General features: G+C 62.0%; 398 protein-coding genes, 5 tRNA genes, 2 rRNA genes, 1 other RNA gene and 1 other annotated feature (1 of these 407 only partly in view). Of the genes, 329 read left to right on the top strand and 77 right to left on the bottom strand.

All coding sequences use genetic code 11. From position 1 onward, the window contains the following. Positions 1–85 (top strand): 23S ribosomal RNA (locus tag PQG80_RS00005); the annotation flags it as partial. 138 nt (positions 86–223) lie between these two features. Then, positions 224–340 (top strand): 5S ribosomal RNA (gene rrf / locus PQG80_RS00010). Between the two features lie 455 nt (positions 341–795). Here rrf and PQG80_RS00015 read toward each other — a convergent pair. Further along, positions 796–954, bottom strand: a complete 159-nt coding sequence (locus tag PQG80_RS00015) for a hypothetical protein (RefSeq protein ID WP_158543922.1) — start codon at positions 952–954, stop codon at positions 796–798. A 215-nt stretch (positions 955–1,169) separates the two neighbouring features. Between PQG80_RS00015 and PQG80_RS00020 the strand changes: the two genes are divergently transcribed. Next, positions 1,170–2,222 (top strand): SGNH/GDSL hydrolase family protein, encoded by a 1,053-nt coding sequence (locus tag PQG80_RS00020; protein ID WP_271749060.1) that lies wholly within the window; start codon positions 1,170–1,172, stop codon positions 2,220–2,222. 42 nt (positions 2,223–2,264) lie between these two features. Here PQG80_RS00020 and fabV read toward each other — a convergent pair whose 3' ends face one another. The 3 genes from fabV to PQG80_RS00035 form a co-directional block, all read right to left on the bottom strand. Further along, positions 2,265–3,455, bottom strand: a complete 1,191-nt coding sequence (fabV, locus tag PQG80_RS00025; protein ID WP_271749061.1) for an enoyl-ACP reductase FabV — start codon at positions 3,453–3,455, stop codon at positions 2,265–2,267. A 166-nt stretch (positions 3,456–3,621) separates the two neighbouring features. Next, positions 3,622–3,732: a sporulation protein YjcZ gene (locus PQG80_RS00030; RefSeq protein ID WP_271749062.1), complete on the bottom strand. Its 111-nt coding sequence runs from the start codon at positions 3,730–3,732 to the stop codon at positions 3,622–3,624. 121 nt (positions 3,733–3,853) lie between these two features. Further along, the gene (locus tag PQG80_RS00035; RefSeq protein ID WP_271749063.1) at positions 3,854–4,021 is read right to left on the bottom strand and encodes a hypothetical protein; all 168 of its coding nucleotides are present in this window, start codon (positions 4,019–4,021) and stop codon (positions 3,854–3,856) included. Between the two features lie 126 nt (positions 4,022–4,147). Between PQG80_RS00035 and PQG80_RS00040 the strand changes: the two genes are divergently transcribed. Next, positions 4,148–5,425: a M48 family metallopeptidase gene (locus PQG80_RS00040; RefSeq protein ID WP_271749064.1), complete on the top strand. Its 1,278-nt coding sequence runs from the start codon at positions 4,148–4,150 to the stop codon at positions 5,423–5,425. Positions 5,426–5,451: 26 nt separating this feature from the next. Then, a complete protein-coding gene (locus PQG80_RS00045) occupies positions 5,452–6,246 on the top strand; it encodes a hypothetical protein (RefSeq protein WP_271749065.1) in 795 nt (264 codons plus the stop codon). 44 nt (positions 6,247–6,290) lie between these two features. On the opposite strand, the gene PQG80_RS00050 is transcribed toward PQG80_RS00045, so the two are convergent. Continuing rightward, positions 6,291–7,304 carry an MsnO8 family LLM class oxidoreductase gene (locus tag PQG80_RS00050; RefSeq protein ID WP_271749066.1) on the bottom strand — a complete coding sequence of 338 codons (1,014 nt, stop codon included), beginning with the start codon at positions 7,302–7,304 and terminating at the stop codon, positions 6,291–6,293. Between the two features lie 137 nt (positions 7,305–7,441). Here PQG80_RS00050 and PQG80_RS00055 point away from each other — a divergent pair, with 137 nt between their 5' ends. After that, on the top strand, positions 7,442–9,829 hold the full coding sequence (locus PQG80_RS00055; protein ID WP_271749067.1) for a glycoside hydrolase family 95 protein: 2,388 nt from the start codon (positions 7,442–7,444) through the stop codon (positions 9,827–9,829). Positions 9,830–9,907: 78 nt separating this feature from the next. Next, positions 9,908–11,110, top strand: coding sequence for a MalY/PatB family protein (locus PQG80_RS00060; RefSeq protein WP_271749068.1), 1,203 nt, complete (start codon positions 9,908–9,910; stop codon positions 11,108–11,110). On the opposite strand, the gene PQG80_RS00065 is transcribed toward PQG80_RS00060, so the two are convergent. The 4 genes from PQG80_RS00065 to PQG80_RS00080 all read right to left on the bottom strand — a co-directional run bounded on the left by PQG80_RS00065 (position 11,107) and on the right by PQG80_RS00080 (position 14,517). After that, positions 11,107–11,925 (bottom strand): AraC family transcriptional regulator, encoded by an 819-nt coding sequence (locus PQG80_RS00065; protein ID WP_271749069.1) that lies wholly within the window; start codon positions 11,923–11,925, stop codon positions 11,107–11,109. The genes PQG80_RS00060 and PQG80_RS00065 overlap by 4 nt on opposite strands. A gap of 149 nt (positions 11,926–12,074) precedes the next feature. Next, on the bottom strand, positions 12,075–12,941 hold the full coding sequence (locus PQG80_RS00070; protein WP_271749070.1) for a 1,4-dihydroxy-6-naphtoate synthase: 867 nt from the start codon (positions 12,939–12,941) through the stop codon (positions 12,075–12,077). Further along, positions 12,938–13,609 carry a futalosine hydrolase gene (locus tag PQG80_RS00075; RefSeq protein ID WP_271749071.1) on the bottom strand — a complete coding sequence of 224 codons (672 nt, stop codon included), beginning with the start codon at positions 13,607–13,609 and terminating at the stop codon, positions 12,938–12,940. Before PQG80_RS00075 ends, PQG80_RS00070 begins: the two co-directional genes overlap by 4 nt. A 170-nt stretch (positions 13,610–13,779) precedes the next feature. Then, the gene (locus PQG80_RS00080) at positions 13,780–14,517 is read right to left on the bottom strand and encodes a ThuA domain-containing protein (RefSeq protein WP_271749072.1); all 738 of its coding nucleotides are present in this window, start codon (positions 14,515–14,517) and stop codon (positions 13,780–13,782) included. 172 nt (positions 14,518–14,689) lie between these two features. On the opposite strand from PQG80_RS00080, the gene PQG80_RS00085 reads away from it, so the two are divergent. The 5 genes from PQG80_RS00085 to PQG80_RS00105 all read left to right on the top strand — a co-directional run bounded on the left by PQG80_RS00085 (position 14,690) and on the right by PQG80_RS00105 (position 20,420). Further along, positions 14,690–15,589: an AraC family transcriptional regulator gene (locus PQG80_RS00085; protein ID WP_271749073.1), complete on the top strand. Its 900-nt coding sequence runs from the start codon at positions 14,690–14,692 to the stop codon at positions 15,587–15,589. Positions 15,590–16,061: 472 nt separating this feature from the next. Further along, the gene (nrdI, locus tag PQG80_RS00090) at positions 16,062–16,421 is read left to right on the top strand and encodes a class Ib ribonucleoside-diphosphate reductase assembly flavoprotein NrdI (protein WP_271749074.1); all 360 of its coding nucleotides are present in this window, start codon (positions 16,062–16,064) and stop codon (positions 16,419–16,421) included. Further along, positions 16,408–18,492, top strand: coding sequence for a class 1b ribonucleoside-diphosphate reductase subunit alpha (gene nrdE / locus PQG80_RS00095; protein WP_271749075.1), 2,085 nt, complete (start codon positions 16,408–16,410; stop codon positions 18,490–18,492). The genes nrdI and nrdE overlap by 14 nt, the downstream gene beginning before the upstream one ends. Positions 18,493–18,526: 34 nt before the next feature. Further along, positions 18,527–19,486, top strand: coding sequence for a class 1b ribonucleoside-diphosphate reductase subunit beta (gene nrdF, locus PQG80_RS00100; protein WP_271749076.1), 960 nt, complete (start codon positions 18,527–18,529; stop codon positions 19,484–19,486). Positions 19,487–19,796: 310 nt separating this feature from the next. Continuing rightward, positions 19,797–20,420: a hypothetical protein gene (locus PQG80_RS00105; RefSeq protein WP_271749077.1), complete on the top strand. Its 624-nt coding sequence runs from the start codon at positions 19,797–19,799 to the stop codon at positions 20,418–20,420. A 25-nt stretch (positions 20,421–20,445) separates the two neighbouring features. Here the strand turns inward: PQG80_RS00105 and PQG80_RS00110 are convergent, their stop codons facing one another. Then, positions 20,446–21,315, bottom strand: coding sequence for an AraC family transcriptional regulator (locus tag PQG80_RS00110; RefSeq protein WP_271749078.1), 870 nt, complete (start codon positions 21,313–21,315; stop codon positions 20,446–20,448). A gap of 127 nt (positions 21,316–21,442) precedes the next feature. Between PQG80_RS00110 and PQG80_RS00115 the strand changes: the two genes are divergently transcribed. The 7 genes from PQG80_RS00115 to pstB all read left to right on the top strand — a co-directional run bounded on the left by PQG80_RS00115 (position 21,443) and on the right by pstB (position 32,197). Continuing rightward, the gene (locus PQG80_RS00115; protein WP_271749079.1) at positions 21,443–24,109 is read left to right on the top strand and encodes an alpha-L-rhamnosidase; all 2,667 of its coding nucleotides are present in this window, start codon (positions 21,443–21,445) and stop codon (positions 24,107–24,109) included. A gap of 239 nt (positions 24,110–24,348) precedes the next feature. Continuing rightward, positions 24,349–26,793 carry a beta-mannosidase gene (locus PQG80_RS00120; RefSeq protein WP_271749080.1) on the top strand — a complete coding sequence of 815 codons (2,445 nt, stop codon included), beginning with the start codon at positions 24,349–24,351 and terminating at the stop codon, positions 26,791–26,793. A 245-nt stretch (positions 26,794–27,038) separates the two neighbouring features. Further along, positions 27,039–28,466: a stalk domain-containing protein gene (locus PQG80_RS00125; RefSeq protein ID WP_271749081.1), complete on the top strand. Its 1,428-nt coding sequence runs from the start codon at positions 27,039–27,041 to the stop codon at positions 28,464–28,466. Between the two features lie 32 nt (positions 28,467–28,498). Next, complete coding sequence (locus PQG80_RS00130; protein WP_271749082.1) at positions 28,499–29,353, top strand: phosphate ABC transporter substrate-binding protein; 855 nt, start codon at positions 28,499–28,501, stop codon at positions 29,351–29,353. 106 nt (positions 29,354–29,459) lie between these two features. Then, positions 29,460–30,422 (top strand): phosphate ABC transporter permease subunit PstC, encoded by a 963-nt coding sequence (gene pstC / locus PQG80_RS00135; RefSeq protein ID WP_271749083.1) that lies wholly within the window; start codon positions 29,460–29,462, stop codon positions 30,420–30,422. Then, entirely contained in the window at positions 30,419–31,384 is a 966-nt protein-coding gene (gene pstA, locus PQG80_RS00140) for a phosphate ABC transporter permease PstA (RefSeq protein WP_271749084.1), read from the top strand. The genes pstC and pstA overlap by 4 nt, the downstream gene beginning before the upstream one ends. A 51-nt stretch (positions 31,385–31,435) precedes the next feature. Continuing rightward, entirely contained in the window at positions 31,436–32,197 is a 762-nt protein-coding gene (gene pstB / locus PQG80_RS00145; RefSeq protein ID WP_271749085.1) for a phosphate ABC transporter ATP-binding protein PstB, read from the top strand. Positions 32,198–32,466: 269 nt separating this feature from the next. Here pstB and PQG80_RS00150 read toward each other — a convergent pair whose 3' ends face one another. Further along, a complete protein-coding gene (locus tag PQG80_RS00150; RefSeq protein ID WP_271749086.1) occupies positions 32,467–33,966 on the bottom strand; it encodes an IMP dehydrogenase in 1,500 nt (499 codons plus the stop codon). A gap of 170 nt (positions 33,967–34,136) precedes the next feature. On the opposite strand from PQG80_RS00150, the gene PQG80_RS00155 reads away from it, so the two are divergent. Beyond that, entirely contained in the window at positions 34,137–34,943 is an 807-nt protein-coding gene (locus tag PQG80_RS00155) for an alpha/beta hydrolase (protein ID WP_271749087.1), read from the top strand. 85 nt (positions 34,944–35,028) lie between these two features. On the opposite strand, the gene PQG80_RS00160 is transcribed toward PQG80_RS00155, so the two are convergent. Next, positions 35,029–35,889 (bottom strand): alpha/beta fold hydrolase, encoded by an 861-nt coding sequence (locus tag PQG80_RS00160; protein WP_271749088.1) that lies wholly within the window; start codon positions 35,887–35,889, stop codon positions 35,029–35,031. Between the two features lie 249 nt (positions 35,890–36,138). Between PQG80_RS00160 and PQG80_RS00165 the strand changes: the two genes are divergently transcribed. Then, a complete protein-coding gene (locus PQG80_RS00165) occupies positions 36,139–36,543 on the top strand; it encodes a phage holin family protein (RefSeq protein WP_271749089.1) in 405 nt (134 codons plus the stop codon). 149 nt (positions 36,544–36,692) lie between these two features. Beyond that, positions 36,693–37,088 carry a cupredoxin domain-containing protein gene (locus tag PQG80_RS00170; RefSeq protein ID WP_271749090.1) on the top strand — a complete coding sequence of 132 codons (396 nt, stop codon included), beginning with the start codon at positions 36,693–36,695 and terminating at the stop codon, positions 37,086–37,088. Between the two features lie 79 nt (positions 37,089–37,167). Here PQG80_RS00170 and PQG80_RS00175 read toward each other — a convergent pair whose 3' ends face one another. Beyond that, a complete protein-coding gene (locus tag PQG80_RS00175; protein ID WP_271749091.1) occupies positions 37,168–37,419 on the bottom strand; it encodes a hypothetical protein in 252 nt (83 codons plus the stop codon). A gap of 176 nt (positions 37,420–37,595) precedes the next feature. Between PQG80_RS00175 and PQG80_RS00180 the strand changes: the two genes are divergently transcribed. The 10 genes from PQG80_RS00180 to PQG80_RS00225 all read left to right on the top strand — a co-directional run bounded on the left by PQG80_RS00180 (position 37,596) and on the right by PQG80_RS00225 (position 43,400). Further along, on the top strand, positions 37,596–37,883 hold the full coding sequence (locus PQG80_RS00180; protein WP_271749900.1) for a Dabb family protein: 288 nt from the start codon (positions 37,596–37,598) through the stop codon (positions 37,881–37,883). Between the two features lie 12 nt (positions 37,884–37,895). After that, complete coding sequence (locus PQG80_RS00185) at positions 37,896–38,033, top strand: hypothetical protein (RefSeq protein ID WP_271749092.1); 138 nt, start codon at positions 37,896–37,898, stop codon at positions 38,031–38,033. Between the two features lie 10 nt (positions 38,034–38,043). After that, a complete protein-coding gene (locus PQG80_RS00190) occupies positions 38,044–38,484 on the top strand; it encodes a DUF86 domain-containing protein (protein WP_271749093.1) in 441 nt (146 codons plus the stop codon). Positions 38,485–38,594: 110 nt separating this feature from the next. After that, on the top strand, positions 38,595–39,257 hold the full coding sequence (locus tag PQG80_RS00195; RefSeq protein ID WP_271749094.1) for a helix-turn-helix transcriptional regulator: 663 nt from the start codon (positions 38,595–38,597) through the stop codon (positions 39,255–39,257). Between the two features lie 249 nt (positions 39,258–39,506). Beyond that, positions 39,507–39,914 (top strand): hypothetical protein, encoded by a 408-nt coding sequence (locus PQG80_RS00200; RefSeq protein WP_271749095.1) that lies wholly within the window; start codon positions 39,507–39,509, stop codon positions 39,912–39,914. Between the two features lie 142 nt (positions 39,915–40,056). After that, entirely contained in the window at positions 40,057–40,353 is a 297-nt protein-coding gene (locus PQG80_RS00205; protein ID WP_271749096.1) for a YtxH domain-containing protein, read from the top strand. Between the two features lie 168 nt (positions 40,354–40,521). Further along, positions 40,522–41,340, top strand: coding sequence for a glutamate racemase (gene racE / locus PQG80_RS00210; RefSeq protein WP_271749097.1), 819 nt, complete (start codon positions 40,522–40,524; stop codon positions 41,338–41,340). A 166-nt stretch (positions 41,341–41,506) separates the two neighbouring features. Beyond that, positions 41,507–42,748, top strand: coding sequence for a M14 family metallopeptidase (locus PQG80_RS00215; RefSeq protein WP_271749098.1), 1,242 nt, complete (start codon positions 41,507–41,509; stop codon positions 42,746–42,748). Between the two features lie 60 nt (positions 42,749–42,808). Beyond that, complete coding sequence (locus PQG80_RS00220) at positions 42,809–43,111, top strand: iron-sulfur cluster assembly accessory protein (protein WP_271749901.1); 303 nt, start codon at positions 42,809–42,811, stop codon at positions 43,109–43,111. Positions 43,112–43,139: 28 nt separating this feature from the next. Continuing rightward, on the top strand, positions 43,140–43,400 hold the full coding sequence (locus tag PQG80_RS00225) for a YuzB family protein (protein ID WP_271749902.1): 261 nt from the start codon (positions 43,140–43,142) through the stop codon (positions 43,398–43,400). Between the two features lie 96 nt (positions 43,401–43,496). Here PQG80_RS00225 and PQG80_RS00230 read toward each other — a convergent pair whose 3' ends face one another. After that, positions 43,497–45,485 (bottom strand): LTA synthase family protein, encoded by a 1,989-nt coding sequence (locus PQG80_RS00230; protein ID WP_271749099.1) that lies wholly within the window; start codon positions 45,483–45,485, stop codon positions 43,497–43,499. Positions 45,486–45,769: 284 nt separating this feature from the next. Between PQG80_RS00230 and PQG80_RS00235 the strand changes: the two genes are divergently transcribed. Then, complete coding sequence (locus PQG80_RS00235) at positions 45,770–46,426, top strand: O-methyltransferase (protein ID WP_271749100.1); 657 nt, start codon at positions 45,770–45,772, stop codon at positions 46,424–46,426. Here the strand turns inward: PQG80_RS00235 and PQG80_RS00240 are convergent. Next, the gene (locus PQG80_RS00240) at positions 46,413–47,630 is read right to left on the bottom strand and encodes an MFS transporter (protein WP_271749101.1); all 1,218 of its coding nucleotides are present in this window, start codon (positions 47,628–47,630) and stop codon (positions 46,413–46,415) included. The two genes, PQG80_RS00235 and PQG80_RS00240, sit on opposite strands and share 14 nt — an antisense overlap. 162 nt (positions 47,631–47,792) lie before the next feature. Here PQG80_RS00240 and hemE point away from each other — a divergent pair, with 162 nt between their 5' ends. From hemE to hemG, 3 genes are read left to right on the top strand one after another with little or no spacing between them, the layout of a single operon-like run. Then, entirely contained in the window at positions 47,793–48,842 is a 1,050-nt protein-coding gene (gene hemE / locus PQG80_RS00245; RefSeq protein WP_271749102.1) for a uroporphyrinogen decarboxylase, read from the top strand. Beyond that, positions 48,839–49,810, top strand: coding sequence for a ferrochelatase (gene hemH, locus PQG80_RS00250; protein ID WP_271749103.1), 972 nt, complete (start codon positions 48,839–48,841; stop codon positions 49,808–49,810). The genes hemE and hemH overlap by 4 nt, the downstream gene beginning before the upstream one ends. Then, entirely contained in the window at positions 49,807–51,273 is a 1,467-nt protein-coding gene (gene hemG, locus PQG80_RS00255) for a protoporphyrinogen oxidase (protein ID WP_271749104.1), read from the top strand. Before hemH ends, hemG begins: the two co-directional genes overlap by 4 nt. Before the next feature lie 321 nt (positions 51,274–51,594). Here hemG and PQG80_RS00260 read toward each other — a convergent pair whose 3' ends face one another. Next, positions 51,595–52,536 (bottom strand): IS1595 family transposase, encoded by a 942-nt coding sequence (locus PQG80_RS00260; RefSeq protein WP_271749105.1) that lies wholly within the window; start codon positions 52,534–52,536, stop codon positions 51,595–51,597. 336 nt (positions 52,537–52,872) lie between these two features. Between PQG80_RS00260 and PQG80_RS00265 the strand changes: the two genes are divergently transcribed. From PQG80_RS00265 to PQG80_RS00305, 9 genes are all read left to right on the top strand, one after another. Further along, positions 52,873–54,756, top strand: coding sequence for a cache domain-containing sensor histidine kinase (locus tag PQG80_RS00265; protein WP_271749106.1), 1,884 nt, complete (start codon positions 52,873–52,875; stop codon positions 54,754–54,756). Next, positions 54,728–56,335 carry a response regulator gene (locus tag PQG80_RS00270; RefSeq protein ID WP_271749107.1) on the top strand — a complete coding sequence of 536 codons (1,608 nt, stop codon included), beginning with the start codon at positions 54,728–54,730 and terminating at the stop codon, positions 56,333–56,335. Before PQG80_RS00265 ends, PQG80_RS00270 begins: the two co-directional genes overlap by 29 nt. A 266-nt stretch (positions 56,336–56,601) precedes the next feature. Beyond that, positions 56,602–57,999, top strand: a complete 1,398-nt coding sequence (locus PQG80_RS00275; RefSeq protein WP_271749108.1) for a CapA family protein — start codon at positions 56,602–56,604, stop codon at positions 57,997–57,999. A 77-nt stretch (positions 58,000–58,076) separates the two neighbouring features. Next, positions 58,077–58,823: a glycerophosphodiester phosphodiesterase gene (locus tag PQG80_RS00280; protein ID WP_271749109.1), complete on the top strand. Its 747-nt coding sequence runs from the start codon at positions 58,077–58,079 to the stop codon at positions 58,821–58,823. 12 nt (positions 58,824–58,835) lie between these two features. Further along, on the top strand, positions 58,836–59,474 hold the full coding sequence (locus tag PQG80_RS00285; RefSeq protein WP_271749110.1) for a fumarylacetoacetate hydrolase family protein: 639 nt from the start codon (positions 58,836–58,838) through the stop codon (positions 59,472–59,474). A 243-nt stretch (positions 59,475–59,717) separates the two neighbouring features. After that, positions 59,718–61,142 carry an extracellular solute-binding protein gene (locus tag PQG80_RS00290; RefSeq protein ID WP_271749111.1) on the top strand — a complete coding sequence of 475 codons (1,425 nt, stop codon included), beginning with the start codon at positions 59,718–59,720 and terminating at the stop codon, positions 61,140–61,142. Between the two features lie 85 nt (positions 61,143–61,227). Then, complete coding sequence (locus PQG80_RS00295; protein WP_271749112.1) at positions 61,228–62,109, top strand: carbohydrate ABC transporter permease; 882 nt, start codon at positions 61,228–61,230, stop codon at positions 62,107–62,109. Next, complete coding sequence (locus PQG80_RS00300; RefSeq protein ID WP_271749113.1) at positions 62,109–62,939, top strand: carbohydrate ABC transporter permease; 831 nt, start codon at positions 62,109–62,111, stop codon at positions 62,937–62,939. The genes PQG80_RS00295 and PQG80_RS00300 overlap by 1 nt, the downstream gene beginning before the upstream one ends. A gap of 136 nt (positions 62,940–63,075) precedes the next feature. Beyond that, positions 63,076–63,624, top strand: a complete 549-nt coding sequence (locus tag PQG80_RS00305; protein WP_271749114.1) for a DNA-deoxyinosine glycosylase — start codon at positions 63,076–63,078, stop codon at positions 63,622–63,624. A gap of 20 nt (positions 63,625–63,644) precedes the next feature. Here the strand turns inward: PQG80_RS00305 and PQG80_RS00310 are convergent, their stop codons facing one another. From PQG80_RS00310 to PQG80_RS00325, 4 genes are all read right to left on the bottom strand, one after another. Further along, a complete protein-coding gene (locus PQG80_RS00310; RefSeq protein ID WP_271749115.1) occupies positions 63,645–64,775 on the bottom strand; it encodes an HD domain-containing phosphohydrolase in 1,131 nt (376 codons plus the stop codon). Between the two features lie 138 nt (positions 64,776–64,913). Further along, positions 64,914–66,710 (bottom strand): oligoendopeptidase F, encoded by a 1,797-nt coding sequence (gene pepF, locus PQG80_RS00315; protein ID WP_271749903.1) that lies wholly within the window; start codon positions 66,708–66,710, stop codon positions 64,914–64,916. Between the two features lie 246 nt (positions 66,711–66,956). Continuing rightward, entirely contained in the window at positions 66,957–67,139 is a 183-nt protein-coding gene (locus PQG80_RS00320; RefSeq protein ID WP_271749116.1) for a hypothetical protein, read from the bottom strand. A 34-nt stretch (positions 67,140–67,173) separates the two neighbouring features. Continuing rightward, positions 67,174–67,407, bottom strand: a complete 234-nt coding sequence (locus PQG80_RS00325) for a hypothetical protein (RefSeq protein ID WP_271749117.1) — start codon at positions 67,405–67,407, stop codon at positions 67,174–67,176. Between the two features lie 239 nt (positions 67,408–67,646). Here PQG80_RS00325 and PQG80_RS00330 point away from each other — a divergent pair, with 239 nt between their 5' ends. Then, positions 67,647–68,381, top strand: coding sequence for a class I SAM-dependent methyltransferase (locus PQG80_RS00330; RefSeq protein ID WP_271749118.1), 735 nt, complete (start codon positions 67,647–67,649; stop codon positions 68,379–68,381). Positions 68,382–68,480: 99 nt separating this feature from the next. Then, positions 68,481–68,678, top strand: coding sequence for a cold shock domain-containing protein (locus PQG80_RS00335; protein WP_271749119.1), 198 nt, complete (start codon positions 68,481–68,483; stop codon positions 68,676–68,678). Positions 68,679–68,886: 208 nt separating this feature from the next. Here the strand turns inward: PQG80_RS00335 and mnmA are convergent, their stop codons facing one another. Continuing rightward, positions 68,887–70,017, bottom strand: a complete 1,131-nt coding sequence (gene mnmA, locus PQG80_RS00340; RefSeq protein WP_271749120.1) for a tRNA 2-thiouridine(34) synthase MnmA — start codon at positions 70,015–70,017, stop codon at positions 68,887–68,889. 279 nt (positions 70,018–70,296) lie between these two features. Here mnmA and cymR point away from each other — a divergent pair, with 279 nt between their 5' ends. The 16 genes from cymR (at position 70,297) to PQG80_RS00420 (ending at position 88,708) form a co-directional block, all read left to right on the top strand. Beyond that, positions 70,297–70,716, top strand: coding sequence for a cysteine metabolism transcriptional regulator CymR (gene cymR, locus PQG80_RS00345; protein WP_271749121.1), 420 nt, complete (start codon positions 70,297–70,299; stop codon positions 70,714–70,716). 12 nt (positions 70,717–70,728) lie between these two features. Continuing rightward, complete coding sequence (locus tag PQG80_RS00350) at positions 70,729–71,892, top strand: cysteine desulfurase family protein (RefSeq protein WP_271749122.1); 1,164 nt, start codon at positions 70,729–70,731, stop codon at positions 71,890–71,892. Positions 71,893–71,942: 50 nt separating this feature from the next. Beyond that, positions 71,943–72,458, top strand: a complete 516-nt coding sequence (locus PQG80_RS00355) for a PRC-barrel domain-containing protein (protein ID WP_271749123.1) — start codon at positions 71,943–71,945, stop codon at positions 72,456–72,458. Between the two features lie 6 nt (positions 72,459–72,464). Next, positions 72,465–72,671: a hypothetical protein gene (locus PQG80_RS00360; protein ID WP_090114827.1), complete on the top strand. Its 207-nt coding sequence runs from the start codon at positions 72,465–72,467 to the stop codon at positions 72,669–72,671. A 182-nt stretch (positions 72,672–72,853) separates the two neighbouring features. Beyond that, on the top strand, positions 72,854–73,924 hold the full coding sequence (locus PQG80_RS00365; protein ID WP_271749124.1) for an AI-2E family transporter: 1,071 nt from the start codon (positions 72,854–72,856) through the stop codon (positions 73,922–73,924). A 419-nt stretch (positions 73,925–74,343) separates the two neighbouring features. Continuing rightward, positions 74,344–76,989 carry an alanine--tRNA ligase gene (gene alaS, locus PQG80_RS00370; RefSeq protein ID WP_271749125.1) on the top strand — a complete coding sequence of 882 codons (2,646 nt, stop codon included), beginning with the start codon at positions 74,344–74,346 and terminating at the stop codon, positions 76,987–76,989. A 142-nt stretch (positions 76,990–77,131) separates the two neighbouring features. Further along, positions 77,132–77,407 carry an IreB family regulatory phosphoprotein gene (locus tag PQG80_RS00375; RefSeq protein ID WP_271749126.1) on the top strand — a complete coding sequence of 92 codons (276 nt, stop codon included), beginning with the start codon at positions 77,132–77,134 and terminating at the stop codon, positions 77,405–77,407. Next, entirely contained in the window at positions 77,407–77,841 is a 435-nt protein-coding gene (ruvX, locus tag PQG80_RS00380) for a Holliday junction resolvase RuvX (RefSeq protein ID WP_271749127.1), read from the top strand. Before PQG80_RS00375 ends, ruvX begins: the two co-directional genes overlap by 1 nt. Next, a complete protein-coding gene (locus PQG80_RS00385) occupies positions 77,834–78,139 on the top strand; it encodes a DUF1292 domain-containing protein (RefSeq protein WP_271749128.1) in 306 nt (101 codons plus the stop codon). Before ruvX ends, PQG80_RS00385 begins: the two co-directional genes overlap by 8 nt. Further along, complete coding sequence (locus PQG80_RS00390; RefSeq protein ID WP_271749129.1) at positions 78,136–78,453, top strand: DUF1292 domain-containing protein; 318 nt, start codon at positions 78,136–78,138, stop codon at positions 78,451–78,453. Before PQG80_RS00385 ends, PQG80_RS00390 begins: the two co-directional genes overlap by 4 nt. Before the next feature lie 84 nt (positions 78,454–78,537). Next, positions 78,538–79,881, top strand: coding sequence for an endolytic transglycosylase MltG (mltG, locus tag PQG80_RS00395; RefSeq protein WP_271749130.1), 1,344 nt, complete (start codon positions 78,538–78,540; stop codon positions 79,879–79,881). Between the two features lie 129 nt (positions 79,882–80,010). Beyond that, positions 80,011–80,937, top strand: coding sequence for a peptidase U32 family protein (locus PQG80_RS00400; protein ID WP_271749131.1), 927 nt, complete (start codon positions 80,011–80,013; stop codon positions 80,935–80,937). A 14-nt stretch (positions 80,938–80,951) separates the two neighbouring features. Next, positions 80,952–82,223 (top strand): peptidase U32 family protein, encoded by a 1,272-nt coding sequence (locus tag PQG80_RS00405; RefSeq protein ID WP_271749132.1) that lies wholly within the window; start codon positions 80,952–80,954, stop codon positions 82,221–82,223. Between the two features lie 263 nt (positions 82,224–82,486). Further along, the gene (locus PQG80_RS00410) at positions 82,487–84,616 is read left to right on the top strand and encodes a methyl-accepting chemotaxis protein (RefSeq protein WP_271749133.1); all 2,130 of its coding nucleotides are present in this window, start codon (positions 82,487–82,489) and stop codon (positions 84,614–84,616) included. A gap of 177 nt (positions 84,617–84,793) precedes the next feature. Next, complete coding sequence (locus PQG80_RS00415) at positions 84,794–86,734, top strand: heavy metal translocating P-type ATPase (protein ID WP_271749134.1); 1,941 nt, start codon at positions 84,794–84,796, stop codon at positions 86,732–86,734. A gap of 129 nt (positions 86,735–86,863) precedes the next feature. After that, positions 86,864–88,708 (top strand): peptidoglycan D,D-transpeptidase FtsI family protein, encoded by a 1,845-nt coding sequence (locus PQG80_RS00420; protein WP_271749135.1) that lies wholly within the window; start codon positions 86,864–86,866, stop codon positions 88,706–88,708. Here the strand turns inward: PQG80_RS00420 and ytvI are convergent. Further along, complete coding sequence (gene ytvI / locus PQG80_RS00425) at positions 88,650–89,819, bottom strand: sporulation integral membrane protein YtvI (protein ID WP_271749136.1); 1,170 nt, start codon at positions 89,817–89,819, stop codon at positions 88,650–88,652. The genes PQG80_RS00420 and ytvI overlap by 59 nt on opposite strands. 224 nt (positions 89,820–90,043) lie before the next feature. On the opposite strand from ytvI, the gene PQG80_RS00430 reads away from it, so the two are divergent. Then, a complete protein-coding gene (locus PQG80_RS00430) occupies positions 90,044–91,543 on the top strand; it encodes a polysaccharide deacetylase family protein (protein WP_271749137.1) in 1,500 nt (499 codons plus the stop codon). Between the two features lie 91 nt (positions 91,544–91,634). Here the strand turns inward: PQG80_RS00430 and PQG80_RS00435 are convergent, their stop codons facing one another. From PQG80_RS00435 to PQG80_RS00450, 4 genes are all read right to left on the bottom strand, one after another. Then, positions 91,635–91,976: a hypothetical protein gene (locus PQG80_RS00435; protein ID WP_271749139.1), complete on the bottom strand. Its 342-nt coding sequence runs from the start codon at positions 91,974–91,976 to the stop codon at positions 91,635–91,637. Positions 91,977–92,167: 191 nt separating this feature from the next. Further along, positions 92,168–93,838 carry a dihydroxy-acid dehydratase gene (gene ilvD, locus PQG80_RS00440; RefSeq protein ID WP_271749904.1) on the bottom strand — a complete coding sequence of 557 codons (1,671 nt, stop codon included), beginning with the start codon at positions 93,836–93,838 and terminating at the stop codon, positions 92,168–92,170. A gap of 220 nt (positions 93,839–94,058) precedes the next feature. Further along, positions 94,059–94,724 carry a 3'-5' exonuclease gene (locus PQG80_RS00445; RefSeq protein WP_271749140.1) on the bottom strand — a complete coding sequence of 222 codons (666 nt, stop codon included), beginning with the start codon at positions 94,722–94,724 and terminating at the stop codon, positions 94,059–94,061. 203 nt (positions 94,725–94,927) lie between these two features. Beyond that, positions 94,928–95,425 carry a DUF2269 family protein gene (locus PQG80_RS00450; RefSeq protein WP_271749141.1) on the bottom strand — a complete coding sequence of 166 codons (498 nt, stop codon included), beginning with the start codon at positions 95,423–95,425 and terminating at the stop codon, positions 94,928–94,930. Positions 95,426–95,631: 206 nt separating this feature from the next. Here PQG80_RS00450 and PQG80_RS00455 point away from each other — a divergent pair, with 206 nt between their 5' ends. The 5 genes from PQG80_RS00455 to PQG80_RS00475 all read left to right on the top strand — a co-directional run bounded on the left by PQG80_RS00455 (position 95,632) and on the right by PQG80_RS00475 (position 101,987). Then, positions 95,632–96,837, top strand: a complete 1,206-nt coding sequence (locus PQG80_RS00455; RefSeq protein WP_271749142.1) for an exonuclease SbcCD subunit D — start codon at positions 95,632–95,634, stop codon at positions 96,835–96,837. Continuing rightward, positions 96,794–99,886: an AAA family ATPase gene (locus PQG80_RS00460; protein WP_271749143.1), complete on the top strand. Its 3,093-nt coding sequence runs from the start codon at positions 96,794–96,796 to the stop codon at positions 99,884–99,886. The genes PQG80_RS00455 and PQG80_RS00460 overlap by 44 nt, the downstream gene beginning before the upstream one ends. 85 nt (positions 99,887–99,971) lie before the next feature. Further along, positions 99,972–100,331, top strand: coding sequence for a hypothetical protein (locus PQG80_RS00465; RefSeq protein ID WP_334219797.1), 360 nt, complete (start codon positions 99,972–99,974; stop codon positions 100,329–100,331). A gap of 105 nt (positions 100,332–100,436) precedes the next feature. Beyond that, positions 100,437–101,075 (top strand): thioredoxin family protein, encoded by a 639-nt coding sequence (locus PQG80_RS00470; RefSeq protein ID WP_271749144.1) that lies wholly within the window; start codon positions 100,437–100,439, stop codon positions 101,073–101,075. 6 nt (positions 101,076–101,081) lie between these two features. Then, on the top strand, positions 101,082–101,987 hold the full coding sequence (locus tag PQG80_RS00475; RefSeq protein ID WP_271749145.1) for a DMT family transporter: 906 nt from the start codon (positions 101,082–101,084) through the stop codon (positions 101,985–101,987). Positions 101,988–102,235: 248 nt separating this feature from the next. Here PQG80_RS00475 and pdxR read toward each other — a convergent pair whose 3' ends face one another. Then, positions 102,236–103,429 (bottom strand): MocR-like pyridoxine biosynthesis transcription factor PdxR, encoded by a 1,194-nt coding sequence (gene pdxR / locus PQG80_RS00480; RefSeq protein WP_271749146.1) that lies wholly within the window; start codon positions 103,427–103,429, stop codon positions 102,236–102,238. A gap of 208 nt (positions 103,430–103,637) precedes the next feature. Here pdxR and PQG80_RS00485 point away from each other — a divergent pair, with 208 nt between their 5' ends. The 7 genes from PQG80_RS00485 (at position 103,638) to PQG80_RS00515 (ending at position 111,813) form a co-directional block, all read left to right on the top strand. Continuing rightward, a complete protein-coding gene (locus tag PQG80_RS00485) occupies positions 103,638–104,789 on the top strand; it encodes a GntR family transcriptional regulator (protein ID WP_271749147.1) in 1,152 nt (383 codons plus the stop codon). A 262-nt stretch (positions 104,790–105,051) separates the two neighbouring features. Beyond that, entirely contained in the window at positions 105,052–106,134 is a 1,083-nt protein-coding gene (locus PQG80_RS00490; protein WP_271749148.1) for a glycoside hydrolase family 76 protein, read from the top strand. A gap of 34 nt (positions 106,135–106,168) precedes the next feature. Further along, positions 106,169–107,476, top strand: a complete 1,308-nt coding sequence (locus PQG80_RS00495; RefSeq protein ID WP_271749150.1) for a glycoside hydrolase family 125 protein — start codon at positions 106,169–106,171, stop codon at positions 107,474–107,476. After that, positions 107,473–108,825: an ABC transporter substrate-binding protein gene (locus PQG80_RS00500; RefSeq protein ID WP_271749151.1), complete on the top strand. Its 1,353-nt coding sequence runs from the start codon at positions 107,473–107,475 to the stop codon at positions 108,823–108,825. Before PQG80_RS00495 ends, PQG80_RS00500 begins: the two co-directional genes overlap by 4 nt. A 57-nt stretch (positions 108,826–108,882) precedes the next feature. Beyond that, on the top strand, positions 108,883–109,770 hold the full coding sequence (locus tag PQG80_RS00505) for a carbohydrate ABC transporter permease (RefSeq protein WP_271749152.1): 888 nt from the start codon (positions 108,883–108,885) through the stop codon (positions 109,768–109,770). A 13-nt stretch (positions 109,771–109,783) separates the two neighbouring features. Further along, complete coding sequence (locus PQG80_RS00510; protein ID WP_271749154.1) at positions 109,784–110,710, top strand: carbohydrate ABC transporter permease; 927 nt, start codon at positions 109,784–109,786, stop codon at positions 110,708–110,710. 41 nt (positions 110,711–110,751) lie between these two features. Next, positions 110,752–111,813, top strand: a complete 1,062-nt coding sequence (locus PQG80_RS00515) for a glycoside hydrolase family 76 protein (RefSeq protein WP_271749156.1) — start codon at positions 110,752–110,754, stop codon at positions 111,811–111,813. A 105-nt stretch (positions 111,814–111,918) separates the two neighbouring features. Here the strand turns inward: PQG80_RS00515 and PQG80_RS00520 are convergent, their stop codons facing one another. Further along, positions 111,919–117,222 carry a heparinase II/III domain-containing protein gene (locus PQG80_RS00520; RefSeq protein ID WP_271749157.1) on the bottom strand — a complete coding sequence of 1,768 codons (5,304 nt, stop codon included), beginning with the start codon at positions 117,220–117,222 and terminating at the stop codon, positions 111,919–111,921. Between the two features lie 222 nt (positions 117,223–117,444). Here PQG80_RS00520 and PQG80_RS00525 point away from each other — a divergent pair, with 222 nt between their 5' ends. Beyond that, the gene (locus PQG80_RS00525; protein ID WP_271749158.1) at positions 117,445–118,248 is read left to right on the top strand and encodes a helix-turn-helix domain-containing protein; all 804 of its coding nucleotides are present in this window, start codon (positions 117,445–117,447) and stop codon (positions 118,246–118,248) included. Positions 118,249–118,323: 75 nt separating this feature from the next. Here PQG80_RS00525 and sigK read toward each other — a convergent pair whose 3' ends face one another. Then, the gene (gene sigK / locus PQG80_RS00530; protein WP_271749159.1) at positions 118,324–119,028 is read right to left on the bottom strand and encodes an RNA polymerase sporulation sigma factor SigK; all 705 of its coding nucleotides are present in this window, start codon (positions 119,026–119,028) and stop codon (positions 118,324–118,326) included. A 181-nt stretch (positions 119,029–119,209) separates the two neighbouring features. Between sigK and spoVAC the strand changes: the two genes are divergently transcribed. From spoVAC to PQG80_RS00610, 16 genes are all read left to right on the top strand, one after another. After that, positions 119,210–119,704: a stage V sporulation protein AC gene (gene spoVAC, locus PQG80_RS00535; RefSeq protein WP_271749160.1), complete on the top strand. Its 495-nt coding sequence runs from the start codon at positions 119,210–119,212 to the stop codon at positions 119,702–119,704. Further along, entirely contained in the window at positions 119,704–120,708 is a 1,005-nt protein-coding gene (gene spoVAD, locus PQG80_RS00540; RefSeq protein WP_271749161.1) for a stage V sporulation protein AD, read from the top strand. Before spoVAC ends, spoVAD begins: the two co-directional genes overlap by 1 nt. Before the next feature lie 30 nt (positions 120,709–120,738). Next, entirely contained in the window at positions 120,739–121,089 is a 351-nt protein-coding gene (gene spoVAE / locus PQG80_RS00545) for a stage V sporulation protein AE (RefSeq protein ID WP_271749162.1), read from the top strand. Positions 121,090–121,381: 292 nt separating this feature from the next. After that, positions 121,382–122,335 carry an AAA family ATPase gene (locus tag PQG80_RS00550; RefSeq protein ID WP_271749163.1) on the top strand — a complete coding sequence of 318 codons (954 nt, stop codon included), beginning with the start codon at positions 121,382–121,384 and terminating at the stop codon, positions 122,333–122,335. Between the two features lies 1 nt (position 122,336). Beyond that, positions 122,337–123,578 (top strand): DUF58 domain-containing protein, encoded by a 1,242-nt coding sequence (locus PQG80_RS00555; RefSeq protein WP_271749164.1) that lies wholly within the window; start codon positions 122,337–122,339, stop codon positions 123,576–123,578. 5 nt (positions 123,579–123,583) lie between these two features. After that, on the top strand, positions 123,584–125,824 hold the full coding sequence (locus tag PQG80_RS00560; protein ID WP_271749906.1) for a DUF4129 domain-containing transglutaminase family protein: 2,241 nt from the start codon (positions 123,584–123,586) through the stop codon (positions 125,822–125,824). A 177-nt stretch (positions 125,825–126,001) separates the two neighbouring features. Beyond that, complete coding sequence (locus tag PQG80_RS00565) at positions 126,002–126,526, top strand: YqeG family HAD IIIA-type phosphatase (RefSeq protein ID WP_271749165.1); 525 nt, start codon at positions 126,002–126,004, stop codon at positions 126,524–126,526. Between the two features lie 2 nt (positions 126,527–126,528). Next, on the top strand, positions 126,529–127,656 hold the full coding sequence (yqeH, locus tag PQG80_RS00570) for a ribosome biogenesis GTPase YqeH (protein WP_271749166.1): 1,128 nt from the start codon (positions 126,529–126,531) through the stop codon (positions 127,654–127,656). Between the two features lie 20 nt (positions 127,657–127,676). Then, positions 127,677–128,531: a shikimate dehydrogenase gene (locus PQG80_RS00575; protein ID WP_271749167.1), complete on the top strand. Its 855-nt coding sequence runs from the start codon at positions 127,677–127,679 to the stop codon at positions 128,529–128,531. A 31-nt stretch (positions 128,532–128,562) separates the two neighbouring features. Next, positions 128,563–128,853, top strand: coding sequence for a ribosome assembly RNA-binding protein YhbY (yhbY, locus tag PQG80_RS00580; RefSeq protein ID WP_271749168.1), 291 nt, complete (start codon positions 128,563–128,565; stop codon positions 128,851–128,853). Between the two features lie 13 nt (positions 128,854–128,866). Next, positions 128,867–129,484 carry a nicotinate-nucleotide adenylyltransferase gene (nadD, locus tag PQG80_RS00585; RefSeq protein WP_271749169.1) on the top strand — a complete coding sequence of 206 codons (618 nt, stop codon included), beginning with the start codon at positions 128,867–128,869 and terminating at the stop codon, positions 129,482–129,484. Beyond that, the gene (yqeK, locus tag PQG80_RS00590) at positions 129,462–130,058 is read left to right on the top strand and encodes a bis(5'-nucleosyl)-tetraphosphatase (symmetrical) YqeK (protein WP_271749171.1); all 597 of its coding nucleotides are present in this window, start codon (positions 129,462–129,464) and stop codon (positions 130,056–130,058) included. The genes nadD and yqeK overlap by 23 nt, the downstream gene beginning before the upstream one ends. 3 nt (positions 130,059–130,061) lie before the next feature. Then, entirely contained in the window at positions 130,062–130,403 is a 342-nt protein-coding gene (rsfS, locus tag PQG80_RS00595) for a ribosome silencing factor (protein ID WP_271749172.1), read from the top strand. Next, positions 130,400–131,389 carry a CvfB family protein gene (locus tag PQG80_RS00600; RefSeq protein ID WP_271749173.1) on the top strand — a complete coding sequence of 330 codons (990 nt, stop codon included), beginning with the start codon at positions 130,400–130,402 and terminating at the stop codon, positions 131,387–131,389. Before rsfS ends, PQG80_RS00600 begins: the two co-directional genes overlap by 4 nt. Before the next feature lie 102 nt (positions 131,390–131,491). Next, on the top strand, positions 131,492–132,286 hold the full coding sequence (locus PQG80_RS00605; protein WP_271749174.1) for a class I SAM-dependent DNA methyltransferase: 795 nt from the start codon (positions 131,492–131,494) through the stop codon (positions 132,284–132,286). Positions 132,287–132,690: 404 nt separating this feature from the next. Continuing rightward, positions 132,691–132,909, top strand: coding sequence for a hypothetical protein (locus PQG80_RS00610; RefSeq protein ID WP_271749175.1), 219 nt, complete (start codon positions 132,691–132,693; stop codon positions 132,907–132,909). A 2-nt stretch (positions 132,910–132,911) separates the two neighbouring features. Here the strand turns inward: PQG80_RS00610 and PQG80_RS00615 are convergent, their stop codons facing one another. Continuing rightward, positions 132,912–135,128 carry an MMPL family transporter gene (locus PQG80_RS00615; RefSeq protein WP_271749176.1) on the bottom strand — a complete coding sequence of 739 codons (2,217 nt, stop codon included), beginning with the start codon at positions 135,126–135,128 and terminating at the stop codon, positions 132,912–132,914. A 116-nt stretch (positions 135,129–135,244) separates the two neighbouring features. Here PQG80_RS00615 and PQG80_RS00620 point away from each other — a divergent pair, with 116 nt between their 5' ends. Both PQG80_RS00620 and leuS read left to right on the top strand, forming a co-directional pair. After that, the gene (locus PQG80_RS00620; RefSeq protein ID WP_271749177.1) at positions 135,245–135,862 is read left to right on the top strand and encodes a TetR/AcrR family transcriptional regulator; all 618 of its coding nucleotides are present in this window, start codon (positions 135,245–135,247) and stop codon (positions 135,860–135,862) included. Positions 135,863–135,885: 23 nt separating this feature from the next. Next, positions 135,886–136,137 (top strand) — a binding site (T-box leader). 71 nt (positions 136,138–136,208) lie between these two features. Further along, positions 136,209–138,647: a leucine--tRNA ligase gene (gene leuS, locus PQG80_RS00625; protein ID WP_271749178.1), complete on the top strand. Its 2,439-nt coding sequence runs from the start codon at positions 136,209–136,211 to the stop codon at positions 138,645–138,647. Positions 138,648–138,750: 103 nt separating this feature from the next. On the opposite strand, the gene comER is transcribed toward leuS, so the two are convergent. Then, the gene (comER, locus tag PQG80_RS00630; RefSeq protein ID WP_334219798.1) at positions 138,751–139,587 is read right to left on the bottom strand and encodes a late competence protein ComER; all 837 of its coding nucleotides are present in this window, start codon (positions 139,585–139,587) and stop codon (positions 138,751–138,753) included. 149 nt (positions 139,588–139,736) lie between these two features. On the opposite strand from comER, the gene PQG80_RS00635 reads away from it, so the two are divergent. The 6 genes from PQG80_RS00635 (at position 139,737) to holA (ending at position 146,891) form a co-directional block, all read left to right on the top strand. After that, the gene (locus PQG80_RS00635; protein ID WP_271749180.1) at positions 139,737–140,369 is read left to right on the top strand and encodes a ComEA family DNA-binding protein; all 633 of its coding nucleotides are present in this window, start codon (positions 139,737–139,739) and stop codon (positions 140,367–140,369) included. A gap of 38 nt (positions 140,370–140,407) precedes the next feature. Then, positions 140,408–140,926 (top strand): deoxycytidylate deaminase, encoded by a 519-nt coding sequence (locus tag PQG80_RS00640; RefSeq protein ID WP_271749181.1) that lies wholly within the window; start codon positions 140,408–140,410, stop codon positions 140,924–140,926. Between the two features lie 101 nt (positions 140,927–141,027). Further along, the gene (locus PQG80_RS00645; protein ID WP_271749182.1) at positions 141,028–143,712 is read left to right on the top strand and encodes a ComEC/Rec2 family competence protein; all 2,685 of its coding nucleotides are present in this window, start codon (positions 141,028–141,030) and stop codon (positions 143,710–143,712) included. Between the two features lie 229 nt (positions 143,713–143,941). Continuing rightward, on the top strand, positions 143,942–144,490 hold the full coding sequence (locus tag PQG80_RS00650; protein ID WP_271749183.1) for an RNA polymerase sigma factor: 549 nt from the start codon (positions 143,942–143,944) through the stop codon (positions 144,488–144,490). Next, positions 144,487–145,650, top strand: a complete 1,164-nt coding sequence (locus PQG80_RS00655) for an anti-sigma factor family protein (RefSeq protein WP_271749184.1) — start codon at positions 144,487–144,489, stop codon at positions 145,648–145,650. The genes PQG80_RS00650 and PQG80_RS00655 overlap by 4 nt, the downstream gene beginning before the upstream one ends. A gap of 203 nt (positions 145,651–145,853) precedes the next feature. Continuing rightward, positions 145,854–146,891, top strand: coding sequence for a DNA polymerase III subunit delta (holA, locus tag PQG80_RS00660; RefSeq protein ID WP_271749185.1), 1,038 nt, complete (start codon positions 145,854–145,856; stop codon positions 146,889–146,891). 644 nt (positions 146,892–147,535) lie between these two features. Here the strand turns inward: holA and PQG80_RS00665 are convergent. Genes PQG80_RS00665 through fadR form a run of 3 tightly spaced genes read right to left on the bottom strand, consistent with a single transcriptional unit; the run spans position 147,536 to position 149,944 of the window. After that, positions 147,536–148,519, bottom strand: a complete 984-nt coding sequence (locus PQG80_RS00665) for an electron transfer flavoprotein subunit alpha/FixB family protein (RefSeq protein ID WP_271749186.1) — start codon at positions 148,517–148,519, stop codon at positions 147,536–147,538. Positions 148,520–148,565: 46 nt separating this feature from the next. After that, positions 148,566–149,333: an electron transfer flavoprotein subunit beta/FixA family protein gene (locus PQG80_RS00670; protein ID WP_271749187.1), complete on the bottom strand. Its 768-nt coding sequence runs from the start codon at positions 149,331–149,333 to the stop codon at positions 148,566–148,568. Positions 149,334–149,359: 26 nt separating this feature from the next. Further along, positions 149,360–149,944 carry a fatty acid metabolism transcriptional regulator FadR gene (gene fadR, locus PQG80_RS00675; protein WP_271749188.1) on the bottom strand — a complete coding sequence of 195 codons (585 nt, stop codon included), beginning with the start codon at positions 149,942–149,944 and terminating at the stop codon, positions 149,360–149,362. A gap of 188 nt (positions 149,945–150,132) precedes the next feature. Between fadR and PQG80_RS00680 the strand changes: the two genes are divergently transcribed. The 6 genes from PQG80_RS00680 to PQG80_RS00705 are packed head-to-tail and all read left to right on the top strand — an operon-like array spanning position 150,133 to position 160,008. Next, positions 150,133–152,274, top strand: a complete 2,142-nt coding sequence (locus PQG80_RS00680; RefSeq protein ID WP_271749189.1) for a 4Fe-4S dicluster domain-containing protein — start codon at positions 150,133–150,135, stop codon at positions 152,272–152,274. 55 nt (positions 152,275–152,329) lie between these two features. Then, positions 152,330–154,726, top strand: coding sequence for a 3-hydroxyacyl-CoA dehydrogenase/enoyl-CoA hydratase family protein (locus tag PQG80_RS00685; RefSeq protein ID WP_271749190.1), 2,397 nt, complete (start codon positions 152,330–152,332; stop codon positions 154,724–154,726). Between the two features lie 21 nt (positions 154,727–154,747). Then, on the top strand, positions 154,748–155,932 hold the full coding sequence (locus PQG80_RS00690; RefSeq protein ID WP_271749191.1) for an acetyl-CoA C-acyltransferase: 1,185 nt from the start codon (positions 154,748–154,750) through the stop codon (positions 155,930–155,932). A gap of 52 nt (positions 155,933–155,984) precedes the next feature. Continuing rightward, complete coding sequence (locus PQG80_RS00695) at positions 155,985–157,769, top strand: acyl-CoA dehydrogenase FadE (RefSeq protein WP_271749192.1); 1,785 nt, start codon at positions 155,985–155,987, stop codon at positions 157,767–157,769. A 29-nt stretch (positions 157,770–157,798) separates the two neighbouring features. Next, positions 157,799–159,529, top strand: a complete 1,731-nt coding sequence (locus PQG80_RS00700) for a long-chain-fatty-acid--CoA ligase (RefSeq protein ID WP_271749193.1) — start codon at positions 157,799–157,801, stop codon at positions 159,527–159,529. A gap of 53 nt (positions 159,530–159,582) precedes the next feature. Continuing rightward, complete coding sequence (locus tag PQG80_RS00705; RefSeq protein ID WP_271749194.1) at positions 159,583–160,008, top strand: PaaI family thioesterase; 426 nt, start codon at positions 159,583–159,585, stop codon at positions 160,006–160,008. Between the two features lie 107 nt (positions 160,009–160,115). Here PQG80_RS00705 and rpsT read toward each other — a convergent pair whose 3' ends face one another. Then, positions 160,116–160,388, bottom strand: a complete 273-nt coding sequence (rpsT, locus tag PQG80_RS00710) for a 30S ribosomal protein S20 (protein WP_271749195.1) — start codon at positions 160,386–160,388, stop codon at positions 160,116–160,118. Between the two features lie 165 nt (positions 160,389–160,553). Here rpsT and gpr point away from each other — a divergent pair, with 165 nt between their 5' ends. The 15 genes from gpr to PQG80_RS00785 all read left to right on the top strand — a co-directional run bounded on the left by gpr (position 160,554) and on the right by PQG80_RS00785 (position 181,205). Beyond that, positions 160,554–161,579 (top strand): GPR endopeptidase, encoded by a 1,026-nt coding sequence (gpr, locus tag PQG80_RS00715; RefSeq protein WP_271749196.1) that lies wholly within the window; start codon positions 160,554–160,556, stop codon positions 161,577–161,579. A gap of 880 nt (positions 161,580–162,459) precedes the next feature. Then, positions 162,460–164,334 (top strand): sensor histidine kinase, encoded by a 1,875-nt coding sequence (locus PQG80_RS00720; RefSeq protein ID WP_271749197.1) that lies wholly within the window; start codon positions 162,460–162,462, stop codon positions 164,332–164,334. Then, positions 164,331–165,857 carry a response regulator gene (locus PQG80_RS00725; protein WP_271749198.1) on the top strand — a complete coding sequence of 509 codons (1,527 nt, stop codon included), beginning with the start codon at positions 164,331–164,333 and terminating at the stop codon, positions 165,855–165,857. The genes PQG80_RS00720 and PQG80_RS00725 overlap by 4 nt, the downstream gene beginning before the upstream one ends. 122 nt (positions 165,858–165,979) lie before the next feature. After that, positions 165,980–166,858, top strand: a complete 879-nt coding sequence (locus PQG80_RS00730; protein ID WP_271749199.1) for a carbohydrate ABC transporter permease — start codon at positions 165,980–165,982, stop codon at positions 166,856–166,858. A 3-nt stretch (positions 166,859–166,861) separates the two neighbouring features. Beyond that, a complete protein-coding gene (locus PQG80_RS00735; RefSeq protein WP_271749201.1) occupies positions 166,862–167,689 on the top strand; it encodes a carbohydrate ABC transporter permease in 828 nt (275 codons plus the stop codon). A 107-nt stretch (positions 167,690–167,796) separates the two neighbouring features. Continuing rightward, on the top strand, positions 167,797–168,870 hold the full coding sequence (locus PQG80_RS00740; protein ID WP_271749202.1) for a LacI family DNA-binding transcriptional regulator: 1,074 nt from the start codon (positions 167,797–167,799) through the stop codon (positions 168,868–168,870). 246 nt (positions 168,871–169,116) lie between these two features. Further along, positions 169,117–170,085, top strand: a complete 969-nt coding sequence (locus tag PQG80_RS00745; RefSeq protein WP_271749203.1) for a glycoside hydrolase family 113 — start codon at positions 169,117–169,119, stop codon at positions 170,083–170,085. 41 nt (positions 170,086–170,126) lie between these two features. Further along, the gene (locus tag PQG80_RS00750; protein ID WP_271749204.1) at positions 170,127–171,347 is read left to right on the top strand and encodes an AGE family epimerase/isomerase; all 1,221 of its coding nucleotides are present in this window, start codon (positions 170,127–170,129) and stop codon (positions 171,345–171,347) included. A gap of 3 nt (positions 171,348–171,350) precedes the next feature. Then, positions 171,351–172,556 carry a glycoside hydrolase family 130 protein gene (locus tag PQG80_RS00755; protein WP_271749205.1) on the top strand — a complete coding sequence of 402 codons (1,206 nt, stop codon included), beginning with the start codon at positions 171,351–171,353 and terminating at the stop codon, positions 172,554–172,556. Positions 172,557–172,800: 244 nt separating this feature from the next. Then, positions 172,801–174,135 carry an extracellular solute-binding protein gene (locus tag PQG80_RS00760; RefSeq protein ID WP_271749207.1) on the top strand — a complete coding sequence of 445 codons (1,335 nt, stop codon included), beginning with the start codon at positions 172,801–172,803 and terminating at the stop codon, positions 174,133–174,135. Between the two features lie 841 nt (positions 174,136–174,976). After that, on the top strand, positions 174,977–176,272 hold the full coding sequence (gene spoIIP / locus PQG80_RS00765; RefSeq protein WP_271749208.1) for a stage II sporulation protein P: 1,296 nt from the start codon (positions 174,977–174,979) through the stop codon (positions 176,270–176,272). Positions 176,273–176,333: 61 nt separating this feature from the next. Then, positions 176,334–176,795, top strand: coding sequence for a hypothetical protein (locus PQG80_RS00770; protein WP_271749209.1), 462 nt, complete (start codon positions 176,334–176,336; stop codon positions 176,793–176,795). Between the two features lie 132 nt (positions 176,796–176,927). After that, entirely contained in the window at positions 176,928–177,914 is a 987-nt protein-coding gene (locus PQG80_RS00775; RefSeq protein WP_271749210.1) for an HD-GYP domain-containing protein, read from the top strand. Positions 177,915–177,958: 44 nt separating this feature from the next. Then, positions 177,959–178,657, top strand: coding sequence for a Crp/Fnr family transcriptional regulator (locus PQG80_RS00780; protein ID WP_271749211.1), 699 nt, complete (start codon positions 177,959–177,961; stop codon positions 178,655–178,657). A gap of 310 nt (positions 178,658–178,967) precedes the next feature. Beyond that, positions 178,968–181,205 (top strand): endonuclease MutS2, encoded by a 2,238-nt coding sequence (locus tag PQG80_RS00785; protein WP_271749212.1) that lies wholly within the window; start codon positions 178,968–178,970, stop codon positions 181,203–181,205. Between the two features lie 472 nt (positions 181,206–181,677). Here the strand turns inward: PQG80_RS00785 and PQG80_RS00790 are convergent, their stop codons facing one another. Further along, the gene (locus PQG80_RS00790; RefSeq protein WP_271749213.1) at positions 181,678–182,919 is read right to left on the bottom strand and encodes a DUF6786 family protein; all 1,242 of its coding nucleotides are present in this window, start codon (positions 182,917–182,919) and stop codon (positions 181,678–181,680) included. Between the two features lie 13 nt (positions 182,920–182,932). Continuing rightward, positions 182,933–183,604 (bottom strand): GntR family transcriptional regulator, encoded by a 672-nt coding sequence (locus tag PQG80_RS00795; RefSeq protein WP_271749214.1) that lies wholly within the window; start codon positions 183,602–183,604, stop codon positions 182,933–182,935. A 189-nt stretch (positions 183,605–183,793) separates the two neighbouring features. Here PQG80_RS00795 and PQG80_RS00800 point away from each other — a divergent pair, with 189 nt between their 5' ends. The 11 genes from PQG80_RS00800 to PQG80_RS00850 all read left to right on the top strand — a co-directional run bounded on the left by PQG80_RS00800 (position 183,794) and on the right by PQG80_RS00850 (position 193,631). Next, the gene (locus PQG80_RS00800) at positions 183,794–184,501 is read left to right on the top strand and encodes a PIG-L deacetylase family protein (protein WP_271749215.1); all 708 of its coding nucleotides are present in this window, start codon (positions 183,794–183,796) and stop codon (positions 184,499–184,501) included. A gap of 40 nt (positions 184,502–184,541) precedes the next feature. Continuing rightward, entirely contained in the window at positions 184,542–185,315 is a 774-nt protein-coding gene (locus PQG80_RS00805) for an SDR family NAD(P)-dependent oxidoreductase (RefSeq protein ID WP_271749216.1), read from the top strand. Between the two features lie 15 nt (positions 185,316–185,330). After that, the gene (locus PQG80_RS00810; protein ID WP_271749217.1) at positions 185,331–185,645 is read left to right on the top strand and encodes a cupin domain-containing protein; all 315 of its coding nucleotides are present in this window, start codon (positions 185,331–185,333) and stop codon (positions 185,643–185,645) included. A gap of 25 nt (positions 185,646–185,670) precedes the next feature. Beyond that, a complete protein-coding gene (locus tag PQG80_RS00815) occupies positions 185,671–186,792 on the top strand; it encodes a mandelate racemase/muconate lactonizing enzyme family protein (RefSeq protein WP_271749218.1) in 1,122 nt (373 codons plus the stop codon). An 11-nt stretch (positions 186,793–186,803) separates the two neighbouring features. Beyond that, positions 186,804–187,814, top strand: a complete 1,011-nt coding sequence (locus PQG80_RS00820; protein WP_271749219.1) for a zinc-dependent alcohol dehydrogenase — start codon at positions 186,804–186,806, stop codon at positions 187,812–187,814. A gap of 31 nt (positions 187,815–187,845) precedes the next feature. Continuing rightward, the gene (locus tag PQG80_RS00825) at positions 187,846–188,745 is read left to right on the top strand and encodes a fumarylacetoacetate hydrolase family protein (RefSeq protein WP_271749220.1); all 900 of its coding nucleotides are present in this window, start codon (positions 187,846–187,848) and stop codon (positions 188,743–188,745) included. A gap of 153 nt (positions 188,746–188,898) precedes the next feature. Continuing rightward, the gene (locus PQG80_RS00830) at positions 188,899–189,738 is read left to right on the top strand and encodes a hypothetical protein (protein ID WP_271749221.1); all 840 of its coding nucleotides are present in this window, start codon (positions 188,899–188,901) and stop codon (positions 189,736–189,738) included. After that, on the top strand, positions 189,717–189,965 hold the full coding sequence (locus PQG80_RS00835) for a hypothetical protein (RefSeq protein WP_271749222.1): 249 nt from the start codon (positions 189,717–189,719) through the stop codon (positions 189,963–189,965). Before PQG80_RS00830 ends, PQG80_RS00835 begins: the two co-directional genes overlap by 22 nt. A gap of 189 nt (positions 189,966–190,154) precedes the next feature. Next, on the top strand, positions 190,155–191,969 hold the full coding sequence (gene lepA / locus PQG80_RS00840) for a translation elongation factor 4 (RefSeq protein ID WP_271749223.1): 1,815 nt from the start codon (positions 190,155–190,157) through the stop codon (positions 191,967–191,969). Positions 191,970–192,132: 163 nt separating this feature from the next. Beyond that, the gene (gene hemW / locus PQG80_RS00845; protein ID WP_271749224.1) at positions 192,133–193,311 is read left to right on the top strand and encodes a radical SAM family heme chaperone HemW; all 1,179 of its coding nucleotides are present in this window, start codon (positions 192,133–192,135) and stop codon (positions 193,309–193,311) included. A 62-nt stretch (positions 193,312–193,373) separates the two neighbouring features. Beyond that, positions 193,374–193,631 (top strand): YkgJ family cysteine cluster protein, encoded by a 258-nt coding sequence (locus PQG80_RS00850; protein WP_271749225.1) that lies wholly within the window; start codon positions 193,374–193,376, stop codon positions 193,629–193,631. 260 nt (positions 193,632–193,891) lie between these two features. Here PQG80_RS00850 and PQG80_RS00855 read toward each other — a convergent pair whose 3' ends face one another. Together PQG80_RS00855 and PQG80_RS00860 are read right to left on the bottom strand one after the other, a co-directional pair. After that, complete coding sequence (locus PQG80_RS00855) at positions 193,892–195,115, bottom strand: MFS transporter (protein ID WP_271749226.1); 1,224 nt, start codon at positions 195,113–195,115, stop codon at positions 193,892–193,894. 24 nt (positions 195,116–195,139) lie between these two features. After that, on the bottom strand, positions 195,140–195,925 hold the full coding sequence (locus PQG80_RS00860) for a TrmB family transcriptional regulator (protein ID WP_271749227.1): 786 nt from the start codon (positions 195,923–195,925) through the stop codon (positions 195,140–195,142). 198 nt (positions 195,926–196,123) lie between these two features. Between PQG80_RS00860 and PQG80_RS00865 the strand changes: the two genes are divergently transcribed. From PQG80_RS00865 to deoC, 13 genes are all read left to right on the top strand, one after another. After that, a complete protein-coding gene (locus tag PQG80_RS00865; protein WP_271749228.1) occupies positions 196,124–196,591 on the top strand; it encodes an N-acetyltransferase in 468 nt (155 codons plus the stop codon). Between the two features lie 152 nt (positions 196,592–196,743). After that, positions 196,744–197,769, top strand: a complete 1,026-nt coding sequence (gene hrcA / locus PQG80_RS00870; protein ID WP_271749229.1) for a heat-inducible transcriptional repressor HrcA — start codon at positions 196,744–196,746, stop codon at positions 197,767–197,769. A 45-nt stretch (positions 197,770–197,814) separates the two neighbouring features. After that, positions 197,815–198,384: a nucleotide exchange factor GrpE gene (gene grpE, locus PQG80_RS00875; protein ID WP_271749230.1), complete on the top strand. Its 570-nt coding sequence runs from the start codon at positions 197,815–197,817 to the stop codon at positions 198,382–198,384. Positions 198,385–198,441: 57 nt separating this feature from the next. Then, positions 198,442–200,292 carry a molecular chaperone DnaK gene (gene dnaK / locus PQG80_RS00880; protein ID WP_271749231.1) on the top strand — a complete coding sequence of 617 codons (1,851 nt, stop codon included), beginning with the start codon at positions 198,442–198,444 and terminating at the stop codon, positions 200,290–200,292. 124 nt (positions 200,293–200,416) lie between these two features. Next, a complete protein-coding gene (gene dnaJ, locus PQG80_RS00885) occupies positions 200,417–201,535 on the top strand; it encodes a molecular chaperone DnaJ (protein WP_271749232.1) in 1,119 nt (372 codons plus the stop codon). A gap of 273 nt (positions 201,536–201,808) precedes the next feature. Beyond that, the gene (locus PQG80_RS00890; protein WP_271749233.1) at positions 201,809–201,961 is read left to right on the top strand and encodes a YfhD family protein; all 153 of its coding nucleotides are present in this window, start codon (positions 201,809–201,811) and stop codon (positions 201,959–201,961) included. Between the two features lie 6 nt (positions 201,962–201,967). Beyond that, positions 201,968–202,318 (top strand): hypothetical protein, encoded by a 351-nt coding sequence (locus PQG80_RS00895; RefSeq protein WP_271749234.1) that lies wholly within the window; start codon positions 201,968–201,970, stop codon positions 202,316–202,318. A gap of 342 nt (positions 202,319–202,660) precedes the next feature. Then, complete coding sequence (gene tyrS, locus PQG80_RS00900; RefSeq protein ID WP_271749235.1) at positions 202,661–203,926, top strand: tyrosine--tRNA ligase; 1,266 nt, start codon at positions 202,661–202,663, stop codon at positions 203,924–203,926. An 83-nt stretch (positions 203,927–204,009) separates the two neighbouring features. After that, complete coding sequence (prmA, locus tag PQG80_RS00905; RefSeq protein WP_271749236.1) at positions 204,010–205,017, top strand: 50S ribosomal protein L11 methyltransferase; 1,008 nt, start codon at positions 204,010–204,012, stop codon at positions 205,015–205,017. Further along, complete coding sequence (locus PQG80_RS00910; protein ID WP_271749237.1) at positions 205,014–205,700, top strand: site-2 protease family protein; 687 nt, start codon at positions 205,014–205,016, stop codon at positions 205,698–205,700. Before prmA ends, PQG80_RS00910 begins: the two co-directional genes overlap by 4 nt. Before the next feature lie 209 nt (positions 205,701–205,909). Continuing rightward, entirely contained in the window at positions 205,910–206,695 is a 786-nt protein-coding gene (locus tag PQG80_RS00915) for an RsmE family RNA methyltransferase (protein ID WP_271749238.1), read from the top strand. Further along, positions 206,688–208,037, top strand: coding sequence for a tRNA (N(6)-L-threonylcarbamoyladenosine(37)-C(2))-methylthiotransferase MtaB (gene mtaB / locus PQG80_RS00920; RefSeq protein WP_271749239.1), 1,350 nt, complete (start codon positions 206,688–206,690; stop codon positions 208,035–208,037). The genes PQG80_RS00915 and mtaB overlap by 8 nt, the downstream gene beginning before the upstream one ends. Positions 208,038–208,054: 17 nt before the next feature. After that, positions 208,055–209,200, top strand: coding sequence for a deoxyribose-phosphate aldolase (deoC, locus tag PQG80_RS28840; RefSeq protein WP_334219799.1), 1,146 nt, complete (start codon positions 208,055–208,057; stop codon positions 209,198–209,200). 9 nt (positions 209,201–209,209) lie between these two features. Here deoC and PQG80_RS00935 read toward each other — a convergent pair whose 3' ends face one another. Further along, a complete protein-coding gene (locus tag PQG80_RS00935; protein WP_271749240.1) occupies positions 209,210–210,196 on the bottom strand; it encodes a Na/Pi symporter in 987 nt (328 codons plus the stop codon). 119 nt (positions 210,197–210,315) lie between these two features. Between PQG80_RS00935 and PQG80_RS00940 the strand changes: the two genes are divergently transcribed. The 59 genes from PQG80_RS00940 (at position 210,316) to PQG80_RS01230 (ending at position 279,319) form a co-directional block, all read left to right on the top strand. Then, positions 210,316–211,740 (top strand): class I SAM-dependent rRNA methyltransferase, encoded by a 1,425-nt coding sequence (locus PQG80_RS00940; protein WP_271749241.1) that lies wholly within the window; start codon positions 210,316–210,318, stop codon positions 211,738–211,740. A gap of 271 nt (positions 211,741–212,011) precedes the next feature. After that, the gene (addB, locus tag PQG80_RS00945; protein ID WP_271749242.1) at positions 212,012–215,611 is read left to right on the top strand and encodes a helicase-exonuclease AddAB subunit AddB; all 3,600 of its coding nucleotides are present in this window, start codon (positions 212,012–212,014) and stop codon (positions 215,609–215,611) included. Further along, entirely contained in the window at positions 215,608–219,789 is a 4,182-nt protein-coding gene (locus tag PQG80_RS00950; protein ID WP_271749243.1) for a UvrD-helicase domain-containing protein, read from the top strand. The genes addB and PQG80_RS00950 overlap by 4 nt, the downstream gene beginning before the upstream one ends. A 73-nt stretch (positions 219,790–219,862) precedes the next feature. Next, on the top strand, positions 219,863–220,459 hold the full coding sequence (locus PQG80_RS00955; protein ID WP_271749245.1) for a hypothetical protein: 597 nt from the start codon (positions 219,863–219,865) through the stop codon (positions 220,457–220,459). 122 nt (positions 220,460–220,581) lie between these two features. Continuing rightward, a complete protein-coding gene (locus PQG80_RS00960) occupies positions 220,582–220,968 on the top strand; it encodes a hypothetical protein (RefSeq protein WP_271749246.1) in 387 nt (128 codons plus the stop codon). Positions 220,969–221,152: 184 nt separating this feature from the next. Next, positions 221,153–221,509, top strand: coding sequence for a histidine triad nucleotide-binding protein (locus PQG80_RS00965; RefSeq protein WP_271749247.1), 357 nt, complete (start codon positions 221,153–221,155; stop codon positions 221,507–221,509). Positions 221,510–221,617: 108 nt separating this feature from the next. Next, a complete protein-coding gene (gene rpsU, locus PQG80_RS00970) occupies positions 221,618–221,791 on the top strand; it encodes a 30S ribosomal protein S21 (protein ID WP_080840534.1) in 174 nt (57 codons plus the stop codon). A gap of 15 nt (positions 221,792–221,806) precedes the next feature. After that, positions 221,807–222,250, top strand: coding sequence for a GatB/YqeY domain-containing protein (locus tag PQG80_RS00975; protein ID WP_271749248.1), 444 nt, complete (start codon positions 221,807–221,809; stop codon positions 222,248–222,250). Positions 222,251–222,449: 199 nt separating this feature from the next. After that, positions 222,450–223,865: an NfeD family protein gene (locus PQG80_RS00980; protein WP_271749249.1), complete on the top strand. Its 1,416-nt coding sequence runs from the start codon at positions 222,450–222,452 to the stop codon at positions 223,863–223,865. 42 nt (positions 223,866–223,907) lie between these two features. Next, a complete protein-coding gene (floA, locus tag PQG80_RS00985; protein ID WP_271749250.1) occupies positions 223,908–224,897 on the top strand; it encodes a flotillin-like protein FloA in 990 nt (329 codons plus the stop codon). Positions 224,898–224,902: 5 nt separating this feature from the next. Continuing rightward, positions 224,903–225,559, top strand: coding sequence for a hypothetical protein (locus tag PQG80_RS00990; RefSeq protein ID WP_271749252.1), 657 nt, complete (start codon positions 224,903–224,905; stop codon positions 225,557–225,559). 367 nt (positions 225,560–225,926) lie between these two features. Beyond that, the gene (locus PQG80_RS00995; protein ID WP_271749253.1) at positions 225,927–227,261 is read left to right on the top strand and encodes a DegT/DnrJ/EryC1/StrS family aminotransferase; all 1,335 of its coding nucleotides are present in this window, start codon (positions 225,927–225,929) and stop codon (positions 227,259–227,261) included. 80 nt (positions 227,262–227,341) lie between these two features. Then, positions 227,342–228,163 carry a sugar phosphate isomerase/epimerase family protein gene (locus PQG80_RS01000; RefSeq protein WP_271749254.1) on the top strand — a complete coding sequence of 274 codons (822 nt, stop codon included), beginning with the start codon at positions 227,342–227,344 and terminating at the stop codon, positions 228,161–228,163. Between the two features lie 43 nt (positions 228,164–228,206). Next, positions 228,207–230,564: a helix-turn-helix domain-containing protein gene (locus PQG80_RS01005; RefSeq protein WP_271749256.1), complete on the top strand. Its 2,358-nt coding sequence runs from the start codon at positions 228,207–228,209 to the stop codon at positions 230,562–230,564. Between the two features lie 19 nt (positions 230,565–230,583). Further along, a complete protein-coding gene (locus PQG80_RS01010) occupies positions 230,584–232,188 on the top strand; it encodes an extracellular solute-binding protein (protein WP_271749257.1) in 1,605 nt (534 codons plus the stop codon). Between the two features lie 193 nt (positions 232,189–232,381). Continuing rightward, positions 232,382–233,743 carry a neutral/alkaline non-lysosomal ceramidase N-terminal domain-containing protein gene (locus PQG80_RS01015; RefSeq protein WP_271749258.1) on the top strand — a complete coding sequence of 454 codons (1,362 nt, stop codon included), beginning with the start codon at positions 232,382–232,384 and terminating at the stop codon, positions 233,741–233,743. Positions 233,744–233,892: 149 nt separating this feature from the next. Next, positions 233,893–235,536, top strand: a complete 1,644-nt coding sequence (locus PQG80_RS01020) for an extracellular solute-binding protein (protein ID WP_271749260.1) — start codon at positions 233,893–233,895, stop codon at positions 235,534–235,536. Positions 235,537–235,632: 96 nt separating this feature from the next. After that, the gene (locus PQG80_RS01025) at positions 235,633–236,634 is read left to right on the top strand and encodes an ABC transporter permease (RefSeq protein ID WP_271749261.1); all 1,002 of its coding nucleotides are present in this window, start codon (positions 235,633–235,635) and stop codon (positions 236,632–236,634) included. Between the two features lie 13 nt (positions 236,635–236,647). After that, the gene (locus PQG80_RS01030; RefSeq protein WP_271749262.1) at positions 236,648–237,523 is read left to right on the top strand and encodes a carbohydrate ABC transporter permease; all 876 of its coding nucleotides are present in this window, start codon (positions 236,648–236,650) and stop codon (positions 237,521–237,523) included. Between the two features lie 26 nt (positions 237,524–237,549). After that, complete coding sequence (locus PQG80_RS01035) at positions 237,550–240,477, top strand: OmpL47-type beta-barrel domain-containing protein (RefSeq protein WP_271749263.1); 2,928 nt, start codon at positions 237,550–237,552, stop codon at positions 240,475–240,477. A gap of 36 nt (positions 240,478–240,513) precedes the next feature. Continuing rightward, positions 240,514–241,872: a neutral/alkaline non-lysosomal ceramidase N-terminal domain-containing protein gene (locus tag PQG80_RS01040; protein WP_271749264.1), complete on the top strand. Its 1,359-nt coding sequence runs from the start codon at positions 240,514–240,516 to the stop codon at positions 241,870–241,872. A gap of 14 nt (positions 241,873–241,886) precedes the next feature. Next, positions 241,887–243,551, top strand: a complete 1,665-nt coding sequence (locus tag PQG80_RS01045) for a glycoside hydrolase family 3 protein (protein WP_271749265.1) — start codon at positions 241,887–241,889, stop codon at positions 243,549–243,551. A 23-nt stretch (positions 243,552–243,574) separates the two neighbouring features. Continuing rightward, positions 243,575–244,333, top strand: coding sequence for an SIS domain-containing protein (locus PQG80_RS01050; RefSeq protein ID WP_271749267.1), 759 nt, complete (start codon positions 243,575–243,577; stop codon positions 244,331–244,333). Positions 244,334–244,370: 37 nt separating this feature from the next. Further along, positions 244,371–245,246, top strand: a complete 876-nt coding sequence (locus PQG80_RS01055) for a dihydrodipicolinate synthase family protein (protein ID WP_271749268.1) — start codon at positions 244,371–244,373, stop codon at positions 245,244–245,246. Then, the gene (locus PQG80_RS01060) at positions 245,243–246,529 is read left to right on the top strand and encodes a M20/M25/M40 family metallo-hydrolase (RefSeq protein ID WP_271749269.1); all 1,287 of its coding nucleotides are present in this window, start codon (positions 245,243–245,245) and stop codon (positions 246,527–246,529) included. Before PQG80_RS01055 ends, PQG80_RS01060 begins: the two co-directional genes overlap by 4 nt. A gap of 46 nt (positions 246,530–246,575) precedes the next feature. After that, entirely contained in the window at positions 246,576–246,950 is a 375-nt protein-coding gene (locus tag PQG80_RS01065) for a RidA family protein (protein WP_271749270.1), read from the top strand. An 18-nt stretch (positions 246,951–246,968) separates the two neighbouring features. Then, a complete protein-coding gene (locus PQG80_RS01070; protein ID WP_271749271.1) occupies positions 246,969–247,718 on the top strand; it encodes an SDR family NAD(P)-dependent oxidoreductase in 750 nt (249 codons plus the stop codon). 45 nt (positions 247,719–247,763) lie between these two features. After that, the gene (locus PQG80_RS01075; RefSeq protein ID WP_271749272.1) at positions 247,764–248,864 is read left to right on the top strand and encodes an alanine racemase; all 1,101 of its coding nucleotides are present in this window, start codon (positions 247,764–247,766) and stop codon (positions 248,862–248,864) included. A 15-nt stretch (positions 248,865–248,879) separates the two neighbouring features. Further along, entirely contained in the window at positions 248,880–249,917 is a 1,038-nt protein-coding gene (locus PQG80_RS01080; RefSeq protein ID WP_271749273.1) for a zinc-dependent alcohol dehydrogenase, read from the top strand. Positions 249,918–249,920: 3 nt separating this feature from the next. Further along, positions 249,921–250,823, top strand: coding sequence for a fumarylacetoacetate hydrolase family protein (locus PQG80_RS01085; protein ID WP_271749275.1), 903 nt, complete (start codon positions 249,921–249,923; stop codon positions 250,821–250,823). Positions 250,824–250,850: 27 nt separating this feature from the next. Then, complete coding sequence (locus PQG80_RS01090; RefSeq protein WP_271749276.1) at positions 250,851–251,750, top strand: SMP-30/gluconolactonase/LRE family protein; 900 nt, start codon at positions 250,851–250,853, stop codon at positions 251,748–251,750. A gap of 206 nt (positions 251,751–251,956) precedes the next feature. Then, positions 251,957–252,241, top strand: a complete 285-nt coding sequence (yqfC, locus tag PQG80_RS01095; RefSeq protein ID WP_271749277.1) for a sporulation protein YqfC — start codon at positions 251,957–251,959, stop codon at positions 252,239–252,241. Positions 252,242–252,385: 144 nt separating this feature from the next. Then, positions 252,386–253,588 carry a sporulation protein YqfD gene (gene yqfD, locus PQG80_RS01100; RefSeq protein WP_271749278.1) on the top strand — a complete coding sequence of 401 codons (1,203 nt, stop codon included), beginning with the start codon at positions 252,386–252,388 and terminating at the stop codon, positions 253,586–253,588. Between the two features lie 6 nt (positions 253,589–253,594). Next, the gene (locus tag PQG80_RS01105; protein ID WP_271749279.1) at positions 253,595–254,566 is read left to right on the top strand and encodes a PhoH family protein; all 972 of its coding nucleotides are present in this window, start codon (positions 253,595–253,597) and stop codon (positions 254,564–254,566) included. 15 nt (positions 254,567–254,581) lie between these two features. After that, a complete protein-coding gene (locus PQG80_RS01110) occupies positions 254,582–256,840 on the top strand; it encodes an HD family phosphohydrolase (RefSeq protein ID WP_271749280.1) in 2,259 nt (752 codons plus the stop codon). Continuing rightward, on the top strand, positions 256,837–257,409 hold the full coding sequence (gene ybeY, locus PQG80_RS01115; protein WP_271749281.1) for an rRNA maturation RNase YbeY: 573 nt from the start codon (positions 256,837–256,839) through the stop codon (positions 257,407–257,409). Before PQG80_RS01110 ends, ybeY begins: the two co-directional genes overlap by 4 nt. Beyond that, entirely contained in the window at positions 257,406–257,777 is a 372-nt protein-coding gene (locus tag PQG80_RS01120; protein WP_271749283.1) for a diacylglycerol kinase family protein, read from the top strand. The genes ybeY and PQG80_RS01120 overlap by 4 nt, the downstream gene beginning before the upstream one ends. Before the next feature lie 39 nt (positions 257,778–257,816). Beyond that, positions 257,817–258,266 carry a cytidine deaminase gene (cdd, locus tag PQG80_RS01125; protein WP_271749284.1) on the top strand — a complete coding sequence of 150 codons (450 nt, stop codon included), beginning with the start codon at positions 257,817–257,819 and terminating at the stop codon, positions 258,264–258,266. Continuing rightward, the gene (gene era / locus PQG80_RS01130; RefSeq protein WP_271749285.1) at positions 258,263–259,168 is read left to right on the top strand and encodes a GTPase Era; all 906 of its coding nucleotides are present in this window, start codon (positions 258,263–258,265) and stop codon (positions 259,166–259,168) included. Before cdd ends, era begins: the two co-directional genes overlap by 4 nt. A 108-nt stretch (positions 259,169–259,276) precedes the next feature. Further along, positions 259,277–259,435 carry a YqzL family protein gene (locus PQG80_RS01135; RefSeq protein ID WP_271749286.1) on the top strand — a complete coding sequence of 53 codons (159 nt, stop codon included), beginning with the start codon at positions 259,277–259,279 and terminating at the stop codon, positions 259,433–259,435. 91 nt (positions 259,436–259,526) lie between these two features. Next, positions 259,527–260,291, top strand: a complete 765-nt coding sequence (recO, locus tag PQG80_RS01140) for a DNA repair protein RecO (protein ID WP_271749287.1) — start codon at positions 259,527–259,529, stop codon at positions 260,289–260,291. A 137-nt stretch (positions 260,292–260,428) separates the two neighbouring features. Then, complete coding sequence (locus PQG80_RS01145) at positions 260,429–261,349, top strand: prenyltransferase (protein ID WP_271749288.1); 921 nt, start codon at positions 260,429–260,431, stop codon at positions 261,347–261,349. Positions 261,350–261,372: 23 nt separating this feature from the next. Further along, positions 261,373–262,101: a DUF6081 family protein gene (locus tag PQG80_RS01150; protein WP_271749289.1), complete on the top strand. Its 729-nt coding sequence runs from the start codon at positions 261,373–261,375 to the stop codon at positions 262,099–262,101. 387 nt (positions 262,102–262,488) lie between these two features. After that, complete coding sequence (gene glyQ / locus PQG80_RS01155; protein WP_271749290.1) at positions 262,489–263,376, top strand: glycine--tRNA ligase subunit alpha; 888 nt, start codon at positions 262,489–262,491, stop codon at positions 263,374–263,376. Next, the gene (gene glyS / locus PQG80_RS01160) at positions 263,369–265,456 is read left to right on the top strand and encodes a glycine--tRNA ligase subunit beta (protein ID WP_271749291.1); all 2,088 of its coding nucleotides are present in this window, start codon (positions 263,369–263,371) and stop codon (positions 265,454–265,456) included. Before glyQ ends, glyS begins: the two co-directional genes overlap by 8 nt. Before the next feature lie 39 nt (positions 265,457–265,495). Then, positions 265,496–266,302 (top strand): pyruvate, water dikinase regulatory protein, encoded by an 807-nt coding sequence (locus PQG80_RS01165; protein ID WP_271749292.1) that lies wholly within the window; start codon positions 265,496–265,498, stop codon positions 266,300–266,302. Between the two features lie 168 nt (positions 266,303–266,470). Then, entirely contained in the window at positions 266,471–266,941 is a 471-nt protein-coding gene (locus PQG80_RS01170; RefSeq protein WP_271749293.1) for a YaiI/YqxD family protein, read from the top strand. A gap of 48 nt (positions 266,942–266,989) precedes the next feature. Continuing rightward, on the top strand, positions 266,990–268,816 hold the full coding sequence (gene dnaG / locus PQG80_RS01175) for a DNA primase (RefSeq protein WP_271749294.1): 1,827 nt from the start codon (positions 266,990–266,992) through the stop codon (positions 268,814–268,816). Between the two features lie 31 nt (positions 268,817–268,847). Beyond that, positions 268,848–269,984 carry an RNA polymerase sigma factor RpoD gene (gene rpoD / locus PQG80_RS01180; protein ID WP_271749295.1) on the top strand — a complete coding sequence of 379 codons (1,137 nt, stop codon included), beginning with the start codon at positions 268,848–268,850 and terminating at the stop codon, positions 269,982–269,984. A gap of 105 nt (positions 269,985–270,089) precedes the next feature. Beyond that, complete coding sequence (locus tag PQG80_RS01185) at positions 270,090–270,923, top strand: hypothetical protein (protein WP_271749297.1); 834 nt, start codon at positions 270,090–270,092, stop codon at positions 270,921–270,923. Beyond that, entirely contained in the window at positions 270,920–271,741 is an 822-nt protein-coding gene (locus tag PQG80_RS01190) for a tRNA (adenine(22)-N(1))-methyltransferase (RefSeq protein ID WP_271749298.1), read from the top strand. The genes PQG80_RS01185 and PQG80_RS01190 overlap by 4 nt, the downstream gene beginning before the upstream one ends. Then, positions 271,708–272,823: a Nif3-like dinuclear metal center hexameric protein gene (locus tag PQG80_RS01195; protein ID WP_271749299.1), complete on the top strand. Its 1,116-nt coding sequence runs from the start codon at positions 271,708–271,710 to the stop codon at positions 272,821–272,823. The genes PQG80_RS01190 and PQG80_RS01195 overlap by 34 nt, the downstream gene beginning before the upstream one ends. Before the next feature lie 150 nt (positions 272,824–272,973). Continuing rightward, positions 272,974–273,385: RNase P RNA component class A (gene rnpB, locus PQG80_RS01200), an RNA gene on the top strand. Between the two features lie 58 nt (positions 273,386–273,443). Further along, positions 273,444–273,941 carry a Fur family transcriptional regulator gene (locus PQG80_RS01205; protein WP_432432704.1) on the top strand — a complete coding sequence of 166 codons (498 nt, stop codon included), beginning with the start codon at positions 273,444–273,446 and terminating at the stop codon, positions 273,939–273,941. 180 nt (positions 273,942–274,121) lie between these two features. Continuing rightward, on the top strand, positions 274,122–274,832 hold the full coding sequence (locus PQG80_RS01210; RefSeq protein WP_271749300.1) for a metal ABC transporter ATP-binding protein: 711 nt from the start codon (positions 274,122–274,124) through the stop codon (positions 274,830–274,832). After that, on the top strand, positions 274,775–275,689 hold the full coding sequence (locus PQG80_RS01215) for a metal ABC transporter permease (protein WP_271749301.1): 915 nt from the start codon (positions 274,775–274,777) through the stop codon (positions 275,687–275,689). The genes PQG80_RS01210 and PQG80_RS01215 overlap by 58 nt, the downstream gene beginning before the upstream one ends. Beyond that, on the top strand, positions 275,686–276,645 hold the full coding sequence (locus PQG80_RS01220; protein WP_271749302.1) for a metal ABC transporter substrate-binding protein: 960 nt from the start codon (positions 275,686–275,688) through the stop codon (positions 276,643–276,645). Before PQG80_RS01215 ends, PQG80_RS01220 begins: the two co-directional genes overlap by 4 nt. A 167-nt stretch (positions 276,646–276,812) precedes the next feature. Then, on the top strand, positions 276,813–278,045 hold the full coding sequence (locus PQG80_RS01225) for an aminopeptidase (RefSeq protein ID WP_271749304.1): 1,233 nt from the start codon (positions 276,813–276,815) through the stop codon (positions 278,043–278,045). A gap of 44 nt (positions 278,046–278,089) precedes the next feature. Then, positions 278,090–279,319, top strand: a complete 1,230-nt coding sequence (locus tag PQG80_RS01230; protein ID WP_271749305.1) for an aminopeptidase — start codon at positions 278,090–278,092, stop codon at positions 279,317–279,319. Between the two features lie 82 nt (positions 279,320–279,401). On the opposite strand, the gene PQG80_RS01235 is transcribed toward PQG80_RS01230, so the two are convergent. The 3 genes from PQG80_RS01235 to PQG80_RS01245 all read right to left on the bottom strand — a co-directional run bounded on the left by PQG80_RS01235 (position 279,402) and on the right by PQG80_RS01245 (position 282,832). Continuing rightward, positions 279,402–279,866, bottom strand: coding sequence for a disulfide oxidoreductase (locus PQG80_RS01235; protein WP_271749306.1), 465 nt, complete (start codon positions 279,864–279,866; stop codon positions 279,402–279,404). 15 nt (positions 279,867–279,881) lie between these two features. Beyond that, the gene (locus tag PQG80_RS01240; protein ID WP_271749307.1) at positions 279,882–280,637 is read right to left on the bottom strand and encodes a DsbA family protein; all 756 of its coding nucleotides are present in this window, start codon (positions 280,635–280,637) and stop codon (positions 279,882–279,884) included. A gap of 215 nt (positions 280,638–280,852) precedes the next feature. After that, the gene (locus PQG80_RS01245; protein WP_271749308.1) at positions 280,853–282,832 is read right to left on the bottom strand and encodes a S8 family peptidase; all 1,980 of its coding nucleotides are present in this window, start codon (positions 282,830–282,832) and stop codon (positions 280,853–280,855) included. Between the two features lie 213 nt (positions 282,833–283,045). Here PQG80_RS01245 and PQG80_RS01250 point away from each other — a divergent pair, with 213 nt between their 5' ends. The 5 genes from PQG80_RS01250 to thiI all read left to right on the top strand — a co-directional run bounded on the left by PQG80_RS01250 (position 283,046) and on the right by thiI (position 287,286). Beyond that, positions 283,046–283,534: a YpuI family protein gene (locus tag PQG80_RS01250; protein WP_271749309.1), complete on the top strand. Its 489-nt coding sequence runs from the start codon at positions 283,046–283,048 to the stop codon at positions 283,532–283,534. A gap of 86 nt (positions 283,535–283,620) precedes the next feature. After that, entirely contained in the window at positions 283,621–283,830 is a 210-nt protein-coding gene (locus PQG80_RS01255) for a DUF1540 domain-containing protein (protein ID WP_271749310.1), read from the top strand. Positions 283,831–283,958: 128 nt separating this feature from the next. After that, the gene (locus PQG80_RS01260) at positions 283,959–284,780 is read left to right on the top strand and encodes a lytic transglycosylase domain-containing protein (RefSeq protein ID WP_271749311.1); all 822 of its coding nucleotides are present in this window, start codon (positions 283,959–283,961) and stop codon (positions 284,778–284,780) included. Between the two features lie 118 nt (positions 284,781–284,898). Next, positions 284,899–286,056, top strand: coding sequence for a cysteine desulfurase family protein (locus PQG80_RS01265; RefSeq protein WP_271749312.1), 1,158 nt, complete (start codon positions 284,899–284,901; stop codon positions 286,054–286,056). 3 nt (positions 286,057–286,059) lie between these two features. Beyond that, positions 286,060–287,286 (top strand): tRNA uracil 4-sulfurtransferase ThiI, encoded by a 1,227-nt coding sequence (gene thiI / locus PQG80_RS01270; protein WP_271749313.1) that lies wholly within the window; start codon positions 286,060–286,062, stop codon positions 287,284–287,286. A 119-nt stretch (positions 287,287–287,405) separates the two neighbouring features. Here the strand turns inward: thiI and PQG80_RS01275 are convergent, their stop codons facing one another. Beyond that, a complete protein-coding gene (locus PQG80_RS01275) occupies positions 287,406–288,128 on the bottom strand; it encodes a TerC family protein (RefSeq protein WP_271749314.1) in 723 nt (240 codons plus the stop codon). Between the two features lie 132 nt (positions 288,129–288,260). Here PQG80_RS01275 and PQG80_RS01280 point away from each other — a divergent pair, with 132 nt between their 5' ends. From PQG80_RS01280 to PQG80_RS01300, 5 genes are all read left to right on the top strand, one after another. Next, complete coding sequence (locus PQG80_RS01280) at positions 288,261–288,935, top strand: TerC family protein (RefSeq protein ID WP_271749315.1); 675 nt, start codon at positions 288,261–288,263, stop codon at positions 288,933–288,935. 129 nt (positions 288,936–289,064) lie between these two features. Further along, the gene (locus PQG80_RS01285) at positions 289,065–289,559 is read left to right on the top strand and encodes a hypothetical protein (protein WP_271749316.1); all 495 of its coding nucleotides are present in this window, start codon (positions 289,065–289,067) and stop codon (positions 289,557–289,559) included. Between the two features lie 195 nt (positions 289,560–289,754). Further along, complete coding sequence (gene typA, locus PQG80_RS01290) at positions 289,755–291,596, top strand: translational GTPase TypA (RefSeq protein WP_271749317.1); 1,842 nt, start codon at positions 289,755–289,757, stop codon at positions 291,594–291,596. Positions 291,597–291,622: 26 nt separating this feature from the next. After that, the gene (locus tag PQG80_RS01295) at positions 291,623–291,928 is read left to right on the top strand and encodes a YlaH-like family protein (protein WP_271749318.1); all 306 of its coding nucleotides are present in this window, start codon (positions 291,623–291,625) and stop codon (positions 291,926–291,928) included. Between the two features lie 82 nt (positions 291,929–292,010). Then, positions 292,011–293,102, top strand: a complete 1,092-nt coding sequence (locus PQG80_RS01300; RefSeq protein WP_271749319.1) for an LCP family protein — start codon at positions 292,011–292,013, stop codon at positions 293,100–293,102. A 323-nt stretch (positions 293,103–293,425) separates the two neighbouring features. Here PQG80_RS01300 and PQG80_RS01305 read toward each other — a convergent pair whose 3' ends face one another. After that, a complete protein-coding gene (locus tag PQG80_RS01305) occupies positions 293,426–294,046 on the bottom strand; it encodes a YhcN/YlaJ family sporulation lipoprotein (protein WP_271749320.1) in 621 nt (206 codons plus the stop codon). A 156-nt stretch (positions 294,047–294,202) separates the two neighbouring features. On the opposite strand from PQG80_RS01305, the gene PQG80_RS01310 reads away from it, so the two are divergent. Continuing rightward, positions 294,203–295,537 carry a PhoH family protein gene (locus PQG80_RS01310; RefSeq protein WP_271749321.1) on the top strand — a complete coding sequence of 445 codons (1,335 nt, stop codon included), beginning with the start codon at positions 294,203–294,205 and terminating at the stop codon, positions 295,535–295,537. Between the two features lie 203 nt (positions 295,538–295,740). Beyond that, complete coding sequence (locus PQG80_RS01315; RefSeq protein ID WP_271749322.1) at positions 295,741–297,051, top strand: extracellular solute-binding protein; 1,311 nt, start codon at positions 295,741–295,743, stop codon at positions 297,049–297,051. Here the strand turns inward: PQG80_RS01315 and PQG80_RS01320 are convergent. Both PQG80_RS01320 and PQG80_RS01325 read right to left on the bottom strand, forming a co-directional pair. After that, positions 297,022–298,113 (bottom strand): coiled-coil domain-containing protein, encoded by a 1,092-nt coding sequence (locus PQG80_RS01320; RefSeq protein WP_271749323.1) that lies wholly within the window; start codon positions 298,111–298,113, stop codon positions 297,022–297,024. The genes PQG80_RS01315 and PQG80_RS01320 overlap by 30 nt on opposite strands. A 191-nt stretch (positions 298,114–298,304) precedes the next feature. After that, positions 298,305–298,541 (bottom strand): DUF2626 domain-containing protein, encoded by a 237-nt coding sequence (locus tag PQG80_RS01325; protein WP_271749324.1) that lies wholly within the window; start codon positions 298,539–298,541, stop codon positions 298,305–298,307. Positions 298,542–298,845: 304 nt separating this feature from the next. Here PQG80_RS01325 and PQG80_RS01330 point away from each other — a divergent pair, with 304 nt between their 5' ends. The 34 genes from PQG80_RS01330 (at position 298,846) to PQG80_RS01495 (ending at position 337,334) form a co-directional block, all read left to right on the top strand. Further along, positions 298,846–299,499, top strand: coding sequence for an RsfA family transcriptional regulator (locus tag PQG80_RS01330; RefSeq protein WP_271749325.1), 654 nt, complete (start codon positions 298,846–298,848; stop codon positions 299,497–299,499). A 245-nt stretch (positions 299,500–299,744) separates the two neighbouring features. After that, complete coding sequence (locus tag PQG80_RS01335; protein ID WP_271749909.1) at positions 299,745–300,701, top strand: ketopantoate reductase family protein; 957 nt, start codon at positions 299,745–299,747, stop codon at positions 300,699–300,701. Further along, complete coding sequence (locus PQG80_RS01340; protein ID WP_271749326.1) at positions 300,698–301,108, top strand: DUF3397 domain-containing protein; 411 nt, start codon at positions 300,698–300,700, stop codon at positions 301,106–301,108. The genes PQG80_RS01335 and PQG80_RS01340 overlap by 4 nt, the downstream gene beginning before the upstream one ends. Positions 301,109–301,240: 132 nt before the next feature. Next, complete coding sequence (gene bshC / locus PQG80_RS01345) at positions 301,241–302,920, top strand: bacillithiol biosynthesis cysteine-adding enzyme BshC (protein WP_271749327.1); 1,680 nt, start codon at positions 301,241–301,243, stop codon at positions 302,918–302,920. Continuing rightward, positions 302,917–304,182, top strand: coding sequence for an adenosylhomocysteinase (locus tag PQG80_RS01350; protein ID WP_271749328.1), 1,266 nt, complete (start codon positions 302,917–302,919; stop codon positions 304,180–304,182). The genes bshC and PQG80_RS01350 overlap by 4 nt, the downstream gene beginning before the upstream one ends. A gap of 140 nt (positions 304,183–304,322) precedes the next feature. Continuing rightward, the gene (gene mraZ, locus PQG80_RS01355) at positions 304,323–304,760 is read left to right on the top strand and encodes a division/cell wall cluster transcriptional repressor MraZ (protein WP_271749329.1); all 438 of its coding nucleotides are present in this window, start codon (positions 304,323–304,325) and stop codon (positions 304,758–304,760) included. 105 nt (positions 304,761–304,865) lie between these two features. After that, on the top strand, positions 304,866–305,837 hold the full coding sequence (gene rsmH, locus PQG80_RS01360) for a 16S rRNA (cytosine(1402)-N(4))-methyltransferase RsmH (RefSeq protein WP_271749330.1): 972 nt from the start codon (positions 304,866–304,868) through the stop codon (positions 305,835–305,837). An 89-nt stretch (positions 305,838–305,926) separates the two neighbouring features. Beyond that, positions 305,927–306,316, top strand: coding sequence for a cell division protein FtsL (gene ftsL2 / locus PQG80_RS01365; protein WP_271749331.1), 390 nt, complete (start codon positions 305,927–305,929; stop codon positions 306,314–306,316). A gap of 48 nt (positions 306,317–306,364) precedes the next feature. Further along, entirely contained in the window at positions 306,365–308,677 is a 2,313-nt protein-coding gene (locus tag PQG80_RS01370; protein WP_271749333.1) for a penicillin-binding transpeptidase domain-containing protein, read from the top strand. A gap of 114 nt (positions 308,678–308,791) precedes the next feature. Beyond that, on the top strand, positions 308,792–310,735 hold the full coding sequence (locus PQG80_RS01375; protein ID WP_271749334.1) for a stage V sporulation protein D: 1,944 nt from the start codon (positions 308,792–308,794) through the stop codon (positions 310,733–310,735). A gap of 156 nt (positions 310,736–310,891) precedes the next feature. Continuing rightward, positions 310,892–312,379: a UDP-N-acetylmuramoyl-L-alanyl-D-glutamate--2,6-diaminopimelate ligase gene (locus PQG80_RS01380; protein ID WP_271749335.1), complete on the top strand. Its 1,488-nt coding sequence runs from the start codon at positions 310,892–310,894 to the stop codon at positions 312,377–312,379. Next, positions 312,379–313,851: a UDP-N-acetylmuramoyl-tripeptide--D-alanyl-D-alanine ligase gene (locus tag PQG80_RS01385; RefSeq protein ID WP_271749337.1), complete on the top strand. Its 1,473-nt coding sequence runs from the start codon at positions 312,379–312,381 to the stop codon at positions 313,849–313,851. The genes PQG80_RS01380 and PQG80_RS01385 overlap by 1 nt, the downstream gene beginning before the upstream one ends. Beyond that, positions 313,851–314,822 carry a phospho-N-acetylmuramoyl-pentapeptide-transferase gene (gene mraY, locus PQG80_RS01390; protein WP_271749338.1) on the top strand — a complete coding sequence of 324 codons (972 nt, stop codon included), beginning with the start codon at positions 313,851–313,853 and terminating at the stop codon, positions 314,820–314,822. The genes PQG80_RS01385 and mraY overlap by 1 nt, the downstream gene beginning before the upstream one ends. Continuing rightward, on the top strand, positions 314,819–316,258 hold the full coding sequence (gene murD / locus PQG80_RS01395; protein ID WP_271749339.1) for a UDP-N-acetylmuramoyl-L-alanine--D-glutamate ligase: 1,440 nt from the start codon (positions 314,819–314,821) through the stop codon (positions 316,256–316,258). Before mraY ends, murD begins: the two co-directional genes overlap by 4 nt. A 46-nt stretch (positions 316,259–316,304) precedes the next feature. After that, complete coding sequence (gene spoVE / locus PQG80_RS01400) at positions 316,305–317,402, top strand: stage V sporulation protein E (RefSeq protein WP_271749340.1); 1,098 nt, start codon at positions 316,305–316,307, stop codon at positions 317,400–317,402. 4 nt (positions 317,403–317,406) lie between these two features. Continuing rightward, complete coding sequence (gene murG, locus PQG80_RS01405; protein WP_271749341.1) at positions 317,407–318,525, top strand: undecaprenyldiphospho-muramoylpentapeptide beta-N-acetylglucosaminyltransferase; 1,119 nt, start codon at positions 317,407–317,409, stop codon at positions 318,523–318,525. A gap of 180 nt (positions 318,526–318,705) precedes the next feature. Continuing rightward, positions 318,706–319,611: a UDP-N-acetylmuramate dehydrogenase gene (murB, locus tag PQG80_RS01410; RefSeq protein WP_271749342.1), complete on the top strand. Its 906-nt coding sequence runs from the start codon at positions 318,706–318,708 to the stop codon at positions 319,609–319,611. A 17-nt stretch (positions 319,612–319,628) separates the two neighbouring features. Then, positions 319,629–320,888 carry a UDP-N-acetylglucosamine 1-carboxyvinyltransferase gene (murA, locus tag PQG80_RS01415; protein WP_271749343.1) on the top strand — a complete coding sequence of 420 codons (1,260 nt, stop codon included), beginning with the start codon at positions 319,629–319,631 and terminating at the stop codon, positions 320,886–320,888. 175 nt (positions 320,889–321,063) lie between these two features. Then, positions 321,064–321,822 carry a cell division protein FtsQ/DivIB gene (locus PQG80_RS01420; RefSeq protein WP_271749344.1) on the top strand — a complete coding sequence of 253 codons (759 nt, stop codon included), beginning with the start codon at positions 321,064–321,066 and terminating at the stop codon, positions 321,820–321,822. A 320-nt stretch (positions 321,823–322,142) separates the two neighbouring features. Beyond that, complete coding sequence (gene ftsA, locus PQG80_RS01425) at positions 322,143–323,387, top strand: cell division protein FtsA (protein WP_271749345.1); 1,245 nt, start codon at positions 322,143–322,145, stop codon at positions 323,385–323,387. Positions 323,388–323,436: 49 nt separating this feature from the next. Continuing rightward, on the top strand, positions 323,437–324,570 hold the full coding sequence (ftsZ, locus tag PQG80_RS01430; RefSeq protein WP_271749346.1) for a cell division protein FtsZ: 1,134 nt from the start codon (positions 323,437–323,439) through the stop codon (positions 324,568–324,570). Positions 324,571–324,743: 173 nt separating this feature from the next. Then, positions 324,744–326,054, top strand: a complete 1,311-nt coding sequence (locus PQG80_RS01435; protein WP_271749347.1) for an HD-GYP domain-containing protein — start codon at positions 324,744–324,746, stop codon at positions 326,052–326,054. A gap of 297 nt (positions 326,055–326,351) precedes the next feature. Then, positions 326,352–327,323: a sigma-E processing peptidase SpoIIGA gene (locus PQG80_RS01440; protein WP_271749348.1), complete on the top strand. Its 972-nt coding sequence runs from the start codon at positions 326,352–326,354 to the stop codon at positions 327,321–327,323. A 15-nt stretch (positions 327,324–327,338) separates the two neighbouring features. Further along, positions 327,339–328,061 carry an RNA polymerase sporulation sigma factor SigE gene (gene sigE, locus PQG80_RS01445; protein ID WP_090115204.1) on the top strand — a complete coding sequence of 241 codons (723 nt, stop codon included), beginning with the start codon at positions 327,339–327,341 and terminating at the stop codon, positions 328,059–328,061. 86 nt (positions 328,062–328,147) lie between these two features. Further along, on the top strand, positions 328,148–328,930 hold the full coding sequence (sigG, locus tag PQG80_RS01450; RefSeq protein WP_271749349.1) for an RNA polymerase sporulation sigma factor SigG: 783 nt from the start codon (positions 328,148–328,150) through the stop codon (positions 328,928–328,930). A gap of 193 nt (positions 328,931–329,123) precedes the next feature. Continuing rightward, positions 329,124–329,399 (top strand): YlmC/YmxH family sporulation protein, encoded by a 276-nt coding sequence (locus tag PQG80_RS01455; RefSeq protein WP_271749350.1) that lies wholly within the window; start codon positions 329,124–329,126, stop codon positions 329,397–329,399. Positions 329,400–329,457: 58 nt separating this feature from the next. Beyond that, the gene (pgeF, locus tag PQG80_RS01460) at positions 329,458–330,297 is read left to right on the top strand and encodes a peptidoglycan editing factor PgeF (protein WP_271749351.1); all 840 of its coding nucleotides are present in this window, start codon (positions 329,458–329,460) and stop codon (positions 330,295–330,297) included. A 14-nt stretch (positions 330,298–330,311) separates the two neighbouring features. Beyond that, positions 330,312–331,007 carry a YggS family pyridoxal phosphate-dependent enzyme gene (locus PQG80_RS01465; RefSeq protein ID WP_271749352.1) on the top strand — a complete coding sequence of 232 codons (696 nt, stop codon included), beginning with the start codon at positions 330,312–330,314 and terminating at the stop codon, positions 331,005–331,007. A gap of 13 nt (positions 331,008–331,020) precedes the next feature. Further along, positions 331,021–331,482, top strand: coding sequence for a cell division protein SepF (locus tag PQG80_RS01470; protein ID WP_271749353.1), 462 nt, complete (start codon positions 331,021–331,023; stop codon positions 331,480–331,482). 17 nt (positions 331,483–331,499) lie between these two features. After that, a complete protein-coding gene (locus tag PQG80_RS01475; RefSeq protein ID WP_432432714.1) occupies positions 331,500–331,784 on the top strand; it encodes a YggT family protein in 285 nt (94 codons plus the stop codon). A gap of 22 nt (positions 331,785–331,806) precedes the next feature. Further along, a complete protein-coding gene (locus PQG80_RS01480) occupies positions 331,807–332,592 on the top strand; it encodes a YlmH family RNA-binding protein (protein WP_271749355.1) in 786 nt (261 codons plus the stop codon). Positions 332,593–332,691: 99 nt separating this feature from the next. After that, a complete protein-coding gene (locus PQG80_RS01485; RefSeq protein ID WP_271749356.1) occupies positions 332,692–333,204 on the top strand; it encodes a DivIVA domain-containing protein in 513 nt (170 codons plus the stop codon). Between the two features lie 485 nt (positions 333,205–333,689). Continuing rightward, complete coding sequence (ileS, locus tag PQG80_RS01490) at positions 333,690–336,791, top strand: isoleucine--tRNA ligase (protein ID WP_271749357.1); 3,102 nt, start codon at positions 333,690–333,692, stop codon at positions 336,789–336,791. A 177-nt stretch (positions 336,792–336,968) separates the two neighbouring features. Continuing rightward, entirely contained in the window at positions 336,969–337,334 is a 366-nt protein-coding gene (locus tag PQG80_RS01495; protein ID WP_271749358.1) for a DUF5665 domain-containing protein, read from the top strand. 95 nt (positions 337,335–337,429) lie between these two features. On the opposite strand, the gene PQG80_RS01500 is transcribed toward PQG80_RS01495, so the two are convergent. After that, the gene (locus PQG80_RS01500; RefSeq protein ID WP_271749359.1) at positions 337,430–338,170 is read right to left on the bottom strand and encodes a TraR/DksA C4-type zinc finger protein; all 741 of its coding nucleotides are present in this window, start codon (positions 338,168–338,170) and stop codon (positions 337,430–337,432) included. A gap of 219 nt (positions 338,171–338,389) precedes the next feature. Here PQG80_RS01500 and lspA point away from each other — a divergent pair, with 219 nt between their 5' ends. From lspA to PQG80_RS01550, 10 genes are all read left to right on the top strand, one after another. Further along, positions 338,390–338,920: a signal peptidase II gene (gene lspA, locus PQG80_RS01505; protein ID WP_271749361.1), complete on the top strand. Its 531-nt coding sequence runs from the start codon at positions 338,390–338,392 to the stop codon at positions 338,918–338,920. Position 338,921: 1 nt separating this feature from the next. Continuing rightward, positions 338,922–339,929 carry an RluA family pseudouridine synthase gene (locus tag PQG80_RS01510; protein ID WP_432432715.1) on the top strand — a complete coding sequence of 336 codons (1,008 nt, stop codon included), beginning with the start codon at positions 338,922–338,924 and terminating at the stop codon, positions 339,927–339,929. A gap of 121 nt (positions 339,930–340,050) precedes the next feature. Continuing rightward, a complete protein-coding gene (locus PQG80_RS01515) occupies positions 340,051–341,304 on the top strand; it encodes an LL-diaminopimelate aminotransferase (protein ID WP_271749362.1) in 1,254 nt (417 codons plus the stop codon). A 295-nt stretch (positions 341,305–341,599) separates the two neighbouring features. Continuing rightward, positions 341,600–342,145, top strand: coding sequence for a bifunctional pyr operon transcriptional regulator/uracil phosphoribosyltransferase PyrR (gene pyrR, locus PQG80_RS01520; protein ID WP_334219804.1), 546 nt, complete (start codon positions 341,600–341,602; stop codon positions 342,143–342,145). Positions 342,146–342,199: 54 nt separating this feature from the next. Further along, entirely contained in the window at positions 342,200–343,519 is a 1,320-nt protein-coding gene (pyrC, locus tag PQG80_RS01525; RefSeq protein ID WP_271749365.1) for a dihydroorotase, read from the top strand. Between the two features lie 5 nt (positions 343,520–343,524). Continuing rightward, complete coding sequence (carA, locus tag PQG80_RS01530) at positions 343,525–344,670, top strand: glutamine-hydrolyzing carbamoyl-phosphate synthase small subunit (protein WP_271749366.1); 1,146 nt, start codon at positions 343,525–343,527, stop codon at positions 344,668–344,670. Beyond that, a complete protein-coding gene (gene carB / locus PQG80_RS01535; protein ID WP_271749367.1) occupies positions 344,657–347,872 on the top strand; it encodes a carbamoyl-phosphate synthase large subunit in 3,216 nt (1,071 codons plus the stop codon). Before carA ends, carB begins: the two co-directional genes overlap by 14 nt. Positions 347,873–347,985: 113 nt before the next feature. Continuing rightward, the gene (gene pyrF / locus PQG80_RS01540; protein ID WP_271749368.1) at positions 347,986–348,729 is read left to right on the top strand and encodes an orotidine-5'-phosphate decarboxylase; all 744 of its coding nucleotides are present in this window, start codon (positions 347,986–347,988) and stop codon (positions 348,727–348,729) included. Then, positions 348,726–349,379, top strand: a complete 654-nt coding sequence (gene pyrE, locus PQG80_RS01545; protein ID WP_271749369.1) for an orotate phosphoribosyltransferase — start codon at positions 348,726–348,728, stop codon at positions 349,377–349,379. Before pyrF ends, pyrE begins: the two co-directional genes overlap by 4 nt. A 166-nt stretch (positions 349,380–349,545) precedes the next feature. Then, entirely contained in the window at positions 349,546–349,791 is a 246-nt protein-coding gene (locus PQG80_RS01550) for a hypothetical protein (protein WP_271749370.1), read from the top strand. 90 nt (positions 349,792–349,881) lie between these two features. On the opposite strand, the gene PQG80_RS01555 is transcribed toward PQG80_RS01550, so the two are convergent. The 6 genes from PQG80_RS01555 to PQG80_RS01580 all read right to left on the bottom strand — a co-directional run bounded on the left by PQG80_RS01555 (position 349,882) and on the right by PQG80_RS01580 (position 357,846). Further along, positions 349,882–351,855, bottom strand: coding sequence for an ABC transporter permease (locus PQG80_RS01555; RefSeq protein ID WP_271749371.1), 1,974 nt, complete (start codon positions 351,853–351,855; stop codon positions 349,882–349,884). Then, positions 351,830–352,606, bottom strand: coding sequence for an ABC transporter ATP-binding protein (locus PQG80_RS01560; RefSeq protein WP_271749372.1), 777 nt, complete (start codon positions 352,604–352,606; stop codon positions 351,830–351,832). The genes PQG80_RS01555 and PQG80_RS01560 overlap by 26 nt, the downstream gene beginning before the upstream one ends. 164 nt (positions 352,607–352,770) lie before the next feature. Further along, positions 352,771–353,898 (bottom strand): sensor histidine kinase, encoded by a 1,128-nt coding sequence (locus tag PQG80_RS01565; protein WP_271749373.1) that lies wholly within the window; start codon positions 353,896–353,898, stop codon positions 352,771–352,773. Next, positions 353,895–354,620 (bottom strand): response regulator transcription factor, encoded by a 726-nt coding sequence (locus tag PQG80_RS01570; RefSeq protein WP_271749375.1) that lies wholly within the window; start codon positions 354,618–354,620, stop codon positions 353,895–353,897. Before PQG80_RS01570 ends, PQG80_RS01565 begins: the two co-directional genes overlap by 4 nt. Before the next feature lie 37 nt (positions 354,621–354,657). Next, the gene (nagZ, locus tag PQG80_RS01575) at positions 354,658–356,061 is read right to left on the bottom strand and encodes a beta-N-acetylhexosaminidase (protein WP_271749376.1); all 1,404 of its coding nucleotides are present in this window, start codon (positions 356,059–356,061) and stop codon (positions 354,658–354,660) included. Between the two features lie 102 nt (positions 356,062–356,163). Next, complete coding sequence (locus tag PQG80_RS01580) at positions 356,164–357,846, bottom strand: glutamine--tRNA ligase/YqeY domain fusion protein (RefSeq protein ID WP_271749377.1); 1,683 nt, start codon at positions 357,844–357,846, stop codon at positions 356,164–356,166. A 235-nt stretch (positions 357,847–358,081) separates the two neighbouring features. Here PQG80_RS01580 and PQG80_RS01585 point away from each other — a divergent pair, with 235 nt between their 5' ends. From PQG80_RS01585 to PQG80_RS01645, 13 genes are all read left to right on the top strand, one after another. Continuing rightward, positions 358,082–358,774 (top strand): ABC transporter ATP-binding protein, encoded by a 693-nt coding sequence (locus PQG80_RS01585; RefSeq protein ID WP_271749378.1) that lies wholly within the window; start codon positions 358,082–358,084, stop codon positions 358,772–358,774. Next, a complete protein-coding gene (locus PQG80_RS01590; protein ID WP_271749379.1) occupies positions 358,734–359,840 on the top strand; it encodes an efflux RND transporter periplasmic adaptor subunit in 1,107 nt (368 codons plus the stop codon). Before PQG80_RS01585 ends, PQG80_RS01590 begins: the two co-directional genes overlap by 41 nt. Positions 359,841–359,843: 3 nt before the next feature. Continuing rightward, positions 359,844–362,717, top strand: coding sequence for an ABC transporter permease (locus PQG80_RS01595; RefSeq protein ID WP_271749380.1), 2,874 nt, complete (start codon positions 359,844–359,846; stop codon positions 362,715–362,717). Positions 362,718–362,720: 3 nt separating this feature from the next. Further along, positions 362,721–363,608, top strand: coding sequence for an ABC transporter ATP-binding protein (locus tag PQG80_RS01600; protein WP_271749381.1), 888 nt, complete (start codon positions 362,721–362,723; stop codon positions 363,606–363,608). Further along, positions 363,605–365,155, top strand: a complete 1,551-nt coding sequence (locus PQG80_RS01605) for an ABC transporter substrate-binding protein (RefSeq protein WP_271749382.1) — start codon at positions 363,605–363,607, stop codon at positions 365,153–365,155. Before PQG80_RS01600 ends, PQG80_RS01605 begins: the two co-directional genes overlap by 4 nt. Positions 365,156–365,299: 144 nt before the next feature. Beyond that, positions 365,300–366,868, top strand: a complete 1,569-nt coding sequence (locus PQG80_RS01610) for an ABC transporter substrate-binding protein (protein ID WP_271749383.1) — start codon at positions 365,300–365,302, stop codon at positions 366,866–366,868. Between the two features lie 65 nt (positions 366,869–366,933). After that, positions 366,934–367,104, top strand: a complete 171-nt coding sequence (locus PQG80_RS01615) for a hypothetical protein (RefSeq protein WP_271749939.1) — start codon at positions 366,934–366,936, stop codon at positions 367,102–367,104. A 138-nt stretch (positions 367,105–367,242) separates the two neighbouring features. Then, positions 367,243–367,431 (top strand): YycC family protein, encoded by a 189-nt coding sequence (locus PQG80_RS01620; protein WP_271749911.1) that lies wholly within the window; start codon positions 367,243–367,245, stop codon positions 367,429–367,431. 83 nt (positions 367,432–367,514) lie between these two features. After that, positions 367,515–367,591 (top strand) — tRNA-Met (locus PQG80_RS01625). 32 nt (positions 367,592–367,623) lie between these two features. Next, positions 367,624–367,699: transfer RNA gene (locus tag PQG80_RS01630), tRNA-Ile, on the top strand. Between the two features lie 35 nt (positions 367,700–367,734). After that, positions 367,735–367,820: transfer RNA gene (locus tag PQG80_RS01635), tRNA-Leu, on the top strand. Positions 367,821–368,072: 252 nt separating this feature from the next. Next, the gene (locus tag PQG80_RS01640) at positions 368,073–368,354 is read left to right on the top strand and encodes a KGG domain-containing protein (RefSeq protein WP_271749384.1); all 282 of its coding nucleotides are present in this window, start codon (positions 368,073–368,075) and stop codon (positions 368,352–368,354) included. A 206-nt stretch (positions 368,355–368,560) separates the two neighbouring features. Beyond that, positions 368,561–368,731, top strand: a complete 171-nt coding sequence (locus PQG80_RS01645; protein ID WP_271749385.1) for a hypothetical protein — start codon at positions 368,561–368,563, stop codon at positions 368,729–368,731. Between the two features lie 64 nt (positions 368,732–368,795). Here the strand turns inward: PQG80_RS01645 and dat are convergent, their stop codons facing one another. Further along, positions 368,796–369,638, bottom strand: a complete 843-nt coding sequence (gene dat, locus PQG80_RS01650) for a D-amino-acid transaminase (protein WP_271749386.1) — start codon at positions 369,636–369,638, stop codon at positions 368,796–368,798. A 90-nt stretch (positions 369,639–369,728) separates the two neighbouring features. Between dat and PQG80_RS01655 the strand changes: the two genes are divergently transcribed. Then, the gene (locus PQG80_RS01655; RefSeq protein WP_271749387.1) at positions 369,729–370,481 is read left to right on the top strand and encodes a uracil-DNA glycosylase; all 753 of its coding nucleotides are present in this window, start codon (positions 369,729–369,731) and stop codon (positions 370,479–370,481) included. A 71-nt stretch (positions 370,482–370,552) separates the two neighbouring features. Here PQG80_RS01655 and PQG80_RS01660 read toward each other — a convergent pair whose 3' ends face one another. The 4 genes from PQG80_RS01660 to PQG80_RS01675 form a co-directional block, all read right to left on the bottom strand. Then, on the bottom strand, positions 370,553–371,488 hold the full coding sequence (locus tag PQG80_RS01660; protein WP_271749388.1) for an S-layer homology domain-containing protein: 936 nt from the start codon (positions 371,486–371,488) through the stop codon (positions 370,553–370,555). Between the two features lie 149 nt (positions 371,489–371,637). Then, positions 371,638–372,798, bottom strand: a complete 1,161-nt coding sequence (locus tag PQG80_RS01665; protein WP_271749389.1) for an acyltransferase family protein — start codon at positions 372,796–372,798, stop codon at positions 371,638–371,640. 130 nt (positions 372,799–372,928) lie between these two features. After that, positions 372,929–373,004 (bottom strand) — tRNA-Val (locus PQG80_RS01670). Between the two features lie 127 nt (positions 373,005–373,131). After that, a complete protein-coding gene (locus PQG80_RS01675) occupies positions 373,132–373,551 on the bottom strand; it encodes a hypothetical protein (protein ID WP_271749390.1) in 420 nt (139 codons plus the stop codon). A 109-nt stretch (positions 373,552–373,660) separates the two neighbouring features. On the opposite strand from PQG80_RS01675, the gene PQG80_RS01680 reads away from it, so the two are divergent. Then, entirely contained in the window at positions 373,661–374,887 is a 1,227-nt protein-coding gene (locus PQG80_RS01680) for an acyltransferase family protein (RefSeq protein WP_271749391.1), read from the top strand. A gap of 102 nt (positions 374,888–374,989) precedes the next feature. Here PQG80_RS01680 and PQG80_RS01685 read toward each other — a convergent pair. Then, positions 374,990–375,065, bottom strand: a tRNA-Val gene (locus PQG80_RS01685). 327 nt (positions 375,066–375,392) lie between these two features. Here PQG80_RS01685 and PQG80_RS01690 point away from each other — a divergent pair. Continuing rightward, positions 375,393–375,587 (top strand): hypothetical protein, encoded by a 195-nt coding sequence (locus PQG80_RS01690; RefSeq protein ID WP_271749392.1) that lies wholly within the window; start codon positions 375,393–375,395, stop codon positions 375,585–375,587. On the opposite strand, the gene PQG80_RS01695 is transcribed toward PQG80_RS01690, so the two are convergent. Beyond that, complete coding sequence (locus PQG80_RS01695) at positions 375,551–375,688, bottom strand: hypothetical protein (RefSeq protein ID WP_271749393.1); 138 nt, start codon at positions 375,686–375,688, stop codon at positions 375,551–375,553. The genes PQG80_RS01690 and PQG80_RS01695 overlap by 37 nt on opposite strands. A gap of 12 nt (positions 375,689–375,700) precedes the next feature. Beyond that, a complete protein-coding gene (locus PQG80_RS01700) occupies positions 375,701–376,435 on the bottom strand; it encodes an MBL fold metallo-hydrolase (protein WP_271749912.1) in 735 nt (244 codons plus the stop codon). Between the two features lie 176 nt (positions 376,436–376,611). On the opposite strand from PQG80_RS01700, the gene PQG80_RS01705 reads away from it, so the two are divergent. The 3 genes from PQG80_RS01705 to PQG80_RS01715 all read left to right on the top strand — a co-directional run bounded on the left by PQG80_RS01705 (position 376,612) and on the right by PQG80_RS01715 (position 378,036). Continuing rightward, the gene (locus PQG80_RS01705; protein ID WP_271749394.1) at positions 376,612–376,833 is read left to right on the top strand and encodes a hypothetical protein; all 222 of its coding nucleotides are present in this window, start codon (positions 376,612–376,614) and stop codon (positions 376,831–376,833) included. Positions 376,834–377,040: 207 nt separating this feature from the next. Then, positions 377,041–377,616, top strand: a complete 576-nt coding sequence (locus PQG80_RS01710; RefSeq protein ID WP_271749395.1) for a stalk domain-containing protein — start codon at positions 377,041–377,043, stop codon at positions 377,614–377,616. A 129-nt stretch (positions 377,617–377,745) separates the two neighbouring features. After that, positions 377,746–378,036: a DUF1292 domain-containing protein gene (locus tag PQG80_RS01715; protein ID WP_271749396.1), complete on the top strand. Its 291-nt coding sequence runs from the start codon at positions 377,746–377,748 to the stop codon at positions 378,034–378,036. Between the two features lie 100 nt (positions 378,037–378,136). Here the strand turns inward: PQG80_RS01715 and PQG80_RS01720 are convergent, their stop codons facing one another. Next, positions 378,137–379,606 carry an aminotransferase class I/II-fold pyridoxal phosphate-dependent enzyme gene (locus PQG80_RS01720; RefSeq protein ID WP_271749397.1) on the bottom strand — a complete coding sequence of 490 codons (1,470 nt, stop codon included), beginning with the start codon at positions 379,604–379,606 and terminating at the stop codon, positions 378,137–378,139. A gap of 257 nt (positions 379,607–379,863) precedes the next feature. Here PQG80_RS01720 and PQG80_RS01725 point away from each other — a divergent pair, with 257 nt between their 5' ends. After that, positions 379,864–381,045 carry an MFS transporter gene (locus PQG80_RS01725; RefSeq protein ID WP_271749398.1) on the top strand — a complete coding sequence of 394 codons (1,182 nt, stop codon included), beginning with the start codon at positions 379,864–379,866 and terminating at the stop codon, positions 381,043–381,045. 34 nt (positions 381,046–381,079) lie between these two features. On the opposite strand, the gene PQG80_RS01730 is transcribed toward PQG80_RS01725, so the two are convergent. Beyond that, a complete protein-coding gene (locus PQG80_RS01730; protein WP_432432705.1) occupies positions 381,080–382,360 on the bottom strand; it encodes an MFS transporter in 1,281 nt (426 codons plus the stop codon). 220 nt (positions 382,361–382,580) lie between these two features. On the opposite strand from PQG80_RS01730, the gene PQG80_RS01735 reads away from it, so the two are divergent. Together PQG80_RS01735 and PQG80_RS01740 are read left to right on the top strand one after the other, a co-directional pair. Further along, the gene (locus tag PQG80_RS01735; protein ID WP_271749400.1) at positions 382,581–383,162 is read left to right on the top strand and encodes a TetR/AcrR family transcriptional regulator; all 582 of its coding nucleotides are present in this window, start codon (positions 382,581–382,583) and stop codon (positions 383,160–383,162) included. A gap of 135 nt (positions 383,163–383,297) precedes the next feature. Beyond that, positions 383,298–386,303, top strand: a complete 3,006-nt coding sequence (locus tag PQG80_RS01740) for an efflux RND transporter permease subunit (RefSeq protein ID WP_271749401.1) — start codon at positions 383,298–383,300, stop codon at positions 386,301–386,303. A gap of 111 nt (positions 386,304–386,414) precedes the next feature. On the opposite strand, the gene PQG80_RS01745 is transcribed toward PQG80_RS01740, so the two are convergent. Continuing rightward, the gene (locus PQG80_RS01745; protein WP_271749402.1) at positions 386,415–387,056 is read right to left on the bottom strand and encodes a YktB family protein; all 642 of its coding nucleotides are present in this window, start codon (positions 387,054–387,056) and stop codon (positions 386,415–386,417) included. A gap of 177 nt (positions 387,057–387,233) precedes the next feature. On the opposite strand from PQG80_RS01745, the gene PQG80_RS01750 reads away from it, so the two are divergent. The 3 genes from PQG80_RS01750 to gndA all read left to right on the top strand — a co-directional run bounded on the left by PQG80_RS01750 (position 387,234) and on the right by gndA (position 390,280). Beyond that, a complete protein-coding gene (locus PQG80_RS01750) occupies positions 387,234–387,830 on the top strand; it encodes a hypothetical protein (RefSeq protein WP_271749403.1) in 597 nt (198 codons plus the stop codon). Positions 387,831–387,981: 151 nt separating this feature from the next. Continuing rightward, a complete protein-coding gene (locus PQG80_RS01755; protein ID WP_271749404.1) occupies positions 387,982–388,653 on the top strand; it encodes an SGNH/GDSL hydrolase family protein in 672 nt (223 codons plus the stop codon). 211 nt (positions 388,654–388,864) lie between these two features. Next, entirely contained in the window at positions 388,865–390,280 is a 1,416-nt protein-coding gene (gene gndA / locus PQG80_RS01760) for an NADP-dependent phosphogluconate dehydrogenase (RefSeq protein ID WP_271749405.1), read from the top strand. 269 nt (positions 390,281–390,549) lie between these two features. Here gndA and PQG80_RS01765 read toward each other — a convergent pair whose 3' ends face one another. Next, positions 390,550–390,852 carry a rhodanese-like domain-containing protein gene (locus PQG80_RS01765; RefSeq protein WP_271749406.1) on the bottom strand — a complete coding sequence of 101 codons (303 nt, stop codon included), beginning with the start codon at positions 390,850–390,852 and terminating at the stop codon, positions 390,550–390,552. A gap of 129 nt (positions 390,853–390,981) precedes the next feature. On the opposite strand from PQG80_RS01765, the gene aroA reads away from it, so the two are divergent. The 4 genes from aroA (at position 390,982) to ptsP (ending at position 396,518) form a co-directional block, all read left to right on the top strand. Then, positions 390,982–392,277: a 3-phosphoshikimate 1-carboxyvinyltransferase gene (gene aroA / locus PQG80_RS01770; protein WP_271749407.1), complete on the top strand. Its 1,296-nt coding sequence runs from the start codon at positions 390,982–390,984 to the stop codon at positions 392,275–392,277. 53 nt (positions 392,278–392,330) lie between these two features. Beyond that, entirely contained in the window at positions 392,331–392,759 is a 429-nt protein-coding gene (locus PQG80_RS01775; RefSeq protein ID WP_271749408.1) for a CoA-binding protein, read from the top strand. 118 nt (positions 392,760–392,877) lie between these two features. Then, entirely contained in the window at positions 392,878–394,764 is a 1,887-nt protein-coding gene (locus PQG80_RS01780; protein WP_271749409.1) for a glucose PTS transporter subunit IIA, read from the top strand. Next, entirely contained in the window at positions 394,761–396,518 is a 1,758-nt protein-coding gene (gene ptsP / locus PQG80_RS01785) for a phosphoenolpyruvate--protein phosphotransferase (RefSeq protein ID WP_271749410.1), read from the top strand. The genes PQG80_RS01780 and ptsP overlap by 4 nt, the downstream gene beginning before the upstream one ends. A 100-nt stretch (positions 396,519–396,618) precedes the next feature. Here ptsP and PQG80_RS01790 read toward each other — a convergent pair whose 3' ends face one another. Beyond that, complete coding sequence (locus PQG80_RS01790; protein ID WP_271749913.1) at positions 396,619–397,152, bottom strand: type 1 glutamine amidotransferase domain-containing protein; 534 nt, start codon at positions 397,150–397,152, stop codon at positions 396,619–396,621. A 280-nt stretch (positions 397,153–397,432) separates the two neighbouring features. Here PQG80_RS01790 and PQG80_RS01795 point away from each other — a divergent pair, with 280 nt between their 5' ends. From PQG80_RS01795 to PQG80_RS01810, 4 genes are all read left to right on the top strand, one after another. Continuing rightward, positions 397,433–397,813: a hypothetical protein gene (locus PQG80_RS01795; protein ID WP_271749411.1), complete on the top strand. Its 381-nt coding sequence runs from the start codon at positions 397,433–397,435 to the stop codon at positions 397,811–397,813. A 107-nt stretch (positions 397,814–397,920) separates the two neighbouring features. After that, on the top strand, positions 397,921–398,271 hold the full coding sequence (ytxJ, locus tag PQG80_RS01800) for a bacillithiol system redox-active protein YtxJ (RefSeq protein ID WP_271749412.1): 351 nt from the start codon (positions 397,921–397,923) through the stop codon (positions 398,269–398,271). A gap of 127 nt (positions 398,272–398,398) precedes the next feature. Further along, positions 398,399–399,406: a catabolite control protein A gene (gene ccpA, locus PQG80_RS01805; protein ID WP_271749413.1), complete on the top strand. Its 1,008-nt coding sequence runs from the start codon at positions 398,399–398,401 to the stop codon at positions 399,404–399,406. A gap of 112 nt (positions 399,407–399,518) precedes the next feature. Beyond that, the gene (locus tag PQG80_RS01810) at positions 399,519–400,211 is read left to right on the top strand and encodes a 5'-methylthioadenosine/adenosylhomocysteine nucleosidase (protein WP_271749414.1); all 693 of its coding nucleotides are present in this window, start codon (positions 399,519–399,521) and stop codon (positions 400,209–400,211) included. A 117-nt stretch (positions 400,212–400,328) separates the two neighbouring features. On the opposite strand, the gene PQG80_RS01815 is transcribed toward PQG80_RS01810, so the two are convergent. Continuing rightward, positions 400,329–401,525, bottom strand: a complete 1,197-nt coding sequence (locus PQG80_RS01815; RefSeq protein WP_271749415.1) for an acetoin utilization protein AcuC — start codon at positions 401,523–401,525, stop codon at positions 400,329–400,331. 19 nt (positions 401,526–401,544) lie between these two features. After that, entirely contained in the window at positions 401,545–402,177 is a 633-nt protein-coding gene (locus tag PQG80_RS01820; RefSeq protein WP_271749416.1) for a GNAT family N-acetyltransferase, read from the bottom strand. Between the two features lie 271 nt (positions 402,178–402,448). Here PQG80_RS01820 and acsA point away from each other — a divergent pair, with 271 nt between their 5' ends. Continuing rightward, positions 402,449–404,173: an acetate--CoA ligase gene (gene acsA, locus PQG80_RS01825; protein WP_271749417.1), complete on the top strand. Its 1,725-nt coding sequence runs from the start codon at positions 402,449–402,451 to the stop codon at positions 404,171–404,173. Positions 404,174–404,301: 128 nt separating this feature from the next. On the opposite strand, the gene PQG80_RS01830 is transcribed toward acsA, so the two are convergent. Further along, positions 404,302–407,433, bottom strand: coding sequence for a penicillin-binding protein 1A (locus tag PQG80_RS01830; protein ID WP_271749418.1), 3,132 nt, complete (start codon positions 407,431–407,433; stop codon positions 404,302–404,304). Between the two features lie 249 nt (positions 407,434–407,682). Here PQG80_RS01830 and PQG80_RS01835 point away from each other — a divergent pair, with 249 nt between their 5' ends. Beyond that, entirely contained in the window at positions 407,683–408,183 is a 501-nt protein-coding gene (locus tag PQG80_RS01835) for an NfeD family membrane protein (protein WP_271749419.1), read from the top strand. 35 nt (positions 408,184–408,218) lie between these two features. Then, positions 408,219–409,757 carry a flotillin lipid rafts scaffold protein FloT gene (floT, locus tag PQG80_RS01840; RefSeq protein WP_271749420.1) on the top strand — a complete coding sequence of 513 codons (1,539 nt, stop codon included), beginning with the start codon at positions 408,219–408,221 and terminating at the stop codon, positions 409,755–409,757. A 131-nt stretch (positions 409,758–409,888) separates the two neighbouring features. Here the strand turns inward: floT and rpsD are convergent, their stop codons facing one another. Further along, positions 409,889–410,488 (bottom strand): 30S ribosomal protein S4, encoded by a 600-nt coding sequence (rpsD, locus tag PQG80_RS01845; protein WP_271749421.1) that lies wholly within the window; start codon positions 410,486–410,488, stop codon positions 409,889–409,891. Between the two features lie 389 nt (positions 410,489–410,877). Here rpsD and PQG80_RS01850 point away from each other — a divergent pair, with 389 nt between their 5' ends. The 5 genes from PQG80_RS01850 to PQG80_RS01870 all read left to right on the top strand — a co-directional run bounded on the left by PQG80_RS01850 (position 410,878) and on the right by PQG80_RS01870 (position 415,674). Continuing rightward, on the top strand, positions 410,878–412,857 hold the full coding sequence (locus tag PQG80_RS01850; RefSeq protein WP_271749422.1) for a GGDEF domain-containing protein: 1,980 nt from the start codon (positions 410,878–410,880) through the stop codon (positions 412,855–412,857). 169 nt (positions 412,858–413,026) lie between these two features. Continuing rightward, positions 413,027–414,142, top strand: a complete 1,116-nt coding sequence (locus tag PQG80_RS01855) for an aminopeptidase (RefSeq protein ID WP_271749423.1) — start codon at positions 413,027–413,029, stop codon at positions 414,140–414,142. A gap of 83 nt (positions 414,143–414,225) precedes the next feature. After that, positions 414,226–414,465, top strand: coding sequence for an HPr family phosphocarrier protein (locus tag PQG80_RS01860; protein ID WP_271749424.1), 240 nt, complete (start codon positions 414,226–414,228; stop codon positions 414,463–414,465). A gap of 146 nt (positions 414,466–414,611) precedes the next feature. Continuing rightward, positions 414,612–415,214, top strand: a complete 603-nt coding sequence (locus tag PQG80_RS01865; RefSeq protein ID WP_271749425.1) for a DedA family protein — start codon at positions 414,612–414,614, stop codon at positions 415,212–415,214. A 160-nt stretch (positions 415,215–415,374) separates the two neighbouring features. Beyond that, positions 415,375–415,674, top strand: coding sequence for an Fpa/YlaN family protein (locus PQG80_RS01870; protein ID WP_271749426.1), 300 nt, complete (start codon positions 415,375–415,377; stop codon positions 415,672–415,674). A gap of 72 nt (positions 415,675–415,746) precedes the next feature. Here PQG80_RS01870 and cax read toward each other — a convergent pair whose 3' ends face one another. Continuing rightward, the gene (gene cax, locus PQG80_RS01875) at positions 415,747–416,805 is read right to left on the bottom strand and encodes a calcium/proton exchanger (protein ID WP_271749427.1); all 1,059 of its coding nucleotides are present in this window, start codon (positions 416,803–416,805) and stop codon (positions 415,747–415,749) included. Positions 416,806–416,958: 153 nt separating this feature from the next. Between cax and PQG80_RS01880 the strand changes: the two genes are divergently transcribed. After that, the gene (locus PQG80_RS01880) at positions 416,959–417,351 is read left to right on the top strand and encodes an Asp23/Gls24 family envelope stress response protein (protein ID WP_271749428.1); all 393 of its coding nucleotides are present in this window, start codon (positions 416,959–416,961) and stop codon (positions 417,349–417,351) included. A 43-nt stretch (positions 417,352–417,394) separates the two neighbouring features. Here the strand turns inward: PQG80_RS01880 and ftsW are convergent, their stop codons facing one another. Together ftsW and PQG80_RS01890 are read right to left on the bottom strand one after the other, a co-directional pair. Continuing rightward, a complete protein-coding gene (gene ftsW, locus PQG80_RS01885) occupies positions 417,395–418,579 on the bottom strand; it encodes a putative lipid II flippase FtsW (RefSeq protein WP_271749429.1) in 1,185 nt (394 codons plus the stop codon). Between the two features lie 19 nt (positions 418,580–418,598). Beyond that, a complete protein-coding gene (locus PQG80_RS01890) occupies positions 418,599–418,943 on the bottom strand; it encodes a YugN family protein (protein WP_271749430.1) in 345 nt (114 codons plus the stop codon). A 191-nt stretch (positions 418,944–419,134) separates the two neighbouring features. Here PQG80_RS01890 and PQG80_RS01895 point away from each other — a divergent pair, with 191 nt between their 5' ends. The 8 genes from PQG80_RS01895 to PQG80_RS01930 all read left to right on the top strand — a co-directional run bounded on the left by PQG80_RS01895 (position 419,135) and on the right by PQG80_RS01930 (position 427,598). Further along, the gene (locus PQG80_RS01895) at positions 419,135–420,310 is read left to right on the top strand and encodes an amidohydrolase (protein ID WP_271749431.1); all 1,176 of its coding nucleotides are present in this window, start codon (positions 419,135–419,137) and stop codon (positions 420,308–420,310) included. Between the two features lie 203 nt (positions 420,311–420,513). Further along, on the top strand, positions 420,514–422,250 hold the full coding sequence (locus PQG80_RS01900; protein ID WP_271749432.1) for a DNA repair helicase XPB: 1,737 nt from the start codon (positions 420,514–420,516) through the stop codon (positions 422,248–422,250). Next, complete coding sequence (locus tag PQG80_RS01905; RefSeq protein ID WP_271749433.1) at positions 422,247–424,091, top strand: helicase-associated domain-containing protein; 1,845 nt, start codon at positions 422,247–422,249, stop codon at positions 424,089–424,091. Before PQG80_RS01900 ends, PQG80_RS01905 begins: the two co-directional genes overlap by 4 nt. Before the next feature lie 74 nt (positions 424,092–424,165). Beyond that, positions 424,166–424,654, top strand: a complete 489-nt coding sequence (locus tag PQG80_RS01910; protein ID WP_271749915.1) for a YlbF/YmcA family competence regulator — start codon at positions 424,166–424,168, stop codon at positions 424,652–424,654. Between the two features lie 44 nt (positions 424,655–424,698). Continuing rightward, a complete protein-coding gene (locus PQG80_RS01915; protein WP_271749434.1) occupies positions 424,699–424,962 on the top strand; it encodes a YlbG family protein in 264 nt (87 codons plus the stop codon). A gap of 254 nt (positions 424,963–425,216) precedes the next feature. Next, on the top strand, positions 425,217–425,654 hold the full coding sequence (locus PQG80_RS01920; RefSeq protein WP_271749435.1) for a hypothetical protein: 438 nt from the start codon (positions 425,217–425,219) through the stop codon (positions 425,652–425,654). 145 nt (positions 425,655–425,799) lie between these two features. Next, on the top strand, positions 425,800–426,699 hold the full coding sequence (locus tag PQG80_RS01925) for a LysR family transcriptional regulator (RefSeq protein ID WP_271749436.1): 900 nt from the start codon (positions 425,800–425,802) through the stop codon (positions 426,697–426,699). Further along, positions 426,696–427,598 (top strand): PHP domain-containing protein, encoded by a 903-nt coding sequence (locus tag PQG80_RS01930; RefSeq protein WP_271749437.1) that lies wholly within the window; start codon positions 426,696–426,698, stop codon positions 427,596–427,598. Before PQG80_RS01925 ends, PQG80_RS01930 begins: the two co-directional genes overlap by 4 nt. Here PQG80_RS01930 and PQG80_RS01935 read toward each other — a convergent pair. Beyond that, positions 427,519–428,418: a helix-turn-helix transcriptional regulator gene (locus PQG80_RS01935; RefSeq protein WP_271749438.1), complete on the bottom strand. Its 900-nt coding sequence runs from the start codon at positions 428,416–428,418 to the stop codon at positions 427,519–427,521. The genes PQG80_RS01930 and PQG80_RS01935 overlap by 80 nt on opposite strands. A gap of 207 nt (positions 428,419–428,625) precedes the next feature. Between PQG80_RS01935 and PQG80_RS01940 the strand changes: the two genes are divergently transcribed. From PQG80_RS01940 to PQG80_RS02000, 13 genes are all read left to right on the top strand, one after another. Beyond that, entirely contained in the window at positions 428,626–430,947 is a 2,322-nt protein-coding gene (locus PQG80_RS01940; protein ID WP_271749439.1) for a glycoside hydrolase family 95 protein, read from the top strand. A 108-nt stretch (positions 430,948–431,055) separates the two neighbouring features. Then, the gene (locus PQG80_RS01945) at positions 431,056–433,350 is read left to right on the top strand and encodes an AraC family transcriptional regulator (protein ID WP_271749440.1); all 2,295 of its coding nucleotides are present in this window, start codon (positions 431,056–431,058) and stop codon (positions 433,348–433,350) included. Positions 433,351–433,839: 489 nt separating this feature from the next. Continuing rightward, positions 433,840–434,748: an ABC transporter permease gene (locus PQG80_RS01950; RefSeq protein ID WP_271749916.1), complete on the top strand. Its 909-nt coding sequence runs from the start codon at positions 433,840–433,842 to the stop codon at positions 434,746–434,748. A gap of 15 nt (positions 434,749–434,763) precedes the next feature. Beyond that, positions 434,764–435,672, top strand: coding sequence for a carbohydrate ABC transporter permease (locus PQG80_RS01955; protein WP_271749441.1), 909 nt, complete (start codon positions 434,764–434,766; stop codon positions 435,670–435,672). Between the two features lie 95 nt (positions 435,673–435,767). Beyond that, entirely contained in the window at positions 435,768–437,444 is a 1,677-nt protein-coding gene (locus PQG80_RS01960) for an extracellular solute-binding protein (RefSeq protein ID WP_432432706.1), read from the top strand. 210 nt (positions 437,445–437,654) lie between these two features. Then, on the top strand, positions 437,655–440,084 hold the full coding sequence (locus tag PQG80_RS01965; protein WP_271749442.1) for a glycosyl hydrolase family 95 catalytic domain-containing protein: 2,430 nt from the start codon (positions 437,655–437,657) through the stop codon (positions 440,082–440,084). Between the two features lie 5 nt (positions 440,085–440,089). Further along, positions 440,090–444,772 (top strand): X2-like carbohydrate binding domain-containing protein, encoded by a 4,683-nt coding sequence (locus PQG80_RS01970; RefSeq protein WP_271749443.1) that lies wholly within the window; start codon positions 440,090–440,092, stop codon positions 444,770–444,772. Positions 444,773–444,852: 80 nt separating this feature from the next. After that, positions 444,853–445,974, top strand: coding sequence for an SGNH/GDSL hydrolase family protein (locus PQG80_RS01975; RefSeq protein WP_271749444.1), 1,122 nt, complete (start codon positions 444,853–444,855; stop codon positions 445,972–445,974). A 176-nt stretch (positions 445,975–446,150) separates the two neighbouring features. Further along, a complete protein-coding gene (locus PQG80_RS01980; protein ID WP_271749445.1) occupies positions 446,151–447,890 on the top strand; it encodes a right-handed parallel beta-helix repeat-containing protein in 1,740 nt (579 codons plus the stop codon). A 74-nt stretch (positions 447,891–447,964) separates the two neighbouring features. Then, positions 447,965–448,630, top strand: a complete 666-nt coding sequence (locus tag PQG80_RS01985; protein ID WP_271749446.1) for a GntR family transcriptional regulator — start codon at positions 447,965–447,967, stop codon at positions 448,628–448,630. 111 nt (positions 448,631–448,741) lie between these two features. Further along, positions 448,742–449,503: an SDR family NAD(P)-dependent oxidoreductase gene (locus PQG80_RS01990; RefSeq protein WP_271749447.1), complete on the top strand. Its 762-nt coding sequence runs from the start codon at positions 448,742–448,744 to the stop codon at positions 449,501–449,503. A gap of 64 nt (positions 449,504–449,567) precedes the next feature. Continuing rightward, positions 449,568–450,665 carry a mandelate racemase/muconate lactonizing enzyme family protein gene (locus PQG80_RS01995; RefSeq protein WP_271749448.1) on the top strand — a complete coding sequence of 366 codons (1,098 nt, stop codon included), beginning with the start codon at positions 449,568–449,570 and terminating at the stop codon, positions 450,663–450,665. Positions 450,666–450,719: 54 nt separating this feature from the next. Then, positions 450,720–451,997 (top strand): alpha-L-fucosidase, encoded by a 1,278-nt coding sequence (locus PQG80_RS02000; protein ID WP_271749449.1) that lies wholly within the window; start codon positions 450,720–450,722, stop codon positions 451,995–451,997. A gap of 11 nt (positions 451,998–452,008) precedes the next feature. On the opposite strand, the gene PQG80_RS02005 is transcribed toward PQG80_RS02000, so the two are convergent. Further along, positions 452,009–452,572, bottom strand: coding sequence for a sensor histidine kinase (locus PQG80_RS02005; RefSeq protein ID WP_271749450.1), 564 nt, complete (start codon positions 452,570–452,572; stop codon positions 452,009–452,011). Between the two features lie 32 nt (positions 452,573–452,604). Between PQG80_RS02005 and PQG80_RS02010 the strand changes: the two genes are divergently transcribed. Further along, the gene (locus PQG80_RS02010; protein WP_271749451.1) at positions 452,605–452,850 is read left to right on the top strand and encodes a M23 family metallopeptidase; all 246 of its coding nucleotides are present in this window, start codon (positions 452,605–452,607) and stop codon (positions 452,848–452,850) included. 62 nt (positions 452,851–452,912) lie between these two features. Further along, entirely contained in the window at positions 452,913–453,698 is a 786-nt protein-coding gene (locus PQG80_RS02015) for an alpha/beta fold hydrolase (protein ID WP_271749452.1), read from the top strand. Here PQG80_RS02015 and PQG80_RS02020 read toward each other — a convergent pair. Further along, positions 453,695–455,440 (bottom strand): Rqc2 family fibronectin-binding protein, encoded by a 1,746-nt coding sequence (locus PQG80_RS02020; RefSeq protein ID WP_271749453.1) that lies wholly within the window; start codon positions 455,438–455,440, stop codon positions 453,695–453,697. The two genes, PQG80_RS02015 and PQG80_RS02020, sit on opposite strands and share 4 nt — an antisense overlap. Before the next feature lie 516 nt (positions 455,441–455,956). Between PQG80_RS02020 and PQG80_RS02025 the strand changes: the two genes are divergently transcribed. The 3 genes from PQG80_RS02025 to PQG80_RS02035 all read left to right on the top strand — a co-directional run. Continuing rightward, a complete protein-coding gene (locus tag PQG80_RS02025; RefSeq protein ID WP_271749454.1) occupies positions 455,957–458,770 on the top strand; it encodes a calcium-translocating P-type ATPase, SERCA-type in 2,814 nt (937 codons plus the stop codon). Positions 458,771–459,006: 236 nt separating this feature from the next. Further along, positions 459,007–459,837: a diaminopimelate epimerase gene (gene dapF, locus PQG80_RS02030; RefSeq protein WP_271749455.1), complete on the top strand. Its 831-nt coding sequence runs from the start codon at positions 459,007–459,009 to the stop codon at positions 459,835–459,837. A 204-nt stretch (positions 459,838–460,041) separates the two neighbouring features. Then, positions 460,042–461,373, top strand: the 5' portion of a protein-coding gene (locus tag PQG80_RS02035; RefSeq protein WP_271749456.1) for a bifunctional homocysteine S-methyltransferase/methylenetetrahydrofolate reductase. Its footprint extends 585 nt past the window's final position; 1,332 of the gene's 1,917 nt are visible here — the first part of the coding sequence; its start codon is at positions 460,042–460,044; its stop codon lies off the right edge, out of view.

The following is a 461,373-nucleotide window of genomic DNA, read 5'->3' on the forward strand; positions in this document are numbered from 1 at the left end:
GGAGAACACGAGGTTGATAGGCTCGGGGTGTAAGCTCAGTAATGGGTGTAGCTGACGAGTACTAATCGGTCGAGGGCTTATCCTACGGTTTGCTTACGAAGCAGACCAAACGGCAAGCCGCACAGGCAATGAGAATTTTTAGCGCATATGCGTTTCGCATCCGGTTTTCAGGGCGCAAGCTCTGTGAAGCTGCACGTTGTGACGACTTCGGTCGCACGATAGGTCTGGTGGTAATGGCGGAGGGGTCCCACGCGTACCCATCTCGAACACGACCGTTAAGCCCTCCAGCGCCAATGGTACTCGGACCGCAGGGTCCCGGGAGAGTAGGACGCCGCCAGGCCGATAAGCAGCACAAGAGAACCACCTTCTTCGGAGGGTGGTTCTTTTTGTTGTGTGCGGAAGATGGATGAGGTTTGGAAATTGTTGCGGATGTTGCGAGACGCTGTTTGATTGTGCTGCAAACGGTCGATGCGGCAGCAACGCGTGCTGAGGTATGAGGAGCGCGTAAGGTCACGGACACAGGAGCCGTTATTTGGGCCGGGACCTCCTATTACGCTAAGTTTGTGGACCGGAGAGACGCTATGGATCCCACAGAGGGCGGAAATGACCTCACAATCCGCAGATAGCGGATTGAGGGTCCATGTGTTAACGTGTAATGCCAATTAATCGAAAATAGCGGAACCAGGATCCGGGTAAAAGAAAAACCAGCGTTTAGCCGCTTAGGAGGAGGATCCCTATTTCTAAATGGAAAAGCCGCCAGCATGTTGCCTGGCGGCGTCTTCTAAGTAGGCTTGGTTATAACGCGTTTCTGCGACCGCGGGAGAGAAGAACGAGACCGATGATAAGGACGATCAACCCGATGCCGCCGAAAGACCAGACGAATTCTACTGCCGCTTTGGCCAGCCACAGGACGATGGCTACGATAACCGCGAGGATTCCAAGTACGAGTACCATTGTGATGACCTCCATATCGTTGGGATATCTTCTATTACCCAATATGGAGAGTTTAAACAAAGGACTGATATAAAAAATATTGTATTTACGCCCGACGCTGATAAAATGACGTGGTGAAGCTAAAATTAAAGGGAGCGATACCGTTGAATGCAGGGAGCGAAACAAGGCAGGATGTCGTCCACATCCGCGGACCGCTTGCGAATACGAGGCGCAAGTTGGCTGCAGGAAAGTTGACGGTCGGTTATATCGGCGGATCGATTACGGACGGCAGGCCCGCGCATAATTGGCCGGAGCCGGTGACGCGTTGGCTGACGGCGAATTACCCTGGCGTGCGCATCGTCGTCGAGAACGCGGGAATCGGCGCTACAGGAAGCGATCTGGCGGCTTTTAGAGCCAAGCGCGACCTGATCGACAGAGGCTGCGACCTTGTCTTCGTGGAGTTCGCTGTCAACGACAACAGTACGCCGACAGAACGACGCCAAAAAACGCGCGAAGGGCTGCTTAGACAGCTGCTGTCCGGAGATGCCATGGATGTAGTACTAGTATATACATACTGCCAGGATATGTACGGGCCGATGAGCGAGGGACGTATGCCGCCGAGCATTGCCGAGTTTGAAGCGCTGGCCGAGCATTACGAGCTGAGCTCGGTATGGATGGGCCTGCATGCGTTCAACGAAGTAAAGGCCGGCCTGCTACGTTGGGAGGAGTGGCTGCCGGACGGCCTTCATCCGACTGAGCGCGGCAGTTACAGCTATGGCAGCAGCGTAATTGGGTTCCTCCAGGCCGCATTGGCCGGCTCGATGGACGCAGACGACGCTAACGGCGGCGGAACTCGTCTTACCCGCCCGCAGCCGCTGGATACCGGCAATTGGGAGCGCGTCGGGTTTGTCCCGTTCGATGACGTCAGAACGGAGGGACCCTGGACCGTTCGCCGATGGGTCACGCTGGAATGGATCGATCGCGCGCTGTCGACGTCGGCGGTGGGAGCGAAGCTTTACTTTAAATTCGAAGGGCGGGGGTTGGCGCTGGCATTCGACTTCGGCAAGCTGTCGGCCGAGTGCCGGTACCGCATCGATGGAGGAGATTGGCAGGCCACTTCCCGCGAGAGGCCGTCCTGGTGCGGGCCGCAGGGCTGGCTGAAGCTGGAGACGCTGGCCGACGATCTGCCTCAAGGCTCGCATGAGGTCGAACTGGAAGTCATCCACGGCGACAAGCCGGATTGCGGAGGAACGCGATTCGACCTCGCGTTTATCGGTATCCTGATCTAGCGCATGAGAAAGGGAGCACCCTCACGGGGCTCCCTTTCATCATTAGCGCAGGTTCGCAATCCCTACGTCCGGCTCTGCCTCAGCCTCGTAGTCCACGGCGCCGGTCTCGAATCCGAACAGCTGGAAAAATTCCTTGCGGTACCCTTCCAGATCGGACAGCGCGTATACGTTCTCGGTCGTCAATTCCGCCCAGAGCTTCTCGACTTCGGACTGAATGTCGGGACGCATCTCCCAATCGTCGATCCGTATCCGCCCCTTGTCGTCCACCGCCGTCTCGCCGCCTCCGTACAGGCGCTCCGAGAAGAGCCGGTACATTTGCTCGATGCAGCCCTCATGAAGCTCTTTTTCCTTCATTACCTTGTAAAGCACGGAGATGTAGAGCGGCACCACAGGAATCGCGGAGCTCGATTGGGTGACCAGCGCTTTATTCACGGAAACGAACGCGCAACCGCCCGAAACGGCCAGTCGGTCGTTCAGGCGCAGGCCCGTCGACTCGAGATGTTCCTTGGCTCGTCCGATCGTTCCTTCGCGGTAGACCGCATGCGTAATCTCCGGCCCGATATAAGTATAGGCGACCGTCGTCGCGTCGTCTGCCAGCACGCCGGCTTCGCGCAGCGCGTCGATCCACATTTCCCAGTCTTCTCCGCCCATGACGGCGACCGTCTGGCGGACTTCGTCCTCGGTGGCGGGCTCGATGGAAGCCAGGGTGACTTCGCCGGTGTGGAAGTTGACGGTCTTGTTCGTGTACGTGCCGCCGAGCGGCTTGATGACGGAAGAGAACGTCTCCCCGGTCTTCGGATGCGTCCGGCGCGGAGAGGCGACGCTGTAGACGACGAGGTCCACCTGGCCCAGCTCCTCGCGGATCGTAGCGATCGTCTTATCCTTGATCTCGTCCGAGAAGGCGTCGCCGACGATGCTGAACGACTTGATGCCGGCTTCCTGCGCGGCGGCTTCGAATGCGGCCGAGTTGTACCATCCGGCCGAGGCCGTGCGAGCGCCTTCCGCCGCTTTGTCGAAGTAGACGCCGATCGTGTTCGCGCCGGCGCCGAAGGCCGCCACGATCCGGGAGGCGAGGCCGTAGCCGGTCGACGCGCCGATGACAAGCGCATTGCGCGGCCCTTTGACGGCCGGCTTGCCTTTGACATATTCCACTTGACGCTGAACCTGGATGGCGCAGCCGTCCGGATGCGCGGTCGTGCAGATAAAGCCGCGTGTTTTCGGTTGGATGATCATGGGTTCGCATTTTCCTTTACCAGATAGAGTATGAGGACTGTACAAGCTGGCCTGACCTTCCTATTGTACCTAATTAGGGCATGGGATGGGAAGGAGCGGGTACAGCAAAAACGGCCCCGACTCAGGGAGCATTCCCTGGTCAAGGCCGCGTTCGTAATGGATTTAATTAAAAGAAGCCGACTCTCAGAATAATGACCAACAGTACGAACAGCACCAGCGCAAATGCCGCACCGCTGCCGTAGCCGCCGCCTGCTCCGCCTTCAACTCCGTATCCCATCGCTATCACCACCGTTGCCGAAGTAGATTGCTCATTGCTCAGACAGTGTATGTAGCGAACCGGGAATGGACTATGCTATAGCCCATCTGGCCTGAATTAGCGTTCGGCGGCATCGGCCGCTTCACTTTCTCTTCGCCGCGCGCACCCGTTTCCAGCCGAAGGCGGCCAGCGCGATGCCAACCGCAACGAGGATTGCGCCGACGTAGGGATTGAGAAACAGAAGGTCTGCCACGCCGAATATGACAATGAGCAGTCCGAAAATAACGAATTGCAACGGATGCGTCTGCATGAGTGAACCTCCCGTTAAGAACGATAATGTCGACGATGATACGATCATAGGCGGGATAAGCTTTTTTTGCAATTGTTTCCGCCAGCTTTTATGATGAAGGAAATGAACGGGACAAGGAGCTTCGTCATGTCAACCTTCTCCAGGCTCCGGCGGTACGGTTTGACCTTGGCCGGCTGCGCGGCGCTCGTCGCGCTCTATGTTTGGTACACGTCGCCCAATGAAGTGCCGGCATCGTACGTCGGCACGCCCGCGGACCCGGCGACGTACTTCACGGTGGACCAGCTTCGAGACAGCGCGGCGCTGAACGCCATTCGCAACGGCATCTTTTTCATGAGCTGGCCCTGGCAGTGGGCGATTTATTTGTTCTTGCTCGCCGGCGGGTGGACGAGGGCCTGGAAAAGGCGGATCGAAGAGAGCGCGCTGCCGAGGCTGACTCGCCTGCCCGTCTATGTCCTGCTCGTGTATGCAGTCTCGACCGCGCTGTATTTGCCGCTCAAGATCGCCAGCTTCTGGGTTTCGCGCAGCTACAATATCTCCACGCAGGCGCCGGGCGGCTGGCTGGAGGACCGCGGGCTCGATTTTGCCATCGGCTATGCGACGCTGCTGCTCGTTTTCGCCGTGTCTCGTTGGATTATCTCGCGGGGCGGCCGGTGGTGGCTGAGGCTATGGCTCGTCTCGGTGCCGTTCACGCTGTTCATGATGTACGTCCAGCCCGTCGTGATCGACCCCCTCTACAACCGGTTCGACGAGCTGTCCGATCCCGCGCTCGAATCCGCGATCGTGGATCTCGCGCAGCGTGCCAATATTCCTGCCGAGCGCGTGTACGAAGTGCATATGTCGGGGAAAACGAACGCGATCAACGCCTACGTATCGGGGATCGGCGGCTCACTTCGCATCGTGCTGTGGGATACGGCGCTCGCGAAACTGGACCGGCCGGAGATCCTGCAGATCATGGCTCATGAGATGGGCCACTACGTCAAGCATCATCTGGAATGGAGCGCGATCGGCGCGATCGGCAGCTCGCTGGCGCTGCTATGGCTCGGGGGAGGGATCTATCGGATCGTCGTGCGCACCAAAGGCAGGGAGTGGGGGATCGGCAGTCTCTCCGACCTGTCTGCGCTGCCGCTCCTCCTCCTGCTGCTCTCCGTGCTGAACTTCGCCGCGCTGCCTATATCGAATGCCGTGTCCAGACAGGCCGAAGGGGCCGCCGACCGCTACGCGCTGGCAGTGCTCGGCACCGCCGACGGCGCGGTCTCCATGCATCAGCAGCTGTCGGTCGCGACCTTGAGCGACGTGAACCCGCCGCTGCTCGTCAAGTGGCTTCGTTCGACGCATCCGAGCGACATGGCGCGGATCGCCGAAGCTGAGCGCTATGCCAGAGCCCATGAGGCGGCCGCGCCGTGAAGCCGCGGCAGGGTAGGAAGGGTCGATTGCCGGCAGCGGATCCGCGTCTGGTCCGCTTGTGCGTACTGAACGGCGTTCGCAGCGCGCCGCGCTTTATGGAACGCCTGAAGGATACGCTCTCGGGCATACTGGAGGCCCAGGGACTTAACGTTAGAGCGCGCGTGCTGTTCCCCTACGACGATTGGCATCGACGATTGCTGCCTCAGTTGCGGGAGGCGCGCTACGATATCATGCTTCCCTACCGCAAGTACGGCCGTTCGATCGGGGGCATGAAGACGATAGCCGCGCTCGAAGCGGATCGTGCAGAAGGGACGAGAGGGCGGGAGATCGCCGTATTCGTCGGACATAGCGCGGGCGGCGTGGCCGCGGTTCATGCAGCCGGCCTGCTGCTCGCGCGGGAGGGCGGCCCTCCGAGTCCGGTCGTCATGATCGGATCGCCCAAGTGCAGGATACCCCAAGCCCTAAGGGATTCCGTGTTGTATGTGCAGGCAGAGCGGATGAAGCCTCCGAGCATAGAGAGGGAGCCGGACCGGCCGGAACGCGCTTATGACGCGCCGGGCGGCAGGACCTCCGACCCCGTCTGCCGCATCGGCTCGTTCGGCGGATGGTCGAGGGACGCCGGCCGGCTGCTGCCGGGCTGGCGCGCCGATCGGCACGCGCCGGGCGCGCGCGCGGCTGTCCGTATCGTCGGCGGTCATGCCGATTATTTCCGCGAAGGGGCGATCCATGCGAAGCCTGACGGCAGGACGAATATGGAGGAGACGATCGCCACCATCCTGCCATGGCTGAACGAGCAGCTGGCGGAGCGCCTCGAACGCTAGCAGCCGCAGGCGTCCAGGATCAGCTCGTAGGAGCGCCTAGGACGCTATCTGCCGCAAGCTTCCATGATCAGCTCGTAGGAGCGTACCCGGTCGACAAAGTCGTGGGCGTACGAGACGATCATCAGCTCGTCGGCGCCAAACGTTCGCTGCAGGCGGATAAGACGATCGCGCACGCTTGCGGGATCGCCGACGATCATGGCGTCGTCCTCGTCCGGCGCGGGCGGATCGTCTGCTTTCGCTTCCGCGAGCAGGCGATCCGCTTCGCCCGTCGCAGGGATCCCGTCGCCTCCCTGGCCCATGCCTGCGAGTATGCGCCAGGCTCTGACGCCGCGCGCGATCTCCTCGGCCTTAGCCAGCGTATCGGCGCACACGGCCGATACGGCCAACACCACGTAAGGCTCTCGGCCACGCGTCCCGTCAAATCCGTCGCGATAAGCGGCGACCGCTCCCTTCGTATTCTCCCGGTTCATAAAATGCCCGTAGGCGTAACCCGTCCCGTGCGCAGCCGCCAGGCTAGCGCTTTTGACGCTCGTGCCGAGCACCCAAGGCACAGGCCGGTCGCCTCGCGCCCCCAGCGCCGGCGCCTTCGTCCGTACGGCTGGCTCCGCGCCGGGTATGCCGGGCTCCTCGCCGTCCAGGTACCGGACGAGCTCGGCGAAGTCGGCCGGCATGCGGAGCGCCCGTTCGAGATAGTTGTCCGATAGCGCCATGGACATCTCTGCCGGGCCGCCGGGCGAGCGGGCCACGCCGAGATCGATGCGCCCCGGGAACAGGGAGGCCAGGAGCCTGAACGTCTCCGCGACCTTGTAAGGCTTGTAATAAGGCAGCAATATCGCCCCCGCGCCAAGAGTGATACGCGATGTCGCCCAGCCGATCATGCCCAGCATGACCTCCGGCGTCGAGCAGGCGAGTCCGCCTAGCCCGTGGTGCTCGGCCAGCCAATACCGCGCATAACCCAGCCGCTCTCCCGCCTGCGCCAGCGCCACCGCCGCGCGAAGCGCCTCCGCGGGGCTGCTTCCGCCGACGATCGGAGCTTGATCCAGTATGCTGAGTCTCATGTACGACCCTCCGATCTATCCCATCAGTATACCGCATGCCCGTGAAAAAGGCGTTCACATTCCCGAGCCCTTCTGATAGCATTGAAAGTATTCGTCCGCTCGCGCGGGCAAGCAGCACTGGGAAGCGGGGAAAAACGATGACATTCACGACACAGAGCGGTACGCGGAAATTGTGGTACGAAAAGCCGGCGCAGGAGTGGAACGAGGCGTTGCCCGTCGGCAACGGGCGCATCGGCGCGATGGTGTTCGGGGATCCGCGGCGAGAGCTGATGATGCTGAACGAAGATACGTTATGGTCGGGCGAACCCGCAGACACGAACAATCACGAAGCGCTGCCCTATCTGGCGCGTTGTCGAGAGCTCATCGCGGCAGGCAAGTATTGGGAGGCGCAGGAGCTCGCGGAGGCCCATATGCTGGGCGCCGACACCGAGGCCTACCAACCGCTCGGCAATCTGCGGATCGATATGGAAGCGGACGGGACGCAAACTTCGCCTAAGCGGTATATCCGGCATCTGGATCTCGAACGCGCCTTGCATACCGTTACCTATGAGGAGGACGGCGTACGCTTCTCGCGCGAGACGTTCGTCTCCGCGCCCGATCAGGTGATCGCGGTGCGGCTGACCGCGGGACGGCCTGGCGAGCTCGGCTTCACGGCTTCGCTCGAGAGCCCGCATCCGGCGGATCGCGACGCGGACGCGACCGGCGCGACGATCCGGGGCCGGGCGCCGGTCTCGATCGATCCGGCCGTGGCCTATGCGCCCGGGCGCGGCACCGCGTTCGCGGCGGCGATCCGGATCGTAGACACGGACGGCGTTGTAGAGGCGACGGGCGACGGCGCGCTGCGCGTGTCAGGCGCCTCACGGGCGACGCTGCTGCTCTGCACGGCGACGAGCTTCGCGGGTCACGACCGCGATCCCGCTGCGGGACCGGACCCGGCCGAGCGCTGCAGGCAGGATCTCGATGACGCGGCGGGAGTAGCCTACGACGTCCTGCTCGAGCGGCATGTCAGCGAATACCGAGCGTATTTTGACCGCACGGACCTTCGGTTAGGCGCGGAGAACGGAGGATCCGAAGCCTCTGAGACAGCGGAGCTTCCGACGGACGAGCGCTTGCGCAGAGCGGCAGACGGAGCGGAGGACGCCGGGCTCGCGGTACTCTATTTCCAGTATGCCAAGTACCTGCTCATCTCGAGCTCCCGCCCGGGCACGCAGGCCGCCAACCTGCAGGGCATCTGGAATCATCATCTGACGCCGCCGTGGCGCAGCAATTATACGATCAACATCAATACGCAGATGAACTACTGGCCTGCCGAGGTTCTGGGATTGCGCGAGCTGACGGAGCCGCTGTTGGAACTCATCGGGGAGCTCGCCGCCAGCGGCCGAGAGACCGCTCGGATCCACTACGGCGCGAGAGGCTGGACATCGCATCACAACACCGATATCTGGCGCCGGGCGAATCCCGTGACGGGCTCGGCCAGCTGGGCGCTGTGGCCGACGAGCGCAGGCTGGCTGTGCCGCCACCTGTGGGAGCGGTACCTGTACGGCGGCGACCGGACCGAGCTTGCCGAGCGGTCGTATCCGATCATGAAGGAAGCGGCGCGGTTCGCGCTCGATTGGCTGGTGCCGGACGAAGAGGGACGGCTCGTCACCTCTCCCGCTTCTTCGCCCGAGAACCTTTTTCTCGACGATCAAGGGCGCAAGTGCGCGCTGAGCGCCGGGACGACGATGGACCTGTCCATATTATCCGAGCTGCTGCAGAGCGTGCTGGACGCGAGCCTCGCGCTCGGCGCGGACGAAGCGTGGCGGCCGGAGCTCGAGGACGCGATCTCCCGCATCGAGCCGCATCGGATCGGCTCCAAGGGCCAGCTGCTCGAATGGTCGCGCGAGTTCGAAGAGGAGTCGCCGGGCCACCGTCATTTCTCGCATCTGTACGGCATGTATCCGGGCGAACAGATCGATCTGCACGGGACGCCCAAGCTCGCCGGAGCGGTGCGCCGCAGTCTGGAGCTGCGCCTCGCCGCAGGCAGCGGGCACACCGGCTGGAGCTGCGCCTGGCTCGTGAACCTGTGGGCGCGGCTGGGCGACGGAGAAGAGGCGCACCGCTACGTCGTCCAGCTTCTGTCCAAGTCCACGTATCCCAATCTGCTCGACGCTCACCCGCCTTTTCAGATCGACGGCAACTTCGGCGGCGCCGCGGGCATTGCGGAGATGCTGCTGCAGAGCCACGCGGGCGAGCTCAGGCTGCTGCCGGCGCTGCCCGCGGCTTGGCCGGAGGGATCCGCGCGCGGGCTCCGGGCGAGGGGCGGCTACCAGGTCGACCTGCGGTGGAGCGGCGGCGACTGGACCGAGGTTACGATCCTTGCGGATCGGGACGGTCACTGCGTCGTTCGGACGGCCGGCAACGCGGTATCGGTTACGGACGGCGGAGGACGGGACGTGCCCGTCGAGACCGCTGGCGGCAGAATCATCTTCCTCTCCGTCGCGGGAGAAGTTTACAAGCTGCGCCGCATGGCCGGGAGCCGTTAATTTCATGCCTGAATCCGACTCGATTTATGCGTAAATCATGTGAAATCATATGACATTTTAGTCTAGGGGGACAACACGATGAACAGATTCGACAAAATCGTCGAGCTTCGCCGACCGGATTCTCTGAAGTGGGCCGCGGCCGATCGATTTTTTAAGGGCGAGGATCTGCTGCCGCTATGGGTGGCGGACATGGACTTCGAAGCGCCCGAAGCGGTGCGGGAGGCGCTGCGGCGCAGAGTGGACGCCGGGCTGTTCACCTATGCGGAGCTGCCGGCCTCGTTGTTCGAAGCGGTCGCGGACTGGCTGGGCAGAAGGTTGCAGTGGCAGGTCGGCCAGTCGGACGTATTGTTCGCTCCCGGCGTCGTCACGCTGCTCAAGGCAGCCGTGTGCGCTTACTCCCAGCCGGGGGACAGCGTCATCATCCAGCCGCCGGTATATGGTCCGTTCGCCGATGCGGTGACGGGGCAGGGGCGCGAGCTCGTGCTCAACCCGCTGAAAATCGAACAGGGCCGCTACGGGATGGATCTGGCCGACCTCGAGTCCAAGCTCCGGCTGACCGGCGCGAAGCTGCTGCTGTTATGCAGTCCGCACAATCCGGCCGGCCGCGTCTGGAGCATCGAGGAGCTTGAGGGACTCGCCGCGCTCTGCCGGACGTACGGCGTCACGGTCGCGTCGGACGAGATTCATGCGGATCTCATCCTGAAGGGCGCGCATACGCCGCTCGCTTCGCTGCCGGGCATGGCGGAGCGCGCCGTGACCTTCATCGCGCCGAGCAAGACGTTTAATCTAGCGGGATTGCACACTTCGTTCGCAATCGCGACCGACGAGACGCTTCGCGCGGCTTTGAACGACGCCCTGGGCCACCGGGATCCGAACCCGCTGTCCATCGCGGCGGCCGAGGCGGCTTATCGCGATGGGGAAGAATGGCTGGAGGCTTGTCTGGAATACTTGCGAGGCAATACGGCGTTCGCCGCAGCCTATCTGACGGAAAAGCTGCCGCAGGCGGTGGTGTACGTGCCGGAAGCGACCTATCTGATGTGGGTCGACCTTCGTCCGCTTGGGCTAAGCAAGGAGGAGGTCGGCCGCCGGCTCGTGGAGGGGCGCGTCGCGGTCAGCGGCGGCAGCGCGTTCGTCAGCGAAGGGGAAGGCCGCATCCGGATCAATCTGGCGACCCGGCGCGCGCTGCTTGAAGACGGCCTCGGCCGGATCGTCACAGCGCTGGGTGGCTCTGAAGCTCGCGTTGAAGCGCAAGCGAACGGCGAAGAGGGCGCAGGAGCCTAAGGCTCCTCGCCGCTCCAGCTTGCCCGCCGGATCTCGGAAGGCGTACGCCCCGTGAACTGCTTGAGCGTCCGCGAGAAATGGTGGGGCGTCTTAAAGCCGCATTGCCGGGCGATCTCCGCCGCAGGCAGCCCCGTGTGCTCCAGCAGCTCTACGGCCCGTTCGGTCCGGTATCGCCATACGTAATGGATGGGCGTCTCGCGCTCGTGCTTGTTGAAGAGACGCACGAGATGCTCGGGCGTGACGCCGGCTTCCCAGGCGAGGTCGTTCAGCTTAATCTCCCGGGCGTAGTGCGATCGGATCCATGACAATGCCCGTTCTACGACGGGGGACGCGGGCGTCGAGCAGCCTCCCTCGCACGACGTGTCCTCCGCGTTGGGCTGCAGCCTGAGCACGGCCGCGCCGAGGCTTCGCATGATGGGCCCGTCGCTGGGCAGCTCGTTCTGCACGGTCAGGATCAGCTCGACCAGCTTGTTCATCTCCGGCGATACGGGCCATACGCCGGGCGGATCTTCCGCTTCGCCGCCGGGGAGCGACTGCCGGTCGATCTGGACGGCGACCCAGTTGTGCCGCGTCACGTCGTTCCCGGTTATATCGAAGGACTCCACATGTCCCGGTTTCAACAAGATTGCTTGTCCCGCCTTCACCTTCTGCGGCGCGCCGTCGATGGTCACGCGCATCTCGCCCTCGTCCAGCAGCAACAGTTCAAAGTCGCGCTGCCGACGCGGCCCGAACCGCCCTCCCGAAGCATAAGTGGCCGAACCGGCGACCGCCGACTTGACCGCTTCGAAGGGAACTTGCGACCTGCTTGAAACCACTCGCATAACCTCCAGTGGCTGCGCTGGGCAGCCTGCTTCGCTGTTTAGTACATACACGCCAGACGGCCTTGTGAATCGCCGCCACGCGCAAAAAAACGGCCGCGCCGTCCTCTTGGGGACAGCGCGGCCGTTTGGCGCGGCAAGGCAGTTCAGACGGCGTTCAAGCCGCTGCGCAGCTTGAGCGAGGCGACGCGCTCCTCCGGCACCAGGCCTTCGGCCGCGGCACGCCCCAGGAGCGCTTCGACGGCCGCGAAGCCGTCCGCGCCCAGGTCGCGGGTGAAGCCGTTCACGTACAGGTCGATATGCGACTTGGCGACCTCGGGCGAGAGCTCCTGCGAATGGGACATGACGTATTCCCGCGACGCGTCCGGATTCGCCCAGGCATAATCGACGGAAGCGCGGATCCAGCCCGCGATCGCTTCGAGATCGAGCGAGCGCCTCGCGACGATGGCGCCGAGCGGGATCGGGAGGCCGGTGTCTTGCTCCCACCAACTGCCCAGATCCTGGAGCATCGAGAGCCCGTACTGCGGGTAAGTGAAGCGGGCTTCGTGAATGACGAGACCCGCGTCGATCTCGCCGCGCTGCACGGCAGGCATGATCTGATGGAACGGCATCACCAGGATGCGGCCGACGCCGCCCGGAACGTTCTGCGCCGCCCAGAGGCGGAACAGCAGATAGGCGGTGGAGCGCTCGCTCGGGACGGCGACCGTCTTGCCGGTCAAGAGCGACGGATCGGGCGTGCCATCCGTCCGGCCGCCCGCGGTCAGGACGAGCGGCCCGCATCCGCGGCCGAGCGCCCCGCCGCACGGTAGCAGCGCGTAGTCGGGATGCGTCCAAGGGAGCGCGGCATAGGAGATCTTCATGACCTCCGGGCCCGTCAATCCTTCGGACAATCCATTGGTAATATCGATATCGGCATACGTCACGTCAAGACGCGGCGCGCCCGGAATCAAGCCCGCGGTCCACGCATGGAAGACGAACGTATCGTTCGGACATGGCGAAAAAGCGATTTTCATTCGAATACGACCTCCTTCAATATGGCGAACGCCGCCGACAGCGCCGACAGCGCGTCGCCGATGCGCCAGGCTTCGCGATCGCGCGGCCCGACCGCGTTCGAGATCGCGCGCAGCTCGAGATAGGGCTTGTCCGCGTGCGCGGCGGCCTGCGCCACGCCGAAGCCCTCCATGCCCTCGGCGACGGCGCCTGGCACTCTGGCCGCCCGCTCGGCGGCCGTGTCGGCGGTGCCGGTGGCCGTCGACGCGGTCACGATCGGGCCGCTGACCGCGACCAGCCCGGCCTCGGCAAGCGCCTGCAGCAGCGACTCGGCGAGCGCTGCGTCAGCCGCGATACGCGAGGCGCCGAACCCGAGCGCGTCGACGGAGGCAAAGCCGTCCGCCGTCTCGACGCCCAGATCCGCCGCTGCGGCCAGGGTGCCTACCGCGAGCGTCCCGACCGGCGCAAGCTCGGGGTAGCCGCCGGCGATGCCGGCGCTGACGACGAGCGACCACCGGCCGGCGGCCTCAGCCAGCGCGGCGGCCGTGCGCGCAGCCGCGCTGGCGGGGCCGACCCCGCAGAGCCGGACCTCGAACCGATCGTCGCCGTCCAGCCCCCGCAGCACGGCGTCCCGCTCCGCGTCCACCGCGGTCATGATCAGGACGCGGGCGTTCTCTTTCAATTTAGGCAATCTCTTCATCTCCATTTCGTCCCATCGAGAACATGTCCCGTCACGGAGGCATCTCCCTATTCTACATCAGTTGCCGCACAGGGTGAAGGACCCTAGACGACGCTTGTCGCGGAACGAAACACGGCAGCCCCCTCCGAGAATGCGGAGAGGGCTGCCGACGATCGTCTATGTCACTGCTTGGGCTTGATGACTTCAAGCGGTTTGTGGTTGCCGTACTTCGGATATTCGCGCGTCGACGGCGCGGCCCACTTGGCCGCATTGCTCAGCACGCGGCGTACTTGCTCGTTGTAATAGGTCGGGTAGGTCTCGTGACCCGGGCGGAAATAGAAAATCTTGCCCTGGCCGCGGTGGAACGTGCAGCCGCTGCGGAAGATCTCGCCGCCTTCGAACCAGCTCACCATGACCAGCTCGTCCGGCGCCGGGATGTCGAAGTGCTCGCCGTACATTTCCTCCGCCTCGAGGTCGATGTACTCGCCGATGCCTTCAGCGATCGGATGATTCGGCGCCACGACCCAGATGCGTTCCTTCTCGTCCGCTTCGCGCCATTTGAGATCGCAGGACGTGCCCGTCAGCTTCTTGAAGATCTTGGAGAAGTGTCCCGAGTGCAGCACGATGAGTCCCATGCCGCGAAGCACGCGGTCGTGCACGCGATTGACGATCTCGTCCTTGACGTCGCCGTGCGCCATATGTCCCCACCAGAACAGCACGTCGGTCTCGCTGAGGACTTGCTCGGAGAGGCCGTGCTCCTCGTCGTCGTCGAGCGTCGCGTAGCGGACTTCGAAGTCGTCCGTGCCGAGCCCTTGACCGATGGCGGCATGGATGCCTTCCGGATAGACGGCGCGTACTTTTTCGTTCGTTTTTTCGTGGCGGTTTTCGTTCCAGACCGTGACGCGCAGGCGTTGTGCCATGAGATAATGCCTCCCGAATAGTGATTTGCTTGTATATGCTTTCTTGTTATCAGTATAGACAATCGGGACGGGCGGGAATATGCCCGATCTTAATTCATTTATATTCAAAAGTGTTATACTGCATAGGGAAGCTATGATAATGAAGCTACTATATAGAAGGTGAATGAAATCCATGCCGAACGCCATGGACGCGCATGCGGAAGCGGTGAATGAAAAAGTCGTATACCAGAACCCGCTGCTCTTTCTCAAGGTATGGGAGCTGCAAGGCGCCGAGCGGGTGCGCCGGGCGACCGACGCCTGGAATTGGCATTACCATAAGGAAGTGGAGTTTCTGGCGATCATCGAGGGCGGGCTCGAGGTCCAGACGATGACGTCGCTGACGACGCTCGGCCCGGGCGACGTGATGGTGATCGGCTCCTCCCGTCCGCACAGGACATGGGGCGCGAACGGCGAATCCGTGCGTTATATCGTTTTTCAGGTGGATCTGGCCCGGCACTTCGACCAGAGCATACTGCCTTATCTGCATCATTTCTCGGAGCTGACGGGTCCGCTCGACGAACTGAATTACATATTCGAGGCAAGCGCGGACGCGAGGAACGAGGCCCATGCGCTGATCGCCGACATCTACGAAGAGACGTACCGGGCCCGCGTCGGCTACGAGATCGCGGTCAGCGCATCGATCAAGCGATTGCTGCTGCTGATGCTTAGAGGCGACGAACGCGGCATACTGCGGGGCACGGAGGAGGCGGGCATCGCGCGAATGAGGCCGGTGCTGGATTACGTGGACAGCCGCCTCGGCGAACGCATCGCCGTAGACGACGTACGGCAACTGCTCGGCATGAGCTATCATCACTTCATTAAGACCTTTAAGCGGACGATGGGCATCCCGTTCGTCGACTACGTCAATTACAACCGGATTAAAAAGGCGGAACGGCTCCTGCTCACGACCGACCTCAGCATCATGGAGGTCAGCTTCGAAGTCGGCATCTGGAACATGGCTCAATTCTACAAGCTGTTCAAGCGGCACAACCAGCATTCGCCCAAGGAATTCAGGCAGCGCATGCGCAATTGACGCCGAAAATTCAAAATCCATCCCTTGACAAATCGAACAAGGTCACCCCTATATCTAGTGCGGGCGGGCCGGCGGCAAGCGTCGCCCGTCCGCCTTCTTTTTTTTGAATCGGCTCCAATCGACCGGGGCCCTTACGGGACGCGGGTTTTGCGAATTCCTGCACGACCGGGAGAAATTTTTGGACGCTCCATGGATTGACAGGCACAACATATTGATATAAATTTATAAATGTCCTCAACATATCGGTTTAAACTTCGCTTCTGTTGGTTAATAGACGATAGCGGATTATGACGATAGGTTGACCCGGTTACCAGCGCCGGCGGAGCAAACAACAGGATACACGCCGATGTTTTCGAAGGCTGCAATGCAGCGAAAGCGAAAGCTTTTTCGTGATGCCCGGATAGCGGATTTCTATGTGTTTTTTCTTCTAATTTGTTACATATTTTCAAGTTATCAGGAGGAGGCTGCGGGCATGCTGATCGCATACGCATCGAAGACGGGGAACGTACGGAGGTTCATTAACAAGCTGGAACTGCCCGCGGTATCGATCGACGAGGCGGTCACGCTGGACGAGCCTTTCGTGCTCGTTACCTATACGACCGGCTTCGGCCAGGTGCCGGACAACGTGGTCTCCTTTCTGGAACGCAATGCGGATAAGATGATCGGCGTATCGGCCAGCGGCAACCGCAACTGGGGCGGCAGCTTCGCGAGAAGCGCGGACACGATCTCCGAGCGGTACGGCGTGCCGGTGCTTTACAAGTTCGAGCTGTCGGGAACGCAGCGCGACGTCGACAATTTCAAGCGGGAGGTGAGCGCAGTTGCGGCATATTGAATTGAACAACCTGCTGATGCAGCGCGATGCTGACGGATTTTTTCAATTGGACAAGGATCTTGAGGCCGTCGACGCGTTTATGGAAGAAGTGAGGCAGCGCAGCCTGTCGTTCACGGGGCATCTGTCCAAGGTTCAATATATGATCGAGAACGACTACTACGAGGACGTGTTCGCGAAGTACAAGGAGCACGAGGTCGAAGAAGTATACCGGATTGCTCACGGGTACGATTTTAAATTTCCTTCCTATATGGCGGCCTCCAAGTTCTATACCGACTATGCGGTGAAGAGCAACGACCGCAGCATCTACCTGGAGCATTATCCGGACCGCGTCGCGATCGTCGCCCTGCATCTGGGACGCGGCGACGTCAACGCCGCCCACCTGCTGGCGCAGGCGATGATGGAGCAGCGGGTGCAGCCGGCTACGCCGACCTTCCTCAACGCGGGCAAGAGCCGCCGCGGCGAGATGGTGTCCTGCTTCCTGCTCGAGATGGACGACGCGCTCAACTCGATCAACCACGTGCTGGGCACATGCATGCAGCTGTCCAAGATCGGCGGCGGCGTCGCCGTCAATCTGTCCAAGCTGCGCGGACGCGGCGAGAGCATCAAGGGCGTCGAAGGCGCGGCGAAGGGCATCATGCCCGTGCTTAAGCTGATGGAGGACGCGTTCTCCTACGCCGACCAGATGGGCCAACGCAAGGGTTCGGGCGCAGGCTACTACAACATTTTCGGCTGGGACGTCATGGAATTCCTCGACAGCAAGAAGATCAACGCCGACGAGAAGACGCGCCTCAAGACGCTGTCGATCGGGCTGATCGTGCCGTCGAAGTTCTACAAGCTTGCCGAGGAGAACAAGCCGCTGCACGTATTCGCGCCGTACACGGTGTTCAAGGCCTACGGCACGCACCTCGACGACATGGATCTCGACGAGATGTACGACACGCTGCTGGCGGACGACCGGGTGAAGAAAAAGGTCATCATGACCGCGCGCGACATGCTCGTCAAGATCGCGACGATACAGCTCGAATCCGGATACCCTTACATCATGAACCGCTCCAACGCGAACAAGAACCACGCGCTGAAGGATATCGGCAGCATCAAGATGTCGAACCTCTGCACGGAGATCTTCCAGCTGCAGGAGACGAGCGAGATCGGAGACTACGGCCAGCCCGACGTCATCCGCCGCGACATCAGCTGCAACTTGGCTTCGCTGAACATCGCGAACGTCATGGAGCACAAGAAAATCAAGGAATCGGTGCACGAAGGCGTCATGGCCCTGACGGCAGTCAGCGACATGACCACGGTCGCCAATGCGCCGGGCGTCGCCAAGGCGAACCGCGAGCTGCATTCCATCGGCCTCGGCGCGATGAACCTGCACGGCTATCTTGCCAAGAACAAGATCGCGTACGAGAGCGACGAGGCCAAGGATTTCGCCCGCACGTTCTTCATGAGCATCAACTTCCACTCGATCGAGAAAAGCATGGAAATCGCGAAGAAGACGGGCATCACGTTCGACGGCTTCGAGAAGTCCGAATATGCGAAGGGCGCGTACTTCGACCGCTATACCGAGACCGACTATGCGCCGCGCTCGGACAAGATCAAGGCGCTGTTCGAGGGCATCGCGATCCCGACGCAGCAGGACTGGGCGCAGCTGAAGGCCGACGTCATGAAGTACGGCCTGTACCATGCGTACCGCCTGGCCATCGCGCCGACGCAGAGCATCTCGTACGTGCAGAACGCGACGTCGAGCGTCATGCCGATCGTCGAGCAGATCGAGACCCGCACGTACGCGAACTCGACGACCTATTATCCGATGCCGTTCATGCGGCAGGACAACTTCTTCTACTACAAATCGGCCTACCAGATGGACCAGTTCAAGGTGCTGGATCTGATCGCCGAGATCCAGGCGCACGTGGACCAAGGCATCTCCACCGTGCTGCACGTCAACAGCAACGTGACGACGCGCGAGCTGGCGCGCTACTACATTTACGCCGACAAGCTGGGATTGAAGTCCCTCTACTATACGAGGACTAACCGTCTGACCGTAGAAGAATGCATCGCCTGCGCCGTCTAACGACGGCGCGGTCGAACCGAAGGAGATTACATTAATGGCTACGCACAAGGCGGTCAACTGGAACCGGCCCGACGACGACTTCTCCGCGATGTTCTGGAACCAGAACATCATGCAGTTCTGGACGGACGAGGAGATCCCGCTGTCCGACGACAAGATGTCGTGGATGGAGCTGAACGACGACGAGCGCGACTTGTACATGAAGGTGCTGGGCGGCCTCACGCTGCTCGATACCGTGCAGGGCGGCGTCGGCATGCCCAAGATTCTGGAGCATGTCGATGGCCTGCAGCGCAAGGCCGTACTCGGCTTCATGGCGATGATGGAGCAGATCCACGCCAAATCGTACTCCAGCATCTTCACGACGCTGGCGACGACCGAAGAGATCGACCAGGTGTTCGCTTGGGTCGAGCAGAATCGATTCCTGCAGACGAAGGCGGAGACGATCGCCCAGTACTACAACAACATCAACACGCCAAAGGACCTGTACCTGGCGATGGGCGCTTCGGTGCTGCTGGAGAGCTACCTGTTCTACAGCGGATTCTTCTACCCGCTCTATCTTGCCGGCCAAGGCAAGATGACGAGCAGCGGCGAGATCATCGACCTCATCCTGCGCGACGAGAGCATCCACGGCGTATACGTCGGTCTGCTGGCGCAGGAGATCTACGCAAAGCTGGACGAGGATGAGCAGACGGCCGCTTACGAGACGCTCAAGGGACTGCTTCGCTACCTGCACGACAATGAAGAAGGCTATACCGAGAGCCTGTACGGGACGCTCGGGCTGACGAGCGAAGTCAAGGCTTTCCTGCGATACAATGCCAACAAGGCCATGATGAACCTGGGTCTAGAGCCGCTGTTCGAGGACGAGGAGATCAACCCGATCGTCCAGAACGGCCTCAGCACGCGCACCAAGCAGCACGACTTCTTCTCGAAGAAGGGCAACGGCTACGTGCGTACGACCAACGTGCAGCAGCTGCGCGACGAGGATTTCGTATTCTAATCGTTTGATCGTTTCGTTTGGAGACAGCCATTATATAAATATAGATTATGCCCCGCAGCCGGTTAACCGGACGCGGGGTCTTTTATTTTAGTCGCGCCCCGATTTCCTCGGAAATAACGAACCGGATGACCGTTAGCTGCGAGAGTCGACGCTTCGTTGGAATTTGAACGAAATCGGTGTCTTATCCGGCCGAGTCCAGTCGGTACCAAGACCAAAGTCCATCCCGCGAACCGCACCTCCGCCAGATTCCTGCGCATCCGTGTTTTGTTAAGCTAACGTCATAGAGATTCAACGGCGGGGAGCGGGCGGCATGGAACACGGGAAGCGCACTAACGATCGGGAAAAAAGCATCTACATCTTACTGACCGATACGGGGACGTTGTTCACCACGATGATCAAACGGTTCACGGCTGCGCCCTACAATCATGCTTCGCTCGCATTCGGCGCTGACTTAAGCGAATTATACAGCTTCGGACGGAAGAAACCGACCAATCCCTTCGCGGGCGGATTCGTCGAGGAGGACGTGTACGCGGGCACCTACAGCCACTTCCCCAATACGCGCTGCGCGGTGCTCCGCCTGCGCGTCACGGAACGTCAGCTCGAGGAGGCGCGGCTTGTCGTAGAGTCCTTTAAAAGGGAGCGGGATCAGTATCGTTACAACCTCGTCGGATTGCTCGGCGTGCTGCTGAACCGCGATATGGGTTCGGACAAGGCATACTTCTGCTCGCAGTTCGTGGCGGAGGCGCTGAGCGAAGCGGGGCTGCGGCTGTGGGATCGGCCGTCATCGCTCGTGACGCCGGAACACTTCAGGAAGCACGAGGCCTTGGAGACGGTGTACGAAGGACTATTATTCGATTATCCGCTGCTCGAGCGCGGGCGGCTCGGCAGTAGGGTCGAGACGGAGGAGCCGGCGTTGGAATGGGCCGTATCGTAAAAACGACGGGCGGCGGTCAGGCGGATTACTCGGCACCCGTAGACCGGCGCCTCCTGTAGCCGCCTGGCGCGAGGCCGGCCACGCGCTTAAACAGCGCGGTAAAATGCGCGAGGTCCTGGTAGCCGACCGCAGCCGCCACGGCCGCGACCTTCATGTCCGTGTCCCGCAGCAGGCGGCAGGCTTCGTTGATTCGCACCGCCTGCAGGTAGTTAAGCGGCGTCATGCCGGTGTAACGGGCGAACAGACGCTGGAATTGCCGTTCGCCGACCCCCGCGCTCGCGGCCAGCGCCGCCGTGGAGATCGGCGAAGCATAGCCGGCATGGATCAGGCGGAGCGCCTCGTCCATGCCGGAAGGTAGTTTGGCTGAGGCCGGTTCGCGCTTCTCGGCGGCGAAGCGATGAAGCCGGATCAGCAGCTCCAGCAGCAGGACGTACAGGGCGGCCTCGCGGGCCGGCCGCCTCCCGCTGTATTCATGATGGAGGCGCTCGAACAGCCGCCCGCAGTCCCCGTCCGCGTCGCGATAATAGCGGATTTCCGGTTGTTCGAGCAGCGAAGTCAGCTCGCCGCAGCCCGGGATGCCCGCCAACAGCTCGCCGAACCGTTCGGTCCGGATCAGGCAATTGCGGACGATCAACGGACGGGACCTGGACGGCGAGACGGGCCTGAAGACGTGGGAGACGCCTAAGGGAATGACGACCAGATCCCCTTGGGATACGGATACCGGGGGCTGGTCCGTATGATGGACGCCGCTGCCTTCGGATACGTAACTGATCTCCAGAAAGTCGTGCCGATGCTCGTGCAGATCGTAATTTTCCACGGCTCGGTTGATATACAGCGGAAGATCTTCCTCGAAGAAATGTTCCCCGTACAAAAAGCGTATGTCGCGTCTTGCCATGCATGCCCGCCTCCCTGCAAACGGATGTCGGAAATCCCCCGATTAAATGTCGGAATCCCCGCGATGCAGTACCTGCTTTTCATTATAAGATGGAGGCGGTTGCAAGAAAAGCGAGAGGAGTCCGACAATGACGCTGACGATTAAAGAATTGACCTGCGAATATCGAAGCCGTCCGCTTGGCATCGATGCGCAGCGCCCGCGGCTGTCCTGGAAGCTGGGCAGCGAGAGGCGCGGGGCCGCGCAGACGGGATACCGGATTCAAGTGGCGGCAGGGGAAGCCGATTTCTCCGACCCGTTATGGGATACCGGCCGGGTGGAGAGCGACGCGTCCCTTTTGATCCCGTATGACGGGCCGTCGCTGCGTTCGCGTACGCGGTATCATTACCGGATCAAAGTGTGGGACCGCGAAGGGGCCGAATCGGATTGGAGCGAGACCGCATGGTGGGAGACGGCGGTGCTGTCGCCTGACGAATGGATCGCGTCGTGGATCGGGGCGGACCCTGCGGCGTGCGATCCGGACGATGCGCCGTCGCCGCTGCTTCGCAAGACGTTCGAGCTGACCGGCGGGATCGTGTCGGCGCGGCTGTACGCGACGGCTGCAGGCTTGTACGAGCTGTACCTGAACGGCGAGCGCGTAGGCGAGGATCTCATGACGCCCGGCTGGACGAGTTACGACAAGCGGCTGCAGTACCAGACCTACGACGTGACGGACGCGCTCGTTCAAGGGACCAACGCGATCGGGATCGCGCTGGGCAACGGCTGGTACAAAGGATTGCTCGTGAAGAAAAACAACCGGTACGGCAACCGGCGGGCCGCGCTGATGCAACTGCACGTCGTTCTGGCCGACGGCAGCGAGCGAGTCGTCGCCACCGATCCGTCCTGGAGAGCGTCGACGGGCGGCGTCCGCTTTTCGGAGATTTATCATGGAGAAACCTTCGATGCGCGGCTGGAACCCGCAGGATGGCATACCGCGGAATTCGACGATTCCAAGTGGCATGACGCGACTGCGGCCGATCCGGGTACGGGACGTCTCGTCGCGCAGGAGAACTGCCCCGTCCGCGTGACGGAGCGGGTGCTTCCCGTCGCGCATCTGCGGACGCCGTCCGGAGCGGCGGTGCTTGATTACGGGCAGAATCTGGTCGGCCGCGTACGGCTGCGGTTGAACGTGCCGGCGGGGACGACGCTCAGGCTGCGGCATGCCGAGATTTTGGACCGCGACGGCAACGTCTACTTCGGCAACCTGCGGGGGGCCAGACAGGAGCTGATCTATACGGCATCGGGCGAAGCGGACGAATCGTACGCCGCCGCGTTTTCGTTTTTCGGCTTCCGGTACGTGCAGGTGGAGGGTTATCCCGGTCAGGAGGAAGACGGGCTCCCCCTGGAGGCGTTCGAAGCCGAGGTCGTGCATACCGACATGCCCGAGACCGGCAGCTTCGAATGTTCGAGCGAGCTGATCAACCAGCTGAATCTTAACATCCGCTGGGGACAACGGGGCAACTTTCTCGACGTCCCGACCGATTGCCCGCAGCGGGACGAGCGGCTCGGATGGACGGGCGACGCGCAGGTGTTCGTGCGGACGGCGGCGTTCCATTACCAAGTAGGTCCCTTTTTCGCCAAGTGGCTGCATGACCTGGCGGCCGACCAGCTGCCCGACGGGGGCGTGCCGTTCGTCGTCCCGAACGTGCTTCAAGGCCACTCCTCGGCAGCGTGGGGCGACGCGGCGGTCATCTGTCCCTGGACGATCTATCAATGCTACGGGGACGTCCGCCTGCTCGAAGAGCAGTTCGACAGCATGAAGGCCTGGGTCGAATTTATTCGCGCGCAGGGCGACGACGAGTACCTGTGGAACACGGGCTTTCACTTCGGCGACTGGCTCGGTCTGGACGCCAAGGAGAACAGCTATATCGGCGCCACGCCGAAGGACTTCGTCGCGACCGCGTATTACGCGTATTCGGCGCGCCTGGTCCGCGACGCGGCCGTCGTGCTGGGCAAGGCGGAGGAGGTTCGCCGTTACGGAGAGCTGCACTACCGCATCGTAGCGGCATTCCGCCGCGAGTTCGTCACGCCGGGCGGCCGACTGGCTGCGCCGACGCAGACCGCGCACGCGCTCGCGCTCGTATTCGATCTGGTCGAAGGCGAGGTCAAGACGCGAGTCGCCCGGGAGCTGAACGAGCTGGTCGCGCAAAACGATTACCACCTGACGACGGGCTTCGTCGGCACGCCGTATCTGTGCTTCGCGTTGTCGGACAACGGGTATCACGAGACGGCGCTGAAGCTGCTCATGCAGGAGAGCTACCCGTCCTGGCTGTATCCGGTCAAGCAGGGCGCGACGACGATCTGGGAGCATTGGGACGGCGTGAAGCCGGACGGCTCGTTCTGGAGCGACGACATGAACTCGTTTAATCATTATGCCTACGGCGCGATCGGCGACTGGCTGTACCGCCGCGTAGCCGGCCTCGACATGGGCGACGCGCAGACGGCTTACCGCGACATTCGGATCGCGCCGCTGTTCGGCGGGTCGGAGCTGAGCCATGCGTCGGCTTCGCTGGATTCGCCGTACGGCAGGATCCATGCGGGTTGGCGCCGCGAAGCCGACGCGATCCGGTTGGACGTAGAGGTGCCGGCGGGTACGACCGCCACGGTCCGGCTGCCGGCGTCGAGCGTAGAAGAGATTATGACGGACGGTGCACCTGCGGCTTCGTCCGGCGACGTGAAAGTCCTTAGCGCTGTCGGCGGATTCATAGAGCTGCGCGTCGGCTCGGGCCGATACGCGTTCACATGTCCGGCATCGTGAGGCGGATGCCGCTGCCGCCGCGTCTCTCGAAGCATCGAAAGGCCGGCGAATAGAAAATAGAAGATACGCCCTCGCGCTGCATCGTAGCGGGGGCGTTTTTCGTTTCTCTTATTTGTAAACTAGCGATTGAATAATAATAGTCAAATAACAATAATAATTAGCCTAAACTTTTGGTGTCGAATGCGGTACAATAGGGCAAGATTGTACATACCGAACCTATTGGAGTAGGAGCTAACGACATGGCGAAGTTGTGGTTGAACGGAAGCTGGGACCTCACGAACGAGCGTACCGGCGTCCGCTATCCGGCGAACGTACCCGGATTCGTGCAGAAGGATCTGATGGAGCAAGGCGTGATTCCCAACGAATACGACACGCTGCTCGAGCCGAAGATCGAGTGGGTGGAATACGACGATTGGACCTATGAGCGAACGTTCGCCCTCGGCGAGGACGAGCTGTCCCGCGACGCGCTGGAGCTGGTGTTGGAGGGCGTCGATACATACGCGGAGATATCGCTGAACGGACAGCCGCTCGGTTCGACCGAAAATATGTTTATCGCTTACCGCTTCGATATCAAAGGCATCGCGAAGGCGGACAACACGCTGTCGGTCCGCATCGCCTCGCCGACGAAGACGCTTAAGGAGAAGGAAGCGGCGTTCGGCGAACCGCTGAACCTGTGGAACGGCATTCCGGCTCGGCTCTTCGGCCGCAAGGCGCAGTACGGCTATGGCTGGGACTGGGGCGCCAAGGTCGTTACGGTCGGCATCCACAAGCCGGTATCGGTCGAAGCGTACGACGTCGTTCGGACGGACGCGCTGAGCTATGCGATCACGCATCTGTCCTACCGGAAGGCGATCGTGAACGCCTCGTTCAAGGTCGCCTCGGCCGGCGGCGAGGCCGCAGAAGCCGCGTTCCGATATCGTCTGTTCGACGGCGATACCGTCGTGGCGGAGCGCACCGAGCGCGTGGAACTCGCGCCTGGCGTCGGCACGTACGAGGCGGCGCTCGAGATCGCGCGCCCGAAGCGATGGTACCCGCTCGGCCACGGGGAGCAGGCGCTGTACAGGCTGGAGGCATCGGTGATGGACGAGGGCGGCGAAGCCGTCGCGACGATGTCGCGCGCGGTCGGCCTGCGCGAGATCCGCCTGGATATGCCATACGACCAACAGGGGCGCAAGTTCATCATCCAGGTCAACGGCATTCCCGTGCTGTGCAAGGGCATCAACTGGATTCCGCTCAAGCTGTTCCCGAACCTCGATACCAAGGAAGAGTACGAGGTCGAGATCGAGCGCATCGCCGCCGCCAACATGAACATGATCCGCGTCTGGGGCGGCGGGACGTACGAGAACCACGAGTTCTTCGATGCCTGCGACCGTCTGGGCGTCATGGTCTGGCAGGACTTCATGTTCGCCTGCGGCGATTATCCGGACGACGACGCGTTCAGCGCGCTCGTGCGCAAGGAAGCGGACTACGTCATCTCCGAGTTCGGCAGCCATCCGAGCATCGTGCTGTGGTGCGGCAATAACGAGAACCAAGTCTTCGTCGAGCGCAGCCGCGCCCGCCGCTTGCACGGCTATGGCGAGAAGCTGTACTTCGAGGTGCTGCACGATGCCTGCGCATCCGATACGCTGCGCCCATACTGGCCGTCGAGCCCGTACTCGCTTACTTTCGACCATACCAAGCTCGAGGGCAACTACGGCGATCTGCACTCCTGGTACGTATGGGGTCAGACCCATCCGTACGAGGAATACCGCGAGGTGAACGGCCGCTTCTTGTCCGAGTTCGGCATGCAGTCCTATCCGTCGAACTATCTGCTGAATCTCGTCGATCCGAGCTGCACGCTGCGCGATCCGAAGCTGGACGCGATGCAGAAGGCGCCGAACGGCATCCAGCGTCTGTTCTACTACACCGTCGGAGACTACAGGCTGCCCGCGTCGAAGGACGAATTCGTTTACGCCAACCAACTCCTGCAGGCCAACGCGCTCCGGTTCGGCGTCGAGCACTGGGTATCGCGGATGCCGGATACGTCCGGCGCGCTCATCTGGCAGTGGAGCGACCTGTGGCCGTCCATCAGCTGGGCGCTCGTCGACTATGCCAAGGTGCACAAGCCTTCTTATTTCTATATGAAACGCAGCTTTCAGTCGCCGAACGCGTATGCCAAGATCGCGCCGGGCGTGGACGAGGCCGAGCTGTACCTGATTCACGATCAAGGCAGCTTCGAGGGGCGCATCGTCGTCGAGTTCTATGATCTCGCCACCGACTCCGTCGCGCAATCCGTCGTCCAAGAAGCGCGGGGCGTAGGACATCGCTCTACGCGCATCGGCACGTTTTCCGTCGCGGGCTTCGATCCCGCGCAGACGATCGTATGCGTGAATCTGTATCAAGGCGAAGCCCTGCTGTCCGCGAGCACCTACTTGCTCGGCAAGCCGTATCGGCTGGCGCTGAAGCCGGCGCAGATCGCGCTGACCCAGGAGTCGCTGCCCGGCGGAGATACCCGGTTTACCTTGACCGCAGACGTATTCGCCAAGGACGTGGGGCTCGCCGACTTGCCGGGAACGCTCTCGGACAACTACTTCGACCTGCGCGCGGGCGAGACGAGAGAGATTATCCTGAAGGGCGGCGTGCCGCACGGACTAGTGCCGCGTACGATCTGCCTGAATCAAGTGAGGACGCTCGATTACGTATAATTGGAACCGTTCCGGGTCCGCAAGACCCGGACAGCCCCGGGACCATCCCGGTTATGCCCTCTAGCGGGGGGCGTAACCGGGATTTTTTGTATGTTTTCATGACCTCGGTCCTGATCGAACGCCCGAAACAACAACGCAAGGAAAAATTTACAATACCAAAATATAGGCCCGCATCCCGGTTTACAATACCTGCCTATAATGAAAAACAGATCAATCAAAAGAAGGGTGACTGGGCGCACATGGTGATGAAGAAAGCATTCGCGGCAACGATTCTGGCAGCGGCACTGGGAACGGCGGCGGCAGGAACGGCAGGCGCAGCTCAAGCGGGCGCGGCTGTAGTCAAGCCGACGGTTAAGCCGGCAGCGGCAAAGGCCGAAGCGCTGCAGGTTAAGCAATCCGTCTTCGTCGTGAACTACGCGGAGGCGCCGGTACGCACGGTGCTGTCGAATGGGGAGACGCTGGTCTCCGTGCGCGACTTGAGCGCGGCGCTGGGCGCCAAGCTGTCGGTGCTGAACGGCTATACGACCGTAACGCTGGACGCGCATTCTTTTGCTTTTAAGGCGGGGGCCAAGCAGGTATCGGTCGATGGAACGGTCGCCAGCTTGAATCAGGCCGTCAAGAGCATCAACGGCACGGCTTACGTAGCGGTCAAGCCTCTGGTGCAAGCGCTCGGCGGCACGATGGCGCTCAAGGACGGCAAGCTCGCGGTCAACACGATCAAGCTGCTCTCCGGCGCGGCGTACGCGCGCTTCGCGAACGCCGGACAAGCGGTCGTATCCGTCGAGAGCGACGTCAAGCGGACCGACTACCTCGTCGACGTGGCGACGGGCAGGTCGCTCGAACTGCTCGCCAGCGAAGGCAGCTCCGACCTGATCGTTGCGCCTGGCGGCGCCAAGGCTGCTTATACGGACGCGGACGGCGCCGTATACGTCATCGACCTGGCGAGCAGGCAGACGAAGCAGGTGAGCGCCGACACGACGATCAAGACGGAGCTCGTATGGTCCGCGGACGGCAGCGCGATCTACTTCCTCCAAGGCGACAAGGGTTCCGTGATCGCCAAGCTGGACATCGCCGCGGGCACGATCTCGAAGATCGCGGAGGATAAGGTCGATTATAAATCCGCGTTGTCCGTATCCCCGGACGGCAAGAAGTTCACGTACCTGGTCACGACGCCGCCGAAGGCGACGGCCGATTCCGCGGACCTGGACAAGGATACCGTCGATATCGACGCGAGCGGCGAACAAGTGCAAGTGAACCTGTACGACGCATCGGCCGAAAAACCGGCGGCGGTCGCGCTGACTTCGGCGAAGGACGACAAGCTGTTCGTGGTGTCCCCGGACGGCGGGACGGTCTACTACGTAAGCGTGGCTGACGAAAATGCGAGCGCCGCGGTCGTATCGGTCGACAAGGACAAGAAGACCGCTACGCTGTTCGCCGAAGGCGACGTGGAGGAGCTCGTCCTGTCCGGCGGCAAGCTGTACGTCCTGACTGCCGTGAACGACGACGCATCCGCGATCTATGAAGTCGATCCTGCCACGGCATCCAAGAAGCTGCTGTACACCGTGCCCGCGTCCGCGTCCGGCCTTGCCGTGAACGGATCGCAGATCGTCATCGCCCTGGAAGACGGCCTATACGTGAACGCGAGCGGCGCCTGGAAGCCCGTTACCCGCTAATTTCCCCATAATGAGAGGAGCACTTCATCCCTATGAAAAAATGGTTCAAGCCCGCCGCGCTGATCGCGCTCGCGGTCTCCCTGACGGCCGGCGGCGCATCCGCGGCCTCCGCAGCCAGCTCGCTTAAAGGCAAGATCGTCATCAACGGCTCCTCGGCGCTGCTGCCGCTGACGCTGCAAGCGAAGAGCGAATTCCAGAAGCTGAACCCGAAGGTCAAGATCTCGGCTTCGGCGGTCAGCTCCATCGCGGGTCCTCAATCGGTCCGCAAAGGCATCGCCGACATCGGCGCGGTAGACTGGGACGCGTCCGTCGACGTGCCCGGCTTCAAGAAGTTCGACGGCCAAGTCGCCAACCCGGTCGCCGTCACCGTATTCACGGCGGTCGTCAACAAGAACGTCGGCGTAACCAATCTGACGACCAAGCAGCTGCAAGACATTTTCTCCGGTAAAGTGACCAACTGGAAGGATGTCGGCGGTTCCGACGCCAATATCGTCGTCGTGAACCGGAAGTTCGGCTCCGGCACGCGCGTCAACTTCCAGATGAAGGCGCTCGAAGGCAAAGACTTCATGACCAAGGGCGACAACTACAAGGAAACGGGCTCGAGCGGAGACATGAAGACCGCGATCGAGACGACGCCTAACGCCATCGGCTACATCGACCTGCCGTACGTCACCGACAAAATGAAGGCTCTGTCGATCAACGGCGCTGCGCCGACGGAGAAAAACGTGCTGAACGGAACGTACAAAGTATGGGGCATCGGCTACTTCATGACGAAGGGCAAGCCGACGGGCGCGACCAAAGCTTTCATCGAGTACATTCAGAGCGCCAAGTTCCAGAACGGCTCGCTGAAGAAGCTGAAGTTCATCCCGCTGTCCGCCGTCAAGTAATCCGAAGCGGCATCGATCGTAGTACGCCATCAAGCCGGCTGCAGCGTCACAGCGCTTAAGGCCGGCTTTTTCTTTATGCTGTCACCTGGGAGAGGAGATTGGTCCTATGCTTGAGATGAACGCGCAGAGCCGCGTCATCGCGCCGGCGGAGCTGGGCAACAGCTTGCGCCAGGCCGGCGGCGATCGGCTTGACCGCAGATCCCGGCTGAAATTTTTCAACTCGACGTTTAAGGTAATCTGCGTTTCCGCGGCCGTCTTCGTTTGCCTGGTTCTGTTCGGCATTTTGTTCCTGATGTTCAGGACGGGTATCATGACGTTCGAAACGGTCTCTTTCAAAGAGTTTTTCTTCTCCGCCAACTGGGACCCGGAGAACGGGCACTTCGGCGCGCTGCTCTTCATATTCGGCACATTCGCCCTGACCGGGCTTACGCTTGTTCTTGCCGTCCCGATCGCCGTACTGATCGCCGTATTCCTGGCGGAGATCACCCCTGTCTGGCTGCGCGGGGCGCTGCGTCCCGTCATGGACCTGCTCGTCGGCATCCCGTCCGTGGTCTACGGCTATCTGGGATTGACGATTCTGATCCCGATGCTCCGCGAGCTGACGGGGCGCGATCTGGCGGACGGCCTGCTCGCCGCCGCGATCGTGCTGGCGATCATGGTTCTGCCGACGATCGCGCGGATCAGCGACGACGCGATCTCGGCCGTTCCGAAGAAATACAGGGACGCCTCGTACGCGCTTGGCTCGACGCGCTTCCAGACGATCTTCGGCGTCGTGCTGCCCGCGGCGCGCAGCGGCATCGTCTACGCCATCATCCTCGGCATGGCGCGCGCCATCGGTGAGACGATGGCCGTCGTCATGGTCATCGGCAACACGCCGCAGCTCGCCGACAGCCTGTTCACGCCGACCGCGGTGCTCACGAGCAACATCGTCATGCAGATCACGAGCGTCGAGTTCGATTCGACCTGGAATTACGCGCTGTACTTAATGGGCTTCCTGCTGCTCGCGATCTCGCTGCTCCTGATCGTCGCGGTCCGGCTGCTGCAGAAGAAGGGAGCGAAGGCCTCATGAGCGATTCTTCCGACAAGGGCTCGCCTCTGACGCCGGCGCCTGGCTCCGGGTCAGGCGCCCGCTCATCGCCCGTCACCGCCCGCGGCCGCAACGCGTTCGCCAGAACGACCGGCGCCGCGGCGAGAAACGACCGGCTGTTCAATGTCTTCGTCTGGGCCGTCGGCATTATCGTGATCCTGTTTATACTCGGGCTGCTGTTCATGCTGCTGCGCAAGGGACTGCCGCAGCTCAGCTGGGATTTCCTGGTCGGACTGCCCAGCGAGATAGAAGAAGGCGGGGGAATCGGGCCCGCGCTGTTCAACTCGTTTTATATCCTGTTCCTGTCGCTCGCGATCTCGATCCCGCTCGGCATGGCCGCAGGCATCTATCTGGCGGAGTTCGCGCCGGACAATCGGTTCATCGGCTTTATCCGCATCTGCGTCGAAGGGCTGTCGTCGGTTCCGTCAATCATCTTCGGCCTGTTCGGAATCTCGCTGTTCGTCGATATTTTCCATCTCGACCTGACGATACTCGGCGGCGCGGTCAGCCTGGCCTTCCTGAACCTGCCGATGCTGACGCGCGTGACCGAGGAGTCGCTGCGGTCGGTGCCGACGGAGCTCAAGAGCGCCTCGTTCGCGCTCGGCTCGACGCATCTGCAGACGATCCGCACCGTTCTGATTCCGGTCGCCATGAACGGCATCGTCACGGGCATCTGCCTGACCGCGGGACGCGCATTCGGCGAGAGCGCCGTCATCATCCTGACCGCGGGGGTCACGACCTCCGGCGAGCTCTGGGACTTCAACCTGCTGTCGCCCGGCGAGACGCTCGCCGTGCATTTGTGGTACGTCCAGTCCGAAGCCATCGTGCCGGACGCGGGCGATATCGCGCAGAAAGCGACGGCGGTGCTGATCATGATCGTGCTCGCGATCAATCTCGTATTCCGCCTGCCGCTCTGGATGAAGGCTCGGAAATTAAAAGGCTAGCACCGGTATCGGCGGACGATAGCGGTCGACATCGAACAGGAGGCACGTCCTATGCAAGCAACGGCGCTCATCGAAATCAACAAGCTGAATTTGTTCTACGGCGCATTTCAGGCGCTCAAGCACGTGTCGCTCGAGATTCCACAGCGGGCGATCACCGCTTTTATCGGCCCCTCGGGCTGCGGCAAGTCGACGCTCCTGCGCACGCTCAACCGGATGAACGACATGATCCCCGGCGCGCGGGTGGAGGGGAGCATCGAGATCGGCGGCACGGATATTTACGCCGGCGACGTGCACGTGGAGACGCTCCGGAAAAAAGTCGGCATGGTATTCCAGCAGCCGAATCCATTCCCCAAGTCGATCTACGACAACGTCGCTTACGGCCCGCGCCTGCACGGCATCACCAAGAAGCGCGAGCTCGACGAGATCGTCGAGAATAGTCTCCGCTCGGCGGCGCTGTGGAACGAGGTCAAGGATCACCTGAAGCGCTCGGCGCTCAGCCTCTCGGGCGGCCAGCAGCAGCGTCTGTGCATCGCCCGAGCGCTGGCGGTCGGTCCGGACGTGCTGCTCATGGACGAAGCGACATCCGCGCTGGACCCGATCTCCACGATCAAGATCGAGGAGCTGGCGCAGGAGCTGAAGGACCGGTACACGATCGTCATGGTCACCCACAACATGCACCAGGCGGCCCGCGTATCGCACCAGACCGTCTTCTTCCTGAATGGAGAAGTCGTCGAGTACAGCGCTACGGAAAAGCTGTTTTCCGACCCTTCCGACCAGCGGACGGAAGACTACATCAGCGGGCGGTTCGGCTGAGGTATTGGCGATATCGCGCCGCATGCCATTATCCCGCTCGCTCAGGCGATATGGATATCACGTTCTCGCGCGCCGTGCCATTATCCCCTTGCGTCAGGATGCATCCTAGTGGAGCGATCCTGAGCCGAAGGGATAATGGCATGCGATAAAATCCGGAGCTACGGTCAAATGCACCGGAGCGATAAAGAAGTCCCGCCGCAAATTAATCACGGCAAAAAGCCCGCATCTCCTTCCGCGAAGAAGGGATGCGGGCTTTTGCCGCCGCTCGGTCAGTCGCCTGACAAGCCGGTTTCTTTGATCATGACGTCGTGCGCGCCGCCTTCGACGAGGCTGGTCGCCGATACGAGCGTGATGCGCGCCTCGCGCTGCAGCTCGGGAATGCTGATCGCGCCGCAGTTGCACATGGTCGACTTGATTTTCCCCAGCGTCTTGTCCAGATTCTCCTGCAGGCCGCCCGCGTAGGGGACGTAAGAGTCGACGCCTTCCTCGAACAGCAGGTTCTCTTTGCCGCCGCTGTCGTAACGCTGCCAGTTGCGCGCGCGGTTCGAGCCTTCGCCCCAGAACTCCTTGACGAAGTTGTTGCCGACCTTCAGCTTGCGCGTCGGGCTCTCGTCGAACCTGGCGAAGTAGCGTCCCATCATGACGAAATCCGCGCCCATCGCAAGGGCGAGCGTAATGTGATAGTCGTGCACGATGCCGCCGTCCGAACATAGCGGCACGTAGATGCCTGTCTCCTCGAAGTACCGGTCCCGCTCCTCGGCGACCTCGATGAGCGCGGACGCCTGGCCGCGTCCGATGCCCTTCTGCTCGCGCGTGATGCAGATGGAGCCGCCGCCGATCCCGACCTTGACGAAGTCCGCGCCGGCCTCGACGAGATACCTGAAGCCTTCGCGGTCGACGATGTTGCCGGCGCCGATCGGGATGTCGAAGTTGGCCTTGACATAGGCGATCGTATCGCGCTGCCATTCGCTGTAGCCGTCCGAGGCGTCGATGACGAGGATGTCGGCTCCCGCCGCCACGAGCGCGGGCACGCGTTCCTCGTAATCGCGGGTATTGATGCCGGCGCCGACGACATAGCTTTTGTTGGCGTCCAGCAGCTGGAGCGGGTATTCCTTGTGGGCGTCGTAATCCTTGCGGAAGACCAGATGCTCCAGATGCTGCGTCTCGTCCACGATCGGCAGGCAGTTGAGCTTGTGTTCCCAGATGAGGTCGTTGGCTTCGGGGAGAGAGATGCCGGAGCGCCCGCAGACGAGCGATTCGTAGGGCGTCATGAATTCGCGGATCGGTTTGTCGGCCGGGTCGCGGCTGTCGCGGTAGTCGCGGCTCGTGACGATGCCGAGCAGCTTGCCGCGGGGAGAGCCGTCGTCGGTGATGGCGACGGTGGAGTGGCCCGTCGATGCCTTGAGCGCCCTGACGTCGGCGAGCGTATGGTCCGGGGTGAGGTTGGAGCGGCTGGCGACGAAGCCGGCCTTGAACGCTTTGACCTTCGCGACCATGCGGGCTTGCTCGGCGGCGGGCTGGGAACCGAAGATAAAGGAAATGCCGCCGCTGCGGGCCAGGGCGACTGCCATCGCGTCGTCGGAGACGGATTGCATGACGGCGGAGGAGAACGGGATGTTGAGCGTCAGTCGCGACTGCTCGCCCCGGGCGTGCTTGACGATCGGCGTTGCCAGAGATACGCGCTCGGTCGTGCATTCGCGCCGCGTCAGGTTCGGGATCAGCAGATACTCGCTGAAGGTGCGCGAAGGTTCCGTATAATACTTGGCCATGCTCATCATCCTCCCATAGCTCTCGCTCAATAAATTTTACCAATAGTAGCATGAGCGGGAGGGCTTGGCAACGAGCAATTGCGAATCAGGCGCATTTATATCGGCAAAAGCCGGCCGGTGTGCTAGGATGAGGTGGAAGGAATCCTAATTCTACCTATCGAGGTGCAACGATGTCCGCGCGAAATCGAGAAGAACGGCTGTTATGGCCGGAAGGCGCTCCCTACGCGGCCGGGGAAACGCCGGAAGACAAGCCCGCGATTATCCCTTATCTGCTGGAGGGACCGGATCGGCCGGTCGTCATCGTAGCGCCGGGCGGCGGCTACGGCATGCGCGCCGACCATGAAGGAGAGCCCGTCGCCTTGTGGCTGAACGGCCTGGGCATCTCCGCGTTCGTGCTTCGCTACCGGGTGGCGCCATACAAGCATCCGGCGCCGATGACGGACGCGCTGCGCGCGGTCCGGACCGTGCGCGCCGGCGCCGCCGAGTTCGGCGTCGACCCTGGACGCGTCGGCCTACTGGGCTTTTCCGCGGGCGGCCACCTGACGGCGTCGGCCGGCACGCAGTGGGAAGGCGCCCTGACGGATGCCGAGGACCCGATCGATCGCTTCTCGGACAGGCCTGATCTGATCGTCCTCTGTTACCCCGTCATTACGTTCCGGGATCCGCACACGCATGCGGGCAGCCGGCAGAACCTGCTGGGCGCGTCTCCGTCGCGCGAGCTGGTCGAGCGCATGTCCGCCGAGCTTCGGGTAACCGCCGAGACGCCCCCCGCGTTTCTGTGGCATACGTCGGACGACGCCGCGGTGCCCGTCGAGAACAGCCTGCTGTTCGCCGCCGCGCTGCGGGAGAACGGCGTTCTTTTCGACCTCCACGTATACAGCAGCGGCGCGCACGGCATCGGCTTGGCCGAGGATCACCCCTTCGCGTCGGGTTGGACGTCGGCTGCCGCTGCCTGGCTGAAGGCGCAGGGTTTTTGAGCTCGGGCGGCAAGACGCGAGCTGAAACTGAAAAAGTCTCCGGGCGGCCTGGGCCGTCCGGAGACTTTTTATGTGCGCGCTCGAATCAGAGTATCGGCGTCTGCTCGGGCTCGACGACGATCGGCTTGGGGATGAGCTGCGTGTCCGCGAGAAAGGCGGTCAGGCGCTCGCTGAACAGCTGAGGTTCGTCGAACAGGAGCGCGTGCCCGCTCTCCTCGAACCGGTGAAGCGTCGAGCCCGCAACGGTCCGGTGCATCTCCTCCGCCAGCTCGAAGGGGCAAATCTCGTCCTGGACGCCGTGGAAGATCGCGGTAGGCACGCGGATCAGCGGCAGATCCTCGCGCAGGTCTTCCGTGCGGAGCGACTCGAGCGCTTTGTAGGCTGCGACTGCGGAGGCTTCCAGCCCTAGCGACAGGAGCCATGCCGCCATGCCGGCGCTAGGCTTGCTCGCGGTCAGCTGTTTGCCGAAATGCGCGATGAGCCCCGGCCGGTCCGAATAAGCTTGCAGGATCATATCGTCCAGTTTGTCCGTCGGCGTGCCGTACGGGAAGTCCTCCCGCTGCACGAACGAAGGCGCCGCGGCGCCGATGAGCAGCAGATTTGAAATGCCGTGGCCCGCGTGTCTGGCCATATAGCGCACGGCCACCGCGCCGCCCAGAGAGAATCCGACCAGCGTCGCGCCGGTGACGCCCAGATGGTCGACGACTGCCTTGACATCGTCGGCCAGACTGCAATAATTGTAGCCGTCCCAAGTCGCGTCCGACTTGCCGAAGCCGCGGAGGTCGATGCCGATGCATCTGTAGCCGAGCCGCGGCAGCTCCAGAAATTGATATTCGAACATTTTATGGTTGACCGGCCAACCGTGAAGGAAAATTACCGGTTTGCCTTGGCCGATATCCTCCACATAGATACGAACGCCTTTTTCGACTTCCACGTAATGCGACATCGCAATCCCTCCCGATCGTATGGTTGATTCGCATCGCCATTAATGCTCCCGCAGGGAAGGCATTCAACATGGCGATGCCGTCGCCATTCCTTACCCCACGACCGCTATTCTCACGCGCGGGACTGGGAAAGGCGCGGCTTCTTGAATCCCGGCCCGCTCGCGCCGTAGCGGGTCTTGTCCGGACCGCATACGTTATCGTGAGTCCGCCGCATCATGCGCGACTAACGGCTCGGACAGGGGGAGAATCATATGACATGGACGTGGAACGGCGCGGTCGCCTTGCTGGGTTCCGCGATCACCTTCAGCTTCGGCATGTGGAACGAGGCGCTGACGCTGCTCGTCGTGGCGATGGGCGTCGACTACGTGACGGGCGTGTACGCGGCGATCACGGACGGACCGGGACTCAACAGTCGGACGGGCTTCAAGGGGCTGGCCAAAAAAGGATTGATGCTGCTGGTGCTGCTCATATGCCACCGGATCGATCTGCTGCTGGGCACGAACGCCGTCCTGGGCGGCGCGACTTATTTTTATCTGGCGAACGAATTAATCTCCGTAATCGAAAACTGCGGGCGCATCGGCATTCCGATGCCCGACAGATTAAAGCAAGTCGTAGAGATTCTGAAGGGAAAAAGCAAGAGCGACGACTTAAAATAAAGAAATTGGAAAAAAATAATGCGGTCGCGTTCATCAAATTGTCAAAAGTGAAAAAAAGTTGACGCTTTCACGCCGCCGATGGTTGAGTTGCAGCGCCCCTTTTAGGTAATATAAGAGGTAGACAATTCGAGGAAGCAGGGGGAGCAACGATGTTTAAATGGATCATGCCGGTCTTGCTTGTTGTGGCCTGTCTTTTTGCCGTGTACCTCTTGGCTAACGATCTGCCGGAGAGACCGGAGAGCGAGGACGCAGGATTGGCCGAGGGCCAAGAACTGCTCAAGATCACCGCGACATCGGCAGGATACAAGTTCGACCAAGCGGAGTATCACGTGAAGGCCGGAACCAACTACAAGATCAAGTTCTCTAACAAGCTGGGCGTGCACGGCGCGGCGATCCAAGCCGCCAACCTCGACCTGACCCAAGACAATCCGGAAGTGGATTACACGTTCCCGGAGAGCGACAAAGGCAAGACGATCGAGATTCACTGCTCGATCATGTGCGGACAAGGCCACTCGACGATGAAGTCCACGATCGTCGTCGAATAATCTTTCCTTGCGCAAAGGAGAAAGGAGCCGTTGCCGGCTCCTTTTTTTCGTAAGACGTGCGCGGGCGCGCACGGGAATGTCAGGCCTGCCTTTTCCTGTACAGCTTGACGATCAGGTAATCGCATATCGCGCCGATGACGGCGTAGCTCAGCACGGTGAGTACGTACATGGCCATGACGCTGACACGGTGAATGTCGCCGAACAGCTCCACGAACCAGATCGGCACGCTGAACATGAACAAAAAAGCGTTGTGAGGGTCGTGACCCGTCGCGTTGAACAAACAAAGCGCCAACCCGATCAGCGTAAATACAATCGTATACGTAAGCCGCATGACCTGCCTCCTTCCGCGGCGTCCAGCGAGATGTGCGAATAGTATGCGCCTCACGCGGCGCGTGCATGCGGCATGCCGGCGGCTTACGGGCGGGAGCGTCAGGCGCGGCCAAGCGCCCCGCATCGCGCGCCATCGACTGCAACACCGGGCATTTTATCCTGAAAGGGGACAAGATCATGCTGACGCATATCGTATTGTTTAAATTAAAGGACCGCAGTCCGGAGAGCGTCGAGAAGACGGCTGCCGTGCTTCGCAACATGGAAGGCAAGATCGAGCAGCTCCTCTCCATCGAGGTCGGCACGGACATCGTGCACGGCGAGCGCTCTTACGACGTCTCGCTCGTGACCAAGTTTGCTTCTCTCGAGGACATGCAGGCCTACCAAGTGCATCCCGAGCACAAAAAAGTCATCGAGCACATGACGGTCGCGCGCGAAGCGCAAGCCGTCGTCGATTATGAGAGCTGAGGGGCATAATACGTGAACACAACGACCGACTCCGGCGCCGGCGATCTGTACGAGATGATGACGTATCTGCTGGTGATCATTATCAGCGCGTTGATCATGGTCTATTGGCTGAGGCGCAAAGGCCGCAATAAGCGGAGCAAGAAGGACTGAGGGTGATGGCATGTACTACGTGAACAGAGAAGCGATCGCGAGCCGGCTGCGCTGCGCCCCGGACTTGGGAGCGGCCGCGTCCAGGCTGGCTTCCGAATGGAGAGGCGATCTGATGCAGGGGCTCGCGCAGGAGCGCTGCCTGCACCTGGCGCTCGAGATCGTGACGGACATCGGCAGTTTCCTGATCGACGGCTTCATGATGCGCGACGCCGGCAGCTACGAGGATATCGTCGGCGTCATCGGCGGCGAGGGCGTTATCGACGCGCAGGCGGCGGATCGTCTTCGCACGCTCGTGGCGCTGCGGAGGCCGCTCGTGCAGGACTACGACCTGTGGCAGCGGCAGCAGCTGCACCCGCTTACCGGAGAGCTGCAGGGCATGCTGGAGTCGTTCTCCGAAGCGGTGAAGCTCTATCTGAGCCGCGAGCTCGACCCATGGGAACAGGAGCGCTGACGGGGATTGGCAATTTACGCTGCACGCTTATTCCTATACAATAGGAGCATAAGCGGGCGGCGTTTTTTTTATTTAGGCCCGGCGACGCAGGCATGAAGGAGGAGAGGCGCATGCTGCCGCACGACGAAGGAAGAACAACACGACAGCAGCTGCTTCAGACGCTCCGTACGGGCGGCGGCGGCAGCATCGCCTCGCTCTCGCAGGCGCTGTCCATTACGGAGATGGGCGTGCGCCGGCATGTGCAGGCGCTCGAGCGCGAGGGCCTCGTCGCCGCCGAGGTCGTCAAGCAGGCCATGGGCCGGCCCATGGCCGTCTATCGATTGACGCAGCGCGCGGACGATCTATTTCCGAAAAATTACCCGCAGCTCGCGCTCGACCTGTTGGGCGAGCTGGACGGCGATCCCGAGGGCGAAGCGATGATCGGCCGTCTGTTCGCCGGCCGCCGCGACAAGCTCGTCGCCCGGCACATGGCCGCGATGGCCGGGGCCACGCTCGAGGAGCGCGTGGCCGAACTGTCCGAGATCCAGCAGGCGGGCGGCTACATGTCCCATTGGGAACGCGATGGGACAGGGGACGGGTATACGCTCTACGAATACAATTGCCCGATCGCGCAGGTCGCCGGCAAGTACCGCCAAGCCTGCAGCTGCGAGCAACAGCTGTTCGAGACGCTTCTCGGCGCCGAGGTCAATCGTACCGAATGCATCGCGGACGGCGGGGCCAAGTGCACGTACGCGATAAGGCGCCATTCGCAGGAACGGGCAGCGACGTCTTGAACGCAAGTTGGATAATCTATAGGAAGCCGGCGGGGCGCGAGCCTGTGGCCGGCATTTTTATTTCCGGCGGCCGCGTCTGCGGATGAGAACGACTTAAACGAATCGTTCTTTTCCCCCCGATACGTCCGGAGAAAAAAATATTGCCCGCATGCAGTGTCAGGACGGGCCCAACGTTCTTATACTGTGTTAAGCGCATGGGCGGATGCCCGGCTTCGCAAGCGAAGGTTCGATCCCGAGGGAGGAGAGACGATGGCCTGGACGATCGCAGGGTATGCGGCGGCGGTCATGTTCGCGGCGGCCGCGGTCGCGGCGCTGCACGCCGCTGTGGCGGCAGCAAGGGCGCTGAACGCGCTCCGGGCGGCCGCGCGGACGCTGGAGGCGGAAGGCGCCGAATCGCTGCGGCAGCTGGCACGGCTCGCGGCCGGCGGCGCGGAAGCCGCGGAGATGTGCCGCGGAGCGGCAAGGTCCGCGGCGCGGCTAGCCGAGGGCGGCAGGGCGTTCGGCGAGGCCGCCGCCCGCTCCGCCGAGACCGCGGCGGCGCTCCTGGACGCCTGGCGGGGGCGGTTCGCCCGCTGGACGCAGAACGCCGCCGCCCCGGCCGGCCCGCCTGACCGATCGGCGGCTGCTCCGGCCGATCCGGCTGACGCCTCGGGCTGAGGCGGCTGAAGGTACTCTGCGGATCCGGCCGATCCGTCGGACCAGGTCATCCTTCCGTCGGTGAATACAAATCCGGCTGATGCCGCAAGCGCGGATCCGAAGCAAAAAGGGAAGCGGAAATCGACAATCGGAGGGATTCACGATGGCAGAACGAAAAGCGGTAAAATCATTCCTGATCGGCGCGCTGTCCGGCGCTGCGCTCGGCGCGGCGGCCGCGCTGCTGCTGGCGCCCAAGCCGGGCAAGGAGCTGCGCAAGGACATCGCCGACAAAGCCCAGCTCGTAGGCGACAAGACAGCCGAGCTGGGCAAGGCGGCCGGCAGCGCCGCGCAGACGCTGGCGAAGAAGTCGGCGGATTGGGCCGGGGAGGTCCGCGCCAAGCTCGGCAAAAAGGATGCGGCTGAAACCCCGGCGGCATCGGACGATGCCGAGGCGATCTGATCCGCAAGCAGCATAAGCGCGCGAAGCAGCGCCGTCCGGCAGGTCCGGACGGCGCTGCTTCGCGCCTTGAACCGCATCTGAATATGCGCTAATATGTAGGTACCTTTTGCGCGAAGATCTCATAATTTATCTAGATTCGTCATCTCCATAGCAGAAAGCGGTGTTCTCGTGCAACAAGCGATCGCAGTCCTGGACTCCGGCGTGGGCGGACTGACAGTCGTCAAGGAAGTGATGCGTCAGCTTCCCCGAGAGAAGATTTTATATTTCGGCGATACGGCGCGCACGCCTTACGGGTCCCGCTCCCCCGAGCAAGTCGTCGAATTTACCCGGGAGATTGTCGACTATCTGGTCCAATTCAATCCGAAAATGATCGTCATCGCCTGCAACACGGCCACGGCCGTCGCGCTTGAGGACATCACGAGCCGCGTCTCCGTGCCGGTCGTGGGCGTCATCGGGCCGGGGGCCCGCGCCGCGCTTGGACGCACGCGCACGGGCGTCATCGGCGTTATCGGCACCGAGGGCACGATCCGTAGCGGCGCATACGAGGCGGCGCTGAACCGGCTGTCGGGCGGCAAGGTACAAGTCGTCAGCGAGGCCTGTCCCGGCTTCGTTCCGCTCGTGGAGGATGGCAACTTCCGGTCCGCGCGCACGCGCGAGATCGTGGAGGCGTCGCTCGCCACGCTGCGGGACACGCAGTTGGACAGCCTGATTCTCGGCTGCACTCACTATCCGTTCCTGGCCGAGACGATCTCCGAGACGATGGGACCCGGCGTCGCGCTTATCAGCTCGGCGGACGAGACCGCCCGGGAGATCCGCTCCATTCTGGAGCGGTCGGACCAGCTTGCGGCCACCGCGGACGGCGCGCCGCTGCATCAGTTTTTTTGCAGCGGCGATCCGGCGAAGTTCCGGGAGATCGCCCAGACCTGGCTCGGCGAGCAGATCCGCCTGACGCCGGTCGTCTGGCAAGTGCCGCATATCGGCGCCTAAACCGTTCCATCATCGAAGCCTTCCAGCCGCCAGCAGGCAGCCGGAAGGCTTCGTTTTTGCGTATCGGCGTCATAACCCGGCGGGTCATGGCATACAAAAATATACGCAAAAAGGCGACTTGACCGGAGGTAGTGCCGGTTCGCCATAGCAGCGGGGAGGGATCGGGATGCGAGCGGAGGAGTATGTGGCGGCGCGGGGTGATACGTATAGGTCGATCGCCAGAGCCTCGGGCGTAGGCTGCCGAGAGCTGATCATGGCGAATCCGCAGCGGCTCGCAAGCGAGCCGCTGCGCGCGGGGGAGCTATTATACTTGCCTGTGCCTACGGCGCAGAAGCGCATGTATGTCGTACAGCCGGGCGACACGCTGGCGGACATCGCAGAGGCGTTCGCGTGCGCGGCGTCCCGGTTGAGGGAGCTCAATCCGGGCTTGTCCGGGGGAGCGGAACCGGTCGCAGGCGCCCGCATCGAGCTGCCTCCGCCGTCCCCCGCCCGCATCGTCATCCCGTCGTCCGGTTACGGGCCGGCGAGACTGGCGGCCGACGTCAAGCGGCTGACGAACGCTTTTCCCTTTCTGAAGACCGCCACGATCGGCAAAAGCGTCATGGGCAAGCCGATCGTGGCTTTGCGGATCGGGGACGGTCCGTTTTGCTGGCATCTGAATGCCGCCGTGCATGCCAACGAATGGATCACCTCGCTGATCGCGATGCGCTTTCTGGAGGATTACGGGCGGGCATGCCGCCGCAGGGCCCGGATCGGCGGGTTGGAGGCGGCAGATTTGTACCGGCGGACATCGTTGTGGGTGGTGCCGATGGTCAACCCCGACGGCGTCGAGCTCGTACAAGAGGGGCTCCAGCCGGGCCATCCGCTGTCGGCACAGCTCGGCCGCTGGAACCGAGGCTCTCCATCTTTTCGCAACTGGAAGGCCAACGCGAGGGGCGTCGACCTGAACGACCAGTTTCCCGCCGGATGGGAAGAGGAGCGCCGGCGCCGCGGCGTGCCGGGTCCGGCCCCGCGCGATTACGGCGGCGATGCGCCGCTCTGCGAGCCGGAGGCCGCGGCTCTCGCGAGCTTCGCGGAGGAGCAGGACTTCGACGCCGTCATCTCGCTGCATACGCAGGGGGAGGAGATCTATTGGAACTACGGCGGCCTGGAGCCGCCGGAGTCGAAAGCCTGGGCGAGCCGTCTCGGCCTCGCTTCTGGCTACCGGCCGGTCGAGCTCTCGGGCAGCGACGCGGGCTTCAAGGATTGGTTCATCGCGAGATTCCGCAAGCCCGGCTTCACCGTCGAAGCAGGTCATGGCCGCAATCCGCTGCCCTTGGCCGCGTTCGAGGACATGTACGACGATTGCCTGCGGCTGCTCACGGAAGCGCTGGACTTAAGCCCCGGAGGGTTATACAATAGAACATGATCTCCCCGGCGAACACGGCTTCCGCAGGGAGAGATGCCGACGATTGGAGTGAACACGATCATGCAATGCAAGATTACGCGCAATGCGGCCAAGATCCTGAAGCTCGAGCTGGACAAGCCGGAGAACGAAGGCCAGTACCTTCGCGTCCTGATCACGCACAGTCACGGCGATCACGCCCACTACGGCCTGGACATGTCCAAGCCGACAGCGGACGACGAGATCGTCTCCACCGATAAAGGAATCGACGTACTGCTGGCCAAGGGCGTCGAGCTGCTAGACGGCGTCAAGATCGATTATCTCTATTTTCCGCAAGAAGGCTTCGTGATCACGAACCCGAGCAAGGGGAACCATGGCGATCACTGAGCGTGCGGCGCCGCCGGAGATCCGGACGATCCCCGCTGCGGATCCGGCGGCTGGCCCCAGTCTCAACGACATCCGCATTTGCGACAAATGCAAGCACACGCGGGTCAAGACGCTGACGAGCAAGCTGCAGAAGCTGGACCCGGCGGCCGAGATCCGCGTCGGCTGCAAGTCGTATTGCGGCCCCTGCGCCAAGCGGGCGTTCGTCTTCATCAACGGGCGGTACATCGCCGCGCCCTCCGAGGACGAAGCGCTCGAGAAGGTCAAGCCGTTCATCAAAGCCCGCAAATAAACAGAAAGAGCGTCCCGGCCGCAACTTACGGCAGGGGCGCTCTTTTGATTTCGCTAAAGTTCATTTACATACGGATGTTCGCGAGCGGATTTGCGGTTAGTTACCGTCTTCTTTCTTCAGCTCGGGGAGCAAGTCGTGCTCGACGACGATGTCGGACACCTGCAGCTCCCGGTTCGCGGCTTCGCTGCCTGCCGCGCAGGCGGATATGTCGGTCGCCGCGCCATCCGCGAGCGAATAGCAGGATCCTGCGGCGCCGGTGCCGCCGCTCGAAGGCATGTAATACACCTTGCCGTCCGTGAAGCCGCCGGTTCGGAAGACGACCGGTTTCTCCGCGGCGGACAGCATGCTCACGCCCATCATCTTGTTGTCTCCCATCGGAATGCCTAGCATCTGGAGAATCGTAGGCGCCGTATCCAGCTGTCCGACGGCTTTTTCGTTCACGCCGGCGTTTTCGTCGCCAGGGAAGTGAATGAAGAAAGGCACCTTGCGGATGATCGCGTCCATCTCTTCGGCGGACAGCGATTTGCCTAGCAACTGCTCGTACGGCTTCTTGTCGTATAGCGAGTTGTCGTGGTCGCCGTACAGCATGAGCACCGTGTTGTCCCACAATCCCTCGTCCTGGAGGCGCTGGATGAGCTCTGCGATCGCCGCGTCCACGTAGTGGGCGGCCTGCAGATAGTCGCCGAACGTCGTGCCGTCGTAGTCGCCGACGTCGAACTCGGTCTTGTAATCCGGCAGATTAAACGGATGGTGGCCCGATATGGTGATCGCGAACGCATAGAAAGGCGAAGCGCCGCGTTCCTTGATCTGGTCGACGGTCTGCTGCAGGAACGACTTGTCGCCGATGGACCAGCCGAGCGGTTCGTCGTCGTCGAAGTCCTTGATGCTGTAAAATTGCCCGTAATCCATGTTGTGATACATGTTGTTGCGGTTCCAGAAGCTGCCGTCGTAAGCGTGATGGACGGTCGTATCGTAGCCTTTGCCGTTTAGAATCTCGGGCAGGCAGTTGAAGTCATGATCGGCGAAACGGATAAAAACGGACCCGGTCGGCATCGGATGCAGCGAGCAGCTGGTGAGGAAGTCGGCGTCCGAAGTCCGGCCCTGGCCGGTCTGGTGGTAAAAGTTAGGGAAATAAAGGCTTTTCCCGATCAGAGCGTTCAGGTTGGGGGTGATCTCCTTGCCTTCGACCTTCTGCCCGATGACGAACGACTGGAACGCTTCCGCCTGGATCATCAAAATGTTTTTGCCGGCGGCGGCTCCGAACAGCGGCTCCGATTCAGCCTGCTCCTGCAGCAGCTTGCGCTCGCCGAACCAGTCCTTCGCCTCCTGGATCTGCTCTTCGCCGACGCCTCCGCTGAACCAATGTTCCTTGGCATAGCGATATGTGTCATAGCCGTGGAAGCCGAGCAGTCCGGTTACGTTGTAGATCGGAATGTTCCACCAGTTGCCGACGAAGAGGCCGCTGGCCCATCCGTTCTTCTGCTGATTGACGGGTCCGGAGATCATGGCGATGCCCATCGCGAGCAGCGCGCCGGCCAGCGCAGTATTGAGGATGAGGCGGGAGCGGGAACGGCTGCGCACCGGCGACGACCCGTAGCGCCGGGAGAGACGCGCGGGACGCCAGTACCAGCATGCCCATACGGCATAAGCGATGGCGACGGGAACGTCGCATACCAACACGAGATCGCCGCGGTGGACGAGGCTCCATATGCTGTCTTCGAGCGAGCTCACTTGATTCGCCTGAAGGAGGACGGGAATGGAGATGAAATCTTTAAAATAACGGAAGTAGACAAGGTCCGCGAAAAGCAGCACGGACAGGACAATATCGAGAACGGCGAGCGCAACCGCGCGCGCCCGCTTGCCGAGCCAGACGATCCAGAACGTGGCGATCATCATGGCGCCGTAGTTGACCATCCATTTCCATTGGTTCATGCCGCCGACGTCCAGTTGACCATCGAGCCAGTTTAACTTGTAGACGAAAGACAGAATGAGCAGCATAGCGCCCCAGTATGGCCAGGCAGCCAGACCGGCGGCTGTCAGCTTGACGCCTTTGGAGGCCTTCGTACGAAGCTCCGTATTGATCACTTATCGATTCCCCTTTATCCGGATCGGCCGGTAAATTCCATTGCGGCTTCGCTTCGGTGGGTGGAAGCCGTCATCGCACAAAGACCAGTATAACGCTTCCACCGCTATTTTTCACGCGCGAACTGCGTCCTGCCGTGTCATGGCGATCGGGCAATAAGGGGTGATACGTTATTTTGCAGGAACGCCGCGGAACGTATATAATTTTGAACGCCGAGCAACGAACGTGAATAAGAACGATCTCATTCAAGAACTTCTGAATGAAGATGAGAGAGGCGGGCCTGAAGATGGCAGAACGGTTCGATGAAGGGCGGACGATGAGTCCCGAAGCGTATTTGGACGGACTGTTCGAAGAGGATGCCGACTTGACTCGCGTGACGGCGTCGATACGGGAGCGTGGGATGCCCGAGATCTCGGTGGCGCCAGGCTACGGCCGACTGCTGACGATGCTGATCGCCGCCGCTCGCTGCAAGGCGCCGCTCGAGATCGGCGCGCTTGCCGGATACAGCGGCATATGCCTGGCCCGCGGCCTGTCCCAGGGCGGCAAGCTTACGTCGTTGGAGCTTAGGCCGGAGTATGCCGAACTGGCGCTGGCGAACCTGACGCAAGCGGGTTTTGGCGATCGCGCCGAGGTGATCGTGGGAGACGCGCTGGCTTCGCTGGATCGACTTGTCGCGGCGGGACGGCGTTTCGATTTTTTCTTTATCGACGCCGACAAGGAGAATTACCCGAATTACCTCGAGCGGGCGATTCTTCTCGCCGAGCCGGGAGCGCTGATCGCGGCCGATAACACGCTGCTGCGGGGACGTACGCTGAACGAATCGAAGCAAGGTCCCGCCGTGCAGGCGGTGCGGGACTTTAACCGCCGTCTGGCAACCGACCCGCGTTTGATGGGCACGCATTTGCCTTCCTACGACGGGCTCGCGTTATTTATGGTCCGCTAGCTTCAGCAGCGGAATCCCGATGGGTCAGCGAGCTTCGCGCCCATAGCGACGTCCCGAGAAGGGCCGCCGCCGAGATCAGAAAAAGGCCTTCGATGCCGATGTAACCGGACAGCGCGCCTCCGATGACGGGACCGGCCATATTGCCGAGCGCGACGGCGCTGCTGTTGAAGCCGAACGCCATGCTGACCTGGCTGTCGGGGGTGTGGCGGCGGATTAACGCGTTGACGGTCGGGATCAGTCCCCCGACGAAGCAGCCGAGCAAGAACCGGCAGACGAGCAGCTGCCCCACGCTCGTCACGAAAGCTTGCGGAATAAAAAGCACTCCCGCGCCGAGCAAAGAAAAGACGAGCACGCGCGTAGCGCCGCTCCGGTCGCTCACCTTGCCGAGCAGCGGCGCGCTGAACATGTTGGAGAAGCCCGTGACCGAGCCGACGAACCCCGCCCAAAAGGCGAGGTTCTCCGTCGTGCCGTGAAGATGCTGCACGTAGATCGGTATGAGCGCCATCGGGCTCAGCATCGCGAACTGGATCAGGAAGGTGACGGAGAACAGCGCCGGCAATTGCGGTATGGCGGCAAGCGCCTTAAAGGCGGCGGCCAGGCTGGTGCGCGGCGCGACGCGGGCGGCCGCCTTGTCGAAGCGCTCGCGCACCAGCAGCCAGGAAAGCAGGGAAGCGACGAACATGAGCGAGCCCGTTATATAGAAGATCGGCCGGAAGCCGAACGAATCCGCCATCAGTCCGCCGATCAGCGGCCCCAGGATCGTTCCGGCGGTGCCGCCGGATTGCAGGGTGCCCATCGCGAAGCCGATCTTGTGCTTCGGGGTCGACGCCGATACGAGCGAGACCGCCGCCGGGGAGTAGCCGGAGATGATGCCGTTGGCCATGCGAAGCAATAGCAGATGGAGCGGCGTCGCCGCGAAGCCCATCAGCACCATGACGATCGACATACCGAAGCCCGAGCGCAGCAGCATCACCTTGCGGCCGTAACGGTCCGACAGCTTGCCCCACAGCGGCTGAAAGAAGAAGGAGGTCACGAAATTAGCGGCGAAAATCAGCCCGGCCCATACGCCGATCTCGTGTTCGCCGACGACGCCGAGGTCCTGCTGCAGGTATAGGGACAGAAAGGGCGTGATCATCGTCATGCCCGCCATTACCAGAAAATTTCCAAGCCATAGCACCGCCAAATTGATTTTCCAACGCTCCAAGCCGCACCTCGTTCCTCTTCATCGGATATTTAACGGTTTGTCAACGGATTGTCATAAGGAGCCGAGGGCGGCAGGTTGTGGCATCCGGACAAAAAGGGCATAATAAAACCGAATGATCGCTTTATTGGGACCTATCCTATTACATAAAGGGGATACAGCGAAATGAATGACCGCTTCTTGCGCGCGTGCAGGCGCGAGCCCGTCGACCGGGTGCCCGTCTGGTACATGCGACAGGCCGGCCGGTACGACCCCGATTATCGCAAAATCAAAGAAAAATACAGCTTGCTCGAGATCTGCAGGCAGCCGGAGCTCGCGGCCGAAGTCACGATGATGCCGGTGCGCAAGCTTGGGGTGGACGCCGCGATTCTCTACTCCGATATTATGAACCCGGTCGCGTCGATCGGCATCGACTTCGATATCGTCAAGGATGTCGGTCCGGTCATCCATAATCCGGTTCGCTCGGAGGCCGACGTGGATCGTCTGACGCCGATCGACGCGGAGCGGGATTTGGGCCATGTGCTCGAGACGATCCGCATTCTGAGCCGGGAGCTCGACGTGCCTCTGATTACGTTCGCCGGCGCGCCGTTTACACTGGCTAGCTACATCGTGGAGGGGCGACCTTCCAAGTCGTATATGCGGACCAAGGCACTGATGTACGGACAGCCTGCGGTTTGGCACAAGCTGATGGCCAAGCTCGCCGACATGGCCGCCGCCTATTTGCGGGCGCACAAGTCTTCGGGCGCTCAGGCGGTTCAGCTATTCGACAGCTGGGTCGGCGCGCTTGCGCCGCACGATTTTGCCGAATTCGTGCTGCCGCATGTCGAGAGCATTTTTGCGCAGACGGCAGATCTCGATATTCCCAAGATATACTTCCCTGGCGTTAGCTCCGGCGAACTGCTTCCTTATATGAAAAATCTGCGCGCGGACGTGATCGGTCTTGATTGGCGCGTGTCCATTGCCGAAGGCCGCAGCCGGACGGGCGGACGGTTCGCCGTTCAGGGCAACCTGGATCCATATGTGCTGACGGCGCCGCAGGACGTCATTCATGCCAAGGCGCGCGCGATTCTGGACGAAGGCATGCGCGAGCCGGGCTTCATATTTAATCTGGGCCACGGTCTGTTCCCCGAGGCGTCGCTCGATAAACTGAAAGAGTTAACGGACTTCGTACACGACTACACCGCCCGGAAACTGGCGTCGGAGGTACCCCTATGAGCGATTCGGCTAGCGCGGCAATCGGCGTTCTTGTGATGTCTTACGGCACGCCCGAGAGTCTGGAAGGCGTCGAGGCTTATTATACGCATATCCGGCGGGGACATCCGCCGACGGAGGAGCAGCTCGAGGACCTGACGTCCCGGTACCGCGCCATCGTCGGCGGCGTTTTTCCGCTGCGGGAAAATACGAACAGGCAGGTCGCCGCGCTTCAGCGCAAATTGGACGAGTCGGCAGGCGCCGGGCGTTTCGTATGTTACCAGGGGCTTAAGCACGCGTCGCCATTTATCGAAGACGGCGTGGCGGCGATGGCCAGAGACGGTATCCGCTCGGCGATCGGTATCGTGTTGACGCCACAGTATTCCTCGATGAGCGTAGGCGGCTATCTCAAGCGCGCAAAAGAAGCGGCCGAGCAGCATGGCATCGCCTTCGCCGGCGTAGAGAGCTACCATCTGCATCCGGTTCTGATCGAGGCGCTTGCGGAGCGGGTGAAGGGCGGCATCGGCAAGCTGGGCGTAACCGCCGACGAGACGCTTGTATTGTTCAGCGCCCACAGCCTGCCCGCACGCATTTTGGAGATGAACGATCCCTACCAAGATCAGCTTCTCGAGACTTCCAAAGCGGTGGCCGATGCCGCAGGCATCGAACGCTGGCAGTTTACTTGGCAGAGCGCCGGGCAGACCGGTCAACCCTGGCTGGGGCCCGATATCCTGGATACGCTGGCCGGTCTGGCCAATGAGAACGTGAAGCGCGTTCTCGTTACGCCGGTTGGATTCGTCTCTGACCATCTGGAGGTCCTATACGACATCGACATCGAGGCCAAGCGGCGCGCGTCTGAGCTTGGGCTTAATCTCGAACGGATCGAGATGCTGAACGACGATCCCAAATACATGCAAGCCCTCTCGGATTCGGTCGTCGAGGCTGCCGGTCGAATCGATGCGTCCTCGGCGTCGGGAGCTTCCGGAGCATGAACGATGGAAAAGCGCTGCGGATTGCCGTCGTAGGCGGAGGCTTGACAGGTTTAAGCGCCGCCTTTTACGCTTGCCGTCTTGCGGATGAAGCCGGCGTCGCGGTTGAGGTTACCTTATTCGAAGCTTCGGATAGGCTGGGCGGCAAAGTAAACACGCTGCGACGAGACGGCTTCGTGATCGAACGAGGCCCGGATTCATTCCTCGGGCGCAAGCTTCCGATGCTCCATCTGGCCAAGGATCTTGACCTGCTAGGCGAGCTGGTCGGCACGAATCCCGCCGCCGTCAAGACATATCTAGCGCACGGCGGAGAGCTGCGGCCCATGCCCAAAGGTCTCAACTTGGGCATCCCGAACGACTTGGGCGCTTTTGCGCAGAACTCGCTCGTGTCTCCGCACGGCAAGCTAAGAGCGCTGGACGAGCTTCGAATCCCGCCCAATGTTACCGGCGATGACGAGTCCGTCGGCGACTTCCTCGAACGCAGGCTCGGACGTGAGATGGTCGAGAAGATCGCCGAGCCGCTGCTAGCAGGCATACACGCGGGCGATTTATATAAGCTCGGCATTCAAGCGACCTTCCCGCAGTTTGCGGAGATGGAGCGCAAGTACGGCAGCGTCATACGCGGCATGATAGAGGCGAAACGAAAAGCGCCCGTCGCCGGCGCAAAAGCGGCAGCCGCAAGGTCGGAGGCGGTCGGCGGCTATCCGGTCCCGCCTACGGCGTTCCTTACCTTCCGAAACGGGCTGTCTACCTTGATCGAGTCTCTTCAGGCGCGGCTGCAGGCGTACGATTGCGATGTTCGTTTGGGTACGGGCGTGCGGTCCTTGGAGCGTATCGACAGTGAGCAGCTAAGCGTTTACAAAATGAGGCTGGAGGATGGCACCGCTTTCGAAGCCGACCGCGTGCTGATCGCGACCCCCGCCTTCTCCGCTTTGCCGCTGCTAGCGCCTCATATCGACGCTGCGACACTCGCGAATATCGACTATGTCTCGGTCGCGAACGTCGTGCTCGGTTTCGACGAGAAAGGCTTCGGCCACAATCTAGACGGTTCGGGCTTCCTGGTACCTCGCGCGGAGAAGCGAACGATTACGGCCAGCACTTGGACCTCCGCCAAATGGCAGCATACAGCGCCAAGCGGCAAACGGCTGATTCGGTGTTACGTAGGCAGAGCCGGCGACGAATCAGGCGTCGAACTGCCGGATGCCGAGCTTGTCGAAGCCGTCCGTCTGGATCTTCGAGAGCTGATGGGGCTTACCGCCGAACCTGAATTCGTGGAAATTACCCGGCTCCGCCGTTCCATGCCGCAGTACCCCGTCGGACATACCGCCGCCATCGCAGCCTTGCGGGCTCAGCTAGCCGCATCCTTGCCAGGCGTATACGCAACCGGCGCTTCTTTCGACGCCGTAGGCCTCCCCGACTGCGTAGAAATGGGCAGGACCGCCGCCGTTCAGATGCTGCGCACTTAATTTCAGAGCACCATAAGCCGCCTCGCTAGTTTTAGCGAAGCGGTTTTTTTATACCTGATATCCAAAATATTCCACGCTCAGAGATAAGACTCCTTATTTTCGCCGCATGCCATTATCCCATTAGCTCAGGAATACTCCCTAACTCCACCATACTCCCGTAACCACTGGACTTCCGCAACTACTACACCGCTCCCGCAGCCACTGCACTTGCACTCCCGCAACCACTGCACTTTCGCAACTATTACACTCCCGCAGCCACTGCACTTGCGAGTCCACTACAATTAAACTCTCGATTCCATTTCCTACTTTAGTACCAGAACGCTAAGCGCCCCACCGAGAAAGATGAGTTCCTCTCCAGCGGGCTTTGCTTCCGAAAACGAGCCATGGGGTATCAAGCGTGGGTCTGTACGCGGTAAGTACCGGATACGCAAGGGCACGAGAGTTGGCGCACCAATAGAGGGACGTTGAGAAAGCTGCGAAGTTTTGCAGAGCGCAATTTTGCCTAAATGCGAATTCGTCTAAATAAAGCTGAAGGTGTTTGGCGCCGATGCCGTTGAACGTTAAATTAAGCCAAGCAGGGAACGCCTGGATGATAGGCCATAGTGTTGAATGCGCTTTGCGATAACGATAAGAATCAGGCGTATCCGCGTAGTCGGTATGTTCCTCGTAGAAGGCTTGAATCCCTTCAGGTTTGATAAATCGCTTGTCGGAGACAACATGATGCGGCAAGGGTTGTTTGATTTTGATAAAAACAGGGGTCTCTTCATCGTCGACGGAGGCGCCGATCAGCAGGGGCTGACGCGCATCGTCGAATACCGGATCACCGTAGTAGCATCGATCGATGCGGAGATTGCCGGTTAATCGCACGGAAGCATCCGCATCCGACATTGCGCTGCGTATCTTATGGGCCATGAGCCAGGCGGTCTTATAAGTGACTTGAATCACGTCAGCAAGGCGGAGAGCGCTGATCCCGTCCGGACGGGACAGCAAATAGATGGCATGAAACCAACGCGTAAGCGAAGTTCGGCTTCCCTCCATGACCGTACCAGCGATAACGGAGGTCTGCAGCCTGCACTTTACGCATTCGTATAGGGGGAGACGTCTCGTTGATACCGGATAGTAACGGGCGCCGCCGCAAGCCGGACATCGGAATCCGTCAGGCCAGCGCGCTGCGAACAGAGCAGAGACGCAAGCTTGCTCAGTGCCGAACCCCGCAAGAAACGCGTTATATGTCAAAGGGACCTCTTCCACCGCTTCTTGCATAAGGTCGAACACTCCCTTAACCTCAATCTCGTCCGCTTAATTATACCAAACGTATGTTCTCGTTACAACTAAAAATATCCAGGAGGTGTAGGCGTCAATCAATCCTGAGCGGAAGGGATAGTGGTATGCGAACGGGAAAAAGACATATATGCCTGACAGACCCGCCCAGCGCTTTGTAGACGATTTTATCCCCGCACCGTAGAATTAACTGCTTATTTCCTTCGCCGCAGGACCCTATAATTGAACTACGTCCCGCCCATGCATCCTGCTATAATGACACCAAGAATGTCAGATGAACATGACCCGTCGTTAAGGGTCGAGGAAAGGCTGGGGCCGATGAGTCTGGGCAAGCGCGTGTTTACCGCATTTTTTTTCTTTATCATCATGCCGCTCGTCGTGCTCGGCACGATATCCTATTTGGCATTCCAGCATATTACCGAGCAGAAATATTCCGATCAGATGGAGCTGTCGATGAACGCGATCGGCCGCAATCTGAACAATATGATCAAGGAAGCAAACTACTTTTCGGACTTTTGGGTGACGACCGAGGACAGCGTGGAAAGCGTGGAGCAAGCGCTCGGCGCAGGCGTGCAGAGTACGGGCGGCAAGCAGGATAAGGCGCAGGACGCCGAGAGCGGAGATTACGAGGAGCTGTTGGAAAAACAAAAGCTTACCGGCAGGGTGCTGCTCACCTATCCGGGGATCAAATCCGTAACGCTGTACCATATCGACGGCAAGGTCGTGAATCTGCGCTTCGTCGTCGACGAGCCGATCCCGCGGGACGTGCTGGAGAGCAATCCGCTCTATCCCGAGGTGCTCAGGAAGAACGGCGCTCCCGTGTGGATCGGCCCTAACGAAGACGCCCGTCTGACGGGTGCCAATAATCTGTTCACGCAGATCCGGGTGCTGCTCGATATCGATACGCTCAAGCCGAAGGGCGTGCTTGTGATGCGCTTCGGCATGACCGAGCTGGCGCGGACGTTTAACTTTTACAATACGGAGGGGGATGGAGACCGCCGTTATCTGATCGTGGGCAGAGGCGGCGTCGTCGTGTACGACAGCGCGGCCCGAATGGAGGGCGCGGCATTCGCGAATGCCGATCCGGGGGGCAAGTTGGACCTTTCCCGCAACTTTCAGACGAGCAAGATGGACTTCGACGGTCAGAAAAGCCTGGTATCGGTTCATAATCTGGGAGATATCAAGCGATTGGGCACAGGCGACTGGACGCTCGTGACCATCACGAGCTGGGGGTACTTGTCGGGCGATCTCGCCTCAATCCTTCGATACGTGGTGTTGATCACGATCGGCTGTCTCGCGTGCGCCCTCGTATTCAATCTGATGTTCGTCCGCCGGACGATCAGCTTCATCGTGAGCGTCGTCGGCGCGATGCGGAAGGTCGAACGGGGAGATCTGACGACGAGAGTGCCCGTCACGGGCAATGACGAGACGGTTATTCTCGCCAAGGGCTTCAACAGCTTGGTCGAAAGGGTATCGGAGCTGCTCAGCGACGTGACGATGGAGCAGCGGCGCAAAAGAAAAGCGGAGATGATGCTTTTGCAGGCGCAGATCAAGCCGCATTTTTTGTTCAACGCGCTAGAGTCGATCAATATTTTGGCGGTACAGAACGAAGGCCGGAAGGTAAGCAAAATGGTGCAGCGACTCGGCAACATTTTCCGAATCAGCATCACGCAAAAGGAAGAAATCACGATCGAGCAGGAGCTGGAGCACCTGCGCAGCTATCTGGAGATTCAAAAGTTCCGTTTCGAGGAGCTGTTCGAGTATAAGATCGAGGTGCCGCAGGAGCTGCTATCCCACACGATACTGAAGCTGACGCTGCAGCCGCTCGTCGAGAACAGCATCCAGCACGGGTTCGAGGGCATCGACTACTTGGGGGAAATCAGCGTGAGCGCGACGTTCGAGGGAGACCATATCGCTTTTTACGTGGCAGACAACGGGATCGGCATCTCGGACGAGCGGCTCGCACTGTTCGCTTCGAGCGGCGTGACGACGCTGGAACAGATGTACAGGGAGTCCCCCGAGACTGGGGAGCGGCGCGGGATGGGCGTAGGCAATGTCGCCGATCGGCTGCGCATACACTACGGCGCCGGTTTTGGTTTGACGTTGTGCAGCGCGCCCGGCCAGGGCACGATCATCAAGTGCGTCATACCAAGCGGGACGGGAGGCGACGAGCATGAGATTAAAGGCCCTGTTGGTGGATGACGAGATTCATATTTTAAAAAATCTTCAGGCGGTCATTCCTTGGGAGGAGCTCTCCATCGACGTCGCAGGCACGGCCAAAAACGGCGAGGCTGCGCTGGTACTTGTGCGCGAGCTGCAGCCGGAGCTCATTCTATGCGATATCCGCATGCCGGTCATGGACGGCATCGGATTTCTCGAAGCACTGCGCGAGCTGGGCTCCGACGCGGAGGTGATCATGATGACGGGCTACCAGGATTTCAGTTACGTGAGGTCCGTCATCCGTTACGAGGTCAAAGATTATATCTTAAAACCGATCGACTACGACGAGCTCGGTCAGACGATCGGCAGGCTGGCGGAGGGCATCCGGGAACGCAAGGCGGAGCAGCAGAGCATCCAACGGGAGTGGCATCAAGTCTTTCATCTGGCTTACGAGAAGGTGCTTTACGACGTGCTGATGGAAGTCGGGGGCGGATCCGCCAAGCCTTTTCTGAAGCTCCACGAGCTGTCGGGAGAGGACTTGACGTTCGCGATGCTGCTCGTCGACGTGGCCGATTATTCGCAGAAGGAACGTAACTGGGACGACAAAGAGCGCAAGCTCTGGAACTTTGCCGTCCACAACGTGCTGCAGGAGTATCTCTCGACGCTGCAGATTCCGTACTCCGTCCTGCAGGTCAGAAGCGGCGAGTGGTGCGTGCTGATCGAACGGGTACCCGCGGAGTCGTACGACAGGGCCCAATGCGAGGATTGGAGCGATCAACTGAGGGAAGCGGTAGAGCGGTACCTGAAGATCCAGATCCGGGTGGCCCTGCAGCCGTCGGCGGTATCGCTCGAAAAGCTCGCGCGCGTCTATAAAAATCTGCAGCGCTCGCTCAGCCTAAACGCGGGAGACAACACTGCGGCCATCGTGCCGGAACGGAAGAAGGAGCAGTCGGAGCACTCCCAGCGGCTATGGGATAGAATCGAAGAAATGGTCACGGGCCTGAAACGCTGCGATCGCAGAAAGACGGAAGCCGCGCTGCGGGAGCTGAACGAGAGCTTCAGGAAGCTCCCGGATGCTTCTTATGAACGCGTACAGCCCATTCTGCATTACCTTTGCCTGCATCTGCTGCGGGAGATGCGGTCGATGGACGTCATCCAAGCCGACGACGAAGCCGCGTTCTGGAAGCAGTTGGACCGCAACCCGGGTATTCGCGAGACGCTGACGGTCATTAACCGGCTCGTCGACCGTTCGATCGACAACGTGATGAAAAAGAAAACGAGCGACGTCCTTATGCTGTCTGCGCGGGACTATATCGAGCGCAACCTCTCTTCCGATCTCAGCATCGACGCGCTGGCCGATTACCTGGGCATCAGCGGCAGCTACTTCAGCCTGCTGTTCAAGCAGCGGTTCGGCGAAACGTTCGTCGAGTACGTCACGAAACAGCGAATGGAGATGGCCAAGTCGATGCTCGCGATCAGCGACAAGAGCATCACGGCCGTCGGGCAGATGGTCGGGTACGCAGAGCGAAGGTACTTCACTCGCGTATTCAGCAAGTATGCGGGGCTTCTGCCTTCGGAATACAGGGAGCAGGCGCAGGGCAGGACCGAGATCCTGCCATGATCGATCCCGTCGTAGAAGGAACGGGGACCTCCAGCCGGCGAATGGATCTGCGAATTCCAGCGCGCGCGACCGTCAGCCGACTGACGTACCGAAGGCGTTCAATAACGTCTCGACTGCCGCCCTTCAGCCAAGCGCTGGATGGCGGCTTTTAAATTTTGAAATATCAAGGTCGGGATGGCAACGGTCTGCTTCGTATGGCTTCGCCTAGCGGATCTTCTCTATGTTATAATTACGGGCATTAAGCACTTGTCGGAGGTATTATCCGGATGTCCTATTCCCGCGTTCAATCCAAGCAAAGAACCAAGCGCAAGCGCCGCTGGCCGGTCTTCGCCGTAATCGCGCTCATCCTCGTTCTCGCGCTGGCCGTCGGCGCATACGCAGCCTTCGTTGCCGGCGACGGGGACGACGGAGCCCCGCAGCAGCCGCTATCGGGGGCCACCGCTTCGGCAACGGCGCTGCCGGAGGACGATGCAACAGCTTCGCCGGCCGATTCCACGGATGCGATGCCGGACGATCTTGCGACCGAACCTGCCGAGCCCGCCGAGTCTGCCATTCCTTCCGGATCGACTCCCGCTTCGGAGGAGCCGCCAGCCAGCGAGAATGCCCCTGCGAAGAATCCTCCCGTCGAGGAGCCGTCCTCGTCAGTCGGCGAACCGTCGCCGACGCCCGACGAGGATTCCACGGAGCCGGGGGAAGCGGGCGGCGCAGGAACGCAGGGCGGATCCGTCACGCTTGCCTTCGTGGGCGATATTCTGCCGGCCTCGGGGGTCGGCAAGCTCATCGACCAGTACGGCGTGGACTATCCGTTCAAGCTGGCGAAGCCGCTGCTCGAATCCGCAGATATCGCGGCCGGCAACCTGGAGGCGCCGATCACGACCCGAGGCACGCCGGCAGAGAACAAGCAATACGTGTTCAAAGGCAAGCCGGAATATCTGAAAGGGCTCAAAAACGCAGGCCTGGATGTCGTCAGCCTCGCCAACAATCACACGCTGGACCAAGGGTGGGAAGGACTGAGCGATACGATGGACGCGCTCGACGACATCAAGCTCAAGCATATGGGGTCGGGCGCGGACGACAAGGAAGCGTTCGAGCCGGTCTATATGGAGCATGACGGACTCACGGTCGCGTATATCGGCGTCTCCAACGTCGTGCCCGAGGGCTCGTGGAAGGCCGGGCCGGACCATCCCGGCGTCGCCGAGACGTACGATACGACGCGGGCCGTGGCGACGGTCAAGAAAGCGCGCGAGCTGGCGGATGTCGTCGTCGTCATGGTCCACTGGGGCAACGAACGGGCGGACACGCCCAAGGAGGCGCAGTTCAACGTCGGCCATACGCTGATCGATGCCGGCGCGGATCTGATCGTCGGCAGCCACCCCCATGTGCTGCAGGGGTTCGAAGCCTACAAAGGCAAGTGGATCGCCTACAGCCTCGGGAACTTCGTCTTTACGACCAAGCAGGGATATTCCAAGACGCAGGATACCGGCGTACTGACCGCCGAGTGCAAGGCGGACGGCAAGTGCGACCTGCAATTCGAGCCGATGTACGCCAAAGCCTCGCAGCCCGGACCGATGGAGCCTGCGCAGGCCGCCGCGCTGCTGTCCAGGTTAGACAAGGCGTCGTATCACGCGAACGTCGATTCGAAGGGCCGCATAACGGCTAAGTAATAGTTGCTCGCGCGGAGACGATCCGCGAAGCGTATCATGATGCCGCACGCTCGCGTCGGAGAGAAAGGACGAAAGGTATGACTGTGACTGAAAAGGCCGCCCTGCATCCGTGCGTCGCGCATCGCGGCTGGTCCGGCGCCGCTCCGGAGAATACGATGGCCGCGTTCAGGCTGGCGCTGAGCGAGCCGACCGTCTATTGGATCGAACTGGACGTGCATCTGTCCAAGGACGACATCCCCGTCGTCATCCACGACGCATCGCTTAAGCGGACGACAGGGGTTAAGGCAAGAGTGCGGGACAAGACGGCGGCGGAGCTCGCCGCGCTGGACGCCGGCGGCTGGTTCCACCGCATGTACGCGGGAGAGGGCATCCCGACGCTCGCCCAGGTGCTGGACCTGACCCGGGGGCGCTGCCGGCTCAACATCGAGCTGAAGGACGGCGAGCCGGACAAGGACCTGCTCGCCCGCAAGGTCTGCGAGCTGCTGAAGGCGTACGATCGCGATGAAGATTCGATCATTACTTCGTTCGACCATGCGCTGCTGCTGTCCGTGAAGCGCTATGCGCCTCGCACCCGTACGGGATTAATATTGGACAAGCGGCCGACCAATATCGTAGCCGTGCTCGAGTCGCTCCAAGCGCAGGTGTTGTCTATCAATTATAAATACGTGAATGCCGCGCTTGTCGCCCAGACGGAAGCCGCCGGCATCGAGATCATGGCCTGGACGGTCAACGAGCAGCGCGAGCTGAACAAGCTGGCCGCTTATCCGCAGTCTTTCCAGCTGTGCACGAATTACCCGGACCGTTGGTTGGCGTCCGTTAAATAAGGAGACCGAACCATGACGAATCAGAATACGCTGGATTGCCGGAACATTTATTGCGTCGGCCGCAATTATCGGCTGCACGCGGCGGAGCTCGGCAACGCCGTGCCCGAATCCCCGATGATCTTCGCGAAGCCCTCGCATGCGGCCGTGCGTCTGGACGGCTCCGCGATCGCGCTGCCTGGGGACCGCGGCGCGGTACACTACGAGGCCGAGCTGGTCTGGCTGGCCGGCAGGCGCTACGAGCCCGGCATCGCCTTGCACGAGCTGTATACGCACTTCACGGTTGGGCTTGATCTCACGCTGCGCGACGTGCAGGACGGCTTGAAGGCGAAGGGCTACCCCTGGCTAGCGGCCAAGGGCTTCCGCCACTCCGCGCCGCTTGGCCGATGGTTGCCTTACGAGGCGAACGCGGAGCGCAGCGGCAGGTCGTTCGCCATGCGCCTGAACGGGACGGAGGTTCAGCGCGGCCACGCCGCCGACATGGTGTTCGACCTGGCCGCGCTGACCGCGCATGTGGGCGCCATCTACGGTATCGGCCCCGGCGATCTGCTGTTTACAGGCACGCCTGAGGGCGTAGGCAAGCTCGCCGACGGGGACGCGGTCGAGCTGCTGTGGGGCGACGAGCAGGTCGGCGCGGGGACGTTCGTCATCTAGCCTTCTCACGGCAAACGGATGCGGCATCCAACATAAATCCCCAACTAAGACGCGATTCGGACGATCTACGCCATGCTGGCGCGTCCGGGCGCGTCTTTTTGGCTATGATCGGCTTTCTGATGGCTATGATAAAACGAGTATAGGATTGTATCCCCCGGTTAGGGGTTTGACGTCCTTACATACCGCGCAATTCATTCTACAATGAAGAAGTCAAAGCAAACCAAACCTTGGGAGGGTCTACGAGTGAAAAAGAAATGGACTTCCGTAATGGCCGCATCGGTCGCCATGTCCGCCGTGCTGGCAGGTTGCGGCGGCAACAACGACAATAACGGCGCAGCGTCTCCATCGGCTAGCGAACCGGCCAGCCCAAGCGCGTCGGCGTCGGCGTCGGCCAGCGCGTCTCCGACCGCCAGCGCGTCCGAGCCGGCGAAGGTCGAGAACTTCACGGTCTCTCTCCGCCATATTCAGATCGGCGAGCCGCAGAAGTTCCGCAAGGCGATTCTCGACGACGTCGTCAAGAAGACGGAAGCCGATGTGCCCGGCCTCAAGTTCGAGCTCGACGGCGTAGAAGACAGCGTCAACCGCTTCACGAAGCTGCCGGCCGAGATGGCCGCCGGCAATCCGCCTAAGGTGTTCTCCCTGTTCGGCGGCGCGGGCGACGCGCAGAAGTATGCCAAAGCCGGGCGTTTGCTCGACCTGACCCCCATCCTCGACGAGCTGGGTATCAGAGACAAGTTCCTGAACGTCCTCGATTCCTTCTCCGTCGACGGCAAGGTATACGGCTTGCCGATCGGCGGCAACACCGAGGGCATCTTCTACAACACGGACTTGTTCGCAAAATACAGTCTTAACCCGCCGACCACTTGGGACGACCTGATCAAAGCGGCCGACACGCTCGCGCAGAACAAGATCACGCCTTTTGCCGTCGGTTCTAAGGGCGCCTGGGTGCCCAACATGCTCGTGAACACGCTGATCGGCCGCGTCGCGGGCGAAGCCGCCATCCCGGGCTTCAAATCGGGCGAAGCCAAGTGGAGTTCCCCGGACGTCGTCGCCGCTTACCAGCTGTACGCGGATTGGGAGAAGAAGGGCTACTTTACGAAGGGCGAGCTGGGCAAGGAATACGGCGACATGCTGAACGACTTCGTCGCAGGCAAAGCCGGCATGATGTTCGACGGCTCTTGGCGCAACTCCGCCTTCAAGAACGACGCGGTCGGCGCGGCGATCGCAGGCAAGGTGGCTTATGTAGCGCTTCCGGCAGTGCCTAACGGCAAGGGCGATCAAACGGCCGTCAATGCCAATTATGGCGAAGGCTACGGCTTCTCGGCCGATCTGAACGACAACGAGCTGGCCGCCGTCAAAGCGTTCATCAAGAACATGTACTCCGACGAGATGCAGCTTCGCGGCCTGCTCGAGGACGGCGTCCTGCCCTCCATGCAGCTGTCCGACGAATCCATCGCGCAGGTGACGGATCCGCTGCTCAAGCAAGTGCTCGACGTGCTCAAGTCCGCCGGCAAGACGTTCCCGCACTTCGACTCCGTCGTGCAATCCAAGGTCTACACCGAGACCGAGACGCAGCTGCAGAAGCTCATCGCAGGCAAGGCCTCGCCGCAGCAAGTCGGGGACGCGATCCAAAAAGTACAGGACGCCGAAAACGCCGCCGCGAAGTAAACCGCGCGGAAGCAACCGAGAAGCGCCGCCCGCCCCGCGTGGCGGCGCTTTCTCTACGCCTGTGAAGACGGCGGGGGAGGGACCAATGAAAACGACGCTGAAAAATCCCTATGTCTACCTGCTGTTCGTAGCGCCTACGGTAGCCATGTATTTTTTGTTTTTTATTTATCCGACGATTACGTCGTTCGTGTTCGGCTTCACGAACTGGGACGGACTGAACGATAGGAAGTTCGTCGGGCTCGACAACTTCGCGAATGCGTTCAAGGATGCCGAGTTCCGCAGCTCGATCTGGAATAACCTGGTTATTCTCCTGTTTTCCTGCTGTATCCAAGTGCCGCTGATCGTCGTCTTTTCGCTGCTGATCAGCCATGTCAAGCGATTCCAAGGCTTCTACAAGACAACCGTGTTCATGCCTTCCATTCTCTCGACCTCGATCATCGGGATTCTGTGGGGATACATTTACGATCCGGACGTGGGACTGCTCAACAGCTTTTTGAACGTATTCGGTATCGGCCCGATCTACTGGCTCGCCGAGCCTAAGTGGGCTATGTTCTCGATCCTGCTCACGAACGCCTGGCAGTGGATGGGCTTCTATATCGTTCTTATCCTGGCCGCGATCCTCGGCATCCCCAAGGATATCGACGAAGCGGCCATGATCGACGGGGCTACCGGCGTCCAACGGGCCTGGTATCTCACCGTGCCGCTGATCAGGCCGATCATCAACGTCGTCATCATGCTGTCGATCGCAGGCGCGCTGCGCGTCGTCGACATCGTCCTCGTCATGACGGGCGGCGGACCGGCGGGCAGCACGGAGGTCATGGCCTCCTATATGGTCAACAAAGCGATCAAGTACGGCGATTACGGCTACGGTTCCGCGCTCTCCATCATCATCTTCGTCATCGCGCTCATCCTGACCGCGCTGTATCAGCTGCTCATCGCGAGAAGACAGGAAAGGATTGAGTACTGATGCCAGTCGCCGTCAAAAAATCGATCCCGCATTTTTTTATGATCGTCTATGTCGTCGTCATTCTCGTCCCGTTCCTGTTCGTGCTCTTCTCCTCGCTCAAGACGAATAACACGGAGATCGCGCTTCATCCGTTCGGCCTTCCGAAGACGTGGGCGTTCGAAAATTATAAAGAAGCCTGGGTAAAGGCGAAGATCAGCGTCTACTTCTTCAACAGCCTGTACTTGGCCGCCAGCGCGGCCGTCGTCGGCGTCCTCATGGCCGCAGCTACCGCATTCGCCATGTCGCGCATGAAGCTCGACCGGATCAGCAAATGGATCTATCAGCTCGTGCTGATCGGCATGCTGATCCCCGGCAACGTGCTGTTCATCGCGCAATACTTTCTCGTGCGCGACCTGCACATCCTCGATACGCACTGGGCGCTGTTCCTGCCCTACACGGCGGGCGCGCTGCCGTTCAGCGTGCTGCTTCTGGTCGCCTTCATGCACAACATCCCGCACGAGCTGGAGGAGGCCGCGACGATCGACGGCATGGGCGCGATCCGCATGTTCTGGAGAATCATCCTGCCGCTGACGATCCCGGCGCTGGTCACCGTGTTCATCGTCAACTTCCTGGGCAACTGGAACGAATACCTGCTCGCGAACTTCTTCATCAGCCGCGACGCGCTTCGCACGCTGCCGACGGGCATGGTCGGCTTCCGCGACGCGTTCCAGACCAACTACGCGCTCGTCTGCACGGGCATCGTGTTCAGCGTACTGCCCGTGCTGATCCTGTATTCGATTCTTCAGCGCCAGATCATCGAGGGGCTGACGGCGGGCAGCGTCAAGGGCTGAACCGTCATCTTGCAGCCATGCCTACCACATGACCACCGATATGACCACCCCATGCCGACCCGCTTGCCGCGAACGCCATACGATTTGCCATGCGTCTCTTCGCTGTGACACAATGGAGAGACGGAGGTGAGCCGCCATGACGGAGACGAGCAGGGTATACGCCTTGCCGCCGGTCGCGGACGCGAATTCATGGATCTTGTTCCTGGGGAGTATGCCGGGCGCGGCCTCGCTTGCGGCGAGCCGCTATTACGGGCATGCCCGCAACCACTTTTGGCCGATCCTCTACAGACTGCACGGCGCCGGGGCGCCTGACGAGTCCTATGAGGATCGGCTTCGTTTTGCATTGGCGCACGGCTGCGCGCTCTGGGATACGATCGCTTCGTGCGAGCGGGAGGGGAGCTTGGATGTGGATATCCGGGAGGCCGAGCCGACCGATATTCCGGGGCTGCTGAGGGCGTACCCCAACATCGAGGTCCTCGCCTGCAACGGAGGAAAGTCGTACGATACGTTAACGAAGCATTATGGCGGGGATCCGGAGGTGAGCAGGCGGACGGTGCTGAAGCTGCCTTCGACGAGCCCGATCCCGACCCGGCAGCATAAAGGGCTCGAAGAAAAGGCCGCGGCTTGGCTTCGGGCGCTGGCGCCGTTCGTCAAGCCGCAGCCGGATCAAGAGGCGCAGTCGTAAGGCTTCGTCCTGCCGTGCGTTCAGCCGGCTTCATCGTTTATCCGGTCGTTCAAGCTGTCGCGGATCGCGACCAGCTCGCCGAGCTTGTCGAAGAAAACGTCGACGACCGCCGGGTCGAAGTGCCGGCCCCGCTCCTCGAGGAACAGCTTCTCGATGCGGTCCAACGGCCAGGCGGCCTTGTACACGCGCTCCGCGCTAAGCGCGTCGAACACGTCGGCCACCGCGGTGATCCGTCCGTAGATGTGGATGTCCTCGCCCGCGAGTCCGTTCGGATAGCCGCTGCCGTCCCACTTCTCGTGGTGCTGCTCCGCGATAACCGCGGCCGCGGCGAGCAGCTCGCGCCGAGAACCCTTGAGCAGTTGATGTCCGATCCGGGTGTGCGACTTGATGATATCGTACTCCTCGTCGGTCAGCTTGCCCGGCTTGTTCAGCACGGCGTCCGGGATCGCGACCTTGCCGATGTCGTGCATCGGAGACACGTCGCGCAGCATCTCGGCTTCGCGGTCGGACAGCCCGTACGCCTTGGCCAGCACGTACGAATACTCGGCTACGCGCCGCACGTGGTTGCCCGTTTCCTTGGACCGGATCTCGCCGATCTCGCCCATCGTCGAGATGATCTCGCGCTGCGTGTCCGCGATCTCCTGATGAAGCATGACCGATTCCAGCGATTTGCCGGCGTAGGAGGCGGCGAGCGACAGCAGGTTCATGTCGTAGTCGGTGAACTTGCCGGCTTCGGTCATTTTATTGATCGCCTGATAGGCGCCGATCGTCTCGCCGTCGTTGTTCGTGAACGGGATCGTGATGATCGACTTCGTCTGGTAGCCCGTCTTGCGGTCATTCTCGGCGTTGTGCCGCGGATCGTGCCGGGCGTCCTCGATGATGACCGGCTCCCCCGTCGCGATGGCATGTCCGACCAGGCCGGAGCCGATCGGGATGCGGATCTCCTTGACGCCGTGGGCCACCGTCGTATAGAGCTCGCCGCTCGCTTCGTCGATCAGCCAGACCGTGCACCTGTCGGCCACGATCATCTCGCGGCCCATGTTGGCCATGAGCACGAGCACTTTGTCCAGCTTGGACTCGCTCGAGATCTTGGCCATATATTCAAAGATAATGGTCAGCAATTGTTCGGACGATAGATCCTTCCCCAGCATCCTATCCCTCTCCCCGTCAACTTTCCGTGTATCTATTCGTGTCGATAGGGCTCGATTCCTGCCGCGTTTTGGTTCTAAAGTATAAAAAAAGAACGACCGCCAAAGGCGGACGTTCCAAAGACGCAGACAACTTAGTTCTTAATTCCCTGTTAATTGCTCCATTTGCTCGATCAATCCTTCGAACACGCTGAGCGCCTGCTCGATCGGAGCCGGCGTCGACATGTCCACGCCCGCTTTTTTGAGAATGTTGATCGAGTAGTCGTTGCCGCCGCTCTTCAGGAAGCCGAGATATCGGTCGACGGCGGGCTGCCCCTCGCTGAGGATCTGCTTGGCGAAGCTGGTCGCGGCAGAGAAGCCCGTCGCGTACTTGTAGACGTAAAAACTCGTGTAGAAGTGGGGGATGCGCGCCCACTCCATGGCGATGTCCTTGTCCACGACCATGTCCTCGCCATAGTACTTGACGTTGAGATCGTAGTAGATGGCCGACAGCTCTTCCGGCGTCAGCGACTCTCCGCTCTCTGCCTTCGCGTGCACGATTTTCTCGAACTCGGCGAACATCGTCTGGCGGAACACGGTCGTGCGGAATTGGTCCGCGTAGTAGGTGAGCAAGTACATTTTTTCCTTCGGATCCTTGGAGCGGTCGAGCAGATAGTCCATGAGCAGCGCTTCGTTCAGCGTGGACGCGACCTCTGCGAGGAAGATCGTATACTGCGCGTCGCGGTACTCGTTGCTCTCGTCGGAGTAGTACGAATGCAGCGCGTGGCCCATCTCGTGCGCGAGCGTGAACATGCTGTTCAGGTTGTCCTTGTGATTGAGCAGGACGTACGGGTGCGTGCCGTACGCGCCCCAGCTGTACGCGCCGCTGCGCTTGCCTTCGTTTTCGTAGACGTCGATCCAGCCTTTGTCGAAGCCCTCCTGGAGCACCTTGCGATAGTCGTCGCCGAGCGGCTTCAGGCTGTCGTATACGGTCTTCTTGGCGTCCTCGTAGCCGATGTCCATATCGAACTCGTCGACCAGCGGCGCGAACAGGTCGTACATATGAAGCTCGTCGACCTTGAGCAGCTTTTTGCGCAGCGCCATGTAGCGGTGCATGAGCGGCAGGTGCTCGTGGATCGTGCCGATCAGGTTGTCATAGACGTCGACGGGGATGTTGTCGCCGAAGAGGGACATCTCGAGGGCGGACGGATAATGGCGGGCGTGCGCGTAAAACAGGTTCTTGGTCACGTTCGCGTTCAGCGTCGCGGCGAGCGTATTGCGCCATTTGCCGTACGTGTCGTACACCGCCTTGAAGGCAGCCTCGCGCACGCCGCGGTCGCGGCTTTCGAGGAACTGGATGTACCGGCCGTGCGTCAGCTCGACTTCCTCGCCTTTTTCGTTCTTCACCTTCGGAAACTTCATGTCGGCGTTGTTCAGCATGCCGAAGATGGTATTCGGCGCCTGGGACAGGTTGCCGACCTGGGCGAGCAGCGACTCCTCGCTCTTGGAGAGCGTGTGGGGCTTGCGCCGCAGCATTTCCTCGAGCGTGCGCCGGTATGTAGGCTTCAGCGTCGGGTCCGCGATAATGCGCTTCAGCGTCTCCTCGGACAGACTCAGAATTTCAGGCGTAATATAGGAAGTCGCCTCTCCGGCTTCGACGCTGAGCTTCTTGGCCTTCTCGGACAGCGCCTGATACTTGGAGTCGGCCATGTCCTCGTGGCTGCGCATATTCGCGAAGACATAGAGCCGCTCGGTCAGAAGCGACAGTTCGTCGTCCTTGGCGAAGCAGGCGGAGATCGCCGCCGCGTCGGTCAGCTTGCCTTGGTAAGATGCGATCTCGGCCAGCTGCTCGCGCACCTGCGCATATTCGCGGTCCCATGCCGCTTGATCCGGGTAGATGTCTTCCAGATGCCAGCGGTGTTCAGCCGGCACTTCGCTGCGTCTTGGCACTTCGTTCATCTTCATCGGCCTCCTCGGTACGTAGGATACGCTGCGGGCCTCTTCGGCCCGCGCGTCTATCGTCTTGCTCCGGGCGCTCGCGGCGGCATCGACGGCCGGCTGCGGCGCGCATGCCGCGGACAGCAGCAGCGCCGCACCCAGCGCGGCGAACGGGCGGGCGGCTTTTCTCATCGGACGGACCCCCATGAACAGAGATTGGCAATCCGTTCTAGTATGTCCCGCCCCCGCGCGCTTATCAGGCGTTCGTCAGGCGCGCCCCGCCGAGAAAAACGCGTAAACGATCAGAAAAAATGCGAACGCGACGAGCACGAGCGAGATGGTCGCGAGCCCCCTGCGGAGCTTGGCCGGCACGTGGTCACGCTGCCAGATCAGCACCGCGGCGAGCCCGAACGATGCGATGGCGAATATCAGGGTGGCGCTGTAATCCATTGCGGTCGCGTTCTCCTTTCCGGACTGCCGGGCGCTAGACGTTGCGCAGGCTGTTCATCACTTCGGCCAGCTGCTGCTCTCCGCCGGGGAAGTCCTCCGCGACGAGTCTCCGCTCCGCCCAATGCATCATCTCGGGGCGGCTGAGGAACTTGTGGCATTCCTCGCCCCATTGGTCCGAGATCTGACGCACGACGAGCGTCTTGCCCTGGACCTCCACGGTCAGCATGTTGTAGTGATCGTTTTTGTAAATTACGTGTTTGGCGAACATGTCGTTAACGCCTCCCGTCCGGCATCCAAGTGCCGTTTCTGATACGGCGAAGCCGTTATTCAAGACTATAGAAGAGATGGCGGCAGAAATCAATGCGGCGCCGCGTCGCGACGGGAAAAACCGCCTTAGGAAGCCAACCGTTGACAGGCGAGAAACGAGGTGGCACATTAGGATGAGGCCCGCAGGGGCCCGAAGACGAGAAGAGACGAGCGAGAAGAGACGAGAGGAGCTTGCGAGAGATGGAAAAGAAACCCGCATACCCCCAGACCGGGGTCGCTTCGACATGCCGTTCATACGAGGAATATGAGCGGATGTTCGGCATCGAGGAGGAAAAGCTGCGCGGACAAAAGGTGCTCGACGTTGCGGGGGGCGCATCGTCCTTTACGGCGGCGCTGCGCGCGCGGGGCATCGACGCTTACGCCGCGGACCCTTTTTACGCCGGCGACAGGGAAGTCACCATAGCCGCCGCCAAGCGGGAGATCGACACGTCCTCGGCCAAGCTGGCCGCCATGGCGCATATCTACGATTGGAGCTACTACGGGTCCCCGGAACGCCACAGGGCGCTTCGCGAAGCATCGCTGGCGGCTTTCGCGGCACACTTTACTTCCGAAGACGGGGCGGACCGATACGCTTCCGCCGGCCTTCCGGATCTGCCTTTCGCCGACGATTCGTTCGCGCTCGCCGTGTGCAGCCATTTTCTGTTTCTGTACGCCGGGCAGTTCGGCGAAGACTTCCACCTGGCCGCCCTGCGCGAACTGCTGCGCGTCACGAAGCCGGGCGGGGAGATCCGCGTCTACCCGCTCGTTACCCTGGCCTGGGAGCCGGTCCTTTATCTCGACCGACTGCTGCGCTTGCTTGAGAAGGATGCTGCGGCGCGGCTTGTAACGTGCAATCTGCCTTTCGTGCCGAGCGAGAGCCGCACGTTGGTGCTCGTTAAAAAAGGCGGGATACGTGGACAAGATAAGAGGCTGTGACAAAATGAGACATAAAATTCACATATTGCGTCTTGACAATGTTTCCGCTATAATAAACTCATTCGCCGATTTACGGCGAGATTTTAGGAGGTTTTTCATTTGAGAGGAACAGTTAAGTGGTTTAACGCAGAGAAGGGCTACGGCTTCATCTCGGTAGAAGACGGCAACGACGTATTCGTTCATTTCTCCGCTATCCAAGGCGATGGCTTCAAGACTTTGGACGAAGGCCAAGCGGTAGAATTCGAGATCACCGACGGTAACCGCGGACCGCAAGCAACGAACGTCGTTAAGCTGTAAGCACCGCCCGCGCGGCCGCTCACTATAGCACGACATCGCAATCGAAGAACCTCCGGCCCAGGCCGAAGGTTCTTTTTTTCTATGTCCTTCTCTATATCCATGCAGATCATATAGAAGTCGCCTAACTAAAACCCCGGCCGCGCCGTCTATAAGACAAGGCAGCCGGGGTTTGGTTTTAGCGTTTCAGAGAAGAACTTCTCTGACGGTCTCAGCTCAGACCGCTCATCGCAGCCTTGTGCACGCGCTCGATGGTGCCGCCGCCGAGACAGGTATCTCCGTCATAGAATACGACGGCTTGGCCTGGCGTGATCGCCTTCTGCGGCGAGTCGAACGCGACCTCCAGCGTGCCGTCCGGCTGTGGCGTCAGCGTCACGCCCTGATCCGGCTGGCGGTAGCGGAACTTGGCGGTGCACCGGAACGGCCCCTCAAGCGGGGCGGGCGCGATCCAGTTCACCTGGCCTGCCGTCAGGCCATGGGAGAACAAGATCGGATCCCGTTCGCCCTGAACGACGTACAGCACGTTGCGCTCGAGATCCTTGTCCGCGACGAACCACGGTTCGCCCGTGCCCGAACCGCCGATGCCGAGGCCCTGACGCTGTCCGAGCGTATAATACATCAAGCCGTCGTGGCGGCCCTTGACCTCGCCGGTGGCGGCATCGATCATGTCGCCGGGGCGTGCGGGCAGGTACTGGCTGAGGAATTCCTTGAAGTTGCGCTCGCCGATGAAGCAGACGCCCGTGCTGTCTTTTTTCTTGGCCGTCGCGAGGCCCGCGGCCTCGGCGATCCGCCGTACCTCGGGCTTGGGCAGGTGGCCGATCGGGAACATCGCGCGGGACAGCTGCGACTGGTCGAGCGCATGCAGGAAGTAGGTCTGGTCCTTGTTGGCGTCGACGCCGCGCAGCAGCTTGTACTCGCCGTCCTCGAACGTCACGCGCGCATAATGGCCCGTGGCGATGACGTCCGCGCCGAGATCGAGCGCCTTCTGCAGGAACTCGCCGAACTTGATCTCGCGGTTGCACATGACGTCGGGATTGGGCGTCCGGCCTCTGCGGTATTCGTCGAGGAAGTACGCGAACACTTTGTCCTTGTACTCTTCCTCGAAGTTGACGGTGTAGTAGGGGATGCCGATCTGATCGCATACGCGCCGCACGTCCTCGGCGTCGAGATCGGCCGTGCAGACGCCGAATTCGTCTGTGTCGTCCCAGTTTTTCATGAACACGCCGATCACGTCGAAGCCCTGCTCCTTGAGCAGCAGCGCCGTGACGGACGAATCTACGCCGCCGGACATGCCGACGACGACCCGCGTGCCCGCGGGGTTGGCAAACCGAGAATCTTTCATTATAATAATCACTCCTGCGCTAGCGAATGGGATGGGGCCGAACCGGTAACACCCATTGTAGCATAACTTCGCAGGATTCGCCGACGGGGAGCCGGCAAGGGCGAGAAGGCGCATCAAATTTACATGAATATGTCACCGATTTTTTGACCACAACGAAGGATGATGTGATAACATAGATGTGAAATGGGGATACCCCCCTTTTTTTGCATCCATGTTACCGACCCATCCCATATAAAAAGAGATGACTGCGCCGCTGTCTGCGTAGAACGAGGTGCCGATTTGAAGATTTCGACCAAGGGCCGTTACGGACTGACGATTATGATGGAACTGGCCTCCAAGTTCGGCGAGGGCCCGATCTCCCTGAAAAGCATCGCCGAAAAAAACGGACTGTCCGAGCATTATCTGGAGCAGTTGATCGCTCCGCTTCGCAACGCGGGGCTCGTAAAGAGCGTACGGGGCGCCTACGGCGGATACATACTCTCCAAGGATCCGGAGGGCATTACCGCGGGCGACATCATCCGCATACTCGAAGGGCCGATCAGCCCGGTGGACTTTACGGAGGAGGACGACGCGGCCAAGCGCGACCTGTGGCTGCGCATCCGCGACAGCATCGCGAGCGTGCTGGACTCTACGACGCTGTCGGATCTCATCAACTTCAAGGATGAGGGCAAGCCTGACAGCTATATGTTCTATATTTAGACGGTGATGGACATGGAACGCATTTATATGGACTATGCCGCGACGGCGCCGATGCTCCCCGAAGCGCTCGCGGCCTACGTCTCTGCTGCATCGGAGGCGCCCGGCAATCCGTCGAGCCTGCACGGTTACGGCCGCGGCGCCCGCAGCCGAATCACCGAAGCCCGGGACGCGCTGTCCAGGGCGCTCGGATGCCGACCGGACGAGCTGACCTTCACCGGAGGCGGCACCGAGAGCGACAATGCCGCGCTGTTCGGCGCGGCGCGGGCTCAGCGGTCTAGAGACGCTAGGCGGACCGGCATCGTGACGACGGCCGTGGAGCATCATGCGGTGCTGCACGCCGCCCGGCGGCTGGCCGCCGAAGGCTTCGAGCTGACCGTACTGCCGGTCGATCGCGCGGGTCGCGTCTCCGTACGCGACGCCGAAGCCGCGATCGGCGATACGACCGCAGTCGTCAGCGTCATGTACGGGAACAACGAGACCGGCACCCTGCAGCCGATCGCGCAGGTCGGCGAACTCGCACGGAGCCGCGGCGCCGTCATGCACGTCGACGCCGTCCAGGCGTTCGGCTACGAGCGCATCGACGTCGGCGCGCTGCCTGTCGATCTCCTCAGCCTGTCCGCCCACAAGATCGGCGGGCCGCAGGGCGTCGGCGCGCTCTACGTGCGGAGCGGCACCCCCTGGGAGCCGCTGCTTCACGGCGGCTCCCAGGAGCGCCGCCGACGCGCGGGCACCGAGAACGTGGCGGGCATCGCCGCGTTCGGCGTCGCCGCGGACATCGCTTCGCGCACGCTGGAGACGCGTCGAGCGCATGCCGAAGCCGTGCGCGAGGCGCTGCTGTCCGGGCTGCGCGAGCGGCTTGGCGCAGAGGCCTTCAGCGTCAACGGAGACCCTGACGCCGCAGGCAGGCTGCCTCATATTTTGAATATCGGCATCGAGGGCGTTTCTAATGAGACCTTGCTGATGAATTTAGATTTGCAAGGGATCGCCGCATCCGGCGGCTCCGCTTGCACGTCCGGCTCGCTGCAGCCTTCGCACGTGCTGGTCGCGATGGGGCTTTCGTCTCATTTTTGCAAAAATTCGGTAAGATTCAGCTTCGGAATGGGCAATACTATCTCCCAGGCGGACAAAACGGCGGAAATTGTTGCAACCATTGCCTCCCGCTTGCGTAAGAGATAACAGGCAGACGCCTATACATGCGAGGTTCTATGCATCGAAGCTTGCAGCAAATGATCGGATTGCCGGTGATGCTTCCCGGCGGCAAGCGGGTAGGCCGCTTGCTGGACATCGGATTCGACGAATTTTGGGAGGCCGAGTTCGCCGTCCTGGACGGCAGTTTCGGATTCCGGCGCAAGGTCCGCATCGTAAAGTGGGAAGACGTCTTAACGAGCGGCGAAGACGTCCTGGTCATCAAGGACGAGGACGCGATCCGGAGCATGCCTCGCAAGAGCTTGCAGCGGACGTTCCACACGGGATTGATTCGAATGAGGGAGCTTCCCGTCTATACGTTGGAAGGCCAGGAACTCGGCCGCATTTCCGATGTTTATTTTCGCAAGACCGCGGGTACACAAATAGCAGGCTATGAGTTGACGGACGGATTTCTCGCGGATGTGTTCGAGGGCAGACGGCGCATGTACTTGCCCGACGGACCCAAGGACTTGACATTGGGCGAGGACGCGATCCTCGTACCCGCATCATACGAGCGTATTATGGATAGAGAACCTAACGCGGAAAGTGACAGGTGATAACCGATGATGAGATGCCCGAACTGCAATTCTAAAGATATCGGCAAGATCGGATCGCATCAGTTTTACTGCTGGAGCTGCTTTATCGAGTTGACGGTGAACGGGGACAAGATGTCCGTTTACCAAGTCGAGGAAGACGGCACGCTGAGTTCGCTCGACGATCTGTTTTTCGGAGAGCCGATTCCACCGCATATTCACGCAGGCGGCATGTGACGATTCATTCCGGGCAATCGGATTATCATCACTTCCTGAACGGCCCCCGCGCTCTGCCGAGAGCGCAGGGGCTTTTTGTTGTTTATCCCGGTTGTGGCAGTTCGTCCTCCAACAGGTTTATGCAGGTAAGGTTGTACATATACTGGAGGGTGGGCCGGATTAGAGCGATCGGGGGTGAAAAGATGAACCGGCTGTCGCAAAGCCGTCTGCTAGCCGTGCTCGTGTATATCGTGCTGGGACTTCTGGGGCTGTATCTGGTGACGCTCGTCAGGCCGATGCTGCTATCGGTGTGGCGCTTCGCCAAGGCCGTGTCCGCGCCTTTCCTGATCGCGATGATCATCGCTTACGTGCTCAACCCGATCGTCGCCATGCTGCAGCACCGCAGAATGCCGAGGACCGCCGCCGTGCTGCTGATTTATGCAGTGTTCATTTTCAGCAGCGCCGTCGTGCTGGTGAACGTCGCTCCTATGTTCGCGGCACAGGTGCGGGAGCTGAACGAGCATATGCCTGAATTGACGCTGCGGGCGCAGAGTATCGTCGACAGCTTCAACAAAAACGACTCGCTTCCGGATACGATCCGAAGCGGCATCAACCGGGCCGTATTCGGACTCGAGAAACAGATCTCGATGCGCATATCCGATTTTCTGAACAATATCGGCGCCGTCGTGAACGTCGTGTTTCTGCTGATGATCGTACCTTTTCTCGTCTTTTATATTTTAAAGGATATGGACGTGTTCGAACGGGCCGTGCTGAAGTACCTGCCGCGCGCGAGGAGGCAAGGGGCGATCCGGCTGTTCAAGGAAATCGACATGGCGCTGGGGAGTTACATACGCGGTCAATTCATCGTGTCGCTTTGCATCGGCCTTGCCGCTTATATCGGCTACCTGATCATCGGCATGCCATACCCTTTGCTGATGGCGGCTTTCGTCGCGCTGTTCGATATCATCCCGTATCTAGGGCCGTTCCTGGGCGCGCTACCCGCCTTGATCATGGCGAGCACGGTCTCCTGGAAAATGGCGCTGCTCGTCGTCATCGTCAATACGCTGTGCCAGACGCTCGAGAGCAACGTTATCAGTCCGCAGGTCGTCGGACGGTCGATGAAAATGCATCCGCTCACGATTATCTTCGTCCTGCTGATCGGCGGCGAGCTCGCCGGCGTCGTCGGTCTGCTGCTGGCCGTGCCGCTATACGCTGCGCTGCGCGTCGTCGTCCAGCATCTATTCGCGTATTATATCAGGCGAAAAACCGTTTGACACCGCCGAAAGCGCGACTTTATAATGATGAAGTCGCATGCAAAATGCCGATAACCATAATCACCTAGCGTTGAAGAAGCAAGAGTACCCCGAGAGTCCGCAGTGCAGAGAGAAGACGCCTTGCCTCATCGCCCCCGAGCCTTACGGCTCCAGGACAAGCGATAGGCCCGGCTGCGAGCGTCTTCGTGCGAAGGGCGGGGGAAGCCGGCTTCCGAGCTTCGGACCCGATCCGACGGGCAGGCCCGTTATAGCCTGACTAAGGCGATTCCGCATCGCTAGTCCGGCTGCTTGCCGGCCGACGGCGGAATAACCAGGGTGGTACCGCGATTCAATCGTCCCTGATTTTCAGGGGCGTTTTTTATTTTTTTAGCCCGTCAACCCGGCCGACGCGCCGCCATTACAAGGGAGGATCACCCCATATGCAACCGTTAAAAGCCGCAGAAATCCGAGACAGATGGCTTCGCTTCTTCGCTTCCAAAGGACACCGCGTTGAGCCGAGCGCCTCGCTCGTCCCGCACAACGACCCTTCGCTCCTGTGGATCAACGCAGGCATGGCGCCGCTCAAAGCTTACTTCGACGGCCGGGAGAAGCCGGAAAACCCGCGCATCGCCAATTCGCAGAAATGCATCCGCACGAACGACATCGAAAACGTGGGCAAGACGCGCCGCCATCACACGTTTTTCGAAATGCTCGGCAACTTTTCGATCGGCGATTACTTCAAGGAAGAAGCGATCACTTGGGCATGGGAGTTCCTGACCGGTCCCGAATGGATCGGGTTCGCGCCGGAGCGGCTCTCCGTTACCGTGCATCCCGACGATGAGGAAGCCTTCAAGTTCTGGAACGAGAAGATCGGCATTCCCGCCGAGCGCATCGTCAAGCTGACCGACAACTTCTGGGATATCGGAGAAGGCCCTTGCGGCCCATGCACCGAGATTTTCTACGACCGCGGCGACGCCTACGGCGATCTGTCCGATCCCGAGTGCTTCCCCGGCGGAGAGAACGAGCGTTTCCTCGAGGTGTGGAATCTCGTTTTCTCGCAATTCAACCACAACAAGGACGGCAGCTACACGCCGCTGCCGAACAAGAACATCGATACCGGCGCAGGCCTGGAACGCTTCGCATCGATCGTGCAGGACGTCGACTCGAACTTCGACACCGACCTGTTCCAGCCGATCATCGCGCGCGCCGGCGAGATCGCGGGCGTGGCATACAAGGTTATCCCGGAGCACGATGTCGCGCTCAAGGTCATCGCGGACCACATCCGCACGGTCGCCTTCGCGGTAGGAGACGGCGTCATGCCGTCCAACGAAGGCCGCGGCTACATTATTCGCCGCCTGCTCCGCCGCGCGGTCCGCTACGGCAAGGTCATCGGCGTGGATCGTCCGTTCCTGTGGGAGCTCGTGACGACGGTCGGCGGAATCATGGGCGGCTACTATCCGGCCGTCGTGGAGAAGGCGGAGTTCATCGAGCGCGTCATCCGCACCGAGGAGGAGCGCTTCCACGAGACGCTCAGCGACGGGCTGTCGCTGCTCGCCGATCTGTGCGCCAAGGCCGCCAGCGCAGGCGAGCGGACGGTATCGGGCGCAGACGCGTTCAAGCTGTACGATACGTACGGCTTCCCGTTCGACCTGACCGAGGACTACGCGGCCGAGCAGGGCATGACCGTGGACCGCGAAGGCTTCGACGCGGCGATGGACGAACAGCGCCAACGCGCGCGCGCCGCGCGCCAGGAGACGGAGAGCATGAAGGTCCAGGGCGGTCCGCTCGCCGATTATACGGCGAAGAGCGAGTTCGACGGCTATGGCGCCCTGACACTGGGCGCGACCGTCGCGGCGATCGTGTCCGGCGACCGGTTCGTCGACGCGGCCGGCGCGGACGAGACGGTGTCGGTCATCCTTGACCGGACGCCGTTCTACGCCGAGAGCGGCGGCCAGGTGAGCGACACCGGCATGCTGGTCGGCGAAGGCGGACTCGTCGCCTCGGTCGGCGGCATGAGCAAGGCGCCGCACGGACAGCCGCTGCATCAAGTGACCGTGACTTCGGGCACCCTTAAGGTCGGCGACAAGGTGACGGCGAGCGTCGACGCGGTCGACCGCGCGGACATCGTACGCAACCACACGGCTACGCATCTGCTGCACAAAGCGCTGAAGCAAGTTCTCGGCGAGCACGTCAACCAAGCGGGCTCGCTGGTCGAGCCGGGCCGCCTGCGCTTCGACTTCTCGCACTTCGGGGCGATCACGGCGGATGAGCTGGCGGACGTCGAGCGCAGGGTCAACGAACAGATCTGGCTCGGCACCGACGTCGACATCAGCCTGAAGCCGATCGACGAAGCCAAGACGCTAGGCGCGATGGCGCTGTTCGGCGAGAAATACGGCGACATCGTCCGCGTCGTCCGCGTCGGCGATTACAGCCTCGAGCTGTGCGGCGGCTGCCACGTGTCGAACACGGCGCAGATCGGACTTTTCCGTCTAGTGGGCGAGAGCGGCATCGGCTCCGGCGTCCGCCGGATCGAAGCCGTCACGGGCCGGCACGCATACGCGTACATGGACGAACAGATCGGCCTGCTGAAGAGCGCGGCCGGGCTGCTCAAGACGGGCGTGGCAGAAGTCCCGCGCCGCATCGAGTCGCTCCAGGGCGAGCTGCGCCAGTCGCAGCGCGAAGTCGAGTCGCTGCAGAGCCGGCTCGGTCGCCTCGAGGCAGCCGATCTGCTCGGCGGCGCCAAGGAAGTGGGCGGCCTGACGCTGCTCGCCGCCCAGGTGAACGCCGGCGGCATGGACGCGCTGCGCGGCGTCGCCGACGAGCTGAAGGCGAAGCTGCCGGAGGCCGTGCTGGTGCTAGGCGCCGTGCACGACGACAAGGTGAGCCTCGTCGTATCGGTCTCGCCTTCGCTCGTGAAGCGCGGACTGCACGCCGGCAAGCTCATCAAGGAGCTGGCCGCCATCTGCGGCGGCGGCGGCGGCGGCAAGCCCGAGCTCGCGCAGGCCGGCGGCAAGGATCCTTCCAAGCTCGGCGAAGCGCTGAGCGCAGCCGAGGGCCTGGTGGCCGCAGCGGGCGCGGGCGCCTGATCCGGGACCGGAGTTAGGCGCCTGGCGCAGCCGGGCTGAGCGCCTTGCCGCGCGTCTTTGGCCACCTCGCGGCGAGGCGCTTCCATTTCCCGTCCAGCGGAGAATATGATATGATGTTGGCATAAAGCGAGGTGCTGCGACAATGAGCTCGTCCGACAAGAATCATATGGATAAGACGGTCAAATTCGACGTCATGCCCGACCCGGAGGAGATCTCTGCCAAGGATATCCTGCTGACGGTGCACGACGCGCTGGTGGAAAAGGAATACCATCCCATCAACCAGATCGTAGGCTATCTGCTGTCCGGCGATCCGGCCTATATCCCGCGGCACAACAATGCGAGAAGTCTGATCCGGAAGAAAGAACGCGACGAACTCATCGAAGAGATGGTCCGCTTTTATCTTCAACAGCACCGCTGATGCCGAGGATCATGGCGTTGGACTACGGAGACAGGCGGACGGGGGTGGCGGTCAGCGACGCGTTCGGATGGACGGCGCAGGGCGTCGAGGTCATCCAGCACAAGACCGAGGGCGCCTGCCTGCGCAGGGTGACGGAGCTGGCCGCGGAGCTCGAGGCCGATGAGATCGTCCTCGGGCTGCCCAAGAATATGAACGGCACCGTCGGCCCCAGGGGCGACCTGTGCATCGCCTTCGCGGCGCGGCTCGAGGAGACGTTGAAGCTCCCCGTCAAGCTATGGGACGAGCGCCTCACGACCGTCGCCGCCGAGCGCGCGCTGCTCGAGGCCGACGTGAGCCGAGCGAAGCGCAAGCAGGTCATCGACAAGATGGCCGCGGCGATATTGCTTCAGAGCTATTTGGATTCCAGAGGGAGAGGGGCTAACTTGAATGGCTGACGACAATATCCGCCCGGAAGACGAAGCGGAGATCATTTATATCCCCGACGACGACGGCAACGACGAAGCGTTCGAGGTGATTATGCGCTTCGAGCTCGACGACGGCACCGACCGCAAGTACATGATGGTCGTGCCGGCCGACGCCGAGGACGAGGAGCAAGAGGTATACGCGTTCCGCTTCGACGAAGAGGACGACGAGATCAAGCTGTACCCGATCGAGAGCGAGGAAGAGTGGGAGATCGTCGAGGAGACGTTCAACACGCTGGCGGCCGAGTTCGGCGGCAGTGAAGAACGATGACCGAGACGGGGAACCCGGACCGTTCCTCCGGGATCGGCGCGCTGCAGGAGGCGTTCGGCCGCGAGATCGAGCTGACCGGAGAGAGCGGCGACGCCATGGTGTACCGGATCCTGGCCGAGCTTAGCGTGAACGGCAGGCCGTACGCGGTGCTGCAGAGCGAAGCGATGCGCAAGGAAGGCGAGATCGAGGTGTTCCGCGTCCTGCTCGAGGATGCCGGCGAGCCGAAGCTCGAGTCGGTCGACGACGACGGCGAATGGGAAGACGTCGCCGAAGCGTTCGACGACCAGCAGTTCGGTTCCGACGACAGGCCCTAAACGTACCAGGCGGCGATGATGAAGAGCGGGCGACCGCTCTTCACGGCTATTCGGCCGCTTTTTATTCAAGCAGGAGGGACAAGCGTGAGCAAAGACGACGACAACAACGGGTGGAAATCCGTGTATTCGGGCAATCTTCCGGACGACCGCGAAGATACCGAAGCGGCTCCGAACCGGGAGCGCGGCGAAGCGGAGCAGCAGGAGATCGCGCCGCTGCCGCCGCGGGCGCGGACGGGTTCAACGGCCGAGCGGACGGGAGCGCCGCCCCAGGGGAATGCGTCGGTTTCCGCAGCAGCCGCGGGCAAGCCCGAGCCTAACCCCGCGTCCGAGCCCGAGGAAGCGGAGGACGAAGACGACGAGCCGCCGAAGAAAGGGCACGCCGTACTTTGGTCTTTCCTGATCGCGCTCGGACTCGTCGTCGTCGTCGCCGCTTCAGCCCTTTTTTACGTATGGAACGGACTGCGGCCTCCGGCCGCCGCCGACCAGCAGGTACGCGTCACGATCAGCAAGGGCATGGGCGCCAAAAAAGTCGGCGAGTCGCTCGAAGCGCATGGACTTATCCGCAACACCTTCTTGTTCAGCATGTGGCTGAAGTACAAGAACGAAGGCTCCAGGTTCCAGGCCGGCGAGTACGACTTCACGCCCGGCATGACGAACGGCGAGATCGTCGCCAAGCTGAATAACGGCTCGACGGTCGCCGCCGCCACGGTCCGCTTCACGATTCCCGAGGGCTTCACGGTCGTGCAGATCGCGGACCGTCTGGCCAAGGAAGGGATCGTCGACAAGGACAAGTTCATGAACGCGGTGCGCAACCCCGTCCAGATCGCGAACTCAACCTGGACCAAGCAGATTCCGGAGGACAAGGATCTGCGCTATCCGATCGAAGGCTACCTCTTCCCGGAAACGTACGAGATGAAGAAGGGCAGCACGGAGAGCGATATCATCGACCGGATGCTCGCGGAGCTCGACCGCAAGCTGGGCACGCTGCCGGAGGATTGGCAGAGCGTTCTGGAAGAGCGCGGCTGGACGCTGCATGAGCTGCTCACGGCCGCCTCGCTCGTCGAGCGGGAAGTCGTGGTCGACGAGGAGCGTCCGATCGTCGCCGGCGTGATCCTGAATCGCCTGGATCAGAAAATGCCGCTGCAGATCGACGCGACGATCCAGTACTTGCTGGACAAGCAAAAGGAAAAGTTGACGAACGACGATCTGAAGGTGGACAGCCCGTATAATACGTATCTGACGAAGGGCCTCCCGCCGGGACCGATCTCGAGCCCGAGCCTCAAGTCGATCGAAGCGGTGCTATACCCGGCCGATACCGATTACCTGTATTACGTGACCAAAAAGGACGGCACGAATACGCATCTGTTCGCGGAGACTTACAAGCAGCATCAGAAGAACATCCGCGACAGCGAAAAGAACGAGAAGTAACAGCGGCGCAGAGCTTAAGCCTGCGACTGCCATACGGCCCGGCGGCGGCATCGCCCGGCGCGCTGTCCCGAGCGGACGCGCGGCCGGCGCGGCCGGCGCCGGGCCTCACGTTTGGATGAGGTGAAGAATATGACAACCGAGCTATTGATCGCGGCCGGATCCATCGACCAGATCCGGTCGTACGCCGGCGCAGGCGCGAACGCCGTACTCATCGGCGACTCCCGGTTCGGAGCGCGCCTGCCCGGATCGATCGCGGAGGCCGATCTGAAGGAAGCCGTCGCCTGCGCGCACGACCTAGGCGCCAGAGCTTATATCGCGGCGGGCAAGCTGCTGCGCAACCACGAGCTGCCCGCGCTGCCGGGCTACCTGCGCGCGGCCGCAGAGGCGGGAGCGGATGCCGTAACGTTTGGCGATCCGGCCGTCTGGATGGCCGTCCGCGACGCTGCGCCGGCCATGGCAATGCACTGGAACGTCGAGATGACGGGTACGAATTCGGCGGCAGCGGCGTTCTGGTCGAGACGCGGCGTGTCCCGCGCCGTCCTGGCACGCGAATTGAACGGCGAAGAGATCGCGGACTTCAAGCGCAGCGGCACGATCGAAGTGCAGGTCCAGGTACACGGCATGACGAATATCTATCATTCCCAGCGCAATCTGCTGCAGAGTTACATGGACTATCTGGGCCGAGAGGCGAGCCTGGTCGATCTGGGGCCGAGCGAAGGCCGGTTCTTGATCGAGGCGGAGCGTCCCGACGAGCGCCTGCCCGTCTATGAGGACGACAACGGCACGCATGTGATGAGCGCGGACGACATCTGTCTGCTCGAGGCGCTGCCGGAACTGCTGGAAGCGGGCGTCGACAGCTTGTACATCGAGCCGCTGCTGAAGTCCGAAGCCTATAATGTCGCCGCGATTCGCAGTTATCGGCGAGCGATCGATGCCTGGCATCGCGACCCAGGCGCATACGAGTTCGACGAGGAATGGCTGGCGCCCATCCGCGCGCTGCAGGATCCCGGACGCGAGCTCAGCTTCGGATTTTTGTATAAGGAACAAGTTTACTAATGGAGGTGTTGACGATGAACGGCACTGCCGTCCATGCCGCCGAAGCCGCCGCAGGGAACGGGCGCCGGTACCGGCTCGACCGGCCCGAGCTGCTCGCCCCCGCCGGCAATCTGGAGAAGCTGAAGTTCGCCGTCCACTACGGCGCGGACGCCGTCTACATCGGCGGACAGAGCTACGGCCTGCGCTCCAACGCGGACAACTTTAGCTTCGAGGAGATGCGCGAGGGCGTCGAATTTGCCGCCCGTTACGGCGCCAAGGTTTTCGTAGCGACCAATATTTATGCCCACCAGGAGGATCTCCCGGGCATCGCCGACTATTTGAAGCAGCTTGAAGCCGCCGGCATCGCGGCCATCATCACGGCCGACCCGGCCATCGTCGAGACGGCCATGCAGCACGCGCCGGGACTAGAAGTTCATCTAAGCACGCAGCAGTCGACCATGAACTGGCAAGCCGTGAGGTTCTGGAAGGAAGTCGGATTGCCCCGCGTGGTGCTCGCGAGAGAGACGTCCATGGAGGAGATCCGCGAGATCAAGTCCCATGTCGACCTCGAGCTCGAGGTGTTCATTCACGGCGCGATGTGCTCTTCGGTGTCGGGGCGGTGCGTGCTATCCAATCATTTCACCGACCGGGATTCGAACCGGGGCGGCTGCTGCCAGTCCTGCCGCTGGAAGTACGACCTGCACCAGGAGCAAGGACCGATCGGCGATCCGGGGGACAACATGTTCACGATGGGCAGCAAGGACCTTTGCATGATCCGGCATATTCCCGATCTGATCGAAGCGGGCGTGGATAGCTTCAAGATCGAGGGACGGATGAAGAGCATCCACTACGTCGCCTCTGTCGTCGGCGCTTACCGCCAGGCGATCGACGCGTACATGGCGGATCCGGCGGGCTACGAACTGCAACCGGCCTGGGAGGAAGAGATCGGCAAGGCGGCCAACCGGCCGCTGAATACCGGCTTTTTCTACAGCACGCCGGGAGCGTCGGAGCATATCTACGAGCCGGAGGAGAAGCCTGCGCCCTACGACTTCGCTGCCATCGTTCGCGAGTACGATCCCGCGACCGGCATCGCGGTCGTCGAGCAGCGCAGCCCCTTCAGGCCGGGAACCGAGGTCGAGTTCGTCGGCCCGGGCGGAAGGAGCTTCAAGCAAGTCGCGGGGCCCCTCTCGGATACGGACGGCGCGGCCGTCGACGTAGCCAGACACCCGCTCCAATTGATCCGCATCCGCACGGTCGAGCCCGTCGCGCCGCTCGATATGATGCGAAAAAAGATCGGTTCTGTCTGATTTTTCGACAAAAATAAATAGTTTGGACTAGAAATCGTTTCAAAAGGATATTAAATGTGCTTGTCGAATTAACACTGATAGTGCAGATGGCCGATATATAATCGGAGATGATTCTGCGCCGTCGGATGTTCGGCAAGCTTTTTTGTTTGGCCAGCATCCGCATGGCGCGCGGTAACGGGGAACCCCGTCCGGGATCCGAAGCGCCCAAGGGCGCCGGCTCGGCAGCAAAGGGTCATTTAACTAAGTCTCGGAGGGTGTGTCAAATGAAGCAAAGTTGGCGCGATCGTGTCAAGTCGGTGGAATGGAAGCAAGGAGCCGGCTCGCTTGGGGGATACGCGAAGAAATTCGGAAGGCAGCTTAAGGACACGAAGCTGGAGAGCCCGATTCGTTCTGTCGGCGTGAAGCTGTTCATTCTTGTATTCTGCGGGATCCTGCTATGCGTCGTGTCGCTAGGACTATTCTCCTATTCTAAGTCCAGGTCCGTTATCGAAAGCAAAGTATCCGAATCCAGCATGGAGACGGCCAATCAAGTATCCGGGCGGATGGACCTGCTTCTCACCGGTTACGAACGCAAATCGATGGAGTTCTTGTCCGATTCGGAGTTCATCTCACAACTGAGTCTGGCGATCGCGTCCACGGACGACTTCGAACGCTTCGACAATCAGCGGACGGTCAACACGAAGCTGTCGAACGTGATGATCTCGGACAATACTATCGCCGGCATCTTCCTGATGCCCACGGACCCGGAGATGGACATCATAGGCGCCGCCAACTCGGGCTTGCCTGACATGAAAGAGAGCCCGCCCGCATTCGTCGACACGATGAAGCAAGCGGCCGGCAAGGTCGTATGGGTGCCGACGATGCAGAAAGGCGTCTCCGGCAAGCAGACGACGCCGACGATCGCCGTCGGGCGCGCGCTTATGAACGTCAACGCGGAAAATCCGTACCTGCTCGTGATAGAGCTGAATGTCAAGGCGCTGCAGGATATGCTGGAAAACGTTAGCTTCGGTAAAGGCAGCGAGACCTACATCGTCGCGCCTGACGGTACGATCGTTTACGCGGCAGACCCGGCTCTCATGGGTACGAAGTACGAGAAAAAGCTGCCTGGCGAGAGCGGCAAGGTCAAGTTCAAGTCCAACGGCCACGAGCAGCTGTCCGTCGGATCCGCGTCGACCGGTACGAGCGGCTGGATGGTCGTCGGCAATATCCCGACCTCCTCGCTCGTCGAGGACGCGAAGGTCATCCGCAACCTGACGTTCCTCATGTGCGGTCTGTCCGTGCTCATCGCGGCGCTCATCGGTTTGTTCATCATGTGGACCGTCGGCAAGCCGCTCGGCCAGCTGCGCCATCTGATGAACGAGGGCGAGCGCGGCAACTTGACGGTGCGCAGCTCGATCCGTCAGAGAGACGAGATCGGTCAAGTGTCCGACAGCTTCAACCGGATGATGGAGCGCATCACGGAACTCGTGCGGCAGACCAACCAATCCGCCCAGGAGGTGCTGGAGACGGCCAGCTCGCTTACGCTCGCCTCTACCAAGACGGCTTCCGCGGCCAAGGAGATCGCCGTCGCGACCGAAGAGATCGCGGGCGGCGCGACCAACCTGGCCGTCGAGTCCGAGCGCGGCAGCGAGATGACGAGCCAGATCGGCGACAGGGTGGTATCGGTCATCGACTCCAACACGGAGATGGGCAAGTCGGCGTACGAGGTCGAGGAAGCCGGCCGCAGGGGTACGCAGTACATGGCCGGATTAATGGAGAAGACCGGACATACCGAAGAAATGACGCGCTCGATGGTCGAGAAGGTGGACAAGCTCAAGGAAAGCACGGGCTCGATCAGCAAGATCCTCGACGTGCTCGGCAACATGACGAAGCAGACCAACATTCTGTCGCTCAACGCGACGATCGAGGCGGCGCGCGCAGGCGCGGCCGGCAGGGGCTTCATGGTGGTCGCCGACGAGATTCGCAAGCTTGCCGACCAGTCCCGCCAATCGATCGGCGTCGTCGGCGAGATCGTCGACCGGATCGGACAAGAGATCGACGAGACGGTGACGGTCCTCTCCGACGCATACCCGCTGTTCAAGGAGCAGATCGAAGCCGTCCGCGACGCCAACAAGATTTTCGAAAACGTGCAGTCGCATATGGGCGACTTCAATCAGCGTCTGCACGCTGCCACGGCGTCCGTATCCCAGCTCGAGCTTGCTCAGGAGACGCTGACGCTTACGATGACCAACGTCAGCGCCGTCGCCCAGCAATCGTCCGCGACGAGCGAGCAGGTTGCGTCGCTGAGCAACGAACAGCTCGGCATCAGCGACGGCCTCGTCCAGCTCTCCAACAAGCTGGAGGCGGTATCTCAGCAGCTGCGGCAGTCGTTGTCCCAATTTACGGTCGCCTGAGACATTTCATGCTAAACCGTTCACGTTTTGGCGAGACGCGGATTATAATTATTTTATACTAAACAGCATAACTCGATTTTTAGAATGCTGCTCCCGTTCGCGGGGGCAGCATTCGGCATTTTACGGACGCCAATAGTGTCTCTCATTCCCAATGGAACTCCGAGGAGGGGGATCGGCATGAAAACCGACGGCGTAAATATGGCTCGGCGCAAGGCGCGTACCCGTATCGGAATGCCGACGACCGCGTTGGAGATGCCGCGGTTAAACGGCGAAGGCTTCTGCGCGCTCGCATGCGGCCTGCTGCTGGCGGCAGCCTGGTCGCTGGAGTCCGGCGCAGCACGCTCGCCATGGACGGCGGCGCTCTACACAGCCGCCTATCTCGTCGGCGGCTGGCGCCAGGCAAGGGAGGGGGTCCGGTCCCTGCTGGCGCGCTATCTTGACGTCAATCTGCTCATGATCGCCGCGGCGATCGGCGCAGCCTGCATCGGTTATTGGCGCGAGGGAGCGGTGCTCATTTTTATCTTCTCGCTCAGCGGGACGCTCGAGGCATACGCCACGGACCGCAGCAGGCGGGAGATAGGCTCGCTCTTGCGGATGAAGCCGGAGACTGCGCTTCGCTGGACGAACGGCGCGGAGACCCTGGTTCCGGCGGATACGCTGACAATCGGCGACACCTTGCTCGTGAAGCCCGGCGGGCGGATACCGGCGGACGGTGTCGTGACGGAGGGCGCCTCCTACGTGAACGAAGCCGCGATCACGGGCGAGTCGATGCCGGTAGACAAAAAAGCCGGAGATGAAGTATTCGCGGGCACGATCAACGGGCAAGGCGCACTCTTCGTGCAGGTGACGCACCCCGGGGATTCGACGTTATTCGCCCGCATCGTGAAGCTCGTGCAGGAGGCGGAGGCGGAGAAGCCGGCGTCCCAGCGATTCATGGAAAGCTTCGAGCGGCTGTATGCCGCCTCCGTGCTCGCGCTGTCGGCGCTGCTGGCTGGGCTCCTTCCTCCGCTGCTCGGCTGGACGTGGAGCGACGCGTTGTATAAGGCGATGGTATTCCTCGTCGTCGCTTCCCCGTGCGCGCTTGTCGCCTCGATCATGCCGGCCGTGCTGTCGGCCATTTCCGCAGGCGCGCGCAGGGGCATTTTGTTCAAGGGCGGGGCCCATCTCGAAGCGCTCGGGCGCGTCCGCGTGATCGCCTTCGACAAGACCGGAACGTTGACGACGGGAAGACCGGACGTGACCGATGTTATACCGCTGCGCGATGCGGACGCGCTGGAGCTGATCGGGATCGCCGCGGCGCTGGAGCAGTATTCCGAGCATCCGTTCGCAAGGGCTGTCGTCAGGCATGCGGCAGGGCTGGGCATCAAGCCCGGCAGGGTAACGGGATTCGTCTCGGAGACCGGCATCGGCGTGAGGGCCGGCGTCGAAGGAACGATGTGGCGTCTGGGCAAGCCTGATGCGATGTCGGCGGGCGGGGATGCGCCGGATGGGCGGGAGACGGTCAGGCGGTTGGAGCGCGAAGGCAAGACGGTCGTCATGCTGACCGGCGAGAATGGCGCGTGCGGCCTCATCGCGCTGCGGGATCAGGTGCGGCCGGAGGCGGCTGCAACGATCGGGCGGCTGGCCGCAATGGGCGTGCGCGCTGCCATACTCACGGGGGACAGCCGGGTCACGGCGGAAGCGGTCGCGAGAGAGGCGGGCATCGAGCCCGGTCTCGTATTCGCAGGGCTGCTGCCGGAGGATAAGGTGCGGCAGGTGAAGGCGCTGCGGGACAAATACGGTACAGCGGCAATGGTCGGGGACGGCGTAAACGACGCGCCTGCGCTGGCCGCTGCCGCCGTGGGCATCGCGATGGGCGCGGCAGGCAGCGATGCGGCGCTGGAATCGGCGGACGTCGTGCTGCTGACAGACGAGCTGGACCGGATCGCGGACGCCGTAAGCCTGGGGCGCCGCACGGGACGCATCGCGAAGCAGAACGTCGTGTTCGCGCTGGGCGTCATCCTGGCGCTGATCGGCGCCAACTTCGCGACGGGCATTGCGCTGCCGCTCGGCGTCGTCGGCCATGAGGGCAGCACGATCCTGGTCATTCTGAACGGCCTGCGGATGCTCCGCTGGTAGCGACGGTAATTACCAGCCGTTCGTTTCATTCGAAGTCTGCTAGATTCGCGCTTCGGTCCGCATCCCCTTTATAACTTCCCGCCAAGCTGGCAACAATGAGAATAATAGAGCGGAAGGTAGGGATGGCCGTTGAGCGGACTGGTGCCGGCGCGGATATTCAAGATTATGATCGTGCTGGCCGCCGCCTTCGGCGTAGCGGAGGCGAGGCTGGCCTGGGTGCAGCTGGGCGGGGGCGGCGGCCGGACGGAAGGCGCGGTAGCGGGCCTCTCCCAGCAGGCTTATATGCAGCATTCGGACCCGCTCGAGCTTGACGGCGGACGCGGGCAGTTCACGGATCGCGAAGGGCTGCCGCTGACGGGCAGGACGGTTCGCGTCCTCGCTGCCTATCCGACGGGCGGCATGCCCCGGGGGACGGACGGCAGGCTGCGGGCGCTCGCGGAGACGCTCGGGGCTCGCCCCGAGCAGGTCGCCGGCTGGCTGGACGGCATACGCGAGCCGCTCGTGTGGAGAAAGGGGCGCAGCGGACCGGCCGTCGCGCTGACCGAAGCGCAGGAAAAGCGGATCGGCGAGCTGGAGCTGACCGGCGTCGCCGTGGTGCCTTACGTCGAGCGATACAGGAATCCTGCCGAGAGCGGCATGAACGCGCTGCATGCGATCGGGTACACGGCGCAGGATCCGTCGCGCATGGTGAAGCTGTACAGCAAGGAGTTGGCCAAAGGCAAGGCTAAGACTTCGGACCCGATCGGAGAGGCCGGACTGGAACTGTCGCTTGACCGGCTCCTGAGGGGCGTCGGGGGCACCTTCGCGGTCGCGACTACCGACGGCGCGAGGCGGCCGCTCGCGGGCATCGGCATCCGCATCTCGGGTCCTGCCAATCCGCATTACCCGCTGCAGGTGCGGACCACGATCGACTCGCGGGTGCAGCAGGCGGCCGAAGCCGTCCTGAAGAAGCATGGGATCAAGGAAGGCGCAGTCGTCATTCTGGACGCGGACAGCGCGGATATTCTCGGCATGGTATCGCTGCCTGCATTCGATCCGTCCAAGATCGGCGCAGCCGGCACCGACTCGCGCAATCATGCGTTGATCGCCGTCCCGCCGGGTTCTATCTTCAAGACGGTCACGCTTGCGGCGGCGCTCGAGGCAGGCGTCACGACGCTGGACGAGATCTTTCGCTGCATCGGGACGTACGGCAGATACGGCCTGAACTGCTGGCTGCACGGCGGCCATGGCGTGCTCACCGTCAAGGAGGCGTACGCGGAGTCGTGCAACGTCGTCTTTGCCGCGCTCGCGGAGCGGCTCGATCCCGCGGTCTTGGCGGAGACGGCGGACAAGCTGGGCCTCGGCCGGCAGATCGGCTGGCAAACCGCGTCGTTCGTCGACGGCAAGCCGCTGCGCCTGCTGGCAGAGGAACAGCCCGGGGCGGTATTCGCCTCGCCGGACGCGGGCAAGGACGGCGGCGTGCGCACAGGGACGGGCATCGGCCAGCGCGACGTGCGGGTGACGCCGCTGCAGGCGGCCAATCTGGCCGTGACCCTGCTGCACGGCGGGCGCGTTCAGTCCCCGCGGATCGCGCGGGAGATCCGCTATGCGGACGGCGGGCTGCTCGCGAGCATGCCTGAGCGCGGCGCGCCGAGCGAGTTCGGCAGCATCAAGCCGGCTACGGCGGCCGCGCTGCGCGAGGCGATGCGCGCCGTGGTCACGGAAGGCACGGCCGGGCATGCGCTAGGGGCAAACGAATGGCCGCTCGCGGGCAAGTCCGGCACGGCCGAGCTTGCCGGCAAGCGGCCGGCGTTGAACGAGCAATGGTTCATCGGATACGGGCCGGCCAAAGGCCGTCCCCGTTATGCGGTGTCCGTGCTGCTGGAAAACCGCAAGGCCGGCGCGCGCAATGCGGCGCCGGCCGTATTCGGCGACCTTATGGACGCGCTTCGTCTGATGGAGCAGGCGGAATCGGGCCCCCCGGTACGGTCGTAGCGGCCGAAGACGGGTTGAACGGCGCGACGATGAACTCTTCCTTGGGCCAACGGATCCACCTGTGAAAATAGCCTTGATCGTACAGCGCCTTCAGCAGGATCATCAGGATCGGCGCCAGGATCAGGCCGGCGAAGCCGAAGAAGGACAGCGATATCATCATGAACGCCAGCATCGTGAAGGCGGAGACGCCAACGGTCTGACCCGTGATGCGCGGCTCGAGGAATTGGCGTGTCAGCGTCACGACGAGCAGCAGCGCGGTGAGCCAGATGGCGAGGCCCGTATCGCCTACGATAAACAAATACAAGATCCAGGGAATGAACAGCGTGCTGACGCCGAGCAGCGGCAGGACGTCGAAGAAGCCCGCGAGCAGCGCGATCGTGAACGCATTGTTCACCTGCAGCGCGAGCAGGGCGATCAGAATGACGATGAACGTAATGCTGATCAGCTTGAGTTGGGATTTGAGATAAGCTCCGATGCCTTTGAACACATTTTCGCGCAGGAACGTAAAGGCCGTTTTCATCGTCTTCGGCGATCTCTGGCCCGCGAGACGTTTCCACATATCGATCTCGACGCTAAGGAAGTAGGCCAAAATGAGGGCGATCGAGAAATTCAGCACGAACGAGGAAAAGGAGCTGACGAAGCCGACCGCGCCGTTAAACAGATTGGTCGCGAGCCCGGTACCGAACTTGACGATATTTTCGGCAGCGCCCTGCAATTTGTCCGCGAGGCCGTCCGGCAGGCTGTCCGAGCGCTGCTGGACCTCCGCCGTAATCGAACGGATCTGGGCTTCGACCTGGTCCTGGTAATTGGGCAGTTTTTCGACGAGCTCCGATGTCTGGTGGTAAAACATGAAGCCGATGCCCGCGAGCGCGGCGAGCAGTACGGCCGTGAACAGGAGGACGCTGATGCCGGAAGCGATGGCCTTGCGGACGCCAAGCTTGTTCAGTCTGCGCGCGAGCGGCTCGATGCACAGGAAAATAATAAAGGAAAGGAATACCGGCGTAGCTATCTTATACAAATAACTGAAAGCGAACATGATAAGCCAGACGGTCAAAATGATCAAGGCGATGTCGAAAGCGGTTCTCCAGTACTTTTGATACAGCGAGAGCATTATGTATTCTCCTTTGTTTGGCCTGATGAGGCTTCGGTTACTATTTTAACCGATAATACGCGGGCAAGGCTACGGCGTCTCAGAATCGATCGGAGCGACCGAGTCTGGCGGAGTCCTCAAAAAGATGCATGCCGCATCGTCAATTCTTGTTCGACCTATGTTAAAATAGGGGAAGTTGAACGGCGGCAAAATTTATAACAGAAAGCAAGATGGTGGAAACGGGCATGGACGTTATCCTTTGGTGGGGCTTTTATTTTCTGACTTTTTACGCATTTTTGCCTGGATTCATCAGCCGGATGTTCGGATTCCGCGTCTTCTCCAAGGGAGTGGCCGAGCGCGAGATCGCGCTCACCTTCGACGACGGGCCGCACCCGGTCTACACGCCTAGGCTGCTCGACCTGCTTAAGGCGCACGGCGCGCACGCGACCTTCTTCGTCGTCGGCTCGCATGCGGAGAAGCATCCGGACATCGTGCGACGCATGCACGAAGAAGGGCACGATATCGGCATTCATAACTACATCCACCGCAGCAACTGGATCATGGGTCCGATCAGCGTCAAACGACATGTCGTACGGACCGGCGACATCGTGGAGCATATCACGGGGGTCAGGCCGCGGTACTACCGTCCGCCTTGGGGCATCGTCAACGTGTTCGACTTCCTTGGCCGGGGCAAGCCGCAGATCGTGCTGTGGACGGCGCTGTTCGGCGATTGGAAGCTCAAGGTAGGGGCCGAGCGGCTCTACGGCAAGATCCGGCGCAAGCTTCAGCCGGGCGCCGTCCTGCTGCTCCACGACCGCGGCGACACGTTCGGCGCGGATCCGGACGCGCCGGCCAACACGATCGACGCCGTAGGCCGCATCCTCGAAGACGGCAAGCGGGAGGGGCTGCGGTTCGTCGGCATCGGGGAGATGATGAGGTTGACCAGGCAGAGCAAGGATGAAGCGCAAGCGAGGCGGGGGAGCGGCGGCGCCGCAACGGACGGGATCGTCCCGGGGAGCGCAGCGAAGGCGCAGCCGGAGGCATTACCCAAAACGGGACCGGTCAAGCGCGTCGTGGTGGCGGCCTGGATGCTGTGGGAGGACATCTTCGGTTGGCTGTTCCGGCTCCGTCCGATAGGCGACGGCCGTTCGTTCCATTACCGGATCATCCGGTACGGCGGACCTGCGCTGACGCTCGACGACGGACAGCGGATCGCGCGGGGAGACCGCGTGATGGAGCTGCACTTCGTCAACAAGATGATGCTCGATATCGGGATGAGCTCGCGCTCGGAGATGCAGATCGCGATCCGGGTCATCCAGCTCGTCAAGAAGGCGCTGCCGGATGCCGCCAGGGAGCTGCAGTCGATGCCCGGCGGCGAGGACGTCAAGGCGCTGTACGGCGTATCCATGATCAACCGCGGCTCCGAGGGCTTGGGATTCGAGACCTTCGCGATGCAGAAGGGACTGTTCGCCTGGTTCACGAACCGCTATCTGCGGCTGCTGACCGCCATCATTCATCCCCAGGGGAGGACGCGGGTCAAGGCGCACGGCGAACGGATGGAGCCGAGGATGCTGGTAATGCCGCGACGGAAGCTTATGGAATGGGAAAAAGGCTCGTATTCGGCAGCCAGGGAGCGCGCCTCCAAGGCCGAGATCCGGCAGGGGATGGCTGCCGTGGGGGCCGCGGGTTACGGCGAGGGCGAGGATCGGCCGGGCGACGAAGGCCGTTCCGGCGACCAGGCTTGAGCAGCTGCGCCAATCGCGAGATCAATGCCGCAGGAGAAGGAGCCAACCTTCTGCCCTGCGGCATTTTTTGACGCTTGAGGAATAGCTGAAGTCAGCGCGGCTTTGCCCGCCTGCCCCGGACGAGGAAGGCGTCTCCCGCTCTGTTCGGACGGGTAGGGATCGATACCGCCAAGCCGTTCTGAATCATGACGCCCCGCTGCGAGAGCTTCAGACGGGGATTGCGGCCGTTGATTCTACAGCAAGCGAAGGCGACGGGCTTCAAGCCGGACAAATGCCCGATCGCGCCGTCGACCTGCGGCGCCTCGACGATCCACTCGGCGGAGGTCTGCGGCCCGTGATAGGACTGGATCGTCCTGAAGCGCCAGCCGCTCGTCAGATTGCGCAGCGAGATCGACCATTTGCCGCGCCCGCATTTTAGGATCGAGGCGCGCATGCTCCTGGATGGGCGGTATAGGGAATGACTTTTGTTACAAGAGATGCGGCAGGCGGAGGCAAAGGAAGGGCGACGACGAATTTCAGGCGATGTTCCATACAGTCCGTCCGCATCCGCCGCGGGCCGGGGAACAAGAAAAGAGCAGGAGCCGTCGGCTCCTGCTCTTCGCGTGTAAAGAGGGATCAAGCAAGTTACATCTTCATGACGCCGCCGCGGCTGGCATTGGTCACCATCGCGGAGTAGCGGGCCAGATAGCCGCGCTTGATCTTCGGTTCGAAGCCCGGCCAGTTTGCCCGGCGACGGTCCAGTTCCTCGTCGCTCACCTCGAGGGTGATCGTGCGGTTGTTCATGTCGAGCTCGATCATGTCGCCGTCCTCGACGAACGCGATCGGACCGCCCTCCGCCGCTTCCGGCGAGATGTGGCCGATGGCGATGCCGCGGGAGGCGCCGGAGAAGCGGCCGTCGGTGATGAGGCCGACCTTGGTGCCCAGGCCCATGCCGACGATCTGCGAGGTAGGCGCGAGCATCTCGGGCATGCCGGGGCCGCCCTTCGGACCTTCGTAGCGGATGACGACGACATGGCCTTCCTTGACCTTGCCTTCGGCCAGGCCGCGCAGGACGTCGTCCTGCGAGTCGAAGCAGATCGCCGGACCGCGGTGATAGCCGCCGACCGACTTGTCGACCGCGCCGACCTTGATGATCGAGCCGCCGGGCGCCAGATTGCCGAACATGACGGACAATCCGCCTTCCTTGGTGTGCGGATCGTCGATCGGACGAATAACGGCGTGATCCGTGATCTCGGCGCCTTCTACGTTCTCGCGCAGCGTCTTGGCGGACACCGTCATGACGTCGCCCTTGAGCGTGCCTTCCTTCTTGAACAGCTCGTTAATGATCGCGCTCACGCCGCCGGCATTGTGCAGGTCCTCGATATGGTGGTCGGAGGCCGGCGCGAGCTTCGACAGGTAAGGCGTGCGCTTCGCCACTTCGTTGATGCGTTCGATCGGATACTCGATGCCAGCCTCGTGCGCCAGCGCGAGCGTGTGGAGCACGGTGTTGGTCGAGCCGCCCATGGCCATGTCGAGCGCGAACGCGTTGTCGATGGAGTCGAGCGTGACGATGTCGCGCGGCTTGATGTCCTTCTTGATGAGCTCCATCAGTTGGGCTGCGGACTTCCGCACGAATTCGCGGCGTTCGGGCGCGACCGCCAGGATCGTGCCGTTGCCCGGCAGGGCGAGACCGAGCACCTCGGCGAGACAGTTCATGGAGTTCGCGGTGAACATGCCGGAGCAGGAGCCGCAGGTCGGGCAGCCGTACTGCTCGAGCTCGGTCAGGCTCTGCTCGTCGATCTTGCCCGTCATGTAGGCGCCTACGCCCTCGAAGACGGAGGTCAGCGAGATGGCGCGTCCGTCCTTGGTGCGGCCGGCCTTCATCGGGCCGCCGCTGACGAACAGCGTCGGGATGTTGACGCGGAGCGCGGCCATCATCATGCCGGGCGTGATCTTGTCGCAGTTGGGGATACAGACCATGCCGTCGAACCAGTGCGCGTTGACCATCGTCTCGACCGAATCGGCGATGATCTCGCGGCTCGCGAGAGAGTAGCGCATGCCGATGTGGCCCATCGCGATGCCGTCGTCGACGCCGATCGTGTTGAACTCGAACGGTACGCCGCCCGCTTCGCGGATCGCTTCCTTGACGATTTTGCCGAATTCCTGCAGGTGGACGTGCCCGGGCACGATGTCGATGTAGGAATTGCAGACGGCGATGAACGGTTTGCCGAAGTCTTCTTCCTTGACGCCCGCCGCGCGCAGCAAGCTGCGATGAGGCGCGCGGTCGAAGCCTTTCGTGATCATATCGGAACGCATTTTGGAAGCCATGGTGAGAATCCCCCGTTTCATATGAATGCCGTGCATGGGACTTGGGTAGGACAAGTTCGAATAGAAACAATTTTATCACATTTCGACAGCCGACGGCTACAGTGCCGCGCAGACGATTGAACGCGATCGCCGGACCGCGCGTTCGATCTTGGCCGTCCGAACGCGAGCGCCCCCTGCCGGCGGGCAGGGGGCTGCGCAGCTTGGGGCGTCATGCGTCGGATTCGGAAGGGAAAAGTCCGGACAACGCCTCAAAGGGAAGATTCTCGAAGTGGCCGGTCTTGTAGACGACCTCCGACTCGGTCTGCGGCTCCTCGGCCGGCTTGTTGCGGCGGAACGACAGCCGATCGAACAGCTTCACGAGCACCTGCGCCGTGTTAAGCGCGTCGTCGAGGGCGCGGTGGTGGGCGCCCGAAAACGGGATCTCGAGCATCTCGAGCGCCGCCTTGAGCCCCATCTGCTGATGCTTCTCCAGCTTGAACACCTTGGATAGCATCTTCTGCAGATTGTTGTGGTTGACCATCCACTTGGTGTCGATCTGCATCTGGCGGCATTCCTGCAGCAGCTGCCGGAGATCGTCCGGGCCCCAGGCGCACAAATAATACTCGTCGGGTCCGAGCCAGGAGACGAAGGCGGATATCGCGTCCGGAAGCCGGCCGGCGGCGTCGACGTCGTCCTGCGTAATGCCGGTGAAGGCGGTCGTGTCCGGCGAGAGCGCCGGCACGACGGTCGGCTTCACGAAAGCCTGAAACGTATCGAGAATGCCGGGAACGCCGTCCACCAGTCCTACTTTGGCCGCGCCGATCTCGATGATCTCGGCGATTTGTCCCTTTTTCCGGCGAACGGTCATCTCTAGGTCGTATACAATGTAAGTCAAGGAATCACACCTCGGGTCGTCCGCGCGGGCGCTAGCCCCGCGAATCGTCGCGTAATAAGTAAGGCTCTACGTATTATAGACCTCCTCCAATTATTTGTCATGGTGCTGCAGAAGAAATGCCGGCAGCCGGCCCGGGAAAAGGGGCGAGCTGCCGGCATGCGGGAAGAGAGCAGGCTAGACGATTCTAGAAATGTACCGGAGATTCAGAGCGTTGGCTTGAAAAACATGAGCAGGAACAAAACGATGCCGAGCGCGGTGGTGACGTAGTTGATCGCGTTGACCCTGGCCACGCCGGCTTGCAGCGCCTCCGAGGCCGGCCGGTCCTCCGGTCCCGCGTCGGCATGCGCCTTGGCCGCGACGGCAGCCGCCGCCCGCGCCATGAAGGCGATCACCACGACCTGGATCAGCACGTAGTCGGCGATGGACGCGACGATCCACAGCTGGTCCCATCCGTAGTCGCCGAGCCAGACGAGCAGCAGGCCGGACACGACGGCGAGGGAACCGAGAATTTTGGGAAACAATTCGAGCCTGGCCGACAGGCTCAGCGAGTCGCGCAGCTGGCCCAGCGTCTGGCCCTTGCGCAGCAGGACATGGCCGAAGTATGTGGGGCCGATGCCGACGACCGCAGAGACCACGTGTATCGCGACCAGGATGCGAAGCCAGTTTTCCTCCAGATAAGCGTACCCCGTTAACGACAACATGCGAAAGCTCCTCTCGTAAATGTTATATAGCTGCATGCTAACATGGTTTCGCGGAACCGACTGTCACTGATTTCCATGACGAGTCACGGGTTCGGACCGCCGGTTTCGGATGACGAATGTCATGTGCATGAAATCCTTTCCTTGCCGCTAACGCGCGCGACGGTGTTGTATAATGAACAAAAAGAATGACAAGAAGGTGTTCCTCTTTGAAATTTTTCCATACGGCGGATTGGCATCTCGGAAAATTGATCCAAAACGTATACATGACCGAAGATCAGCAGCATATGCTCGAGCAGTTCATGCGCGATATCGAAACGGAGCGGCCCGACGCGGTCGTCGTGGCGGGAGATCTGTACGACCGGGCCGTGCCCCCGACCGACGCCGTCGGCCTGCTGGACCGCACGCTGCAGCGAATCGTGCTGGAGCTCCGGACGCCGGTGATCGCCGTGGCGGGCAATCACGACAGCCCAAGCCGGCTAAACTTCGGGAGCGGCCTCATGAAGGCGGCGGGCTTGCATATCGCCGGCGAGTTCGATCCGATGGCGGCGCCGGTCGTGATGCACGACGCGCACGGACCGGTGCACTTCCACCTCGTGCCGTTCGCGGATCCGGCCGCCGTGCGGCTCGCGCTGCGCGACGACGCGATTCGCTCCTACGACGGCGCGATGGCCGCGATCGCGGACCGGTTGCGCGCGGCGATGGAACCGGGAGCCAGACACGTATTCGTCGGACATGCGTTCGTCACGCCTCGCGGCGAGGCGGAGCCCAATACGAGCGATTCCGAGCGGCCGCTCTCGATCGGAGGCACGGAGCACGTGAGCGCGGCTCACTTCCGCGGCTTTCACTATACGGCGCTCGGCCATCTGCACCAGTCGCACTTCGTCGGCACGGAGACGGTACGGTACGCAGGCTCGCCGCTCAAGTACTCGATCTCCGAGGAGCGCCATCAGAAGGGTTATCTGATCGTGGAGCTGGATGGGGAAGGCCATGCGACAGTCGAAAAGCGGGTGCTCGTCCCGAGGCGCGACATGCGCACGGTCACGGGCCTCATCGACGATATCGAGCGGCACGAGCCGAGCGAGGACTACATATATGTAAGGCTGCTGGACGAACGTCCGGTGATGTCTCCGATGGAGCGCGTCCGGTCCGTCTACCCGAACGCGATGCACGTGGAGCGGGAGCTGGCGATGCAGCAGGTCGCCGCCGGATCCGAGGAAGGGGCCGCGCCGGGCGGCAAGGCCGGCATGGACATGCTGACGCTGTTCCGCGCCTTCTACCTGGAGGCGAAGGGCGGGGAAGCGTCGGAGGAAACGGAGCGGCTGTTCCTGGCGGCGCTGCGGGATATCGAGAACGAGGAGGATGAGCGTCATGATGCCGTTACGGTTGACGATGACGGCGTTCGGGCCGTATAAGGACAAGGAGGTCATCGACTTCGCGGAGCTGTCGGGAAACCGCCTGTTCCTCGTGTCCGGCAATACGGGCGCGGGCAAGACGTCGATCTTCGACGCGATCTGCTTCGCCCTCTACGGCGAAGCGAGCGGCGAGGACCGCAGCGACGTCCGCATGCTGCGCAGCCAATTCGCCTCGGACGACCTGTATACGTCCGTCGAGTTCGAATTCGAGCTGAAGCGCCGGACGTACCGCATCCTGCGCCAGCTGCCGCACGTGAAGACCGGCAACAAGAGCCCGACGGGGGAGAAGTACGAGTTCGTCGAGACGACCGGGGGCACGGAGGCGATGATGGTCGACCGCCATGCCGTCCGGCAGATCAACGACCGGATGCAGAGCCTGCTCGGACTCACCAAGGAGCAGTTCAGCCAGATCGTCATGCTGCCGCAGGGCGAATTCCGCAAGCTGCTCACTTCGGATACCGAGAACAAAGAGGAGATCATGCGGCGCATCTTCCGCACGCATCTGTTCAAGTTCGTCGCCGAGTATCTGAACGAGAAACGCAAGGCGTCGCAGTCCGCCTGGGAGCTCGCAAAGCGGGACCTCGACATGCACGCGGCGAATTTGAAGCTCTCGCTGGCGCAGCGGGAAGGGTCCGAGCTCGCGCGCGTGCTGGGCCAGGAGCACTTCAACGTGCATCAGGTGCTCGAGGCGCTGGACGCGGAGATGGCCTATTACGAAGGCGAGAAGACCGCGCGCGAGGCCAGGCTGGCCGAAGAGAGCCGGCTTCACAAGGCGCAGGTCGAGCGCTATCATGCGGCCGCGCGGGTGAACGAGCTGTACGGCGAGCTGGACCGCAAGACCGGGGAGCGCGAGACGTTCGAGGCGCGCATACCCGAGATCGAGGGGAAGAAGCGGCGCCTTGCCCTGGCGGAGAAAACGCTGCCGCTGGAGGTCAGGGAGCGGCTGCGCGAGAGCGCGAAGGTACAGTCGGCCGCGGCCGAGGGGCTCATGCAGTCGGCCGCGGAGGCGTCGGGGCGCGCAGCGGCGGAGCTCGCCGCCGCGCGGGAGCGCCACGCGCACGAGGAGGCGCGCGCGGAGCGGCGCGAAGCGCTGGTGCGGGAGCTGGAGCGGCTCGCGCGCGACCTGCCGTCCGTCCGGGAGCTCGAGGAGCGCCGGGCTGCGCTCGTCCGGCTTGAACGCGAGGCCGCCGCGGCGCTGCGGGAGCAGCAGGCGGCGGAGACCGCGGCAGCCGCCCGGCAGGAGTCGCGCAGGGCGCTGTCGGAGCGCGCGCGGCAATCCGAGGAGGCGGTGCGCGGGCTGCCGGCGCTCGCCGAGCGCTTCGAGCGGATGCTGCAGGAGGCGACGCTGCTGCGCGAGTACGTACTGCTGAAGCGCGCGGCGGTCGCGCAGGCCGCGGAGGAAGCCGGGCTGCGCCTCGCGCACGAGGAGGCCGCGCAGCGGTATCTGGCGTTCGAGGCCGGATGGCTCGAGGGCCAGGCCGGACAGCTCGCCGCGCATCTGCATGACGGCAAGCCCTGTCCCGTCTGCGGCAGCGAGGCGCATCCCCGTCCGGCGGAGCCGCCGGCCGACATGCCGACGCGCGAGGCGCTCGACCGTCAGCGCGCCGACAAGGCCGAGCGGGAGACGCTGTATCTGGCGGCCAAGGCGAAGCGGGAGCATACGGACGCGCAGCTGAGGGACAAAGCGGGAGAGATCGAGCGAGGCGGGCGCGATCCGGGGCAGGCCGAGGCGGCGTACGCGGAGCTCGTCGAGGCCGGCAAGCGGATGCGCGTCGAAGTCGACGGGCTTAAGGCCGAGCAGACGGCGCTGGACGAGCTGCGGCGCAAGCTGGCGGAGGAGGAATCCGCGCTGGAGGCCGCGGTCGCGGACAAGGAGCGGCGGGCTGCCTTGTCGCAGGAGCGGCGGACGGCGTATGCGGCGGAGCAGGCGGTCTACGAACGGACGCTGGCCGGTCTGCCCGAGGGGCACCGGACGCTCGAGGCGCTGCAGCGGCTGCTTCGGGAGGCGGAGCAGGAAACGGAGCGTCTGGATACGGCCTGGCGGCTCGCGCAGGAGCAGCTGCGGCTGGCGGGGGAGCGCCATGCGGCGGCGGCGGCCCACCGGGATGGCGCGGAGCGGCAGCACGTCGAGGCGGTCGCGCGGCTGTCGGAGGCGGAGGGCGACTTCGCCGCTGAGCTGGCCAAGGCCGGCTTCGTCTCGGAGGCGGACTACCGGGCGGGCAAGCTGCCGGAACGGGACATCGCGGACATGAAGGCGGAGATCGAGCGGTTCCTGGCCGGCCTGGCGGCGGTCGCCAGGCAGATCGAAGATCTGGGCATACAGCTGCAAGGCAAGGAACGGGCGGATCTGGCGGCGCTCGCGGAGGAAGCGGAGCGGACGGAGCGGCAGGCGGAGGCGACGCGCCTATCCCTGCGAGAGGCGCAGGCCTATCTGGAAAAGGGCGCCGAAGGTCGTGCCAAGCTGCTGGAGGCCGAGGAGAAGTGGCGGCAGTCGGAGCGGGATTTCCAGCTCGTCAAGGATCTGTACGACGTCGTGCGCGGGGACAACCGGCACAAGATCTCGTTCGAACGGTACCTGCTCGTCGAATTCCTCGATCGGATCCTGTCGGCGGCCAACTTGCGTCTGCGCACAATATCGGGTGGACAGTTCTATCTCGTCCGCAGCGACCGCCGGGAGAAGCACGGCAAGCAGAGCGGTCTCGGGCTCGACGTCTTCGACAACTATACGGGCCAGCTCCGCGACGTGAAGACGCTGTCCGGCGGCGAGAAGTTCAACGCGTCGCTCTGCCTCGCGCTCGGCATGGCCGACGTGATCCAGGCCTACGAGGGCGGCGTGTCGCTCGAGACGATGTTCATCGACGAAGGCTTCGGCTCGCTCGACGAAGAGTCGCTGAGCAAGGCGGTCGATACGCTCATCCAGCTCCAGCAGACCGGACGGATGATCGGCATCATCTCGCACGTTCAGGAGCTCAAGCAGGCGATCCCGGCGGTGCTCGAGGTGAAAAAGTCGGCCGACGGCTGCAGCTATACGAGGTTCCGGATAAGCTAAACCGAACCCAATTGGGCCGCAGGCAGGCATCCTCTGTCTATACCTGCGCCTACCGTCATATACATGGAACAAAAAGGCGAGAGGTGTGGGGCGTTTGGACAAGGCTGCGGTCAAACGGTATTACGACCTGAAGAGCAAACAGAAGGAGATCGAGAAGGAGCTGTCGGAGCTGCGCGGGGAGATCCTGGCATTTTGCGAGACGGAAGGGCTGTCCCAGACGGAGCTCGGCGGCTACAAGGTGAAGATTGTGCATCAGGAGCGTAGGGAATACGACGATCAGAAGCTCCAAGCGGCGCTGCCCGACGACGAGCTGTGGCGGCTCGTGTCCCGCGCGGATCCGTCCAAGATCTCGGGGCTCGTGAAGCTGAACGTCGTTAAGGAGGAGCAGCTTTTCGGAACGTACGATCTGAAGAAGATCGCGCTGGTGCAGGTGGAGCGGGAATAATCGCGTATTGACCTCTTAAAAAGAATTATAACTGACCCTTTGTTAGGGGTCAGTTTTCTTTTATATTCGAATTATCCCCAAGTTGGCGAAAGGCGGCACGAAGAAATGGAAACGCAAATCAATTTAAAGCACGAGTTTGGCAGAGGCATAACGCCTGAACGATTCATGGACGGCATGGAGACGAGAACGATGGCGCTGAGCGGCATTCCCGATACGAAGGCGCGCTTTGCGGACATTTACGAAGGATTTGCCTGGCCTGATGACGGCGCGAGCCGTTCCTTTTTCGAGGAAATGCGGGATAAGCACGATCTGTGCGTCTTCCTGCTTTGCACGGACTGGTGCCCCGACGTCATCTGGAACGTGCCCGTGCTGCTGCGCGTCATGGAGCAAGCGGGCATCCCCGTCGAAGTGCTGCCTATGGAGGCGCACCCGGATACGATGGACTGCTTTCTGACGGACGGCGGCCGCGCGCAGCCGATCGCCGCGTTCGTCCAGCGGGACGGCGAAGTGCTGGGCCGCTGGGGCGCGCGTCCGGCTTATATTCAAGCCGTCATGGACCGCTTCAAGCGCGAATGCCCGGACAAGCAGGCGCCTGCCTACAGAGAGAGCCTGGATCGCGCATACCGGGAGATCGGCGAGCTGTATAACGAGGGCGACGGCTATCAAGCGGCGATCGTTCAGGAGCTGGAGGCGCTGATCCGAGGGTTTGGGGCGCGCGTTTGGCGGGCAGAGGACGAGAAGTAAGCGATCATGCGGCAATCGTTATTTTCGATGTTGCTGCTGCTCGGGCTGATATGGGGCGGCTCCTATTATTTCATCAAGGTGCTCATCGAGGCATTCGGTCCCTGGACGATCGTAATGTTGCGGTCGGGGCTCGGCCTTGCCGTCATTTCCGTCTATATGGCGGCGTCGGGCAAGCCCTTCGGCTTCAAGGGACTGCCATGGGCCGCCGTCGCCGCCATGGCGATCGTGAATACATGCGTGCCGTGGGCGATCATCGGGTTCAGCGAGACGCGGATCGCGAGCGGGACGGCCGCCGTGCTTAACGCTACGACGCCGCTGTGGGCGCTTGCGCTTGGCATCCTTTTTTTCGGGACGACGGCTCGCAGGACGCATTGGACCGGAATGGCGTCAACCGCCGCCGGTCTGCTGACGCTGCTGGACTTCGGGCCGTCCGACGCTGCGCGCGTCGACGGGTTAGGGTTTGCCGGCATGCTCGCGGCCTCCTTTTTTTACGGGCTGGGCTCGCACTTGTCCAGACGCCTGCTGGACCGGATCACGCCTTACCAGGCCACTTTTTTCACGCTGCTATTATCGACGCTCGTTAGCGGCATCGCGGCATCGTTCTCCGAATCTTTCCCAATACGCGAACTGGCAGATCCGCGGCATCTTCTCGTACTCTTCGGTTTGGGCGTCTTCGGATCAGGACTGGCCTATATGATCTTTTACCGTCTTGTGCAAAAAGGAGGACCGGAGTTCGCGACGACGGTGACCTATCTGCTGCCGGCTATTTCGCTGCTGTGGGGCTTCGCGTTGCTCCATGAGCCCTTGCGCTGGCATACGGCCGCCGGTCTCGTCCTGATTCTGGCTGGCGTATATCTCTCCTCGCGCGGCGCGCGCGGAGGCCCCGAGGCGGAACGGGGGCTGTCGGCTTAAGTTTCTTATGGTCGCCGCGTCCTTTACTGCCACGCTCGTGCGAGCAGCCGGATGCCTTCCTCCATGTCCGCGGGGCTCACGCTCGCGAATCCCAGGTATAAGCGCGCCGCTGCGGTCGTCGGCTGACTCCGGTTTTCCCACATATTAAGAAAATCGCAGACGCGCACGCCGGCTGCGGCCGCAGACTCGACCAATTCCGTCGAAGACCGCGTTCCGCGAATCGTCAATTGAAGATGCAGTCCGGCGTTCTACCCCGTGATCAGGGCCCTGGAGCCGAGATGCGTCCGGATGAGCTCGATCAGAAGACCATGCCGCTTGCGGTACAGACTCCGCATCCGGCGGATGTGGCGGTACCAATGGCCTTGCTCAATAAAAGACTGCATCGCCCACTGTTCGACGCGGGAAGGGGCATGCAGCACTTCGCGGGGCAGTCTCGACAGGCGCTCGGTAAGCTCGAGGGGCAATACCATGTAATTGAGTCGAACGGCGGGCGAAAATGCTTTGGAAAACGTGCCCACGTAGACGACCCTTCCGTGCGCGTCCAAGCCCTGCAGGGAGGGAATCGGTTTGCCGACATACCGGAACTCCCCGTCGTAGTCGTCTTCGATTACGTAGGCGTCCCGGGCCTCCGCCCAGCGAAGCAGCCGTTCGCGCGCCGGGTAGGGCATGACGCTGCCGGTCGGGAATTGGTGGGACGGCGTGACATAGACAGCCTCGGCATCGCTTGCCTCCAGCGCGTCCAGATCGAGCCCATGGTCGCCGACGGGGATCGGGAGGGGCGCGCAGCCGTTCAGCGTCAATTGATCCCGCACCAAATTGTAGCCTGGCGCCTCCATCGCAACCCGGCTGCGTCCGGCGAGCAGCTTGGCCGCGATCCCGACGCTATAGGCCATGCCCGAGCCGACGACGATCCTGTCGGCATCGCATCGTACGCCCCGCGAGCTGCCGAGATACTCGGCGATGGCACGCCGGAGTCCTGGTTCCCCCCGCGGGTCGCCATAGCTGCCCATCTCTCCGGCGCGGTCCGAGACCGCATCCCTGAGCAGCTTCTGCCATGTGCGCACAGGAAACGCGTTAGCATCAAGCTTCGTCGGATCGAAGTCGATCATCCGGTCAGAGGCGGGGGCCGAATCGGTCGACGCCGAAGCCTGGCGGCGCTCGGAATGCGTGCTTTGATCGGGCGACTGATCTGACAAGGGCAGCGGATTCGCCGCGTAGAGGCCGGATCGGGGTCTGCTAACCGCATAGCCTTCGGCCGTCAGCATCTGGAAGGCGGTCTCGACGGGCGTCTTGCTGATGTTGAGCTGCTGTCTCAGCGCGCGGACGGACGGCAGCCTCGCGCCGTCCGGAATGGTGCCGTCCCGGATGCGCGCCCGAATCTGCGAATAAAGATGGAGATAGATCGGTTTGTCGTCGGATTCCGGCAGTAGGATGTCGAACATGGCGTAAGCTCCGTTTCGCTAGGATGGTCAGATTCTATTGTACAAAAAGAATCGCCAGGCTGCCTATCGCGCAAACCGTCCGTACATTTCGAGAACACCGGTCAATTCGGTCTGCGACTATGCGATAATGCTTCTTGCTTCCCAAGGCTAATATATCATGATATATTAATTTCATACGAATCAGAAGTGATTACGGGAGTGTTGCGGCATGTCGGGACCGATGTACGAGAAAATATACGAGGCGCTTAAAGAAGAGATCCAAGCGGGGCAATACGGCGTTGGCGACCGGGTGCCGTCTGAGAAAGAACTGGCGGACGCGTACAGCGTCAGCCGAATTACGAGTAAAAAGGCGCTCGAGCTGCTCGCGGAGGCGGGCATCATCGTCCGCAAGCCGGGCAAGGGGTCGTTCGTTGCGGATCCGGCGGCGCGGCCTTCGACGCCGTCGCTTGCGTCCGTCGCCCGAGGCGGCAGAGGCGGCAATGAGGCGGGACTGCTGATCGGGCTCGTCATGACGGATTTCGGCGACAGCTACGGCACGGGACTGATCTACGGTCTGGAGGAAGCGACCAGGCAGCATCACAGTTATCTGATTCTTCGGCGCACCTTCGGCATTCCCGCGTACGAGGAAGAAGCGATCAAAGGATTGCTGGAGCTCGGCGTCGACGGTCTGATCATATTTCCGGCGCAGGGCGAGTACTTCAACCCGGAGATCTTGAAGCTGGTCATCGACAAGTTTCCGTTCGTGCTCGTAGACCGTCACCTGAAAGGCATATCCGCGGGCTCGATCAGCACGGATAACGTCGCCGGAGCCAAACGGGGCGTCGATTATTTATTCGAGCTGGGCCATCGTCATATTGCCCTGCTGTCTCCGCCGCCGATGGACACGACCGCGGTCGAGGACCGCATCGAAGGCTTCGTGCAGGCCCATGCGGAGAAGGGCGTCATCGTCGACCGGGAGCTGTGGCTCGACGATATTACGTCGACGCTGCCGAATGCCTATAACGAAGAGAACAAGGCAAAGGATATCGAAAAGGTCAAGCGCCTGCTGCTTGCCCAACCCCATATCACGGCTTTTTTCGCCATGGAGTACAACATCGCCCTGCTCGCCGCCGAAGCCGCCAGGCAGCTGAACCTGGACGTGCCAAGCGACCTGTCGATCGTTTGCTTCGACTGCCCGGCCAGCAGCGGCGATTATCCGTTCACGCATCTGCGTCAGAATCAGGAAGAGATCGGACGTCTGGCATTCGACAACGTGCTCCGTCTGCGTGCAGGCGAGAATCTGCCGGGGAAGATCGCGCTGGAGGCGCAGCTCGTGCCCGGAGCATCGACTGCGGTCTCCGTCGGGAAGGTATCTTCCTGACGCGAGCGTGCCGGCGCTCCGGCTCTGTTCTCCGAGGCGCGATAGGGGGCGCTAGGCGTTCCGGATGTTCGGCCGATAAAATATAACTTAGGGGGAAAGGCCCGGGCGCATGCGGGGCCTTTTTTGCATAAAGCTTTAATAACGTTAATAGTATATCAATATAAAATTAATTTCATTTTTAATATATAACATATTGACATTAAGCTATTATGACATTATATTGTGTCTTGTAAGCGCTTAAGAAACGGGAGGTTGAGTACCGGTGAACCAAACAAGCAGCGCCCCTGTCTTCGCCGCGCCGGAAACCCGGAGGGCAAGAGCGGAGACGGCACAGGAAGAACTGGTCTATAGCTTTTGGAACGAAGCGCTTGGCATCATGAATCAGGCGGCTCCCTATGAGCCTGGCTGCAATGATCATTTCATCTACTGGTGGCATGCCCACGCGATCGACGCGCTAGCCGACGGCTTCGAGCGGACGAGAGACCCTGCGTACCTGAAGCGGATCGATCGGATCGTAGCGGGCGTGCGCCAGCTCAACGGCGGGACGCTGCTGCACAACTACTACGACGACATGGAATGGATGGCTTTGGCGCTGCTGCGCGTGTTCGACGCCGCCAAGCGCGAGCAGGACCGCAAGAACGCCGGCGTACTGTGGGAGAGCATCAAGACCGCTTGGAACGGTCATATGGGCGGCGGCATGGCGTGGAAGAAGGACCAGCCGGATTACAAAAATACGCCGGCCAACGCGCCGGCGTCGATCCTGGCCTCCCGTCTCTATCAGCGGTTCGGCGACCGTGAGGATCTCGAATGGGCGAAGCGGATCTATGCGTGGAACAAAGAGAACCTCGTCGATCCGGCTACAGGCTTCGTCTGGGACGGCATGAACCGGCTGGGCGACGGCAAGATCGACCTCGACTGGGCGTACACGTACTGCCAGGGCGTATTCATCGGGGCCGGCATCGAGCTCTATCGCATCACCGGCCGGACCGAATATTTGGAGGATGCGGTACGTACCGCCACGACCGCGATCGGACGGTTCGCCGACCCGTTGACGGGCCTGCTCCCGGACGAGGGGAAGGACGATTGCGGTCTGTTCAAGGGCATCTTCGTTCGGTACTTGCGCGAGCTGCTGCTGCTTCGTCCGGAACTGACGCAGATTCGCCGGCTGATCGCGGTGAACGCGGACGCCCTGTGGCGAACGGGACGCAGCGGGCAGGGGTTGATCGCGAGGGCCTGGACCGGGCCGGTCGAGCCGCAGGTCCAGCTGTGCGCCCAGCTCAGCGGTCTCATGCTGCTCGAGATGGATGCGGCGCTTCCATGTACAGAGGTCACGGAAAAGCAATAAAAAACAGACGATACAATTCGGAGGATGGCAGACCATGAATCTTTCGCACGTTACGCTAACCGCCGTCGCTTCGATCGCGGACCGCATCCGGGACCGGACGAGGGATGTACCCGAACTGGCCGGCATTTTCCGCGGCGCGCTCCTGAATACGCTGGAGAACACGGTGAAGCGCATGCCGGACGGTTCTACGTTCGTCATCACCGGCGACATCCCGGCGATGTGGCTGCGCGATTCTGCCGCCCAGGTGCGTCCGTTCCTCGCGCTCGCGGCGCAGGCGCCGGAGCTGGCCGAGATGATCGAAGGGGTGATAGCCGGACAGATCGCCTGCATCTTGAAGGACCCATATGCAAACGCATTCAACGAAGGGCCGACCGGCCGCGGCCATCAAGACGACCTGACCGATATGTCCCCGTGGATCTGGGAGCGCAAGTACGAGATCGACTCGCTCTGCTATCCGATTCACCTGGCTTATCTGTTGTGGAAAAATACGGGCCGAACCGCTCATATGAACGCGGACTTCGCCTCGGCGGCGCGAAGCGTCCTCGCGGTCTGGCGAACCGAGCAGCATCACGAGACCAGGTCAAGCTACCGGTTCGAGCGGCGGGACTGCCCGCCGTCGGATACGCTGGAACGCGAGGGGAAAGGCGCGGAAGTCGGGTATACCGGCATGACATGGTCGGGATTCCGCCCGAGCGACGACGCCTGCAAGTACGGTTACCTCGTTCCGTCGAACATGTTCGCGGTCGTTGCGCTTCGGAATCTGACGGAGATCGCGGACCGGGTGCTGCGGGACGATGAGCTCTCGCGGGATGCAGCCGCGCTCGCCTCCGAGATCGACGGCGGCATACGCGAGTACGGCATCGTCGAGCATCCCGAGTTCGGACGGATGTACGCCTACGAGACAGACGGTCTTGGCCGGCACCATCTGATGGACGACGCCAATGTGCCGAGTCTATTATCGATTCCGTATCTGGGCTATGCGCCGGCGGACGACCCCGTTTATATCAATACGAGACGTTTCGTCCTGAGCCGCGCCAATCCCTATTTCTACGAAGGCCGGGCGGCGTCCGGCATCGGCAGTCCGCATACGCCGGCGTCCTATATCTGGCCGATCGCGCTGGCGATGGAGGGATTGACCTCGGAGAGCGCCGAAGAGAAGCGGCGGCTTCTCTTGCTTCTGAAGAACACCGATGCCGGCACCGGGATGATGCACGAGGGCTTTCACGCGGACGATCCGTCACAGTTCACGCGGCCGTGGTTTTCGTGGGCCAATATGATGTATTGCGAGCTGCTGATGGATTACTGCGGTATACGGATCAATCAAAGGGAGGCTATTCAATGAGAAAATGGATATCTCTGTTCGCGGTTGCCGGGCTGGCAACGACCGTGGCGGCGGGCTGCGGAAACGGAAATGACAACGGCAACGCCCCGGAGGGATCGCCGTCCGCGTCTTCTTCGGCGCCGGGAACGGCGGCTGCATCCGCGTCCGCGGCGCCGTCCAAGTCTACGGGCAAGGCGGTGGAGCTCACGTTCTGGGGCGACTGGAGCGGCGAAGGCCAGAAGCAGTTCCAGACGATGGTCGACGCGTTCAATAAGTCGCAGGACCGGATCCGCGTCAAGTACGTACTCCAGCAGGACATGATAACGAAGTTCCTGACCGCGGCCACCTCGGGCGGATCGCCCGACATCCTGTTCTGGGACCGCTGGCGCACGTCGCTGTACGCGCCGAAAAAGGTGCTTCACCCGGTGGACGACTTCCTGGCGAAGGACGGCCTCAGCAAGGACGACTTCTACGGCGAGGCGCTCAAGGAGCTGACCTATGACGGCAAGCTGTACGGCCTGCCGCTGACGGTAGACGCCCGCGCTTTGTTTTATAACAAGAAGCTGCTCGCCGATGCCGGCGTATCCGCGCCGCCGACAACCTGGCAGGAGCTCGAGGACGCCGCCGTCAAGACGACCAAGTGGGACGGGAACAAGCTGCAGGTGGCCGGCTTCTCGCTGGGCGACAACGGCCTGTTCAATATGTATCTGCAGCAGGCGGGCGGCACGATGCTGACCGAGGACGGCAAGACGAACTTCAACGGCGACCAAGGCAAGGCGGTACTCGCCTACTGGGATCGCTTGATGAACCAGGACAAAGTGTACAAGATCGGCTTCGAAAAAGGACTGGGCGAGTCGACCGACGCGTTCGCGACCGGGAAGCTGGCGATGACGTACACCGGTCCGTGGATGCTGACGACCTACAAGAAATACGGCAAAGACCTCGACTTCGGCGTCGTGCCGCCCCCGGCCGGTCCGAACGGCGACAAGGGCAGCGTCATGGGCGGCTTCGGTCTCGTGATCCCCGAGGGCTCCAAGCATCAGCAGGAAGCCTGGGAGTTCGTCAAGTGGTGGACGGCGAATAAGGACAACGCGCTCCTGTGGGCCAAGACGAGTCTTAATATTCCCGGCTTCAAGCCGGCGATCGAGGACCCCTTCTTTAAAGACGATCCGTTCTGGCAGCCGTTCCTCGAGACGCTCGAATTCGCGAAGATCCGTCCGCAGCATCCGGGCTACTCCGTCATGGAGACGGACGCGCTGATTCCGAACCTGGAGCTGTTCCAGCAGAAAAAGCAAAACGCCGACGATACGCTCAAAAAAGCGCAGCAGCAAGGCGACAAGATGCTGCAGGACAACGCATCGGTCAAATGACGCGAAGGGAGGGCGACCTCCCTTTTCGGTATCGCTCATTCGAGAGGAGGCATGCTTATGGCATCCTACGGGAAATTGACCCGCCACCAGTCCCGCACCGCTTATCTGTTCATTACGCCCACGATGCTGTTATTTCTGGTGTTCACGGTCGTCCCGGTCGTCATGGCGTCTTATTTGAGCTTTACGAACTACGACGTGCTTAGCCGGATGAAGTGGGTCGGGCTGGAGAATTACCGTCGGCTGGCCGACGACAGTCTGTATTGGACGACGTTCAAGAACGTCGCCTACTATACGATCGTTTTCGTCCCACTGAACATTCTGCTCTCGCTGGGGCTCGCCTTGCTGCTGAACTACCGCCGCCCGGGCGTCCGACTGTTTCGTACGTTCAGCTACATGCCGACGCTGACTTCCGCGGTGGCTGCCGCGACGGTGTGGGTATGGCTGCTTCATCCCGAATACGGGCTCGTGAATACGCTGCTCGGATACGCCGGCGTGACCGGACCCGCCTGGCTCGCCCAGACCGAGACGGCGATGATGTCCATTATCCTCGTGACGCTGTGGCAGAGCATCGGTTCCAATATGATCATCTACATCGCGGGACTGCAGGGCGTGCCCGATTACTTGTACGAATCCGCCAAGCTCGACGGCGCGACCGCGATCGACCGCTTCCGCTACATCACCTGGCCGCAGCTGCGTCCGACGACCTTCCTGGTCAGCACGATGTCGATCATCGGAGCGCTGCAGCTGTTCGACCAGGCGTTCGTCCTGACGCAAGGCGGACCGGGCAACGTCACCAAGACGCCGGTATACCTCATCTACCAGCAGGGCTTCAATCAGCTGCAGATGGGCTACGCTTCGGCGCAGGCGTTCGTGCTGGCGGTCGCGATCCTGATCTTCTCGATGATCAACATGCGCATGAACAAATCCGAGGAACCGGTCGTATGAGGAGGGCCAAGCCATGAGCAGCAAACCCGCCGCCGCTATCGGTCCCAGGACCGGCTTCCGGAGCCCCGGGGTCCGCGGCTCGCGCGCGTCGTTAACCGTCGTATTTTACGTGGTTGCCGGTTTCGTCTCCGCGGCCATGTTCATTCCTTTTTTCTGGAGTCTGATCACCTCGCTCAAGCCCGACGACGAGATCTTCTCGATGCCGATCCGCTGGCTGCCGTCGCGCCTGACGCTCGAGCATTACCGCAATGCGTTCACGACGGTTCCCTTCGGTCTCTACTTCTGGAATTCGCTTGTCCTGGCCGTCGCGGGCGTCGTCGCCAACTTGTTTTTCGGTTCGCTCAGCGGCTACGCTTTTGCGAAGCTGCCGTTCCGGATGAACAAGCCTTTGTTCCGCGTACTGCTGGCGGCGATGATGATCCCGGGCATCGTGACGATGATTCCGAGCTTCTACGTGCTCAAGCACTTTCCGTTTATCGGGGGCAACGATTGGTACGGCGCCGGCGGCAACGGCCTGCTGAACACGTTCTGGGGCATCATCCTGCCCGGCGCCTCCGGCTCGTTCGCGGTCTTTTTCATGCGGCAGTTTTTCCTGACGCTTCCCTCCGACATGATGGAGATGGCGCGGATCGAAGGCTGCCGCGAGTTCCGCATCTTCTGGAACGTCTACCTGCCGCTAACCAAGCCCGCGCTCGCCACGCTCGGCATTTTTACCTTCCAGGCCGGGTGGAACAGCTTCCTCTGGCCGATGATCGTGCTGAACGATCCGAATAAAGCGACGATCCAGATGGGGCTGCAGGCCTTTTCTTACAACCATCAGACCGACTTCGGGCCGATGATGGCCGGGGCGCTGATCGCCGTGCTCCCCATACTCGTGCTGTTTTTATTTTTGCAAAAATATTTCGTCCAGGGCATCGCGTTCAGCGGCATCAAAGGATGACGGAAAGTCACGCCGAGACACCGGCAAAGGAGCGTGAAGGCATGTCGTGGAACGACCGGGCGAAGGACGCCCAGCAAGCGTTGGATCGCGAGATGTGGAACCCGGCAATTCGGATGTACAATATCGAGACGCCTTGCCCCGAAGGGGCTTGCAATACGATTTTCCATTATTGGTGGATGGCTCACGCCGTCGACGCGCTGGTCGACGGCTGGCATCGCACGAACGGCGATTCTCTGTATGGACAGAGGCTGGCAGAATTATTCGAAGGAATCCGCGAGAAGAACGGCGGCGCCTATCCGAACCTGCTCTACGACGATATGGCATGGATGGCGCTGGCGTGGCTGCGGGCGTTCGAGGCGACCGGCGAAGCGAAGTACCGGGACACGGCGCTGCTGCTGTGGACGGATATCAAGACCGGCTGGAACGATACGATGGGCGGCGGCATCGCGTGGCACAAGGAGCAGCCGGGGTACAAGAACGCGCCGGCGAACGGGCCGGCGGCGATCCTCGCGGCTCGCCTCTCGCGATTGCCGGGCGGAGCGTCCGAGCTCAAGTGGGCGCAGGCTATATACGGCTGGCTGCGCGCTAACCTGGTCGATCCGGCCACCGGGTTCGTGTGGGACGGGATGAACAGGCAGGGAGACGGCGGGATCGACAAGGATTGGCGCTTCACGTACTGCCAGGGCGTATTGATCGGAGCGGCCGTCGAGCTGTACCGGGCAACCGGAGACGCCGCCTATCTGGCGGATGCATCGCGCACCGCGAGGGCCGCCTTCGCGGAATGGGGCGCGGCGGGCCTTCCCGACGAGGGAGACGGCGACGGCGGCCTATTCAAGGGAATCCTCGTCCGGTATCTGACGGAGCTTGTCTTCGAGGAGCGGGCCGCAGGAGGGGATAGCCGGCTTGCGGACTGGCTGACCGGCAGCGCCGCGACGATGTGGGTGCGCGCCCGGGACCCTATGCGCGGTCTGTTCGGTACGAGCTGGGCGCGAATGCCGGCCGAGCGGGTGACACTCAGCGCGCATCTCAGCGGCGTGTTCCTGCTCGAGCGCTTGGCCGTGCTGGAACGACGCGGTCTCGTTGCCGTTGCCGCATCGATGTGACGTATGGACTTTCGTTGAAACGCAAGCAAAGCGCCGGCCCGAGGGCCGGCGCTTGTTTATCGTCTCGCTTGTCGTCGTTATTGCCGTCTAGTCGGACATCTCTCGCTAGCCGATGATGCGGCTGGCGACGAACGCCAGGTCCTCGATATCCACGACTCCGTCGCGGTTGATATCGGCAGGCTGGGCCTCCGCCCAGCCGGCGTCGGCAGCGGTCTTGCCGTAGAATGTCGCGATGCGGACGAAGTCGGCGATATTGAACTGCTGATCGCCGTTCGCGTCGCCGGTCGAAGCGGTGATCCGATTGGCCTCGAATGCGGCGATCGCGTCCGTCAGATCCGTCAGCGCGGATTCTACCTGAGCCGGCGTAGGACTGGCCTGCGCAAGCACCGCCTTGGCCGCGTCGATGGACGCCGTGAGCGCCGCCTTTAGACCAGGCAGCGCCGCCGGGAAGAACTCTCCCGTCGCCGTGCCGGGCGAAGCTTGGTCGCGGAGCGATTGGGCTTCGGCGACCAGCGCGGCAAGCGCTCCGACGTTGGAGACGGAGATCGTGGCCGCGGTGCCGGCCAGGTCGGTGACCGTGCCCGACTCGGACGACGCCTTGACGGCAGAGGAGGTAAAGGAAGCGACGCCGGCAGGCGCGCCCGCCTTGACCTTGAACTTCAGGGTCAGGAAGCTGCCGCTCGCCGGCAGCGTACCCGTGCCGGTGCGCGCCGACAGAATGCGCAGCTTGCCGTTTATCGCGTCGTCGGTCACGACGACGGCTTGCTGGGCGTAGTCCTTGACGTGCGATTCATAGGTGAACCGCTCCGGATCGTAAGACAGCGTCAGATCGACGCCGGCCGCGGGGGCCGCGCGATCCATTGCGAGCGAGACACTCGCCGTCTGGCCCGGTCCGACGGAATCCGTCGCGGCCGTCAGCTTGACGGACGGCTCGGTTTGTTCTTCCTCCGACTTGATCAAGCCGATCCAGTCGACGTTCATCGCGCCGGAAATGTTCCACATCTTAAGATCCAGCGTCCCTGCGGGCAGGTCCGTTCCGGTCTTAATGGTCACGGCCGTCCAATATTGAGGCTGCGTCCCCCAGTCGAACGTCCGGGGCAGATCCGACGTGTAGTACTGCGAGCCGAGTTTGACGAGACGCGGCGCAAAGCCGGTCTCCGAATTCCAGCCGCCCGCGTATTTGATCGCGACGTCGTATTTGCCGGCTTCGGGCACTTGGAGCTGCCAGGTGATGCTCTGGCCGGGATTGTTCCAGCCCGAGATGCCCTGGCCGCCGGACAGGAAAGGCCGCGTGCTGTAGGCGGAGATGTCGCCGCCCTCGTAGCCGCTGAAGGTCTCGGCCTCGGCGAAGACGTCCAGATCCGCCTTCAGCGCATCGTAGTCCGCAGCTTGAACCGCGGGCGACTTCTCGCCGGAGCCCACGCTGCGCAGCTTCAAGGTGCCTATCGGATGGGGCACGATGATTTTGGCGTTCGCGCCGATCGTCATGACCGGCTGCACGCCGCCGTTGTTTTCAAAGACAAGGCCTTCTGGCGCCTCGAGCACTTCGTACATCCCGCCCGCAATGTTCAGCTGTCCCCAGCCGGCGGCGCCGCCGTGCCCATCGCCGTACGTGGACAGCGATACCGACGTCGCCGCGCCGTTAATCTCGACAGGCAAGCTGACCGCAGCCATCGGAGCAGGCGCCGGAATATCGTCAAGCAGCAGCTGGTGCTGTCCGGGATCGACGTTCAGCGTCAGCGTGTCGCTCGACGCCGTCCAGTGGACGCCTCGCTTGTATACGGCTTCCGTGACGCTGCCGCCCTGCGGAAGCGCGCGATACGATTCGTCGAGGACGGTTGTCACGCCGGATTTTCGCAGGCTCACCTGCGATTCGCTCATGCCGGTGATCGACAACTCGTCGCCCGAGAGCGCAATCGTCGCCGGCTGCGTGCTGTCGATGAGCGTGATGCCGTTCTTCACGAGACGCGTGCCGCCGGTGAGCACGACGGAGTCGCCCTTGATCGCCGCAGCGATGCCGTCGAACTGGACGGTGCCGGCATCGACGAGGCCGCTCAGCGCCTTGCGCACGTAGACGTCCGTTCCGTCCGTGAAGTGCAGCTTCTTGTAGGCGGCGAAGTCTTCGACCGCGATATTCTCCGGCGACGTGCCGACGCGATAGGGCACATACGTCGAGACGATCGTCGCCTCTTCCTTCTTCGGCGTTACGAACGTGGCGTGCTGGCGCACGCGGCCCACGAACGCAGCGCTATCCGTAGGCGGGGCTTCCGTTCCGTCCGCTATGATATACTTGTCAGTCACCGAAGCCGTCAAGTTCGGCTCGTATAACCGCACCTTCAGCGCGGCTTGGTTTTTGACGATCGTCGCGCCGCTCTGATCTCCGTCCAGCACGAGCGACTTGTCTGCGTGCAGGTTGTATTCGAAGCTCGACCCGCCGGGCTCTCTCGCCTTGAGGTTGTCGACGACGACGAACGCGCCGGGTTTCACGTAGATGACGCTGCGCTGCGCCAGGTCCAGCCCGATATTGTTAGCCAGGTCCGTATTGTAGGCTGTGGTTGCATCGCCTACTGCCGCGTCGAAGTCCTTGTTCGTCGCGAAGCCCGCGATCTGGCCCGATGCCTTCATATCGAAGATCTTCTGGCCCTTTTTGCCATCGTACGTGATCGCGTTTTTCGCGAAGGTCTGCTTGGTGTACTGCTGATTGTGCTTGCTGCCGAAGGAATCGTAGAACCCGCCGTCAACCGTCAGCTCCTCGCCGTACGCCATGATAATAAGCGCGTTCTGGTCGGGGGCGCTATGATTCCAGCTGCCGTAGGGACTCGACTTGAAGTAAAACGAGATCCGCTTCGGGTCGTACAGGCTCGAATGCATCGTCACCCATCCGATATCGTCGAAGTATTTGGCCGTCGGCATTTCTACCGGCGGACGTACGCCAAGAGTGCTGTCCTCGTACAAGTATGAATAGGGTTCGTCCGCTAAGTACGGACTGATCTGCGAGTACCACTTCATGACGGGATTCTGGTACATTGACGCGTTTCGCGTGACGGCCAGCGATACATAATCGGGCGCCATGAGGTTGATGTCGTCGCCGAACTCGCCGCTTTTTTGGCCGACCGGGAACGTATATAGCGGGTATAACGACTCATTGCGGGAAAAAGCCTTTTGATAAGCGTTGAATCCGGTCGATTGATAGAGTACGTCCATCAGCCATTTGTCGCCGTACGACGACCACTGCCAGTAGCCGGGGCCCTGCGCCCAACCGCCGTCTTCGCCGCCCCAAGGCGGCAAAAGATTAATATAGGCCGGAATGCCGATCTTGTACCATTTCTGCGCTCTCGCCGAGACGAGCTCGCCGTCGATCACGATGTCGTCGTGAAGCAGCGCGGTCGCGATGACGCCTAGATAGGCGACGTTGGACCAGCCGTGGGAATTGTACGGACTGACGGTCAGGCGGGCTTCGCCTAACGCGACGTCGTTGGCGATCGTCTGCGTTCTGTCGACGATCATCGTCAGCGCCTGAACCCGGTCGGACTCGCTAAGCGTGTCGTAGATCCAGTCGTAGGTCAGGGCGCTTTTGCGCGCGATATCCCGGTGAATCTGATCGTTGTTCGCATAGTAGGTCGGTCCCGACTTGGTGTTCCAAGTCGACAGATTGAGCAGACGCGCACGCGCGTAGGTCGCGTACTTCGCCTCTCCCGTCAATAGATGAATGAAGGCCGCATAGTACATTTTGTTCGTTTCGGTGGAGACGTAAGTCAGGTCCTGGGTCGCCGGCTCGGGCGGAGGCGCGTTGGCCGCCGGATTGTCCTGGTAAGCCTGAAGCGCCGCGTCGGCCAGCGTTTTTATTCGTTGAAACGTTCGCTTGCCGTCGCCTTCTTTGCGCGCGCGGAAGTCCGCCAGCTCCGCCGCGTTGGTCAGAACGCGCGGATGCGTCGTCGATACCTTGCTCATGATCTGCTCGACAGGCGGCACCGGGAAAGGAACGGCGTCCGCGTCGATACGGAACTTGCGCGTATCGCTCCAGTTGGACCAGCCTGCCGTCTTGTGGAACCTCACCCTCCAGAAGTACGATTCGCCGGCCGCAAACGTGACCGGAAAGTTGTAGTAGTTCACCGCGATGTCGCTCTTCTGGTAAGCGACATTCGCGAATGCGCTATCCGTAGCGACCTGAAGCTCGTATACATCCGTTCCGCTGACGTGGGGCCACCCAAAGTCCGGCGGGTTCTGCGTCGTTACCAGGTTTGCGATCGGCTGAAAGTGCCTCATGTGGGCTGGATCCGAGGTGTCGGCGGGCCAGACGAGCGAACCTACTGGCGGCGTCGCGGTCGGAGCCGTCGTAGGCGTAGCCGTTGGCGTCGCGGTCGGTGACGGGCCTGTATCTGCAGCAGTCAGAGATGCCCGGTCGAAGTAAACGTCGGCCGTGTCCGTACCCGACGTGGACAGCTCCAGCTGCACGGCGGTCGTACCGGCTGGCGGCTCCGCCGTAAACGTCAGCGTCTCCCAGCTTCCGGTGCCGGTCGTATGCGCTTCCGCGAACTGGTCGCCGGAAGCGCCGATGTAGCGCAGGATCAGGTCCGCGCCGCCCGATGCCGCGTTCGCTTTGACGGCGGCCGTGTATGCCTTGCCGGCTACGACCGGCGTTTCCTGACCTTTCACGCTGTATGCGTCCGTGGTCGAGCCGTCAACGATACGGAGCGACCGGCTGCCATGATAGACGGTCGAAGCGACGGATGTGACGCTGGATGCCTGGCCGTGATCGACGGCCGTCCATACGGCCGGTCTCGTGCCCGACGTCTGCTCGAAGCTCGGATTTGGCAGCAGCTCGGTCGTTTTGAGCGAGACGTCGTCGAAGATAGCGGTTCCGGTCGGCGTCGCGCTCGGGATGACGAGCAGGATTTTAATGAAGACCGTATTGTCGGGCGGCGTCGCGTTCACCGTAAGCGTTTGCCAGTTCGGGGAAACGGTCGTCGTCGTGAAGCCCTTTTGATTGATCGCGTCGCCGTGTATGCCGTCGTAATAGCGGATAAGCAGGCTCGCGCCGCCTGACACGATTTTGGTTTTCACGCTGGCCGTATAAGCGGTGCCCGGCGAATAATAGATCGGATCGCTGGTCGCCGTCGCAGTCGTAGCGGAGGTATTGTCAATCAGCTTCAGGCTGCGGTCCCCGGCGACGACCGGATCCGTGGAAGCTTCATAACTAACGTCGGCGTTGGAATGGTACGTCCAGTTGGCCGGCAATGCGCCCGACAACGTCTCGAAGCCGGGATTGGGCGCCAGCTCGGGGCCTTGTACCGGATTCGCGCCGGCCGCTCCGGCAAGTGGCGCTGCAAAAAGGCTTAAACAAAAGCTGAGCGTCATCAGAAATGCGGTTGAGCCTGAAAGGCTTCGTTGCCAACTGCGTTTGGTCACGCGGATTCGCCTCCTGGGATGGTGTTGGATTAAAATGCGGCTTCAGCTCCCCTCCTTTAAAAAGATAGTTTTCATGCGGCCTTCCGTGATGTACGCTTATTGTATAAGGGACGGCCATGCCCGTTACATTCACTATTTTTACGAGAAATGACTTATCCCGCCGGAATCCGCGAAAATAATGAAAACGCTTCATAAAATAACTCGAGCAGATGGGAGACTCCTATGGAAATCGAGATCCTCTACAGCGGCTATTCCTATCATGGAAAACCGATGCAGAACGAGACCTGGCATACGGTCGATTATTATTTGATCCGCCTTCAGACGGAAGGCACGTGCGAGATCGAATTGAACGGCCGCGCGGAGCGGTTATATCCGGGCGATCTGCTGCTGCTGCGTCCCGGCGAGAGTTACCGGCTGGTCCTGGAAAACGACGAGACCGGAAAAACGGGAAGCGGCGATTTCTACGCCATCTGCAAAGGAACATGGATCGACCGCTGGGCGTCGAAGGGCCTGAAGCCCCAACGCGCGCGCATCCATGCGGACAGAGCGCTGCTCGATATTTGGAAGCTCGTCGTGCTGGAGCGGCGCCGTATCGGCGACAACAACGCCGAGCTCGTGGAGTGTCTGCTCCGCGCGCTGCTGCTGTCGATCGAAGCCGCGCTCAAGCAAGGCGCGGACGGAGGTGCCCGGGCTGGCGTCGCATATCAAATGAAGCGTTATATCGAAGAGCACGCGACGAAGACGATCGCGGTCGAAGAAGTCGCGGCGAACGTTCGGCAGAGCCCGTCCCGCGCGGCCAAGCTGTTCAAGGAAGCATTCGGGGAAACGATCGTGCAATACGCCATGCGCGTCAGGCTGTCGATCGCCATCGAACGCATGCAGTACAGCGGGCTGTCCTTGGAGCAGATCGCGGAGAGTTGCGGTTTTGGAAGCTATCCCTATTTTTACCGCTGCTTTATGAAGCGGTACGGAATTCCCCCCCGGCAGTACAGAGAACAGGCGGGCGTGTTCGCGATGGAGGGATAGCGCCGAAGCGACGAACAAGCACGCAAAAAAAGGGCCGGCTCCTCAGAGGAGCCGGCCCTGGCGTCTGGTTACGATTTACTTTTTCGCCTTGTAAAATTCGTGGTACAGCTTCATTAATGCCCGCTTTTCGATCCGAGACACGTAGCTGCGGCTGATGCCGAGCTCCCGCGCGATCTCGCGCTGCGTGCGTTCGTCCCCGCCCTTGCCGTCCAGGCCGAACCGGCCGCGGATGACCTCCTGCTCCCGCTCGTCGAGAATATCGAGATTTTGATAAATTTTGCTTTTTTCGATTTTGAGCTGCACTTTTTCGACCACATCGTCCGGCTCGCTGCCGAGAATATCCTGAAGGGTAATTTCGTTTCCTTCCTTGTCCGTACCGATCGGATCGTGCAGGGACACGTCTTTGCGGGTTTTCTTGAGCGATCTTAAGTGCATCAGGATCTCGTTCTCGATACAACGGGCCGCGAAGGTGGCGAGCTTGGTGCCCTTGCCGATCTGGAAGCTCTCGATGGCCTTGATAAGGCCGATCGTGCCGATCGAGATGAGATCCTCGAGATCCTCGCCGGTGTTGTCGAATTTCTTGACGATATGCGCGACCAGCCTCAGATTGTGCTCGATCAACAGGTTGCGCGCCCTGGCGTCGCCCTCCGCCATGAGGCTTAAGTATTTACTTTCCTCCTGCTCGGACAGGGGCTGGGGAAAAGCGTTGTTTTTGACATAAGAGACGAGCAAGGAGAGCTGCTTGATGAAGAGCGCTATTGAGGTAAAGAATCCGGGCACGTGACGGCCTCCTCCGGTTGTAAGTTCAGGTTGACGCGCGACCATTACCATTCTATGTGGGCCGGCGCCCATCCGTGCCTGTCAGCGGCGCTATATTTACTCCAATTCCCAACCATAACCTGAACGCTTCCGGCGAATAATGAACGGGACAACAGTCCGAGCCGGAAAGGGGATGACAACCATGGCGACCAAAGAGGCCGGAAGAGGGCCCGCTTCATACAAACCGCTATCCATGTCGCCGAAGGAGTACAAGCAGTTCGCGAAAAGCCGGCGGCCCGCGAGGCCGATTTTAGCCAACTGCGTGCGCGCGTTTTTGGTGGGAGGATTCATTTGCTTGATCGGACAGGGCGTTCAAAACTTTTTTATGGCCGTTTTCGATATGAGCAGCCGGGAAGCGAGCAATCCGACGGTCGCGATCATGATCCTGATCTCCGTCATTCTCACCTGCCTGGGCGTTTATGACAAAATCGCGCAATGGGCGGGCGCCGGAACGGCGGTTCCCGTTACCGGCTTCGCGAACTCCATGTGCTCCGCGGCCATCGAGCATCGCAGCGAGGGGCTCGTGCTCGGCGTCGGCGCCAATATGTTTAAGCTCGCCGGCTCCGTCATCGTATTCGGTACGGTCGCGGCCTTTTTCGTCGCGATCGTCTATTGGATCCTGGGGGTGAGCCACTGATGCTACAAGGCAGGCGAACCTGGATTTTCGACAAGCCGCCGGTTATCCTGGCCACGGGCACCGTCGTCGGCCCGGACGAGGGCGAGGGGCCACTCGCCGCCGACTTCGATCTGGTGCACCCCGACATGACGATCCAGCAGCCGAGCTGGGAGAAGGCAGAGCGGCTGATGCTCGAGCAAGCATCGGATATCGCGCTGTCCAAGGCCGCGCTGTCCAAGGACAAGATCAACTTCTACGTAGGCGGAGACCTGATCAACCAGATCATCAGCAGCACGTTCGCCGCACGCACGCTGGGCGCGCCGTATCTGGGCGTATTCGGCGCCTGCTCGACCTCGATGGAGTCGCTGGCGCTCGCCGCGCTGCTCGTGTCGACGGGGGCGGCCCGCTATGCGATGGCGGGCACGAGCAGCCACAACTGCACCGCCGAAAAGCAATTCCGTTATCCCACCGAATACGGCTCGCAAAAGCCGCCTACCGCCCAGTATACGGTGACTGGGGCCGGCGCTGCCGTCGTCGCCGCGGAAGGCAAAGGACCTCGCATAACCGCCGCCACGATCGGACGCATCATGGACCTGGGCCTCAAGGATCCGTTCGATATGGGCTCGGCGATGGCGCCGGCCGCCGTGGACACGATACAGGCCCATCTGCAGGAGACCGGTCGGGAGCCGGGCTATTACGACTTGATCGTGACCGGCGACCTCGCGTCCGTCGGCCATCCGATCGCCGCGGATCTGCTCAAGCGTCACGGCGTGCCGATGTCGGAGACGCAGTTCAACGACTGCGGCCTGCTCGTTTACGACATCGCCAAACAGACCGTTCAGGCCGGAGGCAGCGGCTGCGCATGCTCCGCGACCGTCGCGTACGGGCATCTGCTCAAGCGGCTGGGGAAAGGGGAACTGAAGCGCATCCTCGTCGTAGCCACGGGCGCGCTGCTCTCTCCGCTGTCGTTCCAGCAAGGCGAGAGCATTCCCTGCATCGCCCATGCGGTATCCATCGAGGGCTAGGCTCGAATATCCCGAAAGGAGGACCAACGGATGCAATATTTATGGGCATTCCTCATCGGCGGGGCGATCTGCATCGTCGGACAGCTGCTGTTCGACGTCGCCAAATTGACGCCCGCCCATACGATGGCGACGCTCGTCGTCACCGGCGCGGTGCTCGACGGCCTCGGATTGTACGATCCGCTCGTCGACTTCGCCGGCGCGGGCGCGACCATTCCGATCACGAGCTTCGGCAACGCGCTTGTCCACGGCGCTTTAAGCGAGCTGCAGGAAGTCGGGTGGATTGGCATTATTACCGGTATTTTCCAGATTACGAGCGCCGGTATTTCCGCGGCCATCATTTTCTCGTTTCTGGCCGCGCTGGCCGTCAAGCCCAAGGGATGATTGCAGCGTTTATGTAAATTTTAGACTTGTTTTGCACCGGTTCTCACCGTACCGGTTTATTGAATCCGGATTTTCGATAGCGGCCGACGGTCGCGGTACTTCCTTGCGCCAGTTCGGTGCAGCGGGTCCATTTGATGTTCCAGCAGCCGGTTCGCCTAACGCGAATTGGCTTTTTTTCTATTATTATTTGGAGTTTTGCAAAATTGTAGTCGCGATTACCCATCAAGTATAATAGTAGAGTAGCGTCCGACTATCGTCCGACTACCGTCAGATCCCATTAGGAGGGACCTCAATGGAACAACAGACCGCCATGCACATGTTGGATTCGATCAGGCGCAACATGGAATCTTGCATATACGGAAAAAAAGACGAGATCGCCTGGCTGCTGACCGCGCTGGTCGCGGGCGGGCACGTTCTGATCGAGGACGTACCCGGCACCGGCAAGACGCAGCTCGTCAAGGCGCTTGCCCGATCGATCGGCGGTTTGTTCCATCGGATTCAGTGCAATCCCGATTTGCTGCCCACCGACATTACGGGCGTATCCATCTACCATCCGAAGCAGGAAGAGTTCGTGTTCAGGCCGGGTCCGGTCATGTCCAACCTCCTGCTCGCCGACGAGATCAATCGCGCCACGACCAAGACGCAGTCGGCGCTGCTCGAGGCGATGGAGGAGCGTCACGTGTCCGTCGACGGCATGACGTACCCGCTGCCGAAGCCCTTTATTTTGTTCGCCACGCAGAATCCGATCGAGTTCGAGGGCACCTACAATCTGCCCGAAGCGCAGCTTGACCGCTTCCTGATGAAGATCTCGCTCGGTTACCCGGACGAGGAGTCGGAGAAAAGACTGATCCTGGAGCCCGGCACGTCGCGCGCGGCGGACCAGCTTAACGCCGTCGCCGAAGCGGACGATATCGTCGAGATTCAGCGTCTGGCGTCGGCCGTCCATCTGGACGGCGGCGTGGCCGACTATCTGGTTCAGCTCATCCGCTCGACGCGCAAGCACGCCTCGGTGCTGCTCGGCGCCAGTCCGCGCGCATCCGTGGCGCTCGCCGCCTGCGCGAAGGCCTACGCCTTCCTTCAGCATCGCGCTTACGTCATACCCGACGATATCAAGATATCGGCGCCTTTCGTGCTCGCGCACCGTCTCCACCTGAGGTCCGAAGCCCGCATGCAAGGCGCCACTGCGGACGGCGTCTTGCAGGAAGTCCTCAAGCAGCTGCCGGTGCCGGTGGCGCTGGAGCGTTAAGATGAAGCACCTGCCCCAGGTCCGCTTCGGCTGGTTTTGCGCGTTTTTGTATATTATCGCTTTATCTTTCGTCGTCTTTCAGGGCGGCAAGACTTCGCTCATGCTGTTCGTCATTATGAACGGCCTCGGCCTCTATCTCCTGCTCGGGCGATGGAGCGGCATCGGCGGCATCCAGGGCACGCGCGCGCTTGCCGCCGCTACCGGACAAGACGGTCTCTACGCGGCGGGCTCGCGTCTGCGTGTCCGGCTGCAGATGCACGTGCCCGGCTTCTGGCCGCTGCCGTACGTGATCGTGCGCGAACGCCTCGTCAGGCTGAGCGGATCCGACCTGCAGGAGTACGAGCTGTCGTTCGTACCGGACTACAAGCGGCGCGGCCAGGTGGAGTACGAATCCGCGCCGCTGCGCCGCGGACGTTACAAGTTCCTCGAGACGCGCTGCTCGACCCGCGATATCTTCGGTCTGTTCGAGCATCAGGGCACTTTCCGGGAGGATCTGCAGATCAAGGTGCTCCCGCGGACGGTGGAGCTTCAGGAATGGCGCCACCTGCGCAAGGCGCGGACCGGACAGATCGAGCAGCGCGCGAGCTCGCTCTGGGCGAAGGAGACGACGCAGATCGACGGCGTCAGGGAGTATATCCACGGCGACCGGATGTCGCGGATCCACTGGAACGCGACGGCCCGCACCGGGCAGTGGAAGTCCAAGGAATTCGAGCGCGAGGCGCTGCCCCGCTTCGTCATCGTGCTCGACCGGCGGGCGGGCGCTTACCGGAGCGCCGAGTCGTTCGAGCTGGCCGTATCGACGGCGTCTTCGCTATTAAATCTCGCGCTGCGCAGGGGCATGCCGGTCGGCTTCGTCTCCGCCGGCCGGGAGACCGCGTGGTTCGGCGCGGGGAAGGCGCCGGTCAACCGCGAACTGCTGATGGAGCACCTCATCGACGTCGAGGCGGACGGCGAGGAACCGATGGATGTCGTGCTCCGCAAGACCGCGGAGCGGTTCGAGTCCGGCGCGAGCTTCGTGCTGGTCAGCCCGTCCATGGAGGACGAGACGTTGTTCGCCCTGGAGGGACTGACGGCCAAGCGGACCGGCCCGAGCCATATCCATATCGCCGAGCGAACGCCGAATCCCGAGCCGTCCGAGCGCTTGCTGCATTGGGCCCGTACGTTCCGCGGCAGGCAGTGGGAGTTATGTTCGATTACGCGCCTTGAGGAACTACCGATGGCACTGGAGGCGGGCACCGCTTGAATACGATGATCGCAAGCGCAGGACGCCGTACGGAGACCGGTTACTTCAGGCGGCTCGTCCTCGAGCGCCTTCACCGGTTGTTCGTCATCGTCATCGTTCTGCAGCTCATACAGGTATTTAAGGATTATTGGTGGCCCGAGACCTATGCGGTCGTGTACGTCTCCGTCGCGGCCGCGGCGGCGATCGAGCTGCTCGTCAGCCGCGCGTTCGCGCTCAGGCTCGCGCTTCAGCTCGCGGCCGTGCTCGCGGCCGTCATGCTGCTCGCGCCTTATGATTGGTCGGGCTGGCCCGACGGGCTGAAGGGCTGGGAGGCCGTCCGGATCTTCGCGATCCAGAACGGCAAGCCGCTTCACCCGTTTTTCGAGATCGGCGCGGGCGTTGTGCTAATCATCCATTATATGGCCTATCTCGGCACGAACAAGATCAGGGCGATCGGCTTTATTCTCATGTCGATCGCCACGCTCGCGATTATCGATTCCTTCTTTCCGCTGGAGCTGTGGACGAATATCGCCTGGGCGGTGCTGGCAGGACTCGGCTGGCTCGTCGTTTTGCACTTGAGGCAGCTCAAGGAGCGGCACTTCGACAGCTGGTCCGCGCTCGCCGAGCGGCCGTTCGAGCTCGCCGTGCCCGCCATTATCGTCATCGGATTGCTCATGCTCGCCGGCATCGCGGTGCCGCGGGCGCCCGTGCTGCTGGAGGATCCCTATACGATGTGGCTCCAAGCCCAGAACAAGGAGGTCCCCGCCTTTTCGGGCGAAGGCGGCTATATCGCAGGCGGAGACAGCAGCGACGCCGGCTCCAGCCGTTCCTCCAAGTCGGGCTACGGACGCAGCGACACGAAGATCGGCGGCGGATTCGAATTCGACTATTCGCCCGTCATGACCGTCGACACCAACCAGAAGGGCTATTGGCGCGGCGAGACCAAGGCCGTATATACGGGCCAAGGCTGGACCGACCGCAGGGGCATGGACACGACGCCGGCGGCGCCTGGCCAGGACGAACTGCCGGACGAAGAGCCTACGCTCGAAGGCATCCAGACCAAGCAGGTGACGCAGACCTTTACCATTCTGCGCAAGGACCGGCTCCCCGTGCTCTTCGGAGCGGGTCCGATCAGCGGCCTGTCCGAGTGGAAGGGCGTGAGCGGAAGCGCCAAGCTGACATGGAACAAAGAGGAGCAGGAGCTCAAGTTCCAGCGCGCCGCGACGGTGGAGTCCTACACGGTCGTCTCGGACATGATCGTCATCGACGAAGACAAGCTGCGGACCACCCGCTCGGGCGGCGCGGAAGCGCCGTTCGACCTGGCGCCGTACGAGCAGCTCCCGGCGGTTCCCGCGCGGGTCGCGGAGCTGGCCGCCACTATCGCGGCGGGCTCAAGCAGCGATTACGACAAGGCCAAGGCGCTGGAAAGCTACTTGCGGCTTAACTATCCGTATACCAACACGCCGGACGTGAGCCTGCAGAAGAGCAAGGATATCGCCGACGCCTTCCTTTTCGAGATCAAGGAAGGTTACTGCGACTATTATTCGACCGCCTTCGTCGTGCTGGCCCGCTCTCTCGGCCTGCCGACGAGGTGGGTCAAAGGCTACGCGGCGGGTTCGAACCGGATGGACGAGGAGGGCATGCGCAACGGTCTCGGCTATATTCCGGATCCGAACGGCGCCGGCTCGTACACCGTCCGCAACGCGGATGCGCACTCCTGGGCGGAAGTGTACTTCGAAGGCGTAGGCTGGGTGCCGTTCGAGCCGACGTCCGGCTTCACCGTACCGCAGCCGATCGCCGAGGGCGCGCCGAGTCCGACGCCGGACGTACCGGCCGACGCCGACGGCGATGCAACCGAAGAGACCGAGACGGCCGATCAAGCGGGCGGTTGGTCCGCCGGAACGTGGGCGATCGCCGGCGCATCGCTGATCGTCGTCGGCGTGGCGGCGCTGCTCGTTCGCCGCCGTGCCTGGACGACGTCGGTCTGGCGGCGCGTCCGCTATCGCGGCGCGACGCCGAACCAACGGATCGTGCGCGAGATGGAGCGCCTGCTCGCCTTCCTCGGCAGGCGGGGTCTGAAGCGCAGCCAGAACGACACGCTGCGCGAGTCCTTCCTCGCGTGGAGCGGCCGCTTCGCCTCGCTGCGTCCCGAGTTCGAGGGCGTGCTGCATAAGTTCGAATCCGCCCGTTACGGCGGGCAGGCCGGCGGCGAGGGCGATCTGGAGCAGTTCACCGCGATGGCCGACAAGATCCGCAAGTCGCTATGAAAATCAAAGGAGCGCCGCATCGCGGCGCTCCTTTGCGATTGAAAGGCGCGGCGAAGCGGCAATATAATAAATAGGCGGATTTCCGGCGACGCATACAGTTCCCGAATAACGGGCTTTTGCAAGGCCGGGGCGGGTGTGGTATATTTTGAACAATCCGATAAAGACTGGAGCATTGGCATGTTTGAACGATTGCTGCCCGATCAAATCGTGGGTACTGTCTTTGATATAGACCTGGCATCGCTGGCGAACGACGGCGTGCGGGGCATCATTACCGATCTGGACAATACGCTCGTCAGCGCAGGCACCGCGCTCGCGACGCCCGAGCTGATCGTTTGGCTGGACAAGGTCAAGTCGCTCGGATTCCAGGTCGTTATACTATCCAACAACAACCTTATGCGGGTGGCCAAGTTCGCGGAGCCGCTGGGAATACCTTTCATACCTGCCGCGCGCAAGCCTTTCAACAAAGCGTTCAAGCAGGCGCTGGACCTGCTGGATCTGAAGGCGCAGCAAGCCGTCGTCGTCGGCGACCAGATGATGACCGACGTCCTGGGCGGCCGCCGGATGGGGCTCCACACGATACTCGTCACGCCGATCGCGAGATCGGAGGAAGGCTGGGGTACGCGGATGAACCGGCGCATCGAGAAGATCGCGCTGTCAAGGCTGACCAAGCAAGGCTTGTGGCCGAACAAGGGGGACAAGTAGCTTTGCCGACACTCGAGAATGAATGGAATGCCAAGAAATGCGCGGGCTGCGGCGTGTCGCTGCAGATCGAGGACGGGAAGAGACCGGGCTTCGTGCCCGAGGCCGCGCGGGAACGCGAACCGATCATCTGCCAGCGCTGCTTCAGAATCAAACATTACAACGACGCCTCGTCGGTCGCCATCGACCAGGACGATTTTTTGCGTTTGCTGGGCGGCATCGGCTCCACGAACAGCCTCGTCGTCCATATCGTCGACCTGTTCGACTTCGAAGGCTCGATGATCTCCGGGCTGCAGCGGTTCGTGGGCAACAATCCGGTGCTGCTCGTCGTGAACAAGATCGACCTGCTGCCGAAGGTAACCAACTGGAATCGCCTGCGCAACTGGGTGCAGAAGCAAGCCAAGGCTGGCGGACTGCGGGTCGTCGACGTCGTCCTGTGCAGCGCCCGGCGCAATATCGGGTTCGACCGGGTCGTCGAGGCCATCGGCCAGCTGCGGGGCGACCGCGACGTTTACGTCGTGGGCGCGACCAACGTGGGCAAGAGCACGCTCGTCAACCGGCTGATCGCCGATTACAGCGATCTCGCCAGGGAACTGACGGTATCCCGTTATCCGGGCACGACGCTGGACGCGATCAGCATCCCGCTGGACGACGGCCGCAGCATCATCGACATGCCGGGCATCGTATACAAGTCGCGGCTGTCGGAGATCGTCCCCCGCGAGACGCTGCACGCGCTGCTCCCGGACAAGCCGCTTAAGCCGCTGACGTATCAATTTTACGAAAAGCAAACGCTGTTTTTCGGCGCGCTGGCACGCTTCGACTTCACGGCAGGCGAACGCCAGTCGTTCACCGCCTATCTGTCGTCCGGCATCCCCGTGCACCGTACTAAGCAAGAGCGGGCGGACGAGCTGTACGACGATCATCGCGGAGTGATGCTGTCCCCGCCGACCCGCGAGGAACTTGAGGACATGCCGCCGCTCGTGCGGCACAATATGCGAATTCCGCCGGGCGGACCCAAGGATATATTCATATCCGGGCTCGGCTGGATCAAGGCGAACGGCTCGACCGGCGCCGTCGTGGACGTATATGCGCCCAAGGGCATCAAGGTGCTGCTCCGGGATTGCATCTTGTGAGTCGGGAGGTAGCCGCTGGCATGGATAGTCATACGATACTTTACGGCGTGATCGGTGACCCGGTCCGCCATTCCAGATCGCCCGTCATGCTTGGTCGGGCCTTCGAGGAGAGCGGCGTGAACGGTGCTTACGGCGCCTTCCACGTCGCGCCGGAACGCCTGGGCGAAGCGATCGCGGGCATCCGCGCGCTCGGCTTCAGAGGGCTGAACGTAACGATCCCGCATAAGATCGAGGTCATGGCTTACCTAGACGAGATCGACGAGAGCGCACGGGCCATCGGAGCGGTTAACACGATCGTCAACGAGGGGGGCCGGCTTACCGGCTTCAATACGGACGGCATCGGCTACGTCCGCTCGCTCAAGGAAGAAGCGGAGCCGGACCTTACGGGCAAGCGCATCCTCGTCATCGGCGCAGGCGGAGCCGCGCGCGGCATCGTCTGGGCGCTGCTCCGCGAATCGCCCGGCGAAGTGCTGATCGCGAATCGCACCGACGCGCGGGCGGACGAGCTGGCCGGCGCCTTCGAGACAGAAGGGCGTCTCAAGGCGGTGCCTTGGCATCTGCTCGCCGAAGCGTGCGGCGCGGCGGACATCGTGATCAATACGACGTCCGTAGGCATGGCGCCCAACACCGACGCGGTACCCGCGGATCCGTCTTGGCTCCGCCCCGGCGCCGTCGCGAGCGATCTCATCTACAATCCGCTGAAGACGGCTTTCTTGCACGGAGCCGAGCGGCGGGGCTGCCGCATCCATGGCGGCCTCGGCATGTTCGTGTATCAAGGCGCGTACGCGTTCGAGTACTGGACGGGACGACCGGCTCCGGCCGCCGCGATGCGCGAAGCGGTGCTGGCCTCCTTTTCCGCGGCAGCGACCTTTTGAACATTTAACTATCAGAGAGCAGGGAATATGCATGCTGACCGGCAAACAAAAACGATTTTTGCGTTCCGAGGCCCATCACCTGACCCCGATCTTCCAGGTGGGCAAGGGCGGCACGAACGAACATCTGATCCGACATATCGAAGAAGCGCTCGAGACGCGAGAGCTGATCAAGGTGTCGATCCTGAATAACAACGACGACGACCGCTATGAGGTGGCCAGAGAGCTGTCGGAACGTTCGGGCGCCGAGCTGGTGCAGGTCATCGGCAAGACGATCGTGCTCTACAAGGAGTCCCGCGACAACAAGCAGATCAAGCTTCCTTAAAGGAGGTGCGCGCATGAAACGCATCGGGCTGATGGGAGGCACCTTCGACCCCGTGCATGTCGGGCACCTGATAGCGGCCGAAGCGGCGCGCGAGGCGGCCGGCCTGGCCGAGGTCTGGTTCGTCCCGACTTCCGTGCCGGTACACAAGCCGCAGCCCGGCGCCACCGGCTCGCAGCGGCAGGCGCTTGTGGAGACCGCGATCGCGGGGCATCCCTCCTTTCGCGTCGAAGCCGCCGAACTCGACAGGCAGGGCGCCTCCTACACGATCGACACCGTCCTCGAGCTGCGGGAGAGGTTCCCCGACTATTCGTTCTTCTGGATCGTGGGCTCAGACATGCGCGACGATCTGCCGGGCTGGCGCCGGATCGAAGAGCTGGCGCAGCTCGTCACGTTCGTCGCCTTGGAGCGTCCCGGGACGGGGGGCGAGTCGCGCGACGCCGCAGCGGGATACGAGCCGCCGGCGTTCCTTAGCGGCAGGATCGTGAGCGCTGAGATGCCGCCCATCGGGATCTCGTCGACGGACATACGCCGGCGTTGCGCCGAAGGCAGGAGCATCCGCTATATGGTGCCCGAGGCCGTGCGGACGGAGATCGAAAGGATGGGATTGTATGGATCGCGAGCTGTTGATTGAAGCCGTGAAGCGGCAGATGCCGGAGAAGCGATACCGGCACGTCGCCGGCGTGGTGGATACGGCCTTCGTGCTGGCGCAGCGGTTCGGCGGCGATCCGGAAAAAGCGTGGCTCGCCGCGCTGCTCCACGACTATGCCAAAGCCTGGCCGACGGACCGCATGGAGCGGATCATCCGGACGGAAGGCTTGCCGTCCGAGCTGTTGGATTACGACAAAGAACTATGGCATGCGCACGTCGGCGCCTGGGCGGTCCGCGAGGAATTGGGGATCGAGGATGAAGAAGTGCTGGATGCCGTACGCTATCATACGTCCGGCCGGGAGAACATGACTTTGCTTGACCGCATCGTATGCCTGGCCGATTACATGGAGCCAAGCCGGGCGTTTCCCGGCGTGGAGCGCATCCGGGAGCTCTCGGAGCATCATTTGAATGAGGCGCTGGTCGCCGGGCTCGACTCGACGATCGCGCATTTGCTGGAAAAAGGAAGAACGATATTCCCGCTGACGGTACTGGCGCGCAACGATCTGCTCAGGCAGATTCGAAGCGCGAACGGCGCCAGCGAGGCTCAGGGAGGCTGACTTATGGCAGGATCGGATCAATTGATGAGACAAATCGTGGCCGCGGCCGACGACAAGAAAGCAAACGAAATCGTCGCGCTAAATCTTCAACATATATCGCTGGTGGCGGATTACTTCGTCATCTGCCACGGCAATTCGGATACGCAGGTGCAAGCGATATCGACCGAGATCAAGAAACGGGCGGAGGAAGCAGGCGCGCGCGTACGCATCGAAGGCATGGATACGGCCCGCTGGGTGCTCATCGATATGGGCGACGTCGTGGCGCACGTGTTCCACCGCGACGAGCGCGAGTATTACTCGCTCGAGCGCCTCTGGTCCGACGCGAAGGCGGTCGAATTCGCATGACCTTGATCGCCGGCACGACGGCCACGCTGCTGGTGAAGCGAGAGGTGCCGCCTTACGGCTGGTTTCTGGCCGAGGACGAGGCTGAGGATACGCCCGAGCTGCTGCTGCCTTACGGCGAAGCTGCCGGCAACCGGCCTTCGGTCGGCGATTCGGCGGACGTCTTTATTTTCCATGACGACAAGGGCCGTCTGACCGCGACGACCCGCAAGCCGCTGCTGGAACTCGGTCAGATGGGGCGACTCGCGATGGCCGACTTTCACCCGCGGTTCGGCTGCTTCCTGGAGCTGGGCATCGGACGTCAGCTGCTGCTGCCCATCAAGGAGCTGCCGGACAGCCGGGAGCGCTGGCCGCAGCCCGGTGACGAGCTGCACGTAATCATGAAGCACGACAAGGAAGGCCGCATGCTGGCGCGGCTCGCCAAGATCGAGGATTACGAGCGCGTCGTGTTCCGCGCCCCGTCCTCCTGGCACCACGAGCAGCGCGATTGTTGGGTGACGGATATCTACAAGGATGGCGTGTTCGTCCTCGCGCACGGAGGCGTGCTCGGCTACGGCGTGCTCGGCTATATGCCGAACGCGTCCATGAACCGGCCGCTCCGGCTGGGCGAGAAGACGGTCGCGCGCGTCACTCAGGTCCGCGACGACGGCAGAGTGACGCTGTCGATGCGTCCGGCCAAGGAAGTCGGCCGACTGGAAGATTCGGACCGTCTTCTTGCGTTTCTCCAAGGGAGGCCGGGGGGCGCGATGCCTTATTCCGACGCGACGCCCGCGGACGTGATTCAGAAGCGGTTCGGGCTCAGCAAGTCCGCCTTCAAGCGGGCGCTGGGCAAGCTGATGAAGGAACGGCAGATCGTGCAGGACGGCAACTGGACGCGTCTTGCGGCTTCTGACGGCGACTCGCAGGTAGCGGGGGCTGGATCGGAAGCGGGCGCCGGCAGGGCCGGAGGAAGCGAATCGGCGGAGAACGAATCGGCCAAGAGCGAATAACTGTAGTTGACGCGGCTCGGCGGGCCGCGAACGCTAATACATGACGCGCGGTTTCGTTCTCCGTTTAACAGCGGAGGCGCGGCCGCCGACGAGGAGACATCCATGCGCAGCTATCGTGAATTCGCCTCGGTCTACGACCGGCTGATGGAAGACATGCCTTACCCGGAGTGGCTGAGCTTCGCCAGAGGGTGCTGGGAAAAGTACGGGATGCCCGGGACGATCGTGGACCTGGGCTGCGGGACGGGAAATATCGCGATTCCGCTCGCCAAGTCCGGATTTCGCGTGTTCGGCATCGACCTGTCGGCGGACATGCTGTCCGTCGCGCGCGCCAAGTGGGACTCGGTGCCGCGGCGCGGCGTCGGGCGCGCATCCGGCAGCGAAGAGGGCGGCGTCCGCTGGCTGCAGCAGGACATGCGCGACTGGGAGATTCCCGAGCCGATCGACTGCGTGCTGTCGTTCTGCGACAGCCTGAATTACCTGACCGAGCCTGAGGACGTGAAGGCAGCGTTCAAGCATACGTATGCGGGACTGCGGCCCGGCGGACTGTTCGTGTTCGACGTGCACGCGCCTTCGCAGCTCGCCAGATACGGCGAGGAGCAGCCGTTCGTGCTGGACGACAAGGACGTCGCTTACCTGTGGACCTGCGACTACGACCCCGACCGCCGCGAGGTGGAGCACGAGCTGACCTTCTTCGTGCGGGAGCAGAGCGGCCCGGGCGCAGGCATGTACCGGCGTTTCGAGGAAGGACATGTCCAGCGGGCGTACGAGCCGGAATGGCTCGCCGCGCAGCTGGCCGAGGCCGGGTTCGAGCTGCTCGACCGCTGCGCCGATTTTTCCTGGAACCCGCCGTCCGCGGCCAGCGAGCGATTATTTTTTGTCGCGCGGCGCCCGGCGTAGAGACAAAATGAACGCTAAGAAACCGTCAGGCAGAGGCCTGACGGTTTCTTGCATTTTGGTGGTGAGGAAATCGGCCGAAGCAGGATCGCCTGTCGTAGTGAAGGCGATACGCCAATCCGAGCTGCCCGAAGCGCCATCGCCTTTCGTAGTAAAGGCGATACGCCGAACCGAGCTGCCCGAAGCGGCATCGCCTCTCGTAGTGAAGGCGATGCGCCTACCCGAGCGGCTCGAAGCGCCATCGCCTGTCGTAGTGAAGGCGCTGCGCCAATCCGAGCTGCACGAAGCGCCATCGCCTCTCGTAGTGAAGGCGATGCGCCTATCCGAGCGGCTCGAAGCGGGATCGCCTCTCGTAGTGAAGGCGATATGCCCCTTCCGAGCTGCCCGAAGCGGGATCGCCTCTCGTAGTGAAGGCGATGCGTCCATGCGAGCTGCCGGAGGCGAGAACGCTTCTCGTAGTGAAGGCGATATGCCTTTCCGAGCGGCCCGAAGCGCCATCGCCTCTTGTAGTGAAGGCGATGCGCAAATCCGAGCGGCTGGAGATGGGAACGCCTCTCGTAGTGAAGGCGATGCGCCAATCCGAGCTGCCGGAGATGGGAACGCCTCTCTTAGTGAAGGGGAGTTAGCTTCAGACGCTGCCCTTGACCTTTTCTTCCAGATGCCTCTTTCCCGGCCAGAACGACCGGTCGCCCAGCAGCGCGGTGATGGCCGGCACGAGAAACGGCCGTACGAGGAACGTATCCAGCAGCACGCCGATCGCCGTGATGACGCCGAATTGCACGAGCACCTGGATTGGCAGCGTCGCCAGTACCGCGAACGTGCCGGCGAGGATGAGTCCCGCCGACGCGATGACGCCGCCGGTCTCGCCCACGCCTTCGCGGATCGCGTCCCGCAGCGGCATTTCTTTTCGTTTGCGCCAGATGCTGGAGATCATGAAGATGTTGTAGTCTTCTCCGAGCGCCACCAGGAACACGAAGGCATACAGCGGAATAGAGCCCTGGATCGCGTCAGCGCCGAGTACGTAATGGATGACGAGCCAGCCGAGCCCAAGCGCGGAAAAGTACGATAAGATGACGGTGCCGACCAGGTACGCCGTAGCGACGACGGAACGCAAGTAGAGCAGCAGCAGTAGCGCGATGAGCCCGATGACGACCGGCAGGATGAGCCGTGTATCCTGTTCCCCGGTCTTTTTCGTGTCGTACTGCTCTGCGGTCTGCCCCGCAATCCAGACATGTTCCGCCGCATTCGCGTCGCCGGCATCGGCAAGGGCGGCTCCGGCTGCTTCGCGCAGCTCCGGTATCTTTCCTAACGCCTCCAATGAATACGGATTGACGGCCAGCTCCACGTCGTACGCAAGGATTTGTTTGTTTTGCTGCCCTTCCGCCGCCTCGGAAACGCGGCTGACGTACGGCAGTTCGGACAGTTTGTCGCCAAGCTGCGCGTCGCGGCCCTCGGTATCGACGATCACCTTGACGGGGGCGAGCTCGCCTTCGGAAAATTGGGAGCCGATCAGCGCGTAGCCTTCCCTCGACTCCATGGAGGAGGGGAACGAGGACAGAATGTCGTAGGTAAATTTGATTTGGCTCGACACGCCCGCCAGCAAGGCGAGGCAAACGACCGCGGCGACGGCGATGAACCCGGGGCGCTTCACGACAAGGCTGCCCGTACGGTAACGTGGCGGCGCTTCCGGCGCTGGAGGCTGCTTGCCGCGCTTAGCTGCCCTTTCTTCGCGCATCTGCTGCGTGCGGGGGACGAACGGCCAGAAAGAGGCGCGTCCGATAATAGCGAGCAGCGCTGGCACCAGGGTCAGGCTGGCGATGCTCATGATGAATATGGCGATGCTGAACGGCGCCGCGAACCGCTGGAAAGAACCGTACTCAGCGAGCAGCAGGGTGAGCAGCGCGATGACGACGGTGATTCCGCTCATCGCGACGGCGCCCGAGGCGTCGGTCAGCGCAGCGCGGAGGGCTTTGTTTTTGTCCGGCTCATGCTTGAGCAGCTGCCGGAACCTCGAGATCAGGAACAAGCAATAGTCCGTCCCCGCCCCGAACAGCAGCACCGTCATGATCGAGATGCCTTGCGAGTCGACGACGATCCAACCCTCGCGCGCCATCCATCCGAGCAGCGGGCTGATGACGCCGTAGGCGAAGCCGACGCCGATCAGAGGAATGAAGGCCAGAATCGGGGAGCGGTAAATGATCAGCAGCAACAGGAGTACAAGGAGCACCGTGCCGGCGAGCAGCGCGAAGTCCGCGTTTTTGAACAGGCCCGTCGCATCGATCTGGATGCCGACGGGGCCGGTGACGCGCGCGCTTAGCGTGCCTTGGCGATCCGTGCCGGCCTCGAACGGATCGCCTCCGAGGACGGCGGCAGCCTGGCTCTTAAGCTCGGAGACGCCTTCCTCCAATTGATCCGCATCCGCCTTTTTATCGAAAAACACCGGGGTTACCAGCGTGCTGCCATCCTCCGACAGCTCGGCCTTAAGGGCCTCTGCGGGTATCTGGTGCAGCGGCGGCACCGAGGTCTGGTGAGGCACCGGCGCGCTCGTCCACTTCTCCGCAAGCTCGCGGATTCCTTCCAAGTCTTCATCGGCCAGCCCGCCCGGCTTGTGCCAGACGATCAGCGCAGGCACGTCCGCCCCGCTGACGAACTCCCGCTCGGCGACGATGCCGGCCTGGACCGACGGTCGCCCGTCGGACAGGTTCGGCGCGTTGTTCGTCTCGTGCTTGCCGACTTGGGGCAGCAGCACGCTCAGGAGCGCCGCCGCGACGATCCAGACCGCCAGCGTCACCCATCGGCCGACAGGGCCCGTTATTCCTTTTCCATGACCGCGAGCGTTCTTCAAGTCAGTACCCCCTTGCGATTGGATTGCGCTATAATAAGCTCAATAATGAGTGCGATAATAATTATATATACCGGAAGGTTAATATTGCAACACGTTTGAAGGGATGGCGCATCAAGATGAGTCAAAAGAAAGCAGGACGTGCCCCGGGACGTCCCAAAGGGAATACCGACAGCCGCGCGCTGTTGATCGGCGCCGCATCCGCGCTTTTTATGGAATTCGGCTACGAGCCCGTATCCCTGAATCAGATCGCGGACCGGGCGGGCGTTACAAAGGCTTCGATCTATTATTACTTTAACGGCAAATCGGAGCTGTTCACCGCGTCGGTGACCGAGATGATGGGACGAATCGCGATGTACACCCGCCAGTTGCTCGGACAGGAAGGCACGCTTCGCGAGCGGCTCGTGAAGGTCACCGCCGCGAAGATGGCGGTCACGCACGTCGAGTTCGAATCGATGATGCGCGAGGCGATCGATTCGCTAAGCGAGACGCAGCGCCGCGAGATCCGCGAAGCGGAGCACGGCATCCACGTCGTGCTGGCCGAGTGCTTCGCCGAGGCCGCCGCGCGCGGGGAGATGCGGGGAGGCGAGGATCCGCTGCTACTCGCGCATGCATTCTCTGCGCTGCTCATGGTGGGCGGCCGCGATACAGGAGGCGACGGCAGGGACAACCTGCCTGAGCGGATCGTCGATCTCTTCTGGCACGGGGCGGGACCGAGCGCGCTTGACATGAAATGACGGAAACCGCTATAATCGATGCAATAACGGCTATGAAGAGGAAAAGTAATCGCGCAGCGTCATCCAGAGAACCGGCGGAAGGTGCGAGCCGGCTGGCGCAAGCGACGAACTCGCCTCGGAGCCCCGCGCGCAATCCTTTTCGCAGGTCCGGTTCGGACCGCGTCCGGGCAAGCGCGGCGAGTCCCTCCGCGTTAAGGAGGAAGAGTGGACGGCATGCCCAGGCAGGGCTGGCGTCAACTAGGGTGGTACCGCGAGTTTAACCTCTCGTCCCTAGCGTAAATTCGCTGGGGCGGGAGGTTTTTTGGTTTTTATCCGAGCAGGCAGACGGAAGGGGCAGCATTTAACGATGACACAGGACAACAATCAACCCGGCTACAGGCCGCAGACGCTCGAGCCCAAGTGGCAGCGCTACTGGGACGAGAACAAGACGTTCCGCACGACCGAGGACCCGGGCAAAGAGAAATTTTATGCGCTCGACATGTTCCCGTATCCATCGGGCGCCGGTCTTCACGTGGGCCATCCCGAGGGGTATACGGCTACGGATATCGTCAGCCGCTACAAGCGCATGCGCGGGTACAACGTGCTGCACCCGATGGGCTGGGACGCCTTCGGCTTGCCCGCGGAGCAGTATGCGCTCCAGACGGGGCGGCATCCGCGCGAGATTACGGTGGAGAATATTAACAATTTCCGCCGTCAGATCAAGTCGCTCGGCTTCTCGTACGATTGGGAGCGCGAATTCAGCACGACGGACCCGGATTATTACAAGTGGACCCAGTGGATCTTCATCCAGCTGTATAAGAAGGGGCTGGCGTACGTAGCGGAAGTCCCGGTCAACTGGTGCCCGGCTCTCGGCACGGTGCTCGCGAACGAAGAAGTCATCAACGGTCTCAGCGAGCGGGGCAACCACCCCGTCATTCGCAAGCCGATGCGGCAGTGGATGCTCAAGATTACCGAGTACGCGGAGCGCCTGCTCGAGGACCTCGAGGAGCTGGACTGGTCGGAGAGCATCAAGGACATGCAGCGGAATTGGATCGGCAAGTCCACCGGCGCCGAGGTGACGTTCGCGATCGACGGTCATGCGGATGCGTCGCTCACCGTGTTCACGACGCGTCCGGATACGCTCTTCGGCGCGACGTATTGCGTGCTGGCGCCCGAGCACGAGCTCGTGTCCGTCATCTCGACCGCCGCGCAGCAAGCGGATGTCGAAGCCTACGTAGAGCAGGCTGCGCGCAAGAGCGACCTCGAACGGACCGATCTGGCCAAGGACAAGACGGGCGTCTTCACGGGCGCGTACGCGATTAATCCGGTGAACGGCTCGCTCGTGCCGATCTGGATCGCCGACTACGTACTGGGCGGGTACGGCACGGGCGCGATCATGGCCGTGCCGGCCCATGACGAGCGAGACTGGGCGTTCGCGAAGAAGTTCAACCTCCCGATCGTCGAGGTCGTCAGCGGCGGCAACGTCGACGAAGCCGCGCATACGGGCGAGGGCGAACACGTGAACTCGGACTTCCTGAACGGCCTGTCCACGACGGAAGCCATCGCAAAGGCGATCGCTTGGCTCGAGGAGCGGGGCGCGGGACGAGGCAAGGTCACGTACCGGCTGCGCGATTGGCTGTTTAGCCGCCAGCGTTATTGGGGCGAGCCGATCCCGGTGCTGCACTTCGAAGACGGCAGCATGGAGACGGTTCCGGAGGATCAGCTGCCGTTGCTGCTGCCGGAGGTCGACGCGATCACGCCTTCGGGCACGGGCGAGTCGCCGCTGGCGACGGTGGAGGACTGGGTGAACGTAACGCTGCCGGACGGCCGCCGCGCGCGCCGCGAGACCAACACGATGCCTCAATGGGCGGGCAGCTGCTGGTACTACCTGCGGTTCATCGATCCGAAAAACGCGGACGCGATCTGCGATCCGGCCAAGCAAAAGGAATGGCTGCCTGTCGATCTGTACATCGGCGGCGCCGAGCACGCCGTGCTTCATCTGCTCTACGCGCGCTTCTGGCACAAGGTGCTGTACGACCTCGGCGTCGTGGCGACGAAGGAACCGTTCCACAAGCTCGTCAACCAGGGCATGATCCTTGGCACGAACATGGAGAAGATGTCCAAGTCGCGCGGCAACGTCATCAATCCGGACGACATCGTCGGGGAGTTCGGCGCGGATACGCTGCGCGTGTACGAGATGTTCATGGGCCCGCTCGAGGCGACGAAGCCGTGGAACACGAACGGCGTCGAAGGCATGTACCGTTTCCTCGGACGCGTGTGGCGCCTGTTCGTCGGAGAGAACGGCGAGCTCAGCGACAAGATCAAGGATACCGCGGGCGAAGAGTCGTTCCGCCGAACCTGGCACCGCTCGGTCAAGAAGATTACCGAGGATTACGAGGGGCTGCGCTTCAATACGGCGATCAGCCAGCTCATGATTTTCGTCAACGAAGCTTACAAGACCGAGGAGCTGCCGAGGGAGGCGATGGAGCACTTCGTGCAGATGCTGTCCCCGATCGCGCCGCATATCGCGGAGGAACTGTGGGAGCGCCTCGGATACGCGGAGAGCGTGAGCTACGCGCCATGGCCGGCTTATGACGCCGCGCTGACGGTGGACGCCGAGGTCGAGATCGCCGTGCAGGTCAACGGCAAGATCGTGGACCGCGTCTCCGTCGCGGCCGATCTCGAAGGGCAAGCGCTGCAGGACGCCGCGCTCGCGCTGGATAAAGTCAAGGCCGTTACGGAAGGCAAGACGGTGCGGAAGATCATTGCGGTCAAGGGCAAGCTCGTCAACATCGTAGCGAATTGACACGCCTAGGGCGGCCCGATCGGATCTCGGGCCGCCCTTCGTGCTTGCGTTCGGTTCGCCGCGGTGCTCGGTCGGGGCGGGTTTATTCCGATCCGGACCGGGGTCAGTCGGACCTGAAGGATTGCTCGGACAGGGACGCTTCGACCTTGATCAGGTCTTCCGCGAACTTCTCGTGCGTTTTTCGCATGACCCTGCGGAAGGCGTCCTTGGTGGAGAATCGCAGTTCTTCCATCGCCACGGCGGTGATGCCGCCAGGCACGCAGACGCGCTCCTGCAGCTCGCGCGTCGTGCAGCCTTGCTCCAGCAGCCTTGCCGTGCCGAGCAGCATCTCTGCGCCGACCCTGTCCGCGACGTCTCTAGGAAGTCCAGCGTACTCGACCGTGGCTTCGACGAATTGTTCCAGCAGGTACGCCATGAAGGCGGGGCCGCAGCTGGACAGATCCGATGCGGCGCGCACGCTGTCCTCGGGCACTTCGATCGGCTCGCTGATGCGCGCGAACAGGGAGATCAGCAGCTTTTTGTCCGCCGGCTCGAGGCGGGTGCCGTACATGAACAGCGAGGCGCCGCTCGCGGCGCCGTTGACGATGCTAGGGATGATCTTCGCCGTCTTGCACGGCAAGAGGCGTTCGAGCTGCTCTAGCGTGACGGGACTCGTGATCGACACGAGCAGCTGTTCCGGCCGGAGCTCGCCCTGGATCTCCCCGATGACCGTCCGGTAGTCGAGCGGCTTCACGCACAAGAAGACGATACCCGCGTCCCTGACGGCTGCCGCATTGGTCTGGGCGATCCGCAGGCCGGGGAACTGGTGCGCCAATCGTTCCGCTCTGGAGGAGGTGCGGGTCGCGATCGTGACATCCGACGCCTCGAAAGCCCTGGCGCGCAGCAGCGCTCCCGCCAGCAGGCCGCCCATGCTTCCGGCGCCGATGAAACCGACCTTCATCTGTTGTCCTCCTCCCCGCAATTGTCGTTTTGCGTAACTACTTTCCATTGTATGTCGGCAGGTTTGGCCGACATGACTCGATTTTTTATGCGTTTGGAAAATTGTAGCGTACTCGTGGCCATGCGCGACGAATCTAAGGGAGGAAGGGTATGGCGACAACTACGGTCCGGGAGAGCAGGCTTCGGCGCAGGGCGGCATTGCTGGCCGGAACGGCCGCGGCCGCGTTGCTGGCTTGGGGATGGCTGAAGCCCGCGGATGGCGGCGTGCCGGGATGGGAGCCGGTAAACGCGCAGGTAGCTGCGGCGGTGGCGACGGCGGAGAGGGCGCAGAGTACGGCCGCAGCCGGGCCGGAGCGCGATCAGCCGCTGGCAAGCGCTGCGGAAGCGGGAGATGGACAGCTGCAGCCGGCAATCGGAGCGGTCGGGGCTGGCGGGAAGGCTCCGGCGGTCGAGAAGAATGCGGGGCTGGGGTTGGCCGAGCCGGCCGTAACGGCCGCCGGTCCGTCGCCGGACGCGGCATCCGCCGAGGCGGCGAGGGCGGACATGCCGGCAGGCGCGAACGGGGCAACGAGTCCGCCGCCGGCGGACGGGAGGCTCGATATTAACCGCGCGAGCGCCGCGGAGCTGGACGGGCTCCCGGGGATCGGTCCGGCCAAGGCCGAGGCGATCGTGCAGTACCGCAACGCGAACGGACGCTTCGGCTCCGCCGATGAGTTGAAAAACGTTAAGGGAATCGGAGACAAGCTGCTGGCCAAACTTCTGCCGCTGGTGACGGCGGGCTGAGCGCGGTCCAAGGCACGAACAACGGGAGGCGACGCCGGATGGCGCTAGCGGTTCGAAAGGATTGGGATACTTATTTTATGGATATCGCCTTTATGGCATCGACGCGGTCGCGCTGTCCCCGGCGTCATGTCGGCGCGGTGCTCGTGCAGGGCAAGAAGCTGCTTGGTACCGCATATAACGGCGCGCCGATGGGCGTACCGGACTGTTCGGAGGCCGGCTGCATGATCGTCGAGGAATTCGCGCCCGCGTCGCCCGGAGAGACTGCCGCCATGGTCAAAAAGGAGCGCTGCATCCGCACGATCCACGCGGAGCAGAACCTGCTCCTGTTCACGGACCGGATCGACCGGGAAGGCTCGACCGTCTACGTAACCGATCAGCCCTGCTGGACGTGCGCGAACATGCTCGCCAACAGCGGTATCGTCGAGATCGTATATCACCGCGTCTATCCTAAGGATTACGACAAAGTGTCCGCGCTGATGGCCGAGCGGAATATCGCCTTCCGGACGATATCGGACTATGCGCCTCCGCAGGATACGGAGGTCAAGGACGCGGATTGAATGCAACCGGCAAGAATCAAATATGGATCGCTCAAGGGAAGAACCCTGCGCTCGGTGCGCGGGGTTCTTTTTGTTATTTATGAATGTAGGAGCGTGGACGAATGAATCGAAGGCCGCTCGTATCGGTAGCGGGATTCTGGGTAGCGGGCAGCGCCGCGTGGTCGATCCGGCAGGGTACGCCGGCTCTGATCGTCTATGCGGGCATCGTCGCGGCGCTTGCGGCGCTCGTCCTATGGGGACGGCTCCGGCCGCGTATAGGCGCGTTGTGCGCGCTGGCCTTGTTGTTGTCCGCCTGCCTTCGAATCTGGAGCGAATCGGGAGACGGCTCCCGGCTCTCGGCCGCTTGGCCCGAGCCCGACGGACAAGCGGTCGTGGCCACCGGTCGGCTGCTTGAGCCTGCGGCGATCGACGGAGATACGGTTACGTTTCCCGTCCGGTTAAGCAGCATTCGCGCGGAAGGGACCGGAACCGGAACCGGAACCGTGAATCCCGTCGGCGAACAGCTGCTCGTGCGCGTTCGCTTGGCCGCCGAGGCGGAATTGAAGACCGCCGCCGCCTGGAGACGCGGGATGTCCGTGGCGGTGGAAGGCGAACTCCGTCTTCCCGCGGACGCGGGCAACTTCGGCGGTTTCGACTATCGGGCGTATTTGCGCCGGCAAGGCATTTACTGGACGTTGTCGGCCAAGGGCGCATCTGCTGTGACGCAAGCGGAGAGGCCGGTTCCTCTCGCGGACCGCGCCATGCGCTGGTTCGACGATTCCAGGGATGCGATCGGCGGACTGACGGATAGGCTGTATGGTACGTTGGACAGCGGTTATATGAAGGGCCTGGTGGCCGGCATCCCGGACGATCTTGATCCGGAGAGGTTCGACGACTTTTCCAGGCTAGGGCTTACGCATGTGCTCGCCATTTCAGGGCTTCACGTGGCCGTCGTCGTTTACATTTTGCTCCTGCTCGGCAAGCTGGCGCGCTGGACCCGGGAGCGGTCGCTGGGCTTCGCCGCGTCCGCGATGCCGTTCTACATGCTGCTCACGGGCGCTTCGCCGTCGGCCGTCCGCGCATGCCTCATGTCGATGATCGCGCTGTGGCTTGCGCGGCAGGGTAGGCTGAAGGACGGTCTTCACCTCCTCGCCGCGGCCGCGCTGATCATGGTCGTCTGGCGGCCGAACGTCGTGGAGGACGTCAGCTTCCAGCTGTCGTTTATCGTGACCGCCGGCCTGCTGCTCTGCGTGCCGGTCATGACGGAGCTGCTCGCCCTCCGGATTCGCTCTCCGCTTATTCGTTCCTCGCTCGCGGTGGCGCTTACCGCCCAGCTCTTTTCCTTCCCGGTCACCGCGTATTATTTTCACCAGCTTCATCTGCTGTCGCTGCTTGCCAATCTCGTGCTCGTACCGTTCATCAGCTTCGTCGTCATGCCGCTCGGGATGGCCGCGCTGGCCCTGGGCGCCGTCTGGCTGCCGCTCGGCGTCGTGCCTGCGAGGCTGGCGACGCTCTGCAACCGCGCGACGTTCGAGGCCACCGAGCGGTTGGGATCGGTCAAGGCTTTGTCGACCGTATGGCACCAGCCGGGAATCGTCTGGGTACTGGCCTTCTACGCGCTGCTGCTGGCCACGCTGGCCTACGCGCGCCGAGCGATCCGCGCGAGCGCGGAGAGGTCCGCGACGGCAGCCGCCGCCGAACGGCAGCGCGCCGTCTCGGATCCGTTCGACGCCTCGCTTCGAGCGGATAGCGTCGCCGTTTATGCCGCGGTCCCGCTGGGCGCGGACACGCCGACCGAGCCGCTGAACGCCGCGTTGGACGGACCTGCGAATGGCGGGTACGGGGCATATGGCGCTGTAGGCGCCAGGTACCGGAGGCTGGCCGCCGCATCGTTCGCGGTTGCTTGGTTCGGGCTGCTGGCATGGGAAGCTCCCCCTGTGAGGCTGGACCGGACCGCCTCGGTATCCTTTCTCGACGTGGGGCAGGGCGACAGCATTCTAATCGAGACCGGCGGCGGGCGCCATATTCTGGTAGACGCCGGCGGCACGGTCGAATTCGGCAAGCCGAAGGAGGCATGGCGGCTCCGCAGGGACCCCTACGAGGTGGGCCGCAAGACGCTCGTACCGCTGCTCAAGCAGCGCGGCGTCCGCCGCCTGGACGCGCTCGTCCTGACGCACCTGGATGCCGATCATATCGGCGGCGCCCACGCGATCATCCGCGAACTTCAGGTCGGCCGCATCCTGTTCAACGGCACGATTAAACCGGACGGCGACGTGCTTCGTCTATTTCATGAGGCAGAAGACGCGGGCATTCCGATGTACGCGGTCAATTCCGGCATGGTCTGGCGGCCGGACGCGTCGGCGACGCTCGAAGCGATGTACCCGCTAGAGACGGCGCGGGACGATCGCATACCGGCGGCCGACGAACAAAACGACCTGAGCGTCGTGCTACGGCTTACGCTTTACGGCCGTTCATTCATACTGCCAGGCGATCTCGAGTCGGCCGGCGAGTCCGCCGTGCTGGGCGAGCTGCGCCGCCAAGGCGTCGCGCCGAGCGCAGTGGACGTGCTGAAGGCCGGTCACCATGGCAGCAAAACGTCCACGACGGCCTCGTGGCTGGCATGGTGGAGACCGGCGGAAGTCGTGGTGTCCGCCGGCAGGAACAATTTGTACGGACATCCGCACGCAGAAGTGACGGAACGGATCCTGCGCACGGGCGCCGCGCTCGCGCGTACCGACCTCCAGGGCGAGATCGCCTACCGCGTCCTGCCGGACGGCCGTCTGGAGCGTCGCGCCAAGCGTCCCTGACGACAAAAAGCAGCGCGTATGGTAGACTAGACAGGATGCTCTTCGGGCATACTGCACAACTTTTCGGCAAGCCGCCGAGTATAAACAGAAAACGCGGATCGCCTTAGATTCGAGCCGAACGGAAAGGCGCATTCGCCTTTTATTTTTTTGTTAGATTATACCTTGCGTTTTTTGCAACCTTTTGGCGCACAGCTGCGTCAGTGGGGATGCGAGAGAAGGAGGATCTCCCGTGGTGGAGCCGGAATTGATCAAAGCTGCGCAGGCCGGCGATCGGGAAGCGCTCGTTACGCTGCTTCGCGAGATTGAACACCAGGTTTACCGTACGGCCTACTATTTACTGAATCATGAACAGGATGCGATGGACGCGGCGCAGGAAGCGCTGATCCGGGTGTACACGAAGATTAATTCGTACGAGGAAAAGGCGCAGTTCCGCACGTGGGTACAACGCATCGTCACCAATATTTGCATCGACAAGTTCCGTCGAAAACGACCTTCCGTTTCCATCGACGAACACGAGATGGTTTTTCAAGCGCATGAAGACGTCGAGGCCGAGGTGATGAGCGGCTATGCTTCGGAGGACATCCGCGAAGCGATCGGCAAGCTCCCGGAGCATCATCGCACCGTTGTCGTGCTCCGTTATTTGCAGGATTTTTCTTATAACGAGATCGCCGATTCGCTTAACTTGCCCTTGAACACGGTCAAGTCATACTTATTCCGCGCCCGACAACAACTACAGACACTGCTTCATGACTATCGGAAAGGGGGTGTCCGGGGATGAATCGCGAAGAGGGGATGGAGCTCGTGCAGCGTTCGATCGACGGCGATCTGAACGAGGAAGAGTCGTCGCGACTGCAATTGTACTTGCAGAACTATCCGGAATGCGCCGCGCTGCTCGATCGGCTGACGCGGCTGTCCGAGGAACTGACGCAGCTGCCGCACGTCGCGCCCAGATACAGTCTGGTGGACGCGATCCTGCCGCAGCTCGAGCTGATCGTGCCGGAACCGGCGCCTGGCGCCGCGGTTGCGGACGAGACCGAGGAGACGCCGTACGCGACGCGTACCCGCAGAGTCGCAGACCGCAAGTCGGTCTACCGCCGCGTGGCCGCGGTCGTCGCGGCCGGCGTCGTAGCCGGCGTGCTGCTGATCGTCCAGCCGTTCTCGCTGCTGCCTGATTCGGACCAGCAGAAGTCGGCGTCGCAATTGGAGTCGGTATCCGAGTCCGCGCCCGGCGCGGCTACAGCCGACATGATGCGCAAGTCCGTGGCGACGGAGCCGTCCGACGGCGGCGATGCGCAGAACGGAGATAACGCAAGTCTCGCTCAAGACGCTCCCGGCGAGAGCTCGGATGCGTCCGGCAGCGCGGCTGGCGGCGGGAGCGATCCCGACACCAGCGTGAGCTTCGGCGCGCCGTTGTCGTCCGACGGCAGCGGGGCGGCCGTAACGCCGACCGCCAAGATCGAGGAGCAGGCGCCGGCGCCGGGCTCGAACGTCGCGCCGGAAGCCAACGGCGACGAGAGGAAGGGCTTTGCGCCTCCCGCTGCCGCTTCGGCCGGCAATGTGGACAAGAGCGGCGGCACGGATGGCAACGCAGGCGACAGCGTCGCAGGCGATAGCGTTGCAAGTTCCGAAGGCCAAGGTCCGGCGGCTACGGACGCGCCTTCTATTGCCGACTTGCCGGATATGTCCTTTTCGGTCGCCATGCCGTCATGGGAGTCGCCTGACGGCGCGCTGACGGCGCTCGCGAACCGCGGAGGCGTTCGGATCGTGAAGACCGACGGACTCGCGACGGTATTCGAGAGCGACGAGCGGGAGGGCACGATATCGGACGTCACCTGGGGACAGGACGGACAGGATCTGTACTACACCTGGACGGACGCCTCCGGCAAGTCCACGGACCTGTGGTGGAACGCCGAACAAAATCGCGAGCAGAAGCGTTGACCGGTCGTCACCAATCGAGCGGCTGCCGCGTATAGTGGACTATTAACGCCGCCGCGCCCCCTGGAGGCGCAGTCACGATCGTTCGCGCGGGTACCATGGGCCCGCCCGTCGAACGTTGACATAGATTCCAAGGACAGAGAGATCGTGCCTGCCGTTAACGGGCGCGGTCTCTTTGCTGTATAATGGGGAGCGAGGTGGTCGGGTTGGAATCGAGACAAGCGTTTAAGGAAATCAGGGAGGGACAGATTCGTCCCCTGTACATATGCTTCGGCACGGAGAGCTACCGCATGAATGAATTCGCCGAGCGGCTAGTTGCCGCGGTGGCCGAGCCCGAGCATCGCGATATGGCGATCGTGCGTTTCGATACGGCGGAGCATTCGCTCGACGCGATTCTGGAGGAAGCGGAAACGATGCCGTTCCTCGTGCCGAGCAAGCTGGTGCTGGTCCGGGACAGCGTCGTGTTCGGATCGGCCAAGGAATCGGCCAAGACGGAGCATCGGACCGAGCGGCTGCTCGATTATATGAAAAGGCCGTTCGAGACGACCGTACTCGTCTTTATGGTGCCCCACGACAAGCTCGACGAGCGGAAGAAGACGTCGAAGGCGGCGAAGCAGGACGGCATCGTCGTTAATTTCTCGCCGCTCGGGCCGGACGAGCTGCTCTCGTGGATTATCGGCCGCGCTGCCAAGCAAGGCCGTACGATCGATAAGCCGGCGGCCGAGGAGCTGATCCGGCGCGCGGGCACGGAGATGGGCGCGCTGTCCGCGGAGACGGACAAGCTGTGCCTGCACGCGGGCGAGGGAGGTACGGTGACGGCGGCGGCCGTCGCCGAGCTCGTGCCAGCGAGCGTGGAGCAGAGCGTCTTCAAGCTCACCGAGGAGATCGCTTCGCTCCGGACCGACAAGGCGCTAGCGCTTTACCACGATCTGCTCCGGCGCCGCGAAGAACCGATCAAGCTGACGGCGCTGCTCGTCCGTCAATTCCGCAGCATGCTGTACGTCAAGGAACTGGGCAAGCAAGGCTATTCGCCCCAGCAGATGGCGGGGCAGCTCGGCATGCATCCGTATGGCGTCAAGGTGACGGCCGAGCAGGCCAAGGCATTCAGCATCGAGCGGCTGACCGCGCTGCTCAGCGGGCTCGCCGAGCTGGACTACGAGATGAAGACCGGCCGCGTCGACAAGACGCTCGGTCTGGAGCTTTGGCTGCTGCGTACCGGCTCCGGCGTAGGCATGAAGGCGTAAGATCCGCTTATTGGGTTGAGTATGAGTGCGTGGGCATAGCGGATACGGAGTTACCTCGAAAAGCGAGGCAATTCAGCCCCGGGCGGCCATGAGAGGCGGGAGTTACCTCGAAAAGCGAGGTAATTCAGCTCCGGGCGGCCACGTGAGGCAGGAGTTACCTCGAGAAACAGCCTCAGACGGCCATGTGCGACAGGAGTTACCTCGAAAAGCAAGGTAATTCAGCTCCGATCGGCCATATGAGGCAGGAGTTAACTCGAAAAGCGAGGTAACTCAGCCACGGGCGGCCATGTGCGACAGGAGTTACCTCGAAAAGCTAGGTAATTCAGCTCCGATCGGCCATGTGCGACAGAGTTACCTCGAAAAGCGGGGTAATTCGGCCCCGGGCGGACATGAGAGGCAGGAGTTACCTCGAAAAGCAAGGTAATTCAGCCCCTTGCGGCCATGTGGGGCAGGAGTTACCTCGAAAAGCGAGGTAATTCAGCCCGGGGCGATCATGGGAGACAGGGGATACCTCGAAAAGCAAGGTAATTCAGCCCCGTGCGGCCATCTGAGGCTGGAGTTAACTCGAAAAGCAAGGTAATTCAGTCCCGGGCGGCCATATGAGGCTGGAGTTACCTCGACAAACGCGGGACGGCGTTCGCTTTTTATGCGAGCGCCTTGCGGAATTCCTGCGTCAGCAGCGGCACGACCTCGAACAGATCGCCTACGATGCCGTAGTCCGCGAGCTGGAAGATCGGCGCTTCGGGGTCTTTGTTGATGGCGACGATGATGCGCGAGCCGCTCATGCCGGCGAGATGCTGGATCGCGCCGCTGATTCCGCAGGCGATGTAGATCTCCGGCGTGACCACCTTGCCGGTCTGGCCGATCTGCAGCCCGTAGTCGCAGTACCCGGCATCGCAGGCCCCTCGCGACGCCCCGACGGCGCCGCCGAGCAGCTCGGCCAGCTCTTCGAGCGGCCTGAAGCCTTCGGCGCTCTTGACCCCGCGTCCGCCGGAGATGACGATCTTGGCCTCCGCGAGGTCGATTCGGCCGGCGGTCTTGCGGACGACGTCCCGCACCACGGTCCGCAGCTCGGACGCAGACGCCGCCGCGGATCTCGCGATCGGCGCCGCCGTGCCGTCCTCCCTAGGCTCGGCTGCGAGAAAGTTGTTCGGCCGTACCGTCACGACGCGCGGGGCCGACCCGAATACCCTGCGCTCGATCGCTTTGCCCGCGTAGATCGGACGGACGAATACGATCCGCCCATCGTCTTCGCGCTCGATCCCCGTCACGTCGGAGATTTGCCCCGCGGACAGCCTGGCCGCGAGCGCCGGCGCCAGGTCGCGCCCCGCGGCGGTATGCCCCAGGAACAGGCCGTCCGGCCGCAGCGACGCGAGCAGCGGGGCCAGCGCCTGAACATAAGCTTCGGGGTTATAGTTCCGCAGACTCTCGCTTTCGATAACATGCACCTGCGCCACCGGATAAGCAGCCAATTCCGCAGCCAGATCGTCCAGTCCTTCCCCCAGCAGCGCGGCGTGGATCTCGTCTTCTCCCGCCGCGCAGGCCGCTGCCGCCCGCAGCGCCTCCAGCGTTACGCGCCGCAGCTTGCCGTCCCGATGCTCCGCCACGATCAGATACGTGTTGCGCATGGCATGTCTACCTCCCTATGCAGAATCGGATCGATTCACATGACATTCAGATCGTATTGGACCCTTCGCGTAGAAGCCGCGCGAGCGCCGCCGCTTGCTCCTGCGAACTGCCTTGCAGGAGCTGGCCCGCCTGCCGGCTCCTCGGCAGCGACAAGGAGACGCGCGCGGTTTTCGCCTCCGACGATCCGCCCCCGACGCCCAGCGCCTCCGCAGTCAGCGCTTTAAAGGGCTTTTTCTTTGCCCTCATAATGCCCGGCAGCGAGGGATAGCGCGGTTCGTTCAAGCCTTGCTGCGCCGTGATGAGCGCGGGCAAAGCGACTTCGATCCGCTCCAGATCGCCTTCCGCGTCCCGCTCGACGCTTGCCGTACCGCCCTCGACCGACAGCTTGGTTACCGAGGTGACGTGCGGGATGCCGAGCGATATCGCCGCGCGCACCGCGACCTGGGCGCCCCCGGTATCCACGGAAAAGCTGCCGCCGAGCACCAAATCGTAGGCTTGAAGCCGCAGGGCAGCCGCGATGGCCTCGGCGAAGGCGCATTCGTCCTGCGGGATTCCCGCATCGTCGATCCATATCGCTTCGTCGGCGCCCATGGCGAGCGCCGTTCGGAGCGCTTCGGCCGTTCTGGCCGGACCGAGGGATAGCGCCGTCACCTGTCCTCCGTGCTTCTCCTTGAGGCGGATCGCCTCTTCGATCGCATATTCGTCGTACGGATTGACGATGAACTTCACGCCGTCCTCGGACACGGCCCCGCCGTTCAGCGCGATCTTTTCCTCGGTGTCGAACGTTTGCTTCAGCAGCACCGCGATATTCATCCGACATGCTCCTCTCCAAAAAAAGGTCAGGGCCTCAGCGCGCGCAGGAAAAAGTCGACCGTACCGTCCACCTGCGCGATAAGGGAATACTTGCGATCCGACATGAGCCAAGAAGACACCGCCTCGTCCATCGCCCCGAAGATGAGCTGACGCGATAGCTTCACGTCGATGTCCGGCCTGAACGCGCCGGATTCGATGCCATGCGCGAGCACGTTTTCGATGAGCCGCAAATAGGGCTTCAGCGTCTTGCCGATCTCCTTGCGCAGCTCGATGACGCTCTGCCGCAGCTCGATCTGCGTGACGTGGGCGAGCAGCGGATGGCGCTCCAGCTCGGCGTAGTGAAGCTCGCAGATCTTGCGCAGCGCAGCCTCGGCCGACTCCGACTCGCGGGCGGACGCCTCGAACTTGCCGATCAGCGCGCCGAGCCGCTCCCGGAACAGAGAAACGAGGATATCCTCCTTATTTTTGAAATATAAATAGATCGTGCCGTCCGCGACGCCGGCTTCCTTCGCGATCCTCGATACCTGCGAGCCGCGGTACCCGCATTCCGCGAACACCTTCACGGCCGCGTCCAGAATTCCTTCGAATTTATGCAGCCTGCCGATCGACATGCGCGCTCCTCCCCGCCAACCTGCCGTTCGCTATCGACGTTCAAAATGAAATGAATACTCATTCATTTCTAGATCTATATTTAAGAGCCGGCGAAATATTGCCTGTTGCCTGCGATCGTGTATCCAGCCGCGTACCGATGCGCCGCAATCGCTCGCCAATCGTACCCGAGAAAGGAGAGAGGGTGCCTATGCTGTGGTCATGGCTGCATTACGCGTCGTTCCTGATGGTAACCGGGTACGCTCTGCTGCTCTTTTACAAAGCGGTCTATCATCGCTATGCGTATATCCGGCTCGGCAGGCCGTCCGGCAAGCCGCCCGACTGGCGGGGCCGAACGCGCGATCTGCTTAAGCAGACGCTGGGACATTCCAAGCTGCTCAAGGACCGCCGCAGCGGCATCATGCACCTGGTCGTCTTCTATGGCTTCGTCGTGCTCCAATTCGGCGCGCTCGATCTGATCTATACCGGACTGTCGGGGGGAGAGCCGCTGCCGATTCCGGGGTACCGGGTCTTCGGGCTGACGCAGGAGATTACGTCTCTGCTGGTCCTGCTGGCGGCAGGCTATGCGGCTTATCGCCGGTACGGCGAGAAGCTCGCTCGGCTGGGTCAAGGCTGGAAGCCCGCCATCGTACTCCTCCTGATCGGCGCGCTGATGCTGACGGTGCTGCTGTCGCTAGGCTTACACCGCGCATGGTCGGGGCACGAGGCCTCGGCTTACGCGCCGGTGTCCTCGTTGATCGCTAGCGCCGCGTCCGGCCTCACGCCCGCTGCCGCCCAAGCCGCCTATTTCGTCTGCTGGTGGGCCCATCTTCTCGTGCTGCTGTCGTTTCTCGTCTACGTCCCGCAGTCCAAACACTTCCATCTCTTGACCGCGCCGATCAACCTGTTCATCGGCCGGGCGGAGCACGTCGGCAAGCTGAGCAAGCTTGATCTCGAGGACGAAACGGCAGAGTCGTTCGGCGTCGGCAGGATCGAGGACCTCCGCAGGGGGCAGATGCTGGACTTCTATGCGTGCGTGGAATGCGGGCGCTGCACGAATGTATGTCCGGCCGCGGGGACGGGAAAAGCGTTATCCCCCATGCACCTCATGACGAAGCTGCGGGATCATCTCACGGAAAAGGGCGCTGCGATTACGAGCAAGTCGCCTTGGGTACCGGCTTTTGCATTTCCTAATGTAAGCGTTCACAGCATGTCCGCGACGGCGGAAACGGACATTCCCGCTTGGACGGAAGGCGATATCACCGACATCCGGCCGACGCTGACCTGGCATCGGGAGCAATGGAATAAGGCGGATCGCAACCCCGAGGATGTATCGCTGATCGGCGACGTCATGACGGAAGCCGAAATCTGGGCATGCACCACCTGCCGTAACTGCGAGGACCAATGTCCGGTCGGCAACGAGCATGTCGACAAGATCGTCGATCTGAGGCGTTATCTCGTGCTGACGGAGGGCCGCGTGCCGCACGAAGCGCAGCGCGCGATGCAGAACATCGAGCGCCAGGGCAACCCCTGGGGAATCAGCAGAAACGATCGCGCCGCATGGACCGGCGAGATCGGCGGTATCGCGGTGCCGACGGTCAAGGACAATCCGGGCTTCGACACGCTCTTCTTCGTCGGATCGATGGGATCGTACGACAGTCGCGCCCGCAAGGTTTCGCGCGCTGTCGTCCGGCTGATGCAGGAAGCGGGCGTTAATTTTGCCATTCTCGGCAACGAGGAGAAAAACTCGGGCGACACCCCGCGGCGGGTGGGCAACGAGCTCTTGTTCCAGCAGCTGTGCGCGGAAAATATCGAGACGTTCAAAAAATACAAAGTCCGCCGCATCGTGACGGCATGCCCGCACACGTTCAATACGATGAAAAACGAGTACCCCGAATTCGGCCTGAAGGGAGTGGAAGTGCTGCATCATACGCAGCTGCTGGACCGGCTGCTGCGGGAGGGAAGGCTGGCGCCCGCGCATGCCGTACGGGAACGCGTCGTATATCACGACTCCTGTTATCTCGGACGCTACAACGGCGTGTACGATGAGCCTCGGAACATCCTGCGCGCGATCGAGGGAATCGAGCTGGCCGAAATGGACCGTACGCGAGAAAACGCGATGTGCTGCGGAGCGGGCGGCGGCATGATGTGGATGGAGGAGGCCGTCGGAAAACGGGTGAACGTGGCGCGGACGGAGCAGGCGCTGATGACGCGCCCGACGATGATCGGAAGCGCATGCCCGTATTGTCTGACGATGCTCGAGGACGGCACGAAGCAGAAGGAAGCGGCCGACCGCATCAAGGCGCGGGACGTCGCGGAGATTCTGGAGCACGCGGTTTTCGGCGCGCCTTGAGGAGGCGGCGCGGCGCGATTTTCATACTCGATCCCGGATTAGGGGGAATCCTCGCATGGCACTGAATATCTCCAAAGCCGCCGTCATCGGCTCGGGCGTCATGGGCGCGAGCATCGCCGCGCATCTGGCGAACGCGGGCATCCCGAGTCTGCTGCTGGACATCGTCCCCGAATCGCTCACGGCGGACGAGGAAGCCAAGGGCCTCGCGATAGGCGCGCCGGCGGTCCGCAACCGGCTGGCCCTAAGCGCGCTCGCACGGCTCCCGTCCGTCCAACCGTCGCCTCTCTACGTCGACGGCTTCGCGAGCCGGATCGAGGCTGGCAACCTCGAAGACGACCTGCACCGCATCCGGGAGGTCGACTGGGTGATCGAGGCCGTCGTCGAGAATCTCCCGGTCAAGCGCGGCCTGCTGGAGCGGATCGAGCGCTTTTGGCGGCCGGGCCTCATCGTCAGCTCCAATACGTCGGGCATTTCCATCCGCGAGATGGCCGAGGGGCGGAGCGAGCCGTTCAAGACCCATTTCCTCGGCACGCACTTCTTCAACCCGCCCCGCTACATGAAGCTGCTGGAGCTCGTTCCCGGCGATGCGACCGATCCCGGCCTCGTGCGGGAGATGGCGGTATTCGCCGAGCGGGTCCTCGGGAAAGGCGTCGTCGTCGCCAAGGATACGCCTAACTTCGTGGCCAATCGGATCGGCACCTACGGACTGCTCGCGACGCTGCAGGCGATGGAGGCCGGCGGCTATACCGTGGAGGAGGCGGACGCGGTCACGGGGCCTGCGATGGGCCGTCCCAAGAGCGCGACGCTGCGCACGCTGGACCTGGTCGGCATCGACACGTTCGCGCATGTCGCGCGCAATGTGCACGACAAGACGGAGGACCCGGCGGAGAAGGCCATATTCGATCCCCCGCGGCTGCTGACGGCGCTGCTGGAGCGCGGATGGATCGGGGAGAAGGCCGGCCAGGGCTTCTATAAAAAAGCGAAAGGCGAGCAGGGAAGCGAAATTCTGTCGCTCGATCCCGCTACGATGACGTACGTCAAGTCATCCAAACCAACCGGGGCTTCGCTGGAAGCCGCAATGGCGGCCAAAGGAGCCAAGGAAAAAACGAAGGCGCTCCTCGGCGGGAAAGACCGGCATTCGGCGCTCGCCTGGCAGATTCTGAAAGCGACGCTCGTCTATTCCGCCGAGAAGGCGGGCGAGATCGCGGACGCGATCGACGATATCGACAAGGCGATGAGGTGGGGCTTCAACTGGGAGCTCGGGCCGTTCGAGCTGTGGGACGCTATCGGGCTCGTCAAGTCAGCGGCGCGGATGGAGGCGGAGGGAACGGCGGTGCCGGCCTGGGTGAAGGCATGGATCGCAGCGGGACATACGTCGTTCTACCGCAGGGAGGAGGGCCGTATCGCGTACGCCTATCGCGGCGCTTACCGCGATCTCGCGGAGCCGGAGGGCGCGATCTCGCTGCGCGCGCTCAAGGAGCGGGGCCGGGTCGTGCGGGCGAATGCCGGCGCAAGCCTGATCGACGTCGGAGACGGGGTGGCGGCGCTGGAATTCCATTCGCGCAGCAACGCGATCGGCGGCGATATCTTGACGATGATCGGGCAGAGCGTCGAGGAGGTGCGGCGCGACTACGACGCGCTCATCATCGCGAACGAGGGCCGCAACTTCTGCGTCGGCGCGAACCTCATGCTGCTCCTCATGGAAGCGCAGGACGAGGAATGGGATGAAGTCGACGCCATCATCCGCTTGTTCCAGGACACGATGACTAAGCTGAAGCGCCTGGAGAAACCGGTCGTGGCGGCGCCTCACCGGATGACGCTCGGAGGCGGCGTTGAGGTGTGCCTGCCCGCGGACGAGATCGCGATGCTGGCGGAGACGTACTTCGGCTTGGTCGAAGCCGGCGTCGGCCTCATCCCGGCGGGCGGCGGATGCAAGGAACTGACGCTGCGGATCAGCGAAGCGAACCCGGACCCGGAGATCGACCTGCAGCCGCATATCAACCGGTTGTTCCTGAACATCGGCATGGCCAAGGTATCCTCGAGCGCGCACGACGCAAGGCAGCTAGGCTATCTGCGGGAACGAGACCGCGTCGTCATGAGCCAGGAGCGGCTGATCTTCGAGGCGAAGCAGAGCGCGCTCCGGCTCGCGCAGGCGGGCATCCCGGCGCCTCGGCCGCAGAGGATTCGCGTCGTTGGCGCGGACGGGAAGGCGGTGTTGAAGCTGGGCGCGCGGGGCATGCACACGAGCGGGTACATCAGCGACCACGATCTGCTCATAGCGAACAAACTCGCGCATGTGCTGGCAGGCGGCGACGTGCCGGCCGGGACATGGGTTACCGAGCAATATATGCTGGACCTTGAACGCGAGGCGTTCCTCAGTCTGTGCGGCGAGCCGAAGACGCAGCAGCGCATGCAGCACATGCTCGCCAAGGGCAAGGCGCTGCGCAACTAACGAGCGAAGGAGGCCGGGCGCATGAGAGAGGCAGTCATCGTGTCGGCGGCGCGTACTCCCGTCGGCAGAGCCAAAAAGGGAAGCTTCGCCCATACGCGCGCCGAAGACCTGGGTAGAACCGTGCTGGAGGCCGTCATCGCGCGGGCGCCGGGCGTCGCCAAGGCGGACGTCGAGGATATCATCATCGGCTGCGCGATGCCGGAAGGCGAGCAAGGCCTGAACTTCGCGCGCATCATGGCGCTGTATGCGGGTTATCCGACATCGGTGCCGGGCATCACCATCAACCGGTTCTGCGCGTCCGGCCTTCAGGCGATCGCCTTCGCGGCGGATCGCATCGCGTCCGGCGGCGCGGACATCGTCGTCGCGGGCGGCGTCGAGAGCATGAGCCATGTGCCGATGGCGGGCTTCAAGCCTTCGCCGCATCCGGCTATCGTCGACGAACGCCCGGATATCTACATCGCGATGGGGCATACGGCCGAGAACGTCGCCGAGCGCTTCGGCATCAGCCGCGAGGATCAGGACCGCTTCGCCGCCGACAGCCACCGCAAGGCGGCGCTTGCATTGGCGGCCGGCGTCTTCCGGCAGGAGATCGTGCCGGTGGCGACCGCGGTCCGCGGGATCGGGGAGGACGGCAAGGTCTGGGAGCGGGCGCTCTTGCTCGAGGCGGACGAAGGCGTACGGCCGGATACGACGCCGGAGGCGCTGGCGAAGCTGAAGCCGGTCTTCAAGGCAGGCGGCACGGTCACGGCAGGCAACGCCTCCCAGATGAGCGACGGCGCCGCGGCGCTGCTCGTCATGAGCCGCGAGCGGGCGGAGGCGCTCGGGCTAGCGCCGCTTGCCGCATTCAGGTCGTTCGCGCTGGCCGGCGTCGATCCCGACGTGATGGGCGTCGGTCCCGTGGAGGCTATCCCCAAGGCCTTGCGGATGGCGGGCTGGTCGCTGGCCGAGGTCGACCTGTTCGAGATCAACGAGGCGTTCGCTTCGCAGTGCCTGCATATCGTCCGCGCGCTGGAACTCGACCCGGCCAGGGTGAACGTCAACGGAGGCGCGATCGCGCTCGGCCATCCGCTCGGCTGCACGGGCGCGAAGCTGACCGCGAGCCTCATCCACGAGCTGCGCCGCCGCGGCGGCGGGCGCGGGGTCGTCTCCATGTGCATCGGCGGCGGCATGGGCGCGGCAGGGACTTTCGAGGTGTATCCCGCTTAACAGGAACGCCGCTATTCTCGCCACCGGATAAAAGGAGGAGGCATATCGCGTCATGACCGAAAACAGGTTCGAAAAAACGGTCGGAGGCAGCTTCGTCGTCGAGGATGCGGATTTCAAGACGATCGCGACGCCCGAGGATCTGACGGAGGAGCAGCGCATGTTCGCCGAGACGACGGCCGCGTTCGTCGACCGCGACGTGCTGCCGGAGGACGAACGGATCGAGCGGCTGGATTACGAGCTGACCGTGAAGCTGATGCGCCAGGCCGGCGACCTCGGACTGCTCGGCGCGGACGTTCCTGAAGAGTACGAAGGGCTCGGACTCGACAAGATCAGCTCGGCCCTCATCAGCGAGCAGTTGTCACGCGCCGCCTCGTTCGCCCTGTCGATCGGGGCTCACGTGGGGATCGGCACGCTCCCGATCGTGTACTTCGGTTCGCAGGCGCAGAAGCGCAAGTACCTGCCCGACCTCGCCTGCGGCCGCAAAATCGCGGCCTACTGCCTGACGGAGCCGTCGTCGGGCTCGGACGCCCTGGGCGCGAGGACGACGGCCGCGCTGTCCGAGGACGGCGGCCATTACGTGCTGAGCGGCACCAAGCAGTTCATCACGAACGCCGGCTTCGCGGATCTGTTCATCGTATACGCGAAGGCAGACGGCGGGAAGTTCAGCACCTTTATCGTCGAGCGCACGATGGCGGGCGTCAGCGTCGGGCCCGAAGAGAAGAAGATGGGCATCAAGGGAAGCTCCACGCGCCCGGTCATTCTGGAGGATGTGAAGGTGCCGGCCGAAAACCTGCTGTGGGAGGTCGGCAAGGGGCATTTGATCGCGTTCAACATCCTGAACATCGGCCGTTTTAAGCTCGCGGTCGGCTGTCTTGGCGGCGCCAAGGAGGCGATCGCCTTGAGCGCGAAGTACGCGAACGAGCGCGTGCAATTCGGCAAGCCGATCTCCGCTTTTCCGCTGGTGGGCAAAAAGCTGGCCGAGATGAATACGCGGGCCTACGTCCTGGAGAGCGTCATCTACCGCACGGCGGGACTGATGGACGCGGGGTTGGCCGACATCGACCACGGCTCCCCCGAAGCCGGCGTCCAGTCGGCCAAGGCGATCGCCGAGTACGCGATCGAATGCTCGATTAATAAGGTGTTCGGCTCGGAGACGCTCGACTTCGTCGCCGACGAGGGGGTCCAGATTCACGGAGGCTACGGATATATTCAGGAGTACAAGATCGAGCGAATCTACCGCGACTCGCGCATCAACCGCATTTTCGAAGGCACCAACGAGATCAACCGCCTGCTCATCCCGGGTACGCTGGTGAAGCGGGCGCTCAAGGGCGAGCTGCCGCTGCTGCAAAAGGTCCAGGCGCTCCAGGCGGAGCTGCTGCAGCCGGTGCCGGGGCGGACGTTCGAAGGAACGCTCGAGGAGGAGGCGCATCTGGCGCGATCGGCCAAAAAAATATTTCTCATGGCCGGCGGCGCCGCGGTCCAGAAGTTCGGTCCGAAGCTCGAGCAGGAGCAGGAGGCGCTCGCGGCGTTGGCCGACATGCTGATCCAGATCTACGCGATGGAGAGCGCGATTCTCCGCGCCAAGAAACGGCTCGCGAGCCAGGGGGAAGCGCGGGCGGCGCTCTCCGTCGCGATGACGCGCGCGTTCGTCCACGACGCGTTCGGGCTGGTCGAGTCGCTCGCGAAGGAGACGCTGTCGGCCGTCGAGACAGGCGACATGCTGCGCACGCAGCTGTCGGCCCTCAAGAAGCTGACGCGGCGCAGTCCGGTCGACACGGTCGGGCTTAAGCGGCAGATCGCCGCGGCCGTCATCCGGGAGGAAAACTTCGTATGCTAGGACAGCGATAGATTCCGGACCGAGAGGTGATGGGTTTGTCACAAGCGCCTTGGTACCTTCATTATCCTGACGAAGTGCCCAAGACATACCCTTATCCGAAGCAAAATCTGGCCGCGTTCCTCGTCGCGTCCGCCGGCCGCTTCCCCGGCCGGACCGCGCTCAGCTTCATGGGCAAATCCATAACCTACGCGCAGCTGCTCGAGGAGGCGTACCGGTTCGCCGGCGCCCTCGGCAGGCTGGGCGTCCGGCGCGGCGAACGGGTCGCGATCATGCTCCCGAACTGTCCGCAGCTGGTTATCGCCTATTACGGCACGCTGCTCGCGGGCGGCATCGTCGTCATGACGAACCCGCTCTACGTGCAGCGCGAGCTCGAGCATCAGCTCAAGGACTCGGGCGCCGTCGTCCTTCTGACGCTCGATCTGCTGTTCCGCAGGGCGACGGACGCCGCCCGGGACCTGCCCGATCTGCAGCTCATCGTGGCGTCCGTCCGGGACTATCTTCCTTTTCCGAAAAGCTGGCTGTACCCGCTTAAAGCGAAAAAGGACGGACTCGACCGCAAAGTGGCGTACGGTCCGCGGGTCCATCGTTTTTTGCGTCTGCTGCTCGATTCGCCGGCCGCGCCGATGCAGGCGGAGGTGGACGCGGAGCGAGACCTGGCGCTGCTCCAGTATACGGGGGGCACGACGGGAATCTCCAAGGGCGTCATGCTGACGCATTACAATCTGGTCGCCAATACGATCCAAACGAGCCTGTGGTTTTACAAAAACGAGCCGGGCAAAGAGCGGTACTTGGCGGCGCTGCCCTTTTTCCACGTGTTCGGCCTTACCGTGCTCCTGAACCAATCGATCATGCTGGGCGGCGAGCTGATCCTCGTGCCTCGGTTCGAGGCGGGCGGCATCCTGGGAATTATCGACAAGCAGCGGCCGACGGTATTCCCCGGAGCGCCGACGATGTACATCGCCCTTATCAATCATCCGAAAGCGCTGGAATACGACTTGTCGTCTGTCCATGTCTGCATCAGCGGCGCGGCCCCGCTGCCGTACGAGGTGCAGGAGCGGTTCGAGGCCATTACGGGCGGCAGGCTTATCGAAGGCTACGGGCTGACGGAGGCGTCGCCGGTGACGCATGCGAACAATATATGGGGCTATCGCAAAAAGGGCTCGATCGGCCTGCCCTTCCCGGATACGATGGCCAAGATCGTGCATCCCGACACGGGAGAGGACCTGCCGTTCGGCGAGACGGGAGAGCTGGCCGTCCGGGGGCCGCAGGTGATGGCGGGTTATTGGAACCGGCCGGAGGAAACGGCGCGGGCGCTTCAGGACGGCTGGCTGCGCACCGGCGACCTGGCGCGCATGGACGAGGAAGGCTTTTTCTATATCATGGACCGGATGAAGGATGTGATCATCGCGGGCGGTTACAATATATTTCCCCGCGAGATCGAAGAGGTGCTGTTCGAGCATCCGGCGATCGAAGAAGCGGTCGCGCTCGGCGTGCCCGATCCCTACCGAGGCGAGACGGTGAAGGTGTACGCGGTGCTCAAAGCCGGCGCTTCGTTGACCGAAGCGGAGCTCAAGGCTTGGTGCAGGGAGCGCCTGGCGGCGTATAAAGTGCCGCGCGTCTACGCGTTCAGGGACAGTCTGCCCAAGACGATGGCGGGCAAGGTGCTGCGGCGCAAGCTGCTCGAGGAGGAGAACGCCGGCCGTGGCGGCGCTGACGGCGAAGACGGCGGCGATGGCGGCAAAGGCGGCGGAGACCGATAGAGAGACACCGGGGGCGCGCTCCGCTGCCGCGAACCCGAGAAGGAGGAAGGGTCATGGAAGGACAGCACCCGGATCGCGCTACGCCGGCGGAGATGCTGGAGCGGGCTGCGCGCACGTTCTGGGGCTACCTCGGCTGCGAGCTGATCCGGCGGGACGCGCGCGAGACCGTCGTCGAGCTGGACGTCGAGGAGCGGCATATGAATCTGATCGGCATGATGCACGGCGGGGTGCACACGGCGCTGCTCGACTCGGCCATGGGGCTGGCCGCCATGGCGGCGCGCCCGGACGAGGATGTGGTGACGTCCAGCCTTAATATTCATTTTACGTCGCCCGCGCGCGCGGGCAGGGTGCGGGCGACGGCGTCCGTCGTGCACATGTCGGGACGGATGATCACGACGGAGGGCAGGCTGTTCACGACGGACGGCAAGCTGTCGTCGATGGCGACCGCGTCCTTTCGCGTGATCGAACGGAAAAGCTGATCGGCTTGACGGGAAGCGCGTAAGAAGCGCGGAAGCGCAAAAATCGTCAAAAAAGCCGTACCCCGGAGGGTACGGCTTTTGAACGCCATTATGGGTCGGACACTGCTTTACGCTTGCGCGGACAGCGCGTTCACTTTCTTGGCGAGACGGGACTTCTTGCGGGAAGCCGCGTTCTTGTGGATGAGGCCCTTGGTTACTGCCTTGTCCAGCTTCTTCTGTGCCACTTGAAGCGCGTTCTTCGCTGCTTCGACGTCCGTGCCCACTACGGCCACGTCCGCTTGCTTAACGGCGGTACGAAGAGCGGACTTCTGGGAAGCGTTGCGCAGGCGGCGCTTCTCGTTCGTCTTGGTACGCTTGATTGCGGATTTGATGTTCGGCATTGATTTCACCTCCTGCAAAAACTGCAAGTATTTCTCCACACAACTTGTAACATTCTATCATGCAAGGGGGTAAAACGCAAGACAATCGCGGAGCAGGCGCGATCGCGTCCGGAACGCGCTAGGACGCTCCGTCGCGCCGGCGGAACGCGGTACCCCGTTCTGCCAATGGAGAGGAGCGAGTATGCGTTGAGCGAGCTGGACTTAAGCATGTACGACGTCAGGACGGATCTGGCGCTCGAAGCCAAGGAGAGAGCCGAATCCCAGACGGGCGGCAGCATTCCCGGCGTATGGTCGGAGACCGAGCGCGAGGGAGGCATCACCGTCACGCGGATGGAGATCCAGACGGAGCAGGGAGCGCAGGCGATCGGCAAAATGACCGGCCACTACGTCACGCTGGAGGTGCCGGAGCTGCGTCGTGGCGATACCGAGCTGCAGAATCGCGTCGCGACGATTTTCGCCCGGGAGTTCGAGGCCTTCCTCGCGCGGATCGGCGTCGGACCGACCACCTCGGTGATGGTCGTGGGTCTGGGCAACGGCAAGGTGACGCCGGACGCGCTCGGGCCGATCGTCGTCGACAACCTGCTTGTGACGCGGCAATTTTTCGAGCTGATGCCCGAACAAGTAGGCGAAGGCTATCGCTCGGTGAGCGCGATCGCGCCAGGCGTGTTGGGCACGACCGGCATCGAGTCGAGCGATATCGTGCTCGGCGCGGTTCAGATGTCCAAGCCGGAGCTCGTCATCGCGATCGACGCGCTGGCGGCCCGGTCGCTCGAGCGCGTGAATACGACGATCCAGATCGCGGACACCGGCATCCACCCCGGATCCGGCATCGGCAACAAGCGCAAAGGGCTCACGCGGGCGACGCTCGGCGTTCCCGTACTCGCGATCGGCGTGCCGACGGTGCTGTACGCGTCCACGATCGTCAACGACGCGATGGACATGGTACTCTCGCATATGAAGCGGCATACGCCCGATACGGATCCGCTGTTCGGCGTATTCGGCACGATGGCCGGCCGGGAGAGGCTGCAGCTCGTCAAGGAGGTACTGGAGCCCGTTGGCCACGACCTGCTCGTTACGCCCAAGGAGATCGACGACTTTATCGAGGATCTCGGCAACATTGTCGCCAGCGGATTGAACGCGGCGATGCACCAGGCGATCGACACGCACAACGTAGCCGCCTACACGCACTGATCCGGGACGCCCCCCGTCCCTGTCAGCCATAAGCCGTCTTCCGCGCATCGCTACGGTGCGTCGGGAGACGGCTTAAATTTACGCGCTTGCTGTTCGATAAGACAGCAGCGCGTTTAATGGACACGGCTCCCAGGAGACGGAAGAAGGGAAGCGATTGGACGAAAACACTCTAGTTCAAGGTAACTCGGCGGCCCTGAAAGGGACAGTGAGGCAGGAGTAACCTTGTTTTTCGAGGTACGTCCGCCATTATGGTGCTTCGAGGAGTGAGTTACCTTGAATTTCGAGGCATCTCCGTCTTCGCAGGAGCTTCGAGGCAGAAGTTACCTTGTTTTTCGAGGTATCTCAGTCCTCACAGCAGCTTCGAGGCAGGAGTTACCTTGTTTTTCGAGGTATCTCCGTCCCCCAAGGAGATTCGAGGAGCGAGTTACCTTGAATTTCGAGGTATCTCCGTCTTCGCAGGAGCTTCGAGGTAGGAGTTACCTTGTTTTTCGAGGTATCTCCGTCTCCGCAGGAGCTTTGAGGCAGAAGTTACCTTGTTTTTCGAGGTATCTCAGTCCTCACAGCAGCTTCGAGGCAGGACGTACCTTGTTTTTCGAGGTATCTCGGTCGTCACAGCAGCTTCGAGGCAGGAGTTACCTTGTTTTTCGAGGTATCTCGGTCTTCCAGGAGCTTCGAAGCAGGAGTTACCTTGTTTTTCGAGGTACCGCAGCCTTCTCGCCAACGCACAGGCCGAGTCATCCTGTTTTCCTGCCATATGAACTCGCAACTTTTCGTATCCGCTTACTTCGTTAGGCGTTGTTATGTATAATGAGTAACGCTAACGATATCGGACGTCGTGCGGCGTACGCGGCCGATGTGCCCGCAGTAAGGAGCAAGCCTCATGAAAATAGGGAACCGCCGGCTCGCCCGCGCGCGCGGATGGAAACCGGAACGCATGGAAAGCAAGCTGATCATCGTGTTCTTGTTCCTCATCATCCTGCCGATCGGCGTGCTGACCTATGTCGCCGCGGAGCGTTATTCCAGTTCGATCGAGAAGAACACCGTCACGTTCGTCTCCCAATTGTCCGATCAGATGATGGGGAAGATGGACGATTATATCGGCGACATGAAAAAAATATCGATCATCCCGTCGTACCAGGCCGATATCATGGAAAGCCTGAAAATGTCCAACGCGTTCTACGGCTCGCAGTCGGAAGGCGAAGCCGGGGACAGCGGCGTACTGACGGAACAAGAGCGCACGCGGCTCGCGATCGACCGCAAGATCGCCGGCAGCATTTATTTTATCAACAATATCAAAAGCAGCACGAACGTCGTATATCTGTTCGATGTATACGGCAATCCGTATTACGCCATTAAAAATACGGCCATCCGCTCGGACCTGCAGGACGTGCTGCCGAAGTGGACCGAGCTGGCGGAAGAGGCGCACGGCACACCGGTGCTCGTCAGCACGCAGGACGTCGCGGGCAGGGCGACCAGCAGCCGCTACGTGTTCTCGGTCGTGCGCAAGATTATCGACCCGCGGACCTTCGAATCGATCGGGATGATCGCGATCGACGCCAACATCGGCGTCATCGACAATATCATCAAGGATCTGGACAAGTCCACGCACGGGAAAACGCTGATCGTCGACGAGAGCGGCAGCGTCGTCTACGACAGCGACAAGTCGCTGATTGGCCATAACCTGAAAAACAGCGAACTCATGCCGGGCGCCTTGACCGAGCAGGGAAGCTACCATACGACGATCGACGGAAAGGACGCCCTCGCGATCTACAAGCAATCCGCCGTTACCGGCTGGAAAGTGCTGATCACGATCCCGGAAGGCAAGCTGATGGCGGATGCGCTCCGGACCCGAACGTATACGATCGCGGCGGCGCTGGCCATCATGGGCTTCGCCCTGCTGATCTCGCTCGTGCTCGTATTCGCGCTGACGCGCCCGCTGCGCGGACTCGTCCGCATGATGAAGGAGGTGCAGACGGGCAATCTCGACGTCGCTTTCCCGGTGGTCAGCCGGGACGAGGCGGGGCTCGTCGGCAGCGCGTTTAACCGGATGATCGACCGCATCAAGACGTTGATCCAGGATATCTACGCGGTCGAGGAGCGCAAAAAAGAAGCCGAGCTGCAATCGCTGCAGCATCAGATCAATCCGCACTTCATCTATAACACGCTCGAGTCGATCCGCATGACGGCGGTGCTCAGCGACAACAAAGAGGTCGCGACGATGACGCAGCTCCTCGGCAAGCTGCTCCGATACAGTATTCACGGCGGCCTCGAGAGCGTGCCGATCGCCAAGGAATGGGAGCATCTGCGCATCTACGTGCAGCTGCTCAATCACAGGTACGGCAGCCGGTTCGAGCTGGAGCTCCCGGATGACCACGAGACCGAAGAGCTGAGCGTAATCAAGCTGCTCTTTCAGCCAATCGTCGAGAACGCCGTGTATCACGGGCTGGACGAATCCCGCAGCGGGATGCGGATTCGCGTGATCTGCAAGCGCGACGGCAAAGACCTGCTGTTCGAGGTCGCGGACGACGGAGAGGGCATGAAGGAAGAGACGCTTCAAAAGCTGCAGGCGTCGCTGATTCAAGCGCCGGAGGGGGATAACACCGGCATCGGGCTGCGCAATGTCAACGAGCGGATCAAGCTGAAGTACGGGGAGACTTACGGACTCGCGATTCGCAGCCGGTTCGGGCAAGGCACGGTCGTGACCGTGCGCCTGCCGGCGGCGACCGCAGCGCAACAAGGGGGAGAAACGGCATGATAGTCAAGATCGCGGTCGTGGACGACGAGGAAAAGATCAGATTGGGTTTGGCCAAGCTGATCGAGCTGACGGGGGACGAATTCAAGGTCGTCGGCATTTACGCGGGGGGACAGGAGCTGCTCGGCGAGCTGGGCGGTCTGGATGTCGACCTCGTTTTCACGGATATCAAGATGCCGCAGATGAACGGCCTGCAGCTCATTGAACAAGTGCAGCGTCGGCGGCCCAAGGTGAAGTTCGCCGTGCTTAGCGGCTTCAGCGACTTCGAATACGCAAGGGGCGCGATCCGGCAGGGCGTAGAGGACTATCTGCTCAAGCCGGTCGACCAGGACGAGCTCGGGGGATTGCTGCGCCGCGTCAAAAACAACCTGGAGCTCGAGAGCTACCGCAAAGCCGTCGCCGCGGAAGAGCATATCCGGCTGCTGCTCGGCAGCGACGTCCGCCATATGCCAGGCCATATGACGGAGGGCGCGGGGAGGGAGCTGTCGCAGATCGGTTTATTCCGCGAACACTTCGCGGTCGTTCTGCTGCGTACCGACCCGGAGCTGACGGGCGAACGGATCGCCTATTATATGGAAGCATGGAATCGGGAGCACCGGAGCTTCGTCTGGGAGCCGAGGCAATCGGTCATCGTCGTGGCGATCGGCCAAGGCGACCACGACGATACCGCGCGCGGCCTCGCATCGACGCTGCTGCAGCGTATTCCGCATGCCGTTCACGTCCGGATCGGCGTGAGCGCCGTCCATCAAGGCCCGCTCAAGCTGCGAGACGCCTATCTGGAGGCCGAGGCCGCCATGCAGCAAGTATGGTACGAGGACGGGATCAAGGCGATGAACGATTTCCTGCATCTGTCCAGGCGAATCGAGGACGGCTCCGGCCTGCTGCGGCTGCTGGACAAGGACTTCCGTCCTGCGCTGCAGCTGCTGGACGTGCCGCGGGCGGAGCAAGCCCTGCGCGCCTGGCTCGAGGAAGCCGGACGCAACCGCCCGTCTTGGTCCGCGCTGAGCGATGCGGCCTCCGCCGTTTTCGGCGTGCTGCGCGGAGAGCTGAGCGGCAGGCAGTCCCTGCAGCCGACGGGAGAGTCCGAGGACGAACAGCTTCGGCTGTCGCCGGGACGCTTCGTCAGCTGGCATACATTTACATCCGAATTTTTGGAGTCGGCAACGGCTCTGCTTCACATACTTAAAGAAGCCCGGCAGGAAAATCGCGTCGTCGAAACCGTAAAAGCGTACGTGCAGCAGCATTTTACGGAGGAGCTCGAGCTGCAGCGCCTGGCGGACCGCGTCTATCTGACGCCGAGCTATCTGAGCAAGCTGTTCAAGACGGAGACCGGCGAGACGATCACGGATTACATTATCTCCGTCCGCATCGCGCACGCCAAGGAGCATCTGGCCCGCAATCCTTCGCTGAAGACCTACGAGGTCGGAGAGATGGTCGGCTACGGCGACCCCGCCTACTTCAACAAGGTGTTCAAAAAGGTCGTCGGACTGACGCCTAAAGAATATCGCGAGCGTGTTAGGTTGTAGTTATCCAAATTGAAGACAAGGAAAACAAACGTAGAACCTTAAAAGCCATAACCGAATCGGGTATAATCATTGTAAGCGATTTCCATACGGTGAATTGACCGACGACGAAAGCAGGGGTGTCTATGTTTAATCTGAGCTACAAAACGCAGCGGATCCTCATTCTTTTCGGATTCCTTACGATTCCGGTCCTCTTGTCGTTGACCTTTTCGTATTATCCGGCGCTGTCGTTGCTGTACTACAGCTTCACGGACTGGAGCGGCCTTGGTTGGGAGATGAATTGGGTCGGTCTCGACAACTATAAGGAGATTTTCTCGCGTCCGGAGATTTTCGGGGTCTTTAAAAACAACGCCTACTATTTCGTGGGCGGTCTGCTCCAGACGTGCGTGGCTTTGTATTTTGCCGTCGTGCTGACGAGCCGGCTCAAGGGACGGAACATTTTTCGTTCGATGCTGTTCATTCCCTACGTCCTGCACAGCGTCGCCATCGTCATCATGTTCCGCAACGTATATCATGTCCAATACGGCTCGCTGAACATCTTCCTCGATGCGATCGGGCTGGGGGCCTGGCAGCAGCAATGGCTGGGCAATCCGAACCTGGTCAACTTCTCGCTCGCCTTCATCTCGATCTGGAAGTACTTCGGCCTGACGATGGTCATCTTCATCGGCGCGCTGCAGTCCATTCCCGCCGACAACTACGAAGCGGCCAAGATCGACGGCGCCTCGGGCTGGCAGACCTTCCGCTTCATCACCCTGCCGAGCATCCGCAGCGTGCTCGAGCTCATGCTGATCCTGACGCTGACCGGCGCGCTCGAAGCGTTCGACATCCCGTACATCATGATGCTCGGCGCGAACGATACGCACACGTTCGTCTCCAAGACGGTAGACATGGCCTTCAAGTTCCAGCAGGCGGGGCTGGCGTCCGCGATGGCCGTCGTGCTGCTGTTGATCGTCATCGCCTTTATCATCCTGCAGCGCAAGCTGCTGTTCAGGGAGGAGAAGTAAGCGATGGAGCGCCAAAATAAAGCATGGACGATATTCCGGTACGTCACGATCGCGATCGGACTGTTCATCGTCTTCTTCCCGATCTATTCCGTCCTGATAGCGGCCTTCAAGACGCAGACCGAGTACTATAACTCGGGGTTGCGGCTGCCGCACGACTGGTTCAACTTCGACAACTTCCGGAAGGTGTTCAAGGTCGGACGCCTCGGACTCGGCTTCAAGAACATCTTCATCATCCTCGTCGTGTCGCTGGCCGGCAACGTACTGATCGGCACGATGGTCGCCTACGCGCTCGGCCGCTTCGACTTCAGGATGAAGAAGCCGATCATGGGCATGTACCTCGTCGCGCAGGTCATTCCGATGATCACGACGCAGGTCGCGACGTTCCAGGTCATCAAGTTCCTGGGCGCCTACAACGAGATCTATGCGCCGATGCTGCTGTACCTGGGCGCGGACGTGCTGCAGATCGTCATCTATCTGCAATTCGTGAACAACATTCCGAAGGATCTCGACGAGAGCGCCATGGTCGAAGGAGCCTCGCTGTTCAAGATCTACCGGTCGATCATCTTCCCGCTGCTCGCCCCTGCTACGGCGACGCTGATCATCATGAAGACGATCTCGATCTACAACGACTTTTACACGCCGTACCTGTATATGCCGAGCCGCAAGCTGCAGGTGGTCTCGACCGCGATCTATTCGTTCGTCGGACCGAACGCGGCGCAGATCAACGTCATCTCCGCCGGGATCCTGATCATCTTCATCCCGACGCTCGTCATCTACTTGTTTCTGCAGCGCTACATCTTCGCCGGCGTCACCAACGGCGCCGTCAAGTAACGGGCCGATTCAGGCCATGACGCTAACGATCCGAATGTGTTATGATAACAATTATCGTTGTTATCATCGCATTCGGATTTTTTCATGCGGAAAGGGTCGTACGAGAGATGTCTAAGAAAGTAACGATGCAGCAGATCGCCGATCACGTCGGCGTCTCCAAGTTCGCCGTGTCCAAGGCGCTTGCCGGCAAGTCCGGCGTCAGCGCGGAGACCCGGGAGAGAATCATCAGCTCGGCGACGCAGCTCGGCTACTTCGCGGGCAAGCGGGCGAAGAGTTCGGCTTCCCGCACCGCGGCGGGGACGGCGGGCCGGGCGCAGCGGGATACGATCATCGTGCTCATCCCGAACGTCCGGGAGCAGAATCGCCACTCCTTCTATTGGGGGCGTATCATCGACGGCATCACGACGGGACTGGAGCAGCACCGGCTCGGGATGATGATCGTGACGGAGCACATCACGGACAACTTCATTAAGCTGATCAATCCCGACGGCGTGCTGGGCATCGTCTGCGTCGGCCTGATCTCCAACCAGCTGCTGCTCGAGATCCGCAATCTGGCGATTCCGTTCGTCATGGTGGATCACGAGGACCCGCTCATTCCCTCGGACGCGCTGTTCATGAACAACTACGAATGCATGCGCCGCGTAACCAACTACCTGCTGGGCAACGGTCACCGCAAGCTCCAGTTCGTCGGCAATACGCGATACTCCCGCAGCTTCTACGACCGATGGCTCGGCTACCGATCGCTGCTCGAGGAGCAGGAGGTGCCGCTTGCGCAGGAGCCGGGCCTTATTTCTCTGGAGGGGGAGAACCGCTCCGAGCTCACCGAGGCGCTCACCGAATTGATCGGCGGCATGAAGGCGCGGGAGACGCTGCCGACCGCGTTCGTCTGCGCCAACGACTCCCTCGCGCTCTGCGTCGTGACCGCGCTCATGAAGCACGGCATCCGGGTGCCGGAGGACGTCTCGGTGACTGGCTTCGACAACATCGAGGACGCCGCGCTCTCGGCGCCGACGCTCAGCACGGTCAACGTCAACAAGGAGGCGCTCGGCCAGCGCGCGGTAGAGACGCTGCTATGGCGCATCAATCATCCCGATAGTCCCAAGGAGCGGATTCTGTTGTCCGGTGATTTCGTATTCCGGCAGTCGACGGGACTCGCGAACGGCGAATCGGACGTAAGGTAACGGGCCGCGCGCTTTATGCTTGATAAATGCAAGACGCCGCAGAACCATCTGCGGCGTTTTTGCGTTCTTTTTGCGGTTCATTTTCTTCTCGCAAACAAATAATGAGGGAGGACTTGATCCCATTGACTTCTATTTCTCAGATGGTACAATCACTTTGAGAATATTGTTATCTTAAACGACTAACAAAATAGATAACAATATACCACAGGGAGTTTACAAAAGTATCGCGCAAAAGGAGCTGCAAGCATGAGCAAACAGGCATGGAACGAAACGGTCAGCGGCATGACCTGGGGTTGGGTCGGCACCCGCGGCACGTGGACGGGCAGCGAGGCGGACTTCTCGATGGAGGAAATGGCCAAGCTCGGCGTCAACTGGGCGGCAATCGCGCTGTCGGCGCTGCAGGAGACGCCCCAGTCGACGGAGATCCCTTACTGGGACGAGCCTACGGTGACTGACGACGAGGTGCGCGCTGCCATCCGCAAGGCCAAGTCGCTCGGCATGAAGGTCTGCCTGAAGCCGGTCGTCAACGTGAAAAACGGCACGTGGCGCGCGCATATCGGCTTTTTCGACGAAGAGGTGCCTGGAGAGCCTAGCTGGGCGCAATGGTTCGCGAGCTACGGCAAGTTCATCGCGCACTACGCCGCCATCGCGGAAGAAGAGGGCTGCGAGATGCTGTGCATCGGCTGCGAGATGGTCCAGACCGACAAGCGCGAGACCGAATGGCGCGCCCTGATCGCTGACATCCGTCCGATCTATTCCGGCCTGATTACTTATAACTGCGACAAATACCAGGAGGGCCGGGTCAAGTGGTGGGACGCGGTCGACATCATCTCCTCGAGCGGCTACTATCCGATCCACGAGTGGGAAGAACATCTGGATCGGATCGAGGGCGTGCTCGCCCAGTGGGACAAGCCGTTTTTCTTCATGGAAGCCGGCTGCCCGAGCCGAGAAGGCTCGCCGCTGCGTCCGAACGACTGGTCGCTGCCGGGCGGTCCGTCCGAGGAGGAGCAGCAGCGTTACTACGAGGCGATGTTCGGCGCGTGCGCGAAGCGCGACTGGATGCGCGGCTATATGCTGTGGGACTGGCCGGCCAAGCTGTACGACGCGAAGGATGCGGCGGCCAACGACGATTATTGCATGTACGGCAAGTCGGCCGCCAAGACGGTCGGAGACTTTTACAGGTCGGGTCAGAAGCCGGAAGGCTTGAACGCTTAAACGTCCGAACGCGAACGGATCGAGAATAGGAGGACTTACGCATGACGCAGCAACTGACGAGCGAGCGGTGGCGGGAAGAGCTGACCGCGGAGCTTAAGGACAATATTCTCGGGTACTGGCTGAAGAACACGGTGGACGAAAAGTACTTCGGTTACATCGGCGAAGTTGCGAGCAGCGGCGAAAAACGTCCGGAAGCGGACAAAGGACTCGTCCTCCATGCGCGCATTATGTGGACGTTCGCGTCTGCCTACCGCCTGTATAAGGACGATGCGTACCTCGCGGCTTCCAAGCGGGCCTACGAAGCGCTGAAGACGCACTTCCGCGATCCGGAACACGGCGGTCTGTACTGGCTGATCGACGTCAAGGGCGGCGCGGTGTCCGACAAGAAACAAGTATACGGCCAGGCATTCGTCATATATGCCTTGTCCGAGTACGTGCGCGTGACCGGGGATCAAGAGGCGCTGGCGTGGGCGGAAGAGATCTACCGGCTGCTCGAAAAACACGCCTACGATCCGGTGCATCTCGGCTACGTCGAGGCGCTGGCGCGCGACTGGACCGAGACGGACGAGCTCAGCCTCTCCGGCAAGGACCTGAACGAACGCAAGTCGATGAATACGCATCTCCACGTGCTGGAAGCTTACACGAACCTCTACCGCGTCTGGAAGCCGGAAGGCCTCAAGGCTAAGCTTAAGGAGCTTATCGAGGTTCATCTGGACAAGATTATCGACGCGGACACCGATCATTTTCTGCTCTTCTTCGACGACGAGTGGGCGTCCAAGGTTCCCCACGTCTCCTACGGTCACGACATCGAGGGCAGCTGGCTGCTCTGGGAGGCGGCCGAGGTGCTGGGCGACGAGTCGCTGCTGCCGCGCGTCAAGGAAGCGGCGGTCCGCATGGCCAAGGCGACCCTCGAACAAGGCGTGGACGAGGACGGCGGCCTGTTCAACGAGTACGACGGTCATCATCTGGACGATAGCAAGGACTGGTGGCCGCAGGCCGAAGCGATGGTCGGCTTCCTGAACGCCTACCAGCTCTCCGGCGAAGAGAAGTATCTGGACGCGGCAAAAAACAGCTGGGACTTCATCTCGAAGTTCGTCAGCGACCGCGAGGGCGGAGAGTGGCACTGGCAGGTCACGCGCGCAGGCGAGCCTGTAGTGAACGCGCATCAGCCGAAGGTCGGACAATGGAAGTGTCCTTACCATAACAGCAGGGCTTGCATCGAAGTGCTGGAGAGACTCGAACATCTGAAATCGGAGGCGTAATCCATGAGCGATTATCTGAACCAAATCAAGCGACTTAACGAACAGTACGAGCAGCTGGTCTCCCGGCCGAACCCGAAAGTCGAACCGGGCAACGGCATCTACTGGCGCCACGAGCACCCCGTCGTGACCCACGCGCACGCGCCGCTCTACTGGCGCTACGATCTGAAGCCGGAGACCAATCCGTACCTGATGGAGCGGATCGGCGTCAACGCGGCGTTCAACGCCGGCGCGATCAAGCTGAACGGCAAGTACTATCTGATGGTCCGCGTCGAGGGCGTAGACCGCAAGTCGTTCTTCGCCGTCGCCGAGAGCGACAAGCCGACCGAGGGCTTCCGCTTCTGGGATTATCCCGTCCTGCTCCCCGAGACCGAAGATCCCGACGTCAACGTCTACGACATGCGTCTCGTACAGCACGAGGACGGCTGGATCTACGGTCTGTTCTGCAGCGAGCGCAAGGATCCGGACGCGCCGAAGGGAGACACGTCGAGCGCGAACGCCAAGGGCGGCATCGCCCGTACGAAGGACCTCGTCAACTGGGAGCGCCTGCCGGATCTGAAGACGCCTTCGCCGCAGCAGCGCAACGTCGTGCTGCATCCCGAGTTCGTGAACGGCAAATACGCCTTCTACACGCGTCCGCAGGACGGCTTCATCGACACCGGCGCCGGGGGCGGCATCGGCTGGGGGCTCTCCGAGAGCATGAATCCGGCGGTCGTCGATCACGAGGCGATCGTGGACGAGAAGGTATACCACACCATCAAGGAAGTCAAAAACGGCCAGGGCGCCGCGCCGATCAAGACCGATAAGGGCTGGCTGCATATCGCTCACGGCGTGCGCAACACGGCCGCGGGTCTGCGCTACGTCATCTACGCCTTCATGACCGCGCTGGACGATCCGAGCCGCGTCATCCATTCGCCGGCCGGACATCTCATCGCGCCGGAAGGCATCGAGCGCGTGGGCGACGTGTCCAACGTCGTCTTCACCAACGGCCTCATCGCCGAGGAGACCGGGGAGGTATATATCTACTACGCATCCTCCGACACGCGCCTGCACGTCGCTTCCACGACGATCGACCGCCTGATCGATTACGTCGTGAACACGCCCGAGGATCGCCTGCGTTCCCGCGCGAGCGTCGAGACGCGCCATGCGCTGATCGCGCGCAATCTCGAGCTGCTGGAGCGGCCCGAGTACGCTTTCCTGAAGCGCGGCTAAGCCTGTTCCGACAACTGAATCCGACATGCATAAAATCCCTTAATCGGCACATAATAAATGCCTGGTTAGGGGATTTTAAGCTAAAAGTTTTTATTTGTTATCATAATTGATGACAATAAAAACAAAACGATTGCCTGTTTTTGCAATCTGAACGGCGTATAATGAGGTCATGTAAGCGATCCCAACGCAGCGCTTACAAAGCTGAGGTCATCAGCGCAAACCATCAATATGGGGGTTCGACAAAATGAAGAAAAGCACGCTTGCCATCCTGTCGCTGCTCACGGCTTCCGCCGTCCTGTCCGCTTGCGGCAGCAACGACAACAATAACAATGCTTCCCCGTCCGCATCCGCGGCTCCGTCCGGCAGCGCCAGCGCATCTGCTTCCGCATCCGCTTCGAGCGACGCAGGCAACGCCGACCTGTCCGGCAAGATCCTGGTCCTGACGCACCGCACCGACTACATCAGCGACGGTACGTTCGACAAGTACGTGGCCAAGTTCAAAGAAAAATATCCGAAGGCCGAAGTCGAATTCGAAGGCCTCACCAACTACGCGACCGACATCAACACCCGCCTCACGACGGGCGAAGCCGGCGACGTCAACATGATCCCGACGGGCCTCGCCGCCAGCGAATATCCGAAGTACTACGAACCGCTGCCTGACTCGATGTTCGAGAACGTCTACTTCGCAGACTTCGACGCGTTCGAAGGCAAGCGCTACGGCATCACGTCCGGCGTCAATACCCAAGGCATCGTATACAACAAAAAAGCGTTCGAAAAAGCCGGCATCACCTCGACGCCGAAGACGCTCGACGAGCTTTATGCCGACGCACAGAAGCTGAAGGACGCCGGCATCATCCCGCTGTACATGAACTTCGGCGCGCAATGGCCGATGGGCAGCTGGGGCGAAAACTCCTACACGACCGTAGCGGGCGACGCCAAGTGGACCGACACGCTGATCTCGACCGACACGCCGTTCACGGTTGAAGGTCCTTGGGGTCAACTGATCACGATCGCGCGCAAGTTCGTCGAGAACAAGTGGGTCGAGTCCGACCTTTCCACCAACAACTGGGAAATGTCCAAGGGCGAAGTCGCATCCGGCAAAGCCGCCATGTACTTCCTCGGCAACTGGGTCATTCCGCAAGTCATCGGCGCCGGCGCGGCTTCCGACGACATCGGTTTCTTCCCGTTCCCTTACGACAACAGCGGCAAGTACAACGCTCCGCTCGGCGGCGACTACTTCGTCGGCGTAAGCAAGGACAGCAAGAACAAAGAACTGGCCATCGCATGGACCAACTTCTTCGTCAAAGAATCCGGCTACGACACCGACTCCGGCTTCATGCCGGTCGACAAGACCAAAGAGTCGCAAGTGCCGCAGCTCGCCGAATTCAACGCCGCTAACCCGACGTACATCGAAGGCGTAGCCGTCGATCCTCGCTACAACGAGATCGCCAAGAAGGCCGAAATCGCGCTGGGTACGGGCTCCGTCGACCAAGATCTGATCGTGGCGAAGGACCTGAAGAAAGCGTTCGACGACATGAACGCCAAGTGGGCCAAGGCTCGCAAGGAACTCGGCTATTAAGCCGAACGCATCAGCCAGAATCGCATAACGGCGGCGCAGGACGCCGCCAACCCCAAGCCTCCCGGCAGCCGCCGGGGGGCTTTTTTCGCGTTTTCGGACGCGATAACCTCGCGTATGAAGTCTCAGCCGAGAACGATTCGCGCCTCGACGCAGATGCTCCGCCGCCAGAAGTCTCAACCGAGAACAATTCGCGCCTCGGCGCAGAAGCTCAGCCGGTAGTAGTCTCAACCGAGAACAACTGGCGCCTCGGCGCAGAAGCTCAGCCGCCAGAAGTCTCAACCGAGAACAACCCGCGCCTTGGCGCCGACGCTCTGTCGCAAGTAGTCTCAACCGAGAACAATTCGCGCCTCGACGTTGAAGCTCCGCCGCTAGAAGTCTCAATCGAGAACAATTCGCGCCTCGGCGTCGACGCTCCGCCGCTAGAAGTCTCAACCGAGAACAATTCGCGCCTCGACGCAGACGCTCCGCCGCCAGAAGTCTCAACCGAGAACAATTCGCGCCTCGGCGCAGAAGCTCAGCCGCAAGAAGTCTCAACCGAGAACAACTGGCGCCTCGGCGCAGAAGCTCCGCCGCTAGAAGTCTCAACCGAGAACAACTAGCGCCTCGGCCCCGAAGCTCCGTCGCAAGTAGTCTCAACCGAGAACAACCCGCACGCCTCGGCGCAGCTCTCTCGCCACCGCAACGTCATTCCAATCCGCGCCTCTACCCTTCGATTTTCCGCGAATGCGCCGTTCTAGCATCTCTTAATCTCTCATAGACTTCAATATCGCTATGCAAGACGGAAGAATCGCAAGTCTAGCAAGTCTACGAGAATCCCCGACAGGGGAAACGGAGGTGCGGGATGATCCGTACGGTTTTTTCGCAGTATTTACCGGTCTGGCACAGGCAGTTCCGGAGGTTTCTGGCATCGGGTCGGGCTTTCTTGCTGCTCAGCTTTTGCTCGATGGTCATGTTCGTGCTCCTCGGGATCGGCGGCATTCTGCAGATCAAGCTCGCGGCTTCGCCCGCGCAATCGATGAAGGGCTTCGCCGCCTCCGTGTCCGACACTTTTTTCGCCTCCATGCTCGGGCTCGAGCTGCCGCAGATGGCGGAGCGCGACGGGGGAGATCGGATGGACGGAGAGCGGATCGCGGCGTTCCTGCTGCGGTTCCTGACGGACGTCAATCCGGGGGACCCCAAGAGCCTGCTGACCGCCGAGATGCCGGGCGCGGGCGGAGACGAGCCGATCCTGTTCCGTACGGGCTCGGGCGGCTCGGACACCGCGCCGGAGGATTACAGTCCGCCGGCGGGCGGGGAAGACGGCAAGGATGCGGCGGACGGGGACCCGGGAGAGCACGGCGGAGAGCCGGACGATCTCCAGCCGCAAGGCGGCGCGGATAAACCGGCACCCGAGGTCACGCCCGCTCCGCAGCAGGGCGCGGCAGATCCCTCGCCGGCGCCAGGCGCGGGAGACGAGCCGTCCGGGGAGACGAAGACGACGGACGGGCGCAAGGTCGTGTTTATCTATCATTCTCACAACCGGGAATCCTATTATCCCGAACTGCCTGACGGAATTAAGGACCCGAACTCCGGCAAGGTCAACGTGACGCTGGTCGGCAAGCGGCTGGCGGAGCAGCTCGAGAAGCGGGGAATCGGCGCGGTGCATTCGAACAAGGATTATGCGGGCACGGTTAAAGACTACGATTGGAACCAATCCTACAAATATTCCAAACAGACCGTCGCCCAGGCGATCGCTAGCCATAAGGACCTGACCTTTTTCTTCGATATACACCGGGATTCGCTCCGGCGCAAGGAGTCGACCGTCACGATCGGCGGCAAGGACTATGCCCAGGTATTCTTCATCATCGGCCAGCGCAACCCGAACTGGAAGCAAAACGAGAAGTTCGCCAATTCGGTCCACGAAAAACTGGAGTCGGCGTATCCTGGACTGTCGCGCGGCATCTGGGGCAAGACGGCTGCGACCGGCAACGGGGAGTATAATCAGTCGCTGGCGCCGGACAGCGTGCTCATCGAGATCGGCGGCGTAGACAATACGCTCGAAGAGTGCTATCGCACGGCTGACGTGCTCGCCAGGACGATCGCGGATCTATACTGGCAGAGCCAGGATGCCGAGCCCGTCGGGGCTGGCGCGAAGTAGTCCGCGTTGGGCGAATAAACGAAGTAGTCCGCGTCGGGCCAATAAGAGGAGGAAACGGATCATGGGACGATCGATGGGGAAATTCGCGCTCCTCGCGGCGCTGGTAGGACTGGCCGTGTTGTTCGGCATGGAAATGGCGGACGACGGCATCCGCACCGTGTACGGTCCGGTAGGCACCGATGGCGCGAAGCAGAGTGGCGGGAGCGCGGCCGACAGCCGCGCCGAGCAGCGAAGCCGATACTACGCGGAGGAGCCGCAGGGCATCGCCTACGACGGCGAAGCTGACGTGACGGGAGCCGCAAGCGCGTCAGAGCGCGGCAATGACGCCGCGAACAGCTCGGCGCCGCATGCGGCGCGAGGGGAAGCGGGGACATGGGACGAAGACCCGTATGCGATCCCGCGGCCGGACGGCCAGCCGCTTGTCGATAGCCTGGCGGACAAGACGGCCTCGACGCTTCAGCAGTTGTCGCAGAGCGGAGTAAGGGCCGTGGTCTCCCTCTTCGACAAGCTATCCGGTTCCTAAGTTCTATATTCCGCCGATTTACGACCGTGACTTTTTACCTTTTTATGTGATCTGAGTTACAGAACCGCACTCGGTTCTAATAGTAATATCGAATCACAATAGAGAAACAACAAGGATCGGGAGTGAGAGACTGTGCGGTTAGTACGTGCAGACCAGCTGGCGGAAGGCGACACGCTGGGACGAAGCATTTACACGTCTGAGGGACGTTTGATTTTAAGGCAGGGCGTCGTTCTGGATCGGCGTCTGATCGAGGGGCTGAAGAAGCGCAACCTTCGCTATCTATTCATCGAAACGACCGAAGCTTACGGCGCCGATCCCCGCGCGCTGAAGCAAAATCTGCGAGAGCAGATGAAGGATCTGCTGGCGCTCGTCATGGATACCGTGCTACGCGGCGGGACGGTCCCCGTCGAGCCGGTGCTGGAGTGGGCCGAGCAAATGTCCGGTATCGTGATGGAAGAGCGCGACCTGCTGTATCACTACGAGGACCTGCTACGCGGAGAAGGCAACCTGATCGCGCACAGCGTCAATGTGTGCTTTCTCTCGATGCTGACGGCCAAGGCGCTCGGCTATACGAGACAGCGGATTCAGAGCGTGGCCGTAGGCAGCCTGCTGCACGATATCGGATTGTTCAGGCCGCATGACGGCACGATGGTCATCAACCATCCGCAGGTCGGATACGAGCTGCTCCGGCAGTCGTCCGGCGTATCGCAGGCTGCGCTTCGCATCGTCATGCAGCATCACGAGCAGCTCGACGGCAGAGGCTTCCCGCTCGGGACCAGGGGCGCGGAGCTGTCGGAGGAGGCGCAGATCTGCGGCCTTTGCAGCGATTTCGACTATTTTATGAACGATATGCTCGCGGACAAGCTGCCTTGTGGAGGAATTGAGTACGTCATGTCGAAAATAGATACTTCATACAGCTATGCCGTCGTCCGCGGCTTCCTGAAAGCATTCGTCCCTTATCCGGTCGGCACCGAGCTCAGGCTCACCGGCGGGCTTCAAGCGACGGTCGTCGAACTGAACAAAGGACATCTGGCCAGGCCGATCGTCCGCCTGAACCAGTTCGGCACGAAGTTCAACTTGATGGAGCATCCAAGCTTTATGGTGGAGGCTGTCGTCTGAGGGGGACGCTCGGCGCAGCTGCACACACGCGCAAGGGGGCTAATATGCCGATCACCGCCACCAAGCTGAGGTCGATTCCGTTTTTCAAGGGCATCGATCCCGCATTGTTCGACCGCGTTCTTCCGTACGTGCAGGAGAAGGTGTACCGCAAAGGCTCGATGATCTTCCTCGAGGGCAGCGAAGGCGACGAGATCTACTTCATCCTCTCCGGCTCGGTCAGCATCCACACGATTAACAAGTCCAAAAAGGTCGTACTCGCCTTTTTCCACGAAGGGGATTACTTCGGCGAGATGGCGCTCATCAAGCCTGGGCTCGTTCGCTCTGCCACGGCGGAGACCGCTTCGCAGACCCGGCTGCTCTCGCTGCGGCGTTCGCATTTCCAGCTGCTTTTCGAGAATGACCGCAACCTGCTGCACTACCTCGTCGAAGATACGATGAACCGGCTACGTAAGGCCAACCAACAGATTTACGATCTGACCTTTCTCAGCGTCCGCTCGCGCATCATCAAGCGCCTGACCTCCTGGTGCGAGGAATACGGCGGCGCTTCGGATCCGTCCGCGCCCGTCCGTATCCCGATCAAGCTCACGCATCAGCAGCTCGCAGACATGGTCGGCGCCGTCCGGGAGACGGTGTCCAAGGTGCTCCAGGACATGCAGGACGAGGATCTGATCCAGATTCAGCAGAAGATGATTCAGGTCAAGGATCGGGCCCGGCTGGAAAAACTGCTTGTGAACGAGATGTAGTTATGATAAAGTGATCTCAACTTTGTTTATCAAAAAGGGGAACACCTTGATGTCTGCGACGGTTCTGAACTGATCAATTGGATAGCCCGTTAGAACAAGCGCCCGCAAGGGATCGAGCGACTCGGTCTTTTTGTTTTGTTGCGCGCGTTCTGCGGCTCTGATTGCCAGGGAGGAACTGTCCGACATTCCGTCCATCGCTGCGGCGAGGAGCGGGAATGCGAACCGTGCCCATCAGGCACGGTTTTTTTTGCGCATTTTTCGCCGTGTTCGCAAGTCCCCACCCTTCATAACAAAGGAGCATCCCCTAACCATGAGATCCAGTTCCCTCGATAAATTAGAATACGCGCGCGCGATCGAAGCCGTCGTATCCCGCACCTCCACTTATATGGGCCGTCGCCTCGCAGAGCGATTGGCCCCCCTGCACGACGCCCGCGTCATCGCCGCGCGCCTCGCGGAGACCGAGGAGACCCGCACGATGATCGACAAAGGGATGCATGTCCCTCTCCCGTCCATGGAGGGCATGGAAGACCTGTTCGCCTTGCTGGGCACGGGCTATGTCCCGAGCGAGCAGCAGTTCGGCATGCTGGCGCAATTCGTGCGCAGCTGCGGTCAACTGCGCAGGTTCATGGCCTCCAAGGCAGCCGCGGCGCCGACGGTCGCCGCTTATGCGTCGTCCATGCACGAGCTGGACGGACTGCTCGCCGAGATCGAGGGCTGCATCGACCGCGGACGCATCCTGGACGGTGCCAGCCAGGAGCTCGGACGCATCCGGCGTAAGCTGCGGCAAGCGGAGGAGAAGCTGCAGAAGCGGCTCGACGGACTGCTATCCAAGCACGCCGAGCACCTTCAGGACCGCATCGTGAGCACGAGGGGCGGGCGGTACGTGTTGTCGGTCAAAAAAGAGCATCGGCGCAAAGTGTCCGGAACGGTGCTCGACGAATCCGCGAGCGGGCAGACGGTGTTCGTGGAGCCGTCGGAGACGGCGGGCCTGCAGATGGAGCTGTCCGCGCTCCGCGCCGAGGAGCAGCGCGAGGAGCTTCAGGTGCTGGCGCGGCTGACCGGCGAAGCGGAGCTCGCGCTGCCGCAGCTGTCGGTGAACGCGGAATCGGTGGCGCACTACGACTTCCTGCTGGCGAAGGCCAAGTGGGCGCTCGCGATCGGCGCGCTGCCGCCCGAACTTACGGACGACGGCACGTTCGAGCTGCGCAAGGCTCGCCACCCGTTCCTGAGCGCGAAGCCGGTGCCGCTGGATATTGCCATGGATGCCGGCTACCGGTCGCTGCTCATTACCGGGCCGAATACAGGCGGCAAGACGGTCGCGCTCAAGACGGTCGGCCTGCTCACCCTGATGGCCCAGACCGGCCTGCTCATACCGGCGGCAGCGGGCAGCCGGGTCGGCGTGTTCCGTGCGATCGAGGCCGATATCGGCGACGGCCAGAGCCTGGACCGGTCGCTCAGCACCTTTTCCTCGCATATCCGCAACGTCACCGACATCCTGGCCGTCGCGGACCGCTCGACGCTCGTGCTGCTCGACGAGCTGGCGACAGGGACGGATCCCGGGGAGGGCGTCGGGCTGTCGATCGCCGTGCTCGAGGAGCTCTACCGCCGCGGGGCGGCGGTGCTCGCCACGACGCACTTCAACGAGATCAAGGAATACGCGAGATTGGCGCCGGGCTTCCGCAACGCCCGCATGGCCTTCGACGAGGATACGTTGCAGCCGCTGTACCGGCTAGACATGGGCGAGGCGGGCGACAGCTATGCGTTCGTCATCGCGCGCAAGTTCGGCATCGGCGAGGAGATCATCGCCCGGGCCAAGGAGATCGCCCGGGGACTGAAGGGCGGAGCGGGCCGAGGCGTGAGCGCGGAGGCGCAGCGCGAAGGCGTGGAAAGTAGCAGCGGGTGCGGAGAGGCGCAGCGCGAAGGCGTGGAAAGAAGCAGCGGGAGCGGAGAGGCGCTGCGCGATGGCGTGGAGAGGAGCGGCGGAAGCGGAGAGGCGCTGCGCGAAGGCGTGGAGCGGAGCGGCGGAAGCGGAGAGGCGCTGCGCGAAGGCGTGGAGCGTAGCAGCGGAAGCGGGCACTCGCTGCGCGAAGCCGTGAAGGGGATTTTGCCGGCGGAGCGGATCGAAGCGGGGGCAAGCAATGCAGCGGGAGAGGTGACTGCGGCCCGCAAAGGGAAAGGACCCGGTGCAGGCGAAGCCGGGCGCGAGCGTAAGGAGCTTGCGGCTGGAGCCAACGGCGAACGACAGGAGCCGGCCGCTGTGCAGCCCGAACTTGGCGTTGGCGACGTCGTCTGGATTCCGTCGCTCGGACAGCGGGGAGTCATCTACCGGCTCGCGGACGAGCGCGGCAACCTGATCGTGCAAATCCGCGGCGCCAAGCAGCTGATCAACCACAAGCGGGTGAAGTTGCAGATCGAGAGCAAGCACCTGTACCCGGAAGATTACGATATGGACATCGTCTTCGATACGGTCGACAACCGCAAGAAGCGCAGCCTCATGGCCAAACGGCATGTGGAGGGGCTGAAGATCGAGCGGGAGGATCTCGAATAGCGTTATGCAAAAACCGCTTCTCCTCGGAGGAGCGATTTTTCTATGACCATAAACTCTTGCTCGCGCATCGCCTCTCGTAGTGAAGGCGATGACTTAGCCGCGAGACCAAGTACGCGGTTCCCTCTCGTAATGAAGGCGATGACAGCGCCGAACGTCCAAACATGCGCATCGCCTCTCGTAGTGAAGGCGATGACAGCGCCACGAGGCCAAGTACGCGCATCGCCTCTCGTAATGAAGGCGATGACAGCGCCGCACGGCCAAGTGCGCATATCGTCTGTTGTAGTGAAGGCGATGACAGCGCCGCACGGCCAAGTGCGCATATCGTCTGTTGTAGTGAAGGTGATGACTTCGCCGCGCGTCCAAATACGCGCATCCCCTCTCGTAGTGAAGGCGATGACAGCGCAGCGCGACCAAGATCGCGAAACCCTCTCGTAGTGAAGGCGATGAAAGCTGTTTATGGCTCTATTTCTAACTAAAGCCCAGACGGCGAGACGTCGTCCATCCCGAGCAGCAGCGTGGCGATTTCCCTTATTTTCTCCATCGGTCCCGTAAAGTGATATACTTGCGACTCATCCGTCGCCCGCCCGGGCTTGTCGATCCTCAGGGCGGGCGATTGATATTCAAGCTCGGCAAAGCCGCCGAGCTGGCCGCCGTCGTTGTAAATCTGCATGCAGGAGCCAAGATAATCGGGCCGGTCCGGCGGATAATCGGGGTAGATGCCGGCGGGGTTTACGCTGAACTGCCGCACCAGAAGACTGCTGTCGGATGCGTCGAGACGGCGGATATAGCCGTAGCGCCCGGTTGAGGCGACGGCGTCGAACGACAGCTTGTAGCTGTAGTCGCCGCCGCAAGGGATGCGAATGCCATAGTCCGTCGCTACAATGTCGGCCGGCTCCCGCTGGGCGAACATCGTCAGCGGAGGCACGCGACCTCGTGTAGGCACCAGCGCGACGCCGCCGGCGGGCACCTGCATGATGCTCCACAGGCTGCAGTAGCCGGACGGACCGGTTGCTCCGCACTCATTGGTTGCCTTGATCCCATCGTTTGCGTCTCGCTCATTGCTCGCCATGCTCCTAACGGCCGCGCCGCACTCATTGCTTGCCATACTCCCATCGGCCGCCTCGCTCTCATCGGGCGCCTCGCTCTCATCGGGCGCTCCACTCCCATAAGCCGCCCTGCTCTCATCGACCTCCCCGCAACTGTCCGCCGCCAAGGGCTCCAAACGAAGCGCCGTGCGGACCTTGCAGCCGATATAGTGGACGCCGGTCCAGTCGCGCGCGGACAAGGAGGCATTCATGCGAAGCGGGTTCGGCAGCGTCGCGAATCGCTTTTCCAGCTCCAGCCGGATCGTCGCGGCCGCAGCGCGGTGGCGCAGCTCGCAGGCCATCCGCACCGAGGCTTCGCGCTCTGAACGTCCGATCAGCGTCCAATGTCCCGGATCGAGCTGCGGCGGGACCGCATAGTCGCCGGCGCCGTCTACGAAGAAATCGAGCTCGGGGCTGATCCAGGTGCGGTCGCCGCCCGTATTCCATTCGCCGGCGTCCAGCGCCGTCGGGTGTCTCCAGAACGACGTGCCTTCATATGCCCCCGGGACGGACATATCGAGCAGCCGTCCGCCCCGCGCGAGGAGCAGCAGGGAACCGCCGTCCTCGCCGGTCAGCTTGACATAGGGTTCGTTCGCCTGCCTAAGACTCGCTTCCAACGTATCGGACAACCGTATCCTCTCCTTATTCGTCCTTCTCGTCGAAGCAGAGCAGGCAGTCCTCGTCCCGGATATGCCGGGTCCACAACGCTTCGATCCCTTCGTCGCTCTCGTTCCGCAAGGCCGCCAGCAGCGCGGCATGCTCCGCGGGCACCCGTCCCAGATCGCCGAACGCGCCGGTATTCTTAATGAAGTGCAGGCGCAGCCGATTTACGATGCCAAGCCAGATCTGCTGCGTATAGGACGACTCGTCGAGCGACAGCACCTGTTCGTGGAACCGGATATCGGCTTCAGCCAGCGCGAATAAGTCGTCCTCGGACGCGGCCCGCTTCATTTCCCCCACGATCGCCTCCAAGGTCTCGAAGAACGCCTCGTCCCGCTTATCCCGGCTTTGCTTCAGCACGAACAGCTCCAGCTGCAGACGCACCGGGATGAGCAGACCGACGACCTCCTCCTTGCGCACGTCGGCGACCGCCGTCTCCCGGTAGGGAGAGCTCACGACAAGGCCGAGCGCTTCCAGATCCCGCAGCGCCTCGCGCAGCGGACCTCGGCTGACGTTCATCTGCTTGGAGATGTCGAGCTCCCGCAGCTTGTCGCCCGGCTTCAGATGGCCGCGTACGATCGCATCGCGGATGTCCGCGAAGACGCGCTGGCGCAGCGACAGGTTTTCCTGGCTTTTGAATTGGTAGGGCTTCATATCTCAGGCTCCCAGCATGGTTTAATTCGAACGTCCTGCAAGCGAATGCCCCCAGTATAGACCACCGTCGGGATAAATTCAACGATCAATTGTCGATGATTGATTGTTGACAATATACCAAATGCAAAGTTATGATGGGCTCATTGCCAAGGCTAACCGCCTAAGCTCATCGCTAAGGGAGGTAAGGAAATGAACATTTTGGCCATATGCGCGCATCCGGACGACGCCGAGATTCTGTGCGGCGGCACGTTGGCGAAGTACGCGGCGCGCGGGGACAAGGTGACGATCGCGATCTCGACCAACGGCGAAGTCGGCTCACCGACATTGCCGAAGGCGGAGATCGCCGAGATTCGCCGGCAGGAAGCGAAGTCCGCCGCGGACCTGATCGGAGCGGACCTGATCTGGATGGGATATCCGGACGAATTTCTGTTCGATAACGAGGCCACGCGCCTGTCGTTCATCGAAGCGATGCGCGCGAGCGGGGCCGAGGTCGTGCTGACGCACTGGCCGGACGATCTATACAACCCGGACCATACGGTGACCGGCCGGATCGCCAACGACGTGGCCATCATGACGACGGTGCCGAATATCGTGACAGCGAGTCCCGTGCTAAAGAAGATTCCGATCGTTTATTTCGTCGACAGCATGGCCGGCATCGGCTTCCAGCCCGACGAATACGTGGACGTCACGGATTTTATCGATACGAAAAAACGCATGGTGGCGCAGCACGAGAGCCAAGTCGGCGATTGGCTACAGGACCAGTACGGATCCAACACGATGGAGATGATCGAGGTTGTCTCGCGGTTCCGCGGCATTCAGTGCGGGGTCCGCTACGCAGAGGGCTTCGTCCGGGCCAAGGCCTATCCGCGCAACATCGTAAGTTCATTGCTGCCCTGATCGAAGGCATGGATAACGTCCGGAGGGAGGCGATTCGCAAATGAGGCGATTCATAGGGAAGACGGCGATCGTCACGGGGGGCGCGTCGGGCATCGGGCTCTCCACCGCCAAGCTCCTGGCTTCGGAGGGCGCCACGGTCGTCATCGCGGGACGCGACGAACGACGGGGAACTGCCGCGCTGGCGGAACTCTCGGCGATCGGCGGCAAGCCGCTGTTCGTTCAGGCAGATATCAGCGACGAGGATGCCGTTCGGCGATTGATCGGCAGCGTCAGGACGCATGCCGGGCGCATCGACATATTAATCAATAATGCCGCGATGTTTTACGAGAGCGACTTCCTGCAGGAGACGACGGACCGCTGGCGCGCCGTGTTCGATACGATCGTGAACGGCGCCTATTGGTGCACGCGCGAAGCCGCGCTCGCGATGAAGGAGCAGGGCAGCGGCGCGATCGTGAATGTTTCATCCATCAACGGCGTCCGCGCTCTGAACCGTTCCAGCCATTACAACTCGGCCAAGGGCGCGCTCGACCAGTTGACAAGATGCACGGCGGCGGAACTGTCGCCCTACGGCATTCGGGTGAACGGCGTGGCGCCGGGCTTTATCGACACAGGCCTATCCGTCGTCGGCGGCGAGAACGAGCTGGAGACCGAATGGTTCAAGCAGTACTACGTGCGGGAACGCAAGATTCCGCTGGCAAGGCCCGGGCAATCCGAGGAAGCGGCGGCCGTCATTGCTTTCCTGGCTTCCGACGCGGCTTCCTACGTACAGGGCGCGATCGTGCCCGTTGACGGAGGATTGTCGATTACGTTTTAGAGAGGTGGGTTCGCGATGCCGATCGATGAATGGCAGCAGATCAATCCGCTGATCCGCCGTAAAGTATTTCCCCCGGGAGAGCGGCTGATGAGCATGGCGATCGAATTCAAAAAGGGCGGAGCGGGCCCGGAGCACGCGCATCCGCATGAGCAGCTGGGCTATGTCGTGTCCGGAAAAATCAGGATGCGGCTGAACGGCGCCGAGATTATCGCCTCGGCTGGGGAGCAAGTATGCGTGCCGGGCGGCGTATCCCATTCCGTCGAAGCGCTTGAAGATTCGCTGGTGCTGGAAGCGTTCACCCCTTTGCGGGAGGACCTGCTGGGAAGTTAGCGACTGGAAAAGGAGCTGGGGAAAAGTGAAGATCACCGAGGTCGAAGCGATTTATCTGAGCATACCCGACTTGGACGCCGAGCAGTGCGACGGCACGCAGGATACGCTCGTCATCCGCATTCATACGGACGAGGGCATCGTCGGCGTCGGCGAGGTCGATTCGTCGCCGCTCGTCGCGAAGGCCGTCGTGGAGGCGCCTGCCTCGCACTCGATCGCGACGGGTCTGCGAAGTCTGCTCATCGGGGAGAATCCGATCGAGATCGAGCGGCTGTGGGACAAGATGTACCGCGGCACGATCTACTTCGGCCGTACGGGCCCGGCGCTGCATGCGATCAGCGGCGTCGACATCGCGCTGTGGGACATTCTGGGCAAGACGATGAACCGTCCGGTCTGCGAGATGATGGGCGGCGTGTTCAACCGCAGGCTGAAGGCCTACGCCAGCGCCCTGATGCCGGAGACGATCGAAGAAGCGGCAGCCATGGCGGAGCGATACGCCAAGCTCGGCTACAAGGCGATGAAGTTCGGCTGGGGGCCGATCGGCCGGGACGCCAAGTTCGACGAAGCGCAGATCAAGGCGATCCGCGCGGCCGTCGGCGACGACATCGACGTCATGATCGATGCCGGACTCGCCTGGGATCTGAAGGGCGCGCTTCGCATGACGGAGGTATACGAGCGGTACGGCGTCTACTGGCTGGAGGAGCCCGTTCACTCGAACGATATCGCCGGATATCGCGCGCTGGCGGACCGCAGCCGCATCTCGATCGCGGGCGGGGAGCAGGAGAGCGGCCGGATGGCCTTCCAGCGGCTGCTCGACGAGGGACACCTCGACATCATCCAGCCCGACCTGGCACGCGTCGGCGGCTTGACCGAGGGCAAGCGAATCGCGTACCTGGCATACGACCGCCACAAGAAGGTCGTTCCCCATGCCTTCAAGACCGGCATTCTCGTCGCGGCCAGCACGCACTTCGCGGCGGCGATCCCGAACGGCTTCATGATCGAATACACCGTATCGAACTCGCCGCTCGCCCGCGATCTGGTGAGCCTGGAGATCGAGTTCAAGGACGGCTACGTGACCGTGCCGACCGATCGTCCCGGTCTCGGCATCGAGATCGACGAACAGGTATTGAATCGCTACAGGATCCGATAGGAGGATAACGCATGACGCAGACGATGCGGGCGCTGGTCTATGAGGGACCTAGGCTCATGAATATGAGGACGGTGCCGGTACCGGAGCCGGCGGCGGGCGAAGTGCTGGTGAAGATCGAGCGGGTCGGCATCTGCGGCTCCGAGCTGAGCGGCTACCTCGGCCACAATTCGCTGCGCAAGCCGCCGCTCGTGATGGGTCATGAATTCGCGGGCACGATCGCGAGGACAGGGAACGGCGAGTCGCGATTCAAGCTTGGAGACCGGGTGGCGGTCAATCCGCTGCAGACTTGCGGCCGATGCAGGGACTGTCTGAGCGGCGAGGCTCAGCTGTGCCCGGACCGCATGCTGCTCGGCGCGCATTTGCCGGGCGCGTTCGCCGAATATGCGGTCGTGGCCGAGACCAACGTATACCCGATTCCGGACGGGCTGACTTTCGACCTGGCCGCGATGGCGGAGCCGCTGGCATGCGCCGTCCACCTGTGCCGGCTGATCGCGCTGCAGCCGGCAGACCGGCTGCTGGTAATGGGCGCGGGACCGATCGGCTTGTTCGCGGTCGCGGCCGCGCGGCTGCTCGGTCTCCGCGAAGTGGTCGTGGCCGATCTGAATGCCGACCGGCTGCGCATCGCCGCGGAGCTCGGCGGCATCCCGGCCCATGGCGACGCCGAGATCGAGCGCCTGAAGCCGCCAGAAGGCTTCGAGGCCGCGGTGGACGCCGTCGGCCTGCAGGCAACGCGGCAGCGCTGCGTAGCATCGGTCCGCAGAGGCGCGCGGATCGGCCTCACGGGATTGCATGAAGCGGACAGCGCGCTGCCCGTCAATACGATCATCCGCGAGGAACTCAAGCTGCTCGGGGCCTTCGCCTACGCGGCGCAGGACTTCGAGCAGGCGCTGCGGTGGATCGCCGACGGCAAGATCGACCTGATGCCCTGGACGGCGCAGCGTGCCCTGGACCAGGGGACCGAAAGCTTCGAGACGCTGATCGGCGGCCCCGGTTCGATCGCGAAGATATTGCTTCGGCCATAATTTTATCCTTATTTGAGAGAGGGAACGATAAATGAAGCTGGCGAATTATTACGGCGCCGACGGCGGCCGGAGGCTGGCCGTCCTGGCGGAAGGGCGGCTGCTGGATGTCGAACGCATGGCTTCGAGTTCGGGAGCGGCATGGTCCGCCCGGTCGACGGACGAGCTCATCGGCGAAGGGGAGACGGCGCTGTCGGCGCTGGCCGGACTGGTCGAGGAAGCGTTACGCGACGAGTCGTCTATACAAGCGTGCGCATTGAATATGGAAGATACGACGTTTGCGCCCTCGGTCGCGAAGCCGGGAAAGATCATTTGCGTCGGCTTAAATTACAAGAAGCATGCGGAGGAGACCGGGGCGGCGGTGCCGGCTTATCCGATTTTATTCAATAAATTCTCGAACAGCCTCGCCGCTCATGGAGACTGCATCCGCGTTCCCGGCGTAACCGCCAAAATGGATTACGAGGCGGAGCTGGCCATCGTTATCGGCAAAGCCGCCTTCGATGTAAAAGAGGACGACGCGCTGGATTACATTTACGGCTATTGCGCAGCCAACGATCTGTCGGCCCGGGATCTGCAGCTGCGCACATCCCAGTGGATGCTCGGCAAGAGCCTCGACGGCTTCTGCCCGCTCGGTCCCTGGCTGGTCACCGCGGACGAAGTCGGCGATCCGAACCGTCTGGAGATCCGGAGCTACGTAAACGGTGAGCGGCGGCAAAATTCCAACACGAGCGACATGATCTTCGATTGCAAGACGATCGTCAGCTACGTCAGTCGGCACATGACGCTGCAGCCCGGCGACGTCATTCTGACGGGGACGCCGGAAGGCGTAGTGATGGGTTACCCGGAGGAGCGGCAGAATTATTTGAAGCCGGGAGATGTCGTAGAAATCGAGATCGAGAAGCTGGGCAGGCTGAGCAATGTTTTGATCGCGTAGGGCCGTTAGGCGTTTTGCAATGGCTCATCATGGTAAGTAAACCGAAAAAGCTGCGCATAGCGGCTTTTTTTCATATGTATTCGCCAATCTCTAATCTTCCATAATTCTCCTGCCGATAAAAGGCAATCAAATAATATTTGGAGGAATTTGGTTGTGAAAATTCAGGGTTCGTTTTTTCCGGCGGGGCTGACTACGGTACCCAAGTCGATGATCCAGTCGGCTTTGAAAATGAGCAACCGAACGGATTTCTTATCGCCGTTGACGATCTCGCCCGGCGGGAGCGCCAAGTCCGAATTCCTTGAGCGATTCCGCAGAGCGCTGAACCCCGATTCCAGCCCGGCCGCGTATATTCCCTCTTATGCGGAGGCTTACGCGAAAATCCGGGAAGAAATATTAAGCCGCGGGGACGGCGCACAGGAGACGTCATTGAAGCTCTTGGATGAGGTATACGGCGAGGTAACGGGCGAAGCCGCGGATCGGTTGGCCGACAGCTTCGACGCCTTTTTCAACGGAATTAACCGCCATTTGGCAGGATACCGGATGGCGGAGGGCCCGCCGGAATTCGACCGCGAGGCATTTCGCAGCCATTTGACGGGCTTGGCGGAGGAGGCGAAACGGATTGCGCTTGCGCATCCCGGGGAGGTGGCCTCTAACCTGAAGAACGGCGGACCCGCCGATACATTGGAGTCGATGGGTTACCGGGACATTGAGGCTCTATCCGGCGCGTTGCAGGCCGTGAGTTCGACGCGTCCGCCGATCGCGGCCGGTGGCGATCCGGCTAAATTCGGCGCAGCGGTAGGGAACTGGGAGGCGGACACCCGACGGATTCTGAACGCCGCCGGTCTCTCGGATAGCGTCAAGGACGCATCGCTGCGTCAACTGCATGCGAATGCGCAGCCAGGCTCAAAACGGGAGCGTAAACGCAAGCGGCGGACGCCTACAAGAACAAGATCGACGAGACGATTAAGAAATTGGCGCACCTCGCCTATCTGATTGGCGCGATCAACGGCAAGCTGGATCAATTAAAAGGCCTGGATCCCGGCGATCCCCGCATTCAAAGCATGCTGCGAAGGGAACAGGATCTGGAAAAGAGTCGGAGCGAATATTCTTCTGAACTCAAATCTCATCAAGAAAGTCTGAAAAAGCTGGAAGAAGATCCGGATTCCGTAGAAGGTACCGCTGTATATCGCGATATCAAATCGGCATACGAGGCTTCATAAAGGGTTTTTCCCCATAATCGGCGCCGGCATGGACGTATCCGTGGACCTCATCTCGAGTTCATGATGGGCCAGCAGACGTCTTAAGCGTCGAGGCGCGCAGCTGGGCGATTGCCGCTCCTTGACCCTGCTGATATAATAGATGGGATAGCCGGACTACGGCATGTATCGGTGGAGGTAAGGACAAAGAAGATGGCAGACATCCAACACAAGCAAAGCCATATTCGCAATTTTTGCATCATTGCGCATATCGACCACGGCAAGTCGACGCTGGCCGACCGCATTCTGGAATATACGGGCACGCTGACCGCGCGCGAGATGCAGGACCAGGTGCTCGACTCGATGGACCTCGAGCGGGAGCGGGGCATCACGATCAAGCTGCAGGCCGTACGGCTTAAGTATAAGGCCGACGACGGCGAGATCTATACGCTGAATCTGATCGATACGCCGGGACATGTCGACTTTACCTATGAGGTATCCCGGAGTCTTGCGGCCTGCGAGGGCGCGCTGCTTATCGTAGACGCGGCCCAGGGGATCGAGGCGCAGACGCTGGCGAACGTATACCTCGCGCTGGACAACAACCTGGAGATTCTGCCGGTTATCAACAAGATCGATCTGCCAAGCGCCGAGCCGGAGCGGGTCAAGCAAGAGGTCGAGGACGTCATCGGTCTCGACGCGAGCGAAGCCGTGCTAGCCTCCGCGAAGAACGGCATCGGCATTAAGGAGATCCTTGAGCAGGTCGTGCATAAGGTACCGGCGCCGCAGGGCGATCCGGAAGCGCCGCTCAAGGCGCTCATTTTCGACTCCTACTACGATGCATACAAAGGCGTCATTTGTTACATCCGCGTCATCGACGGCAAGCTCCGCGCGGGCACGCCGATCAAGTTCATGGCGACGGGCGCGACGTTCGACGTTATCGAGGTCGGCACGTTCATGCCGCGCGCGACGATCATCGACGAGCTGGGACCCGGCGACGTCGGCTTCGTGACGGCGTCAATCAAGAACGTCAAGGACACGCGCGTGGGCGATACGATCACGAACGCGAAGCGGCCGACCGCCGAGGCGCTCCCCGGGTATCGCGGCATCAATCCGATGGTATTCTGCGGTCTGTACCCGATCGAGTCGTCGGACTACAACGACCTGCGGGACGCGCTCGAGAAGCTTGAGCTGAACGACGCCTCGCTGCGCTTCGAGCCGGAGACCTCGCAGGCGCTCGGCTTCGGCTTCCGCTGCGGCTTCCTCGGCATGCTGCATATGGAGATCATCCAGGAGCGAATCGAGCGCGAGTTCAACATTCCGCTCATCACGACGGCGCCGAGCGTTGTGTACAAGGTCACGCTGACCAACGGTACGCAGATGGACATCTCGAACCCCTCGGAGTATCCGGAAGCGGGCAAGCTCGATTACGTCGAAGAGCCGTACGTCAAGGCATCGATCATCGTGCCGAAGGATTATGTGGGCGCCATCATGGAGCTGTGCCAGGGCAAGCGCGGCGAGTTCATCGACATGCAATATCTCGATGCGAACCGCGTCACGCTTAAGTACGATATCCCGCTCGCCGAGATCGTGTACGACTTTTTCGACCAATTGAAGTCCGGCACCAAGGGATATGCTTCGTTCGACTACGAGCTCACGGGCTATCGTCAGTCCAACCTGGTCAAAATGGATATTCTATTGAATGCCGAGCAGGTGGACGCCTTGTCGTTCATCGTTCACCGGGACCGCGCCTATCAGCGCGGACGCGTCATTTGCGAGAAGCTGAAGGACCTGATCCCGCGCCAGATGTTCGAGGTGCCGATCCAGGCGGCCGTCGGACAGAAGATCGTCTCCCGCGAGACGATCAAGGCCATGCGCAAGAACGTCCTGGCCAAGTGCTACGGCGGCGACATCTCGCGTAAGCGCAAGCTGCTCGAGAAGCAAAAGGAAGGCAAGAAGCGCATGAAGCAAGTGGGCAACGTTGAGGTGCCGCAGGAAGCGTTCATGGCGGTGCTGAAGCTGGACGACTAATGGAAGGCGGACGGAAGAGCTTCAACCGTTACCGACGCGTTCTTCCGCGCCATCGAACATCTGACAGTCGAACGATAGCAGCAGGCTCTCCGGAGGACTAGGTCCCGGGGAGCTTTTGCTTCCTATGAACATGCCGCGCCGTCACCCGAGAGGAGATTAACTTATGAACGTAACCGCGACGGTTCCGCCGATTCATGCGTGGACGCCTAGAGCGCTATATATACACATTCCTTTTTGCACGAACAAATGCTACTACTGCGATTTCAATTCCTACGTGGCCGCCGGCCAGCCGATCGATGCCTACCTGGACGCGCTGGAGCGGGAGATGGAGAATACGGTGAAGACGCTGCCGCCGGAGACGATCGGCAAGGTGTTCGTCGGCGGCGGTACGCCAACCGTGCTGAACCCTGCGCAGATGAAGAGATTCCTGGATGCGGTAAACCGGCATTTCCCGATCGCGGCCGGTGCCGAGTTCACGATGGAGGCGAACCCGGGCACGACCGATCCGGACAAACTCGCGGCGATGAGAGCGGGCGGCGTCAACCGGATCAGCTTCGGGGCGCAGACGTTCGACAACGCCCTGCTCGCGGCCATCGGCCGCATCCATGAGGCGGACGACGTGGTGAACAGCATCGCGAACGCCAAGGCGGCCGGATTCACGAATCTGTCCATCGACCTGATGTTCGGCTTGCCCCGGCAGACGCTGCAGCAGCTGGCCGACAGCCTGGAGCGGGCGCTCGAGCTCGACTTGCCGCATTATTCCCTGTACAGCTTGAAGGTAGAGGAGAACACGCTGTTCCACCGGCTGTACGAACGCGGCGAGCTGCCTCTTCCGGAGGAGGACGTCGAGGTCGAGATGTTCGCGCATCTGCGCCGGCGGTTGACCGAGGCCGGATACGGGCATTACGAGATCAGCAACTTCGCCCGTCCCGGCTTCGAGAGCCGCCACAACTCAGCTTATTGGCACAATGAGCCTTACTATGGGCTCGGCGCCGGCGCTCACGGGTATGCGCTCGGCGAGCGGCATTTGAATATTAAGGGTGTGCAGCCCTATATAGACGCCGCAATGGCCGGGCTGCCGCGCCTCGAGCGTCATGCCGTGCCGGTCAAGGAAGCGATGGAAGACTTTATGATGGTAGGCCTGCGGCTGCGGGCCGGCGTGCGGGATGCGGACTTCGCGCTTCAATTCGGCGGCGCGAGCCTGAGGGGGGCGTTCGGTCCGGTGCTGGACAAGCTGCTGGCGCAGGGACTGCTCGAGCGCACGTCCGAAGACGACGGCTACAGGCTGAGCGAGGCGGGCGTACCGCTAGGCAACGAGGTGTTCGGGGCGTTTTTGGACTAAGCGGCGCACGAAGCGGAGTGTTTGTCTAATCTAAAACGAAGTCTGGCTAAGGGGGATGCGAGATGGAGTGTAGAACTGGATGCGGCGCATGCTGCATTGTCGTCTCGATCTCCTCGCCGATCCCCGGCATGCCGGATGGCAAGCCAGCGGGCGTACGTTGCGTCCAGCTCACGAAGGACAACCGCTGTTCGATATTCGGTCGTCCCGAGCGACCCGCAATATGCGGTCAACTCCAGCCGTCTGCCGAAATGTGCGGGGTGGGGGATGAGCACGCTTTTGCCTATTTGGCCGAGCTTGAGCGGTTGACGGCACCGCGATAGGATACAAAGAGGGCCCTTGCGCAACGCGCAAGGGCCCTTTTGTTGCGAGGGAGCGAGTAGGTGGCGCCAACCTGCCGCCCCCGCGGCCCGCAGCGCCTCTCGTAGAGAAGGCGATGGCGCCAACCGCGCCTCCGCGGGCCGTATCGCCTCACGTAGTGAAGGCGATGGCGCCAACCGCGCCTCCGCGGGCCGTATCGCCTCACGTAGTGAAGGCGATGGCGCCAACCGCGCCCGGGGCACTCAGCTACCTTGCCCGAAGCTCACCGCCCGCGCAGCTCCGCGTCCTTGGGAAGCAGCAGCGTGAAGATGCCGAGCAGCGGCAGATAGGCACAAATATGCATGACCGTGGATATGCTGGTATGGTCTGCGATCTCGCCGAGCAGGGCGGATCCGAGGCCGCCGAGGCCGAAGGCCAGGCCGAAGAATAGGCCGGACACGAGCCCGATTTTACCGGGCAGCAACTCTTGCGCGTAGACCACGATGATCGAAAACGCAGAGGAAAGCACGAATCCGGCGCAGATGCACAGTACTGCGGACCAGAATGGGTCGGCGTATGGGAGGGCGATGGAAAACGGCGCTGTGCCCAGTATGGACAGCCATATAATGTTGCGCCTGCCGAACCGGTCGGCCAGCGGCCCTCCGATGAAGGTGCCGGCGGCGGAAGCGACGAGGAAGGCGAACAGGTACCACTGCGCCTGCTGCTTGCCCACGCCGAAGTCGTCGATCAGGTACAGCGAATAGAAGCTCGTGAAGCTGGACAGGTATACGTGCTTGGAAAAGACGAGCAAAACGAGAATGCCGACGGACATGCGTACTTTGCCGGCGCTTAGCCTGAAGGCCGAGACTCCTGCATCCGAAGCGGGAGCAGCGGTTTTCTTAGGCCTGGGTGCCGATCCCGCGGCGGCGTACCAGCGGGCGACCAGCGTCTGCAGGACGATGCCGGCGACGGCAGCGACGACGAACAGCAGGACGCCCTTCTGTCCGAGCGGGATGAAGATGAGCGCGGTCATGACCGGACCGAGCGAGCTGCCGATATTGCCGCCGACCTGGAAGATCGACTGCGCCAATCCGCGGTTGTTGCCGGCGGCCAGATAGGCGACGCGCGAAGATTCGGGGTGGAAAACGGCCGAGCCGATGCCGATCGCCGTTACGGACGCCAGGACGGTCCCGAAGTTGGGCGCGAGCGCGAGCATGACGACGCCAAGCAGCGTGAAGCATACGCCGAACGGCAGAATATAAGGACGCGGTTTTTTGTCGGCGAACCAGCCGATGAGCGGCTGTAGGAACGAAGCCGTGATATTCATCATAAAAGCGATCAAGCCGATCTGTCCGTAGCTTAAATGTTGCGATTCCCGGAGCACCGGGAACAGCGCGGTAACAGTCGATTGCATCGAGTCGTTGAGCAAATGAACCGTACTGATCATGAACAGAATCGGAAAAATGGTGGCGTTGACGGGCAGCGAACGTGCGGCCGCTATTTTCATGTGGCGATTTCTCTCCCTATGTCCTCATTCGAGTCCGTAATCTTGGCGATAACGCTCGAGCAGCTTCTCGTAGTCGGCGCCATAAGCCTGGTCGAGCTCGGTGCCGAAGTCGCGCTCGATATCCATCATCATGACGTCGTGGTGAAACGCTTGCTTGAGCACGTGCGCCACCGCGGGATGGTTCGTCTCGAGCGCTGCGGGGTTGCCGGCTGCGCCGAAGCTGCCGATAAATCCTTCCTTCCAGTCGCATAACACGTAATAATCGCGAGCGTCTCCGGACTGCCACATCTCCATCCGCTTGTGCGTGCGTACGTGCCGGAGCTTCGACCTGACTTGGCCGAGCGTGATCGCCACGACGACCACGCCCCGCGCTTCTGCGTCCAGCAGCAGCGGTTCCAGCTCCGCGAAGTCCTCGCTCCAGACGTCCACGACGATGGAGCGCTCCGCGTTCACGATCATCCGGCGGAGCGACGAACGGATGTTGGCTTCGCCGGTCCAATTATAGAAGGAAGCGGCCGGCGCCTGCGGCTTGAGCTCGCTGACGAGCACGTCGGCATTCTCGTCGAACTCGGAGCGAAGCATGCGCACGACTTGGCCGATGGGCACGGCGCCGTACATCACCGGATCTCCTTCGGCGGCTCGGCATACGCCCTTGTCCGCAAGCGACCTCAGCGCCGCATAGACGTTCGTCCGCGAGACGGAGACGCGCCGCGCCACCTCGTACCCGGATAGCGACGCTTCCTCGTGAAGCGCCAGATAGCATCGGGCCTCGAGCTCGGACAGACCGAGCCGTTTAAGCCTTTCGATCATGGAAAATCCGCTCCTCTAACTAGTAGTATTTATGAATACTACTTATTGAGGCTTATTATGGATGGGTAATAAAACCTTGTCAATCCGCATTCTGACTTACGGCGAATATTCTATTGAGAATTCATTCGTTTTATTGTATATTTATTCACATCATCTTATTAACGGGCGCCGTCGGCGCGAACGGAAAGCAGGGAGACCGTGAATACGACCATCGTGAGCCGCAAGGCGAAGCCGGGAGACGTCGAGGCTTTATACCAACTGATTCAGGGATACGCGGAAAAGGGAATCATGCTCCCTAGATCGAGAGATGCGCTGCTGCGCCACATCGATTCCTTCGTCGTGGTCGAAGACAACGGATTGTTGATCGGCTGCGGCTCGCTGTTCCGGCTCGGCTCCGATTTGGTCGAGATTCGTTCGCTTGGCATGAGCGAAGGCTACAAAGGCATGGGCATCGGTTCGAAGATCGTCGACGCGTTAATCGAGGAAGCCGGCCGAATGGGCATTCCGAAGGTCATGGCGCTGACTTACGAGGTCAAGTTCTTCTTGAAAAATGGCTTTGTCGTGGTGGACAAAGAGATTTTTCCAGAGAAAGTATGGACCGACTGCGTGCATTGCAGCAAACGAAACAACTGCGACGAGATCGCGGTGGTACGGATGCTGAAATAAGTCCGCATGAATATACCGGGCGAACGTCCCGCAACGATGCCGAACCGCCTCTGTCGTCTTGACACGACAGGCGCGGTTTGGTATTTTTGTAATAGTGATTAGCACTCATTGGTGTTGAGTGCTAACGACGGCGAGGAGGGGGAATCTGATTCATGCTAAGCGAACGTCAACGTATGATACTCAGCGCCATTGTGGACGACTATATTCGCTCGGCGGAGCCGGTCGGCTCGCGCAGCATTTCCAAGCGCAGCGACGTCTCGTTCAGCCCCGCCACCATCCGCAACGATATGGCCGATCTGGAGGAGCTCGGGCTGCTCGAGCAACCGCATACGTCCGCCGGACGTATTCCTTCCATTAAGGGATACCGTTATTACGTGGATCATCTCATCCATCAGGGCGGCGTGAAGGAGCAGGACGTGAAGCGCCTCCGAGGCCTGGTCGCGGAGAAGATGAACCACTGGGAGGGCGCCGTTAGTCATGCCGCGACCATCGTGTCGCAGCTGACCAATTATACTTCGATCGTGCTCGGACCGGACTCGTTCCACACGAGCCTGAAGCACTTCCAGCTGCTGCCGCTGACGGACACGACGGCGGTCGCCATCGTCGTCGCCAATACGGGGCACGTGGAGCATCGGACCATCTCCCTGCCGGACGGCGTGAGCATGGACGATATGCGCAGGATCGCGGGGCTGCTTAACGACAAGCTGACCGGCGTGCCTTTTTATAAGGTGAAGACGGTGCTGTATACTGAAGTGGCCAACGAGCTTCGGAGCTACGTCGACCATTGCGAGCATATCTTGTCCCTGCTCGAGGATACCCTGAAGGAAGATGCCGAGCCCAAGGTGTTCTTGAGCGGCGCGACCAACATCCTCATGCAGCCGGAGTTCAAGGACGTGGACAAGGTGAAGGGCATTTTGGACGTGCTCGAGGAGACGCCGCGCCTGATGCGGTTGTTTCAGTCGTTGTCCGACGGGATACAGGTACGGATAGGGACCGAGAACGGCGTAGAGGCGATCAACCAATGCAGTCTAGTGACGGCGACGATCTCCGCGGACGGACAATTGCTCGGCACGATCGGCATTCTGGGTCCGACGCGCATGGAGTACGGCAAGGTCATCGGAATGCTGGATTATTTAACCGGGGATCTGACCCGGCTTTACAACCGATTGTACAAATAACGCCCATAAGGGCAGACGGAACTTAACGAGGAAGGAGCCGGAGCAATGGATCAGGATTTGAAGCAGGACCCACACGCCGAAGACGCGGCGCAAGCGCCTGCGGACGCGGACGCAGCGAGCGAAGCGCAGTCCGGCCAGGCCGGAGAATCGACGGAGCCGGCGGAGGATGCCCGCTTCGAGGAGTTGAAGCGCCAGGCCGAGGAAGCCTACCAGCGTCAGCTGCGCGTGCAGGCAGACTTCGACAACTATCGCCGCCGCACGCTTAAAGAGACAGCGGACCTGCAGAAGTACGCTTCGGTCAAGCTGGTCACGAATCTGCTGCCGGTGCTCGACAACTTCGGCCGCGCGCTCGAGACTTCGTCCGAGGGGACGGAGAGCGATTCGTTCGTCAAAGGCATCGACATGATCAACCGCCAGCTCTGGCAGGTGCTCGAAGCCGAAGGGCTGAAGGCGATGGAACCGGTCGGCCAACCGTTCGATCCCGAGCTGCATCAGGCGATCATGCAGGTGGAGTCCGAGGAATACGAAGAGGGCGTCGTCGTCGAGGTCGTCCAGCCGGGCTATTGGCTGAGCGACAAGGTCATCCGTCCTGCCATGGTAAAGGTCAGCGGGTAACCGATACTTAATCTAATTTTTAAATTTTCGTACATTCAGACTGGAGGAACTTGAATCATGAGCAAAGTCATCGGCATCGACCTGGGTACCACCAACTCTTGCGTAGCGGTCATGGAGGGCGGCGAAGCCGTCGTCATCCCGAATCCGGAAGGCAACCGCACGACGCCTTCGGTCGTCGGCTTCAAGAAGGACGGAGAGCGCATCGTAGGCGATACGGCCAAGCGCCAAGCGATCACCAATCCCGATCGTACCGTCATTTCGATCAAGCGGCACATGGGCAGCAACCATAAGGAAACGATCGAAGGCAAGGATTACTCGCCGCAAGAGATCTCCGCGATCATCCTGCAGAAGCTGAAGTCCGACGCCGAAGCTTATCTCGGGCAGACGGTTACGCAAGCCGTTATCACCGTTCCCGCATACTTTAATGACAGCCAGCGTCAAGCGACGAAGGACGCAGGCGCGATCGCGGGCCTCGAAGTGCTGCGTATCGTCAACGAACCGACGGCCGCCGCGCTCGCTTACGGTCTCGAAAAAGCGGAAGATCAAACGATTCTCGTATTCGACCTTGGCGGCGGTACGTTCGACGTCAGTATCCTCGAACTCGGCTCCGGCTTCTTCGAAGTCAAGGCGACGAGCGGCGACAATCATCTGGGCGGCGACGACTTCGACCAGGCGATCATGGAATGGATGTCCGCCGAATTCAAGAAGGATCAAGGCATCGACCTTCTGAAGGACAAATCGGCCGTCCAACGTCTCAAGGACGCAGCCGAAAAAGCCAAGAAGGAACTATCCGGCGTGCTGCAGACGACCATCTCCCTCCCGTTCATCACGGTCGTCGACGGCGTGCCGCAGCATCTTGAGCTGAATCTCACCCGCGCCAAGTTCGACGAGATCACGGCGCCGCTCGTCGAGCGCACGATGGGCCCGACGCGCCAGGCGATGTCCGATGCGGGCCTCTCCGCTTCGCAGATCGACAAGATCGTTCTGGTCGGCGGCTCCACGCGCATCCCGGCCGTCCAGGAAGCGATCAAGCGCCTGACCGGCAAGGAGCCTCACAAGGGCGTGAATCCCGACGAAGTCGTCGCGCTCGGCGCGGCGGTCCAAGCCGGCGTCCTCACGGGCGACGTCAAGGACGTCGTACTGCTTGACGTCACTCCGCTCTCCCTCGGCATCGAGACGGCCGGCGGCGTATTGACCAAGATGATCGACCGCAACACGACGATTCCGACGAGCAAGTCGCAAGTATTCTCCACCTTCGCCGACAACCAGACGCAGGTCGAGATCCACGTGCTCCAAGGCGAGCGCGCCATGGCCCGCGACAACAAGACGCTCGGCCGCTTCAACCTGACCGACATCCCGCTGGCGCCGCGCGGCGTGCCGCAGATCGAAGTCACCTTCGACATCGACGCCAACGGCATCGTTAACGTCTCCGCCCTCGACAAGGGCACGGGCAAGAGCCAGAAGATCACGATTACGTCGTCCGGAGGCCTCTCCAAGGAAGAGATCGAGCGCATGCAGAAGGAAGCCGAGCTGCACGCCGAAGAAGACAACAAGCGCCGCGAGCTGATCGAGGCGAAGAACAGCGCGGACCAACTGGTCTACGCGGCCGACAAGGCCGTCAAGGACCTCGGCGACAAGGTCGACGCCTCCGAAGCCGCGAACGTCGAATCCGCCAAGGAAAAGGTCAAGAAGGCGCTTGAGGGCGACAACCTCGACGAGATCAAGGCGGCTTCCGACGAGTTGTCCGGCATCGTGCAGCAGCTGTCCGTGAAGGTTTACGAGCAAGCGGCGCAAGACGCGCAGGCAGCGCAAGGCGCAGCCGGCGGTGCCGACGAGGGATCCGGGTCCGCAAGGAAGGACAACGTCGTCGACGCCGACTACGAAGTCGTGGACGACGACAAGAAATAAGACAGCAGAATAACCGGCTGCCCTGCGGCAGCGAGTAGTCAAAGCCGGCTCCGCGCGGCGCTGCCTCCCGAGGCATGCGCGGCGGAACCCGCTTTGACTTTGTCATGGAGATGGAGGTTGAACAGTGGCGGACAAAAAAGATTATTACGAGGTGCTCGGCGTCGGCAAGGGCGCTTCGGCGGATGAGATCAAAAAGGCGTACCGCGGCCTCGCCCGCAAGTATCATCCCGACGTGAACAAGGCGGACGATGCGGAGGCCAAGTTCAAGGAAGTCAAGGAAGCGTACGACACGCTGAGCGACGATCAGAAGCGCGCCCGTTACGACCAGTTCGGGCATGAGGACCCGATGGCGGGCATGGGCGGCGGACAGGGCGATTTCGGCGGCGGCTTCGGCGATATTTTCGATATGTTTTTCGGCGGAGGCGGCGGTCGGCGCGATCCCAACGCGCCTCAACGCGGCAACGATCTTCAATATACGATGACGATCGAGTTCAAGGAAGCCATCTTCGGCAAAGAGATGGACATTACGATCCCCCGGACCGAGAGCTGCGACCACTGTCACGGCAGCGGCGCCGAGCCCGGCTCCAAGGTCGACAACTGTCCGACCTGCCGGGGCACCGGCCAGCAGGAGGTCGCGCAGAACACGCCGTTCGGGCGCATCGTCAACCGCAGGACCTGCTCGACGTGCGGCGGCCGCGGCAAGATCATCAAGGACCGCTGCAAAGTGTGCAGCGGCAGCGGACAAGTAAAGAAGCAGCGCAAGATTCACATCAAGATTCCGGCCGGCGTGGACGACGGCTCGCAGCTTCGCGTATCTGGCGAGGGCGAAGGCGGTACGCGCGGCGGACCGGCGGGCGACCTGTACGTCGTACTGCGCGTGAAGGCGCATGATTTCTTCGAGCGCGACGGCGACGACATCTACTGCGAGGTTCCGCTGACATTTGCGCAGGCGGCGCTCGGCGACGAGATCGAGATTCCGACGCTGACCGAGAAGGTCAAGCTCAAGATCCCGGCCGGTACGCAGACGGGCACGTACTTCCGCCTCAAGGGCAAGGGCGTGCCGAAGCTGCGGGGTTACGGCCAGGGCGACCAGCACGTCAAGGTGACGGTGGTCACGCCGACGAACCTGAACGATGCGCAGCGCGAGCTGCTGCGGGAGTTCGGCTCCACCACCGGCGAGTCGACGCACGAGCAGCACCAATCGATTTTCGAACGCATGAAAAAAGCGATTTTGGGCGATTAAGGAAAGCCAGAAATGCGAAGAAGTCGTGCAAGCCATTCCTTCGGTCATGAATTTGACCTGAGGGAATGGCTTTTTTACAAGATTTGAACACGACGCATGTCGCAGCTGATTTCATCGCCTCTCGTGGTGAATGCGATTCGCCACGTTTCTCCGCGGCAGGTCGCATCTCCGTCGCTGCGGACCTCGCCACCCGCGCATAAGCCGCCGAAGTTCGCGCATCCTAGTGAGGCGACTGTATGATTTTTATTCGCCATAACGGGAGGATCAGCATCCATGGGCAAGCGGAACAAGAGCAACGAGCAGTTACCTGTGGCGAAGGCCGAGGACGTCGAATTCGCGGCGGATCGCGCGGACGCGGACGATCTGGAAGCGCAGCAGCGCGCGGATGAGGCCGACCGCCGGGCGCAGCAGTACGAAGGGACGTGAGCGGACGTGGACAAAACGACGCTTGAGGCCAGCTTCGACTCGCAGGAGGCGGCGGAGGCCGCCGTGCGCAAACTGACGGCGCTGCGCGGCGACCGGTTCCGTATGGAGAGCGCGGCCGCCGGCGCGGACTTCGGCGCCAAGGCGGGCCGGAAGGAAGCGATCGAGAGCGGCATCGCCAGCATCATGCTCTACGGCGCGGCGGAGCTCGAGGCGGCGGAGGAGCTGGGGACTGGCGCCGCTGAATACAATCCGGCGGCATCGAAGGCGTCCGCGATCCATCTGTCCGCGGACATTCCCGGCGAGTCCGTCGAGCAGGCGCGCAGAGTCATTCAGGATACGGGCGGCACGCTCGCTTAAATAGCGCGCACGGTTGACAGCGCCTGCTAATATGAATAAACTGTCTGTAAATCATATGCATTTACGTTGAAGGAATCAGTAGCTGCCTCGTCCCTGTCTCAGAGAGCCGGGGGTCGATGAGACCCGGCACACACGCAGGCCAGCGAATTACGTTCTGGAGTAACCCGGGTAATGCCGGGCGGCCTGGCGAACGATATCCCGCCGAGAGCGGCATCCATGGCGCGCGCGTCCGCGCGGCGTTCATCGGTGCAATTTGGGTGGTAACACGGTGGTCCAATCGTCCCTTTTGTCTATTCAGACAGGGGGCGATTTTTTATTTTCAGAAAGAAGGGGCGACTCACGATGAACATTATCGACGAACTCGAATGGCGCGACGCGATCAACCAGCAGACCGACGCGGAGGGGCTGCGCGAGCTGACTTCCCAGAAGGCGGTCTCGCTCTACTGCGGCGTGGACCCGACCGGGGACAGCATGCATATCGGACATCTGATCCCGTTCATGGTGCTGCGGCGATTCCAGCTGGCCGGCCACCGTCCGGTTATCCTGATCGGCGGCGCGACCGGTACCATCGGCGATCCGAGCGGACGCGCGACGGAGCGCTCGCTGCAGACGCTGGAGCAGATCCAGGCGAACGTGGAGGCCCTGGCGGCGCAGCTCACCAAGCTCTTTTTGACCGACGACACGAGCCATGCGCCCATGCGCATCGTCAACAATTACGACTGGACGCACAAGATTAACGTCATCGAGTTTTTGCGCGACTTCGGCAAGAACTTCAGCATTAACTCCATGCTGGCCAAGGACGTCGTTGCGAGCCGTCTGGACAGCGGCATCTCCTTCACCGAATTCTCGTACCAGATCCTGCAGTCGCTCGACTTCCTCCATCTGTACCGGGAAGAGGACGTACAGTTGCAGATCGGCGGCTCCGACCAGTGGGGCAACATTACGAGCGGACTGGATCTGATTCGTAAAAAAGAGGGTGCGGAAGCCAAGGCGTTCGGTCTTACGATCCCGCTCATGCTCAAGGCGGACGGCACCAAGTTCGGCAAGTCCGCGGGCGGCGCCGTATGGCTGGACCCGAACAAGACGACGCCGTACGAGTTTTACCAGTTCTGGGCCAATACCGACGATCGCGACGTCGTGAAGTACCTGAAGTACTTCACGTTCTTGTCCAAGGCGCGCATCGACGAGCTCGCGGAGAAGGTGCAGAGCGAGCCGCACAAGCGCGAGGCGCAAAAAACGCTGGCCGAGGAAATGACCCGGTTCGTGCACGGGGACGAACTGCTCGAGCAAGCCAAACGCATCACGGACGCGCTGTTCAGCGGCGACATCAAGGCGCTCACCGCCGACGAGATCGAGCAGGGCTTCAAGGAAATGCCGACCTTCGAAGCGACCCGCGAAGCGAAAAACATCGTCGACTGGCTCGTAGACCTGAAGATCGAGCCTTCCAAGCGTCAGGCGCGCGAGGACATCACCAAGGGCGCGATCTATCTGAACGGCGAGCGGGTCGGCGACCTGGAGCTGATAGTGTCCGAGAGCCACGCGATCGGCGGCCGGTTCGTCATCATCCGCAAAGGCAAGAAAAACTACAGTTTGGTCAGAATCGTCTAGCAAGTCCTTGCCCTCTCTTTGCTTCCCGTTCCGGGCTAGTTGTATAATGGGGGCTAACGAGAGTCGTCTAGGGGGAAACGGGATTGCGTTGGTTCGAAATTACGATCGTGGCAAACGAGCAAGCTCAAGAAATGGTCGCTCACTATATGCATGAATGGGGCGCCGGGGGCGTATCCATAGAGGAATCCTGGTCGCCCGACAAGCCGAGGGACACCTCTCTCGGGCAATGGTACGACAAGCCGCTGAACGACATACCGGCGGGCCTCGCGGTGATCGCCGGTTATTTTCCGGAAGACGTCTACACGGACGGGCTGGTCGCCGAACTGACCGCTCAGCTTCAAGGCCTGCCGGAGTTCGGATACGATGCGGGCGAGTTTACCGTGAAGACCCGCGAGGTGAACGAAGACGATTGGGCGCATGCTTGGAAAAAATACTTCAAGCCGCTTCAGGTTTCGGAACGGCTGACGATCAAGCCCACGTGGGAGGACTATACGCCGCGCGAGGACGAACTGATCATCGAGCTCGATCCCGGCATGGCATTCGGCACGGGGACGCACCCCACGACGGCGCTCTGCCTGCGCACGCTCGAAGGCGCGATTAGAGCGGGCGACACCGTCATCGACGTCGGCACCGGTTCCGGCATTCTGGCGATCGGCGCGATGAAGCTCGGCGCCTCCCGGGTGCTGGCGCTCGACCTCGATCCGGTGGCCGTCTCGAGCGCGACGGAGAACGTGAGGCTGAACGGGCTTCAGGATGACGTCGAGATCCGGCTCAGCGATCTGCTCGGCGTGCTGCAGGAGGGTGAAGACGGTTCGCCGAATGCTGGATACGCCGCCGGAACGTCGCGGGTCGTGCCTCCCGTCGATCTCGTCGTCGCCAACATTCTCGCGGAGATCATCCTGCTATTCATCGCGGACGTATTCGACGTGCTGAAGCCCGGCGGCATCTATATCGCCAGCGGCATCTACAAGAACAAGGAAGAAGACGTCGAGGCGGGGTTGCTCGCGGCCGGGTTCGAGATCGTGGACCGGGTGCGGCAGGACGACTGGATCGCCTTTGTCTGCGGCAAACCGAAGGGAGAGGACGAATGAGTTTTCTCTGGTTTCCCCTGAACGAGCTGCCCTTCGTCCTGCTGACGATGCTCGTCGCGTTCACCGTGCACGAGTTCGCGCACGCGTGGACGGCTTATAAATTCGGCGACCCGACCGCCTACGAGCAGGGCCGGGTCACGCTGAATCCGATGGCGCATCTGGATCTGTTCGGCATTCTGTTCCTGCTCGTGGCGGGCTTCGGCTGGGCGAAGCCCGTGCCGGTCCGGCGCAGCAGGTTCAGACGTCCGAGGGTGATGAGCATCGCGGTCACGGCGGCGGGTCCGATCAGCAATCTTTTGCTGGCTTTTATCGGACTATTCATTTACTTGCTGCTCGTGAAGGCGGGCGTGCTGGATCAGTTCGCGACGCAAGAGACCGTCTGGACGTTTTTCCGTTATTTCATTCCGATTAACGTCATGCTCTTTTTGTTTAATCTGATCCCGCTGCCGCCGCTCGACGGTTACCGCATCGTCGAAGAGTTCGCGCCGCTTCGCCTGCGGCTGAAGATGATGCAGTTCGAGCAGTGGGGAATGTTCTTATTTCTCTTATTCGTATTCCTGCCGCCTCTTAAAGCGGTGACGCTGACGCCGTTGTTCTCGCTCGGCGATCCGATGATTCACAACGCTACGATTTGGCTGGCGAAGCTGCTCCATATTACGGAACCGTTTTACGGTTTTGCATAAAGCTAACGCCGATTCGCTCGTAAGCATAGTCAGGCCATGAAATTGCCTTCGGGATCAAGTCTCGAGGGCTTTTTCGTTCCGGCATTCCGATCCCGCAGCCAGGTGCTGCCGCCGGGTCGCTTCCGGAACCCGCACTTGGCTAGCGCCGGATCGCGATTCGCGGTATGATGGACGGTGAAACTTGAATCGATCGTGGAGGCTTCAAGCGAATGCAGCGTTACTTTGTCGAGCCCGGGCAGATGAGCGGCGACGCCGTCGTGCTGCTCGGGGAGGATGCCAGGCACCTGGCTACAGTCATGCGGTCGAAGCCCGGCGACGAAATCATCGCCTGCGACGGATCGGGACGGGATTGCCTGGCAGAGATCGTAAATATAGAAAACGGCCGTATCGAGGCGCGCGTCCTGCGGGAGCTCGCGTCGGCGTCGGAGATGGCCTGGCGCGTCACGGTCGCCCAGAGCCTGCCGAAGGGCGACAAGCTCGAGACGGTCATCCAGAAGGGGACCGAGGCGGGCGCCGCCGCGTTCCTTCCGTTCGTCTCGAAGCGCACCGTCGTTCAATACGACGAGCGCAAGGAAGCGAAGCGGCTCGAGCGCTGGCGCAAGATTGCCAAGGAAGCCGCGGAGCAGGCGCATCGAAGCGTCGTGCCGGAGGTCGCGCAGGTCGCAGGCTGGAAGGCGCTGCTCGGCCGCATGGCCGACTTCGATCTCGCGCTGCTCTGCTATGAAGAAGAAGGACGCAGGGGGGCGGGCCTCAGGCCCGTCCTCGCCCGCTTCGGCAGCTCGCTGCCGGAGGGCCGCGAGGGAGCGCCCCGGCTGCTCGTCATCGTCGGCCCGGAGGGCGGCTTCGACGAGGACGAGGCTCGGCAGGCCGAGGCGGCAGGCGCGGTCTGCGTCGGGCTCGGCAGGCGCATCCTGCGCACGGAGACGGCGGCGCTGATGGCGCTCGCCGCGATCGGATACGAATCCGGAGAGATGGGGGAAGCTCGCCATGTCTAAGGTGGCATTTTATACGCTAGGCTGCAAGGTCAACTTCTATGATACGGAAGCGATGTGGCAGCTGTTTAAAAAAGAAGGCTACGAGCAAGTGGACTTCGAATCCCAATCGGCCGACGTGTACGTCATCAATACGTGCACGGTGACGAACACGGGAGACAAGAAGAGCCGGCAGATCATCCGCCGCGCCGTGCGGCGCAACCCGGATGCCGTCATCGCGGTGACGGGCTGCTACGCGCAGACGTCCCCGGCGGAGATTCTCGCCATCGAGGGCGTCGATCTGGTCGTCGGCACGCAGGACCGGGACAAGCTGATGACTTACGTCGCGGACATCCAGTCCGAGCGCAGGCCGGTCAACGCGGTGCGCAACATTATGAAGACGCGCGAGTTCGAAGAGCTCGACGTGCCGGATTTTGCCGACCATACCCGCGCCTTCCTGAAAATCCAGGAGGGCTGCAACAACTTTTGCACCTTCTGCATCATCCCCTGGTCGCGCGGCCTGTCGCGCAGCCGCAGCCCCGAGAGCGTGCTCTCGCAGGCGCGGCAGCTGGTCGCTTCGGGTTACAAGGAGATCGTCCTGACGGGCATCCACACGGGGGGCTACGGCGACGACCTGGACGGCTACCGGCTGTCGCATCTGCTCCGCGACCTGGACGGCGTGGAGGGACTCGAGCGCATCCGCATCAGCTCGATCGAGGCGAGCCAGATCGACGACGAGATGATCGCCGTGCTGAACGGCTCGCAGAAGATGTGCCGGCATCTGCACATCCCGCTGCAGGCCGGCGACGACGAGGTGCTGAAGCGCATGCGGCGCAAATATACGACGGCCGAGTTCGCGGACAAGATCCGGCGCATCAAGGCGGCGATGCCGGGCGTGGCGATCACGACCGACGTCATCGTCGGCTTCCCGGGCGAGACGGACGCGCACTACGAGCGTGGCTACCGGTTCATGGAAGAGATCGGGTTCGCGGAGATGCACGTATTCCCTTATTCCAAGCGCACGGGCACGCCTGCCGCGCGGATGGAAGATCAAGTGGACGAGGATATCAAGCACGAGCGGGTTCACCGCCTGATCGAGCTGTCCGAGCGCATGCAGACCGAGTACGCGTCGGGATGGGTCGGCGAGGTGCTCGAGATCATTCCCGAACGCGGCGAAAAAGGTCCGGCGGGCAGCGGTCTCATGAGCGGGCATGCGGACAATTATTTGAACGTCGTGTTCAAGGGAGACCCTTCGCTCGTCGGCAAGCTATGCCGCGTGAGAGTGATCGAGGGCGGAGCGAACGAATGCCGGGGCGAGCTAGTCGAGGCGGGCGCGGCAGGGCTTATGCCTGCGATGCAGGCTTGAATGGGAGGATAACAGAAATGTTGGAGATATCGGCAGGCGGCGTCGTATACAGGAAGAGCGGCGGCAAGATCGAGATACAGTTGATCGAGGACCGCTTCGGCAAGACGACGCTCGCAAAAGGAAAGATGGAGCCGGGCGAGACGATCGAAGAGACGGCGCTGCGGGAAATTCTGGAGGAGACGGGGATCCGCGGGGACATTCGCTCGCCGCTCTCCGTCATTCGTTATCAGTACGAGTCGGCTGAGCGCGCGACCGTGCAGAAGGAAGTGCATTACTATCTCGTGGAGGCCGGCGAAGGCACGCTGCAGGCGCAGGTCGAAGAGATCAAGGGCGTCGCCTGGTTCAGCCCGGAGGAGAGCTGGCGGCTGCAGCGCAGCGGCGGCTACGACAACAACGACGAGGTGCTGCGCGAGGCGCTGCGCCAGCTCGGCTTCGAGCCGCAGGACGGACAGCTTGCCAGCGCGGGGAGATACCCGCTCTGGGAGCCTGGACGGCCGATGGCGTCGTTCATCGATCATACTCTGCTCAAGGCGGAGGCGCGGACGGCCGATATCGAGCAGTTGTGCCGGGAAGCGCTCGAATACCAGTTCTACAGCGTGTGCGTGAACGGCAGATGGGTGCGCCTGAGCCGCGAACGGCTCGGCGGCACCAACGTCAAGGTATGCGCCGTCGTCGGCTTCCCGCTGGGCGCCGCGGCGACCCGGGCCAAGGCGTTCGAGGCGGCTGCGGCGGTAGAGGACGGCGCCTCCGAGATCGATATGGTGCTGTCCGTAGGCAAGCTATTGGACCGCGACTTCGAATCGGTCCAGCGCGATATATCCTCGGTCGTTCGGGCCGTGCAGGGCGGAGCGCTCGTCAAGGTGATCCTGGAGACCGGGGCGCTCACGGACGAACTGAAGCGCGAAGCTTGCCGCCTCTCGGAGGCGGCGGGCGCCGACTATGTCAAGACGTCCACGGGCTTCGGTTCCGGCAGGGCCACCGAGGCGGACATCCGACTGATGCGGGCTTCCGTATCCGGGCAGATCGGCGTGAAGGCGTCGGGCGGCGTCCGCGACGCGGCGACGGCCGAAGCGATGCTACTGGCGGGCGCGAACCGCATCGGCACCAGCTCGGGCATCGCCATCGTCGGCGGCAGCGCGCCGGCTGCGGCAGGCGCTTACTGAGCGCGGCCGTCAGGCGGCGTTCGGCATCGCGGGGCGCGCCGGTGGTTTGGTGAACAGGTAAGCGAGCGGCAGCGCCAGCAGCGAGCAGGCGACATTGAAGATCGTCTGCGCGTGCGCGATCTGGGCGGCTGCGTTGCCGGGCGCGAGGTAGGCGGCGGCCGTCAGAAGCTCGTGACGCAGCGGGTAGAAGAGCAGCACGCCCGCGACGTTGAGCGCGATCTGCGACAGGGCGACGAGCTTGCCTCCGCGGCCGCCGCCGAGCGAGACGACGAGCCCCGTCGCGCAGGTGCCGATATTGGCGCCTAGCACGATCGCGACAGCCGTGTCGGGGTCCATGGCGCCCGCCGACACGAAGCCCATCGACATGCCGATGACGGCGGCCCCGGAGTGGATGAGCGCGGTGAGCGCCGCTCCGCCGAGGACGCCGAGCGCGGGCTGCTGCGATGCCATGTCCATCAGCCGCTGGAAGGTGCCCTGCTGCTGCAGCAACGGGCCCATCGTGCGCAGCAGCGCGAAGCCGGCCAGCAGCAGCGCGAAGCCCGCGAGCACCGCGCCGCCGAACCGGCAGGCATCGTGCACGCGGCGCGGCATCGGCGGCAGCGCCCGCCATTCGCCGGATAGCAGCGACAGGAGCCAGAGACCGGTGCCCGCGCCCAGCAGGGGCAGTCCGTACCGGTGCAGTTCCAGGCTCATGAGCTCCGTCGTGAGGCAGGTGCCGACGTTGGTGCCGAGGAGGATGCCGAAGCATCGCGCGAACGGCAGGATGCCGCTGTTGACGAGTCCGATCGTGAGCAGCGTGACGGCGGTGCCGCTCTGCAGCAGCGCGCTGGACGCCGTGCCGAGGGCGAAGCCCCGGAGCGGCGTCGAGGTGGAGCGCGCGACGGCGGAGGCCATGCGGTCGCCCGCCCACTGCGACAGCGCCGCCTCCATGACCTTCATGCCGGAGAGCAGCAGCGTCAGTCCTACGATCGACAGCGAGATCAGATATAGCAGCATGTTATCGCTTCTCCTTTGGTTGCATAGCGGCGAACGCGCGGCGAGACAGGCGGGACCTGTCCGTATGGACCATCGTATGCATGAATCGCACAAGACATGATTGGGAAAGGGATGAGCGCATGCCGACAGACAACAAGCCGTACGCGGTCCTGAACCGTACTCGGCGGCCGCGGCTGGAGCTGGGGCACCCGTGGATCTTCGCGAACGAGATCGAGCGGACCGAGGGCGAGCCGGAGCCGGGCAGCCTGCTGGAGGTTCGCGATCACAGGGGACAATTTCTCGCCACCGGCTATTGGAATCCGGCTTCGCAGATCGCGATCCGCATCGTGGCTTACGGCCTGCTGGAACGGATGGACGAGGCCTTTTTCGAGGAGCGCTTCCGCGCATGCCTCTCCTTCCGCGAACGCTTCGCGCCCGGGGATGCGTCCTGCAGGCTCGTGTTCGGCGAAGCCGACTTCCTGCCGGGACTCGTCGTCGACCGGTTCGACGGCGTGCTCGTCGCGCAGGTGCTGACGCTCGGCATGGACAAGGCGCGCGACGCTTGGCTGCCGGCGCTGGTGCGCGTGTTCGCGCCTAGAGGCGTATACGAGCGCAGCGACGTCGGCGTCCGCACGCTCGAAGGCCTCGAGGAGCGCACGGGCGTCCTCTATGGGGAGTGCCCGCGTTATTTGCTGATCGAGGAAAACGGTCTGTCCGTGCAGGTCGACATCGAGGGCGGCCAGAAGACCGGATACTTCTTCGACCAGCGGGAGAACCGCGCGGCCATCGAGCCGCTGATGAAGGGCTGGGGCAAGCGCAGCGGCATCCAAGTCGAGGAGCGCGCCACGGAGGAAGGCGTCAGGCCGGTGCCCGTGAACGCGAATGGAAGCATCGTCACGTACCCATACTGGGACGGCGCTACCGTGCTTGAGTGCTTCGCGCATACGGGCAGCTTCACGCTGCACGCGTGCAAGTACGGCGCTAAGCGCGTCACCTGCCTGGACATCTCCGAGCACGGCATCGATACCGCCCGGACGAATGTCGCCCGCAACGGCTTCGAGGATCGCGTCGAGTTCGTCGTCGCGGACGCCTTCGAATATTTGCGCGAGCAGGTCAAGGGACGGGAAGAGCGCGCGGCTAGGGCCGGCGCCGCTCCCGAAGGCCTGTCGGCCAAGGGAGGCGGCAAGCCCGCGCCCAAGGTGGACACGTCGAAGCCGCTGACGAAGCAAGGACGCACATGGGACGTCATCATTCTGGACCCGCCTGCGTTCGCCAAGACCAAGCGCGCCGTGCCGGGCGCGATCCGGGGCTACAAGGACATCAACCTGCAAGCCATGAAGCTGATCAACGAGGGCGGATACCTCGTAACGGCGAGCTGCTCGTACCACGTGCGGCCCGAGCTGTTCCTGGAGACGCTGCTCGAGGCCGCGCGCGACGCGGGCAAGGTGCTGCGCCGCATTGTCTGGACCGGCGCGGGGCGCGATCATCCGCAGCTCGTCGGCGTCGAAGAAGGACATTACCTGAAGTTCGGCATCTTTGAGGTTCGCAGCCGCAAGGAGCTGTGAGGCGCCAGCGCGTCGGCCGTCCGTCCCCGGAGCAGCAGCGGGGCGGGCGGCCCGTTTTTTTAGGCGCGGTGCGAACGCCTGTGCGGGTCCGCGCCGGTGTGGTACAATAATCGCTAGAATCGGTTGCTAGAACGGCGAATGGCGTAACGAAGTAATTGGAGTATTGGAGTATTGGAGTATTGGAGTATTGGAGTATTGGAGTATTCGAGTAATGGAGTAATGGCGTAATGCCGTATTGGCGTATTGACGGAAACGGAAGGAGGCGGAAGCCGTGAAGCTGAGATTGATCGCCGGCCGCTCGGGGAGCGGCAAGTCGCATCTGATCAAGCGGGAGATCGCCGAGCGGATCGCGCAGGATCCGGCGGGGCCGCCGCTGCTGCTGATCGTGCCCGAGCAGGCGACGTTCCAGACCGAGTACGCGCTGGCGGCGACGCCCGGACTGCGGGGGTTCATGCGCCTGCAGGTGCTGAGCTTCAGGCGTCTCGCGTTCCGGGTCATGCAGGAGACGGGCGGCTCGGCCGTCGTGCCGATCGGGGACAACGGCAGGTCGATGCTGATCCACAAGGCGCTCGTGCGCAGGCAGGCGGAGCTGAAGCTGTATCGCAGCGGCGCGGGCGGCGCAGGGCTGGCCGAACGCATCGGCGATCTGCTCACCGAGTGGAAGCGGTACGGCGCGAAGCCGGACGCCCTGCGTTCGGTGCCGCTGGCAGGACGCGACGGCCTACCTAATTTTCCTGGGACGGTTGGAGGACGCACCGCGCAGGAGCAGGCGGCGGCCGCCGCCGAAGGCCTGCTGTCGGACAAGCTGCACGATTTGACGTTGCTCTACGAGGACGTCGAGCGCGAGCTGGTCGGACATTATCTGGACGGGGAGGACGCGCTCGGGTTTCTGGTGAACGGCGCGCCGTCGTCGCCGCTGCTCGAAGGCGCGGAGATCTGGCTGGACGGCTTCCACGGCTTCACGCCCATGGAATATGCCGTCATCGATGCGCTGCTGCGACGGTGCTCGCGCGTGTCCGCGGCGCTCTGCCTGGATCGTCCCTACGGCGCCGGCGAGTCGCCGGACGAGCTGGACTTGTTCTACCAGACGGCGGATACGTCCTCGCGTCTGTGCCAGGCCGCCGAAGCGGCCGGCGCCGAGCTGGAGCCGGCGGTGCTGCTGCGCCCCGAGACGCCGCCGCGCTTCGCGGCGTGCCCGATGCTGGCCCACCTCGAGCGGGCGATGGACGGCCGTACCAGGTGGGCGGGCAGCGAGGCGATGCTGCAGCCCGCCCATCCGCGCTGCGGGATGTCGATCCACGAGGCGGTCAGCCGGAGGGCCGAAGCCGAGGCTGTCGCGAGAGATATGCTGCGCAGAGTCCGCGAGGGGAGCGCGCGCTGGCGGGACATGAGCGTGTTCGCGCGGAATCTCGACAGTTACGGCGACCTGCTCGCTTCCGTATTCGACGATTACGGCATTCCCTACTTCCTGGACGGCAGGGTCCGGGCCTCGCACCATCCGCTCGTCGAGTTCGTCCGGTCCGCGTTGGAATGCGTGATCGGCGGGTGGCGCTACGAGGCGTTTTTCCGCTGCGCGAAGACCGACCTGCTGCATCCGCAGGGGAGCAGCGTATCCCGGGAAGCTGTCGACGCGCTCGAGAACTACGTTCTCGCGGCAGGCATCGACGGCTGGCGTTGGCATGACGACCGCAGTTGGTACTCGCTGTCGGGCCGCGACCTGGACGCGGAGGAAGACCTAGATGAGAGCGAAGGGAGCCGCAGTCCGTCCATGCAGGCGATCCGGGCGACCCGGGACGGGCTGCTGTCGCCCCTCCGTACGCTGGAGTCGAGGTTCAAGCGGGCCAAGACGCAGGCGGACCTGAGCCGGGCGCTCTTCCTGCTTCTCGAGGAGACGGCCGCGCCGGACCGGTTGGAGCTGTGGAGCAGGCAGGACGATCTGGGCGGAGATCCGCTGCGCGCGCGCATGCACCGTCAGCTGTGGGACGGCGCGATCGGGCTGCTCGACGAGCTCGTGGAGCTGATGGGCGACGAGCCCGCGGACGCGGCGTTGTTCGCCGGCATGCTCGACGCCGGGCTCGAGTCCATCCGTCTCGGCGTCGTGCCCCCCTCCCTCGACCGCGTCCTGATCGGGACGCCGGAGCGCACGCGCACGGACCGCGTCTCGGTCCTGTACCTCCTCGGCGTGAACGAGGGCATCCTGCCGATGGCGATCAAGGACGACGGCCTGTTGTCCGAGGACGAGCGGACCAAGCTGGCCGAATCCGGCATAGGCATGGCGCCCAATGCCAGGCGGCGGCTGCTCGACGAAGAGTTTCTCGCCTATCTGGCGCTGACGACGCCTTCGAATCATCTGTGGATCGGCTATGCGCTCGCGGACGAGGAGGGCCAGAGCCTGATCAAATCCAGCCTCGTCGGGCGTATCCGGTCATGGTTTCCCGGCATACCCGTCTCGGCGGAGACGTCGGAACCGCAGCCGGGCTCGCCGGACGAAGCGCAGCTGTCGTTCGCCGTTCGCCCGGGACGCGCGCTCACGCATACGGTAGCCATGCTGCGCAGGCATAGGCAAGGCGACGCGCTGGCGCCGGGCTGGAAATCGGTCTATCGGTGGCTGTCGGAGCGCGAGACGTGGCGGTCGCGACTGTCCGTGTTGCTCTCCTCGCTGCGCTTCAGCAACGAGGAGCGGCCCCTTCGCGCGCAGACGAGCCTCCTGCTGTACGGAGACCGGCTGCTGGCCAGCGTGTCGCGGATGGAGCGCTTCGTAGCCTGTCCGTTCCGGCATTATGCCGCGCACGGTCTGCGGCTCAAGGAGAGGCGCATGTACCGCGTGGCCGCGCCGGATATCGGCCAGTTATTCCATGCCGCTTTGCGGCAGACGACGGAGAAGCTGCTCATGGGGGATCCTGCCGCGGGGGACATGGGACTATGGCACAGCGAAGCGGCCGCGGCCGTCGAACGGTTGCTGCCGAGGGTCCAGTCGCAGATCCTGCTGTCCTCCAACCGGCATCGCACGATGGCGCGCAAGCTCAGCCGGATCGTATCGCAGACGTCCGCCATGCTGGGAGAGCATGCCGCGCTGTCCGCCTTTCGCCCGGTCGGCCTCGAAGTGGACTTCGGCCCGCAGGGCATCATGCCGCCGCTGAGTCTGTATCTGGGCGACGGCAGGTGGATGGACGTCGCCGGCCGGATCGACCGCGTCGACGCGGCGGAGTCGCGGGACGGCACGCTGCTGCGCATACTCGACTACAAATCCAGCGCGGTCAAGCTGCGGCTGGACGAGGTTGCGCACGGGCTGTCGCTGCAGATGCTGACCTATCTCGACGTGGTCGTGACGCATGCGCCGCATTGGCTCGGCCGCCCGGCCAAACCCGCGGGGGTGCTTTATTTGCATGTGCACAATCCGCTGCTGCATACGGCCAACGGGCTTGACGAGACGGGGGCCGAGGAGGCGATCCGCAAGGAATACCGCATGGAAGGACTCGTGCTGGCGGACGGCGAAGCCGTCAAGCTGATGGACGAGTCGCTGGAGAGCAGCTCCAAGTCGTCGGTCGTTCCCGTCGAGTATAAAAAGGACGGAACCTTCGCCGCGCGATCCCAGGTGGCCGACGGCGCGCAATGGGAGACGCTGCGCAAGGCGGTACGGCGCAACATCTCCAAGATCGGCAAGCGCATCGTGGACGGCGACGTCGATATCGCGCCCTATCGTCTGGGCAAGAAGAGTCCCTGCACGGTCTGCGAGTTCCGGCCGGTATGCCAGTTCGACGGACAGCTCGAGGGCAACCGCCATCATGCGCTACGCCGGCCGGCGAACAAGGACGAGGTATGGGAGTGGCTCGGCGAGAGCGATGAGGAAGGGGGGGACGAAGAGAAATGACCGAATCGCGAAAAGATGCGGACGTCGACCAGCTGGCGGCTACATACGCAAGGCCCGCCGGCAGCCGTTGGACAGCGGAGCAATGGGCGGCGATCGCGGCGGACGGCCGCCATCTGCTGGTCGCGGCGGCGGCGGGCTCCGGCAAGACGGCCGTGCTGGTCGAGCGGATCATCTCCCGCATCGCGGACGAGCGCAATCCGCTCGACGTGGATGCGCTGCTCGTCGCCACCTTCACCAAGGCGTCCGCCGCCGAGATGAAGGAACGAATCCGGGCCGCGCTCGAGCTGAAGCTCGAGGAGGCGCCGGCCTCCGTTCACCTGCGCCGGCAGCTCGCGCTGCTGCCGCGGGCGTCGATCACGACGCTGCACTCGTTCTGCATGGAGACCGTGCAGCGTTACGCCCCGCTCATCGGGCTCGATCCCGGCTTCCGCATCGCGAACGAGACCGAGGCCGAGCTGCTGCGCATGGATACCCTCGACGAGCTGTTCGAGGCGCGGTACGAACAGGAGCTGGAGCAAGGCGAGGAAGGGGAGCTGGCGGTGCTGGCAGACCTGTACGGAGGCCAGCGAAGCGACGAGCCTCTGCACCGTCTCGTGCTGGAGCTGTTCGATTTCTCGCGCAGCCACCCTTGGCCGGACCGTTGGCTGCGCGATACGGCGGCGGCCTTCGACATCGGCGGGGAGGCGGATCTCGCCTCGTCGCCTTGGGTGCAGAGCATGCGCGCCGACGTGCTTCTGGCGCTCTCGGGCGCGGAGGGGCTGCTTCGCGGCGCGCGGGACCTCGCGGCGGCGCCGGGGGGGCCGCAGCCTTACGCGTCCACGCTGGCCGAGGACGCGGCGCTCGTGGCGGCATTGACCCGGACGGTGAATGCGAGGCCGTGGACCGAATGGCGCGAGGCGTTCGCGTCCGCGGACTTCGGACGGCTCAAGGCCTGCCGCGGCGACGGCTACGACCCGGAGCTTCAGGAGCGTGTGAAGCGGATGCGCGACGAAGCCAAGAAGACTGTGACCAAGCTCAAGGAAGAGTGGTTCGTCCGTTCTCCAGCGCAGTACGCGGAGGAGCTCGCGGCGCTGGCGCCCCGGATGCGCGAGATCGCGGAGCTGGTGATCGCGTTCGGCGACGAGTATGAAGCCGCCAAGCGGGACAAGGGGCTGCTCGACTTCGGCGACCTGGAGCATTACGCCTTGCGGATTCTCCGTTCGCCCGATTCGTCGCCCGACCGGATCAGACCCTCGGATGCGGCGCTGGCCTACAGGGAGCGGTTCCGCGAGATCCTGCTCGACGAGTACCAGGACACCAACGAGGTACAAGAGGCGATCGTATCTCTGATCGCACGCAGCGAACCGGGCAACGTGTTCATGGTAGGCGACGTCAAGCAGAGCATCTACGGCTTCCGCCTTGCCGAGCCGGGGCTATTCCTGGCCAAGTACAAGTCCTACGACGTCTGGACGCCGCAGGGTCCCGAATGCGCGGCAGACGCCGGGGATCGGTCGGTAGACGGCAGGGAAGAAGACGGAGTCGGTCGGGGCGTGGCTGCGGGACTCAGGATCGACCTGGCGCGGAATTTCCGCAGCCGCAGCCGCGTGCTGGACGCGGTCAATCATGTGTTCAGGCTGATCATGCGGGAGCCGGTTGGCGAGATGGATTACGACCTGCGCGCTGAGCTTATTTACGGGGAAGGGTATCCCGAAGAGGCGGCCCCTGCCGCAAGCGGAACCGAAGCGATGCCCTCGTATTCGGTCGAGATGCTGCTCATCGATTCGGGCAAAGAAGACGGAAAGACACGGTCCATCCCGTCGAACGCGGATGCGGATGCCGAGGCGGGCGGCGCGGCCGTCGGCGACTCGGACGGCATCGAGACCGAGGAAGAAGAGCTCGAGAGCGCCCAGCTGGAAGCGCGCTGTATCGCGGCCGAGATTGCCCGCCTGACCGGCACGGACGGCTCGGGGCGTCCTCCTTTCGCTGTTTACGAGGGCCGCAGCGGTCTGCATCGCCCGCTCGCCTATCGCGACATCGTCATCCTGCTCAGGGCCGCCACCTCGCTCGCGCCCGTCGTGCTGGACGAGCTGCGGGCGGCCGGAATTCCGGCCTATGCGGATCTCGCGACCGGTTATTTCTCCGCCGTCGAGGTGGACGTTACGTTATCCTTGCTCCATATCATCGACAATCCGGATCAGGACATCCCCCTGGCCGGGGTACTGCGCTCCCCAATCGGGGGCCTCAGCGCGGACGAGCTGGCCGCCATACGGATCGCGGACCGCGCGGGTTCGTTCTGGTCGGCCGTGCGGACCGCCGCCGGGACGCTTGAAGACCGCCCGCTCCGGGCCAAGCTCGCCAGGTTCGTCGAGCAGCTCGAGGGCTGGAGAAGTTTCGCGCGCAGGGAGCCGCTCGGGGAGCTGCTGCATGCCCTGTACCGGGACACCGGGTACTTCGACTTTGTCGGCGGACTGCCCGGCGGCGCGCAGCGCCAGGCCAACCTGCGCGCCCTGATCGATCGCGCCAGGCAGTACGAGCGCAACTCCAGCTATCGCGGACTGTTCCGCTTTCTTCGCTTTCTGGGACGCATGCGGGATACAGGCGGCGATCTCGGCGCCGCGCGGGCCGTCGGCGAGCAAGAGGACGTCGTGCGCGTCGTCTCCATTCACAAGAGCAAAGGGCTCGAGTTTCCGGTCGTTTTCGCGGCGGGCCTCGGGCGAAGGTTCAATCGCCAGGACCTGACCGGCATGTTCCTGCGACACAAGAAGCTGGGCTTCGGCCCGCGGATGGTCGAGCGGGTGACGCGCATCGCTTATCCGACGCTGCCGCAGCTGGCGATCCGCAGGCGCATGAAGGCCGAGCTGCTGGCCGAGGAGATGCGCGTGCTGTACGTAGCCTTGACCAGGCCCAAGGAAAAGCTGATTCTGGTCGGAACTACGAAAAACGCTGCGGGCGACCTCGATGCTTGGCGCCGGACGGCGGAGGATGCTTCCGACCGGCTTCCGGATCATGCGGTCGCGGCTGCCGGCCGGTATCTGGATTGGCTCGGGCCGGCTTCGATCTTGTCCGGGGCGCAATGGCTGGCCGGAGAGGCTTCTACCGACGCGGCCGAAGAATACGCCGCCGCAGCCCGCGAGGACGAAGGACCGCAGCCGCAGAAGCTGTCGGCCCGGGCATGGTCGTGCCGGATCGTACCTTCGCGCGCCCTTCTCTCGCCCCGGACGCCCGATCGGGCGGCGGAAGAGGGAGAGCCGCTCTGGAACCTCGCGACGCGGCTAGAGCCGTTGCCGGGGCACGTATCGCCTGCCGGCGAGGCGGCCTATGCCGCGCTCTCGTGGGAGGATCCGCACGCGGTCGCCGCGCGGTCCTCGGCCAAGACGTCGATCACGGCCATGAAGTCGGCGCGCGACTTCGAAGCGTTCGCCGGGTCGACGGAGGCGGCGAACCGCCAGGCACTCGGTACGCTTCCCCTCGAGCTGCCGGTCCGCGAAGCGCCGGCCGGGCTGCGAGAGCCGCCCGTCTACGACGCGCTGCCGGAGCATGAGGCCGAGTCCGACGGGCCGGATCTCGAAGAGATGCGCCATCCGGCCTGGAATCCCGAGGAGGTGCCCGACGCGGGCTACTGGACCTATCGGCTGCGCCGGCCCCGCTTCATGTCCGCGAGACGGATGTCCGCTGCGGAGCGAGGAACGGCCGTACACCTGGTCATGCAGCATCTGCCGCTCGGGCTGTCTCCGGATCGGGCGGAAGCGGAGATCGAGTCGCTGCTCGAACGACTGGCCGCGGATCTGATCTTGACGCCGGAGCAGCGAGACGCGGCTGCGGGCGTCGATATCGCGGGCTTTTGCAAGACGGAGCTGTACGCGCGCATGAGCCGTGCCGGCAGGCTGTGGAGAGAATGGCCGTTCAGCGCCGGCCTTCCCGCCGCCGAAGCGCATCCAGCCTCGAACGCGGACGAGCTGACGGGGGAGACGGTGCTCATTCAAGGCGTGCTCGATTGTCTGTTCGACGACGGAGAGCGGCTCGTGCTGGTCGATTACAAGACCGATGCCGTGCCGGACGGCGACTGGCAGGCCGCCGCGGAAAAGCACAGGTTCCAGATGGAGATGTATGCGCGCGCGATCGAGGGCATTATGGGGAGAAAGGTCGGCGAAGGTCACATCTACTTCGTGGAAGGCGGCGTATGCGCGCGCCTCTATTAACGCGGTTTTTCCCGCAACCGTCCGCGGATCGGACCGTATTACCTTCCTGAATTCGATAGAGAGGGATGGAGTCATGCCAGGCAAGAAGAAATACACCGTACCTATCATGCTGGTCATCATCACCTTGCTCACGTTCTTGATCGTCGTGCTGTTCTCCAGGGTGCTGCTGGATGGCCAATCGCTCAAGACCGAGCGCGGCGAAAGGCTCGCTGCGAGCTACAACTACTGCCTCCTCTACGCGAACGCGCTCAAAGAGACCGCCGACGGGCTGCTCGAAGCGGGCGACGACGCATCCCGCATGCAGGCGGCCAGGGCGCAGGGCAAGCTCGAACTCGCCGGCGGCGAATGCGCCGCAGGCGTGCTGGTCCAGGCCGGCACGCGTAGCGGGCTGAGCGAAGAAGCGGCTACATCCGCGGCCTCCGCGCCGCTCCGGAAGATCGAGGGCGCGCTTCAGAGGTTCGGCACCCGCATCGGCGCGCTGACCGACGAAGAGCGGACGTCGCTGACCGCCGCCGCGGCCGCCGCGGACAAGCTTGCCGCGGAGCTGCGCGCCTATACGCCGCCTACGGGCGCCGACCGGTTCAGGCAGATGCAGGCCGGCGTCGACTGGGTGCCGGTCGTACAGCGGTTCATCAAGGAACTCAACGGCGCCGCTGCGGCGATCGGGTGACGGGATCCGAATCGTCAGGCGTCTCGCATGATTCAGTTTCCGCTTCGAGGCGGTAGCCGATTGCCCGCATGGGCATATGCTGATAAAAATCGGCTGCAAAATCGGGGAGGCTGGCTGCATTTATGCTCAGGCTGGATATGAAGGCTTTATGCGAGGCGCATATGCATCGTTACGTAGAAGTGCAGGATCAGAACGGCATTTGCTATGACGGCATCGTAGAGTACATCGACGACGAGACCTTGTGTCTTGCGGTACCGGGAGCGATCGAGGACAGAGCGTTCGGTCCCGGCTTCGGTCCCGGCTTCGGCCCAGGTTTCGGTCCTGGCTTCGGCCCAGGTTTCAGTCCTGGTTTCGGTCCCGGCTTCGGCCCAGGTTTCGGTCCCGGCTTCGGTCCGAACTTCGGTCCGGGCTTCGGCCCCGGTCCGTTCCCGTTCCGGCCGAGGCGCTTCAGCAGATTGGCGCTTCCGTTGTACGCGTTGACTGCCTTGACGCTGCTCCCATACTATTGACGGACCGGACTCGCACTTAAGCGGGACGGAGCGGAGAATTTCTCCGCTTCGTCCCGTTTTGCGTTTTACAGCCCCATTTTCAGCGCATCACATAACAAGCCGTTGGGGACGAGCCAGATTGGACGCGCCCGAGCCGGGTAGAGTATGATAGGGCTAAACGACTTATTCGCTGGAGGCTGAACGTATGAGTACGCTGTTTACCAGGATCATCAACCGAGAGATTCCGGCCGATATCGTCTACGAGGACGAGGACGTGCTGGCATTCAAGGATATCCGTCCGCAAGCGCCCGTACACGTGCTGGTCATCCCTAAAAAGCCGATCCCGACGATGGACGCCGCCGAGCCGGAAGACGCGCTGCTGCTGGGCAAGCTTATGCTCGCTGCGCAGAAAGTCGCAAGGGACGCGGGCATCGCAGAGAGCGGTTACCGCCTGATCAATAACTGCAATCCCGACAGCGGACAGGAAGTGTACCACGTACATATTCACGTGCTGGGCGGCGAAAAACTGGGGCCGCTGAACGCCCGCCCTGCGCAAGCGTAAAACCTTTTTAATTCGCTCATCAGGAAAGTTGACACTGCCTTTCCCGATCGCCTATAATGAGGTTTGATAACCGTGTGTTGTGGTCTGTTCCGGAGGGAGGGAAAACAGGTGTCCGAAACGAAAGTTCGCAAAAATGAAACACTCGACGCTGCACTCCGCCGCTTCAAGCGTTCGATCGCTAAAGATGGCGTTCTCGCGGAACTGAAAAAACGCAAGCACTACGAGAAACCGAGCGTTAAGCGGAAGAAGAAGTCCGAGGCTGCTCGTAAACGCAAGTTCTAGGAGGAATTACGCATTATGAACCTCGCGGACCGTTTGAACGAAGACATGAAGCAGGCGATGAGGGCGCAGGATAAGTTTCGCCTGACCACCATTCGCATGGTTCGTGCGGCGGTCAAGAATCAAGAGATTGAGCTGCGCCGCCCGCTCGAGGATAGCGAAGTAATCGAGATCCTGAGCCGCGAAGTCAAACAACGCAAAGATTCCCTCCAGGAATTCAGCAAAGCCGGCCGCGACGATCTGGCTACGGCCGCAGCGTCGGAGATCGATATCATCAGCGAGTACCTGCCTGCACAGCTAGGCGAGGAAGAGATCAAGACTCTCGTTACACAGACCATTCAAGAGACCGGTGCTTCTTCCAAAGCCGATATGGGCAAGTTGATGGGCGCTCTGATGCCCAAGGTTAAAGGACGCGCGGACGGCAAGCTCGTCAACCAGATCGTCCAGCAGCTATTGCAATGATTATCTCGAGAACGACAGGCACTCCCCTTACGGGGAGTGCTTTTTGCGTCGTTGCGGCATCCTAGGGGTATGAGGAAGAGGGGCTGGCCTCCTCATTAATGAAACGTAAAGCCCTTACATAACGTATGAAAAGGCACACGAGTTGCGGTATGCCACACGATTGCCGTAACCGGAATTTTCCGAGGATGGGGGTTGACATATGACCCGTCATGGCGAAGCGCTGAGTTGGACGGGGTTGCGGACGTTAGCGAGGCGATCCTGGCCGCTTGCAGCTTTGCTGCTGCTGGCGCTATCCCTAACGACCGGCGCCGTCGCGGCGCAGGCGGAGACCAAGGAAGCCCCGGCCGTCGCCGCTGAAGGCTACTCCGTCTATGTGATACCCGTCAAAATGACGGTCGAGCGCGGACTTGCCTCGTTTCTGGATCGGGCATTGAGCGAGGCCGAGGAGGCGGGGGCGGCGCTGGCCGTGCTGGAGATCGATACGCCTGGCGGGAGCCTCGCAAGCGCGGAGGCGATCGCGGAGCGCATTAGATCGGCCGAGGTACCGACGATGGCCTTCGTAAAGGGCAAGGCCGCATCGGCCGGCGCATACATCGCGCTGAACGCGGACCGCATCTACATGGCGCCCGGCTCGACGATCGGCGCGGCGATGGTGGTGAACGGAGCGGGCGAGGCCGTGGAGAGCCCGAAGATCGTTTCCCACTGGAGCTCCGAGATGAGATCCGCGGCCGAGATGAATGGGCGCGACGGACAGATCGCCGCCGGGATGGTCAATCCCGATATTGTCGTTGAGATGAAGGCGCTGAACAAAACGAAGCAAAAAGGCCAGATTATCTCCTTGAGCGCGGACGAAGCGCTCAAAACGGGATACGCGGAAGGAAAAGCGGCGACGGCCGAGGAGGCGATCGCAGCCGAAGGCTTGGCGAAACTCCCGGTCGTGCATGAGAATCCGTCGCTCGCAGAGCGCATCTCCCAGATGCTGACGAGTCCCGGAATCGCGACGCTGCTGCTGATGGTAGGAATCGCAGGCGTGCTCATCGAGTTGATCGTTCCAGGCTTCGGCGTCCCCGGCATTTTGGGACTTCTGTCGTTCGGCCTGTATTTTTTCGGTCAGCAGGTGGCGGGCTTCGCGGGACGCGAGTCGATCGTGCTGTTCGTGGCGGGAATTGCGTTTATCGTCCTGGAGATGTTCGTGCCGAGCTTCGGGATTCTCGGACTGCTCGGAGGCGCGGGCATCGTGAGCGGCGTCGTTACGGCCGCCTACGATACGGGCAATGCCTTTGAATCGCTTGGCTATGCCCTGTTGATCGCGCTCGTGCTGGTCGTTGTCGTCGCCTACGTCTTCCGCAGGCGGGGCATCTGGAACCGGTTCATCCTGCACGAGCGTCTCACGGCGGATCAGGGCTTCGTGCCGAGCGGGGACGGGCGCGAGCTGCTCGTAGGAAGCGCCGGCGTGACGCTGTCTCCATTGCGTCCGGCCGGCGTTGCGGAGATCGCGGGCAGGCGCGTCGACGTCATCTCGGGCGGCGAATTCCTGAATGCCGGGCTGCGGATCGAGGTCGTGTCCGTCGACGGCACGCGAATCTTGGTCAGGGCCGCGCCATTGGCGGAGTAACATACTTCTTTACACCAAATCGACGAACCGGAGGGATTGCTTTTGGATCCGAATGTACAGCTCCTGATTATTGGCGCTCTAATCATTATCGCGCTTGCCGTGTTTTTCAGCTTTTTCCCTTTTATGCTCTGGATCTCGGCGCTCGCATCCGGCGTGCGCATCAGCATCATCACGCTGGTCGCCATGCGGCTGCGTCGTGTCGTGCCGAGCCGGATCGTCAATCCGATGATCAAGGCGACCAAGGCGGGGCTTGGACTTGATATCAACCAGCTCGAGAGTCACTTCCTGGCCGGAGGCAACGTCGACCGCGTCGTCAATGCGCTGATCGCGGCGCAGCGCGCCAACATTCCGCTGCCCTTCGAGCGGGCTGCCGCGATCGACCTAGCGGGCCGCGACGTCCTGCAGGCGGTGCAGATGAGCGTCAATCCGCGCGTTATCGAGACGCCCACCGTCTCCGCCGTCGCGAAGGACGGCATCGAGGTCAAGGTCAAGGCGAGGGTGACCGTGCGCGCCAATATCGACCGGCTCGTCGGCGGCGCGGGCGAAGAGACGATCATCGCCCGCGTAGGGGAGGGCATCGTCAGTACCAACGGTTCCGCCAACTCCCACAAGGACGTGCTGGAGAATCCGGACATGATCTCGCGCACCGTGCTTGCCAAGGGTCTCGATGCCGGCACCGCCTTCGAGATTCTGTCCATCGATATCATGGACGTCGATATCGGCAAGAACATCGGCGCGCATCTGCAGACGGAGCAGGCGGAGGCCGACAAGCGCATCGCCCAAGCGAAGGCGGAGGAGCGCCGCGCGATGGCCGTCGCGCAGGAGCAGGAAATGAAGGCGCGCGTCGTCGAGATGCGTGCGAAGGTGGTCGAGTCCGAGTCCGACGTGCCGCTCGCGATGGCCGAAGCGCTGCGCGGAGGCAAGATGGGCGTCATGGATTATATGAATCTGAAAAACCTCGAGGCCGACACGCATATGCGCGGCTCGATCGGCCGCGGCGAAGCGGGTCCTAACAACGGCGAGGAGCGCTGATCGCCATGGAGCAGCTGATCGGATTTTTGCTCGGCAACATCCACTTCGTCATCGTGATTTTGGGCATCCTTTTCGTGCTGCTGCGCAAGTCTCCATTGGAGAAGCCGCCGGGCGGCAAGCCCGGCAGCCGGCCGTCGGACAGCCGGCCGTCCGGCCGCATGCCGGACTTCGGCGGCGGCGGGCTGCCGAGGCCCATGCGGCCGGCAAGCGAGCCGAGGCCGGCGTCCATGCCGGCTGAGGCGCAGCAGCCGGTAGAACGGCGCGAGGGACCGGCTCCCGCGCGGCGCCAAGCGCCGACCGTGATCTTGCCTTCGCGGCCGAGGCGCGCGGACGAGGCGGGCGGCGGGGGCGGCTTCGCGGGTGCCGGAGACAAGCAGATCGTCTACCGCGACCCTGGCAGTCCGCCGCAGGCCCCCGTGCCTTGGGCGGGCGAAGGCGAATCCGGCGGCGAAGGCGTTCCCTCGGCGTCCGCCGCGCAGGCCGCTCGCGAGGATGCCGCCTATCACGAGGCCGCGAACGCGTCTCAGATGTACGCAGACGCGCATCCGCAGGCAGCGGTCCCGCGGGCGGCGGCGCGACAGAAGCACGGCGAGCTGGCTCGCGCCGTGATGTGGGCGGAGATTCTCGGACCGCCGCGTTCCCGCAAGCCTTTCCGCAGATAGCGGACCATTCGACGCAACAAAACTTAAGCCGTCTTGACCGGGCATCGTCCCGGCAAGGCGGCTTTTTCGCGCGGCGGCATGTTCCATACCGTATGTAAGATCGACATGGCGCGAGGAAACGATTGATACATTCATATTCGTAATTAACCTAACATAGATGTGACTGAATTATTCATTTTTCCCCAAATGGACCGATTCATGTCAAGTAATCTTCGCATAAAGCGTAAAAGGGATGACCCATCTTTAAATCGGACTATATCCAACGATCCTTTTTCATCGCTATAGTTAGCGTATATGAGGGCGGTTACATTCCTTTTGGACGGCCATTTCGGAATACGCCCGCGTCTGGGAAGGAGATGGGATGAAGATGAGCCGATCGGAAAGGCTGGCCTTGCTCGGAGGAACCAAAGCTATCACGGATAAGCCGGGCGACCTGTTCACATGGCCCATTATAACGGAGGAAGACGAGGCCGCCGCTTTGGACGTACTGCGCAGAGGCGTGATGTCGGGCACGGAGATCACGATGCAGTTCGAACAAGAATTCGGCAGGTGGATGGACGTCCCGTACGCCCTTGCCTTTAATAACGGCACCGCATCGCTGCAGGCGGCCATGTACGGCTGCGGCATCGGCGTCGGCGAGGAGATCATCGGTCCGAGCATCACCTATTGGGCTTCGGCCCTGCAGGCGTTCTCCTTGGGCGCCACAGCCGTATTCGCCGATATCGACCCGGTGACGCTCTGCCTGGATCCGCGCGATATCGAACGCCGGATCGGCGAGCGGACCAAGGCTATTATGGTCGTGCATTATCTGGGGCATCCCGCGGATATGGACGCGATCATGCGCATCGCGGACCGCTACGGCCTTAAGGTCATCGAGGACGTATCCCACGCCCACGGCGGACTCTATAGGGGCCGCAAGCTCGGCTCGATCGGCCATGTAGGCGCGATGTCGCTCATGGCGGGCAAGGCGCTGGCGGTCGGCGAGGGCGGCATGCTGACGACGAGCGACCGGACGATCTACGAGCGGGCCGTCGCGCTCGGCCATTACGACCGGTTCAATGCGGAGATCGCGGATCCGGCGCTGGCGCCGTACCGCGACCTCCCGCTCGGCGGCTACAAATACCGGATGCACCAGATCAGCTCGGCCGTCGGACGCGTGCAGCTGAAGCATTACGATGCGCGTCACGCCGAGATCGGTCGCGCGATGAACCGCTTCTGGGACCTTCTCGACGGGGTTCCGGGCATACGGGCCCACCGGCCGGACAAGGATGCTCCGATGCGGACCGGCGGCTGGTATGCCGCGCGCGGGCACTACAAGTCCGAGGAGCTGGGCGGCTTGTCGGTGACGCGCTTCTGCGAAGCGGTGCGGGCTGAGGGAGTGGACGGCTGTCATCCGGGGTGCAACCTGCCGCTGCACAGACATGCGCTGCTGCAGACGGCCGACGTTTACGGCCACGGCAAGCCGACGCGGATCGCGACCGCGGTACGCGACGTAAGGCAGTTGGACGATTCGCTGCCGGTGAGCGAAGAGATCGCCCGCAAGGTATTCAGCGTCCCCTGGTTCAAGCATGACCGGCCGGACGCGATCGAAGCGTACGCCATGGCGTTCCGCAAAGTCGCGGAAAATTACCGGGAGCTGCTGCCCGGCGATCGGGGCAATCCCCGCGAGCTCGGCGGATGGAGCCTTTATCGCAAAAAGTAAATGAAGCCCCAAATCCGGCGCCCGACTGCGATTTCCTCTTTTAGACGACCTGACTTTCGTTTAGAATGCTAGTATATTGGTTGAACTGCCAGGCAGCGTCCGATTGGCGGACGGAAAGGACTGATCTTATCTTATCGACCGGGCTCGTATCCGTAACCTTCCGCAAGCTGTCCCCCGCGGAGATCGTATCTCTCGCCGCGCAGGCCGGTCTGGACGCCATCGAATGGGGCGGGGACATCCACGTACCGCCCGGAGATTTGGATCTGGCCAGGCAAGTCCGGGACCTGACGGCGTCCGCCGGTCTCCAGGTTGCCTCCTACGGTTCCTATCACCGCGTCGGATATGACGCCGACTTCCGGCTGGTGCTCGACACCGCCGACGCGCTGGGCGCCCCGTCTATCCGGATCTGGGCGGGTCGCCAGGGCTCGTCGGAATCGGACGATGCCAACCGCCTCCGGATCGCGGAGGAAACGCGGCGCATGGCGAATTCGGCCAGGGAGCGGGGCATCGGACTATCCTTCGAATTTCATGACGGCACATTGGCGGACACGAGGGCATCCGCTCTTTCACTCATTCAATCCATTGACAGCGACAACGTATCCTTGTATTGGCAGCCCCAGATCGCAGCGGCCCCGAAAGAAAACCTGAAGACGTTAACCGCGTTTTTCCCATGGCTATCGAATATTCATGTATTCCACTACGACGAACAACGACGGCAGCAGCCGCTCGAAGAGGGCGAACAAGCGTGGCGGTCTTACGTCGATGCCGTTCGCGGCACGGGCAAACCGCGTTTTATCCTGCTGGAATTCGTGAAGGACGGAGAGATCGGACAGTTCCAAAGGGATGCGGCCGCGCTTAACCGCTTGGTCCGGCTGGGCCGCGCGGACGAGATCGTTCGCTAGAGAGCCGCAAGCGTACGGAGTCCAGTGGCAGGAGGGAAGAGATATGACTTTACTCCGGAACCTGAATCAACGAAAAAGCATCTTTGCGACCCTTCTCATCTCCTATATCGCCATTCTTCTCATTCCGGTCGCGATCGGCGCTTTTCTGTACCAGCGCGTCGAACATATTATGGCGGACAACGCCAATCGCACGAACCTCGGTCTTCTTGATCAGGTCAAGCTCGTGGCGGAGAACCGGTTCGCCGAAGTCGACAGCCTGTCGGTCCAGCTCTCGTTCAACCCCAAGCTGCAGTGGGCGTTGAGCAATTACGAAAACGACTATACGAAAAGCCAGTTTAACCTGGTGGAAATCATGAAGGATTTCCGGAACGTCAATAAAGTCAGCAGCTTCATCGATAACTTCTTCGTTTATTTCAAAAACACGGATTCCGTCCTTACGACGGCCGGCAAGTACGATTCCCCCTTTTTCTTCAGCAAAATACTCAAGTTCCAGGACCAGAACGTCGACTGGGTGAAACGGAACCTGCTCGCCGGCAATCCCGACACGACGTACCTGCCCGTATCCTCGATCAAGGAGGGGGAACGAACGAGCAGCGTCATCACCTACGTTCAGTCGCTGCCGATCGGAGAAAAGGTCAACGTCAAAGGCTACCTGGTCGTATTCATCAAGGAGCAGGAATTCGATCATCTCATCGCGCAGATCGAAAAGGTGAACAAAAGCTCCATCTCGATCGTCAACGACAAGCAGCAGATCATCATGACGACGGACAAGAGCCGGCAGCTGAGCCCGAAGCTGCTTGCGAAGCTCGATGGTCAGAGCGGGTACGACGACAATGCGTTCGCGCAAGACGGCAAAGCGATGATGCTCTCATATACCACGGGCCAGAACGGATGGAAGTACGTCTCGGTCGTGCCGAAAAAGATGGTGCTGGCGCAAGTCACGGTCGTGAAGAATATGGCGCTTATGCTGCTTTTCCTCTGTCTGGTCGCGGGCATCGTGGCCGCCTACGCGATGGCATACCGGAATTACAGCCCGATCCGCGACGTCGTACGCACCATTATGCAGGACAATAACGATACGCAGCGAAACGATAACAACGAGTACGATTACATCAAGCAATCCATCCTTCGGTCGCTGGGCGAGAAAAACCAGCTGCGGCAGACGCTGACGCAGCAAGCTCCCGTCATTCAGGCTAATTTTCTCTCCCGGCTCATCAAAGGACATATCGAGGCTTCTTCCGTTCAAGACGATGCCTTCAAATTCATGGGGCTGCAGTTCGAGCACGAGTACTTCGGGGTGATCCTGCTCGAGATCGAGGACTGCCGGGAATGGCTGAAGGAAGATACGGAGCGAGAATGGGCGAACGTCCGGCTGATTCTGTCCGACCTGAGCATCGGCCTGCTGGAGGGCCGCGGCTATATCGTGGAGCTGGATCGCAACCGGTTGGCCATCCTGACCAATACGCCGCTGCCCTCGGAACATACATACCGGGAGCGAACGGCGTTTATCGAGCAGCTGCTCGAGGCCGCGGGACAGCGCCTGCCGATCAAGATCACCACGGCCGTCAGCCAATATCACCGGGGCGCAGAGGAGATCGGCAAGTGTTACCGCGAGGCGCTGTTCGCGCTGGATTACCGGATGATTAAAGGCGCCAATACGGTCATCTATCACGAGGAAATCGCGAACCTGGAGCAACAGTCGTATCACTATCCGCTCGAATCCGAAGTCCAGCTGATGAACTTCGCCAAGAGCGGCGATTATGCGAGCGCCGAACGATTGTTGGACCAGACGTACGAAGCGAATTTTCAATCCAACGGCATCTCGCCCGAGATGGGCAAGTTCCTCATGATCGATCTGCTGAGCACGCTGGTCAAGGTGATGAACGGGCTGCCGCTATCGGACAAAAAACGGCTGGAGAGCAAGATCGATCCCGTCAAGGTCATCGCCGAGTACGCCACCGCGGAAGATATGATGAATCAGATCAAGGCGTCGTACAGGTTGATCTGCAAGTTCACGAAGGAAGAAAAGACGGAGCACGGCGACCGGCTTCACGCCAGAATATGCCATTACATCAACGAGCACTACGACGACAGCGGCCTGAGCTTGTCGCTGATGGCGGATCACTTTCAGATCAGCCTCCAATACTTGTCCACCTTTTTCAAAAAGCACAGCGGTCAAAATATAACCGATTATATCGCCGCGGTACGGATTCGGAGGGCGAAGGAACTGTTGGCCGATTCGTCGATCACGATGGGAGATATCGCGGTAAAGATCGGATACGCGAACGCGGTCAGCTTCGTCCGTTTCTTCAAAAAGGCGGAGGGCGTGCCGCCGGGCAAGTACAGGGAGCTGCTGGAGCGCCACGGCGCCTCCATCCCGGAGGCCGCCGAAAACGGATAACGCGTCAGGAGGGGAAAGGATGGAGCAGCCGATCATCAAAGGGTGCGCAGCGCTGCTGACGGCAGCGGCGCTGCTCGGCTGCCTCATGACCGGCTGCCGCAGCGACGGCAGCGGCGAAGCGGCCCGTCCGGATACGAGCAGCGGCGTAGACGCGAGATATCCCGGCTCCGTCACCTACTGGGTGGCGATGGACCAAGATGCGGCGGTCACGCTGCGGGATTACGGCGAGATGGGCTTGTACAAGCAGCTGGAAAAAGCGACGGGCACCCGCGTCAAGTTCCAGCACCCCGAGGCGGCGGAATTCGAGGAGCAGTTCAGTCTGATGATGGCCACCGGCGAGCTCCCGGACGTGGTCTATACCAACTGGGCGGATAACTACCCGGACAAGGCGATCCAGGAAGGCAAAATATTGCGCCTGAACGAGATCATCGAGGAATACGCGCCGAACTTGTCCAGGCTGCTGAAGGAGAAGCCTCATATCAAGAAGGCGATCACTAGCGCCGAAGGCAATATCTACATGTTCCCGGCGATCGCCGACGATCCGCAAATTTTCGTCTATCACGGGTTGATGGTCCGCAAGGATTGGCTGGACCGCTTGAACCTGAAGCCGCCGGGTACGATCGGCGACTGGGAGCGCATGCTGATCGCGTTCCGCGACGGCGACCCCAACGGGAACGGCGAGCGGGACGAAGTTCCGTTCTTCTACCGTCAGACCGACATGGAGAGCAGTTACCCGTTCATCGGCGCATACGGCATCACGACCGGGATGTACCACGAAGGCGGCACCGTCAAGTACGGGCCGATGCAGCCGGCGTTCAAGTCGTATCTGACGCTTATGAACAAGTGGTATGAGGAAGGCTTGATCGACCGGGATTACCTGACCTCGGATACGAAGGTAAGGGACGGTCTGATGCTCGGAGACCGGCTCGGATCGATGGCCGGCTGGGCCGGCAGCAACATGGGCGCTTACATGCAGCTCGAGAAGCAAGAGAATCCGGCGTTCAGGCTGATCGGCGTCCCGTTCCCGACGCTGCGGACAGGCGGCAAGGCGCTCTCCAAGCCGGCTCCGCTTATTTCCGGGCAAGGCTCGGCGATCTCCGCCTCCGCCCGTCATCCGGAGCAGATCGCGGCATGGCTGGATTATGGATACGGCTCGGAAGGCTCCGTCCTGTACAACTTCGGCGTAGAGGGCGAGAGCTATACGATGGTGAACGGGAAGCCCAAATATACCGACCTCATCCTGCATAATCCGAACGGGCTGTCGATCTCCCAGGCCTTGGCCGCTTATGCGCTCCAGCCTTCGGGCGGTCCCTTCGCTTCCGATCTGGAGGCCGACAGGCAGTGGCATGCGGATCCCGAACAGGCGGAGGCCATGACGGCCTGGATCCAGGCGGACCATGCCAAGGAGCTGCCGCCCTCGCTGCTTCAAGCGCAAGAACAGGCGAAGTACGCGTATATCATGACGGACCTGAATACGTACAAGGACGAAATGGTCAATAAATTCATTATGGGCGCCGAGTCGCTGGACGGGTTCGACTCCTTTACGAGGAAGCTCGTCCAGTTGGGGATCCAAGAAGCGGTCGCGCTCTATCAGACCGCCTATGACAGGTATTTGGAAAAGTGACCGGCCGTGCGGAGCCGCCTCGAGAACTGACGAGGCGGCTTTTTTGCGTTTATTCGGCGCTTCAAAAGCGGCGGAAGCATTCTTTTTTACGACAGACGTAATCCGGTTAACCGATCTATAAAACCGACTATATCCGGTTCGCCCTTCTCTTACTATAGTGGCCTTAGGTCGGAGCGGGAAAGGGGCGGAGCGGATGAGACGAAGGTGGGAGACCTCCGCCGTGCCCGAGGGACGGCCGCGCGATCCGGCGGCGAATCCGTTATGGCTCGGGACGGCCAAAAAGGATATTACGCCGCGGCAGCCGATGCCGCTGGCGGGCTTCGGTCACCGGACGGGATCCTTCGAGCAGGTGGCGCAGCCGCTCTACGTGAAGGTCTGGCTGTTCCAGCGGACGGACGCGCAAGGACGCCGGAGCAGGGCGCTGCTGGCGCAAGCGGATATACTCGCCTGGAACGAGAAAAGAATGGACTTCATTCTCGGCAAATTGGAAGCGCTGTACGGGCTGAAGCCCTCCGCGGTCATCCTTCAAGCGAGTCACACGCACTGCGGTCCCTGGACCGTCGATCTGTTATATCCCTCGCAGGCCGAATACGTGCGCTTCCTTGAAGCGCAGCTGCTGGCAGGCGTCGAGGAAGCGTGCGGCAAGCTCGTTCCCGTCGTGGCGGAACAGGGATTCGCGACGTGCGATCTGGGAATCAACCGACGCAGGTTCGTGGAGGGCCGCATGACGATGGCGCCGAATCCCGAGGGTCCGACCGATCCGGAGGTTCGGGTCGTCCGGTACCGGGAACGGTCGTCCGCCCGGGAGGTGGGCGTGCTGTTCCACTATACATGCCATCCGACCGTCACGGACCGCAACGTTATATCCGCCGAATATCCCGGCATCGCGATGGATAGGATCGAATCGGCGCTGGGCGGCGGGGCTATCGCGTCGTTCCTGCAAGGCTGCTGCGGCGATGTCCGACCCCGCATGATTCGGGAAGGCGAGTTCTACCGCGGCGATCTGGAAGACGTCCGTCGACACGGCGACCGGTTGGCCGAAGTCGTGCTCTCCGTCCTAGACCGTCCTATGAAGATGCTGGCCTCATGCCCGATCGTGACCCGGTCGGCCGATACGGTGCTGCCGTTCGCTACGATGCCCGATCTCGCGGAGCTCGCAGCCGCTAGCGCCGAGCCCGGCATGGCCGGCGATTGGAGCCGCCTGCTGCTCGGCGATCCGAGCCGCCTCGCGGCGGGCATCCGGCTGCGGATAAATGCCGTGAGACTCGCCGAAGGCCTGACGCTGGTCGCCATGAACGGAGAGATGACGGTCGCTTACGGCTTGTTTCTCAAAAAGCTGGCGCAGGGCGGCGAAGTGCTCCCGCTCGCGTACAGCAACGGCATGATCGGCTATGTGGCGACTGCCGCCCAGCTCGCGGAGGGCGGCTACGAGGCCCGGGACTCCATCTACTATTTCGGGCTGCCCGCTCCCTTCGCTCCGGAGACTGAAGCCAAGATTCAAGCTTCAGTTCTTGAATTGCTGAGGGGAATCGGATTGCGGACGAACGTTCCATAAACGGATTTATTACATGTCAGAAAAGTTAACACAAAAACGTAATTCGGATAATGAATGCATAAATCGGGCTATATGCGGAGCGGAAGCGCGCCTTTTATAGTAAAAGCGAGCCTAGAGGCCAATTTGAACCTTGGGGAGGGTTAAGCTCAATGAAGAGATGGAGAGGAAAAGGATTGACCGCAGGCTTGTCGGTCACGATGCTGGTCGGACTCGCTGCCGCTTGCAGCGGCAACAATGAGGAGCCGACGGCAAGCTCAAGCGGCGCCGCGCCTGAAGGCACGAAAACGGAAGCCGCCGCCCAGCCAAGCACGGGACCGAAGTACCCTGCGTCGCTGTCGTACTGGGTGCCGATGGAGACGGACGCGGCGGTCACGATCAAGGATTACAACGAGATGGGACTGTACAAGGAACTGGAGAAGCGTACGGGAACCAAAGTCGAATTCCAGCATCCGCCGGCAGGAGAGGCGCAGACCGAAGATCAGTTCAATCTGATGCTCGCCACGGGCAAGCTCCCCGACGTCATCTATACCAACTGGGCGTCCAACTCTCCCGACAAAGCGATCAAGGATGGCAAAATTCTCCGCCTGAACGAGCTGATCGATCAATACGCGCCTAATCTTGCGCAGATTCTCAAGGACAAGCCGAACATCCGCAAGGCGATCACGACGGATGAGGGCAATATTTTCGTCTTCCCGCTGATCGGCAGCGATCCGCCCGTCTACGCTTACAACGGCCTGATGATCCGCAAGGATTGGCTGGACAAATTGAACCTGACCGTACCTACGACGATCGACGAATGGGAGAAGACGCTGATCGCCTTCCGCGACGGGGATCCCAACGGCAACGGCAAGAAGGACGAAGTCCCTTATTTCTATCGCCAGACGGACGTCGAGACCAGCTATCCGTTCATCGGCGCTTATGGCATCGCACCGGGCTTCTATCAGGAGAACGGCACCGTCAAGTTCGGCCCGATGGAGCCGGCGTACAAAGATTACCTTACTCTGATGAACAAGTGGTACGCGGAAGGACTCATTGACAAGGACTACCTGACATCCGATACGAAAATCCGCGACAACAAGGTGCTGAGCGACCAGCTAGGCGCGCTGGCAGGCTGGGCCGGCAGCGGCCTCGGCGGCTATATGCAGCTCAAGAAAGACAAGGATCCGAACTTCAAGCTCGTCGGCGCCCCGTTCCCGTCGCTGAAGGCGGGCGAAAAGGCGATCTCGAAAGGGAGCGTGACGATCACCGGCTTGGGCTCCGCGATATCCACGTCGGCCAAAAAGCCCGAAGAAATCGCGGCATGGCTGGACTACGGCTACAGCAAGGAAGGCAGCCTCCTTTTCAACTTCGGCGTGGAAGGCGAGAGCTACACGATCGTGAACGGGAAGCCGCAATACACCGATCTGATCCTGCACAACCCGAAGAACCTCTCCGTCTCTCAGGCGCTGTCCACCTATGCGCTGCAGACGTCGGGCGGACCGTTCGCCTCCGATCCCGAAGCCGACAGACAATGGCACTCCGATCCGGAGCAGTCGGACGCGATGAGCCTCTGGGCGGCAGCCGACCATTCCAAGGACCTGCCGGGCTCGCTGCTGAATGCGGATGAGCAGGCGAAGTTCGCGAGCATCATGACCGACCTCAACACTTACAACAGCGAGATGACCAACAAGTTCATTATGGGCCAGGAGCCGCTGACCAAGCTTGACGAATTCGTCAAGACCTTGAAGCAGCTGGGCATCGAGGACGCGATCAGGCTGAATCAAAGCGCCTACGAACGCTTCCTGTCCAAATAAGGCAAGACGATCGTCCGCGGCCGGCCTTCTACCGGCCCGGACCCTTCCTTAAACCTGCGCCCCACGACGGCTTATTCTGAGACTGGAGGAATGCACATGCCGCCACCGCTTAACGCGAAGCCGCTCCCTGTACAAGCGGCGATCCCCCTGCAACCGCTTCCGTCGTCCGTTAAGTCCGCTCAAAAACGCGGCTTTCGCTTCAGGCTCGTCCGCGACTTCCGCGTCAACCGCTATTTATATCTCATGATTCTGCCCGTCGTTCTGTACTATGCGATCTTTCACTATGCGCCGATGTACGGCGTCCAGATCGCGTTCAAAAACTACTCGCCGGGCACGGGGATGTTGGACAGTCCCTGGGTGGGATTTCAGTATTTCAGAGAGTTTTTCAACGGTTTTTATTTCGGAAGGCTGATCCGCAATACGCTGCTGCTGAGCGCTTACGATCTGATCTTTCAATTTACCGCGCCGATCCTTCTTGCATTCCTGCTCAACGAGCTGCGCAATGCCGCGTTCAAGCGCGTCGTCCAGACCGTGGCGTATTTGCCCTACTTTATCTCGCTCGTGGTCGTCGTGGGACTGATGGTCGACTTTCTGGCCAGAGACGGACTCATTAACGACGTGCTAGCGACCTTCGGCGTGGAAAGGCATGCGTATCTGAGCGAAGCCGGGTGGTTCCGTACGCTGTTCGTCTCGTCGGGCATCTGGCAAAACGTAGGCTGGGGAACGATCATCTACCTCGCCGCCATCGCGGGCATCGACCCTTCGCTCTACGAGGCCGCCAAGGTGGACGGCGCCGGAAGGTGGAAGCAGAACCTTCATATAACGCTGCCGGGCATCGGCTCGACGATCATCATTCTTTTCATCTTGCAAATCGGCAGTCTCATGTCGATCAACAGCGACAAGATCCTGCTCATGTACAATACAGCGACCTACAGCACGGCGGACGTCATCGGCACCTACGTCTACCGCAAGGGGATCCTGGAGGCCAGCTTCAGCTACAGCGCCGCGATCGGCTTGTTCAACTCGGTCATCAACTTCATTTTATTGATCGTAGCGAATTCCGTCAGCAAGCGGGTGTCGGAGACCAAGCTATGGTGAGGAGGGATCTTCAATGAACCACCGGACGGCCGGCGAGCGGCTATTCGATATCGGCAACAACGCCTTTATGCTCGTGCTTATGTTCGTCTGCCTGTACCCGTTCTGGTACGTGCTGGCGGCTTCCTTCAGCGACCCGGCGTGGATCGCCGAGACGAGAGGCATGATCTGGCTGCCCCACGGGCTGAGCCTGGAATCGTATAAGGCGGTATTCAACAATCCGATCATCATGACCGGCTACCTCAACACGTTGTTCGTCGTCGCCGTCGGTACGTTCGTGAACGTGCTGATGACCGCTCTGGGCGCTTATGTATTGTCCAGAAGCCATTTTATGATGCGCAATCCGATCATGTTCCTGATCGTGTTCACGATGTTCTTCAACGGCGGCTTGATCCCGAACTATATGGTGGTGAACGGGCTCGGCCTGGTCGATAACCTATGGGCGCTGATCCTGCCGGTCGCGATGAACGCCTTTAACCTGATCATCATGCGGACGGCCTTCCAGTCGGTGCCCGTCAGCCTGGAGGAGTCGGCACGGCTGGACGGCGCCAACGACTTTACCATCCTCTTTAGAATCGTGCTGCCGTTATCCATGCCGGTCGTGGCCGTCATGATCTTGTTCTATGGCGTGGCGCACTGGAATTCGTGGTTTAACGCGCTGATCTACATGCGGGATCGCGGGCACTATCCGCTGCAGCTGATCTTAAGGGAGATTCTGATCAGCAACAGCACCGACAGCATGACCGCGAATTCGGGCGGGAACAAGCTTCAGGTGGCGCTCACGATCAAGTATGCCACGATCATCGTGGCTACCGGGCCGATCCTGATCCTTTATCCCTATCTTCAGAAGTTTTTCGTCAAGGGCGTGATGATCGGCGCGATCAAAGAGTAGTCCAACATTTTGGAGGAGGAATGGGGATGACGATACGCAGTGCGTTTGCGGGGACGATCCGGTTTCGGACGATTTGGATAGGCGTCTTATGTTTCGTTGTTGCCGCCGGTTTGCTTAATTGGAGTCCATCCAGGGCTTATGCAGCTACCGATTATTACGTGTCGCCAACAGGGAGTAATTCCAATCCGGGCACCCAGGCGCAGCCGTTCCTCACGATCCTCAAGGCGTCGCAGGTCGCGGCGGCGGGCTCCACGATCCACGTCGCGCCGGGCACGTACGAGGGCGGCTTCCGTACCTTGGCGAGCGGGACGGCAGAGGCGAGGATCCGCTACGTATCCGATACGAAGTGGGGCGCGCGGATCGTGCCTCCCGTCGACAATCCGAGCGAAGCGATATGGGACAATCAGGGCAGCTACGTCGACATCGAGGGCTTCGAGATCGACGGCAACGGCACGACGACGTTGAACGGAATACTCACGGAGGGTTCTTATACGGCCGTACGCGGCAATCACGTCCACGATATCGCGAGCGCCGTACCCTGCACCTCGCAAGGCGGCGCAGGCATCAACACGGACTACTATTATTACGGTGTCGGGACGGAGATATCCGGCAACGTGGTACACAACATCGGGTACGCGGGCTGCGACTACATCCAGGGCATCTATGTCAGCACGTCGGGCACTGTGACCAACAACCTCGTCTATCAGATCGGCGGCGCGGCCATCCATCTCTGGCATGATGCGAACACGGTCACGATCTCGAACAATACGGTGTTCTCCTCCTGGTTCGGCATCATAGTGGGCGGCGGAGACTACTACCATACCCCAGGACCGGCCGACCACGTCCACGTCTCCAACAACATAGTGTACGACAATACGTACGGGATCTCCGAGCAGGGCGATACGGGCCTGGACAATACGTACACGAACAATCTGGTCTATCAAAACGACACCTACGACATCCGCCTGCGGAACGGTCTGACGGATACCGGCACCGTCTCAGCCGATCCCCAGTTCGTCTACTACGCGGCGGCAGGCGGCGGCGATTACCGTCTGAAGTCCGCCTCTCCCGCGATCGATGCGGGCTCGCCGGTCTATGCGCCTACCGTCGATCTCGACGGCCATGCGCGACCGATCGGCGCCGCAGTCGATCTGGGCGCCTACGAATATACCGGCGCATTCGAGATTACCGCTCTCGCGAAGACGCTCAAGGCCGGAGAGTCGACCCAGATCGTCTCTGCGTCCGATCTGTCCGGCGCGCAATTCGCGAGCGACCGCCCGGTTATCGCCGGCGTGGACGGCAGCGGCCGGATCACGGCGATCGCGAACGGCGAAGCGGTCATCACGGCGACCGTGACGGAAGCGGACGCCGTCCGGACTGCCGAGCTCCGGATCACGGTGGCGGAGCATCTCGAGACGGTGACGCTGCAGACGTCCGAGCCGGAGACCGAGGTCGGGCAGACTCGCCAATTCAGCGTGACCGGCCTGATGAGCGACGGTATGCCGGCTGACCTCGGCGATGCCGCCGTCCGCTACTACATGAGCGGCCGTTCCGTCGCGACCGTCAACTCGGCGGGTCTTGTGAACGGCCTCGCAGCAGGCACCGACACGCTTAACGTAGACGTGACGCTCAATGGCGTGACCAAGTCCGCCCATACGTCGGTGACGATCGCGCCGCCGAGTCTGGCTGCGGTCACGCTGTCCCTTACCCGCGACACCTTGATCAAGGGTCAGACGGCGCAAGCGTCGGCTGCCGGCGTATCGCCGAACGGCAAGGCAACGTCGATGAAAAACGCGACGATCGCTTACCGCAGCAGCAATCCGGCCGTCGCGACGGTCGGCGCCGGCGGGCTCGTTACGGCGGTCGCGCCGGGGACGGCCTCGATCGGCGTGGACGCCGCCTTGAACGGCAAGACCGTATCGGCCGAGCGTACGGTTACGGTGCAGCCTGGCGCCGCGTTCCTCTACGGCTTCGCCAAGCTGCCCGTCGTCGACAAGACGGCAAATACGATTCTATATAACCCGACGGTGCAGTTCGAAGCCGTGACGGAGGGTCCGCGGATTACCTTCGGCGCGGAGGTGCCGGAGACGCATCTGTACCAGGTCAGGCTGAGGACGTTCAAGGCGACCAGCTACGGGAAATATTCGATTCTGCTCGACGGACAGCCGCTCGCGGATTATGACTTTTACGGCAGCACGGGGGCGGGGACGGCCTTCGATCCGATCGGTTCGGCGCAGATCTCGGCCGGCGCGCACCAGCTGACCTTCGTCAACGTCGGCAAGCGCGACGAGGCTACGAACTACAAGATGGGCGTAATCGAGCTCGAGCTGCTGGCCCTGCCGGATTCGGCGCCGCCGGTGACGAGCGCAGCGGTATCCGGAACGGCCGGCGCAGGCGGCTGGTACACGAGCGCCGTACAAGTGACGCTGAACGCTGCCGATGGCGACACCGGCGTCGCCGGGACCGAGTACAGGTTGAATCCGCACGGGACCTGGAAGCCTTATTCGGCCCCGCTGGCTTTGACCGCGGACGGCGTCTACACGATCGAATACCGTTCAACGGATGTCTCGGGCAATGCAGAGCGGGCGAAGACGGTCAAGATAAAGATCGACACGACGGCGCCCCGATTAACCGTTCGTCTGGACCGCACGGTGCTCTGGCCGCCGAACGGCAAGCTGGTCGCTATCCACGCCGATCTGAACAAAGGGGACTCGGGCTCAGGCGTCGCTAGCGTCCGCTTGACTTCCGTGGTCAGCAGCGATCCGGACGGCGGCAGCGACGACATCAGGGCGCGGATCGGCTCCTCGGACACGACCTTCAGCGTGCGCGCCGAAAAGTCGGGCGGGGGCAAGGCGCGCATCTATACGGTGACGTACACGGCAACCGACCATGCGGGCAACCAGACCTCCGCTTCCGCGACGGTGACCGTGCCCCGGTCGCGTCCGGGACAATAGTCAACCACTCATTTCAACCGATAAGGAGCGACTTCAATGAAATTCAGTGCAGCCCATGCGGACATCACGCCTCAAGGCCCGGTCTGGCTGGCGGGCTTCGGGGATCGCACGCATAAGAGCGAAGGCGTCCACGATCCGGTGTACGCGAAAACCGTCTTGCTACAGGCGAACAAGACGCTGCTGATCGTCACGCTGGACGCCGTCGGCTCCGACCGCAGCTTCATCGTCGGCGTGAAGGACGCGCTTGAAGAGGCGTTCGGCCTGAAGCACGAGGACGTGCTGATCAACTTTTCGCATACGCATGCTTCGATCAAGCTGACCGGCCCGGACTATGGGCTGAGAGATACGCTCTACAGCATGACGGACGGCGTCGACTTCAACCGGACCGCGGCCGAGCTTCCGGAAGACGAGGCTTACTATGCCTTCGTCAGGGATACCCTGCTGCGGCTGACCGCGGAATGCTATGCGAACCTGGAGGAGGGGGAGCTGTTGCTCGGGCGTGGCACCTCCCGCTTCTCCGTCAGCCGCAGGAAGCCGACTCCGTCGGGCATCAAGTGGGCGCCGTATCCGGAGGCCGAATACGACGACGATCTGATCGTGCTCAAGCTGGTCGACCGGGCGAACAATCTGAAGGTGCTCCTCTATAATTATGCCTGCCATCCGACATCGATGGGGCCTGACAATTATCTGGTCTCCGGCGACTTTGCCGGCGCGACGAGCCGCATGCTGCAAGAGACCTACCCGGGCGCGACCGCCCTGTTCCTGCAGGGCTGCTGCGCGGAGCTGAAGCCGGTCAAGAGCGCTGCGGACGGCGCCTTCAAAAATTGCAGCTATGCCGAGATGGAAGAAGCTGGCGCGGATCTGGCACGGGACGTCGTCCGCGTCATGGAAGAGAGCGTCTTCGCACCGATACGCTGCAGCTTCCGCACGGTCCTGGTCGATCCGCTGCTGTACACGGAGCAGACGGACGCCGCCTTCTACGAGCAGCTGATCGCGACGCCCGACGTCGGCGAATATCGCAAAAAAAGCGCGGTCCGCACGCTCCGGAAAATCAAAGAAGGCTCGGTCAAGGACCGCGCGCCGCTCTATATCTCCGTCTGGCATCTCAACGAGGAGACACGCCTCATCGCGCTCGAGGGGGAGATCGCGAGCGCCTATTCCCTGATGATCAAGCGGATGTTCCCCGGCGGACGGACGATCGTGCTGGGCTATACCAACGGCAACTACTTCTATATCCCGACCCGGCAAATGATCGCCGAAGGCGGCTATGAAGCGGACGCCAACTACTGCTTCGGCAGCTTCAGAGGGACGTTCGTGCCCGAGATCGAGGACATCGTCGTCGGACAGATCGTCAAGGCGGATCTGCTGCTGCGAACGCAGGACCCAATCGCATGAAAGGGAGGGTATCCATGGCAGAAGGCGCCGCAGCTTGGCTTGAGAGATTGACGCTGGAACAGAAGATCGCGCAGATGATCGTGGTCAGAGGGCACGATTATCTGCAAAAGACGCTGGAAATGAACGCGGAGGACCGGGTCGGCGCGGTCGGCGCCGTCCTGCTGACGACGAAGGGGTCGCGGAGATTAGAGGACATCGTCGCTTGGGTGAACCGGTTCCGCGCGGAATCCGGCGCCCCGGTCCTGTTCTATCTGGACGCGGAGAACGGGCTCGCCGACACCTTCGACTTCGGCACCTCGTTCCCGGCGCTCATGGCGCTCGGCGCGACGCGCTCCCCCGAGCTGGCTTACCGGATGGGGGCCGCCATCGCCAAGGAGGCGCGGGCCGTCGGGTTCGGCATCGTCAGCAATCCGACCGTCGACGTCAACTCGAATCCCGACAATCCGATTATCAATACCCGGGCGATCAGCGACCGCGTCGACTTGATCGTAGAGCTCGCCGCCGAGCTCATCCGCGGCATGCAGGAGACGGGCGTGATCCCGACGGCGAAGCACTTCCCGGGGCACGGCGATACCCAGGAGGACTCCCACGTCTCGATGCCGGTCGTCGCGCGAGACAAAGAATATCTGATGGACATGGACCTTCGCCCCTACAAGGAGCTGATCCCTCAAGGGCTGATGGGCATCATGACGGCCCATATCCTGTTCCCCGCTCTCCTCGGGCCGGGAGAGGATCCGGTACCGGCGACGCTGTCCAAGGCGATCATGACCAGACTCGTGCGCGAAGAGCTGGGCTTCGAGGGCTTGCTCGTATCCGACAGCCTGACGATGCGAGGCATCAAGGCGCAATACGGCATCGAGCGTTCGGCCGTCATGGCGGTGCTGGCGGGACACGATATCATTCTTCAGGATTACGAGTCGGATCCGGAGATTACGTTCCGGGCGCTCTTGGATGCGGTTCGTAGAGGCGACATTTCGATGGCCCGCATCGACTTGTCCGTAGCGCGAATTCTGGAGGCGAAGGAGCGGATGGGTCTTCTCGGGAGCGATCCGGTCGATGTCATAGAGGCGGGACGCATCGTCGGATCGGCCGCGCACGAGGCCGTCGCGCGCGAGATCGCCGAGCGATCCGTCACGGCCCTGGAGGCCCAGACGCTGCCCCTGACGGGCAAGCGAACGCTGCTTATCGCCACCCGCGGCGCGGAGGAAGGCATGGAAGCCGAGGATCTCGGCTACGTAATCAAGGGCAAGGCGAGTTATCTCTTCGAACGGGCCGGCGCTTATGCGGACGATATCCGCACGCTGGTCGTGAGCGAGTATCCCACCTCCGAAGATGCGGCGCTCGTCATCCGGGAGCTGTCGGACGACAGCTACGAGGAGGTCGTCTTTGCGACCTTCGTGCGCGTGCTCTCCTACAAGGAAGGGAGCGGTACGGTACCCGAGTCCCAGCTCCGGCTGCTCGAGGCGATCCGCGAGAGGCGCGAGGACGCGACCCTGCTCCTCTTTGGCAGTCCGTATGCGGCCAAGTCCATCGTTCCTTTTGCCAACTGTCTGTGCACATACGGCGATTGCGTCCATTCCATCGACGCGGCGCTGAAAGTACTGTACGGCGAGATCCAAGCTTCCGGCAAGCTGCCGGTCGACGTCAACGGCAAATACCGGTTCGGTTACGGTTTATAAACGAGCGGAAGGAAGTTTTACGTATGCCTAGTACGCCTACATCCCGCTATCTGACGCTGGTAACGGCGCATTTGAACGAACTGCACGAAAAGGAGCACGCCTCCATCGTCCGGGCTGCCCGGATGGTCGCGGAGCAGGTCAAAGCGGATCGTATCGTATACGCATACGGACCTGGCGGCCATTCCAATCTGGGCTCGCAGGAAATTTTTTTCCGCGCGGGCGGTCTGATGCATGTCAGCGCCATTCTAGACGAAGGCACCCTGTTAAGCGGAGGCGCGCTGCGATCGATGGCGATCGAGCGCACGCCTGGGTACGCGAAGGTCGTGCTCGAGGATTACGGCCTTGGCGAAGGGGATCTGCTCATCCTGATTAACGCTTACGGAATCAATTCGGCCGTCATCGATGCGGCGCTGGAGGCGAAGCGGCGAGGCGCGTCGATCATCGCCGTCACTTCGTCCGCCCATGCGAGCCAGACGCCGCCGGACCATCCGGCGCGCCATCCGACGAAGCGCAACCTGCACGAGCTGGCCGACGTCGTGCTGGACAGCAACATCGGCGTCGGCGACGCCGTACTCGAGGTCGACGGACTGGAGCAGCGGGTGGGCGCGATGTCCACGTTTGCCAACGCGTTCTTGCTGAACGCGCTGGTCGCGGAGGCCGTAGCCCTGCTCGCTGCCGATGGGATCCAGCCCCCGATCTGGATGAGCGGCAACGCGACGGGGGGCGACGAGTGGAACCGTAGGCACATGGAGAAGTTCAAGGGCAGGATCAAGAAGCTGTAGGCCAAGACGACATTCTACTCATATAGGAGGAACCGCCTTGAAAGGGAACATACCGGTCATTCCGACGCCGTTCGCGGGTGGGAAAATCGATTACGAAGACTTCGAACGACTTATCCGGCACACCTCTGATCATGTGGATGGTTATGTGATCGCGGGGAGCACCGGCGAAGCGCCGGCCTTGTCCGCGGAAGAGCGGATCGAGATCGCCGCGTTTTTTGCCGACCATACGCAGGGCAAGCACATCGTCATCGGTCTGGGGCACACCAACCTGGTAGAGGCCGTGCGCATCGGCCGGGCGGCGGCCGGCTTAGGGATACGTGCGGCGCTCGTCCCAAGCCCCTATTATTTCCCCAATTCGCTGGATATGGTGAAGGCGTACGTGGGCCGGTTGGCAGCCGATACGGGACTGGACATCGTCTTTTACGATAATCCGGTCACGACCGGCACCACCTATACCGCAGGACAGCTGATCGAGCTGGCAGAGGCCGTGCCCGCGATCAAGGCGATCAAGATGACCGATCACGATATGGGGAAAATTCGCGCGCTCAAGCGGGAAACCTCGCTTGCCGTCTTCGGCGGCGACGACATTATCTGCTATCGCGCGATCGAAGCGGGCGTCGACGGCAGCATGATCATCGCCCCGATCATCTTCCCGCAGGCGTTCAAGGAAGGCTGGGAGCTGTACCTGGCGGGACGCAGGGAAGAGAGCTTCGCGATTTTCGCGAAAACGATTCTTCCTTTCGTTCATATGTTCGGCCCGGGGGACGAGATTCCGACGACCAAGGCGCTGTTCCACCATTTAGGCCTGTTCAAGAGCGCGGAGACCCGGCTGCCGCTGCTGCCCGCGGATGAAGCCCGTACAAGAGAGACGCTGCTCGGCTACCAGCACGGCCTGACCGCCGAGCGGGCATGAGCATCCGCGGTTGGATCGCTGCGCATCGCGGGCTGCTGATCGAGACGGTATCCGCGCTCGTCCGACACGATACCGTGAACCGCGTGACGCACGGGACGGAGCGGGAGTGCCAGCGGACGCTCTACGAGATGCTGCGAGAGCTGGAGCTCGAAGCGGAGATATACAGCCCGGAGGAGGTGCCCGGATTCCGCGAACATCCGGCCTACTATCCGGGCAAGGACTACACCGACCGGCCCAATGTGGCGGCAGCCTGGAAGGGCGCGGGCGGCGGCCGGTCGCTGCTGTTTTCCAGCCATATCGACACGGCCGCCATCGCGCCTGGCTGGACGACCGATCCCTTCGGGCCACGCGTCGCGGACGGCAAGCTGTACGGCTTGGGCGCATACGACATGAAGGGAGGTCTGGCCGCTTCGCTGCTCGCGGTACGGTGCCTGAAGGAGCTCGGGATCCGGCTTCGCGGCGACGTATGGATCGAATCCGTCGTAGACGAAGAGTTCGGAGGCGCGAACGGCACGGTGGCGGGGCGCGCGCGCGGCATCGGCGCCGATGCCGTCATCATTCCCGAGCCTACGAATCTCGCGCTGTATCCGGCGACGCGGGGAGGGGCGCTGTGGCGCGTGACGTTCCGCGGGACGACCGGGCTGTCGTTCAGCGGGGAGACGATGCGCAACCCGGCGAACGACGCAGCCCGGTTTATCGTGTTCCTCGAGCGGTACGAGCGGGAGCGCGCGGAGAAGGCCGGTCCCGCGCCTTGGTATTCCGACCGGCGGGAATCGCTGCCGATCATCGTGACGCGCCTGGCGGCAGGGGATCCGGACTCGCCCTTGTGCGATGTCGGTCCCGTCGAGTGCCACGTCGATATCTGGGCCGAATGCTATCCCGGCGTCAGCGAAGACGCGCTGCGCGACGCGCTGCTGGCCGGCTTCGCGCGCTTCTGCGCCGGTGAGGCCGGCCCGGCGTTCGCGGCGCCGACGTTTACCCGCATGATCCGGTTCCTGCCGGGAAGCGAGGTCTCGCCGGATTGGCCGCTGATTGGGCTGCTGGCCGAAGAGATCGAAGCCGCTGCCGGACGGAAAGCCGAGGTGACGGGGGCGCCGTACGCCTGCGACGCGTTTGTGTTTAACGCATACGGCGGGCCGCCCGCGCTCATCCTCGGTCCTGCGGGCGGGAATGCGCATGCGCCGGATGAATTCGTGGATCTGGAGAGCCTGGCCGTCCTGATCGAGATTTATGCTTCGGCGATGCTCCGCTGGTGCGGAGAGGCAGCAGACGAACAGAGATAAGGTAGCGATGATCGATTCACATCTATAGCGCGAGGAGAGACGGTATATGAGAAAAGCAATCAGCACGCCGCAAGCATCTCCCGGCGGCGGCCCTTATTCGCAAGGGATCGCGGCGGGCCATCTGCTGTTCGTCTCCGGACAGGGACCGATCGATTCGGCCGGGCACATTCAGAGCGGCGACATCGAGGCCGAGACCCGGCTGACGCTGGACAATATCCGGGCGATTGTGGAGGCAGGCGGGTATACGATGGACGACGTCGTGCAGGTCGGCGTGTACCTGGCGAGCATGGCGGACTTCGACCGGTTCAACGCCGTTTACCGGACGTACTTCAATGCGCCTTATCCCGCGCGCAGCTGCATAGAAGCCGGGCTGGACGGCATCAAGGTGGAAGTGGACGCCATCGCATGCAAGACCGAATGACGGAGGGGAGGATGCGCCATGCAGCGATTTAAAGACCGCGTCGCACTCGTGACCGGCGCGGCGCAGGGCATCGGCTTCGCGATCGCGGAGCGGTTCGCGGCGGAGGGCGCGCATGTCGTGCTCGCGGACGTCAAGGAGGAGCAGCTGGTTCAGGCGGAGCAGTCGCTGACTGCCGCGGGCTTTTCGGCTTCCCGGCGCACATTGGACGTATCCCGGCCCGAGCAGGTCGACGAGGCGGTGGCCGCTATCGTCGGCGCGCACGGCGCAATCCATATATTGGCCAACAACGCCGGCATCGCCTGGGAAGAGCCGTTCGTCGACATCCGGGACGACCGTTGGCGGAAAATGATCGACGTGAACCTGAACGGCATGTTCTACGTGGCGCAGCGCGTATCCAGGCACATGATGGGACGGGGCCAAGGCGCGATCATCAATATGGCCTCGACCAACGGACTCGCCGGCGAAGCCAAGTACGCCCACTACAACGCCTCCAAAGGCGCGGTCGTGCTGCTGACGAAGACGATGGCGATCGAGCTCGGCGCATCGGGCATTCGGGTGAACGCGGTATGCCCCGGTTACATCCAGACCCCGATGTCGGAGGCGATCGACGACCCGGCGTTCGTCGAACGGTATATCGAAGCGCATATCCCGCTCGGCAGGGTCGGCAAGCCGTCGGATATCTCGGGGATATTCGCCTTCCTCGCATCGGACGACGCCGCGTTCGTGCACGGTGCTTGTATCGTCGCGGACGGCGGACAGCTGGCATAGCGGGCGCGGCCCGGGAAGGCGCGAACCGAACAGGGGGAGATAGGCATGCATAAAAGCCGGCTCGATACGCCGTGCATTCTGGTCGATCGTGCCAAACTGCTGGACAACATCCGCCGCTACCAGGGATATGCCGACGCGGCGGGCATCGCGCTGCGGCCGCATGCCAAGACGCACAAGACGCCGGAGGTCGCCAGGCTGCAGCTCGAGGCCGGCGCAGTCGGGGTGACGGTCGCGAAGCTGGGGGAGGCCGAAGCGATGGCGGACGGCGGCGTGCGCGATATTCTGGTCGCCTATCCCGTCGTCGGCAGCGCGAAGCTGGCGCGATTGATCGCGCTCGCGAAGCGCGCGAAGATCACGGTGGCCTGCGACGGCTACGAAGCAGCTGCCGGCATCTCCGAGGCGGCCCTGCAAGCGGGCTTAGTCGTCGATGTCTGGATCGAGGTGGACCCCGGCTACGGCAGGGCGGGCGTGCTTCCGGGCGCGGATCTCGACCGGCTGGCGGCGGCGCTCGTCCCGCATCGGGGCATTCGCGTGTGCGGCGTCCTGGTCTTCGCGGGGCATTCCTACGATGCCGAGACCGACGCCGGCCGGGAGTCGATCGCCGCGAAGGAGGCCGAGACCGCCCGGGAAGCGGCCGAGGCGCTCCGCGGCTTCGGCTATGCGATCGAATCGGTGAGCGCGGGCTCCACCCCGGTGGGGCGGTTCGCCTCCGCGATGGCGGGCGTTACGGAGATCCGCCCGGGTACCTACGTGTTCGGCGACGTCATGATGGTCAAAGCCCAGGCGCTTGCCATCGGGCAGTGCGCGCTGACGGTGCTGGTCACCGTGGTCAGCCGGCCGGCGCCGGACCGGGCGGTCATCGACGCGGGGACGAAGGTATTCACGATGGACGGCGAGGCGTCCGCGATCGGGACGGGACGGGGCTATGTCGTCGGCCGCCCGGACATTGAGGTATCTTGGTTCAACGAAGAGCACGGCATCCTGACGCTGCCGGTAGGCGAACGGGACCTACTTGTCGGTGACAAGCTGGAGATCATACCGTCGCATTGCTGCGCCGTCGTCAACATGCTGGACGAGATGCATGTCGTCGACGGCGAGCGCGTACTGGATACCTGGCGCATCGCCGCGAGAGGAAAGGTGAAGTGAGGGGAGGCGCAGCAAGTGAGAGCATTAGTATACGAGGGACCCGAGCGGATGGAGCTGCGGGATGTCCCCATGCCGGCCCCGCAGGCGGGCGAGGTTCTCATCCGAGTCGCATATTCGGGCATCTGCGGTTCCGAGCTCAGCGGGTATCTGGGCCATAATTCGCTGCGCAAGCCGCCGATGATATTCGGGCACGAATTCTCGGGCGTAGTCGCGGAAACGGGATCCGGAACGGCGTCGTCGGGACTGCGCACAGGCATGCGGGTCACGGCGAATCCCCTGATCACCTGCGGTCAATGCGCTTACTGCGCGGCCGGCGTCGAGTCGCTATGCCCCGGCCGCAGGCTGCTCAGCGCGGCGCTGCCCGGCAGCAATGCCGAATTCGTGACGGTGCCGGCGGCGTTCGTGCACCCGCTCGAGGATCGCGTGACGCTCATGGAAGGCGCGCTGACCGAGCCAGCGGCGTGCGGCATGCGCGTCGCGGAGCTGGCTGCGCCCGGTCCTGAGGACACGGTGCTCGTCGCAGGCATGGGTCCGATCGGGTTATTCGCCTTGCAGGCGGTCAGACTTCAGGGCGCGAAGCGCGTCATCGCGGTCGACCTAAGCGAGGAACGGCTGGCCTTCGCGGCCGGACTGGGCGCGTTGACGATCAACCCGAAGGAGCGGGATGCGGTCGAGGCGGTCCGCGAGCTGACGGGCGGGGCCGGCGTGCAGGCCGGGATCGACGCCGTCGGCGCGGCCGCGACGCGAACCCTGTGCGCCTCGGCCGCGGCCAACGGCGGCAAGGTCGTATTCACGGGGCTTCACCAAGCCGAGACGACGCTCGATATTAATGACGTCGTCAGACGCGAGCTCAAGCTGCTCGGGTCATTCGCTTATTCCAGACGCAACTTCGCCGATGCGCTGGCAGCGGTCTCCGCGGGGAAGATCGGTCTGGGGGACCGGTTGACCGTGGCCGGGTTGGATCAAGGCCCGTATTGGTTCGACAAGCTGACCCGGGCGCCGGGAAAGGAAATTAAAATATTGCTTCGCGTCGGCGATGCCGAAGGGGAATGATCGATGAGACTGCTCACCTATAAGGAAGACGGCCGGCATCGGCTGGCCGTCCATGCGGCCGACGGCGTGCTCGACGTCGCGGCGGCCGCCGCGCGATGGCCCGCGGACCTGACGCCGCTCACGGTCCGGGAGGCCATCGAACGCGGAGAGCCGGGGCTGGCGGCCTTGCGCTCTCTGGCGGACTTGGCCCGGTCCGAGGCGTTCGGAGACGCTTCGGTGTGGCGGAAGGAAGCCTCGCTCGCGCTAGCCGCCTGCGTGCCCGACCCCGGCAAGATCGTCTGCGTCGGACTTAATTACCGCAAGCACGCGGAGGAGACGAACTCGCCGTATCCGGAGCGGCCGATTCTTTTCAGCAAGTTCAACAACGCGCTGACGGCGCATGGGTCCGACGTCGTACTCCCTGCCGTATCGACGAAGGTCGATTACGAGGCCGAGCTCGCGATCGTCATCGGGCGGCGCGCCAAGAACGTCGAGCCCGAGGAAGCCTTGGATTATGTATTCGGCTATTGCAACGCGAACGACCTGTCCGCCCGGGATCTGCAGCTGCGGACGAGCCAGTGGTTGCTGGGCAAGACATGCGACGGCTTCCTGCCGCTCGGGCCTTGGCTCGTCACGGCCGACGAGGCGGGCGATCCGAACGCGCTACCGGTCCGCACGACGGTGAACGGAGAACTGCGGCAGCGCTCGGACACCGGCGACATGATATTCCGCTGCGACGAGATCGTCAGCTATATCTCCAAGCACTTCACGTTGGAGCCGGGAGACCTTATACTTACGGGGACGCCCGAAGGCGTCGTCATGGGATACCCGCCGGAACGGCAGGCATACCTGAAGGACGGGGATATCGTGACCGTGGAGATCGGCGGATTGGGCGTCTTGACCAACCGGCTGGTCGCGGGCCGGTGAACCGCCCATAAGAGAGGAGAATTACGGATGGCGAACCGGCCGGAAGCGCTGACCGACGTCAAGTCGGCGCTGGGCGAAGGACCGCTGTGGCTCCCGGAGGCCAAGCAGCTGTTATGGATCGATATCGAGGGCATGTGCATTCATCTCTATACGCCTTCCACCGGCGCGCGGAGACGCATCCCCGTAGGGCAGCGCATCGGCGCGGTCGTGCCCGCGAGCGACGGGCGTCTGGCATGCGCGATGCAGCGCGGCTTCTATTATCTGGATATGCGGACGGAGCGGCTGGAGCCGATCGCGGACCCCGAGGTCGATCTGCCGGGCAACCGGTTCAACGACGGCAAATGCGATCCGTCGGGCCGATTTTGGGCCGGTACGATGCCGATCGAGGGGGAGGCGCTCACCGGGTCCTTGTACCGGCTGGACGGCGACGGCACCGCGCGCCGGATGTTCGGGGACGTCGGGTGCTCCAACGGGCTGGGCTGGAGTCTCGACGAGACGGTCATGTACTACATCGATACGTCCACGGGCCGCGTCGATCGGTTCGACTACGACGCCGCGACCGGCGATATCGCGAATCGGCGCACGGTATGCCGCATTCCGCCGGAGCAAGGATATCCGGACGGCATGACGGTGGATCGCGAAGGGATGCTGTGGGTCGCCCACTGGGACGGCGGCTGCGTGACCCGTTGGAATCCGGATACCGGAGAATGCCTGGAGCACGTGGCGGTGCCGGCGTCCAGAGTGACGTCCTGCTGCTTCGGCGGCGACGGGCTGGACCTACTGTATATCACGACGGCGAGCGTCGGGCTCAGCGAGGCGCAGCTGCGGGACGAGCCGCTGGCCGGCTGCGTTTTCGTGTATGCTCCCGGCGTCGGCGGGATGCCTGCGCACGTCTATCGGACGGGCGGCAAGCCGCAAGCGGAATGATAGATTGGCTTGATGGCCGTTTTTAATTTCCGATAGATTCGTCTGTCGAACCGCATTCCTATACGCCGCTTCGCCTGCCCTGTCAGGCGAAGCGGCGTATTCGTCGTGCCTGCGCGCGCTCGTTCGTTCGCGGATACCGCCGCCGTCATTCTCATAATCCCCGCCGCGACCGCATATAGATGAGACGTATGGGAGGGGGACGCGTCATGCCGCGTGTCGGACGCAAGCTGCGCAAGTGGACGGCCCGTGTCCTCGATCTGCCGCAGGACGTCGTGTTGGACGTGCCGAGGATCACGATGATCGCCGGGCTGCAGCTTACGGTGGAGAATCACCGCGGCGTGCTCCATTTCTCGCAGGACCGGCTGCGGCTCGCGATGGACCGGGGAGAACTGGAGATCATGGGCAGCGATCTCGTCATCCGGCTTATCGGCGGCGAGGAAGTGTTCGTGGAAGGGAAAATCACCGGCGTGCTGCTGCACCCGGGCGATTGAAGCCGCATTCCGGCCGAACCGCGGCGTTCGGCCTCGCGATGGCGCCGCCGGGCGCATAGACGAGCGCCCGGGGCGCGACGGGCGCATCCGCGCCTATCGCGCTCCGGGCGGGCGGACAAGCCGGCAAGACAGGGGGAGAAGCCGTTGAAGGATCATTGGATAAGCTACATCCGCGGCAGCGTGCGCGTGAGGATTGTCGGCGGGGATAGCCGGATATTTCTGAACGCGGCCGGCACCAACCGGATCGAGCTCTGGGACATCGCCTACGACCGCGAAGGCCGTCTGTCCTTCCGGGTGTCCGTGCCGGACTTTTTTGCGCTTCGCCCGCTGCTGCGGCTGGCCGGAAGCCGACCCCGCGTGCTCGAGCGCCGCGGGCTGCCGTTCAAGCTAGGCCGCCTGTCGCGGCGCAAGACGTTCGCCGGCGGCCTGCTGCTGTTCGTCGCCGCGCTGTTCGCGTTGTCCACGCTGATCTGGGACGTGCAGGTCCGCACGGACGAGACCGTGCCCGAGGCCGAGATTCGCAAGGCGGCCGCCGCGGAGGGCATCCGGCCGCTGCAGTGGTCGCCCCGCCTGCCCGACACCTCGGAGCTGGCGCACCGGCTCGCCCGCCGGCTGCCGGATGCCGCGTGGGTAGGCGTCGAGAAAAGCGGGACGCGCTACGTCATTTCGGTCGTCCGCTCGAACAAGCCCGAGGAGAAGGCGGAGAGCGGTCCCAGCGACCTGATCGCGAAGGCCGATGCCGTCGTGACGCGGATCGTCGCGGAGAGCGGACGGCCGCAGGTCGCGCGCAACGCGCGCGTGCGCAAAGGCGAGACGCTGATCTCCGGTCAGCTCGGCGAGGCCGACCGGATCAAGCTGGTCGCTTCCCGAGGCGAGGTGCGCGGGCTCGTATGGCATGAGTACAGCATCGTGTCCCCGCTCGCGCGGAGCACGAATTATTATACGGGCGATTCCGCGGATCGCACCTACCTGGTCATCGGCAACCGGGCGCTTCAGACGGGCGGCTACGGCCAGGATCCGTACGCGGCTTCCAGAACCTTCGCGGATTGGCGGAGATTCAAATGGGGGAGCTGGACGCTGCCCGTCGCGGTCCTGAAGGAGAAGGAGATGGCGGTCGAGAAAAGAAGCGAACGCCTGACGCCGGAGGCGGCGAGGGAAGCCGGGCTGGCGCAGGCGAGAGCGGAAGCGCTGTCCGCGGCGGGCAACGACGCCGTCATCAAGGCGGAAAAAATTTTGCATGAACAAACGGAGAATGGTAAAGTGATGATACGTGTACTGTTTGAAATCGAACAATCGATTGCCGTACGGCGCCCGATCGCGACCGATCCCAATATGCAGGGGGAATGAGGCTTTTTGACTGACAGCAGGCACCTAATCACGATTCCTCTCCGCAACGCCGCGGAGGGACTGGCTCTATTCGGTCCGCAGGACAAGTTTCTTCGCATGATCCAACAGGAGACGGCAGCCGTTATCCATTCCCGCGACGCTGAGATTACCGTCGAGGGCGCGGAGAGCGACTTGCGGTCTCTTCAGCAATTTTTCGACACCGTCCTGCAGCTGATCCGCAGCGGCCTGACGGTCGGAGAGCGCGACGTGCGCTACGCCTTCGAGTTGGCCCGCGAGATGAAGGCCGACCAGCTGCTGGCGCTGTTCCAGGGCGAGATCACGACGACGTTCAGAGGCAAGCCGATCGTCCCCAAGACGCTCGGCCAGCGGCACTACATTACGATGCTCCGCAAAAAGGACATCGTCTTCGGCATCGGTCCAGCCGGTACCGGCAAGACCTACCTGGCCGTCGTGTCGGCCGTAGCGGCGCTCAAGGAGGGGCGCGTCAAGCGCATCCTGCTGACGCGTCCCGCCGTGGAGGCCGGCGAGAATCTGGGCTTCCTGCCCGGCGACATGCAGGAGAAGGTCGATCCGTATCTGCGCCCCCTCTACGACGCGCTGAACGACGTGCTCGGACCCGAGGGCGTGGCCAAGGCGCTCGAGCGGGGCATGATCGAGATCGCGCCGCTGGCCTATATGCGCGGACGCACGCTGGACGACTCGTTCGTGATCCTCGACGAGGCGCAGAATACGACCGGCGAGCAGATGAAGATGTTCCTGACGCGGCTCGGCTTCGGCTCCCGGATGGTCATCACCGGCGACGTCACGCAGATCGACCTGCCCAAGGGCAAGAAGTCCGGCCTGAACGAAGCGCAGCGCATTCTGAAGGACATTCCCGAGATCGGACTCGTGTACTTCTCCGAGCAAGACGTCGTCCGTCATGCGCTCGTCCAGAAGATCATCGTGGCCTATCAGAGGGACGACGAGACAAATACGTAAAGGAGCGAACGCCGGATGAATCGGACACGAAGCGGCCCGGCGGGTACCTTATCTTCCTTTGTTGCTGCAGGATGGAAGCAGAGCGCGGCGGTCAAGGGACTGCTGCTGCTCGCCTTCGTCCTGCTGTTTTATTTCAGCCTGGCGACGCGCCTCGTGCCGGAGACGTACGATATCACGCTTGGCGCGAAGAGCGAGCACGACATCAAGGCGCCGCATCAGGCGACCGACGAGAAGGCGACGCTCAAGGCCCAGGAGGAAGCGGCCGAGAAGATCGGCGCCATCTATCCTTACGTGGCGCTGCACAACGAAAATCTCATCGACAGCATTCTCGTCCGCATCGACCAGCTCAACCAGGACGACCAGGTGACGCTGGAGCAGAAGATCCAGATCTACCGGACGGAGCTGCCGGACCGGGTCGATCAGTTCATCGATACGTTCATCAGCACGAGCTCGGGGACCTACTCGGCGAGCCTATTCGAGGAAATGAAAAAAGCGGTGCAGGCGCAGTCATACCGGCTGCCCGAAGAAACGTTCTACAAGCTGCCTAAGCTCACAACGGAGCAGATCGCGGAGATGCGTACCGTCGGCCGGGACGTCGTCCGCCGGTTGATGGCCGACCCGATCACGGACGCCGAAGCCGCGCGCGCCAAGGTGGCCGAGCTGGTCAACGGCAGCTCGCTGACCCTTAAGACGCAGCGCGAGATCGTGCAGGAGCTATCCCGGTTCGTCCTTACGCCCAACAAGTTCTACGACAAGGACGCGACCGAGGAGGCCAAGGTCCAGGCCAAGCAGAATACGCCTCCGGTGGTGATCAAGCAGGGCGACGTCATCGTCGACGCCGGACAAGTCATCGACCAGGAGACGTACGAAAGGCTGGACGGCTTCGGGCTGCTCAAGGAGCAGAAGACGTACTGGCCGCAGCTCGGCGCGCTGATGCTGTCGATTCTGTTCATGCTCGCGCTCTACACTTACGCCGAGCTGTCCGCCGCGGCGTCCAAGCCCGCGCTCAAGCGGACGAACGTAGACTGGCTGATGCTGCTTTTTATATTCGCGATCAATATTCTCGTCATGCATTTGGTGGCGCTGGCCCACAGCGAATCGTGGCCATACATGATGTTCATCGCCCCGATCGCGCTGGGGAGCATGCTCGTGACGCTGCTGATCGACGTCCAGACCGCGATGGTCAGCTCGCTGCTGTTCGCGATTCATGCCAGCATCGTGATGAACGTCGAGCAGACGAGCCTGTTCGACTTCCGCTACGGATTCGTGGCGGCGGTCGTGCTGTTCACGTCGGTGCTCGCGATCCATCGCGCGAGCCAGCGCTCCGCGATCCTGAAGGCGGGGATCATGGTCAGCCTGTTCGGCTCGTTCGCCGTAACCGCGCTCACGCTCGTCGGTCCCGATCCGGATCGTACGCAGCTCGTCCAGTCGGTCGGCTTCATGTTCGGGAGCGGCCTTCTGACCGCGGTTCTGGTCATCGGCATCATGCCCTTCTTCGAGATGACGTTCGGGATCCTGTCCGCGCTTAAGCTCGTAGAGCTGTCCAATCCCAATCATCCGCTGCTGCGCAAGCTGCTGACGGAGACGCCGGGTACCTACCACCACAGCCTGATGGTCGGCAATCTGTCCGAGGCCGCGGCGGAGTCCGTCGGCGCGAACGGGCTGCTCTGCCGGGTCGGCTCCTTCTACCACGACGTCGGCAAGACCAAGCGGCCGCTGTACTTCATCGAGAACCAGAACGGCGGGGACAACCCGCACGACAAGCTCGACCCCAAGGTCAGCGCCTCGATCATCATCGCGCATGCCAGGGACGGCGCCGAGATGCTGAAGGCCTACAAGCTGCCCAAGCAGATCCGGGATATCGCCGAGCAGCATCACGGGACCACCTTCCTCAAGTTTTTCTATTACAAGGCGGCCAAGCTGGCGGAGCAGGCCGGCGTGCCGAACGAATGGACGGAGGACGATTTCCGTTATCCGGGCCCCAAGGCGCAGTCCAAGGAAGCCGCGATCGTCGGCATCGCGGACAGCGTCGAGGCCGCGGTGAGGTCGCTGGGCGCGCCGACCGTGGAGCAAGTCGAATCGATCATCGCCAAGATTATCAAGGACCGGCTCGACGACGGGCAGCTGAGCGAATGCGACCTGACCGTGCGGGAGTTGAACCAGATCGCCGAGACGCTGAAAACGACCGTGATCGGCATGTTCCATTCGCGGATCAAATATCCGGAAGAAAACGCCGTTAAAAACGAGATCGACAAAAAGGAGCGAAAAGCATGAGCCTGAAGCTGGAATGGGTGGACGAGCGGACGGATGCCGCGGCGGCGGGAGAGAGCGGGTGGCCGGCGCTGCTGACGCGGCTCCTGAACGAAGCGGGCGAGGCGGAGGGCGTCACCGAGGGGATCGTCACGCTGACGCTGACGGACAACGAGGGCATACGGGAGCTGAACCGCATGTACCGGGACCTCGACAAGGCGACCGACGTCCTGTCGTTTCCGATGCGGGAGCAGGGCGCCGAGGAGCTGGAGATCCGGTACGAGGACGATTACGAGACCGCGACGGTCGACATCGCCTACGGCGAAGAGGGCGACGAAGAATCGCCGGCCGACGGCGAGCAGGCATCCGGCGCCGAACGCATCGAGGAGCTGCTCGGCGACATCGTGATCTCCGTGCCGCGGATGCACGAGCAGGCCCACGAATACGGACATAGCGCGGAGCGGGAGCTCGGCTTTCTGTTCGTGCACGGCTTCCTGCACCTGATGGGCTACGACCATGGCACGGAGGACGATGAACGGGCGATGTTCGCCAAGCAGGAAGCCATTCTCGCACGGGCGGGCCTCACGCGGTGAGCCGCAACCAGTCCGAGCCGGCGTCGTTCCGGCACGCGCTCGCCGGGATCGCGTACGCGCTGCGGACGGAGCCGCATATGCGGTTCCACCTGGCGGCGAGCGCGGTGGTGCTGGCCGCCGCCGGATGGCTCGATCTGCCGCGCGGGGACTGGATGTGGCTGCTCGCGGCCTGCACGGCCGTGCTCTGCGCCGAGCTGGTCAACACGGCCGTCGAGCGGGCGGTAGACCACGCTTCCATGCAGCGGAGCGAGCTGGCCAAGGCGGCCAAGGATACGGCTGCCGGCGCGGTGCTGATCGCTTCGATATTCGCGGCCGCGGTCGGATTGATCGTGCTGCTGCCCCCGCTGTGGGAGCGCTTCGCAGGCTAACAACTTCGGGGCGGACCGCCCCGATTCGGAGGATGACAGATGGGGGACATTAATCTAGAGGCGCTCGGATGGACGCCGGAGCAGCTGCTCGCAGAGGCGTCCAAGGCAATGGAGAACGCCTACGTGCCGTATTCGAACTTCAAGGTCGGAGCGGCGCTGGTCGACGGCACGGGAGCGATCCACTACGGCTGCAACGTGGAGAACGCCGCATACAGTCCCGGCAATTGCGCGGAGCGCACGGCGCTGTTCCGCGCGATCGCGGACGGCCACGCGCCGGGCAGCTTCCGCGCGATCGCCGTCACGGGCCGCACCGAGGGACCGATCACGCCATGCGGCGTGTGCCGCCAGGTGCTGGTCGAGCTGGGCGGACCGGACATGCCCGTCATCATGGGCAACGATAAGGGAGATCTATCGATCATGACGGTCGGGCAGCTGCTGCCCGGCGCATTCACGCCGGCTAGGCTGGCGGAGGGAAGGAACCAAGCATGAGCGATTCGAAAAGCAAATTCAAGTCGGGCTTCGTCGCGATCGTCGGACGGCCGAACGTGGGCAAGTCGACGCTGATGAACCAGGTGATCGGACAAAAGATCGCCATTATGAGCGACAAACCGCAGACGACCCGCAACAAGATTCACGGCGTTTATACGACGGATGACAAGCAGATCGTCTTCCTCGATACCCCGGGCATTCACAAGTCGAACTCCAAGCTCGGCGACTTCATGGTGAAGTCGGCGCTCGGGGCGCTAGAGGAGGTCGAAGCGATCCTGTTCCTCGCCGACGTATCGGAGGAGCTCGGGGGCGGCGACCGATTCATCATCGAGCAGCTGAAAAAGGTGAAAACGCCGGTCTTCCTCGTGCTGAACAAGATCGACAAGGTGCAGCCCGAGGCGCTGCTGCCGATTATCGGCAAATACAGCAAGCTGCATGACTTCACGGAGGTCGTGCCGGTGTCGGCCCGCGACGGCAACAACGTGAACACGCTGCTCGAGCAGATCGGCCGCTATCTGCCCGACGGCCCGATGTACTATCCGGCAGACCAGATCACGGACCATCCGGAGCAGTTCATCTGCGCGGAACTGATCCGGGAGAAGATCCTACAGACGACGCGGGAGGAGATTCCTCACTCCATTGCCGTCGAGATCGAGAGCATGGGGACCGGCGACAACGGCGTCGTCAACATCGGCGCGGTCATCTACGTCGAGCGGCCGTCGCAGAAGGGGATCATCATCGGCAAGAACGGCGCCGCCCTCAAGGAAGTCGGCAAGCGGGCGCGTCACGACATGGAGCGGTTGCTGGGATCCAAGATTTTTTTGGAGCTGTGGGTCAAGGTCAAGGAAGATTGGCGCAACCGGGAATCGGTGCTGAAGACGCTCGGCTTCAGAAACGATTGACTTCCGGCTTTTAGGACAAATGTTGACAGGCATACGGGGATGCGCGCGGTGGCATTCTAACGGTGGCGATATGGGAAGATTTCATTTCCACCGGGAGGATGTGACGCTGTGCGGGACTTCACGTGGCACGTCTTTACGCAGACCGGCGATATCGAAGCCTACCTGCTGTACAAGGAAATGATTCAGCCCGGAACCGCCGGTCTGGCGCCGGACCAGCCGGTTCCAGAGGGCGAAGGGGAAGTGGACGGCGCGGGAGCTTTGTCTTAAGGATGGGCTTCTGCCCGCGCCCGGCGCGCACCGCGATGGCAGGCGGCGCGTGACCCCGCCCCGACGGGGCGACAGAAACGGGGAGAGGCCGTTGCTCTATCGGACGGAAGGCATCGTCATTCGCAGCATCGATTACGGGGAAGGCAACAAGATCGTCACGATCATGACGCCGTCGCTGGGCAAGCAGGGCATCGTGATCAAGGGCGCCCGCAAACCGAAAAGCCGCTATTCATCGCTCGCCCAGCTATTTACGCTCGGCGATTTTTCCTTTTACAAGGGCGGCGGCCTCGGCAGCCTGAACAACGGCGAGATCATAGATTCGTTCAGAGGGCTGAGAGAAGGGCTAGATCAAGCCGCCTATGCTTCGTATATGGTGGAGCTGTGCGACCGCGCCATTCAAGACGAGGACGCGGGAGCCTATCTCTACCACCAGCTTCATGCGGGTCTCCAGGCGATCTCCGAAGGCAAGGAGCCGAGAATCGTCGCTCGGCTGTTCGAGATGAAGATCGCGGCCGTGGCGGGTTACGCGCCGATGCTGGAGGCCTGCGCGAACTGCGGGCGGGAGGATGGTCCTTTTTATTTCAGCGCGGCGGGGGGCGGCGCCCTGTGCCAGCTCTGTCGCCATCGCGATCCGAGGGCGATGGAGCTTGATGAAGGCGTATGGAAGCTGCTGCGCGTATTCTCCGCGATGGACATGCGCAGGCTCGGCAACGTGACGGTCAAGGAAGCTACGGCCAAGCAGCTGGCTCAGGTCATGCGGCGGTGGTACGATCATCATCTGGCGCTGAATCTCAAGTCGCGGCATTTTTTGGACCAATGGGAGCGGGGGGACGATTTCTTCAAACCGGTACCCTAATTCGACAGAGTGTGCTATACTATAGTAAGTAACATACGCGATGCAAGCTTGGATACGGGTTCGCTTGACCGGCAGGACGGCGAAGCCGTTTTCTTATGCGCAAATTCATAGAAAAGTAGACGAAAGGATGCGTGGCATTGGATAAATTCAAACGGTTCATGAAGGCCTCGCGGATGCGCGTCATACCGGTCATGCTGATGCCCGTCGCCCTCGGCGCGCTGGGCGCATACGTATGGGACGGCGCGTTTAACGCTTGGCTGCTGCTGCTGACGCTCGTCGGGTCCGGCGCCGCTCACTTGTTTTCGAATATGATCAACGATCTCTGGGACTATAAGAACGGCACGGACGAGGCAGCGAAGAATACCGAGGGCGCCATCGGCACGAACTCGGGGTATCTGACCAACGGCGTGTGGAGCCTGCGGACGTTCGCGGCGGTCACTTGGGGATTGTTCGCGATCGCGGCGATCAGCGGCATCGCTTTGGCATGGCTAAGCGGGATTTGGGCATTCGTATTCGGCGCGCTTGGCGGCTTGATCGCTTATTTCTACGTGGCGCCGCCGATCCGATTCGGCTACCGGGGCAAGGGCTACAGCGAGCTCGCGATCCTGCTCGCGTTCGGCGTACTGCCGGTGCTCGGCTCCTACTACGTCCAGACGTCGACGTTCGATTACCGGGCGATTCTGCTGTCGCTGCCGATTGGGCTGCTCACCACGCTGATTTTGTTCAACCATCATTTTCTCCATTGGCAGGCGGACCGCGCAGCCGGCAAGCGGACGCTGGTCGTCGTCTGGGGAGAACGGCGCGCGCTGCAGTTCTCCCGATTGCTGCTCGGGCTCGCGGCGCTGTCGCTGGTCGCGGCCGTGCTGGCGGGCGCGCTGCCGTATTATGCGCTGGCAGGGCTGCTTACCGGGATCCCGCTCTACCTCACCTATGGCAGGCTTCAGGCGCAGAACAGCTCGCGCGCGTATCTGCCGCTCATGGGCGCATCCGTGCAGGCGGCCAACCGCTGCGGATCCGTTCTCATCCTATGCTTGATCATACAGGGCCTTATCCATTAACTTGACGGGAAGTGACTGCCGCGATGGAGAAACAATTGGTTTTCGGCGATTTTCACCGCATATTGTCCGAAGGCGAGACATGGAAGATCGGCGGTTTTCCGCTGCCCGACGGCACGTTCTGGGAATATCGGGAGCCGGACGCGGTCGTCATCGTCCGCAACGGCATCCTGTACGTGCGTGCGCCGCTCAGCCGGAGTCACGACCGGGTGCAGATTCTCGACAACGCCAAGCACATGTACTATTCGGTCGAGGAGGTCGTCGTGCCGGAGCGGGGCGAAGTCAGCTTCGAACTCGACATCCGCGCCCGCAGCACGGGCACGGCGCCAGGCGATCTATACGACGGTTATGTGTCCCTCAACCTGCTCGACTTTACGACCGGTGCCGCGCTCGACTTTTTCGCCGGCAACGACAAGTACGCCTCCGTCTACGCGGTGCTGCCGTTCCCTGGCGTAGAGGTGCCGAAGTCGGACAAGACCCGATTCTTCTGCGTATTCCAGGAAGATACGAACTTCAAGGCGCGCGAGTTCAATACGTACAAGATCGTATATAACCGCGCGGAGGACGAAGTCGTCTTTTACCTGAACGGCGCCGAGGTGCGCCGCGAGCGCAACGTGCCGGTCAAGTTCAACCGCTTCACGATCGCGCTCGGCATCATGACCGAGAAGGATCTGACCCCGGAGGGCAGCGTGTCGGTCCATGGCCAGACCGTCATCGCCGAGTATTCTCCGGTCAAGGTGACGATCCGCGAGTAGGCGCCGCCATTTGACATCCGAGACATCGATCGGATAGAATGTTGCCATAACGATGGCATGTGTCTCGTTGAAGGAGAGAGTAGCCGGTTGCCTGTCGGCAGCTGCAGCGAGCCGGGGGCGGTGCGAGCCCGGCGCGACGAACCGGCGAAGGGCGCTCCGGAGAGAACGGCCATACCAAAGAGCGGGCAAACGAAGGAACGCGGGAGCGGGCCGCATACAGCGGACCCGGCCTTACGGCGATCGCTTCGGGCGTCAAGTAGGGTGGAACCGCGGGATCAAGCTCCCGTCCCTATGTCTGCGCGGCAGACGTGGGACGGGAGTTTTTTGTCGCGTTCCGGCGCCGCGCAATTGGCGGATTCGATCCCAAATTACGAAGGAGTGGCGGATTTGAATTTTCAGCAGATGACCCTGACGCTGCAGCAATTCTGGGCGGAGCAGGATTGCATCGTCGTGCAGCCGTACGACACGGAGAAGGGCGCGGGCACGATGAACCCGATGACGTTCCTGCGGACGATCGGACCGGAGCCCTGGAACGTCGCTTACGTGGAGCCGTCCCGCCGTCCGGCGGACGGACGCTACGGCGAGAATCCCAACCGGCTGTATCAGCATCACCAGTTTCAGGTGATCATGAAGCCTTCGCCGGACAACATCCAGGAGTTGTATCTTGAGAGCCTGAGACGGCTCGGCATCGACCCGCTCCGGCACGACATCCGCTTCGTCGAGGACAACTGGGAATCGCCCACGCTCGGCGCCTGGGGCCTCGGCTGGGAAGTTTGGCTGGACGGCATGGAGATTACCCAGTTTACTTATTTCCAGCAGGTCGGCGGCATCGACTGCCACCCGGTCGCCGTGGAGATTACGTACGGCATGGAACGCCTCGCCTCCTATATCCAGGACAAGGAGAACGTATTCGATCTGGAATGGGTGAACGGCGTCTCTTACGGAGACGTGTTCAAGCATCCGGAATACGAGCATTCGAAGTATACGTTCGAGGTGTCGGACGTGGCGATGCTCTTTAACCTGTTCTCGACTTACGAAGCCGAAGCGAAGCGCGCGATGGATGAAAATCTCGTGTTTCCGGCTTACGATTACGTGCTCAAGTGCTCCCATACCTTTAACCTGCTCGACGCGCGCGGCGCGATCAGCGTTACGGAGCGTACGGGTTATATCGCGAGAGTCCGCAATCTGGCGCGTTCGGTCGCGGCGACGTTCCTGCAGGAACGCGAGCGGCTCGGATTCCCGCTGCTGAAGAAGGAGGCGCCCCAAAATGCCTAAGGATCTGCTGCTCGAGATCGGCCTCGAGGAAGTGCCGGCGCGGTTCGTGCGCGGCGCGATGGAGCAACTCAAGGACAAGACCGAAAAATGGCTCGCGGACAATCGTCTCGCGCATGAAGGCGTGACCGCCTACGCGACGCCGCGGCGTCTCGCCGTCGTCGTCAAGCGGCTGGCCGACCGTCAGGAGGACGTCAGCGAGGAAGTTAAGGGACCTGCGCGCAAGATCGCGCGGGACGAGAGCGGCGCCTGGACGAAGGCCGCGCTCGGCTTCGCCCGCAGCAACGCGGTGGAGCCGGACGCGCTGTTTTTCAAGGAGCTCGGCGGCGTCGAGTACGTCTACGCCAACAAATCCAGCATCGGCGTGGAGACCGCGGGCCTGCTGCCAGAGGCGCTGCCGGCGATCGTCACTTCGATGACGTTCCCCAAAAACATGCGCTGGGGCGCCTACGACCTTCGCTTCGTGCGTCCGATCCGCTGGCTCGTCGCGCTGCACGGGGAAGCGGTCGTGCCGTTCGCGATCACGGACGTCGAGACCGGCCGCACGACGCGCGGGCATCGCTTCCTCGGTGCGGACGCGGTGATCGCCGACCCTTCCGAGTACGTGTCCAAGCTCCGGGACCAGCACGTCATCGTCGACGTCGAGGAGCGGCGCGAGGCGATTCTGGCGCAGCTCGGCGAGCTGGCCCGGTCCAATGGGTGGCAGATCGCGATCAAGGAGGACCTGCTCGAAGAGGTGCTGTTCCTCGTCGAGACGCCGACCGCGCTGTCGGGCTCGTTCGATCCCGCCTTCCTCGAGATTCCGCAGGAGGTGCTGATCACCTCGATGCGCGAGCATCAGCGCTACTTCCCGGTGTTGGACGCGGAGGGCAAGCTGCAGCCGCACTTCGTCACCGTGCGCAACGGCGACGCAGCCATGCTCGCCACGGTGGCGAGGGGCAACGAAAAGGTGCTTCGCGCGCGCCTCTCGGACGCGAAGTTCTTTTACGCAGAGGATCAGAAGGGCCGGATCGACGCCTTCCTGCAGAAGCTGGAGAGCATCGTCTACCACGAGGAGCTGGGCACCGTCGCCGACAAGGTTCGCCGCATCCGCGCGACCGCCGACAAGCTCGCGGAGCTGCTGCGGGCGGACGAGGCGGTTCGCGTCCGGACGTCGCGGGCGGCCGACATCTGCAAGTTCGACCTGGTCACGCAAATGGTGTATGAGTTCCCCGAGCTGCAGGGCATCATGGGCGAAGATTACGCGCGCAAGTTCGGCGAGGATCCGGCGGTCGCCCAGGCGATCAACGAGCATTACTCGCCGCGCAACGCCTCGGACAATCCGCCGGGGTCGCTGGTCGGCGCGATCGTCGGCATCGCCGACAAGCTCGATACGATCGTCGGCTGCTTCCTCATCGGCATTATCCCGACCGGTTCGCAGGATCCGTACGCGCTGCGACGCCAAGCGGCGGGCATCGTCTCGACGCTGCTGGCGCACAGCCTCGAGCTGAAGCTGTCCGATCTGTTCAGGCTGTCGCTCGACGTCTACGCCGCCGCCGGCCTCGGCAAGCGCGAGGCGTTCGACGTGACCAAGGACCTGAGCGAATTTTTCGCGCTGCGGGTAAAGAACGTATTGACGGAGCAGCAGATCCGCTACGACGTCACCGACGCGGCGCTCGGCGCCGGCTGCGACGACGTCCGCCGCACGGTGCTGCGCGCGCAGGCGCTGCAGGCCGCTGCAGGCGGGAGCGGCCGCGAGGCGTTCCGCCCGGCGGCGGAGGCGTTCGGCCGCGTCGCGAACCTGGCCGCCAAGGGCGGGGATTCGCGCCAAGTCGATCCGTCGCTGTTCGCCGATCCGGCTGAGGGCGCGCTGTACGAAGCGTGGATCGCCGCGCACGGCAAGATCCTGACGGCGACCGCGGAGGCGAGGCTGTCCGAGGCGCTGGCCGCGCTGTCCGAGCTGAGCGGCCCGATCGCTTCGTTCTTCGAGGCCGTCATGGTCATGGCCGACGACGAGGCGATCCGCCGCAACCGGCTGGCGCTGCTCGGGCTGATCGCGGACGACGTGCGGGGCTTCGCGGACTTCGCGAAGCTGGCGGGCTGATCCGGCCGGGCGCCGCGACTTGAACGGGAGGTGTTCCCCATGCAAGCAACAAGCGTGACCGTCTATGTCGTATCCGACTCCGCCGGAGATACCGGCGAGCTGGCGGTGCGCGCGGCGGCGGCGCAGTTCCACCCGCTCAAGGTGCAGATCAGGCGGGCCGGCTTCATCCAGCGGGAGGAAGCGATCGACGCGGTCCTCGAGGCCGCGCAGAGCGAGCGCGCCGTCGTGCTGTACACGCTGGTTATCGACGCGCTGCGGGCGTATATGTCCTCGGAGTCGAGCAGGCGCGGCATCTCCGCGATCGATCTGCTCGGACCGCTCATCGACCAGATGGAGCAGCGCTTCGGCTGCCAGTCCAGGCACGAGCCGGGACTGAACCACGTACTCGATGCCGGCTATTTCCGAAAGGTCGAGGCGGTCGAGTTCGCGGTCCGTTACGACGACGCGCGCGACGTGACCGGCGTAATGAAGGCGGACATCGTGCTGACCGGCGTCTCGCGCACGTCGAAGACGCCGCTGTCCATGGTCCTCGCGCACCGGACATACAAGGTTGCCAACGTGCCGCTCGTTCCGGAGCTTACGCCGCCGCGGGAGCTGTTCCTGGTGCCCAAGGCCAAGGTGTTCGGGCTGACGATCCGGCCGGATGCGCTGAACGCGATCCGCATCGAGCGGCTCAAGGCGCTCGGGCTGCCGAACACGGCGTCGTACGCGACGGCCGAGCGCATCCAGCAGGAGCTCGAGTACGCGCACGGCATCATGAAGAAGCTCGGCTGCATCATCATCGACGTATCGAACAAAGCCGTCGAGGAGACGGCCAGCCTGATCATGGAACGGCTGGAGAAATAGACGCGAATCGACAATCGCAGCGGCGGACAACCGGCATGCCTTCAAGGCGGCTGGTTGTTGCTTTCTTACCGGAAGTTCGCGTGAATTTTCGGGCTCGAGGAAGGATTTAACCCGCAAACAGCGTATATAATAGGGACTCACAACATAATCGATGAGCGGTGGTGTCGAATGCTGCAAAACCCGGTCCGGGTCGTCGTCGACGCGGACGCTTGTCCGGTGAAGCCGGAGATCGCCGCATGCGTGAGGGCCGCTGGCACCAGAGCCCTGCTCGTGTCTTCGCACGCCCATGTCCTGCGCGCGGAAGAAGGCGTCGACGTCGTCACGGTGGACGCCAGCGACCAGTCCGCGGATCTCTATATCGCCAACGCGCTGAGGGCGTCGGACATTCTCGTCACCGGCGATTACGGTCTGGCTGCGCTCGGCCTCGCGCGCGGGGCCGCGGTGATGACGCCGCGCGGCAAGATCATCGGCGAGGACGATATCGACGGGCTGCTGGCGCAGCGGCATTTCTCGGCCAAGCAGCGCCGCGGCGGCATGCGCACGCGGGGGCCCAAGCCGTTCACGGACGAAGATCGCGACCGATTTCAACAAAAACTGACATTGCTGCTCCGGAAGTTGCAGGAGAATTCGTTCTCTTAGCGAATTGTATTACGTGCCGAAATCGAACGGCAGGGCGGATGGCTTAAAATGAATAACGGCATGATCCCACAAGAGACGATCGACGAAGTGCTTCGGCGGTACGACATTGCGGAGACCGTCGGTCGTTACGTTCAGTTGTCCAGAAACGGCAAGTATCTGAAAGGGCTGTGCCCTTTCCACTCCGAGCGGACCCCGTCCTTTACGGTGACGCCGGAGAAACAGATTTTCCATTGTTACGGGTGCGGAAAAGGCGGGAACGTGGTCAAGTTCGTCATGGAAATCGAGAACGAGACGTTCCCCGAAGCGATCCGGAGCATGTGCGAGGAAGCGGGCATTCCGATCAACTGGCAGGCCCCCGAGGGCGAGCAGACGGAGCGGCAAAAGGAACGCTCGGTCCTGACCGAGGCGCATGCCTACGTGGCGAAGTTCTACCATGCCGTGCTGCGCAACACAGCGGCAGGAACGGGGGCGATGAACTACCTCCGGGACCGCGGCATGACGGACAAGCTGATCGAGGAGTTCGGGCTCGGGTATGCGCCGGCCAGATGGGATACGCTGACGCAGGCGCTGGACAAGCGCGGCTACGACTTGGCCGAGATGGACCGGGGCGGGCTCCTCTCGAGGCGGCACGAGGGCGAAGGCTTCGTGGACCGGTTCCGCGACCGCGTGATGTTCCCGATCCATGACGCGGACGGCAAGATCATCGCCTTCGCGGGGCGGTTGATGTCCGACGGCCAGCCCAAGTACCTGAACTCGCCCGAGTCTCCGCTGTTCAGCAAGAGCCGGACGCTGTACCGGTTCCATGCGGCGAAGGGCGTGATCCGCAAGACGAGGCAGGTCGTGCTGCTCGAAGGATATATGGACGTCATCAAGGCCTGGTCGGCCGGCGTCCACAACGGCGTGGCGACGATGGGCACCGCGCTGACCGGCGAGCACGCCGCCTTGCTTAAGCGCTACGCGGACGAGGCGGTCATCTGTTACGACGGGGACGACGCGGGGATGGCCGCCGCGAGCAAGAGCATCCCGCTGCTGGAGAACGCCGGCTTCAGAGTGCGGGTGGGCGTTCTGCCCGGCAAGATGGATCCGGACGAATACATCGCGGCCTACGGCTCCGAAGCCTTCATGCGGGAGATCGTCGAAGGCGCGGTATCGGCCCTCAAATTTCAGCTCATCTATTTGAGGAAATCCCATATACTGCTAGAAGAAGATGGGAAGCTCCGATATCTCGAGGACGCGATCAAGCTCGTGGCCAGGCGCGAATCGGCCACCGAACGGGAGCTGACGCTGAAGGAGCTGGCGCAGGAATTCGGCGCTTCGACGGACAGCTTGAAGCAGGACGTATTCAAGATTAGGCAGCAGGAGAAATTGGGAACGGCTGGGGATATTCCGGGCGGATCGTGGAATAATGAATGGAATGATAATCGAAGTTCGGCCAAGCTTCCCAAAGTATCCGTCGACTACGTCAAAGCCGAGCAGTATCTGCTGTCTTGGATGCTGCAGGACGGCGAGACGGCGGGGATCGTTCAGGAGAAACTGGGCGATCGCTTCCACGTGGAGGATCACGCGGCAATCGCTGCTTATCTATATGCCTATTACGCGCAGGGGAACCAGCCCGACATAGGAAGATTCATCGCCATGCTGCAGGACGACCGGCTGGAACGCGCGGCCAGCGCCATCGCGCTGATCGAGGTTCCCTTCGGGGAGCGGGAGCTTGCGGATTGCATTCGGACGGTCGAGCGACAGGTAACGAAAAAAGACGATTTGCAGAGCTTGTACGAGGAAATGAACCGAGCGGAGCGTACCGGCGATCCATTGCGCGCCGCGCAAATATTGACAGAGATTATCGCCCTGGAGAGACGGCAGAAGGAAAGCTGATGCCGCCGCTGCGGGGAGGAGGGAGTCGGAAATGGCGAACGATCAACACACCGGACTCGAGACGGAGAGCTCGCTGGAGCAGGTCAAGTCGCTGCTCATCGAGCAGGGCAAGAAAAAGGGCGGACTGACTTATAAAGACATCATGGAGAAGCTGTCTCCGTTCGACCAGGACGCCGAGCAGATCGACGACTTCTTCGAACAGCTCGCCGATCACGGCATCGAAGTCGTCAACGATCACGACGAGATCGGAGGCGGACGCGACCGCGAGCGCGAAGAGGACGAACGCGACGAATTCAACTTCGACGACGACCTGTCGCTGCCGCCGGGCATCAAGATCAACGACCCGGTCCGGATGTACCTGAAGGAGATCGGACGCGTGCCGCTGCTGGGCGCCGACGACGAGGTCGAGCTGGCCAAGAAGATCGAGATCGGCGGCGAAGGCGGCGAAGAGGCCAAGAAGCGTCTCGCCGAGGCGAATCTGCGTCTGGTCGTCAGCATCGCGAAGCGTTATGTCGGACGAGGCATGCTGTTCCTGGACTTGATTCAGGAGGGCAACATGGGGCTGCTCAAGGCGGTCGAGAAGTTCGACCACACCAAGGGCTACAAGTTCAGTACGTACGCGACGTGGTGGATCCGCCAAGCGATCACGCGGGCGATCGCCGACCAGGCGCGCACGATCCGGATTCCCGTGCATATGGTCGAGACGATCAACAAGCTGATCCGCGTATCGCGCCAACTGCTGCAGGAGCTCGGCCGCGAGCCGGCGCCGGAAGAGATCGCGGAGCAGATGGAGCTGAGCGTGGACAAGGTACGCGAGATCATGAAGATCGCGCAGGAGCCGGTGTCGCTCGAAACGCCGATCGGCGAGGAGGACGACTCGCATCTGGGCGACTTCATCGAGGATCAAGAGGCGTTGGCGCCTGCCGACGCCGCGGCTTACGAGCTGCTGAAGGAACAGCTGGAGGACGTGCTGGATACGCTGACCGAGCGCGAGGAGAACGTACTTCGCCTGCGCTTCGGCCTCGACGACGGCCGCACGCGCACCCTGGAGGAAGTAGGCAAGGTATTCGGGGTTACGCGCGAGCGGATCCGTCAGATCGAAGCCAAGGCGCTCCGCAAGCTTCGCCACCCGAGCCGCAGCAAGCGCCTGAAGGACTTCCTGGAATAAGCCCCGAACGCCAGGCTGCGTTCATGCAGAGGACCTTGCGCCGATCCATGGGCCGCAAGGTCCTCTTGGCTTCCCGGGCGTTACGTATCGAGAGGAGCTATCTACATGCCTCCACTGGACGAGGACAAGAGGAAATGGGTCGTGCGGGAGATCGAATCCTGGCGCCGAGCCAAGATGCTGCCCGAGCAATATTGCGACTTCCTGCTGAATTTGTATCTGGACGATCTGACGGTCCGGCCGAAAAGCGCCGTAGGCGAAAAGCTGCGGCAGATCGGTCATGCGCCGGGTAAAAAGTGGTTGTATGTCATTGGCATATTTTCCTTGATCTGCCTTGTCGTCCTTCATTTTAGCGCGTTTCCGTTGGCATTGCAAATAGCGGTCGCGGTCATCGGCACGGGCGGGCTCGTCGGTCTCGGCTCCCGTTACAGGGAGCGTCTGCCGGCTCGCGGACTGGCGCTGCTCAGCACGGGCATGCTGCTGCTGCCGGCGGCGGGCACGGCCATCTTGTACGTACAGGGATGGACGGATGGTCCCGGACTGTTCGTGCTGCTGCTCGCGAGCGCGCTGATCTGGATCGTCTGCGGCATCGCCGAGCGCTTCGCGGTGCTGCACTGGCTCGGATGGATGGGCGTGACGGCGTTGTACGCGGCCGTTCTGTCCCGCCAGGTGCCGGATCCGAGTTGGCTCGAAGTGCAGGTATTCTGGGTGCCGGCCGCGCTGTTGTTCGCCTGGCTCAGCTGGTTCGCTCACGTGAAGTTCAAGGCGACCGGCGCGGTGCTGTTCGCGACGGCGCTGATCCTCTGGTTTATGCCCGAAGTGTATTCTGCGCTGTTCGGCGTAGACAGGGAGTGGATTCAGATCGAACTGCTCTTTAAAATCGCGCTGGTCGGCACGTTGATGTTCCGGCTGCGCAGACAATGGATGGAATGGGTTGCATGACGATGAACGAAAGTAACGGCAAAAACTCCATTGAATCGCCCAAGCTCTCGAGGCGTCTCGCGGCGTTGGCCGAGCTCGTGCGGCCCGGGGCGCGGTTCGCGGATATCGGCACCGACCATGCGCTGCTGCCCGTACATCTGGCGCTGAGCGGCAAGATCGCCTATGCGGTCGCCGGCGACGTGAACGCCGGACCGGCAGAGGCCGCCAAGCGACAGGTGCGGGCTGCGGGCGTCGAAGGCATCGTATCTGTCCGGCATGGCGACGGCTTGTCCGTGCTCGCGCCCGGCGAGGTGGATACCGTGTGCATCGCGGGCATGGGCGGCAGCCTGATGGTGCGGTTGCTGGACGAGGCGGGCGATGCGCTATCGGGCGTCGCGACGCTCATTCTCTCCCCGCACGTGGCGGAGGATCAGGTGCGGCGCTGGCTTGAGGCGCACCGGTACGTGCTCGAGCTCGAGCGGATCGTGGAGGAGGACGGCGAGAGCTACACCCTGTTGCGAGCCGTTCGCGCCCAGTCCGAGGCCGACGCTGCGGCGCGACATCGGGACCTGTACGATACGGGCCTGCTCGGCCCTGGCTGCCCTCCCGTACCGGCGGGGCTGCTGTACGAGATGGGGCCGCTGCTGCTCCGCGCGCCGGACGAGGCTTTTCTGGCGAAGTGGCGCGGCGAGCTGGCGAAGCGGGAGTGGATCGCGCAAGGCATGAAGCAGTCGGCGTCGGCGGATACCAGGGCCAAGCTGGAAGCCTGGGAGCGCGCGATGGCCGAGATCGGGGAGGTGTTGACATGTTTGCAAGGGGAGAGACGATCGCGCAATTGATGGAGCGTCTCGCGCCGAAGCACTTCGCGGTCGAAGGCGACAAGATCGGCCTGCAGGTCGGATCGCTGCGTCGCGAGGTGAAGCGCGTGCTGGTGACGCTGGACGTGAACCCGGCGGTCGTAGCGGAAGCGGCGTCCCTCGGCGCAGAGCTGATCGTCGCGCATCATCCGGTCATCTACCGGCCGCTCGCGCATCTGCAGACGGACACGCCGGCAGGCGCGCTTGCCGCCGAGTTGATCCGCCGTGATATCGCCGTATACGTGTCGCACACGAACCTCGACACGGCGGAGGGCGGGTTGAACGACTGGATGGCGGAGGCCCTCGGGCTGGAAGGACGCGACGTGCTGGAGGAAGTCCACACGGACAAACTGTATAAACTGGCCGTCTACGTGCCGCGCACGCACGCGGAGGCGGTGCGGGACGCGATGTTCCGCGCGGGCGGCGGCTGGATCGGCAACTACAGCCACTGCAGCTTCAACGTCGAAGGCATCGGCACGTTCATGCCGCGCGAGGGCAGCGCTCCCTACATCGGCAAGCCGGGCAAGCTGGAGAGCGCGGAGGAGACGCGGATCGAGATCGTCGTATCGGATAGCGCGCGCAAGGCGGTCGTGCAGGCGATGCTCAAGGCGCATCCTTACGAGGAGGTCGCCTACGATCTGTACGGCGTCGACTTGAAGGGACGTTCGTTCGGGCTCGGGCGTGTCGGCAAGCTGCCTGCGGCCATGCCGCTGGACGCGTTCGCCGAGCTCGTCAAGGAGCGGCTGGACATGCCGTTCGTCCGCGTCGTCGGCGACGGGGCGAGGCAGGTGCGCAAGGTCGCGGTGCTCGGCGGCTCCGGCCGGAGCTACATTAAGCGCGCGGCATTCATGGGAGCGGACGTGCTCGTCACCGGCGACATCGACTTCCACTCCGCGCAGGACGCCGAGGCGAGCGGGCTCGCGATCGTCGATCCAGGCCATTACGCGGAGAAAATCATGCGGCCCAAGACGGCGGCGTGGCTGCGCGAGCGGCTCGCCGAGAAGGGCTACGGGACGGAAGTGTTCGCTTCGGAGGTGCACACGGATCCGTTCCGGTTGAAATAGCCTTCAACGGGCAGCTCGGGGACCGATCGCTCTTTCTCGCGTGGCGGACAAACTTTAGTTTTGCCGCTTCACACCCCGCCAGCCGTACAATGGGCATGCCTGCCATTGTGCATGGGCGCGATATTGGTTATACTTATCGGTGCATATCGGAAAGTTCGACGGACAATCGCTGGCGGCTTCGCGCCGCGAGAGGAAAGTCCGGGCTCCGCAGGGCAGGATGCTGGATAACGTCCAGTCGGCGCGAGCCGAAGGATAGTGCCACAGAAATGGACCGCCGATGGCCGCGATTCGTCGCGGATCAGGCAAGGGTGGAACCGTGGTGTAAGAGACCACGAGGAGCACTGGCGACTTTGCTCCTGGTAAACCCCATCCGGAGCAAGACCGAAGAGGAACGCAGCGGCCTTGAGCCGCGGCCCTTGCCCGGGGCGCGTTCGGGTTGGTCGCTCGAGCCGTGCGGCAACGTACGGCCTAGATAGATGATTGTCGCTTCCATACGTGGGAGGACCACCAGGTCCGCTTTACCACCGGAAGTACAGAACCCGGCTTACGTCGCGCTTTCCGATTATGCGCTAATGAATCCGTCCTTGCTTTTTACATAAAGGATAGGAGGTTGAGATTCGATGAGCGTGCACGAGCACGAAGAAGACTGCGATCACGACGCAGGATCGGCTGGGGACGCTTCGACTGTCCAGGAGATGGTGTCGATGATGAGCAGGGCCGGATGGCGGATTACCGACCAGCGCCGGACGCTTGCCCGCATTTTCGCGGATACCGACGGTTACCTGTCGCCCAAGGATGTCTACGACCAATTGACCGTGAAGTACCCGAGCGTCAGCTTTAATACCGTATACCGCAACCTCCGTATGCTGAGCGATATGGGCGTGCTGGAGCAATTTTATTTTATGGACGGCGGGCTGAAGTTCAGGGCGAACTGCGCCAAGCATCACCACCATCACCTGATCTGCACCAACTGCGAGAAGACGCTGTCGTTCGATTACTGCCCGATGAAGGAAGACCTGGAGCTGCCCGGCAGCTATCGCGTGCTGAGCCATCGCTTCGAGATATACGGCGTGTGCGAGGCGTGCCAGCAGGAGAGCGCCAAGTCGATTGCCCGCTAACAAGGGCTGGCTAAGGGTTAAACGCTGTTGACGCGCTTCCGAGGTACTGTTATATTGTCTAAGTGTAATTGTTACGGATAATGGAATGAACGATTCCGAGGCCGGCTGCGAAGCGGGCTTTTGCTATGCGATATAAGCGTAAGTTTTACGATAAAGAGGAATGGTAAGGAGGAGAACGGAATGGCGCTCGTCGCAATGGAGCAAGTCGTGTTCGGGTACGACGACGTACCGAGCCTGGAGGATGTCAACCTGGAGATCGGATCGGGAGAGTTCGTCGCCGTGACCGGACCGAACGGCGCATCCAAGACGACGCTGCTCCGTCTCATGATGGGCCTGCTCGCACCCTGGAAGGGACGGATCCGGCTGGCTTCCCGCGGCGCGGGCGGCGGCAAGCTGGCGATCGGTTATGTGCCGCAGCAGATCGCCGCGTTCAACAGCGGCTTTCCGAGCAGCATCCTGGAATTCGTGCGATCCGGCCGATATACCAAGGGCTCCTGGCTCAGGAGAATGAACGCCCGGGATCATGAGCAGACGGAGCTGGCCTTGAAGCAGGTGGGCATGTGGCATCTGCGGCACCGCAAGATCGGAGAGCTGTCGGGCGGCCAGAAGCAGCGAATCTGCATCGCGCGGGCGCTGGCCATGGAGCCGGACCTGCTCGTGCTGGACGAACCGACGACCGGCATGGACCGGGAGAGCCGGTTCGGATTTTACGAGCTGATGAAGACGCAGACGGAACAGTACGGACGCACGGTCGTCATGGTCACGCACGGCCTCGACGAAGTTTCGCCTTACTTGGATCGCATCATCGAATTGGAACGGAAGGAGGATGGCAAGTGGAGATGCTGCACTACGACTTCATGCAGAGGGCATTTCTCGCCGGCGCACTCATAGCGCTGGTGGCGTCGGCGCTCGGCGTTTACCTCATGCTTCGCCGGCAGGCGCTGATGGCCGATATGCTCTCGCACGTCTCGCTGGCGGGCATCGCGGCCGGCGCGTATCTCCACTGGAATCCCACCCTGACCGGATTCGCCATCGCCATCGTCGGCGCGGTCGCCGTCGAGTACGTGCGGCGATCCTACAAGACGTACAGCGAGATCTCCGTCGCGATCATCATGGTCGGCGGCCTGTCGAGCGCGGTCATCATCATGAATCTCGACCAGAGCGTGAACAAGAGCTTCTCTTCCTATTTATTCGGCTCCGTGGTGGCGGTCAACCGGACCGAGCTCATCCTGATGCTCGCGGTGTCCGTGCTCGCCGCTTTATTCTTCATTCTGATGCGGCGCCCGCTGTACCAGATGACCTTCGACGAGGACACGGCCAAGACGTCCGGCCTGCCGGTGCATTGGCTGTCCCTCGCGTTCAGCGTCGTGACCGGGATGATCGTGGCCGCGGCGATGCCGATCGTCGGCGTGCTGCTCGTCTCTTCGCTCGTCGTGCTGCCTGCGGCCCTCGCGATCCGGCTGGCTTCCAGCTTCGCCGCGGCGATCATGCTGTCGATGGCGTTCGGTCTCGGCGGCGTATGGTCGGGGCTCGCGGCTTCTTATACCTTCAGCACGCCCCCCGGCGCGACGATCGCGCTCATCCTGCTCGCGATCCTGCTGGTCGGCATCGGTCTGAAGAAGGCCATGCTGCAGGCGGCGAAGCGCAGAAGCAGGCTCGGCATCGCCTCCGCTCCCGATACGCCGTTCGAAGCGACGCGCTTCACGAGCGCGGTGCGCGCTGCGGAGAAGGGAGAGTCGCGCGGATGAAGTCATACTTAGGCAGGACGTCGCTGGCGGTCGCCGCGGCCATGCTGCTGCTCGCGGGATGCGGATCGAAGGACGGTGCCGGCAGCGGATCGGATGATGGCGCGGAGCGCAGGCTCAAGGTCGTCGCCAGCTTTTATCCGATGTACGAATTCTCCAGGCAAGTCGCCGGAGACCGGGCGGATGTCGTCCTGATGGTGCCGGACGGCGTGGAGCCCCATGATTGGGAGCCGACGCCCAAGGACATGGCGATGCTGTCCGAGGCCGACGTGTTCGTCTACAACGGAATCGTCGAGGGCTGGGCCGAGCAGGCGCTCGCAAGCGCCAAGAACGCGAAGCGCGTGGACGTGGAGGCGGCGGCCGGTCTCGAACTTAGGCCCGGCTCCGCCGAAGACGAAGCGGATGCGGAATCGAGCGGCGGCCACGACCATGAGAGCGCCGACCCCCACGTATGGCTCAGTCCCGCGCTGGCCCAGCGGGAGGTCGAGCGCATCCGGGACGGACTCGCGCAGGCGGATCCCGCGCACCGGACCGACTACGACGCGAATGCCAAGGCTTACGTCTCCAAGCTTCAGAAGCTCGACGCGGACTTCAGGGACGCGCTCGGCGCGCCGAAGCGCAAGGCGTTCGTGACGCAGCATGCCGCGTTCGGCTATCTCGCGCGCGAATACGGGCTGACGCAGGTGCCGATCTCGGGACTGTCCCCGGATCAGGAGCCGACCCCCGCGCAGATGGCCGCCGTCGTGGAGGAGATCGCGTCTCTCGGCATCTCGACGATCTTTTTCGAGGAGCTGGTCGATCCCAAGATCGCGGAGACGATCGCGGGCGAGACGGGCGCGAAGACCGAGGTGCTGAACCCGATCGAGGGACTGACCAAGCAGGACAAGGCGCAGGACCTCGATTATATCGGCATCATGGAAAAAAATCTGGCGGCGCTCGAAAAGGCGTTGAACGAATAGCGCCCGACCCGATCCCACCTTAAAACCCCGGCTCCCGGGGTTTTTTGCGTGGCTAAAACTTAAATCCGCTGGACCGAATAAAAATGACTCATCAGTTCAGTTTGTGATCCGCAGCCGAATTCGATACAATTAGGAAAGCAGTACAATCTCGAAATGGAGCGTGCGATATGTCCGAATTCGAACGGGATTTGTCCAAGTACGCCGAACTGATCGTCAAAATCGGCGCCAACGTGCAGAAGGGGCAGGACGTCTACGTATCCAGCCAAATCGAGGGAGCTGCGCTCGCGCGTCTGGTCGTAGAGCATGCTTACCGGGCCGGCGCGGCCAACGTCATCGTCGATTGGGCCGACGATACGCTGACCCGTCTCAAATACGACCATGCCGAGGCGCAAGCATTCACCCAGTTCCCCGAGTGGGAAAAGCAGCGTCGCAACGAGGTCGTGGAACGAAACGGCTGCTTCATTTTCCTGAATTCGTCCAATCCGGATCTGCTGAGCGGCGTCGATCCGAAGAAAATCGGCAGTTACCAGAAGGCGGCCGGCGAGGCGCTCGCCGTATACCGGCAGGCGACGGCTTCGGACAAGATCGCCTGGACGATCGCGGCCAGCGCCACGAAGGCGTGGGCGGCGAAGGTGTTCCCCGGCGAGTCCGCCGAGACCTCGTTGCGCAAGCTGTGGCAGGCGATCTTCGACGCGGTCAGGCTCCATGCCGAGGACCCGGTGGACAACTGGCGCGCGCATGACGCCAGCCTGCAGGCGAGGGCGGCCTGGATGAACGAGCAGCGATTCGCGAAGCTGCGCTACCGGGCGCCGGGCACGGACCTCACGATCGGCCTGCCGGAGCGCCATCTCTGGATGACGGCGGGCGGCACCAAGCCGGACGGCGTCGGCTTCATGAAGAACATGCCGACGGAGGAAGTGTTCACGGTGCCCCATCGCGACGGCGCCAGCGGCTACGTGAGCAGCTCCAAGCCGCTCAGTTACAGCGGCACGCTCATCGACCGCTTCAAGCTGACCTTCGAAAACGGACGAATCATAGGCGTTGAAGCGGCGGAGGGCGAGGAGATTCTGAAGCAGATCGTCGAGACGGACGAGGGCTCGCATTACCTGGGCGAAGTCGCGCTTGTGCCGCACCGCTCCCCGATTTCCAATGCCAATATTCTGTTTTACAACACGCTGTACGATGAAAATGCGTCCAATCACCTCGCGATCGGACTCGGCTTCCCTTTTACCATCGAAGGCGGCAAGACAATGTCTCCTGATGAGCTCCGCGCTGCCGGCGTGAATGCGAGCGTCGTGCACGTCGACTTCATGATCGGCTCTGCCGACATGGACATCGACGGCATTCTGTCGGACGGCCGGACGGTGCCGGTATTCCGCGGCGGCAACTGGGCCAACTGATCGGCAGGCGTCTACCAATAAGAACGATGATGGAGGATGATCCCATGGAACCATTCGAGCGGCAGCTGACCCGGTACGCGGAGTTGATCGTGAAGGTCGGCGTCAACGTCCAGCAAGGACAGGAGGTATTCATCGTCAGCCAGGTCGACAACGCACCGCTGGCGCGCCTCGTCGCGGCTGCGGCCTACGAGGCAGGCGCAGCCAACGTTCATGTGGACTGGAGCGACGATCGGGTATCGCGTCTCAAATACGATCATGCCGACCCGGAGGTTTTTCGCAGCTTCCCAGCCTGGGAGACGCTCAAGCGAGGCAGCTTCGTCGAGAAGGGCGCCTGCTTCATCTCGTTCGTCTCCTCCGGACCGGACGTGATGAAGGGCGTCGATCCCCAGCGGATCGGCGATTATCAAAAGGCCGCCGGCGCGGGACTCGCAGAATTCCGCAGAGCCATCCAGTCGGACAAGGTCGCATGGACGGTCGTAGCGGCGGCGTCGGACGACTGGGCGCAAAAGGTGTTCCCCGGCGATCCGCCGGAAGTTGCCACCGAGAAGCTGTGGCTCGCGATCTTCGACGCGGTCCGGCTCCATGCAGACGATCCGGTCGAAGCTTGGCGCGCGCATGACGGCACCCTGCACGGCAAGGTCGACTGGCTCAACGGCTTGCGGCTGCGCAAGCTTCACTACAAGGCCGCGGGCACCGACCTTACGGTCGAACTGCCGGATCGCCATCTGTGGGTGGGCGCTTCCAGCGAGACGCCCGCAGGCATCCGCTTCATGGCGAACATGCCGACCGAGGAAGTGTTCACGGCGCCGCGCCGCGACGGCGTGAACGGCTACGTCAGCAGCACCAAGCCGCTCAGCTACGCCGGCAACATCATCGATCGCTTCAAGCTGACGTTCGCGCTCGGGCGGATCGTGAAGGTGGAGGCCGAGGAGGGCGAGGAGATCCTGAAGCAGCTCGTGGAGACGGACGAAGGCTCCCACTATCTCGGCGAGATGGCGCTCGTGCCCTACCGGTCCCCGATCTCGGAGTCGAACATCCTGTTCTACAACACGCTGTTCGACGAGAATGCGTCCAATCACTTCGCCATCGGCAGCGGCTATGCTTTCAACGTCGAGGGCGGGAAGACGATGTCGCCGGAGGAGCTCGCGGCGTCCGGGGTGAACGTCAGCGTCACGCACGTGGACTTCATGGTCGGATCGGCCGAGATGGACATTGACGGGTATCAGGAGGACGGGACCGTCATTCCTATTTTCCGGAACGGCAACTGGGCCTGACCGCAAGCAACGTATTCAAAAAAGGGTAGGCCGGCATATCGCCGGCCTACCCTTTTTTCGGAGCTAAAGGAATTCATCTTGCTTAACGATCGGCGTCGTCCGCGTCGTCGGCAGCGGCCCAACCTTCGCCGCCGCGGTCGCGGCTGCCGTACCACAACAGCAGGCCGATCAGGATGAAGGCGACCAGCGCCATCAGCGGAATCGTAATGACGCCGAACCAGTCCAAGTAATCCTCATTGCACGGCACGCCGATCGTGCATGGCAGGATGCTGGCCATCCCGGGTACTTTTTGTTCGCCGTAATGGTAGAGCGAGATCAACCCGCCGATCGCGACGAGCGGCGCCACATAGCCGACGATGCGCCGATCGCCGCGGATGGCGGCGCGACCGAGCAGCAGCACGAGCGGGTACATGAAGATCCGCTGCAGCCAGCATAGCTTGCAGGGAGCGTAATTCAGGATCTCGCTCATGAACAGGCTGCCGCCGGTCGCGGCCAGCGAGACGACCCAGGCCAGATACAGGAAGTTAGCCCGAAAGAAAGAGCGCATCGCGTGGCGTCCCCCTTAAGAGCCGGATGCTGGAGCGGTCGCGGACGAATCGGCCGTAGCCTCCTGCAGCGCCTTCTCGATCTCGGCCTTCAGATTCGCGTAGACGAGCGCTTGGTTGTCGGACAGCTTCTTGCCGTTCAGCACGAGCGTCGGCGTGCCGGTGAAGTTGTTGTCGCGGGCGATCTTGATGTGCTTGTCCACCTCGGACTTGTATGTAGCGTCGTCGATATCCTTTTTCAGTTTGTCGAAATCCAGCTTAAGCGACTTGTCCCGCGCCAGCTTGACCAGGAAGTCGGAGGTAGCCCACGTGTCTCCTTCGCTGCCCTGATTCTCGTAGACAGCATGATAGAAGTTCCAGAACTCGTCGTTGCTCTGATGGTAGACGGCCTGCGCCGCCAGCGCCGCGGTACGGGAATCCGTCTGCGGGCTGATAATCGTGAAGTTCATGAAGCTGAACGAAACTTTGCCGGTATCGATGAAGTCCTTTTTTAATTGCGGGTAAATCTCGTCGTTGAATACTTTGCAGGAAATGCACTTGAAGTCGCCGAATTCGACGAGCTTGACGGGCGCGTCGGCCTGTCCGATCGTCGGCAGCGTCTCGTAATCGAAGTTCAGGTCCTCGGGCTGCGGGCGGAAAACGATGGCCAGCGCAATGACGGCGATCGCAACGACCACGGTCGACCATACCCATATCCGCGACTGCTTGCGCCTTTTGGCCGCGAGGGCTTCTTTCTTCAGCCGTTCTTCTTTTTTACGCTGTGACTTGTCCAATGTGTTCGACCCCTTCGTCCATATTAATGAATCGTCAATGACGGCGATCCGCCGACCGCGCTTCTCTCTATTATAGAAGTCTATCGGTCAAACGACAAATCGTAGTTTTGGCGGCGCGAAATAAAAAAACCGCCCCGCGCGGATAACGGAACGCGATGGCGTCCCGCTATCCGGCAAAACGGTCTGAATGTCCCTTATGAACAAGCAGAACGGTATCACCGGTCGAACAGGCCGGACAAAAAGGATTGCAGCCGGTCGAATAGACGCTGCTGGAGCACGTCCGGAAGGCCCTCGTTTTGCGCGGTTCCCGCAGCGGCGGACTGCTTGCCTGCGGCCGGCGCGGCGCTCTTGCCGGCGGCAGCCTCGACGGCTGCGCGCACGTCGATCTGGCCGAAGCCGAACTCGGGATCCCTGCCTGCGGCGCCGAGATCCCGCGCGGTCTGGCCGAGCAAGGCCGCGAGCCGGTCGTTGGTCAAGCTGCCGTCGGCGGCCAGCATGAGCGATGCCAGTGCGGCCACATGCGGGCTCGCCATGGAGGTGCCGGAGAGCGCCGCATAGCGGCTCCCCGGATACGTGCTGGCGATCGAGGTGCCAGGCGCGGACACGTCCACATAGTCGCCGTAATTGGAATACGGCGCCCGCAGCTCGTCCGACCCCGTCGCGCCTACGGCGACGACCTCCGGATACGCTGCGGGGTAACCCGGTCGGTCCGTGTTGTCGTTGCCGCTCGCCGCGACGACAAGCGCGCCCTTGTCGTGCGCGTATCGGATCGCGTCGTGCAGGAACTGGGCTTCGGCGTAGTTGCCGAGGCTCAGGTTGATGATATCGGCGCCGTGGTCGACCGCCCAGATGATCCCTTCGGCCACCGAGTAGGTCGTGCCCGCGCCCGAGTTGTCGAGCGCCTTGACCGGCATTACCTTCGTGTACCAGGTCATGCCGGCCACGCCTTCGCCGTTGTTGACCTCGGCGGCAATGATGCCGGCCACGTGCGTGCCGTGTCCGACGTCGTCCTCAGGCGGCGCGGAAGGGTCTACGATATTGGTGCCTTGCACCAGGCGGCCCTTAAGATCCGGATGGTCGAGCTGGACGCCGGTATCGACCACGGCGACGACAATGTCCTGCTTGCCGCGGGTGACGTTCCAACCGAGTTCCGTCGCGATCTCCGGCAGGTTCCATTGGTACTGGCTGTACAGCGTATCGTTCGGCACGACATCGGTCTGGAGGGGGCTGCCGGCGCCGAGCGGCTTCATGCCGCCGCCCGGCTTGCCGTCGTTGGTCAGATATAGATAATGGGGCTCGGCGAACACGGGATTCCACTTTTTATTAAAGTAATCGATCAGTTGGGCGGTGCTCAGCGTCTTGGAGCGGAATACGTAAGTCTGTCTGCGATGCTCCCGGGCCACCGACAAATCCAGCTTCTTGCGCAGCTCGAGCAGGTCCCGGGGCGCCAGCGTCCGGTGCAGCTTGACGACGACCTCGTCCACGGCGTAGTGGCTGGCGTTGCCGTTGGCATCGCCCGACGTCACGTGCTTGTCCTTCAGCCGGCCCGGCTCGGTCGCCTGGGTGCGGAAGCGGCGGTTGTCGGGATACGGCACGAGCCGCATATTGCGGCGCTGATGCTTCCCGACTTCGTCGACCGCGTCGGTGTGGATCAGGGCGACGACGCCGTCGTTCGCGCCGCCGGCGGGCACGGCGAGCACATAGCCGCCGGTGCCGTGCAGGGGCAGGCTTTTCGACTCGTAGGACCGGCCCTGACGGATCGCCGACAGTCCTTCGTTCCAGGCCTGCCGCACCGCCGCGTCGTAACGCCCGAGCTTGGCTCCCGCGGATACGGCTGAAGCGCCCGAGCGCCAGATCAACGCTTCGAAGTGCGGATTGGCTGCCAGCATGTCCTTCATCATGGCTCTTTTGCGCGCCTCTGAAGCGCCGCCGGCTCCGGACCGCGATGCTGCGGCGACCAGCTTGACGACGTCGCTCCGGCATTCGATCCGGCAGAGCATGCCCGTCGTGGCCATGTCGCTGCGGATCGTGTCGAGCTTGCGGGCGCGTTCGTCCGTCGCCGCGGCCGAAGGGCTTGCCTTCTCGGGCGCCGGCGCCGCGTCCCGTCCGGCAGGCGGTGGGACGACGATCGGTACGGCGAAGATAGCTACGGCGACGGTAAATAATAAACCGATGATCGCGTATCGGCGGCGCATAGGCGGATCGACCCCTTTGGCATGGATGAGTTATCGCGAAGGCGATGTTTCTTCACCGTTCTAGGCTTTGATACGGCGGAAAAAATATACGGAGGAATTGCGCATCGCGAGTACCGCTCAGATGCGATTTATGGTAGGATAAAGGCATTGCGCCTCTCGGGAACTCTGTGAGGTGCCCCATGCATGTGCATAATGGAAAGGGGAAAGCAATTTATGCCATCCGCCAACGTGAAGGCGTTAGCCGAGTCCAGCCGCGACAAGCTCAAGGCGGCCATCGATCCACTGGAGACCTTCCTGAACGGACACGCGCTTCCGCAGTTGGTTGCCGAAGATAACACCGAATCGTTTTACGCCGGACTGCTGTCCGATTTGCGTCACCTGCTCGTATTCTCCGAGGTTTCGTACGAGAAGCTGGGCGCGCTGCTCCGCAGGCCGAATTTCGACGAAGAATCGGCCGAGCGCTCGCTGTACGAGGTTTACCACCATTGCGTCAACGCCTTTTTCTATCCTAAAAACGAAGGCTATTCCGAAGACGGCCGCTATGCTTATACCGGGCAGGACGCCATCCGCTTCCGCGCCAAGCCCGTACGCGCTGCCCGCGATCTCGTGCTGGGCGTATCCCGCGTATATGAGGAACTTCGCGAGGACCTGGCGTATTACGAGAGCGAATACCTGATCCAGCGCCGTCTTCAGTCCAAATAAGACCAAGCTCTCCTGCAGCTCCCTTGCCGCCGCCCCGCATGCGCCGGCTTCCGTTGGCCAGACTATGCAGCGGAGGTGATTCCGTTATGCCGAATGGCGTAGCCTGCAGCGTCAGCAATTGCGCGTTTTGGGACGAAGGCAACCGATGCGCCGCCGATGCGATCGCCATCGAGATCGATGCGCACGCCAAGGCAAAGTGGAACGAAGAGTTCGCGGACGAATCGTTCGCCGAGCATCGCGATGCCGCCGTCAGCTCCAAAGGCACCTGCTGTCTGACCTTCAAGCCGAATTCTTAAATTTTTTCAGTCCTGCCGATCGCCGTTCGGTCCGGGTTACCCGGATCGGACGGCGATTGCGTTTTCCGGGCCGCCGCCGTCTTTTGCTGGTCGTCCGCCGCGAAGTGTTGTACAATGAGAAAGGTAAAATGTCGAATAAAAGGGCGGATACGTCGATGACATATATGAACGGCATCTCCGGCAATTCGGTCGACCCGCGGGTACTCAAGCAGCTTCTGCTGACGCAGTTCACGTCCGGCATCGATCCGTTCGCGGGCAGCGCCGACGCCGTGTCGGCAGGCACCGGCGACAACAATCTGTTCAGTCAATTGCTCTCTCAATATATGGGCAGCACCGGCAGCTATGGTTACGGCGACCTGGGGTCGTTCGCCAGTGCGTCCTTGGGCGGCCCGTCCGAGCGTTCTTCGGATCTCGGCTCCAGCTTTGGTCTTCTGTCGATGAACGCCGACGCTTCCGGCTACGGCAGCAGCCTGCTCCGCGGGCTTGAAGTGGACGGTACCGGCGCGCTCGCCGCCGATCCCGGCTCGTCCACGTCCGCATACGACGAGCTGATTCGCGCCGCCGCGGAGCGTTACGGACTGGATCCCGCCTTGATCAAGGGAGTCATCCAGACGGAGTCGTCCTTCAATCCGGATGCGGGTTCGTCCGCCGGCGCCAAGGGCCTCATGCAGCTCATGGACGGCACCGCGGCCGGACTCGGCGTCTCGGATTCGTTCGACCCGGCGCAGAATATCGACGGCGGCAGCCGTTACCTGTCTTATCTGCTGCGCAAGTACGACGGCAGCGAGATGACCGCACTCGCCGCTTACAACGCCGGTCCGGGCCGCGTGGACCGCATCGGTCTGCGCACGGACGAGGATGTTGCCGCACGCCTCGCGGAGCTGCCGGCAGAGACGCAGGCTTATATCGGCAAGGTATTGGCCGCGCGCAGCAGCTGGATGCTGCCTTAAGTTTTAAGTTGCAATTGTTATTGATGCGTATTGACAACGCTGGAGCAATGAGGGATCAGGGCGGCTTCTAGCCGCCTTTGGTCTTTTTCTTTGTTGGGGCGAAGAGAGGAGCTTGGCAATGAAGACCTACTACTTTGATCATAGCGCTTCGACGCCTCCTTACGAATCGGTGATCCGAACGGTCGCTGAACTGATGGCGGAGCACTATGCCCATCCTTCCGCGCTTCACAGGGCCGGCACCGATGCCGGCAAGCTGGTCGAACGCGCCCGCGCGGCCGTGGCCGGACTGCTCGGCGCCGCTCCCGGCGAGGTCGTCTTCACGTCCGGCGGCACGGAGAGCAACAACCTCGCGATCAAGGGCATACTGGGGCTGGCCGGGCGCAAGACCAGGCATATGATCACGACCGCGATCGAGCATTCGTCCGTGCACGGGACGGCCAGACAGCTGGAGAGCGAGGGCGTGCGCGTCACGTATCTGACGCCGGACGAGCAAGGGCGCGTCGCCCCGAGCGACGTCGCGGCGGCGATCGCCGATGACACCGCGCTCGTGAGCGTCATGCACGCGAACAACGAGACGGGCGCGCTGCAGCCGATAGAGGAAATCGGAGCGCTGCTGCGCGATCGTCCGCGCGTCCGCTTCCACGTGGACGGCGTACAGGCGGTCGGCAAGATTCCATTCGATTGGGCGCGTTCCGGGGTGGACTTGTACAGCGCTTCGGCACACAAGTTCAGAGGGCCAAGAGGCGCCGGATACCTGCTCGTGCGGGACGGTCTGAAGCTGCATCCGCTGCTTGCGGGCGGCGGCCAGGAGAGCGATACGCGCAGCGGCACGCACAACCTGCCGGGCATCGTGGGCATGGCGCAGGCGCTGCGGCTTGCCATCGAGTCGATGCCCGAACGCCGCAAGCGAATGTACGAGCTAAGACGACGGCTCCTCTCGCACGTGGAGCGGATACCCGAGCTCGTGTTGAACAGCCCGTCGGACGAGCGTCTCGCGTCCCCCCAGATCGTCAACCTGTCCTATCCGGGCATGCGGCCCGAGGTGCTGCTGCACATGCTCGAGGAACATGGCGTGCTCGTTTCCACGCAATCGGCCTGCTCGTCGAAGAGCCTGAAGCCGAGCCGCGTGCTGACGGCCATGGGACTGGGCGAGGCGAGAGCGACCGGCAGCATTCGGGTGAGTTTCGGGGACGAGCATGTCGCGGAAGATATCGATATTCTGGCGGAGCGGCTGCAATCTACCGTAGCGAAGCTGAAGCCGCTGGAGAGGAACTGACCGATGAATTTTGATTATTTGCTCGTCCGCCTGGGCGAGCTGACGCTCAAGGGCCGCAACCGCGGCAAGTTCGAATCGCTCATGCTGGGCAAGATCAAGCAGGCGCTCACTGCCTATCCGGAGCTGCAGTACGAGTGCTCCTACGGCCGCGTCTACATCAAGCTGAACGGCGCGGACGGGGAGCGCGCGCTGGCGAGACTGACGGACGTGTTCGGCATTTGGACGATCAGTCCCGTGCTGAAGGTTAAGCACGATCTGGAGGAGATCCGCCATGCGGCGCTCGCCGTCTTGCACGCGCATCTGCCGGTTCCTTCGACGTTCAAAATGAGCGTGAAGCGGGCATGGAAGGATTTTCCCCACGATTCGATGGAGATGAACCGTCTGGTCGGCGCCCATGTGCTGCGCAACACGCCGGCGCTGCGGGTCGACGTGCGCGAGCCCGACGTGGAGCTGCGGCTGGACATTCAGCAGCAGGGCGTCTTCGTCTATTGCACGGTCGTGCCCGGCGCCGGCGGTTTCCCGCTCGGCATGAACGGCAAGGCGATGCTCATGCTGTCCGGCGGCATCGATAGCCCCGTGGCCGGCTGGACGGCGATGCGCAAGGGGCTCGAGATCGAGGCCGTGCATTTCCACAGCTATCCGTTCACGAGCCAGCAGGCGACCGACAAGGTCGTAGCGCTCGCCCAGCGGCTGGCTTATTACGGCGGGAGGATCAAGCTGCATCTGGTGCCGTTTACAGAGCTGCAGACCTTGCTGGCCCAGCAGAAGCAGGATCACCTGATCATCACGCTGATGCGCCGCTCGATGCTGCGGATCGCGGAGCGCCTGGCGGAGCGCTCGGGCGCGCTGGCCATCGTGACCGGCGACAGTCTCGGCCAGGTGGCGAGCCAGACGCTGGGCAGCATGAACGTGATCGGACGCGCGGCCGAGCTGCCGCTGCTCCGACCGCTGGTCATGATGGACAAGTTGGAGATTATCCGCATTTCCGAGCGGATCGGGACCTACGAGACGTCTATCTTGCCATTCGAGGATTGCTGTACGCTGTTCGTGCCGAAGTCGCCCGCCACGAATCCGAATCTGCGCGTCGTCGAAGGCATCGAGAACGCGCTCGGCGAGCAGTTGGAACGATTGGTGGGAGAAGCGGTCGCCGGCACGGAGACCCTCGTCATGACGCCGGAAGGCCAAGAAGAACGGAAGCTGGCGGCATCCGCCGAGGATCGCTGGTTTTAAATCGCGCGAGGCGCATACAGCATGATCTGAGGCGATAGGCTTATCGACCCATACCAACGCAAAAAACAGGCCGCAACCCTTCGAGGTTGCGGCCTGTTTGCTAGCTGTGCGGGAGAACGTCAAGGCGTATTCGGCGTTTTGAGCGCGCGGGATCGGTTCTTGCGGTTTTTGACGGCGTTGCTCCAGATCCCGAGGACGAGGACGAGGACGACGACGACCGCGATGAACGCCCAGTTGGTCGCGTCGTTGTCGAACAGTTCTTCGAACTTTTTCTCGTGCGTGATCATCTTGGCCGCGGTGTAGGCGAGGACGCCGGAGCCGATATAGATGATCCACGGGAAGCGCCGGATCAGATTGACGAACAGGGTGCTGCCCCATACGACGATCGGAATGCTGATGAGCAGTCCCAGGATGACGAGCAGCGTGCTATGGTCCGAGGAGCTGCTGCCGGAAGCGGCGCCGGCGATGGCGATGACGTTGTCGAGGCCCATGGCGGCGTCGGCGATTACGATCGTGCGCACGGCGCTCCAGAGGCTGCTGCCGGCTTCGACATGCTCGTGCGATTCTTCCTGAATGAGCAATTTGTAAGCGATCCAGATGAGCACGACGCCGCCGACGGCGAGCAGGAACGGAATTTTAAGCAAATATACGATCAGCAGCGTCGCGATCACCCGAATGATGACGGCGCCGGCCGTTCCCCACAATATCGCTTTTTTCTGGCTGGACTTCGGCAGGTTCCGCGCGGCCAGGCCGATGACGATCGCATTATCGCCGGCGAGCATGAGGTCGATCAGGACGATCGTGAGCAAAGCGGTGAAAAATTCGGCATTCAAAAAATCCATTTCCGACCCTCCAACATTGAATTGATAAACGTTTATACGGCCCGCGGACGAGAAGGATTCAAAAAAATGCTGCGCACGCCTCCTTCATATTCAGACCGGCCTGTACATATAACAGGGAAGGGGGTGCGCGTCATGGAATTATGGGGTCACTTGGTCGTATTTGCGCAAATCGTGCTTATCAATCTGCTGCTCAGCGGAGACAACGCCGTCGTCATCGCGATGGCGGGCCGCAGGCTTCCGCCCGCGCAGCGACGGCGCGCGGTGTGGTGGGGGGCGGCGGCGGCGGTGCTGCTCAGATGCGCGCTGACCGTGCTGGCGGCCTTGCTGCTGGACATTCCCTACCTTCAGACTGCCGGCGCGTTGCTTCTGTTGGTCATCGCGTTCAAGCTTCTTACCGACCACAAGGAGGAGACGAGCTCCGGCGCCGGCGCGTCGACGCTCGCGGGCGCGGTATGGACGATCGTGACAGCCGACTTTATCATGAGTCTGGACAACGTTCTGGCCGTGGCGGCGGTAGCCGGAGAGGATACGGCGCTGCTTCTGATCGGCATCGCGATGAGCATACCTATTATTATTTGGGGGAGCTCTTTTATTATGCATCTGCTCGACCGGTACCCGATGCTCTTGTACGTCGGCGGCGCGCTGCTGGGGTATGCGGCCTGCGAGATGGCGTTGAAGGACCGGGGGCTCGCGCCGCTGCTAGCGAACGTCGGCGAGAACGGGATTCGTGCGCTGCCTTTTGCGACGGTGGCCGTCCTCTTGATCGCAGCGCTCTGGATGAAGCGGAGAGCCCGGGCGACAGCGTGACAGGTTGTGGCTTTTTCATGTCTTTTCAATGCGGCGAACTGGTTTTTTACCCCAACTTCCATTAAACTGTTAGATAAATGAAACGAATATCGTACGAACGCAATAGACAAGCGAAGTGGGGGAGCCGTGTTGAACAAGCAATCCGCCGCGGTCGGAATTTGGATTCTGGCTGCGGGGTTGATCATTTTGCTCGGCAAGTTGGGCGTTTTTTCGTTTATCGGGGCCGTGTTTTGGCCGATACTCATTCTAATCGTCGGCATTTTGCTTCACGTGCTGTACTTCGGGGGGATCCTGCCCGCCGTCACGCTCGTGCCCGCGGCCATCCTGACCGGATCCTCGCTGCTCCTGATGGTGGGCAACTGGTTCGGGTGGGGTTCGATGCGGTATATCTGGCCGCTGTTCCTGCTCTCCGTCGCAATCGGACTGTACGAGTACGCGGTGTTCGGCATCTCCAAGGACCGCGGCGTGAAGAATGCGGCGATGGGGATCGGCGCGCTCTCGCTCCTGCTTTTCGCCATCATGCTGCTGTGGACTTGGGGGATCTACCTGCTCGCGATCGTCCTGATCGGGTTCGGCATCTGGCTTGTGCTCAATCGTCGGGGACCCCGCAGACGGCGCCGTTGACCGAAGCTATCGAGACGTGTCGATTGAGGGTTGGCAATCGGACGTCGTTAGCGTATAATTGAAGGGATGTAGACAACGTCGGCCTCGCGTCGGCGTTTTGTGTTGGCTATGGCAAATTAGGGACGCCGGGTCCGCTTCGCGAAGCGTGTCCGTCGATCGTAATGAATAAAGATATATAAAACAAGGAGTGGAACCATGTTTCAAAGAGACCAAATCCGCAACATCGCAATCATCGCCCACGTTGACCACGGCAAGACGACGCTAGTCGACCAGCTGCTGCGCCAATCGGGCACTTTCCGGGACAACGAGCAGGTGCAGGAGAGGGCGATGGACTCCAACGACCTCGAGCGCGAACGCGGCATTACCATCCTGGCGAAGAACACCGCCGTCCACTACAAGGACAATCTGATCAACATCGTCGACACCCCGGGACACGCCGACTTCGGCGGCGAGGTCGAACGGATCATGAAGATGGTCGACGGCGTTCTGCTGGTCGTCGACGCCTTTGAAGGCTGCATGCCGCAGACGAAGTTCGTGCTTCGCAAGGCGCTCGAAGCGGGTCTGACGCCGATCGTCGTCGTCAACAAGATCGACCGTCCGGCAGCCCGTCCGGCCGAAGTCATCGACGAGGTGCTCGAGCTGTTCATCGAGCTCGAAGCGAACGACGAGCAGCTCGAGTTCCCGGTCGTATACGCGTCCGGCCTGAACGGTATCGCGAGCCTCGATGCCGATACGCTCGGCACGACGATGGAGCCGCTGTACGAGACGATCATCGAGAAGATCCCGCATCCGACGGAAGACCAAGATGCGCCGCTGCAGTTCCTCGTCACGCTGCTCGACTACAACGAGTATCTGGGCCGCATTCCGATCGGCCGCGTCAACCGCGGCAAGATCCGCCAAGGACAGCCTGTCGCCGTCCTCGACCGCGAAGGCAAGATCCGCCAGGCCCGCATCGAGAAGCTGTTCGGCTTCCAGGGACTGAAGCGCGTCGAGATGGAAGAGGCCGCCGCAGGGGATATCATCGCCATCGCCGGCATCAAGGACGTCAACATCGGCGAGACGATCGCCGATCCGGCGAATCCCGAGGCGCTGCCGGTGCTGAAGATCGACGAGCCTACGCTGCAAATGCGTTTCCTCGTCAACAACAGCCCGTTCGCAGGCCGCGAAGGCAAGCACGTGACCTCCCGCAAGCTGCGCGAGCGCCTGTTCAAGGAACTGGAGACGGACGTCGCGCTGCGCGTCGAAGAGACCGACAGCCCGGACGCCTTCATCGTCAGCGGCCGCGGCGAGCTGCATCTCGGCATCCTGATCGAGAACATGCGCCGCGAAGGGTACGAGCTGCAAGTATCCAAGCCTGAAGTTATTCTGCGCGAGATCGACGGCGTCAAGAGCGAGCCGATCGAACGCCTGATGATCGACGTGCCTGAAGAGAGCATGGGCAACGTCATGGAGAGCCTGGGATCCCGCAAGGCCGACATGGTCAACATGATCAACAACGGCAACGGCCAAGTCCGTCTCGAATTCCTCATTCCTGCGCGCGGCCTGATCGGCTACCGCACGAACTTCCTGACGCTGACCCGCGGCTATGGCGTCATGAACCATGCGTTCGACAGCTATGGTCCTGTCATCGGCGGCCAGGTAGGCGGCCGTCACCAGGGCGTGCTCGTGGCCAGCGAGACGGGCTCTACGACCGTCTACGGCATGATGGGCGTCGAGGATCGCGGCATTATGTTCCTGGAACCCGGCACGGATATCTATGAAGGCATGATCGTCGGCGAGCATACCCGCGACAACGACATCATCGTCAACATCTGCAAAGAAAAGGCGCTGAACAACATCCGTACGGCCAACAAGGAAGAGACGGTCAAGCTCAAGTCGCCTCGCCTGATGTCGATGGAAGAGGCGCTCGAATACCTGAACGACGACGAGCTGTGCGAGATCACGCCGAAGTCGATCCGCCTGCGCAAGAAGATCCTGAACAAGAGCGAGCGCGAGCGTTCGGAAAAGCAGCGCAAGATGGCAGAGTCCGGCGTATAATCCGGCCGTAACGAGGAGGGGCGCAAGTGCAGACGTGGTTTCATGATCACCCCGTCGTATCCTACCTGCTGATCCTGGCGTTCACGATTTATATCTTTAACGCCGTCTTCAGAATGGGCCGACTGCCCATTCTGAAGGAGATCATCGTGCATATCATCATGGCGATCGGATGCCTCGTGCTCCTCTTGCTCCAGCTCGACAAGCTGCCGATCATTCAGTGCATGTCGGTCGCCGTCATCATGATGCTGATGCTGCGCGGACGCCAGACGTACGACAAATGGCAAGCGAAGCGAGGCGGCGCGGATGCGTCCGTCAAGCGGACGGATACGTAAAACCGAATGTTGCTCCGGCGAACCCCGGGTGAGCCTGCCGCTCTCCGGGATTCGCCTTTTTATTAACAGATGAGGTGAAACGATGAGTTCCAACACCCCGCTGCCGCCGCGCCGAAGTACCGGCGCCGCGAAGGCAGCAGCCGTCAGGACTAATCCTCCCAAAAAGAAAAAGCGCGTCTGGCTTCGCTTGTTGACGACGCTGATCCTGATCGTGATCGTCGGCCTTGGCGCGTACGCGTACTCGCTGTGGAGACAGGTCAACGGCGCGCTGGACGACGCGTCCTCTGGCGCCGCGACCCAGACGGTGCCTTCCGGAGAGAAGGCGCAGAACAAGCCGATCGCGCTCCTGCTGCTCGGGATGGACTACCGGCCCAAGATCGGCACCATGAACACGGACGTCGTCATGGTTGCCGCCTTCAACCCCAAGTCGAACACGGCGACGGTCGTCACGATACCGCGAGATTCCGACCTTCAGCTCGAGGGCTACTCGACGCAGAAGATTAACGCTTTTTACGCCAGATTCCATGGCAAGAGCGAAGCCAAGGGCGACGCGGCGGACGCATACGCGCGCGACGAGATGAAGGAGATGCTCGGCAAGTTTTTCGACATCGATATCCATTATGCGTCCGTGCTGAAGTTCCAGGGATTCGTCGACATCGTCGACAAGCTGGGCGGCGTAAAGGTCAACGTGGACAAGGACATGCGCTATGTCGACAACGCGGACGGCACGAATATCGACCTGGAGGCGGGCGAACAGACGCTTCGGGGCGAGGACGCGCTGGGCTTCGTACGCTACCGCAAGTCCAACCGCGGCACCGCCGCCTCGAGCGACTTCGAGCGCAACGAGCGGCAGAGCCAGGTGTTGGGCGCCATCGTCGACAAGATGAAGTCGTTCGGCGGCCTCACGAAGCTCGGCGGCGTCATCGACGTCGCCGGCAAAAATCTGGTGACGGATATTCCAAAAGCGCAGATCACGAACATGCTAAAAACATATTATGATATCAACCGCGAGGATATCCGCTTCTTACCGCTGACGGGCGTCTGGAAAAGTCCGTACGTGTATCTGGACGACGAATCCGTGGCGGAGGCCAAGGCGGCGCTCGCGGAAGAGATGTCTCCGGAAGGCCGTTCCAAGGGCGCTGCCGCGACCGATACGGCCGAAGGCGCCAAATAACGGAAGCCGCCGGCCTTATGGTTGGATCGGGCGGGCATCGCATGGCCTGTTCCAACCGGATATGCTATACTGGGGTCAACGTACCCCAATGCAAGAGCGTCGTCGTCAGCGGTATCACGGTGCCAAGGGAGTGTTGCGGATGGCAAGCGGACCTGTCGCAAGTCCAGGCTTCGTCGAGCGTGCTCGGCTGTCTTCTTCGGACGGCGGCGGGCCTGTCCCGGTCCGTGACCGCGCCTCGCGAAGCGCGGCATGCCTGCTTGCTTCCGGCGCCTTTGCGCCCGTAACCGTTCCTATACGCTTAACGGACAAGAACCCAGTGAAGGTCACTGGGTTCTTTGCGTATTCGCGGCCGTATTCGGCGAGGGGGCGGGGGCCTGCCTCGCCGCAGGACCTCCGCCGTCCGGCAACGCCGGAGGGATGATGCTGCGAGGCACTTGGGGTACGAGGCGACCGACGATATCGGCCAGTTCCTCGGTGAAGCCGGCGAGAGGGCGTCCGCGCTTGACGTCGGCGCGGATCTCGCGAACCCGCTCGGCCATGTCGATGTCCGCCGTCACGAGCGCATCTATGCCCAGCGGATCTTGGCGGAATGCTTCGGCGACCGCGTACTTGGTCGTCCCGACCCGCGATCGATCCATCGCGGGGTCGACGTCGATGCCGACGACGGCATACTTGCCGAAGATGACGCAGTTGGCATGCCGAACGCCCTGGACGCCCTCCGCGAGCTGCTCGAGGTGGGCCGCCGCTGCCTTGGCATTGGGACGTACCGCGACGGCCCCGTCCTGCGCGGACACGTCGTTCCCCGGCGCGCCGCGCGCCTGCAGCCTGTCGCCGCCACGTTCGTCCGGACCGGCGTTCCGATTGCCGCAGCCAGGCGCCAGGAGCAGCACGGCCGCGATCAACAGGATCCATCCGGTACGTTCTGCAGACGTACGATCGTTCATGTGAGGATCACCGTCCTATTGGGTATCGATCTGTTAGGGGGGGATGCCCGAAGCCGCACAAGGGCTTCAAGCAAGCTCCATCGAGCACTATTATTTCCTGACCTATGCGCCGGTATGTAATCTCGACTCAATCCGTCTCAACCGGGAGGAACCGCCGTGAAAAAAATTTACGTGCTCGATACGAACGTGCTGCTCCACGATCCGCTCGCCTTATACGCCTTCGGCGCGAATGAGGTCGTCATTCCCTCCGTCGTGCTCGAGGAGATCGACTCCAAAAAAAGGCTGGCGGACGAGATCGGGCGCAATGCCCGGTTCGTATCCAGGGAACTCGACCGCATGCGGGAGGTCGGGCATCTGCATAACGGGATCGCGCTGGACAACGGCGGCGTGCTGAAGGTGGAAATGAACCATCGCCGCTTCGTACGGGTGCAGGAACTTTTCGGCGAGATGACCAACGATAACCGCATCCTGGCGGTCGCGCTCAATTACCATCTGGAGGAACAGGAGCACCCGGAATCCGCGCGGCCCGTCATCCTGGTCAGCAAGGACGTGCTGGTACGCGTTAAAGCCGATGTTCTGGGCGTTACGGCCGAGGATTATTTGTCGGATCGGATCGCGGAGGGAACCGATCACTACACGGGCCAGGTCACGCTGCACGTCCACCCGGCGCAGATCGACGAATTTTATACGTACCGCTTCCTCAGCATCAATCAGATGGGGCTCAAACAGAGACTCCATCCGAATGAATTCGTCATCCTGCGCGATGAGCTCGGCACGTCGAAGTCGGCGCTGCTAAAGGTGAGCCAGGACGGGGCGAGACTCGAGCCGCTTCACCTCTCCAATGAGCCCGTATGGGGCATCACGGCGCGCAACGCACAGCAGCGGATGGCGCTCGAGCTGCTGCTGAACGACGATATCCCTCTAGTCACGCTGACGGGCAGGGCGGGCACCGGCAAGACGTTAATCACGCTGGCGGCGGGACTCATGAAGGTCGAAGACGAGCACAAATACAAGAAGCTGCTGATCGCGCGCCCTGTCGTGCCCATGGGCAAGGACATCGGCTATCTGCCGGGCGAGAAAGAAGAGAAGCTGCGGCCTTGGATGCAGCCGATCTACGATAATCTGGAGTTTCTGTTCGATACGAAAAAATCGGGGGACCTGGACAAAATCCTGATGGGACTCGGCAGCATTCAGGTCGAGGCGCTCACATACATCCGCGGACGCTCGATCCCGGGGCAGCTCATCATCATCGACGAAGCGCAAAACCTGAGCAAGCATGAGGTCAAGACGATCGTATCGCGCGTCGGCGAGCACAGCAAGATCGTGCTGCTGGGCGATCCCGAGCAGATCGACCACCCGTATCTGGATGCGCAGAGCAACGGTCTCACGTATCTTGTAGAGAGCTTCAAGGCGGAGGGGATCAGCGGGCACGTGACGCTCGAGAAGGGCGAACGCTCGAAGCTCGCCCAGCTGGCTGCAGAGAAGCTGTAAATCATCTTCGCGCGCATAGGGCCGGACGAGCAAGAAGCGTCCGGCCCTATGCATGTCCGCGAATCGCAGAAATCGCGGCAGACCTCGTACCCGCGTGCAATTAAGCGTTTGCACGGCGGAGGCGACAAGCAGGCCCATACCTGCTATATTGGTAAAAAAGCGATGCGCGCCCGCGGGCCGCGGGCAAAGGAAGGTGTTGGAACGTGACGCGCCGCAAGTCAGTCGTCGTGCTCATGCTGCTCATGCTGGCGGTGCTGCTCACTTCGCCATGGGCTTCTGCGCCCAAGCCGGATCGGATGCCCGACGCGACGTCGGAAGGTCAGGAAGATGTCGCGGCCGCGCCGGTCATGGCCGAGCAGCCGGTCGAGCTGGTCGTCAAGATCGTACAGGACGAGGAAGCGTTCCGATTGCTCCAGCGGCAGTCGGAAGCGTTCGAGCGCACGCATACGGACGTGCGCGTCCGACTGGAGCGGATCGATCCCTCCGGCGCGGCCGGCCTGCTCGAGGATTGGCGTCAGGCAGCGGGCGATGCGGACGCGGCGCTCGTACCGAGCCTGTGGGTGAAGCGGATCGCCGTCTCCGGCGGTCTGCTGCCGGCGGATTCCGCGTTCGAGGGCGACGCGCTGTCCGAACAGTTCGAAGCGGTCATCGCGCCGCTCAAGTGGAACGGTTATATGTGGGGCGTACCGCACCATATGGATCCTTATGTCGTGGTGTGGAACCGCGCGCGGCTGTCTGCTGGCGCGCGCCCGGACGGCAGCGAGCTGACGCTGCCGCTGGGGGCCGACGACTGGGCGCCGCTGGGCACGGAGCTGGCTGGCGAGGGCAGCCGGCCTTGGCTGGCGATCGACGAGTCCGATCCTGCGGCGCTGGTTACGTGGACGGGCGCCGCGACGGGCCTTAGGCCGGACCTGTTGCTCGGCGAGGCGACCGGAGAATGGGGGACCGGACCCGGGGCGGCGCTGCTGGACACGCTGCGCGGATTCGCGGGCGCGTTGCGCGCCCCGGACCGCAGCCCTGCGTTCTGGCAAGCGATGGCCGCCGGCCAATACGCTGCGGCCGTCATGCGCCTGTCGGTGGCCGAGACCGGCATTGCGGGCCTTGATAAGGTGCAGGCGGCAGGCCTGGCGATCGACCGGAGCGGCTGGGACAAGGCGTATGCGTTCGACGGAGGCGCTTCGTTCGTGATCGGAGCGGGCACGGAGAGCGAGAGCGCGGCCAGAACCTGGATCGCCGCGATGACAGGGGAGCGGCTTCAGCTCGACAATTATGAAGAGGAAGGATACCTGCCCGTGTATAGGTCCGCCTATCTCGGGTATCCCGGCTTGCCCAATCTAACGGGAAGGGGCCGGCAGCAGTTCCCGAATCGGGAGCCTGCCGCCGGCCCGGAATGGCCGCTGCTCATGCAGAAGTTCGGACTCTATTGGGCGGACTGGAGACAGGGCAGGCTCGCCATCGCGGAATGGCCGGCGCGGTGGCGCGGCTTACTTGCCGAGCTTCAGCTTCACGATTAGCTTGCCGTCTTCGAGGCTGACGCTGTCCGCCTTCAAATAGGACATGACCTGCTGCGGATAGAAGCCGAGGTCGAAGTTCCGGACGAGATCGTCCCGGGTCGTATCGGGCAGCGCAAATCCGTTGAAGACCAATTTATCCATATGGAACATGATGGCGTTTTTCGGTTCGTTTACGACCGCGTAGCTTCCTTCGACGGAGACTTCCATGCTGCCGCTTTTGCCGTGCAGTGACAGCAGGTTCGGCTTAAAGGCGATGCTGAAATCCTTGAGCAGCTCGCTTTGCGCATGCAAGAATTCGTTCAGCTGGACGTCCGTCAGGGTGAGCGTCGTCGACAAGCCTTTCGTTTTGAGCGCTTCCGGGTGCTTCTGGATCCAGTCCGGCAGCTTGTTCATCGCCTTGGCCAGCGCGCCGAAGTGGCGCCGAACCTCGTACAATCCCGCGTTTTCCCAATATGCCTGCATTTCCTCCAGCTGCTTGCGCGCCAGCGCCGGATCCTCGCTTCCGTCGATCGCCCGCTCGATCGCCAGCTGCAGCGCCGCGACCCGGTCCCGCTGACGCTCGAGGTCCGCGGCTACTCGCGCAAGCTCGTCCTTGTCTCTTCTCAGCTTGTCCTGCCCCGCACGGATCTCTTCGTATTCCCGATTGAAGTCCGCCAGCGTACGCCGGTCGGCCTCGAAGATCGTATCCATCAGGTCCCAGCTCCTCAGCAGCGCGGACCACGATTTAAAGCTGACGAGGACGCCGAGCATCGCTTCCTTTTGACCCATATAATAAGCGCGCAGCACGCGCCCCGCTTTTTCGCGCTGCGCCGCGATGGCAATCTGCCGCTCCGCGAGCTTCGTTTCGTTTTGCGCGATGCTTCGCTCGGCTTCCTTCCGCAGTCCCGAGATCCGCTCGATCTCCCGATCGATCTCGACGACGCTGAGCCCGTTCTCGAGCAGCTGCCTGGTCGTGTCGGAGAGCGGCTCCGCGTAGACGGGGGGCGGCTCCAGCGGGTTTCTCCCGGTGAAAAGCAATGCGAAAAGCAAAAGCGCGGCAGCGATCGTCGCCAATCTCCGCATCGGTCCCTCCTTCCTCCCGGCAGACGGGTGCGGCGGTAGTCAAGCTTATGCGTATTTCTTTCATTATAGACGATAAACAAGCCCCGCGCTGAAAGCGGGGGCTCTGAAATCGCGCGGCTCGAACGGACGGAAACCGCAAGAAGACGCTAAAAAGGCCGGAGCGGTTAGCTCCGGCCTTCAGGCGCCCGACGTTAAGCCGGCAAGCCCATCTCGAATACGGACCAGTAAGTAAAGCCGAGGAAAGCGATGATCATATAGCCCCAGAACATGAAGACGTATGTGCGCTCCGTGAACTTCAAGTAACCGAGCAAGAAGAAGGCGGCCGTCTGGATAAAGAATAGAAGCGCCATTTCGTACATATCGCCCGCAAACGACATGAGCGCGATCACGAGCGTCCAGAACCCAAGCATCCGGAACATGCGTGCCATGGTAATCCCCCTTCAGCGTTTCGCTAACCATTTTTCTACAGCATATTATACCCACGGTTCGGGGGCAGTGTAAACGGGGATTCGTGACGAAATGGCAAACTTTTCGTCCAAGCCTAGTATGCCGACCTTCCGTGCCGCTATTCATGCTCGATTCTATATTCTCATCGACAGCCGGATCAAGGTATACGACGGGCAAAAATGGATATACCTAGAGGTATCCGATAGATTCTATGATTTCTATCACGGGCATACAGATAAAAAAAGAAAGCAAGCTAAGCGAGCGATAGAGGAGGGAATAGACCGCATGGCGGCTATTAGACAAGATGCATGGAGCGCGGATGACGATCTGATTCTGGCGGAGATAACCCTTCGCCACATACGGGAGGGCAGCACGCAGCTCGCCGCGTTCGAAGAAGTGGGACAGCGGATCGCGAGGACGGCCGCGGCATGCGGGTTCCGCTGGAACAGCTGCGTCCGCAAGCGCTACGACGATGCGATCAGCATCTCCAAGCAGCAACGGCAAAAACGCAATTATCTCAAAAAGCAGGGAGCCATACCGCTGCCGTCCGAAGAGCGCCTGGAGCTGCCCGCGGGGGAAGAAGGAGGCGCCGCCAAAGGCGAGTTGATCGGTTCCGATGCGCTGAGCCTGGAGGCGGTGATCCGCTATCTGAAGCAATGGAAGGGTTCCGTTCAGGAGCTCGGCAAGCAGGTGAAGCAGCAGGAGAAGGAATTGAGAGAAAAAGAAGAACAGATCGCGGCGCTGAGGGAAATCAACGACCGGCTCTCCAAGCAGGCGAACGCGGCGCAGACGGACTATCAGGTGGTCAACGATGACTATAAGGCGCTGATCCGCATCATGGACCGCGCGCGACGGCTTGCGATATTGTCCGAAGAGTCGGAAGAAGAAAAAGCGAGATTCAAGATGGACGCCAACGGCAACCTCGAGCGGATCGAATAGCCGCGAACGGATAGACGGAATCGAATACGCGAGCTTGAATAGTCGGGAATAGAAGCGTTATCAAAGAAAGATTACGGGCAAGCCGCGCCGCGCTGCAACTAGCGCCGGAGCGGCTTGTTTGCGTCCGCTGGGCCGCCGGCCGTTGTGCGCGGGGGCCGGACATTGTATGGTATTTATTGGACGCGGTTCGCCCGCAAATAGCGGCATACGATCACCGAGGTAGAGGAGGAGTCACATTGGAAGGCGTGCAGATTATCGGCGGCGGGGCGATCGGACTGCTGCTGGCAGGAAGGCTGGCGGCGTCCGGCGTGCTCGTATGCGTCAGAACGAGAACGCGCGAGCAGGCGGACGAACTGGCGGCGGAGGGCGTAGCCGTATTGTCGGCGCTCGGCGATGCCGATCTGCGCGCCATCGTGGAAGCCGCACCGCTGGCCGACGGAATGGCCGGTATGCCGGAGGTCGCGCTGCTCGCCGTCAAGCAGACCGCGCTCACGCCGGACTTTCTCGATCTGCTGGACGCGGCGCTGCCGCCCCGGGCCGTCGTGACAGCTTTTTGCAACGGCATCGGCCATACCGATCTGCTGACGGAGCGTATGCCCGGCCGACCGGTGCTGGCTGCAGTGACGACCGAGGCCTCGCTGCGTCTCGGCGCGGCGACCGTGCGCCATACGGGCAGGGGCGAGATTTGGCTCGGCCCGGCGCCGCTCTTTGAGCGCGGAGACGCCGCTTATGCGGCCGGCGAAGAGAAAGAGGCGGCGGCGCTCGCCGCTGCGCTGCGGCAGGCAGGATTTACCGCTTCGGCGTCGAATCATATGGCGGAGAGAATGCTGCGGAAACTGCTCAGCAATGCCGTCGTCAATCCGCTGACGGCGCTGCTCCGGGTGCCCAACGGGGAATTGGTTCGGCCGCCCGCGCGCGCAGAGCTCGTGCGGAGGCTGTTCGACGAGACGCTGGCCGTGCTCCGCGCATGCGGGCTGCGAGCGAACGCGGGCCTGTGGGAGGAGCTGCTCGACCTGTGCGAGCGAACCGCCGCCAACCGCTCCTCCATGCTGCAGGACGTGCTGGCGGGCAGGCCGACGGAGATCATGGCCATCAACGGCGCCGTCGCCAAGCTGGCCGCGCTGAAGGGGCTGGCGGCGCCATATAACGAGTCGGTAACCGCGCTGGTGTCGGCGCTGCGCGGCGAGGATAGAGAAGGGTGAGTGAACGCGCAATGTGGAATGCGCTAGTATCCGCGTACGCCGTATTGGCCATCGGCTCCGTCATTCCGTTCGCGGCCATATTCGGCATCTCGTCCGTGCAGACGGGCGACAAGAAGCGCGCGATGGGGCTTGCGATGGACATGACGACGATCTTCCTCATCGGCATCGTCAGCGTGCTGCTCAATCAGGCGTTCGGCATACATATGGGTTTTTATATCATTTTGCTTTTCATGCTGCTCGGCGCGGGTCTCATCGGCAACGCGCAATACCGGCTTCGCGGCAAGGTCGACGGCCTTAAGCTGTTCCGGGCGATCTGGCGGCTGTCGTTTTTCGGCCTTGCGGCGTTATACGTGCTGCTCATGCTCGTGCAGATCGTCCGGTTTTTCGCGCAGGGTGACTGGCAATGATCGGACCCTCCGGCCATAGCCCCTCCGCTCGCGTCAGCGAGGCGGCGGGGCTTTGTTTTCATTTCTTTGACGATATCCGGCCGCTTCATGTACAATCGTGAATGACACCATTCGGACGGGAGGTTGTCCGGGATGAATACGACTCCCTTTAATGACGGGACGGCGCAGTCTCTCTCCGAAACGTACCGACGCGGCGACGATCAAGTCGCTGCGCTCTTCGGAAGCGCCCACTGCAGTGATATAGAAGCATGGAGCAGGCGCGCAGCGCGGCTCGACCAAGGCGCGGGCGGCCGCGCGGACAGAAGACGGCTCGGCGAGGCGCTGGCCGATTACCAGCGCAGGCTCGATTCGGGCGCGCTCGCGCTGAAGCATGTCGAGGCGCTCGCGGGCGAAGGCGCGCTCGCCGTCGTCGGCGGACAGCAGGCCGGATTGTTCGGCGGTCCGCTGCTCATCGCTTACAAGGCGCTGACCGTGATTCAGGCGGCCAAGCACGCGTCGCGAAGTCTGGGACGGCCGGTCGTGCCGGTATTTTGGATCGCCGGCGAAGACCACGACTTCGAGGAAGCCAACCACTTGTATGTCTCTCCGGGCGAGGGAGAGCCCCGCAAGGTCAAGCTGACCCGCCCGGAAGGGCCTCGCCATGCCGTCAGCAGGACGACGCTCGCCGCGGTAGACTGGGAGGTCGCGCTCACGGAGCTGGCGCTGACGCTCCCCGATACCGAATTTAAACCGAATCTGCTGCGGCAGATCAGGGGATACGCGAGCGACGCGCCGACGCTGACCTTGGCGTTCGCCCGTCTGCTCTCCGATTGGTTCGCGGAGGACGGCCTCGTGCTGATGGATGCGGACGACCCTGCGATCCGGCGGCTCGAGGCAGGCATGTTCAGGGAGCTGGTCGTCCGCAGCGAGGAGCTCAGCGAGGCGCTGGCCGCCGGCGAGGCGTCCGTCAGACAGCTCGGGTACCCGATCCAGGCGGAATCCGCGCCGGACGGCGCCAACCTGTTCGTGCACGCGGAGCAGGGCCGGACGCTGCTGTTCAGACAGGGCGACCGGTTCGAGGACCGCAAGGGCGGACTCGCGTACGGCAGGGACGAGCTGCTGCGGATGGCCGAGGAGCGCCCCGAGCAGCTGAGCAACAACGCGCTGTCCCGTCCGCTCATGCAGGACTACCTGTTGCCCGTGCTCGCCACGGTGCTAGGCCCTTCCGAGATCGCCTACTGGGCGTCGCTCGGCCCGGCCTTCGCGGCCTTCGGGCTGGAGATGCCGATCATCGTGCCGAGGCAGTCGTTCACGTACCTGGAGCCGCAGGTCGAGAAGCTGCTGGCGAAGTACGGCGTCACCGCGGAGCAGATCGCTTCGGACGGCGGGCGGATGAGGAGCGATTGGCTCTCCGCGCAGGACACGTGGGATATCGGCGGCCGCTTCGCGGACGCCAGGGCGCGGTTCGGCGAGCTGTACGCGCCGCTCCTCGATATGGTGTCCCAGGTGGACCGGGGACTGGCGAAGCTCGGAGAGAGCAATATGTCGCTCATTCTCGAGCAGATTTCTTATCTCGAGCAGCGCACGGCCGGCGCGCTCGCGGGGCGCCACGAGGCCTCGCTGCGGCAGTGGGACCGGATGCTCCATTCGATCCGGCCGCTGGAACAGCCGCAGGAGCGCATCTACGGCATCGTACATTTTATCAACCGCTACGGCACGGGCTGGCTGGCCGCCCTGCGGTGCATTCCGTTCGACGTTACGGGCGGCCATCGGCTGATGGCCCAGAAGCAGGCCGAGCCCGGCGGCCGACATCAGGAGGTTTGTTGTTCATGAAAACGACGCTGTCCAGCATTATCCGCGATCCGTCGCTAGCGCGGGAAGGCAAGCTGAAAATCGATTGGGTCGAGGCGCATATGCCGGTGTTGAACCGCATTCGCGAGCAGTTCGCCAAGGATCTCCCTTTCAAGGGGCTGAAGGTGGCGATCTCGCTCCATCTGGAAGCGAAGACGGCTTATCTGGCCAAGGTCGTCCAGGCAGGAGGCGCCGAGGTGGCGATCACCGGCAGCAACCCGCTCTCCACGCAGGACGACGTCTGCGCGGCGCTCGCCGAGGACGGCATCGCCGTGTTCGCCAAGTACAACCCGACTCCGGAGGAGTATCACGGCCTGCTGGAGCGGACGCTCGAGACAAAGCCTGATCTCATCATCGACGACGGCGGCGACCTCGTCACGATGCTCCATACGTCCCACCGCGACCTGCTGCCCGGCATCCGGGGCGGGGCCGAGGAGACGACGACCGGCATTCTGCGTCTCAAGGCCATGGAAAAGGACGGCTCGCTTCAATTTCCGATGGTGGCGGTGAACGACGCCTATTGCAAATACCTGTTCGACAACCGGTACGGCACCGGCCAATCCGTATGGGACGGCATCAACCGGACGACCAATCTGGTCGTCGCGGGCAAGACCGTCGTCGTTAACGGCTACGGCTGGTGCGGCAAGGGCGTCGCGCTCCGCGCGAAGGGACTCGGCGCGAACGTCGTCGTCACCGAAGTGGACGCCATCAAGGCGGTCGAGGCGTACATGGACGGCTTCACGGTGCTGTCGATGGACGAGGCGGCCAAGGTCGGCGAATTTTTCGTCACCGTCACAGGCAACAAAGACGTCATCACCGGCGCGCACATCGCGCAGATGAAGGACGGGGCGATCCTGTCCAACGCAGGCCATTTCGACGTCGAAGTGAACCTCGTCGAGCTGGAGGCGATGTCGGAGTCGAAGCGCACCGTGCGCCGCAACATCGAGGAATACCGGCTGAAGGACGGCCGCAAGATCTACGTGCTCGCCGAGGGCCGTCTCGTCAATCTGGCAGCCGGCGACGGTCATCCTGCGGAGATCATGGATATGACGTTCGCGCTGCAGGCGCTCTCCCTGCGCTACGTGAACGAAAACTACGAAGCGATCGGCAAGCAGGTCGTTAAGGTGCCTTACGAGCTCGACGAGCGGGTGGCGAGAGCCAAGCTCGAATCGCTGGGCATCTCGATCGACGCGCTGAGCGAAGACCAGAAATCGTACTTGGACAGTTGGGCCGGGCACGAATAATGACGATTTTTTAATAACCTAAAATATTTTACGGAAATCCTGCTTTCGAAGCAGGATTTCTTTTTTTTTGCGCGAATAGTCATCATAAGTGGTTTAAAGTGGAGCAAAGTGGTGGAATGTGGAGGGGGTGCGCAGCGGTCATGTTTTTAGGGGAATACCAGCATTCGATCGACGACAAAGGCCGAATCATTATTCCCGCTAAATTCCGCGACGCGCTGGGCGCCGACTTCATCGTCACCCGCGGGCTCGACAACTGTTTGTTCGTCTATCCCCGCGAGGAGTGGGCGCAGCTGGAGCAGCGGCTTCGGGCGCTGCCGTCGATGGCGGCGGGCGCCAGAGCGTTTTCCCGTCTGCTGTTCTCCGGCGCTTCCGAGGGCGAGTGGGACAAACAGGGAAGGGTCAACCTTCCGAACCACCTGCGAGACTATGCCAAGCTGGACAAGGAATGCACGATTATCGGCGTATCCACGAGAGTGGAGATTTGGGACAAGGCGACTTGGGAAGCCTATAGTCATGCCTCCGAGGAATCGTTCAACGAGATCGCGGAGAAGCTGGTCGATTTCGATTTTCATTTCTGAAGCAAGGGCGATCGTCGCGCGGGTCCCGAATTAGTTTACACATCACCAATACATAGACAGAAGCAGCCGACAGCATGACCGCGAGGGTTGCCGGGAGGCCATATTTTGTTCCACCACATCACAGTGCTCAAAGAAGAAGCGGTAGAGGGTCTGAATATCCGCGAAGACGGCATCTACGTCGATTGCACCCTGGGAGGCGCGGGACACAGCGAAGCGATCGCCTCGCGCCTCGCCCCCGGAGGCAGGCTTATCGGCCTGGATCAGGACGACACCGCTCTCGCCCACGCGCGCGAGCGACTGGCGCCATATGGAGACATCGTGACGCTGGTGAAAAGCAACTTCCGGCACCTCGCGGACGCGCTGCGGCAAGCTGGCGTGCCGGAGAAGAACGGCGTGCCCCAGGTAGACGGCATACTGTTCGATCTGGGCGTATCCAGCCCGCAGCTGGACGAAGCCGACCGAGGCTTCAGCTACAATCATGACGCTGAACTCGACATGCGCATGGACCGCAGCCAGTCGCTCAGCGCCCGCGAGGTCGTGAACGAGTGGGACGAGCGGGAGCTGTCGCGCATCCTGCGCGATTACGGCGAGGAGAAGTTCGCGCGCAAGATCGCAAGGCATCTGGTGGAATCGAGAGCCAAGTCGCCGATCGAGACGACCGGCCAGCTGGCCGAGCTCGTGAAGACCGCCATTCCCGCGGCCGCGAGGCGTACGGGAGGCCACCCCGCGAAGCGTGCCTTCCAGGCGATCCGCATCGCGGTCAACGACGAGCTGGAGGCATTCCGGGACGCGCTCAAGCAAGCGATCGATTGCGCCGCACCCGGCGGACGGATCGCGGTCATCACGTTTCATTCGCTAGAGGACCGGATCTGCAAAGAGACATTCGTGAAGGAAGTGCCGGCCAACATCAGCCCGCCGGGATTCCCGGTGACGGTATGGGGCGAAGGCAGGCTGAAGCTGACGCCGCGCAAGGCGATCGTGCCGACGGACGCGGAACTCGAGCAGAACAACCGGGCGCGCTCGGCGAAACTTAGAATCGCGGAAAAACTCAATCCGGACGATCGCGAGCCGCAATAAGGGTCGAACCGGCTTAACGGCCGGCGTACGTTCGCATCGGATCGAAAAATAGAAGCGTCACGACATCAAGGCGCGGGGGAGCGTTGATCATGCGTTATTATGGCAATCTGGCCGTCCGAGAGGAACGCCAGCCGGAGCAGCAAAAAAAGCCGCAGCAGCAGCGGGCCGCGCAGACTGCGACCCACGTACGCCGCAAGAGCATACCGGTCGGCGAGAAGCTGCTGTACCTGCTGACCGTGTTCGTCTGCGTCGCCATGGCGGGAATTATTTTATATCGCAACGCCGGTCTGTACGAGATGAATCGCGATATTCAGCAAACGACGAGCGAGTACGAGACGAGCGCCGATCAGACCAAGGAACTGCAGCGCGAGGTGGACAAGCTGCGGGATCCCGCGCGGATCCAGCGGCTGGCGACGGAAAAAGGCTACGTGTTTAACAACGGCCAGAAGCCGCTGACGCTGTCCGCCGACGGAAATTAAGGGCCCGATAGCCGACGCTTAGCCCGAATCGAACGGAAGGTGAGGGAAATGACGAAAAGAATCAAATTGCGCACGCTGCTGGCGGGAGGGGTAATTACCCTCCTGTTTGTCGCTTTATGGGGACGAATTTATTGGGTGCAGGTGGCGCATGCGGAATTCTGGTCCGAGCAAGCCCGCAATACGTGGGTCACGACCAAGAAGCTCGTCCAGGAACGCGGCACGATCTCCGACCGCTCCGGCACCGTACTGGCCGGGGACGCCGCCGCGTATACCTTGGCGCTGAGCCCCAAGATTATTCACGAGCTGAACGACGCCAATCCCCAGTGGAAGCTTATCGACCAGATCGCGTCCAAGGTGACCAACATACTCGGCAAGCCCGAGGACCAGGTCCGCAAGATCATCGACGCCAAGACGAGCAAGGGCGTCTACTACCCCCAGCGCGAGGTGCAGCCCGAGGGCTGGAAGGTCGATAAAGAGGTCGCCGACCGGCTGACGGCATTCCGCGATCAGATGCGCGAGTTGACGGGCAAAAAGGACGTCGGCATCTACCTGATCGAGGACAAGAAGCGCTATTATCCGAACGGTTCGCTCGCTTCCCAGATTCTCGGTTATCAGAACAAGGAAGGCACGGCCATCATGGGGCTCGAAAAGTCGCTCGACGGCGAGCTCAAGGGCGAGGGGGGCTCCATTACTTACGTCAAAGACGGCAAGCGCACGCAGCTCGCGGACGGCGAGATCGAGGCGAAGCAGGCGATCGACGGCAAGAACGTCATGCTGACGATCGACCGCGACATCCAGTATTATATGGAGCAGGCGATGAAGACGGCTTACGAGCAGTACCACCCGCTCAGCATGACCGCGATCGCGGCCGATCCGAAGACGATGGACATTCTCGGCATGGTCAGCCTGCCGGACTTCGACCCCAACAACTACTGGGACTATGCGAAGGATCAATCCTCGTTCAAGAACAACGCGGTGCAGTCCATTTACGAGCCGGGCTCTACGTTCAAGATCGTGACGCTCGCGGCGGCCGTCCAGGAAGGGCTGTTCAACCCGAACGACAAATATATGTCGGGCAGCGTGGCGATCCCGAAGTCGGCGCCCGTCAACGATATCAAGCGCGGCGGCTGGGGCGAGATCACGTACCTCGAGGGCCTGAAGCGTTCGAGTAACGTAGCGTTCGTCAAGCTGGGCTACGAGAAGCTGGGCAAAGACAAATTCAAACAGTATATCGACAACTTCGGATTCGGTCATAAGACCGGCATCGAGCTGGCGGGCGAGATCGCGGGCACCACGCAGCTGACATGGGAGCGGGACTACGCCGCGGCGACCTTCGGACAGGCCGTGTCCGTCACGCCGATCCAGCAAGTCGCCGCCGTTGCCGCCGTCGCCAACGGCGGTAAGCTGATGACCCCGCATATCATCAAGTCGATCTCGGATCCGAATACCGGAGAGAAGGCCGTCACCGAGCCCAAGGTCATCCGTCAGGTCATCTCGGAGCAGACGTCCAAGAAGGTCGGCGAATACCTGGAGCAGGTCGTCAGCGACAAAGAAATCGGCACCGGGCGCAACGCCTACATAGAGGGCTATCGGATCGCGGGCAAGACGGGTACGGCGCAGAAGGTCATCGGGACGGGCTACGCCGAAGACAAATTCGTCGTATCGTTCATCGGCTACGCGCCGGTCGAGGATCCGAAGATCGTCCTGTACGTGCTCGTGGACGAGCCGGACGACGAGACGTTGGGCGGAGGCTCCGTCGCCGCTCCGATTTTTAAGGAGATTATGCAAAAATCCCTCCTTCATCTCGGCGTGCTGCCGGCTATCGCGAAGGATGCGGACAAGGACGAGAAGGACGATCCCGCAGCGACGCCGGCCCCGGTCACGGCAAAGGTGGTCGACGTAAGCGGCATGACGGCCGCGCAGGCCAAGAGCAAGCTGTCGAACAGCTCGTTCGAGGCGCTCGTGCTCGGCAAAGGGGACAAGGTGATCTCGCAGCTGCCCAAGGCGGGCACGATGCTGCCGACGTCTCAGCACGTGTACCTGTTAACCGAGAAAACGCTGGGAAGCGTGCCGAGCTTCAAGGGATTGTCCCTGCGGGACGCGCTGGATATGTGTTCGCTGCTCGGCGCATCCTGTACGGCCAGCGGCCAGGGCTACGTGTCCGACCAGCTGGCGGCGCGAAACGGCGAAAAGCTGTCGATCGCGCTGACGCTGTCCGCCCCGGCCGGCGCCGCCAAGACGGAAGGGCATGCCTCGGACGCGGAGGACGCGAAAGCGGGCGAAGGGGATAAGCAGGTACAGGCAGGCGGCGAAGGCGCGGGCAACGTGGACGACAGCGCCGTCGGCGACGCCGGCGATTAGCGAAGGCGCGGCCCGGTTCGTCCGGTCCGGACAAGCATAGCTTGTTCTAAGCCCCTTCTCCAAGGAATAGGGTGGGAGTAACGCACCGATATTCCGGGGAGGGGGCTTACCTGCGTGAGAATCTCGCAAGTGACGGTGAGGCGGCGGCTGCTGCTGGCGCTGCTCGCGGTAGGAATCGGATTCATGGCGCTCATCGCGCGCCTCGCATACGTACAGCTGGTCAAGGGAGGCAAGCTGGCGGAGCAGGCGGAAGAATCGTGGCGCAGGCAGATTCCGTTCGAGGCCAAGAGAGGCACGATCACGGATCGCACGGGCATTAAGCTCGCGTACAACATCAGTTCGCCGACCGTGTACGCGGTGCCGGCGCAGGTGAAGGACAAGGAAGGCACGGCAAGGAAGCTGGCGCCGCTCATCGGCATGACCGCGGACAAGGTGGCCGGGATGCTTAAGAAAAAGGAGAGCAACGTGAACCTGCGCCCGGGCGGACGCAAGATCACGCTTGAGCTGGCGCAGGAGATCCGGGATCTGGCGCTGCCCGGCATCTATGTCGCAGAAGACAACAAGCGCTTCTATCCGTTCGGCACGATGGCCGCCCAGGTACTGGGCATTACCGGCTACGACAGCGGCCTGACCGGCGTGGAGAAGCAGTACAATCCATTGCTGTCGGGCACGCGCGGGAACATCTCGTTTCTGACCGACGCCGCCGGGAGGCAGATGCCGAACTCGTCCGAGGCTTACCAGCCGCCGCGCGACGGCCTGACGCTGCAGCTGACGATCGACCAGAAGATCCAGTCGATCGTGGAGCGCGAGCTCGACCAGGCGATGCTGAAGTATCAGGCCAAGGACGTCATCGCCATCGCCATGGATCCCAAGACGGGCGAGATCCTGGCCATGGGCAGCCGGCCTACGTTTCAGCCCGACCGTTACCAGGAAGCGGCGCCGGAGGTCTACAACCGCAATCTGCCGATCTGGATGACCTACGAGCCCGGATCGACCTTTAAGATCATCACGCTGTCCGCCGCCATCCAGGAGGGCAAGGTGGATTTGAAAAACGAGCGCTTTTACGATCCCGGATTCGTCGAAGTCGGCGGGGCGAGGCTGCGCTGCTGGAAGAAGGGCGGTCACGGGAGCCAGTCCTTCCTCGAGGTCGTGGAAAATTCCTGCAACCCGGGCTTCGTGACCCTGGGGCAGCGGCTCGGGAAGGAAAAGCTGTTCTCGTATATCAAGGACTTCGGCTTCGGCAAAAGAACCGGGATCGACATCGGCGGCGAAGAAAACGGCATTTTGTTCAAGCTGGCCAATGTCGGGCCGGTGGAGCTGGCTACGACGGCGTTCGGGCAGGGGGTGTCCGTGACCCCGATCCAGCAGATTACGGCGGTCGCCGCCGCGATCAACGGAGGCAAGCTGTTCAAACCGCACGTCGCGAAGGCGTGGGTCAATCCGGAGACGGGCGAGACGCTGCAAGAAATCAAGCCCGAACTCGTGCGCCAGGTCATCTCGCCGGAGACCTCCAAGCAGGTGCGCGAAGCGCTCGAGAGCGTCGTGGCGCAGGGGACCGGCGGCAACGCGTTTTTGGACGGCTACAGGGTCGGCGGCAAGACGGGAACCGCGCAGAAGGTCATTAACGGCGTCTACTCGGCGAGCGAGCACATCGTTTCTTTTATCGGCTTCGCGCCGGCCGACGATCCGCAGCTGATCGTTTACGTCGCCGTCGACAATCCGCAGGGTATCCAGTTCGGCGGCGTCGTGGCGGCGCCGATCGTGCGGGGCATCATGGCGGACGCGCTGCCGTATCTGGGCGTCGAGCCCCGCAAGGAGCAGATCGGCAAGGAGTACAAGCTGGGCGAGCTGCCGATGGTGAACGTGCCGAACCTCGTGGGCAAGACGGTGTCCGACTTGTACGAGGATATGAACATGAACTTCCAGCTGTCGTCCTCCGGCAAGGGAGACACGGTGCTGCGCCAGGCGCCGGCAGCGGGCCAGCGCGTGCAGAAAGGCTCGGTCATCCGGATCTATCTCGGCAGCGAGGGCGAACGGCCTCCGGTCGGCGCGGATTGAGTCCGGTCAGCGGTCGCGGACACCCGAATGCCAAGTCTTTCCTTCCTCTTGTTTGAAAAGCCGGCATGGCGGATAATGTACGCATAGGAAAATGGATCAATATTTCAATCACGCGAAATAGCAAAACTGCTGTTTGCCGAAGGAGCTGAACGTGCGATGCGATTAAATCAATTGGCCAAGGAACTGCTGCTGCATCGGATCATCGGCGACGACGGCGTCGACATTCGGGGGATCGAGTCGGACTCGAGAGCCGTGGAGGCGGGACAGCTGTTCTTCTGCCTCCCGGGCCATCGGGTCGACGGACATGACTTCGCGCCGCAGGCGCTGGAGCGCGGCGCCGCCGCGCTCGTGGTCTCGCGGGAGCTGCCGCTGCCCGCGCCGCAGCTGGTCGTGCCCGACGTGCGCCGCGCGCTCGCGGTGCTGGCGGACAGCTGGTACGGCCATCCGTCGCGCAAGCTCCGGCCCATCGGCGTGACCGGCACCAACGGCAAGACGACGACCACGTACCTGATCGAGCGCATCCTGAGCGACGCCGGGATCTCGCCCGGCGTCATCGGCACGATCGAGGCGAGGTATGCGGGCAATAGCTATCCGATGTCCGGGACGACGCCGGACATTCAGCCGTTGCAGCGTCTGCTGGGCGCCATGGCGGATGCCGGAACGGAGCGGGCCGTCATGGAGGTGAGCTCGCACGCGCTGGAGCAGGGCAGAACGTGGGGAACCAAGTTTAAGACGGCTATTTTTACCAATCTGACGCAGGACCACCTCGACTATCACGTCACGATGGAAGCGTACGCCGCCGCGAAGGGATTGTTCTTCTCTAGGCTGGGCAACGACTACGGCGCCGGTCCCGAGGATCGCGCGTATGCCGTGCTGAACGCCGACGACGAGGTGTCCGCCAAGTTCGCCAGGCTGACGGCGGCGGAGATCGTCACTTACGGCATCGACAGGGAGGCGGACGTACGCGCGACGAACCTGCGGATCTCGTCCCGCGGCACCTCGTTCGACGTCGAGACGTTCCGCGGATCGCGGCCCGTGCAGCTGCGCATGGTCGGCAAGTTCAACGCGTATAACGCGCTCGCCTCGCTAGCCGCCGCCCTGGTCGAGGGCATCGGACTGGACGCGGCCGTCGCCAGTCTCGAAGCGGTGCCGGGCGTGCCCGGCCGCGTCGAGGCCGTCGACGAGGGCCAGCCCTACGCGGTCGTCGTCGACTACGCGCATACGCCCGACGGTCTCGACAACGTGCTGCGCGCCGTGCGCGAGATCGCCGAGGGCAAGGTCATCTGCGTCTTCGGCTGCGGCGGCGACCGGGACCGGACCAAGCGCCCGATCATGGGCCGGATCGCGGCGGAGCTCGCCGACGTCCTGCTCGTGACGAGCGACAATCCGCGTACCGAGGACCCGATCGCGATCCTCGAGGATATCGAAGCCGGCCTGAAGGAAGACGCTGTCGATCCGGACCGGTACGAGCTGGAGCCGGACCGCGGAGCGGCCATTCGCAAAGCGGTTGAAATGGCCAGCCCCGGGGATGTAGTATTGATAGCGGGAAAAGGACACGAGACGTATCAAATTATCGGCGGCGTGACGCACGACTTCGACGATCGGCTGACGGCGCGCGACGCGATAAGGAGCAGGATGCTGTGATGAGAGCGACGATAGGCGAAGTCGCCGCCTGGTGCGGCGCAGAGATGTCCGGCGCGCCCCGGACCGCGGAGGCGGAGATCTCCGGCGTGTCGACCGATTCAAGGTCGATCGCCGCCGGACAGCTGTTCGTGCCGCTCTCCGGGGACCGGTTCGACGGACATGACTACATAGATACCGCCGTTCGGGCGGGGGCGTCTGCCGCATTGTGGCGGCGCGACCGCCCGGTGCCGGCGGACATCGCGCTGCCGCTGCTGCTGGTGGACGACACGCTGGCGGCGCTGCAGCGCCTGGCCGCGGGCTATCTCGGGAGCTGGACGCCCAAGGTCGTGGGCGTGACGGGCAGCAACGGCAAGACGACGACCAAGGACCTGATCGCGTCCGTGCTGGGCACGACTTTTAAGACGACCAAGACCGAAGGCAATTATAACAATCATATCGGATTGCCGCTGACGATCCTCCGGGCGGACAGGGACGCGGAGGTTCTCGTGCTGGAGATGGGGATGAGCGGCTTCGGCGAGATCTCGCTGCTCACCCGCATCGCAAGGCCCGACATGGCCGTCATCACGAACATCGGAGAGTCCCATCTCGAGCACCTCGGCTCCAGGCGCGGCATCGCGCGCGCCAAGCTGGAGATCGCGGAGGGCGTCAAGGACGGCGGCATATTGATTTATAACGGCGACGAGCCGCTGCTGCGCGAGGAGCTCGCGGCGCTCGCGCTGCCGGCGGAGTCGCTGCGGACGCTGACGTTCGGCGAATCGGCAGCCTGCGAACTGCGCGCGATGGACATCGCGACGGACGCGGAGCGCGCGTCCTTCGTCGCGCAGACCGGATCTTCGGCGACGCTGACGGCGCCGTCGGCAGCGGACGCCGCCCGAAGCGCCGGCGCAGCTGCCGAGGCTTCGCGCTTCGTCCTGCCGACCCCCGGCAGGCACAACGCGGTCAACGCCCTGGCCGCGATCGCGGTCGCCCGTCTCCTGGGCGTCGCGGACGCGGACATCGCGCGCGGCCTGTCCGAGGCGAAGCTGACCGGCATGCGGATCGAACGCGTCCAGGCGCGGAGCGGCGCGCTCGTCCTGAACGACGCCTACAATGCGAGCCCGGCCTCCGTGCGCGCGGCCATCGCGCTCGTCGCGCAGCTCGGCGGCTACCGCCGCAAGTGGCTCGTGCTCGGCGACATGCTCGAGCTCGGCCCGGACGAAGCCGAGTTCCACGCCGCCATCGGCCGCGAGCTGTCGCGGGGCCAGGCCGACGGCTTGCTGGCTTACGGTCCGCTGTCCGCGCACACGGCCGAAGCCGCCTCGCACGCGATGCCGGGCGGGACGGTGCGCCACTTCACGGATAAGAACGAGCTGGCCGAGGCGCTCCTCGGGCTCGTCGAACCCGGCGACCTCGTCCTGGTGAAGGCGTCGCGGGGGATGCGCCTCGAAGAGATCGTGCATCGCCTGGCGGCGGGGAAGGAGGAGGGACGCTGATGGATTACGCATCCACGCTCTGGACGCTCGGCGTCTCCTTCCTGCTCACCGTGCTGCTCGGCCCGCTCTGCATTCCGGTGCTGCGGCGGCTGAAGTTCGGGCAGCAGGTCAGGGACGACGGACCGCAGTCTCACCTGAAGAAGATCGGCACGCCCACGATGGGCGGCATCATCATCCTGCTCGCGATGACCGTGGCTTTCCTAAAGTTTTCGGACCGCGGCTGGCCCTTTTGGGCGCTGCTGACCGCGAGCCTGGGCTTCGGCCTCGTGGGCTTTCTGGACGATTTTATCAAGATCGCCATGAAGCGCTCGCTCGGCCTTACGGCCTGGCAGAAGCTCTTCGGACAGCTGGTCGTGTCGATCGCGTTCTGCTTGATCATCCACCGGATGGACCTGAGCACCGCCGTAGGCGTGCCGGGAACGGATTGGTCGCTGGACCTGGGCTGGGCGTATTACATACTGGTCGTCGTCATCTTCTTCGCCGCGACCAACGCGGTGAACTTCACCGACGGCCTGGACGGCCTATTATCCGGGACAAGCGCGCTCGCGTTCGGCGCGTTCGCCATCGTGGCGCTCGAGGCGACCCAGCAGCAATCCGCGATTTTCTCGGCGGCCGTCGTCGGCGCGGTACTCGGCTTCCTCGTGTACAACGCGCACCCGGCCAAGGTTTTCATGGGAGACTCGGGCTCGCTCGGGCTCGGCGGCGGCATCGGCGCGGTCGCGATCCTGACCAAGACGGAGCTTCTCTTGATCGTGATCGGCGGCGTTTTCGTGCTCGAGATGCTGTCCGTCATCATCCAGGTCGGGTCGTTTAAGACTCGCGGCAAAAGGGTATTCAAAATGAGTCCCATCCACCACCACTTCGAGCTCACGGGCTGGTCCGAGTGGCGCGTCGTGACGACCTTCTGGCTGGCCGGACTCGTTTTCGCCGCGATCGGTCTGATACTGTATAAGGGGATTGGGAACCTATGATGCCACTTGCGAATTACCGCGGCCGCAAGGTCGTCGTGCTGGGCCTCGCCCGCAGCGGCGCGGCCGCCGCGAAGCTGTTCCATCAGGCGGGCTGCGTCGTGACGGCGAACGACCGCAAGGAGAGGGAAGCCTGTCCCGAAGCCTCGGAGCTCGAGGCTTTGGGCATTTCTGTTGTTTGCGGCGGACATCTGAACGACCTGGTGACGGCGGATACGGCGCTGCTGGTGAAAAATCCGGGCATCCCGTACACCGCCTCGCCCGTCGTGCAGGCGGAAGCGCTCGGCGTCGAGGTCGTGACGGAGGTCGAGGTCGCGGGACAGCTGTCGCCGGCGCCGATCGTCGGCATTACCGGCTCCAACGGCAAAACGACGACGACGACCTGGAGCGGCGAGCTGCTCGCGGCCGCCGGACTCGCTCCGATCGTCGCGGGCAATATCGGCCGTCCGCTGGTCGACGCCGCGCAGGAGATCGGGCCGGACGGCTGGCTCGTCGCGGAGCTCTCGAGCTTCCAGCTCAAAGGGACGTCCGGTTTCCACCCGCGCATCGCCTGCCTGCTCAATCTGGCGGAGACGCATCTCGATTATCACGGTACGATGGAAGACTATGTCGCGTCCAAGGCGAAGCTGTTCGCCAACCTGGCCGACGGAGACACGGCCGTCTTCAACGCGGACGATCCCGTCTGCGCGCGGATCGGGCAGTCTTCGGCGGGGCGCAAGCTGCCGTTCTCGCTGACCCGGCGGCTGTCGCCGGGCGTGTCGGTGGAACCGCCGTTCGCGGCTGGCGGCGCCGGCGAGCCGTCAGATTCGCAGCCGGCGGAGCGCTGGATCGTCGCGCGCGACGCCGGCGGCGCCGAGACGCGCATCGCGCGCGTCGACCGGCTCGGCATTCCAGGCCGCCACAACTGCGCCAACGCGCTGGCGGCGGTCGCGATCGCGCTGGCGGCAGGGGCGGCGCCCGCGTCGCTGCAGGAGCCGCTCGAGCGATTCAAGGGCGTCGAGCATCGACTGGAATTCGTCGGGACGTTCCGGGAGGTGCGTTACTTCAACGATTCGAAGGCGACCAACCCGACGGCAACGATCATGTCCGTCTCTTCGCTGCCCGCGCCGCTCGTGCTGATCGCGGGCGGACTCGACCGCGGCTCCGATTATCGCGAGCTCATCCCGCTGTTCCGCGAGCGCCTCAAAGGCGTCGTGGCGCTCGGGGAGACGCGGGAAAAGATTCGCAAGGTCGCGGAGGAAGCCGGTTTAACGAGCGTCGCGGTCGTCGAACCTGTAGAGGATGCCGCCGAAACGCTGAAGAGAGCCGTCCTGGAGGCCGCCGCCATGGCGGAGCCGGGAGATATCGTGCTGCTCTCGCCCGCCTGCGCCAGCTGGGACATGTTCCAGTCGTACGAGGACAGGGGGCGCATTTTTAAACAATCGGCGCATACGCTGTAAGAAGGGGGCTCGTCCCCACTTCTTCGTTTGGCGAGGTGTCCGGTTTATGGCCAAGGTCCGCAAGGCCCCCGATATTTGGATGATCGCAGCGACGCTCGGCATTTTGGCGGTCGGGATCGTGATGGTATACAGCGCGAGCGCGGTAGCCGCCTTTCACGATTACGGCGACAAGTTTTATTACGTCAAGCGGCAGCTGCTGTTCGCGGCGCTCGGCATTTTCATGATGTTCGTAACGATGAACGTGGACTACATCCGCTGGCGGCGCTGGGCGCTGCCGGGCCTGCTCGTTTGCTTCAGCCTGCTGCTCCTCGTCCTCGTGCCGGGCGTCGGCGTCGTGCGCGGCGGCGCGCGCAGCTGGCTCGGCATCGGCAGCTTCGGCATCCAGCCGTCCGAATTCATGAAGCTGGCGATGATCCTGTTCCTCGCCCGCTTCCTCGCCGAACGGCAGCAAAAGCTCGTGTCGTTCACGAAAGGGCTTCTGCCGCCGCTCGGCATTCTGGTCGGCGCGTTCGGACTGATCATGCTGCAGCCGGATCTCGGCACGGGCGCCGTCATGATCGGCGCTGCGCTGCTCGTCATCTATGCGGCCGGCGCCAGGATCGGTCACCTCGGCGGGTTGGCCCTGTTAGGCGTCGTCGGCCTCGTCGGCCTGATCGCCGCCGCGCCTTACCGGCTTCAGCGGATCACGGCTTTTCTCGATCCGTGGCAGGACCCGCTGGGCGCGGGGTATCAATCGATCCAGTCGCTGTACGCGATCGGGCCGGGCGGTCTCGTCGGACTCGGCCTCGGCATGAGCCGGCAGAAATACAACTATTTGCCCGAACCGCAGACCGACTTTATATTTTCCATCCTGGCCGAGGAGCTGGGCTTCATCGGCGGCAGTCTGCTGCTCGTGCTGTTCTTGCTGTTGATCTGGCGCGGCATGCGGACGGCGATCGCCATCGACGACCCGTTCGGGAGTTTCCTGGCGGCGGGCATCGTGGGCATCATCGCGGTCCAGGTGTTGATCAACATCGGCGTCGTCATCGGGCTCATGCCCGTGACGGGCATCACGCTGCCGCTCGTCAGCTACGGGGGCTCTTCGCTGACGCTGCTCCTGACGGCGCTGGGCATTTTACTGAACTTATCCAGATTTGCGAGGTGACGCTATGCGTATCGTGTTGACCGGCGGCGGTACCGGCGGCCATATTTATCCCGCGCTCGCCATCGGCCGAGAGGCAGGGCGGCGCGATCCGGCCAGCGAGCTGCTGTATATCGGCACGAAGCGCGGGCTCGAGAGCCGGATCGTGCCGGAGCAGGGAATACCCTTCGAGAGCATCGACATCACGGGCATCCGGAGATCGTTGTCCCTGGAAAATCTTCGCACCGCCCTGCGGTTCGTCCGCGGGGTGCGGCGCGCCAAATCGCTGCTGCGGGAATTCAGGCCCGACGCGGTCGTCGGTACCGGCGGCTACGTATGCGGGCCTGTCGTCTATGCGGCGGCCAAGCTCGGCATCCCGACGCTGCTGCACGAGCAGAACGTCGTGCCGGGATTGACCAACAAATTTTTGAGCCGGTACGCGGACGCGGTCGCGGTCAGCTTCGCCGACTCCAAAGCGCATTTTGCCGGCGTCAAGAGCGTGGAGTACGCAGGCAATCCCTGCGCGACCGCCATACTCGGAGGCGACGCGAACCGCGGCTATGCCTCGCTGGGCCTCGCGCACGGCACGCGGTTCGTGCTGATCGTCGGCGGCAGCCGGGGCGCGCAGACCTTGAACCGGGCTGCGGCGGACGCGGCGGCCAGGCTGGCAGGATTGCCTGACGTGCATTTTGTGTTTGCCTCCGGCGAACGGTATTACGAGGAACTGAAGGCGGAGATCGCCCGTATCGCGGATCCGTCGGTCTCGGGCAGGCTGCACGTCAAGCCGTACATAAGCAACATGGCGGAAGTGCTCGCGGCGACGTCGCTCGTCGTGGGTCGCGCCGGCGCCTCGTTCATCGCCGAGTTCGCCGCGCTCGGCGTGCCGGCGATTTACGTGCCGTCGCCGAACGTAACGAACAATCATCAGCAGGCCAATGCCGAGAGCGTCGTTCGCGTCGGCGGCGGCCTGATGATTCTCGAGCGGGAGCTCGACGGCGCCAAGTTGTACGAGGCCGTGGCGGGCATTATGAGCGACGAGTCGCGCCGCGTCCGGATGGCGGCCGCGGCCAAGTCTCTCGGCATGCCCGAGGCGGCCGGCGTCATTTACGAGCAATTGCAGCGCATCGTCCGCAAATCGCGGACTTGACCTTGGAAGAAACGGACTGCGGGTTTGAAGCCGGTCTTGAGCTTGGCGCGTAGGTGGGCGATTGTCACCATGCCGGCCGGCCCGACATACGATAGGGTGTAGTCGCGGCTGTCCGCAATCCATGCGCCGCAAGCCCGCGGAGAACCCGCAGCTCCTTAGAATCGATTGGAGGAGATCTGGATGGAGCAGTTGATCGCGGACCTGGAACGGTCGTACTCGGGGGTCGTCAAGCAGGGCGAGCCGCTGGCCGCCCATACGACCTGGAAGATCGGCGGACCCGCTGATCTGTTCCTCGTGCCGGCGGACGCGGACCAGTTGGCTGCGGCCATCGCCGCGCTCGGCCGGCACGGCGTCCCCTGGACCGTCCTCGGACGCGGTTCCAATACGCTCGTGTCCGACCGCGGCGTCCGCGGCGCCGTGATCAAGCTCGGCGGAGGATTCGACGCGGTGCGCTTCGAGGGCAACCTCGTCGTCGCCGGAGGTTCGTATTCGTTCATCAAGCTGTCCGTCATGGCGGGCAAGGAAGGCCTGACCGGACTGGAGTTCGCGGGCGGCATTCCCGGCACGGTAGGCGGCGCGGTGTACATGAACGCGGGGGCGCATCATTCGGACGTGTCGCGTATTTTAAAGTCGGCCAGCATCGTCTGGGAAGACGGATCGAAGGGAACGTACGGCAACGAGGAGCTGGGCTTTCGCTACCGGCACTCGGTTTTGCACGAAAAAAGGGGCATCGTGACCGAAGCCGTGTTCGCCCTGGAGCCCGGAGACCGCAAGGAGATCGCCGCCATGCTGGCCTCTTACAAGGACCGCAGGCTGCGGACGCAGCCGCTTCAGCTCGCCTGCGCGGGCAGCGTCTTCCGCAATCCGCCGGGGGACCACGCCGCTAGGCTGATCGAGGCCGCGGGGCTGAAGGGCGTCAGGGAAGGCGGAGCCGTAGTCTCGGAGCTGCACGCCAACTTCATCGTCAACGCGGAACATGCGACGGCCGAAGACGTGCTCGCCTTGATGGAACGCGTAAGAAGGACAGTGAACGAGCGGTTCGGCATTCTTCTCGTTCCCGAGGTGCTCCTGATGGGCGAGCGGTAATCCCGGAGGTGAATTCCTTGGACAAACTGGTGATTGAAGGCGGCAGACCGCTTTCGGGCACCATCCGCATCCATGGAGCCAAGAACGCCGCTCTGCCGATCCTGGCCGCGACGCTGCTCGCGCAGGAACCGGTAACTCTTCGCAACATACCGAAGCTGCTGGATATCGAAGTCATGCTGGACATCATGAAGGATCTCGGATGCATCGTTCGGCGGGACGGGGACGCGGTGACGATCGACGGAACCGTAGCCGATTCGTCGCACGTGCCCGAACGTTTGATGCGCTTGATGCGTTCCTCCGTTTTTCTGATGGGACCCCTGCTCGCCAGGTTCGGCGAGGTGCAGGTGTACCAGCCGGGAGGCTGCGCGATCGGGGAGCGCAAGATCGATCTGCATCTGCGCGGCCTCGCCGCGCTCGGCGCGGACATTGAAGAGACCGGCAGCCGGATCGTATGCCGGGCGCCCCGCCTGTCCGGCGCGGAGATCAGTCTGGACTTCCCAAGCGTCGGCGCCACCGAGAACATCATGATGGCGGCAGTCATGGCGGAAGGACGCACGACGATCATCGGCGCGGCCAGAGAACCGGAGATCCAGGATCTGCAGAAATTTCTGAACGCCATCGGCGCCAAGGTGCGCGGAGCCGGTACCGACACGATCACGGTCGACGGCGTCGACAGCCTGGGCGGCTGCGAGTTCGAGATCATCCCCGATCGGATCGTGACGGGCACTGCGATGGTCGCCGCGGCGGCGACCCGCGGCGAGGTGACGCTCGAAGGCGCGGCTTCCGCCCATCTTACTTCGTTAATCCACGTCATGCGGCGCGCCGGTGTTCACATCGAGACCGGGGATGGTATAATAAGAGTCGGCGCCAAGGGCCGGCCGCGAGCGGTCGACCGCATCGTGACTTCGCCTTATCCCGCCTTTCCGACCGACATGCAGGCGCAGCTCATGGTGCTTCTGTCTCTGGCGGGCGGCGTCAGCGTGATTAAGGAGACGGTGTTCGAAGGCCGCTTCAAGCATGTAGACGAATTATGCCGCATGGGCGCGGATATCCGCATCGATCTGAATTCCGCGATCGTCCGGGGCGTTCCCAGGCTGTACGGGACGACGGTCGAGGCCACGGACCTGCGGGCCGGCGCCGCGCTGGTCATCGCCGGACTCGCCGCGCAGGGCAGGACGATCGTCGAGAACGTTCATCATATCGATCGCGGCTATGACGAGATCGAGCGGATGTTCGCCGGCTTGGGGGGCGACATCTCGCGGGTCTCGATCGGCTAGCGCGTAGTGAAGCATAGTTCGGCCGGGAGGGATAAGCGTCATCCGCTTATCCGCTTCCGGGCCCGCGGGGAGCCCTGGCGGTTCCCTCGATCGGCCGCCCGGCGGGGCCTTCTTGCTTTTCGGATAGGGGACAAGCTACGCGCTACCGCCGGCTGTCGAGAGGAGAGCACGCAAGATGATAGAGCGAATTCCCGCGCTGCCGCGGGAACAGACGGCGGCGAAGCGACGCGGCGGCAAGCTGCTGTGGATCGTGATTGCCTTGTTCGTCGCCGTGCTGGTCGTATTGTTTTTCAGATCCTCTCTTTCCCGTATCAGCGTGATAGAGATTCATGGCTTGACTTATTTGAACCAAGATCAGGTGAAGGCCGAGCTAGGCGTCGGCATCGGCGACTCTTTTTTTATGCCTGCTTCGGACAAGCTGGCGCAGCGGGCCGAGCGGCTGCCGCAGATCCGGGACGTGCGGGTCGTTAAGCACTTTCCGGGCAAGCTGGACGTCACGGTGAAGGAATATCCGTCCGTGGCGCTCGAGCTGGACGGCAAGGGCGTCTTGTCCGTCGTCCTGGCCAACGGCTACGCCGTCCAGCCGCCCGCGAGCAGCGCGCTTCCCGCCAAGCCCGTGCTCACCGGCTGGGCCAAGGACGATCCGCAGCGAGCGGCCTTGTGCCTGGCGCTCGGCGGACTGTCCGCGGAGGGACTGTCCGACTTCTCCGAGATCTCTCCGGATCCTTCCCGCGCATATCCCGACCGGATTCGCATATTCACGCGTTCCGGATTCGACGTTCTGACGACGGTCGGCAAGCTCAAGGACAAGATCGCCATCTTGAGCGAGCTCGTGGAGAACCGGGAGCCGGGATCGGTCGTGCTGCTGGATTCGGACACGTACTCGCCTTATTCGGCACAAACGGACCCGGCAAGCGAAGAAGCAGCCCCGTAACTTAAGGAAATGGACTCTACTCAACCGCGCGGATTAATGCTAGAATTTTATCTATGCGCTTATCGCTTCATAGGGAGTCGAGGGCATTCCGCCCGGCTCCGTTCCCAGAAAGAGGGAAGTAATTTTTTTGTTGAAAAAAGAGGGAAATTCCCGATTGCGTTGAATAACTACTGAATGCGTACCAGTTTGGCTTCGTTCGGAAACCCCTGAACTTTCCCATTTTTCCGCAACGGATTTCAAATAAGCCGCGACCTTATCGGACGAGCGGCATGATTGTCCGGTTTATTGTTTTTGTATGCATTTACGGGAGGTGCCACCGGTTGAGCAGCAACGACCTCATCGTCAGTCTGGACATCGGAACCTCTAAGGTTCGGGTGATTATCGGAGAAATAAGCAACGGAGCCATCAACATCATCGGCGTCGGATCGGCGGATTCCGATGGCATCCGCAAAGGCGCGATCGTCGATATCGACCAGACGGTTCAATCCATTCGCAACGCCGTCGACCACGCCGAACGCATGGTCGGCATTACCATCGGCGAAGTATACGTCGGCATCGCGGGCAACCATATCGCGCTGCAGAGCAATCACGGCGTCGTAGCCGTATCCAACGAAGACCGCGAGATCGGGGAAGACGACATCGAACGCGTCCTCCAAGCGGCCAAGGTCGTGGCCCTTCCGCCGGAACGCGAGATTATCGGCCTGTTGCCCAAGCAATTTCTCGTGGACGGCCTGGCCGGCATTCAGGACCCCCGCGGCATGATCGGCGTCCGCCTCGAGGTCGAATGCACGATCATCACCGGCACGAAGGCCGCCGTACATAACCTTATGCGCTGCGTAGAAAAAGCGGGTCTCCGCATCTCCGGCATCGTGCTGATGTCGCTGGCTTCCGGGATGATGGCGCTCACCAAGGACGAGAAGCAAATGGGCACCGTCCTCGCGGACATCGGCGCCGGTTCGACCACGATCGCCGTGTTCGAGGGCGGCAGTCTCGCGGCGGTGTCCACGCTTCCGATCGGCGGCGACTACGTGACCAGCGACATCTGCTACGGCCTGAAGACGCAGACCGAGCACGCGGAGAAGATCAAGCTGAAGTACGGATGCGCCCGCCAGGACGAAGCGGCCGAAGACGTCCGCTTCAAGGTGATGCGCGTCGGCAGCAACGTGGAGAAGGAATTTTCCCAGGTGGACCTCGCCAACATCATCGAGCCCCGCATGCAGGAGATTTTCCATATGATCCGACAGGAGGTCAAGCGCCTCGGCTATCTCGACAAACTCAACGGCTACGTGCTGACCGGAGGATCCGTATCCATGCCTAGCGTGCTGTCCCTCGCCCAGATCGAGCTGGAAGCGAGCGTCCGCATCGCGGTGCCCGATTTCATCGGCGTGCGGGACCCCGCTTACAGCAGCGGCGTCGGAATGATACAATATGTAATGAAATACGTACGTACCCGGGGGACGCCGCCCGCGAAGCGGCCTGCGAAGAGCAAGGCTGCGGCCAGCGCGCCTGCCGGCAAGACCGGCGTCATGGAATGGTTTAAGAATATGTTCAAAGAATTCATATGAGCCGCCACTGACGAAGATTCACCAGCGAAGCGAGGAGGAATATTGAAATATGTTGGAATTCGATTTTGAAATGGAACCGCTCGCGAAAATTAAAGTCATCGGGGTCGGTGGCGGAGGCAGCAACGCAGTAAACCGCATGATCGAGAACGGGGTCAAGGGCGTCGAGTTTATTACCGTCAATACCGACGCGCAGGCGCTCCATCTGACCAAGTCCGAGCAGAAGCTTCAGATCGGGGACAAGCTCACCCGCGGCCTTGGCGCAGGCGCGAACCCCGACGTCGGCAAAAAAGCGGCCGAGGAATCCCGCGACGGCATCATGAACACGCTCAAAGGCGCGGATATGGTATTCGTCACGGCCGGCATGGGCGGCGGCACGGGCACGGGCGCGGCGCCGGTCATCGCGGAGCTTGCCAAGGAATGCGGCGCGCTTACGGTCGGCGTCGTTACGCGGCCGTTCACGTTCGAAGGCCGCAAGCGCTCCGGTCAAGCCGAGCTCGGCATCGAGGCGCTGAAGGAAAAGGTCGATACGCTGATCGTCATCCCGAATGACCGTCTGCTCGAGATCGTCGACAAGAAGACGCCGATGATGGAGGCGTTTCGCGAAGCGGATAATGTCCTTCGCCAGGCGGTTCAAGGCATCTCCGACCTCATTGCCGTACCGGGACTCATCAATCTTGACTTTGCCGACGTGAAGACGATCATGACGGAACGCGGATCCGCGTTGATGGGAATCGGCGTCGCTTCCGGCGAGAACCGCGCGATGGACGCGGCCCGCAAGGCGATCATGAGCCCGCTGCTCGAGACTTCGATCGAAGGCGCCCGCGGCATTATCATGAACATCACGGGCGGCTCCAATCTGTCGCTCTTCGAAGTCAACGAAGCGGCGGAGATCGTCATCTCCGCTTCCGATCCCGAAGTGAACATGATCTTCGGCGCGAGCATCGACGACAGCATGAAGGACGATATCAAGGTCACCGTCATCGCGACGGGCTTTGAGCACAAAGGTCCGGTACGCCGGCCGATGACGTCCTCCTCGCCGCAGGCCAATCCTGCCTCGCAGAGCGAGCACCCGGATGCGCGCACGGGCAACCACAACTTGCGTCCGTTCGGCGGCGGAACCGCCTCCGGCGAGCAATTGGACATTCCGGCGTTTTTGCGGAACCGCCCTCGCGGCGATCGCTAAACGAACCGGATCGTCGACTAGCGACGAACGAAATTTTACAGCTGCATTATCCCATGTCGAGGACCGGCTACCTATGCGGTCCTCTTTTTTTTGACTTCGCCAGGCAGGTAAATGCTGAAGGTTTGTCGAACTTTCTGAGCACAGAACAGTCGAAGCCGCACAGGAGGCACGTGATGACCAATCCGTATCGTACTTTTACAACGATGTTAGCCGCGTTTGTGGTTATCTTCGGAGCGGTTCTGTCATTCGTATCCTACTGGTTTGTATCGCATGAACTGATCCGAGAGACCAGCGGCATGACGCGCAATGCGGTCGTGAAGTACATAGCGGGATTGCCGGAAACCGAGCGCTTATTCAGGCAGTCGGCCACCCCGGATACGGAACCGGGACAGGGAAACGCCATAGGCGCGGACGAGGCGGGTTTAAACGATGATATGCATGACTCCTTCGATCCCTACGGCATTCGCGACGTACGCATCCTGAATCGCGACGGCGAGGTCCGCTTCAGCTATGACGCCGCGAATATCAATAGCGCATTGACGGGGAGAGAGCGCGAGAGGTTCGACCGGGTGATGGATTCGGGCCGGATGCTCACGCAAAAAAAGGCGTCGGATTTGAACCTCTGGATTCCGGTCTCGAACGCGCAAGGATCGTTGGTTGGCGTCGTCGAAGTATCCAAGGACTGGTCTTCTCAGAGCGCGAAGATATTCAACATAAGCATGACAATCGTCCTGTTTATGGCCGTTGGCATGCTGCTGCTGTTTTTCGGTCTCCGGCAGATTTTTCTGCGATCGTCCCGGGTTATCGAGCGTCAGAATAAAGAGCTTAGCGACATGTTGGAACGGGTGCATCGCACATACGACGAGTCCTTGCAGGCGCTGAGCAGCGCCCTGGACAATAGGGATAACGAAACGCAAGGGCACTCGCTCCGCGTAACCGCCTATTCCTGGCTGCTGGCTAGGCAGATGGGCATTGAAGGAGAGGAGCTGGAGATGCTGTACCGGGGCGCGCTGCTGCACGATGTCGGCAAGATCGGCATCCCCGACTCGATTCTGCTCAAGGACGGACCGCTTGACGAGATGGAATGGGCCATCATGCGCACCCACGTGAACATGGGCGTCCGGATGCTGGCGCATATCGAATTTTTGAGACCGTCTCTCGACGTCGTCCGCTGCCACCACGAGCGATGGGACGGGATGGGATATCCGGAAGGACTGCAGGGAGAGCAGATTCCATTATCCGCAAGAATCTTCGCCGTGTGCGACACGTACGACGCCATTACTTCCGATCGCCCGTACCGCGCCTCCAAATCCCACGACGCCGCGGTGGCGGAGCTGCGCCGATTCGCCGGCACGCAGTTTTGTCCGGCGGTCGTCGACGCCTTCCTGAAGCTGCCGGCCGACACGCTCGAACGGGTGCGCGATATGTCCAAGCAGGACATTCAATTCTTATCGATGGACGAGTTCCTCCCGAGAGTGGTCTAAGAGGCAGTCGTCCCTTCAGACTCCTGATAGAATTCCATATACAACGCCTTCGTTTAACGCGAAGGCTTTTTCATTTGCCGGGGAACATTGCTCTTCCTTCACCCGGCACGAACGGCCTGGCGCCGTTTTTTTAGCCGTTCTACGATGCGAAACGACCATTCGCTCGACAAAAAAACAGCCGTACCTGCGGCGAGTTTAGACAGACACCTCGCAGGCGCGCGCTTATACTGAGAGCAATCCATTCCGTCCGCAGGACAAACGTAAGTTGATGGGTTTGCAAGGAAGGAAGGGACGCGGATGACGGTATATGTGGACCTTGTTTTTTTGTCCAACTTGACGATCGATGCGTCCATTCTGTTGACGACGGCGAAGGTAAGGCATCTCCGTCCGCCGAGAAGGCGGGTTGCGCTGTCCGCGAGCGTCGGGGCGCTTTACGCGGCGGCGATGTTCGTGACGTCCGTACCTTATCTGTATTCGCTTGGCGTCAAACTCATGATTTCCGCGCTCATGGTTTTTCTCGCGTTCGGCTACGGGGGACCGCTCAAGTTCGCCAGGACAATGGGATCTTTCTATCTGGTGAACTTTGCGACGTTAGGCGCCGTGATCGGCGTTTCCTCGCTGGTCAAATGGTCCGGCTCGCCATGGCGGGGAATCGCCTTCACGAGCGACGGCGGGATGATCCTGTCGTTCGACGTACAGGCCGTCATGCTGGCGATCACGATGGGCGTGGCGATCTGGCTGTACCGGACCGAGGCGGGGAGCAGGGAGAGCAGGAAGAGGCTTGAGGCGCTTGTGGTCGATGTCGTCATCCGCATCGGCGATCGGGAATGGTCCTGCAGAGGGCTCGTGGACACGGGTAACCGCCTCTACGACCCTCTCACCCGCATACCGGTCATGATCGTAGAGGCGGCGCTCTGGCGCGACGAACTGCCGGAAGGCTGGGCGGACCGCCTGAAGACGGAGTCCGCCGATCGGCTGATCGGCGAACTGGACGATGCGGATGGCGGCCTGCCGGCTCTCCGGGACAGGTATCGACTGGTTCCGTACCGGGCGGCCGGAGGGAACTCGAAGCTCATGCTGGCGGTTAAGCCGGACAGCGTCTCGATCGCGGATCCGGCCGGACAGGGCGACGCGTGCGTCCATCGGCGCGTGCTCGTCGGGCTGGACGGGGGCTCGTTGTCCTCGGAAGGAGCCTACCGTGCGATCGTACATGCCGATCTGACGGTCGCAAGCGTGGAAGTGTCCGCAACGTCAACCCAGACCGCTTAACAGGAGGTTGTGCAAGTGCCCGTAAAATTGAAATTGATGTACCAGCTGACGTACTATCGCCTGTTGTTCTGGCTGGGCTGGAAAAGCGAGGAAGTCTATTACATCGGCGGCAGCGAAGCGCTCCCGCCTCCCCTGACGAGGGAGGAAGAGGAATACCTTCTCGAGCGTCTGCCCTCCGGCGACGCCGCCATCCGCGCGATGCTGATCGAACGCAATCTGCGGCTTGTGGTCTATATCGCCCGCAAGTTCGAGAATACCGGCATTCATATCGAGGACCTCGTATCGATAGGCGCGATCGGCTTGATCAAGGCGGTCAACACGTTCGATCCGGAAAAGAAAATCAAGCTCGCCACCTACGCCTCGCGATGCATCGAGAACGAGATCTTGATGTACTTGCGGCGCAACAGCAAGACGCGTACCGAGGTGTCCTTCGACGAGCCGCTTAATATCGATTGGGACGGCAACGAGCTGCTGCTGTCGGACGTGCTCGGAACCGAGAACGATACGATCTACCGGAATATCGAGGAGCAGGTGGACCGCAAGCTATTGCACAAGGCGCTCGACAAGCTGGCGGACCGCGAACGCACGATCATGGAGCTCCGCTTCGGCCTGGCCGACGGCGAGGAGAAGACGCAAAAAGACGTCGCGGACCTTCTCGGCATCTCTCAATCTTACATTTCCAGGCTGGAAAAAAGGATTATCAAGCGCCTCCGCAAGGAGTTCAACAAGATGGTATGACCTCCGCCGGCCGATGAAGCGCGGGGAATAAAAAGCCCATCCCAGGAGATACTTTACAGTAATGCTGCTCCCGGGAGGGAAACAACTTGACCCGCAACAAAGTGGAGATTTGTGGAGTGGACACCTCAAAGCTGCCTGTCCTCACCAATGCCGAAATGAGGGAATTGTTCCAGGCTCTGCAAACCCGCGGTGAACTCGAAGCCCGGGAAAAACTCGTCAACGGCAACCTGCGCCTCGTGCTCAGCGTAATTCAGCGGTTCAACAACCGCGGGGAATACGTAGACGATCTGTTCCAGGTCGGCTGCATCGGCCTTATGAAAGCCATCGACAATTTCGATTTAGGTCAGAACGTCCGCTTTTCCACTTATGCCGTGCCCATGATCATCGGCGAGATTCGCAGGTACTTGCGGGACAACAACCCGATTCGCGTGTCGCGCAGCCTGCGCGATATTGCCTACAAGGCGCTCCAAGTCAGGGATCAGCTGACCAACAGGCATTCGCGCGAACCGACGATTTTGGAAATATCGCAGGTGCTGAACGTACCGAAGGAAGATATCGTTTTCGCGTTGGATGCCATTCAGGACCCCGTATCGCTCTTCGAGCCGATCTATCACGACGGCGGCGACCCGATCTACGTGATGGACCAGATCAGCGACGAACGCAACAAGGACATCCAATGGATCGAAGAGATCGCGCTCCGGGAAGCGATGCGCAAGCTGAACGACCGGGAGAAAATGATCTTGTCCATGCGTTTCTTCGAAGGCAAGACGCAAATGGAAGTGGCCGACGAGATCGGCATATCGCAGGCGCAGGTATCCCGGCTCGAGAAGTCGGCCATCCAGCAAATGCAGAAGCACGTAAAAACGTGATGGACGGAACATATGGCATGTGGAACGAGACCGGAGTCGTCCTCCGGTCTTTTTGCCGTGCGCTTTCGTCATCCGGCTTCTCTCCTTCGAGGATGGTCAACATTTGCGGGCATGGCTCATATATTGAAATATGGGCGGTTGACCGGTTCGAAAGACTACGGGAGCCGGGCCGCGGAAAGCGGGGAGCGCCAGCGTGAAGATATCGGACTTTCAGGCGAAAGACGTCATCAATATCGTAGACGGCAAAAAGCTGGGCCATGTAGCGGATTTAGAGTTGGACCTGAGGCAGGGCCGCATCGACGCGATCGTCGTTCCGGTCGGCGGTCGCGTGCTCGGTATTTTTGGGGGCGGCGAGGATGTCGTAATCCCCTGGCGCAGCATCGTCAAAATCGGCACCGACGTCGTATTGGTCCGCTTGGAAGAGGCTAGACCCTATAAAAGCATCGAGGCCGACAGCGGGGGGCGTTGAGAGAGCCAATCGCCTTGGCGCCCTCGCTATGGTAAACTTGGTGCGGAGGTGGAGCATAATGGAACCATTCGCAAAAAAGTCCGCCGTGCATGGAGCGGGAAACTCCGCGCCGGAGCTTCTGCCTCTTGCTGCCTGGTCGCGCTTCAAGGGCATCACGGCCGGCTTTACGGGCCGTGGCGGAGGATACAGCGCGCCGCCTAGGGTCAGCCTGAATACGGCGCTTCACGTCGGGGACGAAGAGCATGCGGTTCTCGCCAATCGCCGGGCTATCGCGGCAGCGCTGGGCTGGCCGTTCGAGGCCTGGACATGCGCCGAGCAGGTGCACGGCAGTCGCGTCGTCCGCGTCACCGCCGAAGCGCGAGGCCAGGGTCGGCTGTCTCGAGAGAGCGCGATCCAGGACGCCGACGCGCTCATAACGGACGAGCCGGATGTATTGCTTGCGATGTATTTCGCGGATTGCGTGCCTTTATATTTTTACGACCCGGAGCATGGTGCGTTGGGCCTCGCGCACGCAGGCTGGAAGGGTACCGTCCTGAATGTCGCGGCGTCTACGGTAAGCGCTATGGCGGAAGCCTACGGCAGCGATCCGGCAGCCATGTACGCGGCCGTCGGTCCATCCATCGGCGAATGCTGCTATGAAGTGGACGAGGCGGTCATGAGCCGGGTGCGCGATGTCGTGCCTGACGACCGCAGCTTCCATGTCCCGTCTTCAGAAGGCAAATCTCGGCTAAACTTGAAAGAAATCAACAAGCATCTTATGATAAAAGCAGGAATATTGCCGAGCCGCATCGAAATGTCTGGATGGTGCACCAGCTGCAGCGCGGATTTGTTTTTTTCCCACCGCAAGCAACGGGGACAAACCGGGCGAATGATGAGCTGGCTGGGTAAGAAGAAATAGAGGTGAGTGCCGCGATGTCACTGGAGCAGCGGCTTAAGGACGTAGAGCGCCGCATCGCCGACGCCTGCGCGAGGTGCGGCCGCGATCCGGGGAGCGTGAACGTCGTCGCCGTGACGAAGTACGTGTCCGCGAACACGGCCAGGCTCGCGGTGGAGGCCGGCATGCGGCATATCGGCGAGAATCGCTGGCCCGCGGCCGAGGAGAAGTGGCGCCTGCTCGAAGGAAAGGCCGTTTTCCATTACATCGGTTCGCTTCAGAGCAGGAAGGTCAAGGATGTCGTCGGCAAGTTCGACTATATTCATTCTATCGATCGCCTGTCTCTGGCAGAGGAGATCCATAAGCGCGCCGAAGCGCTTGGCATTCGGGTGCCGTGCTTCCTGCAGGCGAACGTATCGGGCGAAGACTCGAAGCACGGACTCGCGCCGGACGAGATGTCCGCGTTCGTCGGGGCTGTCGGGAAGCTCAAGGGCATACGGCCTGTCGGCCTGATGACGATGGCGCAGATCGCGGACGATGCAGAAGCGACCCGGCCCGTATTCCGCGGCCTGCGGACGCTGCGCGACGAGATCAACGGGCTGCGGTTGTTGGACGAGCCGTTGACGGAATTGTCGATGGGCATGTCGGGGGACTTTGAAGTCGCGATCGAAGAAGGGGCCACTTGGGTGCGTCTCGGCAGCGTTCTTGTCGGCCACGAGGAGATCGAAGGATAACGGAGGGATTATGATGGGCGTTGTGAACAAGTTCCTGAACTATCTCGGCCTTCAAGACGAGCAAGAACGCGAGCGGGACCGGGAAGAAGAGCCGATGGGGTACGAAGACGAACCGGAAGTTGAAACTTCGGCGTTCGAGGCGCGTAAACCTACGGGGAAGAATAATATCGTGAGCATTCATTCGCAGAAGCACGTCCGCGTGATTCTGTCGGAGCCGCGCACGTACGACAACGAAGCGCAGGAGATCGCGGACCATCTGAAGTCCAGACGTTCCGTCGTCGTGAATCTGCAGCGGGTGCGCAGGGACCAGGCTGTGCGGATGGTGGATTTCCTGAGCGGCACGATCTACGCGCTCGGCGGCCACATCTCCAAGCTCGGTCCGAACATTTTCCTGTGCACGCCGGATTCGGTCGAGATTACGGGCACGATCTCGGAGCTGCTCGCAGAGGATGCCGATTACTCTAAAATGAGGTGACTACAGCATTGACGGCTTTGGACCAGGTCATTGATTATCTCTATGTTTTGCAGCTGATCTACAGCTGGCTCATTCTGATCTACGTGCTGATGTCCTGGCTGCCTAACGTGAGACAGAGCTACATCGGCGAGCTGCTCGGCAAGCTCGTGGAGCCTTATTTGAAGCCGTTCCGCAAGATCATTCCGCCCATCGGCGGCATGCTCGACATTTCGCCGATCGTGGCCTGGTACGCGCTCAGATTTTTGGTGAGAGGCCTGGAAGAGGTCATTCGCTTCATCGCCGGTTTGTTCGGCGTGTCTTAACAAGGAGAGGATCGTTCGCATCATGAGCCGAACCGATTTATACGCGCATTTCCATCCTGACGAAAAGTCCTTCGTGGACCGCGCCTGGGAGTGGGTCGAGCGGGCCGCCGAGCAGCATGAGCTGCGGCGCACCGATTTTCTCGATCCGCGCCAGGCGCATATTTTGTATGCGCTGGCGAACCGGCACCCCGACGCCGCCATCCGGCTGGAGGGCGGGTACGAGGGAGCGGAGCGCGTCAGGGCGCTCATCGCGCCCGATTACAGACCGCTCGAGGACGAGGATGCGGGGATCTCCGTGCTCGATATCGCCAGCGACGACCGCAGGCAGTCCGAGCTCGACCATGGCGACTACTTGGGCGCGCTGCTCGGCCTCGGCATCAAGCGCGACAAGATCGGCGACATCCATGTCCGGGAGGACGGCTGCCACGTCCTGATCGCGGACGAGATCGGCGATTTCCTGCGGACGCATCTGAAGCAGGTGCATCGTCTCGAGACGTCGGCCTCCGTATTGCCCCTGAGCGGGCTGCTGGCCGTACCCGTCAAGCTGGAGGAGTCGTCGATCTCCGTGGCTTCGATGCGTCTGGACGGCATCGCGAGCGACGTGCTGCGCGTAAGCCGCGCCAAGATCATGGATCCGATCCGCGCCGGACGCTGCAGGGTGAACTTCAAGCCCGTCGAGGATCCATCCGCGCAGCTGCGCGAGGGAGACATCGTCTCGTTCAAGGGATTCGGCAGATTCCGCGTGCTGGAGGCCCAAGGCGTCTCGAAGAGCGGCCGGATTCGTCTGCGCATAGGCAAATATGTGTAGAATTAAGCAGGAATTCCGCGTCTCGCGTCGAATTGGCCTAAGATAGCGATCTTGCGCTCAGTCGCGAGCTTCAGAACATGTGCACGGGAGGATCGGCCAATGCCACTTACGCCGTTGGATATTCATAACAAGGAATTCGGACGCAGGCTCCGCGGATACGACGAAGACGAGGTCAACGAGTTTCTCGATCAGATCATCAAGGATTACGAAGCGATGATCCGCGAGAACAAAGAGCTGCAGAATCAGATTCTCGGCCTTCAGGAGCGTCTCGGACACTTCGCGAACATCGAAGAGACGCTCAGCAAGACGATCATCGTCGCGCAGGAAGCCGCCGACGAGGTGAAGAGCAATGCGAAGAAGGAAGCGCAGCTGATCGTCAAGGAAGCGGAGAAGAACGCCGACCGCATCATTAACGAATCGCTCTCCAAGTCCCGCAAGTACGCGCTCGAAGTCGAAGAGCTCAAGAAACAGGCTTCGATTTATCGCGCCAGGTTCCGCACGCTCGTCGAGACGCAGCTCGACCTGCTTACGCAAGACGGCTGGGAGAAGCTCGAGCCCCCGGAATCCCGTCAGCGAGAGAGCGAGCCTCGCGTACGCGACTTCGCCGAATAATCGAATCATAGACTGGACGCGCAGCCGCCTTACATAGGACGGTCGAATGCCGATTTGACAAATCGGCCTCTTCGCCGTATAAATGGGTTATACGCGTTAACGTCGACGACGGGAACGGCGTGCGGATGTACCATCCCAGAGAGTTGGCGGCCGCTGCGAGCCAACGTTGGACCCCGCGATCGCCCATCCTCCCCGAGACGCCGATCCGAACTTCCGCGCCCATCATGGCCCGGATCATTAAGACCGGCCGGCCCTTCCCCCGTTACGGGATACCGACTACGGACATCGCCGCCAGGTAGCGGGCGGATGCCGGTCGGCTTGAGAGCTGCCGTCCGTCACGAAGACGAGGACGCGGCTGAACAAGGGTGGTACCGCGAGAGATGTCTCGTCCCTTTACGGGGGCGGGCTTTTTTTGTTTTTCCTAGCATTTGCCGGCGCGTCGCGGTTGGCCGGCTACAATCACAACGGAGAAAAGGGTGAGGGTTATGCGTCGCGTCGACGTCAAGGAGAAAGCCCGCAGCAGAGAGCTGCGCGTACTGGAGCAATGGAAGGCCGAGGATACGTTCCGCAAATCCATCGAGAACCGGAGCGGCAAGCCGAACTTCGTATTCTACGAAGGCCCGCCTACCGCCAACGGCAAGCCGCATATCGGTCACGTGCTCGGCCGCGTCATCAAGGACTTCGTCAGCCGCTACAAGACGATGTCCGGCTATCGCGTCACCCGCAAGGCTGGATGGGACACGCACGGCCTGCCGGTCGAACTCGGCGTCGAAAAGCAGCTCGGCATCTCGGGCAAGCAGGAGATCGAGAAATATGGCGTGGAGCCGTTCATCAAGAAGTGCAAGGAGAGCGTATTCGAATACGAGCGCCAGTGGAGAGAGCTGACGGAGGCGATCGCCTACTGGACCGATCTCGACGATCCCTACATCACGCTGGACAACAAGTACATCGAGAGCGTGTGGCATCTGCTGTCTACGATCCACGGCAAAGGACTGCTGTATCGCGGCCACCGGGTGAGCCCGTATTGTCCCGACTGCCAGACGACGTTAAGCTCTCACGAGGTCGCGCAGGGCTACGAGGACGTGAAGGACCTGACCGCGACGGCCAAGTTCAAGCTCAAGGACAGCGGCGAATACGTACTCGCCTGGACGACGACGCCCTGGACGCTGCCCGCCAACGTAGCGTTAGCCGTGAACCCGAACATCGAGTACGTCCGCGTCAGTCAGAACGGAGAGACCTACATCGTCGCCGGCGCGCTGGCCGACAAAGTCATGAAGGGCGAATACGAAACGCTGGGGACCGTGAAGGGAAAAGAACTCGTCGGTCTCACTTATGAGGCGCTATTCCCTTATGCGGGCGGCCCGCTGGACGGCGCGTACCGCATCGTCGACGCGGCGTTCGTCTCGGACGCGAGCGGTACGGGTATCGTGCACATGGCGCCTGCGCACGGCGAGGACGACTACCGCGTCGCCCGCGAGCACGGCGTGCCGATGCTGCAGCTCGTGAACGGTCAGGGCCGCTACACGGACGAAGTGAAGGGCTTCTCCGGACGCTTCGTCAAGGATCCCGAGGTCGACATCGACATCGTCAAGTCGCTGTCCGAGCGCGGCTTGCTCTACCACAAGGAAAAGCACGAGCACAGCTACCCGTTCTGCTGGCGCTGCAAGACGCCGCTGCTATACTATGCGACCGAGAGCTGGTTCATCAAGACGACGGCCGTCAAGGACCAGTTGATCGAAAATAACAAAGGCATCGCCTGGTATCCCGAGCATCTGCGGGACGGCCGGTTCGGCAAGTTTCTCGAGGATCTGGTGGACTGGAACATCAGCCGTAACCGCTACTGGGGTACGCCGCTGAACGTGTGGAGCTGCGACTTTTGCGGCGCCGAAAAATCGCCCGGCAGCATCGCGGAGCTCCGCGCGGCGGCGGTGGGGGACGTGCCCGAGGATATCGAGCTGCACAAGCCTTACGTCGACGCCATCGAGCTGCGGTGCTCCTGCGGCGGAACGATGCACCGCACGCCCGAAGTCATCGACGTCTGGTTCGACAGCGGTTCGATGCCGTTCGCGCAGCAGCATTATCCGTTCGAGAACATGGAGCGCTTCGAGGAACAATATCCGGCGGACTTTATCTGCGAAGGGATCGATCAGACGCGCGGCTGGTTCTTCAGCCTGCTGGCCGTGTCGACCTTGTACAACGGCAGGGCGCCGTACAAGTCGGTCATCTCGACGGGCCACGTGCTCGACGAGAGCGGGCAGAAGATGAGCAAGTCCAAGGGCAACGTCATCGACCCGTGGGACATCATCGAGGAATTCGGCACAGACGCCTTCCGTTGGGCGCTGCTCGCGGACAGCGCGCCTTGGAACAGCAAGCGGTTCTCCAAGGGCATCGTCGCCGAAGCGAAGTCCAAGGTCGTCGACACGATCGTGAATACGCACGCGTTCTACGCGTTGTACGCGACGATCGACGGTTACAAGGCCGAGGAGCACGCCCCGAAGACGTCGCCCAACAAGCTGGACCGCTGGGTGCTGTCGCGCCTCAACTCGCTCGTGGCCGAGACGGTAAAGGGGCTGGACGCCAACGACTTCCTCAATCCGGCCAAGCGCATCGAAGCCTTCGTCGACGAGCTGTCCAACTGGTACGTCCGGCGCTCCCGCGACCGCTTCTGGGGCAGCGGCCTGGGCGAGGACAAGGTCGCCGCGTACCAGACGCTCGGCAACGTGCTGCTGACGCTGTCCAAGCTGATCGCGCCGTATCTGCCGTTCCTGGCGGACGATCTGTACGGCAATCTCGGCGGCAAGGGAAGCGTGCATCTGGCGGACTATCCGGTCGCCGACGAGAGCGCCATCGACGCCGAGCTCGAACGGGACATGGAGACGGCTAGAGGCATCGTCGAGCTGGCGCGCAACGTGCGCAACGAGACGGGACTCAAGACGCGCCAGCCGCTGTCCGAGCTGCTCGTCGCGCTGAGCGTGCCGTTCGACGCCGCGGAGTACGAGGAGATCGTCAAGGACGAGCTGAACGTGAAGGCCGTCACGCTCGTGACCGAAGACAGCGGGTTCGTGGATTACACCTTGAAGCTTAACCTGAAGCTGGCGGGCAAAAAGTACGGCAAGCACGTCGGCCCGATCCAGGCCAGGCTGAAGTCGTTGTCGGCCGAGGAAGCGCGGGCCGTCGTCGCTTCCGGCGAGCTGGCCTACGCATCGCCGGAAGGCGAGGCGCTGACCGTGACGCTGGAAGAATTGCTGGTCGAAAAGCAGGCGAAGCCCGGCTTCGCGTCCGCGTCCGGCGGCGGCATCACGGTCGCGCTCAATACCGAGCTCACGCCGGCGCTCGTGCAGGAGGGCATCGTGCGCGAAGTCATCCGCGCCGTGCAGGATCAGCGCAAAAAGCTCGATCTGCCGATCGAGCGGAGAGTCGGCCTTGTCCTCGAGGCGGATGCCGAGACCGAGTCGGCCCTGCGCGCCTTCGAAGACGTGCTTCGCGACAACGTGCTGGTGAACGACGTCTCCTTCGGCCGTACCGACGCAACCGAGACGGTCCAGACGGGCGAGCTCCGTATCGGCATCGCGATCGTGGCGGACTGAAGCGCCGAACGCCTAATCCGCGAATGGCCGACGCGAAGCGTATGAACGTTCCCCGAATGAGCCAACCTGAATAACAGCAGGAAACAGCGTCAACGAGTCCTGTCCGAATCCGAACGCGCCTCCGGGGCGCAGTTTTGGCAGGCAGGGCTCGTTTTTGCGCGGGAACGGAGGCGCGGCATGAGCGAGGAAAAGCCGGACGGCGGGCAGAACGCCAAAATGAAGTCGTTGGCCGAAGAAGCCGGGGCGCTGAGGCGGCTGTTGGAGAAATTGTCCGCCCGGCTGGACGACCTGGCCGTACAGATGGAGAAGGCGCAGCTCAGGGATTATGTGAATTTGATGAGCCGGCCCTGGCAGCTCATCTGGCGCAATTGGCTGTCGGGCATCGCCAGGGGGATCGGCATCGCGCTCGGCTTCACGTTTTTCGCCGCTACGATCGTGTGGCTGCTCCAGGTGCTGGGCGCGCTTAACCTGCCGATTATCGGCGACTATATCGCCGAGATCGTCAAGATCGTGCAGCGGCAGCTGGAGATCGAGCATTACTGACCTTCGGAGCAAGCTTGGCAATCGGACGTCCGTTCATATAAATAAACGCCTGCCCGAAGGCAGGCGGCGCGGTATGCTGTCGTCCCATTATCCGCTTAATCCTCGGTATAGACATCCGGCTCCAGCAGACCTTCGCCTTCGTGCAGTTCGAGGTAACGGCGGTAAGCCCTGTTGCGGACGATGCCGCTCGTGCGGCCGGTGATATCGGCGGCGAGAAAGCTCTCGATCGGCTCGACGAAGCCGTCGTTCTCGTCGGATTCGATATAGATGGCGTTATAATCGTCGTTGTTGTTGCCTTCGGCCATCGCGGGACTGTCCGCGTTGCCCCAGGACTCGACGATCTGCCACGCGTCCTCGCCGTCGAATCCGTTCTGCTCGTGCGCATCGTCCTTCTCGTCCAAGCTGGTGCGTCCGAAGGGCGGATAGAGGAACAGTTCCTCTACGGGACGGCCTTCCTTTTCCTGCTGAATCGGCTCGTGCTCCATGCAATATACGGCGGTGGGCATCGCTTCGAGGCGCTCCGGATCGATAAACTTGCCGCAAGCGGCGCATATGCCGTATTCGCCCGTGTCCATGCGCCGGATCGCCGCTTCTATTTTCTCCAGCGTCAGCGCCTGACGCTCGAGCAGCGAGAGGTCCTTGCCCCGCTCGAACGTCTCGGTGCCGGCGTCGGCGGGATGATTGTCGATGCCGCTCAGTTCGCCGGTGGCGTCGCGGTAGCTCTCTTCGAGGCCGAAGTGACCGTTCGCGCCGATCCGGCTCTCGATATCCGCTCTGCGTTCGAGCAGCCGCGCGCGCTGCTGGGACATAAAGCTGTCGGACAGCGTCCGATGCATGCCAACCCCTCCTTGGTTTATCGCGAAACGTCATGGAGCTCCATCCAACAGCTAGTGTGCGCGCAGATACGCGGAATCATGTGAGCGAGAAAAGGACATGGGTGGCGGCGCTTCCGTCTTTTGGCGGAAGAGGTTGGACGCCCGCTCCGGCGGTATGTTAAAATCAGTGCATTCGGCCTAGAAGGTCAGAATCATTCGCGGAAGGGCGGCAATCCGGACATGCAACGACGTCAAATCGGCTTATGGGTGTACTATCTCGCAGCTGCGGTCGTATTCGCGATCGATTACGTATCCAAGAAGCTGATCGAGCACAACCTGGAGTTGAACGAGCAAATCAAGGTCATCGGCAACTTTTTTCTGATTACGTTCATCCACAACCGGGGAGCGGCCTTCGGCATTCTGCAGGAGCAGCGCTGGTTTTTCTTGCTGATCACCGTCGTCGTCGTCAGCGCCATCGTCGTCTACCTGAACCGCTCGCACCGGAACAACAGAAGACTGATGCTCGCCGCGCTGTCGCTGATTCTCGGCGGGGCGCTCGGCAACTTCCTCGACCGCGCCATCTACGGACAAGTCGTCGATTTCCTCCAGCTCAACTTCGGCTCTTATACATTCCCGATCTTCAATATCGCCGACTCGGCCATCGTCGTCGGCGTATGTCTGATTATTCTCGATTCGCTGCTCACGCCCACACCGACACAGGAGACCAAGAATGAACAACAAAACGAAACAAGCGAACGACAGCCGGTCTGAAATGCAAGATGAAGCTACGAACGGGGAATGGACCCCGGAGAGCGCCGAACTCGAAGCTGCCCTCGGCGATGAAGAAGATGGCGGCGCCGGAACGATGTCCTGGGAGATCGGGGCCGAAGCCGCGGGCGCCCGCATCGACAAGTTTCTCGCGGATGCGATACAGGACGAGTCGGTATCGCGCTCGCAGATTCAAGACTGGATCCGGGACGGCCACGTCCTGGTCAACGGTCAGCGGGTCAAGCCCAACGCGAAGCTCCAGGCGGGGAACAGCGTGCAGGTGCAGGTGCCGGACGCCGCGCCGATCGAGGCGCTGCCGGAGGACATACCGCTGAACGTCGTCTACGAGGACGCGGACGTCATCGTCATCGACAAGCCGCGCGGCTTCGTCGTGCATCCTGCGCCCGGACATGCGTCGGGCACCGTCGTCAACGCGCTGCTCCATCACTGCCGCGACCTGTCGGGCATCAACGGCAACATGCGCCCCGGCATCGTCCACCGGATCGACAAGGATACGTCCGGCCTCCTGATGGCGGCCAAGAACGATCTGGCGCACGCCTCGCTTGCCCGTCAGCTCAAGGACCATTCCGTGACGCGCCGCTACACGGCGCTCGTCTACGGTAACGTGCCTCACGACCGCGGCACGATCGACGCGCCGATCGGGCGGGACAGCGGCGACCGCAAGCTGTTCACGGTCACGGAGAAAGGAGCGAAGCGCGCCGTCACGCACTTCACCGTGCTGGAGCGGTTCGGGGACTACACGCTGGTCGAGCTGCAGCTCGAGACCGGGCGCACCCACCAAATCCGCGTGCATATGAAGTACATCGGCCATACGATCGTCGGCGACCCCTTCTACGGCGGCCGCGCGGGACGTACGCTGGGCATGGCGGGACAAGCCCTGCATGCCGGCGTGCTCGGCTTCGACCATCCGCGGACCGGCGAGCGCCTCTCGTTCGAAGCGCCGCTCCCCGAAGACATGGAGCATGCGCTGTACATGCTGCGGACGCGCTAGAATTTCTGCAAATGATCTGCCGATTAGTCCATGGCGGCCGGCAGTTGATATGAGGCATAGTGATACCATAAGCAAGCTATTCCATTATGCGTCCGTTCATCCGGACAAGGAGTGTCGCAACGTGAGCGTCGAACAATACCAAGGAACCTTCATTCAGCAGCAATTCTCGGACCGCATCGGCGGATCGAACTACGGCAAGGACACGAACATCTATAAGTTCGAGAAGATCAAGCGCGCCAAGGCCGCCGCGCGCGCGGCGTTCCCCGACATCGAGCTGATCGATCTAGGCGTCGGCGAGCCGGACGAGAAGGCCGATGACGGCATCATCGCGAAGCTGGCCGAAGAGGCCGCCAAGCCGGAGAACCGCGGCTATGCCGACAACGGCATTCCCGAGTTCAAGGAAGCTGCCGCCAAGTATCTGAAGGAAGTCTTCTCGGTGGACGGCATCGACCCGTCGACCGAGATCGTGCATTCCATCGGCTCCAAGCCTGCGCTGGCCATGATGCCTTCCGCGTTCATCAACCCGGGCGACGTCGCGATCATGACCGTCCCCGGCTATCCGGTGCTCGGCACGCATACGAAGTATCTGGGCGGCGAAGTGTACAACGTCCAGCTGACCAAGGAAAACAACTTCCTGCCCGATCTGTCGGCGATTCCGGCGGACATCGCGAAGCGCGCGAAGCTGCTCTACCTGAACTACCCGAACAACCCGACCGGAGCGGCGGCCACGCCTGCGTTTTTTGCAGAAGTCGTCGATTGGGCGAAAAAGAACGAAGTCGTCGTCGTGCATGACGCGCCGTATGCGGCGCTTACCTATGACGGCGTGAAGCCGCTCAGCTTCCTGTCGGTGCCGGGCGCGAAGGATGTGGGCGTCGAGCTGCATTCGCTGTCCAAGTCGTACAATATGACCGGCTGGCGGATCGGCTTCGTCGCGGGCAACCCGCTGATCGTGAAGGCGTTCAGCGACATCAAGGACAACAACGACTCCGGCCAATTCATCGCCATTCAGAAGGCGGCCGCCTACGGACTCGCGAATCCGGCGATCACCGAAGCGATCGCGCAGAAGTATTCGCGCCGTCACGATCTGCTGGTCGCCGCGCTGAACGAGATCGGCTTCAAGGCCGAGAAGCCGAAGGGCTCGTTCTTCCTGTACGTCGAGGCGCCGAAGGGCATCAAGGGCGGACAACGCTTCGCGACCGGCGAGGACTTCTCCCAGTTCCTCATCCGCGAGAAGCTCATTTCGTCCGTGCCTTGGGACGACGCCGGACATTTCGTGCGGTTCTCGGTCACCTTCCTCGCCGCCGGCGAGGAAGAGGAGCGCCGCGTCATCGGCGAGATCAAGCGCCGTCTGACCGACGTCGAATTCGAATTTTAAACGATGAAGAAGCGGGAGCCCGGGGCTCTCGCTTTTTGTTGACAGCCCCTGTCGAAAATGCGATAATTGATTTCAATGAAACCGTACCTTTAATTCAGTCCCGTGAGACTGGCAAGGTGGCGCGAATACGACGGATGAGATCCGGCGCGGATCGAACTTGGACTGGCTAGTGCCACTCCGGTTTGCAGCGTCATCATCTTTGTATGTCCCGACCTCCTTGGCTAGCCAAGGAGGTTTTTTGATGCCGTCTTACCGAGGAGGAGGCGCACCCGTGCAGGAATCCCCGAACATCATTATGGACGAGGCCGCCATCCGCAGGGCGCTGACGCGGATCGCGCACGAGATTTTGGAGAAAAACAAAGGGATCGAAGGCTGCGTCATCGTGGGCATCCGGACGCGGGGCGTCTACCTCGCCCGGCGCATCGCCGAACGGATCCGCGAGATCGAGGGGAATCCGATCGCGGCATGCGAGCTGGACATCACGCGTTACCGCGACGATCGTCCGCTGGCGGACGGGACCCCCGCAGGCATCGTATGCAGCGACGGGGACCGCTCGTTCGACGTGACGGACAAACGCATCATCCTGTTCGACGACGTGCTCTATACCGGCCGTACGATCCGCGCCGCGATGGACGCGCTCATGGATTGCGGGAGACCCCAGTCGATCCAGCTTGCCGTACTGGTGGACCGAGGGCATCGGGAACTGCCGATCCGGCCGGACTACGTAGGCAAAAACGTGCCGACCTCAAAGCACGAGCAGATCGAGGTATCGCTGACGGAGATCGACGGCGACGACCGGGTGATGATCAAGCATCCGCGAGAGGCGGAAGTGGGCGGCTGAGCATAAGTTAATTGGGCTGGGCTGTTCTAAATGCAAAAGGAGGAAGAAAATCCTTTGACGACGACTTGGATCCTTAACGGACTAACCATCGAACCCGAGACCGGCGGTACGGTCAAGAAGCACTTGAGATTGGAAAAGGGCCTGGTCGCCGAATGGCTGGACGGAACGGCGACTCCGGACGTAAGCGGTGCCGAGGTGATCGACGCCGCAGGCAAGCTCATCTCCCCCGGACTGATCGACATGCACGTTCACTTGCGCGAGCCCGGCTTCGAACATAAAGAAACGATCTCATCGGGTACGGCTTCGGCTGCGAAGGGCGGATTCACGACGATCGCCTGCATGCCGAACACGCGGCCCGTCATCGATACGCCGGACACGGTGAAGCTGGTCCTGAACAAGGCCGAGGCGGCCTGCGGCGTGCGGGTTCTCCCTTACGCGGCGATCACCAAAAACGAGCTCGGCCGCGAGCTGACCGACTTCGAGGCGCTTAAAAGCGCGGGCGCGATCGGATTCACCGACGACGGCGTCGGCGTGCAGAACGCGCAGATGATGAAAAACGCGATGGCGCTGGCGAAGTCGCTTGAGATGCCCGTCATCGCTCACTGCGAGGACGACTCGCTCGTCGTCGGCGCGGCGGTGTCGGAGGGCGCGTTCGCGAAGCGCCACGGCCTGAAGGGCATTCCGAACGAGTCCGAGGCGATCCACGTCGGGCGGGACATCCTGCTGTCGGAGGCGACGGGCGTGCACTACCACGTGTGCCACGTCAGCACCGAGCAGTCGATCCGGCTCATCAAACTCGGCAAGTCCATCGGGGTCAACGTGACCGCGGAGGTATGTCCGCACCATCTGCTGCTCTCGGACGAAGACATCCCTGACAGCATGGACGCCAACTGGAAGATGAACCCGCCGCTGCGTACGCCGCGCGACGTGGAGGCCTGCATCGCGGCGCTCGAGGAAGGGACGATCGATATCATCGTCACCGACCACGCCCCGCACAGCGAGGAAGAGAAGGCGAAGGGCATGGAGCGCGCGCCGTTCGGCATCGTCGGCTTCGAGACCGCGTTCCCGCTGCTGTACACGAAGTTCGTCAGGACCGGGCGATGGAGCCTAGGATTCCTGCTAGCGCGAATGACGAGCGATCCGGCGCGGGTGTTCGGCCTGGAGACCGGCAAGCTCACGCCGGGCGCCCCCGCCGATCTCACGCTGATCGACCTGGAGGGCGAACGGGAGGTCGACCCGGCGAGCTTCCTGACGATGGGACGCAATACGCCGTTCACGGGCTGGAAGCTCGCGGGCTGGCCCGCATTGACGATGGTCGGCGGCAAGACGGTATGGAGCGAAGAACAAGGCATACTTAAGAGCAGCGAGGAGTGATCGGGATGCAAGCGAGACTTTTACTTGAAGACGGCACCCTGTTTACGGGGCAATCGTTCGGCGCCGAAGGCGCGTCGGTAGGCGAGGTCGTATTTAATACAGGCATTACAGGTTATCAAGAGGTCATCTCGGATCCGTCCTATTGCGGACAGATCGTCACGATGACGTTTCCCCTGATCGGCAACTATGGCATTACGCGCGACGACTTCGAGTCGGTACGCCCGTATATCCACGGATTCGTCACGCGCCGCTACGAGGAAGTCCCGAGCAACTGGCGCGCCCAGGATTCGCTCGGCCACCTGCTCAAGGAATACGGCATTATCGGCATCAGCGAAGTCGACACCCGCATGCTGACGCGGATCATTCGCCGTCACGGCGTCATGAAGGGCATCCTCACGACGGGCAGCGAGCGCGTCGAGGAACTGCAGGAGCGCATGGGCGTCACCCCGCTGCCGCGCAACCAGGTCGCTTGGACGTCGACGAAAAACGTATTCTCGAGTCCCGGCACCAAGGAGCGTATCGTGCTGATCGATTACGGCGCGAAGAGCGGTATTCTCCGCGAGCTGACGCAGCGCGGCTGCGACGTCATCGTCGTTCCGTACAACACGACGGCCGACGAGATCCGCCGCCTCCATCCGGACGGCGTCCAGCTGTCCAACGGCCCCGGCGACCCCAAGGACGTGCCGGAGTCCGTCGAGACGGTACGCCAGCTGCTCGGCGAATATCCGATCTTCGGCATCTGCCTCGGCCACCAGCTGTTCGCTCTCGCCTGCGGCGCGGACACGGATAAGCTGAAGTTCGGCCACCGCGGCGGCAACCACCCGGTCAAGGAGTTAGAATCCGGACGCTGCTACATTACTTCGCAGAATCACGGCTACACGGTCAAGGAAGAGTCCGTCAAGGGCACCGACCTCGTCGTGACGCACATTAACAATAACGATAAGACGATCGAGGGCCTAAAGCATGCCAAGTACCCGGCTTTCAGCGTCCAGTACCATCCGGAAGCGGCGCCAGGACCGTTCGACAGCGGCTATCTGTTCGACCAGTTCCTGGAGATGATCCGCGAGCACAAGCTGAAAAACCCCGAACGCCCGCGGCAAGCGCAACTGTCGGAGATGCTGAGAGGAGAACTGCAGTATGCCCAAAAATAACGAACTTAAAAAGATTCTCGTCATCGGCTCCGGTCCGATCGTCATCGGCCAGGCGGCGGAGTTCGACTACGCCGGCACGCAAGCCTGCCAGGCTCTGAAGGAAGAAGGCCTCGAGGTCGTCCTCATCAACAGCAACCCGGCCACGATCATGACCGATACGAACATGGCCGACAAAGTATACATCGAACCGATCAACCTCGAGTTCGTCTCCCAGATCATCCGTCAGGAGCGTCCGGACGGACTCCTCCCGACGCTGGGCGGCCAGACCGGCCTCAATATGGCGGTCGAGCTGGCGCGCGCAGGCGTGCTCGAAGCCGAAGGCGTCAAGCTCCTCGGCACCCAGCTGACCGCGATCGAGAAGGCGGAGGACCGCGATCTGTTCCGCGATCTGATGCGCGAGCTCGAGCAGCCGGTTCCGGAGAGCGTCATCGTCACGACGGTGCAGGAATCGGTCGACTTCGCGAGCGAGATCGGCTATCCGGTCATCGTGCGTCCGGCATACACGCTGGGCGGCACGGGCGGCGGCATCTGCGGCAGCGAGGACGAGCTGCGCGAGATCGTCGCGAACGGCCTGCGCTACAGCCCGATCGGCCAGTGCCTGATCGAGAAATCGATCGCCGGCATGAAGGAAGTCGAATACGAAGTCATGCGCGACGCGAACGACAACTGCATCGTCGTCTGCAACATGGAAAACTTCGATCCGGTCGGCGTCCATACGGGCGACTCCATCGTCGTGGCCCCGAGCCAGACGCTGTCCGACCGCGAATACCAGATGCTGCGTTCGGCTTCGCTCAAGATCATCCGCGCGCTGAACATCGAAGGCGGCTGCAACGTGCAGTTCGCGCTCGATCCGCAGAGCTACCAATACTATGTCATCGAAGTCAATCCGCGCGTCAGCCGTTCTTCGGCGCTCGCTTCCAAGGCGACCGGCTATCCGATCGCCAAGATGGCGGCCAAGATCGCGGTCGGCTACACGCTCGACGAGATCGTCAACCCGGTCACGGGCCAGACGTACGCCTGCTTCGAGCCGACCCTCGATTACATCGTGAGCAAGATTCCGCGCTGGCCGTTCGACAAGTTCACGGACGCGAACCGCAAGCTCGGCACGCAGATGAAGGCGACCGGCGAAGTCATGGCCATCGGCCGCACGTTCGAGGAGTCGATCCACAAAGCCGTGCGTTCGCTTGAGATCGGCGTGCACCGCCTGTTCCTGAAGGGCGCAGACGAGCTGGACGAAGAAACGCTGACGACGCGTCTGGCCAAGGCCGACGACGAGCGGCTGTTCCTGATCGCCGAAGCGTTCCGCCGGGGCTGGGACCTGCAGAAGATCCAGGACACGACAAGCATCGACTGGTGGTTCCTCGACAAGATCGAGCGCATCGTCCGCTTCGAGGACGTGATCCGCCGCGAACCGGGCCTGACGCCAGAGACGCTGTATCAGGCCAAGCGCATGGGCTTCACGGACCGCGCGATCGCCGAGCTGCGCCGCGAAGGCCAGGGCGCATCCGCCGCGCTGACGGTTGAAGCCGACATCCGCGCGCATCGTCTCGCTCAGGGCCTCAAGCCGGTCTACAAGATGGTCGACACCTGCGCGGCCGAATTCGAAGCGACGACGCCGTATTACTACTCGACCTACGAGACCGAGAACGAAGTCATCCCAAGCGACAAGCAAAAGGTTATTGTGCTCGGCTCCGGGCCGATCCGCATCGGCCAGGGCATCGAGTTCGACTACTCGACCGTGCATGCCGTATGGGCGCTCCGCAACGCGGGCTACGAGGCCGTCATTATCAATAACAATCCGGAGACGGTATCGACCGACTTCAACACGTCGGACCGCCTCTACTTCGAACCGCTCTTCTTCGAAGACGTCATGAACGTCATCGAGCAGGAGCAGCCGCTTGGCGTCATCGTCCAGTTCGGCGGCCAGACGGCCATCAACCTGGCCGGACCGCTGTCTAAGGCAGGCGTCCGCATCCTCGGCACCTCGCTCGACAGCATCGACGAGGCCGAAGACCGCAAGCGCTTCGAGGCGCTGCTGCGCGGTCTCGAGATCGCCCAGCCGAAGGGCAGCACCGTTACCTCCGTCGACGAGGCGGTCGGCACGGCGCAGGAGCTCGGCTATCCGGTGCTCGTACGTCCATCCTACGTCCTCGGCGGACGCGCGATGGAGATCGTATACTCCGACGAAGAACTGCTCGCCTATATGAAGGTGGCCGTCAAGATCAATCCGGAGCACCCGGTTCTGATCGACCGCTACATGCTGGGAAAGGAAATCGAAGTCGACGCGATCTGCGACGGCGACACGGTGCTCATCCCGGGCATCATGGAGCATGTCGAGCGCGCCGGCGTCCACTCCGGCGACTCGATCGCGGTCTATCCGCCGCAATCGCTGTCGGACGACATCAAGCAACAAGCGGTCGACATCACGATCCGCATCGCCAAGGCGCTGAAGACGGTCGGCCTGGTCAACATCCAGTTCGTCGTCTGGCAGGAGAAGGTGTACGTCATCGAGGTCAACCCGCGCTCCTCGCGCACGGTGCCGTTCCTGTCCAAGGTCACGAACATCCCGATGGCGAACCTGGCGACCCGCGCGATCCTCGGCGAGAAGCTGGCCGATCTGAACTATCAGGAAGGCCTGTGGCCGGAGGATGAGCACGTGTCGGTCAAGGTGCCGGTATTCTCCTTCGCCAAGCTGCGCCGCGTCGACCCGACGCTGACCCCGGAGATGAAGTCTACGGGCGAGGTCATGGGCCGCGACCGCCACTTCGCCAAGGCGCTGTTCAAGGGCCTGATCGGCTCCGGCATGAAGATCCCGCAGTCGGGCTCGATCATCGCCACGGTCGCCGACAAGGACAAGGAAGAAGCGATCGCTATCCTGCGCGGCTTCTACAACCTCGGCTACAAGCTGATCGCAACGGGCGGAACGGCCGACGCGCTCGAAGCTGCAGGCATGCGCGTCAAGCGCTGCAACAAGCTGAGCGAAGGTTCGCCGAACATCGTCGACCTGATCCGCACGGGTCAAGCGCAGTTCGTCGTCAATACCCTGACGAAGGGCAAGACGCCGGAGCGCGACGGCTTCCGGATCCGACGCGAAGCCGTCGAGAACGGCGTCGTATGTCTCACGTCGCTCGACACGGTAAGCGCGCTGCTGCACATGCTGCAGGCGCTGCGCTTCTCCAGCGAGCCGATGCCGGTCTACTAAAAGCACGCGCCATGCCCGGTCTACCGCCAGCTTCGCCGGCGGCGGATCGGGCTTCTATATGGGCGAAATATGCCAGATGAGCGTCCAATCGAAACGGGAAGGCGGATGAAAAGATGACGTCAACACGCACGCGCCAGGAAGCGGCGGCCATGATCATGGTCGGACTGGACAAGCCCGACGCCCAGACCGCGCTGCAAATCGCCGGCCGGCTCGAGGGAACGGGCTGCTGGGTTAAGGTGGGCATGGAGCTGTTCTACGCGGCCGGACACGAGATCGTGCGCGAGCTGAAGAAGAGAGGCTTCCGAATCTTCCTCGATCTGAAAATGCACGATATCCCGAACACGGTGAGAGGCGGCGCGCGCAGCATCGCGCGCATGGGCGTCGACATGTTCAACGTGCATGCGGCTGGAGGCAGCGCGATGATGCGGTCGGCGATGCAAGGCGTAAACGACGCCGTCGCGGCCGGTGAGGCCGCGTCCGCGCCGATCGTCATCGGCGTTACGCAGCTGACGAGCACGAGCCGCGAGACGCTGAACGGCGAGGTCGGCATCGCCGGCAGCGTCGAGGAGGCCGTCGTGCGCTACGCCGTGCTGGCGAAGCATGCCGGGCTGCAGGGCGTCGTCGCTTCGCCTCTCGAGGTCGAGGCGATCAAGGCCGCCTGCGGCGATGGCTTTCTCACCGTGACGCCGGGCATCCGGCCGGCCGGCGCCGCGCTCGGCGACCAGTCGCGCGTGACGACGCCGCGAGAAGCCGCGGACGGCGGCACGGACTACCTCGTCATCGGAAGACCGATCGTCGCCGCGCCGGACCCTGCGCAGGCATTTGAATCCATTTTGAAGGAGCTGACCGAAGCATGAGCGAATCCCTTAACCTCTCGCAGCTGCCGTCCGTCATCGCGGGAGCGCTGCTGGATATCGGCGCCGTCTCGCTGCGCCCGCAAGACCCGTTCACCTGGACGAGCGGCATCAAGTCGCCGATCTACTGCGACAACCGGCTGACGATGTCCTACCCGGCGATCCGCCGCACGGTCGCGGAGGGCTTCGCGGCCGTCATCCGCGACAAATACCCGGACTGCGAGGCCGTCGCGGGCATCGCGACCGGCGGCATTCCCCATGCGGCATGGATCGCCGACATCCTCGGACTGCCGATGCTGTACGTGCGGGACAAGGCCAAGGGGCACGGCAAGACGAACCAGATCGAAGGCCACTTCAAGCCGGGCCAGAAGGTCGTTCTGATCGAGGATTTGATCTCGACCGGCGGCAGCTCCCTCAAGGCGGCCGTCGCCGTTCGCGATGCGGGCTGCGAGGTGCAGGGCGTCATCGCCATCTTCACGTATCAATTCCAGAACGCGCTGGACGCGTTCGCCGCCGAATCGGTGCCGCTCGATACGCTCTCGAACTACAGCGCATTGATCGAGGTCGCGCTCGCGCGCGGCGCGGTTCGCGAGGAGGACGTGGCGCTGCTGCAGGCGTGGCGTCAGGACCCGCAGGCGTTCGTCTGGGCTTAATTCCTATCTTGCGACCGGCGCGATGGCTCAATATTAATAAAAATTTAATGCCTCTATACGCTTGTCGTTGATTCAATCTGCTCACGCTCGGTTAATGAACATCAACACCGTGCAAATTTGAAGCAGGAACGAATAGATAACAACGACAAGAGAGGTTGATTGAATCATGAACACCGACATCTACCAACAACTGCTGACCGAGACCGAAGACCTGTTGTACAGAGTGCGCATCTACGACCGCGACATGCAGCATACCGACGAGATCATCGAGATGGATCAGACGCACGAGATGATCGGCAGCCTGCGCTGGATGGGCGAGAGCGAGATGTTCCGCACCAAGGCGATCGAGAAGCTGATCCGCATGAGGCATCGGCTGCTCACGATGATGGAAGATCTGCTGTTCACCGCATAATCGAAAAAAACCTTGGCATACGGCCCGCAAGGGCGTTGCCAAGGTTTTTTTGTCGACCCGTTTCCGATGTCGCGGCGCATGAACTTCGCTTTATTCCGTAGCCGTGCGTCCGCCTTTGCGGATGCTGCGCAGGTAGGTGGCGCAGGTAACGGCAAAGTAAGCGGCTTGCATCACGATATAGATGCCGAATACCACGGCCGCATACTTCAGGATCTGGCTGTGGAGCAGATTCCCGAGCGCCTGGATGGCGATCAGCGCATGGACGCTGCCGACTAGGCATGGCAGCAGGAACACGAGCCCCACCTGCGTCACCACGATGCGCCGAATCTCGGCGGCGGTCATGCCGATCCGCGCCAGCGCCTTGAACTGCGTCTGATCGTCCTGAAGCTCCGTGAACAGCTTGAAGTAAATGAGGCTGCCCATCGCTACGAAGAAAAGCAGCGAGATAAACAGGCCGATGAAAAGCGTCAGCGCAATCGATTGCTGCCCCGAGGCGTAGCTCGGCACGCGATAAGTCTGCGCCTGCCGCTCGTACGCGGGATCGATCGCGGCGTCGATCTTGTCGACCGTCGCTTCGCTATGCTCCCAGTTCGCCCAGTCGTAGCCGTAGCTGACGAGCGTGCTCTGCGGCGGCGCAGAAGCCCGCAGCGTCTCGTACAGCGCATCGTCGACGACGAGCATGTAACTGGCGTAGGAAACGGGGCTTGCGATCGCTCCGCCCATCTGACTTGCCAGCTTCAGCGCAACGGTCTTTCCGCCCAGCGTGAACCGGATATCTCCGATCTTCAGCGGGGAAAAGGACTCCATTTCTTTGTAAGGCAAGATCAACGCGGCTTCGCTGCCCGCGACATCGGCCTTTTTACGTCCCAAGATCTGAGCTTCCCGATTATAATCCCGCTCGGAGACGATCATCGCCTTCATGCGGTCTTTTTCGTCTACCGACCCGCTATCGGCAGCGGAACCGACGGAAACGAGGTTCTCGCCCAGCAGGCCGGTCAGCTTCTGTTCTCGCGTGATGCGCAGCCCGTCCGACTGCAGGATACGCTCCACCTCGGCGGGATCGACGACCTGATGCGCGTTCGCGCCTCGTTCGACGAAGCCGACCGCATAAGGCGTATGCTCGACGATCTGCTCCTTCTGGAGCTTCTGGAATACGTAGACGGTGCCCGAAGCGGACAGGACGACCGCGCTCATGACCGAGATGACGAACAGCAGGCGGGCGTTATCCTTCATTTTGTAGACGAGCTGGGAGACCGTCAGCATATGCGTCCGGTTGTAATAGAAACGTCTGCGGCGCATAAGCAGACGCAGCACGGCCACGCTTCCCTGCGAGAACAGAAAGTAGGTGCCGACGACCGTCAGCCCGATGACGGGAATCGATAGTACCAGGAATGTCATCGTGTTCATCGTCAAGGCGAGCGCATATCCGCCGGCGAGCGTCAGGAATCCCGCGAGAGCGGCAGCGACGGACAGGCGGGGCTCCGGCTTCGGCTTGCGCGCCTCGCGCAGCAGCTCGACGATCTGCGACCGGCCGACCCGCAGCAGCGTCAGCGCCGTGATGGTCATGAACAAGGCGAAGAAGCCGGCGATCGTGACCCAGAGCGCGATCTGCGGTACGGCGAACGGGATCGTTTCCCCCGAGCCTAGGAGCATGCCGAGCGCCAGGAAAAACAGCTTGCTGAACAGCATGCCGAGCCCGATGCCGGCGGCGATGGAGACGGCCGCGATGAAGGCCCCCTCGTACAGCACCATCTTCCGAATCTGCCCCCGCGTCATGCCGAAGAGCGTGAACAGGCCGAACTCCTTTTTGCGCGTTTTCATGAACGCCGAATTCGAATAGAGGACAAAAAAGAAAGAAAAGATCATGATCAAAAATTCGCAAGCCAGCATGCCTTGCTTGACCTGGGCGGCGCCGCGGATCTCTCCGCTCCGGACATCCGGATGGAACAGGAACGCGGCGTACAGGTAGAAGATAAGAACGGAGAAAATGCTGCTGAGAAGGAACGCGCTGTATGCGCGCCAGTTGCCGCGTACGTTGCTAAGCGCGAGCGAACGGAACGTCATCGAAATTCCCTCCCAGCACGCTTAGCGCATCCAAGATCTGTTGGAAAAAGGCTTGGCGGTTCACGCCCCGGCGAATCTCGGAAAACAGTCTGCCATCCTTGATGAACACGACGCGCTTGCAGTAGCTCGCGGAAAACGGGTCATGCGTGACGAGAAGCACGGTCGCCGACAGCCGTTCGTTCAGATCGCGCAGCGCGTTCATGACATCCTTGGCCGACTTGGAATCGAGGTTGCCCGTAAGTTCGTCGGCGAGCAGGAGAGAAGGCTCGTGGATGATCGCCCTGGCGATCGCCGCGCGCTGCTTCTGGCCCCCGGATACCTCGTAGGTCCGTTTGTTCAGGATGCCCTCGATGCCGAGCAGCTCGGCGACCGGCCGCAGCTTCTGCTCGATGACCGCCGGCTTCGCGCCTTCGAGCACGAGCGGGAGGATGATGTTCTCCTTGATCGGCAGCGTGTCGAGCAGATTGAAGTCCTGGAAGACGAAGCCCAGCTCCCGGCGGCGGAACAAGGCGATATCCCGCTCGCTCAGTCGTACGGGATCCGTGCCGCCGATCTCGAGCGTGCCGGAGGTCGGCTTGTCGATCGTCGCGAGCAGGTTGAGCAGCGTCGTCTTGCCGCTGCCGGACGGTCCCATGATGCCCACGAATTCTCCCTTGTCCACGGAGAGGTCGATTTGGTCGAGCGCGTGGTAGGCGATGCCTCCCTTGGCGCCGTAAATTTTAGATAAGCCTTGCGCTTTGAGCACTTGCATGCAGTAAACCCTCCTGCCTGTTGTCGTTATGGCTCAAGTATAGCCGCGCATGGCAGGCCGGCCCATCGATTTGCCTTTCAATTCCGGCGCCCGAACCTTACATTATTGTCAGGTTGGGACCCTCAGGTTGGGACCCTCAGGTTGGGACCCTCAGGTTGGGACTGTCACGTCGGCGCGTCCCCGTCCGAATGCGGGTCCGCGAGACGGTGAATGCCCGACGGGCTGAAGAGTAGCGAGGCCGTCGTGCCGGCGCCCGGCTCCGAATCGACGTTCAAGTCGATGCCGAGACGGGCGCTCGCCTGCTTGGCAAGATAGAGCCCCATGCCCGTCGACTCGCCGGTCAGACGGCCGTTGCCGCCCGTAAAAAACGGCTCGAACAGCCGCGGCAGATCCTCCGGCGCGATGCCGATTCCTTCATCGCGGACCGAGAGCCGCACGGCGCCGTCCGGCAGACGCTCGATCAGGACCGCGAGACGCTGCGGGCCTTTTTCTTTTTTGGCGTACTTGATCGCGTTGGAGACGAGCTGGCTCAGAATGAAGGAGACCCACTTGGCGTCGGTCTCTACCTCCGCGTCGCCCTCGAGCGAAGGGAAAATCGAGCGGCGGATAAAAGGTCGCTTGAACTCGCTTAGCACAGCGCGTACGAGCTCGCCGAGCCGCACGGCACGGAACGCGGCATCCAGCTCGAACTTGTCGAGCCTGGACGTATGCAGCATCATATCGAGCCCGTGCCGCAGCCGGTCCGTCTCCTCGAGCACGCTGCGCTCCGTATCGCGCGCGCCGGCGGCGTCATCGGGACCGGGGTGCCGCTGCATGAGCAGCTCGATGACGGACACGGGCGTCTTCATCTGGTGAACCCAGCGCGCAGTGAAGTGCCGGTGGAATTCCTGCTGCCTGCGCAGCGCGCTCAGCTCGTTCTGGTGAACGGCGTACATCCGCGTCAGCAGGGCGACGAACGCCCGCTGCTCCCGCGTCGACGGCGACCCGATGGAGAGCGGCGCTGCGCCCGCGCCTCGGTCGGCCTGCCGCCAGGCCTCGCTCAGCTCTCGCGCGAACGACCTGCGGCGCAGCCATCCGAGGACGATCCAGGCGAAGAGTACGAACGCGGTCAGCAGCGCGACGTACGCGCCGTCGGCCCAGGAGAAGGGCAGTCCATGGCTCCACAGCATGAGCCGGACGAACGTCAGCACGAGCAGGACGGCCAGCATGGCGGCGGCCAGGTGGGGAAGGCGATCGATGAGGTAATCCTTAAACGTATAAAGAGGGCGACGGTCCGTCTTGCTGCCGCTCATAGGGCGGCCGGCCCATTCCCCGCGCCGGCATCGGCGTTCAGGCGATAGCCCTGCCCGCGGACGGTATCGATCGCATCCTTCAGCCCGAGTTCCTCGAGCTTCTTGCGCAGCCGCGTCACGTTGACGGTCAGCGTATTGTCGTCGACGAACTGCACGTCATCCCAGAGCGCCTCGAGCAGCTCTTCGCGCGAGACGATGCGCCCGTATCGGCGGATGAGGGCGTGCGCGAGCTGCCGTTCGTTTTTGGACAGCGGCACCCGCGCGCCGCCCCAGGCCAGCTCGCTGCGACCGACGTGCAGCGCGAGGCCTCCCGCGGCCGCTGTGTCGGACTCCGACTGGGCTTGTCCCGCTGCGTACTCTCCATACGCGCGCCGCAGCGCGCTCTTGATCTTGGCCATCAGCAGGTCGAGCGGAATCGGCTTGGCGACGTAGTCGTCGCCGCCGTTCTCGATCGCCATCACCTGGTCCATCTCGCCCGACCTGGCCGATAGGAAGATGATCGGGACGTTCGAGCGCTTGCGAATCTGGCGGCACCAGTAGTAGCCGTCGAAGTACGGCAGGTTAATATCGAGGAGAACCAGATGGGGCTGCAAGGCTTCGAATTCGGCCGCAAGATCGCGGAAATCGCGGGCCACGCGCGCATCGAAGCCGTACCTCCCGATATAATCCTGCAGCAGCGCGCCGATTTTCTCGTCGTCCTCGACGATCATGATACGGTACATCCTTTCATTTCCTCCCTTCCCGAGACGGAACCTCCGTTTATCGACCGGCTTTTTCCACTTCGCTCTTCCAGGCGGCGGTATCCTCGTTCAGTTGTGTCAGCTGCGGCAAGGGGACGGCCTTATCCGTCAGCTTGTAACGGTCTTTCAGCGCCAGGATGCGCGTCACGCTCTCGTCGATTCGCGTCTCCGGCAGCTTGCCGCTGCGGACCGCGGATTGGAGCGCTTCGTATACTTTTCGTTCCACGTCGTAGCCGTGCGCCACGAGCAGGATATCGCTGCCCGCCTGCACGCTCTTGACGGCGGCGTCCGCGAGGTCGTAATGCTTGGCGATCGCGCCCATCGTCATGTCGTCGGTGATGACGACGCCCTTGTAGCCTAGCTTGCCGCGAAGCTGTTCGCCGATGATGACCTTGGAGAAGGAAGCGGGCGCGTCGGGATCGATCTTGGGGAACAGGATATGCGCGACCATGACCGCGTCTGCTTGCTGACCGATCGCGGCCTTGAACGGGATCCATTCCAGCTTGGCCAGCTGCTCCGCCGTCTTGTTCAGCACGGGGAGGTCCAGATGGGAGTCTACGGACGTATCGCCGTGACCGGGGAAGTGCTTGACCACGGATACGATGCCTTCCTCGCGCAGGCCGCGCATGGCGGCCAGGCCGGCATGGGTTACGACATCGGCCGTTGCGCCGAACGAGCGGGTGCCGATGACCGGATTGTCAGGGTTGCTGTTGATGTCGAGGACGGGCGTGAAGTCCACGTTGAAGCCGGCCGAGCCGACCTGGCGGGCAAGCAGTTCGCCCATCCGCTCGGCAAGCTTGTCGCTGCCGGTCAGGCCGACGGCCGCCGCTTCCGGAATTTTAGCGTAGCTCGCCGGCATGCGGCTGACTTTGCCGCCCTCTTGATCGACGCTGACGAAGATCGGCGCGTTGCCGGCTTTGGCGTTGGCTGCCTTGATCGCGTTGACGAGCTTGACCGTCTTGGGGAGGTCGGCGATATTGTCCTTGTACAAGATCACGCCGCCGATGCGGTCTTCGCGGATCATGCGCAAGGTCGCGGCATCCGGCAGAGAGCTGCCCTCGAAGCCGGCCAGGATCATCTGTCCGATCTTCTCCTGGAGGCTCATCCGCGCGACGCGCGTCGGGATCGAATCCGGCGCGCCGTCGGAGGCGGCAGGGGAGGTAGTCGGTCCGGCGGACGGGGACCCGCCGCCGGGGCTCGCGTTCGGCGAAGCCGTCCCGGCCGACGAGGCGGACGGAGCGGCGGAAGGCGAAGCGGATGCGGCCGCCGGCGGGGCGGACGCTGACGGCTGGGACGGAGCGGTCCCGGACGGGGAAGCGGCGTTGCCTCCGCAGCCGGACAGCAGCGCGACCGAAGCGGCGAACGCGGCGCTGCGCAGCAGGGCGCGCGGGAACGAGGGACGGACGGCGGTTGAACTCTTCATGGCGAACCTCCTCGGTTAGTCGGGCTTGGAGCGAAAAAGCCCCCGCCGCGGGTGGCGGCGAAGGGGCTGGATCGGATTATGGGGCGGACGGGCGGCGAGCAATCAGGCCTTGGCGGCGTCGAACGAGCTCTTGAGCGACACGATCCTGTTGAATACCGGACGTCCCGGCGCGCTGTCCTTGGGATCGACGTTGAAGTAGCCGTGGCGGAAAAACTGGAACTTCTCCTGCGCGGCCGCTTCCTTCATGCCTGGCTCGACGTAACCGGACAGCGTCTCGAGCGAATGCGGATTAATGCGCTCGAGGAACGAGAGGTCCTCCGCGTCATCTTCCTCGGATTCGTCCAGAATCAGCGGCTCGTACAGGCGGAAATCGGCGGGAACGGCCTGCGAGGCCTCGATCCAGTGGATCGTCCCTTTGACCTTGCGGCCGGTGAAGCCGGAACCGCTCTTGGTCTCGGGATCGTACGTGCATCGCAGCTCGACGACTTCTCCGGCTTCGTTTTTCACGACTTCCTCGCACTTGATGAAGTACGCGCTCTTCAGGCGCACCTCGTTGCCAGGGAACAGGCGGAAGTACTTGGCCGGCGGAACCTCCATGAAGTCGTCCTGCTCGATGTAGATCTCGCGGGAGAACGGAATGCTGCGGCTGCCCATCTCTTCGTTCTCCGAGTTGTTCTCCGCTTCGAGCCATTCGGTCTGACCTTCGGGATAGTTCGTGATGACGACCTTGAGCGGCCGCAGGACGGCCATCGTACGAAGCGCCTTGAGCTTCAGGTCCTCGCGGATGAAGTGCTCGAGCATGCGCTCGTCGACGACGCCGTAGCTCTTGGCGACGCCGATCTCGCGGCAGAACGCGCGGATCGCATCGGGCGTGTAGCCCTTGCGGCGCAGGCCGGAGATGGTCGGCATGCGCGGGTCGTCCCAGCCGTCCACTACGTTCTCGTCCACGAGCTGCTTAAGCTTCCGTTTGCTCATGACGGTGTTGGTCAGGTTGAGACGGTTGAACTCGTACTGACGCGGCACGCTGGGCATCTCGCATTCGGCGACGACCCAGTCGTAGAAAGGGCGCTGATCCTCGAACTCCAGCGTGCAGAACGAGTGGGTGACGCCCTCGATGGCGTCCTCGAGCGGGTGCGCGAAGGCGTACATCGGGTAGATGCACCAGGCATCCCCGGTATTGTGATGATGGGCGTGCACGATTCGATAGATGACCGGGTCGCGCATGTTGACGTTCGGAGACGCCATGTCGATCTTGGCGCGCAGCACCTTTTCCCCGTTCGCGAACTCCCCGTTCTTCATGCGGCCGAACAGCGTCAGATTATCCTCCGGCGAACGGTCGCGATAGGGGCTCGGCCTGCCCGGCTCGGTCAGCGTGCCGCGCGACTCGCGGATCTCGTCGGCGGACTGGTCGTCCACGTAGGCGAGTCCCTTGCGGATCAGCAGCAGCGCGCGCTCGTACATCTCGCCGAAGTAGTCGGACGCGAAGAACAGTCCGTCCCACTCGAAGCCGAGCCACTGGACGTCGCGCTTGATCGCTTCGACGTACTCGATGTCTTCTTTGACCGGGTTCGTGTCGTCGAAGCGCAGGTTGGTGCGCCCTTGGAATTCGTCGGCGAGCCCGAAGTTCAGGCAGATCGACTTCGCGTGCCCGATATGCAGGTAGCCGTTCGGCTCCGGCGGGAAGCGGGTGACGACTTCCTTGACGCGGCCGGCCGCCAGATCGTCGACGACGATGTTTCTAATGAAGTTGGAGGATGAGGATTTATTTTCGATCAATTTGTCCATGGCGACCCGACCTTTCTATGTGCTGCAGGTTATCTCTTCATGATACACAATTTTACCCTTCGTTATAAAGTCTTTGCTCAAAAAAACGAAGCCTGTCAGAACGGAACCGGAAAGGCGAAAAAACTTTCAGCATTTTTTCAGATTTCTCATAAATTTAATCTAAAGACGTAACTTTTTCCCGAAATCTCTCGTTATAATGTTGACTGTACGATGGAAGACCGAGGGAGGAAAGGTAATGGATGTTCCCGAGCGGCAGCCGCTGCTCAGCGTCAAAGGCGTGGAACGGTCCTTCGACGTCGGCGGCCAGAAACTGCGCGTGCTGAAGGGCATCGATCTGACCCTCGAGCCGAACCAGCTGATCATGCTGAAGGGCCGTTCCGGCTCCGGGAAAACGACGCTGATGAATTTGATGGGGGGCCTCGACAGGCCGACAGAGGGAGAGATCTATTTTCAAGGCAAGCCGTTTCATGCATGGAACGACGACAAGCGGACCCAGGTCCGCCGCAAGGATATCGGATTTATCTTCCAGGCCTACGCGCTTATGCCCTTGTTGTCCGCCTACGAGAACGTCGAGCTGTCCCTCCGGATGGCCAAGACGCCGCGCGGCGAGTGGAAGTCTCGCGTAACCTCGTGTCTCGAGCTCGTCGGGCTGGCCAAGCGGATGCACCACCGTCCCTTCGAGCTGTCGGGAGGCGAGCAGCAGCGCGTCGCCATCGCCAAGGCGCTCGCGCATCGGCCGAGCCTGCTTCTCGCGGACGAGCCGACGGCCGAGCTCGATTCGCAGATGGCGGCGCAGGTGATGGCGGTATTCCGGGAGGTCGTCCGCTCGGAAAACGTCACGATCTGCATGACGACTCACGATACTACGATTATGGAGGTTGCAGACCATGTCTATGAAATGGTGGACGGCGTATTCGTCGCAGGATAAAAAGAAAAGCGGCATGCGCCGGGCGGCGGGCCTGCTGGCGGCGGTCGCCCTGTCCACGGCCGTAGCGGGCTGTTCGCTGCTGCCCGACGAACCGGAAGAGGAGGACCTGTCGCAGATTCAGCTGCCCGAGATCTCCAAGAAACCCGAGTACGACGTGACGACCAAGACGCTCGAGACGACGGTCTCCGGTTCGGGCAAGCTGCTGTCTACGCAGGAGAAGACGCTGTACTACTCGGCCAAGGCCATGGAGGGCATGCGCCTCAAGAAATTGTACATACAGCCCGGCGACGTCGTAAAGGCCGGCCAGACGGTGGCCGAGCTCGACGTCGAGGACATGAAAAAGCAGCTGCGGGACCAGCGACTGCAGTTCCGCCAGCAGGAGCTGCAGATGAAGCAGACGCTGCGGGACAAGGACGAGATGGACCCGATCGAATTCGAACAGAAGCAGATCGCCTTCGAGGAGGCTCGCCAGAAGATCGGCGATCTCGAGACGGATATCGCGAGCGCGGTGCTGACGGCACCCTTCTCTGGCACGGTCGTATCGCTGAACGTCCAGGAAGGCGCGGCGATCAAGGTTTACGATCCGTTGTGCGTAATCGCCGATCCCGGCAGCCTGATCGTGGCGGGCGAGCTGTCGTCCGACGATCTTCAGCAGGTCGCGGTGGGCATGGAGGTATCGGTGGACATCAACAGCGCGGGCGCCGTCAAAGGGAAGATCAAGTCGCTGCCCGTGCCCAAGGCCGACGACGGCAGCGGCGGGGGCGGAGGCGCCCAGGGGCCCAAGGTGACCAACCTGAGCGACTATCTGCTCATCTCGGTCGACAAGCTCCCCGCGGCAGCGACGCGCGGCACGCCGCTCAGCTTTTCCGTCGTCGTCGACCGCAAGGTGGACGCGGTCGTCATCCCGCGGTCGACGCTGCGCACGGCGGGCGCGCGCACGTACGTGCAGGTCGCCGAGTCGGACGGCAGCAAGCGCGAGGTGGACATCGAGGTCGGCCAGCAGACGGCGACCGATATCGAAGTGCTGTCAGGTCTGACGCCGGGACAGAAAGTCGTAGGAAGCTGATTTATGGCGCTCATCCGTTTTTTATTCCGCAAGATGTGGAACACCCGCTGGCTGACGCTAAGCACGCTGGCCGGATTGCTCGTGGCCGTCGCCTTTACGACCAGCATCCCGATGTACGCGGACGGCGCGCTCAAGCGGGTGGTCGCGAGCTCGCTCAAGGAGAACAGCGAAGGGCTGCCCGCCGGCTCGCTGCTCATCCGCTACCAGTCGAGCGACGGCAAGACCGACCCGGCGAACTTCGCCGCGGTCGACCGTTATATTAAGGAAGACGTGCCTTCGCGCGTCGGATTCCCCAAGGATGCCGACCAGCGCAGCCTCTCGATCCGGACCGCCGAGGTGCAGCCCGAAGACCCGGGCAAGGTAGACGCGAGCCGGACGCGCAAGATGACGATCTCGGCCTTCGGCGGCCTCAAGGACCAGGTCGAGATGACCGGCGGCCAGTGGTACGGCGACCGGGCCGGCTCGGACGGCACGCTGCAGGCGGTCATGATGGAGGAGGCGATGCTTCGCTTCGATCTCCACGTAGGCGACGTCTTACTCTACCCGATCTACGGCGGGCTGAACCTGACGTTGCGCGTCGAGATCGTCGGCAGCTTCAAGCCGAAGACCGATTCGGCCGCGTATTGGTACCAAGGCCTCGATACCTTGCTCGGCACGATGTTCATCGCGGAGCCGGCCATGCTGGACGATCTCGTGGCGGAGCGGAAGATCCCGCTGCAGGTCGCCGCCTGGTATTCGGCCTACGACCTGCGGAACATCCAGACGAGCCAGCTGACGCCGCTCGCGCACACGCTGTCGCGGACGGACATCGAGGTCAACCAGCTGCTGAAGGACACGCAGGTGGTGATCTCCTTCGCCGACATGCTGAGCGAGTTCCGCAAGCAGAGCGTGCAGCTGCAGACGATGCTGTTCACGCTCGCGGCGCCGATGATCGCCATGGTTTTCTACTTCATCACGATGAACGCGCAGCAGTCGCTCGAAAAGCAGCGCTCCGACATCGCGGTGCTGCGGAGCCGGGGGGCTGGCACGAGGCAGATCTTCCTGCTCTTCCTGCTCGAGGGCGTGCTGCTCGGCATCGTGGCGCTCGTCGCCGGTCCGTTCATCGGCTGGTACATGGCCAAGAGCATCGGCTCGGCTAGCGGATTCCTGGAGTTCGTCAACCGCAAGTCGATCCCCATCGGGTTCTCCACCGACAGCGTACTGGCAGGCGCCGCCGCCGTGATCGTCGCGATCGGGGCGGCCGTCATCCCGGCGATGGTCTTCACCCGCACTTCGATCGTCGACTACAAGCGCAAGATGGCGCGCGGCGACCGCAGGCCCGTATGGCAGCGCTGGTTCCTCGACGTGGTCCTCGTCGGCGTGGCGGCCTACGGATGGTACCTGTTCAACGAACGGCAGATGATCTCGTTCAAGACGGGCATGACGACCGATCAGCTCAACGTGCAGCCGTTCCTGTTCTTTGTGCCGGCGATCAGCATCTTCGCGGCGGGCCTCGTATTCCTGCGGCTGTTCCCGGTGCTGCTGTCGCTGCTCGGCTGGCTCGGCCGTTCGTTCCTGCCGGTGCCGCTCTATCTGACGCTGACGCAGCTCTCGCGCTCCGCGAAGTCGTATTACCCGCTCATGATCCTGCTCATCCTGACGCTCGGCCTGGGCGTATACAACGCTTCGGCGGCCCGCACGATCGGGCTCAACTCGGAGGAGCGCATTCTCTACCAGCACGGCGCGGACGTCGTCGTCTCGGCGGCCTGGGAGGGCAACGCCGAGGTGTCGCAGCCTTCCGGCGGCGGCTCAGGCGGAGGAGGCTCCGGCGGGGGCGGATCGGGAGGCGGATCAGGCGGAGGCTCGGGAGGCGGACAGAACCGCCCGGTGCCGACGAAGATCAACTACAACGAGCCGCCGTTCGAGACCTTCCGGCACCTGCCGGGCGTCGTGCACGCGGCGCGCGTGCTGCAGGCCAAGGCGAGCCTTACGGTCGCCGACCGCACCGCGGGCCAAGCGACCGTCGTCGGCATCGACAACGTGGATTTCGCGCGCGTCGCCTGGTACCGCAAGGACTTGTATCCGGCCGGTTTTTACAACTACCTGGCCGTCATGGGCAGATCCGCCGGATACGCCTTGATCTCCAGCAACGTGGCCAAGAAGTACAATCTGAAGCCTGGCGACGAGATCCAAGCGATTATCCAGGATCAGAAGATTCCGTTCATCATCGCGGCTTCGCTGCCTTATTGGCCCGCGCAGTACCCGGACGAGACGCCGTTCCTGGTCGCGAATCTCGATTACCTGTACGACGAGATGCCGCTCATGCCGTACGACGTATGGCTCAAGATGGAGCCCGACGCCAAGACGGCGCCGCTCATCCCGGCGCTGCAGGCGAAGGGCGTGGAGATCGCCTCGATCTCGGACGCCCGCAGCGACTTGATCGCGCAGGGCAAGCACCCGGCGCGGGGCGGCGTATTCGGCATCCTGAGCCTTGGCTTCATGGTGACGATCATCGTCACGCTATCCGGCTATATCCTGTACTGGTTCTTTAACTTGTCGGGCCGGATCGTGCAGATCGGCATCCTGCGCGCGATGGGATTGTCCCGGCGCCAACTGACCGGCATGCTCCTGCTCGAGCAGGTATTCACGGCGGGCCTGTCGATCGGACTCGGCATCGGCATCGGCAAGCTCGCGAGCCTGCTGTTCCTGCCGTTTCTGCAGACGACGGACAATACCGCCGGACAGGTGCCGCCGTTCCGCGTCATTTTCGAGCAGACCGACACTTATCGTCTATACATCGTCGTCGCCTTCATGATGACGATCGGCATTCTGATGCTGGTCACCCACATCCGCCGCTTGCGCGTCCATCAGGCCGTCAAGCTGGGAGAGGAGCGCTAATCCATGATCGAATGCGAAGGGCTCGTCAAGATCTACAAGACCGACGATCTGGAAGTCGTCGCCCTGCAGGGGCTTAACCTGACCGTCAAGGACGGCGAGATGATGGCCATCATCGGCAACAGCGGCAGCGGCAAATCGACGCTGCTCAACATCCTCGGCGGGCTGGACCGTCCGTCCGCCGGGCAGGTGCGCGTCGGCCCTTGGGATCTGCTCAAGGTCTCCGACCAGGACCTGGTGAAGTACAAGCGGCAGACGGTCGGCTTCATCTGGCAGAACAACGCGCGCAACCTGCTGCCGTACCTGTCCGCCCTCGAGAACGTCGAGATGCCGATGATGTTTAACGGCAAAGTGGACCGGGCGTACGCCAAGCAGCTGCTCGAGTGGGTCGGGCTGAAGGATCGGATGCACAACAAGCTGACGCAGCTCTCGGGCGGAGAGCAGCAGCGCGTCGCGATCGCGATCTCGCTGTCCAACCGGCCGCAGATGCTGCTCGCCGACGAGCCGACGGGCTCGGTCGACTCGCGGACGTCCGATATCATCATGGACATCTTCCGCAAGTTCAATCGCGAGCTGGGCCTCACGATCGTCATCGTCACGCACGATCTGTCGCTGGCCGGCAAGGTCGACCGCGTCGTGGCGATCCGCGACGGCTTGACGAGCACCGAGTTCATCAAGCGCAATCCGAACCTGGACGGCGCGCCGCCGCTCAGCGGCGTCGGCGTGGACGACGACGTGCACGAGGCTTACGTCGTGGTCGACCGCGTCGGGCGGCTGCAGGTGCCCAAGGAATACCTGAAGCAGCTGGAGATCGGAGACAAAGCAACCATGGAGTTCGACGGAGACAAGATCGTCATCCGCGCGCCCAAATCAACCGAGGGGGAATCCGCATGATGGACCAAAGAAAGAAAACCGTGAAGCGTATCGTGGCCGGCGGCATGACGCTGACTCTGCTCGTGCCGCTGCTGGCGGCGTGCAACGACAAGAGCGAGGAAGACCCGAACAACCGCCGCACGCTGCGCATCGGGATGATGTACGGCAGCTCGCAGGATGAATCCTATTATCGCCAGCAGTATACCGACCTTTTCGAATACACGCATAAAAACATCGACATCGAGCTGATCCCCGCGATCGACTGGACGGAGCAGCAGTTCGAGGAGCCCGACAAGCAGCAGAACGTCGATCAACTGGCCAAGGTGAAGGAGATCATGAACGGCGCCAATCCGGTAGACGTCATGATCATCGACTCGACGGCCATGCTCAGCCAGTTGGTGCAGGATAACATGCTCAAGCCGCTTGACCCATTGATCAAGGAAGACAAGGTCGATCTGAGCGACTATGTGACTTCCGTCATCGACGGGATCAAGGACGCCGGCGACAACCAGCTGTACGCCCTGACGCCGACGTTCGTGCCTTCCGCGCTCTACTACAACAAGACGTTGTTCCAAAAGAACAATATCGAGCTGCCGCACGACGGCATGAGCTGGGACGAAGTCATCAGCCTGGCAAAGCGCTTTGGCGACGGCAAGGGCGGCAAGGACGCGACGTTCGGCTTCTCGTTCAACCAATGGGGGGCGAGCGACGGATACACCGACATGTCGCAGTATGCGGGGCCGCTGGGATTGCGAGTCTATGACGAGAAGGGCGAGAAGATGCTCGTCAACACGCCGCAATGGGAGAAGGTCTGGACGACCATCGCGGACTTGTACAAGAAGCATGTCGTTCCGACGCAGGAGGATATGCAGAAGATCTACGAGGCGCAGGGCAAGGAGGTCGTCGGCGGCGACGGCGGCCAGGTCTACAACCCGTACCAGAATCAGTTATTTTTCTCCGGCAAGCTCGCCATGGTGCTCGGCCAATATTACATGCTGAACGATCTCGAGACGTACGGCAAAAACTACGAGAAGCTGAAGATGACGAAGCTCGATTGGGACGTCGTGACGGTGCCTCAGTTCGTCACCGAAGCGCCGGGCGTCGGCACGAACATCTCGCTCAGCGCGTTGACGGGCATCAACGCCAAGGCCGCGAATCCGGACGATGCCTGGGAGTTCGTCAAGTTCATGAACGGCGAAGAGTGGGCGAAGCTCAAGTCGCGCAGCAGCTCCGAGATGACGGCGCGCAAGTCGTTCATCAAGCCGCGCGACGGAATGAACTACAATATCGACGCGTTCACGACGCTTAAGCCGGCGCCGCAGCAATCGATGGCGGACTTGAAGCTTCTGCAGGAGCGCCCGAACCTGAACTATCTCTATCAGCTTGGCAGCTCCGAGTTCCAGAAGGTGCTGAGCGGACAGAAGTCCGTTAAGGAAGCGCTCAAGGAATACGAGGAAAAAGGAAACGATATGCTGCAAAAGATCAAACTGAATCCGAAAGGCCCGTTCGACGCGGGCATCGGCGGCGACGTGTACGGCGGCGGCGGCGTCGTGCGCCCGCTGGGTTGATCCGCTGTCCGGATAAAACTTACGACTTTCGCAATCATCGATGAACAACTTGCTACGCGCGATCAGTCATCTCTTGCTGATCGCGCTTTTTCTTATCGACTAACGGAATATTTTGCCGGTTGAGGAAAGAAGGGGGATTTTCTTATGAATAATCAAACGAATAAACGCAGCAGACGGGCTTGGACAGCAGCGCTGGCATCCGTACTGGTGGCCGTACCGGTACTTGGAGCTTGTACCGACGGCGGAGACGCCAAGGACAACGAGCGCAGGCCGCTGCGCATCGGCATGATGTACGGAAGCAAGGATAGCGAGTCTTATTATCGTCAGCAGATGACCGATATGTTCGAGGTCGACCATCCGAACGTCGATATCGAGTTTGTATACGGAATCGATTATACCGACATGCAATTCGCGACGGAGGAGGAGCGGAGAAATCAGGATACCGACCCGCAAGCCAAGTTCCGGCAGCTGCTCGAGGGAGATCATCCCGTAGACGTCGTCATGACGGACATGGTCTCGATGAAAAAGCTGTCGGCGGAAAACCTGCTGAAGCCGCTCGACGATTATATCAAGCAGGACAAAATGGATCTGTCCGACTTTTTGCCGGCCGTCATCGATTCGATCAAGGCGCAGGGAGACGGGCGCATATTCGGCCTTGCGCCGACCTTTACGAGCAGCGCGATCTTTTACAACAAAAAGCTGTTCGCGGATGCGAGCGTTACGCCGCCAAAGGACGGCATGACCTGGAGCGAGCTATTCGCCGTCGCCCAATCCATGAAAAGCGGCAAGGACAAAGACGCCGTATTCGGCTTCGCGTTTAACACCTATGGGGGCGGGCTCAGCATGTACGATGCCCAGAATGCGTTCGCGGGCGCATCGCAGATGAGAATGTTCGACGCGGCGGGCGAAAAGATGACCGTGCATACAAAGTCATGGGCGGACGCTTGGACCAAGCCGATCCAGCTATACAAGGACCGCGTCATCCCTCATGCGGAGGATATGCAGGCGAACGCCTCTGCGATGTCCGGCGACGGAAACTACGTATATAACCCCTATCAAGGCAACGGGTTTATGACAGGCAAGATCGCCATGGTCGTCGGCAGCTACTACATGGTTAACGAACTGATCAACTATAACAAAAACGTAAGCAAGATGAAAAACGCCAAGGCGATCGATTGGGATGTCGTATCGATGCCGCAGTACGACGGCGGGGGTTCGACCGGATTGTATCTGAACAATCTGGCCTCGATCAACGCGAAAAGCGCCAATCCCGACGATGCTTGGACATTCATCAAGCATATGAACAGCGAAGAAGTCGCGAAGTTCAAGGCGAGGAGCCAAGGAGAGCTCAGCGTCAGGCAGAAGTTCATTCAACCCAAGGACGGCGCGAGCTATCGGATCGAGGCCTTCACCAACGTGAAGGCAAACGCGGAGGAGATCAGCACCGCCGATCAGGAGCTGTACCTTAAGCGTCCGAACCTCAATTTGATCTCCGAGCTCGGCGGTTATTTGTTCCAGGAAGCCGCGGAGGGCAAGAAAACGGTGGACGAGGCGCTTGCCGAATGGGACCGCAAAGGCAACGAACTGCTGCAAAAGATCAAGCAGAACCCGAAGGGAGACCTCTCCTCCGAGCTTCAATCCTACCGGGACGCGGCGCAATCGGGCATGCAAAACGTCCTGCGCGCGGCGGCCGGAGAGGCGAGCGCGGGCTGACGGGGTTAAATCGCAGCCGAATCGTACATCCTATATCCATATCGACCACATTCCGGAGGGACGGATTGGGAATGAATTGGGTGTACTGGTCGCGGCTGTACGACAGTAAATTTCAAGCGGGCTGCCTCGTTCGCCGCATCGAGAACGACGGATGGCTGTTCGGCGTCGAGATGCCGCGCGAGGTCGAAGTGTACCGTTCGCGCAAAGGAAAATACGGCGTGCGATATATGCCCTAACCGCTTGTTCATTACAGAGGACCTGAAGCGCCTGCGGGTTGCGGCAGGTCCTCTTGCTATGGTATCGTCGATGGAGAGGATAGAATCTTATCGCCTTGTGTGTTAAAGGCGGCGAAGGAGAGAGAATGCGCAATGAGCATGAGGAGAATGCCGCTGTCCGCCGATACCGCGCAAAAGCTGGCCGCCCATCTGAAAGTCCCGATCGAACACCTGATGCATATGCCGCAGCATATTCTGCTTCAGAAGCTGGCCGAGATGGCGGAGAAAGAATCGTCGGATGTTGGAGATACGAAGGGTACCAGTGGAGCGGAAAAAAATCAAAGTTAATATTGAATTTTCCTTGACGGATTATCCCTGTATGCGGTATATTAATTCTTGTCGCCATTGAAGGGCGCTTGATCGTTTAACGACGCGGGGTGGAGCAGCCCGGTAGCTCGTCGGGCTCATAACCCGAAGGCCGCAGGTTCAAATCCTGCCCCCGCAACCAACTTTTTCAGTTTCCTCGTAGGATCATGACGAGGGCCCTTAGCTCAGTGGTTAGAGCTGTCGGCTCATAACCGATTGGTCGGGGGTTCGAGTCCCTCAGGGCCCACCACAGCGAGGAACGGTCAAGATCCCGCATCCATCCATGCCGGGGTGGCGGAATTGGCAGACGCACAGGACTTAAAATCCTGCGATGGGTGACCATCGTACGGGTTCGACCCCCGTCCTCGGCATACTTAAACGTAATGGGGTTCACGTCCCAAGGCATACATACACGATAATCGAAATGCGATTCCCCGCCGTTCACCGGAGCATCTACTCCGTTGGAACGGCGGGGAATTTTAATTTTTCGGTTATCTACGGTTTCTAGGGTCGCGCTGCTCGAACCATGGTTAGAATGCTCTCATTCTCGTTTGGGCCTGGACGGGCCGGGTATATATATCGTGGGCAGGCAAGCCCGCAAAAACCCAAAGGAGTGATTCTGAATGGCACGCAACGACGACAACAAGATGAGCCGCGAGGAAGCAGGACGCATGGGTGGAGAAGCGACGGCAAGGTCTCAAGACAAGGAATTCTATCAGGAAATCGGCCAAAAGGGCGGCGAAGCGACCGCAAGAAATCACGACAGTGACTTCTATGAGGAAATCGGCCAAAAAGGCGGCGAAGCCCGCGGCAACAACAACAATGGCAACCAAGGCGGCAACCAAGGCAGCAACCGGCAAGGCATGAGCAGGGAGGAAGCCGGACGCAAGGGCGGCCGTTCCTGATCGGAACCTCATTCATTTGAAAATAAGCACCCGTTAAATAATTTCAAAACAAGCGCCGATTGCGAGAATCGCATTCGGCGCTTGTTTTGTCGTTGTTCGAGGATTTGCAGGATATGCGGACACCTTCGTTGAAATAGTAAAGCGTTGAAATATAAATGTTTTTTTAGCTCACAGCTCAACGATAAGTCAAGGTATGGTGATGCAGCATGATGAAGCAATACGCGGTCGATCTGGCCAAGAAGCTGTACAGAGAGCACGACAGATCCTACTTCGTCGTTCAGGAAGAGGGCTCCGATTCGTACAGGGTTGTGGATAAAGAGGAAAAGGAAGCCAAGCAATTGAACCGATACGTCGTCTTCAGCATTGAGACGGACTGACTGGATTCGCTCCATTAGAAACGGCTCCTGCCTCGCGACTCGCGCGGCGGAGCCGGTTTTCCGTTTAAGCGAGTCCGATCGCGGCCGCGAAATCCCGCTGCAGCCTCCGCGTGACCGGACCGGCCGCTCCGCTTCCCAGCTCGCGTCCGTCGACGGAGACGATCGGCGTGACCTCGACGGTCGTGCCCGTGACGAACGCTTCGTCGGCGCCGTACAGCTCTTCCAGCGTGAAGGGGCGTTCTTCCACGGGGATCTCCGCCGCGCGCGCGAGACGCAGCGTCACGGCCCGCGTGACCCCATGCAGGATCAAGTTGTCGGCCGGATGCGTACGCAGAATGCCGTCCTTGACGATCATGACGTTGGAGGCGCTGCTCTCCGTAACGATGCCGCTGCGGTGCAGGATCGCGTCCGCGGCGCCCCGTTCGGCCGCTTCTTGCTTGGCCATCACGTTAGCGAGAAGGTTCAGCGTCTTATAATTGCAGTGCAGCCAGCGAATGTCCTCCAACGTGACGACGGAGATGCCGCGATCCATGGCGAGGACCGGACGTGCGATTTCGCGGGTATAAGCCAGCGCGACGGGAGAGACGCCCGCGGGGTAGAGATGGTTGCGGGGCGCGACGCCCCTCGTAATCTGCAAATAAACGGTGCCCTCGGTCAATCCGTTGCGCCGTACGAGCTCGTCCATCGCCTGGCGAATGCCGTCGATGCCCCAGGGCAGCGCGAGCTTGAGCCCTTCGGCGCTGAGCCGCAGCCGTTCGTAGTGGGCGTCGGCTTCGAAGAGCCGGCCGCCGTACACCCTGAAGACCTCGTAGATTCCGTCGCCGAAATAATAGCCGCGGTCGCTCGGCGAGATCCGCACCTCTTCCTCGGGCAAAAACGCATTGTCGAACCAATAGATCGAAGTCATGGGCCGCTTCTCCTTTGCTTTTGGGCGAACAATTCGATTCTGCTATAATAGAATCGCTTCATAGCTATCATAAATCAGGAGGCGTGCCTCATGCCAGCGATGTTCAAAAACGATTGGGAGCCCCTGCTCCGACCGGAGTTGGAAAAGCCTTATTATATGACCCTGAGAAACCAGCTTGCCGTCGAATACCGCGAACGGACCGTATTTCCGGACATGCATCACATTTTCGAGGCGCTTCATCTGACCTCCTACCGGGAGGCCAAGGTCGTGATCCTGGGACAAGACCCGTATCATGGGGCGGGACAAGCCCACGGACTGAGCTTTTCCGTGCTGCCAGGCGTGCGCCAGCCGCCTTCGCTCCGCAATATTTTCAAGGAATTGCATAACGATCTGGGGTGTCCGACGCCAACCCACGGCAACCTGTCCCATTGGGCGAAGCAAGGTGTGCTCTTGCTCAATGCGGTGCTGACGGTGAGGGAAGGCGAGGCGAATTCGCACAAGGGACTGGGCTGGGAGAAGTTCACCGACGCGGTAGTCGCCGCGCTAAACGAAAGAGAAGAGCCGCTGGTGTTCATCCTATGGGGCAGCCATGCGCAGAAGAAGGCGGCGTATATCGACAAGCGCAAGCACTTCGTCATCGCTTCGGCGCACCCGAGTCCGCTATCCGCGCACAACGGATTCCTCGGCAGCAGGCCGTTCTCCCGGGCTAACGCTTACTTGGAGCAGGCGGGCAGAGGCTCGATAGACTGGTGCATACCCGAGCTGGTCGCGGCCGACCGGGAACGCATGCTTGAAGAGACCGCCGCATCGTCCTCTTTCTCTGACGCGCTTCGAGACAAGTGAAGTTTCGATAATCGGAAATGCGATTGGGCATGAAAAAGCCGACGGGCGAATCCCGTCGGCATTCTTTAAAATTATTTGGCTTCGCCGCCAAGCACCGGCGTGTACGCCTTGTCGACGTATACGGAAGCTTGGACTTTCGTGATGACCTGCGGATACAGCGCGGCAGGATCCGGCTTCAGGATCCGATAGGTGACGATAGCTTGCTTATCTTTGAAAGCGACGTTCGCAATCTCGATGCCGTAGCCAGGATGCGGAGCTTGGGCGCTGATCGTCACCTTGAGCGCATCGGCGCCATAGGCCTCGCTCGTCAGCTTCACGTCGTAAAGAGGAGAGACGACGGGCTGCTCGGGCTCGACCGGTGGCACAGGCTTCGTATTCTTGACGAACGCGATCCCTTTGGCCAGCATGACGGCGGCCTCGCTGCGCGTGATCGCATCCTTAGGCCGGAACTTCCCGCTCGCGTCTACCGAGGCGATCTTGCCGATGAGCAGCTTCTGGATGCTATCCATGTAGTTCTTCGTGACCTTGTCCTCATCCTTGAACGTCTGGTACATCTCGATCCAGGCGTATTCGCCCTTCGTGATGATCGCCTTGTAGATCCAGTGCGCGTACTGCTCGCGGGTGACCTTGCCGTTCGGGTCGATGTCCCGCGGAATCTCGAGACCGTTCAGGTTCGCGACGATAAATGCTTTAGCGTAATAGGCGTTGTCCTTGACCTTCGTGAAGTAGTCGCTCGCCTTCGGTTCCTTAATGAAGCGAATGGTGTCGATGTTGAGCCCGAAGCCGTTCACGATCAGACTGACGGCCGTCTGCACGGTCATCGCGTTCTTCGGCTTGAACATGCCGCTGCCGTCGCCCTTGATCAGGCCTTTCTTCTGCAGCTGCTCGATATAGCTCCGTCCGGCGTCCTTCTGGATATCGTTGAAGGCGAACGCGGAGCCGCCTGCGGTCAGGCTGAACAGCATGACGGCGAGAAATAAAAATAAGCTCTTGTACGATTTTTTCATAAACATTCCTCCCTGTTGAATTCATTTCCTATGCGATCAATCACACAAACGCAGGAGCTCGGCAAAAGGTTGCAGCGTAACGAAAAAGGAAGCCCGAAGGCTTCCCATAGATGATGGCTATGCGGATTTCATGCGGACATTCAATACGTTCAGACGGCCGCTTGGCCTTCCTGGATGTTTTGGACGGGCATAACCTTGGTGTGCCCGCCTCCGCGCAGCTTGCCGGCTATCCGTCTTCCTAGAGCGATAGAGGGCAGCTCGACATACTTATATCCCAAATAGCCGACGATGAACGAGAGGGCGACCGCGAAGGGCAGCAGGATATAAAACGATACGCGACCATAGAAGTAGTGCATGAACGAAAGCAGAATGAGAAAATGGTACAAGTATAGGCTATATGATATTTTGCCGATAAAAACCGGCGATTTTCGCGTCAGCCAATAGGTGGCTCTCGTCGATGAAAGGGAGAGGACGAGAATGGAACAAACGCCTGCCGCATAAAGGTAATCACCCAGCATCCATACATATGAAAATCCCGTTTCGGCGCGTTCCAAACTTTTGACGATTAAAAACGCGTAATTATAAAGAGCAAATCCGGCCATCCAGTAAAACCACCGAGTTCGCGCCGCTCGCTCTTCCGTGAATCGGGTAAGCTCGCTTCTGTATCTGGCGATCAGCATGCCGAGGATAAAAAATGACAAATAGTGGAGCGTATCCATCGCATGGATATGCGCGAATGAGATGGCCAGCGCGGCCAAGACGGAGAGAGCCGGCAGCGCGATTAGCGAGATGAACCATTTGCGAGTCATCAATAGCAATACCACGAACGGGAAAATGATCGATATCCTCATCTCGTGGACAAGCGTCCAAATTACGCCGTTTAAATCCGCCGTTTTAAAGGGAACGATCGCAAGCAGGTGGCTCACGATTTCTTTCCCGGATAACGCATGCGTCCAAACGACATTATAGGCGAGCGGAAACCGGTCGCTTTGAAATTTCGGGGCAAATGCCAGCAACGGAATGCCGATGGCGATGCACGCTGCGTACGGAACGTAGATTCTAAAGAAACGTTTGACGAGATAACTGCGATAAGCGACTTTTTTGCTGCCGAGGATCGGGAGGGACAGGACAAATCCGCTTAACACGAAAAAGAAGACGACGGCGGCATGGCCGTTGACGAGGAAGACGAGGGGAGAATAGGCGGCGTCGAATAACAGCGATGCGGCTGCCGAGTGTTCTGCGTGCACCGCATACACATGGCCCAATAGAACGATGACCGCGGCTAATCCTCTAAGCGCATCCAACTGCAAGTAGCGATTGATCATCATAAACGAGCGCCTCCGGAGCATTGATGGATACATAATGTATCTTTTTCCGAAGTTTGTCAATACAATAAAAAGAGACCTTGATCGCAATCAAGGTCTCTGTCGTAGGAGTAGATGGTGATCTGAACAGGGATCGAACCTGTGACCCCTACCCTGTCAAGGTAGTGCTCTCCCAGCTGAGCTATCAGATCATGTGTGGTGGCGACTTGATTGATTATAGAGGAGTATCGAGTGAATGTAAAGCGTTTTTTTTGAATTAAAATGAAAGAATCAAACGGCCGGCCGCGCTGGGCGACCGACCGGCTGGAGGAAGCTGCTTCAGGTGTTTTTCTTCGCCTCTGCCGTCCAAGATCGATTAATCTGTTCCTTCAGGTGCACGCGTTCTTTATCGAGCAGCTTGCCGATGAGCTGATCCTCGCTGATGCCTTTGGATTTGCCGATCTGGGCGACCGATTTGCCCTTCTTAAGCTCTTCGATCAGTTGGCTCGAGGTCATGCCCAGCGCCTCTGCCATGTCGTTCAGCCGGCGGTGATGCTTGCGGGCGTGATGGCCTTCGCGATGGCCTTCGTGATGGACGCGCTCCTCGCCGAGTACAGACGTGACGGCCGATGACGCGTCGTTCCGTACGGCCTGGGATTCAGTTCCGGCAGCTTGGACGCTGCCCGCTGCCAGCGGAGAGGCGAGAGCCAGCAGCAGGGCCGCGGTCAGCAGCGTCTTGCCGCGAGATGTTTTTAACATGGTGAATTTCCCTCCTTCGCTATTATTGTGAGCAGATGCAGCTGACTTTAAACGGGGGGAAAAGAAATGAGAGGAAATCGGCGTGGATCGGGTAAGGCGAAAATAGGAATTGACAAAACTCTCCCAAAAGATACAAAATGTATCTAAGAAGGAGTGGATTCAAATTTCTAGTCGCCTTGCGCAACTGGATGCTGTCCGCGGCTTGGCATCCATGTCTGTTTTCCTCAGCCATATCATGGCGCTGCCGACCTCGGCGGTCATCGCCAAGTTATATATGGATACGCCTTTGCGTATCGTCGCGTACGGTCATGGGGCGGTGATGTTGTTTTTTGTCATGAGCGGGTTCGTGCTCTCTTTGCCTTATCTTAATCATCATGCCGGCAGCTACCCTTCTTTTTTAATCAAGCGGTTCTGCCGTATTTACATTCCGTATCTGGCGGTTATCGTCGTGGCGATGGCGATGTTCAACAGTTCGGTTCCCATACAAGGCTTCGGCGCTTGGATTTCCGAATTATCGGCGGGGAACTTCCGACTCAAGAGCGTCTTGGAGCACTTAGTCTTGCTCGGCAATTTTGATACGACGCGGTACAACACGGTAATCTGGTCTCTCGTACAGGAAATGAGGATTTCGATCCTGTTTCCGCTGCTTGCGCTCATCGTGATCAAGTTCGGCTGGAAGTCCGCGCTGCTGCTTTGCGCCGGCTTATCCTTGGTCTCGTCGCTGAATAACTGGCTTCATTTTGAGGCGTCTTACGGTTACCAGAACAGCTTTTCGCTGACGCTGCACTATTCGGCCGTATTCATCATAGGCGGTCTATTGGCGAGATACAGGCATGCATGCACAGCTTTTTATAAGCGTCTGCCTCGACTCGTGAAGTGGGGCGCGCTGCTGATGGCCATGGCGCTGTATACATATGGCATAAAAGCGCAGGGACTTGCCGTGAAATTGAAACTGACATTTATGGGGGAGTTCGTGCAAGATTATATGATCGTGGCCGGGATCGCGATCTTTCTGACCGTAGCGCTCGGTTCGAGGAAAATGACTGGTTTCTTATCGTTTAAGGCAATCAAATTCCTGGGGGACATTTCTTACAGTTTATCTCTGGCACGTCGTTTTGCTTGTCGGTTTCATACGGTTGCTGGATGGCCGACTGTCGCTGGGGGCGATCATCCCTGTCGTTTTTGTCGTGACGATCCTCGTATCCTGGTTATCCTATCGTTATATCGAGTTGCCCGCGATCAGGTGGGGCAAGAAATGGGCGGGCAAGCACGCGATCAAAACGGAGATTACGCCGCAAGCCACCCATGTAAAACTATCGCGGTAATGGACGCATGACATGGAATCGCGCATATCAGCCGATCACCGGCAGTGATGTTGCAGTACATAATGAAATGAAAAAGAGTCCCTAAAGTTAAGGGACTCTGTCGTATGAGTGAATGGTGATCTGAACAGGGATCGAACCTGTGACCCCTACCCTGTCAAGGTAGTGCTCTCCCAGCTGAGCTATCAGATCGTATCGGAAGGACTTTTATATAATATCAGGATAAGATATCGAAGTCAACACTTGTTTTCTCCGATAATTTCTGCGATTCGGGATGAATAGCCAGGCGCCGGCGTAAACTGAAAATACAGATATTTGAACTGAATGGACATCAAGCGGAGGCGCTGCCCGGAAATGGACAATATTCCGTTGTTAACGGCGTGGATCGTCGGGTTGTTCGGATTGATCGGCACGGTGCTGCTCGCGGTAGTGCGGCTGCTGGATCGGGAAGGCGAAGGATAGAGGAGGGGAGAATGGAGCAAACTGGGGGTATCTCTCGACGAAAAGAGGAATCCCCCGATGAATACTCGCAGATGCAGGCATCCGTATCGTATGGCCAAGCTATTGATTCTAACCGTCATCTCCGCGGCGCTGGCCGGCTGCAGCCTGTTCCCGAAGCCGGACGATACGGCTCCGGTATTGACGACCGTTTATGCGCCTTCCGTAGGAAAGGACGTTTATTCGTCGTTGTCGCCTTCCCACTTCCTGGAATAAGCTTTTTTGGTGACCCATATGGTCAGCCAGATGATGACGGCTACGACGATAGCCGCTCCGATCCACAATCCCGTCATATCGATCGTCCTTTCCTTAAGCAAGTCGCCTCGCGATTAAAAACTGTACAGCCGATGCTGCTCGACGAACCTCATCTCGCCGGTGCGACCGACGTAATCGGGCTGCGCGTCGCCGTAATGCATGAGGTGAATTCTGCGCTGAAGGTCCCCGGAGAGCGTGAGCAGCTGGGGGAGACAGGTATGTACGACGCCGGGCGGCTCCAGCTGGCAGTCGTGGAAGATCGTCTCCACGCCGCGTTCGGCGACCAGCCGCTCCAGCAGCTCCGGGACGAAGATCATGTCCGACGAGTAGAAAAACGAAGGCCCGAACAGAACCGAATAGCTGAGCTTCCCGGGGATATGCGGCGTCTGCAGCAGCTCGGCCACGAGGCCTGGCAGCACCTCGTACGGCACGCCCTCCCGCATCGGCCGGACGTCGAAATAATCGGACAGGGAGAGCAGTCCCTCCTGCTCCAGTCCGCCTCGCAGCGAATGCTCCCATAGGATGCCGGTCAGCGGTTCCGCGATATATAGCGGGATCCGCCGTTTGAATTGGAACTTTAATTGGAAAGCGAGCTCCTCGAGCCCGCCGACATGGTCCGCGTGTATATGGGTGATCAGCACGCCGTCGAGTTCCGCGAGGGAAAAGCCGAGCTGGCGCATGGCGACGTGCGCCGTCGTCCCGCAATCGAGCAGGAGCTTTTTGCCTCCGGCATACAAGATGGCATTATTATTGTAGAATTCCTTGGCAAACGCGCTCCCGCAACCCAGCATCCGAATATCCATCAGCAGCCTCCCGAAACTCCGCCCGTACCAGCCAACGACCGTAAATTCTAAATTACTGTACCATAATTTAAGTTGTTGCAGAAGATATCAATTCGCATACCGGACCGGAGGTGACGTCCGGTTCCCCGTCTGCATACTGTATCGTGGCGCTCCGCACACGGCCGCCGGGGGAGAAGCGCGAGATGAGCAAGCCAGCCAGCCAGAGCAAGAACGCCAAAGGTGGAGCGAAGAAAAAGGTTCACGCCGAGCACGTCCAGCCGCAGATGAAAATCGTGCTGTCCGACGTATGCGCCGTCTGCAAAACGCCCTGCCAGCGAGGCATCGCTTACCTGGAGCGGATGACGATCCCGGGGGCGCTCGGCAAGGGCATTCCCTGCATCCTGACGCTGCCGAAGAAAGGCTAGCCGGCGGGGAATAAACGTAAGGGGAGAGCATTTCACGGGCAACCGCATAATCCGAGCAGGCTCGCCGACACATCGGAATATCGGTCGAATCGTCCCGAAACTTTAATCTCTCCCCTTACCGCAACTTTTGCGCGCCGACGCGGTATATACGTTTACATACAAGAAACATCGCGTTTGTCAACTTGCGGCGAAGACGGAGGGATTGTGATGAAGCTGCGAAGGCTTCTCTTATTGACGGTAGCGCTCTCTCTGGTCGGCGGATCCGCCATTTATGCGGACACGATCGCGCAGAAGGTGCGGATCGTCATCAACAAGCAGGAGCTGGACGATCAGGGCATGCTTGCGGACGGCAAGGCGTACGTCGGCGTCCGCAGTCTGGCGGACCTCATGAAGGCGCTCGTGATCTGGGACGATACGGCGAAAAAGGTATCGATCGTGAAGCCGAACGTGCATATGTTCCTGATGGACGGCAGCAAGCCCTTCGGCGGCGTCGAGCGGGGCAAGAAGAGCTTCAAAGTGTTCTCGCAGGTGGACAACCTGGCCGTCTCGATCGGCGCGTTCAAGGTGACGATCGCGGATCCCTACGGCGACGAGAAAGAGATCGAGACGCACACGAGCAAGGAAAGCGATTTTCCGACGGACAAGGACAACTTCTGGTTCACGAGCGGAGAGTATGCTTATAACTTCAGCAGCGTCGGCAAGTACACGATCCGCTTCTGGATGAAGCCCGGCGACGGCGGCGCCTATCAAGTCGTGTCGGAGAAGACCGTATTCGCCAAATAACCGCGCCCGGCGCGGGATGCGAGAAGGCCGCGAACCGCGTTCGCGGCTTTTTGCGCGTCGTTTGACCCGGTACTGGGTTAGTGTTAGGATAGGGCGAAGACTAATTTAACCGATGAACGGAGGTTCTCCATGAGCGATCATGTTCATGATGAAAACTGCGATCACGAGCACGACGAAGCCGTCTTCGTCGTGACCGACGAGGAAGGCAACGAGCACGAGATGGTGCTGGTCTATACGTTCGAGAGCGGAGACCAAGCGTACGCGGTACTGCTGGACCGCAACGACCCCGACGACGATGGCGTCATCTTCCGGATCGAGGAAGACGGCGAGGACGAGGTCCTGGTCAACATCGAAGACGACGAAGAATGGGAACGCGTCATGAAGGTGTACGAGGAGCTGGCCGCGCAGGAAGCGGACTGACGCCGAGACACGGCCGAACCGAAAAAGCATCGCAGCCCTATGCGGCGGCGATGCTTTTTTTTGCGTCATGATGACGGGATTCAGGCGTCCGGGCTGATCGTCAGGAGATCGCGGTCTCCTCGACGATGACCTTTACGAACTCGACGTTGCGGTCCTCCGGGCCCTTGACGGGCAGGCCGACCTCGAGGTGATCGACGATATAGTCGATGTTGTCCTGGGAGATGACCTCGCCGGGAAGCAGGATCGGGATGCCGGGCGGATAGACGTAGATGAACTCCGCGATGATGCGGCCGGCGGACGCGCGGAACGGCACGATCTCCGTCTCGCCGTAGAAGGCGTCCCGGGGCGTCAGCGACAGCTGCGGAATCTGCGGGATCTCGACGACCATCTCCTTGATCTCGCCTTTGCCCATGTAGGCTTGCGACAATTCCCGAAGCGCGGTCAACAGGATGCCCATCGTCTCGTCGTCGTCGCCTGGCGTCACCAGGCAGAGGATGTTGTACATGTCGCTGAGCTCGACCTCGATGTTGTACTTGTCCCGCAGCCAGTTCTCCGCGTCGTAGCCGGTGATGCCCAGATGGCGGACATGAATCGTGAGCTTGGTCTGGTCGTAGTCGAAGGTCGCCTCCTCGCCGAGAATATCCTCGCCGAAGCAGTACAGCCCGGGGATGCCGTTGATCGCCGTGCGGGCCTGGTCGGCTCTCGCGACCGCCTTCGCGGCGAGCTCGCGGCCGTTCGTCGCCAGATGGCGTCTGGCGGCGTCCAGCGAAGCGAGCAGTGGATATGACGTCGACGTCGTCGTCAGCAGGCTCAGGATCGTCTGCACGCGCGGGACGTTGACGAGCGCGCCTTTGACGTTCAACACGGAGCTCTGCGTCATCGAGCCGCCGAGCTTGTGCACGCTCGTCGCCGCCATGTCGGCGCCCGCCGCCATCGCGGACAGCGGCAGCTCGTCCGAGAAGTGGATGAGCGCGCCATGCGCCTCGTCTACGAGCACGGGGATGTCGTATTCGTGCACGAGGTCGACGATTTCCTTGAGGTTGGCGCACACGCCGTAATACGTCGGATTGATGACCAGGACGGCGGAGGCGTCCGGATGGCGCTCGAGCGCTCTGCGCACGGACTGGGTCGTCACGCCGTGATCGATCCCGAGATTGCGGTCGCGCGCCGGCGATAGAAAGATGGGACGCGCGCCGGCGAAGATGATCGCGGACAGGATCGATTTGTGCACGTTGCGCGGTACGATGATCTTGTCTCCGTGGCCGCAGACGGAGAGAATCATCGCCATGATCGCCGTACTCGTGCCCTGCACGGAGAAGAACGTGGCGTCGGCGCCGAAGGCGTCGGCAGCGAGCCGCTGCGCCTCGAGGATGACGCTGACCGGCTGGTGCAGGTCGTCGAGCGGCGCGATATTGATCAAGTCGATGTCCAGAACGTTCTGGCCGACGAAGCCGCGGAATTCAGGATCCATGCCCGCGCCCTTCTTGTGGCCGGGAATATGGAACTGGACGGGATTGCGTTCCTTGTGGCGCAGCAGGGCGTCGAACAAGGGCGTGCGGGTATGGTCCAAGGATAGTCACTGCCTTTCAATGCCGTACATAGATTGCGAACAAGCATGAGTATAGCAAAAAGACGGGGGATTGCAACCGCCGGCGGGGCTCCCGGAAGCCTGCCGGTAGAGGCGGGACCGCCGCAACCTGTCACGAAAAAGACATGCGGCCCCATTTGGAACGGCCCTGGCGTTATGCTACCATATGTTATAAAGACGAAGACCGGCTTCCGATGGCATCGGGGGCGGGTCTTTTAACGGGCAAAGGAGAAAAAAACGTGAAAAGCAGGCTGCTCATCGTAGGTCTTATGTTGTTCACCGTATTCGTAGGCTTCGGCATCATCATCCCGATCCTGCCGCAGCTCGTGACCGACGCCAGCCCGGAATCCGCGAACTGGCACACGGGCGGCATGCTGTCGCTCTATTCGTTCGTGTCGTTCCTGCTGTCCCCCCTCTGGGGCGGCGTATCGGAGCGAATCGGCCGCAGGCCCGTCATCATGATCGGCGTGCTCGGCTTCTCCGTCAGCTTCCTGTTGTTCGGACTCGCGGACGGAAACCTATGGATCATGTACCTGTCGCGACTGCTGGGCGGACTGTTCTCCGGCGCCGTTACGGCTTGCATCGTCGCTTACGTCGCCGATATTACATCGGAAGAAAACCGGACGAAAGGGATGGCCGTGGTCGGCATGAGCATCGGCATGGGCTTCACGTTCGGACCGTTCATCGGCGGCGAACTCAGCCATCTATTCTCCCTGAACACGCCGTTTTATGCCGCGGCCGCGCTGTCGCTGCTCACCTTCTTTGCCGCTTGGCTCAAGCTGCCGGAGTCGCTCACGGCCGACAAGCGCGAAGCCGCCAGGCTGCGCAAGCGCGAGTCCCGCTGGACCGCCTTCCAGGGACCGCTCAAGCAGCTGTACGTGCTCGCTTTCTTCGTCACGTTCTCGCTGGCCATCCTCGAAGGCACGCTTCAGCTGTACGGCATCGACAAATTCGACGTCACTCCGCGCAAGATCGGCCTCATGTTCTTCTTCTGCGGGCTGGTCGGCGCGCTCGTGCAGGGCGGCATCGTCCGCCGGCGCGTGAAGCAGGGACAGGAGAGCCGGTACATCGCGATCGGGCTGGTCATCTCGGCGATCGGTTTTTTCCTGCTGCTGACCGCCCAGAATTGGGTTACCGCATCCGTTTATCTTTGCGTTTTCGGCATCGGCAACGCCTTGATCAAGCCGTGCGTTACCTCGCTTATTACGCAGAAAACGACTGTCTCGCAAGGATTGGCATCGGGCCTGAGCTCCTCGATGGACAGCCTCGGCCGTATCGTCGGACCGCTCCTGGGCGCCGCGCTGCTGTCTCTCCAAGCCGGTCTGCCGTTTATCGTGTCAGGCCTGCTGTCTCTGGGCGCGCTCGGCTTGCTAGCGGGGTATCGCAGCCGCTCCGCGCGCGCTTCTGCTTCGCAGGCTTGATGGCAGGCTTCGCGTCATTCCGTCCCAAGCAGCCTTACTCCGATACGCGTCGGGGGAGGCTGCTTTTTGGTGTGACCGGACTTGCGTTCGCAGCTTCGCCGGCAGGCCGGCCTTGGTTTCTTCCTGCCAGCACCCAGAACAATAGCGCAGCTGCAGAGACGGCTCCGCCGAGCCAGCACACGCCGGACCAGCCGGCATAAGCGTAAGCGCGTGTAGAAACGAAGGCTCCCGCACCGCTGCCGAACGAATAAAAAATCATATAACCTGCGGTCAATCTACTGCGGGCATCCGAGCGAAGGGTAAACAAAAGGCTCTGATTGGTAACGTGAACGGCCTGGACGGCCAGATCGAGCAGCACGATGCCCGCGATCAACACAAATGCAGAGCGTCCGAGCATCGCTATCGGGAGCCAAGACACGAGCAGAAGCGCCAGCGCCCCGCCGGTCGTCCGCCGACCGTACCCGCGGTCGGCGAGCCTTCCCGCGCCGGCCGCGCCTAAAGCGCCGGCAGCGCCCGCAAGACCGAACGCACCGATCGCAGCCGGGGAATAGGAGAATGGAGGATCGCTCAGCGGCAGCGATAGCGACGTCCAAAGTATGCTGAAGGCGGCGAATATGAAAAACGCGAATGCCGCGCGGACGCGAAACAGCTTTTCGTGGACGAACAGCGTAGGCATCGACCGGATAAGCGCCCAATAGGAATCGCGTGCGATGCCGGGAACGGCGTTAGGCAACGTCCGCCAAGCCAGAAGGGACATCAGGGCCATGAGCGAGGCGGAAATCAAATAAACGAGATGCCAGTCCCCAAGTTCCGCCAGCAGACCGGCAAAAGTACGAGCCAGCAAAATGCCGATCACGATGCCGCTTGTCACGAAGCCGACGATGCGTCCTCGTTCATCGGGGGCGGCGAGGATCGAAGCGAAGGCGACGAGCGATTGGGTGGCGGCAGCCATCAATCCTACGGCAGCCAAGCCTACGAACAGCATCGTCGGCCCGTGCGCCAGACCCGTGACGGCCAGCGCGGCGGCTGACATCGCCAAAAGTCCGACAATCAGCCTTCTGCGGTTCAAGATGTCGCCGAGCGGCACCAGTAGCAGCAGACCGAGCGCATAGAAAAGCTGCGTGACCGTGATTACGGTTCCAATCGAAGAACGCTCGATAGGAAGGGATTCGGCCATTCCGTCCAACAACGGTTGGGCGTAATATACGGTAGATACCGTCATGGACGCGGAGACGGCGAACAGCCATTTGGTCGATCGGGGCATGGGCGCCTGAGGCGGCTGAGATTCGAGGCGCGGGCTTTCAGCGGCCGTCATGGCGGGTCTTGGGGGCGAGTGAGTGTCCAGCGTTAAAACCTCCTCTTAATTTAATCAATCACATTAAATTACTGATCGGTACAAAATAACATACGATAATCAAACGAAAGTTGAAGCGTTTTGTCAATGACTTTCTTCAAAATGGCGCTTTGTATTGAAATGATGGAGATCGAATTATATAATCAATAAATATCGATCGATACAAAAAAGAGGTGCGACGATGAGCCGAACGCGTGATTTCGATGAAAACGTGGCTTTGGAGCGGGCGATGGACGTATTTTGGCGAAAAGGGTACGAGGCTGCGTCGCTGACCGACCTGACCGACGCCATGAACATCCGACGTCCGAGCCTTTATGCAGCTTTCGGCGACAAGCGGGCACTGTTCGAGTCGGCGCTTCGTCTCTATATCGACAGGCACGCCGCCGCCGCGCGCGCCGTCCTACAACGTAAGGGCGGGGTCAAAGAAGCGGTCCGGGCTTACTTCGAAAGGGTGGTTGCGGATGCATATGCTTCGTCAGGCAATCCGGGATGCTTTTGCGTCAACACGATAGTCGAGCTCGCGCCAAGAGAACCGATTTTCGAGTTATTGACCCGCGAGCACCAGCTCTACTTGTCCGAATTGTTTCGCGAACGATTGGATCGCGGGATACGGACGGGAGAGCTCGATGCGGGGCTGGACGCGGAGGCGTGTTCCAAATCGCTTGTCGTCTCCGTCATCGGGCTGACGGTCATGCTCAAGGCGCGGCCGGAGCGTTCGTTCGCGGATCAGACAGTCGAAGCCGTTATGTCAATATTTAGGTAAGCGTCCGAGGTCCGATTCCTTCTCAGACTTAAGTCTGAGAGAAGGTCCGGTCTCTGGCCGTTGTTGCGGGTGTGCCTTTCTCCCTTATGCTTGATCGTAGCTGATGCAAGCATGAGGGAGAGGGGCTATTTTAACGTGAATTCATTTATTCAAGGCGTATTCAAAAACAAAGCGGCGGTCGTCATCCTGGTCGTCATGACGCTCGGGCTGGGCGTCTTCAGCTACTTCAAGCTGCCGATGGAATTTCTGCCGGAAGCCGACAACCCGCAGGTGACGGTCAGCGTCATCGGGCCAGGCTATAACACGGCCACGATGGAACGCGAGGTGACCGATCCGCTCGAGCAGGCGCTGTCCGCCATTAAAGGCAAGACCAGCATGCTATCGAACTCGGGGGACGGCTACTCTCAGATCAATCTGAACTTCGACGCCAAGACCGACATGTCGGAGGCCAAGGCCGAGGTCGAGAAGGCGGCGGCCGCGGTGCAGTTGCCCGAGCGCGTCTCCAAGCCCTACGTCATTCAGTACAACACGTCGATGATTCCGATCTCGTTCCTGTCTCTGACCTTCAAAGGAGACCCGAGCGACGCCGAGAAATCGAAGGCCGAGCAGCGCGCGGTCGACGCCTTCCGGGAGATCGACGGCGCGGGCCAGGTCCAACTGTCGGGTAAGTCGAGCCCGAGCGTGACGATCGTGCCGGACGCCGCGAAGCTGGCCGCCAAGGGCGTGCCGGTGCAGTCGCTGTATGCGGTGCTGCAAGGACGTACCGCCTCGGCCTCGGTGGGCGCCGCCGTGCTGGACGGGGAGGCGGTCAACCTGAATGTCAGCGCCGAGCTCGGCAGCGCGGACGACGTCGCGAAGCTCCCAGTCGCCCCGGGCGTCAAGCTGTCGGACGTCGCTTCCGTCACGCCGACGGACGACAAAGAGAGCGTGAGCCGGATCAATGGCAAGGACGCGCTGATGATCGTCGTGTCCAAGGGCGCGAACGCCAACGCGGTCAGCGTGGGCAAGGAGGTCGAGAAGACGGCCGACCGCCTGATGGAGGAGGACGGCAGCCTGGAGCTCAAGGTCATCCTGAGCACCTCCGAGCAAGTCGTCCACTCCGTAAACAGCATGATGCGCGAGGTGCTGATGGGCGCTCTGTTCGCCACCATCGTCATTCTGCTGTTCATGCGCAACCTGCGCGCGACGCTCGTCACCATCGTCTCGATCCCGCTCTCGCTGGGACTGACGCTGTACCTGCTCGACCTGTCCGGCATCAGCCTGAACATCCTGACGCTCGGCGGCGTGGCCGTCGCCGTCGGACGGCTCGTAGACGACAGCATCGTCGTCATCGAGAACATTTTCCGCAGGCTTCAGAAGGAGAAATTCTCGGTGTCGCTGGTTATCGACGCCACCAAGGAAGTCTCCACGGCGATCACGGCTTCAACGCTGACGACCGTGGCCGTATTCCTGCCGATGGGTCTGCTGCGCGGCTCGCTGCAGTCGTTCCTGCTGCCGTTCGCGCTGACGGTGACGTATTCGCTGCTGTCATCGCTGCTCGTCGCGCTGACGGTCATCCCGCTCATGAGCGCGGGACTGCTGAAGCGCTCCGAGATCAAGGAGCATCAGCCCTCCAAGCGCTTCGGCGGCTTCCTCGAATGGAACCTGAAGCACAAGTGGCTGCCGCTGCTCGTGGCGCTGTTCCTGCTCATCGGCTCGATCGCCACGTACTTCAGCCTGCCGAAGGGAGCGATCGACTCGTCCGATGCCTCGAACCTGAACGTCAAGCTGGCGTACCCGCAGGATACGCCGGTCGGCGAAGTGCTCGAGAGCGGCAAGAAGCTCGAGGCGTTCCTCATGAAGCAGGAGGGCCAGGAGTGGGTGAGCATGGACATGGGCAACAGCGCGGACGGCGCCATGTACGGCAGCGTGAAGTCGCCGACTCAGGTCGACTACACGATCCAGATGAAGCCGAAGGCGGACGCCGAGAAAATCATCGGGGCGGTAAAGGCCGAGCGCGCGAACTACCCGGGCGCCGAGCTGTCCGCGGCCGCGGGCTCCCTGATGTTCGGCGGCGGCGGCAGCCAAGTGTTCGTCGACATCGTCGGCGACGATGCGGATGAACTGACCAAGACGGCCGATCTCGTCATGGGCAAGATCAAGCCGATCGAAGACGTGCTCAAGGTATCCAGCAACCAGCAGGAGCGCAAGACCGTCTATACGCTGCAGGTCGACCCGACGGTCGCCAAGGCTTCGGACATCGCCTCCCAGCTGCAGGGCATGCTGAACGCCGTGCCGCTCGGCAGCATCGTCAAGGACGGCCAGCAGCTGCCCGTATCGCTCGAGCCGATGCTGAAGCCGGGCGCATCCGCCGAGCTGAACGATCTGACGGTCGCGACGGACGAGGGTCCGAAGAAGCTGTCCCAGATCGCCGAGTGGGTCAAGAGCGATCAGCCGACCGAAGCCTATCACAAGGACGGCAAGTCCTACGTGCGCGTCAGCGTCACCGTCGATCCGGCGCAGCTCTCCATCGTCGGCGGCAAGATCTCGGACGCGATGAAGGACATCAAGCCGGCGGAGGGCGTGAAGCTGTACGTAGGCGGCGCGTCCGCCGACCAGAACGCGGACTTCGCGAGCCTGTTCGTGATGATGCTCGTCTCGATCGGCATCGTCTACCTGATCATGGTGTTCACGTTCAAGACGCTGCGGGCGCCGCTGGCGATCATGGCTTCGATCCTGTTCGTGCCGATCGGCGCCGTGCTCGGCCTGATCGTCACCGGCGTGACGCCCGATTTCACCGCGATCTTCGGCGTCGTCATGCTGATCGGCATCGTCGTCACCAACGCGATCGTGCTGATCGACCGCGTCAAGAAAAACGAAGCCCGCATGCCGATCCGCGAAGCGCTGATCGAAGCGGCGGGCACCCGGATGCGGCCGATCCTCATGACCGCGATCGCGACGGTGTGCGCGATGCTCCCCCTCGTGTTCGGCACATCGGAGACCGGCAGCATCGTATCACAGAGCCTGGCCATCGTCGTGATCGGCGGACTGATCGTCGCCACGCTGCTGACGCTGGTACTCGTACCCTGCGTCTACGAACTGCTGCACTTCCGCAAGGCGAAGCGCCAGCGGATAGCGGCTGGCCAGTCGGCCGCCGCATAAGACACCTCAAGCGCAATCAGCCCCTCCGGCGACGGAGGGGCTGATTGGCTTGTAAACGGCTGTTTGGAGGCGCCGAATATTGGTGTATGAAGTAGTAAGCGGACGCAGCGCTCAGAAGGACAGCTTGTAGAGCGGCAGCAGCCGGCGGAACGCATCCTCCGCCGTGCGCAGCAATCTGTCCGGATCGCGCAAACGTTCGTCGCCTCTCGGGATATGGAGGCCGCAGGTGATCTCCGCCGCCTTGACCGTCTTGAGCCTGGCCAGCCATTCGGTCAACTGCGCGGCCGACAGCTCCCCGTGCGGAGTGCCGTCCGGCAGCATATGGTCCTTGGACCACACATAGTCGGAAGGGATCGCGGCGCGGACCGATTCGAGCTCGTCCGCGGCGCGCTCCGCGAACACCGTTTTGTTGCCGCTCTCATAGATGATCGCGAACTGGATGAACAGGTGCGTGGACCATAGTCCGATCTGAAAGTGAGGATGCGCTTTGTAGCCGCGGGGATGACGCGACCACGCGACCCAAGTATCGCTCGGCGGATTGACCGACCGTCTTGCATGCTTGGCTACGTGCGGATACATAGGCTCCGCGCACAACTCGGCGAGATAAGGCGCCAGCGCGTCTCCGAGCAGCTCGAGCTTGGGCCTGACCCGGCCTATGATGGCTTCCATCCGGCTCTCGAGTCCGGGGACGATCATGGCGTCGAAGTCCGGGTCGGCGAAACCCGCGAATCCGGCGTTCGTTAATGTGGACATGCTAGTCACCTCTTAAGGCCATTTTCGGATGCGATTTGCCATCACTATACCCGAAAATAGTCAAGAAACCAAGTTGCCATAACATAAGATGAAGTATAAGATAAGAGTAAGAACAAATAATCTGAACATTCGGTCAACAACTCGATCGCTGCCCATACTGCAGGAGGGGGGATGGCCGTGAACCGCAGCCATGAAGTCGAATATTGCAACCTGGAACTTCGTTTCGACCGCGGACAGATTCAGAATTTGATTCGGGATTTGATTCAAGAAGGCTATTCCCTTTACTGGAACGAGAGCGAGTCGTTTTTTCTCGTTTCCGTCAGGACGGGGAGAAGGCTGCTCAAGCTGCGCTTCCAGCGGACCAGAGGACGCTACAAGATGGTCGGGGATTATTTGATCAGGGACGAGAAGTTCGCGCTGTGGCTGGAAAAGCTGATCAACGATTCGAGAGGCCATGCCGTCGTCAAGCGTTTCCGGGATCGTCACCTGTTGATAGAGAACATTATGTTCGGCGAAATCATACGACTCGTGGAGGTGTCAGGCATGGAGCATCGGATCATATTCCAGAAGCGCCCTCAGATCACGGTGGAAGACATGATACAAGCATACAAGTCCAAGCGGGCCGAGCAGCGCGCGGGCGTGCTGCGGCTGGAGATCGACTACGAGCTCGCCGTCTTGCACGATGCCCTCCAATCGGAGGACGCCGAGGCCGCCGAAGCCTCCAAGGCGAAGCTGTCCGCGATGCGTCTCGAGAGCCTTCAACTCGAACTTTAGGTCGCGACTTATATAGCATTCTGCGGACGCTCCGATAGGGGCGTCCTTTTTTATGCCGTCCGATCCGGATTGGTATTGTCCTGCGACGCATCAACGGGTTAAAATGTGGGATGGCAATGATGATACGATTCGTTCCGGGGAGGATTATCCAATGAAACTGTCTCAAAACGACAAGCTGGTCATGATCGGCGATTCGATCACGGATTGCGGCCGCGGCCGGCCGTTCGGAGAAGGGCTGGGCGCCGGGCTCGGCAACGGCTACGTCTCGATCGCGGCCGGGCTGCTGCAGAGCGTCTATCCCGCGCTCGCCGCGCGCGTGGTGAACGTCGGCACGAGCGGCCATACGGTCCGCGATCTCGCGGGGCGCTGGCAGACGGACGTGCTGGATCTGTCGCCGGATTGGGTATCCGTCATGATCGGTACCAACGACGTATGGCGGCAGTACGACCAGCCGTATATCAAGGAGTCCCATGTATACGCGGAGGAGTACGAGGAGACGCTGAGCGAGCTGGTGGAAAAAACGCTCACCCACGTCAAGGGCATCGTGCTGATGACCCCGTTTTACCTCGAGCCTAACCGGAACGACGCCATGCGCGCGACGATGGATCAGTACGGCGGCATCGTGAAGCGGATCGCGGAAAATCACGGCACGCTGTTCGTTGATACCCAGGCAGCGTTCGACCGGGTGCTGTCTCATATCTACCCGGCGACGATCGCGTGGGACCGGGTTCACCCGAGCACGGCGGGCCACATCACGCTGGCGAAGGCGTTTTTGGACGCGCTCGGTTTTTCCTGGAACGGAGAAGCGGGAGCGGCCGAATAAAGGCGGGGATCGCCGGCATATCATCGCGCGTTTTGCGCGCTTACCCGCGTTGTTTTCATCTTCCGGCAAAAAGAGTACAATAGGGTTGGCAGAAAAGGGTTGGCAGAAAAGGGTTGGCAGAAAAGGGTTGGCAGAAAAGGGTTGGCAGAAAAACGCAGAAGGTCACGCTCCGGAAAAAACGGCTTAACGGCTTGGAGGAAGGAATCGAATCATGTCTAATGCAAATATCGGCGTCGTCGGCATGGCCGTCATGGGACGCAATCTGGCGCTCAACATCGAGAGCCGCGGATTTACGGTAGCGGTGTTCAACCGCTCGCGCGAGAAGACGGACGATCTGATGAACACGGACGGCAAGGGCAAGAACCTTGTGCCTACATACACCGTCGAAGAATTCGTGGCTTCGCTCGAGAAGCCCCGCAAGATCCTGATCATGGTGCAAGCCGGCTCCGGCACGGACGCGACGATCGAGTCGCTCGTTCCGCATCTGGACAAGGGCGACATTATCATCGACGGCGGCAACGCCTACTTCCCGGACACGCAGCGCCGCAGCAGGGACCTGACCGAGCGCGGCTTCCACTTCATCGGCACCGGCGTATCCGGCGGCGAGGAAGGCGCGCTCAAGGGTCCGTCCATCATGCCGGGCGGCCCCGAAGAAGCCTACAAGCTGGTCGAGCCGATCCTGACGGGCATCTCGGCCAAGGTGAACGGCGATCCGTGCTGCACGTACATCGGCCCGGACGGCGCGGGGCATTACGTCAAGATGGTGCACAACGGCATCGAGTACGGCGACATGCAGCTGATCTGCGAAGCCTACCAACTGCTGAAGGACGTGCTCGGCGTAGAAGCCGACGAGCTGCACCGGATCTTCGGCGAGTGGAACAAGGGCGAGCTGGACAGCTATCTGATCGAGATCACGACAGACATTTTCGCCGAGAAGGATCCGGAGACCGGCAAGCCGATGGTCGACGTCATCCTCGACTCCGCGGGCCAGAAGGGCACCGGCAAGTGGACGAGCCAGAGCTCGCTCGACCTGGGCGTGCCGCTGTCCATCATCACCGAGTCCGTCTTCTCGCGCTTCCTCTCCGCCATGAAGGAAGAGCGCGTCGCCGCCAGCCAGGTGCTGAGAGGCCCGGCCAAGACCGCGTTCGCAGGCGACCGCGACGCCTTCATCGAGAGCGTGCGCAAGGCGCTGTTCGCCAGCAAGATCTGCTCCTACGCGCAGGGCTTCGCGCAGATGCGCGCCGCCTCCGAGGAGTACGACTGGAATCTGCAATACGGCAATATCGCGATGATCTTCCGCGGCGGCTGCATCATCCGCGCCCGCTTCCTGCAGAACATCAAGGACGCCTACGACCGCGACCCGGCGCTGCGCAACCTGCTGCTCGACGAGTACTTCAAGAACGTCGTCGAGTCCTACCAGGACGCCTGGCGCGAGGTCGTCGCCTCGGCGGTCAAGTTCGGCATTCCGGTACCCGCGTTCGCGAGCGCGCTGGCTTACTACGACAGCTACCGCTCCGCGCGTCTGCCGGCCAACCTTCTGCAGGCGCAGCGCGACTACTTCGGCGCGCACACGTTCAAGCGGCTCGACAAGGAAGGCACGTTCCACCACAACTGGCTGCACAATTAATAGTCAGCCTGCATAGCTAACGCGAGGACGGCCGATCGAGCCCCATCTTGTCCGGGACTCCTTCGGCCGTTCTTGCGCCGTCCGGGCAGGCGGTTATTCGTAGCGGAGCATGCTGGGCAGATGGCGCAATCTTGCTAACCGCGCGCGGATTCGCAGGTACGAAGCGCCGGTTATGTATGCTATGATTGTGGCACGGGCAAACGCAGCGGGACACGCCCAATACCCTAAGGCGTGTCCCGCTGAAGGATGCTACCATGCCGGAAGAGAGATCAGAGCTCGTTCCATGCCAGCATGCCGCCGACCATGTTGACCGCGCGGCCGAAGCCGAGCTCGCTCAAGTATTCGCAGGCTCTGGCGCTTCGTGCGCCGCTGCGGCAGATGAAGATGACTTCTTCGTCCTTCGGGATCTCGGACAGCCTCTCGGGCAGCGTGCCGAGACGGATATGCTTGGCGCCCGGGATCATTCCCGCCGCGACCTCTTCGTCCTCTCGGACATCGATCAGGTACGGCGCGTCGCCGGCGTCAAGACGGGCCTTAAGCTGCTCGACCGTCGTCGTTTCGTATGTGCTCATCGCGTTTGCCTCCATCGCTCGTTATTATTCAGTTTCATCATAAAGACACCGGACGCCGCAAGTCAACACGCGTTCGGCATGCCGCCATATTATATCGTTTCTCACGAACGAAGGGAGAACGCAGTCCAGATGGATATGATCGTCACGCCTACCCCGCGCCTAGCGGGCGAGATTCAAGCCTTGTCTTCCAAAAATTACACGACGCGTTACTTGCTCGTCGCCGCGTTGGCGGAAGGGACGAGCGTCATCCGGTATCCGGCTCACAGCGAGGACAGCGACGCGCTGCGCCGCTGCGTGCGGGACCTTGGCGCCGTGCTCGAGGAGGACGACGAGAAGATCGTCGTCACGGGCTTCGGCAGTCGTCCGAAGGCCGTCAAGGAGCTAGACGTCGGCAACGCGGGCGCCGTGCTGCGCTTCCTGATGGCGGTTGCGGCTTTGCTGCCCGAGGTGACCTTCGTCAACAAGTATCCCGAGTCGCTCGGCAAACGCCCGCATGACGACCTGATCCGGGCGCTGGAGAGCATGGGCGCGCGCATCGAGCACCGGGAAGGCAAGCTGCCGATCACGATTCGCGGCGGCGACGCCGTCCGCGGCGGCAAGATTCAAGTGTCGGGCAGCGTGAGCTCCCAGTTCCTGAGCGCGCTGCTCTTCCTGACGCCGCTGCTAGCCGAAGACAGCGAGATCGAGGTGCTGCACGACCTGAAGTCCAAGGTCGTCGTCGGACAGACGCTGGAGGTGCTCGCGCAAGCCGGCATCGTCGTGGAAGCCTCGGACGACCTGATGCGCTACAAGGTGCCGGGCGGCCAGCGTTACCGCGCGCAGGAGTACATCGTCCAGGGCGATTATCCGGGTTCGGCCGCCATTCTGGCTGCGGCCGCCGTCACCGGGTCGGACGTCACGGTTCACCGGCTGCTCGAGGAGAGCAAGCAGGGCGAGCGGGCCGTCGTCGACGTTCTGCAGGCGATGGGGACGCCGTTGACGCATCGGGACGGCGTCGTGCGTGTTAGCGGCAACGGCAAGCTGAAGGCCGTCGAATTCGACGGGGACGAATTCACGGATGGCGTGCTCGCGATGGTCGCCGCCGCCGTGTTCGCCGAAGGCACGTCCCGTTTTTATAACGTGGAGAATCTACGGTACAAGGAATGCGACCGCATCACCGATTACCTCGCCGAGCTTCGCAAGGCAGGCGCCAACGTCGAGGAGAATAAGGACGAGATCATCGTTCACGGCCGTCCCGAGGGCGTGGAGGGCGGCGTCACGATCGATGCCCACTACGACCACCGCGTCATTATGGCGCTTACCGTCGTCGGGCTGAGGTCCAAGGCCCCGCTGACGATCAAGGACGCCCATCACGTGGCCAAGTCTTATCCGAATTTCTTCGATCATCTGCAAGCGCTAGGCGCCAACGTCCGCTGGTCGGAATAGGAGCGGCCAGCCCGCCGCGGCGAACGCTTCAACATTAAAGGAGGCAGATGAACATGCCATTCGAGAACCCCGGCCGCGACGAGATCAAGCGCATCCTCCGGGAGACGACGACCGTCGCGGTCGTCGGGCTGTCCGGCGATCCCGACAAGACCAGCCATATGGTGTCCGCCGCCATGCAGTCGAAGGGGTACCGCATCATCCCCGTCAACCCCAAGGAGTCCGAGATTCTCGGCGAGAAATGCTACAAGTCGCTGGCCGACATCCCGGAGCCGATCGACATCGTGAACGTTTTTCGCCGCCCGGAACATACGCCGCAGGTCGCGGAGGAGGCCGTCGCCGCAGGGGCCAAGGTGCTGTGGCTCCAGCTGGGCATCGTCAGCGACGAGGCCGCGAGCATCGCGGCGGCCGGCGGGCTGACCGTCATCATGGACCGCTGCATCAAAGTCGAAGATTCGATCCTGCTCCCCGAAGGGAAAAACTGACCGGCTTCGCGTTTACGGGACGGGTCGCGATCGGAGCATCATACGCTTCGGGGCGGCCCGTATTTAACGTTTGAACGGCAACGGCCCGTTCCGGCGGAAAGGAGGCGTGATCCCGCGCATGTTCGGAATCGGTTATTTGCAAAGACTCGGCCGCGCGATGATGCTTCCGATGACGGTGCTGCCCGCGGCCGCCGTTTTTCTCATGCTCTCGCGGCTGCCTTGGGACGCAGTCGGTCTCGCTTCGGCGCCGTCGCTCCTGCATGCGGCAGGCATGGCGATTTTCGCCTACGTGCCGTACGTGTTCGCTATCGGCATCGCGCTCGGCCTGTCCAATCAATCGGTTCACGCCGGCATGGCCTCGCTGGTCGGCATGATTATTTTCGGCGCGGTGACCCAGGCCTTCGATCCCGGCGGCGTCCAGCCCTCGATGTTCGCGGGCGTCGTCATCGGCATGCTGTCGGGATGGGCCGGCGAGCGATTTAAATCATTCCAGCTGCCCGAGTCCCTGCAGTTTTTCGGGGGGACCCGATTCGTGCCGATTTTTATGAGCGGATTCTCGTTCGCGTTCGCCTGGCTTATGATCGGGATCGGGCAAGGGTTGCTCGTCTGGATCGGCGCGACGGGCGGACTGGTGAATTCCGCCGGAGGCTTCGGCATTTTCCTTTATGGCTTTTTACATCGGATCCTCGTCGCGTTCGGCCTCCATCACCTGCTCAACCACCTGTTCTGGTTTCAGATCGGCGATTACACGGCACCGGACGGGAACGTCTACTTTGGGGACATGCCGAGATTTTTCGCCGGGGACCCGACCGCCGGCGTCTATATGACCGGCCTGTATCCGGTCATCATGTTCGCGCTCCCCGCCATCGCGTACGCGATCATTCACGAGGCTCGCGAGGATCTCAAGCCCAAGACGGCCAAGCAGTTCCGCGTGGCCGCGCTGACGGCGTTCGTGACGGGCGTCACCGAGCCGGTCGAGTTCGCGTTCCTTTTCGTGGCGCCCTATCTCTTCATCGTCCACGCGCTCCTCTCCGGCGGCATCATGTGGCTCACGTACGAGCTCGGCATCCGCGAGGGCTTCACCTTTTCTGCGGGCGCGCTGGAGTACATTATTAACTTCCGGCTGTCCGAGCGGGGCTGGATGATCATCCCGATCGGTCTCGCGGTGGGCGCGCTGTATTATGTGCTGTTCCGATGGAGCATCCGCAGATTCCAGCTGTCGACGCCCGGCCGCGAGGATTCGACGCGGCTGGACGATTGGGGCGGCGACATCCCGTACCGGGCCCCGCTCGTGCTGCAGGCGCTCGGCGGCAAGGACAACATCGCGCGCATCGAAGCCTGCATCACGCGGCTCAGGCTGACGCTGAACGACGACAGGCGCGTCGACGCCAAGAGCCTGCGGCATCTGGGCGCGGCGGGCGTCATCCGGCTCGGCGGGGGGCATGTGCAGGTCGTGTTCGGCACGTACTCCGACCTGATCCGCGGGGAGATCGTCAAGCTGATGCAGCTGGACGTGCATCAGGTCCAGTTCCACGCGCCGCTGCAGGGCCGCATGATTCCGCTCGAGGAAGTGGACGATCCGATTTTCGCGCAGAAGCTAGTAGGCAAGGGCGTCGCCTTTATTCCAGACAAGGGCGAGCTCGTCGCGCCGGTCCGGGGCAAGATCATTCATCTGTATCCGACCAAGCACGCGATCGGGATCGAGACGCCCGAGGGGCTCGAGGTGCTGCTCCACATCGGGATCAACACATCCCAGATGAACGGAGAAGGCTTTACGGCGTTGGTCGGCGAAGGCGACGAGGTCATGCCAGGGCAGCCGCTCATCCGGTTCCACCTGCCTACGCTTAGGGCGCATGCCAAGTCGCTGGCGACGCCGATGGTCATAACGAATTCGGATATCGTCCGTTCCTGGCGCTTCGCGCCTTTTAAGGCGGTTAAGAAGGGGCAGGCCGCGGTGATGTCGGTCGTGGTGAGAGAGAGAGAAAACAGGGGGGCGAAGTTATGATCCAAGCGATCGGAGGCTCGGAGGGCATTGCCATCGGCAAGGCGTTCGTACTGCCCAACTGGGAGTGGGAGCTGCCCGAACAGAAGATCGACGCGCTGGATCTGGCGCTCGAGTTCGAACGGCTCTACGAAGGCATCAAGCGTTCGAAGACCGAGATCCATCAGATGAAAAGCGATCTCGACGAGGCGGTCGGCGCGGACGAGGCCAGCATATTCGATGCGCATCTGGCCATTCTCGACGACCCTGTCTTCATGAACGAGATCCAGGGCATCATCCAGCGCCAGTACAAGGCGGCCGAGGTGGCGGTGAAGGAAGCGATCGACCACTTCGTCACGATGTTCGACCTGCTCGACGACGAATACATGAAGGAGCGGGCGCTCGATATCAAGGACGTCGGCAATCGTCTGCTCAAGCATCTGCTCGGCGCTCCCGAGATCTCGCTGCCAACGGACGCGCAGCCGTTTATCCTCGTCGTTCGCGAGCTGACGCCGTCCCAGCTCATCCATCTCAAGCCCGACGTCGTGCTGGGCATCGTGACCATGATCGGCAGCGCCTCCTCGCACTCGGCTATCATGGCCCGGGCGTTCGGCATCCCGCTCGTCATGGGCGTCGAGGGCAAGCTGCCCGAGCCGATCGTGACGGGAGACCTGCTCATCCTCGACGGCGGCGCAGGCACGCTGGCGGTCATGCCGAACGCGGAGATGGTCGGCCGGTATACGGAGCTGCGCAAGCAGCATCTGGACGCCAAAGAGCGGCTGCAGGAGCTCGTGCAGGTGCCTTCGGTGACGCCGGACGGCGAACGGCTGTTCCTGGCGGCCAATATCAGCTCCGTCAAGGAGCTCGACGCGGCGCTGTCGCGAGGCGCGGACGGCGTGGGCTTGTTCCGCACCGAGTTCTTGTACATGGACCGTTCGCGGTTCCCGACGGAGGATGAGCAGTTCGAGGTCTACAAGGCGGCAGCCGAGCGTCTGGGCGGGGCCGCGCTGACGATCCGCACCCTCGACATCGGCGGAGACAAGCAGCTGGATTATTACGACATGCCCGAGGAAGAAAATCCGTTCCTGGGCTATCGCGCCATCCGCTTCAGCCTGGACCGGAGCGACCTGTTCAAGACGCAGTTGCGGGCGATCCTGCGCGCGTCCGTCTTCGGGAACATCCGGATCATGTACCCGCTGATCGCTTCGATCGAGGAGGTCCGCGCGGCCAACGCGCTGCTGGCGGAAGCCCAGCGGGAGCTGGCGGCCGAGGGGCTTCCCTTCCGGGACGGCGTGCCCACGGGAGCGATGATCGAGGTGCCAGCGGCCGTGATGATCGCCGATCTGCTGGCGAGGGAGGTCTCGTTCCTCAGCATCGGCACGAATGACCTCATCCAGTTCACGCTGGCGGTCGACCGGATGAACGAGCAGATCAACCATATGTACGAGCCGTATCATCCGGCAGTCCTGCGCATGCTGCGGAGCGTCGCGGAAGCCGCCGCCAGATGCGGCGTGCCCGTCAGCGTCTGCGGGGAGATGGCCGGCGACGTCCGGGCGGTACCGATCTGGGTCGGCCTCGGCATCCAGATGCTGAGCATGTCCGTGCAGTCGGTGCTGCCGGTGAAGGCGACGATGCTGCGCACCAACGCCATGGCCTGCAGGCAGTTGACGGAAGAGCTGTTCGGGCTTCGGACGGCCGCCGAGATCAAGGAACGGCTCGAGCGGTTCCACGCCGGCGCCGCCGTACGGGACGAGCGGCTCCATCCGGGCAAGAGGTAGCCGCGATTGCGGGGACCCCTCGCGAACGCAGAAAAGGATCTGCCGAAAGCGCGCTTGCCGCGCCGTTTCGGCAGATCCTTTTTAGCGAACGGATCGACGCTTAGGAACGTCTCCCGAACAAGACGTCGCAGAACGCCTTGGCGTACTCGGGCAGATCCGGCGGGCGCCTCGCGGATACGAGGTTGCCGTCTACGACGACGGCCTCGTCGAACCAGATCGAGCCCGCGTTCTCCATGTCGTCCCGGATGCCGGGCGTCGACGTGACCTTGCGGCCTTGCAGGATCTTGGCGGAGACGAGCACCCATCCGGCATGGCAGATCTGCCCGATCGGCTTGCCGGCCGCGTCGATCTCCCTTACGAAGGACTGCACGCGCTCGCTCCTGCGGATCTTGTCCGGCGCCCAGCCTCCTGGCACGAGCAGGCCGTCGCAGCTGTCCGCGTCCAGCTCTTCGTAGGATAGATCGGCGACGGCGGGCACGCCGTATTTGCCGATATGCTTGCGGCCTTTCTCGGGTCCGGCGAACAGGACGACCGCTCCTTCCTCGCGGGCGCGGTATACCGGATACCACAGCTCCAGATCCTCGAATTCGTCGTCGAGCAGACAGATGATGCGTTTGGCTTCGGACACGGAGATCCCTCCTGACAAGATTTCATTCGCGCTTGGTGCGCGGATATCTATCCCTCCTATCCTAGCATATCGGCCTGCCTCGTTCATCCGGTCGCGGGCGAACGCTTGATAGCCGCTCGTCAAAATAGCGCGTATTTTCCATAATTTACAGCGTTTTGTCCAGAAGGACTTGCCGGTGCGCCCGGCGAATATACTCTCTCATCGGCCCTGCGTGGGGATTCGGAGCCGCCGGTGCGGCGCCTAAGGAGAGAGTCTGTTGTTTAAAAGGTGTAAATGCGGAGGAGCGATGGCGCTGGGTCTCCGCACGGTATTTTACTCCAAAACGGTGAGCATTGCCGGCGTGCCCGTCTATGCCTGCGGGGATTGTTCTCGCCATGAGGTGTACCAGGGCGTCAAGTCGGAGCTGAGCCGGCTCTTGGCGGATCTGGGCGCCAAGCCATTGCCTCGCGAGATTCGCTTCGACGAGGTGCATGAGTGGGCCGGCATGCTGCGCCAGGCGGCTTCCTCGAGCTTGCCGCTCGATGCCGCGCGGATCGCCCGCATGACCGAGGAGCGGACCAACGAGCTGTTAGACCTGCTGCTGATCGCCGCCTCTCTCGGGGATCTGGATTGGAAGCGCGAGCTCGAAGGAAGGCTTTCGCAGTTGAACGGCCAATACATAGCTTAGTCTAACGCGAGACGGAGCGGCAGCGCTCCTTCTCTTTTTTTTGCGAAACTTTTTCATTTCTGATACCATGAAAATCAATGAAACGATTTTCAAGGAGGATGGACGATATGTCGGAAGTGATGAGATTGCAAACCGTCGAACAATGGGAAGAAGCGCTCAAAAATACGTCAAGCAAGCCGCTCCTGGTTTTTAAGCACAGCACCTCGTGCCCGATCAGCGCAGGCGCCCACGACGAGCTTGACCGCTTCGTAAGCAGCCGCGGCGAATTGCCGGTCGACGTCGCCATCGTTCACGTCATCGAGGAACGCCCCGTCAGCAATGCGATCGCGGAGACGCTGCAGGTCCAGCACAAGTCGCCTCAGGCCATCCTGGTCCGCGACGGCCGCCCGGTATGGGACGAGTCGCATTGGCGCATTACGTCCGAGTTTCTTAACGAACGCGTCGGCACAGGCGTTTAAAGGCGCGACAGCTGTCGGGGTTTGCCATTGCGGAAACGCCCCTTTTGTCGTATCATTACCTTAATATACCATGGGTGGGTCGCCGAATCGGACAAAGACCTGACATGAACAAATGGAGCGGTGAACAGTGACGGTAACCATTTATGACGTGGCCCGCGAGGCCGGCGTATCGATGGCGACGGTATCCCGCGTCGTCAACAACAACCCTAACGTAAAGCCGCAGACGCGGAAAAAAGTATACGAAGCGATCGAGCGCCTCGGCTATCGTCCCAACGCGGTCGCGCGCGGCCTCGCCAGCAAGAAGACGACGACGGTCGGCGTCGTCATTCCCGACATCGCGAACGCGAACTTCGCCGAAGTCGCCCGCGGCATCGAAGACATCGCCAACATGTATCATTACAACATCATTCTGTGCAACGCGGACAAGCGCAAGGAAAAGGAGATCCGCGTCATCAACACGCTGCTTGAAAAGCAGGTGGACGGGCTCCTGTTCATGGGCGGCGTCGTGACGGACGAGCATATCCAGGCGTTCAATACGTCCAACGTGCCGATCGTGCTCTGCGCGACGACCGACGAGAAGGGCACGATGCCCTCGGTCGACATCGACCACGAGACGGCGGCTTATGACGCGGTTCGCAAGCTGATCGCGGAAGGCCATGTCCGCATCGCGATGATCAGCGGCACGCTGCAGGATCCGGCGAACGGCTATGCCAGGTACCAAGGCTACAAGCGCGCGCTCGAGGAGAACGGGATCGCGCTGGACGAGTCTCTCGTGCGCGTCGGCAATTACCGCTATGAATCGGGCATCGAGGCCGTTCATTATTTCCTCGAGCTGTCCGAGCGTCCGACCGCCGTGTTCGCGGCGACGGACGAGATGGCGATCGGCGCCATCCACGGCATTCAGGACGCGGGTCTGACGGTTCCAGGCGACATCTCCGTCATCGGCGTCGACAATATCCGTCTGGCTTCGATGGTCCGCCCGTTGCTGACGACCGTTGCGCAGCCGATGTACGATATCGGCGCCGTATCCATGCGACTGCTCACCAAGCTGATGAAGAAGGAAAACGTCGAGCAGGCCAGGGTCACGCTGCATCACGAGCTGATCGTACGCAACTCGGTCGCATCGCGCAACTGAACTGCATCCTCGTTGCCGCATTTAACGTTTTATAATCAGCCGGAACGCCCTGCGCGGGAGCCTTCGCCTCCGCCGCAGGGCTTCTTATTCGATTCGAAGGAGAGATCGATTTATGATAGGCATCATCGGCGCGATGCAGGAAGAGATCGACCTGCTATTGGGAGCGCTGGAGGACGAGGTGGAGATGCACCGCTCCGGCATCCGTTATGTGGCTGGCAGCCTCCACGGGCGCAAGGTTGTCGTATGCAAGTCGGGCGTAGGCAAGGTTAACGCCGCGATCTGCACGCAAGTGCTCATCGACCGCTTCAACGCGGACAAGATCATTTTTACGGGCGTCGCCGGCGCGCTCGATCCCGAACTCGAGATCGGCGACATCGTCGTCTCATCGAGCAGCATGCAGCATGACATCGACGTGACCGCGCTAGGTTATGCCCGCGGTATCCTTCCTTACCAGGATTCGTCGGATTGGGCTGCGGACGAGGCGCTCGTCCAGGCCGCCCGCGAGGCGGGGGATCAGGTGTTTCCAGGCCGCGTCAAGACGGGCAAAGTGCTGTCGGGCGATCAGTTCATCGCCGACCGGGAGCAGGTGAAACGGCTCCGCGAGGAGCTCGGGGGCACCTGCGTCGAGATGGAGGGCGCGTCCGTAGCGCAGGTATGCGCGATGAACCAAGTGCCGTACGTAGTCATTCGTTCCATCTCGGACAAGGCGGACGGCTCCGCCGACGTTAACTTCGCGGAGTTCACGGTCGTGGCTTCCAACCGGTCGTTCGCGATCGTCAATGCGTTGCTGCAGCGGCTCGGATAATTCATTCGAACCGTAGATTACGACAATAAGGTACGACAATAAGGCAGTCTCACCCGGTCCGTGCCGGCGAGACTGCCTTATTTGCGGTGCGATGAGAGGGAGCGGCCGGCAAGAACGTTAGCCGAGGTGCTGCAGGGCCAACGCCACGATCTCGCGATTCTTGGCCGTGATCTCCGCCCGTCGCGGCATCGGCGTCCACGAGGATGTATCGTCGAGCCAGGTGCGCGGCAGGTCCGCAGGCCTGCCGGGCGACGCCAGCCGCGGCCAGGAGGCGGGGAGCGGGCCCCCGTCGGGCAGGGCGTCGATGGCCGCGAGCAGCGGATGGCCGCTCATCTCCAGCCATAGCAGACTCCACGCCCGCGGCACGACATGCCAATGCTCGTATCCGCCTCCGCCCAGCGCGATCCAGCGGCCTTCCGTATGGTCGTGGGCGAGTCGGTGAATGAGCCGCGGCATCTCCCGGTAGATCCGCATGCTGCAGTGGACGTGGGCTAGCGGGTCCAGCGCGTGCGCGTCGCAGCCGTGCTGGCTGACGATGACGTCGGGCTTGAATGCGCGTATGACCTGCGCGAGTCCGTTCTCGAAGCTCTCAAGCCAGGATTCGTCCTCTGTATACGGTTCCACCGGAATGTTGAGGCATGTCCCGTAGCCGGTGCCCTCGCCCCGCTCGTGCGCGAAGCCGCTGCCCGGGAAGAGGAACTTGCCCGTCTCATGGATCGAATAGGTGAAGATGTCCGGGTCCGTATAAAAGCTCCACTGGACGCCGTCACCGTGATGAACGTCCGTATCGATGTAGAGCACCTTGGCGCCGTATTTGCGGTGAATCCAAGAAATCGCGCACGCGGCGTCGTTGTATACGCAGAAGCCCGCTCCGCGTTCGCGGAACGCGTGATGCAGTCCCCCTCCGAGATGAAGCGCGTGCCGCGTCGCCCCCGACATGACCGCCTCGGCGGCGGTCAGCGAGCCCTGCACGACGGCCAGCGCGGCCTCATGCATGCCAGGGAAATAGGGCGTGTCCCCGTCTTCCTCGAGGCCGTATTGCTCCGCGAGGTCCTGGTACGAGACGGGAGGGGACGCGTCGCTCAGCGCCCGGGCCGTCTCGATGTAGTCGGTCCGGTGGATGGCGTCCACGGCCTCGGCCGCGTCGCCGGCCGTAGGCGCGAGCTTGTCTTCGGCCCGCAGCGCGCCGCAGGCTTCGAGCAGCTCCTCGGTCAGGTCGAGGCGGATCGGATGAAATGGATGATCTTCGCGAAACGAATATCGCCGTACGGCGCTGCAATCGATCCAGCGCGCGTGTTCGTTCTTCGATGACACAGGGGTCGCCTGCCTTTCGTCAATACATGAACCGCTGGCGAAATCTCACGCGGTCGAACTGCTCGGCCGACGACAGCGGCACGTCCTTGCCGATCCGCACCATCAGGCAGTTGGCCGGGTGGGCGCAGATCTCGGGGTCGTCCGTGGCGAACCAGACCATGCCGACGCACTTCATGAGCTTCTCCATCATTTCGCGGTACTGCCAGACATTCAGTCCGCTCTTTTCCAGGTCCCAATGCCAGTAATATTCAGTCGTATAGACGATGGCGTTGTCCAGTTGCTCCTCCGCGAACGCGGCGACGATCATCGCCTTGCCGAGACCGAGCGACCGGTAGTCGTCGGCGACTTCGATCGCGCCGAGCTCGATGAGATCGTCCATGCCGCCCTCGGACCAGCGCTCGAGCTCGTCGGGATAGTGAAACGTCACGTAGCCGACGATCGTGTCTTCTTCGCGGGCGATGATGATCCGGCCTTCGGGCAGGCCGGCGATCTCGACGAGCGCTTCATGCTGCTCGCGCGGCCTTCGGAAGGCATCGAGCTTGTCGTGAAGCTTGTAATCCTTCAGCCGCTCCGGCTCGACCGGGCCTTCGATGACGATCGGTCCCGCCCGACCGGGCCGTGCGACGCGCTGATAGCGCTTGTAGTGTTCCATGCCGCTCGCTCCTTTTCGCCGATTCGACGGATGTAAGTGCTCGCCGGGCTTCAATGATTTTCATTATACAGCATAACCGCGGATGCGCGCCTCATCTGCCGATCCTGTCGCGGCTTGGCGCATTTTTTCCCTCGTTTGGTTGCGTTCGTACGGCGAACGCATGTTATAATGGCAACAGCAGGCCTTGAGGATTTTGTTCTCATGTAAGCGCATTCGTATCTAAGCATCGGGTTTGCAGCAAATCAACGGGAAAACGGGAAGGTGATCGGTAATGACGTTAAGTCAGGATGAAAAATTGGCCGTAACGGCGACAACCGCTAATCTCGGCTCTTATGAGGATGCGGTGCGAAGCTTTAACTGGGAAGACATCGAGAGCCGCTTTTCCTGGTCGCGGACCGGGAAGGTCAATATGGCTTACGAGGCGATCGATCGCCATGTCGAAGAGGGCAGGGGCGATACGGTCGCTTTGCACTATAGCGATGCGCAGCGCGACGAGAGCTATACGTACGCCGATCTGTCGAAGCAGTCCGCGCGGTTCGCGAACGTGCTGCGGGGGCTCGGCATTCAAAAGGGCGACCGCGTATTCATCTTCATGCCGCGCACGCCGGAGCTCTACTTCGCGCTGCTGGGCGCGCTCAAGATCGGCGCGGTCGTAGGACCGCTGTTCGAAGCGTTCATGGAGACCGCGGTCAGGGACCGCCTGCAGGACAGCGGCGCGGTCGCGATCGTGACGACGCCTGCGCTGCTGCCGCGCATCACGCGCGGGGAACTGCCCGAGCTGAGGCATCTGATCGTGTTCGGCGACGACGTCGCGGCAGGCGAGGGCATCGTGGACTTCAAGGCGGAGATGGAAAAGGCGTCCGAAGCGGCCGATATCGAGTGGCTCGAACGCGAAGACGGATTGATCCTGCATTATACGTCGGGATCGACGGGCAAGCCTAAGGGCGTCTATCACGTGCAAAATGCCATGATCCAACATTATTATACCGGACGTATCGTGCTCGATCTCAAGGAAGGCGACGTCTACTGGTGCACCGCCGACCCGGGATGGGTTACCGGCACGTCTTACGGCGCGTTCGCACCTTGGCTGAATGGCGTGACCAACGTCATTCGCGGCGGCCGCTTCAGTCCGCAGGACTGGTACGCAACCCTCGAGAAGTACAAGGTTACCGTCTGGTACAGCGCGCCGACGGCATTCCGCATGCTCATGGGCGCAGGAGACGACGCGGTCAAGCCGTTCGATCTGTCCAACCTGCGTCACGTGCTCAGCGTCGGCGAGCCGCTGAATCCCGAGGTCGTCCGCTGGGGCGTCAAGGTGTACGGTCAGCGCATCCACGATACGTGGTGGATGACCGAGACGGGCGGACAGCTCATCTGCAACTATCCGAGCATGGAGATCAAGCCCGGCTCCATGGGCCGTCCGATTCCGGGCGTGCAGGCGGCCATCATCGACGATCAGGGCAACGAGCTGCCGCCGATGCGCATGGGCAACCTCGCGATCCGCACGCCGTGGCCTTCGATGATGCGCAAGATCTGGAACAATCCGGCCAAGTACGAGGAATACTTCCGGATTCCGGGCTGGTACGTATCCGGGGACTCGGCATACATGGACGAAGAAGGCTACTTCTGGTTCCAAGGCCGAATCGACGACGTCATCAATACGTCCGGCGAGCGCGTCGGTCCGTTCGAAGTCGAGAGCAAGCTGGTCGAGCATCCGGCCGTCGCCGAAGCGGGCGTCATCGGCAAGCCCGATCCGCTCCGCGGCGAGATCATCAAGGCGTTCATCTCGCTGCGCGAAGGCTTCGAGCCATCCGATGAACTGAAGGCGGATATCTCGAAGTTCGTCAAGGTAGGACTGTCCGCGCATGCCGCGCCGCGCGAGATCGAGTTCAAGGACAAACTGCCGAAGACCCGCAGCGGCAAGATCATGCGGCGCGTTCTCAAGGCTTGGGAGCTTAATCTTCCGACCGGAGACCTGTCCACGATCGAAGACTGATAGGGCAGGCTCGGCCGTTCTACCAGAGAAGTCATTCTCTGGCAGGACGGCTTTTTTTGCGCTGTCATGCATGAGAAAAGAACGCCTCGGCATAAGAAGCCGAGGCGTTCTCTACTCTTAAAGGGAGGCTAGCTGTTCTTGATCTCGATGGACGGCGAGGCATCGGAGGCGCCGGTATCGTTGACGGCCCGTATCCGGTACCAACCTGCCGTATTGCTGCCCGAGACCGTGTACTGCGTCGATTGGGTAGATTCGACGCGCCGGTAATTGCCCTGTTCGCTGGCGCTGTACCACACCTCGTACCGCGTTACGTTGTCGGCGTCGGGATTGGCGTTCCAGCTGAGCGTCGCGCCGCCATCCGAAGGTTGGGCGGCAAGTCCGCTTGGCGCGGATGGCGCTGCGGGCTGCGCCTGGTCAGGGTCGCTCGACGGCACCGGATCGCTCGGGAGCGGATCGGCCTCGCCATTGTCCTCGCCCTCGAGCGGCGGCAGCTCGTCGGTCGGGTCTTCGGTCTCGCCTCCGCCTCCGCCGATCGCCGCGGAGCCGCTGCGTCCCGATTCGTTGCCCGCCACGTCGACGGCCGTAACCGCATAGCTGACGCTGCCGGAGGACGAATAGTCGATGAAGCGGGTTTCCTCGCCGGTCAGCACCGAGTTGCCTACCTTGACGTAACCGCCGCCGTTCGCCGAGCGGTAGAGCCTGTATCCCACGACATCCGCCTGCGGACTCTTGGAGAAGGAGATTCTCACCTTGCCGCCGCCCAGCTGCTCGACCGCGATATTGCCCGGCGCGCTCGGCGCCGAGCCGTCGTCGACGCGCGGATCGGGCTTCGACGGCGCTCCGCCTGAGGCGTCCTTCGGCAGATAGTAGGACAACGCCTTTCGGCTCGAAGCCGGCACCTTGTCGAGCGCGGCCTTCAGCTCCTCGATCAGCTCGTCGAGCGGCTTTTCGCGCTTGACCATGACCGACTGGCGGAGCATGTCTTCCGGCGTCTCCGGCGAAGGCTGGTAGTTCACGCCGTTGTAGGAGATATACTTGACGGCGACGAGCGCGTCGTCGTCTTCTGTCGGTATGAACTTTTTGTTGAAGATGTCGGTCACGAGCTTGCCTGCCGACCGGGTCAGCTCGGTCGGTAGCTTGCCGCTGACGCTGGATACGGTCATCGAGACGATGCCCTCAGGCTTCTTGAATTCCTGGGTCGGGAAGAGCTCGGGCCTTGCCTCCGTAACTTCATTCATGACCTTGGTCCATATTTCTCTAGCGCGCGCGTGTCCGTCGGTGGACAGCGTGTGGACCGACTTCTCGTAGCCTGCCCATACGCCGAGCGTGATGTCGGGCGTGAAGCCCTCGAACCAGACGTCCGCGTAATTCTGGGTCGTGCCCGTCTTTCCGACGATCGGAATTTTGCCGTAGCTTTTGAAGCCGTTTTTAACGGATTTGCCGGTTCCGTCCGTGACGACCGTTCGCAGCATGTCGGTCATCAGGTACGCCGATTGTTCGGAGACGACGCGCTTCGGCGCCGCTTTGTGCTCGAAGACGATGTTGCCGTATGAGTCCTTCATTTTCTCGACCAGGTAGGCGTCGTTGAACACGCCTTTGTTGGCGATCGCGCCGTATGCGTTGGTCAACTCCTCGACGGTAACGCCGTACTTGAGGCCGCCGATAACGCCGGTCTGCGCATAGTCGTCATCGGGCACGAGCGTCGTGATGCCCAGCTGCCGCGCGAAGTTCCAGGCGCCCTTAATCGTCACCTTATCGAGGAACACCTTAAGGGCGGGCAGGTTAAGCGATTGATTCAGCGCGTAGCGGGCCGTCACGAGTCCCGAATAACGGTTGTTCGAATTTTTAGGGATGTGCATGCCGGAGCTGCCGTTCTTGAGTATGATCGGAGCGTCGTCCAGAATGCTGGCCGGGCTGATGAGTCCTTTGTCGATGGCGGGCAGATAGGCGCCGATCGGCTTCATGGCCGAGCCAGGCTGTCTCTCCATCTGCGTGGCGAAGTTGAGCTGCTCGATGTGGAAGTCTCTGCCTTCGATCATGCCCAGGATCGCGCCCGTCTTGTGGTCCAGCATGACGGCGGCCGTCTGCTCGACGCCCTTGGTCTTGCTGTCGGGCGAGAAGTTTTTCGGATCCTCCGCGACCGCGTGCATCGTATCGTACACCTTTTTATCGATCGTCGTGGTGATCTTGTAGCCGCCTCGGAGCAGCTGTTCGCGCGCATCCTCGATAAGAGAGGCGTTTTCTTTGTTTTTCAAGTCGTCGATGGTCAGCGTCGGATTCTGCTGCAGCACGAGCTGCATGGCCGCCTGACGCTCGACCTCGAGCATGAGGTACGGATAAGTGTTGTAGGCTTTTTCCGTCGGTTTGGCAAGCGACTTGTAGACGTCGAAGGCGATCGCCTCGTCGTACTGCTGCTGGTCGATCTTGCCGTACTCGAGCATCTTCTGGAGGACGAGCTTCTGTCTCGCCAGCGCCCGTTTGAAGTTGGCTTCGTTGAAGTCTCCCTTGCCCGTGAACGCGGAGTACGCGGACGGACGCTGCGGAAGGCCGGCCAGGTATGCCGCTTGCGCCAGATTGACCTTGCTCAGGTCCTCAATGCCGAATATGCCCTTGGACGCGGCTTTGATGCCGTATATCTGATAGCCGGACGCCCCGTTTCCGTAAGGGATCTTGTTCAGGTAGGCGGTGAGGATTTCTTCCTTGCCGAGGAACCGTTCGAGCCGCAGGGAGAGGAAGATCTCTTTGGCTTTGCGGCTCTGGGTCTGGTCGAGGCTCAGGAAAACGCGCCGCGCGAGCTGCTGCGTGATCGTGCTGCCGCCTGTCTGCACGTCTTCGTTCAGCAGCTGCTGCTTGACCGCGCGGAACAGTCCGTTCGTATCGACGCCGATATGGTTGAAGAAATTCTTGTCTTCGATGGACAGGACCGAATCGATAATGACCTGCGGAATCTTGTCATACGTAATCGGCTGACGGTCCTCCTCGGTGCGAAGCTGTCCGATCAGCGTGCCGTCGCGGAAATAGACGAAACCGGTTGCATTGTTCTCGTTGATTTTCTCTTCGATCAAAGCTCTCGAACGGATCGGATCGTCCTTGACCAGAGCCGCGATATATCCGCCGACCGCTCCGCCCGCTGCCAGACCGGCCAGGACCGCGAAGAGTACGAGCCATAAAATGGTATAAGTAAACAGCTTGGCTGCCATGACCCAAGGCGAGCGTTTGGCGCGCTTCGGCTTCTTGGGAGGTTTCTTCGTATCGCTCATTTATGTATCCTCCTTCAACAAAACAGACTTATTATACCACAATCGGTCATTGTTTGACTTCCTTCGAAGCGGCGTGCGATAACGAGACCGGGTAAAATCGGAATATATGTTCGCTCCAAGCGGACGAGGGTTTCCATTTTTTTCTCCCATTGGACGATATCAGGGACCGGTAGAGAAACTTTTGGAAATGTTTGTCGTATCTATTGAAAGACGGCTGAAACGGATGCTGGGGCAGAAGGAGAGGGAAGCATGGAGATTTTGTTCTGGAGCTGTCTGGCGTTCGGCGTGTTGTTGGCGCTCGCGACGCTATTGATCGGAGACTTCGGCGGCACGTTCGACTTTCTCCCGCACGATCTGTTCGAGCCCGTCGTTCTTGCGGGCGGCATTACGATCTTCGGCGGAGCGGGACTGCTGCTCGACCGCTACGCCCCGCTTGCCTCGGGAGGTGTTTACGCATGCGCCGCAGCCGCTGCCGTGCTCGGAGCTCTGGCGATGCATTTCGTGTACGTGAGACCGATGCGGGACAGCGAGAATTCCGTCGCGTATTCGATCAGGGACCTGGAGGGCAAGCGCGCCGAGGTGATCACGTCCATACCCGCCGTCGGCTACGGCGAGGTACTCGTGCGCGTAGGTGCGGGCAACGCCAACCATATCGCCGAGAGTTTCGACAAAGAGGCGCTCGCCGAAGGGACGAAGGTCGTCGTCGTGCGGGTGAAGGACGATGTGCTGGGGGTATCGAAGCTCGATTAGGCAGGACTCATTTTAAGGACTAGAGGAGAATGCTCATGATTTCAGAGGCGCTGTATATTCCGATTATTGTCGTTGCCGTATTGCTCGTGCTGGGGATCGCCTTCTGGGCGCGATACAAGACGGTGGCGCCGGACGAGGCGATGATCGTGACCGGCTCGTTCCTGGGCAGCAAAAACGTATCGGTCGACGAGTCCGGCCGCCGGATCAAGATCGTGCGCGGGGGCGGCGCGTTCATTTTGCCGATCTTCCAGCAGTCGCAATTTCTCTCGCTTCTCTCACACAAGCTCGACGTGAGCACGCCCGAGGTGTACACCGAGCAGGGCGTGCCCGTGCTGACCGACGCGGTCGCGATCATCAAGATCGGCGGCGCGGTCGAGGACGTGGCGACGGCCGCCGAGCAGTTCATGGGCAAGCCGACGGAGGCGCTGCGCGGCGAAGCGCAGGAAGTGCTCGAAGGCCATCTGCGCGCGATCCTCGGCACGATGACCGTCGAGGAAGTGTACCGCAACCGCGAGCGCTTCGCGCAGGAGGTCCAGGGGCAGGCCGCACGCGACCTGAAGAAGATGGGCCTTCAGATCGTCTCGTTCACGATCAAGGACGTGCGCGACAAGCATGGCTACCTCGAGGCCCTCGGCAAGCCGCGGATCGCGGCCGTCAAGCGGGACGCGGACATCGCCGAAGCCCAAGCGATCCGCGATTCCCGGATCCAGAAGGCCGCCGCTGAGGAGCAAGGGCAGAAGGCCGAGCTGCTGCGCGACACCAACGTCGCGGAGGCAACCAAGGAAAAGGAACTGAAGGTGGCCTCGTTCAAAAAGGAATCCGATCTGGCGAAGGCCGAAGCGGATCAAGCCTACTCGATCCAAGAAGCGCGCTCCAAGCAGAGCGTCGTCGAGGAGCAGATGCAGGTCGAGATCGTGCGCAAGGAACGCGAGATCGATCTGGAGGCCAAGGAGATTTTGCGCCGCGAGAAACAGTATGACGCCGAGGTCAAGAAAAAGGCGGACGCGGACCGCTATGCGGTCGTCCAGGCTGCCGAGGCCGACAAGGCCAGACAGATGAACGAAGCCGACGCGCAAAAGTACCGTATCGAGGCGGAGGCGAAGGCCAATGCCGAGCAGAAGCGTCTGAACGGTCTGGCTGAGGCCGAAGCCGCGAGAGCGAAGGGGACGGCGGAGGCGGAGGTCGTGCGGCTTCGCGGTCTGGCAGAGGCCGAGGCGAAGGAGAAGCTCGCGCAGGCGTTCGAGAAATTCGGAGAGGCGGCCGTGCTCGATATCATCGTCAAGATGCTGCCCGAGCTCGCCGGCAAGGTGGCGGAGCCGATCTCCGCGATCGACAAGCTCACGGTCGTCGATACGGGCCACGGCGAAGGGGCCGCGCGCGTCAGCAATTACGTGACGTCGCTCATGGCGACCGCGCCTGAGATGCTGAAGAGCGTGTCCGGCATCGACCTCGGACAGCTCGTCCAGCGTCTCACAAAGCCCGGCTCGCCCGCGCCGGCACTGTCTCAGGCGCAAGCCTCCGTCCCGCAGGTACTGCCGCAGCAGGCCGGCGGCTCGCAAGGCACGAACGCATAGTGATCGATATCCAGCAAGCCATCATCTTTTTACCGGAAAAAGCAGAAGACCCGTCCGCTCGAGCGGACGGGTCTTCTGCTACAAAAAACGCCCCGGACAGGCCGGGGCGCGGAATTGCGAAGGCAAAACGATTAGCGGCTGTAGAATTCGACGATTTGTTGTTCGTCGATATCCTGGGACAGCTCTTCGCGGCTAGGCAGGCGAACGTACTTGCCTTCCATAGCGGCTTGATTGAGGTCCAGGTAGCCGGCGATGTGGTGGCGGGAATCCGAAGCTTCCTTAACCGCCTTCAGTCCGCGGCTGCGCTCGCGAAGACCGATGATGTCGCCTACTTGTACCGTGTAGGAAGCGATGTCGACCTTCTTGCCGTTCACGGTCACGTGGCCGTGGGAGACGAGCTGGCGCGCGCCTGCGCGGGAGTTGGACCAGCCGAGACGGTATACCAGGTTGTCCAGGCGGCTCTCAAGCAGGAACATGAAGTTTTCGCCCGACTTGCCCTTCAGCTTGGAAGCGCGGTCGAACAGGTTGCGGAATTGCTTTTCGTTCAGGCCGTACATATGGCGAAGCTTTTGCTTTTCGAGCAATTGCATGCCGTAGCCGCTGATCTTGCGGCGTTGGTTCGCGCCGTGTTGTCCCGGAGGGAATGCGCGCTTAAGATCTTTGCCGGTACCGCTCAGGGAAATGCCGAGGCGGCGGCTCAGTTTAAATTTAGGACCGGTATATCTGGACATGAATGTGTGACTCCTTTTTCAAAAGGGAATTTTTGAAAATGGGTTGTCGTTGCGCCGAACGCATTCCATACAAAAGGATCGGATCGTCCGATCTCTCTTCTCGGCAAGAAGTTCAGCCGCTGCCCGCCGAGGGAACCGTTCGTGAGGGTGACACAAACAATGAGCCCAATGTTCAACTATAGATATTATAAGAGAAACTAGAGCAATGTCAAGGTTAAGACGCTAACAGCTGGAAAACTTAAATTGTACTTGATTTATTATGGGAAATCGAACGTTTATCTAAGTGCGGAGACGCAAGACGCAAGTCCCGATAATTGCTCGCTTTCTAGTGCAAAAATCATGAGTCCATTGTATAGTTACTTATAGAAGCGCGGCGAGGAGGGTCCGGGATGGTTCAACCAAGCGAAAAATTAGACTCGGTTCGACATCATCGCGCGGGATTCGAGCTTTATCGCGCCGCGGATGACCTGCCGTCTTGGATAGCAGGCCAAGAATTAACGGAAGCGGATCTTCCTTACATACACCAGCTGCTGGAAAAAAGCTTCGGCGACTGGATCGAGCAATGCGAGGGTTTTCCCTGGCTGTCCGGTTGGCCGATCGTGCTTCTTCATCCCGATTATACCGCCGTCGCCGCTGCCGGCGCGACTTCCGATGCCGAGCTGCCGGCGGCGTGGCATCCGGACGCCGCGGGGCCGACAGCGGCCAGCATGGCGCTCGAGTCCTGCAGGCCGGCTCTCCTGCGCGCCGAAGATCACGAACACCCCTTGCTCAGAAGCCGGGATACGCTCGCCGTTCCGATATTCACCCGTTCCACGGGATTCGTGTGCGCGGCGATCGCCTGTTCGGCGCCCGCCGGCGCCGCCGGCGCCGGGGAGCTCAAGCTGCTGCAAGCGGCCGCGCTCCACTTCAAGAGCTGCATGTACCGCCGGTTCGAACATCTGTTCATCGAGGACCAGCTGTACGCCGTCCATCTCGCGAGCCGGGAGGACCAGCGCAGAGACCGCTTGCTGGAGATCATGCGCCGGCTGAACGACCACATCGACGTGGAGAACGTGCTTACCGAGGTGTTCAGCAGCCTCGAGCAGCTGTACCCGACATGCCGGACGAACCTCTTTTTGTCGCAGGATTACAGCAGCATCAACGAGCGGGTGCAGCCGCTGGCATTCCATCAGCAGGACATGGACCTGTGCTGGAGAGCGTTCATGGACGGCGAACGGCGCGAGGACGGGGAGGGCGACCACCGGCGGATCGCATTCCCGCTGGCGGGCAAGCAGGGCGTGTACGGCGTGCTGCGCCTCGACTTGTCGGCCGAACCGTTCGACGATCTCGATATGCGCTTCGTGTCCACGCTGACCAGCGGGGCGGGCACCGCGTTCGAAAAGGCGCGCATGCACGAGCAGGCGAACGTACTGATCGGGGAGCTGCGCCTGATCAACGAGCTGACGCAGCGCCTCAACAGCAGCCTGCGCCTGTCCGATACGATCCAGTTCGCGACGGCGGAGCTGATGACGATCTTCCATGCGGACAACTGCTTCATTCTTCAGCTGGATCCGCAGCAGAATCACTTCAGCGTGATCTCCTCCAACGTGCCGGAACTGAACAGAGAGGTATTTTCGATCGACTACGGGTTCTGCGGCGTCATGCTGGCGACCAAGGAGCCGATCATACTCTCCGATTATCATTCGGCGACGCCGGTGAGATCCCAACTGCTCGAAGCGACGCGCTCGCGCTCGCTGATCGCGTCTCCGCTGCTGCTGAACGGCGAGGTGATCGGCGCGATCATGGTGACGCACAGGCAGCCGAACCATTTTTCCTACGAGAATTACAAGCTGCTCCAGATTCTGTCCGCGCACATCGGATTGGCCGTGTCCAACTCGTCCCTCCATGCCGAGGTCCGGCGCATGGTCATCACGGACAACCTGACGGGATTGTACGCGCGGCATTATCTCAACGAGCGGATCCAGCGCAAGCAGGAGAAGGACGCCTCCGGATCGTTGATCGTCGTCGACATCGATCACTTCAAGAAGATCAACGATACGTACGGCCATCAGGTCGGGGACGCGATCCTGATTCAAGTGAGCTCGATCATCCGCAGCGCGATCCGAGAGAGCGACATCGCGGCCCGCTGGGGCGGCGAGGAGCTCGCCATCTATCTGCCGCAGCTGAGCCTCGATCAGACGCTCAAGGTCGCCGAGCGGATCCGCAGCCGCGTCGAGGAGGAGACCGCGCCCAAGGTGACGGTGTCGTGCGGCGTCTCCGAGTGGTCGTCCGCCGACGAACGGGTGAGCGTCGAGTCGCTGTTCTACCGGGCGGACATGGCCTTGTACGAGGCCAAGCACCAGGGACGCAACTGCGTGACGATCGGTTGAAGGCGAAGAGGACAGCATCTAGAACGAGGACAAGCGGGGACAAGCGACGCTTGTCTTTTTTGCGCGCCGCGATGCGCGATTTTCATTTAGCTTATCCGGTCTGATACAATGTGAATACGCTTGAGGCGGGGCATTAACCATAGACAACGGACAACCGGAGGTCATACCGATGCGAGACCCTAGAATTCAACAGTTGGCGGCCAACCTGGCCGGATATTCGGTCGACGTGCAGCCCGGCGAGCATGTCTTGATCGAGATGATCGGGCCGGAGCGGGAGCTGCTGAAGGCGCTCGTCGAAGAGGTGGCGAAGCGCGGCGGATACCCGCACGTGGAGATCGAAGACCGGACCGTAACGCGGGAGCTGCTGAGACACGCCGAACCGGAGATGGTCGAGACCTGGGCGGCTTACGAGTTGGACCGGATGAAGCGGATGCAAGGTTATATCGGCATTCGCTCCGGCGAGAACGTGAACGAACTGTCGGATGTCCCCAAAGACAAGATGGCGCTCTACGATAGCGTGCACCGTCATCCGATACATCTCGAGCAGCGAGTCAAACATACGAAGTGGGTCGTGCTCCGCTACCCGAACGCCTCGATGGCCCAGCTGTCCGGACGCTCGACCGAAGCCTTCGAGGATTTTTACTTCGACGTGTGCAATCTGGACTACGCCAAAATGGATAAAGCGATGGACCCGCTGCACGCGCTGATGAAGCGGACGGATAAGGTGAGGATCGTCGGGCCGGGCACGGACCTGTCCTTTTCCATAAAGGGCATTGGGGCCAAGAAGTGCTCCGGCGCGCGCAATATTCCGGACGGCGAGGTGTATTCCTGTCCGATCCGCGACTCGGTGAACGGGACGATCGCTTACAATACGCCAAGCGTATATAACGGGTTTGCTTATGAAAACATCACATTTTCATTCGAAAACGGAAAAATCGTAAAAGCGTCCGCCAACGACGGGGAGCGGATCAACGCGCTGCTCGATACCGACGAGGGCGCACGTTATATCGGAGAATTCAGTCTCGGCTTCAACCCGTACATCCTTCACCCGATGAAGGATACGCTGTTCGACGAGAAGATCGCCGGCAGCCTCCACTTTACGCCGGGCCAGGCCTACGAGGATTGCGACAACGGCAATCGCTCGGCCATCCATTGGGACCTCGTCCTTATCCAGCGCCCGGAATACGGCGGCGGCGAGATTTACTTCGACGACGTCCTGATTCGCAAGGACGGACTGTTCGTCCTTCCGGAGCTCCAGGGATTAAATCCGGACAATCTGAAATGAAGCGTTTACCCCTTGCCACCGTTCTGCGATACGGAGTATGATGGGTAATGAAATCGTGAACCCTAATTATTGGAGGGATTGCTATGACCAACAACGCTGCCATCGTGGAATTGTCACAAACGGCGAACAAGTTCCGTTCCTCGATCGTTCTTCAAGCGGACAACAAGTACATCGACGTAAAGAGCATCCTGGGCCTGTTCACCACGCTCGTGGGCGGACATGCTTACGAACTTCACGTCCACGGCCCCGATGCGGACGAAGCGAAGAAGGAACTCGGCGAAGTATTCGCCAAGCACAGCCTGAACGTCACGATCGTAGACTGACCCCTGCGGGCGGATCGCGCCCCGTACGGACCATATCGGCTTCCCCCGTCCATTCGGACGGGGTGTTTGTCTTCAAGGGACCCTGCGCCGCTGCATTCTACATAATTCGGGCAGCTAGACGCCCGCACCAGGAGATGCACAACCTCATGACCGATCAATTGCTAGGGCTGGTCTTTCAATACGGCTACGTCGGATTGTTTCTCGCGATGGCGCTCGGTCTGGTCGGCATTCCCGTGCCCGACGAAGCGTTATTGACCGCTGCGGGCTACCTGATGGCCCAAGGCCACCTGAAGCTCGGCTTCACGATGCTGGCAGCCGTCACGGGGAGCGTGGCGGGCATGTCGCTGAGCTACCTGCTCGGCAGGTGGCTCGGGCGTCCGCTTCTGACGAAGTACGGGCCGCTGCTGCGCCTCACGCCGGACAAGCTCGCCCGGCACGAGGAGCGCTTCGCGAAGTGGGGGCATGTGCTCGTGCTCGTCGGCTACTTCGTGCCCGGGCTGCGGCACATGACGGCCTTGTTCATCGGCCTGGGCAGACACCCGTACCGGCCGTTCCTGTTCTACGCCTCGCTCGGGGCGCTCGCATGGACGAGCACGTTCGAGCTGATCGGCGTGCTGCTCGGCGATCATTGGCGGGAGACGGCGCTGTTCATCCAGCGCGAAGCGGTGATGGCGTTTCTGCTTTTCGCGGGGTTCGGGGTTCTGTTGTTCATGATTCGGCGATATTCGGTCAAGCGAAAAATCGGCTGAAGCGGGCTTTTCGCTCGTTTCGGCCGTGTTCTTTCTCCGCCCCGTCCTTGTGCTAATGCCGCTTTTCGTCTAATATGGATAGTGAAGCATCATATCGCATACAAGAGGCGGCTTGGCCGTTTAAAATGAATCGGCATGATAGGGCACAGGGGGAGTGGGAATGGCTTCATCGGATGTCATGGTGAATCTGAACGAGAAGGCGCTTCGCCTTCTGCAGGACGACGCCGGCAAGATCGAGAAACTGATCGCCATTCAGATGGAGAACCTGGCGACCCGCAAATGCCCGCTTTACGAAGAGGTGCTGGACACTCAGATGTACGGCTTTTCTCGGGCGGTCGATTTTGCGGCACGGGCGGGTCTCGTAGAAGAAGCGGAAGGCAAGCAGTTGATCAATCAATTGGAGCGCAACTTGGCTCTGCTATACGAAGCGCTCGCGCAGAAGGCCGAACTCGAAGCCTGAACCGACCGCGCAAAAAAACCTTCGCTTGCGGCTGACGCCGCCGGCGAAGGTTTTTTTCTTGTGCGCATCCGATCAGATAAAGTAGAAAGCGACGCCAAGCATGATATAAACGAGCAGGAGAAGCTTTCCTTCGTACCATGTCGTGGAGCCGTCTCGCGATACCGATGTCGTGATCAGCGCCGCCACGGCGATGGCCGCGATCTCGACGGTGGTGAAGATCAGGTCCATCTGCTCCGCGAACAACAGACTGATGAAGACCAGGACCGGCGCCACGAAAAGGGCGATCTGCAGGCTGCTGCCCACGGCGATCTCGACGGCCGCTCCCATCTTGTTTTTCATGGCGAGCATGATCGCCGCGCTGTGCTCCGCCGCGTTGCCGATGATGGCGACGATAAACGCGCCCACGAAGAGCTCGGACATGCCGTAATCGGCGACGAACGTGTGGAGCGTGCCGACGAGCCACTCGCTGACGAAGGCGACCATCACGGTAGCCACGACCAGGTATAGGATGGCGCGGTTCTTGGACCAGGTAGGAACTTCTCCGTGATCCGCTTGCGTGTCCGCGTGATCCTCCAGGAAGCTCTTGTGCGTAATCATCGAATAGATCAGCCAGCCGATATACGCGACGATGAGCAGACCGGAGACGATCTCGCTCATTCTGAACGCATCGGTGCCGCCGATATGCTCCGTCTTGACGAAGATCGCCGGCACGAACAGCGCGATTACGCCGAGCAGCATCAGCGAAGCGTTCTGTCCCGCCAGGTGGACGTTAAACTTCTGCTCCTTGTACTTCAGTCCGCCCGCAAACGCGCTCGCGCCGAGCACGAGCAGCAGGTTGCCGATGATGGAGCCGGTGAGGCTCGCCTTTACCATTTCGAACAGGCCTTCCTTGACCAGGAAGATGGCGATGATGAGCTCCGCCGCGTTGCCGAAGGTAGCGTTCAGGAATCCCCCGAGCCGCTGGCCGGCATAGTGGGAGACGGCTTCCGTCGCTTTGCCGAGGAATCCGGCTACGAATACGACCGCGATGGCCGACACGACGAACTGGAACACTGTGTTCATGTGCGCGTAATGCGCGATGGCGCTTAGTACGAAAAACACGGCCAAGAGCGGGAAAAACAGCTTTTTCAACCTTGAACACCTCGAGTCGGAAATATATGTATCGAACCGGCATTTCTTAATATATCCAATGCGGCCCTACTTGTACAATACCCAATTGGTTGCGCGCGCTCTCATCTTCCATTACAATGTAGTCAAATATCGTAACGGGAGCGTGGTCCGCGGATGACGGAACAATTGCAGGAAGGCCTCATACGAATTTCCGACGACGTCGTCGCGACGATCGCCGGCCTGGCCGCGCTGGAGACGCCCGGCGTCGCTGCGATGTCCGGCGGCATGTCCGAGGGCCTGGCGAAGCGCCTCAGCGGCAAGAACGCGCAGAAGGGCGTATCCGTCGAAGTCGGACAGCTGGAGGCCGCCATCGATCTGCGCATCGTCGTGTTGTACGGTAGCCCGATTCAAGAAGTCGGCCGCCGTCTGCAGGACAACGTGCGCGAAGCGGTGGAGAATATGACGGGCCTGCGCGTCGTCGAGGTGAACGTCAAGGTCGAAGGCGTAGCCTTCAAGGACGAAGCCGGCGCCGAGCAAGAGGAAGCGCTCACGGTTCGGGTCAAGTAAGGCCCGGCGCATACATAAAGCGAACAAAAAAGCGCATTGCTGCCTACACATGCAGCGACGCGCTTTTTTTGTTGGTCTCCGGCCGATGGACGCCCACGCGGTTGTATTCTCTGGAGATGCTGAGCAGAATGCCCATCCCGATCATCAGGGACAATAGAGAGGAGCCTCCGTAGCTGATAAAAGGGAGCGTGACCCCGGTCATCGGTATCGCGTTGGAGACGCCGCCCATGTTGATCAGCGCCTGTATGCCGATCAGCGACACGAGGCCGATGCCCACGAGCGTCCCATAGATATCGGGACAGCGCAGCGAGACGATCAACGCGCGCCAGAGGAACAGCACGTAGAAAATCAGGAACACCGTGACGCCGAAAAACCCGAGCTCCTCGGCGATGACCGAGAAGATAAAGTCGTTGTATGCTTCCGGCAGGTAGAAAAGCTTCTGCACGCTGTTGCCGAGGCCCGCGCCCCAGAATCCGCCGTGGCCGAACGCCTCGAGCGAACGGAGCAGCTGCAAGCCGTTTCCCTGGGGATCGGAGAACGGATCGCGGTATGCGGTGATACGCTCCATCCGATAACCGCCGTCGTTGCCGGAGGCCAGAAAGTAGATGCTCAGGACGAGCGCGGCGATGCCGGCGAGTACGGCGCCGGACAGCAGCACGTGCTTCAGGTTGGCGCCGCCCGCGACGATGATGATCGTCGCCGTGAGCAGAAGGATGACGCTCGAGCCGAAGTCGGGCTGCAAGATGATGAGTCCGACGATAAAGCCCACCATGATCATGACGGGGAGCAGCCCCCGCTTGAATTCACGGAACTTGTCCTGTTTCTTCGTAATGATGGCCGCCAGGTACAGAATCACGGCGAGCTTGGCGAGCTCCGTCGGCTGGATGCCCAGGCCCGCGAAGCGAATCCAGCTGCTCGCGCCGTTGATCGCCGAGAAGAAAGGCACCATGACGAGCAGCACGATCGTGAACAGCAGGAGGGGCAAAAAGAGCTTCTTGAACTTGGAGTACGGCACGTTCATGATGACGAGCATCATGAGCGTGCCGAGTCCCGCCCAAGCGAACTGGCGCTTGGTGAAGAACAGCGCGTCGTTGCCGAACTTCTCGGATGCCCCGGCCATGCTGGAGCTCGCGCTGAAAACCATGACCAGACCGAATCCGACAAGCATCAGCGTCAGTATCATCAGCAGAAAGTCGGGCGCGCCGCGCGAGCCTTCCGTAGTCTTCATGGCCGATCGCTCCGCACGGTCAAGCGAGCTGCAATCGGAGCTCGTTCAAGCGCTGCGTGGCGGTGTTGAGGATCGTCTGCGGCACCGGCGATTCGTACTCGAGCCCGTGCGGGAAGGTGGCCCGGCCGATGTAGACCGCCTCGATCGCCAGGACGGCGTCCGGATTCTCCAGCCGGCCTTCGACGGCGCGCGTGCTGAAGCGCAGGAAGTAGTCGCTGTTCGTGCCGGCGTCGGTCAGCTTCAGATCGTATGTAGCGCGCGTATATTCCCACTGCCAGCGGATGAAGCCCACCTTTTCGGCCGACTCGTCCAACGTGGCCAGATCGATCTGAACTCCGTTCAATCCGGAATTTTCAATTAACATCCCAAGTTCCTCCTTTAGAAAATGCAGAAAGGCTTCGTTCCACCCTCCATCATAGACGGTTTGGACACCTTCTGCAAGAGCGCTTACGCGAAGCGGAGGGGGTTGAGACCGGGCGCGGCGCCATGTCGGATCGGGCCCCGATCTGTTACAATAGAAAACATATAGAGAGCCATGGAGAGGAGACGGACGCTGTGAGCATCGATGAACGACAATTGCAGTCTCTGCATGGGCAAGCCGTCGAATGGCGAAGGCATCTGCACAGGCATCCCGAGCTGTCCTTTAAGGAAACGAATACTTCGGCGATGATCGCCGACCTTCTGGAATCGTGGGGTCTCGAGGTCAGACGCGGCGTGGCGGGCACGGGCGTCGTCGCGAAGCTGACCGGTGGGCTGCCCGGCAGAACCGTGGCCCTGCGCGCAGATATCGACGCGTTGCCGATCCAGGATGCGAAGGATGTCGAATACGCGTCCGAGGTGCCCGGCGTCATGCATGCCTGCGGGCACGACGGCCATACGGCGGAGCTGCTGGCCGTAGCGAAGCATTACAGCATGAACCGGGAGCGGACGGCGGGGACGCGCGTCTTTTTGTTTCAGCCAGGCGAGGAGGTGCTCCCGGGAGGCGCGATCGGCATGATCGCGGACGGCGCGCTGGACGGCGTGGACGTCGTATACGGCGTCCACCTGTGGACGCCGCTGCCCTGCGGCACGATCGCCACCCGGCCGGGGCCGCTGATGGCGGAGCCCGACGAGTTCGAGATCGAGCTGCGCGGCAGCGGCGGACACGGCGGGCTGCCCCACGAGGCGAGGGATGCGCTGGTCGCGGGCGCCCATCTGGCCGTAGCGCTGCAGACAGTCGTGTCGCGGAACGTCGATCCGCTGGAAGCCGCGGTGCTGTCGATCGGACAGTTCAGGGCCGGCACCGCCCGGAACGTCATCGCGGACAGCTGCCGGCTGAGCGGCACGGTGCGCAGCTTTACGCCCGAGGTGCGCGAGGTCGTGCGCGGCCGGATGGACGATATCATCCGCCACAACAGCGCCTTGCACCGCGTGGATTATACGTTCGAGTTCTACGAAGGCTACCCGCCGGTCGTCAACGATCCCTCCGAAGCCGCGCGCGTGCTGCGCGTAGCCGCCGAGGTGCATACGGACGGCGAGGTTCGCGAGTGCGAGCGCATCATGGCCGGAGAGGATTTCTCCTATTATCTGAAGGAACGCCCCGGTTGCTTCTTCTTCGTCGGCGCGGGACGGGCGGACGGCTCCTCGGCGCCTCATCATCATCCGGGCTTCGATATCGACGAGACCGCGTTGCGTCATGCCATCCGCCTTCTCGTCGCGGTCGCGGACGACGCGGCGTCGGATTTGCAGTAACAAGCATAATCGTTGAAGGCCGTTCTTATCCCGGTAGCGGGAGGGACGGCCTCTTTCGTGATCTATGCGAATTGCGGCCTGCGCACGTCGTCGCCGATCCGGCGAGGAGCGCTGCATCCGCGGAGGACGATCTCGTACGGGGATCGGTGCTTATAAACGGGCGCATCGGGGCATCCTTGGTATAAAAAGGAGGCGATCGACCGATGACGCTGTCACGCTCTAATCTTGCTCCGATCATCGCGCAGTCGGACGGCACGCTGCTGCTCGACGAGCGGCTGCCGGGCTTCGCCGAGGCCCAGGAGCTGCTGCGCGCGATCGCCGAACTTCAGAAGCGCCCGGGCCATCTTCATACGTATCACGTCACGCCGGTCACCGTGTGGAACGCGGCCGCATCCGGCTGGACGGCCGCGCGCGCCCTCGGCGGACTGCGCGCGCTGTCCAGATACGGCGTGCCCGGCCCGCTGGAGCGGGAGCTGGCGCTGCAATTCGCGCGCTACGGGCAGCTGCGCCTCGCCGCGCAGGGCGGTGAGCTTCGCCTGCTGGCCGCGGATCCGGCGATGCTCGAATCCGTCGCTGCGCTGCGGGTGATGAACGGCTGGCTGCGCGTCCGGGAGGACGGCGCTTATGCGGTCGTCCGGCCCGACGCTCGCGGCTGGCTCAAGCGGGAGCTGGCGCTGGCGGGATACCCGGTCATCGATGAAGCCGGATACAGGAGCGGACAGCCGCTGCCGGTGACGCTGCGCGGGGACGGGGCCTCGCCCGCGCTGCGGGGCTATCAGCGGGAGGCGGTGGATGCGCTGCTCGGAGGCGCCGCTGCCGGTACGGGCGCGCCGGCAGGCGGGAGCGGCGTCGTCGTGCTGCCCTGCGGCGCCGGCAAGACCTGGGTCGGCATCGGCGCGATCGCCAGCCTCTCTTGCGAGACGCTGATCCTGACCCCGAACACGGTGTCGGTCACGCAGTGGATCCGGGAGCTGCGGCGGGCCACCACGCTCGGGGACGAGCAGATCGGCGCCTATACGGGGGAACGCAAGGAGGTTCGTCCCGTCACGGTCGCCACCTACCAGGTGCTGTCGAGCCGCGGCGGCAAGCGCGGAGGCAACGCGCATTGGCCCCTGTTCCAGGACCGCAACTGGGGCTTGATCATTTATGACGAAGTCCATCTGCTGCCGGCGCCGGTATTCCGCCTGACCGCGGAGCTTCAGGCGACGCGGCGGCTAGGACTCACCGCGACGCTCGTTCGGGAGGACGGCAGGGAAGGCGACGTATTCGCGCTCGTCGGACCCAAAGCGTACGAGGCGCCTTGGAAAAGCCTCGAGGAAGAGGGCTGGATCGCCGAGGCGGCCTGCAGCGAGGTGCGCGTGCCGATGGACGCCGGTTGCGCCGAGAGGTACGCGGACGCCCCCGCCCGCGCCCGCAGCCGGATCGCCGGCGAGAACCCGCGCAAGGCAGAGGTCGTCCGCGCGCTCCTGGCCCGTCACGAGGGCGAGCAGGCGCTCGTGATCGGGCAATATCTGGACCAGCTTCGGACCTTGTCCCGGGAGCTGGACCTGCCGCTCGTGACCGGCGACATGCCGCATGGGGAGCGGCAGACGCTGTTCGACCGCTTCAATCGCGGCGAGCTTCGCGCGCTGGTGTTGTCGAAGGTGGCCAACTTCGCGGTCGATCTGCCCGACGCCGCGGTCGCGGTCCAGGTATCGGGCAGCTTCGGCTCGCGGCAGGAGGAGGCCCAGCGTTTAGGCCGCATCCTCCGGCCTAAGCGGGACGGCGCGGCAGCCTCGTTCTATTCGCTCGTCAGCGAGCACACGGACGAGGTGGAATACGCCCGCCGCAGGCAGCGGTTTCTCATCCAGCAGGGCTATCGCTACGAGGTTCGGCACTGGCCCGGCGAACGGTCCGAGCGGGATGCGCCGCGCGCGCCGGCGGCGGAAGGCTCCGGATGAGGACGCGGGATATCGTCATGGAGCTCCCCGATGCCGCGCTTTCTTGGCTGCGGGAAGGCCCTTGGACGGCGCCGCGGCTGTCGGGTGGAGCAAGTTTGGCCGACGCGCTGACGGACCCGTCCCGCGCCGCGGCATGGGTCAATGACGCGCCGGCGTCGGCGAGGGACGCGCTGAAGCTCATCCTCATGCGGTTCGGGCATATGCCGTTTCCTGAAGAGAAGCTCATGCCGGAGGGCGGCAAGCCTCCCCTAGGATGGACCGGGGCAGAGCTGCGGATGGCCGTGCAGCAGCTGCGCCGCGACGGCATCTTGTTCGCGATGGACCGCCCGTGGGGCGATCGGCTGCTGGTGCTGCCCGAGGATATGTTCGCGGTCTGGCGCCGTCTGCTGCTGCCGCTGAACGTCGAGCCGCTGCCCGAGGAAGTCTGGATGGAGGGCTGCGACGCAGCCGCTTCGCTGCTGTCGCACGAGTTGATCGCGGCCTGGTCGGTCATCCGCGGGACGGGTCTCCCGCTCACGTCCAAGGGTACGCCGCGCAAACAGGAGACGGCGAGGATCGCGTCGGCGATGCGCATCCGGCCGGAGGAATGCCCGGTGCGCGGAGCGCCTCCCGCATGGGAGGGCCTGCCGCCCTCCGCGGACCTGGCGCTGCGCATGGGCCGCGCGATCGGCATGCTGAGGCAGCGGGGCCGCACGGTCGTCGCGGAACCCGACGCGGTGGCTCGCGCATGGCTTGCGCTGCCGGCGGCCGAGGCCGAGCTGCGCCTTATGGAGATCGCCGCCGTCTGCCTGCTGCCCGCCGGGGAGCCGGGCGCATGGCTGGCTGCGGAGTCGCTGCGCGATCTGTCGCCGATGAGGTGGTACCGCACGGCGGATATCGCTCGCGCGATGCCTACAGGCGATGCGGCCGACGCCTCCGCAGCCTGGGTGCGATTCTTGCTGACCGCGGGATGGATGGAGAGCGGCGGAGACGCGGACGGCGCGGCCGTAAGGTGGACGGTCGAGCCGAGCGAGGCGCGCCTCGGCGCATCGGCCGACGGCTATGACCGCTACGAGCTGATGCCGGATCTCGAGGCGATCGTGCCGCCCGAGGTGCCGCCCGGCATCCGGTGGGAGCTCGAGCTGATGGCCCGCCGCTTGTCCGAGGACGTCGTCGCCGTGTACCGTCTCGATGCGGACGCATGCCGCCGGGCGCGGGCCGGCGGGCTTACGCTGGAAGACGCGCGGTCGCTGCTGGAGCGCGGCTCCGGCGCGCCGCTCCCCGGCGCGGTCGAGATCGCGCTGCGAGATTGGTTCCATGAGCCGGAGGCCGTGAGCATGGGCGGCGAAGCCGAACCGGAAACGGGACGCGCGATGACCGACGCAGCGGCGCCTGAAAGCCCGCCATTCGCTTCGTCCGGCGGGCCGGACGAAGACTTTTTTCGGCCGGCCGCCTCCGCGTATCCGGATCCGAACGGACAAGCGCGCATATGGGACGCCCGCCCGCCGCTCCTATCGCGCAAGCTATACCCCGGCGCGGACGGCATCCCGCAGGGCTGGCTGCGCCAACCGGCCGCCTACCATGCCTCCACCCGAAGAGAACTGGTGGAGCGGGCGATCGGCTGGCGCGCCGCGCTGCGCCTGGAACGCGAGGGGGATTGGATCGACTTCGCGCCGGAGCGGGTGCTGTCGGCCGAAGGCGGCGGCTGGCGCGCCTGGGGCCGTCCGTTCGTCCGCGAGGCGGGAAGCGGCCGGCCGATCTGCGCCGAAAGTCCTATGGGAATCGACGCCGCAGAGATCGGCCGGCTCATGATCGCGCTTCCGGGCGCGGAGCGCGAATCCGGCGCGCAGCCGACCACTTGACCCCTCGCGGAGGATATGTGATATGATAGATCATGTATCCCAAGCGCATAAGGGTAGGTGGTTAAGTCTTGACCATGCTCAAATCCCTCCCTGCGGCGGAGGCGTACGGCGATGATTCGCTGGAGTCCGGTGCCGATATGTCGGCGATCGCGGCCCGCGCCTTCGAGCTGGGAGATCTGATAAAGCACTCCGCGTTGACGGAGGATTACGTATATTGGAAACGCTCGGTCGCAAGCAGCGGCGAGGCGCAGCTTCGCATCCGGGAGTTTCTGAAGGCCAAGGACAAGTTCGTCGAGTGCGAGCGGTTCGGCCGCTTCCACCCGGACTACAACGAGGCGCTGGACCAAGTCTACGAGGCCGAGGCCAAGCTGGAGGAGGTCGAGGAGGTCCGCCGCTTCAAGGCCGCGGAGCATGCGGTCGACCTGCTGCTCCGCGAGGTGTCGCAGTTGATCGCGCATTCGGTGTCCGAGTCAATCAAGGTGCCCGACAACGATCCGAATCCCAAGGGATCGAGCTGCGGCAGCGGCGGCAGCTGCTCCTGCGGCAGCGGGGGCTGCGGATAATACGAACGCCGGCTGCGGCCGGCTTGTCAGAACGGAGGAACGTCATGTTCGCGGAACGGACCGGTTATATCGTATGGTTCAGCGACTGGAAGGCAGCGCGCGCGCTGGACAAATACGGCAGCTTGCACTATATGTCCCGCAAGATGAATTACGCCGTGCTCTATCTGGACGCGGACAGCTCGGAGGACACGGTGCGCAATCTGCAGCGGTTGCCCTATGTCCGCAAGATCGAGCGCTCCTACCGGGGCGAGATCAAGACCGAGTACGAGAGCAATGTTCCGGACAAGACCCGGTTTTACGGGCTCTGAGCGAGATGGCGTGTTGATGGAGTGCCGCGCGGGCGACTGTTGCGGCGCTCTTTTTTTATAGCCGATCGCCTTCGTGAACGCCAGGTTTTAGACTGGATGGGGTTGTCTTGAACATAAAGAATATGTAAAGTCTGGAATCTATTTTTTTTAATGTTGAATGTACGGGAATAATTGCGTTAGAATGTATATAAATGCCTAACACTTCAACCTCTTATAGGTCTTCTGGCTCATACGAGCGAAGGGAGGGAAGCCCCGTGAAAGACAAGCAGACGGAACGTTGGAGCACGTACGAACCTTTTTACGTAGAGCTTGGCGATAAAAAGGTTGCGGACATCATCATCACCAATCATGCCCGCGTCCGCTGGACGGACCGCGTCGAATCCGAGAAGACGGGCTTCTCCGATATCGCCGAGTTTTTATGGCAGTGTCTTAAAGAGGACCGGATCGTATCGTATTACCGCAACGAGGAAGACGTCTACACGATCGATGACGATCTGGTGTTCGTCGCCGAGTTCGCCGTGTCGGAGAAGGAAGTCGACCTGCTCGGCAACCCGCTCCACAAGATGATCGTCGTTACCTTTCTAGGCAGAATGTCGGAGACGATGGAGCTGCGAGACCTTAAGACGTACTATTCTTGGCTTCGCCATTCGCGCCGGATGACGCTGATCAAGAACAACCGCAAACGCCGATAAATCAATTCTTATGAAAGCATGCCGCGCGGCATGCTTTTTTTGCGTCGTTTATCGGCGCAGATTCGTAAATTTACCGCACGGCGAATGCCTGGACCCAATTATGATATAATGCATTCAAATGTCGGGAAGGCGGTAAGTCGAAAATATGGCGCTGAACGTGCATCAACTCCACACCTTCTACACGGTGGCGGAAAGAGGAAGCTTCTCGGCCGCCGCCCAGACGCTTCATATGACGCAGCCCGCGGTGACGATGCAAATTCAGGCGCTGGAGGAGAGGTTCGGCTCGAAGCTGCTGCGCCGCTCGGCGAAAAAGCTGGAACTGACGGACGCGGGGCGCGCCCTGCTGCCGCAAGCGGCCAAGGCCATAGAGCTGATGCGGGAGACGGATGCCGTCATGGCCGCCCACGCGGAGCAGCTCAAGGGCAGGCTCAAGTTCGCGGCGAGCCTGACGATCGGCGAGTACGTGCTGCCGCGGCTGCTGGGTCCTTTTCTCACGACGTACCCTGCTCTGTCGCTCAGCATGCGCATCATCAATACCACGGAAATCATTGAAGAAATCGAAAACCACGGCCTCGCGTTCGGTCTGGTCGAAGGACGCGCGGAAGGACCGGGACTGTTGGCGGAGCCGGTCATGAACGACGAGCTCGTGCTCGTCGTGCCGGCGGGCCATCCGTTCGCTAAGCGGAGCGAGGTCGAGCTGGACGAGGTGCTCCGGGAGCCGATGGTGCTGCGGGAGACGGGATCCGGCACGCGGCAGGTGATGGAGGAAGAGCTCGTCAGGCAAGGCGCGCAGCCCTCGGACCTGCGGGTCGTGAGCGACTTCGGCAGCACGGGCGCCGTCAAGTCCGCCGTGGAGGCGGGACTCGGGTTGTCCTTCCTGTCCGTGTGGACGATTCGCCATGAGGTTGCGCTGTCCTTGCTCGCGCCGGTGAAGATCCGCGGCGTGTCGTTCCGCAGGCAGTTCTATGCGGTTCGCCAGCAGTCGTCGGACCTGCCGATCGCCGGAGCCTCGTTGCTAGCATACCTAAGGGGGATTCAAGGTTGAACAGAGCGGACCTGCATACGCATACGACCGCATCGGACGGATTGCACAGGCCTGCGGAGAACGTCCGCATGGCGGCCGAAGCGGGACTCGCGGCCATCGGAATCACCGATCACGATACGGTCGCGGGATTGGAAGAAGCCAGGGAGGCCGCGAAGGCTTACGGCATCGAGGTCGTGCCGGGCGTCGAGATCAGCACGGCGCGGGACGGGCAGGACATCCATATCCTCGGTTTTTACGCGGACGATCGCGATCCGGTCTTCCTCGAGCGGCTCGCATCCCAGCGCAGGGTGCGGGATTCGCGCAACGAGCTGATCGTGGCCAAGCTGAACGAGCTCGGAGTGTCGCTCACCTGGGAGGCCGTACTCGACGCGGCCGGGCGCGACCGCGGACCCGACGAGACGGTAGGCCGGCCGCATATCGCGGAAGCGCTGCACCGAATGGGCGCGGTGGAATCGGTTCAGGAAGCGTTCGACCGCTACCTGGCCGAGGGCCGGCCGGCGTACGTCCTGCCTCCGCGCATCGCGCCTGCCGACGCGATCGCCTGGATTCACGAGGCGGGGGGCGCGGCGGTCGTGGCGCATCCCGGACTGTACGGCGCGGACGCGGCGGTCGAGGCGCTGCTGCGCGACGGAGGCGCGGACGGCGTCGAAGCGTACCACTCGGACCATACGGCCGAGGACGAGGAGCGCTACGCGGCCATGGCGCGACGCTTCGGCGCCGTCGCGACGGGCGGCTCGGACTTCCATGGAGCGCGCAAGGGCCGGGTCTACCATGGACCCATCGGGTGGAGGACCGCAGGCGCGGCCGTCGTCACCGAGCTTAAGAGCCGGGCGTCGCATCATCGGGCCAAGGCGACAGGGGCGGCGTCGCGGGACGACGGCGGTACTGCATCGGACTGACGCCATAGTAAGCGCCGAAGTGCCGCGTGAACGGGTGGATGGACGGATAGCCGAGCTTGTCCGCGACTGCGGTAATGCTCAGATCGCTCTCGCGCAGCAGGATCGCCGCCCTTCGCATCCGGAGGCGGTGCTGGTACGCTTTGGGCGTGAAGCCCGTTTCCCGCAGGAACAATTCATGGAAGTAGGTGCGGTTGAGACCGCACATTTCCCACCAGGCTCCGACGCTCTCGCGCTTCTCGGGATGCCGCTCGAGATGCTCCAGCAGCTTCACGATCCGATAGTCGCTCGGCCGCCGCGTATGGAGCGCGTTATACCAGTTGAGCATCCACGCGTACATCATGCTGTTCAGAATCTCGCTGCGATAGTAGCGGGATTCTTCGTATACCTTGATGATCCGCAGAAGCTCCTCGTACAGCTCGGGGCAGGCCTGCAGCGAGGAGACGCCCGGCATCGCATCCAGCTCAGCGCACGGCCGCTCGGCGGCGATCGCGGGCAGGTGGAACGGTTCCGGCGCATAGATGAACACCCGGTCGAGCGATTGCGGCGTGCGGGCGTCCCACAGATCGAAGTACAGATTGTACGAAGCAAGCGGCCGCTCCGGCGAGATGTGGAACGCATGCGGCTGCCCCGGCCGCAGAAAGACCAGCGCGCGCTTGTCCAGCGGATGGCGAACGCCTTCGATTTCCATTTCTCCGCTTCCTTCCGGGAACAGGTGCATCGCGTATACGCTGCATACCCGCAGCCCCTCGTTCGCGCTGCCGTCGTATAAATAAGGCATGACATCGCCGAGATACGGCGTCATATCCGACAGCTTCTGCATGATCCCGCTTCCTTTCCCAAACCTAAAAATACCGGACGAATCGTCAAATCGGTGGATGCGCTAACAAATACGAAACGCTATTCTCATGGTACGATAGGATGGATGAAATGGGAAGAGTCCGAGCGTATCTACGGACGATCGTACAAAAGTAATGTCCCCATCAGGGATTTATTCGCGTCGAAAGCGGACATGAAAGGTGAGTCGGATATGAGCGATATGAAGCTGTGGTACGACAAAGGGGCTGCAGGCTGGAAGCAGGGATTGCCGCTCGGAAACGGAAAAATGGGCGCTGTTATTTACGGAGACGCGGCGCGGGAAGTATGGAGCCTGACCGAGGTGACGTACTGGTCCGGCAAACCCGAGGAGACGCCGTTCGCGCCTCGTGACAAAGCGGATCTCGAGTCGCTCCGGAGTCTCTTCTGGAAAGGCGACTTCGCGGCTGGAGAGGCGCGGGCGGCCGAGCTGCTCCAGTCGGAAAAGGGGAACTTCGGCACGAATATGCCGATGTGCGATCTGATTCTGGAATTCCCGGAAGCGTACGGCGGAGCGCCGACGCGCGAGCTTGACCTCGAGACCGCGCTGTACGGCTTCGCGGGAGGCGGGGAGGCGGGCATGCGCCGCGAAGCGCTGGCGAGCCATGCGGACGGCGTGATCGCCGCCCGATTGCGCAGCGGCCGGGCCGGCGGCACGTCGTTTACGCTCCGGCTCGAAGGACGGACCGAGCGCTTCGCGTCGGCTGCGGCGCCTGAGACGGGCGTCTTGACGTTCGCGGGCCGCGCGACGGAGACGATGCACAGCGACGGCCAATGCGGGGTGCGGGCCGAGGGCAGGGTGAAGGTCGTCGCGCGCGGCGGCCGGGTGGCGGCGCAGGGCTGCCGGCTCGTCGTCGAGGGGGCCGACGAGGCATGGATCTTCGTCGCCGCGAGCACGGATTACGGCCGGGAGGGCGACGACGACTGGCGGTCCGAATGCGCCTTTGCGGTCGAGCGGGCCGCCGTGAAGGGCTACGACCGGGTGCGCGAGGACCATATCGCCGATTACCGGAAGCTATTCGGCCGGGTGGAGGCGTCCTTCGGGGAATCGCCGGAAGCGGCAGGGCTGCCGACCGACGTACGGATGGCCCGGCTGCGGGAGGGGGCTGAGGATCCGGGCCTGTTCGCTTTGTTTTTCCAATACGGGCGTTATCTGACGATCGCGGGTTCGCGCGAGGATTCGACGCTGCCCCTCCATCTGCAGGGCATCTGGAACGACGGCGAAGCCAACCGCATGGCGTGGAGCTGCGACTATCATCTCGATATCAACACGGAGATGAACTACTTCCCGACGGAGGCGACGAATCTGGCCGAGTGCCATCTGCCGCTTCTGCGGTACGTGGAGCAGCTGGCCGAAGCCGGACGCCGCACCGCGCGCGACTTCTACGGGGCGCCGGGCTGGGTGGCCCACGTGTTCTCGAATGCCTGGGGCTTCACCGCGCCGGGGTGGCATTACTCCTGGGGCCTTAACGTAACCGGCGGTCTGTGGCTGGCGGAGCAGCTGCGCGTCCACTACGAATACGGGCTGGACGATGAATTCCTGCGGCGCAGCGCCTATCCGGTGCTGAGGGATGCGGCGCTGTTCTTCCTGGATTACATGACCGTCCATCCCGATACGGGATGGCTCGTGACCGGTCCTTCCAATTCGCCGGAGAACAGCTTCTATGCCGGGGACGACCGGGAGCGCAGCTACGCGCTGTCCATGGGCGCTACGCTCGACCAAGTGCTCGTGCGCGATCTGTTCTCGTTCTGCCTGGCCGCCGCGGAGCGGCTCGGCGCCGACGAGGAGCTTCAGCGGAAGCTGCGCGAGGCGATCCTGCGGCTCCCGCCGCTGCAGATCGGCGCGGGCGGCCAACTGCAGGAATGGCTGGAGGACTATGGCGAAGCGCAGCCGGATCATAGGCACGTGTCCCATCTGCACGCGCTGTTCCCGGGCGCGCAGGTGACCCGGTACGGCACGCCGGAACTGGCGCAAGCCGCGAGGCTTACGCTGTCGAACCGTATGGCGGCCGCCGAGCTCGAGGACGTGGAGTTCACGCTCGCGCTATTCGCCGGCGGCTTCGCGCGGCTGGGCGACGGAGAGCTGGCGCTGCGCCAGCTGTCGTACCTGGTCGGCAGGCTTTGCTTCGACAACCTGCTGACCTACTCCAAGGCCGGCATCGCCGGGGCGGAGAGCAACATATTCGTCGCGGACGGCAACTTCGGCGGAACCGCGGCCGTCGCGGAGATGCTCCTGCAGAGCCGCGCGGGCGAGATCCATCTGCTGCCCGCGCTCCCCGCGAGCTGGCATACCGGCAGGATCAGCGGGCTTCGGGCGCGAGGCAACGCCGAGGTGGATCTCGTCTGGCAGGACGGGGCGCTGACGCGGGCGACGATCCGGGCCTACGCCGAGATCCGGGCGACGCTGCGCTGCGGCGACCGCGAATGGCCGCTGCACGCGATGCCCGGCGACACCGTCGTGCTGGACGGGGCGCAGCTCGCTTCGCAGACGCGTTAAGGCGCATATCGAACGCATTGCCACGACAACTACGGGTCGGCTGACATGGGCGACCGGTAGTTGTCTTTCGTGTATAATGATGCTACCGGAGAAGGGGGGGTCAGACGTTTGCCGAAACACTCTAGAATCTATCGGAACTTCCTGCTCTCCTACGTGGTCATTCTGATCCTGCCCAGCATCGCCGGGTACATGTCCTACCGCACCTCCATCGAGGTCACCCAGTCGATCTCGATCGAGAACGGCGTCACGCAGCTTCAGAACGCGCAGCAGCTGCTCGAGCGCAGAATGGCCGAAGTCGAGGGATTTACGCGGCAGCTGGCGCTGAACCAGGATCTGTTCGTGCTTATGAACGAGAAAAAGAGCGACGGGGACGTCAACCTGTACAGCATCTGGAACGTGCTGAGGAGCGTCATGGTATTCGGTCAGACCAACGACTTCCTGCGCAACTATTACATTTATTTGCGGAACTACAATGTCGTGCTGACGCCGGGTTCCGCCTATTTCCGCCCGGAGCATTATTACGAGACGGCCCACTACCGCAACATGACGCTGGACGACTGGCGCAATGCCGTATTGAACCGTCCGCACAGCCGGGAGATCATGCCGCTCAGCCCGTTCGAAGCCGGGGACGGACAGACTTCGGTCATTTCGTATATGCAATCGCTTCCATTGGACAGCTTCAGCGAGGTTTCCCCGGCTACCGTCGTCGTCATTATCGACGAAAAGACGATTCAGAGCCTGCTGACGGGGCTGAAGGACCGATACGGCGGCTGGACGTACATCAGCGACCGCGAGGGCAGGACGATCAGCCGGGACGGCATCGAGGAGAGCGAGATTGTCGATCTGAACGGGGAAGACGGCCTGCGCGCGGGTGAAGAGAGCCAATATTACGGCGACGATCTGGTCATTGCGATTCAGTCCGACAAGACCGGCTGGACGTATCGCGCGGGCATCCCCCGCGCGGTGCTCATGGAGAACGCGAACCATATCAAATTCATCTCGTGGACGGTGACCGCTGTCGCGCTCGTCGTCGGATTGCTGGCGGGCATCGTGCTATCTTACCGGAACAGCGCTCCGATCAACCGACTGCTGGGCGTTTTCCGCGATCAGTTCGCCAAGGATCAGCCCCCGCTGGGCAACGCCTACGATTTCTTGCACGGCAACGTCGCCAACATGCTGACGAACAACAAATGGCTGCAGAGCGAGCTCGACCGTCAGCTCCCGCTCGTGCAGGACGCCTATCTGAAGCGGCTGCTCGCCGGCGAATTCCAGACGCGCGACGAAGCGGAGGCTGCCGCGGCCCAGGCCGGCCTCCCGTTCAACTTCGCGTCCGGGGCCGTCGGCATTCTCCGCATCGACGGGTATGCGGGTCTGGATACGGTCGAGATTCTGAACGAACTGAACGCCGCCCGCCTGCTCGTCAAGCAGAACCTGCGCGAGCTCGCGCCGGCGCTGCAGATGACGGACCTCGGATCGGACCGGGTGGCGGCGCTGTTCGACTTCGGTCCCGACCTCTCCGAGGAGGAGCAGCGGAGCCGGATCGAGGAGCTGCTGTGCCCTTTCGCCGCCCGCCTGTTCGACGAATACAAAATTACGGTGACGGCCGCGCTCGGCGAGGGTTTCGGCACGGCGCTCGAAGTCAGCCGCTCCTGCGAGCAGGCGAGGGAGACGCTCGAATACGCGGATTATGCCGCGCGCAAGGACATCCTGTGGCATCGCGACATACAGACCGAGAGCGCGACCTACTACTATCCGCTCGAGACGGAGCTGCGGCTGATCGGCACGATCCGGGCGGGAGAGGGAGAAGAAGCGCGCCGGATGGTGGCCGAGTTGCTCGCCCGCAACGCGGAGAGCCGCGAGCTCACGCCGGATATGAAGCGCCAGCTGATCGGCGAATTGAAGGGAACGCTGCTCAAAGTGCTCGACCAGAAGACGTTCCAGTCGGCGGAACCGTTCGAGACGGTGAAAAACCGGACGCTGTCGATCCAGGAGACGGATTCGCTCGAAGCGGTAAGGGAAGAGATCGCGCATATTATTGATACCCTGTGCGGCGTCGTCGCCGCCAAGAAAAACGATATGCACCATAAGACGGTGGAACAGATCAAGCAATATATCGCGGACCGGTACGCGGACGCCGAACTGACGCTTTACAAGGTCGCAGAGCAGGTAGAGCGGCCAGAGAAGTACATCTCCCAGCTGTTCAAGGACGTCACCGGCGTCAACCTGTCCGATTATCTGGAGAAAATCCGGATCGACCGGGCGGCCGAGCTGCTCCGCGACAGGGGATCCACGATCGACGAGATCGCGCTTAAGGTCGGCTACAACAGCTCGCACTCGTTCAGGCGGGCGTTCAAGCGGGTGTCCGGGGTCTCGCCGAGCGCGTACAGGCAGTCTTTCGATTAAAACTTACGATTCGCGTTCGTCCAATCGGCCGTCAGGGGTACGTTCCCGGCGGTTTTTTTGTGCTGCGCGAGTTTAGTGCGCCGCTATGGCGCGGAGCCGGACCGTAGTGCCTCTATGTCATGCCGCCATCGCCACTTGCTTCTTATCGGGCAGTCTCCCTCTCTCTCAAGCGAGCCAAGCCCGCTCCGGCGGGCATGCCGGCGACCGTACCATTGCCCGAAGGCCCGTACCCGCGTCCTATCAAGGAAATTAGGCCGTTCTACGGCGAATCGGCTCCCCAAAATCGGGTTTTTTGTACGTCGAAATACCGATTTGTACCTACCGCGAGGCGAATTGGATACGCTATCATCGGACCTGTAGAAAGCGCTGCCAAGCAAACGGGCGCTATGGATAGACAGGAGGGGATCGTCCAACATGAATGGAGAAGTCGTATGGGACGGCAGCAAGCAGCCGCAGCCGCAGCCGGTCCGCAAGCCGAAAAAGAGGGGCATGGCGCTCGAGGCCAGGAAGAGCTTTAAGAAGCATTGGCAGCTGTACCTGGTCGTCCTGCCGCCGCTGTTATTTTTCATTATTTTTAAGTACTACCCGATGGCGAATGCCGTGCTGGCTTTCAAAGATTACAACGTCATCAAAGGCATATGGGGCAGCCCCTGGGTCGGATTACGCAACTTTAAGCTTTTCTTCGATAATCCGATCTTCTGGGATCTGATCCGCAACACGATCTACCTGAGCGGCTACCTGCTGCTCGCGGGCTTTCCGATTCCGATCCTGCTGGCGCTGATGCTCAACGAGATTCGCAGCGGCCGGTTCAAGCGCATCGTGCAGCTCGTGACGTTCGCGCCATACTTCATCTCCACGGTCGTCATGGTGTCGATCATCATGCTGTTCCTGGCTCCGAGGCTCGGATTCGCCAATGTCGCGCTCAACCATCTGGGCTTCGATTCGATCAACTTCCTCGGAGAGCCCGGCATGTTCCGCTCGATCTACGTATGGTCCGACATCTGGCAGACGGCCGGTTATTCGGCGGTCATCTACCTGGCGGCGCTGGCGGGCATCGATCCCACGCTGTACGAGGCGGCCAAGGTAGACGGCGCATCGAGATTTCAGAAGATCGTGCACGTCGATCTGCCGGGCATCCTGCCCACGATCGTCGTCATTCTGATCCTGAACGTCGGCAACGTGATGGCGATCGGCTTCGAGAAGGTGTATCTGCTGCAGAATCCGCTGAACCAGTCAACCTCGGAGATCATTGCCACCTACGTTTACAGCATCGGTCTGCTGAACGCCAACTACAGCTTCGCTACGGCGGTCGGTTTGTTCAACTCGGTGATTAATCTGGTGCTCCTGCTCCTGGTCAACGGCCTTGCCAAGCGACTGACGAGCAACAGCATCTGGTAGAAAGGAGACATGATCATGCAAGCGCAAGCAGCACCTAAGCGGACGTCGATCCGGGAGTCAGCCGGCGACAGGCTGTTCATGGCCGTCGTCTACACGATACTCACGATTGTTCTGATCGCCGTCCTATATCCGCTTATTTACATTGTGAGCAGTTCAATCAGCAGTCCTGCGGCCGTCACCTCCGGCCGGGTGTTTCTGTGGCCCGTGGATATCTCCTTCAAAGGCTTCGAGACGCTGTTCAATACGCCCGCGATTTTGACCGGCTACGGCAACTCGATCTTCTATACGGCGTTCGGGACGCTGATCAGCGTCGCGCTGACGGTGATGATCGCCTATCCGCTGTCGCGCAAAACGTTTTTCGGACGCAATGCGATCATGATGATCGTCACCTTCACGATGATCTTCAGCGGCGGTCTCATTCCGACCTACATGGTCGTCAAGTCGCTGCATCTGATCGATACCCGGTGGGCGCTGCTCATTCCGAACGCGATCTGGGTCTGGCAGGTTATCATCGCAAGGACCTTTTTCCAGGCTTCGATACCCGAAGAACTGGCCGAGGCCGCCGAGATCGACGGCTGCAGCGACCTGCGCTTCATGCGCAGCGTCGTCATCCCGCTCTCCAAGCCGATCCTGGCCGTGCTCGTGCTCATGTATGCCGTCGGACAGTGGAATGCTTACTTCGACGCGCTGATCTATTTGAAGTCCGCCAACCTATTCCCGCTGCAGCTCGTGCTGCGGAGCATCATCATTCAGAACAACAGCTCCGGCATGATGGATGCCATGAAGATGGTCGAGCGTCAGCAGCTGTCAGAGCTGCTCAAGTACGCCTTGATCGTCGTCGCCACGCTGCCCGTGCTCATCATCTATCCGTTCGTGCAGCGCTACTTCGTACAAGGCATGCTGGTCGGGTCGGTGAAGGGATAAGCGCGCCGCCCGGCGAAATGGGAGAGGGGGAATGCGTATGTAGCACGCTGCCGCAATGCTTAAATGAAACTATCCAAGAAAAGGGAGCGACCCACTTGAAAAAGAGAATCGTAAGCCTGCTCGCGATCGTCATCGCCATTAGCATGGCGCTGGCCGCCTGCGCCAAAAACGACAATTCTTCCGCATCCTCCGGCGGAGCCTCCTCCTCGTCCGCCTCGGCAGGCGCGTCGGCTTCCTCCGCCGCGACGGTGCCGATCAAGGTTTTTTCGATCCAAGAGTCTAACATCGACCTGAAGACGAACAAGTTCTCCAAGTTCATCGAAGAGAAATTCAACATCAAATTCGACTGGCAGCTCAATCCGTCCGACGGCGCGAAGGAAAAACGCCAAATCTCGCTCGCGAGCGGCGACTATCCGGACGCCTATATCCTGCCTTCCTATATCGATCATTTCTCGCAAGCGGATCTGCTGAAGTACGGCAAGCAAGGCGTCGTTATTCCGCTTAACGATCTGATCGACCAATACGGTCCGAACATTAAGGCGGCGATGGAAGCCCATCCCGACCTGAAGCAGTACATCACGGCGCCGGACGGCAATATCTACGGCCTCGTGTCCTACACGCAGTGCTTCCACTGCTCGTATCCGAACAAGATGTGGGTCAACACCAAGTGGATGAAGCAGCTCGGCATCGAGCCGCCGAAGACGACCGAAGAATTCAAGAAAATGCTCGAAGCGTTCAAGACGCAGGACCCGAACGGCAACGGCAAGCAGGACGAAGTGCCGCTGAGCGGTTCGATCGAGGACTTCGGCGTACGCGTCGTGCCTTACCTGATGAACGGCTTCGTCTATGACGACGACCGTAACTACCTGAACCTGAAGGACGGCAAGGTCGTGTCCGCCGCCCTCACGCCGGAGTGGAAGGAAGGCCTCGCCTACATCAAGTCGCTGTACGACGAGAAGCTCATCGATCCGGGCGCCTTCACGCAGAACGCCGAAGCGTTCAAGAAAATCGGCGAGAACGGCGACGCGCAAATTCTGGGCGCCGGCGCAGGCATGCACCCCGCCATCTTCATCAACATCGACAAGGGCAACCGTTTCTCCGCAGACTATGACGCGCTGCCGCCGCTGACCGGTCCTCACGGCTCGTTCGCCACGCATGACGGCGGCGGCGTCGATCCGGGCGCCAAGTTCGTCATCACGAACAAGGCAAGCAAGGAAGCGCAGGTCGCGCTCATCAAGATGGTCGACTATATGTTCACGCCGGAAGGCCAGACGAACGGCGCATCCGGCATGGAAGGCATCGACTGGGAAAAGCCGGGTCCGGACGACGTAGCGCTGGACGAGAGCGTCAAGGCCGCTTTCAAGCCGATCCCCGCCACCGAAGGCGAAGCACCGCGCAACGCGGGCTGGAGCGGCGTGGCTCACTTCTATCAGCCGAAGGAATACCGCGACAGCTTCGTCTCCGCGACGGACATCTATGATTCCGCAGGCTACGAGCGCAGACTGTACAATGCTACGCTGGAATACCAAGGCCACGAACCGAAGGAATTGTTCCCGCTCTGGTCGCTGTGGATCGATCCGTCGCTGACCGACGAAGCAAGCATCCTGCAGACGAACCTCAAAAACTACATCGAGCGCAGCGAGCTTCAGTTCATCACGGGCAACCTCGATCTGAACAAGGACTGGGACAGCTACGTGAAGGGTCTGAAGGATCTGAAGCTGGACCGTTACCTGGAAATCCTGCAGCAAGCGTACGACAAAGCCGCGAAGTAAGCTTCCGGTTAACCGACAAATGAAGGGCGCCACAGGCCTTCTGGCCGTCAAGCCGGAAGGCCTGTGCCGTCATGCCCGAAAACGGTCTTCGAGGGAGGAAACTGCGGTCTCGCGCACGAAATCGAACATCGCGAAATCCATCATCCGAAAGATAGGGGATACGGCTTGGACGCTTTAAATGAAATAAACGTTAGGAACGGTCTTCATGCCATGGAAAGCGCCGCCGCGCACAGCATCCGTTACGACCGTCCGGCCGCCTCCTTTTTCGAAGGGGCGCTGCTCGGCAACGGAAAGCTCGGCGCCGTCGTCACGACGCGTCCGGATGCGGTCGTCATTCATTTCGGCCACAACAACGTGTGGGATATCCGGATCGCGGAGAACAACAAGGACAAGATCGGCACCTTCGACAGCCTGTTCGCGAGGCTCAAGGAGATTCCGGCGCATTACGCATCGCTGAGCGAAGACCCTTGGTACCGGGACTACGTGGAGATGGCCGCCGAAAACTACAGCCGTCCGTATCCGCGTCCGATGCCCTGCGGCTCGCTGCTGCTCGGCTTCGACCGGCGTCGGGTCGAGGTGCTCGGCCATACGCTGTGCGTCGCGGACGGTCTGTGCGAGATCGATCTGCTCGCGGACGACAGACCGGTCCGGCTCCGGACGTTCGTCGAGCAGGACGCGGACGCGCTTCGGCTCGAGGTGGAGGAGGAGGGCGGCTCGGTGCCGCCGACCGCCGTGTTCACGCGCATCAAGCTGATTCCGGACCCGGAGACGCCGGCGGAACTGCCTGCGCCGCTGCCCCATCTCGATGCCGCGTCCGGGCGGATGTCGTTCCGGCAGCGGCTGCCCTTCGCCCTCGGCACGGATGCCGCGGAGGCATCGCGGACCGTCAAGGACCGCGCTTTCCGGCTCACCGCGACCGTCCAGCCCGCTTCGCTGCTGGAGCTGGGCGCCTCGCCATGGGAAGGTGTCTTGGATGATTCGCCGGGAGCAGGAAGGTTCGCGGTACGAGTCCGGCTGGACGAAGGACTGGACGCGGAAGTGCCTGCGCCGGGTGCGTCGAAGGCCGCAGGCTTGCTCCCGGCGGATGACGGCGGGGACGCGGAGCGCTTCGACGCTGCGTTCGCGCGGTCGTCGCAACGCTGGAAGGATTACTGGTCGCGATCCGGCGTCGCGCTGGGCGATGAATTCCTGGAACGGATCTGGTACCGCAATCTGTATTTTTACAACTGCGCCGTATCGCCGGACGCCATCTGTCCGGGCCTGTTCGCCAACTGGAGCTACGGCAAGATCGGCTCCGAGTGGCACGGGGACTACCATATGAACTACAACACGCAGCAGCCGTTCTGGCTCGCCTTCTCGAGCAATCACGTCGACAAGCATCTCGCTTACGTAGACATGGTCGAACGGATCGGACCGGTCAGCCGGCAGTGGGCGCGCGAGTATTACGGCCTGCGGGGCGCTTATTATCCGCATTCGGCGTATCCGGTGGAGATGAGCATGATGCCGTATCCCGTCCCGCATTGGGGCTGGGAGATCTGCGAGACGCCGTGGACCGTGCAGAGCCTCTGGTGGCATTACTTATACACGATGGACCTGGACTTTCTCGCAGGACGGGCGTTCGCGCCGATCCGCGACGCGGCGCTATTCATGGTCGACTATATGAAGCGACCCGAGGCGCGCGGCGAGGCATGGGGAGACGACCGCTATCACGTTTATCCGACCGTGGCCCCGGAGCTCTACGAGCTGACGCCGGGATTCCGGCTGAATCGCGACTGCATCGTCGACCTGACGCTGACGAAGTTTCTGTTCCACGCGTTCGGGCAGGCTTGCGCCGCGCTCGGGCGGACGGAAGAAGAGGCGGAGCTGCTGGACGAGGTCCGGGAGGTGCTGGCTCATTTTCCCGACTATCCGGTCGCGCAGTCGCAGCGGGGGCCGGTATTCCTCTCGGTGCCGGGCGAAGAACCGGAGGTCGTATACAACGTACCGAACAGCCTTACGACCGTTTTCCCCGGGGAAGACCATGGCCTTCACTCGCCGCCGGCGGAATTCGAGATCGCGGCGAACAGCTATTTGAATCATCGCAACGAAGGCGGCAACGATCTCGTATTCGTCGCCCTTGCCGGCGCGAGGCTCGGCATGCTCGACCTGGAGCGCTTCAAGCGACAGATCGCCTACTGCATGCTGCCCAACGGCACCTGCACCGACAAGCTGCTGGAGGCGGGCGGACGCTACGCGGACACGACGCCGTTCGATTATATGGCGCCGATGGGCGTCTGGTTCGAGAACTTCGCGCTGCCGGCCGTCATCAACGAATGCCTGCTTCAGAGCTACACCGGCATATTGCGGCTATTCCCCAACTGGCCTGCGGACCGGCCGGCCTCATTCGCCACGCTGCGGGCCGTCGGCGGCTTCCTCGTAAGCGCTTCCCTCGAATCGGGAAGGGTTCAGCGGATCGAGGTCTACAGCGAAGCCGGACAGACGTTCCGGCTGTACAATCCATGGAACGGGGATGCAATCGTCCAGCGGGACGGCGAGGAAGACACGGCATCGGGCGCCATTCTTGAACTCGAGGCTCCCGCAGGAAGCACGATCCGGCTGACGCCGACGCGAGATGGATCCATTATTCCAAAAAGGGGTTGAACTGTTTGAATCGCATTTGGAAAAAAACAGGTCTCGTATTACTGCTCGCCCTCACGATCGCAGCACAGTTCGGCATCGCTCCCGGTACGCAGCGGGCCGCCGCTGCCGACAAAGAATTGGCGCAGAAGCCCTACATGGGCTGGAGCAGCTACAGCATGCAGGTATACGACGGCCCCTCCGGCGGCTGGACGTCGGCCGCGAAGATCAAGCAGATGTCCGACGCGATGCACGAGAAGCTGCAATCGCACGGCTATAACTACATCAACATCGACGCCGGCTGGAACGGCGGCATGGACGGGTATGCCCGTCCGATTCCGAGCGAGACGCTGTATCCGGACGGATTCCAGGACGTCATCGACTACGTGCATGCCAACGGGCAGAAGATCGGCATCTACTTGATCCCGGGTCTGTCGCCCGCAGCTTATGAAGCCAACCTGCCGATCTACGGCACGGAGAGCTGCCATATACGCGACATTACGAAGCAGCCGATCCAGCATGCGGACTACTGGAACCTCGGCTATAAGATTGACTTCAACACGAATCCAGATTGCGCGCAGGCCTACATCGATTCGATCGCGGACCTGCTCGGCGAGTGGGGCATCGACTTCGTGAAGTTCGACAGCGTGACGCCGGGCTCCGGCCATAACGATACGTCGATCGACGCGCGCGACGACGTAGCCGCCTGGTCCCAGGCGCTCGCGCGTCACGACATTTGGTTCGAGCTGTCGTGGGCGCTGGACCACAACTACGCGGACGTATGGAAAAAGTACGCCAACGGTTGGCGCGTGAACTGGGACGTCGAGTCCTACGACCCGAAGGTCGGACTGACCCAGTGGGCCAACATCGCCAGGCTGTTCCCCGATGCCGCGATCTGGTGGCGCGATGCGGGTCCCCGCACCGGCTGGAACGACTTCGACTCGCTGAACGTCGGCAACGGCGCGATGGACGGCTTGACCAAGGACGAGCGGCAGACGGCGATGACCTTCTGGTCCGTGTCCGCGGCGCCGCTCTATACGGGCAACGATCTGACGCGCCTGGACAGCTACGGCTTGCAGCTGCTGACCAACGACGAGGTGATCGCCGTCAATCAGGCGGGACGCCCGGCGCATCCCGTATCGACCGCGACGAGCCAGCAGGTGTGGTACGCCAATAACGGAGATGGCACCTACAACGTGGCAGTGTTTAACCTGGGCACCAAAGCCGAGTCGATCCCAGTGAACTGGAGCGACCTCGGACTGAACGGTCCGGCATCGGTACGCGACCTCTGGAGTCACACGGAGCTGGGTACGTTCGAGAAGGGCTACACGGCGGAGAGCGTCGATCCGCATGCCTCGCGCCTGTTCAAAGTGACGGCGCGGAGCGGGACGTCCTTCGTGAACGACGATGATACGGGCTTCGTATACGAGGGCGAATGGACGCGCAACGGCGGCAAGGAAACGTCGGCCGAATCGCAGGATCTGACGGTAAACGTCGGCACGGCGCCGCCGGGTATCGCGGTCGCAGCTTCATCGGCCGAAGGCATCGCACAGGTTCAGGGGACGGACGGCGGCCAACCGACGGAAGCGCTGGTTGCCGCAGGTCATTATTACTTCGTAAACAACGATGATGCCGGCGTGCAATACAGCGGAAGCTGGAACGACAGCGACAACAGGGGATTCGGCGATTATTCGAACGACGTTCATTGGACGGAAGGGAACGGCAATTCGTTCCAATTCACGTTCAAGGGCACGGGAATCGACTATATTACCGAAAAGGAAGGCGCCCAAGGCAACGTCGACATCTATCTGGACGGAGCGCTCCAGGGCGCAGCGGATACGCACGGTGACGGCGGACGCTCGGTGCAGCAGACCGTATACCGCATCGACGGCCTCGACGGGGAGACGCATACGCTGAAGGGCGTGAAGCAGTCCGGCGGCTACGCGCTGCTGGATGCGCTCAAGGTACATGTAGCCCATCTGATCGATCCCGCGGCAGCGGCGTTCGACTCCGAGCAGCCGGCCGATGTCGCGACAGCGCTGAAGGTCGACGCAAGCTACCTGACGGGCGTAACGCTGAACGGCGCCCCGCTGGCTAATCCGGCGGACTACACCGTAGCGAACGGCGTAGCTACCGTGAAAAAGGACGCATTCGCCGGTCTGACCGCAGGCGATGCCGTACTGGGCTTCACCTTCGCGGGCGGAGATACCGAGTCGAAGGCGGTATCCGTCAGCGGACAGAGCAGCGCGATCAACCCGAAGACGGCTTCCTTCGACAAGAAGACTGCGAACCAAGCCGACGTCTCGACGACGCTGACGCTGAACGGCAATACGCTCGTCGGCATCGCGAACGCCGACAAGTCGTTGACGCAGGGCACGGACTATACGGTCGACGGCGCTACGGTCAAGATCGCGAAGTCGTATCTGGCGGGTCTGCCGGTCGGCACCGCCGAGCTGACCTTTACGTTCAGCGGCGGCGCGGCGCAGAAGCTGACGATCAACATCGCCGACACGTCGGGTCTCCGGTACGTGCTCGTCAACAACAGCGACGCCGGAATCTCCTACAGCGGCTCCTGGAACAACAACGGCGGCCGTCCATACGGCGATTATCAGGGCGACGTGCAGTTCACCGAGAATAACGGGGATTCCTTCACTTACGTATTCTCGGGCACGGGCATCGGGATCGTCACGGAAAAAGACAACTCTCAAGGCGACATGGAAGTATACCTCGACGGACAGCTCGTCTCGACGGTCGATACGCGCAGCGCGGTTCGCCAGGGCTTCCAGACCGTATACAGCATCTCCGGGCTGACCAACGGCCAGCATACGCTGAAGGCGGTCAAGAAAAACGGCCAGTTCATGCTGCTGGACGCGCTGCGGATCGAGAAGCCGAGCTTGCTCGGCGAAGAAGCGATCGGGTTCGATCCCGCGCTGCCCGAAGACGGACACGTGACGCTGCTGCGAAGCGCAGACAGCCTCGCGGCCGTGCGCAACGGCGGCAAGACGCTGGCTGAAGGTTCCGACTATACGGTAACCGATGACGCCGTGACGCTCTCTTCGGATTACCTGGCAACGCTTCCCGCGGGCAAGTCGACGCTGACGTTCGTCTTTAACGGCGACGCCTTCAGCGACATTCACTGGGCTTCGGGCGCAGACGATGCGTATTCCTATACGTTCAAGGGCACGGGCTTCGCGTTAAAAATGCCGACCGGGCCTTCGCAAGGCGCATTCGAAGTATTCGTCGACGGCGAATCCAAAGGCCAAGCGACCGCCAAGTCCGACGAACGCATGCAGCAGCAGACCGTCTTCAGCCTAGGCGGCCTCACGAACGGCACGCATACGGTCAAGGTTAAAAATATCTCCGGCGCGCTGCTGCTCGCCGACGGCTTGACCTATACGGTGGCAGGCGAGGACGTCGTACCGCAGACGCCGTCCGGTCCGGCGACCCAGGCGCCTGCGCCTGAGAAGGTTCAAGGCAGCGTAGAAGGCGCATCCGGCAGCGGCACGGTCTCCGTTGACGTCAGCCGTACGACGCTTGGCGACGGTACGAAGCGGGACGAATTGTCCTTCTCGGGCACGGCGGCCAAGGAGGCGATCGCAAAACAAGCGGCGGCCGGCGCAGAATCGATTACGATCGCGATTCCCGACGCCAAGGACGAAGTATCCGAGACAAAAGTGACGGTTCCGGCGGACATCGCCAAGCTGCTCGCGGACGGCAAGCTTGACCTGGGCCTCGCGATCGGCGGCTCTAAAATCGTCATACCGGCAGCATCGCTTAGCGTAGCCGGCACGGATCTCGTATTCACGGTCCGGCCGCTCAAGAGCGAGGCGGATCGGACGGCCGCGCAAGGCCGCGCGAACGCATCGAGCGTCGTCAAGGCCGCATACGGCGATGACGCCGCAGTCGTCGGCCGTCCCGTAGCGATCGACACGAATCTGCAGGGCCGCGACGTAGAGATCGTGCTTCCGCTCGGCGGCGCCGCCGGCACGGGCGCGGAAGACTTGGGCATATACGTCGAGCACAGCGACGGTTCGACCGAGCTCAAGCGAGGCGAGATCGTCAATCTGGGCTCGGGCAAAGGTTTCAAAATTATCGTGAACAAGTTCAGCACCTTCACGCTGCTGAAACTTGGCGAGCAGCCAGCGACGCCTTCTCGCAAGGCGTATATCCAAGGCTTTGCCGACGGCACCATCCGGCCGGGCGCCGCGTTGACGCGGGCGCAGATCGCGACGATCGTCGCGAGGCTGACCGCGGGCGCGGAAGGCGCAGTCGACGGGCAAGCCAAGGCTTATGCCGACGTATCCGCCAGCCATTGGGCCGCGACGGATATCGCTGCCGTCAGCAGACTCGGCTTGATGAACGGCTACGCCGACGGCACGTTCCGTCCGGATCAAACGGTCACGCGCGCCGAGATGGCCGCGCTGGCCGTGAAGCTCGCGCAGCCGTCCGGAACGCCGGGCGCAGGCTTCAAGGACACGGCAGGCAGCTGGGCGGAAGCGGCAATCAAGCAGGCGCAGGGCGCAGGCTGGATCGGCGGCTATGCGGACGGCACGTTCCGTCCCGGACAGGCGCTGACGCGCGCCGAAGCGGTGGCGCTGCTTAACCGTACGCTGGACCGCGAACCGGCACAGGCGGGCGGCGTCTCCAAGTGGTCCGACGTACCTTCGGGTCACTGGGCGCTGGCCGATCTGCTCGAAGCGTCCGCAGACTGAGCGACAGTACGGCGATTTGACAAGTGCGGGACTCTTCCGATACGGGAGGGTCCCGCTTTTTAAAGGAGGACACGAAACCAATGGCTGCTTCAATCATTCACCATCGGGCGGGGCTGCAGCGGTTCAAGCGCCGCGCAGAAGCCGGCGAACCGCTCGCCGTCGCCTTTCTCGGCGGCTCCATCACCGAGGGAGCGGGCGCATCCGACGGGGACGCGACAAGCTGGCGCGCGCTCGCCGGCGCGTATCTCACAGCGCGGTACGGAGCCGAGCGCGTCACCTTAATCAACGCGGGCGTCGGCGGCACCGATTCGACCTTCGGCGCGGCGAGGCTGCGGGAGCATGTGCTGGACGCCGGGCCCGTCGATCTGCTGCTCGTCGAATTTGCCGTAAACGACGGCGAAGACCGCACAGAGTCGCTGCGCGGCATGGAAGGCATCGTCCGTCAATTCCGTCGGCTCGCGCCGACGGCCGACATCTGCTTCGTTTACACGGCGGCGGACAAAAATCTGACGCCGGGAGTCCCGTTCAATATCGCCGCGCATGAAGAGGTGGCCGAACATTATGCGATTCCGTCGGTCAACTTCGCAGCCGGCGTCCGGGCGGCGATCGACGCGGGGATGGCGGACTGGTGCGCGCTGGCCGGGGACCGCGTCCACCCGAACGACGAAGGACATGCGCTTTACGCGGCGTACATGCGCGGCTACCTGGCGGAGGCGCTGGAGCCGGAACGCCCGGGCTCCTGGCCGGAAGAAGAAGCGCATCGAGCCTTCATGCCGGATCCGCTCGAAGCGCGCAGCGGCGAATTCGCCGGCATGGCCGCGCCGGAAGAGGCGGACGCACGCGGCTTCGTCCGCGAATCGCTGGAAGGCCTGCCGCTGATGAACTGGCGTTACGACACGGCCCACTTGCGCGCTTTAAGCGATGACGCCGCTTTGACCTTCACGGTGGACGGCTGGCGCGCAGGCATCGTCCTGCTATGCGGTCCCGACTCGGGAAGCATCGAATATAGCGTCGACGGCGGGCCATTCCAGGAAGTCGACCTGTTCGACGAATGGTGCGAGATGGCCTATCGGCCCGTGCCGTTCTGGCTGCCCGGCCGCGAACGTCCGGCGCGGATGACCGTGTCGGTCCGGCCGACGGGGCGGGCTGACCCGCGCAGCAAGGGCGCGGAACTGCGCATACTGAAGCTGCTATCTTGCTGAGCGCGTTCCTCGGGCCGGGCATGGCGAACAATAAAACGGTGGAACGATAGATGCGTTGCCGTCCGTTAGGCCATATCCCGGCAAGGGGGAGCTCCGACGTGACCGGGGCGATGCCTCAATTCCCGCGGCTCGTCAGGAATGGGACCCCGCTTGACCACTAGATAGGAGGCAATCCGATGGGAGTACATAAAATAGGGGAAGAAACCGTTGGACCATTGTATGCGGACCGGCTCGTTTTCCGGCTGGAAGACTACGGCGCGCGGCCGGATTCCGGCACGGATGCGACGGTCGCGATGCGCAGCGCGATCGCTGCGGCCGCCGCAGCGGGACGGCCTGCGTTGGTGGCCTGCGGACCGGGACGCTACGATTTTTATCCCGCAGAGGCGACGAGGGCGCCTTATTTCATAACCAATACGGCAAGCGAAGCCGAGAATCCCGATATCGCGAAGACGATCGGCATTTATCTTAAGGATGTACGAGATCTGACGATCGACGGCGGCGGGGCGCTGTTCGTCTTCCACGGGAAGCAGACGATGCTAGCCCTCGACGGCTGCGAGCGGATCGCGATTCGCCGTCTGCGCTTCGATTATGCGGCGCCGACGGTGACGGAGGCGAAGGTGACCGGCGTCGGCGCGGACTGGCTGACGCTTGAGGTTCATTACGACAGCCGCTACGAGATAGACGGCGGCAAGCTGTATTGGACCGGGGACGGCTGGCGATTTTGCGACGGTCCGATGCAGGCATTCGACCCGGTTCGGGATACGACCTGGCGGATCGACAATTTATTAGAAGCGGCTTCTTCGGCAAAGGAAGAGGGGCCGGGCCGCGTTCTCTTGCGGTTCGATGCAGCCGGCGCAGGGATGCTGTCCGGCATCGAGCCAGGCTTCGTCCTGCAATGCCGCGACGGCATCCGCGACCAGGTCGGCGTATTCCTGCTCCACAGCCGGGACGTGACGATGGAGGAGGTCGGCCTGCACTTCATGCATGGGCTCGGCGTCGTCGGACAGTATAGCGAGCGCTTGACGTTCTCGCGGCTCACGCTCGCTCCGCGACCTGAGACGGGCCGCACCGTCGCCGCGTTCGCGGACTTCATTCATATGATGGGCTGCAAAGGCACGATCTCAATCACGGACAGCCGTTTTTCGGGCGCCCACGACGATGCGATCAACGTGCACGGAACTTACTTGCGCATCGAGGACAGGCTGGCGCCGGACCGGATTCGCGTCCGGTTCATGCATCCTCAGAGCTATGGCTTCCAAGCCTTCCGAGCGGGAGACGAGATCGAATTCGCCGGCGCCCGAACATTGACGGCGCTCGGTCTGGGTACGGTAGCGGCCGTAGAGCGGTTAAGCGAACGGTTGCTTGAATTGACGCTGGAGGAGCCGGCGCCCGAAGCGGTCGGCGAGGGAGACGTCGTCGAAAACGTGACCTGGACGCCGGAGGTACATATTGCCGGCAACCGGTTCGCGCGCATTCCGACGCGAGGAATCCTCCTGACATCGCGGCGACGGGCGGTCATCGAAAACAATACGTTCGAGCGGATGCGGATGAGCGCCGTATGGATCGAGGGCGACGCCTCGTCCTGGTTCGAATCCGGCCCGGTGCGCGACCTGACGATTCGCGGCAACCGGTTCGTCGAATGCGGCGACGCCGACTGTCCGGTCATCGCGATCGTCCCGGCGATTCCCGAGGCGGACGCGGAGCGCCCGGTACACCGCGATATCCGCTTGACGGACAATCGCTTCGAGACGCGGGATGCCCTCGCGCTGGAGGCGCATGGGACGCGGGGCCTTGCGTTCGTCGGGAATGAGATTCGCGCGGCGACGGCCGCAGGCTTCGGCAAGCCGGAGCATGCGATTCGGCTGACGGCCTGCGCCGAGACGGACATCCGGGACAACCGGTTGTATTTAGAATAAAACGGGTGATAGATCTGACGCACGGCATGTATCGTGTATGATAAAATGGAGCAAACGTTGAAAAGGGTGAGCCTATGCCGGACAATCCGCCGTCTCTAAACCGATACGTCCTAGCCGACGAGCTCTATGCGCTGCTCAAAAAACGCATTTTGTCCCATGAAATGTCCGCAGGAGATAAAATCAACATCGACAAGCTCGCGAGAGACCTCGGCGTCAGCAACATTCCGATCCGAGAGGCGCTCTCGCGGCTCTCCTCCGAGGGACTCGTATCCGTCGTCCCGTTCAAGGGCATGTTCGTGGCGGCGATGAACGTCAAAGACATCGACGAGATTTTCGAGATCCGATCGACGCTTGAGACGCTCGCCCTGCGCAAGGCGGCAGCCCGCATTCCGAAGGAACGTCTTAGCCTGATTCTGGCCGAGACGACGGTCGCGCAGGAGGGTGCGGAAGCGCACCAGGAACCCGCAAGCCGTATGTTTAAAATGAACGAAGGGCTGCACGGCACGATATTGGCTTATGCCGGCAACGACAATTTGCAGCGCATGGTCGTGTCGTTGATCGAACGCATCTACCGGTACTTGAACTTGCTGAACTTTACGATCGCGCTCGCGGACGAACGGGAGGAGCACGTCCAGATCCTGAATGCGCTGCTCGCGGACGACGCGGACGGAGCTGCGGCCGCATTGGAGCGGCATTTGCAGCGCGCGCGGCAGCGACTGCGCGACAGCTTTTCATCTTAAAATGGGAAGCGATTCCCCTTTACGTAATTAATCATGTATGATACTTTTAAAATCATACATGATTTATGATTGTAAAGAACCGGCTGCAACCGGAGAAAGGCAGGTCTGCCCATGCTGTTAAAGGAGAAGGTATGCCTCATTACCGGCGGCGCGTCGGGCATCGGCGAAGTGACCGCCCGGCGATTCGCGGCCGAAGGCGCGATCGTCGCGGTGGTCGATATCGACGCCGAAGGCGGGCGCCGCGTAGCGGATGCGATCGAGGCTGTAGGCGGACGGGCTTGCGCCGTGCGCGCCGACGTCTCGTCGGAAGCGGACGTCGCGGGCGCCGTGGCGGAGATCCTGCAGGCGTACGGCAGGATCGACGTGCTGCTCAACAATGCCGCGACGATCTTGCCCAAGCCGCTTGAGGACGTGAGCGAAGACGAGTGGACGCGCGTCATCGCCATCAACCTCAAGAGCGTGTACCTGACGATCAAGCATGCGATCCCCGCGCTGCGCCGCTCGAAGGGCAGCATCGTGAACATGGCCTCGCTGAACGGTCTCGTCGGCCAGAAGCAGAACGCGATCTACGCATCTACGAAGGGAGCGGTCATCGCGATGACCAAGTCGCTGGCGCTCGATTACGCGCCGGACGGCGTCCGCGTCAATTGCCTCTGTCCCGCCGGCGTCATGACGCCGCTGCTGGAGCAGTGGCGGCTCCGGCAGCCGGACCCGGACGCGACGACCCGGCTGCTGAACGACATGCATCCGCTCGGGCGGCCGGCCTCACCGGAGGAGATTGCGGATGCCGCCCTGTTTCTCGCCTCGGAAGGCGCCCGGTTCATCACCGGGGTCGCGCTGCCCGTCGACGGCGGCGCCTCGCTCGGTTATTAAGCAGACGGCACGGAGCCCGCGAGCGGACTTGCATGCCGCCTCGATCATACTTAGGAGGATTCCCATGAAAATCACAAAAGCCGAAAGCTTCATTTTGCACGTGCCGATCACCCCGCCCATCACCGACGCCATCAACGTCGCTTCGCACTGGGGCGTCACCGGCGTCCGCATCGAGACGGACGAAGGCATCGTCGGCTACGGCTATACCGGGACGACCGCGAAGGGGGACGAGATGATCGCCGATACGATCGACCGCTATTACGCGCCCGCGCTTATCGGCAAGGATCCCTTTATGGTCAGACGTATCTGGGATGAACTGCGGTTCGGTCCGATGCACTGGATCGGACGCGCGGGCATCGCGCACATGGCACTCGCGGCCGTGGACGTCGCGCTGTGGGACATCATGTCCAAGTCGGCCGGCAAGCCGCTCTGGCAGTACCTCGGCGGGCACAAGCCGGACAAGATCAAAGCCTATAACACGAACGGCGGCTGGCTCAACTGGAGCAAGGATCGGCTGATCGCGGACATGACGGCGATGCTGGAGCAGGGATTCACGGCGGTGAAAATGAAGGTGGGCAAGCCGGATCCGCGCGAGGACTTCGACCGGGTGCAGGCCGTCCGCAAAGCGATCGGCGACGAGGCGGGGCTCATGATCGACGTCAACCAGCAGTGGAACATCACGACGGCGATGACTTGGGGCAAAAAGCTGGAGCAGTTCGATCTGATCTGGCTCGAGGAGCCGCTCAATCCCGACGACATCCCCGGCCACCGCAAGCTGGCGGACGAGCTCAACGTACCGATCGCGCTCGGCGAGCATGTGTACAACAAATACGCGTTCCGCGATTATATCGCGCAGGGCGCCGTCGAATACGTTCAAGTGGACGTGACGCGGGTGGCCGGGGTGACCGAGTGGCTGCAGGTGGCCGGACTGGCCGCCGCGTACGACCTGCCGATCTGCCCGCATGTCGGCGATATGGGACAGATTCACCAGCATCTCGTGGCGGCCACGCCGAACGCCGTCATGCTCGAATACATTCCGTGGATCCGCCATATTTTCGAGGAGCCGATCGAGGTGGCGAACGGATTCTACAAGCTGCCCGAGCTGCCCGGCGCGTCCACGACGATATTGCCCCGGTACTTCGAGGAGTATCGCGTTAAATAAGCGGTCGCGGAGCCGAGGCTTGCGCGTTGCCGCATCGGGAGGAGCGACTTGGCCATGAGAGCAACGCATCCGGAAGCGCAGTGGTTCGATGAAGCGAGATTCGGCCTTTTTATTCACTGGGGACCCTACTCTCTGAGGGAGATCGAAGCGTCGTGGCCGCTCTTGGACAAGAGCGACAAGGCGATCGGCGTCGAGGCATACGAGGCCCTGGCCGACGAATTCAATCCCGATCGCTACGACCCCAAGGCTTGGGCGCGCGCGGCGAAGGAAGCGGGCGCCAAGTATGTCGTGCTGACCGCCAAGCACCATGACGGTTTTTGTCTGTTCGATACGAAGACAACGGATTATAACGCCGTACGGCGAGGTCCGAAGCGCGACCTGATCGCGCCGTATGTTGAGGCGATGAGGGAAGCGGGACTGAAAGTCGGTCTCTATTTTACGACGATCGACTGGCACGACTCAGACTTCGCGACGATTCCGATCGCGCCTTGGCTGGAGTCGCCCAAGCCCAACGCGTACGATCCGCTGCGTTGGTGGTCGTTTCACCAGCGCTTCATGGAGCAGCTTCGGGAACTGCTGACAAATTACGGACGAATCGACCTGATATGGTTCGACGTGCCCGGGTTCGGCGCGGACCGCTGGCGCAGCCGCGAGGTGAAGCGCATGATGCTGAATCTGCAGCCGCATCTCGTCATCAACGACCGGCTGCCAGACGCCGGCGATTATGAGACGCCCGAGCAGTTCGTGCCGCTGCATCCCCCGGAGGAATGGTGGGAGACGTGCATGACGATGAACCATCAGTGGGCGTACCATTCGGACCCCGATACGTACAAGCCGACTGTAGCGCTGCTCGATACGCTGCTCGAGGTCACGGCCAAAGGCGGCAATCTGCTTCTGAACGTCGGTCCGCGTCCGGACGGGACCTGGCCGGAACCTGCCCTTGCGCGGCTTGATGCGATCGGCGCCTGGCTGCGGCATTCCGGAGAGAGCATTTACGGCACGCGAAGGACGCCGGAGCACTTTCCCCCGGCGTTCTACGGTCCGACGACCGTCAAGGACAACATCGTCTATTTGCACGTCAGGGATATCCCCCGATTCCCCCTCGAGCTGCGCGAGATCGGCGGCGGGGTGCGCGGCGTCCGGTTGGTCAGGACGGGAGAGCCGTTGAACTACCGGACGGAGGTGATCAGCGGGTTCGCGGGAGGCGTCGACGGGCATCACAGCGTCCAGCGACTCTCGATCGATCTGCCGGCCGCGCTGCTGGACGAATGGAACACGGTCGTAGCGGTAGAGTTCGAGGAACGTCCCGTATGGCCCGCCAGACGCAGCTGAATTCGCGACGCTTAAGCGGTCGCTATTCGCTCCATGACGTCCTCCACAGACGCATCGGGCGGCCATGCGAGGCTGATCGTCGTGCCCTTGCCCGGCGCGGACCGCACCTCGATCCGCCCGCCCATCGCCTGGACGAGCGTCTTGGCGATCGCCATGCCGAGTCCGCTGCCTTCCGGCGCACGGTCGGTGTCCGTGCCGCGATAGTACCGCTCGAACAGCAGGCTTGCCGTCTCCGCATCCATGCCGATTCCGTCGTCGCGGAAGTCGACCCGCCAGCCGCCGCCCGGCGTCTCGCGCAGTTCCACGGTCAGCCGCGTTTCCGGCGGGTTGTGTATCATCGCGTTGGCGACGAGATTGACGACGACCCGGCTGAACCAAGGCGCATGGATCCCCGCGACGATCGGCCGCGCTGGCGTCAAGCACCGCACGCGAGCGCCGCCGTACCCGGGGTGGGCGGCGGCGCTTTGCACGCTCTGCGCCAGCAGCTCGCCGATGTCCGCCGGCTCGAGCGCCGCCGCTCCCGCGTCGTGTCTGAGCCGGTAGGTCAGCGCCAGGTCGTCGATCAGGCGATCCATATAGGCCGGACGGTATCGCGGATAATAAGCCGGTGGGCAGGGTCAACGCCGAGCAGCCGGCGGGCAACATGGTCGCCATTCGCCATGCGAACGGCGAGATCACGACCCTGGCGCATTTGAAAAGGGGCTCGGTGAAGGTGAAAGCCGGGGATCGCGTAGCGGCGGGCCAACCGATCGGGCAGTGCGGCAACTCGGGCGAGTCGACGGAGCCGCATATGCATATCCAGACCGCAGCGGGAGGCGAACCCGCGTCAGCCGGCTCTATACAGATGTACTGAACAGGCGGACTCGATCTAAGACCGGGCGTCGTCGTGAACGGCGCCGCAAAGGAGGGGCAGGCATGAAGATGATCGCGAAGCGTACCGTCTTGGTCGACGGCAAAAGAACGGAATATGCGCTCGACGGTCGCGGTACGCCGGCCATCGTGCTGATCAACGGCGGCGGCGGACCGATCGAAGGCTGGCATAAGGTCTATCATGCATTAGCGGAAAAGTCGGCGGTATTCGCGTATAACAGGGCGGGTATCGGGAAAAGCGCGAAGCCGGAGGGCCCGCAGGATGGGGAGACGATCGTGGCGGCGCTGCGCGGCGCATTGAACGCAGTCGGCGTGAAGCCCCCCTACTTACTCGTCGGTCATTCGCTGGGGGGACTATATGCGAATTTGTACGCGAGGCTGCACCCGGAGGAGACGGTCGGCGTGGTTCTGCTTGAAGCGAGCCACCCTGGCGATCTAGCCATCGGCGAGCTGCAGAGCGGGGCGGTGAGAGGGGCGAACAAGCTGCTCCGGTTGATGGATGCGTTGATTGGGCGCCGCAAATGGCATGAGACGAACGAGGTGGCGCAGACCGCGGCGCAAATCGCGCGCGCGGGCGCTTTTCCCGACGTTCCGCTCGTCGTCGTCAGCGGGGGCAAGCGGCCGCCGATGATGCCGGAAGCCGTCTATGACGTTCGCCGAGACAATCAAACGGAACTCGCCCGGCTGAGCGCCCGCGGCCGGCAGATCGTCGCCGCGGGCAGCGGACACTTTCCCCAGTTTTCCGAGCCGGCGCTTGTCGTGTCCGCGATTGAAGACTGCCTGGAGGAGGCGCGGTCGCGCCAGAATCGAGAGGTGGCGCAACGGATTTAAGCCTTTTTGACGACGCTCGGGAGCGCGCGTACGATAGATTCGTCGGGCGTGATGAACAGCGTCTTCTGGCCGTCGTAGATGACGAAGCCAGGTTTCGCGCCGTTCGGCTTGCGCACGAGACGGATCTTGGTATAGTCGACCGGCACGAGGCTCGATTCCTTGCCTTTGCTGTAGTAGGCGGCCAGCATGGCGGCTTCCTTCAGCGTCTGTTCGCCGAATTCGGCTGCGCGGATGAGCACGTGGGAGCCCGGCATGTCCTTGGTGTGGAGCCAAGTATCGCTCGGCTGGCCGAGGCGGTTGGTGACATAATCGTTTTGCGTATTGTTTTTGCCTACATAGATCGGCACGCCCTCGCTGGACGTATAGCAGAGGATGGCGGGCCGGTCGTTTTTCTTTTTGCCGCGGTCGCCTTTGCGGCCGCCGCGCGCGCGAATGTAGCCTTGCTCCGTCAGCTCGGCGCGGATCTCCTCGATGTCCGCGGGCGTCGCCGTGTCCAGCCCCTGGAGCACCGAATCGAGATAGGCGATCTCGCGTTCCGTCTCGTCGATCTGCTCGGTGACGACCTCGCGGCTGTTTTTCATTTTCGTGTATTTGCGGAAATACCGCTGCGCGTTCTCGTTCGGCGTCAGCAGCGGGTCCAGCTGCACGCGGACCGTCGGCTGGTCTTCCTCGTAATAATCGGTGACCTCGACCTGCTTATCCCCTTTGCTCATCGCATACAGATGCGCGGTCAGCAGCTCTCCGAGCCTTCGGTACTTGTCGGCGCCCTCGGCGTCTTCCAGCGTCTGGCGCAGCTTCTCCAGCTTTTTGACGTTTTTGGCCGTCTCGTTCTGCAGGAGCCGGGTCAGATCGACGGTGCGCTGACGGACGAGATCGCGCTCGGCCTTGTCGATGTAATAGGCCTCGAGACATTCGTTCATCGACGTATAGGCGCGCCGCTCTCCCGGCACGTGCGTCAGCTCCAGCGCGTGGAACTGGGTGCGTCCCGACGGCTCCAGGACGATCGCCGGCGCGTAGCGTTGCGCTTTGGCGTCCGCCATCAGCGCGGCGAAGGCGGCGGGAACGGCTTCTGCGCTGCCGCCTGCTCGGAAGACGATCTCTTTGGCCAGCAGCGGGCTCAGGCCCGTGAAGGCCTCGACGAGCGCGCCGGGCAGCGCGGTGCCGGCGGCAGCCGCGGAAGCCGCCGCGTGCGCCGCGTGCGCCGCGTCCTGGGCCGACGCTTCGAGCGGGTTCAACTTATCCTGCGCCGGCGGCGGAACGTACCGCGCGCCGGGCAGCACGACCCGGTAGCTGCTGATGGCGGGCGTGACGTGCCGGATGCTGTCGTGCACGACGCCGGTGGCCGGGTCGAGCAGCACCAGGTTGCTGTGGCGGCCCATGATCTCGAGGACGAGCCGCTTCAGCGACAGATCCCCGAGCTCGTCGCGATGGCGCACGTCGATCTCGACGATGCGCTCGGCGCCGAGCTGGCGCACGGCCTCGACGATGCCGCCCTCGCAGTGTTTGCGCAGCAGCATGCAGAACATCGGAGGCTCCTGGGGGTTGGCCCAGGGCTGTTCCGTATAATGAAGCCTAGGCATGGAAGGGTGCGCGGACAGCAGCAGCTTGCGGCCGAAGCCCTGGCCCCTGATATGCAGCACGATCTCATGCTCCGTAGGCTGGTAAATCTTGGCGATGCGGGCGCCGGCGATCTCCTGCAGCTCGTGGACGAGCGCGCGCGCGACGATACCGTCGAGTGACATAAAGGCATGACTCCTGACCGATGCGTATTTATGAATTTCCGTTTCTCTATGATGCCACATCCGGTGCCAAAGGGAAAGGCGGCCGCCTCAAAGCATTAACTAGGCCGCAACATGCTGATTCCGCGAGGAGATAGGTGCATTTGGACATTAACTCGGTCACCTCATGCCGATTCTGCCCCGAGATAAGTGCATTTGGACATTAACTCGGCCGCCTGATGCCGACTCCGCCCCGAGATAAGTGCATTTGGACATTAACTCGGCCGCCTCATGCCGATTCCGCCCTGAGATAAGTGCATTTGGACATTAACACGGCCGCCTCATGCCGACTCCGCCTCGAGATAAGCGCATCCGGACCTATTCTTGCTCTCTTTCACAGCCCCACCAACCGGACAGCTTATCATGTTCGTCTCCAGAGGCCGCGGACAAGGGGATATTTCCGGGCTTGGCCGAATAGACATAAGCTAGTAGGCTGTCCGGCTTCGTCCGGAGGGCGATATCCGGGAGGAGGAACCCGTCGTGGAAGGGAAGGCCTGGCATCAGCTAAGCGAAGACGAGCTAGCGGTATTGCTCCAGACGAATACGAAGGAAGGCCTGGCGCCGAGCGCCGCGCAGGAGAGGCTGGCGGGACACGGCAAGAACGAGCTGGCGGAGAAGCGCAGGGAGTCTCCGATCAAGCTGCTGCTCAATCAATTCAAAGACTTTATGGTGCTCGTGCTGGCGGGGGCGACGGTCGTGTCCGGCTTGCTCGGCGAGATGCTCGACGCGCTCACGATCATCGCGATCATCGTATTGAACGGCTTGCTCGGTTTCTACCAGGAATTCAGGGCGGAGCGCTCGCTGCGCGCGCTGAAGGAGCTGTCGGCGCCCCATGCCAAGGTCGTGCGCGGGGGCAGCCTCGAGGTAGTGCCCGCGAGCGAGCTGGTGCCCGGCGATCTCGTCGTGCTCGAGAGCGGAGACCGCGTGCCTGCGGACCTGCGCCTCGTGGAGAGCAGCCAGTGCACGATCGAGGAGGCCGCGCTGACCGGGGAGTCCGTACCGGCCGCCAAGCACGCGCAGCCGATCTACGCCGCGGAGATGCCGCTCGGCGACCGCAAAAACTGCGCCTATCTCGGCACAATGGTAACGCGCGGAACCGCAAAAGGCATCGTCGTGCGCACGGGCATGGGCACCGAGATGGGCAAGATTGCCGACCTCATCCAGCAGACGGACGAGGCGGAGACGCCGCTGCAGCACCGGCTGGAGCAGCTCGGCAAGATTCTGATCGTCGTCGCGCTGGCGCTGACCGTGCTCGTCGTCGTCGCGGGCGTGCTGCATGGACAGCCGATGTACGGCATGTTCCTGGCGGGCGTCAGCCTCGCCGTCGCGGCGATTCCCGAAGGGCTGCCCGCGATCGTCACGATCGCGCTGGCCCTCGGCGTGCAGCGGATGATCCGCCGCAAGGCGATCGTACGCAAGCTGCCTTCCGTCGAGACGCTGGGCTGCGCCTCCGTTATCTGCTCCGACAAGACGGGGACGCTCACGCAGAACAAGATGACCGTCACCAGAGTATGGACCGGCGGCCGGGAGATCGAAGTCACGGGCGAAGGATACGGTCCGGCCGGACAGCTGCTGGAGCGCGGCACGGCGGTCGACGTCAAGGGAGACGCCTCGCTGCGCAGACTGATTCAGGTCGCGGCGCTGTGCAACAACGCCGAGCTGGCAAGAGCCGATCGGGGAGCGGACGCGCGCGGTCGCAAGACGGAGCGCGAGGAGGACGAAGCGGCCGAAACGGCCGACTGGCAGGTAAAGGGCGATCCGACGGAGGGGGCGCTCCTGGCGCTCGCGGCCAAGTCGGGGCTGCCGCGCGCCTCGCTCGAAGCGCTGTACCCGCGCGTGAAGGAATTTCCGTTCGACGCCGACCGCAAACGCATGTCGGTGCTCGTGTCGCATCAGGGCGGCCGCCTCATATGCAGCAAGGGCGCTCCGGATCTGCTCGTCGATCGGTGCGCGTACGTCCTGTGGGACGGGAAGGTCGTGCCGTTCACGGGGACGCTCAGGCAGAAGGTGCTGCGCGCGAATGAAGCGATGGCAAACGAGGCGCTGCGCGTGCTTGGGTTCGCGTACCGCGACGCCAAGGGCGGCGAAAATTGCGACTCCGAGGATGAAGCGGAGGAGGGTCTCGTCTTCGTCGGCCTCGGCGGCATGATGGATCCGCCGCGTCGCGAGGTGCACGATGCCATCGTCAAGTGCAAGGCGGCCGGCATCAAGACGGTGATGATCACCGGCGACCATCAGATGACCGCCGAGGCGATCGCGCGCACGCTGGGCATCCTTCCTAGGGACGGTAAATCGGTCAGCGGCGCGGAGCTGGCGGGCATGACCGACGATCAGCTCGATAAGATCGCGGACGACATCTACGTTTACGCCCGCGTCTCTCCCGAGCACAAGCTGCGCATCGTGCAGTCGCTGCAGCGCCGCGGCCATGTCGTCGCGATGACCGGCGACGGCGTGAATGACGCGCCGGCGGTCAAGGCGGCGGACATCGGCATCGCGATGGGCATTACCGGCACCGACGTGACCAAGGAAGCCTCGGCGCTCGTTCTCGCCGACGACAATTTCTCGTCGATCGTCGCCGCAGTCGAAGAAGGCCGGGGCATCTATGAGAATATCCGCAAGTTCATCCGCTATTTGCTGGCGTCGAACGTCGGCGAGATACTCGTCATGTTTTTCGCGATGATGGCCGCTCTGCCGCTGCCGTTGATCCCGATCCAGATCCTATGGGTCAATCTGGTCACGGACGGCCTGCCCGCGATGGCGCTAGGCGTCGACCAGGCCGAGAGCGACCTGATGCGGCACAAGCCGCGCTCGGCCAAAGAGAACATATTCGCGAGGCGCTTAGGATGGAAGATTATCAGCCGCGGCGTGCTGATCGGCGCCTGCACGTTGGCCGCGTTCGTCATCGCGCTCGGCGGACGGGACGCGGACGCCGCCGCGCTCATCCACGCGCAGAGCGTCGCCTTCGCCACGCTCGTCATGGCGCAGCTGATTCACGTTTTCGACTGCCGGAGCTCCCGCTCCATTTTCCATCGCCGATTTTTCGAGAACAAGTTCCTTGTCCTGGCGGTGCTGTCCTCGCTGCTGCTCCTGCTCGCCGTTCTATATTTCGAGCCGCTGCAGCCGATTTTCAAGACGGTGCCGCTCAATCTCCGGGACTGGGCGCTCGTCTTCGTAGCTGCCGGCATTCCGACGTTCGCAATGGGGATCGGCAGCGTGTGGGGCTCCTCGCGCCGCCGCTCGGGCGGACGCGCCTCCTACGGGGGCTCCGGCCGGGTCAAGACCGTCGTCCGCTGACCGCCTTCATCTGTCGCATCTTCATATCTTTTCGAAGCCTGCTCCGATCGCGCATCCGGCGTGAAGGAGCAGGCTTTTTCATATCGCTCCGCGACTTCTACGTCATGCTTGCGGCCTGCGTAAAAGTACAAACAAAATTGCGATTCCTGTATGCGCAGGAAGCACGCGTTGCGGTATGATAGGGACACTGGAAGGACAGGTCTGACCGGAAAATTTCATACAGGAGGGCTAATCCTATGCAATTTACGAAAATGCACGGCCTCGGCAACGACTTCATCGTGGTGCACGGCGAGCAGGCGCTACCCGCGGACGCGGCGGAGCGCGCGGTGCGTCTCTGCAACCGATTCTTCGGCATCGGCGCCGACGGTCTCGTGTACATCCTGCCGTCCGATAACGCGGACTTCAAGATGCGCATCATCAACTCCGACGGATCGGAAGCCGAGCAATGCGGCAACGCGATCCGCTGCGTCGCCAAGTACGTATACGACAACCGTCTGATCGAGCGGTCCGAGATCACGATCGAGACGCTGGGGGCAGGCGTGCAGCCCGTACAGCTCGAGGTCGAGGGCGGCCTTGTTCACCGCGTGCGCGTCGACATGGGCGAGCCGATCCTGAACGGTCTCGACGTGCCGACGACGATCGACGCCAACCCCGTCATCGGCCAGTCGGCCATCGTCGACGGGCGCGAGTTTAAATTCACCGCCGTCTCGATGGGCAATCCGCACGCGGTCATCTACGTGGATGACGCGGTCGGCTTCGACCTGGCGACCTGGGGGCCGAAGCTCGAGACGCACCCGCTGTTCCCTCGCAAGATCAACGTCGAGTTCGCGAAGGTCAACTCGGCCGAGCAGGTCGACATGCGCGTATGGGAACGCGGCGCGGGACCGACGCTCGCCTGCGGCACCGGTGCCTGCGCGACCCTCGTCTCCTCCGTGCTGAACGGGCTGACCGGCCGCGCGGCGACGATCTCTCTGGCCGGCGGCGACCTGTTCATCGAGTGGAACGAGGACAACAACCGCGTCTACATGACCGGTCCGGCCGCAGCGGTGTATACGGGCACGGTCTGATTATCGCGGCAGATCGCGCATGGCGCGGCATCCGCTTTTTCCAACGCAAGAACCCGGACGCGTCCGGGTTCTTCTTCTTTACGGGAGGCCCGCGACAGATGCGCCTAGAACGCGAAGGCCATTTTCGCGCGCGGAGAAGTATGCTACATTAGATAGAACGATTTAACGTCATTCATTCATGCCATAGATAGGATGGGAAGCCTCTTGAAACCGGATTTGCGCACAGCGCTCAGCCAGCGGCCGCTCGTCGGGGACGGCGCGATGGGTACGTACCTGTACCAGCTCGGATTCCCGATCGGCGTCGCGTTCGAAGAATATAACCTGATCAAGCCCGAGATCATCGTCGAGGTGCACCGCCGGTACGCGGAGGCCGGCGCGGAAGTCCTCGAGACCAACACGTTCGCGGCCCAGTACGGTAACCTGGCGCGGTTCGGCCTTGAAAAGCGGACGGCGGAAATTAACGCGGCCGGCGTCGCGCTGGCGCGGCAAGCTGGCGGCGAGGCTGCCTACGTGCTTGGCGCGGTCGGCGCGATCCGGGCCGGACAGCGCAAGAACGCGCGCACGGCCGAGATAACGCGGGACTACGAGGAGCAGATCGGCGCGCTCGTCGGCGCCGGCGCGGACGGCATCCTGCTCGAGACGTTCTTCGAGCTCGACGAGCTGATGCTGGCGCTGCGGATCGCCCGCAGGCTGGGCGACCTGCCGGTCCTCTGCCAGTTCGCCGTGGACGATCCAGCCTTCACGCGCGACGGCGTGCCCATGGGCGAGGCGTTGAGACGGCTGAAGAACGAGGGGGCGGACGTCGTCGGGTTCAACTGCCGGAGCGGTCCCAACGGCATCCTGCGCGCGGTGCAGAATATTCCGCTGGATCTCGGGCTGCCGCTCAGCGCCTTCCCGAACGCCGGTCTGCCGGATTACGAGGACGGCAAAGTCGTGTACTCCGCGACGCCCGCCTACTTCGGCGAGAATGCCAGGACATTCGCGGACAACGGCGTGCGCCTGATCGGCGGCTGCTGCGGAACGACGCCGGAGCACGTCCGCGCGATCGCGGAGGCGCTGCAGGGCTACGTGCCGTCCGCGACCAGCTCGCTGCGGCCCGCGACGGCCGCGGAGGCGCCGGCGGTGCCTGCCCGCCAAGCGACCGATACCGCATCGGAGGACGGCGATCAAGAACCGGCCAACATCGTCGAGCTCGTCCGCAAGCGCCACACCGTCATCGTCGAGCTCGACCCGCCCAAGGACCTGGACATCGGCCGCTTCATGGCCGGCGCCGCGGCCCTCCGCGACGCGGGCGCGGACGCGCTGACGCTGGCGGACAATTCGCTGGCTGTCACGCGCATGAGCAACATGGCGCTCGGCGCGCTCGTGCAGGAGCGGGTCGGCATCCGCCCGCTCGTGCACATCGCCTGCCGCGACCGGAACCTGATCGGCACGCAGTCGCACATGATGGGCTTCGATGCGCTTGGCATCGACCACGTGCTGGCCGTGACCGGAGACCCGGCGAAGTTCGGCGATCTGCCGGGCTCGAGCTCGGTA

Origin of the sequence: Cohnella rhizoplanae (assembly GCF_948329515.1) — a bacterium.
GTDB lineage: Bacteria > Bacillota > Bacilli > Paenibacillales > Paenibacillaceae > Cohnella > Cohnella rhizoplanae.

Excerpts from the sequence above, each read along its gene's own strand:
- PQG80_RS00015 (WP_158543922.1), bottom strand. The coding sequence starts at position 954 with ATGGTACTCGTACTTGGAATCCTCGCGGTTATCGTAGCCATCGTCCTG.
- fabV (WP_271749061.1), bottom strand. The coding sequence starts at position 3,455 with ATGATCATCCAACCGAAAACACGCGGCTTTATCTGCACGACCGCGCAT.
- PQG80_RS00030 (WP_271749062.1), bottom strand. The coding sequence starts at position 3,732 with ATGGGATACGGAGTTGAAGGCGGAGCAGGCGGCGGCTACGGCAGCGGT.
- PQG80_RS00035 (WP_271749063.1), bottom strand. The coding sequence starts at position 4,021 with ATGCAGACGCATCCGTTGCAATTCGTTATTTTCGGACTGCTCATTGTC.
- PQG80_RS00040 (WP_271749064.1), top strand. The coding sequence starts at position 4,148 with ATGTCAACCTTCTCCAGGCTCCGGCGGTACGGTTTGACCTTGGCCGGC.
- PQG80_RS00050 (WP_271749066.1), bottom strand. The coding sequence starts at position 7,304 with ATGAGACTCAGCATACTGGATCAAGCTCCGATCGTCGGCGGAAGCAGC.
- PQG80_RS00055 (WP_271749067.1), top strand. The coding sequence starts at position 7,442 with ATGACATTCACGACACAGAGCGGTACGCGGAAATTGTGGTACGAAAAG.
- PQG80_RS00060 (WP_271749068.1), top strand. The coding sequence starts at position 9,908 with ATGAACAGATTCGACAAAATCGTCGAGCTTCGCCGACCGGATTCTCTG.
- PQG80_RS00070 (WP_271749070.1), bottom strand. The coding sequence starts at position 12,941 with ATGAAAATCGCTTTTTCGCCATGTCCGAACGATACGTTCGTCTTCCAT.
- PQG80_RS00080 (WP_271749072.1), bottom strand. The coding sequence starts at position 14,517 with ATGGCACAACGCCTGCGCGTCACGGTCTGGAACGAAAACCGCCACGAA.
- PQG80_RS00085 (WP_271749073.1), top strand. The coding sequence starts at position 14,690 with ATGCCGAACGCCATGGACGCGCATGCGGAAGCGGTGAATGAAAAAGTC.
- nrdI (WP_271749074.1), top strand. The coding sequence starts at position 16,062 with ATGCTGATCGCATACGCATCGAAGACGGGGAACGTACGGAGGTTCATT.
- nrdF (WP_271749076.1), top strand. The coding sequence starts at position 18,527 with ATGGCTACGCACAAGGCGGTCAACTGGAACCGGCCCGACGACGACTTC.
- PQG80_RS00105 (WP_271749077.1), top strand. The coding sequence starts at position 19,797 with ATGGAACACGGGAAGCGCACTAACGATCGGGAAAAAAGCATCTACATC.
- PQG80_RS00110 (WP_271749078.1), bottom strand. The coding sequence starts at position 21,315 with ATGGCAAGACGCGACATACGCTTTTTGTACGGGGAACATTTCTTCGAG.
- PQG80_RS00115 (WP_271749079.1), top strand. The coding sequence starts at position 21,443 with ATGACGCTGACGATTAAAGAATTGACCTGCGAATATCGAAGCCGTCCG.
- PQG80_RS00120 (WP_271749080.1), top strand. The coding sequence starts at position 24,349 with ATGGCGAAGTTGTGGTTGAACGGAAGCTGGGACCTCACGAACGAGCGT.
- PQG80_RS00125 (WP_271749081.1), top strand. The coding sequence starts at position 27,039 with ATGAAGAAAGCATTCGCGGCAACGATTCTGGCAGCGGCACTGGGAACG.
- PQG80_RS00130 (WP_271749082.1), top strand. The coding sequence starts at position 28,499 with ATGAAAAAATGGTTCAAGCCCGCCGCGCTGATCGCGCTCGCGGTCTCC.
- pstC (WP_271749083.1), top strand. The coding sequence starts at position 29,460 with ATGCTTGAGATGAACGCGCAGAGCCGCGTCATCGCGCCGGCGGAGCTG.
- pstA (WP_271749084.1), top strand. The coding sequence starts at position 30,419 with ATGAGCGATTCTTCCGACAAGGGCTCGCCTCTGACGCCGGCGCCTGGC.
- pstB (WP_271749085.1), top strand. The coding sequence starts at position 31,436 with ATGCAAGCAACGGCGCTCATCGAAATCAACAAGCTGAATTTGTTCTAC.
- PQG80_RS00150 (WP_271749086.1), bottom strand. The coding sequence starts at position 33,966 with ATGGCCAAGTATTATACGGAACCTTCGCGCACCTTCAGCGAGTATCTG.
- PQG80_RS00155 (WP_271749087.1), top strand. The coding sequence starts at position 34,137 with ATGTCCGCGCGAAATCGAGAAGAACGGCTGTTATGGCCGGAAGGCGCT.
- PQG80_RS00160 (WP_271749088.1), bottom strand. The coding sequence starts at position 35,889 with ATGTCGCATTACGTGGAAGTCGAAAAAGGCGTTCGTATCTATGTGGAG.
- PQG80_RS00165 (WP_271749089.1), top strand. The coding sequence starts at position 36,139 with ATGACATGGACGTGGAACGGCGCGGTCGCCTTGCTGGGTTCCGCGATC.
- PQG80_RS00170 (WP_271749090.1), top strand. The coding sequence starts at position 36,693 with ATGTTTAAATGGATCATGCCGGTCTTGCTTGTTGTGGCCTGTCTTTTT.
- PQG80_RS00175 (WP_271749091.1), bottom strand. The coding sequence starts at position 37,419 with ATGCGGCTTACGTATACGATTGTATTTACGCTGATCGGGTTGGCGCTT.
- PQG80_RS00180 (WP_271749900.1), top strand. The coding sequence starts at position 37,596 with ATGCTGACGCATATCGTATTGTTTAAATTAAAGGACCGCAGTCCGGAG.
- PQG80_RS00190 (WP_271749093.1), top strand. The coding sequence starts at position 38,044 with ATGTACTACGTGAACAGAGAAGCGATCGCGAGCCGGCTGCGCTGCGCC.
- PQG80_RS00195 (WP_271749094.1), top strand. The coding sequence starts at position 38,595 with ATGCTGCCGCACGACGAAGGAAGAACAACACGACAGCAGCTGCTTCAG.
- PQG80_RS00200 (WP_271749095.1), top strand. The coding sequence starts at position 39,507 with ATGGCCTGGACGATCGCAGGGTATGCGGCGGCGGTCATGTTCGCGGCG.
- PQG80_RS00205 (WP_271749096.1), top strand. The coding sequence starts at position 40,057 with ATGGCAGAACGAAAAGCGGTAAAATCATTCCTGATCGGCGCGCTGTCC.
- PQG80_RS00215 (WP_271749098.1), top strand. The coding sequence starts at position 41,507 with ATGCGAGCGGAGGAGTATGTGGCGGCGCGGGGTGATACGTATAGGTCG.
- PQG80_RS00220 (WP_271749901.1), top strand. The coding sequence starts at position 42,809 with ATGCAATGCAAGATTACGCGCAATGCGGCCAAGATCCTGAAGCTCGAG.
- PQG80_RS00235 (WP_271749100.1), top strand. The coding sequence starts at position 45,770 with ATGGCAGAACGGTTCGATGAAGGGCGGACGATGAGTCCCGAAGCGTAT.
- hemE (WP_271749102.1), top strand. The coding sequence starts at position 47,793 with ATGAATGACCGCTTCTTGCGCGCGTGCAGGCGCGAGCCCGTCGACCGG.
- hemH (WP_271749103.1), top strand. The coding sequence starts at position 48,839 with ATGAGCGATTCGGCTAGCGCGGCAATCGGCGTTCTTGTGATGTCTTAC.
- hemG (WP_271749104.1), top strand. The coding sequence starts at position 49,807 with ATGAACGATGGAAAAGCGCTGCGGATTGCCGTCGTAGGCGGAGGCTTG.
- PQG80_RS00260 (WP_271749105.1), bottom strand. The coding sequence starts at position 52,536 with ATGCAAGAAGCGGTGGAAGAGGTCCCTTTGACATATAACGCGTTTCTT.
- PQG80_RS00265 (WP_271749106.1), top strand. The coding sequence starts at position 52,873 with ATGAGTCTGGGCAAGCGCGTGTTTACCGCATTTTTTTTCTTTATCATC.
- PQG80_RS00270 (WP_271749107.1), top strand. The coding sequence starts at position 54,728 with ATGAGATTAAAGGCCCTGTTGGTGGATGACGAGATTCATATTTTAAAA.
- PQG80_RS00275 (WP_271749108.1), top strand. The coding sequence starts at position 56,602 with ATGTCCTATTCCCGCGTTCAATCCAAGCAAAGAACCAAGCGCAAGCGC.
- PQG80_RS00280 (WP_271749109.1), top strand. The coding sequence starts at position 58,077 with ATGACTGTGACTGAAAAGGCCGCCCTGCATCCGTGCGTCGCGCATCGC.
- PQG80_RS00285 (WP_271749110.1), top strand. The coding sequence starts at position 58,836 with ATGACGAATCAGAATACGCTGGATTGCCGGAACATTTATTGCGTCGGC.
- PQG80_RS00295 (WP_271749112.1), top strand. The coding sequence starts at position 61,228 with ATGAAAACGACGCTGAAAAATCCCTATGTCTACCTGCTGTTCGTAGCG.
- PQG80_RS00300 (WP_271749113.1), top strand. The coding sequence starts at position 62,109 with ATGCCAGTCGCCGTCAAAAAATCGATCCCGCATTTTTTTATGATCGTC.
- PQG80_RS00305 (WP_271749114.1), top strand. The coding sequence starts at position 63,076 with ATGACGGAGACGAGCAGGGTATACGCCTTGCCGCCGGTCGCGGACGCG.
- PQG80_RS00310 (WP_271749115.1), bottom strand. The coding sequence starts at position 64,775 with ATGCTGGGGAAGGATCTATCGTCCGAACAATTGCTGACCATTATCTTT.
- pepF (WP_271749903.1), bottom strand. The coding sequence starts at position 66,710 with ATGAACGAAGTGCCAAGACGCAGCGAAGTGCCGGCTGAACACCGCTGG.
- PQG80_RS00320 (WP_271749116.1), bottom strand. The coding sequence starts at position 67,139 with ATGGATTACAGCGCCACCCTGATATTCGCCATCGCATCGTTCGGGCTC.
- PQG80_RS00325 (WP_271749117.1), bottom strand. The coding sequence starts at position 67,407 with ATGTTCGCCAAACACGTAATTTACAAAAACGATCACTACAACATGCTG.
- PQG80_RS00330 (WP_271749118.1), top strand. The coding sequence starts at position 67,647 with ATGGAAAAGAAACCCGCATACCCCCAGACCGGGGTCGCTTCGACATGC.
- mnmA (WP_271749120.1), bottom strand. The coding sequence starts at position 70,017 with ATGAAAGATTCTCGGTTTGCCAACCCCGCGGGCACGCGGGTCGTCGTC.
- PQG80_RS00350 (WP_271749122.1), top strand. The coding sequence starts at position 70,729 with ATGGAACGCATTTATATGGACTATGCCGCGACGGCGCCGATGCTCCCC.
- PQG80_RS00355 (WP_271749123.1), top strand. The coding sequence starts at position 71,943 with ATGATCGGATTGCCGGTGATGCTTCCCGGCGGCAAGCGGGTAGGCCGC.
- PQG80_RS00360 (WP_090114827.1), top strand. The coding sequence starts at position 72,465 with ATGATGAGATGCCCGAACTGCAATTCTAAAGATATCGGCAAGATCGGA.
- PQG80_RS00365 (WP_271749124.1), top strand. The coding sequence starts at position 72,854 with ATGAACCGGCTGTCGCAAAGCCGTCTGCTAGCCGTGCTCGTGTATATC.
- alaS (WP_271749125.1), top strand. The coding sequence starts at position 74,344 with ATGCAACCGTTAAAAGCCGCAGAAATCCGAGACAGATGGCTTCGCTTC.
- PQG80_RS00375 (WP_271749126.1), top strand. The coding sequence starts at position 77,132 with ATGAGCTCGTCCGACAAGAATCATATGGATAAGACGGTCAAATTCGAC.
- ruvX (WP_271749127.1), top strand. The coding sequence starts at position 77,407 with ATGCCGAGGATCATGGCGTTGGACTACGGAGACAGGCGGACGGGGGTG.
- PQG80_RS00385 (WP_271749128.1), top strand. The coding sequence starts at position 77,834 with ATGGCTGACGACAATATCCGCCCGGAAGACGAAGCGGAGATCATTTAT.
- PQG80_RS00390 (WP_271749129.1), top strand. The coding sequence starts at position 78,136 with ATGACCGAGACGGGGAACCCGGACCGTTCCTCCGGGATCGGCGCGCTG.
- PQG80_RS00400 (WP_271749131.1), top strand. The coding sequence starts at position 80,011 with ATGACAACCGAGCTATTGATCGCGGCCGGATCCATCGACCAGATCCGG.
- PQG80_RS00405 (WP_271749132.1), top strand. The coding sequence starts at position 80,952 with ATGAACGGCACTGCCGTCCATGCCGCCGAAGCCGCCGCAGGGAACGGG.
- PQG80_RS00410 (WP_271749133.1), top strand. The coding sequence starts at position 82,487 with ATGAAGCAAAGTTGGCGCGATCGTGTCAAGTCGGTGGAATGGAAGCAA.
- PQG80_RS00415 (WP_271749134.1), top strand. The coding sequence starts at position 84,794 with ATGAAAACCGACGGCGTAAATATGGCTCGGCGCAAGGCGCGTACCCGT.
- ytvI (WP_271749136.1), bottom strand. The coding sequence starts at position 89,819 with ATGCTCTCGCTGTATCAAAAGTACTGGAGAACCGCTTTCGACATCGCC.
- PQG80_RS00430 (WP_271749137.1), top strand. The coding sequence starts at position 90,044 with ATGGACGTTATCCTTTGGTGGGGCTTTTATTTTCTGACTTTTTACGCA.
- PQG80_RS00435 (WP_271749139.1), bottom strand. The coding sequence starts at position 91,976 with ATGCGCGCCTCGATCCTAAAATGCGGGCGCGGCAAATGGTCGATCTCG.
- ilvD (WP_271749904.1), bottom strand. The coding sequence starts at position 93,838 with ATGCGTTCCGATATGATCACGAAAGGCTTCGACCGCGCGCCTCATCGC.
- PQG80_RS00450 (WP_271749141.1), bottom strand. The coding sequence starts at position 95,425 with ATGTTGTCGTTAACGGGGTACGCTTATCTGGAGGAAAACTGGCTTCGC.
- PQG80_RS00460 (WP_271749143.1), top strand. The coding sequence starts at position 96,794 with ATGATGCCGTTACGGTTGACGATGACGGCGTTCGGGCCGTATAAGGAC.
- PQG80_RS00470 (WP_271749144.1), top strand. The coding sequence starts at position 100,437 with ATGGAAACGCAAATCAATTTAAAGCACGAGTTTGGCAGAGGCATAACG.
- PQG80_RS00475 (WP_271749145.1), top strand. The coding sequence starts at position 101,082 with ATGCGGCAATCGTTATTTTCGATGTTGCTGCTGCTCGGGCTGATATGG.
- pdxR (WP_271749146.1), bottom strand. The coding sequence starts at position 103,429 with ATGTTCGACATCCTACTGCCGGAATCCGACGACAAACCGATCTATCTC.
- PQG80_RS00485 (WP_271749147.1), top strand. The coding sequence starts at position 103,638 with ATGTCGGGACCGATGTACGAGAAAATATACGAGGCGCTTAAAGAAGAG.
- PQG80_RS00495 (WP_271749150.1), top strand. The coding sequence starts at position 106,169 with ATGAATCTTTCGCACGTTACGCTAACCGCCGTCGCTTCGATCGCGGAC.
- PQG80_RS00500 (WP_271749151.1), top strand. The coding sequence starts at position 107,473 with ATGAGAAAATGGATATCTCTGTTCGCGGTTGCCGGGCTGGCAACGACC.
- PQG80_RS00505 (WP_271749152.1), top strand. The coding sequence starts at position 108,883 with ATGGCATCCTACGGGAAATTGACCCGCCACCAGTCCCGCACCGCTTAT.
- PQG80_RS00510 (WP_271749154.1), top strand. The coding sequence starts at position 109,784 with ATGAGCAGCAAACCCGCCGCCGCTATCGGTCCCAGGACCGGCTTCCGG.
- PQG80_RS00515 (WP_271749156.1), top strand. The coding sequence starts at position 110,752 with ATGTCGTGGAACGACCGGGCGAAGGACGCCCAGCAAGCGTTGGATCGC.
- PQG80_RS00525 (WP_271749158.1), top strand. The coding sequence starts at position 117,445 with ATGGAAATCGAGATCCTCTACAGCGGCTATTCCTATCATGGAAAACCG.
- spoVAC (WP_271749160.1), top strand. The coding sequence starts at position 119,210 with ATGGCGACCAAAGAGGCCGGAAGAGGGCCCGCTTCATACAAACCGCTA.
- spoVAD (WP_271749161.1), top strand. The coding sequence starts at position 119,704 with ATGCTACAAGGCAGGCGAACCTGGATTTTCGACAAGCCGCCGGTTATC.
- spoVAE (WP_271749162.1), top strand. The coding sequence starts at position 120,739 with ATGCAATATTTATGGGCATTCCTCATCGGCGGGGCGATCTGCATCGTC.
- PQG80_RS00550 (WP_271749163.1), top strand. The coding sequence starts at position 121,382 with ATGGAACAACAGACCGCCATGCACATGTTGGATTCGATCAGGCGCAAC.
- PQG80_RS00555 (WP_271749164.1), top strand. The coding sequence starts at position 122,337 with ATGAAGCACCTGCCCCAGGTCCGCTTCGGCTGGTTTTGCGCGTTTTTG.
- PQG80_RS00560 (WP_271749906.1), top strand. The coding sequence starts at position 123,584 with ATGATCGCAAGCGCAGGACGCCGTACGGAGACCGGTTACTTCAGGCGG.
- PQG80_RS00565 (WP_271749165.1), top strand. The coding sequence starts at position 126,002 with ATGTTTGAACGATTGCTGCCCGATCAAATCGTGGGTACTGTCTTTGAT.
- PQG80_RS00575 (WP_271749167.1), top strand. The coding sequence starts at position 127,677 with ATGGATAGTCATACGATACTTTACGGCGTGATCGGTGACCCGGTCCGC.
- yhbY (WP_271749168.1), top strand. The coding sequence starts at position 128,563 with ATGCTGACCGGCAAACAAAAACGATTTTTGCGTTCCGAGGCCCATCAC.
- nadD (WP_271749169.1), top strand. The coding sequence starts at position 128,867 with ATGAAACGCATCGGGCTGATGGGAGGCACCTTCGACCCCGTGCATGTC.
- yqeK (WP_271749171.1), top strand. The coding sequence starts at position 129,462 with ATGGATCGCGAGCTGTTGATTGAAGCCGTGAAGCGGCAGATGCCGGAG.
- rsfS (WP_271749172.1), top strand. The coding sequence starts at position 130,062 with ATGGCAGGATCGGATCAATTGATGAGACAAATCGTGGCCGCGGCCGAC.
- PQG80_RS00600 (WP_271749173.1), top strand. The coding sequence starts at position 130,400 with ATGACCTTGATCGCCGGCACGACGGCCACGCTGCTGGTGAAGCGAGAG.
- PQG80_RS00605 (WP_271749174.1), top strand. The coding sequence starts at position 131,492 with ATGCGCAGCTATCGTGAATTCGCCTCGGTCTACGACCGGCTGATGGAA.
- PQG80_RS00620 (WP_271749177.1), top strand. The coding sequence starts at position 135,245 with ATGAGTCAAAAGAAAGCAGGACGTGCCCCGGGACGTCCCAAAGGGAAT.
- leuS (WP_271749178.1), top strand. The coding sequence starts at position 136,209 with ATGACACAGGACAACAATCAACCCGGCTACAGGCCGCAGACGCTCGAG.
- comER (WP_334219798.1), bottom strand. The coding sequence starts at position 139,587 with ATGAAGGTCGGTTTCATCGGCGCCGGAAGCATGGGCGGCCTGCTGGCG.
- PQG80_RS00635 (WP_271749180.1), top strand. The coding sequence starts at position 139,737 with ATGGCGACAACTACGGTCCGGGAGAGCAGGCTTCGGCGCAGGGCGGCA.
- PQG80_RS00640 (WP_271749181.1), top strand. The coding sequence starts at position 140,408 with ATGGCGCTAGCGGTTCGAAAGGATTGGGATACTTATTTTATGGATATC.
- PQG80_RS00645 (WP_271749182.1), top strand. The coding sequence starts at position 141,028 with ATGAATCGAAGGCCGCTCGTATCGGTAGCGGGATTCTGGGTAGCGGGC.
- PQG80_RS00655 (WP_271749184.1), top strand. The coding sequence starts at position 144,487 with ATGAATCGCGAAGAGGGGATGGAGCTCGTGCAGCGTTCGATCGACGGC.
- PQG80_RS00665 (WP_271749186.1), bottom strand. The coding sequence starts at position 148,519 with ATGCGCAACACGTATCTGATCGTGGCGGAGCATCGGGACGGCAAGCTG.
- PQG80_RS00670 (WP_271749187.1), bottom strand. The coding sequence starts at position 149,333 with ATGAATATCGCGGTGCTGCTGAAGCAAACGTTCGACACCGAGGAAAAG.
- fadR (WP_271749188.1), bottom strand. The coding sequence starts at position 149,944 with ATGTCGATCGGCAGGCTGCATAAATTCGAAGGAATTCTGGACGCGGCC.
- PQG80_RS00680 (WP_271749189.1), top strand. The coding sequence starts at position 150,133 with ATGCTGTGGTCATGGCTGCATTACGCGTCGTTCCTGATGGTAACCGGG.
- PQG80_RS00685 (WP_271749190.1), top strand. The coding sequence starts at position 152,330 with ATGGCACTGAATATCTCCAAAGCCGCCGTCATCGGCTCGGGCGTCATG.
- PQG80_RS00690 (WP_271749191.1), top strand. The coding sequence starts at position 154,748 with ATGAGAGAGGCAGTCATCGTGTCGGCGGCGCGTACTCCCGTCGGCAGA.
- PQG80_RS00695 (WP_271749192.1), top strand. The coding sequence starts at position 155,985 with ATGACCGAAAACAGGTTCGAAAAAACGGTCGGAGGCAGCTTCGTCGTC.
- PQG80_RS00700 (WP_271749193.1), top strand. The coding sequence starts at position 157,799 with ATGGGTTTGTCACAAGCGCCTTGGTACCTTCATTATCCTGACGAAGTG.
- PQG80_RS00705 (WP_271749194.1), top strand. The coding sequence starts at position 159,583 with ATGGAAGGACAGCACCCGGATCGCGCTACGCCGGCGGAGATGCTGGAG.
- rpsT (WP_271749195.1), bottom strand. The coding sequence starts at position 160,388 with ATGCCGAACATCAAATCCGCAATCAAGCGTACCAAGACGAACGAGAAG.
- gpr (WP_271749196.1), top strand. The coding sequence starts at position 160,554 with ATGGAGAGGAGCGAGTATGCGTTGAGCGAGCTGGACTTAAGCATGTAC.
- PQG80_RS00720 (WP_271749197.1), top strand. The coding sequence starts at position 162,460 with ATGAAAATAGGGAACCGCCGGCTCGCCCGCGCGCGCGGATGGAAACCG.
- PQG80_RS00725 (WP_271749198.1), top strand. The coding sequence starts at position 164,331 with ATGATAGTCAAGATCGCGGTCGTGGACGACGAGGAAAAGATCAGATTG.
- PQG80_RS00730 (WP_271749199.1), top strand. The coding sequence starts at position 165,980 with ATGTTTAATCTGAGCTACAAAACGCAGCGGATCCTCATTCTTTTCGGA.
- PQG80_RS00735 (WP_271749201.1), top strand. The coding sequence starts at position 166,862 with ATGGAGCGCCAAAATAAAGCATGGACGATATTCCGGTACGTCACGATC.
- PQG80_RS00740 (WP_271749202.1), top strand. The coding sequence starts at position 167,797 with ATGTCTAAGAAAGTAACGATGCAGCAGATCGCCGATCACGTCGGCGTC.
- PQG80_RS00745 (WP_271749203.1), top strand. The coding sequence starts at position 169,117 with ATGAGCAAACAGGCATGGAACGAAACGGTCAGCGGCATGACCTGGGGT.
- PQG80_RS00750 (WP_271749204.1), top strand. The coding sequence starts at position 170,127 with ATGACGCAGCAACTGACGAGCGAGCGGTGGCGGGAAGAGCTGACCGCG.
- PQG80_RS00755 (WP_271749205.1), top strand. The coding sequence starts at position 171,351 with ATGAGCGATTATCTGAACCAAATCAAGCGACTTAACGAACAGTACGAG.
- PQG80_RS00760 (WP_271749207.1), top strand. The coding sequence starts at position 172,801 with ATGAAGAAAAGCACGCTTGCCATCCTGTCGCTGCTCACGGCTTCCGCC.
- spoIIP (WP_271749208.1), top strand. The coding sequence starts at position 174,977 with ATGATCCGTACGGTTTTTTCGCAGTATTTACCGGTCTGGCACAGGCAG.
- PQG80_RS00770 (WP_271749209.1), top strand. The coding sequence starts at position 176,334 with ATGGGACGATCGATGGGGAAATTCGCGCTCCTCGCGGCGCTGGTAGGA.
- PQG80_RS00780 (WP_271749211.1), top strand. The coding sequence starts at position 177,959 with ATGCCGATCACCGCCACCAAGCTGAGGTCGATTCCGTTTTTCAAGGGC.
- PQG80_RS00785 (WP_271749212.1), top strand. The coding sequence starts at position 178,968 with ATGAGATCCAGTTCCCTCGATAAATTAGAATACGCGCGCGCGATCGAA.
- PQG80_RS00795 (WP_271749214.1), bottom strand. The coding sequence starts at position 183,604 with ATGAAGCCCTACCAATTCAAAAGCCAGGAAAACCTGTCGCTGCGCCAG.
- PQG80_RS00800 (WP_271749215.1), top strand. The coding sequence starts at position 183,794 with ATGAACATTTTGGCCATATGCGCGCATCCGGACGACGCCGAGATTCTG.
- PQG80_RS00805 (WP_271749216.1), top strand. The coding sequence starts at position 184,542 with ATGAGGCGATTCATAGGGAAGACGGCGATCGTCACGGGGGGCGCGTCG.
- PQG80_RS00810 (WP_271749217.1), top strand. The coding sequence starts at position 185,331 with ATGCCGATCGATGAATGGCAGCAGATCAATCCGCTGATCCGCCGTAAA.
- PQG80_RS00820 (WP_271749219.1), top strand. The coding sequence starts at position 186,804 with ATGACGCAGACGATGCGGGCGCTGGTCTATGAGGGACCTAGGCTCATG.
- PQG80_RS00825 (WP_271749220.1), top strand. The coding sequence starts at position 187,846 with ATGAAGCTGGCGAATTATTACGGCGCCGACGGCGGCCGGAGGCTGGCC.
- lepA (WP_271749223.1), top strand. The coding sequence starts at position 190,155 with ATGGCAGACATCCAACACAAGCAAAGCCATATTCGCAATTTTTGCATC.
- hemW (WP_271749224.1), top strand. The coding sequence starts at position 192,133 with ATGAACGTAACCGCGACGGTTCCGCCGATTCATGCGTGGACGCCTAGA.
- PQG80_RS00850 (WP_271749225.1), top strand. The coding sequence starts at position 193,374 with ATGGAGTGTAGAACTGGATGCGGCGCATGCTGCATTGTCGTCTCGATC.
- PQG80_RS00855 (WP_271749226.1), bottom strand. The coding sequence starts at position 195,115 with ATGAAAATAGCGGCCGCACGTTCGCTGCCCGTCAACGCCACCATTTTT.
- PQG80_RS00860 (WP_271749227.1), bottom strand. The coding sequence starts at position 195,925 with ATGATCGAAAGGCTTAAACGGCTCGGTCTGTCCGAGCTCGAGGCCCGA.
- hrcA (WP_271749229.1), top strand. The coding sequence starts at position 196,744 with ATGCTAAGCGAACGTCAACGTATGATACTCAGCGCCATTGTGGACGAC.
- grpE (WP_271749230.1), top strand. The coding sequence starts at position 197,815 with ATGGATCAGGATTTGAAGCAGGACCCACACGCCGAAGACGCGGCGCAA.
- dnaK (WP_271749231.1), top strand. The coding sequence starts at position 198,442 with ATGAGCAAAGTCATCGGCATCGACCTGGGTACCACCAACTCTTGCGTA.
- PQG80_RS00890 (WP_271749233.1), top strand. The coding sequence starts at position 201,809 with ATGGGCAAGCGGAACAAGAGCAACGAGCAGTTACCTGTGGCGAAGGCC.
- tyrS (WP_271749235.1), top strand. The coding sequence starts at position 202,661 with ATGAACATTATCGACGAACTCGAATGGCGCGACGCGATCAACCAGCAG.
- PQG80_RS00910 (WP_271749237.1), top strand. The coding sequence starts at position 205,014 with ATGAGTTTTCTCTGGTTTCCCCTGAACGAGCTGCCCTTCGTCCTGCTG.
- PQG80_RS00915 (WP_271749238.1), top strand. The coding sequence starts at position 205,910 with ATGCAGCGTTACTTTGTCGAGCCCGGGCAGATGAGCGGCGACGCCGTC.
- mtaB (WP_271749239.1), top strand. The coding sequence starts at position 206,688 with ATGTCTAAGGTGGCATTTTATACGCTAGGCTGCAAGGTCAACTTCTAT.
- deoC (WP_334219799.1), top strand. The coding sequence starts at position 208,055 with ATGTTGGAGATATCGGCAGGCGGCGTCGTATACAGGAAGAGCGGCGGC.
- PQG80_RS00935 (WP_271749240.1), bottom strand. The coding sequence starts at position 210,196 with ATGCTGCTATATCTGATCTCGCTGTCGATCGTAGGACTGACGCTGCTG.
- PQG80_RS00940 (WP_271749241.1), top strand. The coding sequence starts at position 210,316 with ATGCCGACAGACAACAAGCCGTACGCGGTCCTGAACCGTACTCGGCGG.
- PQG80_RS00950 (WP_271749243.1), top strand. The coding sequence starts at position 215,608 with ATGACCGAATCGCGAAAAGATGCGGACGTCGACCAGCTGGCGGCTACA.
- PQG80_RS00955 (WP_271749245.1), top strand. The coding sequence starts at position 219,863 with ATGCCAGGCAAGAAGAAATACACCGTACCTATCATGCTGGTCATCATC.
- PQG80_RS00960 (WP_271749246.1), top strand. The coding sequence starts at position 220,582 with ATGCTCAGGCTGGATATGAAGGCTTTATGCGAGGCGCATATGCATCGT.
- PQG80_RS00965 (WP_271749247.1), top strand. The coding sequence starts at position 221,153 with ATGAGTACGCTGTTTACCAGGATCATCAACCGAGAGATTCCGGCCGAT.
- PQG80_RS00975 (WP_271749248.1), top strand. The coding sequence starts at position 221,807 with ATGAACCTCGCGGACCGTTTGAACGAAGACATGAAGCAGGCGATGAGG.
- PQG80_RS00980 (WP_271749249.1), top strand. The coding sequence starts at position 222,450 with ATGACCCGTCATGGCGAAGCGCTGAGTTGGACGGGGTTGCGGACGTTA.
- PQG80_RS00990 (WP_271749252.1), top strand. The coding sequence starts at position 224,903 with ATGGAGCAGCTGATCGGATTTTTGCTCGGCAACATCCACTTCGTCATC.
- PQG80_RS00995 (WP_271749253.1), top strand. The coding sequence starts at position 225,927 with ATGAGCCGATCGGAAAGGCTGGCCTTGCTCGGAGGAACCAAAGCTATC.
- PQG80_RS01005 (WP_271749256.1), top strand. The coding sequence starts at position 228,207 with ATGACTTTACTCCGGAACCTGAATCAACGAAAAAGCATCTTTGCGACC.
- PQG80_RS01010 (WP_271749257.1), top strand. The coding sequence starts at position 230,584 with ATGGAGCAGCCGATCATCAAAGGGTGCGCAGCGCTGCTGACGGCAGCG.
- PQG80_RS01015 (WP_271749258.1), top strand. The coding sequence starts at position 232,382 with ATGAGACGAAGGTGGGAGACCTCCGCCGTGCCCGAGGGACGGCCGCGC.
- PQG80_RS01020 (WP_271749260.1), top strand. The coding sequence starts at position 233,893 with ATGAAGAGATGGAGAGGAAAAGGATTGACCGCAGGCTTGTCGGTCACG.
- PQG80_RS01025 (WP_271749261.1), top strand. The coding sequence starts at position 235,633 with ATGCCGCCACCGCTTAACGCGAAGCCGCTCCCTGTACAAGCGGCGATC.
- PQG80_RS01030 (WP_271749262.1), top strand. The coding sequence starts at position 236,648 with ATGAACCACCGGACGGCCGGCGAGCGGCTATTCGATATCGGCAACAAC.
- PQG80_RS01035 (WP_271749263.1), top strand. The coding sequence starts at position 237,550 with ATGACGATACGCAGTGCGTTTGCGGGGACGATCCGGTTTCGGACGATT.
- PQG80_RS01040 (WP_271749264.1), top strand. The coding sequence starts at position 240,514 with ATGAAATTCAGTGCAGCCCATGCGGACATCACGCCTCAAGGCCCGGTC.
- PQG80_RS01045 (WP_271749265.1), top strand. The coding sequence starts at position 241,887 with ATGGCAGAAGGCGCCGCAGCTTGGCTTGAGAGATTGACGCTGGAACAG.
- PQG80_RS01050 (WP_271749267.1), top strand. The coding sequence starts at position 243,575 with ATGCCTAGTACGCCTACATCCCGCTATCTGACGCTGGTAACGGCGCAT.
- PQG80_RS01060 (WP_271749269.1), top strand. The coding sequence starts at position 245,243 with ATGAGCATCCGCGGTTGGATCGCTGCGCATCGCGGGCTGCTGATCGAG.
- PQG80_RS01065 (WP_271749270.1), top strand. The coding sequence starts at position 246,576 with ATGAGAAAAGCAATCAGCACGCCGCAAGCATCTCCCGGCGGCGGCCCT.
- PQG80_RS01070 (WP_271749271.1), top strand. The coding sequence starts at position 246,969 with ATGCAGCGATTTAAAGACCGCGTCGCACTCGTGACCGGCGCGGCGCAG.
- PQG80_RS01075 (WP_271749272.1), top strand. The coding sequence starts at position 247,764 with ATGCATAAAAGCCGGCTCGATACGCCGTGCATTCTGGTCGATCGTGCC.
- PQG80_RS01085 (WP_271749275.1), top strand. The coding sequence starts at position 249,921 with ATGAGACTGCTCACCTATAAGGAAGACGGCCGGCATCGGCTGGCCGTC.
- PQG80_RS01090 (WP_271749276.1), top strand. The coding sequence starts at position 250,851 with ATGGCGAACCGGCCGGAAGCGCTGACCGACGTCAAGTCGGCGCTGGGC.
- yqfC (WP_271749277.1), top strand. The coding sequence starts at position 251,957 with ATGCCGCGTGTCGGACGCAAGCTGCGCAAGTGGACGGCCCGTGTCCTC.
- PQG80_RS01110 (WP_271749280.1), top strand. The coding sequence starts at position 254,582 with ATGAATCGGACACGAAGCGGCCCGGCGGGTACCTTATCTTCCTTTGTT.
- ybeY (WP_271749281.1), top strand. The coding sequence starts at position 256,837 with ATGAGCCTGAAGCTGGAATGGGTGGACGAGCGGACGGATGCCGCGGCG.
- cdd (WP_271749284.1), top strand. The coding sequence starts at position 257,817 with ATGGGGGACATTAATCTAGAGGCGCTCGGATGGACGCCGGAGCAGCTG.
- era (WP_271749285.1), top strand. The coding sequence starts at position 258,263 with ATGAGCGATTCGAAAAGCAAATTCAAGTCGGGCTTCGTCGCGATCGTC.
- PQG80_RS01150 (WP_271749289.1), top strand. The coding sequence starts at position 261,373 with ATGGAGAAACAATTGGTTTTCGGCGATTTTCACCGCATATTGTCCGAA.
- glyS (WP_271749291.1), top strand. The coding sequence starts at position 263,369 with ATGCCTAAGGATCTGCTGCTCGAGATCGGCCTCGAGGAAGTGCCGGCG.
- PQG80_RS01165 (WP_271749292.1), top strand. The coding sequence starts at position 265,496 with ATGCAAGCAACAAGCGTGACCGTCTATGTCGTATCCGACTCCGCCGGA.
- PQG80_RS01170 (WP_271749293.1), top strand. The coding sequence starts at position 266,471 with ATGCTGCAAAACCCGGTCCGGGTCGTCGTCGACGCGGACGCTTGTCCG.
- dnaG (WP_271749294.1), top strand. The coding sequence starts at position 266,990 with ATGAATAACGGCATGATCCCACAAGAGACGATCGACGAAGTGCTTCGG.
- rpoD (WP_271749295.1), top strand. The coding sequence starts at position 268,848 with ATGGCGAACGATCAACACACCGGACTCGAGACGGAGAGCTCGCTGGAG.
- PQG80_RS01185 (WP_271749297.1), top strand. The coding sequence starts at position 270,090 with ATGCCTCCACTGGACGAGGACAAGAGGAAATGGGTCGTGCGGGAGATC.
- PQG80_RS01190 (WP_271749298.1), top strand. The coding sequence starts at position 270,920 with ATGACGATGAACGAAAGTAACGGCAAAAACTCCATTGAATCGCCCAAG.
- PQG80_RS01195 (WP_271749299.1), top strand. The coding sequence starts at position 271,708 with ATGTTTGCAAGGGGAGAGACGATCGCGCAATTGATGGAGCGTCTCGCG.
- PQG80_RS01205 (WP_432432704.1), top strand. The coding sequence starts at position 273,444 with ATGAGCGTGCACGAGCACGAAGAAGACTGCGATCACGACGCAGGATCG.
- PQG80_RS01210 (WP_271749300.1), top strand. The coding sequence starts at position 274,122 with ATGGCGCTCGTCGCAATGGAGCAAGTCGTGTTCGGGTACGACGACGTA.
- PQG80_RS01220 (WP_271749302.1), top strand. The coding sequence starts at position 275,686 with ATGAAGTCATACTTAGGCAGGACGTCGCTGGCGGTCGCCGCGGCCATG.
- PQG80_RS01225 (WP_271749304.1), top strand. The coding sequence starts at position 276,813 with ATGTCCGAATTCGAACGGGATTTGTCCAAGTACGCCGAACTGATCGTC.
- PQG80_RS01230 (WP_271749305.1), top strand. The coding sequence starts at position 278,090 with ATGGAACCATTCGAGCGGCAGCTGACCCGGTACGCGGAGTTGATCGTG.
- PQG80_RS01235 (WP_271749306.1), bottom strand. The coding sequence starts at position 279,866 with ATGCGCTCTTTCTTTCGGGCTAACTTCCTGTATCTGGCCTGGGTCGTC.
- PQG80_RS01245 (WP_271749308.1), bottom strand. The coding sequence starts at position 282,832 with ATGCGCCGCCGATACGCGATCATCGGTTTATTATTTACCGTCGCCGTA.
- PQG80_RS01250 (WP_271749309.1), top strand. The coding sequence starts at position 283,046 with ATGCCATCCGCCAACGTGAAGGCGTTAGCCGAGTCCAGCCGCGACAAG.
- PQG80_RS01255 (WP_271749310.1), top strand. The coding sequence starts at position 283,621 with ATGCCGAATGGCGTAGCCTGCAGCGTCAGCAATTGCGCGTTTTGGGAC.
- PQG80_RS01260 (WP_271749311.1), top strand. The coding sequence starts at position 283,959 with ATGTCGAATAAAAGGGCGGATACGTCGATGACATATATGAACGGCATC.
- PQG80_RS01265 (WP_271749312.1), top strand. The coding sequence starts at position 284,899 with ATGAAGACCTACTACTTTGATCATAGCGCTTCGACGCCTCCTTACGAA.
- thiI (WP_271749313.1), top strand. The coding sequence starts at position 286,060 with ATGAATTTTGATTATTTGCTCGTCCGCCTGGGCGAGCTGACGCTCAAG.
- PQG80_RS01275 (WP_271749314.1), bottom strand. The coding sequence starts at position 288,128 with ATGGATTTTTTGAATGCCGAATTTTTCACCGCTTTGCTCACGATCGTC.
- PQG80_RS01280 (WP_271749315.1), top strand. The coding sequence starts at position 288,261 with ATGGAATTATGGGGTCACTTGGTCGTATTTGCGCAAATCGTGCTTATC.
- typA (WP_271749317.1), top strand. The coding sequence starts at position 289,755 with ATGTTTCAAAGAGACCAAATCCGCAACATCGCAATCATCGCCCACGTT.
- PQG80_RS01300 (WP_271749319.1), top strand. The coding sequence starts at position 292,011 with ATGAGTTCCAACACCCCGCTGCCGCCGCGCCGAAGTACCGGCGCCGCG.
- PQG80_RS01305 (WP_271749320.1), bottom strand. The coding sequence starts at position 294,046 with ATGAACGATCGTACGTCTGCAGAACGTACCGGATGGATCCTGTTGATC.
- PQG80_RS01320 (WP_271749323.1), bottom strand. The coding sequence starts at position 298,113 with ATGCGGAGATTGGCGACGATCGCTGCCGCGCTTTTGCTTTTCGCATTG.
- PQG80_RS01325 (WP_271749324.1), bottom strand. The coding sequence starts at position 298,541 with ATGGCACGCATGTTCCGGATGCTTGGGTTCTGGACGCTCGTGATCGCG.
- PQG80_RS01330 (WP_271749325.1), top strand. The coding sequence starts at position 298,846 with ATGGCGGCTATTAGACAAGATGCATGGAGCGCGGATGACGATCTGATT.
- bshC (WP_271749327.1), top strand. The coding sequence starts at position 301,241 with ATGAATACGACTCCCTTTAATGACGGGACGGCGCAGTCTCTCTCCGAA.
- PQG80_RS01350 (WP_271749328.1), top strand. The coding sequence starts at position 302,917 with ATGAAAACGACGCTGTCCAGCATTATCCGCGATCCGTCGCTAGCGCGG.
- mraZ (WP_271749329.1), top strand. The coding sequence starts at position 304,323 with ATGTTTTTAGGGGAATACCAGCATTCGATCGACGACAAAGGCCGAATC.
- ftsL2 (WP_271749331.1), top strand. The coding sequence starts at position 305,927 with ATGCGTTATTATGGCAATCTGGCCGTCCGAGAGGAACGCCAGCCGGAG.
- PQG80_RS01370 (WP_271749333.1), top strand. The coding sequence starts at position 306,365 with ATGACGAAAAGAATCAAATTGCGCACGCTGCTGGCGGGAGGGGTAATT.
- PQG80_RS01380 (WP_271749335.1), top strand. The coding sequence starts at position 310,892 with ATGCGATTAAATCAATTGGCCAAGGAACTGCTGCTGCATCGGATCATC.
- PQG80_RS01385 (WP_271749337.1), top strand. The coding sequence starts at position 312,379 with ATGAGAGCGACGATAGGCGAAGTCGCCGCCTGGTGCGGCGCAGAGATG.
- mraY (WP_271749338.1), top strand. The coding sequence starts at position 313,851 with ATGGATTACGCATCCACGCTCTGGACGCTCGGCGTCTCCTTCCTGCTC.
- murD (WP_271749339.1), top strand. The coding sequence starts at position 314,819 with ATGATGCCACTTGCGAATTACCGCGGCCGCAAGGTCGTCGTGCTGGGC.
- spoVE (WP_271749340.1), top strand. The coding sequence starts at position 316,305 with ATGGCCAAGGTCCGCAAGGCCCCCGATATTTGGATGATCGCAGCGACG.
- murG (WP_271749341.1), top strand. The coding sequence starts at position 317,407 with ATGCGTATCGTGTTGACCGGCGGCGGTACCGGCGGCCATATTTATCCC.
- murB (WP_271749342.1), top strand. The coding sequence starts at position 318,706 with ATGGAGCAGTTGATCGCGGACCTGGAACGGTCGTACTCGGGGGTCGTC.
- PQG80_RS01420 (WP_271749344.1), top strand. The coding sequence starts at position 321,064 with ATGATAGAGCGAATTCCCGCGCTGCCGCGGGAACAGACGGCGGCGAAG.
- ftsZ (WP_271749346.1), top strand. The coding sequence starts at position 323,437 with ATGTTGGAATTCGATTTTGAAATGGAACCGCTCGCGAAAATTAAAGTC.
- PQG80_RS01435 (WP_271749347.1), top strand. The coding sequence starts at position 324,744 with ATGACCAATCCGTATCGTACTTTTACAACGATGTTAGCCGCGTTTGTG.
- PQG80_RS01440 (WP_271749348.1), top strand. The coding sequence starts at position 326,352 with ATGACGGTATATGTGGACCTTGTTTTTTTGTCCAACTTGACGATCGAT.
- pgeF (WP_271749351.1), top strand. The coding sequence starts at position 329,458 with ATGGAACCATTCGCAAAAAAGTCCGCCGTGCATGGAGCGGGAAACTCC.
- PQG80_RS01465 (WP_271749352.1), top strand. The coding sequence starts at position 330,312 with ATGTCACTGGAGCAGCGGCTTAAGGACGTAGAGCGCCGCATCGCCGAC.
- PQG80_RS01470 (WP_271749353.1), top strand. The coding sequence starts at position 331,021 with ATGGGCGTTGTGAACAAGTTCCTGAACTATCTCGGCCTTCAAGACGAG.
- PQG80_RS01480 (WP_271749355.1), top strand. The coding sequence starts at position 331,807 with ATGAGCCGAACCGATTTATACGCGCATTTCCATCCTGACGAAAAGTCC.
- PQG80_RS01485 (WP_271749356.1), top strand. The coding sequence starts at position 332,692 with ATGCCACTTACGCCGTTGGATATTCATAACAAGGAATTCGGACGCAGG.
- ileS (WP_271749357.1), top strand. The coding sequence starts at position 333,690 with ATGCGTCGCGTCGACGTCAAGGAGAAAGCCCGCAGCAGAGAGCTGCGC.
- PQG80_RS01495 (WP_271749358.1), top strand. The coding sequence starts at position 336,969 with ATGAGCGAGGAAAAGCCGGACGGCGGGCAGAACGCCAAAATGAAGTCG.
- PQG80_RS01500 (WP_271749359.1), bottom strand. The coding sequence starts at position 338,170 with ATGCATCGGACGCTGTCCGACAGCTTTATGTCCCAGCAGCGCGCGCGG.
- lspA (WP_271749361.1), top strand. The coding sequence starts at position 338,390 with ATGCAACGACGTCAAATCGGCTTATGGGTGTACTATCTCGCAGCTGCG.
- PQG80_RS01510 (WP_432432715.1), top strand. The coding sequence starts at position 338,922 with ATGCAAGATGAAGCTACGAACGGGGAATGGACCCCGGAGAGCGCCGAA.
- pyrR (WP_334219804.1), top strand. The coding sequence starts at position 341,600 with ATGGACGAGGCCGCCATCCGCAGGGCGCTGACGCGGATCGCGCACGAG.
- carA (WP_271749366.1), top strand. The coding sequence starts at position 343,525 with ATGCAAGCGAGACTTTTACTTGAAGACGGCACCCTGTTTACGGGGCAA.
- carB (WP_271749367.1), top strand. The coding sequence starts at position 344,657 with ATGCCCAAAAATAACGAACTTAAAAAGATTCTCGTCATCGGCTCCGGT.
- pyrF (WP_271749368.1), top strand. The coding sequence starts at position 347,986 with ATGACGTCAACACGCACGCGCCAGGAAGCGGCGGCCATGATCATGGTC.
- pyrE (WP_271749369.1), top strand. The coding sequence starts at position 348,726 with ATGAGCGAATCCCTTAACCTCTCGCAGCTGCCGTCCGTCATCGCGGGA.
- PQG80_RS01550 (WP_271749370.1), top strand. The coding sequence starts at position 349,546 with ATGAACACCGACATCTACCAACAACTGCTGACCGAGACCGAAGACCTG.
- PQG80_RS01555 (WP_271749371.1), bottom strand. The coding sequence starts at position 351,855 with ATGACGTTCCGTTCGCTCGCGCTTAGCAACGTACGCGGCAACTGGCGC.
- PQG80_RS01560 (WP_271749372.1), bottom strand. The coding sequence starts at position 352,606 with ATGCAAGTGCTCAAAGCGCAAGGCTTATCTAAAATTTACGGCGCCAAG.
- PQG80_RS01565 (WP_271749373.1), bottom strand. The coding sequence starts at position 353,898 with ATGAGCGGCAGCAAGACGGACCGTCGCCCTCTTTATACGTTTAAGGAT.
- PQG80_RS01570 (WP_271749375.1), bottom strand. The coding sequence starts at position 354,620 with ATGTACCGTATCATGATCGTCGAGGACGACGAGAAAATCGGCGCGCTG.
- nagZ (WP_271749376.1), bottom strand. The coding sequence starts at position 356,061 with ATGAAGAGTTCAACCGCCGTCCGTCCCTCGTTCCCGCGCGCCCTGCTG.
- PQG80_RS01580 (WP_271749377.1), bottom strand. The coding sequence starts at position 357,846 with ATGGACAAATTGATCGAAAATAAATCCTCATCCTCCAACTTCATTAGA.
- PQG80_RS01585 (WP_271749378.1), top strand. The coding sequence starts at position 358,082 with ATGGATGTTCCCGAGCGGCAGCCGCTGCTCAGCGTCAAAGGCGTGGAA.
- PQG80_RS01590 (WP_271749379.1), top strand. The coding sequence starts at position 358,734 with ATGTCTATGAAATGGTGGACGGCGTATTCGTCGCAGGATAAAAAGAAA.
- PQG80_RS01595 (WP_271749380.1), top strand. The coding sequence starts at position 359,844 with ATGGCGCTCATCCGTTTTTTATTCCGCAAGATGTGGAACACCCGCTGG.
- PQG80_RS01600 (WP_271749381.1), top strand. The coding sequence starts at position 362,721 with ATGATCGAATGCGAAGGGCTCGTCAAGATCTACAAGACCGACGATCTG.
- PQG80_RS01605 (WP_271749382.1), top strand. The coding sequence starts at position 363,605 with ATGATGGACCAAAGAAAGAAAACCGTGAAGCGTATCGTGGCCGGCGGC.
- PQG80_RS01610 (WP_271749383.1), top strand. The coding sequence starts at position 365,300 with ATGAATAATCAAACGAATAAACGCAGCAGACGGGCTTGGACAGCAGCG.
- PQG80_RS01620 (WP_271749911.1), top strand. The coding sequence starts at position 367,243 with ATGAGGAGAATGCCGCTGTCCGCCGATACCGCGCAAAAGCTGGCCGCC.
- PQG80_RS01640 (WP_271749384.1), top strand. The coding sequence starts at position 368,073 with ATGGCACGCAACGACGACAACAAGATGAGCCGCGAGGAAGCAGGACGC.
- PQG80_RS01645 (WP_271749385.1), top strand. The coding sequence starts at position 368,561 with ATGATGAAGCAATACGCGGTCGATCTGGCCAAGAAGCTGTACAGAGAG.
- dat (WP_271749386.1), bottom strand. The coding sequence starts at position 369,638 with ATGACTTCGATCTATTGGTTCGACAATGCGTTTTTGCCCGAGGAAGAG.
- PQG80_RS01655 (WP_271749387.1), top strand. The coding sequence starts at position 369,729 with ATGCCAGCGATGTTCAAAAACGATTGGGAGCCCCTGCTCCGACCGGAG.
- PQG80_RS01660 (WP_271749388.1), bottom strand. The coding sequence starts at position 371,488 with ATGAAAAAATCGTACAAGAGCTTATTTTTATTTCTCGCCGTCATGCTG.
- PQG80_RS01675 (WP_271749390.1), bottom strand. The coding sequence starts at position 373,551 with ATGTTAAAAACATCTCGCGGCAAGACGCTGCTGACCGCGGCCCTGCTG.
- PQG80_RS01690 (WP_271749392.1), top strand. The coding sequence starts at position 375,393 with ATGAATACTCGCAGATGCAGGCATCCGTATCGTATGGCCAAGCTATTG.
- PQG80_RS01705 (WP_271749394.1), top strand. The coding sequence starts at position 376,612 with ATGAGCAAGCCAGCCAGCCAGAGCAAGAACGCCAAAGGTGGAGCGAAG.
- PQG80_RS01710 (WP_271749395.1), top strand. The coding sequence starts at position 377,041 with ATGAAGCTGCGAAGGCTTCTCTTATTGACGGTAGCGCTCTCTCTGGTC.
- PQG80_RS01715 (WP_271749396.1), top strand. The coding sequence starts at position 377,746 with ATGAGCGATCATGTTCATGATGAAAACTGCGATCACGAGCACGACGAA.
- PQG80_RS01730 (WP_432432705.1), bottom strand. The coding sequence starts at position 382,360 with ATGACGGCCGCTGAAAGCCCGCGCCTCGAATCTCAGCCGCCTCAGGCG.
- PQG80_RS01735 (WP_271749400.1), top strand. The coding sequence starts at position 382,581 with ATGAGCCGAACGCGTGATTTCGATGAAAACGTGGCTTTGGAGCGGGCG.
- PQG80_RS01745 (WP_271749402.1), bottom strand. The coding sequence starts at position 387,056 with ATGTCCACATTAACGAACGCCGGATTCGCGGGTTTCGCCGACCCGGAC.
- PQG80_RS01755 (WP_271749404.1), top strand. The coding sequence starts at position 387,982 with ATGAAACTGTCTCAAAACGACAAGCTGGTCATGATCGGCGATTCGATC.
- gndA (WP_271749405.1), top strand. The coding sequence starts at position 388,865 with ATGTCTAATGCAAATATCGGCGTCGTCGGCATGGCCGTCATGGGACGC.
- PQG80_RS01765 (WP_271749406.1), bottom strand. The coding sequence starts at position 390,852 with ATGAGCACATACGAAACGACGACGGTCGAGCAGCTTAAGGCCCGTCTT.
- aroA (WP_271749407.1), top strand. The coding sequence starts at position 390,982 with ATGGATATGATCGTCACGCCTACCCCGCGCCTAGCGGGCGAGATTCAA.
- PQG80_RS01775 (WP_271749408.1), top strand. The coding sequence starts at position 392,331 with ATGCCATTCGAGAACCCCGGCCGCGACGAGATCAAGCGCATCCTCCGG.
- PQG80_RS01780 (WP_271749409.1), top strand. The coding sequence starts at position 392,878 with ATGTTCGGAATCGGTTATTTGCAAAGACTCGGCCGCGCGATGATGCTT.
- ptsP (WP_271749410.1), top strand. The coding sequence starts at position 394,761 with ATGATCCAAGCGATCGGAGGCTCGGAGGGCATTGCCATCGGCAAGGCG.
- PQG80_RS01795 (WP_271749411.1), top strand. The coding sequence starts at position 397,433 with ATGGCGCTGGGTCTCCGCACGGTATTTTACTCCAAAACGGTGAGCATT.
- ytxJ (WP_271749412.1), top strand. The coding sequence starts at position 397,921 with ATGTCGGAAGTGATGAGATTGCAAACCGTCGAACAATGGGAAGAAGCG.
- PQG80_RS01810 (WP_271749414.1), top strand. The coding sequence starts at position 399,519 with ATGATAGGCATCATCGGCGCGATGCAGGAAGAGATCGACCTGCTATTG.
- PQG80_RS01820 (WP_271749416.1), bottom strand. The coding sequence starts at position 402,177 with ATGGAACACTACAAGCGCTATCAGCGCGTCGCACGGCCCGGTCGGGCG.
- acsA (WP_271749417.1), top strand. The coding sequence starts at position 402,449 with ATGACGTTAAGTCAGGATGAAAAATTGGCCGTAACGGCGACAACCGCT.
- PQG80_RS01830 (WP_271749418.1), bottom strand. The coding sequence starts at position 407,433 with ATGAGCGATACGAAGAAACCTCCCAAGAAGCCGAAGCGCGCCAAACGC.
- PQG80_RS01835 (WP_271749419.1), top strand. The coding sequence starts at position 407,683 with ATGGAGATTTTGTTCTGGAGCTGTCTGGCGTTCGGCGTGTTGTTGGCG.
- floT (WP_271749420.1), top strand. The coding sequence starts at position 408,219 with ATGATTTCAGAGGCGCTGTATATTCCGATTATTGTCGTTGCCGTATTG.
- rpsD (WP_271749421.1), bottom strand. The coding sequence starts at position 410,488 with ATGTCCAGATATACCGGTCCTAAATTTAAACTGAGCCGCCGCCTCGGC.
- PQG80_RS01850 (WP_271749422.1), top strand. The coding sequence starts at position 410,878 with ATGGTTCAACCAAGCGAAAAATTAGACTCGGTTCGACATCATCGCGCG.
- PQG80_RS01855 (WP_271749423.1), top strand. The coding sequence starts at position 413,027 with ATGCGAGACCCTAGAATTCAACAGTTGGCGGCCAACCTGGCCGGATAT.
- PQG80_RS01860 (WP_271749424.1), top strand. The coding sequence starts at position 414,226 with ATGACCAACAACGCTGCCATCGTGGAATTGTCACAAACGGCGAACAAG.
- PQG80_RS01865 (WP_271749425.1), top strand. The coding sequence starts at position 414,612 with ATGACCGATCAATTGCTAGGGCTGGTCTTTCAATACGGCTACGTCGGA.
- PQG80_RS01870 (WP_271749426.1), top strand. The coding sequence starts at position 415,375 with ATGGCTTCATCGGATGTCATGGTGAATCTGAACGAGAAGGCGCTTCGC.
- PQG80_RS01880 (WP_271749428.1), top strand. The coding sequence starts at position 416,959 with ATGACGGAACAATTGCAGGAAGGCCTCATACGAATTTCCGACGACGTC.
- ftsW (WP_271749429.1), bottom strand. The coding sequence starts at position 418,579 with ATGAAGACTACGGAAGGCTCGCGCGGCGCGCCCGACTTTCTGCTGATG.
- PQG80_RS01890 (WP_271749430.1), bottom strand. The coding sequence starts at position 418,943 with ATGTTAATTGAAAATTCCGGATTGAACGGAGTTCAGATCGATCTGGCC.
- PQG80_RS01900 (WP_271749432.1), top strand. The coding sequence starts at position 420,514 with ATGACGCTGTCACGCTCTAATCTTGCTCCGATCATCGCGCAGTCGGAC.
- PQG80_RS01905 (WP_271749433.1), top strand. The coding sequence starts at position 422,247 with ATGAGGACGCGGGATATCGTCATGGAGCTCCCCGATGCCGCGCTTTCT.
- PQG80_RS01910 (WP_271749915.1), top strand. The coding sequence starts at position 424,166 with ATGCTCAAATCCCTCCCTGCGGCGGAGGCGTACGGCGATGATTCGCTG.
- PQG80_RS01915 (WP_271749434.1), top strand. The coding sequence starts at position 424,699 with ATGTTCGCGGAACGGACCGGTTATATCGTATGGTTCAGCGACTGGAAG.
- PQG80_RS01925 (WP_271749436.1), top strand. The coding sequence starts at position 425,800 with ATGGCGCTGAACGTGCATCAACTCCACACCTTCTACACGGTGGCGGAA.
- PQG80_RS01935 (WP_271749438.1), bottom strand. The coding sequence starts at position 428,418 with ATGCAGAAGCTGTCGGATATGACGCCGTATCTCGGCGATGTCATGCCT.
- PQG80_RS01940 (WP_271749439.1), top strand. The coding sequence starts at position 428,626 with ATGAGCGATATGAAGCTGTGGTACGACAAAGGGGCTGCAGGCTGGAAG.
- PQG80_RS01950 (WP_271749916.1), top strand. The coding sequence starts at position 433,840 with ATGGCGCTCGAGGCCAGGAAGAGCTTTAAGAAGCATTGGCAGCTGTAC.
- PQG80_RS01955 (WP_271749441.1), top strand. The coding sequence starts at position 434,764 with ATGCAAGCGCAAGCAGCACCTAAGCGGACGTCGATCCGGGAGTCAGCC.
- PQG80_RS01965 (WP_271749442.1), top strand. The coding sequence starts at position 437,655 with ATGGAAAGCGCCGCCGCGCACAGCATCCGTTACGACCGTCCGGCCGCC.
- PQG80_RS01975 (WP_271749444.1), top strand. The coding sequence starts at position 444,853 with ATGGCTGCTTCAATCATTCACCATCGGGCGGGGCTGCAGCGGTTCAAG.
- PQG80_RS01980 (WP_271749445.1), top strand. The coding sequence starts at position 446,151 with ATGGGAGTACATAAAATAGGGGAAGAAACCGTTGGACCATTGTATGCG.
- PQG80_RS01985 (WP_271749446.1), top strand. The coding sequence starts at position 447,965 with ATGCCGGACAATCCGCCGTCTCTAAACCGATACGTCCTAGCCGACGAG.
- PQG80_RS01990 (WP_271749447.1), top strand. The coding sequence starts at position 448,742 with ATGCTGTTAAAGGAGAAGGTATGCCTCATTACCGGCGGCGCGTCGGGC.
- PQG80_RS01995 (WP_271749448.1), top strand. The coding sequence starts at position 449,568 with ATGAAAATCACAAAAGCCGAAAGCTTCATTTTGCACGTGCCGATCACC.
- PQG80_RS02000 (WP_271749449.1), top strand. The coding sequence starts at position 450,720 with ATGAGAGCAACGCATCCGGAAGCGCAGTGGTTCGATGAAGCGAGATTC.
- PQG80_RS02005 (WP_271749450.1), bottom strand. The coding sequence starts at position 452,572 with ATGGATCGCCTGATCGACGACCTGGCGCTGACCTACCGGCTCAGACAC.
- PQG80_RS02015 (WP_271749452.1), top strand. The coding sequence starts at position 452,913 with ATGAAGATGATCGCGAAGCGTACCGTCTTGGTCGACGGCAAAAGAACG.
- PQG80_RS02020 (WP_271749453.1), bottom strand. The coding sequence starts at position 455,440 with ATGTCACTCGACGGTATCGTCGCGCGCGCGCTCGTCCACGAGCTGCAG.
- dapF (WP_271749455.1), top strand. The coding sequence starts at position 459,007 with ATGCAATTTACGAAAATGCACGGCCTCGGCAACGACTTCATCGTGGTG.